The 461,373-nt window shown below is 43.6% G+C and carries 384 protein-coding genes, 2 tRNA genes, 4 pseudogenes and 1 riboswitch (2 of these 391 cut by a window edge); of the genes and pseudogenes, 211 read left to right on the forward strand and 179 right to left on the reverse strand.

The window, feature by feature from the left end; all coding sequences use genetic code 11:
* The 26 genes from BSZ04_RS25460 to BSZ04_RS24935 form a co-directional block, all read left to right on the forward strand.
* Positions 1-54, forward strand: the final stretch of a protein-coding gene (locus tag BSZ04_RS25460) for an SH3 domain-containing protein (RefSeq protein ID WP_399419294.1). The gene continues 354 nt to the left of window position 1, outside the view; only the last 54 of its 408 coding nucleotides appear in the window; its start codon lies beyond the left edge, outside the window; its stop codon occupies positions 52-54.
* Positions 55-821: 767 nt separating this feature from the next.
* On the forward strand, positions 822-1,331 hold the full coding sequence (locus tag BSZ04_RS15065) for a YajG family lipoprotein (protein WP_050925295.1): 510 nt from the start codon (positions 822-824) through the stop codon (positions 1,329-1,331).
* A gap of 140 nt (positions 1,332-1,471) precedes the next feature.
* On the forward strand, positions 1,472-1,867 hold the full coding sequence (locus tag BSZ04_RS15075) for a hypothetical protein (RefSeq protein ID WP_197697135.1): 396 nt from the start codon (positions 1,472-1,474) through the stop codon (positions 1,865-1,867).
* Positions 1,868-2,023: 156 nt separating this feature from the next.
* On the forward strand, positions 2,024-2,263 hold the full coding sequence (locus tag BSZ04_RS15085; protein WP_088880721.1) for a hypothetical protein: 240 nt from the start codon (positions 2,024-2,026) through the stop codon (positions 2,261-2,263).
* A gap of 215 nt (positions 2,264-2,478) precedes the next feature.
* A complete protein-coding gene (locus BSZ04_RS15095) occupies positions 2,479-3,096 on the forward strand; it encodes a hypothetical protein (protein WP_088880722.1) in 618 nt (205 codons plus the stop codon).
* A gap of 4 nt (positions 3,097-3,100) precedes the next feature.
* Positions 3,101-4,123 carry a Kiwa anti-phage protein KwaB-like domain-containing protein gene (locus BSZ04_RS15100; protein ID WP_088880723.1) on the forward strand — a complete coding sequence of 341 codons (1,023 nt, stop codon included), beginning with the start codon at positions 3,101-3,103 and terminating at the stop codon, positions 4,121-4,123.
* A 171-nt stretch (positions 4,124-4,294) separates the two neighbouring features.
* On the forward strand, positions 4,295-4,708 hold the full coding sequence (locus BSZ04_RS15105) for an RDD family protein (protein ID WP_088880724.1): 414 nt from the start codon (positions 4,295-4,297) through the stop codon (positions 4,706-4,708).
* Between the two features lie 144 nt (positions 4,709-4,852).
* Entirely contained in the window at positions 4,853-5,461 is a 609-nt protein-coding gene (locus BSZ04_RS15110; protein ID WP_088880725.1) for a pyridoxamine 5'-phosphate oxidase family protein, read from the forward strand.
* 166 nt (positions 5,462-5,627) lie between these two features.
* Entirely contained in the window at positions 5,628-6,128 is a 501-nt protein-coding gene (locus BSZ04_RS15115) for an opioid growth factor receptor-related protein (RefSeq protein ID WP_088880726.1), read from the forward strand.
* Between the two features lie 236 nt (positions 6,129-6,364).
* Entirely contained in the window at positions 6,365-6,646 is a 282-nt protein-coding gene (locus BSZ04_RS15125) for a hypothetical protein (protein WP_231896319.1), read from the forward strand.
* A 152-nt stretch (positions 6,647-6,798) separates the two neighbouring features.
* Positions 6,799-7,329 (forward strand): hypothetical protein, encoded by a 531-nt coding sequence (locus tag BSZ04_RS15130; protein WP_161493760.1) that lies wholly within the window; start codon positions 6,799-6,801, stop codon positions 7,327-7,329.
* Positions 7,330-7,468: 139 nt separating this feature from the next.
* Complete coding sequence (locus tag BSZ04_RS15140) at positions 7,469-7,873, forward strand: hydrolase (protein WP_231896320.1); 405 nt, start codon at positions 7,469-7,471, stop codon at positions 7,871-7,873.
* A 159-nt stretch (positions 7,874-8,032) separates the two neighbouring features.
* Positions 8,033-8,716: an SDR family oxidoreductase gene (locus BSZ04_RS15145; protein WP_088880730.1), complete on the forward strand. Its 684-nt coding sequence runs from the start codon at positions 8,033-8,035 to the stop codon at positions 8,714-8,716.
* Positions 8,717-8,839: 123 nt separating this feature from the next.
* The gene (locus BSZ04_RS15150) at positions 8,840-10,066 is read left to right on the forward strand and encodes a hypothetical protein (RefSeq protein ID WP_088881613.1); all 1,227 of its coding nucleotides are present in this window, start codon (positions 8,840-8,842) and stop codon (positions 10,064-10,066) included.
* A 117-nt stretch (positions 10,067-10,183) separates the two neighbouring features.
* A complete protein-coding gene (locus tag BSZ04_RS15155) occupies positions 10,184-10,399 on the forward strand; it encodes a DUF6434 domain-containing protein (RefSeq protein ID WP_029837056.1) in 216 nt (71 codons plus the stop codon).
* 252 nt (positions 10,400-10,651) lie between these two features.
* Positions 10,652-10,909: a type II toxin-antitoxin system Phd/YefM family antitoxin gene (locus BSZ04_RS15165; RefSeq protein WP_088880731.1), complete on the forward strand. Its 258-nt coding sequence runs from the start codon at positions 10,652-10,654 to the stop codon at positions 10,907-10,909.
* Positions 10,897-11,199 carry a type II toxin-antitoxin system RelE/ParE family toxin gene (locus tag BSZ04_RS15170; RefSeq protein ID WP_005448239.1) on the forward strand — a complete coding sequence of 101 codons (303 nt, stop codon included), beginning with the start codon at positions 10,897-10,899 and terminating at the stop codon, positions 11,197-11,199. Before BSZ04_RS15165 ends, BSZ04_RS15170 begins: the two co-directional genes overlap by 13 nt.
* A gap of 706 nt (positions 11,200-11,905) precedes the next feature.
* Complete coding sequence (locus tag BSZ04_RS15185; protein WP_050548321.1) at positions 11,906-13,033, forward strand: TIR domain-containing protein; 1,128 nt, start codon at positions 11,906-11,908, stop codon at positions 13,031-13,033.
* A gap of 822 nt (positions 13,034-13,855) precedes the next feature.
* Positions 13,856-14,308 carry a Panacea domain-containing protein gene (locus BSZ04_RS15195; RefSeq protein WP_088880732.1) on the forward strand — a complete coding sequence of 151 codons (453 nt, stop codon included), beginning with the start codon at positions 13,856-13,858 and terminating at the stop codon, positions 14,306-14,308.
* Entirely contained in the window at positions 14,289-14,864 is a 576-nt protein-coding gene (locus BSZ04_RS15200) for a hypothetical protein (protein WP_088880733.1), read from the forward strand. Before BSZ04_RS15195 ends, BSZ04_RS15200 begins: the two co-directional genes overlap by 20 nt.
* Positions 14,865-15,016: 152 nt before the next feature.
* On the forward strand, positions 15,017-15,367 hold the full coding sequence (locus BSZ04_RS15205) for a hypothetical protein (RefSeq protein WP_088881615.1): 351 nt from the start codon (positions 15,017-15,019) through the stop codon (positions 15,365-15,367).
* 162 nt (positions 15,368-15,529) lie between these two features.
* A complete protein-coding gene (locus BSZ04_RS15210) occupies positions 15,530-15,940 on the forward strand; it encodes a cytidine deaminase (RefSeq protein ID WP_025613414.1) in 411 nt (136 codons plus the stop codon).
* Between the two features lie 155 nt (positions 15,941-16,095).
* Entirely contained in the window at positions 16,096-16,596 is a 501-nt protein-coding gene (locus BSZ04_RS15220) for an opioid growth factor receptor-related protein (RefSeq protein ID WP_088880735.1), read from the forward strand.
* A 159-nt stretch (positions 16,597-16,755) separates the two neighbouring features.
* Positions 16,756-17,529 (forward strand): nuclease-related domain-containing protein, encoded by a 774-nt coding sequence (locus BSZ04_RS15225; RefSeq protein ID WP_088880736.1) that lies wholly within the window; start codon positions 16,756-16,758, stop codon positions 17,527-17,529.
* Positions 17,530-17,685: 156 nt separating this feature from the next.
* The gene (locus tag BSZ04_RS15235; protein ID WP_088880737.1) at positions 17,686-18,156 is read left to right on the forward strand and encodes a GNAT family N-acetyltransferase; all 471 of its coding nucleotides are present in this window, start codon (positions 17,686-17,688) and stop codon (positions 18,154-18,156) included.
* A gap of 165 nt (positions 18,157-18,321) precedes the next feature.
* Entirely contained in the window at positions 18,322-18,954 is a 633-nt protein-coding gene (locus BSZ04_RS24935) for a hypothetical protein (protein WP_151899064.1), read from the forward strand.
* Positions 18,955-19,135: 181 nt separating this feature from the next.
* On the opposite strand, the gene BSZ04_RS25255 is transcribed toward BSZ04_RS24935, so the two are convergent.
* Both BSZ04_RS25255 and BSZ04_RS25415 read right to left on the reverse strand, forming a co-directional pair.
* Positions 19,136-19,438, reverse strand: coding sequence for a hypothetical protein (locus BSZ04_RS25255; RefSeq protein WP_069507791.1), 303 nt, complete (start codon positions 19,436-19,438; stop codon positions 19,136-19,138).
* A gap of 1,536 nt (positions 19,439-20,974) precedes the next feature.
* Positions 20,975-21,280: pseudogene (locus tag BSZ04_RS25415) on the reverse strand (hypothetical protein).
* Positions 21,281-21,534: 254 nt separating this feature from the next.
* On the opposite strand from BSZ04_RS25415, the gene BSZ04_RS15280 reads away from it, so the two are divergent.
* The 16 genes from BSZ04_RS15280 to BSZ04_RS15385 all read left to right on the forward strand — a co-directional run bounded on the left by BSZ04_RS15280 (position 21,535) and on the right by BSZ04_RS15385 (position 32,911).
* Positions 21,535-21,912: a nuclear transport factor 2 family protein gene (locus BSZ04_RS15280; protein WP_005537159.1), complete on the forward strand. Its 378-nt coding sequence runs from the start codon at positions 21,535-21,537 to the stop codon at positions 21,910-21,912.
* Between the two features lie 155 nt (positions 21,913-22,067).
* Positions 22,068-22,499 carry a hypothetical protein gene (locus tag BSZ04_RS24955; RefSeq protein WP_140125746.1) on the forward strand — a complete coding sequence of 144 codons (432 nt, stop codon included), beginning with the start codon at positions 22,068-22,070 and terminating at the stop codon, positions 22,497-22,499.
* Positions 22,500-22,644: 145 nt separating this feature from the next.
* Positions 22,645-23,427, forward strand: a complete 783-nt coding sequence (locus tag BSZ04_RS15290; RefSeq protein WP_088880740.1) for an FRG domain-containing protein — start codon at positions 22,645-22,647, stop codon at positions 23,425-23,427.
* Between the two features lie 142 nt (positions 23,428-23,569).
* Positions 23,570-24,340: a hypothetical protein gene (locus BSZ04_RS15295; RefSeq protein WP_088880741.1), complete on the forward strand. Its 771-nt coding sequence runs from the start codon at positions 23,570-23,572 to the stop codon at positions 24,338-24,340.
* Positions 24,341-24,504: 164 nt separating this feature from the next.
* Positions 24,505-24,687, forward strand: coding sequence for a hypothetical protein (locus BSZ04_RS15305; RefSeq protein ID WP_088880743.1), 183 nt, complete (start codon positions 24,505-24,507; stop codon positions 24,685-24,687).
* Positions 24,688-24,932: 245 nt separating this feature from the next.
* The gene (locus BSZ04_RS15315) at positions 24,933-25,199 is read left to right on the forward strand and encodes a hypothetical protein (RefSeq protein ID WP_088880745.1); all 267 of its coding nucleotides are present in this window, start codon (positions 24,933-24,935) and stop codon (positions 25,197-25,199) included.
* Positions 25,200-25,448: 249 nt separating this feature from the next.
* Positions 25,449-25,856, forward strand: coding sequence for a hypothetical protein (locus BSZ04_RS15320; protein ID WP_005448070.1), 408 nt, complete (start codon positions 25,449-25,451; stop codon positions 25,854-25,856).
* 145 nt (positions 25,857-26,001) lie between these two features.
* Positions 26,002-26,583 (forward strand): DJ-1/PfpI family protein, encoded by a 582-nt coding sequence (locus BSZ04_RS15325; protein WP_054824859.1) that lies wholly within the window; start codon positions 26,002-26,004, stop codon positions 26,581-26,583.
* A 160-nt stretch (positions 26,584-26,743) separates the two neighbouring features.
* Complete coding sequence (locus tag BSZ04_RS15335) at positions 26,744-27,193, forward strand: hypothetical protein (protein WP_005448614.1); 450 nt, start codon at positions 26,744-26,746, stop codon at positions 27,191-27,193.
* A gap of 138 nt (positions 27,194-27,331) precedes the next feature.
* Complete coding sequence (locus BSZ04_RS15345) at positions 27,332-27,766, forward strand: GNAT family N-acetyltransferase (RefSeq protein ID WP_088880746.1); 435 nt, start codon at positions 27,332-27,334, stop codon at positions 27,764-27,766.
* A gap of 226 nt (positions 27,767-27,992) precedes the next feature.
* The gene (locus BSZ04_RS15350; protein WP_088880747.1) at positions 27,993-28,280 is read left to right on the forward strand and encodes a hypothetical protein; all 288 of its coding nucleotides are present in this window, start codon (positions 27,993-27,995) and stop codon (positions 28,278-28,280) included.
* Positions 28,281-29,049: 769 nt separating this feature from the next.
* Positions 29,050-29,451, forward strand: a complete 402-nt coding sequence (locus BSZ04_RS15360; RefSeq protein WP_151899065.1) for a hypothetical protein — start codon at positions 29,050-29,052, stop codon at positions 29,449-29,451.
* 150 nt (positions 29,452-29,601) lie between these two features.
* Positions 29,602-30,123: a GNAT family N-acetyltransferase gene (locus BSZ04_RS15370; RefSeq protein WP_088880748.1), complete on the forward strand. Its 522-nt coding sequence runs from the start codon at positions 29,602-29,604 to the stop codon at positions 30,121-30,123.
* A 763-nt stretch (positions 30,124-30,886) separates the two neighbouring features.
* Positions 30,887-31,564 (forward strand): hypothetical protein, encoded by a 678-nt coding sequence (locus tag BSZ04_RS15375; protein WP_231896341.1) that lies wholly within the window; start codon positions 30,887-30,889, stop codon positions 31,562-31,564.
* Between the two features lie 190 nt (positions 31,565-31,754).
* Positions 31,755-32,063: a transposase gene (locus BSZ04_RS15380; RefSeq protein ID WP_004413754.1), complete on the forward strand. Its 309-nt coding sequence runs from the start codon at positions 31,755-31,757 to the stop codon at positions 32,061-32,063.
* Positions 32,060-32,911: an IS3 family transposase gene (locus BSZ04_RS15385; protein WP_088880749.1), complete on the forward strand. Its 852-nt coding sequence runs from the start codon at positions 32,060-32,062 to the stop codon at positions 32,909-32,911. Before BSZ04_RS15380 ends, BSZ04_RS15385 begins: the two co-directional genes overlap by 4 nt.
* Before the next feature lie 67 nt (positions 32,912-32,978).
* Here BSZ04_RS15385 and BSZ04_RS15390 read toward each other — a convergent pair whose 3' ends face one another.
* The gene (locus BSZ04_RS15390; protein ID WP_038896425.1) at positions 32,979-33,548 is read right to left on the reverse strand and encodes a hypothetical protein; all 570 of its coding nucleotides are present in this window, start codon (positions 33,546-33,548) and stop codon (positions 32,979-32,981) included.
* 808 nt (positions 33,549-34,356) lie between these two features.
* Between BSZ04_RS15390 and BSZ04_RS15405 the strand changes: the two genes are divergently transcribed.
* The 4 genes from BSZ04_RS15405 to BSZ04_RS15420 all read left to right on the forward strand — a co-directional run bounded on the left by BSZ04_RS15405 (position 34,357) and on the right by BSZ04_RS15420 (position 37,193).
* On the forward strand, positions 34,357-34,941 hold the full coding sequence (locus tag BSZ04_RS15405) for a hypothetical protein (RefSeq protein ID WP_088880751.1): 585 nt from the start codon (positions 34,357-34,359) through the stop codon (positions 34,939-34,941).
* Between the two features lie 191 nt (positions 34,942-35,132).
* A complete protein-coding gene (locus BSZ04_RS15410) occupies positions 35,133-35,954 on the forward strand; it encodes an NAD-dependent epimerase/dehydratase family protein (RefSeq protein WP_088880752.1) in 822 nt (273 codons plus the stop codon).
* A gap of 248 nt (positions 35,955-36,202) precedes the next feature.
* Positions 36,203-36,568 carry a hypothetical protein gene (locus BSZ04_RS15415; RefSeq protein ID WP_088880753.1) on the forward strand — a complete coding sequence of 122 codons (366 nt, stop codon included), beginning with the start codon at positions 36,203-36,205 and terminating at the stop codon, positions 36,566-36,568.
* A gap of 193 nt (positions 36,569-36,761) precedes the next feature.
* Positions 36,762-37,193 (forward strand): hypothetical protein, encoded by a 432-nt coding sequence (locus BSZ04_RS15420; protein ID WP_231896321.1) that lies wholly within the window; start codon positions 36,762-36,764, stop codon positions 37,191-37,193.
* A 254-nt stretch (positions 37,194-37,447) separates the two neighbouring features.
* Here BSZ04_RS15420 and BSZ04_RS15425 read toward each other — a convergent pair whose 3' ends face one another.
* Entirely contained in the window at positions 37,448-37,828 is a 381-nt protein-coding gene (locus tag BSZ04_RS15425) for a hypothetical protein (protein WP_038887707.1), read from the reverse strand.
* Positions 37,829-38,077: 249 nt separating this feature from the next.
* The gene (locus BSZ04_RS15430) at positions 38,078-38,860 is read right to left on the reverse strand and encodes an AraC family transcriptional regulator (protein ID WP_088880755.1); all 783 of its coding nucleotides are present in this window, start codon (positions 38,858-38,860) and stop codon (positions 38,078-38,080) included.
* 101 nt (positions 38,861-38,961) lie between these two features.
* On the opposite strand from BSZ04_RS15430, the gene BSZ04_RS25465 reads away from it, so the two are divergent.
* Both BSZ04_RS25465 and BSZ04_RS15435 read left to right on the forward strand, forming a co-directional pair.
* Complete coding sequence (locus BSZ04_RS25465; RefSeq protein WP_231896322.1) at positions 38,962-39,264, forward strand: MFS transporter; 303 nt, start codon at positions 38,962-38,964, stop codon at positions 39,262-39,264.
* Positions 39,240-40,139, forward strand: coding sequence for an MFS transporter (locus BSZ04_RS15435; protein WP_231896323.1), 900 nt, complete (start codon positions 39,240-39,242; stop codon positions 40,137-40,139). The genes BSZ04_RS25465 and BSZ04_RS15435 overlap by 25 nt, the downstream gene beginning before the upstream one ends.
* Positions 40,140-40,176: 37 nt before the next feature.
* On the opposite strand, the gene BSZ04_RS15440 is transcribed toward BSZ04_RS15435, so the two are convergent.
* The gene (locus BSZ04_RS15440; RefSeq protein WP_088880756.1) at positions 40,177-42,114 is read right to left on the reverse strand and encodes an LTA synthase family protein; all 1,938 of its coding nucleotides are present in this window, start codon (positions 42,112-42,114) and stop codon (positions 40,177-40,179) included.
* A 392-nt stretch (positions 42,115-42,506) separates the two neighbouring features.
* Here BSZ04_RS15440 and cysS point away from each other — a divergent pair, with 392 nt between their 5' ends.
* Complete coding sequence (gene cysS, locus BSZ04_RS15445) at positions 42,507-43,880, forward strand: cysteine--tRNA ligase (protein ID WP_088880757.1); 1,374 nt, start codon at positions 42,507-42,509, stop codon at positions 43,878-43,880.
* 71 nt (positions 43,881-43,951) lie between these two features.
* Here cysS and BSZ04_RS15450 read toward each other — a convergent pair whose 3' ends face one another.
* Positions 43,952-45,361, reverse strand: a complete 1,410-nt coding sequence (locus BSZ04_RS15450; RefSeq protein WP_088880758.1) for an MATE family efflux transporter — start codon at positions 45,359-45,361, stop codon at positions 43,952-43,954.
* Between the two features lie 373 nt (positions 45,362-45,734).
* Between BSZ04_RS15450 and BSZ04_RS15455 the strand changes: the two genes are divergently transcribed.
* The 7 genes from BSZ04_RS15455 to BSZ04_RS15485 all read left to right on the forward strand — a co-directional run bounded on the left by BSZ04_RS15455 (position 45,735) and on the right by BSZ04_RS15485 (position 54,351).
* Positions 45,735-47,615 carry a DUF294 nucleotidyltransferase-like domain-containing protein gene (locus BSZ04_RS15455; protein ID WP_088880759.1) on the forward strand — a complete coding sequence of 627 codons (1,881 nt, stop codon included), beginning with the start codon at positions 45,735-45,737 and terminating at the stop codon, positions 47,613-47,615.
* The gene (locus tag BSZ04_RS15460) at positions 47,612-48,361 is read left to right on the forward strand and encodes a 3'-5' exonuclease (protein ID WP_162531062.1); all 750 of its coding nucleotides are present in this window, start codon (positions 47,612-47,614) and stop codon (positions 48,359-48,361) included. The genes BSZ04_RS15455 and BSZ04_RS15460 overlap by 4 nt, the downstream gene beginning before the upstream one ends.
* Before the next feature lie 236 nt (positions 48,362-48,597).
* Entirely contained in the window at positions 48,598-50,262 is a 1,665-nt protein-coding gene (locus BSZ04_RS15465) for a BCCT family transporter (RefSeq protein ID WP_088880760.1), read from the forward strand.
* A 343-nt stretch (positions 50,263-50,605) separates the two neighbouring features.
* Positions 50,606-51,139 (forward strand): diaminobutyrate acetyltransferase, encoded by a 534-nt coding sequence (ectA, locus tag BSZ04_RS15470; protein WP_041853181.1) that lies wholly within the window; start codon positions 50,606-50,608, stop codon positions 51,137-51,139.
* Positions 51,140-51,172: 33 nt separating this feature from the next.
* Entirely contained in the window at positions 51,173-52,438 is a 1,266-nt protein-coding gene (gene ectB / locus BSZ04_RS15475; RefSeq protein WP_088880761.1) for a diaminobutyrate--2-oxoglutarate transaminase, read from the forward strand.
* Positions 52,439-52,451: 13 nt separating this feature from the next.
* Positions 52,452-52,838, forward strand: a complete 387-nt coding sequence (locus tag BSZ04_RS15480; protein WP_005393369.1) for an ectoine synthase — start codon at positions 52,452-52,454, stop codon at positions 52,836-52,838.
* A gap of 88 nt (positions 52,839-52,926) precedes the next feature.
* Entirely contained in the window at positions 52,927-54,351 is a 1,425-nt protein-coding gene (locus BSZ04_RS15485) for an aspartate kinase (RefSeq protein WP_088880762.1), read from the forward strand.
* A gap of 651 nt (positions 54,352-55,002) precedes the next feature.
* Here BSZ04_RS15485 and BSZ04_RS15495 read toward each other — a convergent pair.
* Entirely contained in the window at positions 55,003-55,989 is a 987-nt protein-coding gene (locus BSZ04_RS15495; protein ID WP_088880763.1) for a cytochrome-c peroxidase, read from the reverse strand.
* A gap of 327 nt (positions 55,990-56,316) precedes the next feature.
* Complete coding sequence (locus tag BSZ04_RS15500) at positions 56,317-57,201, reverse strand: LysR family transcriptional regulator (protein WP_088880764.1); 885 nt, start codon at positions 57,199-57,201, stop codon at positions 56,317-56,319.
* Between the two features lie 188 nt (positions 57,202-57,389).
* On the opposite strand from BSZ04_RS15500, the gene BSZ04_RS15505 reads away from it, so the two are divergent.
* From BSZ04_RS15505 to BSZ04_RS15515, 3 genes are all read left to right on the forward strand, one after another.
* Entirely contained in the window at positions 57,390-58,286 is an 897-nt protein-coding gene (locus tag BSZ04_RS15505) for an SDR family oxidoreductase (protein ID WP_088880765.1), read from the forward strand.
* Between the two features lie 391 nt (positions 58,287-58,677).
* Entirely contained in the window at positions 58,678-60,186 is a 1,509-nt protein-coding gene (locus tag BSZ04_RS15510; protein ID WP_088880766.1) for a DUF3360 domain-containing protein, read from the forward strand.
* A gap of 268 nt (positions 60,187-60,454) precedes the next feature.
* The gene (locus BSZ04_RS15515) at positions 60,455-61,525 is read left to right on the forward strand and encodes a helix-turn-helix domain-containing protein (protein ID WP_080896250.1); all 1,071 of its coding nucleotides are present in this window, start codon (positions 60,455-60,457) and stop codon (positions 61,523-61,525) included.
* Positions 61,526-61,545: 20 nt separating this feature from the next.
* Here the strand turns inward: BSZ04_RS15515 and BSZ04_RS15520 are convergent, their stop codons facing one another.
* Positions 61,546-62,559 (reverse strand): alpha/beta hydrolase family protein, encoded by a 1,014-nt coding sequence (locus BSZ04_RS15520; RefSeq protein ID WP_088880767.1) that lies wholly within the window; start codon positions 62,557-62,559, stop codon positions 61,546-61,548.
* Between the two features lie 407 nt (positions 62,560-62,966).
* On the opposite strand from BSZ04_RS15520, the gene BSZ04_RS15525 reads away from it, so the two are divergent.
* The 4 genes from BSZ04_RS15525 (at position 62,967) to ltrA (ending at position 67,642) form a co-directional block, all read left to right on the forward strand.
* A complete protein-coding gene (locus tag BSZ04_RS15525) occupies positions 62,967-63,563 on the forward strand; it encodes a tyrosine-type recombinase/integrase (protein WP_088880768.1) in 597 nt (198 codons plus the stop codon).
* Between the two features lie 235 nt (positions 63,564-63,798).
* Positions 63,799-64,500, forward strand: coding sequence for a helix-turn-helix transcriptional regulator (locus tag BSZ04_RS15530; RefSeq protein ID WP_088880769.1), 702 nt, complete (start codon positions 63,799-63,801; stop codon positions 64,498-64,500).
* A 109-nt stretch (positions 64,501-64,609) separates the two neighbouring features.
* Positions 64,610-65,380 carry an alpha/beta fold hydrolase gene (locus BSZ04_RS15535; protein WP_088880770.1) on the forward strand — a complete coding sequence of 257 codons (771 nt, stop codon included), beginning with the start codon at positions 64,610-64,612 and terminating at the stop codon, positions 65,378-65,380.
* Positions 65,381-66,169: 789 nt separating this feature from the next.
* Complete coding sequence (gene ltrA / locus BSZ04_RS15540; protein WP_088880771.1) at positions 66,170-67,642, forward strand: group II intron reverse transcriptase/maturase; 1,473 nt, start codon at positions 66,170-66,172, stop codon at positions 67,640-67,642.
* A gap of 248 nt (positions 67,643-67,890) precedes the next feature.
* On the opposite strand, the gene BSZ04_RS15545 is transcribed toward ltrA, so the two are convergent.
* Entirely contained in the window at positions 67,891-68,787 is an 897-nt protein-coding gene (locus BSZ04_RS15545; RefSeq protein WP_231896324.1) for a LysR family transcriptional regulator, read from the reverse strand.
* Between the two features lie 90 nt (positions 68,788-68,877).
* Here BSZ04_RS15545 and BSZ04_RS15550 point away from each other — a divergent pair, with 90 nt between their 5' ends.
* A complete protein-coding gene (locus tag BSZ04_RS15550; RefSeq protein ID WP_088880772.1) occupies positions 68,878-69,807 on the forward strand; it encodes a DMT family transporter in 930 nt (309 codons plus the stop codon).
* Between the two features lie 227 nt (positions 69,808-70,034).
* Here BSZ04_RS15550 and BSZ04_RS15555 read toward each other — a convergent pair whose 3' ends face one another.
* Positions 70,035-72,800, reverse strand: a complete 2,766-nt coding sequence (locus BSZ04_RS15555) for an AAA family ATPase (protein ID WP_088880773.1) — start codon at positions 72,798-72,800, stop codon at positions 70,035-70,037.
* A 1,137-nt stretch (positions 72,801-73,937) separates the two neighbouring features.
* Here BSZ04_RS15555 and BSZ04_RS15570 point away from each other — a divergent pair.
* Both BSZ04_RS15570 and BSZ04_RS15575 read left to right on the forward strand, forming a co-directional pair.
* On the forward strand, positions 73,938-74,690 hold the full coding sequence (locus BSZ04_RS15570) for a hypothetical protein (protein ID WP_088880776.1): 753 nt from the start codon (positions 73,938-73,940) through the stop codon (positions 74,688-74,690).
* A 284-nt stretch (positions 74,691-74,974) separates the two neighbouring features.
* On the forward strand, positions 74,975-76,144 hold the full coding sequence (locus BSZ04_RS15575; RefSeq protein ID WP_088880777.1) for a PDDEXK-like family protein: 1,170 nt from the start codon (positions 74,975-74,977) through the stop codon (positions 76,142-76,144).
* 237 nt (positions 76,145-76,381) lie between these two features.
* Here the strand turns inward: BSZ04_RS15575 and BSZ04_RS15580 are convergent, their stop codons facing one another.
* From BSZ04_RS15580 to BSZ04_RS25070, 6 genes are all read right to left on the reverse strand, one after another.
* Positions 76,382-77,533, reverse strand: coding sequence for an ABC transporter permease (locus BSZ04_RS15580; RefSeq protein ID WP_088880778.1), 1,152 nt, complete (start codon positions 77,531-77,533; stop codon positions 76,382-76,384).
* A complete protein-coding gene (locus tag BSZ04_RS15585; protein ID WP_088880779.1) occupies positions 77,530-78,717 on the reverse strand; it encodes an ABC transporter permease in 1,188 nt (395 codons plus the stop codon). Before BSZ04_RS15585 ends, BSZ04_RS15580 begins: the two co-directional genes overlap by 4 nt.
* Positions 78,718-78,735: 18 nt before the next feature.
* Positions 78,736-79,716 (reverse strand): HlyD family secretion protein, encoded by a 981-nt coding sequence (locus BSZ04_RS15590; RefSeq protein ID WP_005433845.1) that lies wholly within the window; start codon positions 79,714-79,716, stop codon positions 78,736-78,738.
* A 3-nt stretch (positions 79,717-79,719) separates the two neighbouring features.
* A complete protein-coding gene (locus BSZ04_RS15595) occupies positions 79,720-81,129 on the reverse strand; it encodes a TolC family protein (RefSeq protein ID WP_088880780.1) in 1,410 nt (469 codons plus the stop codon).
* A gap of 150 nt (positions 81,130-81,279) precedes the next feature.
* Positions 81,280-81,507, reverse strand: a complete 228-nt coding sequence (locus BSZ04_RS15600; protein ID WP_010448347.1) for a hypothetical protein — start codon at positions 81,505-81,507, stop codon at positions 81,280-81,282.
* A 445-nt stretch (positions 81,508-81,952) separates the two neighbouring features.
* Complete coding sequence (locus BSZ04_RS25070; protein ID WP_010448345.1) at positions 81,953-82,114, reverse strand: hypothetical protein; 162 nt, start codon at positions 82,112-82,114, stop codon at positions 81,953-81,955.
* A 230-nt stretch (positions 82,115-82,344) separates the two neighbouring features.
* On the opposite strand from BSZ04_RS25070, the gene BSZ04_RS15610 reads away from it, so the two are divergent.
* Positions 82,345-83,964 carry an ATP-binding protein gene (locus tag BSZ04_RS15610; RefSeq protein WP_088880781.1) on the forward strand — a complete coding sequence of 540 codons (1,620 nt, stop codon included), beginning with the start codon at positions 82,345-82,347 and terminating at the stop codon, positions 83,962-83,964.
* Positions 83,961-84,647: a response regulator gene (locus BSZ04_RS15615; protein WP_088880782.1), complete on the forward strand. Its 687-nt coding sequence runs from the start codon at positions 83,961-83,963 to the stop codon at positions 84,645-84,647. The genes BSZ04_RS15610 and BSZ04_RS15615 overlap by 4 nt, the downstream gene beginning before the upstream one ends.
* Before the next feature lie 161 nt (positions 84,648-84,808).
* Here BSZ04_RS15615 and BSZ04_RS15620 read toward each other — a convergent pair whose 3' ends face one another.
* Positions 84,809-86,944: a TonB-dependent siderophore receptor gene (locus tag BSZ04_RS15620; RefSeq protein WP_088880783.1), complete on the reverse strand. Its 2,136-nt coding sequence runs from the start codon at positions 86,942-86,944 to the stop codon at positions 84,809-84,811.
* Between the two features lie 122 nt (positions 86,945-87,066).
* Positions 87,067-88,002 (reverse strand): AraC family transcriptional regulator, encoded by a 936-nt coding sequence (locus tag BSZ04_RS15625; RefSeq protein ID WP_088880784.1) that lies wholly within the window; start codon positions 88,000-88,002, stop codon positions 87,067-87,069.
* A 545-nt stretch (positions 88,003-88,547) separates the two neighbouring features.
* Here BSZ04_RS15625 and zwf point away from each other — a divergent pair.
* From zwf to gnd, 3 genes are read left to right on the forward strand one after another with little or no spacing between them, the layout of a single operon-like run.
* Positions 88,548-90,050, forward strand: a complete 1,503-nt coding sequence (zwf, locus tag BSZ04_RS15630; protein WP_162531093.1) for a glucose-6-phosphate dehydrogenase — start codon at positions 88,548-88,550, stop codon at positions 90,048-90,050.
* The gene (gene pgl, locus BSZ04_RS15635) at positions 90,047-90,763 is read left to right on the forward strand and encodes a 6-phosphogluconolactonase (protein WP_038890076.1); all 717 of its coding nucleotides are present in this window, start codon (positions 90,047-90,049) and stop codon (positions 90,761-90,763) included. The genes zwf and pgl overlap by 4 nt, the downstream gene beginning before the upstream one ends.
* 40 nt (positions 90,764-90,803) lie before the next feature.
* On the forward strand, positions 90,804-92,252 hold the full coding sequence (gene gnd, locus BSZ04_RS15640) for a decarboxylating NADP(+)-dependent phosphogluconate dehydrogenase (RefSeq protein ID WP_005531010.1): 1,449 nt from the start codon (positions 90,804-90,806) through the stop codon (positions 92,250-92,252).
* Positions 92,253-92,338: 86 nt separating this feature from the next.
* On the opposite strand, the gene BSZ04_RS15645 is transcribed toward gnd, so the two are convergent.
* The gene (locus BSZ04_RS15645; RefSeq protein WP_088880786.1) at positions 92,339-92,545 is read right to left on the reverse strand and encodes a hypothetical protein; all 207 of its coding nucleotides are present in this window, start codon (positions 92,543-92,545) and stop codon (positions 92,339-92,341) included.
* A 271-nt stretch (positions 92,546-92,816) separates the two neighbouring features.
* On the opposite strand from BSZ04_RS15645, the gene BSZ04_RS15650 reads away from it, so the two are divergent.
* Complete coding sequence (locus BSZ04_RS15650; RefSeq protein WP_088880787.1) at positions 92,817-94,337, forward strand: DUF1254 domain-containing protein; 1,521 nt, start codon at positions 92,817-92,819, stop codon at positions 94,335-94,337.
* Positions 94,338-94,434: 97 nt separating this feature from the next.
* On the opposite strand, the gene BSZ04_RS15655 is transcribed toward BSZ04_RS15650, so the two are convergent.
* Complete coding sequence (locus BSZ04_RS15655; RefSeq protein WP_088880788.1) at positions 94,435-95,337, reverse strand: LysR family transcriptional regulator; 903 nt, start codon at positions 95,335-95,337, stop codon at positions 94,435-94,437.
* 343 nt (positions 95,338-95,680) lie between these two features.
* Between BSZ04_RS15655 and BSZ04_RS25075 the strand changes: the two genes are divergently transcribed.
* Complete coding sequence (locus tag BSZ04_RS25075) at positions 95,681-95,818, forward strand: hypothetical protein (protein ID WP_167381313.1); 138 nt, start codon at positions 95,681-95,683, stop codon at positions 95,816-95,818.
* Positions 95,819-95,878: 60 nt separating this feature from the next.
* Here BSZ04_RS25075 and BSZ04_RS15665 read toward each other — a convergent pair whose 3' ends face one another.
* On the reverse strand, positions 95,879-97,642 hold the full coding sequence (locus tag BSZ04_RS15665) for a sigma-54-dependent Fis family transcriptional regulator (protein ID WP_088880789.1): 1,764 nt from the start codon (positions 97,640-97,642) through the stop codon (positions 95,879-95,881).
* Between the two features lie 247 nt (positions 97,643-97,889).
* Here BSZ04_RS15665 and exaC point away from each other — a divergent pair, with 247 nt between their 5' ends.
* Positions 97,890-99,410: an acetaldehyde dehydrogenase ExaC gene (exaC, locus tag BSZ04_RS15670; protein ID WP_088880790.1), complete on the forward strand. Its 1,521-nt coding sequence runs from the start codon at positions 97,890-97,892 to the stop codon at positions 99,408-99,410.
* Positions 99,411-99,473: 63 nt separating this feature from the next.
* Here exaC and BSZ04_RS15675 read toward each other — a convergent pair whose 3' ends face one another.
* Complete coding sequence (locus BSZ04_RS15675; protein WP_088880791.1) at positions 99,474-100,625, reverse strand: HD-GYP domain-containing protein; 1,152 nt, start codon at positions 100,623-100,625, stop codon at positions 99,474-99,476.
* A gap of 321 nt (positions 100,626-100,946) precedes the next feature.
* Between BSZ04_RS15675 and BSZ04_RS15680 the strand changes: the two genes are divergently transcribed.
* The gene (locus BSZ04_RS15680) at positions 100,947-101,918 is read left to right on the forward strand and encodes a TAXI family TRAP transporter solute-binding subunit (RefSeq protein WP_010448314.1); all 972 of its coding nucleotides are present in this window, start codon (positions 100,947-100,949) and stop codon (positions 101,916-101,918) included.
* A gap of 69 nt (positions 101,919-101,987) precedes the next feature.
* Here BSZ04_RS15680 and BSZ04_RS15685 read toward each other — a convergent pair whose 3' ends face one another.
* The 5 genes from BSZ04_RS15685 to BSZ04_RS15705 all read right to left on the reverse strand — a co-directional run bounded on the left by BSZ04_RS15685 (position 101,988) and on the right by BSZ04_RS15705 (position 108,044).
* Positions 101,988-103,724 (reverse strand): methyl-accepting chemotaxis protein, encoded by a 1,737-nt coding sequence (locus BSZ04_RS15685; protein WP_088880792.1) that lies wholly within the window; start codon positions 103,722-103,724, stop codon positions 101,988-101,990.
* Positions 103,725-103,880: 156 nt separating this feature from the next.
* Complete coding sequence (locus BSZ04_RS15690; protein WP_088880793.1) at positions 103,881-104,651, reverse strand: sulfite exporter TauE/SafE family protein; 771 nt, start codon at positions 104,649-104,651, stop codon at positions 103,881-103,883.
* A 153-nt stretch (positions 104,652-104,804) separates the two neighbouring features.
* A complete protein-coding gene (locus BSZ04_RS15695) occupies positions 104,805-106,331 on the reverse strand; it encodes a tripartite tricarboxylate transporter permease (protein WP_088880794.1) in 1,527 nt (508 codons plus the stop codon).
* A gap of 20 nt (positions 106,332-106,351) precedes the next feature.
* Positions 106,352-106,846 carry a tripartite tricarboxylate transporter TctB family protein gene (locus BSZ04_RS15700; protein ID WP_162531063.1) on the reverse strand — a complete coding sequence of 165 codons (495 nt, stop codon included), beginning with the start codon at positions 106,844-106,846 and terminating at the stop codon, positions 106,352-106,354.
* Between the two features lie 220 nt (positions 106,847-107,066).
* A complete protein-coding gene (locus BSZ04_RS15705) occupies positions 107,067-108,044 on the reverse strand; it encodes a tripartite tricarboxylate transporter substrate binding protein (RefSeq protein WP_088880796.1) in 978 nt (325 codons plus the stop codon).
* Between the two features lie 285 nt (positions 108,045-108,329).
* On the opposite strand from BSZ04_RS15705, the gene BSZ04_RS15710 reads away from it, so the two are divergent.
* The 8 genes from BSZ04_RS15710 (at position 108,330) to BSZ04_RS15745 (ending at position 112,037) form a co-directional block, all read left to right on the forward strand.
* On the forward strand, positions 108,330-108,728 hold the full coding sequence (locus BSZ04_RS15710) for a GFA family protein (RefSeq protein WP_045389598.1): 399 nt from the start codon (positions 108,330-108,332) through the stop codon (positions 108,726-108,728).
* Positions 108,729-108,981: 253 nt separating this feature from the next.
* Positions 108,982-109,398, forward strand: a complete 417-nt coding sequence (locus tag BSZ04_RS15715) for an NUDIX domain-containing protein (protein WP_088880797.1) — start codon at positions 108,982-108,984, stop codon at positions 109,396-109,398.
* Entirely contained in the window at positions 109,388-109,831 is a 444-nt protein-coding gene (locus BSZ04_RS15720) for an NUDIX hydrolase (protein ID WP_088880798.1), read from the forward strand. The genes BSZ04_RS15715 and BSZ04_RS15720 overlap by 11 nt, the downstream gene beginning before the upstream one ends.
* A 221-nt stretch (positions 109,832-110,052) precedes the next feature.
* Positions 110,053-110,370 (forward strand): hypothetical protein, encoded by a 318-nt coding sequence (locus BSZ04_RS25275; RefSeq protein ID WP_010448297.1) that lies wholly within the window; start codon positions 110,053-110,055, stop codon positions 110,368-110,370.
* Between the two features lie 37 nt (positions 110,371-110,407).
* Positions 110,408-110,734 carry a YceK/YidQ family lipoprotein gene (locus tag BSZ04_RS15730; RefSeq protein ID WP_010448294.1) on the forward strand — a complete coding sequence of 109 codons (327 nt, stop codon included), beginning with the start codon at positions 110,408-110,410 and terminating at the stop codon, positions 110,732-110,734.
* Positions 110,735-110,923: 189 nt separating this feature from the next.
* Positions 110,924-111,307 carry a hypothetical protein gene (locus BSZ04_RS15735; protein ID WP_010448293.1) on the forward strand — a complete coding sequence of 128 codons (384 nt, stop codon included), beginning with the start codon at positions 110,924-110,926 and terminating at the stop codon, positions 111,305-111,307.
* Positions 111,308-111,343: 36 nt separating this feature from the next.
* On the forward strand, positions 111,344-111,562 hold the full coding sequence (locus BSZ04_RS15740) for a hypothetical protein (RefSeq protein WP_038884798.1): 219 nt from the start codon (positions 111,344-111,346) through the stop codon (positions 111,560-111,562).
* Positions 111,563-111,578: 16 nt separating this feature from the next.
* Positions 111,579-112,037: a GNAT family N-acetyltransferase gene (locus BSZ04_RS15745; RefSeq protein WP_088880799.1), complete on the forward strand. Its 459-nt coding sequence runs from the start codon at positions 111,579-111,581 to the stop codon at positions 112,035-112,037.
* On the opposite strand, the gene BSZ04_RS25470 is transcribed toward BSZ04_RS15745, so the two are convergent.
* A complete protein-coding gene (locus tag BSZ04_RS25470) occupies positions 112,010-112,234 on the reverse strand; it encodes a DUF7661 family protein (protein ID WP_088880800.1) in 225 nt (74 codons plus the stop codon). The two genes, BSZ04_RS15745 and BSZ04_RS25470, sit on opposite strands and share 28 nt — an antisense overlap.
* Positions 112,231-113,049: a sterol desaturase family protein gene (locus BSZ04_RS15755; protein WP_088880801.1), complete on the reverse strand. Its 819-nt coding sequence runs from the start codon at positions 113,047-113,049 to the stop codon at positions 112,231-112,233. Before BSZ04_RS15755 ends, BSZ04_RS25470 begins: the two co-directional genes overlap by 4 nt.
* A gap of 179 nt (positions 113,050-113,228) precedes the next feature.
* On the opposite strand from BSZ04_RS15755, the gene BSZ04_RS15760 reads away from it, so the two are divergent.
* The 3 genes from BSZ04_RS15760 to BSZ04_RS15770 all read left to right on the forward strand — a co-directional run bounded on the left by BSZ04_RS15760 (position 113,229) and on the right by BSZ04_RS15770 (position 115,752).
* On the forward strand, positions 113,229-113,981 hold the full coding sequence (locus BSZ04_RS15760) for a tRNA-uridine aminocarboxypropyltransferase (RefSeq protein WP_088880802.1): 753 nt from the start codon (positions 113,229-113,231) through the stop codon (positions 113,979-113,981).
* Positions 113,982-114,153: 172 nt separating this feature from the next.
* Positions 114,154-115,062: an N-acetylglucosamine kinase gene (gene nagK, locus BSZ04_RS15765; protein ID WP_010448284.1), complete on the forward strand. Its 909-nt coding sequence runs from the start codon at positions 114,154-114,156 to the stop codon at positions 115,060-115,062.
* 192 nt (positions 115,063-115,254) lie between these two features.
* On the forward strand, positions 115,255-115,752 hold the full coding sequence (locus BSZ04_RS15770) for a VPA0510 family protein (RefSeq protein ID WP_088880803.1): 498 nt from the start codon (positions 115,255-115,257) through the stop codon (positions 115,750-115,752).
* 77 nt (positions 115,753-115,829) lie between these two features.
* On the opposite strand, the gene BSZ04_RS15775 is transcribed toward BSZ04_RS15770, so the two are convergent.
* From BSZ04_RS15775 to BSZ04_RS15800, 6 genes are all read right to left on the reverse strand, one after another.
* Positions 115,830-116,096: a DUF2960 domain-containing protein gene (locus tag BSZ04_RS15775; protein WP_005377584.1), complete on the reverse strand. Its 267-nt coding sequence runs from the start codon at positions 116,094-116,096 to the stop codon at positions 115,830-115,832.
* Between the two features lie 74 nt (positions 116,097-116,170).
* Positions 116,171-117,949, reverse strand: a complete 1,779-nt coding sequence (locus BSZ04_RS15780) for a bifunctional molybdopterin-guanine dinucleotide biosynthesis adaptor protein MobB/molybdopterin molybdotransferase MoeA (protein WP_088880804.1) — start codon at positions 117,947-117,949, stop codon at positions 116,171-116,173.
* Positions 117,946-118,533, reverse strand: a complete 588-nt coding sequence (gene mobA / locus BSZ04_RS15785) for a molybdenum cofactor guanylyltransferase MobA (RefSeq protein ID WP_047479398.1) — start codon at positions 118,531-118,533, stop codon at positions 117,946-117,948. Before mobA ends, BSZ04_RS15780 begins: the two co-directional genes overlap by 4 nt.
* Positions 118,511-119,230, reverse strand: a complete 720-nt coding sequence (locus tag BSZ04_RS15790) for an energy-coupling factor ABC transporter ATP-binding protein (RefSeq protein WP_010448265.1) — start codon at positions 119,228-119,230, stop codon at positions 118,511-118,513. Before BSZ04_RS15790 ends, mobA begins: the two co-directional genes overlap by 23 nt.
* Before the next feature lie 43 nt (positions 119,231-119,273).
* The gene (locus BSZ04_RS15795; RefSeq protein WP_010448263.1) at positions 119,274-119,972 is read right to left on the reverse strand and encodes an ABC transporter permease; all 699 of its coding nucleotides are present in this window, start codon (positions 119,970-119,972) and stop codon (positions 119,274-119,276) included.
* A 6-nt stretch (positions 119,973-119,978) separates the two neighbouring features.
* A complete protein-coding gene (locus tag BSZ04_RS15800; protein ID WP_010448262.1) occupies positions 119,979-120,797 on the reverse strand; it encodes an ABC transporter substrate-binding protein in 819 nt (272 codons plus the stop codon).
* 343 nt (positions 120,798-121,140) lie between these two features.
* Between BSZ04_RS15800 and BSZ04_RS15805 the strand changes: the two genes are divergently transcribed.
* Entirely contained in the window at positions 121,141-122,592 is a 1,452-nt protein-coding gene (locus tag BSZ04_RS15805) for a sigma-54-dependent transcriptional regulator (protein WP_088880806.1), read from the forward strand.
* Positions 122,582-124,624 carry a sensor histidine kinase gene (locus BSZ04_RS15810; RefSeq protein WP_088880807.1) on the forward strand — a complete coding sequence of 681 codons (2,043 nt, stop codon included), beginning with the start codon at positions 122,582-122,584 and terminating at the stop codon, positions 124,622-124,624. Before BSZ04_RS15805 ends, BSZ04_RS15810 begins: the two co-directional genes overlap by 11 nt.
* 117 nt (positions 124,625-124,741) lie before the next feature.
* Here the strand turns inward: BSZ04_RS15810 and BSZ04_RS15815 are convergent, their stop codons facing one another.
* Positions 124,742-125,620: a mechanosensitive ion channel family protein gene (locus BSZ04_RS15815; protein ID WP_010448256.1), complete on the reverse strand. Its 879-nt coding sequence runs from the start codon at positions 125,618-125,620 to the stop codon at positions 124,742-124,744.
* A gap of 2 nt (positions 125,621-125,622) precedes the next feature.
* A complete protein-coding gene (locus tag BSZ04_RS15820) occupies positions 125,623-127,968 on the reverse strand; it encodes an ATP-binding protein (protein ID WP_088880808.1) in 2,346 nt (781 codons plus the stop codon).
* Between the two features lie 400 nt (positions 127,969-128,368).
* Here BSZ04_RS15820 and BSZ04_RS15825 point away from each other — a divergent pair, with 400 nt between their 5' ends.
* From BSZ04_RS15825 to BSZ04_RS15835, 3 genes are all read left to right on the forward strand, one after another.
* Positions 128,369-129,961: an ABC-F family ATPase gene (locus BSZ04_RS15825; RefSeq protein ID WP_071236111.1), complete on the forward strand. Its 1,593-nt coding sequence runs from the start codon at positions 128,369-128,371 to the stop codon at positions 129,959-129,961.
* Between the two features lie 191 nt (positions 129,962-130,152).
* The gene (locus tag BSZ04_RS15830; protein WP_088880809.1) at positions 130,153-130,950 is read left to right on the forward strand and encodes a glycerophosphodiester phosphodiesterase family protein; all 798 of its coding nucleotides are present in this window, start codon (positions 130,153-130,155) and stop codon (positions 130,948-130,950) included.
* Positions 130,950-132,563, forward strand: a complete 1,614-nt coding sequence (locus tag BSZ04_RS15835; RefSeq protein WP_088880810.1) for a phosphoethanolamine transferase family protein — start codon at positions 130,950-130,952, stop codon at positions 132,561-132,563. Before BSZ04_RS15830 ends, BSZ04_RS15835 begins: the two co-directional genes overlap by 1 nt.
* A gap of 42 nt (positions 132,564-132,605) precedes the next feature.
* Here BSZ04_RS15835 and BSZ04_RS15840 read toward each other — a convergent pair whose 3' ends face one another.
* Together BSZ04_RS15840 and BSZ04_RS15845 are read right to left on the reverse strand one after the other, a co-directional pair.
* A complete protein-coding gene (locus BSZ04_RS15840) occupies positions 132,606-134,486 on the reverse strand; it encodes a methyl-accepting chemotaxis protein (protein ID WP_088880811.1) in 1,881 nt (626 codons plus the stop codon).
* A gap of 114 nt (positions 134,487-134,600) precedes the next feature.
* On the reverse strand, positions 134,601-135,425 hold the full coding sequence (locus BSZ04_RS15845; protein ID WP_045389713.1) for a formate dehydrogenase accessory sulfurtransferase FdhD: 825 nt from the start codon (positions 135,423-135,425) through the stop codon (positions 134,601-134,603).
* Positions 135,426-135,754: 329 nt separating this feature from the next.
* On the opposite strand from BSZ04_RS15845, the gene BSZ04_RS15850 reads away from it, so the two are divergent.
* From BSZ04_RS15850 to BSZ04_RS15900, 11 genes are all read left to right on the forward strand, one after another.
* Positions 135,755-136,207 (forward strand): DUF3305 domain-containing protein, encoded by a 453-nt coding sequence (locus BSZ04_RS15850; RefSeq protein WP_010447891.1) that lies wholly within the window; start codon positions 135,755-135,757, stop codon positions 136,205-136,207.
* Entirely contained in the window at positions 136,197-136,820 is a 624-nt protein-coding gene (locus tag BSZ04_RS15855; protein WP_088880812.1) for a DUF3306 domain-containing protein, read from the forward strand. Before BSZ04_RS15850 ends, BSZ04_RS15855 begins: the two co-directional genes overlap by 11 nt.
* A 310-nt stretch (positions 136,821-137,130) precedes the next feature.
* On the forward strand, positions 137,131-138,792 hold the full coding sequence (locus BSZ04_RS15860; RefSeq protein WP_010447895.1) for a 4Fe-4S dicluster domain-containing protein: 1,662 nt from the start codon (positions 137,131-137,133) through the stop codon (positions 138,790-138,792).
* Positions 138,793-138,801: 9 nt separating this feature from the next.
* Positions 138,802-139,434, forward strand: a complete 633-nt coding sequence (locus tag BSZ04_RS15865) for a TorD/DmsD family molecular chaperone (RefSeq protein ID WP_088880813.1) — start codon at positions 138,802-138,804, stop codon at positions 139,432-139,434.
* Between the two features lie 73 nt (positions 139,435-139,507).
* A complete protein-coding gene (locus BSZ04_RS15870) occupies positions 139,508-139,708 on the forward strand; it encodes a twin-arginine translocation signal domain-containing protein (RefSeq protein ID WP_005427585.1) in 201 nt (66 codons plus the stop codon).
* A 10-nt stretch (positions 139,709-139,718) separates the two neighbouring features.
* Complete coding sequence (locus BSZ04_RS15875) at positions 139,719-142,574, forward strand: formate dehydrogenase subunit alpha (protein WP_088880814.1); 2,856 nt, start codon at positions 139,719-139,721, stop codon at positions 142,572-142,574.
* Positions 142,575-142,585: 11 nt separating this feature from the next.
* Entirely contained in the window at positions 142,586-143,194 is a 609-nt protein-coding gene (gene fdh3B / locus BSZ04_RS15880; RefSeq protein ID WP_010447906.1) for a formate dehydrogenase FDH3 subunit beta, read from the forward strand.
* Positions 143,195-143,207: 13 nt separating this feature from the next.
* Complete coding sequence (locus tag BSZ04_RS15885) at positions 143,208-144,260, forward strand: formate dehydrogenase subunit gamma (protein WP_050917979.1); 1,053 nt, start codon at positions 143,208-143,210, stop codon at positions 144,258-144,260.
* Positions 144,244-144,660: a membrane protein gene (locus tag BSZ04_RS15890; protein ID WP_005427687.1), complete on the forward strand. Its 417-nt coding sequence runs from the start codon at positions 144,244-144,246 to the stop codon at positions 144,658-144,660. The genes BSZ04_RS15885 and BSZ04_RS15890 overlap by 17 nt, the downstream gene beginning before the upstream one ends.
* 342 nt (positions 144,661-145,002) lie before the next feature.
* The gene (locus BSZ04_RS15895; RefSeq protein WP_088880815.1) at positions 145,003-149,376 is read left to right on the forward strand and encodes an RHS repeat-associated core domain-containing protein; all 4,374 of its coding nucleotides are present in this window, start codon (positions 145,003-145,005) and stop codon (positions 149,374-149,376) included.
* Positions 149,377-150,270: an immunity 49 family protein gene (locus BSZ04_RS15900; RefSeq protein WP_088880816.1), complete on the forward strand. Its 894-nt coding sequence runs from the start codon at positions 149,377-149,379 to the stop codon at positions 150,268-150,270.
* A 189-nt stretch (positions 150,271-150,459) separates the two neighbouring features.
* Here BSZ04_RS15900 and BSZ04_RS15905 read toward each other — a convergent pair whose 3' ends face one another.
* Positions 150,460-150,639 (reverse strand): hypothetical protein, encoded by a 180-nt coding sequence (locus tag BSZ04_RS15905; protein WP_045389674.1) that lies wholly within the window; start codon positions 150,637-150,639, stop codon positions 150,460-150,462.
* Between the two features lie 120 nt (positions 150,640-150,759).
* On the opposite strand from BSZ04_RS15905, the gene cobB reads away from it, so the two are divergent.
* Positions 150,760-151,491 carry a Sir2 family NAD+-dependent deacetylase gene (gene cobB / locus BSZ04_RS15910; RefSeq protein WP_088880817.1) on the forward strand — a complete coding sequence of 244 codons (732 nt, stop codon included), beginning with the start codon at positions 150,760-150,762 and terminating at the stop codon, positions 151,489-151,491.
* Positions 151,492-151,671: 180 nt separating this feature from the next.
* Here cobB and BSZ04_RS15915 read toward each other — a convergent pair whose 3' ends face one another.
* The 5 genes from BSZ04_RS15915 to potA form a co-directional block, all read right to left on the reverse strand.
* On the reverse strand, positions 151,672-152,709 hold the full coding sequence (locus BSZ04_RS15915) for an extracellular solute-binding protein (protein ID WP_005445793.1): 1,038 nt from the start codon (positions 152,707-152,709) through the stop codon (positions 151,672-151,674).
* Between the two features lie 244 nt (positions 152,710-152,953).
* Entirely contained in the window at positions 152,954-153,985 is a 1,032-nt protein-coding gene (locus tag BSZ04_RS15920; RefSeq protein WP_088880818.1) for an extracellular solute-binding protein, read from the reverse strand.
* A 106-nt stretch (positions 153,986-154,091) separates the two neighbouring features.
* Positions 154,092-154,862, reverse strand: a complete 771-nt coding sequence (gene potC / locus BSZ04_RS15925; protein ID WP_005389180.1) for a spermidine/putrescine ABC transporter permease PotC — start codon at positions 154,860-154,862, stop codon at positions 154,092-154,094.
* Positions 154,862-155,722, reverse strand: a complete 861-nt coding sequence (gene potB / locus BSZ04_RS15930; protein ID WP_010447924.1) for a spermidine/putrescine ABC transporter permease PotB — start codon at positions 155,720-155,722, stop codon at positions 154,862-154,864. Before potB ends, potC begins: the two co-directional genes overlap by 1 nt.
* Positions 155,703-156,818, reverse strand: coding sequence for a spermidine/putrescine ABC transporter ATP-binding protein PotA (gene potA / locus BSZ04_RS15935; protein ID WP_033009172.1), 1,116 nt, complete (start codon positions 156,816-156,818; stop codon positions 155,703-155,705). Before potA ends, potB begins: the two co-directional genes overlap by 20 nt.
* Before the next feature lie 401 nt (positions 156,819-157,219).
* Here potA and BSZ04_RS15940 point away from each other — a divergent pair, with 401 nt between their 5' ends.
* The 4 genes from BSZ04_RS15940 (at position 157,220) to ttcA (ending at position 160,618) form a co-directional block, all read left to right on the forward strand.
* Positions 157,220-158,017 carry a DUF2189 domain-containing protein gene (locus tag BSZ04_RS15940; RefSeq protein WP_010447927.1) on the forward strand — a complete coding sequence of 266 codons (798 nt, stop codon included), beginning with the start codon at positions 157,220-157,222 and terminating at the stop codon, positions 158,015-158,017.
* A complete protein-coding gene (locus BSZ04_RS15945) occupies positions 158,010-158,846 on the forward strand; it encodes a glucosaminidase domain-containing protein (RefSeq protein ID WP_088880819.1) in 837 nt (278 codons plus the stop codon). Before BSZ04_RS15940 ends, BSZ04_RS15945 begins: the two co-directional genes overlap by 8 nt.
* 17 nt (positions 158,847-158,863) lie before the next feature.
* Positions 158,864-159,526 carry a DUF2987 domain-containing protein gene (locus BSZ04_RS15950; protein WP_038883690.1) on the forward strand — a complete coding sequence of 221 codons (663 nt, stop codon included), beginning with the start codon at positions 158,864-158,866 and terminating at the stop codon, positions 159,524-159,526.
* Positions 159,527-159,724: 198 nt separating this feature from the next.
* Positions 159,725-160,618, forward strand: a complete 894-nt coding sequence (gene ttcA / locus BSZ04_RS15955; RefSeq protein WP_088880820.1) for a tRNA 2-thiocytidine(32) synthetase TtcA — start codon at positions 159,725-159,727, stop codon at positions 160,616-160,618.
* Between the two features lie 126 nt (positions 160,619-160,744).
* Here the strand turns inward: ttcA and uspE are convergent, their stop codons facing one another.
* The 10 genes from uspE to ccoN all read right to left on the reverse strand — a co-directional run bounded on the left by uspE (position 160,745) and on the right by ccoN (position 169,728).
* Positions 160,745-161,692: a universal stress protein UspE gene (uspE, locus tag BSZ04_RS15960; RefSeq protein WP_088880821.1), complete on the reverse strand. Its 948-nt coding sequence runs from the start codon at positions 161,690-161,692 to the stop codon at positions 160,745-160,747.
* 181 nt (positions 161,693-161,873) lie between these two features.
* Positions 161,874-162,620: an FNR family transcription factor gene (locus BSZ04_RS15965; protein WP_005429849.1), complete on the reverse strand. Its 747-nt coding sequence runs from the start codon at positions 162,618-162,620 to the stop codon at positions 161,874-161,876.
* A 90-nt stretch (positions 162,621-162,710) separates the two neighbouring features.
* A complete protein-coding gene (locus BSZ04_RS15970) occupies positions 162,711-163,388 on the reverse strand; it encodes a sulfite exporter TauE/SafE family protein (RefSeq protein ID WP_088880822.1) in 678 nt (225 codons plus the stop codon).
* 9 nt (positions 163,389-163,397) lie between these two features.
* Positions 163,398-163,562, reverse strand: coding sequence for a cbb3-type cytochrome oxidase assembly protein CcoS (ccoS, locus tag BSZ04_RS15975; protein WP_010447939.1), 165 nt, complete (start codon positions 163,560-163,562; stop codon positions 163,398-163,400).
* A 14-nt stretch (positions 163,563-163,576) separates the two neighbouring features.
* Positions 163,577-165,940 (reverse strand): heavy metal translocating P-type ATPase, encoded by a 2,364-nt coding sequence (locus BSZ04_RS15980; protein ID WP_038883684.1) that lies wholly within the window; start codon positions 165,938-165,940, stop codon positions 163,577-163,579.
* Positions 165,941-165,944: 4 nt separating this feature from the next.
* Positions 165,945-166,421, reverse strand: coding sequence for a FixH family protein (locus BSZ04_RS15985; RefSeq protein ID WP_010447941.1), 477 nt, complete (start codon positions 166,419-166,421; stop codon positions 165,945-165,947).
* Between the two features lie 89 nt (positions 166,422-166,510).
* Positions 166,511-167,485 (reverse strand): cytochrome-c oxidase, cbb3-type subunit III, encoded by a 975-nt coding sequence (gene ccoP, locus BSZ04_RS15990; protein WP_010447942.1) that lies wholly within the window; start codon positions 167,483-167,485, stop codon positions 166,511-166,513.
* A complete protein-coding gene (locus BSZ04_RS15995; protein WP_005396487.1) occupies positions 167,485-167,658 on the reverse strand; it encodes a cbb3-type cytochrome oxidase subunit 3 in 174 nt (57 codons plus the stop codon). Before BSZ04_RS15995 ends, ccoP begins: the two co-directional genes overlap by 1 nt.
* 9 nt (positions 167,659-167,667) lie before the next feature.
* Positions 167,668-168,288 carry a cytochrome-c oxidase, cbb3-type subunit II gene (gene ccoO / locus BSZ04_RS16000; RefSeq protein ID WP_010447943.1) on the reverse strand — a complete coding sequence of 207 codons (621 nt, stop codon included), beginning with the start codon at positions 168,286-168,288 and terminating at the stop codon, positions 167,668-167,670.
* Positions 168,289-168,300: 12 nt separating this feature from the next.
* Positions 168,301-169,728: a cytochrome-c oxidase, cbb3-type subunit I gene (gene ccoN, locus BSZ04_RS16005; protein WP_010447944.1), complete on the reverse strand. Its 1,428-nt coding sequence runs from the start codon at positions 169,726-169,728 to the stop codon at positions 168,301-168,303.
* A gap of 256 nt (positions 169,729-169,984) precedes the next feature.
* Between ccoN and BSZ04_RS16010 the strand changes: the two genes are divergently transcribed.
* From BSZ04_RS16010 to BSZ04_RS16020, 3 genes are all read left to right on the forward strand, one after another.
* On the forward strand, positions 169,985-170,341 hold the full coding sequence (locus BSZ04_RS16010; protein ID WP_088880823.1) for a hypothetical protein: 357 nt from the start codon (positions 169,985-169,987) through the stop codon (positions 170,339-170,341).
* Between the two features lie 113 nt (positions 170,342-170,454).
* Entirely contained in the window at positions 170,455-171,642 is a 1,188-nt protein-coding gene (locus tag BSZ04_RS16015; protein WP_088880824.1) for an FIST signal transduction protein, read from the forward strand.
* Entirely contained in the window at positions 171,632-173,362 is a 1,731-nt protein-coding gene (locus BSZ04_RS16020; RefSeq protein ID WP_088880825.1) for a response regulator, read from the forward strand. The genes BSZ04_RS16015 and BSZ04_RS16020 overlap by 11 nt, the downstream gene beginning before the upstream one ends.
* Positions 173,363-173,529: 167 nt before the next feature.
* On the opposite strand, the gene BSZ04_RS16025 is transcribed toward BSZ04_RS16020, so the two are convergent.
* Positions 173,530-173,805: a DUF3693 domain-containing protein gene (locus tag BSZ04_RS16025; protein WP_088880826.1), complete on the reverse strand. Its 276-nt coding sequence runs from the start codon at positions 173,803-173,805 to the stop codon at positions 173,530-173,532.
* Positions 173,806-173,819: 14 nt separating this feature from the next.
* Between BSZ04_RS16025 and BSZ04_RS25280 the strand changes: the two are divergent.
* A pseudogene (locus BSZ04_RS25280) lies at positions 173,820-174,041 on the forward strand (ISNCY family transposase); the annotation flags it as partial.
* A gap of 495 nt (positions 174,042-174,536) precedes the next feature.
* On the opposite strand, the gene BSZ04_RS16035 reads toward BSZ04_RS25280, so the two are convergent.
* The 4 genes from BSZ04_RS16035 to matP form a co-directional block, all read right to left on the reverse strand.
* Positions 174,537-175,754 (reverse strand): HDOD domain-containing protein, encoded by a 1,218-nt coding sequence (locus BSZ04_RS16035; RefSeq protein WP_010447996.1) that lies wholly within the window; start codon positions 175,752-175,754, stop codon positions 174,537-174,539.
* Between the two features lie 129 nt (positions 175,755-175,883).
* A complete protein-coding gene (locus tag BSZ04_RS25285) occupies positions 175,884-176,210 on the reverse strand; it encodes a hypothetical protein (RefSeq protein WP_010447998.1) in 327 nt (108 codons plus the stop codon).
* Positions 176,211-176,327: 117 nt separating this feature from the next.
* Positions 176,328-176,639 carry a DUF3634 family protein gene (locus BSZ04_RS16045; RefSeq protein WP_088880827.1) on the reverse strand — a complete coding sequence of 104 codons (312 nt, stop codon included), beginning with the start codon at positions 176,637-176,639 and terminating at the stop codon, positions 176,328-176,330.
* 10 nt (positions 176,640-176,649) lie between these two features.
* Positions 176,650-177,099 (reverse strand): macrodomain Ter protein MatP, encoded by a 450-nt coding sequence (gene matP, locus BSZ04_RS16050; RefSeq protein ID WP_010448003.1) that lies wholly within the window; start codon positions 177,097-177,099, stop codon positions 176,650-176,652.
* 213 nt (positions 177,100-177,312) lie between these two features.
* On the opposite strand from matP, the gene BSZ04_RS16055 reads away from it, so the two are divergent.
* The 3 genes from BSZ04_RS16055 (at position 177,313) to BSZ04_RS16065 (ending at position 180,858) form a co-directional block, all read left to right on the forward strand.
* Complete coding sequence (locus BSZ04_RS16055; protein WP_088880828.1) at positions 177,313-178,953, forward strand: S16 family serine protease; 1,641 nt, start codon at positions 177,313-177,315, stop codon at positions 178,951-178,953.
* Positions 178,954-179,023: 70 nt separating this feature from the next.
* A complete protein-coding gene (fabA, locus tag BSZ04_RS16060) occupies positions 179,024-179,542 on the forward strand; it encodes a bifunctional 3-hydroxydecanoyl-ACP dehydratase/trans-2-decenoyl-ACP isomerase (protein ID WP_010448008.1) in 519 nt (172 codons plus the stop codon).
* Between the two features lie 111 nt (positions 179,543-179,653).
* A protein-coding gene (locus tag BSZ04_RS16065) for an IS3 family transposase (protein ID WP_420823190.1) occupies positions 179,654-180,858 on the forward strand; the annotation gives its coding sequence in 2 pieces (ribosomal slippage) (positions 179,654-180,005 and positions 180,005-180,858; 1,206 coding nt in all).
* Between the two features lie 125 nt (positions 180,859-180,983).
* On the opposite strand, the gene rmf is transcribed toward BSZ04_RS16065, so the two are convergent.
* From rmf to BSZ04_RS16135, 14 genes are all read right to left on the reverse strand, one after another.
* Positions 180,984-181,157 carry a ribosome modulation factor gene (gene rmf, locus BSZ04_RS16070; RefSeq protein ID WP_005532367.1) on the reverse strand — a complete coding sequence of 58 codons (174 nt, stop codon included), beginning with the start codon at positions 181,155-181,157 and terminating at the stop codon, positions 180,984-180,986.
* Positions 181,158-181,317: 160 nt separating this feature from the next.
* Positions 181,318-183,078: a DUF3466 family protein gene (locus BSZ04_RS16075; RefSeq protein ID WP_088880830.1), complete on the reverse strand. Its 1,761-nt coding sequence runs from the start codon at positions 183,076-183,078 to the stop codon at positions 181,318-181,320.
* A 7-nt stretch (positions 183,079-183,085) separates the two neighbouring features.
* A complete protein-coding gene (locus BSZ04_RS16080; RefSeq protein WP_088880831.1) occupies positions 183,086-185,005 on the reverse strand; it encodes an ABC transporter ATP-binding protein in 1,920 nt (639 codons plus the stop codon).
* Positions 184,983-185,234, reverse strand: a complete 252-nt coding sequence (locus tag BSZ04_RS16085) for a glutaredoxin family protein (RefSeq protein WP_012128011.1) — start codon at positions 185,232-185,234, stop codon at positions 184,983-184,985. Before BSZ04_RS16085 ends, BSZ04_RS16080 begins: the two co-directional genes overlap by 23 nt.
* A gap of 18 nt (positions 185,235-185,252) precedes the next feature.
* Positions 185,253-187,376, reverse strand: a complete 2,124-nt coding sequence (gene rlmKL / locus BSZ04_RS16090; protein ID WP_088880832.1) for a bifunctional 23S rRNA (guanine(2069)-N(7))-methyltransferase RlmK/23S rRNA (guanine(2445)-N(2))-methyltransferase RlmL — start codon at positions 187,374-187,376, stop codon at positions 185,253-185,255.
* Positions 187,377-187,888: 512 nt separating this feature from the next.
* Positions 187,889-188,431, reverse strand: a complete 543-nt coding sequence (locus BSZ04_RS16095) for a cell division protein ZapC (protein ID WP_010448021.1) — start codon at positions 188,429-188,431, stop codon at positions 187,889-187,891.
* 166 nt (positions 188,432-188,597) lie between these two features.
* Positions 188,598-189,608 carry a quinone-dependent dihydroorotate dehydrogenase gene (gene pyrD / locus BSZ04_RS16100; RefSeq protein WP_045394903.1) on the reverse strand — a complete coding sequence of 337 codons (1,011 nt, stop codon included), beginning with the start codon at positions 189,606-189,608 and terminating at the stop codon, positions 188,598-188,600.
* Between the two features lie 305 nt (positions 189,609-189,913).
* The gene (locus tag BSZ04_RS16105; protein WP_088880833.1) at positions 189,914-194,755 is read right to left on the reverse strand and encodes an NAD-glutamate dehydrogenase; all 4,842 of its coding nucleotides are present in this window, start codon (positions 194,753-194,755) and stop codon (positions 189,914-189,916) included.
* Between the two features lie 199 nt (positions 194,756-194,954).
* The gene (locus tag BSZ04_RS16110; RefSeq protein ID WP_010448028.1) at positions 194,955-195,173 is read right to left on the reverse strand and encodes a DUF2835 domain-containing protein; all 219 of its coding nucleotides are present in this window, start codon (positions 195,171-195,173) and stop codon (positions 194,955-194,957) included.
* Between the two features lie 66 nt (positions 195,174-195,239).
* Positions 195,240-197,846 carry an aminopeptidase N gene (gene pepN, locus BSZ04_RS16115; RefSeq protein ID WP_088880834.1) on the reverse strand — a complete coding sequence of 869 codons (2,607 nt, stop codon included), beginning with the start codon at positions 197,844-197,846 and terminating at the stop codon, positions 195,240-195,242.
* A gap of 232 nt (positions 197,847-198,078) precedes the next feature.
* Entirely contained in the window at positions 198,079-198,744 is a 666-nt protein-coding gene (locus tag BSZ04_RS16120; protein WP_010448032.1) for a hypothetical protein, read from the reverse strand.
* Between the two features lie 209 nt (positions 198,745-198,953).
* Complete coding sequence (gene prc, locus BSZ04_RS16125; RefSeq protein WP_010448034.1) at positions 198,954-200,948, reverse strand: carboxy terminal-processing peptidase; 1,995 nt, start codon at positions 200,946-200,948, stop codon at positions 198,954-198,956.
* 17 nt (positions 200,949-200,965) lie between these two features.
* Positions 200,966-201,592, reverse strand: a complete 627-nt coding sequence (gene proQ / locus BSZ04_RS16130; RefSeq protein WP_010448036.1) for an RNA chaperone ProQ — start codon at positions 201,590-201,592, stop codon at positions 200,966-200,968.
* 97 nt (positions 201,593-201,689) lie between these two features.
* Complete coding sequence (locus tag BSZ04_RS16135) at positions 201,690-202,163, reverse strand: GAF domain-containing protein (protein WP_010448038.1); 474 nt, start codon at positions 202,161-202,163, stop codon at positions 201,690-201,692.
* A gap of 87 nt (positions 202,164-202,250) precedes the next feature.
* Between BSZ04_RS16135 and BSZ04_RS16140 the strand changes: the two genes are divergently transcribed.
* The 4 genes from BSZ04_RS16140 (at position 202,251) to rsmF (ending at position 209,536) form a co-directional block, all read left to right on the forward strand.
* Complete coding sequence (locus tag BSZ04_RS16140) at positions 202,251-204,047, forward strand: ABC transporter ATP-binding protein (protein ID WP_088880835.1); 1,797 nt, start codon at positions 202,251-202,253, stop codon at positions 204,045-204,047.
* 21 nt (positions 204,048-204,068) lie between these two features.
* On the forward strand, positions 204,069-205,310 hold the full coding sequence (locus BSZ04_RS16145) for a paraquat-inducible protein A (protein WP_088880836.1): 1,242 nt from the start codon (positions 204,069-204,071) through the stop codon (positions 205,308-205,310).
* Positions 205,307-207,961 carry an MlaD family protein gene (locus tag BSZ04_RS16150; protein ID WP_010448043.1) on the forward strand — a complete coding sequence of 885 codons (2,655 nt, stop codon included), beginning with the start codon at positions 205,307-205,309 and terminating at the stop codon, positions 207,959-207,961. The genes BSZ04_RS16145 and BSZ04_RS16150 overlap by 4 nt, the downstream gene beginning before the upstream one ends.
* A 138-nt stretch (positions 207,962-208,099) precedes the next feature.
* Positions 208,100-209,536 carry a 16S rRNA (cytosine(1407)-C(5))-methyltransferase RsmF gene (rsmF, locus tag BSZ04_RS16155; RefSeq protein ID WP_088880837.1) on the forward strand — a complete coding sequence of 479 codons (1,437 nt, stop codon included), beginning with the start codon at positions 208,100-208,102 and terminating at the stop codon, positions 209,534-209,536.
* Between the two features lie 343 nt (positions 209,537-209,879).
* Here rsmF and BSZ04_RS16160 read toward each other — a convergent pair whose 3' ends face one another.
* On the reverse strand, positions 209,880-210,713 hold the full coding sequence (locus BSZ04_RS16160) for a CvfB family protein (RefSeq protein ID WP_071236423.1): 834 nt from the start codon (positions 210,711-210,713) through the stop codon (positions 209,880-209,882).
* A 166-nt stretch (positions 210,714-210,879) separates the two neighbouring features.
* Here BSZ04_RS16160 and BSZ04_RS16165 point away from each other — a divergent pair, with 166 nt between their 5' ends.
* Positions 210,880-212,232 carry a hypothetical protein gene (locus BSZ04_RS16165; protein WP_010448049.1) on the forward strand — a complete coding sequence of 451 codons (1,353 nt, stop codon included), beginning with the start codon at positions 210,880-210,882 and terminating at the stop codon, positions 212,230-212,232.
* 24 nt (positions 212,233-212,256) lie between these two features.
* On the opposite strand, the gene BSZ04_RS16170 is transcribed toward BSZ04_RS16165, so the two are convergent.
* On the reverse strand, positions 212,257-212,748 hold the full coding sequence (locus BSZ04_RS16170) for a PaaI family thioesterase (protein ID WP_010448051.1): 492 nt from the start codon (positions 212,746-212,748) through the stop codon (positions 212,257-212,259).
* A 459-nt stretch (positions 212,749-213,207) separates the two neighbouring features.
* Between BSZ04_RS16170 and BSZ04_RS16175 the strand changes: the two genes are divergently transcribed.
* Together BSZ04_RS16175 and BSZ04_RS16180 are read left to right on the forward strand one after the other, a co-directional pair.
* The gene (locus BSZ04_RS16175) at positions 213,208-214,260 is read left to right on the forward strand and encodes a 3-deoxy-7-phosphoheptulonate synthase (protein WP_010448053.1); all 1,053 of its coding nucleotides are present in this window, start codon (positions 213,208-213,210) and stop codon (positions 214,258-214,260) included.
* A 32-nt stretch (positions 214,261-214,292) separates the two neighbouring features.
* Positions 214,293-214,775, forward strand: coding sequence for a YajQ family cyclic di-GMP-binding protein (locus tag BSZ04_RS16180; protein ID WP_010448055.1), 483 nt, complete (start codon positions 214,293-214,295; stop codon positions 214,773-214,775).
* 115 nt (positions 214,776-214,890) lie between these two features.
* Here the strand turns inward: BSZ04_RS16180 and BSZ04_RS16185 are convergent, their stop codons facing one another.
* Positions 214,891-215,811 carry a precorrin-2 dehydrogenase/sirohydrochlorin ferrochelatase family protein gene (locus BSZ04_RS16185; RefSeq protein WP_010448057.1) on the reverse strand — a complete coding sequence of 307 codons (921 nt, stop codon included), beginning with the start codon at positions 215,809-215,811 and terminating at the stop codon, positions 214,891-214,893.
* Between the two features lie 462 nt (positions 215,812-216,273).
* Here BSZ04_RS16185 and BSZ04_RS16190 point away from each other — a divergent pair, with 462 nt between their 5' ends.
* The 6 genes from BSZ04_RS16190 (at position 216,274) to BSZ04_RS16215 (ending at position 222,209) form a co-directional block, all read left to right on the forward strand.
* Positions 216,274-217,302 carry an amino acid ABC transporter substrate-binding protein gene (locus tag BSZ04_RS16190; protein ID WP_010448059.1) on the forward strand — a complete coding sequence of 343 codons (1,029 nt, stop codon included), beginning with the start codon at positions 216,274-216,276 and terminating at the stop codon, positions 217,300-217,302.
* Positions 217,303-217,374: 72 nt separating this feature from the next.
* Positions 217,375-218,580 carry an amino acid ABC transporter permease gene (locus tag BSZ04_RS16195; RefSeq protein WP_088880838.1) on the forward strand — a complete coding sequence of 402 codons (1,206 nt, stop codon included), beginning with the start codon at positions 217,375-217,377 and terminating at the stop codon, positions 218,578-218,580.
* A gap of 1 nt (position 218,581) precedes the next feature.
* Positions 218,582-219,679 (forward strand): amino acid ABC transporter permease, encoded by a 1,098-nt coding sequence (locus BSZ04_RS16200; RefSeq protein ID WP_010448065.1) that lies wholly within the window; start codon positions 218,582-218,584, stop codon positions 219,677-219,679.
* A 23-nt stretch (positions 219,680-219,702) separates the two neighbouring features.
* Positions 219,703-220,452, forward strand: coding sequence for an amino acid ABC transporter ATP-binding protein (locus BSZ04_RS16205; RefSeq protein ID WP_029560978.1), 750 nt, complete (start codon positions 219,703-219,705; stop codon positions 220,450-220,452).
* Positions 220,453-220,852: 400 nt separating this feature from the next.
* Positions 220,853-221,515 (forward strand): Bax inhibitor-1/YccA family protein, encoded by a 663-nt coding sequence (locus tag BSZ04_RS16210; RefSeq protein WP_088880839.1) that lies wholly within the window; start codon positions 220,853-220,855, stop codon positions 221,513-221,515.
* A 364-nt stretch (positions 221,516-221,879) separates the two neighbouring features.
* Entirely contained in the window at positions 221,880-222,209 is a 330-nt protein-coding gene (locus tag BSZ04_RS16215) for a TusE/DsrC/DsvC family sulfur relay protein (RefSeq protein ID WP_010448071.1), read from the forward strand.
* Positions 222,210-222,241: 32 nt separating this feature from the next.
* Here BSZ04_RS16215 and yccX read toward each other — a convergent pair whose 3' ends face one another.
* Positions 222,242-222,514, reverse strand: coding sequence for an acylphosphatase (gene yccX / locus BSZ04_RS16220; protein ID WP_010448072.1), 273 nt, complete (start codon positions 222,512-222,514; stop codon positions 222,242-222,244).
* A gap of 90 nt (positions 222,515-222,604) precedes the next feature.
* Here yccX and BSZ04_RS16225 point away from each other — a divergent pair, with 90 nt between their 5' ends.
* On the forward strand, positions 222,605-224,008 hold the full coding sequence (locus tag BSZ04_RS16225; protein ID WP_038887225.1) for a methyl-accepting chemotaxis protein: 1,404 nt from the start codon (positions 222,605-222,607) through the stop codon (positions 224,006-224,008).
* Positions 224,009-224,202: 194 nt separating this feature from the next.
* On the forward strand, positions 224,203-225,396 hold the full coding sequence (locus BSZ04_RS16235; protein ID WP_162531064.1) for a class I SAM-dependent methyltransferase: 1,194 nt from the start codon (positions 224,203-224,205) through the stop codon (positions 225,394-225,396).
* A gap of 49 nt (positions 225,397-225,445) precedes the next feature.
* Here the strand turns inward: BSZ04_RS16235 and BSZ04_RS16240 are convergent, their stop codons facing one another.
* Positions 225,446-231,202: a beta strand repeat-containing protein gene (locus BSZ04_RS16240; protein WP_088880841.1), complete on the reverse strand. Its 5,757-nt coding sequence runs from the start codon at positions 231,200-231,202 to the stop codon at positions 225,446-225,448.
* Positions 231,203-231,589: 387 nt separating this feature from the next.
* Between BSZ04_RS16240 and BSZ04_RS16245 the strand changes: the two genes are divergently transcribed.
* Positions 231,590-232,903: a TolC family outer membrane protein gene (locus tag BSZ04_RS16245; RefSeq protein WP_088880842.1), complete on the forward strand. Its 1,314-nt coding sequence runs from the start codon at positions 231,590-231,592 to the stop codon at positions 232,901-232,903.
* A 34-nt stretch (positions 232,904-232,937) separates the two neighbouring features.
* Complete coding sequence (locus tag BSZ04_RS16250) at positions 232,938-233,522, forward strand: OmpA family protein (RefSeq protein ID WP_231896331.1); 585 nt, start codon at positions 232,938-232,940, stop codon at positions 233,520-233,522.
* 67 nt (positions 233,523-233,589) lie between these two features.
* On the opposite strand, the gene BSZ04_RS16255 is transcribed toward BSZ04_RS16250, so the two are convergent.
* The gene (locus BSZ04_RS16255; protein ID WP_088880844.1) at positions 233,590-245,460 is read right to left on the reverse strand and encodes a choice-of-anchor K domain-containing protein; all 11,871 of its coding nucleotides are present in this window, start codon (positions 245,458-245,460) and stop codon (positions 233,590-233,592) included.
* Positions 245,461-245,862: 402 nt separating this feature from the next.
* Here BSZ04_RS16255 and BSZ04_RS16260 point away from each other — a divergent pair, with 402 nt between their 5' ends.
* The 4 genes from BSZ04_RS16260 (at position 245,863) to BSZ04_RS16275 (ending at position 250,399) form a co-directional block, all read left to right on the forward strand.
* Entirely contained in the window at positions 245,863-247,173 is a 1,311-nt protein-coding gene (locus BSZ04_RS16260; RefSeq protein ID WP_010448078.1) for a TolC family outer membrane protein, read from the forward strand.
* A 2-nt stretch (positions 247,174-247,175) separates the two neighbouring features.
* On the forward strand, positions 247,176-247,790 hold the full coding sequence (locus BSZ04_RS16265; RefSeq protein ID WP_010448079.1) for an OmpA family protein: 615 nt from the start codon (positions 247,176-247,178) through the stop codon (positions 247,788-247,790).
* A gap of 109 nt (positions 247,791-247,899) precedes the next feature.
* On the forward strand, positions 247,900-248,253 hold the full coding sequence (locus tag BSZ04_RS16270) for a DUF2750 domain-containing protein (RefSeq protein ID WP_010448080.1): 354 nt from the start codon (positions 247,900-247,902) through the stop codon (positions 248,251-248,253).
* Positions 248,254-248,431: 178 nt separating this feature from the next.
* Entirely contained in the window at positions 248,432-250,399 is a 1,968-nt protein-coding gene (locus BSZ04_RS16275; RefSeq protein WP_088880845.1) for a tetratricopeptide repeat-containing diguanylate cyclase, read from the forward strand.
* Here the strand turns inward: BSZ04_RS16275 and queC are convergent.
* Positions 250,356-251,054, reverse strand: a complete 699-nt coding sequence (gene queC / locus BSZ04_RS16280; protein ID WP_088880846.1) for a 7-cyano-7-deazaguanine synthase QueC — start codon at positions 251,052-251,054, stop codon at positions 250,356-250,358. The genes BSZ04_RS16275 and queC overlap by 44 nt on opposite strands.
* Positions 251,055-251,068: 14 nt before the next feature.
* A complete protein-coding gene (gene queE / locus BSZ04_RS16285) occupies positions 251,069-251,719 on the reverse strand; it encodes a 7-carboxy-7-deazaguanine synthase QueE (RefSeq protein ID WP_010448083.1) in 651 nt (216 codons plus the stop codon).
* A gap of 165 nt (positions 251,720-251,884) precedes the next feature.
* Here queE and BSZ04_RS16290 point away from each other — a divergent pair, with 165 nt between their 5' ends.
* Positions 251,885-252,694, forward strand: coding sequence for a Cof-type HAD-IIB family hydrolase (locus tag BSZ04_RS16290; protein ID WP_088880847.1), 810 nt, complete (start codon positions 251,885-251,887; stop codon positions 252,692-252,694).
* A gap of 66 nt (positions 252,695-252,760) precedes the next feature.
* Here the strand turns inward: BSZ04_RS16290 and BSZ04_RS16295 are convergent, their stop codons facing one another.
* The 10 genes from BSZ04_RS16295 to BSZ04_RS16340 form a co-directional block, all read right to left on the reverse strand.
* The gene (locus BSZ04_RS16295) at positions 252,761-254,194 is read right to left on the reverse strand and encodes an NUDIX domain-containing protein (protein ID WP_088880848.1); all 1,434 of its coding nucleotides are present in this window, start codon (positions 254,192-254,194) and stop codon (positions 252,761-252,763) included.
* Between the two features lie 336 nt (positions 254,195-254,530).
* Positions 254,531-255,004, reverse strand: coding sequence for a GNAT family N-acetyltransferase (locus BSZ04_RS16300; RefSeq protein ID WP_038884152.1), 474 nt, complete (start codon positions 255,002-255,004; stop codon positions 254,531-254,533).
* Between the two features lie 159 nt (positions 255,005-255,163).
* On the reverse strand, positions 255,164-257,044 hold the full coding sequence (locus tag BSZ04_RS16305; RefSeq protein WP_162531065.1) for a propionyl-CoA synthetase: 1,881 nt from the start codon (positions 257,042-257,044) through the stop codon (positions 255,164-255,166).
* 61 nt (positions 257,045-257,105) lie between these two features.
* Positions 257,106-258,293 carry a 2-methylaconitate cis-trans isomerase PrpF gene (prpF, locus tag BSZ04_RS16310; protein WP_088880850.1) on the reverse strand — a complete coding sequence of 396 codons (1,188 nt, stop codon included), beginning with the start codon at positions 258,291-258,293 and terminating at the stop codon, positions 257,106-257,108.
* Positions 258,294-258,316: 23 nt separating this feature from the next.
* Positions 258,317-260,926 carry a Fe/S-dependent 2-methylisocitrate dehydratase AcnD gene (gene acnD / locus BSZ04_RS16315; protein WP_162531066.1) on the reverse strand — a complete coding sequence of 870 codons (2,610 nt, stop codon included), beginning with the start codon at positions 260,924-260,926 and terminating at the stop codon, positions 258,317-258,319.
* 134 nt (positions 260,927-261,060) lie between these two features.
* A complete protein-coding gene (gene prpC, locus BSZ04_RS16320; RefSeq protein WP_088880851.1) occupies positions 261,061-262,203 on the reverse strand; it encodes a bifunctional 2-methylcitrate synthase/citrate synthase in 1,143 nt (380 codons plus the stop codon).
* 119 nt (positions 262,204-262,322) lie between these two features.
* Positions 262,323-263,219 carry a methylisocitrate lyase gene (gene prpB / locus BSZ04_RS16325; RefSeq protein ID WP_088880852.1) on the reverse strand — a complete coding sequence of 299 codons (897 nt, stop codon included), beginning with the start codon at positions 263,217-263,219 and terminating at the stop codon, positions 262,323-262,325.
* Positions 263,220-263,329: 110 nt separating this feature from the next.
* Complete coding sequence (locus BSZ04_RS16330) at positions 263,330-264,082, reverse strand: GntR family transcriptional regulator (protein ID WP_049536121.1); 753 nt, start codon at positions 264,080-264,082, stop codon at positions 263,330-263,332.
* A gap of 583 nt (positions 264,083-264,665) precedes the next feature.
* Positions 264,666-267,836, reverse strand: a complete 3,171-nt coding sequence (locus BSZ04_RS16335; protein WP_088880853.1) for an HD domain-containing phosphohydrolase — start codon at positions 267,834-267,836, stop codon at positions 264,666-264,668.
* 299 nt (positions 267,837-268,135) lie between these two features.
* A complete protein-coding gene (locus BSZ04_RS16340) occupies positions 268,136-270,154 on the reverse strand; it encodes a methyl-accepting chemotaxis protein (RefSeq protein WP_088880854.1) in 2,019 nt (672 codons plus the stop codon).
* Positions 270,155-270,303: 149 nt separating this feature from the next.
* Between BSZ04_RS16340 and BSZ04_RS16345 the strand changes: the two genes are divergently transcribed.
* The gene (locus BSZ04_RS16345) at positions 270,304-270,783 is read left to right on the forward strand and encodes an NlpC/P60 family protein (protein ID WP_088880855.1); all 480 of its coding nucleotides are present in this window, start codon (positions 270,304-270,306) and stop codon (positions 270,781-270,783) included.
* Between the two features lie 36 nt (positions 270,784-270,819).
* Here the strand turns inward: BSZ04_RS16345 and BSZ04_RS16350 are convergent, their stop codons facing one another.
* The 3 genes from BSZ04_RS16350 to BSZ04_RS16360 all read right to left on the reverse strand — a co-directional run bounded on the left by BSZ04_RS16350 (position 270,820) and on the right by BSZ04_RS16360 (position 273,236).
* Positions 270,820-271,164 carry a DUF3802 family protein gene (locus tag BSZ04_RS16350; protein ID WP_010448125.1) on the reverse strand — a complete coding sequence of 115 codons (345 nt, stop codon included), beginning with the start codon at positions 271,162-271,164 and terminating at the stop codon, positions 270,820-270,822.
* Between the two features lie 126 nt (positions 271,165-271,290).
* Positions 271,291-272,265: a GGDEF domain-containing protein gene (locus tag BSZ04_RS16355; RefSeq protein WP_038884166.1), complete on the reverse strand. Its 975-nt coding sequence runs from the start codon at positions 272,263-272,265 to the stop codon at positions 271,291-271,293.
* Positions 272,265-273,236, reverse strand: coding sequence for a response regulator (locus BSZ04_RS16360; protein WP_010448129.1), 972 nt, complete (start codon positions 273,234-273,236; stop codon positions 272,265-272,267). The genes BSZ04_RS16355 and BSZ04_RS16360 overlap by 1 nt, the downstream gene beginning before the upstream one ends.
* A 224-nt stretch (positions 273,237-273,460) precedes the next feature.
* Here BSZ04_RS16360 and BSZ04_RS16365 point away from each other — a divergent pair, with 224 nt between their 5' ends.
* On the forward strand, positions 273,461-274,327 hold the full coding sequence (locus BSZ04_RS16365; protein WP_010448131.1) for a fructosamine kinase family protein: 867 nt from the start codon (positions 273,461-273,463) through the stop codon (positions 274,325-274,327).
* A 265-nt stretch (positions 274,328-274,592) separates the two neighbouring features.
* Positions 274,593-274,787 carry a CPXCG motif-containing cysteine-rich protein gene (locus tag BSZ04_RS16370; RefSeq protein ID WP_010448133.1) on the forward strand — a complete coding sequence of 65 codons (195 nt, stop codon included), beginning with the start codon at positions 274,593-274,595 and terminating at the stop codon, positions 274,785-274,787.
* 93 nt (positions 274,788-274,880) lie between these two features.
* Here BSZ04_RS16370 and BSZ04_RS16375 read toward each other — a convergent pair whose 3' ends face one another.
* Positions 274,881-275,492, reverse strand: a complete 612-nt coding sequence (locus BSZ04_RS16375; protein WP_088880856.1) for a riboflavin synthase subunit alpha — start codon at positions 275,490-275,492, stop codon at positions 274,881-274,883.
* A gap of 281 nt (positions 275,493-275,773) precedes the next feature.
* Between BSZ04_RS16375 and BSZ04_RS16380 the strand changes: the two genes are divergently transcribed.
* Positions 275,774-277,144, forward strand: coding sequence for an MATE family efflux transporter (locus BSZ04_RS16380; protein ID WP_088880857.1), 1,371 nt, complete (start codon positions 275,774-275,776; stop codon positions 277,142-277,144).
* A gap of 99 nt (positions 277,145-277,243) precedes the next feature.
* A complete protein-coding gene (locus tag BSZ04_RS16385) occupies positions 277,244-278,257 on the forward strand; it encodes a DUF3080 domain-containing protein (RefSeq protein ID WP_088880858.1) in 1,014 nt (337 codons plus the stop codon).
* Positions 278,258-278,259: 2 nt separating this feature from the next.
* Here BSZ04_RS16385 and BSZ04_RS16390 read toward each other — a convergent pair whose 3' ends face one another.
* The gene (locus BSZ04_RS16390; protein ID WP_162531067.1) at positions 278,260-279,096 is read right to left on the reverse strand and encodes a DNA ligase; all 837 of its coding nucleotides are present in this window, start codon (positions 279,094-279,096) and stop codon (positions 278,260-278,262) included.
* 381 nt (positions 279,097-279,477) lie between these two features.
* On the opposite strand from BSZ04_RS16390, the gene BSZ04_RS16395 reads away from it, so the two are divergent.
* From BSZ04_RS16395 to BSZ04_RS16470, 16 genes are all read left to right on the forward strand, one after another.
* Complete coding sequence (locus BSZ04_RS16395; protein ID WP_010448144.1) at positions 279,478-279,795, forward strand: STAS domain-containing protein; 318 nt, start codon at positions 279,478-279,480, stop codon at positions 279,793-279,795.
* Between the two features lie 33 nt (positions 279,796-279,828).
* Positions 279,829-280,662 carry an OmpA family protein gene (locus BSZ04_RS16400; protein WP_071235403.1) on the forward strand — a complete coding sequence of 278 codons (834 nt, stop codon included), beginning with the start codon at positions 279,829-279,831 and terminating at the stop codon, positions 280,660-280,662.
* Between the two features lie 23 nt (positions 280,663-280,685).
* On the forward strand, positions 280,686-282,764 hold the full coding sequence (locus BSZ04_RS16405; protein ID WP_420186073.1) for an SLBB domain-containing protein: 2,079 nt from the start codon (positions 280,686-280,688) through the stop codon (positions 282,762-282,764).
* Entirely contained in the window at positions 282,764-283,444 is a 681-nt protein-coding gene (locus BSZ04_RS16410; RefSeq protein ID WP_088880860.1) for a P-loop NTPase family protein, read from the forward strand. Before BSZ04_RS16405 ends, BSZ04_RS16410 begins: the two co-directional genes overlap by 1 nt.
* 13 nt (positions 283,445-283,457) lie before the next feature.
* Positions 283,458-283,835, forward strand: a complete 378-nt coding sequence (locus BSZ04_RS16415) for an Hpt domain-containing protein (RefSeq protein WP_071235406.1) — start codon at positions 283,458-283,460, stop codon at positions 283,833-283,835.
* Positions 283,836-283,980: 145 nt separating this feature from the next.
* Complete coding sequence (locus BSZ04_RS16420) at positions 283,981-285,486, forward strand: sigma-54-dependent transcriptional regulator (RefSeq protein WP_088880861.1); 1,506 nt, start codon at positions 283,981-283,983, stop codon at positions 285,484-285,486.
* Positions 285,467-286,513 carry a glycosyltransferase family 4 protein gene (locus BSZ04_RS16425; protein WP_088880862.1) on the forward strand — a complete coding sequence of 349 codons (1,047 nt, stop codon included), beginning with the start codon at positions 285,467-285,469 and terminating at the stop codon, positions 286,511-286,513. The genes BSZ04_RS16420 and BSZ04_RS16425 overlap by 20 nt, the downstream gene beginning before the upstream one ends.
* 195 nt (positions 286,514-286,708) lie before the next feature.
* Positions 286,709-287,893 carry a glycosyltransferase gene (locus tag BSZ04_RS16430; RefSeq protein WP_088880863.1) on the forward strand — a complete coding sequence of 395 codons (1,185 nt, stop codon included), beginning with the start codon at positions 286,709-286,711 and terminating at the stop codon, positions 287,891-287,893.
* Positions 287,894-287,905: 12 nt separating this feature from the next.
* Positions 287,906-289,072 (forward strand): glycosyltransferase family 4 protein, encoded by a 1,167-nt coding sequence (locus tag BSZ04_RS16435; protein WP_088880864.1) that lies wholly within the window; start codon positions 287,906-287,908, stop codon positions 289,070-289,072.
* Positions 289,065-290,495: a lipopolysaccharide biosynthesis protein gene (locus BSZ04_RS16440; protein ID WP_088880865.1), complete on the forward strand. Its 1,431-nt coding sequence runs from the start codon at positions 289,065-289,067 to the stop codon at positions 290,493-290,495. The genes BSZ04_RS16435 and BSZ04_RS16440 overlap by 8 nt, the downstream gene beginning before the upstream one ends.
* Positions 290,492-291,889, forward strand: coding sequence for an O-antigen ligase family protein (locus BSZ04_RS16445; protein WP_162531068.1), 1,398 nt, complete (start codon positions 290,492-290,494; stop codon positions 291,887-291,889). The genes BSZ04_RS16440 and BSZ04_RS16445 overlap by 4 nt, the downstream gene beginning before the upstream one ends.
* A gap of 78 nt (positions 291,890-291,967) precedes the next feature.
* Entirely contained in the window at positions 291,968-293,086 is a 1,119-nt protein-coding gene (locus BSZ04_RS16450; RefSeq protein WP_088880866.1) for a glycosyltransferase, read from the forward strand.
* Positions 293,083-294,510, forward strand: coding sequence for a GumC family protein (locus BSZ04_RS16455; RefSeq protein ID WP_088880867.1), 1,428 nt, complete (start codon positions 293,083-293,085; stop codon positions 294,508-294,510). Before BSZ04_RS16450 ends, BSZ04_RS16455 begins: the two co-directional genes overlap by 4 nt.
* A gap of 183 nt (positions 294,511-294,693) precedes the next feature.
* Positions 294,694-295,800 (forward strand): glycosyltransferase, encoded by a 1,107-nt coding sequence (locus tag BSZ04_RS16460; protein ID WP_088880868.1) that lies wholly within the window; start codon positions 294,694-294,696, stop codon positions 295,798-295,800.
* Positions 295,797-296,987 (forward strand): glycosyltransferase family 2 protein, encoded by a 1,191-nt coding sequence (locus BSZ04_RS16465; protein ID WP_088880869.1) that lies wholly within the window; start codon positions 295,797-295,799, stop codon positions 296,985-296,987. Before BSZ04_RS16460 ends, BSZ04_RS16465 begins: the two co-directional genes overlap by 4 nt.
* A gap of 10 nt (positions 296,988-296,997) precedes the next feature.
* Positions 296,998-297,630, forward strand: a complete 633-nt coding sequence (locus BSZ04_RS16470) for a sugar transferase (RefSeq protein WP_010448176.1) — start codon at positions 296,998-297,000, stop codon at positions 297,628-297,630.
* Between the two features lie 21 nt (positions 297,631-297,651).
* Here the strand turns inward: BSZ04_RS16470 and BSZ04_RS16475 are convergent, their stop codons facing one another.
* Entirely contained in the window at positions 297,652-298,038 is a 387-nt protein-coding gene (locus tag BSZ04_RS16475) for an ATP-binding protein (protein WP_071235416.1), read from the reverse strand.
* 253 nt (positions 298,039-298,291) lie between these two features.
* Between BSZ04_RS16475 and BSZ04_RS16480 the strand changes: the two genes are divergently transcribed.
* The 3 genes from BSZ04_RS16480 to BSZ04_RS16490 are packed head-to-tail and all read left to right on the forward strand — an operon-like array spanning position 298,292 to position 302,947.
* Positions 298,292-301,396, forward strand: a complete 3,105-nt coding sequence (locus tag BSZ04_RS16480) for a response regulator (protein ID WP_088880870.1) — start codon at positions 298,292-298,294, stop codon at positions 301,394-301,396.
* Between the two features lie 11 nt (positions 301,397-301,407).
* A complete protein-coding gene (locus tag BSZ04_RS16485; RefSeq protein ID WP_088880871.1) occupies positions 301,408-301,893 on the forward strand; it encodes a hypothetical protein in 486 nt (161 codons plus the stop codon).
* A gap of 1 nt (position 301,894) precedes the next feature.
* The gene (locus tag BSZ04_RS16490; protein WP_088880872.1) at positions 301,895-302,947 is read left to right on the forward strand and encodes a porin family protein; all 1,053 of its coding nucleotides are present in this window, start codon (positions 301,895-301,897) and stop codon (positions 302,945-302,947) included.
* A gap of 62 nt (positions 302,948-303,009) precedes the next feature.
* On the opposite strand, the gene BSZ04_RS16495 is transcribed toward BSZ04_RS16490, so the two are convergent.
* From BSZ04_RS16495 to BSZ04_RS16520, 6 genes are all read right to left on the reverse strand, one after another.
* Positions 303,010-303,948: a DMT family transporter gene (locus BSZ04_RS16495; RefSeq protein WP_088880873.1), complete on the reverse strand. Its 939-nt coding sequence runs from the start codon at positions 303,946-303,948 to the stop codon at positions 303,010-303,012.
* 184 nt (positions 303,949-304,132) lie between these two features.
* Positions 304,133-304,747: a sugar O-acetyltransferase gene (locus tag BSZ04_RS16500; protein ID WP_010448188.1), complete on the reverse strand. Its 615-nt coding sequence runs from the start codon at positions 304,745-304,747 to the stop codon at positions 304,133-304,135.
* Between the two features lie 247 nt (positions 304,748-304,994).
* Entirely contained in the window at positions 304,995-305,324 is a 330-nt protein-coding gene (locus tag BSZ04_RS16505) for a hypothetical protein (protein WP_010448190.1), read from the reverse strand.
* 136 nt (positions 305,325-305,460) lie between these two features.
* Entirely contained in the window at positions 305,461-306,009 is a 549-nt protein-coding gene (gene cyaB / locus BSZ04_RS16510; RefSeq protein WP_045386001.1) for a class IV adenylate cyclase, read from the reverse strand.
* A 103-nt stretch (positions 306,010-306,112) separates the two neighbouring features.
* Positions 306,113-306,547 (reverse strand): Mpo1 family 2-hydroxy fatty acid dioxygenase, encoded by a 435-nt coding sequence (locus BSZ04_RS16515; protein WP_010448194.1) that lies wholly within the window; start codon positions 306,545-306,547, stop codon positions 306,113-306,115.
* Positions 306,548-306,808: 261 nt separating this feature from the next.
* On the reverse strand, positions 306,809-307,291 hold the full coding sequence (locus BSZ04_RS16520; protein WP_088880874.1) for a MarR family winged helix-turn-helix transcriptional regulator: 483 nt from the start codon (positions 307,289-307,291) through the stop codon (positions 306,809-306,811).
* A 121-nt stretch (positions 307,292-307,412) separates the two neighbouring features.
* On the opposite strand from BSZ04_RS16520, the gene BSZ04_RS16525 reads away from it, so the two are divergent.
* Complete coding sequence (locus tag BSZ04_RS16525; RefSeq protein WP_088880875.1) at positions 307,413-308,318, forward strand: DMT family transporter; 906 nt, start codon at positions 307,413-307,415, stop codon at positions 308,316-308,318.
* Between the two features lie 75 nt (positions 308,319-308,393).
* Here the strand turns inward: BSZ04_RS16525 and BSZ04_RS16530 are convergent, their stop codons facing one another.
* Together BSZ04_RS16530 and BSZ04_RS16535 are read right to left on the reverse strand one after the other, a co-directional pair.
* Entirely contained in the window at positions 308,394-308,813 is a 420-nt protein-coding gene (locus BSZ04_RS16530; protein ID WP_088880876.1) for a cupin domain-containing protein, read from the reverse strand.
* 193 nt (positions 308,814-309,006) lie between these two features.
* On the reverse strand, positions 309,007-309,567 hold the full coding sequence (locus BSZ04_RS16535; RefSeq protein WP_088880877.1) for an HdeD family acid-resistance protein: 561 nt from the start codon (positions 309,565-309,567) through the stop codon (positions 309,007-309,009).
* A gap of 292 nt (positions 309,568-309,859) precedes the next feature.
* Between BSZ04_RS16535 and BSZ04_RS16540 the strand changes: the two genes are divergently transcribed.
* Positions 309,860-311,140 carry a mechanosensitive ion channel family protein gene (locus BSZ04_RS16540; protein ID WP_088881622.1) on the forward strand — a complete coding sequence of 427 codons (1,281 nt, stop codon included), beginning with the start codon at positions 309,860-309,862 and terminating at the stop codon, positions 311,138-311,140.
* Between the two features lie 44 nt (positions 311,141-311,184).
* Here BSZ04_RS16540 and BSZ04_RS16545 read toward each other — a convergent pair whose 3' ends face one another.
* Positions 311,185-312,276 carry a linear amide C-N hydrolase gene (locus tag BSZ04_RS16545; RefSeq protein WP_088881623.1) on the reverse strand — a complete coding sequence of 364 codons (1,092 nt, stop codon included), beginning with the start codon at positions 312,274-312,276 and terminating at the stop codon, positions 311,185-311,187.
* Between the two features lie 251 nt (positions 312,277-312,527).
* Here BSZ04_RS16545 and BSZ04_RS16550 point away from each other — a divergent pair, with 251 nt between their 5' ends.
* Entirely contained in the window at positions 312,528-313,445 is a 918-nt protein-coding gene (locus BSZ04_RS16550; protein ID WP_088880878.1) for a universal stress protein, read from the forward strand.
* Positions 313,446-313,518: 73 nt separating this feature from the next.
* Here BSZ04_RS16550 and BSZ04_RS16555 read toward each other — a convergent pair whose 3' ends face one another.
* Positions 313,519-315,012, reverse strand: a complete 1,494-nt coding sequence (locus BSZ04_RS16555) for a lytic polysaccharide monooxygenase (RefSeq protein WP_476726721.1) — start codon at positions 315,010-315,012, stop codon at positions 313,519-313,521.
* A 498-nt stretch (positions 315,013-315,510) separates the two neighbouring features.
* The gene (locus BSZ04_RS16560) at positions 315,511-315,930 is read right to left on the reverse strand and encodes a hypothetical protein (RefSeq protein WP_151899066.1); all 420 of its coding nucleotides are present in this window, start codon (positions 315,928-315,930) and stop codon (positions 315,511-315,513) included.
* Between the two features lie 211 nt (positions 315,931-316,141).
* Between BSZ04_RS16560 and BSZ04_RS16565 the strand changes: the two genes are divergently transcribed.
* A complete protein-coding gene (locus BSZ04_RS16565) occupies positions 316,142-317,095 on the forward strand; it encodes a DUF2860 family protein (protein WP_088880881.1) in 954 nt (317 codons plus the stop codon).
* 78 nt (positions 317,096-317,173) lie between these two features.
* Here the strand turns inward: BSZ04_RS16565 and BSZ04_RS16570 are convergent, their stop codons facing one another.
* The 5 genes from BSZ04_RS16570 to BSZ04_RS16590 form a co-directional block, all read right to left on the reverse strand.
* On the reverse strand, positions 317,174-318,106 hold the full coding sequence (locus tag BSZ04_RS16570) for a LysR family transcriptional regulator (protein WP_088880882.1): 933 nt from the start codon (positions 318,104-318,106) through the stop codon (positions 317,174-317,176).
* A 177-nt stretch (positions 318,107-318,283) separates the two neighbouring features.
* Positions 318,284-319,579 carry a MipA/OmpV family protein gene (locus tag BSZ04_RS16575; protein WP_088880883.1) on the reverse strand — a complete coding sequence of 432 codons (1,296 nt, stop codon included), beginning with the start codon at positions 319,577-319,579 and terminating at the stop codon, positions 318,284-318,286.
* Positions 319,580-319,826: 247 nt separating this feature from the next.
* Positions 319,827-322,886 (reverse strand): efflux RND transporter permease subunit, encoded by a 3,060-nt coding sequence (locus tag BSZ04_RS16580; RefSeq protein ID WP_088880884.1) that lies wholly within the window; start codon positions 322,884-322,886, stop codon positions 319,827-319,829.
* Position 322,887: 1 nt separating this feature from the next.
* Positions 322,888-323,970, reverse strand: coding sequence for an efflux RND transporter periplasmic adaptor subunit (locus tag BSZ04_RS16585; protein ID WP_161493761.1), 1,083 nt, complete (start codon positions 323,968-323,970; stop codon positions 322,888-322,890).
* A 100-nt stretch (positions 323,971-324,070) separates the two neighbouring features.
* On the reverse strand, positions 324,071-324,313 hold the full coding sequence (locus BSZ04_RS16590; protein ID WP_038890392.1) for a hypothetical protein: 243 nt from the start codon (positions 324,311-324,313) through the stop codon (positions 324,071-324,073).
* A 318-nt stretch (positions 324,314-324,631) separates the two neighbouring features.
* Between BSZ04_RS16590 and gltS the strand changes: the two genes are divergently transcribed.
* On the forward strand, positions 324,632-325,831 hold the full coding sequence (gene gltS / locus BSZ04_RS16595; protein ID WP_088880886.1) for a sodium/glutamate symporter: 1,200 nt from the start codon (positions 324,632-324,634) through the stop codon (positions 325,829-325,831).
* A gap of 137 nt (positions 325,832-325,968) precedes the next feature.
* On the opposite strand, the gene BSZ04_RS16600 is transcribed toward gltS, so the two are convergent.
* From BSZ04_RS16600 to hppD, 8 genes are all read right to left on the reverse strand, one after another.
* Positions 325,969-326,045 (reverse strand) — tRNA-Val (locus BSZ04_RS16600).
* A gap of 46 nt (positions 326,046-326,091) precedes the next feature.
* Positions 326,092-326,168, reverse strand: a tRNA-Val gene (locus tag BSZ04_RS16605).
* 179 nt (positions 326,169-326,347) lie between these two features.
* Positions 326,348-326,686 (reverse strand): hypothetical protein, encoded by a 339-nt coding sequence (locus BSZ04_RS16610; RefSeq protein WP_010447842.1) that lies wholly within the window; start codon positions 326,684-326,686, stop codon positions 326,348-326,350.
* Positions 326,687-326,832: 146 nt separating this feature from the next.
* A complete protein-coding gene (locus BSZ04_RS16615; RefSeq protein ID WP_010447841.1) occupies positions 326,833-327,495 on the reverse strand; it encodes a DUF2726 domain-containing protein in 663 nt (220 codons plus the stop codon).
* Positions 327,496-327,679: 184 nt separating this feature from the next.
* Positions 327,680-328,348 (reverse strand): maleylacetoacetate isomerase, encoded by a 669-nt coding sequence (maiA, locus tag BSZ04_RS16620; RefSeq protein WP_088880887.1) that lies wholly within the window; start codon positions 328,346-328,348, stop codon positions 327,680-327,682.
* A gap of 20 nt (positions 328,349-328,368) precedes the next feature.
* Positions 328,369-329,406: a fumarylacetoacetate hydrolase family protein gene (locus tag BSZ04_RS16625; RefSeq protein ID WP_088880888.1), complete on the reverse strand. Its 1,038-nt coding sequence runs from the start codon at positions 329,404-329,406 to the stop codon at positions 328,369-328,371.
* Between the two features lie 9 nt (positions 329,407-329,415).
* Positions 329,416-330,546: a homogentisate 1,2-dioxygenase gene (locus tag BSZ04_RS16630; protein WP_088880889.1), complete on the reverse strand. Its 1,131-nt coding sequence runs from the start codon at positions 330,544-330,546 to the stop codon at positions 329,416-329,418.
* The gene (gene hppD, locus BSZ04_RS16635) at positions 330,539-331,612 is read right to left on the reverse strand and encodes a 4-hydroxyphenylpyruvate dioxygenase (RefSeq protein ID WP_071235453.1); all 1,074 of its coding nucleotides are present in this window, start codon (positions 331,610-331,612) and stop codon (positions 330,539-330,541) included. Before hppD ends, BSZ04_RS16630 begins: the two co-directional genes overlap by 8 nt.
* A 388-nt stretch (positions 331,613-332,000) precedes the next feature.
* Between hppD and BSZ04_RS16640 the strand changes: the two genes are divergently transcribed.
* On the forward strand, positions 332,001-332,462 hold the full coding sequence (locus BSZ04_RS16640) for a TetR family transcriptional regulator (protein ID WP_038887163.1): 462 nt from the start codon (positions 332,001-332,003) through the stop codon (positions 332,460-332,462).
* Positions 332,463-332,629: 167 nt separating this feature from the next.
* Here the strand turns inward: BSZ04_RS16640 and BSZ04_RS16645 are convergent, their stop codons facing one another.
* Complete coding sequence (locus tag BSZ04_RS16645) at positions 332,630-333,364, reverse strand: hypothetical protein (RefSeq protein WP_010447830.1); 735 nt, start codon at positions 333,362-333,364, stop codon at positions 332,630-332,632.
* Positions 333,365-333,395: 31 nt separating this feature from the next.
* The gene (locus BSZ04_RS25085; protein ID WP_010447828.1) at positions 333,396-333,554 is read right to left on the reverse strand and encodes a hypothetical protein; all 159 of its coding nucleotides are present in this window, start codon (positions 333,552-333,554) and stop codon (positions 333,396-333,398) included.
* A 529-nt stretch (positions 333,555-334,083) separates the two neighbouring features.
* A riboswitch (glycine riboswitch) is annotated at positions 334,084-334,185 on the forward strand.
* 117 nt (positions 334,186-334,302) lie between these two features.
* Between BSZ04_RS25085 and BSZ04_RS16655 the strand changes: the two genes are divergently transcribed.
* Positions 334,303-335,679: an alanine/glycine:cation symporter family protein gene (locus BSZ04_RS16655; RefSeq protein ID WP_010447826.1), complete on the forward strand. Its 1,377-nt coding sequence runs from the start codon at positions 334,303-334,305 to the stop codon at positions 335,677-335,679.
* A gap of 51 nt (positions 335,680-335,730) precedes the next feature.
* Here BSZ04_RS16655 and BSZ04_RS16660 read toward each other — a convergent pair whose 3' ends face one another.
* Both BSZ04_RS16660 and BSZ04_RS16665 read right to left on the reverse strand, forming a co-directional pair.
* On the reverse strand, positions 335,731-336,297 hold the full coding sequence (locus tag BSZ04_RS16660) for a threonine transporter RhtB (RefSeq protein ID WP_088880890.1): 567 nt from the start codon (positions 336,295-336,297) through the stop codon (positions 335,731-335,733).
* On the reverse strand, positions 336,297-336,932 hold the full coding sequence (locus tag BSZ04_RS16665) for a LysE family translocator (protein WP_010447822.1): 636 nt from the start codon (positions 336,930-336,932) through the stop codon (positions 336,297-336,299). The genes BSZ04_RS16660 and BSZ04_RS16665 overlap by 1 nt, the downstream gene beginning before the upstream one ends.
* Before the next feature lie 309 nt (positions 336,933-337,241).
* Here BSZ04_RS16665 and BSZ04_RS25290 point away from each other — a divergent pair, with 309 nt between their 5' ends.
* The 8 genes from BSZ04_RS25290 (at position 337,242) to BSZ04_RS16705 (ending at position 345,623) form a co-directional block, all read left to right on the forward strand.
* Positions 337,242-337,736 carry a hypothetical protein gene (locus tag BSZ04_RS25290; RefSeq protein WP_231896325.1) on the forward strand — a complete coding sequence of 165 codons (495 nt, stop codon included), beginning with the start codon at positions 337,242-337,244 and terminating at the stop codon, positions 337,734-337,736.
* 85 nt (positions 337,737-337,821) lie between these two features.
* Positions 337,822-338,316 (forward strand): hypothetical protein, encoded by a 495-nt coding sequence (locus BSZ04_RS16675; RefSeq protein ID WP_010447818.1) that lies wholly within the window; start codon positions 337,822-337,824, stop codon positions 338,314-338,316.
* 85 nt (positions 338,317-338,401) lie between these two features.
* A complete protein-coding gene (locus BSZ04_RS16680) occupies positions 338,402-339,106 on the forward strand; it encodes a fimbrial biogenesis chaperone (RefSeq protein WP_071235457.1) in 705 nt (234 codons plus the stop codon).
* An 11-nt stretch (positions 339,107-339,117) separates the two neighbouring features.
* Positions 339,118-339,792 carry a fimbria/pilus periplasmic chaperone gene (locus tag BSZ04_RS16685; RefSeq protein ID WP_231896326.1) on the forward strand — a complete coding sequence of 225 codons (675 nt, stop codon included), beginning with the start codon at positions 339,118-339,120 and terminating at the stop codon, positions 339,790-339,792.
* Positions 339,776-342,256: a fimbria/pilus outer membrane usher protein gene (locus BSZ04_RS16690; RefSeq protein WP_088880892.1), complete on the forward strand. Its 2,481-nt coding sequence runs from the start codon at positions 339,776-339,778 to the stop codon at positions 342,254-342,256. Before BSZ04_RS16685 ends, BSZ04_RS16690 begins: the two co-directional genes overlap by 17 nt.
* Positions 342,246-343,124 (forward strand): hypothetical protein, encoded by an 879-nt coding sequence (locus BSZ04_RS16695; RefSeq protein WP_088880893.1) that lies wholly within the window; start codon positions 342,246-342,248, stop codon positions 343,122-343,124. The genes BSZ04_RS16690 and BSZ04_RS16695 overlap by 11 nt, the downstream gene beginning before the upstream one ends.
* 279 nt (positions 343,125-343,403) lie before the next feature.
* Complete coding sequence (locus tag BSZ04_RS16700) at positions 343,404-343,898, forward strand: LuxR C-terminal-related transcriptional regulator (protein ID WP_231896327.1); 495 nt, start codon at positions 343,404-343,406, stop codon at positions 343,896-343,898.
* A 252-nt stretch (positions 343,899-344,150) separates the two neighbouring features.
* Positions 344,151-345,623 carry a carboxypeptidase M32 gene (locus tag BSZ04_RS16705; protein WP_010447811.1) on the forward strand — a complete coding sequence of 491 codons (1,473 nt, stop codon included), beginning with the start codon at positions 344,151-344,153 and terminating at the stop codon, positions 345,621-345,623.
* A gap of 201 nt (positions 345,624-345,824) precedes the next feature.
* Here BSZ04_RS16705 and BSZ04_RS16710 read toward each other — a convergent pair whose 3' ends face one another.
* From BSZ04_RS16710 to BSZ04_RS16735, 6 genes are all read right to left on the reverse strand, one after another.
* Positions 345,825-347,894 carry a capsular polysaccharide synthesis protein gene (locus BSZ04_RS16710; protein WP_088880895.1) on the reverse strand — a complete coding sequence of 690 codons (2,070 nt, stop codon included), beginning with the start codon at positions 347,892-347,894 and terminating at the stop codon, positions 345,825-345,827.
* Positions 347,884-348,930: a phosphoribosyltransferase family protein gene (locus tag BSZ04_RS16715; protein WP_088880896.1), complete on the reverse strand. Its 1,047-nt coding sequence runs from the start codon at positions 348,928-348,930 to the stop codon at positions 347,884-347,886. Before BSZ04_RS16715 ends, BSZ04_RS16710 begins: the two co-directional genes overlap by 11 nt.
* A complete protein-coding gene (locus tag BSZ04_RS16720) occupies positions 348,927-349,763 on the reverse strand; it encodes a histidinol-phosphatase (protein ID WP_088880897.1) in 837 nt (278 codons plus the stop codon). Before BSZ04_RS16720 ends, BSZ04_RS16715 begins: the two co-directional genes overlap by 4 nt.
* Positions 349,757-350,764: a radical SAM family protein gene (locus BSZ04_RS16725; protein ID WP_088880898.1), complete on the reverse strand. Its 1,008-nt coding sequence runs from the start codon at positions 350,762-350,764 to the stop codon at positions 349,757-349,759. Before BSZ04_RS16725 ends, BSZ04_RS16720 begins: the two co-directional genes overlap by 7 nt.
* A gap of 475 nt (positions 350,765-351,239) precedes the next feature.
* On the reverse strand, positions 351,240-351,542 hold the full coding sequence (locus BSZ04_RS16730; RefSeq protein WP_088880899.1) for a hypothetical protein: 303 nt from the start codon (positions 351,540-351,542) through the stop codon (positions 351,240-351,242).
* A 38-nt stretch (positions 351,543-351,580) separates the two neighbouring features.
* Positions 351,581-352,084 (reverse strand): hypothetical protein, encoded by a 504-nt coding sequence (locus tag BSZ04_RS16735; RefSeq protein ID WP_088880900.1) that lies wholly within the window; start codon positions 352,082-352,084, stop codon positions 351,581-351,583.
* 148 nt (positions 352,085-352,232) lie between these two features.
* Between BSZ04_RS16735 and BSZ04_RS16740 the strand changes: the two genes are divergently transcribed.
* Positions 352,233-353,663, forward strand: coding sequence for a hypothetical protein (locus tag BSZ04_RS16740; protein ID WP_088880901.1), 1,431 nt, complete (start codon positions 352,233-352,235; stop codon positions 353,661-353,663).
* A gap of 90 nt (positions 353,664-353,753) precedes the next feature.
* On the opposite strand, the gene BSZ04_RS16745 is transcribed toward BSZ04_RS16740, so the two are convergent.
* The 5 genes from BSZ04_RS16745 to BSZ04_RS16765 all read right to left on the reverse strand — a co-directional run bounded on the left by BSZ04_RS16745 (position 353,754) and on the right by BSZ04_RS16765 (position 362,335).
* Complete coding sequence (locus tag BSZ04_RS16745; protein WP_088880902.1) at positions 353,754-354,575, reverse strand: hypothetical protein; 822 nt, start codon at positions 354,573-354,575, stop codon at positions 353,754-353,756.
* A 231-nt stretch (positions 354,576-354,806) separates the two neighbouring features.
* Entirely contained in the window at positions 354,807-357,854 is a 3,048-nt protein-coding gene (locus tag BSZ04_RS16750; protein WP_088880903.1) for an efflux RND transporter permease subunit, read from the reverse strand.
* Positions 357,851-358,621 (reverse strand): efflux RND transporter periplasmic adaptor subunit, encoded by a 771-nt coding sequence (locus BSZ04_RS16755; RefSeq protein ID WP_038887147.1) that lies wholly within the window; start codon positions 358,619-358,621, stop codon positions 357,851-357,853. Before BSZ04_RS16755 ends, BSZ04_RS16750 begins: the two co-directional genes overlap by 4 nt.
* 461 nt (positions 358,622-359,082) lie before the next feature.
* Positions 359,083-359,889, reverse strand: coding sequence for a hypothetical protein (locus BSZ04_RS16760; protein ID WP_088880904.1), 807 nt, complete (start codon positions 359,887-359,889; stop codon positions 359,083-359,085).
* 532 nt (positions 359,890-360,421) lie between these two features.
* Entirely contained in the window at positions 360,422-362,335 is a 1,914-nt protein-coding gene (locus tag BSZ04_RS16765) for a methyl-accepting chemotaxis protein (RefSeq protein WP_088880905.1), read from the reverse strand.
* A 486-nt stretch (positions 362,336-362,821) separates the two neighbouring features.
* Here BSZ04_RS16765 and xdhA point away from each other — a divergent pair, with 486 nt between their 5' ends.
* The 8 genes from xdhA (at position 362,822) to BSZ04_RS16805 (ending at position 375,757) form a co-directional block, all read left to right on the forward strand.
* The gene (xdhA, locus tag BSZ04_RS16770; protein ID WP_088880906.1) at positions 362,822-364,267 is read left to right on the forward strand and encodes a xanthine dehydrogenase small subunit; all 1,446 of its coding nucleotides are present in this window, start codon (positions 362,822-362,824) and stop codon (positions 364,265-364,267) included.
* On the forward strand, positions 364,260-366,617 hold the full coding sequence (xdhB, locus tag BSZ04_RS16775; protein ID WP_088880907.1) for a xanthine dehydrogenase molybdopterin binding subunit: 2,358 nt from the start codon (positions 364,260-364,262) through the stop codon (positions 366,615-366,617). The genes xdhA and xdhB overlap by 8 nt, the downstream gene beginning before the upstream one ends.
* Before the next feature lie 56 nt (positions 366,618-366,673).
* Positions 366,674-367,471, forward strand: a complete 798-nt coding sequence (xdhC, locus tag BSZ04_RS16780) for a xanthine dehydrogenase accessory protein XdhC (RefSeq protein ID WP_088880908.1) — start codon at positions 366,674-366,676, stop codon at positions 367,469-367,471.
* Positions 367,472-367,505: 34 nt separating this feature from the next.
* Complete coding sequence (guaD, locus tag BSZ04_RS16785; protein ID WP_088880909.1) at positions 367,506-368,816, forward strand: guanine deaminase; 1,311 nt, start codon at positions 367,506-367,508, stop codon at positions 368,814-368,816.
* A 302-nt stretch (positions 368,817-369,118) separates the two neighbouring features.
* On the forward strand, positions 369,119-370,225 hold the full coding sequence (locus BSZ04_RS16790; RefSeq protein ID WP_088880910.1) for a M20/M25/M40 family metallo-hydrolase: 1,107 nt from the start codon (positions 369,119-369,121) through the stop codon (positions 370,223-370,225).
* Positions 370,226-370,776: 551 nt separating this feature from the next.
* Positions 370,777-374,487: a M66 family metalloprotease gene (locus BSZ04_RS16795; RefSeq protein WP_151899068.1), complete on the forward strand. Its 3,711-nt coding sequence runs from the start codon at positions 370,777-370,779 to the stop codon at positions 374,485-374,487.
* A 157-nt stretch (positions 374,488-374,644) separates the two neighbouring features.
* Positions 374,645-375,073: a hypothetical protein gene (locus BSZ04_RS16800; RefSeq protein ID WP_088880912.1), complete on the forward strand. Its 429-nt coding sequence runs from the start codon at positions 374,645-374,647 to the stop codon at positions 375,071-375,073.
* Positions 375,074-375,082: 9 nt separating this feature from the next.
* Positions 375,083-375,757 (forward strand): Crp/Fnr family transcriptional regulator, encoded by a 675-nt coding sequence (locus BSZ04_RS16805; RefSeq protein WP_088880913.1) that lies wholly within the window; start codon positions 375,083-375,085, stop codon positions 375,755-375,757.
* Positions 375,758-375,826: 69 nt separating this feature from the next.
* Here BSZ04_RS16805 and tsgA read toward each other — a convergent pair whose 3' ends face one another.
* The 5 genes from tsgA to hrpA all read right to left on the reverse strand — a co-directional run bounded on the left by tsgA (position 375,827) and on the right by hrpA (position 383,419).
* Complete coding sequence (tsgA, locus tag BSZ04_RS16810) at positions 375,827-376,993, reverse strand: MFS transporter TsgA (RefSeq protein ID WP_088880914.1); 1,167 nt, start codon at positions 376,991-376,993, stop codon at positions 375,827-375,829.
* A gap of 88 nt (positions 376,994-377,081) precedes the next feature.
* A complete protein-coding gene (deoD, locus tag BSZ04_RS16815; protein WP_370445480.1) occupies positions 377,082-377,792 on the reverse strand; it encodes a purine-nucleoside phosphorylase in 711 nt (236 codons plus the stop codon).
* A gap of 164 nt (positions 377,793-377,956) precedes the next feature.
* Positions 377,957-378,472: a porin family protein gene (locus BSZ04_RS16820; protein WP_071235471.1), complete on the reverse strand. Its 516-nt coding sequence runs from the start codon at positions 378,470-378,472 to the stop codon at positions 377,957-377,959.
* Between the two features lie 215 nt (positions 378,473-378,687).
* Entirely contained in the window at positions 378,688-379,167 is a 480-nt protein-coding gene (locus tag BSZ04_RS16825) for a porin family protein (RefSeq protein WP_010447800.1), read from the reverse strand.
* 214 nt (positions 379,168-379,381) lie between these two features.
* Complete coding sequence (hrpA, locus tag BSZ04_RS16830; protein ID WP_088880915.1) at positions 379,382-383,419, reverse strand: ATP-dependent RNA helicase HrpA; 4,038 nt, start codon at positions 383,417-383,419, stop codon at positions 379,382-379,384.
* Between the two features lie 174 nt (positions 383,420-383,593).
* Here hrpA and BSZ04_RS16835 point away from each other — a divergent pair, with 174 nt between their 5' ends.
* Entirely contained in the window at positions 383,594-384,178 is a 585-nt protein-coding gene (locus BSZ04_RS16835) for an FMN-dependent NADH-azoreductase (RefSeq protein WP_088880916.1), read from the forward strand.
* A gap of 47 nt (positions 384,179-384,225) precedes the next feature.
* Here the strand turns inward: BSZ04_RS16835 and BSZ04_RS25295 are convergent.
* The 3 genes and pseudogenes from BSZ04_RS25295 to BSZ04_RS16845 all read right to left on the reverse strand — a co-directional run.
* Positions 384,226-384,638 (reverse strand): annotated as a pseudogene (locus tag BSZ04_RS25295) (transposase); the annotation flags it as partial.
* Between the two features lie 186 nt (positions 384,639-384,824).
* Complete coding sequence (locus tag BSZ04_RS16840) at positions 384,825-386,507, reverse strand: FAD-dependent oxidoreductase (RefSeq protein WP_088880917.1); 1,683 nt, start codon at positions 386,505-386,507, stop codon at positions 384,825-384,827.
* A 28-nt stretch (positions 386,508-386,535) separates the two neighbouring features.
* Positions 386,536-387,381, reverse strand: a complete 846-nt coding sequence (locus tag BSZ04_RS16845; RefSeq protein WP_088880918.1) for a hypothetical protein — start codon at positions 387,379-387,381, stop codon at positions 386,536-386,538.
* A gap of 1,142 nt (positions 387,382-388,523) precedes the next feature.
* On the opposite strand from BSZ04_RS16845, the gene BSZ04_RS16850 reads away from it, so the two are divergent.
* Positions 388,524-389,552 (forward strand): AraC family transcriptional regulator, encoded by a 1,029-nt coding sequence (locus tag BSZ04_RS16850; protein WP_151899069.1) that lies wholly within the window; start codon positions 388,524-388,526, stop codon positions 389,550-389,552.
* 516 nt (positions 389,553-390,068) lie between these two features.
* On the opposite strand, the gene BSZ04_RS16855 is transcribed toward BSZ04_RS16850, so the two are convergent.
* The 3 genes from BSZ04_RS16855 to glgC all read right to left on the reverse strand — a co-directional run bounded on the left by BSZ04_RS16855 (position 390,069) and on the right by glgC (position 394,167).
* Positions 390,069-391,103 carry a DUF2955 domain-containing protein gene (locus tag BSZ04_RS16855; protein WP_088880920.1) on the reverse strand — a complete coding sequence of 345 codons (1,035 nt, stop codon included), beginning with the start codon at positions 391,101-391,103 and terminating at the stop codon, positions 390,069-390,071.
* On the reverse strand, positions 391,093-392,205 hold the full coding sequence (locus BSZ04_RS16860; protein WP_088880921.1) for an HlyD family secretion protein: 1,113 nt from the start codon (positions 392,203-392,205) through the stop codon (positions 391,093-391,095). The genes BSZ04_RS16855 and BSZ04_RS16860 overlap by 11 nt, the downstream gene beginning before the upstream one ends.
* A gap of 744 nt (positions 392,206-392,949) precedes the next feature.
* Positions 392,950-394,167, reverse strand: coding sequence for a glucose-1-phosphate adenylyltransferase (gene glgC / locus BSZ04_RS16865; protein WP_088880922.1), 1,218 nt, complete (start codon positions 394,165-394,167; stop codon positions 392,950-392,952).
* A gap of 719 nt (positions 394,168-394,886) precedes the next feature.
* Between glgC and BSZ04_RS16870 the strand changes: the two genes are divergently transcribed.
* A complete protein-coding gene (locus BSZ04_RS16870) occupies positions 394,887-396,506 on the forward strand; it encodes a methyl-accepting chemotaxis protein (RefSeq protein WP_088880923.1) in 1,620 nt (539 codons plus the stop codon).
* A 356-nt stretch (positions 396,507-396,862) separates the two neighbouring features.
* Here the strand turns inward: BSZ04_RS16870 and BSZ04_RS16875 are convergent, their stop codons facing one another.
* The 3 genes from BSZ04_RS16875 to BSZ04_RS16885 form a co-directional block, all read right to left on the reverse strand.
* The gene (locus BSZ04_RS16875) at positions 396,863-397,426 is read right to left on the reverse strand and encodes a DUF4136 domain-containing protein (protein ID WP_088880924.1); all 564 of its coding nucleotides are present in this window, start codon (positions 397,424-397,426) and stop codon (positions 396,863-396,865) included.
* Positions 397,427-397,537: 111 nt separating this feature from the next.
* Positions 397,538-399,079: a porin family protein gene (locus BSZ04_RS16880; protein ID WP_151899070.1), complete on the reverse strand. Its 1,542-nt coding sequence runs from the start codon at positions 399,077-399,079 to the stop codon at positions 397,538-397,540.
* Between the two features lie 242 nt (positions 399,080-399,321).
* A complete protein-coding gene (locus tag BSZ04_RS16885) occupies positions 399,322-399,873 on the reverse strand; it encodes a lipid-binding SYLF domain-containing protein (protein WP_088880926.1) in 552 nt (183 codons plus the stop codon).
* A 378-nt stretch (positions 399,874-400,251) separates the two neighbouring features.
* Between BSZ04_RS16885 and BSZ04_RS16890 the strand changes: the two genes are divergently transcribed.
* Complete coding sequence (locus tag BSZ04_RS16890) at positions 400,252-400,680, forward strand: glycine zipper domain-containing protein (protein ID WP_088880927.1); 429 nt, start codon at positions 400,252-400,254, stop codon at positions 400,678-400,680.
* Positions 400,681-400,825: 145 nt separating this feature from the next.
* Here BSZ04_RS16890 and BSZ04_RS25300 read toward each other — a convergent pair.
* A pseudogene (locus BSZ04_RS25300) lies at positions 400,826-401,317 on the reverse strand (transposase); the annotation flags it as partial.
* 416 nt (positions 401,318-401,733) lie between these two features.
* Positions 401,734-403,038 (reverse strand): MipA/OmpV family protein, encoded by a 1,305-nt coding sequence (locus tag BSZ04_RS16900; protein WP_088880928.1) that lies wholly within the window; start codon positions 403,036-403,038, stop codon positions 401,734-401,736.
* Between the two features lie 264 nt (positions 403,039-403,302).
* Between BSZ04_RS16900 and BSZ04_RS16905 the strand changes: the two genes are divergently transcribed.
* The 5 genes from BSZ04_RS16905 to BSZ04_RS16925 all read left to right on the forward strand — a co-directional run bounded on the left by BSZ04_RS16905 (position 403,303) and on the right by BSZ04_RS16925 (position 409,252).
* The gene (locus BSZ04_RS16905; protein ID WP_010447780.1) at positions 403,303-403,653 is read left to right on the forward strand and encodes a VC1380 family protein; all 351 of its coding nucleotides are present in this window, start codon (positions 403,303-403,305) and stop codon (positions 403,651-403,653) included.
* 9 nt (positions 403,654-403,662) lie between these two features.
* On the forward strand, positions 403,663-405,603 hold the full coding sequence (locus tag BSZ04_RS16910) for an alkaline phosphatase D family protein (RefSeq protein ID WP_088880929.1): 1,941 nt from the start codon (positions 403,663-403,665) through the stop codon (positions 405,601-405,603).
* Positions 405,604-405,746: 143 nt separating this feature from the next.
* Positions 405,747-406,187 (forward strand): tellurite resistance TerB family protein, encoded by a 441-nt coding sequence (locus tag BSZ04_RS16915; protein ID WP_029560965.1) that lies wholly within the window; start codon positions 405,747-405,749, stop codon positions 406,185-406,187.
* A 264-nt stretch (positions 406,188-406,451) separates the two neighbouring features.
* Positions 406,452-408,935, forward strand: coding sequence for a reprolysin-like metallopeptidase (locus tag BSZ04_RS16920; RefSeq protein WP_088880930.1), 2,484 nt, complete (start codon positions 406,452-406,454; stop codon positions 408,933-408,935).
* Positions 408,932-409,252, forward strand: a complete 321-nt coding sequence (locus BSZ04_RS16925) for a hypothetical protein (protein ID WP_052447937.1) — start codon at positions 408,932-408,934, stop codon at positions 409,250-409,252. The genes BSZ04_RS16920 and BSZ04_RS16925 overlap by 4 nt, the downstream gene beginning before the upstream one ends.
* 57 nt (positions 409,253-409,309) lie before the next feature.
* Here BSZ04_RS16925 and BSZ04_RS16930 read toward each other — a convergent pair whose 3' ends face one another.
* On the reverse strand, positions 409,310-409,840 hold the full coding sequence (locus BSZ04_RS16930; protein WP_010447770.1) for a 3'-5' exonuclease: 531 nt from the start codon (positions 409,838-409,840) through the stop codon (positions 409,310-409,312).
* Positions 409,841-409,922: 82 nt separating this feature from the next.
* Positions 409,923-411,464, reverse strand: coding sequence for a sensor domain-containing diguanylate cyclase (locus BSZ04_RS16935; RefSeq protein ID WP_088880931.1), 1,542 nt, complete (start codon positions 411,462-411,464; stop codon positions 409,923-409,925).
* Positions 411,465-411,749: 285 nt separating this feature from the next.
* On the opposite strand from BSZ04_RS16935, the gene BSZ04_RS16940 reads away from it, so the two are divergent.
* The 3 genes from BSZ04_RS16940 to BSZ04_RS16950 are packed head-to-tail and all read left to right on the forward strand — an operon-like array spanning position 411,750 to position 417,212.
* Positions 411,750-412,382 (forward strand): DUF2760 domain-containing protein, encoded by a 633-nt coding sequence (locus tag BSZ04_RS16940; RefSeq protein ID WP_005434042.1) that lies wholly within the window; start codon positions 411,750-411,752, stop codon positions 412,380-412,382.
* Entirely contained in the window at positions 412,382-414,346 is a 1,965-nt protein-coding gene (locus BSZ04_RS16945) for an Hsp70 family protein (protein WP_088880932.1), read from the forward strand. The genes BSZ04_RS16940 and BSZ04_RS16945 overlap by 1 nt, the downstream gene beginning before the upstream one ends.
* Before the next feature lie 55 nt (positions 414,347-414,401).
* Positions 414,402-417,212: an Hsp70 family protein gene (locus BSZ04_RS16950; protein WP_088880933.1), complete on the forward strand. Its 2,811-nt coding sequence runs from the start codon at positions 414,402-414,404 to the stop codon at positions 417,210-417,212.
* Positions 417,213-417,297: 85 nt separating this feature from the next.
* On the opposite strand, the gene BSZ04_RS16955 is transcribed toward BSZ04_RS16950, so the two are convergent.
* Positions 417,298-417,492 carry a hypothetical protein gene (locus BSZ04_RS16955; RefSeq protein ID WP_005433953.1) on the reverse strand — a complete coding sequence of 65 codons (195 nt, stop codon included), beginning with the start codon at positions 417,490-417,492 and terminating at the stop codon, positions 417,298-417,300.
* Between the two features lie 86 nt (positions 417,493-417,578).
* Here BSZ04_RS16955 and BSZ04_RS16960 point away from each other — a divergent pair, with 86 nt between their 5' ends.
* Positions 417,579-418,265 carry a DNA-3-methyladenine glycosylase I gene (locus tag BSZ04_RS16960; RefSeq protein WP_162531069.1) on the forward strand — a complete coding sequence of 229 codons (687 nt, stop codon included), beginning with the start codon at positions 417,579-417,581 and terminating at the stop codon, positions 418,263-418,265.
* Positions 418,266-418,355: 90 nt separating this feature from the next.
* Here the strand turns inward: BSZ04_RS16960 and BSZ04_RS16965 are convergent, their stop codons facing one another.
* Both BSZ04_RS16965 and BSZ04_RS16970 read right to left on the reverse strand, forming a co-directional pair.
* Positions 418,356-419,333 carry a Gfo/Idh/MocA family protein gene (locus BSZ04_RS16965; RefSeq protein ID WP_088880935.1) on the reverse strand — a complete coding sequence of 326 codons (978 nt, stop codon included), beginning with the start codon at positions 419,331-419,333 and terminating at the stop codon, positions 418,356-418,358.
* Between the two features lie 11 nt (positions 419,334-419,344).
* On the reverse strand, positions 419,345-419,632 hold the full coding sequence (locus BSZ04_RS16970; protein ID WP_088880936.1) for a putative quinol monooxygenase: 288 nt from the start codon (positions 419,630-419,632) through the stop codon (positions 419,345-419,347).
* Positions 419,633-419,735: 103 nt separating this feature from the next.
* Between BSZ04_RS16970 and BSZ04_RS16975 the strand changes: the two genes are divergently transcribed.
* Positions 419,736-420,614 (forward strand): LysR family transcriptional regulator, encoded by an 879-nt coding sequence (locus BSZ04_RS16975; RefSeq protein ID WP_088880937.1) that lies wholly within the window; start codon positions 419,736-419,738, stop codon positions 420,612-420,614.
* 427 nt (positions 420,615-421,041) lie between these two features.
* Positions 421,042-422,385, forward strand: coding sequence for a sodium/glutamate symporter (locus BSZ04_RS16980; protein WP_088880938.1), 1,344 nt, complete (start codon positions 421,042-421,044; stop codon positions 422,383-422,385).
* 594 nt (positions 422,386-422,979) lie between these two features.
* On the opposite strand, the gene BSZ04_RS16985 is transcribed toward BSZ04_RS16980, so the two are convergent.
* Entirely contained in the window at positions 422,980-425,664 is a 2,685-nt protein-coding gene (locus tag BSZ04_RS16985; protein WP_088880939.1) for an ankyrin repeat domain-containing protein, read from the reverse strand.
* A gap of 128 nt (positions 425,665-425,792) precedes the next feature.
* Here BSZ04_RS16985 and BSZ04_RS16990 point away from each other — a divergent pair, with 128 nt between their 5' ends.
* Positions 425,793-426,710 carry a viperin family antiviral radical SAM protein gene (locus tag BSZ04_RS16990; RefSeq protein WP_088881625.1) on the forward strand — a complete coding sequence of 306 codons (918 nt, stop codon included), beginning with the start codon at positions 425,793-425,795 and terminating at the stop codon, positions 426,708-426,710.
* Between the two features lie 78 nt (positions 426,711-426,788).
* On the forward strand, positions 426,789-427,406 hold the full coding sequence (locus tag BSZ04_RS16995; RefSeq protein ID WP_088880940.1) for a deoxynucleoside kinase: 618 nt from the start codon (positions 426,789-426,791) through the stop codon (positions 427,404-427,406).
* Positions 427,407-427,963: 557 nt separating this feature from the next.
* On the opposite strand, the gene BSZ04_RS17000 is transcribed toward BSZ04_RS16995, so the two are convergent.
* Positions 427,964-428,443, reverse strand: coding sequence for a YehS family protein (locus BSZ04_RS17000; RefSeq protein ID WP_088880941.1), 480 nt, complete (start codon positions 428,441-428,443; stop codon positions 427,964-427,966).
* Between the two features lie 516 nt (positions 428,444-428,959).
* On the opposite strand from BSZ04_RS17000, the gene BSZ04_RS17005 reads away from it, so the two are divergent.
* The 4 genes from BSZ04_RS17005 (at position 428,960) to BSZ04_RS17020 (ending at position 434,096) form a co-directional block, all read left to right on the forward strand.
* Positions 428,960-429,451: a type II secretion system protein gene (locus BSZ04_RS17005; RefSeq protein WP_088880942.1), complete on the forward strand. Its 492-nt coding sequence runs from the start codon at positions 428,960-428,962 to the stop codon at positions 429,449-429,451.
* Positions 429,452-429,769: 318 nt separating this feature from the next.
* On the forward strand, positions 429,770-431,509 hold the full coding sequence (locus BSZ04_RS17010) for an ABC transporter transmembrane domain-containing protein (RefSeq protein WP_088880943.1): 1,740 nt from the start codon (positions 429,770-429,772) through the stop codon (positions 431,507-431,509).
* A gap of 2 nt (positions 431,510-431,511) precedes the next feature.
* Complete coding sequence (locus BSZ04_RS17015; protein WP_088880944.1) at positions 431,512-433,284, forward strand: ABC transporter transmembrane domain-containing protein; 1,773 nt, start codon at positions 431,512-431,514, stop codon at positions 433,282-433,284.
* A 263-nt stretch (positions 433,285-433,547) separates the two neighbouring features.
* On the forward strand, positions 433,548-434,096 hold the full coding sequence (locus BSZ04_RS17020; protein ID WP_010447727.1) for an MSHA operon transcriptional regulator: 549 nt from the start codon (positions 433,548-433,550) through the stop codon (positions 434,094-434,096).
* A 44-nt stretch (positions 434,097-434,140) separates the two neighbouring features.
* Here the strand turns inward: BSZ04_RS17020 and BSZ04_RS17025 are convergent, their stop codons facing one another.
* From BSZ04_RS17025 to BSZ04_RS17060, 8 genes are all read right to left on the reverse strand, one after another.
* Positions 434,141-436,363 carry a TonB-dependent siderophore receptor gene (locus tag BSZ04_RS17025; protein ID WP_088880945.1) on the reverse strand — a complete coding sequence of 741 codons (2,223 nt, stop codon included), beginning with the start codon at positions 436,361-436,363 and terminating at the stop codon, positions 434,141-434,143.
* Between the two features lie 216 nt (positions 436,364-436,579).
* A complete protein-coding gene (gene fhuB, locus BSZ04_RS17030; RefSeq protein ID WP_088880946.1) occupies positions 436,580-438,556 on the reverse strand; it encodes a Fe(3+)-hydroxamate ABC transporter permease FhuB in 1,977 nt (658 codons plus the stop codon).
* Positions 438,556-439,440: an ABC transporter substrate-binding protein gene (locus BSZ04_RS17035; protein ID WP_088880947.1), complete on the reverse strand. Its 885-nt coding sequence runs from the start codon at positions 439,438-439,440 to the stop codon at positions 438,556-438,558. Before BSZ04_RS17035 ends, fhuB begins: the two co-directional genes overlap by 1 nt.
* 12 nt (positions 439,441-439,452) lie before the next feature.
* Complete coding sequence (locus BSZ04_RS17040; RefSeq protein WP_088880948.1) at positions 439,453-440,217, reverse strand: ABC transporter ATP-binding protein; 765 nt, start codon at positions 440,215-440,217, stop codon at positions 439,453-439,455.
* A 375-nt stretch (positions 440,218-440,592) separates the two neighbouring features.
* Positions 440,593-440,808: a hypothetical protein gene (locus BSZ04_RS17045; RefSeq protein WP_005433984.1), complete on the reverse strand. Its 216-nt coding sequence runs from the start codon at positions 440,806-440,808 to the stop codon at positions 440,593-440,595.
* A 99-nt stretch (positions 440,809-440,907) separates the two neighbouring features.
* On the reverse strand, positions 440,908-442,032 hold the full coding sequence (locus BSZ04_RS17050; protein WP_038885426.1) for an HD-GYP domain-containing protein: 1,125 nt from the start codon (positions 442,030-442,032) through the stop codon (positions 440,908-440,910).
* Positions 442,033-442,290: 258 nt separating this feature from the next.
* Complete coding sequence (locus BSZ04_RS17055; RefSeq protein ID WP_088880949.1) at positions 442,291-443,496, reverse strand: aromatic amino acid transport family protein; 1,206 nt, start codon at positions 443,494-443,496, stop codon at positions 442,291-442,293.
* A gap of 173 nt (positions 443,497-443,669) precedes the next feature.
* Positions 443,670-444,863 carry an iron-containing alcohol dehydrogenase gene (locus BSZ04_RS17060; protein ID WP_088880950.1) on the reverse strand — a complete coding sequence of 398 codons (1,194 nt, stop codon included), beginning with the start codon at positions 444,861-444,863 and terminating at the stop codon, positions 443,670-443,672.
* 180 nt (positions 444,864-445,043) lie between these two features.
* Here BSZ04_RS17060 and BSZ04_RS17065 point away from each other — a divergent pair, with 180 nt between their 5' ends.
* Both BSZ04_RS17065 and BSZ04_RS17070 read left to right on the forward strand, forming a co-directional pair.
* Positions 445,044-445,541 (forward strand): hypothetical protein, encoded by a 498-nt coding sequence (locus BSZ04_RS17065; protein WP_088880951.1) that lies wholly within the window; start codon positions 445,044-445,046, stop codon positions 445,539-445,541.
* Positions 445,542-445,606: 65 nt separating this feature from the next.
* Complete coding sequence (locus BSZ04_RS17070) at positions 445,607-446,998, forward strand: GGDEF domain-containing protein (protein WP_088880952.1); 1,392 nt, start codon at positions 445,607-445,609, stop codon at positions 446,996-446,998.
* A 10-nt stretch (positions 446,999-447,008) separates the two neighbouring features.
* Here the strand turns inward: BSZ04_RS17070 and BSZ04_RS17075 are convergent, their stop codons facing one another.
* Positions 447,009-447,638 carry an SDR family NAD(P)-dependent oxidoreductase gene (locus tag BSZ04_RS17075; RefSeq protein WP_088880953.1) on the reverse strand — a complete coding sequence of 210 codons (630 nt, stop codon included), beginning with the start codon at positions 447,636-447,638 and terminating at the stop codon, positions 447,009-447,011.
* A gap of 214 nt (positions 447,639-447,852) precedes the next feature.
* Here BSZ04_RS17075 and BSZ04_RS17080 point away from each other — a divergent pair, with 214 nt between their 5' ends.
* A complete protein-coding gene (locus tag BSZ04_RS17080; protein ID WP_088880954.1) occupies positions 447,853-449,121 on the forward strand; it encodes an HD-GYP domain-containing protein in 1,269 nt (422 codons plus the stop codon).
* A gap of 45 nt (positions 449,122-449,166) precedes the next feature.
* On the opposite strand, the gene BSZ04_RS17085 is transcribed toward BSZ04_RS17080, so the two are convergent.
* Together BSZ04_RS17085 and BSZ04_RS17090 are read right to left on the reverse strand one after the other, a co-directional pair.
* Positions 449,167-449,769, reverse strand: a complete 603-nt coding sequence (locus BSZ04_RS17085) for a 2OG-Fe(II) oxygenase (protein WP_010447697.1) — start codon at positions 449,767-449,769, stop codon at positions 449,167-449,169.
* 168 nt (positions 449,770-449,937) lie between these two features.
* Positions 449,938-450,705: a TerC family protein gene (locus BSZ04_RS17090; RefSeq protein WP_012128162.1), complete on the reverse strand. Its 768-nt coding sequence runs from the start codon at positions 450,703-450,705 to the stop codon at positions 449,938-449,940.
* Positions 450,706-451,035: 330 nt separating this feature from the next.
* Here BSZ04_RS17090 and BSZ04_RS17095 point away from each other — a divergent pair, with 330 nt between their 5' ends.
* Entirely contained in the window at positions 451,036-451,992 is a 957-nt protein-coding gene (locus tag BSZ04_RS17095) for a LysR family transcriptional regulator (RefSeq protein ID WP_162531070.1), read from the forward strand.
* A 19-nt stretch (positions 451,993-452,011) separates the two neighbouring features.
* Here BSZ04_RS17095 and BSZ04_RS17100 read toward each other — a convergent pair whose 3' ends face one another.
* The 4 genes from BSZ04_RS17100 to BSZ04_RS17115 all read right to left on the reverse strand — a co-directional run bounded on the left by BSZ04_RS17100 (position 452,012) and on the right by BSZ04_RS17115 (position 456,832).
* Positions 452,012-452,893 (reverse strand): YjjW family glycine radical enzyme activase, encoded by an 882-nt coding sequence (locus BSZ04_RS17100; protein WP_088880955.1) that lies wholly within the window; start codon positions 452,891-452,893, stop codon positions 452,012-452,014.
* 21 nt (positions 452,894-452,914) lie between these two features.
* Complete coding sequence (locus tag BSZ04_RS17105) at positions 452,915-454,459, reverse strand: YjjI family glycine radical enzyme (RefSeq protein ID WP_088880956.1); 1,545 nt, start codon at positions 454,457-454,459, stop codon at positions 452,915-452,917.
* Between the two features lie 207 nt (positions 454,460-454,666).
* A complete protein-coding gene (locus BSZ04_RS17110; RefSeq protein ID WP_010447688.1) occupies positions 454,667-455,293 on the reverse strand; it encodes a LysE family translocator in 627 nt (208 codons plus the stop codon).
* A gap of 336 nt (positions 455,294-455,629) precedes the next feature.
* The gene (locus BSZ04_RS17115; RefSeq protein WP_071235505.1) at positions 455,630-456,832 is read right to left on the reverse strand and encodes a cyclic di-GMP phosphodiesterase; all 1,203 of its coding nucleotides are present in this window, start codon (positions 456,830-456,832) and stop codon (positions 455,630-455,632) included.
* A gap of 460 nt (positions 456,833-457,292) precedes the next feature.
* On the opposite strand from BSZ04_RS17115, the gene BSZ04_RS17120 reads away from it, so the two are divergent.
* A complete protein-coding gene (locus BSZ04_RS17120) occupies positions 457,293-459,002 on the forward strand; it encodes a sensor domain-containing protein (protein ID WP_088880957.1) in 1,710 nt (569 codons plus the stop codon).
* Positions 459,003-459,113: 111 nt separating this feature from the next.
* Positions 459,114-460,433 (forward strand): sensor domain-containing diguanylate cyclase, encoded by a 1,320-nt coding sequence (locus BSZ04_RS17125; RefSeq protein WP_088880958.1) that lies wholly within the window; start codon positions 459,114-459,116, stop codon positions 460,431-460,433.
* 41 nt (positions 460,434-460,474) lie between these two features.
* Here BSZ04_RS17125 and BSZ04_RS17130 read toward each other — a convergent pair whose 3' ends face one another.
* Together BSZ04_RS17130 and BSZ04_RS17135 are read right to left on the reverse strand one after the other, a co-directional pair.
* Positions 460,475-460,948 carry a response regulator gene (locus BSZ04_RS17130; protein ID WP_038887363.1) on the reverse strand — a complete coding sequence of 158 codons (474 nt, stop codon included), beginning with the start codon at positions 460,946-460,948 and terminating at the stop codon, positions 460,475-460,477.
* Positions 460,935-461,373, reverse strand: partial view of a sensor histidine kinase gene (locus BSZ04_RS17135; RefSeq protein WP_088880959.1) — the 3' portion only. It continues 899 nt past the right edge of the window; only the last 439 of its 1,338 coding nucleotides appear in the window; its start codon lies off the right edge, out of view; it ends in the stop codon at positions 460,935-460,937. Before BSZ04_RS17135 ends, BSZ04_RS17130 begins: the two co-directional genes overlap by 14 nt.

Raw genomic sequence — 461,373 nt, forward strand, 5'->3', positions numbered from 1 at the left:
TACAAGTCGTCTTTTTATTGGGTTAGTAAAAAGTACCTCAAACGAATGAGTTAAAATTGCTTATAACAAACTGTTTAAGAGTGATTCGCAACGCGTGGCATTTTTACTATGCGTTGTGTTTAGTGTTTAAGGTGGCATGCGGAAGCATCGGTACTGCGTTGCTCACACCTTAACAGGGCGTTATGCTTTTTCTCAAACTTGTAAGTATAGGCACTTTACGTATTCAACAAAGATCACCTTGTATCTGCACTAGTATCTTTACTAGAAATGAGGGGTTTATCCTTTAATTGACTCTAACGTCTCTGAAAACCATCGCTGCCCAACAAAAATTGCGTTCTGTCTTATCTAACTTACCAGCGGTTTGATAGAGTTATGATTCGATGTGTAAGGAGGGTTTTAGATGGGAACTATAATAGGATTGGTCATTTTAGCAGCGATAGATTGGTATCTTGTTCGTAAAACAGGACTTCATATCCATCAACTCATTTCCCAAAAGTATGCCGAGCATTCGCGTAGCAAAGAGCATCATAAATAAGACCTCTTTAGGCATAGTCCAACTGTATGCAGCGTTGGAATTTCACTGTGCCTACTGATAGAACAAGCATAACAAACTGTTCAAGAGGGATTCGCAACGCGTGGCATTTTTACTATGCGTTGATTTTAGTGATTAAGGTGGTGTGCGGCGGCATTGGTATTGCGTTGCTCACCCCTTAACAGGGCGTTATGTTTCTCTTTTAATGTGTGATATCGATCCCATATTCTGGTGTTTCAATTTGTTACTTTCGCCTTTCAGTTAAACAACACATTGCGTAAACGGTTAAATGAAAAAAGTAATAGTATTTCTTCCGATAATACTTTCAGGTTGTGTTCAACCATTAAAGACAGAAGCAGATGTTTCGGAAATCAGTCCTTTCATTGAATTCAATGTTAACGAGACTATTTCGGTGACTAACGCTCAATCTAGTCACGATGAGGTAGTTGTTGCTGATTTGGATTTAATGGCAGTAACAGGCTCTAAGTTTGATTTCACCGAGACTCTCATTGAAATAACAGAGCAAGAATTGGTTAAGAGAAAAGGCATAATAACTTCGAATAACCCTAAAAAAGAACTGTCGTTGTCGGTCGATGATTTAACTTGCAAAAAGGGAATGTTCGGACCGTCGTGCACAACAAAAATTTCTTTGACTATTGGTAGCGACTACAGTGCAGTCTACACCGCATACAGTGAGAACGGATATACCGTAAACGATACCGCAAGTCACACTTTAGCAGAGGCAATGTCAGCGATGTTTCGTGATCCAAAGGTTATTGCGTATCTGACGGATTCATAAACATAACAAACTGTTTAAGAGTGATTCGCAACGCGTGGCATTTTCACTATGCGTTGCGTTTAGTGTTTAAGGTGGTATGCGGTGGCTTCGGTATAGCGTTGCTCACACCTTAACAGGGCGTTAGTTGTTGGAGACAAAATTTGAAACTTGAGAAAATTGGTATATCACTCACTGTGCTGTGGTTTACAGTTATTGTTGCGCTAATTTCTGTAACTTGGCCTGATGCAAAGGCCTTAGAATTAAATGAGTGGGGTGATTTTTTGGCTGGGATTTTTGCCCCAGTGGCGTTTCTTTGGCTAATCGTTGGCTACAACTTGCAAAGGCATGAGTTGTCTCTTAATACAAAAGCTTTAGAGGTACAAGGTCTCGAACTACAACGCCAAGCCGCAGAATTAGAAAAACAAACAAAATTCCAAGAAATACAAGCTGAATTGGCGGAACAAACAAGTAGTGATCTCCGCAGAAAACAGCACCTAAAGTCTTTAGGTTTAGGGGAGCATTGGGAAAATAGAAGCTCCTTGGAAAACAACAACTAACAAACTGTTCAAGAGTGATTCGCAACGCGTGGCATTTTTACTATGCGTTTAATTTTGTGATTAAGGTGGTTTGCGGCGGCTTCTGTATTGCGTTGCTCACACCTTAATAGGGCGTTAGTTGCTAGGTGAAAAATTAGGTTTTTGGAGATACTCAAGTTGGTTCAAACATACGGCACTGAAGAGACCAAAGCGTTCTGCTGTAATTGCAAAAAGGTGACGCTTCATAAGTATGAAAGCTTCTCTAAATCTGGTGAAGCCACTGAAACAGAAGTTAAAGGTTTCTTTTCTGGCTTATTTGCAGCAATAGCGAGTGCGTTAATGGAAGGTGAGCCTTCAGGTGATTACAAGTGCAAGGTCTGCGGTACAAACTTACATACACCAGACTACCTAGATTAAGGTTGGTAGTACTCGACAGGCACAACTAACAAACTGTTTAAGAGGGATTCGCAACGCGTGGCATTTTTACTATGCGTTGATTTTAGTGATTAAGGTGGTGTGCGGTGGCTTCGGTATTGCGTTGCTCACCCCTTAACAGGGCGTTATACGTACAAAGTAGAATATCCATAGCCAAATCAGGTATAATTCAACAAGTTTTATAATGGGTTGCGACAATGATAATAAAAACATCGCATGAGATAGGGATCAAGCTCTGGGTCGAGCTGTTGATATTTATCTCATCATATTACCCTTTGTTTCTAATCTTGTTCATTCGAGACATCGGTTCTGAATCTGCGACCATCCCGATTGGTTTTGTGCAATGGGGTACGAACGTAAGCTATTGGGCGGTAGGAGGCTTGTTAGTATCCTCTATTTGCACATTGGTTACGGCATTTTTAATGAGAGGCTTATTTTCTAAGGCGCAAGGCTCTGATGAGGTAGTGTTACTTGAAGTCTCGCCCGTTCGAGGCGATATGCTTAACTATACTTTGCCATTTCTAATCGGTTTGTTTGCTTTTGATTATCAAACTTGGCAGTCGATCGCTTCATTGTTCGTATTTCTAGTATTTATGTTCGCATTCACTCGGAAAGAAAAAATAATCGTATTAAATCCTATGTTTCTTTTGTTGGGTATTCGGCTATTCGAAATTAAGTACCGAAAAGTTGGACAACCAAATGGAGAACATATCACTACAGCACTCTGTATGGGCATCGCAAAAGCGTCAACTACGAGAGTTCGTTTTCTAGAAAACTCAGGCATAAATTTTATTTCAACGTTAGGTGATAGGTAGCAGGATGACACAAGTCCAAGCAAATGTAGTCGAAGAAGTTCAGCAAAGACTGGATCAGGCATCTCTTGACACACAGCTCGCAGAGCTGCGTGGGCTCGAACTATCTGATTCAGTAGTGAACCTATGGGTTGCTGAAGTAAAAACAAGTAACAAAACAAAACGTTTTGGAGACATAAAGAACCTTAAAGTACATGATGATTACAAAGAACACTTTAGGCAGTATGTTATCCAGTGTATTCGTGGTAACGAACACATCGAAGAGCTGAAATCCATCCCCACAATTCAAGACAATCGTTTCTTTTACGTTGAGTCTAGCTCAACTGACCTTGACCAATTAAAAACAAAGGTTGAAGGTGGTGGTTTGCCAACGATTACAGAGGAAAGTGAGCTAAATGGCTACAACGCATATGTTATTCAATTAACATTTGGTGAAGGTGATGAAGAGCAGAGTATTTATGCTTTTCGATATATCAAGGGTGCATGGTCGGTAAACAACACTGCAAGAAAAAGCATATTTACAAGTATGCAAGATAACCAGCTTGTTGTTAAAATCGATCAGAGTCCTCGCTTTCAAATAACGCCTTATATTGATTTCATTCAATATAAGTCAGGCGTCTATATTGCTGATATCAAGCAGTTTGAAGTGGCAATGAACTTCCATGACCGTTTGGTTGAAAAGAAAGCTGAGGCAATTACGGCACTGGGTCAAAGTGCAGCCATGAGTTCTCAAGAATCGATAAAACTGACTAATATCATTGGTGAAGACAAACGAATGATGCGCCAATTGGCATCAGTATTAGATAAGCAATATTACAACAATGAAGTCTGGCTAAGAAAGTTAAAACAAGCTGCTGATAGAGCTGGTAATTGGCAAGTAAAGTTTGATTCTAATGGCAAAATCCTTATTGAAGACAATAAGGAATATGTAAAAGAACTCTTAACTCTTCTGCAAAATAAACGAGTAAAAACAGTTGTCGATGACCTTATGTTTGACGTAGAAGGTGAACTTATTGCCATCGAGGGCTAAGTACGTATAACAAAGCATTTAAGAGTGATTCCCAACGCTTGGCATTTTTGGTGCTAATCGTTGGGTTTTGTGTTTACGGTGGTATGGTTGAGTTTTATGGTAGCGTTGCTCACACCTTAATGCGGCGTTAGCAAATTTATTCGACATCTAACTCACATGGAGGAAAAGTAAGTGGAAACAGATAGAGATTCGATTGTCGAATCGCATAGGCTTGCAAGTCCGGGTCTTCGGTATTTAGGACAAATCATTGATGGTGCAATAAGTGCCGCAATATTCATTTTCTTTCTTTGGCTCGGTACATTAATTGGTTTATCCCAAGACTCATCTGGCTTAATCGCCTTTTCTGCCGCTGCTTTTTATTTCCTACTTTCTGATGGTTTCGCAAAAGGTCAAAGCCTTGGTAAGAAGCTACTAGGTATCTCAGTAATAGACTCAGTTACAGGAAAAAGTTGTAGTTTTCCTCAGTCGTTTTTCCGCAATGTTTTGACACCAATAATCGGCATGATTGACGCGATCTTTATTCTAGGTAAAAGAAGGCAGAGATTAGGTGACAAACTTGCGAAAACAATCGTTGTAGTAAATTAGCTAACAAACTGTTTAAGAGTGATTCGCAACGCGTGGCATTTTCACTGTGCGTTGGTTTAAGTGTTTAAGGTAGTATGCGGCGACTTCGGTATTGCGTTGCTCACACCTTAACAGGGCGTTATACACTTATAAGGAAGTAATAGAATGAGTCAGATTTCATCGATAGAACAACTACTGGATATATACCCAAAGCCGAATGACAAAGCTAAAAATAAGGTATTAAGTAAGTTAGATCGTCATTCGATAACAATGATTGAAAATTGCCATTTTTGTATTCTTTCAAGTACAGACGTTAATGGCTTCACAGACATATCACCAAAAGGTGGTGCTCCCGGATTTGTTAAAGTTTTGGATCAGTCAACAATCTTGATACCAGATAGTAGTGGTAACAACCGAATTGATAGCCTTAAGAATATTGTAAGTAACCCTAAAGTGGGGATGATGTTCATGGTTAAAGGGATCGATGAAGTCGTACGCTTAAAGGGTCATGCAACTATTCATACAGAACCTGAACTATTGTCTCTTTGTCCCGATGGTAATAAAGAACCTAAGGTCGTTGTGAAAGTGGTAGTTGAAAGTGCATACTTCCACTGTGCTAAAGCTATTATGCGTGGGAAGTTGTGGTCTAACGATTTTCAAGTTGATCGTTCAATATTGCCATCATTAGCTGAAATAATAAAAGAACAGCAGAAGTTAGGTGGAGACTACGTTAGCCAAGAACAAATGCTGACTTACTACGAGTCTAGCCTTTAGGACGTGTATAACAAACTGTTTAAGAGTGATTCGCAACGCGTGGCATTTTTACTATGCGTTGGTTTAAGTGACTAAGGTGGCATGCGGCGGCATCGGTATTGCGTTGCTCACACCTTAACAGGGCGTTAGTGCGCAAAGATAAAAATTACAAATAGCAGGATTTAAAATGAGTGAAATTGCTCGCTTCATATCTGGTGAAGCCCCAGATAAATTTGGTCGCAATGTAGAGCAGTTGTTAGCTTACAACCACTTCTGGCTAGAGCACGATCATAAGTACATTCAAGTTCTTTTCCCGATCGATGAGGGTACTAAGTTCAATCAACATGCACCTTTGGTAACTCAAGCAGATCGAGAGGCTTTTGCTAATTCAGAAGAATTGCGTGTTGCTCACTTAAAAGCTCTCGACCTCTTACTTGAGTTTTGGGGATTACAGCGAGATGGGAATGAAATTTCTTCATTACAGGCATTAAGTCCTGCTAACCATGTCTGGCTTAAAAGTCATGACCACAACCAACTTCGTCTGACCCGAGCAATTCGTAGTTTGTATTTACTCGGTAATGAACAGACAGCAATTAACTTGTGTGACTTTCTAGTGGCAGCAGCAAGAGAAACAGGCTTGGTTTCAGATAAAACGGTCGAGTATTGGCGTAACGCGCTTAAAGGTTAGGGGATCGCTGAAAAAGCGCACTAACAAACTGTTTAAGAGTGATTCGCAACGCGTGGCATTTTTACTATGCGTTGCGTTTAATGTTTAAGGTGGTATGCGGTAGCTTCTGTATTGCGTTGCTCACACCTTAACAGGGCGTTAGCTTAAAGGAGCGCGAAAATTTCGATATTATTTTAATAATCATTTTAGTTCTATGCGCAACATTAGTGTTTCCAGTCTTATTTGGTTTGTTCGAATTGAAAACTTCAAAGCTCAAAGCAATCATCGAGATTGAAGGCAACCAAATAACGATCCGTAAGCTGGCTGTGGAACGATTCCTCCGCTTAAAAGGCAGCACGATATGTACTTCCAATATTGTACGTATTCAGTTTGTGAAAGACCCGATTGGAGGGACGTGCGTAACTCTGTTTAATAAATCCGATGGAGCTTTGGACTTTTGGGTTCCAGAGCACTTAATGAAAGGCGTTAAAAGTGAACTAGTGAGTGCTTGCCCGTATGCAAAATTCGTTGAGATTTAAGCTAACAAGGCGTTTAAGGCGGATTCGCAACGCTTGGCGATTTCAGTTCTAGTCGGGTTAAGTGTTTAAGGTACAATGGTTTAGGTAAGGTGGTTGGCGTTGCTCACCACTTAACGCGGCGTTATGTGCCACCAGAGTTTTGAGGCAATAAATTGAAGTATAAAGACTTGTCGAAAATTGCACTAGATCCATATAGCACAGATAAGAGTATTGATTTACTCAAGCTGCATGGGGTTAGTGCGCCTGATTCTGTGATTGAACAGTTTTATATTGATCATAATGCCAACAGTCGCTTTTTAGCTCTCTACGGTGATCTATCACTTCCTGATCTAAAGTGGGAGCTAGTTGATTTTGATACGACGAAGTTTTTGCAGATAGGTAGCAATGCTTCATTTCCTGATTTTCTTGAGGAGGTATCTGAAGATGCAGCGCATTTCAACGACGTCGGAGAGGCAGTGATTGATTGCCGAGAGGAGGTACTCAATCATTGGAAAAAGCATGGTACTTGGTTAACTCCACCGATATTTCTAGATGCAAATGTTCTTGGTGGTAAATCTGGCATACCTCATTTAGTTGAGGGGCATTCAAGGGTTGGGTGCCTGCTTGGTATTCAAAAATATAAAATCATTCCTTTGGCTGACAGGCACAAAGTGTATTGGGGCTCTATTCGCAAAGGCACATAACAAATTGTTCAAGGGTGATTCGGCACGCGTGGCATTTTTGCTATGCGTCAGGTTTAGCGGTTAAGGTGGTATGCAGAGGTTTCTGTATTGCGTGCCTCACACCTTAACAAGGCGTTATGTGCTTTGGGAGAAAATGGAAATGGATATTCCCGACAGATTCAAAAATGTAAGATACGTTTCATCCCGCATACCAGGTTGCAAAGATGATTCAGACTTAACGCGTGGCGCTAACTGTCAGGTCTTTGCTTATAATCTGCTCAGAGACTTCGGTCTAAATCCACCTAACTACCGTTCTAGTGAACTGTGGGATGACTCAGAGTTTAGTGAGGTAGTCACTGAGTTTAAGCCGCTAGATATCATGATATACAACGATTCTACTGACTCATACGGAGCACATGTTGGAGTGTACGTCGGTAATGGACTCGTCTACCATCTGTCTTTATCCAATGGCTTACCCAAGTTTGAGCGTCATTTAGACTTACTTCAACAAAGTAAGTATCGGTTTTTTATTGGAACCAAGCGTATAAAGCAGTTTGTTGCATAACGTAAGCACGCACATAACAAGCAATTTAAGAGGGATTCACAACGCTTGGCACTTTTGCTTCTACTTCAGTTTTAGTATCTATGGCACAATGCTTTAGGTTCGGGTGGAGGCGTTGTTCACCCCTTAATTGGGCGTTATACGAATAAGGAAATTCAGCAAATGGAAACAGTCTTAATCACTGGAGCTTCAAGAGGTATTGGGCTTGAATTAACTCGTCAGTTTTTAGCTTTAGGTTATAGCGTCATCTCGACTTATCGTGGCCAGCCTTCAATGCAGTTAAAAAGCATGCTTGTTAATAGTTCGCTGACACTACATGAACTAGAGGTCACTGATGAAAGCTCAATAGCTAATTTGGCCTCTAAGCTATCCAATGTTCAGTTAGACATACTTATCAATAATGCGGGTGTCATTGGTTCAGATGAGCAATCCATGGAGGCTATCGACCCAAAGGAATGGCTCAATACCTTTGCAGTGAACTCAATCGCGCCTCTTATGGTTAGTCGAGCTCTTTTAGGGCTTATCGAAACTAGTGCAAACCCTCGTATTATTACCGTCTCAAGTCAAATGGGGGCATTAAACCGAGAAAGCTATGGTATGTATGCGTATCGAAGCTCAAAAGCAGCGGTTAATAAGGTAATGCAAGTTTTGGCATTGGAACTTAAGCCTAAAGGAATTGTTGTGTGCCCAATTCATCCTGGCTGGGTGAAAACGGATATGGGTGGTAAGGACGCAGATATCACTGTTGAAGAAAGTGCATCAGGTATTGTAAAGCTTATAAGTAACTTGACCTTAGAACAAAGTGGTAAGTTCTTAACATGGCAGGGGGCGGAACACGTCTGGTAAAATTCGTATAACAAAGCATTTAAGAGTGATTCGCAACGCTTGGCAGTTTCGCTTCGCTCAAGTATAGCCAAGCGCCGCTCACACCTTAATGCGGCGTTAGCTTTTAAGGAGAGTTTAGCGGTTATGAGAAAAAGTAGAGTTTTCGGAGAAAGGGATCTTAGGGATTTTCTTGAGGCAAGTAAATCAAATGCTACTTTCTCAATCGAATCCGAAAAGGATGACTACATTCTAAACGTAAACGAAGATGATTACGTTGCTCACAAAGTGTCAGGAGCAACGGTGGAAGGTTTAGAAATTCACATTGATGACATTTATGCTTCTTCTAGCGAGCAAATGATACCAGCTGAGTATTTTCCTCGCGATTTTCATGTTTATTCAGGGAAGTCTTATAAGAAAGATGTTATCAAATTTCATGTGCCAATAAGTGGAAATGTTCAATTGCTCCATTGTATCCCGAGTTCTAGAATATTATGGACAATGGAGATCGAAGTTAGTCGTGATGAGTTTTGTTTTGAAATAATTAACTTCAGAGACGATGCGGATGAGATAGTTCGTAGGAAGGATGAAAACATCAGAAATATATTGCAGCAGTATGGCAACGTTAAAGCTGAAGTAGAAAGAGCTAATGCTAGTTTACAGCAACATATTCGCAATGCATTTAATGCACGAAAGCAGAGAATTCAAAAGAGCTCTGGGGTACTCGCATCATTAGGTGTTCCAATAAAGAAATCTAGTGCTGCATCTGAAACATTTTCTATTCCGAGTCCTCAAAAGAGGAAAAAAACTATTTTAAACAAGCCAAGCGTAAAGGAAGCTGGATTTACACCAGAACCAAGCCTAGACCAGAGTACATATACAGATATATTGAAATTAATCCATGATGTGGGAAAAGAGTTTGAGCGGTTGCCTAGCTTGTACGCAGGTAAGGAAGAAGAGCACCTTAGAGATCATTTTTTAATGATGTTAGAGCCAAATTTTGAAGGTTCTGCTACCGGAGAAACATTCAATAAAACTGGAAAAACCGATATATTACTAAGGCATGAAGGAACAAATGTATTTATTGGTGAGTGTAAGTTTTGGAAAGGCGAGAAAAGCTTTGTATCTACAATAACTCAGCTTTTAGGCTATCTAACGTGGCGGGACTCAAAAGCTGCTGTAATTATGTTTGTGCCAAATAAAGATTTTAGTACTGTTGTTAAAACTGCGAAAGAAGCAGCACCAAGACACTCCAACTTTCTCAAGTACGTTGGTGAAAAAGATGAAACATGGCTTAACTACGAGTTTCATCTTGACGGTGATAGGAACCGAGTGGTGAAGCTTGCGATCATGCTATATCACACACCAAGATAAAAGCTAACAAAGCATTTAAGAGTGATTCGCAACGCTTGGCAGTTTCGCTTCGCTCAAGTATAGCCAAGCGCCGCTCACACCTTAATGCGGCGTTATACAAAAGGAGGTTTCAAAACCATGGATAAGGTTGATTGGCATAAAAATCATATTGATGACAGCACCATAATTACAGATAGCTATAAAACGACTCAGAACGTTCGCAGATATTTCAAATCAAAGTTTGGCGAAAATTTTAAGTTTGATCGTGATTTCATGAATTGGATTAACAATGCCACAGGTTTGACAATGGGGGATGCCTCAGAAGAATGGGCTAAACGACAGAAATCAAAGTAATTGATATTAAAGTACATTCACTAGGATTTAGAGGGTAGCTTACGCGCTGTAGGTTTTTGTATAACAAATTGTTCAAGAGGGATTCGCAACGCGTGGCATTTTTACTATGCGTTAAGTCTAGTGTTTAAGGTGGTATACAGAAGCTTTGGTGTTGCGTTGCTCACCCCTTAACAAGGCGTTAGCCGTCATGGAGCTTGCTATACTCAAAGTGATAGAATAGTATCACTTTAGTATTCCTTTGGAGCAGCTCTCATGAAAGTAGAACTAGTTACATCACTCAAACGCCAAGCAACAAAGATCCTTGCCGATCTCCACGTCACTAAGGAACCAGTGTTAATTACCGAACATGGTAAACCATCGGCATATCTGGTTGATGTTGATGATTACGAGTTTATGCAAAATCGTTTGGCGATTCTGGAGGGGATTGCACGAGGTGAACGTGCATTAGCTGATGGTAAAGTGGTGAGTCACGATGAAGCCAAGGACAAAATGTCAAAATGGCTGAAATAATCTGGACTGAGCCAGCGCTATCCGACCTCAATGATATCGCTGAATACATCGCACTTGAAAATATCGTAGCTGCAAAACAATTGGTTCAAACGGTCTTTTCTAAAGTCGAGCGCTTAGAGGCTTTCCCTGAATCGGGTCGCATTCCGCCTGAACTAGAACATCTAAGTTATCGTGAAGTTGTAGTTAATCCGTGCCGCGTTTTCTATAAACAAGACGGCGACAAAGTATTTATTCTGTTTGTTATGCGTGCTGAGAGAGACTTGCGTAAGTTCCTACTGAGCAAGCAATAACCTTTGGGAATGAGCGGCTAACAAACTGTTTAAGAGTGATTCGCAACGCGTGGCATTTTTACTATGCGTTGCGTTTAGTGTTTAAGGTGGTATGCGGTGACTTCGGTATTGCGTTGCTCACACCTTAACAGGGCGTTAGTACGGGTTTGACATTAAAGGTTATAAGTTTTGGGTGTTTATCTGTTTTGGCGTTCGTATTTACACCTTTCAGTTTGTACCTCTCACGTTCTTTCCGGTGGCACTATATGCGGAGTGTTCGCTTTGATTTCACCGTTTACGGTTTCTAACTCTTAGCCTATTTCTTTGGCGCTTCTTCACTTTTGTGGCGGCTTTTGAGAGAACCTTGGTTGTAATTGATGCTGTCGTCGGAGTACTAGGACCGAATCCTTTTCTAATTTGAAGCCAGTGAAAGTAGGGCAGTTCAGTGCGTTTTTCTTCTAGCCAACTTTCGTTTTTCAATCGAGTTTAACTTTTGTAGCTGCCCGTCTCACTTCAGTGCTCAAAGCCTTTCATATCATGCTACTTTTCAATATCTTGGAGCGCACAAATAGAAGTAGTGCATGTACTAACAAATTGCTTAAGAGTGATTCGTAACGCGTGGCATTTTTATTATGCGGTGGCTTATGTGGTTAAGGCGCTGTGCGGTAGCTTTTGTATTGCGTTACTCACACCTTAGCAAGGCGTTAGCTTTATTTAGTGAGGGAATATGAAAGATAGAATCGAAGAGTTGTTAAACATCTCTCAAAAGTGCAAAGAAGCATCAACTCAATTCGAAAGTTCAGGTTTTGAAAAGGAAACGTTTGCACTCGAAGAGGTTATCCGAAAAGTTGAACGAGCCTCATCAAATTCTTGGTTGGGATATCAAGCTAATGTTTATTATGTTGACTTCAATATCCCGAAACCCGGAGATCACTTTAGTAAAGAATGGGGTCTACAGGATACTTTTGTGAATCGAGTATCTGATAATTGGTTGGAATATAATCCAGAGTATGTAAGAGAGTATATATTTGAAAAATCAGGGGTTAGTGAAAACACAAAATTTGCTGATGTAGCTTATCAAACGGGTAAGTTGTTCGACTCAATGAAGGATGAGCTCTCCTCATTACTTACAATTCTACTTGAAGATACAAAGTCTGAGGTAATAGAAGGGTATCGAGATGAAGCAAAAAAAATTGAATCGCATTTTAGTCAACAGAGTTTGCTAAAAGCAGTGCAACCACGCGGGCAGTTTATGTCCCGCGACTCTTTAGCCATGTCTCAGGGTTTTATTGCACCACCACATATTACAGTTAGAAGTTGGCTTTATTCATTAAAGTCCTACTTTTCACAAATAGAAGAATTATCAAAAATTGCTGATAGAGCTGCCACTTATTTACGCCAGAAGTATCGTGAAAATGTGCCCGAAAAATTAATTCAAGGTAAGGTTTTTATAGGGCATGGTCGCAGTTTACTTTGGCGCGATTTATCTCACTTTCTATCAGAACGTCTTAAACTGGATTGGGATGAATTTAATAGAGAGGCCACTGCCGGATTGTCCATTAAAGAGCGACTAGAAACTATGTTAGACCAAGCATCTTTTGCGTTTTTAATTATGACAGCTGAGGATGAGCATGCAGATAATACTCTTCATGCTAGAGAAAATGTCATACATGAAGTTGGTTTGTTTCAAGGACGGCTTACATTTAAACGCGCCATTATTTTACTCGAAGATGGTTGTCAGGAGTTCTCTAACATACACGGAGTTGGTCAAATTAGGTTTCCTAAAGGCAATATTAGGGCAGCGTTTGAAGACATTCGAATGGTTCTTGAGCGAGAAGGGTTGATCGAACAATAAAGCTAACAAAGCATTTAAGAGTGATTCCCAACGCTTGGCATTTTTCGTTCAAGGTTGGGTTTCGTGTTTATGGCGTAATGCTTTAGGTTAAGTGGTAGCGTTGCTCACACCTTAATGCGGCGTTAGTTTGCAAGAGGAAAAACGCAGCTATATCGCAACATCTAGTGGTAAAAGCTCAAAGTTAAAATTGTCGTATTGGCTTTCAATTTTAGTGTTAACTAGCGTGGTGAAAATTCAAAATTGGCATCGTTTCAACGGTTGATTTGTCTTTTGGTGCGGCGACTTTTGGGTTACCTGAGTCGAACTTTTTTGCTGAAATTCTGCTCGTTAAGTTTGTTGGTACAAAAGCCGACCTACTCGCTGAAATAGCGTTTTCTCTGGTGTGGTAAGTTCATGTGGTTTCAGTGGCTTTGTTGAAAGTCTGCATTGTGAGATTGGTTTTCCAAAAGCGCTTTTTGGTGTTGTTAGTTCGTTTTCTGCGGCGTTGTTTGTTCCACGTGGTTTCATTGAGTAGCCGCTTTGAGACTAAGCCTGACTTAGGTGCATCAAAACACATAAAGTTTATTGTTTGCAAAGTTTAAAATGACTTAAAATCAACGCTTTGGGTTTGCAAACTAACAAACTGCTCAAGAGGGATTCGCAACGCGTGGCATTTTTACTATGCGTTGATTTTAGTGATTAAGGTGGTATGCGGCGGCTTTGGTATTGCGTTGCTCACCCCTTAGCAGGGCGTTATGTGACTTTACAACTCGTTTTACTGTACGTGTGTACATTGATGGATTATCATCTTAGTGTTAAATGAACTTTTTAAGAGAGACGTTTATGTCAGTTTTTGATGTGGCAAAGTATATCCTTGAAAAACAAGGTGAAATTACTGCAATGAAGCTTCAAAAGCTAGCGTTTTATGTGAAAGCGTGGGCTTTGGTTTGGGATGAAGAAGAACTATTTAATGAAGAGTTCCAAGCTTGGGCAAATGGTGCAGTTAGTCCGGAACTATATAATATTCATCGTGGAATGTTCAAAGTGTCCGCTGATTTATTTAAAGACTATGATTCAGCTTCTTTCACTGTTGATCAAAAAGAAACCATAGACAAAGTGTTAGAGTTTTACGGCGACTACACCGCTCAACAGTTGAGTGATATCAACCACCAAGAAGAGCCATGGAAAAATGCTCGTGGTGATTTAGCTCCGACTGCCAGATGTAATGAAGTGATTACTTCTGCTGCGATTTTTGAATATTATTCAGGTGTCTGGAATGGCGAAGAAACCGAGTAAATCTGAAGCCCGGTTGGCTCGTCAAAATGCTAAATTACTAAAAAATAGCGCAAAGTCAGTTCGTTTAAGCTCTACAGTTGATATTAAAGATAAATTCATAAGAGCAACTGTAACACCTGATTTAACGAAAGCAGCTCGTAGTGCTGTTTCTGTTCACAACTATAAGGACTGCTACCTCACTTGGTGTAATTCGCACTCAGACTTAGATGGTGAATGGAGTTGGAGTGAGCCTCGAGGATGGAGCGAGGATGAGTTTAAAAGTGACATCAAACCACACTTTGACTCATTTACATCGGTCCCGTGGTCAGAAGTTGAATCTGCAACTTATAACGGTGCAGATAAGATAAGAAAGGCGTTAAATAAATATCAACCTCTCGACTCTCTGTGTGACGAAGCTCAAATTCGTTGGTGGGATCTAGAGCTTGTTTCCGAATTTGAAGATCTCTTTCGCTTTCGCCTTGGAAGTAACAAAAGAGCTTGGGGTATTCGAATTCAACATCATTTCTATTTAGTATGGTATGAACGAAACCATCAAATTTGCCCTATAGATAACTGATACACCAGTCACATAACAAAGCGTTTAAGACAGATTCCCAACGCATGGCATTTTTCATTCCATCGTTGGGTTTTGTGTTTAAGGCGGTATGGTTAGGTTTCGTGGTGGCGTTGCTCACTACTTAACGCGGCGTTATGCTCTAGGAGATGATTTTGCTCGATCTATTCAAGAAAGTGGTTCTAATTAACCTCTCAGCGGCTCTTGTTGTTATCGCTCTAGCCCAGTTTGTCCCATTCTTTGCGACTACTCAGTTGGTCGACTTTCTTTTCTTTGTTGTCATCGTCATATGGGTTTTAGCGAAGCTGATGTGGCAAGGTGGTGTCCATAGTAAGACGACTCGGTTAGATGATCCTAGAAGAGATAAAGTTTACAAAATGGTAGAAGGGCATGATTTCGAAAAAGACGAACGAGTGCACTATCGAATGAACTACCAAACAGGCTTAGTTTTCTTCATAGCTGGTCTACCAGCGTTTATTGCTTGTTTAATCCTTCAATTTCTTTAATTACGAGCATAACAAAGCGTTTAAGACAGATTCGCAACGCTCGGCATTCTTAGTTTGAATCAGCTTTGGTGATTAAGGCACAATGGTTTGGGTTTGGTAGTCAGCGTTGCTCACTACTTAACGCGGCGTTATAGCGCACGATAAAATTGAATATGGATGGTCATGGATAATATCGAAAAAGAGCTCTATCAAGCAGCAATAGAACTAGTAAATATGCGATATCCTTCTGGTTGGGGTGGAGCAGCGGCTGTTAGAACAGAATCAGGAAAAATATTAACAAGCATTGCTCCTGATACTAAAAACGATGCTCTTTCACTATGTATGGAGGTGGGAGCGTATTTAGAGGCTCACAAACTCAATGAGCGAGTGACCCACTCATTATGCCTGTGTCGTGAGAACGAGAACGATGAATTTCTAATCTTGTCACCATGCGGAGTTTGCCAAGAGCGCCTCGTCCATTGGGGTGGGGATGTCAAAGCAGCAATTACGACTCCAGAGAATGCATTGGTTTTCAAGACTATACGAGAATTAATGCCTCATCATTGGTCACTTGTAAACGGCAAAGCGCTATAACAAATTGTTCAAGAGGGATTCGCAACGCGTGGCATTTTTACTATGCGTTGGTTTTAGTGTTTAAGGCGGTATGCGGCGGCTTTGGCATTGCGTTGCTCACCCCTTAACAAGGCGTTAGTGCGCAAAGATAAAAATTACAATTAGCAGGATTTAAAATGAGTGAAATTGCTCGTTTCATATCTGGTAAAGCTCCAGATAAATTTGGTCGCAATGTTGAGCAGTTGTTAGCTTACAACCACTTCTGGCTGGAGCATGATCATAAGTATATTCAAGTTCTTTTTCCGATAGATGAGGGCACCAAGTTCAATCAACATGCTCCTTTGGTAACTCAAGCAGATCGAGAGGCTTTTGCTAACTCAGAAGAATTACGTGTTGCTCACTTAAAAGCACTCGACCTTTTACTTGAGTTTTGGGGATTACAGCGAGATGGGTCTGAAATTTCGTCAATACAGCCATTAAGTCCTGCTAACCATGTTTGGCTTAAAAGTCATGACCATAACCAGCTTCGCCTGACCCGAGCAATTCGTAGTTTGTATTTACTCGGTAATGAGCAGATAGCAGCTAAATTGTGTGACTTTCTAGTGGCTGCAGCTAGAGAAACCGGCATGGTTTCAGACAAAACGGTCGAGTATTGGCGTAACGCGCTTAAAGGTTAGGGGATCGTTGAAAAAGCGCACTAACAAACTGTTCAAGAGTGATTCGCAACGCGTGGCATTTTTACCATGCGTTGGTTTAAGTGATTAAGGTGGTGTGCAGTGGCTTCAGTATTGCGTTGCTCACACCTTAACAGGGCGTTAGTTGAATAGGGAAAATCCGTGAATATTTTTGAAGCATTTATTAATGTGCTTGCGCAAGTCTGGTATCTAGTGCCTTTATTGCTCATTGTTAGCGTTTTCAAAAGTAGGTGGCTAAAAGGTGTATTCGGTGAGTTTCTCGTGAACCGTCTTTTGTCCAAATTACCAGAGTCTGATTACACACTAATAAAAGACGTAACGTTGCCGACTAACGATGGTACAACTCAAGTCGACCATATTGTGGTTTCTAGATATGGCATCTTCGTCGTTGAAACTAAGAATATGAAAGGTTGGATATTTGGTTCAGTTCGCCAGAAACAGTGGACACAAAAGATTTACCGTCATTCCTCTAAATTTCAGAACCCACTGCATCAGAATTACAAGCACATAAAAGCTCTGGAAACCTTGCTAGGTTGCAGTGAAGAACACTTGCATTCGGTTATTGTTTTCATCGGCGACAGTACCTTTAAAACCGACATGCCTCCAAACGTTACCTACGCTCGAGGAAGTATTCGATACATTCAGCAATTTAATGATGTAGTGTTCTCTGACAATGATTATGCTCGGTTAACAGAGTCTATAAACCGGTTAAAGTTAAAGCGCGGAGTCATTACGGATTTAAAGCATCGTAAACATGTCAAAGAAGTTGTTGCATCCAAAGTTAGCTCAAATGAGTGCCCCCGTTGCGGCTCTGAAATGGTGTTGCGTGAAACCAAGCGTGGTGAAAATATAGGTAAACAGTTTTGGGGTTGTTCAACCTTTCCCAAGTGTAGGGCTGTGAAACAATTCAACTAACAAACTGTTTAAGAGTGATTCGCAACGCGTGGCATTTTTACTATGCGTTGGTTTTAGTGTTTAAGGTGGTATGCGGTGACTTCGGCATTGCGTTGCTCACACCTTAACAGGGCGTTATGTAGCCACGAGAAGACGGTAAGTTAAAAGGATTTATATATGTTAAATATTCGCCAAGCTCGCATTGAAGATATCAGTGTTATCAAGAAACTACAGTTTCAGCTTAATGAGTATCATCAAGCAAATTTACCTGATGACTTCTTATCACCGGAAGAAATTGAACAAAAAATAGACACGCACAAGATAATCGAAAGTGAAAGCTCGATTTTTCTGGTAGCCGAAAGCAAAGGGCAGTTAGTAGGTTTTGTTTTTGGTGAGCTATGGGTTCGTAAGTCTTGGACGCTCAAACAGCGAAAAATCGCGAGCATTGAACAAATAGTAGTGGATTCATGCTTTAGAAACCAAGGCGTTGGATTGGCGCTAATAGAGGCATTTGAGGAAAGGGCTATCTCTAACGGCGGAGAAGAGCTGTTTTTAGAAGTATACTCTTTCAATGAATCTGCTTTAAGTTTGTATCGCAAAGCTGGTATTGCCCCCAAAATCCAAATTGGGCAGAAAGCACTAAGCTGAAAGTCGGCTACATAACAAATTGTTCAAGAGTGATTCGGCACGCGTGGCATTTTTACTATGCGTTAGTTTTAGTGGTTAAGGTGGTATGCGGGAGCTTTGGTATTGCGTGCCTCACACCTTAACAAGGCGTTATATTTTTAATCAAAAGTAAGGAAATAAGCAGTAGTGAGCTTCATTAGTAAAGTTGTTAATTTTTATAATCAAGATCCAAAGCCGATTTTTGACCACATCAGGAATATTGGTATAGCAACGGTTATTGTGCTTGGTGGACGTCTAGCTTTAGTAAAATCATCAGATATTGGTGGAGTTGGCGTTCAGGTTGGACAGTTTATGTCATGGAGCTTAGTTGCAATTGGAAGCGTTCTGTTCATCATAAATATGAACTATGGGGTTAGGAGTATTTCTAGCTTTTTCCTTGGCCGACATGCCAACATTGGTGTGATCGAGAGAACTAGTAAAATAGTTCGTATCTTGCGATGTCGACACAGAATTAAAAGTTCAACGTACCAAAACATTCTCAAGTTTTATCTTAAAGAATGGGGTACTCAAGTTATTGTTCTCATTTACTACGTATCAATTCTACTGATAATTGCCTCAAATGCACTCAACTCTGGTTTACTGGATATGGAGAAGCCGCAGTCTTCGTCGGAGGTTTACCTGAACGTGAAAAAAGTGTCCGATACATTGGAAGAACAAAGAGAAAAGTTGCTTACCAAAGAGAAAGAAATCGAATCTTTAAAAGAACAGCTACATGCAAGTGAACAAAAATATAACAAGTTGCTTAAGAGTGATTCGTAACGCGTGGCGTTTTTACTATGCGGTGGCTTATGTGATTAAGTCGTTGTGCGGTAGCTTTTGGGTTGCGTTACTCACACCTTAGCAAGGCGTTAGTCGCCAGAAAAAGCTAGCAATCAACATCATGTTTCTGAGCTTAAAATTTAGCAGCTGTTTGCTTGGTACATCGATTAATCGTCGATCATCAGAGCTTAGTTCTAGCCGTTTTAAATCCAAAGTTTTGTACCTGTCCTAGCGGTTGTTTTGTTCTTTGGTGCTTACAGAGTAGGGCGATCGAGAGTCTGTTTTTGGTTGCAACTCCGCTCGGTGAGTTTGTCGGCACAAAAGCCGATTTACTCGCTGAAATGACGTTTTCTCTGGTGTTGTAAATTCCACGTGGTTTCAGTGATTTCGTTGAAAGTCCGCACTGTGAGATTAGCTTTCCAAAAGCGCCTTTTGGTGTTGTCAGTTCGTTTTCTGCGGCGTTGTTTGTTCCAAGTGGTTTCATTGAATAGCTGCTTTGAGACTACGCCTGGCTTAAGTGCATCAAAGCACATAAAGTTTGTTGTTCGCAAAGTTTAGTTTGGCTTAAAATTGTCGCTCGGTGCCTCGCGACTAACAAACTGTTTAAGAGTGATTCGCAACGCGTGGCATTTTTACTATGCGTAGCGTTAAGTGTTTAAGGTGGTATGCGGGAGCTTCGGTATTGCGTTGCTCACACCTTAACAGGGCGTTAGTTTGCAAGAGGAAAAACGTAGCTATATCGCAAGATCTAGCGGTAAAAGCTCATGTCGTATCGGCATTTAATTTCAGTGTTATTCAGCGTGGTAAAAAACCAAAATTGGCATCGTTTCAGCGGTTGATTTGTTCTTTGGTGCTGTGACTTTTTGGGTAACTGAGTCGAACTTTTTTGCTGAAACTCTGCTCTGTGAGTTTGTTGGTACAAAAGCCGATTTACTCGCTGCAAGGACGTTTTCTCTGGTGTGGTAAGTTCACGTGGTTTCAGTGACTTTGTTGAAAGTCCGCATTGTGAGATTGGTTTTCCAAAAGTGCTTTTTGGTGTTGTGAGTTCGTTTTCTGCGGCGTTGTTTGTTCCAAGTGGTTTCATTGGCTAGCCGCTTTGATACTACGCCTGACTTAAATGCATCAAAGTACATAAAGTTTGTTGTTCGCAAAGTTTAAAATAACGTAAAATCAACCCTTTGGGGCTGCAAACTAACAAACTGCTCAAGAGGGATTCACAACGCGTGGCATTTTTACTATGCGTTGATTTTAGTGATTAAGGTGGTATGCAGCGGCTTCGGTATTGCGTTGCTCACCCCTTAGCAGGGCGTTAGTCGCCAGAAAAAGCTAGCAATCAAAATCATGTTTCTAAGCTTAAAATTTGGCTGATGATTGTTTGCTATGCAGGCTCTTCATCGATGGTCAAAACTCAGTTTCAGCTGTTTCAAATCCAAAGTTTTGCAAGTGTCCAAGCGGTTTTTTGTTCTTTGGCGCTGACAGAACAGGGCAATCGAGCGTCTGTTCTTGGTTGCAACTCTGCCCGGTGAGTTTGTTGGTTCAAAAGCAGATCTACTCGCTGAAAAGTCGTCTTCTCTGGTGTTGTAAGTTCCATGTGGTTTCAGTGACTTTGTTGAAAGTCCGCACTGTGAGATTGGCTTTCCAAAAGCGCTTTTTGGTGTTGTCAGTCCGTTTTCTACGGCGTTGTTTGTTCCAAGTGGTTTCATTGAGTAGCCGCTTCGAGACTACGCCTGACTTAAATGCATCAAAGCACATAAAGTTTGTTGTTCGCAAAGTTTAGTTCGGCTTAAAATTGTCGCTCGGTGCCTCGCGACTAACAAACTGCTCAAGAGGGATTCGCAACGCGTGGCATTTTTACTATGCGTTGAATTTAGTGATTAAGGTGGTTTGCGACGGCTTTTGTATTGCGTTGCTCACCCCTTAGCAGGGCGTTAGTCGCCAGAAAAAGCTAGCAATCAAAATCATGTTTCTGAGCTAAAAATTTGGCAGCGGTTTGTTTGGTATACAGATTCATCGTCGATGGTCAAAACTCAGCTTCAGCAGTTTTAAGTCCAAAGTTTTGCAAGTGTCCAAGCGGTTGTTTTGTTCTTTGGTGCTGACAGAGCAGGGCAATCGAGAGTCTATTTTTGGTTGCAAATCCGCTCGATGAGTTTGTTGGGTACAAAAGCCGATTTACTCGCTGAAATGACGTTTTCTCTGGTGTTGTAAGTTCCACGTGGTTTCAGTGACTTTGTTGAAAGTCCGCACTGTGAGATTGGTTTTCCCAAAGCGCTTTTTTTGGTGTTGTCAGTCTGTTTTCTGCGGCGTTGGCTGTTCCAAGTGGTTTCATTGAATAGCCGCTTTGAGACTACGCCTGACTTAAATGCATCAAAGCACATAAAGTTTGTTGTTCGCAAAGTTCAGTTCGGCTTAAAATTGTCGCTCGGTGCCTCGCGACTAACAAACTGCTCAAGAGGGATTCGCAACGCGTGGCATTTTTACTATGCGTTGAATTTAGTGATTAAGGTGGTTTGCGGCGGCTTCGGTATTGCGTTACTCACCCCTTAGCAGGGCGTTATATGCCTTTGAAATTTTGGAGACCAAATGGATATTCTCATTGAGCAAGAGATCGAGTTGCATCAATACGAAATACGTCAAAGCAAAACGGATATTGAGCGTCTAATCCATCCTAGTTTTGTGGAAGTCGGTAAATCAGGTACGAGTTACGATTTCGACTCAATCATAGAGATGATGGAATGTGAAGAACCCTCAAGCACTCGCATACATTCACAGAGGTATGAATGTATTCAGCTAGAACCTTCCGTTCAACTTCTGAGGTACGAGTCAGCTCTGGTAAGTGAATTTGGTGAAGTTAGCGATTTTGCTAAACGTTGTTCAATTTGGACATTTACTGGTACTTGCTGGCAACTCAAGTATCACCAAGGCACACCGTGCTCGCCTTTCGAGCTAGAACATAATTAACGCTTAGGAAAACGGGCATATAACAAACAATTTAAGAGTGATTCAGCACGCTTGGCATTTTTGGTTTGGGGTGAGTTCAGTGTTTACGGTGGTCAATTGAGTGCCGTGGTCGAGTGCTTCACACCTTAATTGGGCGTTATGCATCAGGAGAAAAAATGAAGAAAGAGCAAGAGTTTTACCGCGAAAGAACGGTTGGGCTGTTAACGAATTTTCAGCTCCTAGAACTTTCATTGAAAATGTATATTGGAAAGTCATATGACTTTATTCATGCTCTTGTTGGCGACCGAATCCACTTCGGCTTTTCGATTGAAGATGTAGAAAATTATCCACTAGAAAGGCTACTCAACACATTCGTTAAGTTAAACGACAACAAAGAGCTACATAAACGTCTCAATAAACTCAGAAAGCAGCGAAACTATATAGCCCATGAAGCTCTACTTGTGACTATTGGCAATAATCCGAATATGGATACACTCCATGAGAAATCACTTGAATTCTTTGAGTTAGAGGATGAGTTAAGTGATTGCCTAAAGGATCTGGTTGCTGAGTTTGAAAAGCTTCATGTGAAATACGTGGCAAATGCATAACAAACTGTTCAAGAGGGATTCGCAACGCGTGGCATTTTTACTGTGCGTTGGTTTTAGTGATTAAGGTGGTATGCGGCGGCTTCGGTATTGCGTTGCTCACCCCTTAGCAGGGCGTTAAGTTTCTATTCGAGTTATGAGGATATAAATGATAGAAGAAGTTGAGTTTTCATCGTTAGAAGAATATCTGTCCGAGGTACAAAAGCTCCCAGAACAATGGGAAATGTTACCTTCCGGAATTTGGTATCGTGGTGTTAATTGTACTAATTACTCGCTATTGCCTGGGTGCACATGGCGTAACATTGACACAACCCTCGAACATTCATTTGTATTAGAATTTGTTGTAAATTACCGAACATACTATAAGAATGAAATAGAAAACCCGCTTGAGTTGTATGCTTTAATGCAGCATTACGGTATGCCTACGCGGCTGTTGGATTGGAGTGCATCTGCTTTAGTCGCATTATATTTTAGTCTAGAAAAAGAATCCCCTTCAAAGCATGTTGTATGGGCGATGTCACCTGTTGAATTAAACCTAATTACAGCTGGAGTAGATAGCCATCTTGTCCCTAGTCATAGTACGTCTGATTGCTTCATTTCAAAGTGGTTACCATTAGGGTTAAGAAAAGACCGAGAAGAACAAATTCCAGAATCTCCAATAGCTATCAAACATCCACATGTGAATTACCGGATTCAAGCACAAAAGGGTTGTTTCACTTTCCATGGAACTAGCAGTTTAGGTGTTGAGCAGTACTTTGAGAACGCAGATAGTAAATTAATTAAAAAACTAGTCTTGTCTGACAGTAGCCTTCGAGAAGAACTACTATCTCAGCTTTATGCTCTAGGGTTTAAGGAAGATGATATATATCAAGATCTTAACTCTTTGAGTTCTCGAATTATTCGGGAACAGTCCGTGCTAATCGAAACTTAACAAAGCATTTAAGAGTGATTCCCAACGCATGGCATTTTTCATTCTATCGTTGGGTTTAGTGTTTACGGTGGTATGGTTGGGTTTCGTGGTAGCGTTGCTCACACCTTAATGCGGCGTTATATGCTTTCAAGTGAAGGAAGTTATGAGTAAAGAATTAATTGAACTTTTGAGACCATACGCTCTACTAGTAATTGAGCAGAATGGAAAAATTAAAGCTGCTGACTTTTATCAAAAATTGCTGCTTACATGTAAAAACTGCGGTGTAGATGAATCTTGGATTGAGTCGAATTCTCATCAAATCTCAATTTTCACTCAGAAATTGATAGACGTTGCTCTTTGCGACTGGCTGGAAAAACAATATAAAAACTACCCGCACCCAACAGTTCGCGATGGCAATAAGGTGATTTCAGGAAAGGTCGAATCTGTCTCCGAAACTTCTGCTAGTTCGATGTACTCATATTCAGAACAATGTGGTTGGGATCTTTGGCGTGCTAGTGGTATGTCTGGTGGAAAAAAACTCCAAAAAATCACTCTACACGATGAGGCTAATTCCTATTACGTTGTATGGGGCAAAGATGCTATTGGTGTACGGCAGTTTAATATCATTGATTTTGAGTGGGTGGATAAGAACGGATACCAAATAATAGTCAAAAAGACCTTGGAAGGGCACGGAGAAGGGTTCGGGAATTCGAAATCTGTTACTGTTAACCAAGTTCATTATCCTTCTATACGTAGTGCATATGCTCGTATCAACCCACAAGTTACTTATTCAACGGTTTGTGCTCGTCTTAGAAAAGGGCAAACACCTGAAGACGCATTTGATAAACCGAGTATGAGATTAAATAGTGACATCAATAAGCTTGGTATCGTTGTAAGAAAAGACAATTGGGTTAAAAGTCGACGATCTATTTAATACGCATATAACAAACTGTTTAAGAGTGATTCGCAACGCGTGGCATTTTTACTATGCGTTGGTTTTAGTGTTTAAGGTGGTATGCGGCGGCATCGGTATTGCGTTGCTCACACCTTAACAGGGCGTTAGGCAACTATTTAAATCATAATCAATAGGAGTTTGAAATGAATAAGAAGTTTAAAAATGTAAGTGAAGAATCTGGCGAAATTACAGTTCAGGTTGCTCAAACTAAGTTAAGCTTTCATGTGGCCTCAGGTGCTGAATTCACGGTAGAAGTCGCTGATAATGCAGATATTGTACTTTCGAGTACTAAAATGGATAGTAATTTAGTCATCGAGTCAGTTTAACCAAAACTTAATTGTTGTGGCTAGAATTTGCCTAACAAACTGTTTAAGAGTGATTCGCAACGCGTGGCATTTTTACTATGCGTTGCGTTTAGTGTTTAAGGTGGTTTGCGGCGGCATCGGTATTGCGTCGCTCACACCTTAACAGGGCGTTAGGCGCTTGGTTTACAACGTCAGATCAAGCTCTTGGAAGTTATGTCTTAAATCATTGATAATGTGTCCAAACTATCTAGTAACTGAGTTTGTATATGGAAACCTCAAAAAAAGAACTTCTAGCCTTATTAACTAAAGAGTGCGAATTGTACTCGTCTATTCCTGCAAGTGAGCAACAGCAAAAGCAGGATAAAAAGCACTTTATAAATGGTTTGATGACTGCTTGCCGAGTTGTCGGTATCAGTTTTGAAGAACTGAACGCGATAATAGAATTGATGCCTCAAAAGCCAAAGTTCAAAGATATAGATGAGCAGTTGTCTATCCCTACATATGTACGGAACAAAGTTGATATTCAGTTATAAAACGTGGCTACGCGCCTAACAAACTGTTCAAGAGGGATTCGCAACGCGTGGCATTTTTACTATGCGTTGGTTTAAGTGATTAAGGTGGTGTGCGGTGACTTCGGTATTGCGTTGCTCACCCCTTAACAGGGCGTTATACGATATAAGGTGTGATTATATCTATTGCAAATTCATATTTAATTGTTATCATCTTGTTAATCGTTTGCGTGGCCGTTTTATCTAACTTTTTAACCCAAACGAGGAAATAGCATGTTCAAGAAGAACGATTTTTCAATTGAAAATGGTCAGCTAAAGGTCAAAAAAGATAGTTACCCGATAAGCAAGATTCGAAGAGTTCGGGTCGTCGAGAATGAGCTTGTTTCTCATGCAACGAAGTCTGTAATCATCTCTCTCATTGTCTCAAGTATCCTTTGGTTATTTGAGCCGTTTGCTACACCTTGGGGCTTTGACCTCAATGTAGGGATAATAGCGTTTATAATCACGTTTCCAGTGGTTTTACTTGTATCCTATTTCAAATCAAAGTATCAGCTTAAAGTTGAATTTGACCATTGCAATGAAGTTGGAGTTCAATGGATTTCAATTGCTAACGGTAGAACCGCCCAGGAAGCTAAGTTATTCAAAGATATTGAAGAAAACTTAGTCCGCAATATCGTATAACAAAGCATTTAAGAGTGATTCCCAACGCTTGGCATTTTTCATTCCATCGTTGGGTTTTGTGTTTACGGTGGTGTGGTTAGGTTTCGTGGTAGCGTTGCTCACACCTTAATGCGGCGTTATGTGTTCCGAACGGAGAGAGGAAATAATGACAAAGAGAACACTGGTTTTACTCTATCCGGGGGCTATTTCCTATGAAGTAATGTACGCGATAGAGTGTTTAGGAGCGTATGGGAGAGTTGATATCACCACCCCTGAGAACCACAATCATACCGATTCCTCAGGTCTAAGAATTTGCCCCACTGTTAACTTTGAGGACATATGTATTACGGACTATCAAGCTCTTCTGATCCCTGGAGGAAATCCCGACTCAATAATGGGAAGCGACCCAATTGCTAGTTTCATCCAGAAAGCCTATGAATCATCACTAGTTATTGGTGGCATATGTGCGGGAGTATTAGTCTTAGCAAGAGCTGGCATCCTAAAGGGCGTTAAAATTACCCATAATTATACGGAAAAATATGCCCCAGAATCTTCGGTTCTGCTCACTCGACCATATTGGGAGGGGGCTATCTATGAAGAGTCGTTGGTTCAAGTCGACAAGCGTATAGTGACAGCGATGCCCAATGGGTACGTTGATTTTGGGTTAGCGGTGGCTGAAGCCCTAGAGTTGCTAGATCGTAAGCAAAAACAGTTTATTCTGAGCTATCACAAGCAAGGTGCTCATTAAACACATAACAAATTGTTCAAGAGTGATTCGGCACGCGTGGCATTTTTACTATGCGTTAGTTTTAGTGGTTAAGGTGGTATGCGGAAGCTTCGGTATCGCGTGCCTCACACCTTAACAAGGCGTTAAGCTACTTATTTGACCTAAGGAGGAAGTCTTATAAATGTCTGATGAAGTAAGACGTGAATTTATTGTAAGAATTGAAGATCTTCGAGCTCAAATTTCAAACCGATATAACACTCTAAATCTTGAGGCGATTTGGCTATTTGTCGCTACTTTAGGTTGTTGGAGTGTTAGTCATCCGTACATTCAAATAGTTGCGTTGTTTTTAGTCCTAGCTTTCTTTTCTTTTAAAGTATCTAGAGATAAAAAATACAATTCAACCTTTGTTCAGGTTATGGCGGATATACGTAATGACCTTGATGACTCAATTCTTGAGGGTGATATAAAAAAAGCGAGACTGCACGAATTAGACGAAATTGATAAGAACCTTCTTGGAATGAGTTCGATTTATAAGTCTACTCCAATGTTTCTTGTTGGTTATGGTTTTTGGGTTGTCTGCTTAATGTATTTTGGTTTTAATTTGATTATCTCTTTTACTTCAGTAGCTTAACAAACTGTTTAAGAGGGATTCGCAACGCGTGGCATTTTCATTATGCGTTGATTTTAGTGATTAAGGTGGTTTGCGGCGGCTTCGGTATTACGTTGCTCACCCCTTAACAGAGCGTTATGTGTAGCCAGAGGGAAAGGCATGGAAGTACAGCTTAAAATCGGTAGTGATCCCTTATTCGCGGAGTCTTTAACCAAGACAAATATGGCAAGTTACTATCTAAGTCGTGGGATTGTCTGGGATCACAATCAGTTTCTAAACAGTTGGGAAGAACTAGAAAACTACGAGATTCACCTAGACCAAACTCGTGTAGGTGTTCTTCGTTTTAGCTATAGTGGCGAAACGACCTTTCTGAGAGACTTTCAACTTTTACCGGAGTTTCAAGGTAATGGAGTTGGGACTAAGTGCCTTGATCTAGTTGTAAGGCATGCACTCAGTCGTCAATCCACTAAGATAGTTCTACGTGTGTTTAGTGAGAACCCAGCGATCAATCTGTATGAGTCCAAAGGCTTTGTTAGAACATCTGAAGTCAAAGGGCTGGTGGAAATGGAAGTCCCTTTAAGTTCAAACACATAACAATAAATTTAAGAGTGATTCACAACGCTCGGCGCTCTCACTTCAAGTGAGTTCAGTGTTTATGGCACAATGCTTTAGCTAAGGTGTAAGCGTTGTTCACACCTTAATTTGGCGTTATGTGATATGCCTAAATCGCGATATTGCTCGAATAAGTTTCCAATCAAATTGTATCTTAGTTTCATATGGTTAGGTTAGGTAGGACTGATATCAAAGTGAAAGGAACAAGATGACAGAGTCTCAAAATAAATGGTTTAAAAACTGGGCTAATAAACGACAAAAAGGTGCTGTTTACTACATCATCACTCAAACTTTAATCATTAGCGGGGGGCTCTTTATAGGGAAGCTTGCTGGTTTTGCTCTTTTTACTAACCAAAACCGATGGGGTGAGTTTCTCACTGAGTTGCCTACGACGGTGATGTTATTATTAGCAATTGGTATTCCGTTTAATGTTATCTCTTGGTTTCTAGGAGAGTGGCGGTATAGAAAACTATCAGATAAGAAAAATATCACATAACAAGCAATTTAAGAGGGATTCACAACGCTTGGCATTTTTGCTTCTACTTCAAATTTAGTGTTTATGGCACAATGCTTTAGGTGTGAGTGGTCGCGTTGCTCACCCCTTAATTGGGCGTTAGTTTGCAAGAGGAAAAACGCAGCTATATCGCAAGATCTAGTGGTAAAAGCTCAAAGTCGAAATTGTCGTATCGGCGTTCAATTTCAGTGTTAACTAGCGTGGTGAAAATCCAAAATTGGCATCGTTTCAACGGTTGATTTGTTCTTTGGTGCAGCGACTTTTGGGTTCACTGAGTTGAACTTTTTCGCTGAAACTCTGCTCTTTGAGTTTGTCTGTACAAAGCCGATTTACTCGCTGAAATGACGTTTCCTCTGGTGTGGAAAATTCACGTGGTTTCAGTAACTTTGTTGAACCTCCGCATTGTGAGATTGTCGGCACAAAGCACTTTTTGGTGTTGTAAGTTCGTTTTCTGCGGCGTTGTTTGTTCCAAGTGGTTTCATTGAGTAGCCGCTTTGAGACTAAGCCTGACTTAAGTGCATCAAAACACTTAAAGCTTATTGTTTGCAAAGTTTAAAATAACGTAAAATCAATGCTTTGGGTTTGCAAACTAACAAACTGCTCAAGAGGGATTCGCAACGCGTGGCATTTTTACTATGCGTTGAATTTAGTGATTAAGGCGGTTTGCGGCGGCTTTTGTATTGCGTTGCTCACCCCTTAGCAGGGCGTTATACCGTTTTAGCAATTACAAATATTTATTGTGGGATTAAAAGTGAACAATAGATTGAAGATAACGTTACCAATTGTGGTCGACGTGGATATGGAAGAAAGCCAACTACAGCAAAGTATTCAGGACTCAATTTTGCATCATGAGTCTGAATTTTATGAACGAATGGCATCTGTGTGCGTTCAATATGACATGAGAGCGGAGTTGTGTGAGGGAAGCTTAGATGTAGAAAGCGTTTCATTAGGTGCTCTTGAATTTACGGAAGATGACGAGCTTGTTTTGAACTTTACTGGCAGTGTTGAAGTAACCTATGACTGGTATGCCCATTATGGATGTAAAGATATGTGTGGTGGTGACCAAGTCAATGATCGTTGGGAATTCAATGCTGTCGATAGCGAAATTAGTTTTTCTCTAGAAATTCAACAGGAAAGAGTTGACGAGCTGTAAAGCAACGGTATAACAAACTGTTTAAGAGTGATTCGCAACGCGTGGCATTTTTGCTATGCGTTGCGTTTAGTGTTTAAGGTGGTATGCGGGAGCTTTGGTATTGCGTTGCTCACACCTTAACAGGGCGTTAGCCCTTTTCGAGGAAGCGATATGGAAATCGTACAAGAAATAGATGTTTCAGAATTGCATCATAAGGCAATCGAAGCATTAAGAAATCAAGCTTTTCCAGACAACCAAGTAAGTCGTTCTTACTTTAAGCAGTTACCTCATATGCGTGCCCTTCATTTTCAAGGTGAACAGCTGGTTGGCTATCTTGGACTGGATTATCGCGTTGTTAGTGTCGGTGGGGAAATACATAAGGTTCTGGGCGTAATCGACTTTTGTGTTGACGAACGTTATCGAGGGCAAGGTATTGGCTCTTTCATGTTGTCAGAAGTATCGTCATTTGCCGAAACTAAAGACGTTGATTTCATAATCCTCATATCTGAGTTACATGATTTCTACTCTACAAACGGCTTTTACCAAGTTCAGTGCATGCAGTCTTGGTTAAGACTTCACGAGCACACCAACTTTGGAGTTGCTGTAGAGCATCTTGATGAACTGTACGTGAAACCACTCCGAGATAAGCAGTGGGGTGTTGGACATTTTGATTGGCTAGGTTATATGTACTAGTCAACCATAGGGCTAACAAAGCATTTAAGAGTGATTCGCAACGCTTGGCGTTTTCGCTTCGCTCAAGTATAGCCAAGCGCCGCTCACACCTTAATGCGGCGTTAGGCGACGGGCAGAAAAGTTCTTTGTTCTCATCTTCTTAGTTCTCTTTGAGCATTCGTTTTTCTAAGTCGGCAATTCAGCATTGTCGGCCAAAGTTCTTGAATATCTCCAACCGTAAAGCATGCCAAAGTTCGTGGGTTGCCTCATTCATTTTTGGTGTTGGTTTGTGGCGAATTTTACTGGCTCAAAGTGTGGCAAAGGAAAGTTAATCGAGGCTCTGGCTTTTGCTGTTATTTCGTAGCTTTAGGTTTATCAGGTTTAAAAGCTACTTTGTCGCTGAAAGGTCGCATTTCGTGGTTGTTAAAAGTGAGGCTGTAACATAGTGGCTTTTGTGGTTCTTGAATCACAAAAAATCAGTGGGTGTTTGGTTGCTTATTTGGTTTCGGGTAATCTGCTTTCAAAACCACTTAAACATTGGTGGGAAACTTCGCCTAACAAGGCGTTTAAGGCGGATTCACAACGCTTGGCGATTTCGGTTCAAGTTGAATTTAGTGTTTAAGGTACAATGGTTTAAGTTTGGTGGTTAGCGTTGTTCACCACTTAACGCGGCGTTATACCGCTTATTGGGCTATAGCACAGTATTTGATAAATCTAAGTGTAGACGAGTAAAAGGAAGTGTAAGATGCTCAACTTGTTGTATTTGTTACAGAAGGACTTTTAGGTGCTCGATTTAATCCAAAAGTTAGTGCATGTGTCTCTAATAGTAATCTTTGGCTTCATCCTACTAGTATTGTTTTCAGTCAATCCACTTATGGGCATAGGGGTTTCTGTGGGTGCAGGCTTAATTTTTTACAAAGTTAAGTTAGCGACGAACACATATAATTTCTTCTCCAAATCAAGATCAGAGACTAAAGCATCGAGTTCACTATCGTTCTCGCGTAGCACTGAACGCGTTCAGCATAAGAAAAGTTCTTACGAAATAGTTATCGAGAACAGCAAAGACCTTGAAGGTCGCTTGGCAAAAATAGGGGCTACAGGTAAAGGTTTACACGAGAAAACATCTTCAGTTTCTGACTTGTTACCGGCTGACCTCGTCAAAGAATTGAGAGCCGTTGCTACGATAAGGAATAAACTTGTTCATGAAGAAGACTTTTCACTAACTAATGGTGAATTAGAAGACTTTGAAGAAGTTGCGTATTCCGCATACAGAGCCCTAAGAAACTTGCCAGCTCTACCAAAGATATCAACTCACAAGTTTACTTGCGGTAACTGCAATAAGACAGATATTGCTCATATAACGACGAAACAAGCTGTTCCTTTGTTCGCTCATTGTCAGCATTGTGGTGAAAAGTTCGACCTTGAATCGGAAGGTTTTGTTACTGGGAAATCAGCGGTATAACAAAGCATTTAAGAGTGATTCTCAACGCTTGGTATTTTTCATTCCATCGTTGAGTTCAGTGTCTACGGTGGTATGGTTGGGTTCAGTGGTCGCGTTGTTCACACCTTAATGCGGCGTTATATGCCCGAGTACCCCACGTTTAGTAGACACTTTACTAAGTTAGATCTAGGGTCTAATTGAGAGGTGATTTATGGCTAAACATCGTAATCCAGCGTACACCGAAGAGTTCCGCAAAGAAGCAGTCCGTCTGGCTAGTCTTCCTGGCCGAACAGCCGTCTCCGTTGCCAAGGAGCTGGGCATCAGTGCCCAGCAGATCCGGAACTGGAAGCGCCAGTTCACACGTCTATCTGATAAACAGTTTAACACCTTAGATGGTGTCGATTATTCGAAGAAAGAGTCCGAAGAGCTCCGAGCGCTAAGGCGCGAGAACAAGCGACTCAAAGATGAAATGGAATTCCTAAAAAAGGTCTCGGCGTACTTCGCGAAGCAGCAAGAGTGAAGTACGAGTTCATTGAAAGCTATACCGGCGAGTACTCGATTAGCTTAATGTGTCGTACGTTAGAGGTGAGTCGGGGCGGTTATTATAAGTGGTGTCATCATACGCCGAGTGAGCGTTCAAAGCGGCGAGAGCGCTTTGAACAGCTCGTCATGTGTACCTTTGCCCAATATCGGGCACGTTACGGCTCAGTGCGAATAGCCGAAGAACTCAACGAAGCAGGCTATGCCTGCTGCGTGAATTATGTGGCTGATATCATGAGGGAAAAAGGTATCAGGGCACGTAATGGCAAAGGGTTTAAATACAGCAAGGATGTGGCTGCGATGACGAATGTTGCTGACAATTTACTGCGTCGAGACTTTGAGTCTGAGACACCAAATCAGAAATGGGTTACGGACATCACGTATATCTGGGTGAAGAGCCGCTGGCTCTTCTTGGCGACAGTGATGGACTTGCATTCAAGGCGTATTGTGGGTTGGTCGCTAGGGACAACGATGACCGTCGAGCTCGTCACCAATGCCCTAAAAATGGCGTTTGAGTCACGTAAGCCGCCTAAGGGCGTCATTATCCACTCGGACCGTGGTGTACAATACAGGGCATATAAATATCAAGACTTCATGCGCAAGCATGGAGGTGTACCGAGCATGAGTCGGCAGGGCAATTGTTGGGATAATGCGGTGATGGAGTCGTTCTACAGTCGACTGAAAGTCGAACTGATATACGCAGAAGACTATCAAACTGTCGAAGAAGCCCGAATGGGCATCTTCGAATACATCGAGGTATTTTACAATCGCAGAAGAAGACACTCAGCGTTGGGGCACATCAGCCCAGTTGAGTACGAAAGTATGTAGTTATGTACTGTCTACTTTTTGTGGGGTACACCAACCTCGGGCACCAATAGGTAGTGCCCGAGCTTATTCAGAGGAGAGTGCTCTTTTCTAATTCTTCAATGACCGCTTCGCCTAAACCTTCAATCATTGACGCATCATCGGTGTATAAATGTCCTCCCGCTGAGAGATTAATATTTGATTGCCAGACCTTTACGCCCTTGGTGTTTATGATCGTGGCATTGGCTACGGCGTTATTTGTAGAGGCAGTAATCGCAGAAGTGGTACCAAAGGTATTACTTCCGTTGTACGTGTCATATGTGTTGGCGGTAGTGTTGTAGCCTGTTACTGTTAACTGTCTTCCACCAATAGAATAGTTAATCACCAAGATATCAGAGTATCCCTGGCGAACAATATTGTTGAAAAAATCATTCTCATCTTTGGAAAATGCTAAAAGGTTTCTAACAGCGGTAGCATGTGTTCCTTGTTCAGTTAGCTCTTCAGTGACTAGGTCTTCGATATCTGGGCTATTAACGGCTAGAACAGCTAGTTTCTCTATGTGGTAATTAGATAGTGTTGGATTTAGAGCACTGTCGCTTTTTGTGCTTTGACAGCCTGATAGCATCAACAAGATTGAGCTAATTAATACAAGTTTTTTCATTTGTGGTTACCTCGGTTTAAGAGAGGTAAGTTAGGTAATATCTTATGACATGGCAACCTGTAACGCATGTTATGGTATGAGATCTCATAAGTGAGTATTTGATTACAGAGGTATAACAAACTGTTTAAGAGTGATTTGCAACGCGTGGCATTTTTGTTATGCGTTGCGTTTAGTGTTTAAGGTGGTATACAGGGGCTTCGGCATTGCGTTGCTCACACCTTAACAGGGCGTTAGTACGGGTTTGACATTAAAGGTTATAAGTTTTGGGTGTTTATCTGTTTTGGCGTTCGTATTTACACCTTTCAGTTTGTACCTCTCACGTTCTTTCCGGTGGCACTATATGCGGAGTGTTCGCTTTGATTTCACCGTTTACGGTTTCTAACTCTTAGCCTATTTCTTTGGCGCTTCTTCACTTTTGTGGCGGCTTTTGAGAGAACCTTGGTTGTAATTGATGCTGTCGTCGGAGTACTAGGACCGAATCCTTTTCTAATTTGAAGCCAGTGAAAGTAGGGCAGTTCAGTGCGTTTTTCTTCTAGCCAACTTTCGTTTTTCAATCGAGTTTAACTTTTGTAGCTGCCCGTCTCACTTCAGTGCTCAAAGCCTTTCATATCATGCTACTTTTCAATATCTTGGAGCGCACAAATAGAAGTAGTGCATGTACTAACAAATTGCTTAAGAGTGATTCGTAACGCGTGGCATTTTTATTATGCGGTGGCTTATGTGGTTAAGGCGCTGTGCGGTAGCTTTTGTATTGCGTTACTCACACCTTAGCAAGGCGTTATGAAAATCGCATAAAATAGGGAATAGTATGTTTGAACCAATTGAAATCGATATGGATGAGTTGTTGCTAGCAATTTCTCTTCCTGAGCTGGATTCTGTTCCAAATGGCACCTTTATTCCACTAGGAGATATCTGGGGTTCTCCATTACAGGATTCTAATTTTGATGCGCTTTTTGTTTCTGGACTGTTCCCAGAACAAAGTGAAAAGTTAGTTCAAGTGTGTGCAGGTAAGGGGCTTGAGTTGGTCCATTTTGAAAACCCTTCAAATGACTTAGCTGCAATCCATGATGTTGTTCTGAATTTAGCAGATAAGCTTTTCTCAGATGAAATGCCGAATAATATCGATATTGCTGACATTAGAAACCTCAATCAATCTTCTGATTTCCTATTTGCTTTTAACAGTAAGAGTTCAGCTCTAGACTTTATGACAGCTCAGGAGATTGGAGTGATAGTTGGTGGGGTGTATCTTGCTCATGGTGGGACAGAGCTAGACGAATATGAAGCTGTAAATAAAGAACTCACCAACCACATTTCAGAATATGGTTTTCTTTGTTCCAGCTTTTACGGTCTAGGGCGTTCAGAGTGTACAATCTTGCTAGGTGTTAAAGGTTAGGCGCACGTGGTGAGAAATTTTCATAACAAAGCGTTTAAGAGTGACTCCAAACGCGTGCCGGTTTCGCTTCGCTCAAGTATGGCACGCTTGTTTGTCGCACCTTAACGCGGCGTTATGTTTCCGAGTACCCCACGTTTAGTAGACACTTTACTAAGTTAGATCTAGGGTCTAATTGAGAGCTCAGGGAAAGAATGAAAGTACTTATAGCAGGAGCCAATGGATATATTGGTAGCCACGTGGCTAAGATGTTTGTCGAAAGTGGCTTTGAAGTTTCGACTTACAGCAGGACTAGCGGTGTCTTACCTCCTGCTCGGAAGCTTAGCAAGGTGCCAACAGATTTTTCTGGTTACTTTGATATCGTTATAAATTGTGCTCGCCCACATTGGTCAGAATTTTCGCCGGAGGAAATTGCTAATATAGAGTCCAAGCTGCTAACGCAGTTGGACAGATTAGCGGCTGAAGGTGCGACAAAAATCCACACATCGGGCGTTTGGTTATTTGGCAATGCTTCTCACAATGACCTTAAAGAATTTAGGCTTAAGCCTCTAGCGGCGGTGAAACCGGATACAGTTACAATAGACTACGCTATCAAAAAGAAGTGGCATGTCGTCTACTGTCCTAGTTTGGTTTATGGTGGTGAAAACTGTCAGCTAAAGCGTATTGTAGATTCCTTATCTGACCAAACTCTCCAAGTAGCGATACCATCTCAAGGTTACAACCAATATATCCATGTTTATGATATTGCTCGATTTTATTTGGCGCTGGTTCAAGGTAAACGTCCGGCTACACAACACTTTATTGCTGAGACTAAGGGGTATAGCCCCGAAGCATTCTCTCAATTGCTACTCTACTTTCAAGTCGTGAAGCAGGTTCACGAGAGCAGTTGGAGTGACTTTGAGAAATGCCATGGCTCTTTGGCAGTCGAAATTGAAAAGCTAAATCTTAATCTTCCAATTAGTCCATTGTTTGAACCGACAGAGTCCTTAAGGGAGTATATAGAAAATTACACATAGCAGTCTGTTTAAGAATGAATCGCAACGTGTGTCATTTTTACTATGTGTTGGACTTCGTTTTTATGGCGCAGTGGCGCTGTACATTAGTAGCTTTTTTACGCCTTAACTCAGCCTTAGGGTATGCCAGCTAGTTTGAGTGAGAAAATGCATAGCTGTGTACGGAGCATAAACCAAGATCTTCAAAAATAGAGCTAAACCTGAATTCATGAGCTTTAATATAAGAATTTACTGAAAAGAAAGGTGGCCAAATGTTAAGTGAACTCAATGATCGTCTTGCTACTGTTTCGGAAAATATCGCTCAACTCGAAGGGCAGTTTGGCGAGTACTTCAAACCAGACCGTTGTCAGTGCACAGTGAATAATCATGAGGTTTTCCTCGAGTATCAGCATGATTTAGTGTTTGAGGAAGCTTCGGAGCAAGCGCAAGTGTTGTTGCGTTTGTTAGACATTCCCACCATTGGTGGTGGTCGACGAAATTTACTGCGTGATGTTTCTGGGAAGGGCGACACTACTAAGCTTCACTTGGACTTATCCTGTACTAAAGAGGATCTATTACTCCAGTATGTTTGTTCTGAGCTGTTGTTATTTTTCAAGAAAATTGCCAATAACCCTTAACTCAACATATGAGTTGAGTATTTTTGGTGTATTGGTTTTCACCTAGAAATCTCTCCTATTTGTTGTACGAGCTTATAGAGGTAAGACTGGTCGTGAGCTGACAGACAATGAGTTACCTATATAGTCATCCTGAATGAATTTAACCAATTAATCTGTACTTGGTCATATAGAATTTATAAACAAGGAGAGTTCTATGAGACTGTTATTAATAGGAATGTTGTCAATAACCACGCTCCCGGGGTGCGCATCAGTTCCAATTACGAGTATTTACAAGTTGATGACACTTGATGTTCTTGGCGTGGTCCCCAGCGAAGTGAGGGTCGTAACAAAGACACCGGAATACTTTGAAGTTACAGAAGTGGATCTCAAGATTACATCATCTGACAAGGGCGGGAAAGCACAGGAAATATTTCCACTAGTTTTGGACGTCGCTGCTACCTCAAATGAAGAGGTGTTGGAAGACTTACGTATTAATGAGCGTTTGTATTCGCTGTCATTATCCGACCAAGAGTTGTCTCGCTTGACCGCTAGTCTCAATAAAATTCGCACTGAAAGGGCTGAAGGACAAAGTGATAAAGAATATAGCTTAGGGATTACCATCGTTAATGGGTGTGTCCGCTCTTAGCAACCCATAAAGTTTGCCCCGGTTTCTCTTTATCTTCAGCCTAGTGAAAACATAGGTATGTTGAAAGTATTGGATGATTTTAACTTAGCCTCGCAGGACTTAAGTCCATATAAAAATGTTCAAGATTGGAATGATTGTTGAGCTAATCAGACAACAACTGCTTCAAAAAGTATTACGGGAAGGATAGGCTGCGTAAGCATATTGATACGCAGCCTACTATACATAGGGCTGGCTAGTTTTGTTTTCTTGATCCCCTAGTTACAACTTTCGTAACCTGAAGCTAAAAGCAGTTCACGCTCATGCTTAATCAACTTGGCTCGATCTTCAATTAGTTCATTCAACGCTTGAGAGGGCTTACCCGCTAATGCTTTGAATGCGTCAAACGACTCTGCACTGTCAATCTCGTCGATCATGCTGCTGATGACGTTACGCGCTTCGCATGGGTTATCATCGGTCGTGAAGTATTCTACTTGCTTCGCTGCCGATTTCATTTCAGTCAACAGTTCTAATGGGCTAGTTTCTTTTGCCACAGCCATGTAATTATCAAGTACACGCTTCGCATACAACAATTCTTTTAGTGGGATATCACGGCCACTTTCAATCAGCGATTCATTAAGGATCATACTTGAGCTCATGGGCATTCCTTTTTTATCAATAATTCGAACTTCTTGGGCATTGGCTTGAGTCTAATTTATTGAAGTCTGAATGGGAATGCCTAAAAAGCACATTATTAAACGATTTTTCTGATTATTTACGCTTTGCTAGTGAGTAAATACGCGAATGGTGAGTCTAGTAGAATCTTCAGATGCTAGGACTGTCAGGACCTCGGAGTATCCAAAAGCTCAAACTCTGCATCAAATGCGGGCTTTATTCGTCCTCATTTTTCAATATTTATTGATGAAGAAGCGACTCGGCGTCACCCCAAAGCTTTGTTTGAATAGATGATTAAAAGCACTTAGGCTGGTAAAGCCACACTCTAATGCCACGGTAGTGACAGGGTGAGTTTGTGCCAACAAAGTCAGAGAGTGGAACAACCTTACTTGTTGACGATACTCTATGAAAGACATGCCAACTTCATTACGAAACAAGCGGCTCAAAGTGCGGCTACTAACGTTAATTTCTTCTGCCCATTGTTTTAATGAACGATTATCCGCAGGCTCATCCAACAGTGAGTTACAAACCTGTCCAAGCTTGGCATTGTTGGGAAGAGGGATTTGAATGGAAGCTTGCGGCGCGACTTTCAACTGATCCAACAAAACCTGAACAATTCGCCAATACGAATCTGTGCTGGCTTGGTCGGCAGGTTGCTCAGAAAGATTAATGATCATCTCACGCAGCATTGGTGACACATTTAGAACATCACTCTGATTTGGCAGCTCAGTATCGATGCTTGGCAACAAGTAGACATTTTTCATCGCCGCATCGCCATACATGTATACCTTGTGGTTCTCATGCGCCGGGATCCACACCGTTCTTTGAGGCGGAACGACCCATAACTTGGATTCTGTCTCGACCGCCATCACACCACTGCTGGCGTACACCAGTTGGTTGTGCCGATGGCAATGCCAATCAATGACGTGTCCATTGGGGTAGTGCTTGGGAATGACCACCGCCTCTAAGCAATTGATGTTGGCATCCAAACTGATGGTTTTGACGTTTTGGCTCATTTGAGCAATAACCGGTCTCAATAGAATCTATACGCCAAATGCTAGCCAGATAAGCTGAGCTTGTCATTAATTAGCTTTCCTTTATTTGGTATGGAGTCGAGATGAACCGTTCATTTCACGCAGGTGTCCTCAATGTGGGGCATGCGCTCAATCATTACTTCTTGCTCATTTTTCCTTCTGTTGTACTGACGCTGCATAAAGAATGGGCCATGAGTTACGCAGAGCTGCTCCAAGTGGGGAGTGGGGCAATGCTGGTTTATGGCGTGATGTCTCTGCCTGCAGGTTGGCTGGCGGATCGTTGGAGCCGAAAGGGCATGATGCTCGTTTTCTACTTTGGGATGGGCACCTCTGCGTTATTTACTGCTCTTGCGCAAACGCCATGGCAAATGGGCTTTGTGCCATAGCCTTGTTTGCAGCGATTTATCATCCCGTCGGCATCGCACTTATATTCAGTTCTGCAAACAAAACAGGCAGGGCTATCGCAGTAAATGGACTAGCAGGTAACTTAGGTTTGGCGTTTGCGGCAATTGGAACCGCTTTGTTGTGTCAATGGTTCGCTTGGCAAGCCGCATTTTATATTCCAGGTCTTGTGTGTTTATTAACTGGCGTCGTGTACTGGTTTGCATCGAAAGGTGTTACTGATATAGAGCATGCGAAAAATTTAAGTGACAACGTAACAATGCATTCGCGACAACTCAACGTGTTGTTCGCTTGTGCTGCGGTGATTGTCTTCTTCGGTGGTTTGGTCTTTCAATCTACTACGACCTCGTTGCCTAAAATCATGGACGCACAATTCAGCCAATCATTGAGCCTTTCAAGCACGTTAACCACATCGATTTTTGTTTGTGCCGCGTTTATTCAGCTTGTTGTGGGTGAATTGCTCGATTGTGTTGATATCAAGAAGCTGCTCGCCTGCATTGCTGGTGGACAATTGTTATTCCTCCTATTGGCGACGGTTACTCATGAATGGTCATTGGTTTTCGTGTTTGTTGGTTTGATGCTGTGCACATACGCGCAAATACCAGTGAACGATTGGCTTATTGGCCATTATTCAGATGCGAAATGGCGCTCTAGAATCTATGCCGTTAAGTACACGTTAAGCTTTAGCACAGGGCCTATCGCGTATGGGCTTATTGCTGCGACCTATGCTTACACACAAGAGTTTGTATTGATGTATTTCATCCTTGCAGGTGGGATGGCGCTGGCATTACTGAGCGCATTGATGATGCCTTCTTCAAGCAAAAGAAAAACGGATAGCACCACATTAGTGAAACAGTGAAACAAAAAGGAGCGCATGTTGCGCTCCTTATTTTTGTCTAGTTAGTTACTTTAGAAGAATACCAGTTATTTTGATACGCCTTTGAAGCAAATAGAGCGTTGGCCTTAGCGCGTTCTATCACGGCAGGGTCAACTTGAATTGGCTTCATAGTTTGGTTAACAAAGTCATATTCCATTGTGGAGACTTTCTTACCCGGTGAGAACACCACTAGGTTATCTCGGGTTAAGTAACCAAAGTTCTTATCGTACTGCATCATTGCTCGCTCATCTTCACGTGCCAGAGGCTTAGTCAAGTCACGACCAATCATCGGTGTTTTGGCATCAATACCAATAAGTGATAATAGTGTTGGCGGCATATCGATGTTGTTTGCAATACGGTCATCTTTACGCGGTTGGATGTCTTTACCAATGATCAACGCAGGAATGTGGAAGTGCTTCACGGGCACCAAGTCAGCGCCATGCACGCGAGCATCATGGTCGGCAATGACGATAAACACAGTATCATTCCAGTATGATGATTGCTTTGCTTTGTCAAAGAATGTCCCCAGAGCATAGTCAGAATATTTAACCGCATTATTTCGCGTCATGTACTCGTCATCGTGCTGCTCAATTTTTCCCTGTGGATACTCATATGGGCTGTGATTACTTGAGGTGAATACCAAGCTAAAGAAAGGCTTATCAGTTTTCGATAGACGCTCAAACTCTTGATCGGCTTTAGTGTAAAGGTCTTCGTCACTTACTCCCCAAGAACCAACAAACTCGGGGTTCTCGTAGTCTTTTTCTTCCACTATTTGGTCGAAACCATTGCCGAAGAAGAAGGACTTCATATTGTCGAAATTTGCTTCGCCACCGTAAATGAACTCAGTGTGATAACCGCGATCTTTGAGCAAGTCAGCGATAGTGAAGAAGCCCGTTTGGCTCTTGCTTAATTTAACCACTGCACGTGATGGTGAAGGCGGGAAGCCTGTAGTAACTGCTTCGATACCACGAACAGAGCGCGTTCCGGTTGCGTACATTTCCGTAAACTGCCAACCTTCAGCCATCAGTTTATCGAAGTTAGGAGTTAGTGGAAGGCCGCCTAGTGAGCCTACGAACTGCGCTCCCAAACTTTCTTGTAGCAAGATAACCAAGTTTTTTGGCTTCCCCTGGTAAGTCGCTTTATTCGTGTTCATTGTTGGAAGAGCTGATGGGTCAAAATCAGACTTCGCAGAAGAGATGCGAACGATGTCGAGCATCTTTTGATCGTCCATCTTGCCGTAGAACTGTTCTGCGTTCTTTTCTGATTTCATATTGTTCACAGCAAACAATAATGAGTAAGAAGAGTTAAGTGCTAAATCGTTCATCAGTGGGTCATTAGAAAACGCGACCATTGCAGGGTTTAGTGGACGGTGGCCTAGAGATGAACGAGCGCCAGCAACACCAATCAAAACCACCAAAATCGCAAGCACAGGGCGCCACTTCCAATTAACTTGTTGGGCGTTATCAGTGAGCTTTTTACTCCACTTCCAGCCAAAGAAAAGTGTAATTACAGTACCAAGAGTACCAATAAATAGTTCTAACTTGTAACCAGTCCAAAGCATGCTGAAGACCTCTTTTGGATAAATGAGGTATTCAACAAACAAGCGGTTAGGGCGTAGATCGTACTCTTGAATAAATGGTGCGGTTGCGAGCTCCATGTAAACCAAGATCCATAGCCCTGCAACCATCCAGCAACGTAATACCCACTTCCAGCAATCGCCAACTTTTCCTTTTACGGGCAATAGGGCAGATAGCAAGCCAGGAAGGATGAACAGCCAACAAATGGTTGCAAAATCAACACGGAGCCCTTGACCAAGAATGTAGATTAAGTCGTTAAAAGATTCGATTCGGTCAGAAAGCCAAACGGCAAGTAAAATCCGCGAAACGGAAAGAAAAGCAAGCGAAAATAGCGCAAATACAGCGATAGGCTGCAAAGGGCCAAATGTGGGCTTTCTCATAAATATTCCCTAATTTACTGATGTGTCTAATTTTTATGGTGCGTTTTGTACCAAACAAAACGTGAAGCAAACGTGAAATATAAGGCTTATTTATAGATTTAATTGTAATGATTGGTATGGCTTTGTAAGGGTGAGTATGTGAAGGCTACTTGCCGCGAATTATTGTCATTTAAGAGGCGAATTAGCACTTGGTTGATTTTTATCTTTTTCTTATTTAATGTGGGGACTATGAAACGCTTAACTAATTCTATCTCGACTGATTGTTGCTGCTGCACCTCCCAAGACGTGCGGCGGCTTTCGCGTAGCTATTAGTTAGCAAAAAACCATAAAGACATACCAAAGGCCGCAGATGTTTTCATCCGCGGCCTTTTTGCATTTAAAGGAATAACAATATGAGCCAGCCGAAATTACAACTCTTTAATACAATGGGGCGCACCCTTGAGCCGTTCCATACCATCGAATCAGGTAAAGTTGGTTTGTACGCATGTGGTCCGACGGTGTACGACTATGCGCATGCAGGGAACTTGAGAACCTACCTTTATGTTGATGTGCTAAGGCGCACGTTAGAGCTCAACGGCTACGACATAAACCACGTTATGAACATCACGGATGTTGGCCACTTGGTGTCTGACGCCGATACCGGTGAAGATAAAATGGAAAAGGGCGCGAGAAAACAGAACAAGTCTGCGTGGGAAATCGCAAAGTACTTTGAAGACGCGTTTTTGGATGACCTTAATCGCTTGAATATCGTCAAGCCTTCCATCATTTGTCGCGCTACTGAGCACATTCAAGAACAGATTGAATTCGTCCTAGAGCTTGAACAAAAGGGCTTCACCTATCAAACCTCTGATGGCGTTTATTTTGATTCAGCGAAGCTTCCGGATTATGGAAAACTTGCCAAATTGGACCGCGAGGGGTTAGAAGCGGGCATTCGTGTCGAAATGGCAGAGAAAAAGAGTCCAACTGATTTCGCACTCTGGAAGTTTAGCGGCGACACACAAAGACAAATGGAATGGGAAAGCCCTTGGGGAGTTGGCTTTCCGGGGTGGCACATCGAATGTTCTGCGATGGCAGAGAAGTACCTTGGGGAAGTGTTCGATATTCATGTTGGTGGGGAAGACCATATTCCAGTTCACCACACCAACGAAATTGCCCAATGCCAAGCAAAGAATGGGCAAGTACAAGCGAATTATTGGCTGCATGGCTTCTTCCTTCAACTTAATAAAGAGAAGATCTCCAAATCCGGTACGTCACTTCGTCTTGAGGCGTTAATAGAGAAAGGCTATGACCCTTTAGTTTACCGTTACCTGGTGCTAACCAGTCATTATCGCAGTCATTTGAGCTTTACTTGGGAGAGCTTGGACGCGGCACAAACGGCTTTGAAGCGCCTGAAAGCGAAAGTATCGGCATTACCAGAAGGTGGCAAAGTTGACCAAACGTTTGTTGAGCGTTTTATGTCACTCATCAACAACGATTTAGCCATGCCACAAGCGATCGCTTTGATGTGGGAGTTGCTTGGAAGTGCATTAAACGATGCAGATAAAAAGGCAACGGCGCGCTATTTTGACCGTGTGTTTGGTTTGGAGCTTGATAAAGTAGAAGAAGAGGAAATCCCTAGCGAGATCTTGGAATTGGTAGAGTTGCGTTTGCAAATGAAAAAGCAGAAGGAATACCAACACGCTGACGAAATCCGCCAGCAAGTCGCCGAGCTCGGCTATAGAATCAACGATGCCGGCAATAGCTCAACGGTGAGCAAACAAGGTTAGCAAGCCAGAAAACAGAAAGGCTCACTACGATAGTGAGCGTTTCTAATTGAAAACGATAAACGCTCTCGTCGTTATTGAATCGCTAACTCAGGCTGTGAAGCCGTATTCACTTCTGCGGTTTGATTATACTTCTTAATCACCAGCGTCAAGCGAATCAGCATTGCAATTGCTGCGGTGGTTAACCCGGTTACGATACCAATCCAGAAGCCTTCTTCGCCCATTGCAGGAACGATTTCATCCGTGATACCCAGCAACATACCCAGTGGAAGCGCCAAGCCCCAGTAGGCTAGAATCGCCAGAATCATCGGGATCTTAGTATCTTTGTAGCCACGCAGAGCGCCGTTTGCAGACGTCTGTAGTGCATCGCTGAATTGGTACATCGCAGTAAACATCAGCAGAGTCGCCGCTGTTGCTGAAACCACAGGATCTGTGGTGTACAAACGAATGATCCACTCAGGGAACAGCAAGAAGAAGCCGACTGAAACCAACGACAGTAGCGCAGCGGTAATAATGCCAACCAAACTACGGTGAGAAGCTGTCTCAAGCTTTTGTTCACCCAATGCATGACCAACGCGAATCGTGATACCAAATGAAAGGCTCATTGGGATCATGTACGTCATGCTAGAAATGTTCAGTGCAATCTGCGCCGCAGCAACGTTTTCTGCACCAATACGACCAATCAATAGGGCAATAACCGCGAAGATGCTGCCACAAACCGCAATGTTCAAACCAATCGGCATACCGAGTTTGAAGAGTTGTTTGATCTCTTGCCATATCGGCTTTAGCTCAGCGAAGTGCAGAATGTTTTTGTAGTGATGATGGCGTTTGATGTAGCTAAACAGTAGGGCAGACATCAGCCAGTAAACCAAGCTCGTTGCCCAGCCACAGCCAACCGCACCCAGAGCAGGCATGCCGAATTTGCCGTAAATCAGAATGTAGTTAACAGGGATGTTTACCAACAAACCAATCACAGAAATCAGCATCGGTGCGCGCGTGTTGTTCATCCCTTCGCAAAAGCCATTCAAAGTGTAGAAAAGCGCAATGCCTGGAACACCAAATGCCAACGCAACAACATAATCACTCGCGATAGGAATGATCTCAGGCGCAACGCCTAAGCCAACCAGAATACTTTCACCAAGCAGTAAGTAAACAATCAAAATTGCGCTAACGAACGCAGACAACCAAAGCATCTGAATAAACGCGATACGCACGTTATCCAAACTTTGTGCGCCACGGTGGTAAGCCACGACAGGTGTTAATGCCATGATGATGCCGCGAAGCAATAGCGAAACGGGTAGCCATAAACTGGTGCCAAGTGCGATCGCAGCGAGGTCGGCAGCACTCACTTGGCCTGCCATTGTGGTATCGATAAAGCCCATCGACTGAGTGGCAAGTTGCATCAGAATGATAGGGATCGATAGGTGTAACAAAGCGCCCGATTCTTTAAAAAAGCGAGAAAAAGAGGAAGGTGTGTTTTGCATGGATGTAGTTAAACACCAATATCAATGCACCAGTGGAAGCAGGATAGCGTTGTGCATTGTAGGGTGTGCCGCGTAGGCAGGCGCAATATACGGATTTTTACTCTTGCGTTCAATATGTAATTTAGATCACAAGAAAACGATTGCTTTGAGTTTTTTAAAGATTCATTTTCTCTGTGAATGCATTGCGTTTTTTACTGCTCATTTTTAGATGAAAACAAGTGGTTTTAGACTCGCTCGTTTCAATAATAATCAGTCATTATTCCGCTTTTCGATGGTTACAAATCTTTTTATCTGACGTCTCGATTTATTTATTGTGTGATTATTTTCTTGGTGATATTTATCGCCTTAGTTTAGGCAATGCATGGAATAAACAATGGAAGCCGAGCAATTAGAAGTACTCAATTTCATTAGCCAATACCCACCTTTTGATGACTTACCGGAAGAGCACCTGAGAAACATCGCAATGAATGCTGAAGTCGCGTATTACCGCGCAGGGACAGACATTCTCAAGAAAGGCGATGACATTCGTGATTTGTACATGATCCGTAGTGGTGTGGTGGAAATCTTCCGCCGCAAAGGCGAATTGTACAACCGTATCGACGCTGGTGGCTTGTTTGGACAAATGGGGTTGTTGATGAACAATCGTGTTCGCATGCCAGCTAAAGCGATCGAAGACACCTTGGTTTACTGCATTCCAGAGAAGATCTTCACTGAGCTATGTGACGAGTTTGAGAACTTTGCTGATTTCATGGAATTGGAAGACAGCGCCAGGCTGCGTACCGCGGTATCAAACCAGTCAGATGGGAATGACTTTACTACTGCGAAAGCGCGCAAGATCTTAAGCCGTGAGCCAGTGACACTTGAAGCCAGTGCAACGGTGCGTGAAGCGGCGATCTTGATGGCGGAAGAGGGCGTTACTGCGCTTTTGATTGTCCGCGCGCAAGAAGACATTACCGAAGACGACGATGACCAACTGCTTGGTATTTTGACCGAGAAAGATCTGTGCGTTCGCGTGTTAGCTGAAGGTAGAGACAGTGATATTCCTGTAAGTGAAGTGATGAGCTACGACGTTGTATCGCTCGATTACAGTGCTTACGTGTTTGAAGCCATGCTGACAATGCTACGTTACAACGTCCATCATCTGCCTATTCTTAAAGACAAAAAGCCAATCGGTGTAATTAGCATGACGGATATCGTCCGTTATGAATCGCAAAACAGCTTGTTGCTTGTGAGCTCTATTTTCCAACAAAATTCGGTAGAAGATCTCAAAGCGGTTTCTAAACAGGTGAAAGACTGCTTTGTGCGAATGGTGAGTGAAGATGCAAATGCCCACATGGTAGGGCGTGCTATGTCGGTGATTGGCAGCAGCTTCAAACAACGATTGGCAGAGTTAGCAGAACAAGAATTAGGTCCTGCGCCCATCCCGTATTGTTTGTTGGCGATGGGCTCCATGGCGCGTGATGAACAGCTTATCGTCACAGACCAAGACAACGCGCTGATTCTAGACAACAGTTACGAACCAGCACTGCATGGTGAGTACTTTGCTCAGTTTGCGAAGTTCATTTGTGATGGGTTAGCGGAGTGCGGTTACACCTACTGTACTGGCGACATCATGGCGACTAACCCAGAGTGGCGTAAAACGCGCTCCGAATGGGAAGAGTGCTTTGCGAATTGGATTGATGATCCAACGCCAGAGCGACTTCTGCACAGCAATATATTCTTCGACTTACTTGGTGTACATGGACGCGTAAAATGGGCAGAGCAGTTGAGTGGATTCATTGTCCGCCGTGCCAAGAAGAATAGCCGCTTCTTAGCTTGTATGGCTTACAACGCGATTCGTCGCACGCCGCCACTTGGGTTCTTTAAAGACTTCGTGATGGAGAAAGACGGTCGTCATCGCAATTCCATAAACTTGAAGCGTCGCGGTACCGCACCAATGGCGGATCTGATTCGTGTGCACGCTTTGGCGATTGGCTCTCGTTCGCAAAACTCGTTTGAACGTTTGGATGACATCAACAACGCGGGCATCTTACCGAAGGGGCGCGGCATGGACTTAAAAGATGCGATGGAGTTGATCTACATGGTGCGAATCCGACATCAAGCGCTGGATATCGAAAACGGGGAAGAGCCGGATAACAACATCGAGCCAGAAGAAATGTCGGAGTTTGAACGCCGTAACTTAAAAGCCGCATTCCAAATCCTCAGCAACGCGCAGAACTACATTAAGTTCCGTTATCAGAGAAGTGGCAAATGATGTGGTTTTCGAAACAAAAGCAAGACAGTCGCGATTTGCTTGATACCAGCCAGACACCCGATTGGCCGATCTACTTCAAGCAACTTGCCGAGCAAGCGAACGATACTCGATTAAAACGCTATTACTCTACGCCTATTGTGAATGGTGATACGCCATTAAAAGAGGTACCGTTTGTCTCCGTCGATTTTGAGACCACGGGTTTAAACGCCGAGGAAGACGCCATTCTCACCATAGGTTTGGTGCCATTTACGCTAGGGCGAGTGCAGTGCAGCGGATCTCGCCATTGGGTGGTAAATCCAAATCGAGAACTGAATGAAGAATCGGTGGTGATCCACGGCATTACCGATTCCGAAGTGAAGAATGCACCGCAACTTGAGCAAATTCTAGATGCCATTCTTGATGAGTTAGCCGGAAAGATTGTGGTGGTGCACTACAAGAACATCGAGCGTCAATTCTTCAATAACGCGTTGTTAAACAGCGTGGGTGAGGGGATTCAATTTCCAGTCGTTGATACGTTGGACATCGAATATGCGATTCAACGTCGAGAGTGTGGGGGTTGGTTGAACAAGCTCAAAGGTAAAAAGCCAGGCTCAGTGCGACTCGGCCATGCGCGTGAGCGTTACCATTTGCCTGCTTATCAGCCACACCATGCGCTGACCGATGCTCTTGCTACCGCTGAGTTGTTACAGGCGCAGTTGCAATACCACTTTGACGGTGACATGCCGTTGTCTGTGATTTGGCAGTGAGTTATTAGTCTCGCTAATGCATTGGTGACAAATTTTATTGGTCGTCCTGATAACAAAATGCAATGCGATATCAGGACGGTTGAAGGTAAAATTATAAAGTAGAGCAACCCTTCTAAAAGCGACACAACGATCGCACATAAGCTTTGCAGCAAGTGACACAAGAAAGTCATCACTCGGCTTCCTACATCAAGCTTAATTTGAACTTAAATATAGCCACGTTTTTAAGGAGATAAATCGTGAGCACCGACAACAATGGCGGTATACAACGCCCCGACGGTAAGGTGAACCCGATCGATACTGATTACCAGATTGGTCAGGATAACGTCGCGTTAAAAGTAGGTCCTTTTGGACTTGATATTCACAACCGCGTGTTTGCTATTTCAGGTATGTCGATCATCCTGTTCGTAGTGTTAACACTGACATTCAGACAACAAGTAGAACCTTTCTTTGCGGGTTTGCGTGGTTGGTTAGTGTCAAACCTTGATTGGTTATTCCTATCTGCAGGCAACGTGTTTGTCGTGGTGTGTTTGATCCTGATCGTAACGCCACTTGGTCGCGTTCGTATCGGCGGTACAGAAGCAACACCGGACTACACTTATGCAGGCTGGTTAGCGATGCTATTTGCTGCTGGTATGGGTATCGGTCTGGTATTCTTCGGCGTATCTGAGCCTATGTCTCACTTCAGTGCTGCACTTGGTGGCGTGAATGTTGAGAATGGTGTTCGTACTGACTGGGCTCCACTAGGCGCAGCAGAAGGGGATACATCAGCGGCATCTGCACTGGGTATGGCAGCAACGATTTACCACTGGGCACTTCACCCATGGTCAATCTACGCACTATTGGCACTTGGCTTGGCGATCTTCTCGTTCAACAAGGGCTTGCCTCTAACGATGCGTTCTATTTTCTATCCTCTTTTTGGCGAGCGAGTTTGGGGTTGGGTTGGTCACATTATTGATATCTTAGCGGTAGTCGCGACGGTATTTGGTCTTGCGACTTCTCTTGGTTACGGCGCATCACAAGCAGCTACAGGTCTAAACTTCCTGTTCGGTATTCCGATGACAGAGACAACGCAAGTTGTGCTTATCGTAATCATCACAGCACTTGCTTTGATCTCAGTAGTCGCTGGCTTGGATAGCGGTGTAAAACGTCTGTCTGAAATCAACATGGGCTTAGCGGCACTATTGCTATTGTTCGTGATCATCGTGGGCCCGACAGTCGCTATCATGACTGGTTTCTTCGAGAACATCATGTCCTACCTTGCGAATGTTCCAGCGCTTTCAATGCCATTCGGCCGTGAAGACGTGAACTACTCACAAGGTTGGACGGCGTTCTACTGGGCGTGGTGGATTTCATGGTCACCATTCGTCGGTATGTTTATTGCGCGTGTATCTCGTGGCCGCTCAGTTCGTGAGTTCATCGTGTGTGTTATCCTGATCCCATCAACCGTGTGTGTATTATGGATGACGGCATTTGGTGGTACGGCGATCAGCCAATACGTGAACGATGGTTACCAGGCGGTATTTGACGCAGAGCTTCCACTTAAGCTGTTCGCGATGCTAGATGTGATGCCACTGTCTCAAATCACCTCTATCGTAGGTATTATTCTGGTTGTGGTGTTCTTCATCACTTCTGCGGACTCTGGCTCGCTTGTGATCGATACGATTGCCGCGGGTGGTAAAGTAGATGCACCAACACCTCAACGTGTATTCTGGTGTACATTTGAAGGCTTAGTTGCAATTGCGCTAATGCTTGGTGGTGGTCTCGCGGCTGCACAAGCGATGGCGGTAACAACTGGTCTGCCATTCACTATCGTATTGTTGGTTGCAACGGTATCTCTAGTGAAAGGTTTGATGGATGAGCCTCGCCCAACATCAAAATCAATGAAGAAAGCGAAAGCGTAATTTAAGCTTTCTTCGTAACAACGAAAAAACGGCATGCTTCGGTGTGCCGTTTTCTTATCTTAATTCTTCATCTTTAGTCATCAATCGGCTGCCATTCTCTTCCTGCTCGAAACAATTCCTCAGTGCGAAACTGACGATGTTTTGCTCATTTGGCTTCGATTAATTTTTTACCCTATAAATAAATTAGAGCTCAAACTATTTTTAAAGTCATGCTCATTTGGCCTTAATGCGACATAGATCAAAAAAGAAGGTATTAAGAGCGGCTTTGTTTGATTTTTATGCACTATCAGTGTGCATAATAAAAAGGAAATTTAATTAGTGTACGAAGGATATGTATCTACACATGATTACCTCAGCCCCTTGGGTGATGTATCCAGAGATTGGAGAAGACCCAAGCAAAAAATGGATTTTTCGTGAACCTGTCGTGTCTGATGGCGACGATATTTATGGTTTGATCGCAGATTGTCCTCCGCTCGATATGAACTCTTCATATTGTAATTTCCTTCAATCTAGCCATTTCAGCAAAACCTGTGTTTTAGTTGAGCACAAAGGCGAGATTGCCGGTTTCATCTCTGGTTACCAGAAGCCTGGTGAGACTAACGTGTTATTCATTTGGCAAGTCGCCGTAGCGCCAAGATTTAGAGGTAACGGGCTGGCTTTCAAAATGCTCAGTAACTTACTCGACCGAGAAGGCCTCGAGAGTATCAACGCTATTGAAACCACGATCACCAAGTCAAACGACGCGTCTTGGGCGCTATTTAAAAAGCTCGATGCGCAAAATGGCAATGCTGGCGAAGTGAGTACCTTCTTGGACGAAGACAAACACTTTAAAGGCAAACACGATACGGAATATTTGTATCGTATCCCTCTCAAATAAACCCACCAATAGGAATCAAATAACGGTCTTATCATGGATATTTTTAAAAAGCAGGAATCCAATGTACGTTCATACTCAAACAGTTTTCCGGTCGTTTTTCGTAGCGCGAAAGGTTGCTGGTTAGAAACAGAGCAAGGTGAACGTTACCTCGACTTTCTTGCTGGAGCGGGATCTCTCAATTACGGCCATAACAACCCAGTATTTAAGCAAGCACTGCTTGAGTACATTGAAATGGATGGCATTACACACGGCTTGGACATGCATTCAGAAGCCAAAGCCGCCTTTCTTGAAGCGTTAAATCAGTACATTCTCCAACCAAGAGCGCTGGACTACAAAGTGCAATTCACAGGCCCAACGGGAACCAATGCCGTAGAAGCTGCAATCAAGTTGGCAAAAAAAGTAACGGGTCGTAGCAGCATTGTTGCTTTCACCAACGGTTTTCATGGCTGTACTGCAGGCGCACTTGCAGCAACGGGTAATCAACACCATCGCCAAGGCGCGGGATCGAGCTTAAACAATGTCACGCGAATTCCATTTGAAGGTTATGCAGGCATTGATGGTTTAAAATTGTTTGAAACCATGCTGATTGACAACTCGGCAGGCATGGATAAGCCCGCGGCGGTTCTACTTGAAACCGTGCAGGGCGAGGGCGGTTTGAATGTGGCCTCTAACGAGTGGCTGCAAAGACTCAGTAAGCTGTGCAAGGCTCACGATATCTTATTGATTGTTGACGATATTCAAGCAGGCTGCGGCCGCACAGGCACTTTCTTTAGCTTTGAACCGTCGGGCATTAAACCAGATATGGTAACGCTGTCGAAATCCATCGGCGGTTATGGTCTGCCAATGGCAATTGTTTTGCTAAAACCTGAGTTGGATAAATGGAAACCGGGCGAACATAACGGCACATTCCGTGGCAATAATCACGCGTTTGTCACAGCAGCTAAAGCACTTGAAACATACTGGTCAAACGACCGCTTTGAGCTGCACATTAAGCGCTGTTCAAACATGGTTGAAGAAGTCATTCAACGCTCCGTTCAACGATTCCCTGAGCTGTTTGTTCAGAGTAAAGGTCGCGGCATGATGATCGGTATTGAGTGTAAGAATGACGAGATTTCAGGAGCTATTGCAAAAACCTGTTTCGACAATGGCATGGTGATTGAAACAGCCGGACCAAATGATGAAGTGGTGAAGTTCTTTTGCCCATTGACCATTTCTGAAGCTGAACTCACTCAAGGGCTTAATATCTTCGAGGGCTCGGTCGAAGCCATCGCAAGTAAACATTTCAAACAAGCATCATAGCAAGGAAAGAATTATGATCGTTAGAACACTCGACGAGTGTCGCAATAGCGAAAGACGTGTTGTGTCTGATAACTGGGAAAGTGTCCGTATGTTATTGAAAGATGACAACATGGGCTTCTCATTCCATATCACGACGATATACGAAGGCACCGAAACACACATTCATTATCAGAACCATCTTGAGTCGGTATTCTGCATGAGTGGAGAAGGGGAAATTGAAGTCGTTGGCGGTGAAACTTACCCAATCAAACCGGGTACGCTGTATATCCTAGACAAGCATGACGAGCACTACCTACGCGCCTACAAAAATAAAGAAATGGTCATGGCGTGCGTGTTCAACCCGCCGATCACCGGTGCGGAAGTGCATGATGAGAATGGTGTTTATCCCTTGGTAGACTAGTCAATCTCTTCAAATATTTGAAACGGGGTGAAGGTTCACCCCTTTCTTTTTTCCTTTCTTTCAAATGACCAATCATTAAGGCCCCTTCATGACATTTACCGTAGAAAAGATCGGCGGTACTTCGATGACAGCGTTTGATGCTGTGCTCGACAACATCCTCCTTCGCCCACAAAACCCATATAACCGTATTTTTGTTGTTTCTGCTTATGGCGGAATGACAGACGCTCTATTGGAATGCAAAAAGACCAGTAAACCCGGTGTCTATCAGCTTATCGCTAAGCGAGATGAAGCGTGGCAAGACACTTTAGCCTACGTAGAAAGCCGCATGCTACTCACTAATGAACACATTTTTGCAGATCCGATGAATAGAATGAGAGCGGATAAGTTCATTCGTTCCCGAATTGCGGAAGCAAAAACATGTGTCACCAACATCCTAGAAACTTGTCAATATGGGCAGTTTTCTCTGCGTCACTATTTGCCACAGATCCGCGAGTTTCTCTCTTCAATTGGTGAAGCTCATAGCGCTTATAACACCGCCTTAAAGCTCAAAAATATGGGAATCAACGCTAAATTTGTCGACCTTTCTGGTTGGGATAATCAACAACCTCGCAGTTTAGATGAGACGATACGTGAAGCGTTTGAAGAGATCGATGTGACTCAAGAGTTGCCAATCGTGACGGGTTATGCGTACTGCAAAGAAGGACTAATGCACACTTATGATCGTGGTTACAGCGAAATGACCTTTAGCCGAATTGCCGCAACAGCCAAAGCCGATTTAGCGATAATTCATAAGGAATATCACTTAAGCTCTGCCGACCCAAGAGTCGTGGGAGTCGACAGTGTTAATCCGATCGGATTTACGAATTACGATGTTGCCGATCAATTGGCTAATCTTGGTATGGAAGCGATTCACCCCAATGCAGCGGCGGGTTTACGAGAAAGTGGTATTGAATTGCAGATCAAAAATACCTTTGAACCTGAGCACAAAGGCACTCTAATCTCTGCGGATTATCGTCCTGAGAGTAACCGGATTGAAATTATCGCAGGAAAACAGAAGGTATTTGCGCTGCACTTGTTTGATCAAACCATGGTTGGAAAAGTGGACAATGTCAGTTACGAACTGATGGAAATCATTGCCGATGCGCGCGTCAATCTTATCGGTAAAGAGATGAATGCGAATTCAATAACGTATTATCTAGGTGGCAGTGTCGATAGCCTAAACAAAGTGCGATACAAAGTAGAAAAGCGCTATCCGCAAGCCTCGAACACTGGGCTCATGGTGGCTCTTATCTCTGCAATCGGCTCCCAAATCGATACCAATAAAACGTTAGCCAAAGGTGTTTTTGCACTGATGAATCGCGACGTGACACCCATTGCTCTCCATTCATCAATGAGAAACGTTAACGTACAGTTTGTTGTGAGTGATGACGAGTATAAGGAAGCGATTTGTGCGCTACATGAAGAGTTCTTTGAACAAGACAACAATGCAAATAAGTCGGTGAATGTTGCTTAATCGGCTTGCCTAATGATAATGCAGTTTCAAATGCGGTTAATCGCTATTTGAAACTGCTTAGCTGAATACATATTTTAAACTTCGCATGATAGTGGAGAATACAAGAGTAAATAATGACTTAGAGCGGCGTTTATCAATCAGTTCTTCTATCACCACTGTGTCGTCTTTCGTTAACCTTGCTCGCCAAATTAAGCACCAAATGACCCTAACACGATAACACTGGTTGTTAACGGTAATTGGAGCGTTTCTAAACGCGATAATAAAAAGCCGTTTTGAATAGAGGATCTCTTCTCCAATTCGCAAGGTAAATCTTGTCGACAGGCGGTGGTATTCTGCTGTTACGAGTATGCCATCGATATAATGTGATTGTGTTTGAACGGTTTTGAATCCCATCTTGATCTATCCTTAGATCTCTCACTTAACTCTACTAATCAATATCTTACTGTAAGCTCGTCCAAAAAATTCAATTACATTGTATTTCTTAATAAAAGCTGGGTTAGTGCATATGGAGTGGTATGCCATTGCTCGGAATAACAGCAAGAGGCTGAGACTGAAAAAGTCATATATTCAATAGATGAAGCTGTGTTAAAGCGGCTTGATAAGCAGCAAAGGAGCCAACCATGGCTCCTTTGTTATTCATGAACGACCGAGTTAGATATTTGGACGTGCCGTCTCGTTAGTTGATGGTGGTAGATGAGGCAATGTTACCTCTGGTTGGTCACCAGTTAATGAACGTAAGAACTCAGTGATTTTTCCAGATTCCTCTTTCGTTAGCTTCTGGCCAAGTTGAAGGTCAGCCATCATTGCTACGGCTTCTTCTAAATCCCAAACCGAGCCATCGTGGAAGTACGGGTAGGTGAGTTCGACATTACGCAGTGTTGGTACTTTAAACACAAATTTATCGAAATCATTACCCGTGATCGCCTTGCGTCCCACATCTGGGTTGTCTGTTGCAAACGGCTTTACTAAGCCCATCTTTTGGTACATTTGACCACCAGCTAATGGGCCACTGTGACACGCAGTACAACCTTTGGCTTTAAATAGGTTATAACCCTCGACTTGCGCTGTGGTTAGCGCGTTGTCGTCGCCTTTCAACCAAAGATCGAACGGTGCGTTTGGCGTGCGCAGAGTCTGTTCAAATGTTGCAATCGCGTCAGTCACGTTATCAATGGTGATCGTCTCACTGCCATAGGCTTGTTGAAACCACTCGCGGTATTGAGGGATTGACTTAAGTGTGTCGATCGCAAGCTGGTGGCTAAAGGCCATTTCGAGTGGGTTCTCGATTGGACCTGCTGCCTGTTCTTGCAAATCTTTGGCCCGTCCATTCCAGAACTGAACAAAGTTCAAATCCGAGTTAAACACCGTTGGTGAGTTGATAGGACCAATCGCCCATTTATGACCTATGGAGCTTGGTAGGTTATCGACGCCACCTTTTGCGATGTTATGGCAAGAGTTACAAGAAATGGTGTTGGAGGCGGATAATCGAGGTTCAAACCACAACGTTTTACCCAGTTCTACCTTTTTCGCGTCAAGCCCAGCAACCGGTTCAATCACCTTGATGGGCTCTGCGGATTGGCGCTCTGCATAAGCACCGAAAGATAGGACTGACAAGACGCTCACTGCTATAAGAGTTTTCATAATAACTTCCTTTTTAAGTGATTTTTTCACTCTCACTAGGGCGGCGTACTTCTTATTGGTACGCTCTGGAAGTCACGGTATAGCAATCGTTTTTATCTATAAAATGCAAAAAATCGATGGTTTTTATGGCAAAAAACGATGTTAAAAGCGAACAAAGTTTGCACGATTTGATTTTGCTTGCCTCCCAAGGAGCTGATCACTTTTTGTTTACAACTATGCAAAGAATATAAACGAATGGTTCGTTGACTTAGGTCAATTATGCAATTGGATTCTTCAAACCTCTCAGTGTGACGGTGTTAACAATATTTCCCTTTGCGAGACATTGTATTACTGAAACGCATCAGTCTTTTGTCTTAAGAACTCAATCAGTGTTCGTACTCGTAACGGCATCAGGGCTTTCTCTTGGTACACCGCATAAATTGGGATCTCTAAATCGTGCACATTAGGTAGGATACGGACAAGATCTCCCCGTGCTAATTCTTCCTTCATCATAAAGCTTGGCATGATGGCAAACCCAAGATGATTCAAAACAAATTCTTTGACTGTCGCAGCGGTTCTCACTTGCACTTTTGGACTGTGAATTAAACGTGTCACCTGACCTTTGCTATTGGTCATCGTAAGCTGCTTATCACCGTGAACGATATGGTGGCTAATCCAATCCAGAGCTAAAAGATCTTCGGGTGTGGATACCGTTTTGACCTTGCTTAGATAGATTGGCGTCGCACAAAGCATATCTCGGAAATAGCCAAGCTTAACCGCGTATAAACTCGAATCTTCAAGGGCGGAGGAGGCACGTAGTGCGATATCACAACGAGATTCAATCAGGTTGCTGTAGCTGTCGCTCTCGATAATATCGAGTTTGATTTCCGGATAGAGGTGTAAGAACTCACTCAATATATCCACCATCGCGGAGCTGGGTGTGGAGATTCGAATCGTCCCGCTTGGGATTTGATTGGCATCTTGTGTTTCTGCATTCGCTTCTGAGGCGATATCACCAATCAGTTTGCATTTCTCGTAGTAACGTAACCCAGCGTCAGTCAACGAAAGCGAGCGAGTGGTGCGATGCAACAGACGAGTATTCAGCGCTTGCTCGAGCTTAGAGACGATCTGCGAGACGCGTGCCTTGCCAATATCAAGATCGTCCGCTGCTTGAGTAAAGGATTGTTTCTCTGCCACTTTAGCAAAGACCATCATGTCATCGAGTGAGATCATACCGATTACTTTCCAAAAGCTATTCATTATTGTTTAGTCAGAATGAACAATTAGTTTAATCAAAGGCTAATTATCTATCAATCATCAAACGATATAGTGTCTCCATCGACAGCGGGAAGCCAAAACAGCTTGGTCATTTCCGCCTTATTCAGAAAGAAATAATGTAAGAATTGAATGGAGAAACCATCATGTCAGATCGCAAAATTCTAGTAACAGGCGCATCAGGTAAACTAGGTTCACAAGTAGTAAAAGCATTGCTTGAAGACCTAAATGTTCAACCAAGCCAATTGATTGTGACCACTCGTAACGCAGATAAACTACAAGCGTTAGCAAGCCAAGGTGTGGATGTTCGCGAAGCAGATTTTTCTAGCCCAGAGTCACTAGAGAAAGCATTCCAAGGCGCAGACAGCATGCTATTGATCAGCATTGACGCTTCTGGCCCTCGTACTCAAGCACACTTGAATGCGGTATCGGCAGCCGAAAAAGTAGGAGTGAACCATATTGCCTACACATCCATGCCTTCAGCAGAAAGCTCGCCAGTGATGTTTGCTCATGAGCACGAAGCTACCGAAAATGCGATTAAACAAAGCAGCATCCCTAATGCCACCATCACGCGCAACAACTGGTATTTTGAAAACTTGGCCGAGTACTTTGCCAGCATTCTGCAATCCGGTTATTGGTTGACGTCGGCAGCAGAAGGTCGCTCGGCTCAACTGTCACGTAAAGATCTGGCTTTTGCTGCGGCGTCTGCTTTAGTAAAACCAGCACAAGGAAAAGTGATCTTGCCAATGAACGGCGCGCAATCTATGACACACGCAGAAATGGCGAAAGTGATAGATAAAGTACTGGGTACATCGATTACTATGGTGGACTTATCTGATGAGGATTACCAAGCGAAGCTTGAGTCGTTTGAACTGCCTGCACCAATCGTAGAGTTGTGCGTCACAATGGACAAGCACAACCGCGGAAACTATTCAGATGGCACGAGTGAAGCGTTTGAAAAACTTACTGGTAAACAACCGCAAAGCTTTGATGCGTGGCTTGAGGAGAATAAAGCAGAGCTACAGAAGCTAGCGAACGTCTAAGATAAATTGAACTAGAAGAGGGACTCATGTGAGTCCCTTTTTTTGTTTGGAGTGGGAAAGTTGTCCTCTGTAGCTTTCTCCAGACTCTACGCTTTCCGTCAGTACCATCCATTCGCTTTCGTTATAGGCCTGAGGCAAGCTCCTCCGATTTCCGTAACAAAGCTCATGTTGCTAGTCGTAGCCTACGACTAATGTCTAACTGCCTGAGACTATTTGTATTTTTTCGTTTGGTATAAGGTACTAGCAACTGAATTTTAAGAGTTCATAAAGATCAGTCATCGAGTTCTCGTAGCAGAGAATTTATAGACAACGACTCGCTTAATCTTCGTTTAGTGAGTAAACAACGTTGGTTGGAAAAACACACCTTAGAGTGTGAACGAAAGGAATCACAATGAGCAGCACTTTAGAGTCCGTACATATTGGAACAGATAAGCCTAAAGCCGGTGAGGATGAACTCACTTATGAACAACAACATAAACCTAGCTCGGAGTTTGAGTCCCGAGAACAATATTTAGAGCACGAGTTGCAAATCATGGCGCCTAAACGTTGGCGTCCCAATTTGCCGTTTAAAGATTATCGATTTGAGGTAGAAGACACCATTCCAGCGATGGCCGCTACCATTGGTAAAGTCGTTATGGTGGGTGCCATTGCAGCAACCTTTGCCGGAGCGCTAGGGTTGAATGAAGGCTTTATTTTAGAAAATGTACGTTATGAACTACTTATCGCCTCTGTTTTCATTATTCTTTTCTCAGGCTTTCTATTGCCGACCGCAAACCTCGCGGGTACACACGGTCCACTCATCCCATTAATTCCTATCGTCGTTGCAGCAGGTGGGCACCCAATGGCCTTTGGTCTGCTGATTGGCGCTTTTGGAATACTGTTAGCCATCAGTAAAGGTGGCAGCATGTTGGCAAATCTCACCAGTAAAGGCGTGTGTGGTGGTCTATTACTCTACCTTGGCTTTGTTGGAACCGTCTCTCAAGTCAAAAAGCTGTTCGCTTGGGCAGAGGGAATAGGGATGAGTCACATCGCTTTTGTCGTGATCTTTTGCACCATTATTTTATATGCATTGTTGGAACATTTTCGTAAACGTTGGTTAGCAGTCCCTCTTAGTTGCCTGCTAGGCGGTACGTTAGCTTTTGCCATGGGCGCGCCGTTTTCTTTTCAAACCGAGCCCGGTTTACCCAATATGAACCCTATGTATTGGTGGGGAGAAGACACAGGTTGGATGCTAGGCTTACCGACGATTGAGCATTTCATGGTGGTATTGCCGTTTGCTATTTTAGCAGTGGCTATGTGGTCACCAGACTTCTTAGGACATCAGGTCTTTCAAAAAATCAGCTACCCGAAACGTACCGAAAAAGTACACATGAATATCGACGATACGATGACCACTGCTTCTATTCGTCAGACGTTTGGTTCTCTTCTTGGTGGCACTAACTTTACCTCTTCATGGGGGACTTACATCGTGCCAGCAGCAATTGCTAAACGCCCGATTCCTGCGGGTGCTTTGCTGACGGCTCTGTTTTGTATCATCGCTGCTGTTTGGGGCTACCCAATGGACTTAGCGATCTGGCAACCTGTACTTTGTGTTGCACTAATCGTTGGTGTATTTGTTCCTTTGTTAGAAGCAGGAATGGAAATGACGCGTGAAGGGAAAACCACGCAATCGGCGGCGATTGTTGTATTTTCTTCTGCGCTCGTTAACCCTGCATTTGGCTGGTCTCTCACCATGCTGTTAGATAACTTAGGCTTAGTCGGCTGTAAAGAACGTAGTGGGGAGCTGAGCAAAATGAGTCGTTGGGTATTGCCTGGCATTATGTTTGTTGTGCTAACGAGTGTAATGGCGTTGGTTGGCCTACTACCGGGGATTCCAGCGATTATTCCAAGTTTTCGTTAGATAGGCCCATGCTACGATTTAGGGTTTGAAGAACCTTTTTCTAACCTGATAGAAACGGTTTAGTTCTTTGGAGCTAAACCGTTTTTGCCCCTTTTCAATTTAGAGTAAAAAGTCATTCACACTCTGTTAATGTACATTTGCCCTATAAAAAGTTATTTTACTGAAGATTGATATTCAATATGTATTACTCGTCCGTTCAGTTATTTCACTAATGCAGTGCTTGACGTGAATTCAAAGTGATCTTTTCTCTAATTTAAATGTACTTTTGATGCTTGCTATTCCCTTACCATTTGTTGCAGCGCTATTGTTACTCATGACTGGTATCGTGCTTCGGTACCGGTACCGGCATACTAGCCAAAAGCCATTCTGGTTTGTCATTCTTTGCGCGTTAATGGTTACGGTAGTGGGCCTGCGATGGACGTTTGATATTGCGTTTTTTCGCTTCCTACAACCCATTCTCAGTGCCAGTGTTCCTGTGGCGGCTTGGCTGTGCTTTTCAGGTGCTCATCGAAGTCAATCTAGTACACATTTGCATTGGCTAGGCCCGATTTCTGTTTTAGTTGGCTCACATTTTTATACGCATCTCTGGGCGGGAACCCTTGATGTATTGCTGATCTTGCTTTATCTCGGATATGGTGGTTTGCTTTTGAAGTCGTCGTGCAGCATTCCAGAACAAGTGCGGCTAACTGATGTATCGAAAGTGTTGGTTGCTGAAAGAGTTGCAGGTGCAATGCTGCTATTCTCGGCTTTGGTTGATGGTATGCTCTCTTACGATATCTTGCTGTTGAATGCGCAACACACCAGTCTGATCTTGTCGATTAGCTATCTTGTCTTTATTCCTGCCGTTGTGTCTGCCGTAATAGTGGTCAGTATTAGTACGCCTGTCCAAGAAAAACCCAAGCGGCTGCAGGCTTTATCTTCCATGTCACAACGCTCTTTAGAAGAGGTCGGCACATCGACCACACTAGCTAGCAGTTTAGATGACGACCAAACTGAAGAAACCGAACAGATCATGGCTAAGTTCGATGCATTAATGAGTGATCATCAATTATTTAAAGATCCTGATCTGTCTCTCAATCGCTTGGCACGAAAGCTAGGCATTCCTGCTCGTAAGATATCGTCTGCGGTTAATCAAACTCACCAACAGAACATTTCTAAGGTGATTAACGCCTATCGAATTGAGCACGCTAAGACTCTTTTGAAGCAAACTGATGAAGTGATAACAGAGATCTTCCTAAGTTCAGGCTTTCAGACCAAGTCTAACTTCAATAGGGAGTTTTTAAGGATAACAGGGCAAACTCCGAGTGAGTTTCGAAGTTCGCCACAAGTGTTAGATTGAGTATGTTTGCTTTTTGTTTATCAATTCAGAAAGCTAACGATGTCATTGACGAACAATTGATGTAACTGGTCGCGAGATGTAGCAACGCCATCTTTACAAATAATACCATCGCCTGGCACCTCCTTATTAAGCATGGATACCGCACCAGATTTACAGCCTTGAATGAAGCTGAAATGGGTTGCTTTCTCATAGACTTTGTAGCGTCTTGACTTCAGTGGCATGTGCTCAGCAATATAGCCAGACTCTGATGCCTGAGGAATATCTCCTATATCTATCCCGGCTGCCAGTATCAATGTTGGCACTTTAATGTCATTTAAGCTGTCGACTGAAAAGCTGCGAGCAAGCCCTAGATCAAGGCTAACCACACGTCGAATCCGAGGGTCTGAAAGGTCTTTTTGGTCAGGCTCTTCATCTTGGATTTTGTCTAGCCCTAGCTCTTCAGCAAGCCCACAAGTACGTGGGTTGGGGTATACAAGACAATTTGCCTCAAAGGTTTGCCTGTCGATTTTCGCTCCCGCCAGTTGCATCACCGTCCAACCACCTAAAGAATGTCCAATTGCGCTAACATTATCGGCGATAGCAGACTGCTTCCAAGGGGCTTCGGATAACAAGTAGTCCAGGACACGTGATACATCTTGTGGTCTTTCCCACCATTTTGCTGCTTGCTTTGGGGATTGATCGAAAGAGGTGGTTCCCGGATGATCAACGGCGGCTACGATATAGCCTTGACTCGCAAGTTTGGTCGCCAACCAGTTTTGATTACGCCAGTTTCCTCGGTAACCGTGTGATAGCAGTATTACTGGAAAAGTACCTGATTGGATTTTTGCGTCTTTGATGACTTGTGTACCGATGAACGCGGGGTTATCTCCAATTAAGGTTGTGTATGATGTATCTCTTGTGGGATACCAAATGGCAGTGTTTAGCCTGCGATTTGGATTGTCAGTTAAGGTCACTTGAGTGAATCCGACGCTAGAAGCTATGGCTGAACTGCAAAAGCAAAGTAGAGATGAGAACAATAAATGTTTCCATTTCATGGTGTTAACTCCAATTGAGGTGAATGGAGTTAATATGTGATAAGTCTCGATATTACGAGACCTAAAACACGATCTAGGACGCCCTAAATCATATTTTAGGACCCAATCTAGCTATTAGGTTTTCGTTACCTGCCTCTAGGACGCTTTACGCTGCATCCCAAAGTTTGGGTTTTACTTGATTAAAATTCTGTACTTCTAGTGCCCTATACCATCAAATCTGTACACCGAGTTAAGCTAATTTCCATAATGATAATTATTCATGATTCTTTAATATTGGAGCTTTCGAAACTCATTTCTGTCCATGGGCGCTCTTGCGCGCCCTGAACGACAGTAATCGAAACTGCTACAACAGTTGTAGTCAATAACCAGACTTTATGTTGACCAATAATACCTAAGAGGAGGTCAACATGAGAAAGTTATCATCAGGAAAATGCAGCGGGATAAAAAGACCATTCAAATTGGAAGAGATTTGGCGAATCAGAACTAGGCTAGAGCTTGAAAACGACCTAATGCAACTTGCACTATTGAACCTAGCCATTGATAGCAAGTTGAGGGCGAGTGATCTACTAAAACTGCACGTATACGATGTTTCTTCGCAAGGAGTGATCTATGAGAGGGTTCAATGCACCCAGCAAAAAACAGGTACAGATGTACACTATGAGATTACTCCGAGAACACAACAGAGCATTAGTCGGTGGGTTTACTCTGCATCCCTAGATACAAGTAGCTTTTTATTTCCAAGTTGTCGCCGCAAAGGGCGACCTATCAGCTACTCATTCTATCGCTCAATTATCAGAAACTGGGCTGAAAAACTGGGATTGAATGCTGACTATTACGGCACTCATTCCATGCGCCGTACTAAAGCCACTTTAATCTATGCCAGAACGAAAAACATCAGGGCTGTACAGATCTTACTTGGACATTCGAAGCTAGATAACACAATTCGATACCTTGGCGTTGAGCTAGAAGATGCTTTGAGGCTATCTGAGAAAACAGACTGCTGACAGGCGGGATCTGCTACAGGCTTTTCCTCTGAAAAGCCTGTGCCCCATTGTTTGCTAGAGTCGCATGACCAAGTAAGCTATGGTTAAGTAATTTGCCTTACTTTTTCTTGTACCTGCACCTTAACCATATGATCAAATATACTCATTCATTACATTCTCCTATTGTCAGAGAATAGTGTTTAGTATACGGATGTTGTAATCTCATTCATGAATTTACTTACCGCAGAGTTATTGAATGTCTAGAAGCCAGCGATTACTTGATTTACTTCAACTTCTACGTTGCCATAAATACCCAGTATCAGCCGAGCATCTATCTCAGAAGTTGTGTGTCAGTGTTCGCACCATCTATCGTGATATTTCAACCTTGCAATCCCAAGGTGCAGAAATTGAGGGAGAAGCAGGACTAGGCTATATTTTAAAGCCTAGTTTTACGTTGCCGCCGTTGATGTTTACAAAGGAAGAGCTTGAGGTGCTTTTGTTAGGTGCTAACTGGGTTGCAAAACAAGCAAATGGTGAATTTAGCGATATCAGTAACAATGCGATTGCCAAGATCTCAGCCGTATTACCTAGGGATCATAGCATCAAACATGATGAAGATGTGATTCGAGTAGCCTCTATCATTGAAGTTCCTGAGTTAACAATAAACCTATCTAGTATTCGAGAGACGATTGAACAACGATACAAAACGACAATTGAATACATAGATGGAAAGCAAAATACCAGTTCACGAGTGATATGGCCGATCCTTATTGGTTTATTCCAGCATCATTATGTTCTCGTCGCTTGGTGTGAAACACGAAAAGCATTTCGTAATTTTAGACTAGATCGAATATCAAAATGGTCTCCCTTAGCAGAGCATTACCCTTCATCTCGGCAAGCGTTATTGAACAAATGGCAACAAATAGAAGGAATTAATGAAAATGGAATTCGCTACTGACAAAAACTGTCACTAATATTGTTTATATTTATTTTCAGTAGCACAGTTACTTTCCTCTCAATGGACTGGTAACTCTTTTCAATCATTAAAACAAAGTATAGGTATCTTCATGACCAACTGGACTATCGAACGTCAAGAAAGCATCCGAATCGACGATGTGACAATTTATTTTGATATTGTGGGAGATAGCAGCAAAGCTCCATTAGTGATGCTCCATGGCGGTGTCGGTAGTATTGAAGATTTTGATGTACTTACTCCTTCACTATCACAAGATTATCAATTAATTAGAATTGATAGTCGCGGTCATGGTCGTTCTACGCTAGGCAGCAGCGAACTAACATATCAGCGCTTAGAGCAGGATGTTATTGCTGTGCTTAACTATTTGGGGATTAAAGAGACGGCAGTTCTCGGCTTCAGTGATGGTGGTGTCGTTGGCTATCGTTTGATGACATCAAACTCAGTAGTTATCAATAAGCTGATAACGATTGGCTCCGATTACAAATTGGAAGCGAATTCGACTATTTATAATATTTATTCGGGAGTGACAGGGCAGAGCTGGAGCGAGAAATTCCCAGATTCATATCGACTTTTTAACGAGCTAAACCCAGAGCCGAACTTTGATTCGCTCGTCGCTGAAATTGTTAGAATGTGGACGGATACAAGCTCATCAGGCTACCCCGAAAATACGATTGATCAAATTGATGGCAAGGTACTGGTGATACGTGGTGATGAAGATTTCTTTTTCCCTCTTCCAGCAGCATTAGAGCTAGTTAATCGACTTAAAGACTCATCGTTTGCTAATGTCCCATTCGCTGGTCATGAGACACATAAGGATCAGCCAGAATTTGTTTGTAATGTAATTAAACAGTTTTTACTCTAAGAACACACTAGGGCACGTAGTATATGTGCTCTAAATTTTTCTGTCCTCGTATTTTGAATCACTCTGTTATCTGTAGATTGGTAGATGTGTGTGGGTTCTATACATCATATCGCGATCGATTGAACACATCTGGCATAAAAGTGTCATTTGAGTTACTTCAATTAATCCGACACTTGCTAATTTAGTAAACTGTATAACTTGTTTTTGTCCGTGCGACGTGAAGTCGCATGAAGCGCTGTTCACCGCGATAAGAGTGAACCGTTTGTATCACCAGACGACCCTAAGGCTCTGAATAAAGCAGCGAGCCTGACAATGTAACGAAGTTTGGCACTGTGCCAAACGGGAGCAGAACCGTGAGGGAATGCTCCTCCTGATAACCACGAATTGGGTGAGTGCTAGGGAATCAGTATGATGAACGAAAGTGAATCCATGTAAGGTGCGTTATATGATGAAGCAGCGGAAGTGGTTAATACGCTGTGGCCAAACGGCAACGGGAGTAGGAAAGAGGTTGGACAATACTCTTTCGTGATCGACAGGCTCCCCGCACTATAGTGGGCATCTACCCTGATATTGCGCGACATGCGGAACACGGTAAGCCAGTATCGTCCCTTCGGGAAAGCTGTCTGTGAAGAGAGCCGATAGCGGTGCTGGTAAAGGAGGTTGGAAAAAGCGAAGGCTGCATTGTAATGATGCAGATATAGACGGATGTCTGACACGAAAGTGTGCCCACTTCCAACTGGTCTCCCATTGCAAGATGATTTGGAAAACTTTATTTAAGAAGGAACGCAGATGATCTCTTCTCATGAAGTGAGTGCCCCTTCTGGCAGCGCCCAATGGCAATCCATCGACTGGAAAGCGGTTGAGCGTCATGTGTTAAGGCTCCAGATGCGCATTGCAAAAGCAATCCGAGAAGGTAAACACGGTAAGGCGAAAGCACTACGGTGGATACTGACTCACTCGAAAGCAGCAAAGCTTCTTGCTGTTCGTCGAGTATCACAAAACAAAGGCAGTAAAACGCCAGGAATTGACGGTGACATCTGGAACACCGATGCACGTCGAATGGCGGCAGTCAGTTTACCGAGCAGAAAAGGCTATCGAGCCAAACCGCTCAGAAGGATCTATATCCCGAAGAAAAACGGCAAGCTCAGACCATTAGGTATCCCGTGCATGATAGACCGTGCGCAACAAGCGTTACACCTTCTAGCACTAGAACCAATATCGGAAACAATTGCCGACCCTAACAGCTATGGGTTTAGACCCAATCGAAGCGCAGCCGATGCTATACAACAGTGCTTCAAATGTCTATGCAAAAAGGGAGCAGCACAATGGGTTCTTGAGGGGGATATCAAAGCTTGTTTCGACAAGATAGGTCACCAATGGCTACTTGATAATATCCCGACAGACAAAAGGATGCTCAAGCAATGGCTGGAATGTGGCTATATAGACAAAGGTCTCTTCTACAAAACGGCGGAGGGAACACCACAAGGCGGGATAATTTCACCTACCCTGATGTTGCTCACTCTTGTCGGACTAGAAAAGCTAACTAAGTCTATCGCTCGCAAGACAGGCAGCAGAGTAAACTTTATAGGTTATGCTGACGACTTTGTTATCACTGGGTCTTCAAAGGAAGTTCTTGTGAATGACATCAAGCCGCAACTGATGGCTTTCTTACAAGAAAGAGGTTTAACGCTTTCCGAAGAGAAAACGCACGTTACTCATATCAATGATGGTTTTGACTTTCTTGGCTTCAACGCCAGAAAGTACAAAGGGAAACTGCTCATTAAACCGAGCAAATCCAACGTATTATCATTCTTACGAAACATGCGTGACCTCATTAGAAAACACGCAACAATCCCAGTAGCCGATCTCATTAAGATGATGAATCCAAAGCTACGAGGATGGGCGAATTACTATCGCCATTGTGTTGCTAAACAAACCTTCGGCTATGTTGGTCATCAGATGTTTCTAACGTTATGGCGATGGTCAGTTAGGCGTCACCCAAACAAGGGACGTAAATGGATCGCACATAAGTATTTTCTGAACTTGCAAGGTCAATGGACTTTCCATGGCTGGTTCAAAAAGGCAGGAAAGTATGGCGTGATCAGGCTGTTTGACATCGCTAAGGTGCCAATTAAGCGACATGTTAAAATCATGAGTCAAGCGAATCCGTTTGATCCTTTTTGGGAAGGTTTTCTCAATGAACGTAAGGTGAAAAATACAGGTCGCAACTCATGGTTTGATCCTGTCGCCACTGCTTTGTGAGTTGCTGGGTAACAATAACGCCTTAGTGGAGGCTTGAGCCGTATGCAGTGAAAGTTGCACGTACGGTTCTTAGGAGGGTGGCATCTGGTAACAGGTGTCGCCTATCCGACATAATTGTGCCAGGCCGAACTGTTCTGGCACGTTCATGCCCCGCTTCGTGCTAGTGACTTAAATTTAAGCATGCTCTGAGATGTTCATATGGATAATTTTTTGTAATGCTTAATGTTATTTTAAGTGTCTGGCTGAGGTTAGTTCTCATTAAAGTGCATCATGACAAATTCGATGAATAGACGTACGCGCATTGGCAGGTAGTCACGATCGCGATATAACATAAACAATGTGCGTACTTTGCTGCTCCAGTTAGGTAGCACATGATTCATTTCACCCTGAGCAATCATTGGTAATGCAAAGTAATCTGGTACGTATCCGATACCTAACCCTTTTTTGATGGCGTGAGTCAGCATCAGGATTTCATCCACTTCCAGTCTTACCCCCTTATTGGGGTGATAATCAAACTCTTGACCACTCTCTTTATGTACCAACTGCCACGGTATCATAGGGCGACAAATGATTGTTGGATGACCGCATAACTCGTCTGGTGTGGTTATGCCAGAAATATCGTAGTCAGGATGAGAGCACAAAATGAAATGAACGTGCTTTAACGGCCTCGCAATCCAGTTGTCAACTACCGGGTTTCCGACTCGAAATACCACATCTATGCCTTCTGCTTCAATATCAATTAGAGAGTTGGAAAAGCTAATATCCAGTTGAATTTCTGGATATTGCAGCAAAAAATCATAAAAAATAGTACGCAGAAATTGTGAGCCTGCGTTGATGGGAGCGGAAATGCAGATTTTCCCTTTAGGCTGATATTTATCCCGATGAAGATCTTCATCAATATCATTGAGTTCATCAAACAGATCGACCGAACGTTGAAAATACTGCTCGCCAATGTTGGTCAGGACAACCCGGTGAGCATCTCGGTTGAGTAGACGAAGCTGTAAATCAGCTTCTAGTTGGCGGATACGGCGGCTCAAGGTTGAAAGTGGCATACCCAAAGAGCGGGCTGCGAGTTTGAAACTGCCCGAACGAGCTACAGCACAAAAACAGCGCAGATCATCTAAGGAATAGTTAGGTTTCATCATTGGAATTTACTGTCTTAATTTTGCTTGTTTATCCGATTATTGAAATCAATACACTAAGCAATATGTTTTGACAAGTTATTTGGAGTAACGATGAAATTTGATTCAACGATGAAAGCAATTGTTCTTCTTATTATCTGTACCTTTTTTTGGGGCAGTTGCTTTCCAATTGGTAAACACGCGTTAGACGAAGTACACGCACTTACTTTGGTTTTTTGGCGTTTCGTAATTGCGGCCGCTTGCTTGGCTATATATCTCAAGACCGCGCATATGCCCAAGCTAAACTTGAACTCTCGCCAATGGTTATGGGTTATTGTGGTTAGTGCTGTAGGCGTAGGTGGCCTTAACCTCGGTTTATTTACTGGCTTGGCATCCACCAATGCTACTAATGGCTCATTGATCATGGCACTTAGTCCTTTGATGACGTCACTGATAGCATGTATAGCACTGCGAACTTTACCGTCTCTTGTGCAATGTTTGAGTCTGCTAGTGAGTCTAACTGGTGTACTTATGGTGATTACTAATGGTCATCTTGAAACCTTAATATCCATGCATATCAACCATGGTGACCAGTTGATTTTCTGTGGCATGTTAGCCTGGAGTTTATACACCTATTTTAGTCAGGGTATCAGCCGCTGGATGCCGGTGATCCCTTATACCTTTGTTGGTATGCTGAGTGGAGCCGCTGTAATTGGCGTCATGTGTTGGGCTTCCCCTGAAGTGTATCCGTTCGCTGAGCTATGGAATAGTACAACCCTGGGGATGTCGGAAGTGGTGTACATCGGAGTATTTGGAACAGTTGCGGGTTATCTGCTGTGGCTAAATGGTGTGCGTCACCTTGGATCTGCGAATGCTGCTCTGTTTTTCAATTTTGTTCCGATTTTCTCCGTGCTAACTTCATACATTCTTGGTCAAGAAGTTACTGCGTTACAACTATTTGGCATTATGGTTGTTATTGCAGGTTTGCTGCTGCCACGTATTCCCCTAGTTAAACGCGAACCTAAAACTTGTCATGAATCCTAAGTAGGCACACAGTTAATCATTGATAAAGGTGGATTGTTTCCGCCTTTTTTAAATTCTCTCTTGGCACTTTGTAAAGTAAAAGTGCCCCAAAATCGCTTAAAGTTACCACACTATACAACTGAGACAGTATGTGTTTGCCCTACTAAAAGTTATCCATTGCCCAAATACTGTTAGCTGAATCCCCGCGATGTATCGCGGGGGATATTCGACCAAGCACTAGTCTATCGCTAAACTTGTTCTAAGATCTTATTCAGCAACCTTAATTCTTTATTAGCTCGCTCGAGGCGGTCTCTGCAATTTTGAACAAGCTTCTGATCAGCATTATTTACAAACCCTTGATTTTCTAATTGACGGGTAGTTTGTTCCCTGACTCTCTCATGCTCTGCTTTTTCATTATTCAACTTCTCGATTGTTTGCTCTTGATTTAACTGAGCCTCCAATACCCATAACTTCTCATAGATAGTCTGTACTTCTGAGCTAGTCGTCGCATGAGAAAAATTATAGTTATACTCATCAAATGCGTGGTGTTCTTGATTCTGACCACTCCAGTTTATTAAGTCGTTTTTCAGATAGTTAAAGGTGTCGACATTACCGTTCAATGATTTTGCAAACTCGCGATAAGTTGCCTCTAAGCTGATTTCCAACCAATTGTCTTTTTTGAGTTGCCTGCTAGAAAATGTCGTCGTTATTTCAACTTCATTTTTAACACAATACTCATTGACCATAGTCTCAAACCAAATTCGTGAGTAGACCAGTGCTTGACGAATGTCGTATACCTCAAGTGCTTCTTTAACTTTTTGAGAGTAGTTAACACCAAAGTTTTGTATAACTATCCCCTTTGGTGTCGATTTCAATATTTGACTTGAAAATGTATCCGCATCAGTTGCTCTTTTATGTCTGTTGGAAATCTTTTCCCAGAACATTCTGTCATGCGTTGTAATTATCCTTTGAACATTTTTTAGATAATCATCATCACTAAACATATCAATAATGTTTGACCTATGTTCGGTATCAATTGCATTGACTACATCATCGAAAACTATCACTGGATGACAGTTTTTCTTTGCTACAGATAGGAGTAAGGCAAGTCCTAATCCTCTGAGATGCCCTTCACTTAATACACAAAACGCGTCGTCTTCACGACCATCTTGCATCTTAAGAACAATTCTATATGTTCCACCTTTTTGCTGAAATTTAACTTCGGACACTAGTTCGTTCGGGTTGTCATGCTTATTGATTTGGTTGTAATAGCTCAGTGTTGATAGTTCTATCCCACTTATATTTACCGATTCTATTTCTTGCTTGTACTCATTAAGTTTTGAAAATAATTTCTTGTAACTATCTTCAAGCTGTTTTGCAAAGTCGTTAAACTCCTCGTCTAGCCTTATTTGACTAGCATGAGCTTTGCTTTGTTTGAGAAGACGAACTATTTCTTTATGTGTTTCCTGTAATACCTTAGATTTTGCATCAATATTTGTCTCAAAAACTGTAGCAGATTTGAGCTTTTTCTCGATATCGTGGATTTTGGCGTTAAGAGATTCGAGGCGTTTTGCTTGGTTTGCTACTCTATTGTTTCTTGCTCTAATATCATCATTCACTTTCTCAATTTCAGTTGAGAACCCGCCTAATGCTGATAGATGTTTTAAATACTCTGCTGAATTAGATGTGTCTGATGATAAAATACTGTCGATAGCTGAAACCAAGTCTTTTGTTAGAGCATCTCGGTGTAGCTCTAGGCTCGCTTTTATATAAGCAAAGGAAACTGCTATTCGTTTTTTTAATTGATGCTCTATCTTTTCGCAGGTTATAGATACTTGCTCTAAGAACTCCAGCTTCGGTAACTCATCTTCAACTACTTTTTTCGGATGCTTTCGAACATCTTTAATAGGTGTTTCACAAGTTGGGCAGTTTGCAATTTCGGAGATGTCACCGAAGTTTTTAATAGCCTTATACAAATCTTTGTAGTTAACTTTAGTCGCATTAGTTGCTAAGACTTTTCTTCTGCTTGCTAACAAATCAATTAACCAAGTAATTGAATCGACATATTTATGTAAGGAGTTTAGCTTAATTTCTTCACTAGGAGCTTCAAATTTCTGAGTACTTAGCATTAGGTATTCTTTCAACCTATCGAAGTAATTTTTCCTTGTCAGTACATGAGTATGTTCATACCTTTCTAACCCAAATATTTCTGCTAAGAGCTGCTGTTCTTCTTGGATTTCGTCGTTTTTTATTTTTCTCAAGCGCCTTTTATCAGCGAGTTGCTGGGTCACCGCTTCATAACTGTCTTGACCAGCCGTTCTAACAAACTCAGCAGCTTTGAATGACGCAGGCTTAACCATTCCATTTACAATGTTGTCAATTTCTTCAAGCTCAAACAATGTAGCCAGAACATCCGCCTGTCTGACGTTCGTATCCTTTGAACCCAATAGTGAGAATTCTTGTAGTCTGTTCCTATCAATAAAGCAGCTATTCCAAAAGGGGGATTGAGGGATGGTTCCATTAACCAATTTACAGCTAATACTTGGTGACCCACCATTCTTTATGTAGCTTTTTAACGGCGTATTTCTTCGACTCGCTTCTTTTACGTTATTAGTAAGGCTATATTCTATAGCTTCACATAATGATGTTTTGCCTCCACCGTTTGGTGCAAAAAAGACATTAACCCCCTTGCTAAATGGGATTAGCGTCCCTTCGTCATTGTCGTTGAGCGAAGAAAACCCTCTAAAGTTTTTGACTTGTAATGATTTCAAAGGTGTCAGGACTAAATTGGAGCCGTCACGTGCTAAAGCCATATTTTGGTCTACAATTCGCCTGTACCTTTCTACATTCTTTTTCATTCTTCTCTTTATCTTATCTATGTCACCAAGCTCCGAAAAAATTACTTTTGTCAGTTTCTTGTCTTTTTGATTTTTAATGAGGGACAATAGATATAGATAAGAGACATCATCATCTAGAATCTGACTTTTTAGAAAATTATTTAAATGATAACTCATGAAAGGTACACCTGTGCAACTGGTTGTAAAGGAATGCTATCATTGATAGTAACTGCATGTTACCCAAAGTTTAATTCTTAAACCGTTAGATTGATCTATGTAGTTGTTAGAGTGTTTTGAAAAAGCGAACTTAATGAGTTCGGCTTCTTTCTCCTTTATATGACCGCATCGGAGAAGTTAACAGCTTTCCATATCTGTAGTTATCCATAAATGTCTAATTTAGGAAAGTCACTGACAAGCTTTTGTCCAGATGAGTGCTGGTTTGGCATTTAACACAAAAATGCCACATTTATGGTTAGATCCTTTACTCATTCATACCTTGTTAATTGGAGTTTTTATTCAAGCTTATCCGATTGAGCTAACATAAAAAGACTTCATTATTGAAGGGTGAAAGAGGACAATCTGTCATCTGATAAGCCTTGGTTATTTCATTTCATCAACCTTACTTTTCGTTGAGAAGTAAAAGTGAATCGATTTATCTCACATTATTTTTTTGAATAATGATATGTAATATCCATAGTTTTAATGTGTTATGACGTAATTATGATTAATTATAGGAAGAAAATTTATTTGGTATCTCTATGTGTACTTTTGGGCTGTAAGACAACGGAGCAAATAGTACAAGTTAGAGAGGTCGCTGTCTCCAATATGGATAGCTTAGATATATGTTATAACCTGGGAAAGCAAGCTGATTTTGACTACTGGAAGCTTATTAAGAATGAACAGTTTCGAAGAAAAAATACAAATCATTCATGGGATGTTCCGAACAGTTTGTGCAGAAAAGTTACTGAGATGGGTAGAGTGGCTCTACTGAAAAGTGAGATACGAAAGCAGAGGCACAGAGATGAGTTAGTAGAATCAATTAATAGTGCTTCTAAGTCTATAAGTGATGGATATCAGAAATCGGCAGATGTCTATGGTTCGCAAACTAGAACTACCTGTCAAAGCTATGGCTCCGAAACTAACTGTATTTCATATTAATAAATGGCTAATGAACTGTTTAAGAGTGATTAGCAACGCGTGGCATTTTTACTATGAATTGTGTTTAGTATTTAAAGCAGTATTCGGCAATATAGGTATTGCGTTGCTCACCTTAACAGGGCGTTATACGCATCATCGCTTTAGCGAGTAATTATAATGATGAATAAACTGGAAAATATAGAAAAATTACTAGAAAAGTACGGACTTTCACATATATTAGGCAGTCCCTTTGATAACGCTTTTGGTGTTTTTGATAACAAAAAAGAAGATATCAACCTCATCGTGTTAGGCACTAATGGCAACATGACAGATGCGACAAAATCCAATTTAGAATGGGTGAAAGAGAGAGCTAGAAATCCGAAATACAGTCACCTTTTATCTGGTGACTGGGGAGCGTCGCCTTTGCGAAAAGAGCTAATCAAGCTCCCCGATGTCCTTAATGAATGCTTTGGAAATTCGAAGTTTTCCGTGTCAAATATGATTCTTACTAATGGGCTTTTATTAGCATCCAATGGAGTTAGTGATATCAAAAATCAGTTTGAGATACTGAGAAGTGAAACAAATATGTTCATTAATTTTAAAGATTTGCTTAATGCATCAATGGGATTCTTTAATGACTTCGTAGTGAAAAATTCTAGCCCTAAAGTAATCTTCGCCTATGGTAATGCTGACCAGGGGCATTCTGCGTGGAAGTATTTGCGAGATTATTATCCGAAGTTGAAGGAAATAGTTATTGTCCCTATCAAATCGACTAGCTATAAGTTTTGTTCATTAGATATACACGGAGAGGAGGTGTTTGTGATTGGGTCTCCACATCCTAGCTTTCATTATAACAAACTAAACAAAGAGTTAATCAAAGAAGGGCTTGGGAAAGTTGGTGCTATACCATACCTAAAGCAAAGTGTTTAAAACAGATTCGCAACGCGTGGCATTTCACTATGCGTTCAGTTTAGTGTCTTAGGTGGTTCCGGAATTACATTGCTCAAACCTTAACAGGACGCTAGGCAACTATCTAGATCATGATCAATAGGAGTTTGAAATGAATAAGAAGTTAAAAATGTAAGTGGTTAATCTCGCAAACTTACAGTCTAGGTTGCCCAAACTAAGTTAAGTTTCCATTTGTCCTACTTTTGCTAATACCAGTATGACAACAAAAGTATTCTTGCCCCATATTTATTAATAGAGCCATAAATATGATAAACAACCAGTTTTTTAAATATGTCCAGCTTCTACATGAAAATTACACAAGAAAACCGGAATACAACCTATTCAGTGTACTACGGTCTGAATCAGATGAAGTGAGGCTACACTCAAGGTTCCTAAGTGATCTTCTTAACCCCAAAGGTAGCCATAACTACCACAACGCGTTCCTCAAACTATTCTTAAAACACTTCAAAGACAACTTTCAACTCGATCTCACACAGGAGGTAACAGTAGACAATGAATACAAAAATATCGATATCCTCATTCGCAGTGGTAAGACAGCAATCGTAATTGAAAACAAGATCTACGCTTCCGATCAAGAAAAGCAACTCTCGAACTATTACCGAAAAATGAAAGATGAGGGGTATGAAAATATCAAACTCATCTATTTAACTCGAACAGGATATGAACCTAGTGAGCAAAGCACAGATGAACTACCTGACAAAGTAAAAGAGAACGCTTTAAGTCTTGCTAGTTATGAACATGATATTTATGAATGGATTTCTAAGTGTACCGAGACTGCTGCCAGAGATGCCCCTTTACGCGAAGCTTGTATCCAGTACCTAGATATCATCAGCAAGATCACCAACAAAATTGAGAACCAAGATCATATGGAAGAACTTAAAACGTTATTACTCACAGACAGCAACTTGGCGAGATTCCCAGACCTTTTAACCGCATATAACGAAGTACTGGTTGATCTACAGTTCGATACGTGGAACAAGATTGCAGAAGGTATAAGACAAGAATTTGGTGGACTAAACTACGACTCGATTACAGAACAGGAATCACCAAAAGATTTGATTAGAAATTATGTAGAGAACAGGCGCAACTCTAAATACTACAACGTTAATGTAAAACTGGATGGCTACGAGAATACTTATATTCTAGTAGAGCAAGACCACCACATTTACTTTGGTATTTACTGTGAAAATGGCTCTAACTCGCCTGAATATAAAGAAATCGCTAAAAAAACAGAAAACTTCACAAGCTCATATCGGTGGAACTTGATGCCAATAGGTATATATGTCGAACCCCAAATCAACTTTAAGAACCTAACGCCAGAAAACCTTAACTACTTAAAGGTTGAAGCAAACCGACAAAGCTATGCAGATTCTATAGTTAATATGCTTAAAGAGATTATGACTGCTTTAGGATAGAAGTGTAGAGGTATAGGGGTTTCGCCACCGATTAGAGGTAGTGATATGGCCTAACAGCTCTTGTTCTGGTCGATACAATGCCTAAGATAATCCGTAAAAATAATGAGTTAGCAAACACACTGACTCATTTATGTCCAAAAACAAGCCAGTGACTCTTCAGCCCAACTAAGTCAATATAATCTCTACACAAACAAAAAGGGGCTACGTGAGCCCCTTTCTTTATTGGATAAACAGCTGTTAACCTAGGCTTTCTGTTACTACTGGTTTGGTATTGCGTTTAGCAATCCAGTAAGCAATGCCGCCCCAAACTACCGTCAGTATCCAAAGAGCAGTCCAGTGTTTAGCTACTTGTTGCCACGTTGCGCCCATTTGGTTGAGAGCTAAAAAGCCTTTGATTGCCCACGTGCTCGGGCTCAAATCGGCAAACCAAAGCAGCGGGGCAGGGATCGACTCAACTGGCCAGATAAAGCCTGCTAAGAAAATTAATGGCATTGAGCTAACCAGTACGACTAATGTCACCAGCTCGCGTCTTGGTAGCAAGTACCCGAGCCACAAACCTAAACCACAACAGCCAAGCAAGAACGGTAACAGCAAGGTCAGCAATTCACCGGCATTGGCAACATGATTGACGTTCAAGCGTTCAAAACTGAAGCCAAAGTAGTAGGCGCTAAGTAGGTAGTAGATAGCAACGAAGACCAAGGTTCTGGCTAGTAGTAGAGCGCCCGTTGGCACTTGTGACCAATACCCCCGACCATGACGTTGTGTACCTGTCTGCAAGCCGACTGCCATGATCAATGTTTGTTGAAGGATCAATACAAACACCGCTGGCACCACGTATTCGATGTAGCCCATGGTTGGGTTGAAGGTTGGCTTCATGTTGAGTTTGATTGCCGAGTAGTCGTGGCTCGCCATGCTCAGTGGCACACCATCAATCACCATCTTGCTTACTTTAACTTGAGCGCCAAGCGTACCACCAGCTTGTGCTAAACCTTCGACGACTGTGCCGTACACCAAGAAGTAAGAGGCATCAGCGGCATAAGCTAGAGTTGGGCTGCTGCCAAGCATCAAGTCTTTGTAGAAGTGTTCTGGAATCACCAAAAAGCCAGTAATTTCACGATTTAAGAATGCTTGTTTTGCATCGGCAATCGTGTGTAATCGTGTCACGACTTTAACCTGAGGCGTCGCATCGACCATGCGTTCTAAGGTTAAACTGGTTTGGCTTCCATCGAGATTCACAATCGCTATTGGTTGTTCCCTCGGTGTTTGTTGTGCGTATGGAAGTGGGTATAAGAAGGAGTAAAATACCACGCCACCAAAGACCGTCAGTACCACGACAGGGTTGGTCATCACTGAGCGAAGTTCTGTTTTAATCAGTTGCCACAGTGTCATACAACCTCCTGTTTGCTATCTGTTGAAGACGCGCTGTTTAGCAAAGCTGTGTTGCGATGTTTTGCCATCAGTGCTGCCGTCATCAAGAGCGGGATAATGTATCCAACCATTGGCCAGAGTGAGCCAATAGATTGCGCCGCACTTGCGCCGTAGCTTGCTTGGTCCACTTGAACTTCGATGTAATGCGTAATTGGTAATAAGCCTCGCCATGCTTGCGCTAACGCGTTCATATCGGAAACGGGGAAGGTAATACCCATAAACGCGAAGCTTGGCGCGGTAAATGCGCCAGCAAAGCTCATTGCACGTGCTGGATCCATCGATAGGAAGAAGAACAACGCTCCCATGATGATGCACGCGATGGTCGTTACGAACTGCGCTAACAGCATCACCACATAACTGCCTTCCATCGGCCAGTCCAGCACCATGTAGAACCAGACTAAGAACAGCGCGCCTTGCGCCATAAAGACAGGAATGTACTGGCTTAGAATTTTGCTTAGTCGAGTGAAAGGGCGCTCGCCTAAGAAGGCAAAGCTGTTGTTGCCGTTACCATAAAGGCGAAAATGCGCCGCAAGGATCAAAATGGTGCTGACCACGACACAGATCTGCCAGATCGCCGGAACAATCGCTGTTACCAAGAACTGAGCGTAGTTGGTGTTACGGTTAAACAGAGCTGTAATCTGGGTGGAAATCGGTACGGCCTGCCCAATGGCGGCCAACGTTGTGGTATTGCCTTTTGCTAGGTTACCCATGGCTTCAAGCTGAGCATCAAAATACCCTTGAGATTGCGCAACCGCAGAGTTAATCAGCTTCGCAACCAAAATGTATTGGCTGTTGAAGAAGACCGATAGCTGCGGTTGTCGATGCAAAAGAATGTCTTGGTCAAATTGAGGGGGAATCACAGCATAAGCGTAGATATCACCCTCGATCATTGCGTTCTTCGCTTCTGTTGAACTGGTGTAGTGGTAATCAACAGAAAGAGTGGAAGAAGCATCAAGAGACTGAATCATCTTGCGTGACAATTGCGAGTGCTGCAAATCAACCACCCCAATCGGGAGATCTCTGGCAATACCTGCAGAGAACACGCCCCAAATAGTGACGGCCAATAAAATCGGCACCCATGTCAGGCAAGATAACAACCACTTATCGCGCCGCAGGATTTGTCGTTGTGAGATTTGAATCGTCATAGTTTTAAACCAACGCGATTACAGCTCGACCACAACGCTCATGCCCATTCGAAGCTCAGGCTCTGGTTGGGTAGGGCGAGCTTCGACCTCGAAAGTGCGAAGATCAAACCCTTTCGATGCGTCTGTTGCTCGCCACGTTGCAAAGTCACCCATTACCGCAACGTGAGTCACTTTAAACTCAAGATCTTTATCCAGCGCTGGTAGGTAAGCTTTGAATGTCGTGCCTTTGGTGAAGTGCTTGAGCAAGTCTTCGCGTACGTTGAGTGTTGCCCATGAGTCTTGTGTATCGATAACGGTAACAACAGGGAAGCCTTGAGGTGCAAGCTCACCGCTTTGTAATAGGACTTGAGATACTTCACCATCAAACCAGCTGTAGATTTGTGTGTCTTTTGCGTACGCCTCTACTTCCGCTACTGCGCCAGCCGCCATGCGAGCTTTCTCTGCTGCTGCAACTTTAGTTTCGCTACGTGCGCCTTCTTTTGCCATGTTGTACATTTGGAATGCTGCGCTTTCGGTGTATTTTGAAGCTTGCCATTGCGTCATTGCTTCATCGCGTTTTTGCTCCGCGACCACACCATCTTTATAAAGGTTGTTTACACGTTGGTAGGTCTTTTCCATCAAGTCAGCCGCCGCTTTCGCTTTCAACCATTGGTCTTTTGCGGCTTGGATTTGTTGCTCACGCGCGCCTTTTTCTGCTTCTAGTGCCAAGGCGCCAGCGGCTTTTTCACCCGCCTTCGCTTGTTCTAGTTTTGCTTCGATTTCTGGGCTGTGAAGAGTGAAGATCAATTGACCTTTTTCTACATCATCGCCTTTGCGCACCATGACCTCATCAATACGACCAGGAACTTTAGAAGAGATGCTGTATTGCTGCGCTTCAATCAAACCTTGTAAACGAGCTGGTTCTGGTTGATACGCTTGGTAGAACTGGTAACCAACCCAAGAAGCGACACCCAAAGCGCAAAGTGATAGTAGAGCGGGTTTTAGAGATTTTGCTGCCATGACTTATTTTGCCTCTTTGGATGCTGGAACGTAAGCAGTGTGTTGGTATTGAGCGAAGCTGTTCATTTCGCTGCTCAGTGCTAATAGTTTGGTTAAAGAAATCAGATAACGGAAACGTGCCGCTGATTGCTGTGTTTCTACGCTGGCGATATACAGTTGCGCGTCAACGACATCCAAAGATGACGATAAGCCTTGAGTGAATGCTTTTTCGCGCAGGCGTAGGTTCTCATCTGCAAGGGCAATACTGGATTCTAGACCTTGCACTTCATCAATGGCTTGCTGTGCCTCTAGGTAGGTCTTTTGTACCAGAAGCGACAAGTCCTGCTTCGCTTGTGATTTCAGCGCATTCACTTGCGTGACCATGCTTTGTGCCGCTTTCACTTTCTCGCTGCGGCCTGTGGATTCAATTAGCGGAATGTTAACACCGACGCCAACTAACCAATCTGGTTTCATTTGGCTAGCAAGGGAGTCGTCTTCATACAGGCTGTAATCACCGTATAGATAAACTTCCGGATAGTATTTGCCTTTCTCAGCTTTGATTAAGCTCGATGCTTGTTTGTGCTTGGCATCCAACAAATCTAAGCCCGGGTAGGTCAGCAGGGTTTGATCAACAAACGCGCTCAACGGCGGTAGATTGTTGTTAATAAACAGGGTTTCTGAAGGCTCTACCGAGTCGTTCTGCGCTAAGATCTTGCCCAGAGCCGCTTGAGCGATACTCAGGTCACTGGTGGCTTTGCGCGTTTCAACTTTAGCCTTGTCTAATGACGCTTCAGCTTGAAGGCGTTCAACACGAGCGATTTGGCCTTGTTCTTCCATTTTAATCGCAAAATCACGGTGCTTGGTTAAGCCTTTTTCTACCGCTTGGCGTGTTGCCAATACTTCTTTGGCTAGAACAACAGAAAAGTAGTATTTAGAGAGATCTTCAAAGCGGGCTTGTTGCTCCATCGCGAGCTGGCTTTTCGCCTCGTCCGTTTTACCTTCTGCGGCGGTTTGAGCCGCATTGATGCGGCCGCCAGTAAAGATAGGCCAAATAGCGCGAATAGAAGAAGAGAAGATGTCACGCTCTGTGATCGTCGATGTGGTGTTTGCGAGAGCACTAAAAATAGGTTGGAAAACGGGTGGAACGCTGATGTGTTGCCCAGTGCTATCGAGAATTTGCTGACCAGATAGGGTCACGTCTGTATCTAAACGCGTGTAATTCGCGCCGATGCTGACTTGTGGCAAGTTGAGGTTGTCTGTCGCGCTTTGCTGGTATTCATAGCTTTCTACGTTAGCGCGTTGTGCTTTAAGGGAATAGTTGTTTTCTAACAACAAATTCCATGCATCATCGAATGTGATGGGAGCAGAGTGACAGGCAAGAGAAATCGAGCTGCTGAGAAGGCCCAAAATCCAGAACTTTCCGGTTTGTTTCATAGTGGCTACTTTGCTTTAGAGTATAAGCTCTAATATAAAGTATTCATGAGACAGTGTTAAGTGATTGAAGAAAAGAAATGTTGGATAAATGTTGCGTCCAGTTAAGAAGTCCTAAGCTAGACGCAGCATAGTTGTGTGACTGGTGCTAAATCACTTCATTGAAGGGCAATGATATTCTGCTCTCCATTCAAGCTGACGAGAGCCTCGCATAGTATTCAGTAAGTCTTTACCAGTCATCTGTGGGAATGACAGTAATACTTTTAAATCTGATGTGCTGGCGTCGCTCTTTTCATAAGCTCTGACGTGAGTAAACGTTGAATACATATTCTCTGACAGCATAGCCTTATTCAGGCAAATTCCAAATGTATCGCGTTCCATGTTTTGAGTTTCCTTTTAACTATAAAGCATCTCCATTTATAGTTATTGCAGTTGCAGATGGTGTCTAAGTGTTTGTCCTACGGTCAGTATTTGTATTTTATTATCAATGTGTCTTCAAATTTTCTGACGCAAGTGCTGAGCGTTAAATAGACTTCCAGTAGGCTGCTTTATCATAATGAAGCTCTAAATGGCTTCTGACTAAAAAGTATACGACGGAAAACATAAAAACGCCTCAAAAACAGCTAAATCTGTTGTGATCATGTTCAAGATTTAGATGGCAAAATTTGTATGATGCTGAATAAATTACAACATTATTTCGTTGGTAATATGATTGTTTTTTGATATTTCATGGCGTCTATAAACTAGCCCGTCGGGGCGAGTGATTTATAGAGATAGAGGCAAGATCTGGCGCTTGCCTCGAGTCGCTTAATATTAACAAAGACGGTTAGTCGTCGGCTCCGCATTTAGCGCATTCTTCGTAAGTACGTTCGCCTTCGCTAATCACTACATACTCCTTTACGCATTGGTCGCAAAGTGCAAGCTTAGGGTAAGCGAGTTTTTGCTTCTTGGCGTTTATATTGCCTTCGGTTACGTAGAACTTTCTCATTGGATTTCATTTCAAGTTGAACTGTGGCGAAAGTTTACCTCTATTCATGTGTAATGTTGAGCGATAACCCATTTCTCTTTAACCCGGCGATAAATTGAACGCAATTTGCCGAGATCATTCCGTCTGTTCACAGAATTGTCATTTGATGAAAGCCAGTCTGTTAACTCAGTGTTAATTTAGAGGGTGTCACCACAAAGACGTGGATGTTTTACAGGGATAAGGGAAAGTTCATGAGTTGGAGTACGATCAGCTTTCGCAAGCGTATGCTCATTATAATGACCCTTTCAGGGTTGATTGAGTTACTTATCCTTGTGGCTGCGGGCTTTACTTACCTTAAATTCGATCAAGAACAAGAGATGGGGGAGAAAGCACTAGGTGTTGCGCGTTTCCTCTCGACATCCCATATCGTCATCGAGATGATCGAATCTCAAAACTCTGAGCCATACCAACAGCGATTTCGTGAAATGACCGATGCGCTAGGTGCCGCGTTTATTGTGATTGGTGACAAAAATGGTGTGCGTTTGATTCACCCTGTCGACGAGCGTATTGGTAAGCCGATGAAAGGCGGTGACAACCAACGAGCGCTGGTGGAAGGTAAGTCATACATCTCGACAGCTCAAGGATCGTTGGGTTATTCCGTTCGTGGCAAAGCAGCAATTTTCGATCAACAAGGCAACATCATCGGTGTGGTTTCGGTCGGTTATTTGCTGGAACGCTTGCAAGACCGCATCGAGCCTTTCTTTGCATTCCTTATCTTAATGGCATTAATCGTTGTTGCTGCCAACGCGATTGTTTCCAACTATGCATCCCGAAAATTTCAGCGTGCCATTTTGGGCTTTGAACCTGAGGAAATTGGACGTTTGTACGGTGAACTCGACGTCACCATGAGCACCATTAAAGAGGGAGTATTAAGTATTGATGCCCAAGGTGTATTGCGTTCCATCAACCGCAGTGCATGCCAGATTTTAGGCATTGAAAGGGAAGCAGCTCTTAATAGGCCATTGACAGATACGCTCCGAGATAGCGATTTGTATACGGTGTTAGAAACAGGACAAGAAGATCACGATATCGAGATCTTCCTTAATCACAAGCGTTTAATTGCCAACCGTTCGCCAATCTACGTCGAGGGAAAAATCGTCGGTGCGGTTTCCAGTTTCCGTCTGCGTGATGAAATCAATGAACTCACTGAGCAACTTTCGCAAACTAAAGAGTACGCCGATTTGCTTCGCTCTCAGACTCACGAGCACAGAAATAAGCTTAATACGATCAGCGGATTGGTTCAGATGGGGGAACTCGAAGCGGTTCAACAATTGATTGGGCAAGAGACCGCACACTATCAAGCGATGATAGAATTTTTACGCGATACCATCAAAGACCCGCTTATTGCTGGCATGCTACTGGGTAAAACCGAGCGTGCACGTGAACTGGGATTACAGTTAGTGGTAGAAGAAGGCAGTCGATTGGAGCCATTACCTGAGTGGTTAAATGCAGAAGATTTGGTCACGGTACTTGGCAACCTAATCGACAACGCTTTCGATGCGACGCTGTCTGCCGTTCGTGTTGAATCTGCGTTCGCATTAGAGCGCCGTAGCATTGATGTGTCGATCAGTGATTATGGCAACGAAGTGATTTTAGAGGTTGTCGACCAAGGGTGTGGACTGCCGGAAAACATTGAGCCACAAGAGCTCTTGAAAAAGGGTATTTCAACCAAGTCGCGCCAGAATCGAGGTGTGGGATTGCATCTTGTTAATCAACTGGCGACGCGTTATCACGGTTATGTTGAGATGCTGCCAAATACAGAACATGGAACGAGAATTACCGTGTATTTGCCTAAGGAAGAACAAGTATGAATACGGCAACGCGAGTCATGATCATCGAGGATGATATTGCCATTGCAGAGCTACATCATAAATATCTGAGCCAACTCTCCGGCTTGGAAGTGGTGGGCATTGCAACGACACGGGTGGAAGCAGAATTACAGCTTGAGGTGCTCAAGCCTGATTTGCTGCTCATGGATGTGTATTTACCCGATGGAACAGGATTAGAGATCCTCAATACGCTTCGTGCGAACAATCAAACTTGTGATGTGATTTTAATTACCGCGGCAAGAGACGTAGATACACTGCAACAAGCGATGCGAGGCGGGGTAGTTGATTATCTGCTTAAGCCGGTGATGTTTCCGAGGTTGGAGGCCGCATTGCAAAAGTACATTTCGCAACGCCAACAACTCAATGTCGCAGAAAGCTTGGACCAGAATTTAGTTGATAAGATGCTGCAATCAAATGTGGCATCAGACACGTCGTCGCAAAGATTACCCAAAGGGATTGATGGGGTGACTCTGGATAAAATTCGAGGATTGTTCGTCGGTGAAGAGATGTATACGGCGGATGAAGCTGGAGAGCAAATTGGTGCCAGCCGAACAACGGCCAGACGTTATTTGGAATACTTGATCAGTTCTGGTGAATTAGAGGCAGACTTAAACTATGGCACGGTAGGGCGACCTGAGCGTTGTTACAGAAAAGTGACAAGGTAACTCAATTCGAACTTTAAATACTGTTCAGAAGCGCTCTGTAGTAAAAGCTAAGAGAAATGAAAAGCGGTGGCCTATTGGTAGCCACCGCTTTTGATTTGTGAAATATACGGTTTGTTTTTTATGTTCTCGAATAAGAACTTGTTTGAGCGGCTTGTTAGGCGTTAGAACTTGTACTCAAGCTTCGCTTCGATAGATCGCTCAGCACCAAACCAACAGTTGTTCTTGTCGTAACAGCTGTAGTATTCCTCATCAAAGATATTGCTCGCAGACACCGTGACGCTTGCGCCGTCGAGTGATTGTGAAGCCGCCGATAAGTCATAGCTCGCCGCTAGGTCAAACAAGGTGTAATCTGGCACTTGGTCACTGTTTTGTGCATCCATTTCTGTTTTACCTACGTAACGAACGCCAGCACTGGTGCGAAGCCCTGCTAAAGTACCTTCGTAGTAGTAGTTTGCCCATAAAGAAGCGGTTTGTTCTGGTACCCAAACTGGCGTTTTGCCTTCTTGGTGGTAGTAGCTGTCTTCTTTAATTTCCATATCGATATAGGTGTAGTTTAGCGTTAGGTCAGCTTGCGGCGTTGCTTGCCATTTCGCTTCAAGCTCTGCACCTTGAGAAACCACTTCACCAGCTTGGTATTGCGGTGCATACGGGTTGTTAGGATCGGTCAAGATCGCGTTTTTCTTGGTGATATGGAATAGGGCTAGGTTGCCCGATACGTCGCCACCCAGAGGAGCATATTTGAAGCCCAGCTCCCATTGGTGACCAGTAGAAGGGTCGAACGCTTTACCTGATGCGTCAGCCCCCGCGATTGGTTCAAAACTCTCTGAGTAAGTCAGATAAGGAGACAGACCAAAATCAAGCTCGTACAACGCACCAACTCGGAAAGAGATGTTGTTTTCATCAAGCTTTTCCTTGCTCGGTGTGACTGTGCCTAGGTAATCACTCACGGTGTTGGTGTCGGATTCGTATGTATCCCAGCGAAGTCCCGCAATCATCACAAGGTTGTTGTAGCGAAGCTGGTCTTGGAAGTAAACGCCAAGCTGTTTCGTCTTGATGTCCAATGCTTGCTGGTAAGCGAACTTTAGAGCGTCGCGGTCAATCTGGTTGTGATTAGGATTAAAGATGTCTTGCGTAAGCGAGTAACCTAAGGTGTCTTTGTATTTCACATCAGAATCTAGGTATTGGTAATCTAACCCAAGTAGCAAGTTATGCTCGAAATTGCCATGGGCAACGTAGCCTGATAATTGGTTATCAATCACAAATGAAGTTGACTCTTCATCTGTGAGGTACGCATTACGACCAATCGTGCGATTATCAGCGGCTAATGGGCTGTTGTACGTGTTTTCTTGGTACGAGTCAGCCGTCATGTAACGTGCATTTTGCAAGAACTGCCAGTTGTTGTTGAAGTCGTGCAGAATTTTGTAGCCAACCATCAACACTTCACGTTCATAGGTGTTCCAGTTTTTGTCGCCCAAGTAAGTATCAGGAGACAACGAACCGAGTGGGTTATCGAGAACGGAACCCGCTGCTGGTACTGTTGTGTAAATACCTGCCGAAGGATCGTTTTGGTAGTACACGTTAACATTAACAAGCGTGTTGTCTGTCGCTTGCCAGTCGAATGAAGGTGCAATCAGATAACGTTCGTCTTCTGATGTCTCTGCTTGCCCATCTCGCTGTTTCGCCAACCCTACGATGCGGTAGTTCACGTTTGAATCACCAATTTGCCCCGTGGTGTCGAAGCTCAGCTCTTTCAGGCTGTTGGTGCCAGTACTGACTGATACCGTGTTAGCTGGCTCAGATTGCGGAGTCTTTGCGATGATGTTGACCATGCCGCCTGGTGGAATGTTTCCATATAAAACAGACGTTGGTCCTTTGAAGACTTCGACTTGCTCTACTGCAGCTGCATCAATTTGTGGCTGTAAGTTCCAGCCGTTGAATAGGAGAGGGAGACCATCGTAGAAGTTGGTGTAGTTAATGAAACCACGGATATTGAATAGGTCTAGACGCGTAACGGCACCGCCACGTAGTTCGGTGTTTACACCAGATGAGTAACGAAGTGCTTCACTGACCGTGCTCACTCCGCGTAAATCCATCTCATCCTTGGTAATGATGGTGATTGCTTGTGGTGTCTCTTCTGGATCTAATGATGTTTTTGTCGCCGTATTTCGGTAAGTTTCACCTAATACGGTCATTGTTTCGAGTTGAGTTACGTCTTCGTCAGCAACAGCGTGTCCTGCGATCAGCGCAGAAACAACAACTGCAAGTGTTGAGCGATGAAATTTAATCGGGGTTTCCATTTTTCCTAATTCCACTACTTTTTCTAGTTTTTGATAATGATTGTCATTTATATTTTATGGATAGGAGAAATAGAAAAGTTAACAATTTGGTGCAACTTGCTTTAAAGGGCCGGACTTTTCTCTTACTTCGAGTGTTGGCGGTAACGCTCTACGGGTAACCAATATTGCATTTGTGCGTTATCACTGTCTGGCTGGTAGTCTGCCGGATAGTTTTCAAGCTCATACCCATCGACACCGCGATAATTTGAAGCAGGTAACCAACACATGATGAACCACTCAAGGGTTTGCGCAAGTTTCGCTGCCTTACCGATGTGAGTGATCACGGCATAAGTTTGCTGTGGTACGAATAAGGTCTCTAGTTGATCGGACACTGCATTTGGAATGCTTGGTAAATGGACATTGTCGTCGAGTTCATAACCTGCCCAATATTGAAGATTCGAACCATCAAAGTGAGGGTAGGTAACATCAATAACACCGAGATGGCGAACTGGTGACTCTTCGACTTGATCGGCAATAAGAGAAAGCTGAAGCCACAACTGCGGGACTTTGTAATGGAAGTTTGGAGAAGGGGAGAACAAACCACTGATTGGTTGAGAAAGCCCCTGTAGATAAAAGCTTGGTTTCGTTTCTATCTTTACTTCGATAAAGTGCCCATCATTGTGCGATGCCTCTGGAAGGTGGCGTAACGTAAATGGTTTACGTAACCCTGACAACTGTTGGTTCTTCCGATACTCACGAGGGCTGACAGAAAACATCTGTTTGAATGCGCGGCTGAATGCGTGCTCGGAGGCAAACCCCATTTCCAGCGCAATATCCAAAGAGCGCTCACTTCCAGCGACTAATCGCTCTGCAGCGTAGCTTAACTTAAGCTCTCTCACGTAGTTTGCAACCGAAAGCCCGGTTTGTTGCTGAAACACGCGCTGCAACTGCCAGCGAGACCAGCAACTTTGTTGCGAAATGTCATCAACGCTCAAAGGAGAATCAAGATTACTATGAATGTAATCCAATACGCCTTGAATACGATACGTCGATTGCTGTTTTGCTGAGCCCTGGGTCATAGCTGTCCTAACGTGTGTTGATAGAATCCTTCATTATCTTTAATTAAGTATCATTATCAACAACTATGAAGTAGAGTTGTAAATTCTGCATAGCGCACAGAGCTTATGTAATGGATTGCAAACTTGAGTGATAAGTAGTCTATTTAGAGTTTTTGCTTAAATTTTGGCTTCCAATCTTCAATGGCATTTATTTCTTAATTTTCATTGTCTTATGTTGATTTTTGTAAATTATTTAAACGTTTGCACTTCCAAGTGTTGATGTAAATCAAATACTCGTAGACAATACGCCCCCGTGTCGGAAATCTCCTCCACAGAGTGCAAGGTTGTACTCGAGAGACATAAGTGTCTTAAATGACCTCCAAACGCTAAATTTCACACACTCGTGAGAGGTTTAGTCATTGCGGTAATTTTAGACTATAGGCTTTACCTATCAACGTAATAGGTAAGACCAATTTTCTATTTTGTGGTGCCATTGATAGGGTTGGCTCAATCCTTTTAGCCGTATCCGGGCACACAATAAGTACCTCGTTTTTAAGGGAAAGATGATGGTAATACCAGAAAACAGTAGCATCGTTATTTTTGGTGCTTCAGGTGACCTTACATACCGTAAGTTAATTCCTGCTCTATACCACCTTTATGCGAACAAGCAGCTTCCAGAAAATTTTGCCATTCTAGGTGTCAGCCGCACTGAGTACAGTGATGAGTCTTACCGTGAGAAGTTGTTAAAATCGCTTCAAGAAATGGAAAAAACTGAGCCAGAAACGCTGAATGCATTTATTAACCACCTGCATTACCAAGCAATCAATACATCTGACACACAAGATTACAGCAAGTTGGCGATACGCTTAGACCAACTGGCAGACGAATACCAATTCGAACAACGTAATACGCTTTTCTATCTTGCGACGCCACCAAGCCTATACAGCGTGATCCCTGCAAGCCTTGCAGCACACGGTCTGAACAATGAGGAAGATGGCTGGAAACGTCTGATCATCGAGAAACCATTCGGTTACGACCTTGAATCAGCGCGCACGTTGGACAAAGAAATCCACGAGCACTTCCAGGAGCATCAGATCTACCGCATCGACCACTACCTAGGTAAAGAAACGGTTCAGAACCTGCTTGTCCTACGTTTTTCTAACGCGATGTTTGAGCCATTGTGGAACCGTAACTTCATTGATTACGTGGAAATCACAGGCGCAGAATTCTTAGGCGTAGAAGAGCGTGGCGGGTACTACGATGGTTCTGGGGCAGTACGCGATATGTTCCAAAATCACCTGCTACAAGTGCTAGCCATGGTGGGTATGGAGCCGCCTGCACAAATTAATGCAGACTCGATGCGTGATGAAGTGGTAAAAGTCCTTCAGTGTCTTAAACCGCTGGATGAGAACGCACTTCGTAACGACCTTGTATTAGGTCAGTACACGGCATCGGATGTTCGTGGTCAGCACCTTCCTGGTTACCGTGAAGAGAACGGCGTAGCAGACGATTCTCGTACCGAGACTTACATCGGCCTGAAAGCTTACATCAACAACTGGCGTTGGAATGGCGTGCCTTTCTACGTACGTACAGGTAAGCGTCTACCGACTCGCGTGACTGAAGTGGTTATCCACTTTAAACAGACACCACACCCAGTGTTTGGTCAAAACGCACCAGAGAATAAGCTGATTATTCGTATTCAGCCAGACGAAGGCATCCAAATGAGCTTTGGTCTGAAAGAGCCGGGCGCAGGCTTTAAAGCGAAGGAAGTGAAAATGAACTTCCACTACGCTGATCTGCAAGAAACCCAAATGCTAACTGCTTATGAGCGTCTACTTCTTGATGCCCTAAACGGTGATGCAACGCTATTTGCTCGTAGCGATGCGGTTGAAGCGTGTTGGAAATACGTGCAACCGATTCTAGATTTCAAGCAAGACCCACAAGCGCTATTCGGATACGCATGTGGTACATGGGGACCAAAAGAAGCGGACGACTTGCTACAGCGAGCTAACCGCGCATGGCGTTTCCCTTGTAAAAACCTAACAGATACGGACTACTGCGAACTATGATCAACCACAAGATCTACCAAACAGCAGAGCAGGTAGTAGAAAGCCTTGCTAACGACATGAAAGCGTTTAGCGAAATGGGCCGACCTGTTCACATCTCTCTTTCTGGCGGCAGCACACCAAAAATGCTGTTTAAGCTACTAGCAACAGAAGCTTACGCGACGTCAATTCAGTGGCAAAACCTACACTTCTGGTGGGGTGATGAGCGCTGTGTTGCGCCTGATGATGCAGAAAGTAACTATGGCGAAGCGAATACTCTACTATTTAGTCAAGTGAGCATTCCTGCTGAGAACATCCACCGCATCCGTGGTGAAGAAGAGCCAGAAGCAGAAGCACAGCGCTTTGCGAAAGAGATGGCAGAAGTGATTCCAACTGAAAATGGCACTCCTGTGTTTGATTGGATCTTGCTTGGTGTTGGCGCAGACGGTCATACCGCATCACTGTTCCCGGGTCAGACAAACTACGATGATGAGAACCTATCAGTATTGGCTTCTCATCCTGAGTCTGGTCAGATTCGCGTATCGAAGACGGCACGCGTATTAGAAGCAGCGAAGCGCATCAGTTACTTGGTACTTGGCGCTGGTAAAGCAGACATTATCGAAGAGATTAACAGCTCACCAGCACGCGTACTTCCATATCCGGCAGCGAAGATCCAAGCGAAAGCGGGTCTGACGGAATGGTATTTAGATTTAGACGCAGCGGCAAAAATCGCTTAATGCGGCCGCTAGTCGAATAAAAGACAATTGGAGAGAAACAATGAAAGGTGATATCGGTGTAATCGGCCTTGCTGTAATGGGTCAAAACCTTATCCTTAACATGAACGACCACGGTTTTAAAGTTGTGGCTCACAACCGTACTGCTGCAAAAGTAGACGAGTTTCTGGAAGGTCCAGCGAAAGGCACAAACATCATCGGTGCATACTCTCTAGAAGAACTAGTAGAGAAGCTAGAAACGCCACGTAAAGTGATGCTTATGGTTCGTGCAGGTGACGTTGTTGACACGTTCATCGACAACCTAATCCCGCTTCTAGACGAAGGCGACATCATCATTGACGGTGGTAACACTAACTACCCAGACACAAACCGTCGCGTAGCACACTGCCGTGAGAAAGGCATTCACTTCATCGGTACTGGTGTATCTGGTGGTGAAGAAGGTGCACGTTTTGGTCCTTCAATCATGCCTGGCGGCGCGGCTGAAGCTTGGGAAGCGGTTAAGCCAATCTTCCAAGGTATCTCTGCAAAAACTGACGCTGGCGAGCCATGTTGTGACTGGGTTGGTAACGACGGTGCTGGTCACTTCGTTAAGATGGTGCACAACGGCATCGAATACGGTGACATGCAGCTTATCACTGAAGCTTACCAGTTCATGAAAGACGGTCTTGGTATGTCTGCAGACGAGATGCAAGCAGTATTCGCTGATTGGAACAAGACTGAGCTAGACAGCTACCTTGTTGAAATCACTGCTGACATCCTTGGCTACAAAGATGAAGATGGTGAGCCTCTAGTTGAGAAGATCCTAGATACAGCAGGCCAAAAAGGTACTGGTAAGTGGACAGGTATCAACGCACTAGACCTAGGTATTCCTCTAACGCTTATCTCTGAGTCTGTATTCTCTCGTTGTCTATCTGCACTGAAAGACCAACGTGTTGAAGCTGAGTCTCTATTCGGCAAGACAATCACACCTGTTGAAGGCGACAAGCAAGAGTGGGTTGATGCACTACGTCAAGCGCTACTAGCATCTAAGATCATCTCTTACGCTCAAGGCTTCATGCTAATGCGCGAAGCGTCTAACGAGAACGGTTGGGACCTAAACTACGGTAACGTAGCACTAATGTGGCGTGGTGGTTGTATCATCCGTTCTGCATTCCTAGGCAACATCCGTGATGCGTACGAAGCGAACCCAGATATCGCATTCCTAGGTTCTGATGAGTACTTCAAAAACATCCTACAAGGCAGCCTAGCAGCATGGCGTAAAGTAGCAGCGAAATCTCTAGAGTCTGGTATCCCAATGCCATGTACGATTTCTGCGCTATCTTTCCTAGACGGTTACACAACAGCTCGTCTACCAGCGAACCTGCTTCAAGCTCAACGTGACTACTTCGGTGCTCACACTTACGAGCGTACTGACCGTCCACGTGGTGAATTCTTCCACACTAACTGGACTGGTACAGGCGGCGACACAGCGTCTACAACTTACGACGTTTAACCCGCAGTCAGTAAACGGATAAAAGCAAAAGGATGCCCAAGTGGCATCCTTTTTTCATTCTTACTCTATAGGAACTCAAAGAGCGCCTAAGCGCTCTTTTCTTTTACATTGCCTTTTGGGTGATGGCCGAATCTGTCATTCAAGTAGAGAAGTCCACTGACGAAAAGTGCCACAACGGAAACCGTAAAGAGGGCATACATACTTAATACCCAAGCGAATGTGGCTGTCAGAAAGGCAATGAAGGAAAACAATCTGCTGAATGACATCACATGACCTAATTTTTTACTTTTCATAACGCCTCCCAGAGCTTAGTGGGTAGTGTCAGAGTGTTCTCACTCCGCATTTGTATTGTCTCTTTTTTGCTCAGAAGATACCCAAAAAACGGGCTAAATATTTCTCAAAAAAGATTAAATATTGACCTAGTAGACAGTTTTGAATAGAGATTTGTTGTGAGTTTCATTGCATAAAAAGCGCGTCAGCAATTTTGATTGTGGCGAGCATCAGAATTGATTCCTAACTTTAAGTAGAGTGAATGTATCGCAACTGATAACGCAGGAAATTCTTATGCTAAAGACTCAACTCAAACGTATCGCTGTGCTGACTGGCTTACTGGTTTCATCTTCTGTTCTGGCAAATACCAGCAACTACAACACAGATATTCCAACAAGCATCATGACGCCGAATACGGTAGAAACAAGCATCGGTACTTTGAATTTCAAGGATGGTGTGCCAAGTCAACAAACCATGGATACGCTTTATAACAATCTCGATACTATGCGAGCGACAGAAGTATTCATGAATGCCATCCCTATGGCGTCGTTAGAAGCGTTACGTATGGGACATGAAAAGATGGGGCTGACGAAATCCAATCAGGTGATGCTATTTGATAACTTGATGGATTCAAATCCTTTATTCCTAACCGGTAACACGGATACGGTTTACGCATCGGCGTTTCTTGATTTAGAGCGTGATGGTCCAACGGTTGTGGAAATCCCGCCGGGCATGGGGCCAACTACAGTCAATGATGCCTTCTTCCGTTTCGTGACCGATATGGGCGTAGTAGGGCCAGATAAAGGTCAGGGCGGCAAATACCTTATCTTGCCACCAAACTACGATGGCCCAGTGCCTGAGGGCTACCACGTTTCTCAATCGACAAGTTACGTGAACTGGTTTATCGCGCGAGGCTTCTTGAAAGATGGTAAAACGGATGCAGCGGTCAACTCGTACCATACTGGTTTGAAGATTTACCCTTTGTCTAAGAAGGATGATCAACCGAAGATGGCCTTCACTTCAGGTAGTGGTAAAGCCTTCAATACTATTCACGCCAATGACGAACATTTCTATGACGAAATCAAAGTGGTGATCGACAAAGAGCCTATTGATTTTATCGACCCAGAAATGCGCGGTTTGATTGCGACAATTGGTATTCAAAAAGGTAAGCCGTTCGAACCTGATGCGCGTATGCAGAAGATCCTGAAAGATGGTGCAGCGATTGGTAACGCAACGGCTCGTGCACTAATGTTCAATCCACGCACAGAAAACGCGTACATTTGGGACGATCGTAACTGGAAAACTGCTTTTATCGGCAAAGATTACCAGTGGCTTATTGATGAAGGTAAAGGCGGACGTAATCTAGATGCGCGTACTTATTTCTTCTACATGGCAACGGTAAACACGCCAGCGATGGCGCTTAAGATGATTGGCAAAGGCTCTCAGTATGCCATTGTTGATAAAACGGCAGAGGGTAAGTTCTTTGATGGCGGTAAGAATTACAGACTGACGATTCCTGCGAATGTTCCAGCGAAGAACTTCTGGTCTGTGGTCGCGTACGATACGCAAACACGTTCAGAGCTACAAACGAGCCAACCGTTCCCAAGTAAGAACGATAAGCGCGACAAGATGGTTGAAAACCCAGATGGTTCGGTCGATTTGTACTTCGGTCCAACCGCTCCGAAGGGTAAAGAAGCAAACTGGATTCAAACGGTTCCAAACAAAGGCTGGTTCAGTATCTTACGTATGTACGGTCCTTTAGAACCATGGTATGACGGTTCTTGGAAGCCAAGTGATATCACTGAAGTGAAATAAGACCATCGTAAGGTGCGACAAACTGAAGATGAAAGCCGACCTGTTAATTGGTCGGCTTTTTTTATTCCTTGGCTATGCGGCAACAAAAATTAGCGGCTTAGCTAAGCGCTCGTTTAATAAAGGTTTCTACTTGTGCAATGATCGGGTGTTGGTAAAAGGCTCGGTGGTACTGAATCCCGACATCAAACAACATTGGCGTTCCCTCTAATTTCAACGGCAATCGACAAATTCCCGCGGGTAACTCTTGATCGTCGATATACATACCGACAAATACATACGGGCTGACTTTGACGCAATCGAGTGCTGCAGTCATTGAGGAGACGGTCAGCTTCTGCTCTAGATTCACACCCGTCAGTTTACGCATTCGTTCGTAATAAGCGCTCACATCGAGCGAACCCATGGAGACTCGCACCGTTTCAAGGTTTTCAATGTCACTGAGTTCAAGTTCGGTTTGTTGGTGAAGAGGGTGTTGAGCGTTCACATACGCAAAGATGGGGACGGAAGCCACCTTACGTTCTACCATTCTCTCGTTGAGCTCATTAGGAAACCCACCAATCCCAATTGAGACAGCGCCGCGCTTTGGGTTCTCTATGCTTTCTATCGACCAATCAATAAAGGAAATCTTAGGCTTTTGTTCATCTGTGGTAAGAGCGGTAACCAAAGGAATCGTTAAAATGCCAGAAAGAGGGTTGATGATGCTGAAGACGTACTCGTTGGAATGTTGGTTTGCATTAAAGGTGTTTGCCAACTGCGGTATCTGCTCAAGTTGCTCTAGAGGTTCCCCGATAGCCTCACACAATTGTTGACATAGCAGCGTAGGGGTATAAACGCCTTTCTCTGCATTGAACAGTTCGTTATCAAATCGCAGGCGGCATTCGGCGAGCTGCCTAGTAAAGGTTGCTTTGCTGATGTCTAGCGTATGACACACTTTCGCCTGCGACTTTTGCTGGCTCAGTAGATAAAGAAAGCGATACAAATTTAAATCGATGGTATTTTTCACGAAGTAAGCGCCTCAAAACGTTAAGCTTTAAGTATCAACGTCTCTCATCCTCCGTTCCAATAAAATCGAAAACAAATTTTCCTTTTGTGACATGGGGTTAGGTCGTAAGGGTATGGTGTATTAAATCTGATTAAGAAACAAGGATTGCATAAAAGGTGAAAAAGAGTGCTAGGTAAGCCTTTGAACTCATCCTATAATTAGCTTGCATATGGAGGATGTTTGATGGTCAAACATCCTCTATTTTTTGAAACCTACAACAAGGATCCGGCATAAGATGTTTTTTGCTGGTGTTGTTTACATTTACCAAGAAGGTGATTTAACATTATTAATTGAGGTTCTTAAGATGACTCTTAACAAGTACTTTGTTTTCATTCCGACTGATATGGACCAGGAAACGCACAAGGAACAGAAAGTGAATTCAGACACGGAAACTCAACGTCAGGCATTAGTAAAACAGGCGCAGCAAGAAGGCGGACTGTAAGGCTAGGTTTCAAAATAAGAAGAGCACCCAATACGGTGCTCTTTTTTTATTCCTCAGTTATTACTTGAGAATACCAAGGCTTTTAAGCTTGCGATAAATGGTATTGCGACTTAGCCCGAGCATACGCGAAGTTTTGCTGATGTTGCCTTGGTTTGCTTGGTAGGTTTTTACCAGCTTATCTTCTACAGTAGAACGCATGTCTTTAGTGTTTGGTGTATCAGCATCGACAATATTGGGTGATTGACCAAGCTTCTTAGCCAGATGGTTGGGGACGTGGCTAAGCTCAAGTTGGGGTTCACCTTGCGCCATCAAAGCAGAGACTTTGACTAAGCTATCGAGCTCACGCAGGTTCCCCGGCCAACCATAACTCAACATCAGTGACAGCAGGTGAGGGCAAATACTTTGCTTTGATTCAGAGTGGCGGCGATGAATGTTTTCAATCAGCGCTTGCTTATCACTGCGCTCCTCAAAACGAGGAAGTTCTACGATTAATCCATTTAGTCGGTAATAAAGATCCTGACGAAACTCACCTTGATCAACTAATAGCTCTAAGTCTTTGTGTGTTGCGGCGATGATTTGCGTATCAACTTGAATGGTCTGGTTAGAGCCTACGGGCAATACGGTTTTGTCTTGGAGCACATGCAACAATCGGCTTTGCGCTTCTAATGGTAAGTCTGCAATTTCATCTAAAAACAAGATGCCTTTGTGTGCTTGACGGATTTTACCTTGGTAACCTTTGCTGTTTGCGCCTGTGAATGCTCCGCTCACGTAGCCAAATAGCTCTGATTCGACCAAGTCTTTGGGTAGCGCACCACAGTTGACGGAAACCAAAGGCCCATTCTTTCTCTTGCTGTTTTTGTGCAGAGCTTTAACAAATTCATTTTTGCCTACTCCCGTCTCGCCAAGGATCAATAAGCTAATGTCTTTGTCTATAACACGATTCGCTTGTTGCCAGCAGTGCTCTACGTTTGCGTCGCCATAATGCAGGTCATTCGAGGCTGAAATGGAGCGAGATTGAGTTTTAGGTTCCGAGAGTGGCTGAGTTTTAAACACTAAATATTGATTACTGGCAGAACCGTCGAGTATCGATGCCAGTGATTGTCCAACAACGTTCGTTTGAGCCAACAATTGTGAGGCTACTTGGTTATGAGCCAGAATTTGACCTTCTTCATTGGCGATGATGATGCCTTGCCAACCGCTATTGAGCAGACCTTGTTCACAGGCTAAATCAACTCGAATATGCCCTTTGGGAATTTGATTGAGGAGTTGGTTTTCTACCTGTTGAACCATGTTTTGCACTAAGACTTGTGTTGAAAAGTCATGCTTCTTTTGCTCACTGGTAATGTCCAGTACACCAATCAAATTACCCAAATGATCAAAGATCGGGCTCGCTGAGCAACTGATAAAGCGATGATGTTGTATAAAGTGTTGGTCACCAATCACGGAAACGGGTTTTGCTTCCACTAGCGCAGTGCCAATGGCGTTGGTGCCTTTGAGTTTTTCCTGCCAACACGCGCCAGAACTAAGCGCAATTTCTGTCAGCTTTTCACGGAACTTAGGTTGCCCCCAGCTCCCAATGATCACGCCTTCGGCATCGGTCAGTATTAATCGACTGTCGCTGTGGGAGAACAATTGATTAAACAAAGGCAAGGCAAATTGCTTAACGGCATCGATTAAGAAGTGGAGTTGGTGGCGTCGGTCCTCAAGTAACGCTGAGGTGACACGAATATCGTCTGGTCGACGTCGCTGTTTTAAACCCGCTTGTTCACTTCTGTCCCATGAAGTGGAAAGCCAATTGCTGTTGGTAATGTGTTGAAGTTCCATGACTGTACCATTTTGTCACAGTGAGGGTGTGCCATTTTGGAACACTTGAACACTGGCGTTCACACCATACATCCGCTCAAACGTCACTCACTTGGTTTGTTATCGCTTGGTAATCATAGTTTTACATTTAATTAACAACAAGGTGCTCATTGTTGGCATGTGACTTGAGTGATGTTCTTGCAACAATGCTGAGTTGAACACTCGGTTGTTTAAAACAAAAAAATGAACGAGAACAAAAGGAAGAGTTATGATCTATGCACAGCCAGGTAGTGAAAATGCCATCGTTAATTTCAAATCGCATTACGACAACTACATCGGTGGCGAATGGGTAAAACCAACGGGTGGTGAATACTTCGACAATACATCGCCAATCAATGGCCAAGCGTATTGTAAGGTCGCTCGTTCTGGGGAAGCAGACATCAACCTTGCACTGGATGCAGCGCATAGCGTAAGAGCGCAGTGGGCAAAAACCAGCGTGACTGAGCGTGCGAATATACTACTAAAAATCGCAGACCGCATTGAGCAAAACCTCGAAGAGCTTGCAGTTGCAGAAACATGGGAAAACGGCAAACCCGTTCGTGAAACGTTAGCGGCAGACTTACCTTTAGTTGTGGACCATTTCCGTTACTTTGCAGGTTGTATCCGTGCTCAAGAAGGCAGTGCGGCTGAGTTAGATGAACATACCGCAAGTTATCACTTCCCTGAGCCGATTGGTGTTGTGGGTCAGATCATTCCTTGGAATTTCCCAATGTTGATGGCGGCTTGGAAGTTGGCTCCTGCGTTGGCCGCGGGCTGTTGTGTGGTACTTAAGCCTGCTGAGCAAACGCCGACTTCAATTCTGGTTCTGATGGAAAAGATTGGTGACCTTCTGCCTGCTGGCGTGGTGAACGTAGTCAATGGCTTTGGCTCAGAAGCTGGGCAAGCACTGGCGACGAGTAATCGAATCGCTAAGTTAGCGTTTACGGGGTCAACGGAAGTGGGCAACCACATCCTAAAATGTGCGGCGGAGAGTCTAATTCCGTCGACGGTTGAGCTCGGTGGTAAGTCTCCGAACATCTATTTCCCAGATGTGTTTGATCACGAAGATGAGTATTTAGATAAGTGTATTGAAGGTACTTTGCTTGCTTTCTTTAACCAAGGCGAGGTATGTACTTGCCCATCACGTGTGCTGGTACATGAATCTGTGTTCGACAAGTTCATTGCTAAAGTTGCAGAGCGTGCAAAAACCATTAAACAAGGCAATCCACTGGATACTGATACTCAGGTTGGCGCTCAAGCCTCGCAAGAGCAGTTCGATAAGATCCTGAGTTACCTAGAGATCGGCCGCCAAGAAGGAGCGAAAGTCGTATTTGGTGGAGATGTAGCGAAACAAGAGAACGACTTGGAACAGGGTTACTATATTCAACCGACTTTATTACAGGGTCATAATAAGATGCGAGTTTTCCAAGAAGAGATCTTTGGTCCGGTAATCGCAGTGACTACTTTTAAAGATGAAGAAGAAGCGCTGGCGATTGCCAATGACACTGAATACGGTCTGGGAGCGGGTGTGTGGACACGTGATCAAAACCTTGCTTACCGCATGGGACGTAACATAGAAGCGGGACGCATTTGGATAAACTGTTACCACGCTTACCCTGCACATGCTGCGTTTGGTGGCTACAAGAAATCCGGCATTGGTCGAGAGACGCATAAGATGATGCTCGATCACTATCAGAACACGAAAAACCTATTAATCAGCTACGACGTCAATCCGCTAGGATTCTTCTAAATACATCGCCTTCAGGCAAGAGAAAAAGCAGTAAAACAAAGCCCCGAGTATTCGGGGCTTTGTTTAACAAGCAACGGCGTTTTGGGTACCTTCGTGGTCTCGATGATGCGCGCGGATTGCTAAAAACTCATCTAGGTGTTCGATCAGCATGTCGACGCAATCTGGGTCGAACATCAATAACCTATGCTCTTTAATAAAGTTTGCCGTATCAGACAGTGACCAAGCAGCTTTATACGCGCGCTTACTTAGCAAGGCATCGAATACATCGGCCAGTGTTACGATCCTAGCTTCTAAGGGAATGTCCTTACCACACAATGCATCGGGTAAACCTGTACCGTTGTAATACTCATGGTGATGGCGAATGATGTTCTTAATAAATTGCACTTCATCTGGTGCAATCATTGATGTGTCAGACAGCGCGACAACGTCTTCAATGATCCGCTCTCCAAAAATGGTGTGCTGATTCATAACTTCGCGTTCAGCTGCTGTAAAGCGCTTATCACTGAAGAGTACATCGTCAGGGATCTTGTATTTTCCTATATCATGAAAGGGGGCATATAGCCTGATACGGTGGATAAACTCAGGGGTAATAGACCTATTTTTATCTGCCAGTAACCGTGCAAGTCGCTCACTGTATTTTCCCATTCGTATTAAATGCTCTGCTGTTTCAGGGTCTCTTTCGTGTCCCATCTTCAAAGCAATCGCTAAAGCTGATTGAAAGTGCTTTTGTTTTTCATCTAGCTGAATGAACATGCCCGATATGATTTGGCTCAGGTAGGCGAAGTCTCGCTGCGTATGCTCATCCGAGAAAAACTTGGTTTTTGTTGCATTGCAGAAAAGGAAACCAATGATAGAACCACGATTATATATAGGTGATGCATAACTGCTTTTGTGGCCGAGTTTGATCAGTTTCTTGATGCGTTCGGTGTTGTCGAAGTTTTCTAGGTCATCAACGATTCTAACTTGGCAGTTATAGGCGGCCTCCGTCAATGAAGAGTTTATACGAAGCTCTTGGTCCTCAAAATCAAGACCAAATGGTTGAGCTATAGTGTCATTTACATAGTAGTTAGAAGCCTTGTTTCCTTTGATTAATACCACAGAAAAGCGGCTGAACTCAGGGTAACTTGTTTGAGCGAGCTTAAATAGCTCATCCAGTATTGCTGTGGTCTTCTTTTCTTTGGTCGCTGTTTTACTTAATAGGGGATAATCGAGCATGTTTGCCAACCTTTGTTGCACATTTTTGCTTTTTATAATGGAATCGATTTCTCATAATTTAGACTTAAAATGTAGCACCCGAATTACATTCGATTAACCCGTCTTACTTTGAAATTAGATTCCCATCATAAAAGTAAGGTTATGTATGTAACGATATAGTAAAAAAGCTTGAAGTAACCACATATAACGAGAAAGTTAGACATTACTTAACTATCTGTATTTTTAAATTATTCATGAATTTCTAGGATGTGATCTTATGCGTTAACAACTTGTTAATAGTTGCTATACTTACTTCACTACAACAACGGAGAAGGACATTCAATGTTTAAGTTAAAACAGCTCGCAGTGGCGGCATCGCTAGTTGCAATGAGCGCAAGCTTTTCAGTTTCTGCTAAAGATACGTTTGTGACCATTGGTACGGGCGGTGTAACTGGCGTGTATTACCCTACGGGTGGTGCAATCTGCCGTTTGGTGAATAAATCACGTGCTGACCATGGCATTCGTTGTTCAGTGGAAAGTACTGGTGGTTCGATCTACAACATTAATACCATTCGTGCGGGTGAACTGGATTTAGGTATCGCTCAGTCAGACTGGCAGTACCACGCTTACAACGGTTCGAGCAAGTTTGAAGACAAAGGCCCATTCAAAGAACTTCGTGCAGTGTTCTCTGTACACCCAGAACCGTTTACGGTTGTTGCTCGTAAAGATGCCAACATTCAATCGTTCGATGATCTAAAGGGCAAACGAGTTAACATAGGTAACCCTGGCTCTGGTCAACGCGGTACGATGGAAGTACTGATGAAAGAGTACGGTTGGACGAATGACGATTTCAAATTGGTGTCTGAGCTAAAAGCATCAGAACAGTCTAAAGCGCTGTGCGATAACAAGATTGACGCAATGATCTACACCGTAGGCCACCCAAGTGGTGCTATTAAAGAGGCGACCACCTCTTGTGACAGTAACATCGTAACTGTGGCTGGTCCGCAAGTCGATAAGCTAGTTTCTGATAACAGCTTCTACCGTATCGCAAACGTACCGGGTGGTATGTACCGCGGTTCAGACAGCGATGTACAAACCTTTGGTGTGGGTGCGACGTTTGTTTCTTCTACGGCAGTGCCAGATGAAGTGGTTTACAACGTAGTGAAAGCGGTATTCGAAAACTTTGACGATTTCCGCCGTCTACACCCAGCATTCGCGAACTTGAAAAAAGAAGAAATGGTGAAAGATGGTCTGTCCGCGCCGCTTCACCCAGGTGCTGAGAAGTACTACAAAGAAGTTGGTTTGATTAAGTAATCTGTCGCTACGCCAATAAAAAACGCCATCGTATTTCACGATGGCGTTTTTGTTTGTCGTTCGTCAGTGTTATTGCACTTTAAACCGCGAAACTACATCACCCAGACCAGTAGAGGTTGCTTTCAGTTCGTCGCTGACTGATGTTGTTTGCGAGGCGTTCTCGTTGAGCTTGCGAATGATCTCTTGAATCGCGCTCATGTTACGGCTGACTTCCTGAGTCACCTGACGCTGCTCTTGAGCAGATGTCGCCATCAAAGTGTTCAAGTCGTTAATCTCTACCACAGAATCTGTCACTACGTTTAAAGAGTCCATTACCTGATTGGTGCGATCTGCGGTTTGTTGACAACTTGAACGCGTTGAGTCCATTTCATTGACCACATTATCAGTCGTCGACTTCAGTTTCGCTAACATCTCATTGATTTGAGAGGTGCTTTGCTGTGTACGAGCGGCGAGGGCACGCACTTCGTCAGCGACGACCGCAAAACCACGTCCTTGCTCACCGGCGCGGGCGGCTTCAATTGCAGCGTTTAATGCTAGTAGGTTTGTCTGTTCTGCGATCTCTCCAATCACTTGTAACACAGAGCTGATCTGCTTGGTGTCTTCGCTCATTGTTCCAATGGTGTCAGACATAGAGGCTACCTGAGTGACCATGTCACTTACGCTTTGAACCGCGTTTCCAACAGTACGCTTCGATTCCTCTGCATAGCGATTGGTACGGTCAGTAAGCTTAGCTGCATCATCAGCACTGCTCGCAATAGACTCTGCCGTGGCGCTCATTTCTTCAATGGCAGTGATGGCTTGTTCTGATTCAATAGTGTGCTGATTTAGAGTGCTACTATTGTTATCTGACTGTTTGGCAAGCTCACCAACCGCGTGGTCGATATGCGCAGATGAATGAGACACTTCAACAAACATCTTCTGCAGTTGGGCAATGAACAGGTCTATTGATTGGGATATATGGCCGATCTCATCCTTGCTGTTGATATTGAGCCTTTGAGTTAGATCGCCGTTACCATCTGACAGGTCACTGACTAATTTCTTCAATTGCTCAAGCGGCTTAAAAGCAAAGTGGAGCAAAACAATACTACCCAAAATGATTGCAATGCCAGCAATTGATAGCGCTAACGTAATCATCCAATTCAGCTTGTCAGTGTTAGCTTGAATGTTACTTTGGTCAATATATCCTATCAGCTGCCACTGGCCATTGCCGAATGAGATGCTACGCTCTACAGGCGTTAAGTTATTACCTTGCTTATTACTGTAAATAACAGTTCCATCACCGATAAGCTCAGCAAAGCTTCCCTCAGCCGCAAGTCCAACAATGACCTTACTTAAGGAAGCCAGGTCGTAAGTGAAAAAATCAACGGAATCGTCAAATCTTTTGATTGAGAAAGTGATGTATGGGACGGTGTCTTTGACAGTGATAGGGCTAATACTTAGTTGCTCAGTTTGAGTCTCTGCAGCGTCGATAAAATATTGAGCATCTTCTTCACTCATGTTGCCCGTATCATCGAACGCGTAACCGTTGACGATTTTCACAACCTGAGCAAAACCAGAGGTCTCTTTTGCATCCGCAATGTCCATCATGCTGAAGTTGAGATTGGTGGCCTGAGCAACTTTACTATTAAGTTCAGCTTCGAGTTTGTTGCGAGTGATGTCAATGATATGGGTGATGTTCTTACTGTCTGATTGATGAATGTAGTTGCTTATAAAGTGGTTGACGCTGAAGTAAGAGATAAGAGTGGTTGTGGTGATGATCGCGACGATCAGCAACACCAGTTTATTCTTAAACGAAAGGTGAGCCATATTACCTATACATCCTTGTTGAGTGACCATAAAAAAGACTGCAATCCGGCAGTCAAACAAAATTACGTTTTTTGTTGAATTGGCTCAATAATAAGACACCTGTATGGTAAATGTAAATAAGTTCATATGTTTATGTTATCGCTTGAGGCTCGATTTTTAAGTGTAAACATCGATAAAAAAGTAGATAGTGATGGCGATAGAAGAAAGGGCAACGAAACCTCTTACATGGTTTGGGTTTAGTTGACGGGAGATTCGTGCTGCCAAGTAGCCGCCCACTAATGTACCAACCATAACAACGCTGCCTTTGGTCCAATCGATTGAACCGTTGGCCACAAAAATCACAATGGCAATCAAGGATACACAGGTCGAAACCAGCAGCTTAAGCCCGTTCATTAAGTTGATGTCTTGGTGTCCTGCAACCACTAAATAACTCAAGACGATTACGCCCAATCCGGCATTGAAGAACCCACCATAAGCAGAGACGCCAATCAAAAGCAGGCTCAAAGCAATTACGCCTAAAATGCCGGCGTGTTTGGTCTCCTTGGTCAGAGATTTAATCAACGCAGTCATGCGTGAGCCAGTTAAGAAGAGTACGGTTGCGAATAACAGTAGCCATGGAATCGCTTCAAGAAAAACAGATTCTGGCGTATTCAACAGAAGATAAGCACCTACTGCGCCACCAATCAAACTGAAAGAGATAGTGAAAGCCAGTTCTTGCTTGTTCTTCATGATTTCTTCGCGAAAGCCGATTGCACCACTGATGTAACCTGCGCAAGAAGCATAAGTATTCGTCGCGTTCGCCATGATGGGAGGCACGCCAACCGCCATCAATGCAGGGAAGGTAATGAAGCTACCACCACCGGCGACGGAGTTCATGATCCCACCAACGACGCCCGCAGCAAACAAGAGAGCAAATTCCAGCAGCATAAAAGGTCCTTTTTTGTTCTTATAATTTTTGTTTCATAACTGTTAACACTACGCAACTCACTCAAAGAAATAAAGTAGCGATTAGTCCAATAAAAAAGCCACCGCAGAGGGTGGCTTGGTTTCAAGGTCTATCTTGAGGGAGAGATAGAATGCTTATTGCTCAACTTTCACTGGTTGTGCTTTAAGCTTTTGAAAGAGTTTTACAAACAGTGGACTGCCAAGTACCAATACTGCAAGCACGGTGAATGTCAGTGTGATTGGGCGTTCCCATAAGAAGCTCAGTTCACCGTCGGAAATCATCAATGCACGGCGCAGGTTCTCTTCCATTAATCCACCAAGGATAAAGCCAAGCAACAGCGGTGCGAGAGGGAAGTTTGCCAGCCTTAGTGCGATGGCAGCCATTGCCACAAGTAACATCACAAACACGTCCATGGTGTTGAAAGAAACCAGATACACACCGGTGATAGAGAAGAACAGAATCATTGGCAACAACACGGTTCTTGGTACTGCAAGTAGCTTTGAGATGTATGGGATCAACGGCAGGTTAAGAATCACCAACACAATATTGCCGAAGTACATGGAGATAATCACCGACCAGAATACATCTGGATGCTCAACAAACAGACGAGGACCCGGTTGAATACCGTAGGCGATTAACGCTCCTAGCATGATTGCGGTTGTACCAGATCCCGGGATACCAAGAGTCAATAGAGGAACGAAAGAACCACTTGATGCTGCGTTGTTCGCCGACTCTGGAGCCACCAAACCTCGGATGCTGCCTTTACCAAACTGTTCTTTTTTATCTCTTGGAGCAAGGTTACGTTCCATGCCGTAACTTAAGAAGGCGGCGATGGTTGCACCTGCGCCCGGAAGTACACCAGTAAAGAAACCAAGGATTGAAGATCGAATAGAAACCGGTGCTACTTCTTTGATTTCTTCCTTGGTGACTTTCATCGAGCCAATGTTGCTCAGTTTATCTTGTTCCTCATCACGCGTATCTTCAGAAGGCTTCAAAATACCCATCAAAGTTTCACCAAGCGCAAAGGTCGCCATCGCCAACAATAGGAAGCTAAAGCCATCCATCAAATCCGTTAGACCAAAGGTGAAGCGTTCGACACCGACGCCTTTATCAATGCCGACAGTAGACAACATCAAGCCTAGAATGGTCATCATCCATGCTTTTATTACTTGTCCTTTGCCAGCGAACGCAGCCACTGCGGATAAGCCAAGAAGCATTAGCGCAAAGTAGTCAGAAGATTGGAAGCTTAACGAGACGTTAGCCAATGCAGGTGCCGCCACAAGCAGCATGATTGCTGAAAGCGTGCCACCAGTGAAAGAAGAGTAAGCCGCCAGTGCAAGTGCTTTACCTGCTTGTCCTTTCTGCGCCATTGGGTAGCCATCAAACGCGGTAACTACGGTTGAAGAACAACCCGGTGCGTTGATAAGAATAGAGGAAGTTGAACCACCAAATACCGCACCATAGTAAACACCTGCCATCAGAATCAGACCCGAAGATGGATCCAAACCATAGGTGATAGGAATCATCAGAGCGATGGCAGAAATAGGACCAAGCCCCGGTAGCATGCCGATAAACGTACCAACAAAACAGCCAACAATCACCATCATGATGTTCATTGGCATCACGGCGGTGGATAAACCTTGTAGAATTCCATCTAACATAATTCAGTCCTTTCTTTTGACTACCAGATGGTGAAAATCAGACCAGGCTCAAGGTAGATATCCAGACCTTGAGTTAGCAACAAGTAAAACGCGATAACGAACGGAAATGAGGCTCCAAACAACACCGATTTACGTCGTTCGCCAAGAAGGTAAAAGCCCGCAATTAGGAAGAATCCTGTCGCTAATACAAAGCCGATGTAAGTCAAACCCAGACCATAAAGCGCCATCAAAACTAAAAAGGCGATGAGCAGTTTCCAGTTGAATGACATTACGGCGCCGCTTTGTTTATCGGGCTGACCAGTTATTAATAGCATTAACGCTAAACCAATCCCGACGTAGGTCAGAATGGTTGGTAAGGTGCGAGCCGTGAAGGGTTCGTATTCATCCCCGGGAAAGAGAGGAATCTGCGTGGTTTGGTAGCCATAGCATAGGCAAAACAATAAAAAGATCATCGCACCGACACGATCGCGGCACAGCAAATTCTCTTTGGTAAAAATATTGGTTGAACGAGACATATCCAACTCCTAGAACAACAGGAAAAAACCGTATATGGGCGTTAATGAAGAAGGGTCAGGTCATTAACAATTAAGCATCTCGCTGCTAGTCGAAGTGCTTAGAACCAATAAACAAAGGAGTTTTTACTTGTCGATTATCGACAATGCCCATATACGGTGAAATTAGAGTGCAAATACAACTGGGGCTAGGGATAGCTAACCCCATAAACTCGGATGGGAGTTATTGCTTCTTCAGGAAACCTAATTCGCGCATTAGACCGCCCATTTGCTGCTCTTGCTCTTCTAGGAACGCGAAGAACTCTTTATCCGCTTTGTAGTTGTCAATCCAACCATTGCGGTCACGAACAACTTGCCATTCGTCCGTTTTGTACATCTTGGTCAGAGCTGCGTTCCATTCGTCGAGCTTGGCTTGGCTCGTGCCAGGAGCGGCAAAGAAACCGCGCCAGTTCGCGAACACAGTCTCATTGCCATATTCTTTTAGGGTAGGGATATTTGGTGCAGCGTCTAGACGTTTTGGTGCCGTAATCGCCAGTACTTTTACCTGACCAGATTTCGACATCTCTAATACTTCGCCAAGACCGGTTGAAAGCAATTGTGTTTCGCCAGATAGAAGTGCTGCCATTGCTTTACCGCCGGCATCGTACGCGATGTAGCGAACTTTACGTGCATCGAAGCCTTCGCCCTTAAATGCGGCTGCGACGACTAGGTGATCCATCGAGCCACGAGCAGAACCGCCAGCGATTTTTACTTTACGTGGGTTAGATTCGAAATCTTTGACCACATCTTCCCATGTGTTGTACTTAGAATCCGCGGAAGTCACGATAGCGCCGTAGTCAGCAATCGTTGCGGCTACTGGCGTCAGATCTCGGAAAGATTGCGGGAAGATACCCGTGAGTGAGCGAACAACGATTGGTGTTGAATTGACCATCAGTGTGTCAGGTTGGCGCTCTGCGGTTTCAATAAGGTGTGCAATGGCTTTGCCACCACCGCCACCAGAGAGGTTTTGGAAAGAGACACTTTCAACGATGTCGGATTTAACCAGCACATCACCTGTGCCACGAGCCGTCATATCCCAACCGCCACCAGCACCACCAGGGATTAGGAAGTGGAGTTTTTCAACATCAGCAGCAAAAGCGTGGAAAGAAAATGAAGCTGCAATGATGGATGCGGCGAGCGTTGGTTTGAGTACCTTTAACATGTTTCACGTTCCTTATGTTGGTGACTCTCTTGTTTTTAAGAGTCTTATTATTTGTTCTCCTAGCGAGGTAGGGTGACTCGCTAGTGATGAGCTAAAGGTTAATAAGGTGTTAACGTGATGTCTCTAATGCGTAGATAAAGAGAATATTGAGCATAAACGACGTTTTGTTCATAAAGTTCATGAAAAAGGGATCCAAGGCTGGATTTAATAAAAGACTAGATTGGTCACATCAATTGGGCGCCTTAAAACGCCATAATAATGGAGGTTTAATAGGGAGTGACAACGATGAAAGGAACCTGTTTATGTGGCGCTATTGAAGTGACCGCACCTCAACACAATGAAGTGAGCTTTTGTCATTGCGACATGTGTCGAAAGTGGTCAAGCGGCCCTTTGCATGCGGTTCATTGTGGACCGGGCGTAAGATTTAGCGGTGCTGAGCCTAAACGTTATCAATCATCCCAATGGGCAGTACGAGGTTTTTGTGGTGAATGCGGCACGAATATCTATTACCACTTATTGGCAACGGATGAATACATTCTTTCTGCGGGATTATTTAATGAGCCAGATTTCAAATTAAGCTTAGAGATCTTCACTGATGAGAAGCCCGCGTACTATGATCTTCAGCCACACAGCAAGAAAATGACAGCTCAAGAAGTTTTTGACCAATACGCGCCTGAAGAGTAGATAAAAATGAAGTTTCTTTGGTTAAAGGTTTTACTGACAGTAGCGGTATTTGCTGGTTTATTTTTGATTGTCTATCAGCAAGTACAAAGTGGTGTGAGCTAAAGATTGAGAAAGCCGAGTTTATCTCGGTTTTTTTTCACCTAAAAGCAATAACCTCTCACAATAGGTGTTACAGTTGTTGTTAAGTTGTGTAACGAGTTGCGCATGAGGTTTATGCAAAGACATGATAGGTGGCGCAGGGAGGCGCTCTTAGATGAAGCAACAGCGCGCAGGGGTAGTTTTGATTAACCGAAACTTCCAATTATTGCTCATTGAGAGGAACAAGGACGGAAGAAATTATCATGTATTCCCGGGCGGATCAGTAGAGAGCGATGAATCAATAGTTGAGGCAGCGAAGAGAGAAGCGCTGGAAGAGACAAGTATAGTACTCGATTTGTTGGAGCATGTGTTCGAGATTCGAAATCAAGCGCGAATCGAACATTACTTTCTATCGTATGTCGACAATCCAACAGTAAGACTTGGCTGCGGCCCTGAACAACAGCGAAGATCGGATACTAATCAATACAAGTTAAAATGGGTTGGCTATGAAGAAATAGCTCCTCTCAACCTTTATCCAATTGAAGCAAAGAAGCTTTGTTTAAGAAATAAGGAATGGTTTGGTGGTCGATAAAGTATGTCCATTGGTGTTGAGAAACCAAAATAGTGAGATTCTTCTTTTCAAGCATCCTCTTGCTGGTATCCAGTTGGTGAAAGGTACCGTCGAATCATTTGATGGTGATTTGTTGAGTGCCGCTAAAAGGGAATTAGCAGAAGAGTCGGGCATTGATCAAGTAAAGCAAACAAGCTATTTAGGCTGTTGGGAAAGTGAGTTCCAAGAGCAAGTGTGGCATTTTGTTTTATGTGAGTGCGGGGCTCTTCCAGAACAATGGGTATTTCATACAAAAGATGATGGTGGGCATCATTTCGCTTTCTTTTGGCATGATATTACGCAAGATATCACTTCACACGCGCATCCTGTTTTTCAACGTGCTTTAGAGCAGGCCCGTGAGTTTATCCGCCTCGGTAAGATTGATTTACCAGTATCTGAAGAGGGAAAACGTTGACGTTCTTATACCATCGAGTTCCACGTAATCTAACGGGAGAGGTATTACAGCCCCTTAACCGTCTAAGAGAATCACAGCCTAATCTGTATCAACAGCACGTAAAGAAATACGAGTATCGACCACATGCCCTGCAACGACGCGTGCACGGCTTAGATTGCTATTGGAACGATGTTTTGCACTTTACGCCGATTCATCCGCGCAAGATATTAGAAGGATTGAGGATGTGCGGTAGTGAAACGGTAACGTTAGGTCGTTGGTTCCAGTTTGACGTAAGAGAGCTGGGCATCAATAAACACAATACTGTGATCTTTTGGTCGCCGAACCAAATGTTTGGTGATTGGGAGGAGTCTGAAGAGGACTTTGCGCCTTATCAAGAACTCAAACTCTCAAGACTAGGTGAGTTGCCTCAAGGGACTCAACAGTTTTACAAGGAGCAATTAAGTTCAGGAAATCAACCGCTTCTCTTCTTTCGTTCGCCGCATATCTTATTTAGAGGATCAGTTTCTTTAAAGTGCGAGTACGACATAATAGAAGTGTGAACGACTTTATTAAGGACTTACAAAACAAGGAAAGTAAATGAAAAAGCCACTCGCTTTGATGGCAGCACTAACGATGCAAGGTTGTGCAACAGTTGAAACTATAAACCCACCTAATAATCACGTGAGAATATCCCATGAAGGGAAGCGAAGTTACTGTCAGGATATTCCAAGAATTTATAGTGGAGTGAATTACAACATGTGTTTATTGAATGGTGAACCAAGCTATTCAGAGAACACAGGCCCCAAAATAGACGGAGTGCCGTTCTTTGTATTCGATACCGTTTTTTCGGCTATTGCCGACACCTTGGTCTTACCGTACACAATCACCATGCAAGCTGAAAAAGGCTCAATAGACGTTAATTAAGTAGTTATGCGACCTTTCTGATGAACGACTATTCTTTGGGTATTGGTGTTCAACCGCGAGAATGTGTGACTTTGGGACGGAGATAGGCGTTTTTAAAGCATGATCGCTCTCAAAAATGAACATCAAATTATTGATATCTCACATAGTCTAGTATGATTCGCCATCAAAACGATGATAAGGAAGCCAACAATGAAGGAAAAGTTTGCAGTATTCATCCTTTGTTCGTATCTGCTTGTAGGCAGCGTTATACATATTTATGACAACGTAACTGGTGGTTTCTTGCCATATACCGAAGTGCCGCAATGGCTTAATAGCTACTGGACGAGTTTAGGGATATTAAACTTACTCTCAATCTATTTGCTTATTAAACACCGCCGCACAGGGGTATTAATGTTGATTCTGACGATGGGCAGTGATGTCGTCTTTACCTCATATGCGCACTACAACTTTGGGCTTTTTAGCGACGAAGTTCCTTTGCAACTTCAATCAATGATCTTTGGTTTTGCTTTAGCCGCATCGTTATGGCTATGGAGTGCAAACAGGGTTAGAAACTCTCGTCAGATATTCCGCTAATTTTATTTTTAAATTGTTTTCTAACAGGGATGAGTTATGAACAACGTTAAGGATCTTGCGAGCTTTGGACTTTTCGCAGCGATCTCTGGCTTTAGCTTTGGTGCAATCTTTTTTGGGATTGCGTTTGTTTACTCTGCTATCAACAAACAACAAGATGTGAGTATGTTAGCGCTTGCGTCAATTGTGTTAGGTGTTATTGGCTTGTTTGTTGGCGTAACCCAATCAAACAAGAAGCGCGATTTGATCAAAGCCTAATTCCAGCAGAGCATAAATGCTTCAACACGTTTCTAGTGGAGACCCTTCGGTCGAATCCCTTTCCAGAGATTGCTTTCATGAACTGAGAGCAATCTACTCCCCAAACAAAACCGCAAAACCAACTTCAGGCAAAGATGAATGGGTCACTTACGCCTATTATATTGAAACTAAGGCAGTTGCTTGCATCAAAGTCAAATTAACAAGCAGCGAACTACAATTATCGGGATTAGCCGTCGAAAGAGCATCTCGTAAACAGGGCATCGCTCGCCGCTTAATTGCGGCTTTGTGTGAGTTATATGATTCGGTGAATTGTTTGAGCGTCTGGTGTGTACAAGAGACGGGTAATGTTGTGTTTTTTGAAGCTCTCGGTTTTGAAGTGCTACAAAGTGAGGAGTCGACGCTATTCTCATTAACCAATGGTAACCCTGCAACGGAAGTTAAGCTGGTTTATTCAATCCGAAACACACAGGGATGAGTTGTAGTCGCATATTCGTGATACATATCGTCTAGGTAGATCAGTAACTCATCTTCATCGAGAAAGGGCGGCACGACAAAATCTCTAACAGGGCGTTTTATCGATGTTTCCGAGTCGATATAAAGCGTCCAAACTCCACCTTTGCATTCCGCGAACATGATTCTTCCAAACACATTCACTTTCATCGAACTAGTCATAGCGAAGACTTGTCCTTAAAACGAAATGGTTGTGTGAGCAGTTTATCCAATCTTTGCTCATCTTTGTCGCGGATCTCAGGAACACCAATCACAACATTATCATGACCTAATTCCGGCTGAGCGCGGTATGTGCCAAACAAACGATCCCAGATAGACAAGAAAAAACCAAAGTTAGAATGTGTCTCGCGCAGGATGACAGAGTGGTGCACGCGGTGCATGTCTGGCGTCACAACCAACTTACGTAACTTCGAGTCCCAAGGCAGTGGCAGCTTTGCATTGCTATGGTTAAACATCGCGCTAGCATTCAATACAATTTCAAACACTACGATGGCGATAGGAGAGATGCCCAAAGCGAAAACAGCGGTGATTTTTACCACCATAGAGAGAATGATTTCTAACGGGTGGAATCGTGTTCCTGTGGTGACATCGATATCCAGATCGGCGTGATGCATGCGGTGAAGCTTCCACAGCGGTTTAACGCGGTGGAAGACTAAATGTTGTAGGTAGATGATGAGATCGAGTAATACGACGGCAATCAGCACATGTAACCAAGTTGGTAAGGCGAATGCATTGAGTAGACCCCATTGGTTTTCATAAGCGATGATGGCAGCTTGGAAAGCGGCAATAGGCATGACAATAGCAATGATGACACTATTTAGAGCGACCAGCGTAAGGTTGTTAAACCAGCGAAATGAACGCTCGACGGTCAACTGCTTTCTCGGTCGCTTGTTTTCCCACAGAGTACAGAGCAACAACACACCAATGAAGATGCTAAGCCTTAGCCAGGAAGGGTCGTTAAATGCAGTTTCAGTCACTCTAATTTCCTTGATTAATTCGCTTAACTCCTAAGACCTTACGACATCAATGTATCTTTCACCGAAAGGTAGGAAGGTGAATTGCGGTCTGTTTGCGAGCATTCCTTGAGACTAACAGACGATGCAAGTAGAATCGCGCTCTACTTTAAAAAGACCCTAACAACTGGCACTTTCTATCCATGAGAATCCACGCTTTCCATCGTTTATACCAGCACCGTCAATCTATCTCAACGAAGCCATTTAATGCTCGTGGTTGTAAAGTGGTTCGTTGTCCATATTGTCAGGTTTCTGAGCAATTTTGTTTGTGCGACATTCAACCGAACATCGAATCTGATATCGCGTGTATGCTGATTGTGTCGGAAAACGAAGTGTTCAAACCAAGCAATACCGGGCGTTTAATTGCTGATACGATTCAAGAGACCTACGTGTATCAATGGAATCGTACAGAACCTTCTGAAGAGATGCTGGCGTTGCTAAAGAACGACGCTTATCAACCTGTGGTTGTCTTCCCAGCAGATTACGTCGATGAGCCAGAGCGTTTGTTAGATGGTTTGAATCCAGAGCGCTTGGCGACAGAAGAAGGTAGCATGAACAAAAAGTGGCTGCTGATTTTCATTGATGGCAGTTGGCGTGAAGCTCGCAAGATCTTCCGCCGTTCAGAGTTTCTTAAATCTTTGCCTGTGCTTTCTATTGAGCCGGAATCACTGTCTGAATACATTATGCGTCGTTCAGATAACGAGCAGCATTTATCTACGGCTGAAGTGGCGACGTTAGTATTCAAACAAGCGGGAGAAGAACAAGCGTCAGAGTGTTTGCAATTGTGGTTTGAAGCATTCCGTGAAACTTACATGCTAACAAAAACTCGCGTGAAAACTGACTGGTCTCGACCGCATCTGAAACGTTTCAAAGAGTGGGCTAAAATCGAGAGCTAACTCTAAGGAATGAACTTTTGTTGATGGCTTGTTGTTCAACTGGCTTTAATGAGGGGATAAATCTGCATTCGGTCACGGTTTGCAGGCGTACAGATATGGATAATGCCTAAAGTTTATATTTTTGACTCCAGCATTTTTTGGGAGTCGTTTGAGCATTTTAGGAGAGAATTGCATGTATTACGGCTTTGATGTCGGTGGCACTAAAATCGAGTTTGGTGCGTTTAACGATAAACTTGAGCGTGTAGCAACAGAACGTGTACCAACACCAACAGACAACTACGATTTGCTGGTAGAAACCATCGCAGGTCTAGTAAACAAATACGATGCTGAATTTGGTTGTGAAGGTACGATTGGTCTTGGTCTTCCTGGTATGGAAGATGCCGATGACGCAACGGTACTAACGGTTAACGTACCTGCAGCGAAAGGTAAACCACTTCGCGCGGATCTAGAAGCAAAAATTGGCCGCAGCGTAAAAATCGAAAACGACGCAAACTGTTTTGCGCTTTCAGAAGCGTGGGATGAGGAACTTAAAGACGAGCCATCGGTACTTGGCTTAATCCTTGGTACTGGCTTTGGTGGTGGCTTCATCTACGAAGGTAAGGTGTTCTCTGGTCGTAACCACGTAGCAGGTGAGGTGGGTCATACCCGTCTTCCCCTTGATGCTTGGTTCCACCTAGGTGAAAACGCACCGTTACTAGGTTGTGGTTGTGATAAGAAAGGCTGTCTAGATAGCTACCTATCTGGTCGTGGTTTCGAACTTCTTTACACGCATTACTACGGCGAAGAGAAGAAAGCGATCGACATCATTAAGTCACACGCAGAAGGCGAAGCAAAAGCAGTTGAACACGTTGAGCGCTTTATGGAGCTTCTCGCAATCTGTTTTGCGAACCTATTTACTGCAACTGACCCACATGTAGTTGTGTTGGGTGGTGGTCTATCTAACTTCGAACTGATTTACGAAGAGATGCCAAAACGTATTCCTAAGTACCTACTTTCTGTAGCGAAATGTCCGAAGATCATCAAAGCAAAACATGGTGATTCAGGCGGTGTACGTGGCGCTGCGTTCCTAAATATCAAGTAATCGTCAGAGTTTTCATTAAGAGAAAACATTTAAGACAAAGATTGAAAGCCTCGCTTCCCTTTAAGGTAAGCGAGGCTTTTTTATTGCTGTTATGCCGTTGCTATCTTTACCCAGTTTTACGCTTCATTTACGTCTCTTGAACTCGTGATTGATAAGCTGTTTCCATTGCTTCCATGAACAGTAGGAATGAAGATGTTCAACTCGTTAAGATTTCGGTATGGTGTTCTTAGTATCGCTTTAGTTGGTATGGTCTCGCCGACGCTTGCAAAGCCGCCAGCACCTAAGCCCCAAAAACACGTAAAGAAAGTGGTGGTAGTTAAACCTGTTTATCGTCCCGTTTATAAAGCGCCAGTTCATCGCGTATACCATTACAATAAAATTCCGAGAACCGCGACTTACCTAGTGATTGCGGGGATCACTTATGCCGTCGTTGATAATGTCTATTACAAGCGAAGTGGTGATCAGTATATTTATGTGGAGCAACCTCCGGTATCTGTGCAGAGCGAAGTGAATACAGCGAGTAGCACTGTCGTAGCAAATAAGGGAATGGCAGGTAAGATAGTCGATGTGTTGCCTAATGAAGCGACTACGGTGACCGTTAATGGGGCGACTTTCTATGTCCAAGGCAGTGATTGGTATGCGCCAATTGCAGGAACGAACCAGTTTGTGATTGTTGAGCCTCAGTTATAAAGCCTTACCCTTGGATTTCATGCATAAAAAACTCGCGACGAATCGCGAGTTTTTTGCTTTGACCTATTTGGTTAGGCTTATTTGTTCTTTTTACCTACGCCCAAGTTTTCTTTTTGAGCTAGGGTGATTTTGCTAAAGCCTAATTTTCTGAAGTAGTTGTCGCGGTAGTTGCGCACTGCTTTAGTGTCAGATACTGCTTCGATTTGTTGCTCCATCTTTAGGAACTCAGTGATGTCGATACCTTCTGCTTCTGCTACCGCTTCTTGAATGTTGCGGTGTTGCTGGTACGAGAACGTCAGTTCTTTGTCTTGGTCTTTGTAAGTGTAAAGAATGGTGCGAGCCATAGCTGTCTCTCTGAAAAATTTTTCTGTAATCAATAAAAAGGCCAGACATGCTGACCTTTGAATTCTGAATTGGCCTAGATTCTGCCTTGAAGTGGGATAATTGTCACGCTTTCTCCCTCTTTTACTGTATCAACAGCAGGTGAGATTTCGATTAAACAGTTCGCCTCACTCATAGAGCGGAGAATGCCAGAGCCTTGTTTACCTGTTGTGCGAACCGTTAGGCGACCTGTTTCGTCTAGTTCGTAGATACCGCGACTAAACTCGGTACGACCTTGGCGAGAGCGCAGATTTTCTGTCGCAATGGCACTGACTTTAAGTGGCTTCCAGCCTTGTTCGCCTTGCATCTTACGCAGCGCTGGTTCAACAAAATTGATGAATGAAACCATCACAGCCACAGGGTTACCCGGCAGACCAAAGAAAGGCTTATCGTTGATTTGACCGAACGCAAGCGGACGACCAGGACGCATGTTGATACGCCAGAAATCAATTTGCCCCAGTTTATCCAATGCCAGCTTAATGTAATCTGCATCGCCAACGGATACGCCGCCAGAAGTCATCACTACGTCGGCTTGCGCAGAAGCATTTTCGAGCGCTTCAATCATCAACTGCTCGTTGTCTTCTAGAATTCCGAAATCCAAAATTTCGCAGCCAAGTTTCTCTAATATGCCCATGATAGTGAAACGGTTTGAGTCGTAGATTGAATTCGCTTTCTGTTCTGTACCCGGCGCTTGTACTTCGTCACCGGTAGAGAACACAGCAACTTTTAACTTGCGGAACACATTCGTTTCACCAAAGCCAAGAGAAGCAATCATGCCCATCTCAGGAGAGGCTAGGCGAGTACCGGCAGTAAACACATCGCTACCAATTGCTAAGTCTTCACCTGCTTGGCGAACGTTTTGACCAGTTTTGATGCTCGCACCATTGAACGTGACAGTATCGCCATCCTGTTTTGCTTGCTCACGCATAACAACGGTATCACCATTGGTAGGCGTTGGTGCGCCCGTCATGATCTTAACCGCTTGACCAACTTCCAGAGGCTGATCGTAAGCATGACCCGCCATCACTTCAGCAACCACTTGGTAGCTGTCGCGCTCGACATCATCACCGCGAATCGCGTAACCGTCCATTGCTGAGTTGGTGTATTGCGGAACGTTCACTGGTGACACAACATGATCTGCAAGCACGCGGCCGTACGCATCTTCAATCTTGCACGATTCGGTTTCGGCAACCGTGTTCACCAAAGATAGGATCTTTTCTTGTCCTTGAACTACAGAAAGGAAAGCTGGAGAAAGGGTATCGCAGCAAGCGGCTTCTTTCTCTTTACTCTTTGGTGCTTTCGCTTCTTGAACATACTGAATAACGAACTGGGCAATCGCTTCAAGATCGTTAATGTTCATTTGTGGCAGTTCAGAGTCTAATTCGCCACTGTCTGAAGCAATCGCAATGATGTTTTCATCGTTTGGATGAAGCCAAGGCTTGCCGACTTCTTCACGGTGCAATTCGATCTTAGGAAACGCAATGTTTTTGCAGCCTTCCACTAGAACCACGTCTAGTTTGTCTTCGTCGAAACGCGTTAGTAGGTAATCAAACTCAGATTCCGACTCAGGTGTTTCTGTCATCAGCGCAAAACGGTTACGAGAAGAGATCAGCATTTGCGATGCGCCCGCTTTACGTAGGCGGTGGCTGTCTTTGCCCGGTTGGTCGACGTCAAAGTTATGGTGTGCGTGTTTTAGCATACCAATACGTAAACCCGCTTCGGTTAACTTCGGTAACAAGGCTTCAAGTAGCGTAGTTTTGCCTGTACCAGAGTAGGCAGCAAAACCAAGAATAGGGATGTTTAGCGTGTGTTTCATGATTCGAGTTGTCCAAATTGCGCCAGTTCTTCTGGAGTATTTAAGTTGACGAAACAGTTTGGTGAGTCGCTAAAGTCAACGTAACTGGTGTTGCACTCTTTATAGAGTAGGATGATCTTACGATCGCCACGTTCTAAAAACGCAGTCAGTTTTGGCAGAACGCGCTTGTGGTAAAGCGTGAAGACGGGTTGCTGGTGGTCGCCATCATGAGCAACCAAAATATCGGTGTCTTCTTTTACCGCGTGGCAAAAACGCTCAACAAGATCGGTGTTAATTTGTGGGCTGTCACAAGGGACGAAGCCAACCCAATCGGTTTCTGCATGAACCAAGCCCGCGTGGATACCACCCATCGGACCTGGGAAATCTTTGAATTGATCGCTGAAGACGAAACCAAACGCACGATAGGCGTCTTGGTTTCGGTTTGCATTGATTAGAATGCGCGGTGTTTGCGGAGATAAACGTTCGATAACGTGTTCGATGAGTGGTTTCTGATTCAGTTCGATCAGGCCTTTGTCTTTTCCACCCATACGGCTGGCTTGGCCACCAGCTAAAATGACCCAACTAGTTTGTGTTGGCTGAAGCATATGCGTTCTCTTGGGATGTTTCTTTTGGTATGACATACAAGAGTGGAGACTCTACCAAAGTCTTGTCTTTAATCCACCACTGTTTTTTACATAAATCCGTCAACGCGTTAGCTTGGTGGCTAGTCACAACAATACTAGAACCTCGATCAAGCAGATCTTTTGCCATGATGACCAGACGTTCAATTGACTCTTGGTCGAGAGAGGCACTTGGTTCGTCCATCAACAAAATCGATGGTTTTAAGATCCAAGCTCGTGCCATTGCCACGCGTTGCTTCTCGCCGCCGGACAATACAGAGATGTGTTCGTCGGCTAAGGTTTCTAACCCTACCATGCGCAGCGCACTAATAACTTGAGCTCGCTTATCTTTTGCCGAGTCTTGTTGATATTTAACTCCATAAACGACGTTTTCATATACAGTGCCGTCAAAAAGGTAAGGAGATTGATGGAGATAAATCACATCAACACGACCACTACGACGCGTCCACTTTTTAAGCCAAGTGTCTTTAGGTGCAACCACTTTGCCCGTGGAAGGCTTTAGCAAGCCAGCTAGGATTTTGAGTAGGGTAGTTTTACCAACACCGTTGTCGCCTTTAAGGTAAATCGCGTCATTTGGACCAATAGCCAATTCAGGAATGTGAAAAAGCACGCGCTCTTTAAAGCGCATGGACAATTGCTCGGCGGTAATTTTTATAGTCATAATTCACCCTTACATTGGGTCGATGGCGAGTCGATTGCTTGCTTCATGTTCTTAGATAACCTTTGCCTCTCATACTAGATAAGAGAAAGTTGAGCGCTAACGCTAGAGATAATAATACAATTCCTAATGCAACTCCTTGCGCAAAAGCACCTTTACTACTTTCCATAGCAATGGCAGTCGGAATATTGCGGGTCACGCCCATAATATTACCACCAACCATCATCGAGCAGCCTACCTCGGTGACGATTCGTGAGAATCCCGCGATGATTGCGGCCAATAAAGGAAAACGTGTCTCCCAGATCATAGTAGCAGCGATACGTGGCATTGAGGCACCCAGTGTGATTGCAGTTTCAACTGCGCGACGGTCACTAGATTGTAGTGCGCCGTGCATCATGGAAACCAAAACCGGGAAACAGACGATCATTTGCCCTAAGATCATGGCTTTTTGCGTAAACAGCATTTGCCAATCTCCCAACGGACCAGCTCTTGAAAGCATCATATACAGCAGCAAACCTATGACTACTGTTGGAACCGCCTGTAAGGTGTTCACAATGGAGAGCAAGAACCATTTACCACGAAAGTCGGTGTAGGCTAAGACAAAGGACATCAAAATAGACGGCAATACCACCAAAGATATTGCCGTAATAGAAACACTAAAGGAGACCGCAACGATCTCCCATAGGTCTGCATCAAAATTCACCAGTAAGCGCAGGGCTTCTAGTGTTGTATCAGCAAGATTCATATTGCGTTATTTGCTCTCAGCATTCGCAACGAACAATTGTTTACCATTCAGACGGAAGCCATTGATCAGCTCCTGACCGCGTGGGTTCACCAACCAGTCACTGAATGCTTTCGCACCTTGGTAGTTGATGGTTGGGTAACGCTCTGGGTTAACCAAAATCACTTGGTACGGGTTAAACAGTTTTTCGTCGCCTTGGAATAGAATCGCAAGATCCAGTTTGTTTTGGTAAGCCAGCCATGTACCGCGGTCAGTCATGGTGTAGCCTTGCATCTCTGACGCCATATTTAGAGTAGGGCCCATGCCTTGGCCTACGCTGCGGTAGCCGCCAAAGTTTGGTTCCATCTTAGTTTGCGCCCAGATGCCCAGTTCTTTTTTGTGTGTACCAGAATCATCGCCACGAGAGATGAAAGTCGCGTCTTTGTTTGCGATCTCTTTGAATACGTCTAGCACTGACGCATCGTCTTTCACCTGTGCTGGGTCAGCTTTAGGGCCAACGATAACGAAGTCGTTGTACATCAGTTTACGTGGAAGGACGCCGTAGCCGTTTTCAACGAACACACCTTCTGCTTTAGGCGCGTGCGTCATGACCAAATCAACGTCACCGTTTTCACCCATCTTCAGTGCTTTACCAGTACCTGCAGCGATGATGTCCACTTTGTAGCCAGTGTCTTTTTCAAATTGAGGAAGTAGGTAGTCCAGTAAGCCAGAGTGGTAAGTACTTGTTGTCGTAGCCAGACGGATGTGTTCGCCTTCTTGAGCTGAAAATGCAGAGTAGCTTACAAGAGTGATTGACGTTGCAGCTAGAGTCAGCGCAATTTTTTTCATTTTAGTTGTTTCCTTTCCAATGATTCTTTGGCTTCTTAAGTCTTGGGGTACTAAAGAAGTCGCCAGAGCGTCATAGTGCGCTCATATCTCAAGTCATCTTAGGGTGAGGGAGTGAGGTGCGATGGTTGCGCGTTGATGTCTCCCGCATCCTGAGACCACTTGGACAATCCATATAGCAAACAAGATGCCAACATTTTACAAGCTCAAAATGTTTGATTTATGCGCTAATTCATGGACTTATTTGCATAAAAATTTGCGTTGGTACAAAATGTCGCACTTTTTGTAGGGTATCTCTGTTTAAACTTGGTACACTCTGTCCCATTCGAATCCAACTGGGGTAAATATGTCTACTCAATCCCATATTAGTACAAACCAACAATACAACGCTTTTTCAGTACTGGTCGTTGATGACGAACTCGGTATGCAAGCCATCCTTAAAAAGGCTCTGGGCAAACTGTTTTCGCAAGTCGATACAGCGGGCAGCATTGAAGAAGCGGAAGAGCTACGTAACTCGCGCCACTACGATTTGATCCTGTTGGATATCAATTTGCCAGGGCGTTCTGGGATTGAATGGGAAGAAGCCTTTGAGGATGACGACAAACGCGCCGATGTTATTTTCATGACCGGTTACGCGGATTTAGAAATCGCGATTCGAGCACTTCAGCTTGGCGCGTCGGATTTTATCCTCAAGCCGTTTAACCTAGAGCAGATGCTGAAAGCAGTCAGTCGTTGTATGGATCGCCGCTTAAACGAGCGCATGCAATACGCGATGAAGCGTGACTATCAGCGCCATCACACCTCTGAAATCATTGGTGGCTCAGAGAAAACGCGTCAACTTAAACAGATGATTGCTCAGTTTGCACCGTCTCGCGCGTCTGTTCTAGTTGAAGGTGAATCGGGCACGGGCAAAGAACTGGTTGCGCGAGGCATTCACCAAGCAAGTGGGCGTACTGGTCCATTTGTCCCACTTAACTGTGGTGCGATAGCGCCGGAGCTTTTAGAGAGTGAACTATTTGGTCACACCTCAGGTGCCTTTACCGGAGCGAAGAAATCACGTGAAGGTCTATTTCGCGTAGCCAATGGCGGCACATTATTCCTTGATGAAATCGGTGAAATGCCTTTATCCATGCAAGCGTCACTGCTGCGTGTGTTAGAGCAACGCACCATTCGTCCTGTAGGCTCAGAGCGTGAAATCAGTATCGATGTGCGCATTGTCGCGGCGACCAACCGCAACTTACAAGAAGAAGTCAACAAAGGTAATTTCCGAAGCGACCTTTATTACCGTTTAAACGTGTTAAAAATTGAAGTCGCACCTCTGCGTGAGCGTAAAACCGACTTGTTTGAACTGGTGCCGTACTTTAGCAATATGCTGACCAGTGAACTTGGCATGCAAGCACCGAAGTGGGCGCATGAAGATATGGAAGCAATGAGCGAATACGATTGGCCGGGCAACATTCGTGAGCTTAAAAACCTAATTGAGCGCTGTATTTTGTTAGGTAAACCGCCGGCGCATCACTGGCGTGAACTCAATGGCGGTCATGCTTTACCTAATGTTTCCATTACCGTGTCACATAGCGAAGAGCTTCCGACGTTCAAAGAAGGTAAATCGTTCTCTGGGGAAGGCTATCCAAACTCTTGGACCTTAAAAGAAGTAGAAAAAGCGCATATTCAACAATTGGTTAATTTGCACGAAGGTAATAAGTCAGCAGCGTCTCGAGACTTAGGAGTGGCACGAAAAACGCTAGAGCGCAAATACAAAGAGTGGGACTCCGAGGACGAGGATTATGCCGAGTAATAGTTGGCAGCAACACAAAGGAATGTCGAAATGGACATATCGATTTAAAACTATGGTCCGTTATCGACTGTTGATTTTAACGTCTGCGCCAATCTTCCTAACGCTGATAGCCCTTATTGGTATTACGATCTATTGGTCTATTCACTATACGTGGCAAAACGCGCTATTAGATGTGTCTGAGCGTTTGGGCGTTGCGAATAACAGCATTACGCTGCTACAACAAAAGCAAGCGAATTACGTTAAAGCGTTCTCGGATTCATATGATTTCCGTACACGAGTGAACCAAAATGTCCCACAAGCGCAATTGCAAACTTGGGTGACTGAGCAGAAGAAACGCTACGGGTTGGATTTTTTATCCTTTCAGCGTGTGAACTCGATGGAAAACAAGTTCCGCTTTATGGATTTAACCAAGCGCGAATCTTTCTTCGATGTACTGGATAGAAAAGAGCTGGAGAAGCTTGACCCAGAACTCGCTAAACGCGCTGAAGTGCCTATTTTGAAAAATGGCGGCGTAGAAGCTCGTGGCTTAGTGAGTAGAACGGTTATCCCTGTTTATAGCCAGCATAATGACTTACTTGGTTTTTTAGATGGGGGACTGCTGCTTAATAACAGTACGGTGCTGGTCGATCAAATTCGTGATCTTATCTATTTGAACGATAACGACAGGCTACGTCCGGTGGGAACTCTAACGGTATTTTTGGATGATCTTCGTGTTAGTACCAATGTTCCTTTAGATAGTGACCAACGTTTAGGGCGTGCAATCGGCACACGAGTCAGTTCAGAGGTGTACAACAAGGTTCTAGATGAAGGTGAGCAGTGGGTAGATAGAGCCTTTGTTTACGATGCTTGGTACATTACGGCATATCAACCTATCAAAGACCAGTACGATAACGTTATTGGCATGCTTTACACTGGTTATCTGATGTGGCCGTTTGTTAAGGCATACATGACCAACATTGTCGAAATTAGCGTCATTACTTTGGTGCTTTTATTGGCTTCTGGTGTGATGGTGTATCGTGGTTCACGGGATTTGTTTCGTCCAATAGAACGTATTTACAAGGTCGTGAAGTTGGTCCAACTAGGTAAAGAACAACGTATTGGTCCATTAGGTTTAGATGAACATCATGAGTTGGCACAGTTGGCTCGGCAGTTCGATAATATGTTGGACGCGCTAGAAGAACAAAAGTTAGAACTGAAAAACTCAGCAGCACAATTAGAGTGTAAAGTCCAAGAGCGAACCGCCAGTTTAAAAGATAAAACTGAAGAGCTAGAGCTGCATATTCAACTGCTTAACCAAACACGAGATAAGCTAGTTGTAAATGAAAAGCTTGCTGCGCTTGGTGAACTAACAGCGGGTATTGCTCACGAGATTAATAACCCAACGGCCGTGATTCTTGGTAACGTCGAGTTGATTCAGTTTGAACTTGGTGATGAAGCGAGTCGCGTTCAAGAAGAGATTGATGCGATTCATGTTCAGATAGACCGTATTCGCAATATCACTCGCAGCCTGCTGCAATACAGTCGTCAGGGCGGTGTACAAGATGAAATCACTTGGCAGCACGTCAATCCAATCATCGACGAGAGCATTACGCTGGTTAAAACCGGAACCAAGAAACGCGATATTGAGTTTGTTACGGATCTACAAGCACATACATCTGTAGAGGTCAATCGTCACCAATTATTGCAGATTTTGGTTAACTTGCAGATGAATGGTATCCATGCGATGGAGGGGGCAGGCAAACTGACCGTTGTGAGTAAAGACTGGGTAGAGGACGGAGAATTAAAAGGCGCGGAGATTCATGTGACCGATGAAGGTTGTGGTATTAAACCAGAAAACCTGAGCCGTATTTTCTCACCGTTTTATACCACCAAACGGGACGGTACCGGTCTGGGGCTGTCGGTTTCTCAAAGTATTCTAAGCCAGACTGGCGGCGAGTTAAAAGCGGAATCAGAATGGGGCAAAGGCAGTACGTTCAGTATTTATCTACCGAAGAAAGCTGAGCTGTTGCTTGACGTGATGAATATCGCGTAGGTGATACTCGGTACTGGGTATTTGAATGCGTTTTACCAACTAAAGAAAAGGGTCAGTGTAATCACTGACCCTTTTTAGTATCTGCTTCTTTTTTAACTGCTAAAGCAGGACGTCGAATTAACCCGTATGCACCGCAATTTTGGGTGGGTTGATACTATGTTTCTTAAACTCCTTCATTACACGTAACGTAATGTCGGTCTCAAACAATTTCTCATAAGCGGTATCTACCACGTAAGCTTTACATGTAAGCTGAATCGCTAGGTAGTTATCCGTAATGGTCTGCTTCACCAAAACCGTTACTGGTTTCGGTAGGTGGATATAACGGCTTGAAGATGCTGCTTCCTGAATCAAGTCACGTGCTAAGGTAATGTCTTCATTCATGCCGACATAGAACGGAATCACCACCTGCATATCCAGCGCACCATAGTTTCCGCTGACCACCACTTCACTCAAGAACTTGTTGTTTGGAATGGTAATGATGTCATCGGTAAGAGTACGCATACGAACGGAGCGTAGACCAATTGCAATAATGTCGCCGTAGTTTCCCTCAAAGGTGACGCGGTCACCAACTTGGAATGGTCGGTCAACCATAACGGTCATACCAGCAATAAAGGATGCCGCTAAGTCTTTCATGGCGAAACCAACCGAGACCGCTAACGTACCACCAATTAGCGCAAGGATTTGATCGTTGATACGAAAGCTCATCATAAACACGACAGAGCCTGCCGTTAAGTAAATGAAGAACTGCAAGAATGACTGTAGCTTTTGGAGCATCATTCTGTACTGGACGAACTGGCTACCAATACTCTCTACCATCGAGCTCATAAACTTGAGCAGTAGCCAAGTGCAGGCGATGACAATGATTGAGAAGAACACACCACTCCAGCGAATTAAACTGGCAATTTGTGAAATGTTATCCACACTTGCGATTTCTTCACTCGCAAATACAGAGGTACTTAGTAGAGAAAGAGCCAATACGGTGAGTAGTTTTTTCATCGTTATTTCACCAATAAATGTTGACGGTCGAGAACGTTGGTAATGTGGCGGAACCAGTGATCCGACACGCGAGCTTTGTCTTCACTCCACTCGATAAAACCGCGGCTTTGGAAGTAGCGCAGAGTACCGATAACTTCTGCAATACTCAGCTGCGTACACTCAGACAGTTCTTCCGGCGACGCCACCTCAAGCTGAACAATAGAACGCAGCACTGCCAGCATAGGCTTCGGCATTTTCTCCAGCTCTTGCGACTCTGGCGCATGGAATAATCGAACCACCACTTGCTGAGTCTCTTTATCCTGACGGAGAGACAAGCGGAAGAAGCGCAGGCCAACGGTTGGGTTACCATCTGAGTAATGCCACAGAATACGGTAGAAACCTTGCTTAGCACGTTCTTCTTCGGTGATGTCTTCCTGATCCCATTGCTTTGGCACAACAAGGCCGTCAAACGTTACAGGATTTTCAACTTCCTGGTTAATACGCGTATCAAACAGTGCAGACAGCTGTTTCTCGCTCCACCGCGGCATAAATGCCACCCAGTCAAACAGCAAACGTTCGCCACGAGCACGGTCGACAAAACGCCAGCTCGCTTTCTCAATCGCCATCACAACGCGGTGATTCTTCTTAGAGCGACGAAGTAGGTTAGTCAGCTTAATTAAACCACCTAAACCGCCCACCATTGGTTTAACTAAGCGTTGGGCGTTATCGACGGCGATAAGGTAAGGCGTATCACTCTTACGTAGATGGGCAAGAACCTGAATCTCGGACGCGTCCTCTTCTAATCCCAGTTGCAGAGCCAGTTCTTTCAGTAGCTCACTGTAACCTGCGTATGGGCAGTTTAGATAAAGCGGCTCGGCATTCTTTACTTTGCTCAACATAGTGCGTAGGAAGGTCGTTGTACCGACACCACGTTCTCCGGAAATAACGCAAACCGCAGGGCTGTCTGTCAGTAGGTATTTGGACAACTGCTTAAGCTCATCAGCAGCGTATTCTACCAATTCACTGTCTTCACAGCCTGGTAGGACATAATCAAACGCTTGGTCACCTTTTACTCGCACAAGGTTGGTGTCAGCACCATTATTACCCGTTTGTTTTGCCACTTCGATACGGAATAAGTACGCTAAAGCTTGGCTAAACATGGTGTAGTTAGACAGCATTGCCACAATACGATGCTTAAAGCTGTGTAGCATTATCCATGTGGCAGCGATGGCCGTGCCGACGATGCTCAGTAGAATGGTATCTTTGCGGCGAATTGCCCAGTTTACCCACACTGGTCTTTCAGATAGTTTCTCCGCAACTTCAAACACTTTATTGCGCCATAGTCGCAATACAGACAGCGTCACCAATACAAACCAGAAGAACAACGCACTGTAGATCCAAGAGTAGATGGTGCCTTTCCCGAGCGTTCGCATAGAGATTTGCAGAATCACTCCGGCAACAATGGCGCTCCACACGTAACGACGAATGGTCGAAAGACGTAGGGCAATCACCTCTTGGTTAGTACTGCGACTGTTGCGGTAAGCAAACTCCAAGATAAAGCTAATAGCAATAGATCCGCCTAGAACCCACCAAGTGAATATTTCGAGAATAATCAGGTGCTGCAAGCTAGGGGTTTCTGATAGCACCCGCAGAGATAGCGTAATAGCAATCAACCAAGCAATTGCTCTGTGCGCACGACTGATATACCAAATCAAACGTACCCAGATCGGCGGCGTGGTAACGTTGTCCAACTGTGTTTCACGGAACAGAGTAATGATGCGCTTGCTGTTGGTTAACCACCATACCAAACCAAAATAGATGAACAGCACTTTGATGCCAGCCCATACGACTGGGATAGGCGATATCAAAATCTCTTTAATCAGTGATTGGAACGAGCGAATTTGGAAGAACAGTAAGTATTCAGCATTTAACTGGGTTTGGTGCCACTCTTGCTTGAATTGAGTCACACCGTACGGGCCAAAGCCAGTAAGCTTGTCGTGTGTGATGGGATCGGTCAGTTCCAACAAACGTTCTTTACTTTGCCCTAGGCTGTTAAGTGTTAAATGACTTGATTGCGTATCAAACCATTCTTTATCTTCACCAGACTCTCGGTAGGTATTTAAATGTTGATCAAAGATACGGGTTTGTTTGCGCTGCTCACTCATTACTGCGTTGAGCAGTTGGTTGACCTTACGTTTGTCTTGGTCCGACATAAACAAAGGTTCTGGCAGCTTGTTGATCTCCTGAGTGATCTCTTGCGCTACAGGCAAGACTTGAGGCTCAGGCTGAAATTCGTACTCCCACTCAGCTTGAGCAGGTAAAGAAAGCACGAGACCGACTAGCATTAAAATGCGCGCCATGAAATGCATAAAATTCTCTTAAAACTTAGAAGGTTAGAGTTAGTGTAGTTGCTTTATCGCGATATGCGAGTTTTACCCAATGACCGTGCACGATGTTGCGATTTCCCTTGATAAACTGATGCTTAAAAAAGGCATAGCGTACGGAATTGATAAAAGGGGACGCACTATAAACCTAATTTCATGGAGTATGTCAATGCTTGGTCATGACGAATTTATGTCTCAGATTTGAGTCGGTTAGGGTAGGAGCGCTTATTAGTAGCAAGGTTTATGTTAGCCAAATCTCAAAAAACAGCCTGCTAAAGAATGCTTTTTCTCATTAATTAATAAAAACAAAACTTGAAGTGTGTAGCCTTAAGCAGTAACGTTGCGCGGTTTTTCCTAATAAACTTGAATTGCTAAGGTAAAGGTTTTGATTTCCACAGCGAATATTACTCAACAATTTGGCGCTAAGCCGCTATTTGAAAACATCTCAGTTAAGTTCGGCGAAGGTAACCGCTACGGCTTAATCGGGGCTAACGGTTGTGGTAAATCAACCTTTATGAAAATCCTGAGCGGTGAGCTTGAACAAACAAGCGGTAACGTAAGCTACGATCCAAACGAGCGCGTTGCAAAACTGAACCAGGATCAGTTCGCGTACGAAGAATTCACTGTAATCGATACAGTAATCATGGGTCATAAAGAGCTATGGGAAGTGAAGCAAGAGCGTGACCGCATCTACTCACTTGCTGAAATGAGCGAAGAAGACGGCATGAAAGTGGCTGACCTAGAAGTTCAGTTCGCGGAAATGGACGGTTACATGGCAGAAGCGAAAGCGGGTGAGCTTCTTCTTGCTGTGGGTATTCCAATGGAGCAACACTTCGGTCTAATGAGTGAAGTTGCACCGGGTTGGAAACTTCGTGTGCTTCTAGCTCAGGTTCTATTCGCAGACCCAGACGTAATGCTTCTTGACGAACCAACCAACAACTTGGATATGGACACTATCCGCTGGTTGGAAGACACGCTAAACGCGCGTAACTGCACAATGATCATCATCTCGCACGACCGCCACTTCCTAAACTCAGTATGTACGCACATGGCAGACTTGGATTACGGTGAGCTACGTGTTTACCCAGGCAACTACGATGAGTACATGACAGCGGCTTCTCAAGCTCGTGAGCGTCTACTAAACGACAACGCGAAGAAGAAAGCACAAATCGCTGAGCTACAAACGTTCGTTGCACGTTTCTCTGCAAACGCATCGAAAGCAAAACAAGCAACATCTCGTGCGAAGCAAATCGACAAGATCAAACTGGACGAAGTGAAAGCGTCTAGCCGTCAAAACCCATTCATTCGTTTTGAACAGTCTAAAGAGCTATTCCGTAACGCTCTGATTGTTGAAAACCTAAGCCAAGGTTTTGAAGAAGACCTATTTGCTAACTTCAATGCAATTTTTGAAGTCGGTGAGCGCGTTGCAATCATCGGTGAGAACGGTGTGGGTAAAACAACCCTACTGAACACACTTGCTGGTGTACTAGAACCACGTACTGGTGAGTTCAAATGGTCTGAAAACGCGAACATCGGTTACTACGCGCAAGACCACGCACACGACTTCGAAGAAGACCTAAACCTAACTGATTGGATGGGTCAATGGCGTCAAGAAGGCGATGACGAGCAAGTGGTTCGTAGTTTCCTAGGTCGTATGCTGTTTGGTCAAGATGACATCAAGAAGTCAGTAAAAGTACTGTCTGGTGGTGAGCAAGGTCGTATGCTGCTTGGTAAGCTAATGATGCACAAGCCAAACATGCTGCTAATGGACGAACCAACCAACCACATGGACATGGAATCGATCGAATCTTTGAACACGGCACTAGAGCAGTACAAGGGCACATTGTTCTTCGTATCGCACGACCGTGTATTCGTAGACTCGCTAGCGACACGTATCATCGAAATCCGTGACGGCAAAATCACAGATTTTAAAGGTACTTACTCCGAGTTCCTAAAATCTCGCGGCATTGAAGGCTAACGCTCTTATTGCCCAAAAATAGAAAGTCTAAAGATAAAAAGCCCCAAGCATGCCTAATGCTTGGGGCTTTTTTATGTTCCCAAGAACGGAATATTGAAACAGGTACATATTGTGCAAAGGAGAACTTAGAAAGCGAATCTTCGAGCTTTCTCGTATTTTGAAATTCAAAATGAGAATAGGGACGAGAATATATGCCGGATTATAGAACAAGCTTGAAAGTAATAGCCTTTGGTTTCGTGCTGTTGACATGCTTTGTGCCAATGCTTGCATGGTTCGCTTTTTCTACATCTCAAGCACAAATGTACTGGCAAAGTTGTACAGAAGTTTGGGCGCATAGAGGTCTTACGACAAGAGCGGAAGAAAATACCATTCCAGCGTTTAATGAAGCGTTGAAAGCGGGAGCGAAAGGTATTGAAATTGATGTGTTCTACGATGTGGCACAGCAGCGCTTTTTGGTAAAACACGACCCAGAGCCTAAAGAGATAGAACTGACTTTAGAGTGGGTATTTGTCACGTTTGGAGGCTCTACACAATATTGGTTGGACTTTAAAAATCTCTCTCAACTCGATCTCGATGAACGTAACAGTGCTTTAGATCATTTGGTTAGTCTTGCTGACCCCAATATTAGCCGGAGACAAATCGTCATCGAATCGGTGAACGAACACGCGCTTTCTGCATTTACAACCCAAGGCTTCAACACGAGTTATTGGTTAAACTTGAATGATGACATCAGTGACTGGCGGTACTTTATCTATGCGGTCAAAACGCATATTAAGTATTGGTTGGGTTGGTTTACAGCAGTCTCTACCGACATCAACTATTACACGGACCGATTTCGTATTGCTTTCTCTGATATCCCTACTTTACTGTTCACCGTTAATCAGCCAATGGCGATAAGGGAAATTGAGCACCCTAACATTAAGGTTGTTTTAACCGATATCCCCATATATTCGCAGTTTTCTTATTGTCACCAACAAGGAGGTGAGTAATGAGTTCATCTCGTTCGGTTCGCTCACAGTCTCTTGTATGCGTCGTCGTCATGGTTGCGTGCATCACTTTCGCCTACGTAACGAATATCGATAAGTTTCACGTCTCGACTGTCAAGGCGCTGATACACGTACTATTTCAATCCTTATTGCTCTTTGGTTTAGTGGTGACATTAAACGTCTTTAAGCCGTTGAAATGGTTGGTTGTGCTTTTCCTAGGTATCGTGTTTTTTACACACTTGGCCTACCAAGCGCCACTTTCGATTAGTACGATCTTTAGCGTGTTCAATGCACCAACTGAAGAGTCTGCGAGCTTCGTCGCTGAGCATGGGTGGGAAATGCTAAGTACTACGCTTTGGGTTATCGTGCTCGCGTTACTTAGCTCCTCTATAACGGCAAGCAAATGGTGGCGATGCTCTCTCTATGCTGGTTCGATATACCTGTTATTACCTTTTCTTGTTCAGATACCCAAGGTATATAGCGGCAATGAATTTGCGGACTATATCAATAAAGGTACGGCGCGCGGATACTCGTATTCTTATACCGCAGCTGAATACACCATACATAAACTGTCTTTGCGTTTTCCGACCTTTCAAAGCGTGATTGCTATAAAAGACTCTGTAAGCCTGATGACACTGCAAACCGATAATGCTGCGACGTGGACGAATGTAGAAGCATCAACAGAGGCGGCAAACGTTCTTGTTATTGGTATAGGAGAGTCTCTTAGAGCTGGTAACATGAGTTTGTATGGGTATGAGAGAAAGACCACCCCAAAACTCGATGCTATTAAGAGCCAGTTGACGGTCGTTAATCAACCGTATGCGGCAGGGAGTAATACGTGGGGGGCGATACCTGCGATGCTGACGAAAACTGGCAATATGCCTAACTTCTCACAATCAATTATTCTTCTTGCGAAGGCGGCAGGTTATCAAACTTTCTGGTTGTCGAATCAAGCACAATTCGGTCAGTGGGACTTTTCAATCTCAACACTCGCTCAGCAAGCGGACACCCAATATTTTGCTTCAAAAGAAGAAGGAGGAGCTCTGTATGATGATGTCCTCATCGCACAACTGTCCGCAGCACTTGAACAACGCTCAGAACGTAAATTGATTATCCTACATTTCTATGGCTCTCATATGAACTTCTCCGATCGCTACCCTGCGGAATTTGATTTGTTTAGCTCAGGAGAAAAGAGACTCGACCAATACGACAACAGTGTTTTGTACACTGATTTTTTGCAGGCTGAGATCATTGAGATGGTGAAAAAAGCGGGCGGAGAATATGTCTTTTTCTCCGATCATGGGCTTGGTTCTCCTCACGGAGCTTTACCGCTTAAACACGACGTCAGAACTCCACCGGATATCGAGTCTCTATACGTACCATTTTTCTTCACGGGAAATCGAAATATACCTGATATTAATCATCGACCACTTTCTCTGTTTTACTTTGAGTGTTTCTTCTCTAGTTGGTCAGGGATCACCACGGAAGAGCTATCAGAAGAATATTGTGGGAAGAGTGTTAACAACGATTTTATCGTGTATATGGATTCAAATATGGCAGTGCGTAAGCAAAGGAAAGCTGAACTGAACAGTAGTCAACTGGCGCTAAGTAAATAGAACGGGGAAGCGCTGAACTTCCCCGTAGCTATGCTTTTTCCATTAATACTTAAATTGACCAAGTAGCGTCTGTAATCTTGAACTTACGCTCTCAACCTCGTTACTCGACGTAGAAGATTGGGCAACGAGTTGATGGGTCTCACTGGCTAGTACCGCGATTTGGGTAATATTACGGTCAATCTCACTAGACACTGTGCTTTGCTCTTCGGATGCAGCGGATATTTGGGAATTCATATCGAATAAGGTATCCACTTGCGTAGTGATTGACTCTATTGAGCCTTGAGCTTTTGAACTGATCGAATTGGTTTCTTCGGCTTGCTCGAAACTGGTTTGCATCATGTTTACGGCTTGTTGCACACCCATGCCAAGCTGACTAATCGTGGTTTCAATTTGATGGGTCGAATCATTGGTAAGTATTGCCAATTGTCTTACTTCATCGGCCACGACTGCGAATCCTCGTCCACTATCACCAGCTCGCGCTGCTTCAATAGCCGCATTAAGTGCGAGTAAGTTTGTTTGTTCTGCAATACGCTGAATAGAGGAGACGATATGGTTGATCTCTTGGCTCTGGCCTTCCAAATCTTCAACGGTAGATTTGGAGGCATGGATATGCTCCATTAGGGTTGTGGTGCTCTGTTTCGATTGCTCAGTTAAAGAAAGTGTTTCTATTGCACTACGACGAACTTCGCTTGCTGTTTGCGCCGCAGCATCGATATTGTTGTTGATCTCATTACTCGTCATCACCAACTCATTGACCGCCGTTGCGACAGACTCCGCTTCGACCTTTTGCAATTGGCTATTATTCATGCTCTTGTCTGCGCTGTGCTTACACGTTGAAGCACTTACTTTAAGAATTTCCAGCACTGCAGCGAGCTCAATCATATTTTTGTGTATTTTTTCTATGAAGAAGTCAAAGGACTGAGCCAATTGTCCCAACTCATCTTTGCCTCTCGCTTCCATTCTTACGGTTAAATCACCATCACCTGATGAAATGTTGTTCATCATATGTGTGATTGCATTCAAGCGTCTCGATATGGTCACAGATAGTAAGATAAGCAATGTCGATACGAACAGTGCGATGAACGCTCCAATTATATGAAGTTGGAACTGAACTTCTTGTTGCGCATTTTTGGCCATCACTTCAATGTTCTTTTGTAGATCAAATAGCTGTTGTTCTAAGAGGTGGACATTACTTCTTAATGCCCCACTGAAACCTAGACTAGGGGTGTAGCCAATACGCTCAAAACTTGAGACTAAAGATGTTAGGGAAGATAAATAGAGGCGTGAAGAGTGTTCAAGAGAAGGGAAAGTCACGGCTTCTATATTAACTAAATCCGAGGCTTTTGAAATGAGACGCTGGCCAAGGTTCATAGATGGCTGGGAAAGATATTGATAATCCAACTCAACTAACTCTAAGTAGGCGATTTTTGCTTGTGCGCTGTGTGTGTCTATTGTCGCTCTCTTTAGCTCTTCGCGTGCTGTTGCCAGCTGTGCATAAAAGCCGTTTGGTGTGTAGAGTTTTGTTACTTCGTTACTCAGCTCTTTGAATTGTCGTTGATACTCAAAAATACGGCTTTGAGCTTCTTGGATAGTTGAATTGTATTGCGGTGCATTTTGTGTGATAAACGTATTCAGTTCATCCAGTGACACCTCGAGCTCTTGAAAGGTTTTACTAAATCTTGAAAGGTATTTGGGATCATGACGAGCAAGAAAGTCTTTTTCATGCCTGCGTAGGGTGAGGAGTTCTATTTCGCTGAGCTGATTAACCTCGATTGCGTGCCTCAGGGAATCAAGTCTTTCAAAGCTCGCTTGCTCAATATAGGCGTATCCAGAAATGCCTATGAGAAGAATGACAATAATGGATGTAAGTTTTGCTCGGATGGATAGATTGGTAAGTCGTTCAAGTATTGGTGACCCTGGCATGGACACCTCCCTAGCTATTGACGTTTAATTTATGCACCGCAATTCATAATGAGATGTCATATATAAAACTAATAGTATATTGGAGGTGTATTGCAAGTCTGAGTGATAGAGCCGTTACGAGTTACCCTTTACGTCGAACTCAATCTTCTCTGCTCCGGTAAAGACTTGGAAGCGTAAGCCTTTCGCACGAGCGATAGTAGTAATGCCAAACTTTTTCGCCAGATCCAACCCCATTTGAGTCACACCTGAACGAGAAAGCAGGACAGGGATACCCATCTGCGCTACTTTAATCACCATCTCTGATGTAAGGCGACCTGTTGTGTAGAAAATCTTATCTTCACCGGTTTCTTGATTAAGCCACATTTCACCTGCTAGCGTATCAACCGCGTTGTGACGACCAACATCTTCCACAAAAGACAGCACTTCATTGCCTTTACATACCGCACAGCCATGCACCGCACCTGCTTTTTTGTAGGTATCGTTGTAATGCGTCAACGCTTCAAGCGCCGCGTAGATTTCAGATTGTTTCAACGGCACTTGCGGCACTTGGTAATCTTCAAGCTGCTTCATCACGTTGCCGTACATAGTGCCTTGACCACAGCCAGATGTCACAGTCTTCTTCTTCAGCGCGCCTTCTAGGTGTTCGGTATTTTCTTTGGTGATAACTGCAGCTGAGTGCGTTTCCCAGTCAATAATGACCGATTCAATCGCTTCAGGATCAGACAAGAAGCTCTGGTTCTTCAAATAACCCAACACAAGCGCTTCAGGGCGAGAGCCAAGCGTCATTAGCGTAACGACTTCCTTCCAGTTCAACATCACCGTAAGAGGACGCTCACAGGCGATCTGCTTAGTCAGCTTTTCGCCGTATTCGTCAAACACTTCTACTTCGATGGTCTGTAGGGGATTTTCACTGGTTTTAATAATATTTGGTTTTACCACAGTCATTTCCTAATGAATGAGAGAGCCAATACACGCTCTCATTAAATGGGTCTATTCGTCTTAACGCCACATACAAAGCAATTCTCATTCCAAAATAGCCGTTGTGCTGGAAATTGCGAGGCATTGGTACGATTCTGAATTAATTCTGCGATATCGCAGCGATGACACAGGTGCTAATTTGAATTTCTACTAGTTTTGAACTTATGAGCTGAGTGAAGGTTGAGCTCAGTTTGGCGCGTTTATTGCTTTGTACCGCTAAAATGGTTGAAAGCAAAGTACAAAATGTCCTTTTCTTTCTTAAAGCCAACACAGAACAAATTGGGTGAGTTATGTCGGATAAGAAACAGTTCGAGAAAAATGAAGATTCATGGCCGATTGGTGTGGATCTTGTAGAGCATGAAATCAGCACGGGTATTTGGGTTACGACCCAATGGCAACTGACGGGGTTTGAAATTAATCCAACTGAAGACACTCAGCACGTGTGCTTGCTGCAACTGCATAAAGACGAGCGCACCGATTACCGATTTAACCTGAGCTCACAACAGCCTAAGCTCTTCTTGGTAATGGATAATGTCGACTCTAGTGATACGCCTACGATTCAACTGCTTACGGCATCTCAAACTGTCGCCGCGCAATATATGGATGGCGATAACCTAGTATTATCCAATGATATGCCGTTAGCCGTTCAAGCTTGGATGGAAGCTTTTATCGGTCGCCACGGTGAATTGTTAGAAGTAAGACGTAAGAAACGCAAAGGAGCGGGTAGAGCAAATGGCAACTAGTTTTTTTAGCCGTTGGTCGAAACGTAAATTAGAAGAAACTACGACCGAGTCTACAGAGGCTAAGGTTGTGGACTCTGTTGAATCTACTGAGCCAGAAACCGCATACGCACAACAAGAATTAAGCACTGAAGCGCAAGCATCTGCTGCCGATGCTCCTGCTAAAGAGACTGAAGCTCAAGATACATCAAGCGAAACTACCAATCCTGAAGAGATGTCCGTAGCGCAGTTATTGGTTTCTGAGGCGTCAGAGAGCGTTAAGAAAGCAGCACTGCGCAAGATGTTCTTATCAGAAGAATTTAACGTTCGTGATGGTTTGGATGATTACGACGATGACTACAGTAATCTCAAGTCGCTTTCTGAAGGGGTTGCTGAAACACTTCGTGATTGGGTGAAAGAGAAAACAGAAGAAGAATTAGCAGAAGAAAACGCCCAACTCGTTGAATCTAAAGGACAAAATGATGTTGAAGAGGCAGATGCAGAACTTACTGAAGGTGCCGAAATTCCCGAAGCACAAAAAGAACTGTATATAAACACAGCATCTAATGAAAGTGATATTCCAGAGACAAAACTAGGCCCAGAAGAGGTGGGACAAAATATACCACACAAAGAATAGGTACATTTTGACTAAACACTCAATGAACCGGTTGAGACAAAATGTCTCAGTCGGTTTTTTTATCCCTACAATTTCTAAGATAAATAGCTAACCTATTGAAAATTAGCTTATATTTAATTGGCACGACATTTGCTATCTGTTGCTCATTACCATTTTCGTTGAACTTGGCCTAATTGCTTAACAGGCAAATATGGCGAGGTCGGTACTACTCAAAAGAGGAAGTTACGGACGAGTTAATCAGCAGAATCGCCTGCGCTAACTACAATGAATGATGGAAGAAACTATCCATGCGTATAAATGGAACTGAGCAATGTTGAAACAACTATTAGAACAAGCAACTTCCAATAACGGTAAAGCGCGTCTGTATGCGTTTGAAAATACCGTAGAGTTGACCAACCTTATTCCACCAACGGTGAGCTACGAGAGTGGCGGTAATACACTGATTGTTGGACCGACTGCCATCATTGAGAGTGCAGCCGCACAGCTTACTCAAATGAACAGCCTGACACTTCTTTCTACAGACGGAGAGAAAGGCACCAATCCAGAACTGTACTTTGCAAACTCAGTTCAAGTTTCTGGTTTCCTAGGTACGTTTGAAGTGCTTATCGAAAATAACGGTCTAACAAGCAACCTAGCAAAAGTCGCTATCAATAGTGATTGTTTCGATGTTGTTCTCGATCTTTGTCTAAGCAGCTGTATGTCAGAAGAGGTTCCGGTTCCGGGTTACTACCCAGTAGGACGCGGTTATCCAAAACTGGCAGAAGCGCTAGAAGAAATCCCGACACTAATGGGGACGTTTGATAAGCCAAAGTTCTTCCGTCTGGACACTGATCTATGTGCGCACAGTTCTCGTGGCGTAAAAGGTTGTGAGCGTTGTGTCGATGCTTGTCCTGCTGGCGCACTATCAAGTGAAGGCAGTGATAAAACAGGCCATCGCATCGAGATTAACCCATACCTATGTCAGGGCGTGGGTACTTGTGCAACGGCTTGTCCGACAGAAGCGATTCATTACGCGCTACCTAATCCTGAAGATACGCAAAAATTCATTGAACGCACGCTAGCGAACTACGAGCAAGCGGGCGGTCTGGATCCTATCGTTCTTATCTGTAGCTCTCGTCACGAGACTTACAACGTGATGGCACTGAAAGCGCTACCAGATAACGTGATTCCAATCGTGGTTGAAGAGCTTCCTTCTATCGGTATCGATACATGGTTTGCAGCTCTAGTTAATGGCGCGACGCAAGTGCTATTTGCGGCTTCTCGCTTTATGCCTGCAACCATCATTCGTGTTCTGAACAACGAAGTGGGTATCGCGCAAGAGCTATTGGATCAACTTGGTATCGCAAAAGAGACCATCGATATCCTTTACTTGGAATCGCTTCGTGAAGGTCCTCCAACACTATGTACAGATTCATTCGATCTTGCCCTTGGCGATCTTCAAGGTAACAAGCGTCAACGTTTGTTTACTGCGCTGGATGCGATGTCTTCTTCTCGTATTCCGGTTGAGAACATTGTAGAGCTGCCTGCGAACGCCCCTTACGGCAATGTTTCTTGCGAGAGCAAAGACTGCACATTGTGTATGAGCTGTGTGGCGGTTTGTCCAACACGTGCACTTCATACTGACGGTGAATCACCGTCTCTTAAATTCGTTGAGCAAGATTGTATTCAATGTGGTTTGTGTGAAAAGGCGTGTCCAGAGAAAGTGCTGACTCTGACGCCTCGAATGAACTGGGTAAAAGAAGAGCGCCAAAAAGCGGTTGTGATTCACGAAGAGAAAGCCGCGGAATGTATTCGCTGTCATAAGCCATTCGCACCTCAGTCTATGATCGACATGCTACAAAACAAGTTACGCGGTCACTCTCATTTCTCAGATGAAGCGGCGATCAATCGTATCGCAATGTGTGAAGACTGCCGTGTGATCGACATGTTTGAGTCGATGGCAGAAGACCCAATGAAACAACTGAAATACTAGGAGCTCGCAGTGGATACACAACGAGAACAAGAACAAACACTGAGAACAGAGATCTACTTGGTTTTGTCAGCACTTTTTCGCAGTGCTCCAAGTGAAGAGATGATCGAGTTTCTAACTTCTCTAGAAGTTGAACCATCTGAAAGCGCAATGCAAAAAGCATGGATTGCGCTTCAGCAAGCGGCAAAAGATTCCAACCGCGAAGCACTAGAAGATGAATACCAAGACCTATTCATTGGTATCGGTCGTGGTGAAGTTATGCCTTTTGGCTCATGGCATCGTACAGGTGCAATGATGGAAAAACCATTGGCAGAAATTCGTCGCGACTTAGAGCTACTTGGCTTTGAGCGTGATGAGAATGTGAAAGAGCCTGAAGATCACATCGCGGCGCTTTGCGAAGTAATGTCGATGCTAACGGATGAAGAAGAAGATCTTCAACAAGCGGTGTTTAACAAACACATCGCACCTTGGTTTAGCTCTTTCACTCAGCAACTAGAACATGCAGAGAGCTCGAACTTTTATAAGCCAGCAGCTCAGCTGTGTGAGGCGTTCTTAACACTGGAACAAGTGCGCTTTAGCGTGAACACCAAAAGCAGTAAGCACAAATTAAAAATTGATGTGAAAAACGTCACTGATTACGAGTAATCGAGCAGTACTTGGTCATATCGATAGAGGGGCAATAGCCTCCAAAGATCTACCGTAAGGTAAGGAAGCAATGATGAAAGATAATAAAGAAATAAACACAAGCCGTAGGGATCTCCTGAAAGGCTTAACGACTGCAGCCGTAGCTGGTGCGGTTGTCGCTGGTACAACAAAAGTGGCAAGCGCTTCAGAAACGGTTGAGCCTTCTGAAAAAGACGTGAAGAAGAAAGGGTATCGTGAAACTCAACACATTCGCGATTACTACGACACACTTTAGGAGATAACGGATGAAACTTGTCAAACGCTCCGACAGTGTGAGCAAAGAAACCAATCAGCTTGGCGTTTCTCGCCGTGCATTCATGAAAAACACCTCGCTTGCTGCTGGTGGTGCGGTTGTAGGTGCAAGCCTTTTTGCACCGGGCATGATGAAGAAAGCGCAAGCTAAATCGGTGGATCCAGAAGCGAAAACAGAGGTCAAACGTACCATCTGTTCTCACTGTTCTGTAGGTTGTGGTATCTACGCTGAAGTTCAAAATGGCGTATGGACAGGTCAAGAGCCTGCATTCGATCACCCATTCAACGCTGGTGGACACTGTGCAAAAGGTGCAGCACTGCGCGAGCATGGACACGGTGAGCGTCGTCTGAAATACCCAATGAAGCTTGAAAATGGTAAGTGGAAGAAGCTTTCTTGGGATCAAGCGATCGAAGAAATCGGTAACAAGGTGATGGACATCCGCAAAGAGTCGGGTCCAGATTCAGTTTACTGGTTGGGTAGTGCGAAGCACAACAACGAACAAGCGTACCTATACCGTAAAATGGCGTCACTTTGGGGTACCAACAACGTTGACCACCAAGCTCGTATCTGTCACTCAACAACCGTAGCAGGTGTGGCAAACACTTGGGGTTACGGTGCGATGACCAACTCTTTCAATGACATGCACAACTGTAAGTCGATGCTGTTCATTGGCTCTAACCCTGCAGAAGCGCACCCTGTTGCGATGCAGCATATCCTTATCGCGAAAGAGAAGAACAACTGTAAGATCGTTGTAGCGGATCCTCGTCGTACTCGTACAGCTGCGAAATCGGATCACTACGTATCTCTACGTCCGGGTTCTGACGTTGCGTTCATTTGGGGCGTGCTATGGCATGTCTTTGCGAACAACTGGGAAGACAAAGAGTTCATTCGTCAGCGTGTTTTCGGTATGGATGAAATCCGTGCGGAAGTAGCTAAGTGGACACCAGCAGAAGTTGAGCGCGTAACTGGCGTTCCTGAATCTGAAGTTTACCAAACAGCGAAACTGCTTTCTGAAAACCGTCCGGGTTGTATCGTTTGGTGTATGGGTGGTACTCAGCATACGACTGGTAACAACAACACTCGTGCTTACTGTGTACTTGAGCTTGCGCTAGGTAACATCGGTAAATCGGGAGGTGGTGCAAACATCTTCCGTGGTCACGATAACGTACAGGGTGCAACTGACCTTGGCGTACTGTCTGATACGCTTCCAGGCTACTATGGTCTGTCTGAGGGTTCATGGCGTCACTGGTCGAAAGTGTGGGACATCGATTTTGATTGGGTAAAAGGTCGCTTTGATGACAACGCTTACGGCGGTCAAAAACCAATGAACAGTGCAGGCATTCCTGTGTCTCGTTGGGTGGATGGTGTACTTGAAAACAAAGACAACATTCGTCAACGTGAAAACATCCGTGCAATGTTCTACTGGGGTCATGCAGTAAACTCTCAGACTCGTGGTCCTGAGATGAAGAAAGCGATGCAGAAGCTGGATATGATGGTTATTGTTGACCCATACCCAACAGTCGCAGCGGTAATGAACGACCGTACTGACGGCGTTTATCTGCTTCCAGCAACGACTCAGTTCGAAACACACGGCAGTGTAACTGCTTCTAACCGCTCTATTCAGTGGCGTGATCAGGTTATCGAACCATTGTTCGAATCTAAACCTGACCACGAAATCATGTACCTGCTAACTAAGAAGCTAGGTTATGAAGATCTGCTGTTCAAGAACATCCGTGTTGAGAACAACCAACCAGTGATTGAAGACATCACTCGCGAATTCAACAAAGGCATGTGGACCATCGGTTACACAGGTCAAAGCCCAGAGCGTCTAAAAGCGCACCAACAAAACTGGCACACATTCCACAAGACATCTCTGGAAGCAGAGGGTGGTACTGTGAATGGTGAGACTTACGGTCTACCTTGGCCATGTTGGGGCACGCCAGAGATGAAGCACCCAGGCACACACATTCTGTACGATACGTCTAAGACGGTTGCAGAAGGTGGCGGTAACTTCCGTACGCGTTTCGGTGTTGAATTCGAAGGTCAAAGCCTGCTTGCTGAAGACAGCTACTCTAAAGGCTGTGAAATCAAAGACGGTTACCCAGAGTTCTCTGACAAGCTAATCAAACAGCTTGGTTGGTGGGATGACTTAACGGCTGAAGAAAAAGCAGCAGCAGAAGGTAAAAACTGGAAAACTGACCTGTCTGGCGGTATCCAACGCGTAGCAATCAAGCACGGTTGTATCCCATTTGGTAACGCGAAGGCGCGTGCGATTGTTTGGACATTCCCAGACCGCGTACCGCTACACCGTGAGCCGTTATACACACCACGTCGTGACCTTGTAACGGATTACCCAACTTGGGATGACAAAGAAGCAATCTTCCGTGTACCAACGCTTTACAAGTCTATCCAGAAAGAAGACAAGTCTGGCGAATACCCAATTATCCTGACTTCTGGTCGCTTGGTTGAGTACGAAGGTGGTGGTGAAGAGACACGTTCAAACCCATGGCTTGCTGAGCTTCAACAAGAAATGTTCGTTGAAGTGAACCCGAAAGACGCAAACGATCTTGGCTTCAAAGATGGCGATGACGTTTGGGTTGAAGGTGCAGAGAAAGGTCGCATTAAGGTGAAAGCGATGGTCACTCGTCGTGTTAAACCGGGTCTGGCGTTCATTCCATTCCACTTTGGCGGTAAGTTCGAAGGTGAAGATCTACGCCATAAGTACCCAGAAGGTACGGATCCTTATGTTGTTGGTGAAGCAGCCAACACGGCAACCACTTACGGTTACGACCCTGTTACTTTGATGCAGGAAACTAAAGTAACCCTATGTAACATTCGTAAAGCGTAAGGAGTCTGACAATGGCACGAATGAAATTCCTATGTGACACCAAACGCTGTATCGAGTGTAACGGCTGTGTTACTGCATGTAAGAACGAAAACGATGATGCGCTTGAGTGGGGTATTCAACGTCGTCGCGTGGTAACACTGAACGACGGTGAACCAGGTGAAAACTCAATCTCTGTTGCTTGTATGCACTGTACAGATGCGCCTTGTATGGCAGTTTGTCCAGCTGACTGTTTCGAGCATACGGAAGACGGCATCGTTCTTCACAACAAAGATCTTTGTATCGGTTGTGGTTACTGTCTGTTCGCTTGTCCATTCGGTGCGCCTCAGTTCCCGAAACAAGCATCTTTCGGTGAGCGTGGCAAAATGGACAAATGTACTTTCTGTGCAGGCGGTCCAAACACAGAACCTGGCTCTGTAGAAGAGCGTGAGAAGTACGGTGCGAACCGTATTGCTGAAGGTAAGCTACCTATGTGTGCGTCACTATGTTCAACAAAAGCACTGCTAGCGGGTGATGCAGAGAAAGTATCTGACATCTTCCGTCAACGTGTGGTTGAGCGCGGTGCGAAAAACGCAGGTTGGACAGACGGTAACGATCTTTCTTACGACGCAACCAAAAGCTAAGTAGGAGAGACACATGTTAAATACTCTTAAACGTGCGTCTCTTGTAATGCTGTCGATGATGACAGCATTACTCCTGACCTTTGCTATGCCAGCGTCTGCGCAAGAAGACACATCTCCAGTGGTACAACAGGAGATGACACAACTTGCAGGTGCAGACTTCTGGCGTCAGGTCAAAGAGGGGCAAGAAGGCTATACCACGTCGAAATCAGCGGAACACGGTGTGCTGATCAGTACTCCGGGTGAGACTTGGTACATTCTTAAAGAGAAATGGATGTCTCCTGCGGGCGCTGTCGCGATTTTCGGCAGTATCGCAATGGTTATCATGGCTTATGTATTCGTAGGTCCTCTGATGCTAAGCAAGCCACGTACTGGCAAGAAGATGAAACGCTGGTCTCGACTAGACCGTGCACTTCACTGGAGCATGGCGTTTACCTTCTTAACGCTGGCATTCAGTGGTTTGATGCTGGTTTACGGTAAGCACTTCTTGAAGCCGTACGTACCAACTGAGTTCTGGGGCTTCATCGTCATGTTGGCGAAGCAGTACCACAACTACATGGGCCCGCTGTTCTTCATCTTGCTGATGTTTGTTCTACTGAAATGGTGGCGCAAATCTATCCCTAACATGACTGACATTCGTTGGTTCATGAAAATGGGCGGCATGGTTGGTAAACACAAAGGCACGCACCCATCAGCTGGTTTCTCGAACGGTGGAGAAAAGGCAATTTACTGGTTGTTGATCTTCTTCGGTGCTATCGCAGCTGTGAGTGGCTTAATTCTGGATTTCCCAATTTTCGGCCAAACTCGTCGCGATATGGAACTGTCTAACCTTGTTCACGCGATTTCTGCTCTCATCCTAATTTGTGGCTTTATCTTCCACATCTACATCGGTCTATTCGGTATGGAAGGTGCACTAGAAGGCATGGTTACCGGTGAAGTTGATGAGACATGGGCGAAAGAGCACCACGATCTTTGGTATGAAGAAGTGAAATCCAAAGAGGCGATGGGCGAAACAGACACAGCACAAACGGAAGTAAAAGGAGCGAAGACGAATGAACAAACCTCATAACGGGATTTGGGTTGCGTACATCCTGAGTTGTTTGACCCCGTTTACGTTCTTGATCTCAGGCGTTGTCGCAATCATTTACGCTGGGTACCGTTTGGATAAAGGCGAAGACAGCGACGTAGTGAACTCACATTACTACGGCTTGATTCGTACTTTCTTCCTATACCTAACGTTCTTTGTTGTACTTATCGTTACGGTAGCAACATCAAACGGTGTGTTGATTGGTGTGAGTGATTATTGGATGCACAGTACGTTGTTAGACTCTGTTGCGTACTTTATCCCTTGGATTGGTATGCTGTTCGCCGCGTTGGCGATTTTAGTGTGGTTCCTACGTATGTACCAAGGTATGAACCAACTGCGCAACAATATGCCGCACAGACCCTCTACAGGTCCAAACCTATAAAACAGTCTCTCAGTTCAAAGCCTCGCAATCGCGGGGCTTTTTTATGCCTTGAACATAAGATTCGTCTTACAAATATGACACCTAGTCTCAAACAAGCGAATTACTAAGGATTATTTGATCGTTTTTATATTCGTGGAGGAGCCTCAAAGATTGACTACAACTTGAGAATGCTGGTTCTACGTGACGGGATATCACTCACAACACTACTATTGTGCATTTACTCAGATTTATTTGTGTCGATAGAGTGTGTAGCGCTAAGAAAATCAGTGGTCTACAAGCGTGTCAAGGCCAGCGCAAAGTTGTTATCTACAGGCATTAGTAAAGGACTAACACGTTACAGCTATGGTTCCGCAATTCATTCTTCCCCTAATCAGTACATCTGGTGCGCTATATCATTTATCGAGTGAAAAACCTCCTAATGGTGAGTTAGTTGAATTTAACTCTCTGATTGCTGCAGAAGATTTCTTAAAAGGGTTTCAGAATGCAGAAACCTCTGATATTGAAAGACTCTTCTATCAAATTGGGGAATTTCCACCACAGCTCGTTGAAACAGAGTCGCCATTTGATAGCTACGTACCTCGTCTTTCAGAAGCGTTGCTCAACGGCAAATTAAAAGCTTCTTTCATCCCTCCTTCAAAAGAACATGTAATGGCAACAGGGGTGACAAATCCCCCAAATTCGTCTACCAAAGTCAGTAGCAAACAATCCCTAAAAGCCGATCAAAAGCAGCAGGCTAGGGTCGATGCAATGTCAGCCAAACCACAAAAAGAGAGCTGTGAAAAAGACCAAAAAGCAGGTGACCCAGTATCCTTAGTTAGTGGCGAGGAGATACTGACGTTAACGGACGTAGAACTGCAGAACGGTTTTGTATGGTCGAGAACATACCGCTCGAGTGTCTCGGATACCGATCAAGGGTTGGGCTATGGGTGGAGGCACAACTTTTCATTCGATCTAAAAGATAACCATCACGAAAAAGGAACCGTAATAAGCTGGGAGTTCATAAATGAACTTGCTGATGTCATCAGCTTTTCGCCAGTGTCAGTCGGTGCAACCAGTTATCAAATTTACGTTGGTGCAAGTTGTCATTTTTTAAACTCAGTGACAAGAGTTATTACTTTAGCAAACGGTAATCAATACCGATTTGAGCTGAAGCGCGAAAAGTGGTTATTAAGAGAAATTCGATCTGACATCTTTTCAAACTATCAGCTTGAGTATTCACAAAACCATCGCTTGATTCGAATTGCGACGAATAAACAACCGACGATAGAGTGTCAATATAATGATGAAGGTCGCTTGGTCGAATTATTCCTACCTAATACAGGAAAAGCGTTAGCGACTTATGAGTACAACTCTGACTTTGATCTTGTTAAAGCGTCAAATCAATGGAAGTTGACTGAGCATTATTATTACAACCATTCACACCTCATCACCAAACGAGTTAGACCAACAGGCTTTGCCCATCATTTTGTTTGGGAGGGGGATGATACTAAAGCTGTCTGTATTAGAAACTATGGTGATCTAGGCGTATATGACTACCAATTTTCTTTTCATCCTCCACATTCATCATACTCAAATTCTTTCAATGACATGTGGAGATTTGTCCATGATGAACAGGGGAAGTTATTAGAGAAAATCAGTCCTAGTGGAAGGAAATGGACATTTGATTATGACGACTTAGGAAGGAAAGTCACCGAAACCTATCCAGACAACACCAAAACAAGCTACCAGTATAACCTTCAAGGTCAATTAGTATCGAAGTCGCATTCCTCTGGTGCGATAAATGCCTACGAGTATGACTCGCTGGGGCAACTCACTAAGGTCATTACGCCAGATGGCGAATCAGAGCAGGTTTTTTATAACTCCCTTGGACAGCGAGTATGGGACAGCGACTCTCAAGGGTGCATGACTAAGTATGAATACGACAAACACGGTCATATCATTCGCAGCACTTGCTCTGATGGAGAGGTTAAACAATGGTGGTGGGATAAGCAGCAACGAGTCGTGGCCCACGAGCTTAATGGGACTTTGATTCGGTATAGTCATAATGAAAATGGTTGGATCAATGGTATCGCTTATCCCGATGGCTGTATTGCTTCGTTAACTTATGATGATACTGGCAAACGCACAAGCGTGCAGTTTTATAACGAGAGTGACAAAACAGGCTTTAGTGAAGAGTATTCCTACGATGAGTACAGCCGAGTAGTAAGAGTATCAACGCCCGAAGGCGTCACACAAATTGTTTGGGGACAGCTAAACCAGCAAGAAGGTATTGTGCTTGCTGATGGGAGTAGCTTTTCCTATGAATATGATGAGGAAAGAAACCTCAGCAAACTCATACGTAGTGATGGATTGGAATTTTGCTTTTCTTACGATCAAGAAGGGGAATTGATCTCAACTCAAGGCTTTGATGGGATAGAAACCAAGTTTCGCTATGATTCGATGGGAAGGATTGCCGAAAAACAAGTTCATGAACGGACAGTGCTATACAGGTATGATGATGCAGGTTATTTGTCTAATGTTCGGGCTGGAAATGGTCGCTATATCAACGAAAGTCACTTCAGTTACACCCTAGGTGGGAAAATTACTTTTGCCTCCAATAAGCATCAAACTCTTCAATATCATTACTGCCCATCAGGAAACCAAATAAAGCGGGTTCAAGGGTCGTTCGAATTCACCCAAGAATATAGTCGCCTCGGCAAGTTGCTGCAGGTATCGTTGCCGGATAAAACGAATGTCGTATACGAATATGATCGATATGGACAAGTGTCTGCTGTCATTATTGGAGATGATGCGAGACATAAGGTGGAATTCAACTACGACAAAACTGGCAGAATCTGTGCCATTAAAAGCAATGACTTTATAGAGAATAAGGTGTTCGATGGTATTGGGCGTTTGAAAGAACAATGTTGGCCCGATAGGAAAAAGAGTTACTTATTCAACGCAAGTAATCACATATCTACTATTGTCGACAGCGTGTTTGGAAAAACACATTTTCATTACGATAAACTTGGGCAACTCATACGTGTAAATTCTCCAAAAGATATTCAGTCTTTTTGTTTTGATAGCTTTGGAAACCCCAAAATTCCTGATTGCGAAGTACATTTAGACCGAGTCGATATGTATGGCAACATGAGATACAAATACGACTCTCAGGGGAATCAAGTTTCAGCAGAAGGGAACGGTTACACCCAAACTCGAGTCTTTGACGCCTTGAATCAATTGATAGAAGTGCACTTATTCAAAGGTATATGTCAATTTGAATATGATGCTCTTGGTCGACGGATAAGGAAAATCTCCGAAAATGGAATTCGTGAGTTCTTCTGGGAAGGAGAACGCTTGATTGGTGAGTATTTTTCAGGTTCATTCCGTTGGTACTTCTACCAACCTGAAACTTATATCCCCATAGCGTTGTATGAAGATGGCCATGTGTATTTTTATCAATGTGACCAAGTCGGAAAGCCAGAAGTACTCAAAGATATTGACGGAAGGACAGTATGGCAAGCGACTTACGACACGTTTGGGTATGCGCACATTGATATTGAAGAAGTCGTTAACCCGCTAAGGTTTCAAGGGCAGTACTTCGATTGCGAAACCCAGTTACATTACAATTTAGCACGTTACTATGACCCGACCCTCGGCCGCTTTATTCAACAAGATCCAATAAGCATTGCGGGCGGCGTTAACCATTATCAGTATGCCATTAACCCTATTCAATGGATTGACCCTACAGGGCTACTTTGCGATGAAGGTTTAAAACGTTTATCTAAAATGTTGGTTGAAATCCATTCTCAAGGCAAAGTACCCAAAGAATTGTGCGACCGTGTATTGCAAGCAGCTAAAGAAACATCTGTTGGGGAAGATGGTGTTCGTTCACAAGTTAAGATTCGTAAACCGAATGGCAAAAACCACATCAGATATGAATACGATATCGATCATATTGATTGCCAGAAAAACGAAATTACCTTTTATCGTCACATCAATCAATCAGATGGCAGCAAACAAAAAGTTCAGTACGTAGTCGGTATAGAGGAGTTTGTAAATGCGCATGTACTGGACTCTGAGAGTGCAGATTGCGATCAGGGCTGCACAATCTTTACTGAAGATCTTGTGCTTAATAAAGCAGAATACAAAGAAAACTCGGAACTAAACACCAACGAATATGAACTGACAGAACGCAACAAAGAAAAAATCGATAAGTGTTTGAAGATGCGCAAAGAGGCGATGAATGCAAGAGAAACAGAAGGTCATAATGCTCAAATAGCAAAGATCAATGAGCAGTCTGCAAAAATTGGTGAGTTGGCGGCCGACGACTTTGTTAGGAGTAAGTATCCAACCGCAAAACTATTGCACCCTGAAGATATCGAAACGTCAGGCTCTAAGCCCGGTGACTTCGATATGGTTTATGAGGTCGAAGACCCTCCACCAGGTGAAATCATTGTCGTAGAGGCTAAAGGTGGCAGCAGCCCGCTCGGCAGTCGTAAAATTGGCAATGAAGCGTATCAGCAAGGGACCGCTGAATATGCTGCAGCAATTATTGGTGAGATGTCTAAGCATGAACGAGGTACAACAGAGAGAAAGGTAGCCAAAGCAATAAGGAAGGCTTCGAGGCGTGGGTGCCCAATCAGATACATACATACTCAAAGCCCAATCTCTGTATCTGGGAAAGTGTCAAAGGTTAGAGTAAATGAATTTAAAGTAGATTTAGGGGGGCGATAAATGTCAGACAAACGTAAATTAGAAAGAAGTGCTAATCCGAAACTAACTCCAGAGCTAATCCAAGGCTATAACTCTGATATTAATGAAGACCTCGATACACGCAAAGAGGTAATCTGTATTCGGAGAGAAAACTTAGTTGCTCTAAGTGATGAAGCGTTTGAACTAGTAAGGTGGTACTCGTGGTTCCCACAATCAATAGAAAATGAACAAACCGGAACGCTTTGCTTGTATGAAGCATCATTAATGCGTGCTTTTTATCATCAGCTTGCCATAAAGCCAGATGAAGCTCAGAGTATTCAAATACCTGGATACCCTGAGGTAACTTGGAAAGGTGACGGCATTTTAAAAACGGGATGTTTACACCCTAACCGATGGCTTGATGCATATTTCACTTCGGTGATTGTGCGTGATAAACCCAATATGGACCTGTTGGCGAATTTTCCGATTTCTCTGATGAAACATAGTTCCACGAAGGCGGGTGAATTGTCTTATATGTTGGTGGATGTCATTCAGTCGTATCACAATCGCACATCGGATTACCCCGATAAGCTTGTGGTTGCGATGGACGCAGCGGTGGCTCAAGGAGATGACTGGGCGCTGGAAATTGCGATGGGGATTCTAGAAACTCTCGCGGCACTTACCACTGATATTGGTTATGACTTTGAAGAGGTGCTTGTTAAGAATCTACAGTTCCAAGAGCAATACCAAATGCGATTAGATACGCCTAAAAATTTGATTTCAATAGAAACCTTCATCTCTTTCCCTCTGCTTGGTATGGCATGTATGTGGTATGACAAAGGGAACCGATTGTCTGTCGAAACAGGTTGGTTACCACCATATCTTGTTGAAGGACGTTGGCTAGAAGAGGCAAAAGCAGGGCGGATTACTCGTTAGTATATCCGAGCAACCTCAAAATGGTTAAAGAGAGTACTTTCTTGTAAAAGGCTTGAAGAGCTAGGCGATCTGAGTCCCGCTCCTAAAAGTCGGTCGGGGTAGAATGGAGCGCAAGTTGATAGTCATTGCGCTCCACCCAGCGAAGAAGTCTAATTAAAGTAGTGGCATACATTGTACCGCTGTTTTAATTTAGCAGTTTCCTTTCTTTGCTTGACCCGGTGGGCAAAAATCTCCGCCATGACCCGGATGTTTGTTATTATCATTGGTACTCACTTTGACTTTTACATCGTCGAATTCACCCTCAACATTTGTAAGCTGACACCCTGCTAAAGTACTCAATAGGATAAGGACAAGAGATACACGTCTCATTGCTTTGCCTCTCAATTTATCATTCTAATTAAGACCAATACGACCATGGTCTAATCCATATTACTACTGTTGTTATTCGTTCAGTGTTAAGCTAATGAAAAAGAACAACAAGGATAGGTTATGAATTTCCCTTATAGAAATATTGTAGTACTTACTGGCGCAGGCATTTCGGCTGAGTCTGGTATTCAAACATTTCGAGCTCAGGATGGTCTTTGGGAGAATCACCGAATAGAAGATGTGGCAACACCAGAAGGTTTTGACCGCGATCCGGATCTTGTTCAATCATTCTATAATCAACGCCGTAAAAAACTGCAAGGTGACGATATCAAGCCAAACGCTGCTCATACCGCGTTAGGGCGCCTTGAAAAAGAGCTAGAAGGCAAAGTAACTATCATCACGCAAAACATCGATAATTTGCACGAAAGAGGTGGTAGTGCCAATATCATCCACATGCATGGCGAACTACTGAAAGCACGCTGCAGCGAATCAAATCAAGTCATTGAACATTCGGAAGACATTCAAACTGGTGAGTTGTGTCACTGCTGCCAAATTCCTTCACAGATGCGCCCACACATTGTTTGGTTTGGTGAGATGCCATTACGCATGGGTGAGATTTATGCGACGTTAGAAGAAGCAGATTTGTTTATTTCCATTGGTACGTCTGGTGTCGTTTACCCTGCAGCTGGTTTTGTTCACGATGCGAAAATGCATGGCGCCCATACGATTGAGATCAACCTAGAGCCAAGTGCTGTCGAGAGTGAGTTTGAAGAAAAGCGCTACGGCAAGGCAAGCATCGAAGTACCGAAACTAGTAGATGAGATTCTCGCTTTGGAAAACGAAACTAGCACCTAAACACGTTGGTTGATTATCCATATAAGAAAGGCATCGAGTGATTCGATGCCTTTTTGTATTTTGAAACTTTGTCTTCTGACGCTTTGTAATCTGAGCAGTATAGTTTGAGATGCAAAGAGCGAGTTTCAGATACAAGAAAAGCGACCGAAGCCGCTTTTCTGAACTATTTCGACAGACTGATTAGTTGTCTACTTTTAGTTTTTGGAAGTACTCATCGTAAAGCACGCTTGCTTCACCAACTTCATCTTGCCATGTACCGCTGTCCATCACTTCTTGTGGAGGGAAGATGCTTGGATCGTTAGCAAATTCTTTCGGTAGTAGATCATGAGCTGTTTTCACAGGAGTAGGGTAACCAATCTCTAGCGCAATCTTAGCCGCATTCTCAGGACGTAGTAGGAAGTCGATCATTTTATGAGCCGCATCAACGTTCTTCGCGCCAGCTGGAATCGCTAGGCTGTCCATCCAGAAGATAGTGCCTTTTTCTGGCCAGATGATGTCGATGTTAGCGCCTTCTTGACGAGCCATGTATGCAGAACCGTTCCAAAGCATACCAAGTGATACTTCGCCTGCTAAGTAAGGGTTCGCTGGGAAGTCTGAGTTGAACACCAATACGTTCGGCATTAACTTTTTCAGCTCTTCGTAAGCCGCTTTGATTTCGTCAGGGTTAGTCGTGTTTGGAGAATAACCAAGTTTTGTTAATGCAATGTGGAATACTTCGCGAGAATCATCCATTAGCATTAGTTGACCTTCCCACTTGCTATCCCAGAAGTCATCCCATTTAGTCACAGAAGACTTGTCTAGCATATCAGCATTGATACCAATACCGGTCGCACCCCAAATGTATGGGATAGAGTAGTTGTTGTTCGGATCGAACGGCTTGTTTAGGAAGTTAGTGTCTAGATCAGCAAAGTGAGACAATTTCTCTTTGTCGATCTTTTGCAGCATGCCTTCTTTACGCATTTTAGATACGAAATAGGTAGACGGTACTACCAAGTCGTAACCAGAACCTTGAGTTTTCAACTTCGCGTACATGCTTTCGTTAGACTCGTACGTAGAGTAGATAACTTTGATACCAGTTTCTTTTGTAAAGTCTTCAAGAACTTCGTTTGGAATGTATTCCGACCAGTTGTAGAAATACAGCTCTTGATCAGCAGCCATTGCAGGGGTAGCGATTAGCGTCGCTGCACACAGTGCGCTTGCGTAGAATTTACTTTTCATTTGTTTTCCGTTTTGTTCAGCAACAGGACAAATCAATACTAGTAACAAATAACGATTTGAGCCAAATTGCGATAAGCACAATTCTGTTTATCTGAGCCATGACAACAGGCATTACGAACAAAATAGAGCGTAATGCTTGAACTCGAGTCAAATAAACCTAGCAACATACAATTATATCAGTCAATTACAAAAATAGGCAGCGTATTGCTGCCTATTTTCATTTAGTAGATGGCTTAGTAAGCGATTATTGACCCGCTTTCAGCTTCAAGAAGTAATCTTCGTACTTCACTGTCATGTCGCCAACAGAATCTTGCCATTCAACGCGGTCAAGATCTTCTTGAGAAGGGAACAGTGGCGCAACGTCTTTGAACTTAGCGTTCGATTCTGCAACCGCTGTTAGGTAACCCGTGTCCGCTGAAATTTGCTCTGCGATTTCTGGACGTAGTAGGAAGTCGATCATCTTATGAGCCGCTTCTACGTTTTTTGCACCAGAAGAGATAGCGAAGTTATCAACCCAGCCGATACCACCTTCTTTAGGGAATACTAGCTTAAGGTTCATGCCTTCATTTTGAGCTGCTGCTGCGCTGCCGTTCCAAAGCATACCAACGCCAACTTCGCCAGACATGTATGGTGCACCTGGGTTGTCAGAGTTAAATACTAGAACGTTTGGCATAAGCTTTTGTAGCTCTGCGTACGCTTCGTCAATTTGTTTTGGATCCGTAGAGTTACCTGAGTAACCCAGTTTGCGTAGCGCAATGTGGAACACTTCACGAGTGTCGTCCATTAGCATTACTTGACCTTCAAGCTCAGGTTTCCATAGGTCAGCCCAGCTTTGGAAGTCGTTTGGATCGTACATGTCAGCGTTCACCGCTAGACCTGTAATCGCAACAACGTGTGGAATAGAGTAGTTGTTATTTGGATCGTAAGGCTTGTCTAGGTAGTTTGTATCTAGGTTGCCAAAGTTCTTCAGCTTAGTCTTATCGATCTTTTGTAGCATACCTTCGTCACGCATCTTCGCTACGAAGTAAGTGGAAGGAACCACTAGGTCATAACCTTGGTTATGAGTTTTTAGCTTTGCATACAAAGTCTCGTTCGACTCATAAGTCGAGTAGATCACTTTTATGCCAGTTTCTTTAGTAAATTGCTCTAGGATATTACTGTTGATGTAAGGACCCCAGTTCATAAATACTAATTCTTTATCATCCGCTGCCGCTGTACCAGAGAACAGAGAAAGCGCACATGCACTACCAGCTAATAGAGTAGCCCATTTTTTCATTGACGTTAGCTCCAAACCAAACGTTGTCCAATTAATTTTGGACGATAGATAGAAAAACAGAATGGCATGTAACCATTCTGTTTCGCGATGTTAACGGGTGCGGATTTTACTTCACTTTTTCTCTTGCTAGCAACTGAGAAATTACTACAAGAACCAAAGAAACAATCAGCATGACCGTTGCAAGGGCGTTCACTTCCGGTGAAATGCCCACCTTAACCATTGAGTAAATCTTCAATGGTAGGATTTCGTATGTTGGACCTGTCACAAACGAGCTAATAATTACGTCGTCCAGAGACAGGGTAAAGCTTAGTAGCCAACCCGCAGCAACCGCTGGTTTAGCGAGAGGAAGGATGATCTGCTTCAAGATTACCCATTCGCTTGCACCAAGGTCTTTTGCTGCTTCCAACATCTTCACATCAAAGCCATTTAAGCGGCTGTACACTGTTACCACAACGAACGGTAGACAGAAGGTGATGTGAGCAATCAATAGCGTAAAGAAGCCAAGCTGTGCGCCTAATACGAGGAACAGAGCAAGCAATGAAATCGCCATTACAATATCTGGAGACATCATTACGACAAACAGCATGCCGTTTACGGCGCCTTTACCTTTGAACGAGTAACGGAATAGAGCAACGGCTGTCAAACTACCAATAATTGTAGCAGCAGTTGCAGAAAATACCGCGACGTTCAATGAATGCCATGCAGCCTGCATTAGGCTGTCGTTATTAACTAAGGTTTCGTACCACTTAGTAGTAAAACCACCCCATTTCATACCAAACTTGTTGGCATTAAATGAGTTAACAATTAAGACGATGATTGGTAGATACAAAAATGCATATACCAGCGCCATAAAGCTAAATCTAACTGTGCGTCCCATTAGTCTAGCTCCACTTTCTTATTCAATAGTTTGCCTGCTCTGTAGTAAGCGTAAAGCATCACAGCCATTGCGAAGGTGAGGGCGATACTGGTCGCGGCACCAAATGGCCAGTCACGAGCGTTCAGTACTTGGCTCTTAATCACGTTACCAATCAGTAGGTTCTTCGCACCGCCTAGAAGGTCAGAGATGTAGAACATACCTAGTGCAGGTAGTAGAACCAACAAACAGCCACCGATAATGCCAGGCATTGTCAGAGGGAGAATCACTTTAGTAATGGTTTGGAACTTGTTCGCACCAAGGTCTTTTGCTGCCTCGATGTAAGTGTTGTCCAACTTCTCAATCGCCGAGTAGAGTGGCAAAATCATAAATGGAAGTAGGATGTACACAAGACCGATCATTACTGCTGTTTCGGTGTACATTAAACGCATCGGCTTATCGATGATTTCCATCGCCATCAACGATTTGTTCAAAATGCCCTGAGTACCGAGAACAATCTTCAGACCGTAAGTGCGGATCAGAGAGTTAGTCCAGAACGGTACAATCACCAAGAACAACATGAACGGACGCCATTTCTCAGGCATTTTCGCTACGATGTAAGCAAATGGGTAACCAATCACCAAACACAACAAGGTTGCGATGATCGCCATGTAGAAAGAGTGCATCAACACTTTTGCATACAGAGGATCGAGTAGGCGAAGGTAGTTGTCGAAAGTAAACGTTAATTCAATTAGGTTCGCTTCATCACGCGTCAAGAAACTCGTACCGATAATCATTAGGTTTGGTACTAACACAAACAGTGTTAGCCAGCCAACGATTAGGGTAATGATCGCGTTCTGAAGATTAAGCTTCTTGCTTATCATTTAGTACTACCTCCCAGCTCTCAACCCAAGTAATAGCGACTTTCTGGCCGAGGGAGTGGTCCACATCTGGATCATCTTCGTTAAAGAATTCGCTTACCATCACGCGCATGCCTGAATCCAACTGGATAACTGAATCAAGCGTCATACCTTTATAGGTACGCTCTGTTACGTGACCTACGATGCCTTTTTCTTCAGACTCTTTGATCTCTTCAATGCGTAAGTCTTCTGGGCGAAGTAGTACTTGTAGCTTGTCACCTGGTTGAGCTTCTTGATCGTAGTAAACAACTGACTCAACACCTTCGATTTCTGCACGGATACGTTTCTCGTCGATACGCTCTAGCATGGTTGCGTTGAATACGTTGATCTCACCGATAAAGCGAGCAACAAATAGGTTCTTAGGTTCTTCATAAATCTCACGTGGAGAACCGTCTTGCTCGATAACACCGTCGCGCATAACAATAATGCGGTCAGACATCGATAGGGCTTCTTCCTGATCGTGCGTAACGAAGATAAAGGTAATACCAAGTTGACGCTGAAGTTGTTTCAGCTCGATTTGCATTTGTTTACGCAATTTGTAATCAAGTGCAGATAGAGATTCATCTAGCAGCAGTACTTTTGGCTTATTAACAACCGCACGCGCAATCGCGATACGTTGTTGCTGACCACCAGAAAGTTGGTGAGGCTTACGTTGTGCCATTTTTTCGAGGCGAACCATACGTAAAGCATCCATCACTCGTGGCTCGATCTCTGCTGCAGGGGTTTTCTGCATACGAAGACCAAATGCAACGTTTTCGAATACGGTCATATGAGGGAAGAGTGCGTAACTCTGAAATACCGTGTTGACGTGCCTTTGCTCTGCAGGAACCTGTGTTACATCTTGGTCATCTAATACGATTTGACCGTTGTCTGCCGTCTCAAAGCCCGCAATCATGCGTAAAACCGTTGTTTTACCGCAACCTGATGGACCAAGAATCGTCAGAAACTCACCATGATTAACATCCAGATTTAAATTACCGATGATCTCCTTGCCATCGAAACTTTTGCTAATACCAGATAGACGAACTACTGGCTTTCCTGCTTGCTGTTTAGCGTTCAACGTCTGTATTTCTCCCACGTTCAAGTTGGGGTGGATCCAATTGATGTGACATTAGTCATTCACTTTTGAGGCGCGCATCATAATCACCAAAATTGTGAAATCAAAGCATTTTCTTATCTTGAAACAGAAAAAATTTTGCAGGCAAAAGTAAACATTCCTTACCATACTGTTTTTATGACAGTATTTGTGCTTCCACTATCACTTCGTTAGGTATTAGTTTCGCTGGCAAATGTTTGCTATTTCATAGATTTGCAAGTGGTTAATTATCGACCAAATGGTAGAATTTGCAAGTATTTAGGCGTTGTTATGATTTTAGACATGCAAAGATTTCTTTATAATGACGCCCTTATTAATTAGCTGGTTTTTCAGCGTATATTTTAAAAGTTAGCCTTGGATAACATATGAACAACGATTTTGAGAAAGATTTTAATCTTGGAGGGAGTATTGAGCGCGCTCTTTCTGGCCAATACGAACTAAAAGCCGGAGCAGTTTTTAGTGAAGCTTGGCGTATCACTATCCAACAATTCTTATCCTTTTCTCCGGCTATCATTTTATTGCTCTTTGTTCAGCTAGGTATCTTTTATATTGCATTACAACTTCAATTAGGAAACCCAAGCGTCATTCTTGATGCACTTCAAGACCCAGAATCATTTACAACCGATATTGTGTCCGCCATTTATGTAGCAAACTTTAGCTATGAAGTAATCAGTGCGCCAATTTATGCTGGTATTAGTTTGATGGCGATGAGCCATGTAGCGGGCTTAAAGACAAAAGTACGTCACGTAGGTAAGGGACTTCAATTCACCGTTCCAGTGATCTTGGCGACGCTGTTTAGCCTTATGATGCAGGGTGTAGCAGGAATGATTTTCCCGTTGCTGTCTCTTTACCTTTCTTTGGCATTTAGTCACTCTATCTTGTTGATTTGTGAGAAAAGAGTTCCTCCTATGCAGTCGCTTCTGTTGTCACTTCGTGCAATCAATAAGAAGCTTTTTGTCGTCGCAGGGCTTTACTTAGGCGTGATGTTGATGTTTATTATTGCAGCAATGTTCTACGGAATCGGCTTAATTTTCGTGTTACCATTCTTTTTCCATCTGAAGGGTATCCTTTACCGCGAAATGTTCGGTATTAAGTTGAAGATCGTAGCAACACAGAAAAATGATAACGATCACGATGGTAAATCTCAGGTGTTTGATGCCTAAATCTTTAAAATCTATGAGTTTACGAGTGGCGGCTATCACAATAGCCGCCACTTTTGTTTCTATTGGCCCTTATTTGCATTATGACCGTGAGTATCGCAAGGCGATTGACCCACAAGTCGTGCATAGACCTGTTTCGCACCCAGACCTGTCACATCTTCCGTATATTGGTGATATTCCAGATTTCAATTCGATCACAGACACGAAAGATAAGAAGACGGCATTTTTCGACTTCCTTCGTCCGAAAATCGCTTTAGAAAATCAGCGTATCGAGAAAGAACGTGCTTTCTTAACTTCTTTGAAAGTCGAAGAGGTAAGTTCGGAGCAAACGTCATACGCAGAGCGTTTGGCTTCACTTTATTCCTATCCATTGAAGGATGGCACAGTCACACAAGCTTGGTTGGGTGAAATGCTCAAGCGCGTCAATGTGTTGCCTGAAGCACTAGTGTTAACCCAAGCTGCCAATGAATCTGCGTGGGGAACCTCTCGTTTTGCAACTCAAGCGAATAACTTGTTTGGTCAATGGTGTTATAAGAAGGGCTGCGGTATTGTTCCTGCAAAACGCGGCGTAGGTAAAACACATGAAGTAGAGAAGTTTGACACTGTTCAGGAATCTGTACACGGATACTTTATGAATGTGAATCGCAACCGTGCTTATGCTGATTTACGCGATATTCGCGCTAACTTAGCTGAGAAACATAAGGATTTGTTATCTGTGGCGACTGCATCTGAATTGACTCATGGTTTGCTTGCGTATTCCGAACGCGGCATCGCCTATGTTAATGACTTACGTGCAATGATTCGTCACAATAACGCTTACTGGACACAATAAAAGAAATAACGGATCGGATGAAGAAGTTAAGCCTAAGTTTACTAGGCAGTGCGGTACTGGTCTTAGCATCGCCTGCAACTCACGCGCAGGAATACATGTTCACGTATTCCAAGCTCTATACACAATTGAAGAATAATGCGAAAGAAGGCCACGATGATGTAAAAGTTGGTGTGTTCTTTGTAGATGCAGACACCAAGCAGTTGTGTGAGATTGAAAAAGCATGGATGGAAAAAGAAGAGCATTACGAAGAGTTTGTGATTCCGGCTTCTAAGGAGCTTCCAATTCCAATCGACAAAAACCTGAAGTCAGCGAATCCGCTTGTCTTTGTGCAAACTCCGAAAGATACGCGATGTGATTATTCTTTAGTTGTAATGACTAAACATCCGTTACAGGGTAGCGTTTCATACGAGCAACTAACGCCATTAATGCCGCAAATGCAGGCTTTACTTGAAGATCTTGGTGGTATGTTTGCAGGCTGGTTCACTCCAGAAGTTCAAGGCGTGACCATGGAGTTTGCTGATGAGTTGAATGACAACATCAGATTCTCCGATGGTACGGAAAAAGCCATTGTGAATGGTAAAGTACAAGTAGCACTAAGTGAGATTGGCGAGGGTGGTCATATGATATTGCCTCAGCCAACAACTCGCGTGCTACCTTATCTACCAAACGCGAAAAAGTAATCGTGATTTGATTTTGAAAGAGCTGCAATTGCGGCTCTTTTTTATTTTTATTGCTCGTCGCGCTGTTTTCGAGTGCATTTATTGGTGACTCGGTCACACAAACATTTAATCCTGCGTAAAAAGCTCGTATAATCCACGCCCCATAGAAACCCATGTTAGGAAGCCCTAGTCGATTTATCGGCGATGTGAGAGCCCGCAATGAACCAAGTAGATACAAGAAAAGAAACCCTAGAATTCAACAAGCTTCAGAAACGCATCAGAAGAAATGTTGGAAATGCCATTACTGATTACAACATGATCGAAGAAGGCGATGTTGTGATGGCATGTATTAGTGGTGGTAAAGATTCATTCGCGATGCTGGATATCCTGTTGAATCTGCAAAAGGCTGCACCAATCAAGTTTGAAGTGGTAGCGGTTAACCTTGACCAGAAACAACCTGGATTCCCTGAGCACATTCTTCCAGATTACTTTGAAACGCTGAACATTCCTTACTACATCGTAGACAAGGACACTTACTCAGTAGTTAAAGAGAAAGTGCCAGAAGGCAAAACAACTTGTGGTCTGTGTTCACGTCTTCGTCGTGGTACGCTTTACTCTTTCGCAGAGAAGATTGGCGCAACTAAACTGGCGCTTGGTCACCACATGGATGACATCGTAGAGACAATGTTCTTGAACATGTTCCATGGCTCACGCCTTAAAGCAATGCCACCAAAGCTTCGTTCAGATGATGGTCGTAACGTTGTGATTCGTCCACTGACATACTGTCGTGAAAAAGACCTGATCAAATATGCAGAACATAAGGGTTTCCCAATCATCCCTTGTAACCTATGTGGTTCACAAGAGAACCTTCAACGTCAATCGATTAAAGCAATGCTTATTGATTGGGACAAGAAGACACCTGGTCGTGTAGAAGCTATCTTCAAGTCAATCCAAAATGTAAGCCCAAGTCAGCTTGCTGACCGTGATTTGTTCGACTTTGAAAACCTTCCATTAGATCGTGAAGGTAATCGTGAAGAATACGAATTCAGCGAAGCCGTGGTTTCTTCAACCAACATTGATGAGTCTATGTTTATCGATGTAACCAATATCTAGTTTGAAAGAGGAGGCTGAATTAGCCTCCTTTTTGTTCGACGTGCTCTAAGGGCTGTCAGCAACATAAAAAATCCCCCAATAGTTGGGGGATTTTCATTTCTTTATAGCTTTAAAACTCAGAAGTCACTATGTGGCCGTGTTTGGATCAAGCGGACTGATGTAACCGTTTGGTTTCAATGCCAGTACGTCGCAATTAATTTTATCAATCACATGCTCAGCCGTGTTACCAATAAATACTGCAGAAAGACCCGTACGCCCAGTTGTACCAAGAATAACCATTGCTGCATTTAGTTTTTCAGCGGTGGTTGGAATGATGTCCTCTGGTAGGCCTTGCTCAACAATAGTTTGTTCTTCATCCAAGCCGTGTTTCTGACGAAGCGCTTTCATTGCTGTTAAGTGATGCCCACGTACGGCATCGGTGTACGTCATTGGGTCGAACTCTGGCAACTCGATAGTAATGTTAGCCGGGGTCACCGGGTATGCATTAACAAGATACGGATCCGCATCGAGGCGACTAGAGATTTCTTTAAGACGTTCAACCATTGAATCATTCAAGTCAATGTGGGTTGGATTTTCAGACCCAACATGTACAGAGGCAAGAATCTTAGCATGTTCTGGCCATTCAGCATTCTTAATCAACAGAACAGGGATAGGGCACTTACGTAGCAAATGCCAATCTGTAGGAGTGAAAATGACGGATTCTAGAACATCGTGTTTACGCGTTCCTTTAATAACGATGTCGTGACCGCCGGCAAAGACTTCAGCAATGATCGCTTCATAAGGGCGATTATGCCAAACAACACAAACATCAAAGTCGAAGCTATCGTCTAAATACGGTTGGGCTATCTTACGCATCCATTGTTCACGTTGGTGGATAACACCGCGACGCATAGCATCTCTTTCATCGACCGACAGCATTGAGGTCATGTCATACGAAAAATCGTAGATTGACAGAAAGAAAGTGATTCGGCTTCTGGATACACTTTTTTGAGCGAGTTGAACCGCTCTTGCAAGTGCTGGCTGCTCATCGGTATTGATGTCAGCAACAACAAGGATCTTACTGTATATACTCATAACTAAGCCCACTTATTATTGTAAAACCAAACACTGAATATAAGGTAAATCAGTATATTGGAGTACTCAAGGTACATTTTTACTGTAGCTCAGTTTGAGGAAGAATATGAGGACTTTCGAAGGGATTTTAGAAGAAATATGATGTAGCTCATTTTCGAGCTACATCAATTGATAGGACAAATTAGTCTTTGCTAACGCCAGCAAGTTCCATCAATGCATCGTGATCCAGGATGGTGATGTACTTACCTTTTACGCTCAGAATCTCAGATTTCTGGAAGCGGCCGAGAAGTCGGCTGATGGTTTCCACCGTTAGACCTAGGTAGTTACCAATGTCACCTCGAGTCATGGTTAAACGGAACTCACGAGGGCTAAAACCACGTTGCGAGAAACGCGTTGATAGGTTGTAAAGGAAAGCAGCTAAACGTTCTTCCGCGTTCTTTTTAGAAAGCAGAAGGATCATTTCTTGGTCGCCTTTAATTTCGTTACTCATCAGACGCATGATCTGTTGACGAAGTTTAGGCATTTTTCCTGACAGGTCATCAAGGATTTCGTAAGGGATCTCACAAACCATTGATGTTTCAAGAGCCTGAGCGAAACTTGGGTGTAGGTCACCCGTAATCGCGTCGAAACCTACAAGGTCACCTGCTAAATGAAACGCAGTGATTTGCTCATCGCCTTGTTCTGTAATTGTGTAGCTCTTGATCGTACCAGAGCGGATAGCGTACAGAGATTTTAGCTCATCACCTGCTTTAAAAAGCTCTTGGCCTTTTTGGATTGGCTTTTTACGCTCGATGATTTGATCCAACTGATCCAGTTCAGACTCATTTAGAGTGAACGGAATACACAGCTGGCTAATGCTACAATCTTGGCAATGAATCGCGCAACCGCCTGATTGGATACGCTTTGTTGCAGGTTTTTCAGAAATCATAACAACCTTTCACTATTTGATATACATCAATATTTTATCACTGCTTACTCCTAAAGGGTAGCAAAAATATGATGGAAAACGACTTTGATGCTATATGAAACCAAGCATTCTCATCGCACCAGCGGCAGTATACATGCCATAGCTTATTAGAATTAATGCTGAGATGTTTCTAAATATTAACGATTTTTGCAATTTCTGAAAGTGACTCGCGCCGTACCCGACCGCTAACATGGATGGAAGAGTGCCGAGTCCAAATGCTAGCATGATTAATCCACCATTTAGTGCGCTCCCTGAAACTGCAGACCATGTGAGCGCTGAATAAACCAAGCCACAAGGTAGCCACCCCCAGATAAAGCCAAATGGGAATGCGTGAGAGGGATGCTTCAAAGGGAGTAACCTCTTTCCGGCTGGAGAGATAAACTTCCAGAGATACTGGCCAGCTTTTTCTATCACCAATAAACCCTGCCACCATTTGGCGATATAGAGTGCGACTAGGACCATGAAAAGTGCGGCGACAAAACGAAGCCAAGCAAGAGATTGGGTTAGACCGCTCAGTTCAGAAAGGCCAGAGATTGCGCCACCGACAATAGCGCCAATCAAGGCGTAGCTTGCAAGCCTTCCAAAGTTATAGAAAAGAGGAATGGTTGGGGATGGATTATTGTTCGGTGCGCCAATAGAAAGCAGTGATGCGATACCACCACACATTCCCATGCAATGACCAGCCCCAACGAGGCCGATCATAAATGCACCAATAAAGTCTGGACTCATAGGGTAACGTTATGGTTTTTTGTTATTCGGTTTTTCGTCTTCATCAAGAAGAATGTTGTGACCTTGTCGCTCTAAATCCTCAAACTGATCGCTACGAACAGCCCATAGGAAAATAGCAACAGCGACACAGACCAATACAATGGCGATAGGGATTAATATGTATAGACTTTCCATGTTTGATCTCTCATTTACTTCTCTTTAAGCAGTCGCAACGAGTTGGATACAACAATAATAGAACTTGCCGACATACCAACAACGGCCACGTACGGTGCGACTAAACCTGCAACTGCCAGCGGCAAAATTAACAGGTTGTAGCCCAAAGACCAAGCCAAGTTTTCTCTGATTATCTTTCTAGTACGTATCGCAAGCAATCTCGCTTCTAAAAGCTTCTCTAAATTATCGCCAAGAAGCGTCATATCAGCAGAAGCTTTAGCTACATCCGTACCTCCACCCATGGCAACGGAGAGGTGAGCACCGGCAAGTGTTGGAGCATCGTTTATACCGTCGCCAACCATCAGAGTAATATCGTCTTTGTCTAGCCCCTTAAGATACGCGAGTTTGTCTTCTGGTTTTGCCGATGCGATCACATGGTCGATGCCCATTTCATCGGCAACCGGCTGAGCATTTTGTAATGAATCTCCAGTCAACAACGTGGTTTTAATACCAGCGTCAGCAAAACGTTGAATAAATTCTTTACTCTGTTTACGAATAGGATCGCGGTAGTAGAAAGTCGCAACATGGACATCATCCGCAGAAAGGTATACTGCATTGCTTTCATCTCGGACTTCACCAACAACAAAATTTGCGCTGCCGATTTTTACTGTTTTATTACCCCAAATACCTTGAATACCCGAACCAATGACGTTTTGAACGTCATTAACAGTAAGATCTTCTCGACCAAAGTCAGCAAAAGCACGAGCAATAGGGTGGTTAGCATGAGCCTCAAGTGCTGCTGCAATCGCGAGTGCTTCGGCTTCCGTTATGGTAGCAAAGGTTTTAGTTTCACTTATTTCGATGTCGCCTTTGGTTAAGGTGCCTGTTTTATCAACGACAAGGTGATTAATCTTACACAGTGTCTCGAAAACATGACCTTTCCGCAGCAAGATACCAAAATTGCCCATACGAGATGTTGCACAAGTTAGTGCTGTTGGCGTTGCTAAAGATAGAGCACACGGACAAGTAGCGACCAAGACAGACAACATAATCCAGAACGCATCATCAGGTTTGGTTTGATTCCAGTAGAACCATGTGCCTGCCGAAATGATTAGAATAGCACCAACGAAATAGCGTGCTACCACATCCGCGATCTCGGCGATCTTAGGTTTGGAATGCTGCGCTTCATCTTGAAGACGCACAATATTCGAAATCATCGAATCTGCTTTCGAATTGGTGACTTTTAATTCGAAAGATTCATCTCCATTCAATGTTCCTGCGTATACCGCATCGCCCGCTTTTTTTACTACGTGAACAGATTCGCCAGTCAGCATTGATTCATCGATATGTATGCGACCTGACATCACTTTGCCATCTGCAGGGATGTGTTCGCCAGGGAGAACGCGAATACGGTCACCAACCTTTAAGGTCTTTACTGGGATTTGTTCACCGTCTAGCGTTGTAGCAATCGCAGGGATTAATTTGAGGAGGTTGCCGCTAGCTGCGGCTGCCTTACGGCGAGCTCGCATTTCCAAGAATCGACCTACTAGCAAGAAGAAGGTAAACATCGAAATGGATTCGAAGAAGACTTCACCTTGCTCAGTAACTGTCGCAACTAAACTTGCGACATAAGCAAAGATCAATGCAATGGAAACAGGAACATCCATACCCAGTGTACGGCCGCGAATACTCCGCCATGCATTGAGGTAGAAAGGAAGCGCTGAATAGAGCAGAACAGGGGTTGCGAAGATTAAACTCACCCAACGGAAGTAGTTTTTAAACTCCGGCTCTAAATCGCCAAAGACTTCCAAATACAGAGCTACTGCGAGCATCATGACCTGCATTGTTGCAAGGCCTGCGATACCTAGGCGGTATAGGTACTGCTTCATCGTATGATGGTAGGCAGCTTCTTGCTTATCTGCTTCGAAAGGCGCTGCTTTATAGCCAAGTTTGTGAATGATAGAGAGTAATTCACTAAGGCGAACTTGTGTCTTATCCCACGCAAGCAATGCACGGTTAGTGGTGGTGTTCACACGAATAGAAACCAAACCTTTGACACCGGACACTTGTTTTTCAATCAACCAAGCACAAGCGGCGCATGAGACGCCTTCCAGTGATAGTGTAACTTCAGACGTATTTTCATGATTGCGAACAAACTCAGATTGAACATCTTCGTTGTCATAATGAATGAGAGCTTGTAGCTGTTCTGGAACTAAGTCTGCTTTTTCAGCTGGCGCAGTTCGATATTGGTAGTAGGAAACTAAACCGCTGTCGACAATAGTTTGCGCCACAGTTTCACAACCAGGGCAACACATGTCGCGAATTTCACCTAATATTTCTACTTTGAAATCCGTGTTGGCTGGTACATCTTCACCGCAGTGATAACAGGATTTACACATAGACTTACTTCATTAATGTTGTTGGTTGCGCAGGGAACTCGACTCGACCTTGAATCATCCATTCTTTGTTGTGTGGTTCAAGCTCGACGAACCAAGGGCCCTGAATAGAATCTTCAGGAGTTAAACGATAATTACCTTTTGCATCTGCTGTAAGCAGCTTCGTGAAGTCACGGTCTGGCAACGTACGGTGTGTGAACGTTGCAGTTAGAGCAGGGAAGTGAGGCAACTCGCCTTTATTGAAAGCGATAACAACCGTGTTCTTATCAGAAGAGACTGTAGCGTTAAGACCAAGGTCACGAGCGACATTCATTTTACTGATGTCGATATTGATGCCTTTACCTTTTTTATAGTAATCCTCAGCGACCAAAGATACCGAGTTGTTGGCGAATACGACTACTGTAACGACCGTCCATACTACAACCGTCAGAGGTAGGATGATCAGGAACCACGGCCAAAATTGTTTATACCAAGGCTTTACCATAAAAAAGTTCTCAACAGCTAAATGAAAAAATGTAGGGCTTTAAATTTAAAGGAAAGACAGCCCCTATGAAAGGGGCTGTTATTGAAATGTTACTTATTGTCTGAGTTGCTTAAACTCCAGACGTATGCCGCGACAAGTTGAACTTTGTCTTCGCCTAGAATGTCCTTCCAAGCGGGCATTACACCAGAGCGACCATTCATAACTGTTTCGGTTACCGCGGCGCGCGAATCACCGAACAACCAAGTTTGATCAGTTAGGTCGGGAGCACCTACAGCAGGGTTACCCTTACCATCTGTACCGTGACAAGCTGCACACACAACGAAACGCGCTTTACCAGCTTCCGCTTCACGTGCATTAACTTTACGACCAGATAAGCTTAGCGTGTAGCTTACGACTTCTTGAACACCTTGTTCGCCAAGTGCATCTTTCCACGCTGGCATCTGACCGATACGGCCTTGCATGATAGTTGTAACGATTGCTGCTGGCTCGCCGCCGTATAACCATGCGTTGTCAGTTAGGTTAGGGAAGCCAGTTTGACCTCGAGCATCAGAACCGTGACATTGTGAACAGTTCTGCAGGAACAAACGCTGACCAACCTTAATTGCTTCAGGATCTTGCGCAATCTCTGGGATAGGGCGTAGACCATCTGCGTTATGAGCAAGCGCACGGAATGCTTCACCGAAGTATGCATCTGCGTCATCTAGCTCTTTAGCGTATTGGTTAAGCTGTTTGTTCTCTTGTGCTCGTGCGATGGCTTCTTTTGATTCTTCCAACGTACGAACGGTTTGATCTGAACTCTGCCAGTTTAGGAAACCTTTAAAGTTACCTAGGCCTGGAAAAAGAGCCAGATATACAGCTGCAAACACAAATGTGCTCACAAACAAGTATGTCCACCATTTTGGTAGAGGGTTGTTAAGCTCGCGAATACCATCGTACTCGTGGCCCATGTCTTCCCCTTCCTCGACGCCCATTTTATCTTTAGCGCACCAAGTCAGGAGGATCGCACAGCCAACTAGCGTACCGACAGTAATCACGATAATCCAGAGACTCCAGAATGTAGTCATTACTTCTTCACTCCTTGGTTATTTGGGGTCGTTTGTTCTTCGTCAGCAAACACCAAGTTAGCATCTTCTTCAAAACGTGCTTTACGTTTCTTGCTAAATGCCCACCATACGATGCCGATAAAACTAGCGAAGAGTACAACGGTATAAATACTATGAATTGTACCGAAATCCATATGACCCCCTTACTTCATTGCATGACCAAGAGACTGAAGGTAAGCGATGATTGCATCCATCTCTGTTTTACCTTCTACTTCTTTAGCCGCATTCGCGATTTGTTCATCCGTGTACGGAACACCGAACTGGTTGCGGAATACTTCTAATTTCTTCTGCGTCAGCTTGCCGTCTAGTACGTTTTCTTCTAGCCAAGGGAAACCTGGCATATTTGATTCAGGTACTAGCTCACGTGGGTCAATTAGGTGAACGCGATGCCACTCATCAGAGTAACGTCCGCCTACACGTGCTAAATCTGGACCAGTACGCTTAGAACCCCATAGGAATGGGTGCTCCCAAACACTTTCGCCAGCAACAGAGTAGTGACCGTAGCGCTCTGTTTCAGAGCGGAAAGGACGAATCATCTGACTGTGACAAACGTTACAACCTTCACGGATGTATATGTCACGACCTTCCATTTCCAGAGGAGTGTAAGCTCGCAGGTTTTCTACAGGTTCGGTAGTTTGCTTCTGGAAAATCAGGGGAGTGATTTCTACAAGCGCACCCCAACTGATTGCAAACACAATGAAAATAGCCAACAAACCGACATTACGTTCTAGGATTTCGTGGCGATTATTCGAATTATTACTCATTCTTTAATCTCCTTATGCCGGTTGAGGGATAGCTTTTAAGCTTTCTTTAGGCGCAGTTACCGTCTTGTACGTGTTGTATGCCATTAGGAACATACCGAATAGGAAGATGAAGCCTCCTAGGAAACGTACGAAGTAGAACGGGTAAGATGCTTCTACAGATTCAACAAAGCTGTAAGTTAGCGTACCGTCAGAGTTAACTGCGCGCCACATTAGGCCTTGCATTACACCAGAGATCCACATTGCTACGATGTAAAGAACAGTACCGATAGTTGCTAACCAGAAATGAACGTTGATTAGGCTAACAGAGTACATACGCTCTTGACCAAATAGACGAGGAACAAGGTGATATACAGAACCAATTGAAACCATTGCAACCCAACCTAATGCACCAGAGTGAACGTGACCAATGGTCCAGTCTGTGTAGTGCGATAGCGCGTTAACTGTCTTGATAGACATCATTGGACCTTCGAAAGTAGACATACCGTAGAAAGACAATGAAACGATTAGGAAACGTAGGATAGGGTCGTAGCGAAGCTTATGCCATGCACCAGATAGCGTCATGATACCGTTGATCATACCACCCCAAGATGGAGCGAATAGAACCAGAGACATCACCATACCGAGAGACTGAGTCCAATCCGGTAGGGCTGTGTAATGTAGGTGGTGAGGGCCAGCCCAAATGTACAGCGAAACTAGTGCCCAGAAGTGAACGATAGATAGACGGTAAGAATAAACAGGACGTTCAGCTTGCTTAGGAACGAAGTAGTACATCATACCAAGGAAACCAGCGGTCAATAGGAAACCTACCGCGTTGTGTCCATACCACCATTGAACCATTGCATCCACGGCGCCTGAGTAAATCGAGTAAGATTTACCTAGAGCAACAGGAATTGCCATGCTGTTCACGATGTGAAGTACTGCTACTGTGATGATAAAGGCACCGAAGAACCAGTTAGCCACGTAGATATGAGAGGTATTACGCTTAACCAGTGTTCCAAAGAACACGACTGCGTAAGACACCCAGACAATCGCAATTGCGATATCAATAGGCCATTCTAACTCAGCGTACTCCTTACCCGAGGTAAAACCTAAAGGTAGGGTGATTGCTGCCGCTAGAATAATTGCTTGCCAACCCCAAAAGGTGAAGGCAACGAGTGGACCACCAAAAAGACGTGTTTGACAAGTACGCTGAACAACATAATAAGATGTTGCGAACAGGGCACTGGTACCAAACGCAAAAATTACCGCATTAGTATGCAATGGACGTAAACGACTGTACGTCAACCACGGCGTATCAAAGTTTAGCTGTGGCCAAACTAACTGAGCGGCAATCAAAACACCAACAGCCATACCAACTATGCCCCATAAAATGGTCACAAGGGTAAATTGGCGAACGACTGTATAGTTGTAGTTTTGTTCAAGCTGCTTTACTTGGCTCATTTGCATGCTTCCAATTTCTAATTAACTACACTTTACTTCCAACACGACTTGCGTCGTAACACCACCCAAGTAAACTCAAGAATTCAAGTGTTATCATCACTTTATTTCCATTGCTGACTTTAATAAAAAGTGGCATTTTCAGCGAAACACTATACTTGAATTAACAATTCAATGACAGAGTAGTAACCTTACAACGCCTCTGGAAATCATTTTTTATTTAAAAAGTTTGAAGTTTGTAACAAGGATATTAGGAATTATGGCCGCACAAAAGTTAACAAAGGCAAGACTTGCACAAATCTTAATCATGCTCAGTGTTTTAATTGGAGCATTTTTCTGGCGCACCTTTACTTATGAGACGAGCAGAGATGTGGATTGTTCACAAAAACAACGATGTGATGTAACAATTGGTCAGTCAAAAATCACCATAAACAAGAGTTCGAACGGTTTTTCGATCGAAAGCACAGAAATTGACAGTATAAAAATTGATCTAAATCAATCTGGTCAATTTATTAACGTAGGTGATAAATATCGCGATATTGAGTGGAATAGTATTTCTGAGACAAAAGCAATTAATCTCAAAATAAACGAAAACATTGTCCAAGTTCATTTATAAATCAGATCTGACGCGAGATAATTGTATCTTCTTTGTGCAGTTAATACCTTCTTACCTAGCGCTTAATTTTCGCAATGGTATAACAGTAAAGTGATAAACAATAATAAAACCGTATGCAGTGCCAATCATTATTTACTCATATTACCGACGAATATTCAGCGATAGACAAATTTCGCTCAGAATTGAGCCAGGATAATCTGTCCCATTTGATCTGTTATTACACAGAGGAGTATGACTTCAGAAAAATTCAACGTGCATTCGTTAAACTATTTCCTGAAGCCACCGTGCATGGAGCCAGCTCGTGTCAAGCAATCATGACCAACCATGGGTATCATCAAGGACCTGTTATTGCATTACTTGCGATTTATGACTCCGGTCAGCACGCATACGGGACAGGGATTTCAACCTATGGGGCAAATTTAGAAACAAGCGTTGATGAGGCGCTTAACATGGCGCTTTTTCATGCAAATAGAGTAGGTGAAGTACCCAACCTGATCCTTCTTCATGCAACTCCGGGACATGAAGAATCGATTATCGAATGTATCGATGAGCGCTTTGGTACTTTGGTTCCCATTATTGGCGGATCGTCAGCCGATAACAATGTAAAAGGGAATTGGTCTGTAATCACTTCCCAAGGATATGAGCAGAACGGGGTAAGTCTTACTCTCTTCTATTCGTCTCAGGCAGTTGATACCGCTTTTAGTGCAGGGCACTCTCCAACAAGCATCACTGGTATTGCAACAAAGACTATGGGTCGCTGCCTTTTAGAAATAGACGACCAACCCGCACTAGATGTCTACCGCAAGTGGACGAACCATCAAGAAACGCAATCGGACGAACAAAGCTTTCTATTTACAAACTCTAGTGCGTATCCTCTGGGACGTATTGCAGGGCATCTGTACGAGCGACCTTATTACAAACTGTCTCACCCAATCAGGGAAACAGAGCAGGGTGGCATCGAGCTTTTCACGAATATTGAAGAAGGTGAAGTTCTAACTCTAATGCAGGGAAGTCGTCAGCATCTAGTGGCTCGAGCGGCCAGAGTTGTAAACGCTGCCTTCAATCAAAAATTAGAAGAGTCTCGAAAAATAGGAGTGATAAACATTTTTTGCGCGGGCCCTATGCTGCACTTAAAGCAAGATATTAATAGTGTTTGTGAACAAATTAACCAGGAATTAGATAACCTGCCTTTTATTTGTCCGTTTACCTTTGGTGAGCAAGGAAGATTTATAGGTGGCGAAAATGGACATGGAAACCTGATGATCTCTTCAGCAATTTTCCATAAACCTTATGAAAAATAAATATTTAGAGATATACCAACAAGAAGCGTTACAAGAGGCACTTGTCGAACTAAAAGAGGCAAGACAGCGAGAGAAGCTCTTAGCTGACGAAAACAAAGCAATCTTATCAGCCATTTCTGCTATGAGTGAGGCTCGTAATCGCCACGAAATATTTTCCGGCCTCAACAGCGTTCTAAAGAAATACATCGACTTTGATGACTTTATCGTCATCACCCGTGACTGCAATCAACAAAATTTCAAAACACTTCTATCGACAAATAGCGTCTTTGATAGAACTAGTTGGTTACCGGGTAACGCGTCGGAGAGGGCGCTCAATGGTGAGTGTATTTTGCTGTTTGAACCAATGCGGTTAAAGGAGTTTGAGGGGCTTAACTCCTTTATTAAAAGCCAGGTAAGTTCCATGCTTGTAACTGGTATTCGGTCTGAAGTAACACAAACTATAATCATACTTGTAGGTGCTCAAAAAGGTCACTTCAGTATCGAAAACAAAGAGACGCTTCGGCGTTTCAGACCTTTGATTGAAAGGGCTGTTATAGATATCGAAACTAAAGAGAAGTTACAACGTATCGTAGAGGTTCGCACCTCGCAGCTTGCTAAAGCAAGAGAAGAGGCAGAAAGAGCAAATCAGTCTAAGTCAGAGTTCTTAGCCATGATGAGCCATGAGATTCGTACTCCGTTAAACTCGGTTTTGGGCATGCTCGACATATTGAGGCAATCGACTTTAACCGAAGAACAATCAGAAGTCCTTAATCAGATGGAATGCTCAGCAGATCTGCTTCTCGCAATCATTAGCGACATTCTTGACTTGTCAAAAATAGAGTCTGGTAGCTTTCATTTGAACGAACAGTGGACCAACCTTGGTGACGCTGTAACTCTTATCATTTCTCAACAAAAACAGGTAGCTAAAGCTAAAAGTTTGAGTTTTGAGTTCGAGTGTAACCTCGATAAAAACAAGCAATATTGGATAGACTCAACACGCTTATCTCAGATTCTTTTTAACTTGATTGGCAACGCGAGCAAATTTACAGACTTTGGTGGTATTGATATCTCTGTGATTGAGCAAGATAGCGAACTTGTAATTTCTGTTGCTGATACTGGCATTGGAATTCCAAAAGCTAAGATTGGAAATCTCTTCACGGCTTTTCATCAAGGAGACAGCTCGATTACACGAAGATTTGGAGGTACAGGCCTTGGACTTGCTATCACCAAACATTTGGTTGAAATGATGCGCGGCACAATAAGCGTAAAAAGTGAATTGAACGTTGGTTCACACTTCAAAATCAATATTCCTGTCTTAACAAGGAGCAATCAAGAGAGGCCCGTTAAGATAGAACAAAATCATCCTTCAAAAGCAATGAATCTTCTTGTCGTTGAAGATACAGAATCAAATCAGTTAGTAATCAAGCTTATCTTGAACAAGCTCGGCCATAACGTTTTTATGGCGAGTAATGGTGAAGAAGCATTAGCGTTTTTGGAAGAGCAAGAACAAAGTGTAGACGTCATTTTAATGGACGTTTCAATGCCAGTGATGGATGGGATAACAGCAACAAGATTGATTAGACAAAAAGGAATAGACATACCAATCATTGCTTTGACTGCACATGCACTTGAAAGTGATAAGACTACATGCATGAAAGCCGGCATGAATGGCTTTGTTACGAAGCCAGTTCGGAGGCAAGAAATCTACGAAGCAATCAAATCATTAGTAGAAACCGTGTAGCGAGTTAATATAGATCTTAACAATCGTAGATTATTAAGATCTATATTAAGTATTTTATGGTAAATCGCGGTTATGTTTAATGACATTGACAAAAAGCGTGGAATTTTAAAATCTGAGCGGGATAGGAGGCCAAACTAGAGAGGATTAGGCGTACATGGATAGTTAATTTAACATAACACATATAATGCGCACTGTAATAATGGTTCTGATGGACTCGAAATCACCATACCCAAGCCACCACAAGCCATTGAAATTCCAGTCAATCCAAGCCCGTTATACTTTTTTGCTATGTTCGTCCACAGTGTTTGAGCTTCGTATGTTTTCGCTTTATCTAACGCCAACCCAACTAAAGCCTTTTCTTTATCTTCACCAATTGCTTCCGCAAGCAGAAGTATCTGATTTTCTTTTAAGTACGTTCTGCCTTTTCGTACGTCAGTGAGCATTTGAGGACTTATACCTAAATCTGGAGCGATTTGTTTGTTCTGATTTCTCACCAACGCTCGCTCTAGAAAAACTCTCGGAACAACACAACCTCGCGGTATCCAAAGAGACTCTAAGTCAATGGATGAGCGACGACGGGCTTTGGGTCCCACACTCTAAACGCAAGCCCCGAGTTTACCAACCTCGTTACCGACGTGATTGCGTGAGCTCATTCAAATTGATGGATCGCACCACGTGTACCTAAACTTGGTTACGCTTCTTTTCTATAGTGACGTTGTCACTAGGTTAAGCAAGAACATGCCGGCAAATAACCATGCAGTTTTCAAACTTGGCCGCGTTCTTTCTTATGTCGTAACTCTTTGACACTTCATAGTATGGATGTCTTGACATGAACCTCGCTCAAACCATCTAATACGATTTTCTGTCTGACTACAAAAGCGGTTGTTTCCTTTGGAGCTAAGGAGTTAGGTAGGTTTCACTGAGCCGCTCATCTGCTTTCAAGTATGAGCTAATCGAAGAATTTTGTTACCGCGTAACCATGAAGGGCGGCTAGCTCCCTGCTCCACCTGCCAAGTATCTTAGAGGTTGATGCGTATTAAACTTTCTGGATAGCACTTCAGATGCTCTCGCACCTCACGACATCACACTGTAACTATTAATTGATTTAGTCGTACCTTACGGGTCTTAACAACAAAAAAGCTCGCGACGCGAGCTTTTCTTTTCATACTTATTTCTACATTGTTAATGTTAACTTCCCGGGGATTCTTGAGCGCACTTCTTTTAGTGCTTCTCCAGACATCTGAACATTTGCGAACCAGAATGGCTTGTGCTTATCAATGAAGGCGCTACTTTTTGTTAAGCCTTCATAAATTGAGTACGCTTTGGCTTGTGCCAATGCTGCGCCATAGTCGCTTCTCTCCAATATTGGTATGTTATCAAGATCTTCGATGACAGCATTTTTGATATGTAATGAAGCTTTTGGCCAATCATATGATTCGAGAATACGGCGTGTAATCGATGCTTCCATCTCGTGTATGACTTTTGGTAAAAAGGCGGTATTGGCTTTTATGTCAGCACAAGCATAGTATTCTTCTTTTTTTTCTGCTTTCCTGTAGTTAAGCATGACCTCAACCAATGCGTCTTCAAAGGTATAAGTAAAATGATTGACGATGACGAAGTTACCTAGCGTACGCAAAACACCAATTAGGATACCTGCGTCTGGCTCTCGAACACCTGCACTTTGTAAACGCATTCGTGTGACATTTGCAGTTACCACAAGGTGTTGCCACATTTTAGGAGCAATAAGTTTGGTATTCTGATCTGCCCATTTGAGCATCGGCCTTGCCATTAAGACAGGAAATAACAGGCGACAATTCTCAATTCCGATTTGACCAATAGCAACTTTTGCATCCGGTACGCCCTTAGGTTTACGCCCTAGCCTTTCACAAAATTTGGGGTTAGAAATGAGATCTACAATGGTAGAGTTCAATTGGTGACTAAGGGTCGTGAGTGTCCCTAACTTCGAAAAAGACAGTGATGGAGAGTATGCAAAAGAAGCAAAATGATCAAAAAGAGGGATTCCTCCGCATAGTTTATCAATAGGATAAGACTCTAACTTACTAATCAACATGCGTTCAGCTACTCGTGAAACATCCCGCACAACTTTTCTTAGTGTTTTTTGTTTGTCTTCAACAACCTGACGTCTTTCCTGTACCCGCTCTTGTTCGCACATAAGTAAAATACGTTGATTTCGGGTTATACGCTCATCCTCGTTGAAGATGACGTCGTCACAATAGCGGCCTTGTAAACTTAGTAAATCATCGACCTCTGTTTGATCAACTAGGTACTTCATGCTAACAAGCCATTTTGCGTGTCGAATTTCTACCTCTTTCGATACTTTACTTGCTATATCAATTGCTTCTTGCGTGTAGGTTTTCTTGGTTAGCAACAAGCTTCTATCCCTATACTTCTTATAATGAATCTAATTGGTATAGTGTATACGATATGGCAATCAATCTTAAGTTTTGTGTGATATTAATTCAGATAAAGACCAATTCGAATCTACTGAACCATCAACAAACTACAATTTTGACAGAGTAGACAGGTGAAGGCGGATAAACTTTTCGGGATACCGATATTTAAACTTTTTGCCTTTCTTCAGCTTCGATTTGGCAAATTTGCAGATCTTCGTGTCACCTATGCCAGTGACACGCCTTATCTTGGCAGTGCTGTTGGAGTGCTCTAGCTCAATCATGACATCACAATACCCTTGGTAATCATCAAACCTCTTATCTACCTGCTTTTGGAGTTTAGATTTGATTTTCTTTGCCACTGGGTTGAATTCCGAATCATCTGCAACAATGAGGTTCGAGAACAATAATAAAGGAAACAGGAGTATTGAACGCATTTTCAGTCAGATAGTATGAAGCCATGAATACTGACTATATTAAGTTCTCTTTCGTAAATAAAACCGGGACGCATGTTGTGCGTCCCGGTGAGTGTTTTTTCGTAAGTGATATGTTTGTTAGGCCTGCTTTTTCCCTTTGCTACTTTTAAAACCTTGGTGAGGAAAAACGTTTCTAATACGCTGCTGTACTTTCTTGGGTACCTGTTTAGAAAACACCAATCGCATACCAGTGCGCTGACTATATACTTTCAGTTGACCATCAAAAGGAAAATGTTCGGCAATATCTTGCAAGTTGTGCTTAAAAGAAGGTGGAATGTGGCCTTTCACTTTAGTCAAATTACCCTTGTCAAAGTTCACCTTTAAAACTGGGCGATCTACAGCTATCAACCAAAAAATAACAACAGCAGCAATCAAGATTACATAAAGCATTCGGTACTCCTTAGCTAGACAACAGTTTGCTCAAGTCTTCTTTAATTGATGATACCTTAAGACTTGCCTTTTCGCTTCTTGATGCTTCGGACAATAAATATTCGATGGCATCGGATAACGTACAACCTAGCTCATTCGCTCTACTGGAGAGCTTTTCCCATACACGATAGTCAAGATCGATGGATTTCTTCTTGGTGTGAACTTGCTCAGCATTAAAGTGACGTTTGCGCTTAGCGCGAATCGCTTGCTTGAGCTTATTATCGAGTTCGTCTGACATATGGTTTTCAATCCAAGTCAGAACTTGTGTTGGCTCATGCTCTATTTTACGCAACTCAGCAACTGCTGCGTCAGCTTCACTGGTGTCAATGTAGCGTGTTATCGCCTCTCCATCTTTCCATTTTTTGATGAGATACTTCCACTTCCAACCACATTCTAAATTTTCAAGTTGCTGATATTTCATCCTTTCGACCCTTAATGCGCACCTGGGTGACAGCGTAACCCAGAGATGTCAATTCAGCAATTAAAACTCGTGAAAGTATCGATGTCGATCACTTATTTGTCTAAAGTTTAACCGGCGTACTGTTTCAACTTTTGGGATTGGTTAAATTGTCGCTAGGGAGTTGATCATCGTTTCGTTATAATGCTTCGCAAGATTAGATTAAGATGAATTTTAATGAACCAAGTTAACTGGCAAGATGTCACCCCTTCTTTCGAGCAATATGAAGAGCTTTTAAGCAATGCAACTACTCTTCCGATAAAATCCTTTATTGACCTTCAGCCAAGACTTGAAGCAACCATTAATAGATTTACTAACGTCCGAGGACTCACTCGCATACTCTTGGTCAACTGTACTGATAACGCCATTTATAGAGGGTTTATCTTTGATGTAGTAAAGGGGAAAACGTCTGGTCCTGTTATCACAACAGAATCGCTTGACGCGAAAGAGTTGTTTGACCGTTACAGTGTGAGTCGAGATGGTAACACGACATGTGAATCGGGTTTACTCTCTAAAGCAGATGGTGGCTATCTAATTGTTCCAGCAAATTTGGTTCTTGCTAATGCCGCTCGTTGGCCGAGTATCAAAGCAGCTATTCAGGGGACTGGATTTTCGCCAATAAACCTAACGCCTGAGCGTATCGCCTCTTCACCAATTACGGCAAAAACTTACGATGTAAAACTGATAATCACAGGCGATCGTAATCAGTTGGCCGAAATAGAATATGTTGATGATGACTTTTCGGCAGGCTTAACGATGTATACAGAAGTGGAAGAAGACATTCATCTTTCTCAAGAGAACCTCGGTAACTATATTGGATTGGTTAACTGGATTTGTAAGAAATATCAGCATCCAAATTTAGATTGTAGTGCATTTAAAAGGTTAATTCTTGCTGGTATGCGATACACGGAGGATCAGCATTACTTACCTCTTGGTGTGATGTGGCACAACCAGTTACTTGGTCTTTCACGACAATATGCTTCGAGCGATATCATTAACTTTAACGCTGTTGATCAGGCTATTGATGACAAGTACTACCGTGAGTCATACCTTCCTCAACGAGCGGTTGATGATATTCTTGACGGGCAAGTGATCATTGAGACTACGGGAGAACAGGTTGGCCAAATTAACGGATTGACCGTTATCGATATGGCTGGACACCCTGTTTCTTATGGAGAGCCCGCACGTATCTCATGTGTTATACACTTCGGTGATGGTGATATTTCCGATGTTGAACGCAAGGCAGAGCTTGGCGGTAACTTGCACGCCAAAGGCATGATGATCATGCAAGCATTTGTGAGCTCAGCACTGGATCTTGATGAACCCCTACCATACTCCGCGTCGATTGTATTTGAGCAGTCTTACAGTGAAGTTGATGGTGATAGCGCCTCATTAGCCGAGCTCTGTTGTTTGGTAAGTGCCCTGTCTGAATCTCCAGTCAATCAACAGATCGCCGTCACTGGTGCTGTAGACCAATTTGGTCGTGTGCAAGCCGTTGGTGGCCTGAACGAAAAAATCGAAGGTTTCTACCAAGTATGTAAACACCAAGGGTTCACTGGACAGCAAGGTGTGATTATGCCCAAATCTAACCTCAAGCACCTCGCGTTACATAAAGATGTCATAGAGAGCATTAAGAATGATGAGTTCCATATTTGGTCGGTTTCTACTGTAGACGAAGCGATTCCTATCCTGATGTCAAAACCATTTCGTGGAGAAGAAGATAGCGTCATTGGTAAGATTGCCGAACGTATTGAAAGCTTTGAAAGACACGAACATCCTGAAGGAATTGTGGAGCGCATCAAAAACTGGTTTGTCTAGTACTGATCGGAGTTGTTTAGCGTACACGTGTTCACTAAGATGCAGCTATCAAAAATCGGAGTAATTGATAATGCAAAACAAACGTGATTCTTATAACCGTGACGATCTTCTAGCTTCTAGCCAAGGTGAGCTGTTCGGACCTGGTTACCCTCAGCTTCCGGCGCCAAACATGCTAATGATGGATCGTATTACTAAAATGTCTGAGACTGAAGGCGATTTTGGTAAAGGTTTAATTCTTGCAGAATTGGATATTACTCCAGACCTTTGGTTTTTTGATTGCCACTTCCCTGGTGACCCGGTAATGCCAGGCTGTCTTGGTCTTGATGCAATGTGGCAGCTTGTTGGTTTCTTTCTAGGCTGGGTTGGCGGTAAAGGAAAAGGTCGCGCTCTTGGTGTTGGCGAAGTGAAATTTACTGGTCAGATCCTACCAACAGCGAAAAAAGTAACTTACGAAATCCACATGAAGCGTGTTGTTAACCGTAAGTTGGTGATGGGCTTAGCTGATGGCCGTGTATGTGTAGACGGTAAAGAAATCTACGTAGCAAAAGATCTGAAAGTGGGTTTGTTCCAAGACACATCTAGCTTCTAATCACCTACTCTGAAGCGTTTTATAAGGCTCCTTTTTTAAGGGGCCTTTTTGTTATCCGTGTACCGTCCTAAATAAGGTTGACACATTTCCGACATGAAATTGGAGAGTGTTATGAAATCAACAAGTAAACGAACCCAACGAGATTATTCTCTTGCTTTTAAATTGACGGTCGTTGACCAAGTAGAAAAAGGCGAAATGACCTATAAACAAGCTCAAGAGCGATATGGGATACAAGGTCGGTCTACTGTCTTAGTTTGGCTTCGTAAGCATGGTCAGCTAAATTGGTCTAAAGGAATAGAGAAACCAAACACAGTAGGTAATGGTATGCCTGACTCTCCTTCTACTCAAACTCCAGAACAACGGATAAAAGAACTCGAGCAACAACTTGAAGAAACTCAACTGAAAGCGGACTTCTTTGAGGCTGTCGTAAAAGTAATGGATAGAGATTTCGGTGTCCGAATCTCAAAGAAGCGCAAAGCCGAGTTATTAAGGAAAAAACGGTCAAAAGGCTCACAGTAACTAAAGCTTGTCACTTCATCGGGATTACTCGGCAGGCGTTTTACAAACGCTGCGCGCTCGAGCTTCAGCGAACTCAGAAAGAGCAATCTGTCATTGGGTTCGTCAAAGAGCAAAGGGTTCGACATCCTCGATTAGGAACTCGAAAGCTCAAGTACTTACTCAATCAGAATAACATTTATATAGGGCGAGACTGTCTGTTTTTGTTGCTAAAACAGCATCGCCTGTTGATCTTAAACCGTAGGGCTTATCATCGAACAACAAACAGCCATCACCGGTTCCACTGCCATCCAAACCGAATCAAAGAGGGCATGGTTCCAAATAAACCGGAGCAGTTGTGGGTCGCTGATGTTACTTACTTGGCAACACGAGCGGGAAATACTTATCTTAGCTTAATCACTGACGCTTACTCGAGGAAGATAGTTGGGTATCATCTCGATGATAATATGAAGACGCAAGCCGTTAAGAGTGCGTTCCTGAAAGCTTTGAAAAAGCGTCGATATGATGGAGAGCTTATCCATCACTCTGATCGAGGTATTCAATACTGCTCTGAGGAATATCAGTCATTACACAGAAAATATCATGTGACATGCTCTATGACTGATGGATACGACTGTTATCAAAACGCTCTAGCGGAAAGAGTAAATGGTATCTTAAAGATGGAGTACTTGCTGACTAAGCCAAACGACTTGAATGAAGCTAAGAAAATGGTTGCCGAATCAGTGAAACTCTATAATGAACAGAGACCACATACAGCTCTAAAATACAAAACGCCCGATGAAGTTCATCGAGCGTTTTAACTAAAAGTGTCAACCCATATCAGGACGGGTCACCGCAGTATTGTTTTAAAGCAAAATCTAGGCTTATGAACGCAGAAAAGGCTCTAAATGAGCCTTTTCAAATCCTTCTAGTTGTATGTGGAGAGTTATTTGTAGAGACCAGACTGTTTTTCATCTCTGGCATCACGCCAACCACCTAACCAATACGACCGAGCATCAATTTGTTGATATGGGCAAGCCTCTTGGGACCTTCCATTCAACCCAGCTTTGTAGCCTTGAGATTGAGCTCGTTCTAGGCGATCACGCTTTTGTCTCTTCATAGGTAATTCCTCATACAGGTCGTACAACTGTTATTGTGAAACTTTGATGGAGTTTTTATGACTCCACTTATAAGAATCGATCAAAGTTTGCTTTTTCTCAAGGCATAAAAAAAGCAGAGACTCATTTCTGTGAGCCTCTGCTTGATTTAAAAAATACTGACTATTTTCTACGGAACCCGAAAAGCCCAAGTAGTGTCAAAGCAAAAATGCCAAGCCCAGCCCCTTGTCGTTCAGCAGCTTCTTGTTCTATCGGTCTAGTAACAATGCTATTTGAATCAGGTGACGCTATTGGAATTAACTTAACAGCCACCACTTTTTCAGCATTTGCCTCACCACCTTTACACAATGAGTTATGTGCAAAGGTATCATAGCCACCCGGACACATAGTTGCAGTTGCGGATATCACACCTGCATCATTAATGTCGGTAGCATCAATAACGCGGAATTGGTTGTTATCTTTTGAATAATCACCACCATTAGTGAGATCATCGATATACCATGCGCGATCTTGGAAAATATCGCGTCGAGCTTCAACGCTACCTTGTGCTTCATAAGGAAGGATAAATGCGCGTTTTCGACGTGCTTTACCGTCGACTTCACGCGTATCTTCCGCATCTAGCTGACCAACAATTTCATTGTAATTATTAAGCCCGCCAACTTTGCCACCGATACCATCAAAGAAGATACCGCCGGAAAGGTAAGCTGCTGTTGGAGAGGCAATATCATTTATAACAAACAATCGGTTTGCTGCGGCACCACCTTCTGGCGCTCCGCCATAACGCTTGGCCTCACCTACAGCAACTTTGTTTTTGTTAATTGCTTGAACTACTGAGTTGGTATAAACAAAGTCCGAACTGATTTCAGATGTTGCACCAGTTACGACAGTTGACTTCCAAGTTATATCTTCAAGAGTATTGGTCGCGCCAAATGTTCCTTTAAAAATTGTCGCTTGTATGTAGTTTTCGCTGCTGTCATAAGCGTTAAAGCCAGCACCATAAATGACCGAATCGCCGTTTTCAGTAACCTCAATAAAATCTCGCATACTTCCTTGAGCTAAGCGATCTCTTTCGTCACTTGATCCTGACGGCCACGCAACAACCGAGGTGTTTCCATCGTTGTCCCAAATTGCCGCTTTAGAAGTATAGTAGCTACCGTTATCGTTAGTTCGACCGTATGAGACACTCCCTGACGTATAATGACCATCACTAAACCAAGCTCTGGATTGATGGTATGAAGACCTTTCATCCTCTTCACTAGACTTTACATAGTTTGGCTTCGACGGTGCAACAACCTGATTACGAGTGATAAGCTTATCTCCAACTGAGCCATCACCTTCAGGGTTTAAAATACTTTGGTTACCAATTGCATCTGAGTTAGCAGTAAGCATATTGATTACATTGTTGTATTTGTTATCAAAGCTCTTGCCTTCAACGAATGCAAGAGCGTTGGATTGTTCACTTAACGTATCACGTTCTTGATACCATGGTTCCCAGACGCGGTAAGCCCAACTCTCACAAGTTGAGTAACGGAGCTCACGATTACAATACAGTTCAATATCATCAAAATCTTCGATATAGCGGAACGCTGCGTCCATCGCAAATGGCGCTTCTTCACGGAAGCTAACTCCATCTACCGCTTCACCCGATAGTATCTTCGTTATTCTGGTTTCACCGGCTAGTTTGAATGTTGTTTCATCACAAGCGGCACCATTATCAAAACAACCTAGCTGATATGGCGTTGCCTTATCAGTGTCTTCGTAAACGTTACCAGCTTGGATTGCAACGCCAAATGCAGTGGCATAATCGGTATTGATACCTTCTGGGGCAACCTCCACCACACGGTAAAGCGCAGCGTTAGCATTCATTGCCGTACCCACCATCATCGCGACGGCGGTCAATTTGAATTTGTTACTACAATTCATGGAATTCTTAACTGTCCTGTTGCATTGCTTCGAGTTCTTCCCATCTCTCGAACGCGATTTCCAACTCCTGCTCTACAGCAGCGAGCTGTTCCAATACCGGTTGAGTCTGTTCTACAGATTTAGTGAAGAACTCTGGGTCATTCACTTGTTCTTGCAGAGTCTCAATATCCGACTCTAATTGTTCTAGTTTAGCTGGAAGAGCCTCTAATTCTCTTTGCAGCTTATACGATAACTTCTTCGAATTGTTCTTAGGTTGCGTAGTTTTGGGAGTTTCCTCAACCACTTTCTCTTTCTTCGCTGCTTTTTCAACCTGACCACGCGAAGCAAGAACTTGATCACGCTGCTGTTTTGCATCGTGATAGCCACCAACAAACTCTTCGATTACGCCGTTACCTTCAAAAATCCAACTGGTCGTTACTGTGTTATCTACAAACTCACGGTCGTGGCTCACTAACAGTAACGTACCCTGATAATTGGCAAGCATTTCTTCTAAAAGTTCCAACGTTTCGATGTCCAAATCGTTGGTTGGTTCGTCCAGAATAAGCAAGTTGTTAGGTTTCAATAAGATACGAGCCAACAACAAACGGTTTTTTTCACCGCCTGATAACGCTTTTACTGGCGTACGAGCACGTTTTGGTGCGAACAAGAAATCTTGCAGGTAGCTCAATGCATGACGTTGACGACCGCCCACCATCACTTCTTGCTTACCATCCGCTAGGTTATCGATAACGGTTTTTTCAGGATCGAGGATTTCACGGTACTGATCGAAATAAGCCACTTCAAGTTTTGTACCGCAATGTAGACGACCACCTTGTGTCTCTAACTGGCCTAGTAGCAACTTGAGAACCGTACTTTTACCGCAGCCATTAGGGCCAATAAGTGCGATTCGATCACCGCGCATGATGTTGAAGCTGAAGTCATCCACGATCTTTTTGCCTTCAAAAGCAAAAGAGACGTTCTCTGCTTCAAAGACGATCTTGCCTGAACGCGATGCATCATCGATATTAAGGTTAACTTTACCTTGAACTTCACGGCGGTCACGACGTTCTTCACGTAGCTTTTTAAGGGCACGAACGCGACCTTCGTTACGTGTACGACGCGCTTTAATACCCTGACGAATCCATACTTCTTCCTGAGCTAGCTTTTTGTCGAACTCTGCATTTTGCATCTCTTCAACACGAAGCATCTCTTCTTTGTCATTCAAGTATTGGTCATAGTTGCCAGGGAAAGAAGCCAATTGACCGCGATCTAAGTCAACGATACGTGTTGCCATAGACTTGATGAACGCACGGTCGTGAGAAATAAAGATGATCGAGCCTTTGAAATCTTTTAGGAAGTTCTCTAGCCATTCGATGGTGGTCACATCAAGGTGGTTAGTAGGCTCATCAAGAAGCAATACATCGGGGTCACAAACAAGTGCACGAGCCAGAGCTGCTTTACGTTGCCAACCACCAGATAAGTCCGTCAGTTTGGTTTCAGGACTTAGCTTTAGCGCCCCAAGTACGTTCTTAACGCGGTCATCAAAGCGCCAAGCATTAAGGTGATCCAGCTGTTCTTGAATCTTAGCAAGTCGGTTGATGTTCTTTTCACTTGGGTCTTGAGCTACAAGATCGAGAAGATCGTGGTAGATCTTTAGCTGTTCACCGATTTCAGCCAAACCGCCAGATACGTATTCGTAAACCGTACCCTCTTGATTGCGCGGTGGATCTTGTTCAAGTCGAGAAACAACTACGTCTTGAGTGATTTGAATCTTGCCATCGTCCAACAAAATGTCGCCGGCAAGCACTTTCATTAACGTGGACTTACCTGCACCGTTACGACCAACTAAACAAACGCGTTCGTTTTCATGAAGAGCGAACTCCGCTTTGTCTAGCAATGGGTGATCACCAAATGCAAGTTGCGCGTTATGAATGGTAAGTAATGCCATTATTATCCAACCAATGTGTGAGTTGTTCTAAGTCAAACGGCCAGTTCAACTCAGAGTCTTGATATTTTAATACGGGAATTGTGACGCCGTAACGAGAAAAGAGAACATCGTCGAACGCAATGTCGACGATGTGTGTTTGTTCGGCGAGACCAATCTGACCAACGAGGTCAAACGCCATCTCACAGAGATGGCATCCTTCTGTGCTGTAAAGTGTTAGCACGTTCAACATCCTTTTGCTGTTCCGTCCCTATTCTGCGTGCGTAACCAGCCAGCAGTTGTGAATCTGTTTGTTACGAGAGAAATCCAATGGCAGAGTTTGAGAAGAAATGTTCTGCGCTTTTAAGCCCAGTTCTGCAAGCCCTGCTTCGTCCATCTTGAAGTGACGTTTATTGTTAGAGAACACAATCGTACCGCCAGCACGTAATAGACGCTTCAGGTTTGTCATTAGCTTAATATGATCGCGTTGTACATCGAACGACGTTTCCATTCGCTTAGAGTTAGAGAACGTCGGTGGATCAATAAAGATAAGATCGTATTCACCTTTCGCGTTCTCAAGCCACTGGAGACAGTCAGCTTGCTCAAAACGATGCTGGCGACCCACACAACCATTTAGCTGCATGTTGTCTTTCGCCCAGTTAAGGTAAGTGTTTGACATGTCTACCGTGGTTGTAGAACGCGCACCACCAACTGCAGCGTGCACTGTCGCACTACCAGTGTAAGCAAACAAGTTAAGGAAATCTTTACCCTTCGACATTTCACCAAGACGACGACGAGTGATCTTATGATCCAAGAACAAGCCAGTGTCTAGGTAATCGTGAAGGTTTACGATCAGCTTCACGCCATACTCGTTCACTTCAAGCGTCTCTGAAACTTGACCTAGTTTTTGGTACTGACTACGGCCTTTCTGCTTCTCACGAACTTTTAGTACAACTTTGTTCGCTTCAACGCCTGTTACCTGAATCGTTGCACGGATGATGTCCGTTAGACGACGCTTAGCTTTTTCTTCAGGAATGTTTTTAGGTGCCGCGTATTCCTGAATCACAATTTGCTCGCCATAAACGTCGATAGCCACGTTGTATTCTGGAAGGTCCGCATCGTAGATACGGTAACAGTCTAGCTTCTCTTTACGCGCCCACTTGCCAATCTTGCCGATATTTTTCTTCAAACGGTTTGAAAAGTCAGGTGCGATCTGAACATTAGTGTCCGCGCCTTTCACTTCATCAGCGCTGCGCTCTGCAATGCTGTAGTTCTTTTGGTGACACGGTAACGCACCGTTATTCAATTTGAACTGTTTGTCTGCACGCATACGAAGACAGCTTAGTAGCTCATCTGAACTAGAGAAGATAGACGCTTTACAACCGCCAAACTCTGCTTTTAGCTGACCACCAAATGCTGTGTATAGCGCAATCAAACCAGGCTCAGTACCAAGACGCTCACCATAAGGCGGGTTAGAAACGATAACGCCAGCTTCGAAACCGGTTGGACGAGTAATAGTTGCCGCATCACCTTGTGCAAACGTAATTAGCTCTTCAACGCCAGCTCTGCGAGCGTTGTCCTGTGCTACTTTCAGAACTTTCGGGTCGTTATCGAAGCCGAAAAACTTAGCGTCAACTTTTTTGACACCGCGTCGGGCTTGTACATTTGCTTCTGATTTAATCTCTGCCCAAAGCTCAGGTTCAAAGTCTTCTAGCGCTTCAAAGCCCCACTGTTTACGTTTAACGCCAGGTGCCATGTTCGCAGCCATCATTGCCGCTTCAATCAGCAACGTACCAGAACCACACATTGGGTCTAGAAGTGGTTGAGAGCCATCCCAGCCACAGCGCATTACGATTGCTGCTGCAAGCGTTTCACGAAGTGGAGCTCGGCCAGATTCTGGGCGATAGCCACGTTGATGAAGACCACTGCCCACCATATCGACACCAAGAATCGCTTTGTCTTTATGTAGACGAACGTGAACACGGATATCTGGACGCTCTTTGCTAATGTTCGGACGAGGAAGCCCTTTCTTCTCAAAGCAGTCTACGATGCCATCTTTGACTTTCATCGCACCATATTGGCTGTTGCGGATTTCGCGGTTAGTACCGTTGAAGTCAACCACAAAACGCTTTGAGCTATGGAATTGGTTTACCCAGTTGATTGCAGACGTTGACAGGTAAAGGTCCATGTCGTCGTTACAGGTAAACTCCGATAAAACACGTACAAATCGAGACGCTAAGCGGCTCCACAAACAGCAACGGTAAATCTGTTCATTCGTTGCCTTAAATTTTACGCCTGCCTGTACTGGTTTGGCGTTTTCAATGCCTAGTTTAGTCAGCTCTTCTACAAGCAAGTTTTCCATGCCGTTTGAAGTTACCGCGAGATATTGATTCATAGTGTTCTTTCGTCGATAAAAAATGGCTTTGATTATACCTGACTTTACGATCAATGCCTCGTTTTTAAAGGCTTTTTCGCTTTATTAGCGCAAACAGTCGCCAATCTCACCAACTGAAAGTCAAATCACGCCACCTCCATAAACAGAATACGTCTCCTTATCACCTTCTTGTAAAAATGCGGCCTGTGGTGAAAGTAAATACTTATTCACTAACAAATTGGTATATACCAGGATGGGTTTTGACATGTAATTTACTTACAAAATGGGCGTATAGAGGAACAAAAGGTGAAATATTAAGCGTCTTGTTGCCTAATTTAAGGAAAAGCTAAAGTGAAAAAATTGGAATAAAAGTGAGTTGCTTCATATATGAGATATGAAATCCCCCTCATCTAGGGATGAGTTTTGGGTGCGTACGAGGAGAGATTTGGAAAATTCTAGGCAAAAAAAATCGACCTAATGCGGTCGATTAATGCAAACAAAGGAACGAAAATAAAGAAAAAATCAAAAGGAAACTAACCCACCATCGCCATTGGTGCCATCATGAATAAGTGATTGGCACATACCATGCGATCATGCATTACTTTAATCGGTTGTCCAAATGGCAGTGCTTTATTGCCATCGAGTAAGAACTCGTCCTGCCCTACATAAGCACACAGACTAGATGTTTCGCCTGGCTCGAGAACGATGAATACGCCTTCTGAAAAGCGGTTTGTCAGGCATACCATGTCCCCTTCTTCTGGCTCATGTCCATCGCATTGGGCATCGAAGAACCAGCTCTTGGGCTGGACTGGCTTGTGAAAGCGTTTTGCGGCTACGCAATAAAGCGTAAGTTCGGCTTGACGGTATTCGTTGATGTCGAGACAACGGATTCGTTCGTTGTACGTTTGGAACGCGCTTGCGTCATCAACGGTGAATTCATTGTCTGAGAAGGCACAATTGACCAACAGCTTACGGCATAGATTGGTTTGGAAAATCATCTCCTCCCCCAAATCCAGCATTAGGCAAGCTTTCTGCTCGTCAAAATACCAATTCCATTTGTCGCTGGGTTTAAGCATTATTCCGTTCTCTTGTGACTAGTTAAACAGTAATAAGAGGTAAAACGCTTAATTACCTACTCATGATTTTTAAATTTTACAAACGAACGGACAAAAAAAAAGAGGAAACGAGTTCCTCTTTTTTTTAGTAACAAGCGTCGATTTCTCAACGAGTTAGCAGCTAATTTTATAGACTTTTAACAATATCGCGTACGAGGCCCGGACCGTGGTAGATGAACCCAGTGTAAACTTGAACAAGTTGTGCACCCGCCATCATTTTCTCTTTGGCAGCAACGTATGAGTCCACACCACCTACGCCGATGATCGGTAATTTGTCACCCAGCTCTTCATGAAGTTTACGAACGACCTCTGTTGAACGAGATTGAACTGGGCGTCCACTTAAACCACCCGCTTCGTTCGCATGTTTCATTCCTTCAACAATTGTGCGATCCAACGTCGTGTTTGTTGCAATAACGCCGTCAATGTTGTTCTTAATTAGAGAATCACAGATCTGGCTGATTTCGTCATCACTCAAATCCGGTGCAATTTTTAGCGCAAGTGGTACGTACTTACCGTGTTTTTCAGCAAGTTCTGCTTGTTTCTCTTTGAGTTCAGATAACAACTCGTCTAGCGCTTCACCGTACTGAAGCGAACGAAGTCCTGGTGTATTTGGTGACGAGATGTTCACGGCAATGTAACCGGCATATTCGTACACTTTTTCCATACAAATCAGGTAGTCCTCTGCCCCATTCTCAATTGGTGTGTCTTTATTCTTACCAATGTTGATACCAAGAACGCAGTTGTATTTTGCCTTTTTCACATTCTCAACCAGATGATCCACACCTAGGTTGTTAAAGCCCATACGGTTGATGATACCTTCCGCTTCAACTAGGCGGAACAAGCGTGGCTTGTCATTACCTGGTTGCGGACGAGGCGTAACAGTACCAACTTCGACAAAACCAAAGCCCATTGCGTCAAAGGCTTCGATACATTCACCGTTTTTGTCCAAGCCAGCAGCAAGACCCACTGGGTTACGGAATGTAAGCCCCATGCATTCTACTGGACGGTTTGGTAGTTGTTGACGATAGAAAAGATCGAGAGGAGTGCCATTAAAGCGTTGGAAATTTTTGATTGCAAGATCATGTGCCTTTTCGGCATCAAGTTGGAAAAAGCCAGTTCTGGCTAGACGGTAAAGCATTGTGCCTCCGAAAGAAAAAAGCCCCGTGTAAACGGGTCAATATTATTTACTGTTTTTCAATGCAATTCAATGAAAATGAGTGAATTCGGCAAAATAGTACGTCTCATTTTAGTTTTGCTCGTAAAAACAGTCGATTAGCTCACTATTCTCTATACAAAATTGCTAGCTTTTTCTTTAGAAGCAAACGATTTCATGCCATAAAAACTTAAATTAGGGGTTACAGCGTCACTATTTATGGGTAGTTATAAGTGATTTGAACATAAAAAAGCCCCGCGATTGCGAGGCTTTTGCTAAAGTCACTTACCCTATTCGTTCGAAGAACAGTTCAGGTTAAGTAGAACTAATTCTCGAAGTGCAACAGAGAACTTAGCGAACTCATGAACGGAACCAACTTTGAACTCGTTCAAGATGCTTTCCCAACGATGGAGTGACAGCTCATTCGTTGTCATCCAATCTTCTAGCGCTTGCATCACATCTAGATCTTCTGTTGAGCAACTACAAGTTAGAACTTGAGCCGTCAATTGGCGTTGTTGCCAATCAAGATCTTCACGGAACGCCGCACGCGCCAGAGCTTGCCAGTTGTTATCCACCGCTTGGCCATTGATTTGCTTCAAGAACCAGTGAAGTGATAAACGGTCACCCAAGTTAAAGTAAAGCTTCGATGCTTGCTCAACTGTTTTACCCGTTTCGCTTGCCACTGCGGAAATGTCCAATGCTGATTGTAAGCTAGAGAGACGTGCAACGTGGTGTGCAAGCTTGTCTTCTACTCCACGCTCAATCCATTTCAGAGCAAGTTCGTTGTGCTCTTCCACTTCTGATGCAACTAACATGGTATCTAGTGTTTCAGTAATGGTGTGAACATCATCTTTATATAGTGCAACGAGCTCAGTTACCGTGCTCTTACCGCTTCGGTTGCGTAGTAACCAGCGAGAAATACGGCGTAATGCACGACGTACGTAGAACATGATTTCATATTGAGCTTCTGCAGTTGCAATGTTATCTAATGCACGGGTTTGCTTAAGAATATCTTCCAGTTCGAAGATTTCACGGGTCGCACTGTAAGCATTTGCGATATCAACTACACTCGCCCCCGTTTCTTCTTGAAGACGAGTCACGAAATTACAGCCCATTTCATTAACCATTTGGTTTGCCAATGCCGTCGCGATAATTTCAGCACGCAGCGGGTGGTTTACCATCTGATCTTTGTAGTTACGGCGTAACTCACTTGGGAAGTAAGCAACTAGCTGTTTTCCATGGAATTCGTCATTTGCAATGTCATCAGCAACCAACTGCTCTTTCAGAACCATCTTGCCGTAAGCCACTAGCACTGAAAGCTCAGGACGCGTAAGACCAAGACCTTGTTTTTCGCGCTCAATGAGCGTTTCATCGTCTGGAATGTACTCAAGAGCACGATCCAAGTACCCTGCCCTCTCCATTGTATGGATAAAGCGGATTTGTTCTTTGACGATACCGACACCCTGTTGCTCAGTCACTGAAATCGACTCAGACTGACGGTATGCATCATCCAAGACGATTTCGCCCACTTCGTCTTCCATCGATTCAAGAATCTGGTTGCGTTGTTTAACAGTCAGATCGCCATTTGATACAAGACCGTTCAAGAAGATCTTAATATTTACTTCGTTATCCGAACAATCTACACCACCAACGTTGTCAACAAAGTCCGTATTTACTCGACCACCAGTCGTTGCATATTCGATACGACCAAGCTGAGTCATACCTAAGTTACCGCCTTCACCAACGACTTTCGCTTTCAAATCACGTCCGTCGATACGGAGTACATCGTTTGCACGGTCGCCAACATCGGTATGTGTCTCGCTAGATGCTTTAACATACGTGCCGATACCACCATTCCAAAGTAGATCCACTTTCATTTGCAGGATCATCTTAATCAGATCGTTTGGTGCTAGAGACGCTTTCTTCGTACCCAGCATTTTTTGGATTTCTGGTGTCAGGTGGATCGATTTAGAGCGACGAGAGAAAATACCACCGCCCTGCGAGATCAACTCTGCGTTGTAATCTTCCCAACTTGATCGTGGCAGATTGAATAAGCGGTTACGCTCTTCCCAGCTGGTGGCTGAATCTGGATTTGGATCAATGAAGATGTGCATGTGGTTAAACGCAGCTTGTAGACGAATATGCTTAGATAGCAGCATACCGTTACCAAATACGTCACCCGCCATATCACCAACACCAATTGCTGTGAAGTCAGTGGTTTGACAGTTGATACCCATTTCACGGAAATGGCGTTTCACCGACTCCCAACCACCTTTCGCAGTGATACCCATTGCTTTGTGGTCATAACCGTTAGAGCCGCCTGATGCAAACGCATCGCCTAGCCAGAAGTTGTACTCTGCAGATACAGAGTTTGCAAGATCAGAGAACGTTGCCGTACCTTTATCGGCTGCAACAACCAAGTATGGGTCGTCTTCATCGTGACGTACTACGCTCTTCGGTGGAATAACTTCGCCTTCGATGATGTTATCGGAAACATCAAGAAGCGCGCGAATAAAGCGTTTGTAACAACGCTGACCTTCAGCAAAGATTTCATCACGGTTAGTTAGAGTGTGCTGACGTTTACATACGAAGCCACCTTTTGCTCCCACCGGAACAATAACCGTGTTCTTAACTTGCTGCGCTTTAACCAGGCCAAGAATCTCAGTACGGAAGTCCTCTTGTCGGTCCGACCAACGCAAACCGCCACGTGCGACTTTACCGCCACGTAGGTGTACACCTTCGATATCCGGTGCGTACACAAAGATTTCAAATGCAGGTACAGGTTGAGGAATATCTGGGATTTCGCTTGGCTTCATCTTCAATGATAACCAAGGTTTTGGCTGCTTATCTTCGTCCAACTGGTAGTAGTTAGTACGCAGCGTTGCTGTGATCATTTCCATGTAGCGACGGATAATACGATCATCATCCAAGCTTTCCACACGATCCAATTCTTCCGTAATCTTCTTAATGAGATCGTTTTGACCTTTCTCACTGCCCTTATGTTTTGGATCGAATCGCTTAGCAAACAGATTCACTAGACCCGTGGCTAAATCTGGGTAATGGCTAAGGGTATCTTCAATATATTGTTGACTAAATGGGAAGCCAACTTGGCGCATGTAGCGAGCGTATGCACGAAGAATAGAGATTTCACGACCAGACAGTGAAGCGCCTAGTACCAAGCGGTTGAAGCCATCACTTTCTAAGTTACCAGCCCAAATCGCTGCGAATGCGTGTTGGAAACGATCGCGAGCTTCACGAAGATCAACCGTCTTATCGCTCTTATGCAACATCGAGAAGTCTAAGATCCAAAATGTTTGGCCGTTGTTAGTTTCGATCTCATATGGTGATTCGCCGATCACGCGTAAGCCTAGGTTTTCCAACATTGGCATCACGTCAGATAGGTGAATCGGCTCGTCGCGGTGGTATAGCTTTAAGCGCACCGCTTTCGATTCTGCCGCCTCTTCTTGCGGGCGGTAAAACAACATGCCGAGTTTGTTATCATCGCTTAACGCTTCAAGACGTTCGATATCTGCAACTGCAGAACCTGGCATCATGTCTTCTTTGTATGAACGTGGAAATGCGCTCATGTACTCTTTCGAAAGTGGAAGACCTTTACTCTCACCGAAGTTAGCAATGATGGATTCTTTTAGGCGGTCATCCCATGAAGTCGATACTTCCATTAAGTTCTGCTCAATCTTTTTCACGTCTACATCAATGTTATTATTGTCTACACGAACAATGTAATGGGTTCTCGCTAGCGGGCTCTCAGAGAAGAACGTTGTAAATTCAACCTCTTGCTCACAGCCGAAGTACTGCTTAAGAATGCGTTGCGTTTGGCGACGTAGCTCCGTGTTATAACGGTCTTTTGTCACGTAAACCATGCAGCTGAAGAAGCGACCAAACGGGTCTTTACGAACAAACAGACGCAATAAGTCACGATCTTGCATCTGTACTACACCCATTCCCACTTCTAGTAGCTCTTCTTCACGAGCTTGAAGGAGTTCATCACGTGGGTAGTTTTCTAGAATATTGTGCAGTGCTTTGTAAGAGTACGATCCGTTACGGTAGCCGCTTGCTTCTAGGATACGACCCACTTTCTCGCGGATCAGAGGAATGCTTTGTACCGCTTGGTTATATACAGCAGAAGTGTAAAGACCTGTGAAACGGTGTTCACCAATGACTTTGCCGTTCTTATCGAATTTCTTAACGCCAATGTAGTCGGTGTAAGCTGGGCGGTGAATACGAGATGCTTGATTGCCCTTAGTAATGATCAGTGCGTAAGGTTTTTTCGCTTCAAGACGAGCTGAATCAGATAACTCTGAAAGCTTAATGCTGCGTATGCGATTGTCATCGGCAAATAGACCGAGGCCTTTTTCTTTTACTGGTTGGAGTTCAGTGTCGCCATCGACGTTAACAAGATCATATTCCTTGTAGCCCATGAAGGTAAAGTTATGATCCCCTAACCAACGTAGGTATTCGATCGTTTCATCCAAACGATCGGTTTTCATTGAGACTCGATCTTTATTCTTTGCGAGGTCATCAGTAACGATCTTGAGTTTATCAACCATTTGCTTCCAGTCATCAACGACTAAACGTGTGTCAGACAAAATAGTAAGTAGCTCATTTTTCAGCGCTTGCATTTCATCTTTACTGGTTAAGCGGTCAACTTCAATGTGGAACAGAGATTGAAGAACACCACCCTCACCATTAACGTCCGTCACTTGACCTTTCTTATCGCGCTCTAGTTGCGTTGGATTGTTAAGCATCAAGTGAGAAACAAGGTCGAGTCTCGTTAGCGCCATCTTGATGGAATCCACCAAAAAAGGGCTATCTGGGACAACAATTTCAACAATGGTGTGGGTTGATTGCCAACCTTGGCGACTGACAGTTGGGTTAAATACCCTTACAGAGATGTCTTCTGGTTTCTTTTCATTGACATGATGCCACAGGCTAACAACGGCACCATATAGGTCGGATTCGTTTCGCTGAATTAAGTCATCATCAGCAATGTTACTAAATAAGTGTTGAGCAAGTTTAGTTACAAGCGGTTGGTGAGAAAGCTCGAGTTTGTCTTGAATTAGTTGGTATACCTTTTCAAGCAGAACCGGCACTACATTTTCACGCGCGGTCATATTCACACTCCACATTAGAATTGTTGTTTTGTAGGGGGACTTAACTTCGGGTTTTAGCCTCGAAACTAAGCATAGGTAATGCATGCACTTATTGTAAAAGCATAATTACAAATGTTTAACAAAAATTCGCAGTGGTAGGAGGTGAAATGTTTGATTCTGTGACTAAGATTCCTGTTTAACTCACTAGGAATATCAGGCATCACAGAGTTTCTAACTTTAGAAACTTATTATTTTGGTCAGTTGTGAGCCTAAAACGACCTCGAATGCCTAATTGACTAAGAAATGGTCGAAATTTTGATGCATCTAGTTGCAGCCTCAAACCGTTGTCGGTAATGACTTGAACCGAACTCGCTACGCCAGAATAGTGTGAAAGAAATGTTTGGTAAGAGATGTTGAGAGAGAAGTAATACTGGTTCATGGGAATGGATTATTGTCAGAACAAATAGCTAGGGTGATCGTGACGACCACCCTATTCTTTTGTCGATTATTCGTCTAGTGCTTTAGTCACTTTTTCGAACAAGTCTTTCGCCAGATTGTCCATCGCTTTAAGCTTTTCAAGCTCTGCACGGATCAATGCTTGACGACCTTCATCGTATTTACGGAACTTCAGCAGAGGATCGATCATACGAGACGCTACTTGTGGGTTACTATCGTTCAACTGACGAAGGATCTCGCCCGCAAACTTGTAGCCAGAACCAGACTTATCATGAAAGCGAACTGGGTTTGCGTTCAAGAACGAGCCAATCAAACTACGCGTACGGTTCGGGTTTTTCAAGCTAAACGCTTCGTGGCTCATGGTTTCTTTCACTTTATCAAGTGCGTTTTCTACTGGGTTGCTGCCCTGAAGAACAAACCACTTGTCCATAACCAGACCATCGTGCTTCCACTTGTCGCTGTAATCCGCCATGAGTGTTTCGCGGCATTCAAGTTGAGCACTGTTCGCAGCACTCATAGCTGCGATAGTGTCTGTCATGTTGTTTGATGACTCGTACTGTGCTTTCGCTAGCTCGTTACCCTTTTCAGTGTAAGCTAAGAACTGCAGACATTGGTTACGCAAAGCTCGTTTACCAATAGCGTCGTGATCAATGCTGTACTCTGCTTGGTTCAATGCGTGGTAAGTCGCACTCAGTTCATCTTCTAATTCTTTAGAAAGTGACACTGTAATGCCATTCAGTACCGTATCTACCGCATCAATATCGATCTGCTTGTACCAACCTGTGATTTCGTTGATTGAAGGCAAAGACAGAACTTGTGCGATAAACGCAGGTTCAAGATTCGAATCAAGTAACACGCCTCGGAATGCATCGATTAAGTCTTCAGATAATTTAACCTCACCACCCGCTTGAACATTGGCTACGTTTTGACGAATGTATTTCGCTAGTAGCATTTGGCTAGCATCCCAACGAGCAAAATCGTTTGTCGCATGCTTCATCAAGAAAATCAGTTCATCATCACTGTAGTCGTATTCCAATTTAACTGGTGCAGAAAACTCACGAAGCAATGATGGCACTGGCTGTTCTGCTACGTTTTCGAATACGAAAGTCTGCTTGTCTTGTTTCACATCCAGAACGTTGTGTACTGATTCGCCGTTGATAACCAGTGGAATCACATCACCATTTTGTGCGTAAAGTTCGATATCAAACGGAATATGTAGTGCTTGTTTTTCTGCTTGTTCGTGTGTTGCTTCAGTGAACTGTTCAACCGTTAGGGCGTAAGTTTTTGCTTCTGCATTGTATTCACTGTTTACACGAAGTGTTGGTGTACCCGATTGGCTGTACCATAGGCGGAATTGCTTGAGGTCAACGCCGGTTGCATCTTCCATTGCAGAAACGAAATCTTCACACGTTGCAGCCGTACCGTCATGACGCTCAAAGTAAAGCTTCATGCCTTTTTGGAAACCTTCTTCGCCAAGTAGCGTGTGGTACATACGGATAACTTCGCTGCCCTTTTCGTACACGGTTAGCGTGTAGAAGTTATTCATTTCAATAACTTTATCAGGACGAATTGGGTGTGACATTGGGCTTGAGTCTTCCGCAAACTGAGGGCCACGGATAATACGAACATTATCGATACGGTTAACTGCACGTGAGCCAAGATCTGATGAGAACTCTTGATCACGGAACACCGTTAGACCTTCTTTCAAGCTCAGTTGGAACCAGTCGCGACAAGTCACTCGGTTACCTGTCCAGTTATGGAAGTATTCATGACCGATGACCGCTTCAATACCTAGGTATTCGCGGTCAGTAGCCGTTTTTTCATTCGCCAGAACAAACTTCGAGTTGAAGATGTTCAAACCTTTGTTTTCCATCGCGCCCATGTTAAAGAAATCAACCGCAACGATCATGTAGATATCAAGATCGTACTCAAGACCAAAACGATCTTCGTCCCACTTCATTGAGTTGATAAGCGAAGTCATTGCATGACCTGCTCGGTCAAGGTTGCCTTTATCTACAAAGATTTCTAGGTCAACTTCACGGCCAGATGTTGTCGTGTATTTGTCACGTAGAACATCAAAGTCACCAGCAACTAACGCAAACAAATAAGCAGGCTTTGGATGTGGGTCTTGCCACTGAACCCAATGACGACCATTTTCTGCTTCACCTTCTGCAATACGGTTACCATTGCTCAGTAGGAATGGATACACGCCTTTGTCCGCAATCACTTTCGTTGTGTATTTTGCAAGAACGTCTGGGCGATCTAGATAGTAAGTAATACGACGGAAACCTTCTGCTTCACATTGCGTGCAAAATGCACCACCTGATTTGTATAGGCCTTCAAGCGCTGTGTTGGCTTCTGGGTCAACCTTAGTAACAATTTCTAATTCAAATTCTTTTGGCAGATCAGTAAGAACTAATGAAGCTTCTTTGACTTCATGATGAGACCAATCTTCACCATTCACTTTTACGGAGCGTAGCTCTAGCCCTTCACCGTCCAGTTCTAACGTGGTTGATTCACCCTTTTGAACGACTTTTGATACTGCTGTGACGATTGTGTCGTTGTCATAAAGATCAAACGTCAAATCGATATCAGTAATGGTATGAGTTGGCGCCTTATAATCTTTGCGATATTTCGCTTGGGGAGCTTGAGACATGTCCATAAATCCTTGTATATAGAACCACAAAAATACCAGGACTAGAGGCTCAAACACCTCACACTGGTATCACGATATAAGCTATTTGTAGGGGTTATGGTATCAGAATACAAGTCTTTCTATAAAAAAACGGAGCTTTTAGTGGCTTAGCTCCGCTTTCCGTTTAACATTTAATCAACATCAGAATATTTCACTATTAATAAACAAACGTGAAATCATCTGAATGAATCATTTAAGGTGTCACTCGATTAAGTACTGCGTACATATCTCCATTAGAGTCCTCAATCGTCAGCATATTTTGATTCAATTTGTAACGTGTACCGTGCTCACCATTCTCGTACAGAAGAACTAAATGTTCTCCCTCGGTGTAAAACACGCCCTGCTTAACCGACTCCTCTCCTGCTTCATTTGAAACTCGGAACATAAACACAAAATCTGGCTGCAATATCAAATCCATTTGGCTGATGTTATTGGCAAGCATACCGTCCCCACCAACTTGCGAGCTGGACCAAATACCAGCAAGTGCATTCGACAACCCTTTGGTAAAGGTTACACCGTTCAGGTCTAGTGTGTTGTGATTATTTCGATATGCATAAATTTGCGGTTGGTCTGTGTTCAAGCCCAGGACAATGGTATCTTCGTTAGCGTTGTACATCCCTTCCCAATGGTCAATCGAGTAGTCTTTTTTCTGAATATCGATCGAAAAAGTGTAGTCCGAGCCTAGAGTCAGCTTAATGGCTCTGAAGTTTTCAGCAGAATCATCAGGATTAGGATTCATTAAATACCAGTCACCGATGAGAAAAGGTGTATCAAAATGACTAAGTTCGTCTTCTTTGTTTATTTCCGCACTAAAAACACTGAAGCAACAAAAGCTAAGTAAAACAACAAACCATTTCATAACGGTATCCTTATCGTTTTCTTTTAGCTTAGGCACTAGAACTCATTTTTGCGATATATTTGATCTAGATCACGTAAATTATTGGTGAGAATTAAGAGTATGAATCATCGTATTTAGCGTAAACATTACGGTAAAAGTACACAAAAAAAGAGCGAATCAAAATGACTCGCTCTTTTTATATTGAATTGCTAGTCGTTATGACTGAATACTTAGCTCTTAAGCATATCAACCATCACCGCGACAGATTCATCTAAATAAACATCTGGGGCTTCGTAGTCTTTTGGCACATCGTCTAACGTCTTGAATGGTTCTTTACCCATTGCAGTCTGACGTTCATTAATGCGCTCTAAACGTAATGCTTCCGCTTTATCCGATTCGTCTTCACGTACTTTCTCGTTAAGAGACAATAAGTTATCGTCTTTCTCTTTACGGTACTTCTCGATATCTTCTTTAATGAATCGGAATTCCATTTCGTCGGCAATTCGTTTGTTATGAAGCTCAGTTAGCTCAGTCACAAGTGCTTCATTGCTAGGGAAAGTCTGATATTTTGCTTTATCAATGCTATCCCAAGGTAGTGCATTGTCTTCAACACTTTCACCTGTTTCACTTGGCTCAACCGGAGTTGGATAAGCGATGTCTGGCGCTACACCACGGTTCTGAGTGCTGCCACCATCAATGCGGTAAAACTTTTGAATCGTGTATTGAACGTAGCCCAGTTCCTTATCAAACAAATCATAGATATGATTTAATGAACGGTGCTGCTGTACAGTACCCTTACCAAACGAGTTTTCGCCAAGAATGACTGCACGGTTGTAATCCTGCATTGCTGCAGCAAAGATCTCAGACGCCGAAGCACTGTAGCGGTTGATCAACACTGTGAGAGGACCATCGTAGCTAACTTCACCATCGGTATCCGCATTCACTTTGATACGACCGTAACTATCACGAACTTGCACAACTGGACCTTCTTTAATAAAGAGACCTGTTAATGCCGTTGCTTCAGTCAGTGCACCACCACCGTTGTTACGCAGATCTACGATCACGCCATCAACGTTTTTCGATTTCAGCTCAGATAGCAGTTTATCGGTATCTTTAGAAAGACCAACGTAGAAGCTAGGAACTTCAAGTACCCCTATCTTCTTGCCATCTTTCTCGATAATTTCAGATTTAACTGCACGATCTTCTAGACGTACTTTATCACGGACAATAGTGACAACGTAACTCTTCGCATCTTTACCTTCTGGCAAGACTTGCAGATTAACTTTAGTGCCTTTTGGCCCCTTAATTAACTGTACGACATCATCAAGACGCCAACCAATCACGTCTACAACTTCTTCGCCATCCTGACCAACACCAATAATTCGGTCGCCCTCACCTAGCTGTTTGCTCTTAGATGCTGGTCCACCAGCCACTAAGGATCGAATAACGGTATAATCATCCGTCATTTGAAGCACAGCACCAATTCCTTCTAGGGAAAGGTTCATTTCTGACTGGAACTGCTCTGCATTTCGTGGGGACAAATAGCTGGTATGAGGATCAACTTCACGAGCGAAAGCGTTCATGTAAAGTTGGAAAGCGTCTTCGTTGCGAGTTTGAGTGATACGTTTCATTGCGTTGTTATAACGCTTCTCTAATACCTCTTTAATTTCTGGCCATTCTTTACCAGTCATCTTGAGGTTAAGAGCGTCATATTTAACACGCTTACGCCACAGTTCATTCAATTCCGCTTCATCTTTTGGCCAAGCAGCTTCAGAGCGATCTAATTCAATAAATTCATCAGTATCAAACTTGATTTCGTTATCGAGTAGAGTCAGTGCATAGGCGAAACGATCAAAGCGCTTCTGCATCGAAAGGTTATAAACATCAAAAGCAATCTTGTTGTTGCCAGCTTTAAGTTGATCATCAAGGCTGATTGACCAATCTTTGAAAGAGTCGATATCGGCTTGAGTAAAAATATTTCTATTGTAATCAAGCATTTCTACGTAGCGCTCAAAGATCGCTTTGGAGAAATCATCGTTAAGATTGAAGTGCTTATAGTGAGATCGTGTGAATCGAGATGTTACACGTTTGCTGGCTGTTTCGTGCTGAACTTCAGGAGCGAGAACCGGCAAATCATCTTTGTTTAGTTTGGCTTCTAGAGCCTGAGCTGAAGCTGCTAGCATTAAGCTAGCAGCAATCAGTGTCACTTTTGAACGGCAATTCATGCGTAGGAGTATCTCCCTTATGCGCGCAAGTGCTCCGCTTTTACAACCATTTGTAGGCCGTTAGCAAGTTGAACACGTACATCATCCTTATTGACTTCAACAATGGTCGCTGCCATGTTTCCTTTACCCATGTTCACGTTTACTGCATTGCCTACTGTGATTTCATCAGCGTTTAATGCGCGTGTTTCTACAGGCTTATTCTCTTTTTGTACTTTTGGTTTGTTAGTACGACGAGGCTGTTGAGGTTTTTTAGCCGATGGTTTTGCCTTAGCTTTACCTTCTTCACGAGCCTTTTGAGCTTGCTCTTTACGACGAGCCTGCACTTTAGCTTTGCTCTCAGCTAGTGTTGCTTTAGCGTGATCTACGTGCTCTTCTTCTAGTTCACCACAAGGGTTGCCATCTAGATCAACACGTACCGCACCAGGTTTTACGCCGTGTAGGTAACGCCATGATGAAGTGTACTGTCTTAACGCTGCACGAAGCTGAGTTTTGCTTACTTTTTCGTCTTCATTTAGACGTTCCGCAAGATCTTGAAAAATACCAATTTTCAGAGGCTTTGCTTCACCTTCTAAAGTAAAGCACTTAGGGAAACATTCAGCAATATATGCGATAACTTCTTTGCTGTTTTTTAACTTTTCAGTCATGAGGGTTCCTGATTTGAGCGGATTTCCGCGAAGCATTAAGAAAAATATTCTCGTATTATAGTGACATGCCAAGGAAAAACCACACTCGAGGGCGAATTTATGCGTCGTTAGCGTGCGAATTAAGCAGCTTTTCTACTTCTAACATGAAATGTGTGAGGCCTTGCTCATCAATTTCATTAAAACGACCAATACTTGGGCTATCAATATCAAGTACACCAGCCACTTCCCCATTAATCGTAAATGGCAGAACTATTTCTGAGTTACTTGCTGCATCACACGCTATATGACCTTCAAACTCGTGTACGTCGTACACTCTTTGTACGCGATTAGTTTGCGCCGCAGTTCCGCATACTCCTCGCCCCATAGGGATACGCACACAAGCGGGTTTACCTTGAAACGGACCAAGAACGAGCTCGTTTCCTTTTTTCAAATAAAATCCCGCCCAGTTTAGGTTTTCTAGTTCCATAAATAAAAGTGAACTTATGTTCGCAAGATTTGCAATTAAATCCGGTTCCGACTCGATAAGTGCAACCGCCTGTTTGGTAAGTGTTTGGTATTGTTCTATGGTCATATTAACTTCCAAATTATTCTGTTGAGGCTTCCATTATTAGTGAATACAATGCTCGCCTAAAATTTAATAGGACTTATTCTCATTACAATGACTTCACGAAATGACACTATTAGCCGTTCTTGGTTGATAACTCAAGCAAAAAAGCACAAGTCTAAATTGGCTTTGGCTAACTTTATTGCGGTTTTAGCAACTCTGATTAGTGTTCCTATCCCACTTCTGATGCCACTTATGGTCGATGAAGTACTACTCGATAAGCCAGCTTCTGGTTTGGCAGCCATGAATCTTGTTTTACCAGAGGCATGGCATACTCCTACGGGTTATATCTTCTTTACTCTCTTCCTTGTTGTTCTCATGCGCGCTGCCAGCCAAGCGCTTAACATAGTTCAAAGCCGCCAGTTTACTCTTGTTTCAAAGACGATTACTTATGGAATGAGAAGCAAGATGATCGACAAACTTGGTCGGATAAGTATTCGCCAATATGAAACAAAAGGTAGCGGCGGCATCAACGCTCACCTTATCACTGACATAGAGACCATAGATAAGTTTATCGGTTCTACGTTAGCTAAATTTGTTATTAGCTTACTCACCGTCATAGGTACGGCCATCATTCTCTTGTGGTTAGACTGGCGTCTTGGATTATTCATTCTTCTAGTGAACCCTATCATTATCTACTTTTCACGCAAGCTGGGAAGTACGGTCAAACATCTTAAGCGCAAAGAGAACCACTCATTCGAAGTTTTCCAAAACCGATTGGTTGAAACTTTAGATGGCATCTACCAATTGCGAGCAGCCAACAAAGAACGTGAGTTTCTTCAACAGTTAAAATTCGATGCTGATCAGATCCGTATCGACGCAGACAAATACGCCTGGCAGTCAGAGGCAGCTGGTCGTGTGTCCTTCCTTCTTTTCTTAATCGGTTTTGAACTTTTCCGTGCCGTCGCAATGCTCATGGTGATGTTCAGTGACCTCACCATCGGTCAGATTTTTGCGGTCTTTGGCTATCTTTGGTTTATGTTGTCCCCAGTACAAGAGCTATTAGGCATTCAGTTTTCTTGGTACAGCGCTAAAGCTGCCCTAAAACGCATCAATGACCTTCTTGAACTCGAGGAAGAACATAGACCTGTTTCTAAGGTAAATCCTTTCAACAAAGGCCAAGAAGTTGATGTTAAAATCGAGAATGTAGATTTTTCATACAATAGTGAGGTAAAGGTCTTGGATAACCTCTCACTGCACATTCCACCGGGTAAAAAAGTGGCACTGGTTGGTGCTTCTGGTGGAGGTAAATCCACACTGATCCAACTATTAATTGGTGTTTATCGACAAAACTCTGGAAACATACGTTTTAATGATGAACTCAGTGAAGATATAAGCTTCGATGTAATTCGTAATAAAATTGCCGTTGTATTACAGCAACCTATATTATTTAACGACACGCTAAGGCATAATCTTACGCTTGGTGGTGACTTTGATGAGTTGTCTTTGTGGCGCGCATTAGAAGTTGCTCAGTTACAAGACGTAATGAAGCAATTAGACAATGGTTTAAACACCCAAATCGGTAGGAACGGTATCCGATTGTCTGGTGGACAAAGACAGAGATTGGCCATTGCTCGTATGGTGTTAAGCGATCCTCAGTTTGTAATACTTGATGAGGCGACATCAGCATTAGATACCGCTACGGAAGCAGCGCTCCATAAGGCGTTAACAGAGTTTCTGAACGGCAGAACCACTTTAATCGTTGCGCACAGGCTGTCTGCAGTAAAACAAGCTGATTTAATTTACGTACTTGAAGATGGAAAAGTCACCCAGTCGGGCACGCATGGTGAGTTAGTTGAACAAGAAGGTTTGTACCAAACGTTATACGGGGGAGTTCAGTCCCACGTTTAGTATTATCGCAGGGAGGTCATATTGGCCTCTCTAGATAAGCATGCAAATAACCCTGACAATGTCAGACTATGTCAGGGTTGCGAATTACCTGTCGATACCCTCCTTCTACCTAGAGGGAAACACGCCTATTGTCCTCGATGTGGCACGCAACTTTATCGTGGAGGCTCTCCTAGCCTTTCTGGGAATCTGGCAATTGCCGTCACTTGCTTATTACTGTTCATCCCTTCCCACTTCTTTGACTTCATCAGTATTCGTTTAGTTGGGGTCATGATCCCGGCAACCCTCCCTGCTGGAATGATTACGTTAATGGACGAAGGTTTCGTTGCGCTGTCACTTTTGATTCTATTTTGTAGTTCTCTAGCTCCATTTATCGTTTGTAGCTCTGTTGTCGTCGCTCATGCATCGATGAAGATCCGCTGGTTTAACGGTATGCGTATCTCACTCTGGCTTGTTCAACACCTAAAGCATTGGGTGATGATTGACGTATTTCTTGTTAGCATCGCCATTTCATGTTTTAAGCTCCAAGATTACTCAGATATTTTCGTTGGTCCTGGGCTTATTGGCTTAGTTCTCCTTCAATTGTTTACTGTATTATTAATCACCCGTATCAGCGTTCGTCGATATTGGGAAGCCTGGCAACCAGAACGAGCTTTTCACTTCGAGCACAAAGATATTCATTGTCATGAGTGTCACCTTTCACAGCCCGAAGGTGATAAATGTCAACGATGCCATCATGAGCTATATCATCGAAAACCAAACTCCATTCAAAAAACGTGGGCGTACTTAATTGCAGCGACGATTGCAATCTTCCCCGCTAACTTAATTCCTATATCTATCTTGATCACAAATGGACGACGTTTAGAAGATACAATCTTTTCAGGTGTTGCTGGATTAGTTAAAAATGGCATGTACGGCATTGCAATTATTATATTTGTCGCCAGTATCATCGTCCCCGTCATCAAGATTTTAGGTTTGGCCTATATCCTACTTTGCATCAAGTTCAAGCGTTCTGTATTTCATAAACAGCGTATGATGGTTTACTTCGCTGTAAAATGGATTGGCAAATGGTCAGTAATGGATTTATTCGTTATTTCAATAATGATGACGCTAGTCGACCGTGGACAGATTTTAGATTTCACACCAGGTTATGGTGCAGTCGCATTTGGAATAGTAGTTGTTTTAACTATGCTCGCAGCAGATAGCATAGACCCAAGGCTTATTTGGGATAATGCTCCAGACTATAAAAAAAGAGTTCATAAATGAGTGTTCAGAATAGTTCTCAAAATTCTTACTCCCCTGACGTAAAGAAAAGTATTGGCCTGTCTCCTCTTTGGCTATTACCTATTCTTACCATGGTACTTGCCGGCTGGTTAGTGGTTAAATCCATTCACGATGCAGGTCAACGAGTACAAATTTACTTTTCTGACGCCGCGGGATTAGTAGCGGGCAGAACGACGATCCGATATCAAGGGTTAGAGGTAGGTATCGTCAGAGACATCAACTTATCTAAAGACCTCAGTAACATTTACGTTGATGCGGATATTTATCCAGAAGCCACAAAGCTATTGAATGAAAGTACCCGATTTTGGCTAGTTAAACCGACGGCGAGTTTGTCTGGTGTCTCGGGCTTAGACGCCTTAGTTTCTGGTAACTATATTTCTATTCAGCCAGGCAATAGCAAAGAATACGAAACAACATTTCATGCGTTAGATTCAGCACCTACTGATCTTCGCGTCACTCAAGGTCTTAATATCATACTCAAGAGTAAGGATTTGGGTGGCGTGTCGGTTGGGTCTCAGATTGTCTATAAAAAGATCCCTATCGGCGAAGTGTACAGCTACCAGTTAAATGAAGACGCAAAATCCATTTCGATCCATGCCAACATTCAAGAGCAGTACCGACACATTATTAATAACCGAAGTCGCTTTTGGAATGTGAGTGGTATTGGTGCGAGCATCGGTTTTGATGGCGTAGATGTTCGTTTAGAGAGCATGAGTGCCCTTCTTGGTGGGGCAATAGCCGTTGATTCCCCGGATGATGGTGAACCAGTAGAAGAAAACAAGCAGTTCAGACTGTATCGCGATCTAAAAACGGCTGGTCGAGGTATTCCGATTAAGATCGCACTACCCGACGACAACAATATTAGCGGTGAAGGCGCACCAATCATGTACCGCGGCATTGAGATTGGCCAAATCACAGACTTGGGGCTATCTGAGGGTAGAGAGTTAATTCTAGCCTCTGCTGCGATTCAGCCAGCGTTTAGCGACATGTTGACAACAAATACAAAGTTCATCTTAGAAGAAGCGAAAGTGTCACTCTCTGGGGTGGAAAATATCACTAACCTAGTTCGCGGTAATTTCCTTACCATCGTCCCAGAGCAAGGCGATCGCGCTCGTCGTTTCAGTGCTATTCGTAAAACAGATTTCAATCAACAGCAAGAAAAGTCTATCGCCATTCGCTTAGTGTCAGACAACTCATTTGGCTTAGATACTGGGGCAAATGTCTTATACAAAGGAATCGTTGTAGGTTCGATTATCAACGTTGGCTTGCTAGATAAAGAGAGCGCTACGCAAGTGAAACATGAAGTGTTTATGGATGTCCTCATTGACCATGAGTTCAAGCACTTAATTAAATCTAATAACCGCTTCTATGTGACCGGCAGTGCTTCTGCTGAGTTAACTGAATCAGGATTAAGCGTCACCGTGCCACCAGCAAAGCAGCTTCTAACCGGTTCAATCAGTTTCGTTAGTGAAGGAAAAGAGTCCATCACTAGTGAGTATCAATTGTTCCAAAGTGCTTCTCTTGCGGAATTAGCAAAATATAATCAAAGCGGGTCACAAACTTTGACGCTCTTCGCCAACGAGCTTCCTCCTATTTCAAAAGGCAGTCCTCTACTCTACCGCAACCTTCCTGTCGGAAGTGTCTCTGACTTCAACCTCGTTGATGGCGGTGTAATTGTAAAAGCGACAATTGAAAATCGATATGCACACCTACTTACTAACCAAACGGTATTTTGGAACCGTTCAGGAGTAGAAGTTGAAGCGTCATTGGCTGGTATTAGCGTCAAAGCTCATCCATTAAAAACGCTGATAAAAGGTGGTATCGCCTTCGATTCTATTCCAGGGATTGAGAATAAAATTGGACAGAACTGGAAGCTTTATAATGACCAGAACAAAGCGCGTAAGTTTGGCCGAATCATTGAACTGGTCACCGATGGGACTCAAGAAGTAACAAAAGGCATGCCGATTAATTACCAAGGAGTGAAAGTCGGTGAAGTTACCTTAGTTGTACCGAACTTTAAACAAGAGCATATCGACGTCACTGCTCGAATTCTGCCAGAGTTTGTCAGTGATGTTGCTGTTACAGGCTCACACTTCTGGCTAACTGAACCCGAGATAGGGCTAGGTGGCGTGAAAAACTTAGGTGCGTTGGTCTCAAAATCAATCAGTGTTGAACCTGGTCATGGTGCAGAAAAATTTAAATTTGATTTAGCCAAAAGTCAGCAAGCAGAAAAAGGCATCTCATTCACACTTCAAAGTGAGCAGCGAGGTTCAGTTCAGGTTGGCACCCCAATTCTATATCGTCAAATGGAGGTTGGCAGCGTGACTGATGTTCGTCTTGGCGAGTTTGCGGATCGTATTGTCACTAAGATTGAGATACAACCTGAATACGCTTACCTTGTTCGTCAAAATAGTGTGTTCTGGAATGTCTCAGGTGTAGATGTATCAATTGGCATTACTGGCGCGAACATCAAAGCAGGCACATTTGATAGCTTAGTTCGTGGAGGTATTGCTTTCTCTACCCCGGAACAATCACAAATCCCGCCTGCGGCAAAAGATGGTCAATCATTCTATCTGTACCCACAAGCAGACGAGAACTGGTCAAAATGGCGCACCGCCATTCCAAAACCATAATCGCGAGAAGCGATAATAATCTCGATCTAAAGAGCAGCAATCGCTGCTCTTTTTTTATGACTCATCGCCGCATGACTATTCGTTTCTGAGTCGCTTTCGTATATTATTTGCAGCAAATTCTGCAATCGAGATTTCACTTTGCATCCTAATGTTTACATCCCAGAAGCTTTTCTGGAAAAAATCCAAACTATTCTCCCTGCTCACCTTAACATGGAAGACTTTATCGCATCGTGCCAAAAGCCACTTCGCAAAAGTATTCGTGTAAACACACTGAAGATAAGTGTAGAAGCGTTTCTAGAGCGCGCAGAAGCAAAAGGCTGGACACTTTTCCCTGTACCCTGGTGTGAAACAGGTTTTTGGATCGAAGCTGATGAGTCGATTGTACCTCTTGGAAATACTGCTGAGCACATGTCTGGGCTTTTCTACATTCAAGAAGCCAGCTCTATGATGCCTGTATCTGCCCTATTCATGAACGATGAGTCATACGATGCCGTTCTAGATACTGCCGCAGCGCCAGGTTCTAAAACGACTCAAATCGCCGCGTTGATGAATAACGAAGGCGTATTGGTTGCAAATGAATACGCAGCGAGTCGTGTCAAAGTGTTACACGCCAACATCGAACGTTGTGGCGTTCGTAACGCCGCGCTTAGCAACTTCGATGGCCGTGTCTTTGGTGGTTGGCTACCTGAACAGTTTGATGCCGTTTTACTCGACGCACCTTGTTCCGGTGAAGGTACGGTTCGTAAAGATGAAGATGCAATGAAAAACTGGACGCAAGCGTCAGTAGTAGAAATTGCAGATACTCAGAAAGACCTGATTGAAAGTGCGTTCCACGCTCTAAAGCCAGGCGGCGTAATGGTTTATTCAACCTGTACGCTAAGCACGGAAGAAAACCAACAAGTTTGTCATCACCTGAAAGAGACATTTGGTGACGCAGTTGAATTCGAAAGCTTAAAAGATCTGTTCGAAAATGCCGAAGCGGCGCTTACAGAAGAAGGCTTCTTGCATATTTTCCCGCAAGTCTATGACTGTGAGGGCTTTTTCGTGGCACGCATTCGTAAGCTTGCTGCAGTAGAAGCACCAAAGGTGAAAAAGCGCATGGGTAAATTCCCATTTGTGAAAGCATCGAACAAAGAGTCAGCAGAGATTGCTAAACAGCTACAAAATACGATGGATATCAAAGTGCCTGAAGACAGCACAGTTTGGATTCGCGAGAAAGATGTTTGGCTTTTCCCTGACGCGCTAGAGCCAATGATTGGTGAACTGCGTTTCTCTCGTATGGGGATAAAGATTGCCGAGTCACACAAAAACGGTTACCGCTGGCAACACCAAGTCGCAACGGCTCTAGCTACCGGCGATGAGAAAAATGCTATTGAGTTAACGATTGAAGAAGCACGCGAGTGGTACATGGGTCGCGACGTTCGCCCACAAAACATTCCAGCAGATATGAAGACAGGTAAAGGCGAAGTGTTCGTTAAGTACGAAGGTGCGATCATTGGTCTTGGAAAATGGGTCAGCAATCGCATTAAAAACGGTCTGCCACGCGAACTTGTGCGTGATAAGAACTTATTTTAGTAACAAATTAACATGCTATAAATAAATGAAAAGCCATCGTATTTACGATGGCTTTTTAGTTATAAAGCATGATTGGAGCTGAGCTCACTAGCGATTCGAGTGCCCTGTACTAAACTGAATGTATCAAAGCTTCGCTTTGAATAGGCATTTCTCTCTACTATTACCAACAACCTACGTTGGTGACGAGTTTAGCGCAGGCTCTAAAGGAGCCGTTTCCCCTAGGCCCAAAAAAAGGACGAGTTTGGGCCATTTTTTTGGCTGCAGCATTGGTCAACGTGAGCTCAAAGCTCATCAGCTATAACGAACTCAACCAGCAACCTTTTTTGAGGGGTTAGCGAGCTTATTAAGCCAGACGGATACCGTCTTTCTCAATAACGATCTTACCGTCCTTGTATAGCCCGCCAATGGTCTTTTTATAAGTACCTTTGCTAGTGCGGAACGCTTCAAAAATTGCTTCTGGAGAAGACTTATCGTTAAGAGGTAAGAATCCCCCTTTCTTCTCAAGTTGTTCCATGATCTTGCTCGATAGGTCATCCATCTTCGCAACACCAACTTTTTGAAGCGCTAAGTCAATCTTTCCGTCTTCACGAATTTGCTTAACGTAACCTTTCAGTTTCTTACCGATAAATAGCTTACCAAAGACATCTGATGGGAAGATCATACCCCAGTGCTCACCGTTAACGATCGCTTTGTAACCAAGTTGGCTGCGCTCTGCGATGATAAGGTTAACTTCTTCGTTTACTTCATAGTTAGCGGGAGTTTTATCTAGCCATTTGTTGAATTTAGTCGTACCTACGATACGACCAGATGCTTTGTCTGTGTATACGTATACCAGGATATTTTGGCCAGCAGTAAAACGAGCACGTTGCTCGCTGAATGGGATAAGAAGGTCTTTCTCTTTAATACCCCAGTTAACGAATGCACCCGTTTTGTTGATGCCTTCGATTTTCATAAGTCCCCATTCGCCCACTTGAGCAATTGGCTTATCAATGGTCGCAGCTAGCTGACTTTCTGAATCAAAGTAAAGAAATACGTCTAGGTGATCCCCCAGTTCTGTGCCCTCTGGTACATACTTGTTAGGCAGCAATACAGAACCGTAATCTTCACCATCCAGAAATACGCCAAAATCAGCCGTTTTAATGACTTCTAAGCTGTTAATTTGACCAATTTTAATCATCGAATTTGTCTCTTTTTAAATTTACTGGGAATTATACCCAAACTAACAAGAAAATCAGAGAGAAAAGCAAACCTCTCTGTTATGCTGTTGCTGTTCAACCACCTCCCTAGTAATTCAACTATCGTGATATGGGTACACATTGCTTTAGCAACATCAGGAGCCTTCCTTGGTCACTGTCGATAAACAAGACTCAATAACTTTAAAAATTAGCCACGCATTGGCAAAGAGTAAAACACTTGACCTTGATATCTACTTTTTTGTCCCAGGGGAATTGGGGCTAAATTCCGACATCATCAGTGAGTCTGAGTTCTACTATACCTCGATCACCCAAAAACGTTCTTATTACAGTACTGAGGTACTTCTCCCTCTAGTGCACAGTCGTTTAGCAAAACGAGGCCGTTTATCTAACCAGCAATACCGCGTGAGTCTGAGTTTATTCGCCTATCAGTACGTCATTGCACTCGATAAAGCAGTAGCAGCGCTGAATAAACATGAGAGTGACAGCGTCACCGCTGAAGAGGTAGATGAAGTTATAGAGTTAACGCTGGATATTTTAAAACGCCTTCGTCGCTCGATTCCATATGAAGAAAGCCTCAAGCGCTACTACGTAAATATTGATAACTACCTATCTTGGTATACTGAGCAGAAGTTTTTGTCGTTAGTTGCTCATCTTCCACGAGAAGGTGATTACAGCACAATTAAAGAGCGTTTGATCACCCTGTGTGAGAAAGAGCAAGCGCACCGTAAATTGAACAATTATAACTCTGCAAGTGTGGTTGATGATGTAACGCGTCTATCGAATAAGATGCGTTTACTAAGGCGCTTGATTGAGCACCCTATCGTTTTACGCGAAAAGACAATGTCGATGGGCAATAACATCAAGCGTGCAATCAAAGGTATTGCGACAGGCTTAGTCATGGTTGTTGTCACAAGTACGGTGATTCTTGCTCGTGATTACCTTGGTGAGATTTCTGCGTCGTTTATTATCGCGATGTCTTTCATCTATGCTCTACGCGAAATCTTTAAAGATGACCTCCGTGATGCGATGTGGCGTTGGATCCGAAAAGGTAAGCCAAAGTGGCGTAAGAAGTACATGGATCCAACCACCAAAAAAGTCGTTGGCCGTAAGTTGGAATGGTTAGATTACCGCTCACTTTCGAGTTTGCCTGACCGCATTCAAAATATCCGTAAGAAGCGCGTTGTTCAGCGCGAAGAGCAAATTCTTCATTACCATGCTAAGACAGAAATGGCCACTTCTCTCTTCTTAAGTGGTTACGAACAGACTCGTGAGACTTTAAACATCAGCTTGCGTCCAATTATTCGTCTAATGGATAAAAGCTCAAACCGTGTTTATCGCTTGGCGGATGGACAAGTAAGTAAAGAGTCTGTTGAGAAAAGACACTTACTCAATGTGATTGTCAAAGAAGACAACCACACGGATGATCCGGTTTATTACCGTTGGAAAGTCGTATTAAACCGCTCCAAAATCGTCTCTATCGAAAAAATAGAACTGACCTAACCACGACTTCTACAATGAATGATGTTAAGCAGCTTGTTTTTGGGCTGCTTTTTTTATCGACAGAGTAAGAGAGAACTCTGCCATTGGCTCATCACCATGCAAACTTGGACACAAAGCCGTAATTTTCACATCTTGGTTAACTCGCTCCCCCGTTTCTAATGTTCTTCGCAACATGTCATCAATTAAGGGGCCATCATGACAAACAAAATGAACGTCACCCTCTGGACGCTTCAAAAAATCCGCTTTAACACCTTTGAATGCTAAAGAAATCCTCTCACCTTGCTCTTCCGCTTTACTCATAGCCAGAAAGCCACCAGCTACATCTGCGCCCACAGCTAAAGCACCAAAATACATACTATTTAGGTGGTTTTTGGTTCGTCGTTTCAGAGGAATTCTTACTTCAACGTGCTTCTCGTCAATAGCTAATATCTTTGGTCTACATAGCCAAATTAGCGGCACTTTTGTAAAACCAAACATATTTAAATAGAAGTTTGCACGACGCACTGCTGACAACATTTTTTGGTCTCCCTACCAAACTAGTCTGACCAGTTAATCAGCCAACGCCTTAAATGTCAAAGAAATGTTAACAAGACGAAGTTAAAACCAGAGGTCAATGTCATTTCATTTTACTCTCGGGTATGTCGATATATACCAAAACTCCGCTAACTTCTTTTATAGGGAGCATGGTCGAGCCTAACAACCAGTTCATTATCAAACTGAATAAAGCCCCTCACAACTACTGTTGCCGCCGCTCAATTCGTTATGTTTGAAAATAGGAATATTGCTCTAAAAATCAAATCGCTATGCATTGATAGCATTGCGTAAAACGCGCCCTCACAGATAAATGCCGTGAATAAATGAGCGCTTCCACATAGGTAAAGCACTATTTACTGGGTAAGAATACCGTTAAACGGTTTATTCCTAACTATAATTCCGTTATCTTTACCGCTTCGCAATAGAGAAAAAAGCTATAACATGCCTATTAAAACAGATGAATTGAGAACCCAACCATTGGGTCCAATGCCTACACCCGCAGAGCTTGGAAGCGTGTATCCAATTACTGACGATGTCGCGGATCGTATAGCTCAATCTCGCCGTCAAATTGAAAAAATCCTAACAGGCGAAGACGATCGTATTCTTGCTATCGTTGGCCCTTGTTCAGTGCATGACACAGAAGCAGCGATCGACTACGCGACGCGCCTTGCTAGCATTCAAGATAAGTACAAAGACGAACTATTTATCGTCATGCGCACTTATTTCGAGAAGCCTCGTACAGTAGTTGGTTGGAAAGGTCTTATCACTGACCCTAACCTAGATGGTTCATACGCGCTAGAAGCTGGTCTTCACAAAGCACGTAAACTGCTACTGGATATCAACAAGCTTGGTCTTGCTACTGCTACTGAGTTTCTTGATATGATCACTGGTCAATACATTGCAGATCTGATTACTTGGGGAGCGATTGGCGCTCGCACCACAGAGTCTCAGATCCACCGTGAAATGGCGTCTGCTCTTTCATGTCCAGTTGGCTTTAAGAATGGTACAAACGGTAACGTAAAAATTGCCATTGATGCTATCCGTGCATCAAAAGCATCGCATTACTTCTACTCTCCAGACAAGCATGGCCGTATGACGGTTTACCGTACTAGCGGTAATCCTTATGGCCACATCATTCTTCGTGGTGGTGAAAAAGGTCCAAACTTTGATGAGACATCAGTGAAGCAAGCGTGTGATGCACTTGCCGAGTTCGACTTGCCACAACGTTTGATTGTAGACTTCAGCCATGCTAACTGCCAAAAGCAACATCGCAAACAAATAGAAGTAGCACAAGACATTTGTGACCAAATTAAGTCAGGCAGCACTCGTATTGCTGGTATCATGGCAGAGAGCTTCATTATTGAAGGCAATCAGCCAATGACTGATATTAACAACCTTACTTATGGTCAATCTATCACTGACCCATGTCTGAGTTGGGATGATACTGTGACTATGCTAGATATGCTGGCAGAAGCAGTAAAATCCAGTAAGTAATTTCCCTATAACAAGATAATCAAGGAATCTTCATGCCATCGTTTGATATTGTTTCAGAAATCGATACCGTTGAACTACGTAACGCGGTTGATAATGCTAACCGAGAACTGTCTACTCGTTTCGATTTCCGCAATGTGAATGCGAGCTTTGAGCTAGTAGAAGAAAACGTAAAAGTGTCAGCAGAAGGTGAGTTCCAGCTTAAGCAAATGCGTGACATCCTGCGTAGCCACCTGGCTAAGCGTAATATTGATGCAAATGCTATGGACGCGAAAAATCCAGAAGCAACAGGTAAAAACTGGCACCAAAATATCGCTTTCCGCCAAGGCATCGACACTCCAACCGCGAAAAAGCTAGTTAAACTGATCAAAGACGCAAAGCTTAAAGTGCAAGCTTCGATCCAAGGTGACAAAGTTCGTGTTACAGGTAAGAAGCGTGACGACTTGCAGGCGACGATTGCAGCGATCCGTGAAGCAGATATGGGTATCCCATTCCAGTACAACAACTTCCGTGATTAATTGCGCTCTCCTATTCTCCCTATAATTGGATAGGAATAGTGGAATAAAAAACGCCGACGAGAGAGAATCGTCGGCGTTTTTGTATGTATCGCTTAGAAGGAAGGAGATATCGCTTTTAGATAACTAAGTCTTGCCCTTGCAAAAGTGAAAACTCACTCGTGCCCTGCGGAACAAAGACACAGATTCGTAAATTGTCCTCTTTTGCTTTTTGCAGCATATCAGATAGCTCAGTGGCACTCGAGAATGACTCACGCTCGGCATCTCTTCTTACGAGTTCCATAACATCTGCTTCGCACTTTGTTGAATACAATGCGAGTTCAGCTTGCTGCATGTAACGCACAGCTTTAATTGGTAGCATTTCGACATCATTACCTACTTGAATCCAAGTACAGCTTCCTTGGTCATCTAGAGGCTTTGCCATTGTTTGTTGGTAAATGGTTTCAAGCTCACGGTTATCACGTGCATTCTCAACATCTGGGTGTGAGAAGTAGTTCTCCCAAAATTTACGACGTAAGTCGACACTAGGCAGTGCTTCCTTAATCGAATTGCGTTTTGAATTAGCAAACTCTGCCATCAATCCCATATTTTGTGGCAGGATCGCTTCTAGCTTTTCACGAATGTTTCGAATCAAAACAGGTGAAGCACCACCACTAGAGATAGCGATTTGAATACGACCTCGATTAATCATCGAAGGCGTAATAAAATCACAATAAGGCTTGTCGTCGACAACGTTCACTAAGATGCCCAACACCTTAGCATCTTTATAAACTTGGTGGTTCAGTGCCGGATTATCCGTTGTCGCCCAGACTTGAACAAACGAACCAGTGACAATGTCACTAGAGTAAAAGCGCTGAACCCAACGCACTTGGTGATCGTTTGCCAACTTCGCAAGAAAATCGACCAAGCTCGGGGATACAATGGTGACGTCAGCCCCTGCTTTAAGTAAAGCTTCTACTTTGCGGCTGGCGACTTCACCACCGCCAACAACCAGCACGGGTTTATCGACTAAATCTAAGAACAGAGGAAAATATCGCATTTCAATCCATGATTACTTTAAATAACTACCGAAATTCATGCTACCAAAAACAGGGCAACCTGTTCACCTTGTTTTGATGTCACAAATAATTTTTGTTCAAAATTTTCGCTATCATAGCCAACCTACACTAATGACAGTTTTAATAACAAACTTTTATCCTTCCGTTTTAAACCCTCTTTGCGTGATTGTTCTGATGCACCAATTCGACAATTAGTTGCACTATTTACAAACAATTAACATTTCGTCATTCTAAATCTCAAGGCGCTTTGTGAGTTCTCTCCAAAAACCTTTTTAAATTATATATTTGAGAATTAGCAGATCCTTTCCTACGCTTATAACGGATTGATTTTGCGATTGCCGTTTCTTCGAAAATCAATCACGTAGGACAATAACACAAACAAAACAGGACACGTTGTATCAGGTCGCTCCTGATTAAACATGGATCATACAGGAAGGATACAAATGGCAAATAAACTAACAATTCTTGCTTCCGTCGTAGCGGCTTCTACTGCAATGATGGCGACATCAGCACAAGCTGCAGACACTACTCTGGACAAAGTGACAAAACAAGGCTTTCTTACTTGTGGCGTAAGTACTGGTCTACCTGGTTTCTCTAACCCAAACTCAAAAGGTGAATGGGAAGGTATCGACGTAGAATATTGCCAAGCATTGGCTGCTGCCGTTCTTGGGGATAAAACGAAAGTTAAATATGTACCCCTAACTGCAAAAGAACGTTTTACTGCACTTCAGTCGGGTGAGATCGATGTACTTTCACGAAACACTACCTGGACACTGCACCGTGACACCGCTCTTGGTCTAAATTTTGTTGGTGTAAACTACTATGACGGTCAGGGTTTCATGGTAATGAAAGACCTTGGCGTTTCTAGCGCTAAAGATCTTGATGGCGCGTCTGTATGTGTGCAATCGGGTACCACTACTGAGCTAAACCTCGCAGACTACTTCCGCAACCAAGGAATGGCCTACAAGCCTGTAGTCTTTGATACTGCTGCTCAAACTTCTAAAGGCTTCGATGCTGGCCGCTGTGACGTATTAACGACTGACCAATCCGGCCTTTATGCTCTTCGCTTAAATCTAAAAGATCCCGCTGCTGCAACGGTTCTACCAGAAATCATTTCGAAGGAGCCGCTGGGCCCAGTAGTTCGTCAAGGTGATGATCAGTGGTTCAATATCGCTAAATGGACTCTATCTGCAATGGTGAACGCGGAAGAATATGGCATTACCTCGAAAAATGCTGATGAGATGTTGAAATCAAAAGATCCAAACATCAAGCGTATTCTTGGCGTGGATGGTCCAAAGGGTAAAGGACTGGGTATTCGTGACGATTGGGGCTACCAAGTTATCAAACAAGTTGGTAACTACGGTGAAAGCTTTGAGCGCACAGTTGGTACTGGTTCACCTCTGAAAATTTCTCGTGGTGTCAATGCACTATGGAATGCAGGCGGCTTCATGTACGCGCCGCCAATCCGCTAATACAACGATTATCACAGGGCGGTTTATGCCGCCCTTTTTCGTGAATAAATAAGGGTTTGAGGTTATCGCTGTATGAAACCGACTAATGATACATCGCCAAGTACGATGTCCAAACCAAGCGGAAGTAAGAGCCTGATATACAATCCAGCCTTTCGTTCTGCTCTTTTCCAGATCATTGCTATCGCTGCACTGGTATTTTTCTTCTATACAATCATCAACAATGCACTCAACAACCTTGATGCTCGGGGTATCGCGACAGGGTTTGGGTTCCTTAACCAAGAAGCAGGCTTTGGGATAGGTCTGACTCTCGTTGAATACGACGAAACGTTTTCTTATGGGCGTACGTTTGTCGTTGGCCTCCTTAATACCGCATTGGTTTCTGTGCTGGGTATTATTCTCGCCACCATAATTGGTTTTGTCATGGGTATCGCGCGTCTCTCTTCCAACTGGTTGGTAAGTCGATTAGCCGCGGTATACATTGAAACGTTCCGAAATATCCCTCTACTTCTACAAATTTTCTTTTGGTATTTCGCCGTTCTTCAAGCCCTCCCGTCACCAAGACAAAGTATGAGTCTTGGCGAAGCAATTTTCCTGAACGTACGCGGTTTATACTTCCCTGCCCCTGTTATGGAAGCTGGAAGCAGTTTTGTTATCGCAGCGTTTGTCTTTGGTGTCATCGCGAGTATTTTGATCAATGTATGGGCAAACAATAAACAACGCTTAACAGGTCAGCAAACACCGATGGGCAGAATTGTGCTGGGTTTGGTAGTTGTACTGCCTTTAGTCGTGTACTTCTTAGCGGGCATGCCTATTTCACTTCAATACCCAGAATTAAAAGGCTTTAACTTCCGCGGTGGTATCAGCATCATTCCGGAACTTGCCGCCCTGCTTCTTGCACTAAGTGTCTATACTGCGTCATTTATCGCCGAGATCGTACGTTCTGGTATTAATGCGGTGAGCCATGGTCAAACAGAAGCAGCGATGTCGCTCGGCTTGCCTCGCACTAAGACGCTAAAGTTAGTCGTCATTCCGCAAGCTCTGCGTATTATCATCCCTCCTCTCACTAGCCAATATTTAAATCTTACCAAGAACTCTTCTTTGGCGATGGCAATTGGTTACCCTGACTTGGTTTCAGTATTTGCAGGCACCACACTGAACCAAACAGGACAAGCGATAGAGATTATCGCGATGACCATGGGCGTTTACTTGACGTTGAGTTTGGTGACTTCTGCGTTGATGAACTTATATAACCGCAAAGTTGCGCTGGTGGAGAGATAATATGAGCACACATCAATTTCAGCCTGATCTCCCGCCGCCAGCAAATACTGTTGGTATAGTAGGTTGGCTGCGCAAAAACCTATTCAATGGCCCAGTCAACTCAATAGTAACGCTGATTTTGGCTTACATTGTGTTTTCTGCTCTTTGGAACATCCTTGATTGGGCGTTTATTAATGCGGATTGGATTGGCACAACAAGAGATGACTGTACTCGTGAAGGGGCGTGCTGGGTATTTATCAGCGTCCGTTGGGAGCAGTTCATGTATGGGTTCTACCCTGAAGCTGAGCTATGGCGCCCTCGCCTGTTCTACATCACGTTAGCGATCTTTACTGTGTTGCTAGCGTACGAGAAAACACCAAAACGTATTTGGATATGGCTGTTCTTTGTTAACATCTATCCGTTCATCATCGCAGCTCTACTATACGGTGGTGTGTTTGGTCTTGAAGTAGTTGAGACACACAAATGGGGCGGTCTATTAGTTACCTTAATCATCGCACTCGTTGGTATCGTAGTATCGCTACCTATTGGTGTTGCTTTGGCACTAGGTCGACGTTCTGACATGCCGATCATTCGCAGTATTTGTACTGTTTACATCGAAGTATGGCGTGGTGTTCCATTGATCACCGTGCTGTTCATGGCATCTGTAATGTTGCCTCTGTTTTTGGCAGAAGGCTCCGAAACCGACAAGCTGATCCGTGCGCTAATAGGTGTGGTTATGTTCAGTGCCGCCTACATGGCGGAGGTAGTGCGTGGTGGCTTGCAAGCGATTCCGAAAGGACAATATGAAGCGGCAGATGCTCTTGGATTAAGCTATTGGAAGAAAATGGGGCTCATCATTTTGCCTCAGGCACTGAAGATCACTATCCCTTCTATTGTGAATACCTTCATCGGCCTGTTCAAAGATACCAGTCTGGTACTTATTATTGGTATGTTTGATGTGCTGGGTATTGGGCAAGCCGCAAATACCGACCCTGAGTGGTTAGGCTTCGCAACAGAAAGTTATGTATTTGTCGCGTTAGTGTTTTGGGTATTTTGTTTTGGCATGTCGCGTTACTCGATATGGCTTGAAAACAAACTGCATACCGGTCACAAACGATAACTCATCAAGATCAAGGACGTATTATGACGCAACAACAAGATTATATGATCCAGTTGAAGGACATGAATAAGTGGTATGGTGAGTTTCACGTACTAAAGAACATCAACCTAGACGTAAAGAAAGGCGAGAAAATCGTTATCTGTGGCCCTTCTGGCTCAGGTAAGTCGACCATGATTCGCTGCATAAACCGTTTGGAAGAACATCAAGCTGGCAGCATCTATGTCTCGGGCACTGAACTCACAGAAGATCTGAAGAACATCGAAGCGGTTCGCCGTGAAGTGGGTATGTGTTTTCAGCACTTCAACCTATTCCCTCACCTTACAGTATTAGAGAACTGCACTCTCGCACCAATCTGGGTGAAGAAGATGCCCAAAGAAGAGGCTGAATCAATCGCAATGCAGTACCTAGAGCGCGTTAAGATCCCAGATCAAGCCGACAAGTATCCTGGTCAGCTTTCTGGTGGTCAGCAGCAACGTGTAGCTATCGCACGCTCTCTGTGCATGAACCCTAAAGTAATGCTGTTTGACGAGCCGACTTCTGCACTCGACCCAGAAATGGTTCGTGAAGTTCTAGATGTAATGGTTGAGTTAGCGGAAGAAGGTATGACGATGCTGTGTGTAACGCACGAGATGGGCTTTGCGAAGGAAGTTGCCGACCGAGTCATCTTTATGGATGCTGGTGAAATCATTGAAGAAAACAACCCTGTCGACTTCTTTGAAAATCCTCAATCGGATAGAACGCAGAATTTCTTAGCTCAAATTCTGCATCATTAATCATGGGTTTGCATCGCCCCTCGAACCAAGTGGGGTGAAAGACGCTGAAAAATCTAAGCGCTGGAGTAAAAATCAGCGCTTTTCTTTATTCAACAACGTGCTTAAAACCAAAGTTACGAAAATCCAGTTGATTCAATATGTTGTAAATTTGCACAATCTTACAAACACTTCGTGAGCTGGTCTTCAGAGCTTTGAGTATTAAACCGTTGTTTGCTATGCAATAAACCGTTGTTTGCTATGCAAGGTGGTAATATTGTGTTACAAGTTGCCACATACATAACACACTATTTCTATTATTATTTTGTTCTAGAGATAGACGTGTCGGGCTTGATTTATTGAACTTTCGGGCCCATATATGTCTATATATCAAAGATAAGACGGTCCCTTATAGAGGAAGATTATGAACAGTCCTATGTTTTCACGCACTACTACTCAAGAGAGTGCTCTACAAACCAACAAAGTATTGCGTAACACATATGCACTACTTTCAATGACTTTACTATGGTCAGCACTGGTTGCTGGCGTTTCTATGGCGTTTAACTTGCCGCGTCCAGGTATTATCCTGATGCTGGTTGGTTTCTACGGTTTGCTATTCTTGACTGAGAAAAACCGCAACAACAGCCTTGGCCTTGTATTTACGTTCCTATTCACGGGCTTCTTGGGTTACACCATTGGTCCAATTCTGAATATGTACATCGGCGCTGGTATGGGCGATGTTGTTCTTACTGCTCTTGGTGGTACAGCCCTGTCATTTATGGCAGCTTCAGCTTACGCACTAACAACTAAGCGCGACCTATCAATGATGGGCGGTCTAATGCTGTCACTGTTCGTTGTTCTAGTAGTAGGTATGATTGCAAGTATCTTCATCCAATCAACTATCCTTCACTTGGCAATGAGCAGCTTGTTCATCGTATTCTCAACGATGGCGATTTTGATGACCACTCAAGGCGTCATTCGTGGCGGTGAAACAAACTACATCTCAGCAACGATTACGCTGTATGTTTCAATCTACAACATCTTCATCAGCCTACTTAGCATCCTAGGCATCATGAACGACGATTAATCTGTTAGGTTGAGTTCAAAACTTAAAAGCCCGAGGTTCTACTTCGGGCTTTTTCTTTTCTGCTTTATTCCAACGATTACTCTGGTTCGTAAATTGGTGCGTCGTAGTCATATCCCTCATCACATTTATGAATACTCATGCAAAAACAAAAATACTCGCCCCGAGAATTTTCTAACTAAACGCATAAAAAGACAATTTAGTGAATAAATTTTGATTTATCCAAACCGTTTGCCCCTTTCCAAGCTCTACTCTTGGCTGCACATATTTACATCGCTCAAAAAGCTTAGAAGATTCTTTTGTTGAGAATACGTTAGCCTCTACGCTACCCTATACGTATCAAAGGTTACTTAGCGGAAGCAAAGCTATGTTCGTTTACAACGGCAAAGAAATTGAAACCGATGCTCAAGGCTACCTACTTGACCACACCCAGTGGGAAGAAGGCATGATTGAGCTTCTAGCAAAAGATGAAGACATCGAGCTTACCGATGCGCATTTAGAAGTCGTTCACTTCGTGCGTGATTTTTATGAAGAGTTCAACACATCACCAGCAGTAAGAATGCTGGTAAAAGCGATGGAAAAAGCGCACGGCCCTGAAAAAGGTAACAGTAAGTACCTATTCAAACTGTTTAAGAAAGGCCCTGCAAAACAAGCAACCAAACTGGCTGGTCTGCCAAAACCAGCGAAATGTTTGTAAGACCATTGTTGACAAGACGACCGTTTATAAAACTATAAGATCTTAAATCCGCGGAAAGGCTTATAAGACACACTTTCCTGAGTGACACTGTCTACTGTCGCCGTCCGCGGCCCTTCCTCTAACCACGCCGAAAAGGCGGCAATTTGCTCTTCAGTGCCACAGGCAATCACTTCAACATCTCCGTTATTTAAGTTTTTAGCGTATCCAGTTAAACCGAGCTTCAATCCTTGATGTGATGTGTGGTATCGAAATCCTACCCCTTGTACATGACCGACTATCAGAAACTTCTCACACTTTAGTACCATCCGTATACCGCTCCCTATATTTGAGTGATATATTATTTACGTCTATTTACCCCACTAAGGATAGTGGGTTTTTATTTGGTTTTTATTATTATGAAAGAAATTCCATTCCGTTGGATTGATAAATATCTCATCCATTTAAAAATTCAAGAGAAGTTCTATCTACTCTTCTTGCTCCCCGTCATTGCCTTAATTGTTCTTACGCTTGTTCTTAATAGTGCTGCAAACACTATGTTGGGACATTTGTATCAAGAAGAATTGATACTAATGAAAAACCTTATTGAGGCTGGAAATCTCAACCAATCACAAGTCTCTGCGTTACTTGCAACTTCGGAGACGATCAGCTTCGGTACTGGCCCAGGTGCCATTTCTGTTCTAAATGGATCATTCAGCCTTGTTGCGAACCACGATCAATCACTATGGACTGCACTTTCCACTACTCAAGTTAGTATCATTCTTGTCACTTTGTTCATCATTGCGCTTGGTGTTTACTACATCATGACGTTCATCGGCGGTGCAATGTTCACAATGAATAAAGCACTAAACACGCTAGCGGATGGTGATCTAACCGCACGTATGAACTTCTTCCGTGTCCGTGATGAGTTCAGTGAAATTGCAATCACTATCGATAAAGTGGCAGATCGTGAACAAAAGATGGTTCAGTCGATTCAAGAATCTGTCGCACTGATGCAGCAAATCAGTTCTGATCTTAACCTGTCGATTCAAAACAGCTCTGAAATCTCGAATACGCAGCAAGAGCACCTCAACTCTCTAGCTAGTGCAACAGAACAAATGGCATCGACTATTCGTGAAGTGGCAACACTGGCACACAGTTCAAGCACACAAACTGAAGATGCTCGCAGCGTTGCGCAGTCTGGTCAGGTGAAAGTAGAAAATACTCTTCACTCTATCTCAAATCTATCGACTGAGATCCAATCTGCGTCTCAAGCGGTTGAAGAATTAGATGCGAACGCAGCGCAAATCGATGAAGTGGTTACAACCATTAATGGTATTTCTGAGCAAACTAACCTACTTGCACTGAATGCGGCTATCGAAGCGGCACGTGCAGGCGAACAAGGTCGTGGCTTTGCCGTCGTTGCTGATGAAGTTCGTGCTCTTGCGGGACGTACTCAACAAGCAACGGTTGAAATTCAAGCGATGATTGAGGCGCTACAACGTAACAGCCAATCGCTCACTAAGCTGATGGAAGTAACGGTGCATAACGCCAACGAAGGCCAAACTCTGATGGCAGAAGTAAATCACGAGATCGGCTCACTAGCAGATAAGAACCAAACTATCTCTGACAGCAGCATTCAGATTGCAACTGCTGCGGAAGAGCAAGGCGTGGTTGCAGATAACATTGCCTCAAGCGTAGAAGAAGTTCGTGTTCAAGCAAATAACGTGTGTAATATGATCAGCACAACGTCTCAAAATGTTGAACAACTCCGTGCTCAGAGTGACACAATGGAGTCTCTACTGACAGGACTTAAAGCTTAGTTATAAGTTGAAAAATATAGGGTCACTTCGGTGGCCCTTTTTTGTTTCCATTGCACATGAGTATTCCCCGTCAGCTTTGCGCATCGAGCTGAAAATGAAACCTCAGCAAATGACTGGATTGTCGATGGATATTGCTTTTGCAGGCAACATCCCGGACAATACGCCCCTTTCAAAATTCAACAAGAGCTAAAGAAATGACAGCTGCTATCTATTTGGTTAAAGGTCGTGAGAAATCGGTAAAGCGTAAGCACCCTTGGATCTTCTCTCGAGGCATCAGTAAAGTTGAGGGCGAACCAGCTCTTGGCGAAACCGTTGATGTATTCACTCACGACGGAAAATGGCTAGCTAAAGCTGCATACTCGCCTGCTTCTCAAATTCGAGCGCGTATCTGGAGTTTTGAAAAAGAAGAGATCAACAAAGCGTTCTTCGTTAAGCGTTTCAACAACGCTCAACTTCTTCGCGAAGACATTATCGAGCGCGATGGTCTGACTGGTTATCGTCTGATAGCTGCGGAATCTGACGGCCTACCTGGCGTTACAATCGACCGCTACCAAAACTTCTTCGTGTGTCAGCTGTTAAGTGCAGGTGCAGAATACAACAAGCAAGCGATCGTTGATGCGCTAGTGAAATGTTTCCCTAATTGCAACGTTTACGAGCGTTCAGATGTAGCAGTACGTAAGAAAGAAGGCCTGAAAGAAACAACTGGTGTGTTACACGGTGAAGAACCACCAAAATCTGTGGTTATTGAAGAAAACGGCGTGAAGATCAGCGTAGATATCGTTGGCGGTCATAAAACAGGTTTCTACCTAGACCAACGCGATAGCCGCCAGCAAGCTGTGAAATACATGAAGAACAAAGAAGTTCTCAACTGTTTCTCTTACACCGGTGGTTTTGGTCTATACGCACTAAAAGGCGGTGCAAAACGTGTTATCAACGCAGACGTGTCACAACCTGCGCTGGATACCGCGAAATTTAACGCCGAACTTAATGAGTTTGATATCTCGAAAAAGCGCGCGGTGTTCCTAAACGCAGACGTATTCAAACTACTGCGCGAGTACCGCGATCAAGGCACAAAGTTCGATGTAGTTATCATGGACCCACCAAAATTCGCTGAAAGTAAAGCGCAATTGAATGGTGCATGTCGTGGCTATAAAGACATCAATATGCTGGCAATGCAAATCCTTAAGCCTGGTGGCACGCTGCTGACCTATTCTTGCTCAGGCTTAATGGATCAAGTTCTGTTTCAAAAAATCATCGCTGATGCTGCCGTAGATGCTAATCGCCAAGTTAAATTCGTAGAACGTTTCGAGCAAGCCGCTGATCACCCAACAGATACAGCATACCCAGAAGGCTTCTACCTTAAAGGTTTTGCATGTAAGGTGCTTTAATCGCTGATTAAAATCGATTAAAAAGAAAACGGAGCTGCGCTCCGTTTTTTTATTCTCTTAGTTGTTCAAGGTTGCTAATGAGACTGTTCGCAATATCAGCGGCAGATGCTCCATCAAAGTTAACTTCGAGTTGTTGGCCGTCTTTGTTGATGGTCAAGGTAGAGTTAATCCCACTTTCGGTTACTGATACCGAAATATCATCAACTTGCCCAGCATAATCACCAGAGCTCAGATCATCTAACAAGATAGATAGATCGTCTTCAGTGACGCCATCAAACAAGTCCACAAAGTCTAGAGAATCTCCGTCACCAAAATCAGTCACTGTATCTGTGGCATCATCCATTTCTGTCCATTTAAAGACATCGTTACCACCTCCACCGGTAAGCAGATCGTCGCCAAGTCCACCAATCAAGATATCATTACCATCCGTACCAACCAACGTATCATCTTGGTCAGTACCTTGAACTATGTTGTTAGCTTGCATTGACGCTACTTGGACAGCAGAAGCTTCTACTGCATCTACAGAGACATTAGAGAACTCGATATCAACTGTTGCAGTATCAGTGCTTGTGAGCCCTCCAGAATCGACTGCTTGATAGTCAAATGAATCATTTACATTGTTGAAGCTGGTAATCTGTGTACCTACTAATGTAAAACTCGCTTTATCACTCGCGCTATCGGTCTCTGGGAATAAACGAATTTCGTCAAAGCTACCGCTACTAATAGCGACCGTAGCAAAGCCCTGTTGGTTTCCGGTAAATACAATGTCATCAGTTTGAATAACCTGGGTCTCAGCTAGAACTCCGTCCATGTAAAAATAAACGTTTATCCATGCAGCGCCACTATTGAAGCGGTCATTCAAGCTTGCCAAATTTAACCTTGCTTCTTTCGCTTCAAGACCGTCATCGAGATCAATGGCAATGAATTCACTGGTACTGATTTCATCACCCTGTCCAGTCTCTCCAGGTGACACGACAACTAAGCCTACTTGTTGAGCAGCAAAATCAACTTTGATCTGAGCATTATTTACAAAATCACCATTGCTATCGATTGTCCCTCCGTAAAAGCTCAATCCATTCACATCAACTGAATCAGCTAGGAAGTCTTTGTCAAATTCATCCAATAGATCTTGGGAGTCAAAACTCTGTTCATCAAAAAAGTCTTCCGTAAGTCGATACTTAACCTCTGTATCTTCGTATAATTTGTTAGAGGAATCACTTAGAAAATCTTGATCTATAATGACTTCTTGGTTGTTTTCATCTACAAAGAAAAGCTCACCAAATGAAGGAAGTTCAACGATTTCAATTTCTATATCCCCATCGTTCGCAGTTACAGCGTCATCCTCCAAATCTTCTACTCTTTGCAGTCCAGCGCCAGTTACGCTGTCAAAATCAACATCTTGAACAGGAAAGATTCCGTCTTCGATATCCAACAAAATACCAAAATCACGTACCGTTGGCGGTGTGTTGGGAAGATCATCATCAACAATAGTTGCCGTGCCTTTGACACCTCCCACGTTTAAGAAGAAGGTCTCGTCCGGCTCGTCGATGGTGTCTTGCTTGGTATCCACTGTTGCAGTAAACATGGTGACGCCCGCTGGCACTGTGATTTGTCCGGTATTAGCGTCATAGGTCACGCCATCACTGAACACGATGTTGGACACGTTTGTATCGTAATCATTATCGCCTGCCGTGCCGTTGACTAAGCCAATCGTGTAGGTTTGGTCGCTACTGCTGGCATTATTCAGCGTCACTTTAAACTCAGCAGCTTGACCTTCTGGCACGGTATCACCAACCAAAGCGACCTCCGTGATCACGGGTGCATCGTCATCATCTTGGATTGTCGCAGTGCCAGTCACTCCACCGACTTGCAGGTCGAAGGTTTCATCTGGCTCGTCGATGGTATCTTGCGTGGTATCCACTGTTGCGGTGAACATGGTGACGCCTGCTGGGACGGTGATTTGTCCCGTATTAGCGTCATAGGTCACGCCATCACTGAAAACGATGTTGGACACGTTGGTATCGTAATCATTATCACCTGCCGTGCCGTTGACTAAGCCAATCGTGTAGGTTTGGTCGCTACTGCTGGCGTTACTTAGCGTCACTTTAAACTCAGCGGCTTGACCTTCTTGGACGGTTTCGCCAACCAAAGCGACATCCGTGATCACGGGTGCGTCATCATCATCTTGGATTGTCGCTGTGCCGGTCACCCCACCGACTTGGAGATCGAAGGTTTCGTCCGGCTCATCGATGGTGTCTTGCGTGGTATCGACTGTTGCAGTGAACATGGTGACGCCCGCTGGCACTGTGATCTGTCCGGTATTGGCGTCGTAGGTCACGCCATCACTGAACACGATGTTGGACACGTTTGTATCGTAATCATTATCACCTGCCGTGCCATTGAATAAGCCAATCGTGTAAGTTTGATCGCTGCTACTGGCATTACTCAGCGTCACTTTAAACTCAGCAGCTTGGCCTTCTGGTACGGTTTCGCCAACCAAAGCGACATCCGTGATCACAGGTGCGTCATCATCATCTCGGATTGTTGCTGTGCCAGTCACCCCACCCACTTGCAGGTCGAAAGTTTCATCTGGCTCATCGATGGTATCTTGCGTGGTATCCACTGTGGCAGTGAACATGGTGACGCCTGCTGGGACGGTGATTTTTCCAGTATTGACGTCGTAGGTCACGCCATCACTGAACACAATGTTTGACACGTTGGTGTCGTAATCATCATCACCTGCTGTGCCGTTGACTAAGCCAATCGTGTAGGTTTGGTCGCTGCTGCTGGCGTTACTTAGCGTTACTTTAAACTCAGCAGCTTGACCTTCGGGGACTGTATCACCAACCAAAGCGACATCGGTAATAGTTGGCACACCATCATCATCAATAATGGTCGCTGTGCCAGTCACCCCACCCACTTGCAAGTCGAAGGTTTCATCTGGCTCATCGATGGTATCTTGGGTGGTATCCACTGTTGCAGTGAACATGGTGACGCCCGCTGGGACGGTGATTTGTCCCGTATTAGCGTCGTAGGTCACGCCATCACTGAACACAATGTTAGACACGTTGGTGTCGTAATCATTATTGCCGGCCGTACCGTTGACTAAGCCAATCGTGTAAGTTTGATCGCTACTGCTGGCGTTACTTAACGTCACTTTAAACTCAGCGGGTTGACCTTCGGGTACGGTCTCACCAACCAAAGCAACATCGGTAATAGTTGGCACACCATCATCATCAATAATGGTCGCTGTGCCAGTCACCCCACCGACTTGCAGGTCGAAGGTTTCATCTGGCTCATCGATGGTGTCTTGCGTGGTATCCACGGTTGCAGTGAACATGGTGACGCCCGCTGGAACGGTGATTTGTCCGGTATTAGCGTCGTAGGTCACGCCTTCACTGAACACGATGTTGGACACGTTGGTGTCGTAATCATTATCACCTGCCGTGCCGTTGAACAAGCCAATCGTGTAAGTTTGATCGCTGCTGCTGGCATTACTTAACGTTACTTTAAACTCAGCGGGTTGGCCTTCGGGGACTGTATCACCGACCAAAGAGACATCGGTAATAGTTGGCACACCATCATCATCAATAATGGTCGCTGTGCCAGTCACCCCACCCACTTGCAGGTCGAAGGTTTCGTCCGGCTCATCGATGGTGTCTTGCGTGGTATCGACTGTTGCAGTGAACATGGTGACGCCCGCTGGGACGGTGATTTGTCCGGTATTAGCGTCATAGGTCACGCCATCACTGAACACGACGTTGGACACGTTGGTGTCGTAATCATTATCGCCTGCCGTGCCGTTGACTAAGCCAATCGTGTAAGTTTGATCGCTACTGCTGGCATTACTCAGCGTCACTTTAAACTCAGCAGATTGGCCTTCTGGTACGGTTTCGCCAACCAAAGCCACATCGGTGATCACAGGTGCATCGTCATCATCTTGGATTGTTGCCGTGCCTGTCACCCCACCGACTTGCAGGTCGAAGGTTTCATCTGGCTCATCGATGGTATCTTGCGTGGTATCCACTGTGGCAGTGAACATGGTCACGCCTGCTGGGACAGTAATTTGTCCCGTATTAGCGTCGTAGGTCACGCCATCACTGAACACGATGTTGGATACGTTGGTGTCGTAGTCATCATCACCTGCCGTGCCGTTGAACAAGCCAATCGTGTAAATTTGATCGCTACTGCTGGCGTTACTTAACGTCACTTTAAACTCAGCAGCTTGGCCTTCAGGTACAGTTTCGCCAACCAAAGCCACATCCGTGATCACGGGTGCGTCATCATCATCTTGGATTGTTGCCGTGCCAGTCACCCCACCCACTTGTAGGTCGAAGGTTTCATCTGGCTCATCGATGGTGTCTTGCGTGGTATCCACTGTTGCAGTGAACATGGTGACGCCTGCTGGGACGGTGATCTGTCCGGTATTGGCGTCATAGGTCACGCCATCACTGAACACAATGTTTGACACGTTGGTGTCGTAATCATCATCACCTGCCGTGCCGTTGACTAAGCCAATCGTGTAGGTTTGGTCGCTGCTGCTGGCATTACTCAGCGTCACTTTAAACTCAGCAGGTTGGCCTTCTGGTACGGTTTCGCCAACCAAAGCCACATCAGTGATCACGGGCGCATCGTCATCATCTTGGATTGTTGCCGTGCCTGTCACCCCACCGACTTGGAGGTCGAAGGTTTCATCTGGCTCATCGATGGTATCTTGCGTGGTATCCACTGTTGCAGTGAACATGGTTACGCCCGCTGGGACAGTGATTTGTCCAGTATTGGCGTCGTAGGTCACGCCATCACTGAACATGATGTTGGACAAGTTGGTGTCGTAATCATTATCACCTGCCGTACCGTTGACTAAGCCAATCGTGTAAGTTTGATCGCTACTGCTGGCGTTACTTAGCGTCACTTTAAACTCAGCTGCTTGGCCTTCGGGTACGGTCTCGCCAACCAAAGCCACATCGGTAACCATAGGCGTGTCATCGTTATCAACAATAGTTGCCGTTCCTTGAACAGGAGTCTGCTGTGCTGTGGTAGTCCCGGATAACGTAAACGACTCATCGCCTTCAGTGATGTCGTCCTCTATAGTAGGGATAGTAAGTTGTAGTCCGCTTTCACCGCTAGGTAGAGTAACAATCAGCTCCCCTTGTGGACCTAGTTGAGGGTTTACAACCGTACCATCTGGAAGAGAAATTTCGACTAACAGACTATCAAAGTCCTGTCCATCAAAAGCAGTTCCATCATTGAGAATAAGTGTTAACTCAGTATCCTGGCTACCTGGTTGATCTAAGGTAACATCAAATACAACATTTTCACCCTCGTTAATAGTTGGACTACTAATATCTTGAATCACCGGGAGGGTAAGTAATTCCCCTGATTGGAAATTTTGGAAAAGTTCTAGTAGAGATAAGATTTGTGTATTTGAAAGTACTCCGAAACCACTAGCGTTAGTCTCAAACAAAGTTGCGGCCAGACTTTCAGCCCCAGTTCTGTCAATTGCTCCCGTCACTTGAGGACTTGAACCCAACCCTTCACCTGCAGCCGGATTAAATTCTTCTCCAAGTTCTGCAGGATCAAGACCTTGTGCAATCGCTTCAAATACTTGTTGAACATCTGATGTGATATCTTGGGTTGTGCCGTCTCTTCCCACTCTTTGTATTGTCACATCATTCGGTTGAGAAAGCTCTTGAATAACCAGTTCTCCAGATAATGGAGACTCGCCATTTTCTAGTTGCTTAATGTTGCCATCAAGGCCAATAACTACAGTCATACCTAACAAGGTACGTAAATCGATTTGTCCCATATTTACCTCGCCTGCCCTTGGCTTAGTCAAATATTTGTCACCCCAATATTTACGACTATAGTTTAGTCAAATCATCGTTTTTTCGCTGTTTTAACCTTGCTTAATCCACCTTTGACTTTAAGGGGCGAAGTCAAATTAGTGGCTCAAGCAAAAAAGCTCTTGAAACGACTATCTTATTAATAGTTAGAACCTTTTTGATTAACTTTAAACAGGAAAGATCCGTTGCATATGCTATGGTTTACTTAAGGAATAAGCAGCATTTGGTGATAAATGCCTAGGCATAACAGTAAGTTGAGAATTATGTTCTTACTCGTTGTTATTTGTATCTGTCGGTCTTAGTTTTGAGACAGGCCCGACAATACTTATCCATATTTTAGGAGAACTACTGTGAAATGGACTCAACTAACCATCGCTTGTTGCAGTGGCCTAATTGCATCGTTTTCTGCGTTTGGGCAAACACTAGAACAGGCTGTGGCTCTTACATTGAAAAACAACCCCGACATTAAAAGTGCATTTAACGAATTCACCAGTAGGAAATACGTCAATGATGCATCTTCAGGAGCGTATCTTCCGAAGGTTGATCTTGATGCTGGCATCGGGTACGAGGGGATTGATCCTGCTGATCTTGATCGTAGTGAAACCGACTTAACAAGAAAAGAAGCATCAATCACGCTAACGCAACTTATTTGGGATGGTTCTGCCACACTCAATGACATTGATCGTACTGCGGCCGATGCCGAATCTTTGAGGTACCAACTACTTGCCGATGCTTCAGACAAAGCACTCGAAGTAACAAAAGTCTATCTTGATGCCGTGAAAGCATACGAAATATTAACGCTTTCAGAAAACAACCTAGCCGTTCATAAAAAGATATATGTAGACATTAAAAAGCGTGTTACCTCCGGGATTGGATCTACTGCAGACCTCACTCAGGTTGAAGCTCGCTTGGCAAAAGCCCATGGTAACTTGGCTGCCGCTCAGAACAATTTGTATGACTCACATACTATGTTCACCCGATTAGTTGGACAGACTCCGCAAGGACTCATTTTCCCAAGAGCAGACGAGAACTACCTACCAAACACAGTTGATGATGCTGTTGGAGAAGCGTTTGACCAACATCCTGTTATTCAAGTTGCGATTGCCGATGTCGATTCAGCCAAGTTTCAGTACAAGCAATCAAAAGGCGTCAACTACCCTACACTTTCGTTGGAAGCATCCCAAACCTGGCGAGATGATGCAGGAGGCATTGAAGGCAGCAGTGATGAGACCACTGCAATGTTGAGAATGCGCTACAACCTATACAACGGTGGTAGTGACGCTGCAAACAGTGAAAACTTCGCCTACCAATTGAATAAAGCAAAAGACTTGCGTGAAAGTGCTTATCAAAACGTGGAAGAAGGATTGCGACTTTCTTGGAGTGCGCTTGACTTAACTCTGCAACAAAAAGAGTTTCTCGCCGACCATGTAGATTCCGCAGCAGAAACCGTTATTGCCTATGAGAAGCAGTATCGGATCGGTAAGCGAACGTTATTGGATTTACTGAATACAGAAAACGAACTGTTTCAGGCACGAAAAGACTACTTAGATGCAAAATATTCAGAACAATACGCTAAATATCGAGTGATGAATGCCACGGGAGAGCTATTAAATGCTCTGCGAGTTGATGTTCCTCAAGAATGGTTAGAGAAAGTGGAGTATTAATATGAGAGTGTTATTACTAAGCCTTTCAGCACTTATGTTCTTCGGCTGTAGTTCTAGTGATGGAACTGGAGATGAGTATGATTACATGCCGACGCCTATTGCGGAGCAATCAGCTGATCACATGGATGATGATAGGGACGGTGTTATTAACCACAGAGATCTGTGTCCAGGAACGCCTGAGGGCTCTGAATTGGATAATGATGGGTGTGGGGAATACGCAAAATCATCTCAAAAAATGCAAATTCGTGTGCTGTTTGCCAACGACTCTGACGTCATAAACCCTATCTTTTCAAAACAAATTCGTGATCTGTCAGCCTTCCTGAAAGAGTACCCTAGCACATCAATAGAGCTTCAAGGCTATACAAGCATCACAGGTACTGACGAATACAATTTAGATTTGTCGAAAAGAAGAGCTGAAAATGTGCGCCAGGAACTTATTAAAAATGGTATTTCACCTAACCGCTTAAGGATTGTGGGTTTCGGAGAAACAAAATTGGCTTCTTTCGGTACCGATGAGGTGAGTCATGCTCTAAACAGACGGGTTACAGCCACCGTCGTTGGTTACAAAGGAGAAGTGAAAAAAGAATGGACTATTTTTACCGCACTTCCTAAAAACTAAAAATACCACCAGATCAACAAAGGGGCTTGCCATTAGCCCCTTTGATTGGTTCTGTTACCAGCAAGTATTAGTAATCGCTATCTTTAAGACCACCTTGCTCAAATAAGTAACTGGTTAAATCTGCAGCATTCATGCCATCGAACTCGATAGACATGGACTTACCTTCTTGATTAATCGTTAACGCCGCGCCTGTTTGTGAATCCTCAATCGAAATTACACCTTCCAGATTGTCATCAGGAATCGTATCCAACAACTCGGAGATATCGTTGAAGTTGACACCTTCCAGGACTTCGGACAAATCAAGAATATCCTCATCGACAGTGAAATCTTTAATACGGTCAACAGCGCCATTTTCAACATCTACCCACGCAAAAATATCTGCACCATCATCACCAATTAGAATATCGTTTCCTAGACCACCAACTAAGATATCATTACCGCTACCACCCGAAATGGTATCTTCACCGGCCTCGCCTAATAAGTAATCATCACCACCTCTGCCATACAGAGTATCATCATCATTACCGCCACGAATACCATCAGAGCCATTGTCTGAACCCCAGATAGTATCGTTACCATCTCCACCATAAGCGGCTAAGTTACCACCTTGGCTAGTGACAACATCATCACCAGATCCCAGATTTACCGTATCAGTCACAGGTTGAACTTCACTTTCTACACTCTGTAGCAGGGCTCCATAAGAATCATGAATCGTCTGCGTTGTACTCATAAAGTCTGCGTTTTCGAAAAAGCTTCGATCTGGAGTAGTACCATTTTCATTTGGAAGAGAACTACCCGTATCGATAACGTAGTCTCCTTTACCTATACCAAAGTCTATTCGGTCATTACTGTCACCGCTGCTAACCCTGATGTTGTCGGTCAATTCAACTTTTTGCTGGAACGGGCCTTGAGCTCCTATCGCACCATGACCACCTAGTGAGTAAGTAAAGTTCGCCGAGTTATTAATTGGCTGAGTAAGTTCAAAGGTATCATTGCCGCCGCCACCGAGGTGAACGACCTGCTGCGTTACCGAAACTGGTATCTGAATGCTAGTTTCTGCTGAATGATTGTTGCTCACTTCCGTCGCTATGGCGGATACATTCAAATTAAACTGTCCAGACTGACTAAACTTAGCTTCAAGTGAAGTTAAGTCCCAGCCAGTAATATCGACAGGAACTGATTCTACGGTTATCTCATTGTCTGCACCATCACGTAATACCGTTCCAATCGGCACCTCATCAAGTTGGATAGTTAATCGTTCAGAGTTGTCAGCATCTACTAAGGAAGCGCTAATTTCACTTAATGCGATGAAGGCTCCTTCCTCACCTGAATTTAGAGTCTCTTTAATTACAATATCATCAATGATGACGCCTAGACTATCAGAGGCCTTGGCTTCAAACATCACTCGATAATTGCCAGAACCCTCAATTGGAAGTTCGATATTTTCGAGAGTTTGGTAGCTAGAATCATGTTGATTGAAATCAAAGACTGTAACTTCAGAACTTAAAATAGGGCTACCAGAAGCGTCAAGCTTGTATAACTTAACAACCATATCTGATGCATGGTAGTCACCACTGCGAATGGCCGCTTCAAAGTCCAATGTATATTGGGCACCACCTCGACAGGTAATGTCAGTAAACAGATCTTTATCACCATTCCGGCCTTCAAGCTCCAATACCTTATTAGTGGAATCACCATCTCGATAAGTTCCTTCAGTACCTACTTCGACTTTACCGCCACTATTGCTCGTCTCCCAGACGCCAACGGTTCCACTTCCAGAAACTTTATCAATATCGACGTTGGCCACAGTACCGCGGACACTAACATCTTCAAAATCAATGGCCGCAATAGTTTTGCTAGAAATTACTTCTAAATTAGGCGTATCCGCTACAGCTACGATCTCAACATCTAAGGTATTTGACGCGCCAGTGTTGGTCGTGTAAGTGATTGTTGGAACATCCCCACTCCAATGCTCAGTAGGCGTAAATGAATAGCTACCGTTTTCATTGAGAACGAAAGCCCCTTGATTGCCGAATGTGTACTGTGTGCCAGCGTCAAACGAGCCGTCTACCCCTTCAATCGAGTAGGTATCGACTAACAACGTAGAATCTATATCCTCGTCGTTCGATAACACGTTGCCAGTCACAGTATGATGCTCATTAGCTTTTGAAGAATCTTTATCAGTAACTGTCGGAGAGTCGACCGCTTCGACTTCAATATTCAGTCTTGCTGATGCACCAGTATCTGTCACGTACGTAATGGCAGGTACATTACCATTCCAATTATCCGCAGCCTCAAACAAAAATTGACCATTGGCTTGGACTGTAATGAATCCCCCTTCAATAGCGACTCGGCTTCCAATCGAGTGCACTGTATTAGAGCCAGCAATTGAGAACTCAGATACAGACTGAATAGTATCCCCATCATTATCTAAAAGGTTACCCGATATGTCCTGTCCCTCAGTCGTCTTGACAGCATCGTCTAACGCCCTAATTTCTGAAGCATTAATCAGATTAAAGTCAATACTAATTGTTGCTTCAGATTGTGAGCCATCAGTATCTTCTAGTGTATAAGTGAACGACTCGACCGCATCTTCTGGAATCGCATTATGTGAAGTGTTGATTACATACTCATAAGTACCGTTTTCGTTCAACGTTAATTGACCATATTGGCCTTGTAGAGCTAGGCCAATTGCACCTACAGTGCCAGTACTGCTTCTAACAGACACAACGGAAACATCATCTTGCGCGATCTCATCTGGGCCAAAACCGTTATCTTCATAAACATTACCGGATAAAGAAGGCTCAGAGTAATTGTTATCTGGGACAAGTTTAATGGCAAGATCGTACGATGTGTCCTGGTTCTCAGAAGTATTTATTGAGGTAACAACATTACCGTTGACGTCCTTGAAGCCAACAACTTCTACAGAATATTCCTTACCATCAAAGTTAAATGTCGCAGTTGTACTTGTAATTGTCACTATATCGTCACCGGTGCCGTCGTCATTTGGTGTCTCGTTATGGCCAAACTCGATGTCCAGTTCTACTAGTTGACGGTTTCCATAAGTATCAACCAACTCAAAACTTACAGATAACGTTGCTCCTGTAATCGCCGTTCCAGAGCTGATCGGGTTATTAAAGTGAGTAAAAGTCCCCAGAATAACGTCTTCATTTAACGGAAGTTCACCATTCAGCCCCAAGTCATTGTCAATAAATCCGTAACCTGATTGAGGGTCATTGTCATCGGTAATACCCCAACGAAGCTGGTCATTGGCGCTATCATTGTCATTACTATCGAAAACGGAGGTGTTTGTACCACCTACTACCGAACTCCACGCAGCTTCGATGCCGCCGACACTAAACGAGTCGAGCACGACATCAAGTGTATGTGAGTCGTCTCTTGCAACAGGAGCAGAATCTGCAATGTCGACTTGGATGGTATGCCTAGTACCATTCACGTCTACATGGAAACTATCTTGGTCACTGATTTCGTCAGAATGATCACGTTGAGGTGGCTGATATATAATCTTGCCATCTTGTAATTCTACAACTCCACCAAGTTCGGTGTTAATAGATGTCACACCATCTGGGAAAGTAAAACCACTCGGTAAACCAACAAGCTCTAACTCTTGGCCTTCCACAGACTTGAAATGAGTCAGTGTTTCGTTGTCCGTTATGTCTATTCCCGCACTGTGATCACCAATTTGGATCTCGTAGTGCTCAGGCGACTCGGTTTGGAGATCATCTATAGTAGGAATAGTGATACTAAACGAATCAACACCTTTAGGTACAATCAATGAATTAGTTATAGCGTCATAGGTTACGCCGTCACTAAAGATGGCACTTGCAAAATCTATATCTTGGTTGTCCGTTGTAGTCGACCCAAAACCAAATTTTACAGGATATTTGTACTGCGTAGCTGTAGTAGAATCTAATGAAATGTCGAAGACTAAATTCGCCCCTTCCTCGATACTACTTGATTGTGCGTCAATAGTAGCTATTAATGGTTTTGGTGGTAAATTCCCCTCTAGACCATCTTTATCTAAAGTTACTTGTGACTCGTTACTGTAGTTTCCTGAAGAATCAACAACCTTATAGTCAAATGTGTCTTCTTGAGGCTCTGCCTCGATATATTTCAACTCCCAGTTACCATCACCTTCTGTGGTGATATCAACTGAGGCAATCAGTTTTCCTTCTGGTGAATCAAATACAAGTTCTTGGAACAAACCTGTATTCCCATCTTCGCCCTCAGGTTTAGTATATGTAATCCTTTTGGATGAACCATCATCATACTTGACAACGAATACTGCGTAGCTGTCATTAGAACCATGGTCGAACTTGCCACCCAATCCATCTAGTCCGATATTTAAGGCATCTACTGGTGTGTTACCAAAATCAATCTTTATGACCTCTCCAGAGTTGATTCCGCTGTTACCACCAACACCAATACCGTAACCAACATGGTTTGCATCTGGGTCACCGCGATACTGTGTAAGCAAGCCATCGTCTGTACTGATCGTAATAATGCTACCATTACTCAATGTCATCGTTCTTACGCTGCTAGCGTTACCATCCGATGACTCGCCCCAGTTGTAAAATTCAGTCTGACTAGAGTTAAACTCTTGGTAAAAAGAATCTTTTGTTCCAAGCAAGAACCCTATGTTGTCAGAATCTGGCTCATAATAAATGCTGTCTGGGTTGTAAGGCGTACCTTGTTGAAGAATTTCACCCGTCACGTCATCCACAATATGCAGATCCGTTGATTTGATTTCTACAAACTCAGTATCACTGACTTTTAGGAATAGCTTTCCGTCATCAGGAAGCTCTGTAACGACAATATTTAGAGGCGTTTCAGATAGGTCATCTTCTTTATCTGAAATATGATCATCATCATTTTCTACATTATCGAAGTTTGTGTTGAACACAACCTTCGTTTTGCCTGTTGTGCTGATAGTTTCAGTAAATGACTCGGATTGTGGTGGATGACCACCATCATCGATTGTCGCGTTCGCTTTATCACCACCATCTGGAATGGTCGCGCCTTCGCCAGCCACAATCTGACCCACGAGGCTCTCTAAACCTTCAATCTCCGTGTCGTCTTTTGGTGTGACCACCACGGAGATGCTCTCTGCACCAGTGAGGGTCAACTCGATGCCCTCATTGAACAACGCGTTAAGTCTATCGCCTGCGTAGATTTCCTCACCAATCTTAACCGAATCGATATCGTCGATATCAACCGAACCCGCCACGCTGGTATCGAATTTGAAGGTGACCTTTGCTGGATCGCCATTTACTTCTGTGCGTGAAATCGCAAACGACGCCGTGCTTTCACCTTCCACTGCAGCAGCGTCCACCGCCTTGATTGACACCTCCGCCACTTCGTTGCGGTTGGTGGTTTCATCATTAATGGTGGCGTTGGCTTTGTCATTACCCGGTAGGACCGACGCACCGTCGCCCGCCACAATCTGACCGACTAAGCTCTCTAAACCTTCAATCTCCGTGTCGTCTTTTGGTGTGACGACAACACTGATGCTCTCAGCACCAGTTAGGGTCAACTCGATGCCCTCATTGAACAACGCGTTAAGTCTATCGCCTGCGTAGATTTCCTCACCAATCTTAACCGAATCGATATCGTCGATATCAACCGAACCCGCCACGCTGGTATCGAATTTGAAGGTGACCTTTGCTGGATCGCCATTTACTTCTGTGCGTGAAATCGCAAACGACGCCGTGCTTTCACCTTCCACTGCAGCAGCGTCCACCGCCTTGATTGACACCTCCGCCACTTCGTTGCGGTTGGTGGTTTCATCATTAATGGTGGCGTTGGCTTTGTCATTACCCGGTAGGACCGACGCACCGTCGCCCGCCACAATCTGACCGACTAAGCTCTCTAAACCTTCAATCTCCGTGTCGTCTTTTGGTGTGACGACAACACTGATGCTCTCAGCACCAGTGAGGGTCAACTCGATGCCCTCATTGAACAACGCGTTAAGTCTATCGCCTGCGTAGATTTCCTCACCAATCTTAACCGAATCGATATCGTCGATATCAACCGAACCCGCCACGCTGGTATCGAATTTGAAGGTGACCTTTGCTGGATCGCCATTTACTTCTGTGCGTGAAATCGCAAACGACGCCGTGCTTTCACCTTCCACTGCAGCAGCGTCCACCGCCTTGATTGACACCTCCGCCACTTCGTTGCGGTTGGTGGTTTCATCATTAATGGTGGCGTTGGCTTTGTCATTACCCGGTAGGACCGACGCACCGTCGCCCGCCACAATCTGACCGACTAAGCTCTCTAAACCTTCAATCTCCGTGTCGTCTTTTGGTGTGACGACAACACTGATGCTCTCAGCACCAGTTAGGGTCAACTCGATGCCCTCATTGAACAACGCGTTAAGTCTATCGCCTGCGTAGATTTCCTCACCAATCTTAACCGAATCGATATCGTCGATATCAACCGAACCCGCCACGCTGGTATCGAATTTGAAGGTGACCTTTGCTGGATCGCCATTTACTTCTGTGCGTGAAATCGCAAACGACGCCGTGCTTTCACCTTCCACTGCAGCAGCGTCCATCGCCTTGATTGACACTTCTGCCACTTCGTTGCGGTTGGTAGTTTCATCATTAATGGTGGCGTTGGCTTTGTCACCACCATCTGGAATGGTCGCACCGTCGCCCGCTACGATTTGACCGACTAAGTTCTCTAAACCTTCAATCTCGGTATCGTCTTTTGGTGTGACGACAACACTGATGCTCTCAGCACCAGTTAGGGTCAACTCGATGCCCTCATTGAACAACGCGTTAAGTCTATCGCCTGCGTAGATTTCCTCACCAATCTTAACCGAATCGATATCGTCGATATCAACCGAACCCGCCACGCTGGTATCGAATTTGAAGGTGACCTTTGCTGGATCGCCATTTACTTCTGTGCGTGAAATCGCAAACGACGCCGTGCTTTCACCTTCCACTGCAGCAGCGTCCATCGCCTTGATTGACACTTCTGCCACTTCGTTGCGGTTGGTAGTTTCATCATTAATGGTGGCGTTGGCTTTGTCACCACCATCTGGAATGGTCGCACCGTCGCCCGCTACGATCTGACCGACTAAGCTCTCTAAACCTTCAATCTCCGTGTCGTCTTTTGGTGTGACGACAACACTGATGCTCTCAGCACCAGTTAGGGTCAACTCGATGCCCTCATTGAACAACGCGTTAAGTCTATCGCCTGCGTAGATTTCCTCACCAATCTTAACCGAATCGATATCGTCGATATCAACCGAACCCGCCACGCTGGTATCGAATTTGAAGGTGACCTTTGCTGGATCGCCATTTACTTCTGTGCGTGAAATCGCAAACGACGCCGTGCTTTCACCTTCCACTGCAGCAGCGTCCACCGCCTTGATTGACACCTCCGCCACTTCGTTGCGGTTGGTGGTTTCATCATTAATGGTGGCGTTGGCTTTGTCATTACCCGGTAGGACCGACGCACCGTCGCCCGCTACAATCTGACCGACTAAGCTCTCTAAACCTTCAATCTCCGTGTCGTCTTTTGGTGTGACGACAACACTGATGCTCTCAGCACCAGTGAGGGTCAACTCGATGCCCTCATTGAACAACGCGTTAAGTCTATCGCCTGCGTAGATTTCCTCACCAATCTTAACCGAATCGATATCGTCGATATCAACCGAACCCGCCACGCTGGTATCGAATTTGAAGGTGACCTTTGCTGGATCGCCATTTACTTCTGTGCGTGAAATCGCAAACGACGCCGTGCTTTCACCTTCCACTGCAGCAGCGTCCACCGCCTTGATTGACACCTCCGCCACTTCGTTGCGGTTGGTGGTTTCATCATTAATGGTGGCGTTGGCTTTGTCACCACCATCTGGAATGGTCGCACCGTCGCCCGCTACGATTTGACCGACTAAGTTCTCTAAACCTTCGATCTCGGTATCGTCTTTTGGTGTGACGACAACACTGATGCTCTCAGCACCAGTGAGGGTCAACTCGATGCCCTCATTGAACAACGCGTTAAGTCTATCGCCTGCGTAGATTTCCTCACCAATCTTAACCGAATCGATATCGTCGATATCAACCGAACCCGCCACGCTGGTATCGAATTTGAAGGTGACCTTTGCTGGATCGCCATTTACTTCTGTGCGTGAAATCGCAAACGACGCCGTGCTTTCACCTTCCACTGCAGCAGCGTCCATCGCCTTGATTGACACTTCTGCCACTTCGTTGCGGTTGGTAGTTTCATCATTAATGGTGGCGTTGGCTTTGTCACCACCATCTGGAATGGTCGCACCGTCGCCCGCTACGATTTGACCGACTAAGTTCTCTAAACCTTCGATCTCGGTATCGTCTTTTGGTGTGACGACAACACTGATGCTCTCAGCACCAGTGAGGGTCAACTCGATGCCCTCATTGAACAACGCGTTAAGTCTATCGCCTGCGTAGATTTCCTCACCAATCTTAACCGAATCGATATCGTCGATATCAACCGAACCCGCCACGCTGGTATCGAATTTGAAGGTGACCTTTGCTGGATCGCCATTTACTTCTGTGCGTGAAATCGCAAACGACGCCGTGCTTTCACCTTCCACTGCAGCAGCGTCCATCGCCTTGATTGACACTTCTGCCACTTCGTTGCGGTTGGTAGTTTCATCATTAATGGTGGCGTTGGCTTTGTCACCACCATCTGGAATGGTCGCACCGTCGCCCGCTACGATCTGACCGACTAAGCTCTCTAAACCTTCAATCTCCGTGTCGTCTTTTGGTGTGACGACAACACTGATGCTCTCAGCACCAGTTAGGGTCAACTCGATGCCCTCATTGAACAACGCGTTAAGTCTATCGCCTGCGTAGATTTCCTCACCAATCTTAACCGAATCGATATCGTCGATATCAACCGAACCCGCCACGCTGGTATCGAATTTGAAGGTGACCTTTGCTGGATCGCCATTTACTTCTGTGCGTGAAATCGCAAACGACGCCGTGCTTTCACCTTCCACTGCAGCAGCGTCCACCGCCTTGATTGACACCTCCGCCACTTCGTTGCGGTTGGTGGTTTCATCATTAATGGTGGCGTTGGCTTTGTCATTACCCGGTAGGACCGACGCACCGTCGCCCGCTACAATCTGACCCACGAGGCTCTCTAAACCTTCAATCTCCGTGTCGTCTTTTGGTGTGACCACCACGGAAATGCTCTCAGCACCAGTGAGGGTCAACTCGATGCCCTCATTGAACAACGCGTTAAGTCTATCGCCTGCGTAGATTTCCTCACCAATCTTAACCGAATCGATATCGTCGATATCAACCGAACCCGCCACGCTGGTATCGAATTTGAAGGTGACCTTTGCTGGATCGCCATTTACTTCTGTGCGTGAAATCGCAAACGACGCCGTGCTTTCACCTTCCACTGCAGCAGCGTCCACCGCCTTGATTGACACTTCTGCCACTTCGTTGCGGTTGGTGGTTTCATCATTAATGGTGGCGTTGGCTTTGTCATTACCCGGTAGGACCGACGCACCGTCGCCCGCTACAATCTGACCCACGAGGCTCTCTAAACCTTCAATGTCCGCATCGTCTTTTGGAGTCACTACGACTGAGATGCTCTCTGCATCGGTGAGGGTCAGCTCAACGCCTTCGTTGAACAACGTCTTAAGTGCATCGCCTGTGTAGGTAGTCTCACCAATCGTAACCGATTCGATATCGTTGATATCAACAGAGTCTGCCACGCTGGTATCGAACTTGAACGTCACCTTGCTTTCTAAGCCTGTTGGTTCACCTTGGCTTGGAGTACGCGAGATCTGGAATGAAGCGCTGCTTTCACCTTCAATAGCTAATGCACTAACAGTCGTAATAACAACATCACCGATATATTCTGGTATCGTTACACTGTCTTGTGCTTCTGGGGAGGTATTACCGGCCTGATCCGTAACCGTAGCGACAACGGTCAGCGTTTCACCTTCTGCCGGAACCGGGTATTGCAGCGTGACACCATTATCTAAGTCATTTTGTGTGATAACTCGGTCTGGCTGACCAGTCACACTGAGCGTATCGCCCACTTCTGCATCAGCGGGTAAAGTAACCAGTACATCAACCAAACCTTCCACTTCATTGTTTTCAAGCGAGCCATCGTTGTTACTGTCTTCAGTTATCACCACCGTTGGCGCGTCTGGTGCATCCGTATCAGGTACTTCAACGGTAGGAACTGTTACCGCATCTTGGCCTGACTCTGAAGTATTACCTGCCTGATCCGTAATCGTAGCGACAATGGTCAGCGTTTCACCCTCTGCCGGAACCGGGTATTGCAGCGTAACACCAGTATCCAAGTCGTTTTGTGTAATGACTCGGTCTGGCTGACCAGTCACACTGAGCGTATCACCCACTTCTGCATTAGCCGGCAAGGTAACCAGTACATCGACCAAGCCATCCACTTCATTGTTTTCAAGCGAGCCATCGTTGTTACTGTCTTCAGTTATTACCACCGTTGGCGCGTCTGGTGCGTCCGTATCTGGTACTTCAACGGTTGGAACTGTTACCGCATCTTCGCCTGGCTCTGAAGTATTACCAGCCTGATCCGTAATCGTAGCGACAACGGTCAGCGTTTCACCTTCTGCCGGAACCGGGTATTGCAGCGCGACACCATTATCTAAATCATTTTGTGTGATAACTCGATCTGGCTGACCAGTCACACTGAGCGTATCACCCACTTCTGCATTAGCCGGCAAGGTAACCAGCACATCGACCAAACCATCCACTTCATTGTTTTCAAGCGAGCCATCGTTGTTACTGTCTTCAGTGATTACCACCGTTGGCGCGTCTGGTGCGTCCGTATCTGGTACTTCAACGGTTGGAACTGTTACCGCATCTTCGCCTGGCTCTGAAGTATTACCGGCCTGATCCGTAACCGTAGCGACAACGGTCAGCGTTTCACCTTCTACCGGAACCGGGTATTGCAGCGCGACACCATTATCTAAATCATTTTGTGTGATAACTCGATCTGGCTGACCAGTCACACTGAGCGTATCACCCACTTCTGCATTAGCCGGCAAGGTAACCAGTACATCGACCAAACCATCCACTTCATTGTTTTCAAGCGAGCCATCGTTGTTACTGTCTTCAGTGATTACCACCGTTGGCGCGTCTGGTGCGTCCGTATCTGGTGTTTCAACGGTTGGAACTGTTACCGCATCTTGGCCTGGCTCTGAAGTATTACCAGCCTGATCCGTAATCGTAGCGACAACGGTCAGCGTCTCACCTTCTGCCGGAACCGGGTATTGTAGCGTGACACCATTATCTAAATCGTTTTGTGTGATGACTCGATCTGGCTGACCAGTCACACTGAGCGTATCGCCCACTTCTGCATCAGCGGGTAAAGTAACCAGTACATCAACCAAACCATCCACTTCATTGTTTTCAAGCGAGCCATCGTTGTTACTGTCTTCAGTTATTACCACCGTTGGAACACTCGGTGCCAGTGTATCTGGGTTACCGCTTGCGGAACTTATAACTTGGTTGAAGTTAAGATATGCTTCGAGCAATGACAGTGTTTGAGTTTGTGACACACCAAGATCTTGAAGGCCAGAGGTTTGAAAATCTGTCGCGGCTAAAATTTCAGATGCACTTCTTTCAAGTGTCGCCGTTAGTTGATAGCTAGAACCATTGGCAGTACCTGCTGCCGTAGCAAACTCTTCGCTGAGTTGGGTTGGATCCTGCCCCGATTCTAGAGTTTCAATAATTTGAGCAATATCGTCGCTGATATCAGTACTTTGTTCATCTTTCACGAGCTCCACTTTCAAGTCACTTTGACTAACTCGCTCTACGATAATCTCACCGTTACGTGGCTGTGAGCCTTCGGAGAGTATGCGTATGTGGCCATCTAAACCTATTACAACCACTTGCTCTTGATATGAAACTAAAGACGTACGATCCATGATACTATATGACCTTTTGTTTGCGTCAAACTTTTGACCAGTAATGCTTAATAGTTATATATTGCCTTAATGGCAGTATTATTAACAGCAAGTTAATAACTATTTTAATTCAATAGGTCACATATTTACCAATGAGCCTTCTCTTTCAATATCGTGATGTTAGTTCAAAACTTAGAGCGCTTTAAATGCTGAAACCTATAGAAACATATAGAAACAATACACAAATCCTATCACTAACTTGTTTACCGAAAAGCTCTCGGTAACATTTTATTAATATTCAAACAATTGTATTGTTGCTTATGTAACTCAATGTGCGTTAAATTATTGACACAACGAACGACGCTCAATAAAAAGCACTCAGATCTGAGCATTTACCTATATAAATCACTTAGGAGCAACGAAGTGAAGTGGACTCCAGCCAAGCTGATTAGTCTCAGCGTGATAGCATCTTTTTCTACAGGTGCGCAAACTTTAGAGCAGGCTGTTGCCAATAGCCTTCAAACCAACCCAGATATCAAAGGTGCGTTTAACGAATTCGTTAGCAAAAAATATATAAACGAAGCAGCCACAGGAGCCTACCTGCCGAGTGTTGATCTAGACGCTGGCATAGGTTACGAGCGTGTAGACTCCGCCGACTCTGACCGTGATGTAACTGACTTAACACGTAAAGAAGCAAGCATTACTTTCACTCAGCTAATTTGGGATGGTTCAGCCACCCTAAATAATATGGATAGAACGGCAGCAGATGCAGAATCTTTACGCTATCAACTGTTGGCGGATGCTCAAGACATGGCATTGCAAGTTGCCAAAGTTTATCTTGATTCTGTAAAAGCCTATGAGATCTTAACGCTTTCTGAAAACAATCTTGCTGTACACAAAAAAATCTATCGTGATATCAAGAAGCGTGTCGACTCAGGGGTCGGCTCTACCGCAGACCTAACACAAGTAGAGGCTCGTTTAGCCAAAGCACATGGCAACCTTGCTGCAGCACAAAACAACTTGTTCGATGCTCATACCATGTTTATGCGAATTGTCGGTCAATCTCCTCAGGGGCTTGTGTTTCCAAGAGCAGATCAGAACTTTATCCCATACACAATAGATGAAGCGGTAGGTAAAGCGTTCGAAGAGCACCCAGTCATCAAGATAGCAAAAGTAGATGTAGACTCTGCCAAATTCCAGTACAAGCAATCTAAAGGTAACTATTACCCGACAGTGTCTGTAGAGGCTTCACAGACATGGCGAGATGATGCTGGAGGCATTGAAGGTGACAGTAATGAGACCAGTGCTATGCTACGCATGCGCTATAACCTGTTTAATGGTGGCAGTGATAGTGCAAATGCAGAGAGCTTTGCATACCAGCTAAACAAAGCAAAAGACTTAAGAGAGAGAGCTTATAAGAATGTAGAGGAAGGCTTAAGACTTTCATGGAGCGCTCTAGATCTAACACTTCAACAAAAAGAGTTTCTGTCAGACCATGTGGATTCTGCAGCTAAAACTGTTATTGCCTATGAAAAACAATATCGCATAGGAAAACGTACCCTCCTTGACGTCCTCAATACCGAGAATGAACTGTTTGAGGCACGAAAAGGTTATCTTGATGCTAAATATGCTGAGCAATACGCAAAATACCGAGTAATGAATGCTACTGGTCAGTTACTCAATGCATTGAGAATTGACACTCCCCAAGAGTGGAAGCAGAAGGTGGAATATTAATTATGCGAAAATTGACTTTTTTACTTAGTCTGATGCCGTTAGCTATTACTCTGCCTACCCATGCCCAGGATGAATACGATTACCAAGCGGTACCAGTCGCGCTCCAGTCGGCTGATTTACAAGATGATGATTCTGACGGTGTAATCAACGCAAGAGACTTGTGCCCAGGAACACCCTTAGAATCTGAATTAGACAACGATGGATGTGGTCAGTACGTTAAGTCATCGGAAAAAATGCAAATACGCGTTCTTTTTGCTAATGATTCAGATGAAATTAACCCTGTCTTTAGAAAACAGATCAGTGACATGGCTAGTTTCCTAAAAGAATACCCATCAACGTCAATTGAACTTCAAGGTTATGCAAGTAAAACAGGAACCAGTCAGCACAACTTTGAATTGTCGCAAAGGAGAGCAGAAAACGTCAGAAATCTTCTTATAAACTTTGGCATTACTCCAGAACGCTTGCGAATTGTCGGCTTTGGCGATACTCAATTAGCCTACCAAGGAAGCGATGAAGTTAGTCATGCCATGAATCGAAGAGTGACAGCGACAGTAGTCGGTTACAAAGGTAACGTAAAAAAAGAATGGACAATCTTCACAGCTTTACCGAAAAGCTAGCACTGAAGTGTTGAATAAGTAGGCATCTTTGATTCAAAGACTATTTATCATTGGGGGAAAGTTGAGTTTAGTGTTACCCTTAACATGTTCTAACAATGAGAGTTTTGAAATGAGCAAACTTACATCAGATATCCAAGCAAACTTGGATCTTTTTGTTGCCGAAACAAAAGAAAACCAATTGGTTTGGGGTTTACGTAACGAAGAAGGTTGGCTATCTTGCGATTCAACTGAATTCGAAAACAGCGAAGTTATGCCGTTTTGGTCGTCGAAAGAAGACGCACAAGCGCATAATGTTGAAGAGTGGGCAGATTTTGAAGTCTTAGAAATCCCTCTTGATATCTTTGTTGAAGATTGGCTTCTAACTCTTGCTGAAGATGGTGTTTTAGTTGGTACAAACTGGAATGCCCAACTTGAGGGTAAAGAAATGGAACCTCAAGATCTTGCGAAACTATACATCGCATAAAATCCCCTTTGATTGTTAAGCCTCGCGTATATGCGGGGCTTTTTATTATCTCTTTTTCAGTGACATATTTTCCGCAAGAAAATAATCCCAATCATCAGCTCTACGTCACAAAGCCCCTTATGCAAATGGTATATCATTCCGCCAATAATAATTTAGAAAAATTAAGGTTATATGCACTATGCGCAAGCTTTTTCTTTTTTTTACTCTGCTCGCCATAAGCGCTCCTCTATCCGCTGAAAACGCCCAAAGTATGACAAATTGGCACTCAGTCTATCAGCGCACGGTAAAGACAAACAAAGAGCTGGCTCTCAACATGCTTCAAGACAGATATCATGCTGTCAGCTCAACCACGGAAAAGCTCTACATTAGCGGTTTAATTCTTGACTACATGTTTATGCTTAATCAGCCCTACTTTGGCAACAACCAAGCCGAAGATGGGAAAGCTGCGCGTATGGAATCCAATTATTTGAATGCGATTGCAAACCGAAAAAAAGGTAAATATGACTTATCGGTAAAAAAATTTACTGAGCTTCTTAATATGGCGAAGTCTGATTCTGACGCACCGATGAAAGCCCTCTTCAATTACCAGTTGTGTTACACGCTCGACGAACAAGGCAGGTATCATCAGGCAAATTTTTACTGTTCGTCGCTAGAAGCAGCATTAGCAACGGGAAGTTTATCCTTCCTTCCTTTAGATCTTGCTTACAGGGTAATTGCAAACAACTACGATCATAGGGGCAACTATCAAGAGGCACTATCAAAGTACGCAATATTACTTAACCTACTACCTGAGAGCAGCGACCCTACAGGCATCTACAATGATGCTGCTTTACTAATGATAGAAGTAGGCCAATATGACCAAGCAAAAGATTATTTACTCCAAGCGCTATCTATAAGGAAAGCCAAGGGGTCTCCGTTAGAAATTGCTCAAGTAGAGCATAGTTTAGCAACCCTATTTAGAAAGACTCATGAATATCAGTTAGCTACTCAACATTACCAAAATGCGTTGCTTATATTGAAAGAAGAGCGTTTTTACTATGGGTTGGGTCTAACATACTTAGGTTTAGGCTCCACGATATTGGAATCCGGCGATCTTGAGCGTGCTTTACCATATCTAGAGGAGGCACTCCACCTAGGAAAGCAAACTCAAAACCATCGTCTACAACTCGAAAGCCACATTGCACTCGCTGATGCGTATTTATCAGCAAACGCCCTGTCACAGGCAGAAACCAACGCTAGAAGTGCACTCTCACTCGAAAGTAATAGTTCGGCGCCTTCACTGCAAGCACAGGCTTTGCTTATCAGTTCAAAAATCGAACAACAGCGAAAGAACTTTAAGTCTGCTCTTTCTTACTACGAGGAATACGCAAATCTTGAGCTTGCAACAAGGGATGCGAGCAACATCAAAGCTATAAAAGCTCTAGACTTAACCAAAAAAGAACTTGAGCACGAGTTAAAGTTAACTGAGATTAGAAACCTTAAAGATTTAAAACAGCACGAGTTCCAAGAGCTTAAGTATCAACAACGTGCATATAACTTTGTAATTGCTTGTCTTATCATGGCTATGGGTGCCCTTTGGTTCATACATAAGAAGGCAAAAACACGAGCGCAATTCGACGACCTAACTGGTGTCTTAAATCGAGCTTCAGTAATAAAGAAAATCAAAACTAAAGCATCAATCAGTGGAAGTGAGAATAAACACGTACTCGCGTTATTAGATCTCGACAAGTTCAAAGATATTAATGATATATACGGCCACCCTACTGGTGACAAGGTATTACGCTATATCTGCGATAGCTTGACTGCGAAGTTACACAAAGGTGAGTTGATTGGCCGATTAGGAGGAGAAGAATTTATACTTTTAATGACGAACGTCGATGAGGTTGACGTGCCTTTCAGAATTAATAGTTTGCATAAAACGATTTCTGAAAAGCACATCTATTCTGAAAGTAACCAAGCGCTCAAAGTTACCGCAAGCATGTCCTATTTATCGACCTCAAAATCGTTGAAAGACTTTGATGAGCTTTATTCAATACTTGATCAAGCCCTGTATCAAGTAAAGAAAACGGGACGAAACTCAGTCATTGATGCCTACAATGAGCCTATTGACCTTCCACCTTCTGCTTTTCAACCAAAGAATGCATAACAGCTTCTTTGTTGTTTAGGTAGTCGTCTAAGCCCGCTTTGCGTAGATCGCAGGACGGGCAATCACCACAACCATCACCGATGATGCCGTTGTAACAAGTTAGTGTGTTTTCACGCACTAGTTGCAACGCGTCATATTGATCGGCCAATGCCCACGTTTCTGCTTTGTTCAACCACATCAATGGCGTCTTGATTTCAAATTGACGATCCATGCCTTTAACCAGCGCACTGTTCATCGCTTTTACAAAGTCATCACGGCAATCTGGGTAACCACTAAAGTCTGTTTCACAAACACCCGTAATTACCGTTTCTGCGCCAATTTGGTAAGCGTAGATGCCAGCTAGCGTTAGGAACAAGATGTTGCGGCCAGGAACGAACGAGTTCGGTAAACCGTTTTCTTGTAGATCATGTGAAACTGGTATGTCGTCACGTGTCAGAGAGCTGATAGCAAGTTCATTCAGCAGGCCAACATCCATCACTTTATGTGCAGCGACACCAAGATCTTTTGCGACTTTCTCTGCCACTTCAATCTCCAGCTTATGTCGCTGACCGTAGTCAAATGTAATGGCATGTACTTCGTCAAACTCTTTTAACGCTTGAACCAGACATGTTGTAGAATCCTGTCCACCACTGAAAACAACCACTGCTTTTTTCATCTTTCTCTCCGAGCTTAAGCAATACTTAGGTATTTATGAGTTTGAACCGACAGACGCCAGTTGCGAGCAACACAGGTATCAATACACAGTTGGGTAGCACGAGGCTTTTGACTGATAGGCTGAAGTGCGATCACTGTCTTCTCACCGATCTCTGCAGAGGCCAATAACACATCCAGTTGATCGATGTCTTTTTGGGTGCCAACTGGGTGCTTGATTTCATTTGCGCGTTCTAATGCACTTTTAAGCACTGGTAGCTTCCCTTTCATTGCGACCTTAGGTGACACTGTCACCCATGTTCCTTCTGAAGTCACTACCTCTGAAGTACCACTGGTTTCGATTTGGCATTGGCAACCCATTTCTTCAAATGCAGCCGTCAAAGCACGTAAATCATAAATACATGGTTCACCACCAGTGATCACAATATGCTTCGCATTGAAGTCCTGCTTTTTATATTCAGCTACGATGTCTTCTGCCGATGCGAAACACCACGTTGGAGAATCTTCTGTTTTCACCAAGATATCACCGATCTGGCGCTGGTCTTCTTCTTCCGCGTACCAAGTCTGTTTCGTATCGCACCAAGAACACCCAACCGGACATTCTTGCAAACGCACAAAAACCGCTGGCACACCAGTGAAAACCCCTTCCCCTTGGATGGTTTCAAACATCTCATTTAGCTTATACAACGTAGAACTCACTCAACTCATTATACTTCGAGGCGAAGACCTTAATGGAGAGGCGCACTCAGGTCAATTTAAACCAAAAATAAATTGTTAAAATAGGTTGTTTTGTAGTTTCATACGCAGGTTCCCAATTTTTTAAGGTAAGTAAAGATGTACAAGCTGATCGCCCTAGACATGGACGGTACGTTGCTAAACAGCGACAAAGTAATTTCTGAAGAGAACAAACAAGCAATTGCAAAAGCACGTGAAGCGGGTGTTACCGTTGTCCTTGCTTCTGGCCGCCCTCTTGAAGGAATGCAAGACAAATTAGATGAGTTGAACATCGACTCAGACAAAGACTTTGTTTTGTACTACAACGGCTCAATGGTGAAAAACATTGGTACGAACGAAATCATCCACCAGCAAATCATTGATGGCAAAGCTGCGAAGAAAATTGCACGTAAAGCGCGCGAGCTTGGCGCTTATGTTCACGCATTCAGCCAAGAGCACGGCCTAATCACAGAAGAGAATAACCCTTACACAGACATCGAAGCGAAGATCAACGGTCTTGAAATTACCGAAATGAACTTCGACTCTCTAGAAGATGATCACGCGATCATTAAAGCGATGATGGTTGCAGAGCCAAGCAAACTAACTGAAGTTATTGCGACTTTACCTGCGGAATTAAAACAAGAGTTTACGGTAGTGCAAAGCGCGCCTTTCTTCTTAGAGTTTTTGAATCCATCAAGTAACAAAGGCATCGGTGTTTCGGCGATCGCTGAATACTTGGGCATCAAAGCTGAAGAAGTGATTTGTATGGGCGATGCAGAAAACGATCACCATATGCTTGAATACGCGGGCCTCGGTATTGCCATGGCAAATGCGATGGAAGAGACCAAACACATTGCAAACTATATTGCCGAAAGCAATGATGACCACGGTGTGGCTAAATCAATCGAGAAGTTTGTTCTCAACGCTTAATGATCCACGCCCTCTTCTACCAAAAGGATAGAAGTAAAAAGCCTCGCGTTAATGCGAGGCTTTCTTTTAGGACAAGACCGTTTTTTGCAGAGTCAGCTTTCGTGCGATAGCGACAAAAATTAGCATTAATAATGGGTACTTTAACGTTGCTGTAATTAGAGACCATAACCCACTATAAGCGACTAACTGACTTAGATAGTCCCAAACCTGATTCGCAAACAGCAAAATTAAAATCAGGTACAACATTTGCTGAAATGTGAGTCGAACTTCATTATCTCTAAATGTGATAACAACAGCGGAAGCCGTTACAAGTATGGCTAACCAAGCAGCAAAAACCGGTAGCGGCCAAATTACGGAGATAACAGCTGTAATACAAGTGACCGTCAACCAAACACTCTTCGCGCAAAGTAGCTTATCAACATCAACTTCTGGGTTACTTTCCAACCTTAAAATATGCCAAGCAACCAGTGAACCAAATAAAGCACCGATCAACATGTCCAATATAAATGCCGTACCTAGATAGAACTTACAGAACATCACCAAAACGGTTAATGTAACTGCACCCATCGTTATACGATTCATCCCGAAGGACTCTGTTCGTTGGAATATAAACATGCCAACACAAAACCAAACAGCAATTGGAAGGCTTGGGAAACTAAATCCATAGCTCTTAGTTAATTCTGCCATCGGTAAATATACATGCGGCCTAGGTAGAGAAAAGCCCTGCTGAGCGACTAAGGACATTATCGAAGTAATTGATACTGCAAAGAAAAGTCGGTATACAAACCGACCGTCGAAACGCATCATTACATAGGGAAACAGCAGTAACAGCATGACGGGTGAGGTTAGAAAAGTTACTGCTTTCGCAAAGTTACATGCAGAACTTTCACTCGTATCTGAAAAAGAACCAACAAAACTTTGTAAGTTGGTCATCCAATACAGTTCAAGTTGACGAAAGCTAGGTGCAGACTCAACCAACTGGCTGACATACACGACTTCTTGATTAGTAGCTTCTTGGATAAAGGATTTTACCTGTTGCCACTGGCTAGGATACCGATAAAGGCTCGAAGGTAATGATTCAGCCTGCATTAACATCGTAGACGCAACTTCAACTCCATAATGAGGAGCGAACCAACTCGGCATTTCGTTAGCATCAAGCATGTTGTTTTGAGAAAAAGCAATAATTTCAGAGTCCGATATACAGTCAAAAATGACTGCCGTCTCTGTTCTTCCAAGCTCTTCTCCAACTGTCACTGACAAACCAGCTTCTTCCCATGTTTCTCGCTGGGCAGCGACCTTCGCAGGCTCCCCTGCAATGATGGTTCCGCCAGGTAGGGAAATTCTGTCAGTCAGAATCTCATGAACCAATACGACCTTTTCATCGGCCTTCACGACACAAAGTGCACCTTTTATGGCAGTTGAATCAGAGGCAGCAAATACGCTCCCTGAAACAATAGATGACACCGACAAAAATATGAGAATAAACAAAGATCTCAGCACAAAAAAACCTTAAATAATACAAGCCACGCAGACATATAATGTCTACGCCACAAATATTTTACGACAAAAATTAAGTAACAAGTTGTAGAATTGCTACCTAACGCATATTCACTATAGCAAACATCAGAAACTGATTTTCAATTGACTTAGCTCAGACACTAGACCAACTGAGCGCGAGATTCTGCCAGTATTATCAGAATTATGTCAGAAATTTTGACATGGAAAATATCATTTCTCAACAATGACACACCATCAGATTGCATTGAATTCACGATACGAATGGTAGAAAACTCAAAGCACAGGGTTACCTATTAGAAGTGCGCTCATATGCCCTTTTTATAGCGATTTTCTTAACCAATGAATATGATGCCCAAAACCTTGGTTCTCATAGAGAGAAATCGCTGTCTGGTTAAAGTCCCACACCTCAACAAACATCTGTTTCACTCCATAATCAACGAATGTCGCCTCTATCTTCTCAATCAGAGCTTTTGCAGTGCCCTGTTTACGATACTCTGGTAAGACGTAGAGCTCATCAACACTTCCCATCATAACTGGTTTACTAACCGTAGAAATAAGCTCGCAGAAATGCCCAGACACAAAGCCGATGATCTCATCCTCTACTCTAGCGACATAAACCAAACATTCAGGGTTATCGAGATAACGGGCAATGCTCTTTTCTTGTTCGATTTCTTCTGCGGTTTTAAACAGCTCTGGGGATTGAATGTGGTGTTCATCATGCAACTCAAACATTAGGTCGTTAAGTTGCTCAAGATCGTCAAAAAGCGCTGGTTTGATTACAAAAGTAGACATAAGAACTAAGCCAAAAATAGGAATCCATATAGTGTGTGTTTAAACATGCATTTAGGCAAGCAGGAATGCAAAAGCCTCTTGCCGACAAAGCAAAAGGCTTCGATGTTTGAGCTTGCTCCTAGGTAACCTAAGAGCGTACTCAATTAAGATCGTACTTAGCTAGCCGCGTTTAAGCACTCGTTCGATTTCGCCTAGACTGGATGGGTCATCAATGGTTGATGGCACCACGTATTGCTCGCCATCGGCTATTTGACGAATGGTTCTTCGCAAGATCTTACCTGAACGGGTCTTTGGCAAACGGTCAACAACCAGTGCATGTTTAAAGCAAGCCACAGCACCAATCTCGTTGCGTACTTTGCCCACCAACTCGCCTTCTAGCGTTAGATCATCTATCTTCACACCATCTTTAAGAACCACGAAGCCAAGCGGTAGCTGACCCTTTAACTCATCGTGGATACCAACCACCGCGCATTCCGCAATCGCTGGGTGACCACCAACGATTTCTTCCATTTCGCCGGTAGACAGACGGTGACCTGCGACGTTAATTACGTCATCAATACGACCCATGATAAACAGGTAACCCTCTTCATCTAGGTAACCGCCATCTCCCGATACGTAGTAACCCGGAAATTGACTTAGATAACCAGTCTCAAATCGGTCATGGTTGCGCCAGACAGTCGGTAGACAGCTTGGTGGTAATGGGCGCTTCAAAGCGACAAAACCTTGTTGATTTGCGCCCACTGGCACGCCCATTTCGTTCAGAATCTCGACCTGATAGCCAGGAATTGGCTTGGTAGCAGACCCCGCTTTAACTGGCATCATCTCAATACCGGTCGGATTGCCCGCGATCGCCCATCCTGTCTCCGTTTGCCACCAGTGGTCAATCACCGGCTTATCCGCTTTGCTTTCCACCCATTCTAGCGTTGGTGGGTCAAGGCGTTCGCCTGCCATAAAGATTGAGTCGAGGTCGGACAAGTCGTATTGCTTAATGAACTCGCCTTCTGGGTCTTCTTTCTTAATTGCACGGAAAGCGGTTGGTGCGGAGAAGAGTACATCCACTTTGTATTCATCACAAACACGCCAGAATGCACCCGGGTCCGGTGTTCTCACCGGTTTGCCTTCGAATAGAATAGTTGTACAGCCATGAATAAGCGGCGCGTACACAATGTAAGAGTGACCAACAACCCACCCTACATCCGATGCAGCCCAGAACACGCCATCTTGGGGGATGTTATAAATCGACGTCATCGAATATTTCATCGCTACGGCATGACCGCCATTGTCGCGCACCACGCCTTTTGGTTTCCCTGTTGTGCCAGAAGTATAGAGAATATAAAGAGGATCTGTTGCTAACACAGGGACACACGCATGAGGCAAAGCTTGTGCGTATTCTTGCTGCCAATCTAAATCACGTTCTAGATTAAGTTCGGCTTCGCACTGTGGGCGCTGAAGAACAAAGACTTTCTCTGGCTTCCAACGACTGTCCATAATGGCTTTATCAACCATTGGTTTGTATGGAAGTACCTTATTGATTTCGATGCCACAAGACGCCGTCATGATGACTTTGGGTTCCGCATCTTCAATTCGAACGGCGAGCTCATTCGGAGCAAAACCGCCAAACACCACCGAATGAATCGCGCCCAATCGAGCACAAGCTAGCATCGCCATTGCCGCTTCTGGGATCATCGGCATATAGATGACTACGCGATCGCCTTTGGTGATACCTTGGTTCGAAAGCATACCCGCAATTTTTGCCACTTGGTCGCGCAGAGCTTGATAGCTGTAAGTTTGTTTTTGCCCCGTCACTGGCGAGTCATAAATCAGTGCGGTTTTCTCGCCTCTCCCTTGCTCACAATGATAATCCAACGCGAGCCATGACGTGTTCAACACGCCGTCAGGAAACCAACGTTCAATCCCATGTTCGTCAGCTTGTAAGATGGTGTTTGGCGCTTCAAACCAATCGATGTTTTCAGCTTGAGCACGCCAAAAGTTTTCCGGTTCGTTCTGTGCCCAAAGGTATTCTTTTTGATATGCAGACATATTGCTTCCTCCAGTATGTCCTGACATTGCTTTTCTTAAGTATCACTACCATGCAATTGTGCTATTCAAAGACATTGGAGGGAACACGCACAAAGCCCTCCATCAGTATTCTCGCGCTGCGGCTCATGATGGCTTTCTCAACCACCCAACCTTGTTCTGTTTGTTTGGCTTTTGCCCCCACCTTAAGCGTTCCTGATGGATGCCCAAACGTCACTGATTCTTTCTCTCCGCCACCAGCCGCTAAATTGACCAAAGTACCCGAAACGCATGCTGCCGAGGCAATGGCGACCGCTGCGGTACCCATCATGGCGTGGTGAAGTTTGCCCATAGATAACGCTCGGACGAGAATATCGACCTCACCTGCTTCTACGGTTTTACCACTCGACGATAAGTAGGATTTAGGCTGGGAAACAAACGCAATCTTAGGCGTGTGTTGACGTGTTTGAGCCTCTTCGAGCGAATTAATAAGACCCATTTTTAGCGCGCCATGAGCACGAATGGACTCAAACCTCGCAAGAGCAGATTCATCGTTATTGATGTCATCTTGAAGCTCAGTGCCTTGGCAACCCAGCGCTTCTGCGTCTACGAAGATTGTCGGTATGCCTGCATTAATGAAGGTGGCGTTGAAAGTCCCAACATCCGGTACGACCAAATCGTCTACCAGATTGCCAGTTGGAAACATGCTGCCTTCGCCATCAGCAGGGTCGACAAAATCAACTTGGATTTCTGCCGCTGGGAACGTCACACCATCAAGCTCAAACTCCCCTGTTTCTTGAACGAGACCATTTACGATTGGCACATGAATCAATATAGTTTTGCCAATATTTACCTGCCATACACGAACGGTAACGATGCCGTTTTGAGGAATTCGATCTTCGTCGATCAACCCTGCATGAATTGCGAAAGGCCCGACCGCGGCAGAAAGGTTGCCACAGTTACCACTCCAATCGACAAACGGCTTATCTATCGATACTTGTCCGAACAGGTAATCAACGTCGTGGTCGGCTCGCTCACTGCGCGACACAATCACAGTTTTACTGGTGCTGGAAGTTGCGCCGCCCATGCCATCAATTTGTTTGGCATACGGGTCTGGGCTACCAATCACACGAAGTAGCAGTTTGTCTCTTGCCTCGCCTGCAACTTGCGCTGGCTGTGGCAAATCTTCAAGGTTGAAGAACACACCTTTGCTCGTACCGCCGCGCATGTAAGTCGCCGGGACTTTGATTTGGCTTTGCATCTTGCTATCCATATCTTACTCCGTTATTGCGCTATCTATTGCGAGAGGAAATCTTGAGCAAAGCGCTGTAACACACCGCCCGCTTTGTACACGTGAACTTCATCTTCGGTATCGAGTCGACAAGTCACTGGTACATCAACCTTGTCGCCATTAGCACGAGTAATCACCAACGCCAAATCAGCACCAGGAGTGATATCGCCGATAACGTCATAAAGTTCAGTGCCATCTAATTCGAGCGTCTTTCGGTTCACGCCATCTTTAAATTGCAGAGGAAGCACGCCCATCCCAACTAAATTGGTACGATGAATACGCTCAAACCCTTCAGCGACAATGGCTTCTACACCCGCTAAGCGAACGCCTTTCGCAGCCCAATCTCGCGACGATCCTTGACCATAATCCGCACCCGCGACCACGATAAGCGGCTGCTTGCGATTCATGTAAATCTCAATCGCTTCCCACATGCGTGTCACTTTGCCTTCAGGTTCGACTCTCGCCAGCGATCCTTGCACCACTTCGCCATTTTCCTTGACCATTTCGTTGAACAATTTCGGGTTAGCGAAAGTGGCGCGCTGCGCGGTTAAGTGATCACCTCGGTGAGTCGCGTATGAGTTAAAATCTTCTTCTGGCACGCCCATCTTCGCGAGGTATTCACCTGCTGCGCTGCTTGCCAAAATTGCGTTCGATGGTGACAAATGGTCGGTTGTAATGTTGTCGCCTAAAACGGCAAGAGGACGCATTGAAGACAGAGTTCGCTCACCAGCCAGTGCTCCCTCCCCCTCTTTTTGCCAGTAGGGAGGTCTTCGGATATACGTACTCATCGGACGCCAATCGTAGAGCGGATTTGGGTTACGAGCCTCACCATTCAATTTGAACATTTGAATGTAGACTTGATTAAATTGCTCTGGCTTAACGTACTCACCCACCACAGCATCAATTTCTTCATCCGTTGGCCACAAGTCGTTGAGATAAACGGGCTTGCCATCTTTGTCTGTGCCTAAAGAGTCACGTTCGATATCAAAACGAATCGTACCGGCTAACGCGTAAGCAACGACCAAAGGTGGTGATGCTAAGAATGCTTGTTTTGCGTAAGGATGAATTCGACCATCAAAGTTGCGGTTCCCAGAAAGTACTGCAGTTGAATACAGATCTCGGTCGATGATTTCTTGTTGGATTTTCGGCTCAAGTGCACCACTCATACCGTTACAGGTTGTACACGCATAAGCCACGATACCAAAACCAAGTTTCTCTAGTTCAGGGAGTAAGCCAGATTCTTCAAGGTAGAGTCGAGCAACTTTAGAACCCGGAGCAAATGAAGACTTCACCCAAGGTTTGCGCACCAATCCAAGCTCATTCGCTTTCTTAGCAACCAAACCCGCTGCGACAACGTTTCTTGGGTTACTGGTGTTGGTACAGGAGGTAATCGCCGCGATGATCACCGCGCCATCTGGAAGCTCGCCTTCCTTCTCTTGCCACTCGCCAGAAACACCACGTTCAGCAAGCTCTGCGGTAGGTAAACGACGATGAGGATTAGATGGACCTGCCAAATTGCGCCCGACTTGGGACAAATCAAACTCAAGCACGCGTTCGTAAACCGCCGTGTCTAAATCATCCGCCCACAGACCGGTTTGCTTAGCGTACTTCTCGACCAAGTCGACCTGTTGATCATCGCGCCCTGTCAGTTTGAGGTAATTAATGGTCTGCTCATCAATGTAGAACATCCCTGCGGTTGCGCCGTATTCTGGCGTCATGTTTGAAATGGTCGCGCGGTCGCCAATGGTTAGGTCTCGCGCCCCTTCACCAAAGAACTCGAGATAGGATGAAACCACGCGTTCATTTCGCAGAAACTCGGTAATCGCCAACACGATATCGGTGGCGGTAATACCCGGTTGACGTTTGCCAGTAAGCTTCACGCCAACAATGTCCGGAAGACGCATCATCGACGGGCGACCAAGCATAACCGTCTCCGCCTCTAAACCGCCGACACCAATAGCAATCACGCCAAGTGAATCAACGTGAGGTGTGTGACTGTCCGTGCCGACACAGGTATCGGGATAAGCAATGCCTTGCTTGGCTTGCACCACCGGAGACATCTTCTCCAAATTAATTTGGTGCATGATGCCGTTACCCGCAGGAATAACACTGACGTTCTCAAACGCCGTCTTACACCACTCGATAAAATGGAATCGGTCTTCGTTTCTGCGCTCTTCTATCGCGCGGTTTTTCTCAAACGCCTCAGGGTCAAAGCCTGCGTGTTCAACTGCCAGTGAATGGTCAACGATCAATTGCGTTTCAACCACAGGGTTTACTTTCGCCGGGTCACCGCCTTGTTCAGCAATCGCATCACGCAGACCAGCAAGGTCGACTAATGCGGTTTGTCCAAGGATGTCATGACAAACCACGCGCGCTGGATACCAAGGAAAATCAAGGTCACGCTTGCGTTCTATTAACTGTTTTAGGCTATCAGTGAGTGTATTCGGGTCGCAGCGGCGAACCAACTGCTCGGCTAAAACGCGTGAGGTGTATGGGAGCTTTTCATACGCTCCAGGAGAAATATCGTTAACTGCTTCTCGGGTATCAAAATAATCGAGTTGGGTTCCCGGGAGCGGCTTACGATATTGAGTATTTATATTTGTGGTGATGCTCATGGGCTTGCTTCCGCTTTAGTGTACATCTTGTGCCTGAACGCACCGCGATACTGTTTTTGAAATGGATTCGCGGTGAAAGAGACGCCCCCTTGTGAATGCCATGAAAGACGAAGCTCACAAAGAGGCGTCACGCGCTAGCGTTGTTCGATTGGCACCCAGTCTTGATGATCCGGTCCGGTATAATCCGCACTTGGGCGAATAATTCGGTTGTTCGCACGTTGTTCATAGACGTGCGCCGCCCAGCCTGTCAGTCGACTCATCACGAAGATTGGCGTAAACAATTTGGTTGGAATGTCCATGAAGTGGTAAGCCGAAGCATGGAAGAAGTCAGCATTACAGAACAGACCTTTCTCACGCTTCATGACGGATTCCACGCGCTCAGAAACCGCGTAAAGATGTGTGTCACCCACCTCTTTCGATAACGCTTCAGACCAACGCTTGATCAGTGCATTACGAGGGTCACTTTCACGATAAATCGCATGACCAAAGCCCATGATTTTGTCTTTGTTCTGTAGCATTTGCAGAATATTGGCTTCTGCCTCATCTGGCGTTTGCCAATCTTGAATCATCTCCATCGCCGCTTCATTTGCACCGCCATGAAGTGGACCACGCAACGTACCGATAGCAGCCGTAATACAAGAATGAAGATCAGAAAGCGTCGAGGCACACACACGCGCCGCAAATGTCGAGGCATTAAACTCATGCTCTGCATAAAGAATCAAAGAACAGTGCATCACCTTTTTGTGCGTTTCGCTTGGTGCTTTATCTGTAAGCAGTTTCAGGAAGTAGCCGCCAATGCAGTCTTCACTGTTATCGTGCGTTTTGATTCGCACGCCATCATGGCTGAAGCGATACCAGTAACAGATGATGGCAGGGAAAAGCGCTAGCATTCGCTCAGTAGCATGGAGCTGTTGCTCAAAGTCCATTTCTTGCTCTAAGTTACCCAGCATAGAGCAACCTGTGCGCATAACATCCATCGGGTGGGCATCAGCAGGAATCAGTTCTAACGCCTGCTTAAGCTCCGCTGGTAAGCCACGCAAGCTCAATAGGTGTGTCTTGTAGGCGTCTAGCTCTTGTTGATTAGGCAAGTGACCGCGTAACAGCAAATGCGCCACTTCTTCAAATTGAGCATGATTTGCCAAGTCCGTAATATCGTAACCACGATACGTTAGACCCGTTCCCGTTTTACCGACAGTGCATAAAGCTGTGCTTCCCGCGCTTTGACCGCGTAGACCTGCGCCACCTATCTCAGTTTTCTTTTCTACAGAATGAGGCATTGTTGAACTCCTTTTCTGTCTGATTTGGCTCTCTTAATGGGCTCTTTTGAATCAGACAATTTTCACGTTATTGGATTAGAGATTCTTTTCTTGGGCTTCCGTTTGTTTCTTTGTTGACCTTATTTACCCTCCGAGAACAGCTTGTCTAACTTATTCTCGTAGTCGTGGTAATTAAGGTGCTCATACAGCTCTTTTCGTGTCTGCATTGAATCAAGCAACGCTTCTTGGTTGCCAACTTCAAGCAAGTGTTTGTAAACCATCTCAGCCGCTTTGTTCATCGCACGGAATGCACTCAGTGGGTACAAAACCATGTCCACTTTGGATTGAGCTAACTCTTCACAGCCGTACAGAGGTGTTTGTCCAAATTCAGTAATGTTGGCAAGAATCGGCACATGCTTCCCTGTTGCGTCTTGAAGCGCTGTTGAGAACTGCTGGTATTGGTCTAGCTGGTTCATGGCTTCTGGGAAGATCATGTCTGCGCCCGCTTCAACACATGCAATCGCACGTTCAATCGCACTGTCCATGCCTTCAACCGCTAACGCATCAGTACGAGCCATAATGACAAAGCTCTCGTCATTACGTGCATCCACCGCCGCTTTCACTCGGTCGACCATTTCTTGTTGGCTAACAATCGCTTTGTTTGGGCGATGACCACAACGCTTCTGCGCCACTTGGTCTTCCATGTGCACTGCCGCCGCACCCGCTTTTTCCATCGCTTTGATAGTGCGTGCAATGTTAAAAGCACCACCAAAACCGGTATCGATATCAACCAGTAACGGCAAATCACACGCGTTGGTGATGCGGTCTACGTCCACCAAAACGTCGTTCAATGTCGTAATGCCAAGATCTGGCAAACCGTAAGATGCGTTAGCGATGCCGCCACCCGACAAATAGATAGCTTGGTGACCCAAATTTTTAGCCATCATGGCGCAGTATGGGTTAATGGTGCCGACGATCTGCAGCGGATTGTTTTGCTCAATGGCGAGTCTGAACTTCGCCCCCGGAGATAAGCTCATGACAATTTCCTTCTAGTCTTGTTTTACCCTTCATACTTGAAGCTGCAGCTTTGTTAACTGCGCCAATTCACCGGATCGCCGGCCGCCAAAATTACATAGCGCACCTATGCTCATAGGGCTGAATTGTCTTGTTGCCGCGCCGCAACTCCAATTATTTTGGGTAAAGTTTTGGAATCTGAAATCTGTAATTCGATAAGTTTTCGGCTGCCTGAGATGTGCCTTCTCATCAGCATTTCTGCCAGCTCTTCATCACGGTTGCGAATCGCTTGCAGAATGAATTTGTGTTCATTGAGTGCTTCGTTAGGACGAGATTGCGCACGTGGCGATTGGTAACGATACATGCGCAGTAAGTGATACAACTCGTCACAAAGCAAAGAGATTAGCTTGCTGTTTCGGCTCGCTTGAATGATTCGATAGTGGAAATCAAAGTCACCATGCTGGTGGAAGTAAGACGATCCTTCGACTTCATCGATATGTTTGGAATGTGTCGACAATAGCATTTCCAAACTCAGTAATTCTTCTTGAGTGATATAGCGAGCCGCGAGCCTTGCCGCCATGCCCTCTAACGCTTCGCGGACGGAATACAATTCGATGAGTTTTTCTGGAGAGAAAGTAATAACACGAGCACCAACATGCGGAATGCGCTCAATCAACCCAAGTCCTTCTAGGCGCATCATGGCTTCACGCAAAGGACCTCTACTCACCTGATATTTCTTGGCTAATTCAGGCTCTGAGATTTTACTGCCCGGTTCAATTTCACCACTCACAATCGCTTCCACTAACGATTCGGTCAGCGATTCAGATTTAGTGTGCTCCTTCTCAGAGACAATCACTTTATGACGAGTTTTCAATTCTGTATTCATATTCAAGGCACTCGTATTTAGAAATCAAAGCGTCAACAATTTGTTAACTTGAATATAAAATAGACGATCAGATTGTCGACAATCAAGTAAATTGTCGACAATTTAGACTAAGGTATAGTACCAAGAAGGGTAATTAAGGTTGAAATCGACCATTAAACAAAAAGATTACTGCAGATTGTCGACAATTAAAGCCAAGTACATTCAAGAGTTAAAACAAAATAGTAAATCAATTGAACAGTATTGGATGCGCACGTGTGTACACTAGTTGATGAGCTCTTGTATTTTCTGATGCCCCCTCAATGAAATCCTTCTAAACTCTGATCCTTGGAATCTATACCCAAGTAACCTCGAGATGCCAGGTTCAGCGAGAATGACTTGGTTTGTAGACGCGGCGGCGATTTAAAGGTCTAGTGGGTCTAAATCAAGAATCGACAACAATGTATACAAGCCAAGGCCCTTACTATTTGTAAAGAGTGCCCTTTGGGAGCGTGTCATTGACCCGTTTTTTTATTAAACCAATGGCTACGTCAAACAACTTGGAAAGAGCAGGCTATTACACTGCGTTGTTTTCCTTGCCCTCGAATCAATGACAACGCTCTGAATCCTGCACCTTGAAGTCACTTGGGTATATATATGTACTCACATCAACATGATCAACCTGTGCAGAAGGTAAAAACGTATTGGCATACTCAAGATAAACACCACTTTCCAGAAACAGTTGGAATAGCTCCATATCCAAGTGTTCATCCAACGCCATTTTGTACATAATGTCGACTGCCACACTGACAGGTTTAGCCTTTTTATATGGCCTATCCGCCGCAGTTAACGCTTCAAATATATCTGCGATAACCAGAATTCTCTCAGGAACTGAAAGATCTTCAGCACTCAGCTTTCTAGGATAGCCAGAACCTTTTAGCGTCTCATGGTGCGTTGATGCATATCGTGGCACATTGCGTAGCTCAGGAGGAAACGGCAGCGCCTCAAGCATCTTTATACCACTTATCATATGTTCATTAATTTTATAGCGATCTTCAGCTGTCAATGTACCGCGAGAAATAGATAAGTTATAAACCTCACCCATGTTGTATTGGTGTTCTGGAACCTGCATTTTGATCCCATGCTTAGGATCAAACTCCACTGGGCGTATACGATGAATAATATGTTCCGGCTTGTCAGCTAATAGCTTCTCAACAACAGGCAAGTTTGCGCTGTTTTCTTTTTTATTCAGCTCTTCAAACGGAGACAAACCCAGACGGTCATCGAAGTGCCTTAACCAAGTTTGTTGAGCGATCTGTTTGATTCGCTCTACCTTCTCATCACTCATAAACTCACCACCAATGTTTGCCTGGGCGATAAATTCAAAGTCATCGGTTAACTTACGTTTCTTTTCATAGAAGATGTCTCTCGCTTCTTCTTTTGTTAACTCACCAGATAGTATCGTTTTCAAATATTGGATTTCTGCATCACGCCACAATACTTCAAAGCGTGTGCGTATTTCATTAATTCGGTTATAGTTTGCTTCTAACTTGGTGCCTTTATCTACAATATGCTCTGGGGTTGTAATCTTACCGCAGTCATGAAGCCATGCAGCAATTCGAAACTCCCGTCGCTCATCTGCGTTATTGAACTTAAAGTCTTTAAATTTGCCACTAGTACTGGCTTCAGCCGCTTCAGCCAGCATCAAACCAATTTCTGGAACGCGATTACAATGCCCAGCTGTATAAGGCGATTTGTCATCGATAGCCTGAGCAATAAGACGGATAAAGGCTTCAACAAACTCATCCTGTTGTTTCTCATGACGTTGAATTTCCTCAGCCATCTCAACGACCGAGTCTGATAACTCAGATACTTCTTTAATTCGAGTATTTACTGCCATCGAGTTGCCGAAGTTCCTTGCTTTTATCTGTTCTGTGACCTCTCTAAGCTCTGTAATTGGCCGAACAATTGGAGAGCCAAACTTCCATGCTAGCGGTATTAACCCCATCATTACCAAGCCGGTGGCTAACGTTGAGGTAACCAGCTTGGAAAATACTTGTTCGGTAACTACAGACTGAGGGATAACCACGGCAAAGTATTCAACACTTCTGCCATTGGTGACCAAAGGTGTCACATACACGTACTTCATTTCACCATTTATCCTAACTGGTATCATGCTGTCATGTTTTTCACTGTCTCTGGTAATTTCGTATATTTCTGGGTAAGGCACAAAGCTGCCGCGCCATTGGCTCGAATCCAACCATTTTTCATTGAGTGCAACTTTTTGCTCAACAGTAATCGCTGATAGCGCTTGGTTGACTATCGCTAATACTGAGCCATCTGACTCTTTCATGAAAAGATGGTAACTCGGCTTTTCGCTGGTTTTTAGCGTGGTTAATTCAATTGAATTACGAGAATCTAAACTCTTGAGTTCTTCTAAGGTGTGATAGTTATCAATCAGATAATCGATTTGGCCTTTTTGAAGAGCTTCTTTTGCTATGTCTAAGCTAGGGAGCTCTAAGATGTTTAGCGTTGAATAACGGTCTAACAGCCATCCTTTTAGACCAAAACTGCTTACAACACCAACCTTCTGTTGCTGGAAGCCATCAAGCCCCTTTGGCACATTTTTAATTCCTCGGCTTGCAATGGCTAACTCGCCCTCAAACATTGACACACTTTGATATCCCAACCCTTTTGCGCCTTTAGCCACCGAGTGCAAAATGTCGATATCATTTTGAATATACTTGTCTACCAATGTTTTTGAGTCAAAACCATTTATAAACTCTATCTGGAGCCCTGTTTGCTCAGCGACAAGGCGAAGCATATCGACAGAATAACCATTTGGTTGACCCGCCTGAGCGTAATCATAAGGTCCCCAATCATTTTGGTTTGAAACCATTAGCGAACGGGTATTCATTATAATTTGATGCTGTTCGGGACTCAGTTTCAATGGCTTAGAGTTGGGAATCTCCACAGGAGCAAACAAGGAAATGTTTGATGCGATAACCTCCCCTTTATTATTGAAAACAAACGACTCTGCACCGCTATCTTCACTCATCCCTAGTTCTGAAGGCTTTATTTTTTCGTTTATCGCTGACAGAACAATATCGACACCAATGACGGCTTGTTTACTTCTGACTGAATACGTTTGTCCGGTGATTTTTAAGTGTTGGAACAAGTATGGTTCAGTTTTGTAGATACCATCCTGAGTTGCGGCATCAAACCATGGTCGTTGAGTTGGAAAGTAGTTACTTGTTTCAGTACTGCTCTTTGTTAATTCAAACTTTTCGGTGAAATACTGTGTTTGTCTCAGCCTTAAATCACCTTCACCATTTATCTTAATGATGACCCAACGATCTTCTGGATCAGCATCAATCTTTTCCCTGACAATTGGAGACGACGCTAAATTAATGATTTGATAGAAATCATCTGTTTCAGTTCCAAAATACAGACTGTAAAAAAGAGGGTTATCTTTCAATACTTGTGTGAATATTTGCCTAGTTTCATTTTCGCTAAACTGATGCTGTGTAGCGATCGACACACTTCTAAGTATGCTTGCACTGCTTGCCGCATTAGCATCAACTTGCTGTATATACTCACTCACCTCAGTCGTTGCCATAACGAGTTTGGATAGCACATGCTCTTGAGACATCTGCTTGCCAAAATAGTACTGTAAAGAGATCGCAATAAACGCAGTGACTGCCGTTGCAAACAAAAACAGGCTACCAACGGTAAAACGAATTGAAAACTTACGCGAATGTAATGGTTCAGACTTCATTCTATAGTGCCCTCCGTTGGCATCGATGGAATGTGAGGTCTATGTCGAAACTAGGACATCTTGTGTATGTATTTTGTGATTTCCTAATACAAAACCATTATTCAACGAGTTGCTTTATATATCAACTCAGGCATTTATAAATGCATGTAATTACATTTTGTATATCAAGGAGTTTGCGCAAGGTTGTATTTTTACCGCAACACGAGTCAGTGGCTATTAGCTTTAGCCCACCTTAATACATGGAAAGCAAAAAGGCAGAGCATTTGCCCTACCTTTAATCTTTGGAAGTTGAATAAGTATTAAATCGTTTGATGCAGCTGATACTTGTGTAACATTGCTTGCTGATGCCCTGCTATTTCTGCAACTTGCTCTGAGTTTTCAACCATAGAATCCAAACGGAGTTTTGTTAACTCACCTTGTTCTGAAATACGGGTTATTGAACGAGAAACATCAGCCGTAGCACGGTCTTGTTCTTCTGTTGCTACGGATATCTGCTCAATTCTCTGCTGAATATGTTTCACGGCTACATTAATATCTGAGAAAACAATTTTAACGTCGTCACTCGATTGCAGTGCTCGTGTCATCTCTTCTCGAGAGTCTATGACTGCTCTACGCGAGCCTTCTGCTGCGGCCACTAGCTCTTTCATCATTTCACGAATGTTGGTGGTTTGTTGAGATGTCCCACTGGCCAATTTACGAACTTCATCCGCAACAACAGCAAACCCACGGCCTTGTTCACCTGCACGAGCCGCCTCAATTGCCGCATTGAGAGCCAGCAAATTAGTGTTCTCAGCAATACTACTGATAACCTCGACCATCTCATAAATTTTCTTAACTCTCTGATCCAACTCAAGCATAGAGTCTTCATTAGCAGTGAGTGCTTGGGCCAAAGAAGCAAGGCGTTCTCGGTTTTGGTCGACCACCTCAACACCCTTCATCGTACTGTTTGTTGCGGCTTGCGAGTCCTCAAATGAGGCAGCAGTGATTACAGCGATCTCCTTTATTGATTCCTCTAACTGCTTAACGGTAGTAACCATGCATATTAAGGCTTCATTTTGCGAGCTTAAACTCTGATTAGATTGCTCTGCCGCTTCGTAGCTAATTTCTGCTGTTTGATAGAGCGTTTCACAATTGCGCGTAACCAATGCTATAGATTCATGAGTTGAATCAATAACCTGGTTGAGCTTTCTTGCAATATCCTTCATTTCTCTTGGCCCTATTGCGACAGCATTTGAACGTAGGTCGTGCTCAGTTAATAAAGACAACTCATGTGTAATGTTGTTCAGCCCTCTATTAACCCACGCTCTTATACCAACCCAAGAAATAACAATGAGACAAGCCAATAAGCTGCAACTCATTACAACTATGAAGCTCGCTTCCTTAATGGTTAGCTGTACGATCCTCTCTCTGTCGTCAATTAAGTTACGTGCGGCTTCAGAGACTTGACTTAATAACGCAATGGTTTGATTAGAAAGCTGTGAGGCTCTCTCAAGGTCAACTTTTTGTTGTTCTGTTTGCTGTAACTTACCAAGAATCCTATGGAGGAGCCCACCCTCTTCAAAACCAGCTTGTACCATCTCATAGGGTGCGCTTAAGCTCGTAAACTCAGAGATTTCAGGGTGCCAAGCCTTAAAGTCATCATACGCGAGGTGAATACCCGCAATTCGATTCCTCAGTTCTCGATACTCTTGCTCAGCTTCTTCCAACTCTGTTTGCATCATCATTAACAGGAATGTACTTTCCATCGAACTTGCGGAAGCAATAAAACGATTTGCTGCATCGGCTGATTCTGAATTATCAATACTAAGAAATGAACTAATTCGATTCATTTCTGGGCCAATTGAGCTTAAACCATATCGAAACTCACTCAGTTCACTGTTAATCTCAGCTTGAATCTGGATTACAGACGCTTGTGTGGAAAGAATGACTGTCGTTATGCTGTGTAAGTCATCTAAATTCTCTGCAAGCATCTGAGAGAGATGGGAATCAACTCCTGAAGTTTGATTGACCAATTCGTTGGTCTGAGAGGCAAGTTCAATTAATTGAGCTCTTATCAAGCTAAGTTGATTGGGCTCCGTTACCTGCATACCGACGTTGAGTAACTTGATTTGTTCCAAGACATTTTTTGTTAGCGCAGCATTAGCCATCGCCATGGGCAGCGCTTTTGTGGAAAGATCATCAAACTCGACCCCAACTCGCTCCATACCTTTGAAACTTGACGCAGATAAAGCTATAACAAGAGCAAGTATAGTGACGAATGTAATAGTGATGGTTTGTACCAGTGACAATGAAATACTTGAACGTTTGCGGCTTGTCATAATGTCCACGCTTTACTCTAGTTAGGGCTCAGTCATCACTCTTGGATTGTCACGAAAATGAGACTTAAGTGTGATTTTTAGCCCATCTTATTGAGCGCTTATGACGGTAAGATTTCATTAATAAGACAATAGGATTAAATGCAGACAGGATGCGATATATAAAATTTTCGTTATTATTCAGCCTATTACTAGTAGGCTGCTCATCTAGCCCAGGCAATAGCCCTACAACTAACCAGCACTTAAGTTCGGCACAGTTGCTCTCCGATACTCCGGCATTAAATGACTTCTATGTCGAATGGCAAGGCACACCATATCGCTATGGCGGAAATCAGAAAAATGGTATTGATTGCTCCGCCTTTGTGCAAAAAGCTTTTGTTGAGGCATACCAATTAACACTACCTCGCACAACTAAGGAACAATCAAAACAAGGTATAAAACTGGATTGGCAAGATGCGAGAAAAGGCGATCTCGTCTTCTTTAAGACGAAGAGGACAACGTACCACGTAGGCATCTACCTCGGAGATATGCAGTTTATGCACGCATCCACATCCAAAGGTGTGATTATATCAAGGTTAGATAACCCCTACTGGTCATCTAAATTTTGGCAAGTAAGAAGAGTCACCCTGTAACTCTTCTTCTATTAAAAGGGCTCAGAGCGACCCAAACTAATCGTATGTCGCGACAGCGGTATCAAATAGGTTCTTAACTAAGGCAATGTATTCGTCAAGGAAGGTAATCTGTTCGTTTGTCGCTTTTCTATGCCAAACGCCCGCAAGCACTTCGCTTAGGTCTTCGACTACAGCGTCAGCCTCTTTTAGAAGCTTAAAGCGAACACTTGAGTGAAGCTCAGGGTTCTGTTCAAAGATCGCCATGATGTTGGAGGCAACCATGTCGGTTACTACATCTTCAATGCTTTCTGAACCTGTATCGCCGGTTCCTGAAGTAAAAATATCGAGGTTTAGCGACAAGTGCTCAATTAGAGCCAGATATCCATCGGTTTCTACAACCACTTCTATTCTCCGTTTGGTGCTGGCTTTCACTGTGGAAAGCGAATAGTTTCAATACTAAGACATGCCAAAAAAATTTCATTAACTAATTTCATATATATCAAAATTAGTCAATTAACTGGACGAATATCAACCAATTTTATGCATTTCTTGTTGACTGCATGTTTGGTTTCGCCCGCCTTCTTTTGCACGATATAGTGCTGAATCGGCAGACTTCAGCCATTGAGTATGACTATCAAACTGAGATTTATACTCGCAAACGCCAAGACTTATCGTGTAGTTAATCAAAAACTCTTCAACTTTTACGATTTCTTGCTCGATTCGCTTTCTCAAACGCTCTGCAAAGTACTTTGCTTGCTCCTCACTTGTGTTGGGTAATAGTACTGTAAACTCCTCACCACCAAAGCGACCACAAATGTCACTCCCTCTCGCTGTGCGTTTCAGCAAGTTAGCGGTTCGACGGATCACCTCGTCCCCCGTATGGTGTCCGTATGTGTCATTCACTTTCTTAAAATGGTCGATATCAAAAATAACCAAAGAACATGGGGTTTCCATGCATTTAAGTCTAGCGAACTCTTCTTTAAAAGCTTGTTCCCAAAACGCTCGATTAAATAGCCCTGTAAGCCCATCTTTTCTACTGATTTCAGAAAGATGCAAGTTCGTCTCTTTTAAATGGATTCGGTTACGTGCCGTTTCAGAAACATCATTAACTTGTATAGCGATATGATTTATCTCGCCGGAAAGCGAATGCAACGGTGTTATTACGATATCTTGATACATGTAATTACTGCCGTTAGAAACAGGGGAGAAATTCTGAAACTTGAAAAGATAAGGTCGATTCTCCCAACTAGAAAAAGAACGTGTTTCTAGATCCGCTGCGGTTTTGATTTTCGTTTCTAACCAGGTTCTCGGTAGGTCTTCAAAATGGTCAAAGAGACAACGTCCCAAAATGTTCTGTGACAATACCCCACTGTATGACTGCATAAAGCCATTCCAGACACACACCTTATACTCTCGGTCAATCACCACCAATCCTGAATCCATCGTATCAAGAATTTGAGTAACCCAGTGAAAGTCAGCAATATCTAACGTAATCTCAGACATCAAATTAGCTCCATGATTTCATATATGATTTCCACAGACGACTTGTCGATTAAGAAAAGGACCTCACACTCAAAATCAAGGGACTCAGCCATGTAAGTGTATTCAATGGTAAAGAGCTCGCCAGCCTCTTCGCTCTCTTCTTTGAAAGGGGAAACAGTGTCAATAATGGCTGGTTGGCGTAAGGAGAATTGTTTGTCGAGTTGGCTCCCCAAAGAGGTGAGGAAAGAAGATACCAAAAGGTTTGCGATGTTTAAGATAATTTCATTCGACGGCGTAAACTCCAGTAAATATCCTAACTTTTCGCCAATGAGATTGATGTCCTTACCGCGCAAACAAACCAGCGCTTCACCATGAACACCACCACCAACGAAACGCTGAGAGACAGCCACAGATCGTTCTCTACCCAAAACATCCACCAATGTCATGTGAAGCTCACCGTATGACAATGGACCGACGTGAGGAACTGGCAATTGTATAAACTCACTCAGGTGGTCAGCCATAATTGCTGCACCTTTACCTAAGGCGATATTGGCAACTTCACGGAACTTTGCAATTGGAGACAGTGTTGCTGACTTTGTTTGCTCACTTGTACTTGCTGGGCTCATTAACGCATAGTGAAGCCCTAAACGAGTAAACAAAGGCACAATTTCTTGCTCAGAAAACGGTTTTTCCACGAAATCAAGCGCGCCTAACTCAAGACACCTATGCTTTGCTTCTTGCTGTACGTCACCAGAAATGACGACCACTTTTGTTTCATAGGTACTCACTGGCAATGATTCGAGTAGTTCAAAGCCATCCATTACTGGCATAGTCAAATCTAAGAACAAAACGTCTATGTTTTGTTCCATCATAATTTGAAGCGCCTCGTAACCATCCTGAGCTTCGAGCAATTGCAGCGATGGCTCTTGCAAAATAGAACGAATAACCAACTTTCGTGCTACTGCCGAGTCGTCACATATGAGTATTTTCATATCACCTATGGAACTAAAGTCAAAAAAAGAATAATACTCGTTGTATAGAGACACCGCCATATGGTAGTGACGTAAATCAGTCACTTATAAGAGACTTGATTCACAGTTATGCAATTTATTAACATTTCCAACATATTTTGTTGCCGAAGTTTGCTCTATTACCCGTCAATCCTTCGCCAGTTCATCTAAACTATTGGAGGTTAAGTGGATTAGCGGAGTTTTCTATGTGGCAAGCAATAGCTCAACAGCTTTCTGACACCTTACTATTCGAATATCAAATCGCAGAAAAAACCAGGCTTTCCGGTGGCGACATTAGTGAAAGCTATATGATTAACGATGGTGAGCAACGTTACTTCGTAAAAATAAACGAGCGTAATTTCTTCACTAAGTTCGAGCTCGAAGCAGAGAGTCTTCACTTACTCAGAGAAACCTCCACCGTTTTTGTGCCTGAAGTAGTTTTGGTGGGAACAACCAAAACGCACTCATTCATCATCCTAAATTACCTCCCTACAAAACCGCTTGAGGATTCATCAAACAGTTTTAAGTTCGGCCAGCAATTAGCGCAGTTACACTTGTGGGGAGAACAAAAAGAATTTGGTTTTGACAACGACAATTACATTGGTTCAACCCTTCAACCAAACCAATGGCACAAGAAATGGTGCACTTTCTTTGCTGAACAACGAATCGGCTGGCAACTCCAATTACTCAAAGAAAAAGGCATTGAGCTAGTCGATATAGATGATTTTATTGACGTGGTAAAACGCCTCTTAGCCAACCATTCACCTGAGCCTTCACTTCTCCATGGCGATTTGTGGAATGGCAATGCTGCCCTCACCCCTTTTGGTCCAATCTGCTACGATCCGGCAAGTTATTGGGGTGATAGAGAGTGTGACATCGCGATGACTGAATTATTTGGTGGCTTTACACCCGAATTTTATCAAGGTTATGAGTCTGTCTCCCCTCTACCACTCGGCTATAGCGAACGAAAAGACATTTATAATCTTTATCATATACTTAATCATTGCAACTTATTTGGCGGACATTATTTAGAACAAGCTCAAGTGCTAATAAATAAGATCGTCTCATATTGAACATTCGTTGCATATTTAGCATGTAAATCATTTCATATTGTAAATTTTCGACGCATATCACCACCATATAATCCCCCCAAGCTCAACCGTGAGTTTGGGGTCAACTTTTCCACTTATTTCGACTCAATTAGCAACAAGAACACCTAATATTCTTAGTAACTCGGCTTACGTTGTATCTCTGACTCAAAGAGAAAAGCGAGTAAACAAGGGCTGTATTTTCTCTAACACAAAGTATTAAAAGCCCTGCAATACTAGGAGTTTTTGTATGCAAAATTACACAGAAAGACATGTAAAATGCCCCCACTGCGGGCACTCAATTGGCATCACTCTCGATGCAAGTAACGGTAACCAAGAGTTTTATGATGACTGTCCGGCTTGCTGCCATGCCATCCACCTCAACATGAAGGTTGATGAGCTCGAGCAGAAAGTCGAATTATTCATCGATGACAACTACGAGTAGAAACTCATCCCCCCCCAATAGAAATAAGAAAAGGAGCCTTAAGTGCTCCTTTATTATTTTCGTTGTTGAAGTGAGTTGGCTATTGCAAGCAGACTAAAGCTGCTTCGCTGCTAGTACGCGCTCTACTGTGTCAACAATCGCTTGCGTTTGCGGGTCGAACTCTACGTTGATGTTTTCACCGACTTGGCGACGACCGAACAATGTTCTTTCTAATGTCTCTGGAATTAAGTGAACAGAGAAACGGTTGTCTTCGACTTCACCAATCGTCAGCGAACACCCATCCAAGCCAATGTAGCCTTTCGCTAGCACATATTTCATAGAATCTTGTGGCAGCGTAAACCAAATCGTACGGTTATTTGGCGTATCAATCACTTCCGAAATTTCAGCCATCAAGCTGATGTGCCCCGACATACTGTGGCCACCAATCTCATCACCAAACTTGGCGGCGCGTTCAATATTCACGCTATCGCCCTCTGCCAACTCACCAAGATTGGTCAACGCTAGCGTCGCCTGCATTAAGTCAAAGCTGATCTGGGTCCCTTCTATTTTGGTTACGGTGAGGCAGCAACCGTTGTGCGCGACAGACGCGCCAATCTCTAGACCTTCATTTAAATCTCCTTCAAGCTCCACAACATGAGTTTGAAAACGATCTTTCTTGTCGATTTGAACGACTTTAGCCGTACCTTGAACGATTCCTGTAAACATTCTTTTTACCTATTTGTTAGAAGCGACTGATAGCCAAGACAAACGTTCCAAGACGATTTTTACAATCGTCTATCAATTAACCAAAATTCCACATCTTGTGGGTATGGTATCTGAGCATACAATTGTTTATCATCTGCGCGGAGTTCCTCCGAGGCATTTTTTCACCTTATAGTGACTAAAATCAACCATCAGATCAGTTCATCACATCTTTTGTCCTCGAGCGCTCTATATCTTTTCAAACAATTTCTTTTACAACTTATTGTTCCGCTCTGGAGTATTTCGTGCATCGCTATAAAGAAGAAGCATCGAGCCTTATTAAATTAGCAACCCCTGTGTTGATCGCTTCTGTCGCGCAAACGGGGATGGGCTTTGTGGATACCGTGATGGCAGGTGGCGTCAGCGCTACCGATATGGCTGCCGTATCTGTGGCTGCAAGTATTTGGCTTCCATCAATTCTATTTGGTGTAGGCCTATTGATGGCACTTGTGCCAGTAGTCGCTCAACTAAATGGTTCTGGTCGACGCGTTAACATCCCATTTGAGATCCAGCAAGGTATCGTACTGGCCCTGCTTATCAGTATTCCTATCATCGGCGTATTGTTCCAAACTCAGTTCATTCTTGGGCTTATGGATGTCGAAACCGCGATGACTGAGAAGACAGTAGGTTACATCCATGCCGTGATCTTCGCTGTGCCAGCCTTTTTGCTATTCCAAACCTTGCGCAGCTTTACTGATGGGATGTCCCTTACAAAACCAGCAATGGTGATTGGCTTTATTGGCTTGATGCTGAATATCCCTCTTAACTGGATTTTCGTTTACGGTAAATTCGGAGCTCCTGCTTTAGGCGGGGTTGGTTGTGGCGTTGCAACAGCAATCGTGTACTGGGTAATGTTTGGCTTATTGCTGCTTTACGTGACAACCTCAGCGCGCCTAAAGAGCATTAATCTATTTGGTGAGTTCCACAAACCTCAACTCAAGGCGCAAGTTCGTTTGTTCAAACTGGGCTTCCCTGTCGCAGCGGCGTTGTTCTTTGAAGTGACGTTGTTTGCAGTGGTGGCGCTTTTGGTTTCTCCGTTGGGCTCAATCATTGTCGCGGCTCACCAAGTTGCGATTAACTTCTCTTCACTGGTGTTCATGCTACCAATGAGTGTAGGTGCAGCGGTGAGTATTCGTGTTGGCCATCGCTTAGGCGAAGAGAACGTAGACGGTGCACGTGTCGCTTCTCGTGTCGGTGTGATGGTTGGTCTTGCACTCGCAGTAATGACGGCAATCTTAACCGTGCTGTTCCGAGAGCAAATTGCGTTGCTTTATACCAACAACCCAGAAGTAATTGAGCTTGCGATGGTGTTGTTGCTGTTTGCTGCAATCTACCAATGTACAGACGCGGTTCAAGTTATTGCGGCAGGTGCACTACGCGGCTACAAAGATATGCGTGCTATCTTCAACCGTACCTTCATTGCGTACTGGTTACTTGGTTTGCCAATCGGTTATGTACTTGGTCGCACAGATTGGATTGTAGAGCCAATGGGCGCACAAGGTTTTTGGCTAGGCTTTATTATTGGCCTTTCATCTGCTGCGTTTCTATTGGGTATTCGCCTCCGTTGGATGCATCACCAAGAACCAGATGTGCAGTTGAACTTCTCTCAGCAATAGTTCGACTCTAAATAAATTAAAGCCAGCACTCGCTGGCTTTTTTGATCTCTCTCATTTGTTGAGCGGTATACTTATCTAAGTGATAAAAAAGGAAATGCTGTGAGAACTTCGCTTATCGCTTCGGCACTTTTACTCTCGACTACTCTGCTCAGTGGGTGCACCGAATGGTTTAACCCGGAGAAGGCTGTATTCGAAAAATACAATCAGCGCCTAGCAAATGTTTTGGAGGTATCGGAATCCGAACTCGAAACTTCACATGCCGTCACCATTCCCGACAAACGAGAGTTGTTTCAAGAGCTCCCTCGCCTGTCACTTGGCTTACTAGAAAGCTACCAACTGCGTCAATGTGGTCTTTTTAACTTGTTGGCAGAAAAGAACTCACAACTGGGAAAAGTTCAAGACGCTTTTTACGATTTCGACTATCAAACCAGTCTGCTTAGAACATTAAATGGGTGCTTGAGTGATTACCCATTAAGCGATGAGGAAATAACAAAGCTCAGTGGCTTGTACGATCAGAAGTGGCACCACCTAACAGTACATCTCGACAATATGCTGCTTACTAGCGACGCCATGCGCAAACAGCTAACAGGTTCTGAATGGTTACCATTAGAAAGCAAAGACCAAATTGCCCATGTGCGAGATGCTTTCCTTGCTCTAGATGAAATGTACCAGACACCCTATCGCACCCTTTCTCGCTTACCCGACATTACCATAGTGAACTATCAAGAAGAGCTCGAAAAAACACGTATTGTTGGACGACTCTATTACACCTTGGTTGATGCGACCCATTGGCTAGAACAAACCACACAAATGCTTGAAGAAAACCAAGACAAGATCATTTGTGGCGCTAACCGTGATACAACTCAGTTTCGCTATTTGAGAAACGTATTCCAATCCATCTATGTAGCCGAAGTTCAACCTTATATGGCGTTCGTTGATAGTACTTATCAGCAGTTAAGTGTTGGAGTCCGATTAGTCGAACAAAGAATGGCTGCGCACGGGAAGAGTTACGGCATCGAATCGGCACACAACCAGTTCCGAAAAAAAGCATTAGAACATGTGCATTTTTGGAAAGAGCTGTTTGGGCGTTGTGGTGTCAAAGTAGCGCGCTGATATTATTCCTTTAGTCGCTCACGTAAATAACGAGCAAATTTAGGGACGCCATTGTGCGTATAGCCATTAAAACGATAAGTAATGGTTGCACCTAATTTAGGTGGTGATTTTCTATCCTCATCGGTAAATCCGCTGCCAATGTAAAACTGCTTTCCTTCTGATGTCTGTATTAAAATCGCCCCCATCATTCCAAGCAGTCTTCCCGTTCCTGGTTTATAACCAATAACTACACCTTCTGCATCTTCGTAACGTTTAAGCTTAAGTAGGTCACTACCACGCCCAGCTTGATATCGGCTAGATACCTTTCGCAACATCACACCCTCACCCTTAGAGTGCGCAATGTTATCGAGCTGCTTAAAAAGTTGTTTCTCACTTTTTATCGGCCTGTGCTCAATGTACTTCACGTGGTCAGCATCTAGCTGTAAGACAATACTTTGAAGGTTATAGTATCGCTTTTGGTAATCACCAGCCGCTTCAGGAATATCAAACACCATAAAATCGATGCCCCTCCACGACGCATCATTGGGTGTTTTATCTAAAACCGTTTGCTGAACAATATTAAAGTTACCTCGTCCAGCCCACAGTTCCCCATCAAGAGGAAACGGAGGTAAGTCTTTCTTAAACCATTCCGGTGCGTGAATAGTATTCCCGTTTCGAGTAACAAACTGTCTACCTGTCCAATACGCCCTGATGCCATCAAGTTTCTCACTGTACCAATATTCCGCGATATCGATATCTTGGTGGTACGTTTCAGCAAGGGGGACAAAAGGTGTCTCAGAAGACTCTGCAGTAGCACTAATCGTAGCAATTACTGCCAAAGCAATTAAATTCATTCTCATAATAAGCAACGACCGTTTTACCCTCTCATAAGCATCATTAAAACCCATCAATAAACCGATCTACATGGGCAACCAAAATATATCCGAGAGAGTGCAACAATACTGATGCTCATCGTCACCTTAGTTACATGATTCTTCAAAGCACTTCATATTGCGCAACTCCCCAACTCTAAAAGTGCCGTCAATTTAATTCTCATTTTGGTGACTCAGTTTCTCAATGTGGCTATTTCATTGCTAACTCCGTTTTGATTCTCAATTTGAGAGTCAACACCAGCCACTACCAACCGAGCACATCAAAAATACATAACCAATTGTATTTATTGAATAAATTATTTGGCACATTAAGTGCAACACAAGAATTACAACGAAGGAGATATCACAATGGAACTAAAAAAAATCGAAACGAGCCACACCCAACTTACATTGGAAATTTATGGTGACCTAGATGCCAAAGGTTGTCGCGAGGCGCAAAGTCAAATTGACGATGTAATTCACTCGGACAATCATCCGGAAGTTGAAGTGAACTTAGAAAACGTCCAATTTCTTGATTCTTCTGGTATTGGTGCCATTGTTTACTTGTATAAGCGCTTAGTTGAACGCAACAGAAGTATGCGTATCGAGAACGTAGCAGGACAACCACTAGAGATCATGTGTTTGCTGCGTATTGACCACGCAATACCTGTTAATTCAAAACTTTAAAACAAAAAATAACCGTGATAAACGGAGGTTGGCATGCTAAATACTGTGCAACAAGGATTCGTTTGCAGTTTGTTGGTGGGCATCGTTGGGTGTTCCTCTCTTGGCTACCCCGAACATGGTAACGGCGGTCTTGCTGAAAGCTATCAAGATATATCCATTGAAAACTACCAGTTCTCACCGGTAATGCCAGACGAGCCACTTGGCCCAGAACATGGATTACGTTTTGATTGGCAGCTTAGCAAGCTACACCTTGATGCATTAATCCAAGAAGGCGCACGGTGGTGTTTCCCTGCTGCCGTCGTTCAGGCCCTCGAGAAGCAAAACCGCATTGCTCGCGAGTTAGAAGGTGGACTGTTGCTGGATGCTGCAAATGATCTTGTTATACAAAGACGGCGACTCAACCAACTCGAACAACAACTCGATTACGTACTAACCCAGACAAAATGCACTCCCCCTCAGGATATTGACGCACTTCGACAAGATCTCGATGTCGTGGCGAGTATTTATCAATTACTAAATATTGATAACCAATTTGCCATCGACTCAGCAGAAATTAATCCTAAATACATGGGGCACTTGGCAGAAGCCGCTTATTTGCTACGTGACCATAATGACCTAACTCTCGTCGTTACAGGTCATGCAGATGCTTCCGGCGACTCAGATTACAACCAAAAACTGGCTAAGGACAGAGCAGAGCAAGTAAAGCGATATCTAACTGTCTTTGGCATATCTCCCGATCGAGTTGAAACCAAATCTTTGGGAGAAGAGTTACCGCTCTATGAAGGTCAAACCCCAGGCGTTAAATTGACCAACCGACGAGTGAGCATTGAAGTTATTGCAGAGACAACTCACGGAGGCACATTATGAATATCATGCGCATACTCCTGATCATGTTCTCCATCGTCTTTAGTGCTATCCCTTCAAGTTCGCTAGCAAGTAACGACTCGAGCACAGTTAAAGTCGGCGATTTGGTGCAAATTAACCTCCCCGGCGAAGCAACGTTGAATAGAGGGTTTCAGGTTGATAAGCGTGGCCGAATAGAGCTCCCTGAAATTGGTCCAGTCTTTGTGGCTGGTTACACAGAGCAACAACTGCAGGCCGTCATCATTGAAAATCTGAACACCGTATACCGAGAAGTGAGCAGCGCACGAGTGTTTATTAAGCAGCAACAATTACTCATCTCTGTGCAAGGCTATGTAAACAAACCCGGAGAGTACACGCTCCCAACGGGTTCAAATATACAGATGTTCTTGTATGAGGCTGGCGACCTGCGTTCAGGCGCGCAACTCGATAAAATGATTGTCAAACGTGGTAACAACAACATCGAGTTTGACTACAAACGATTTTTAGATACCGGTGATGAAAGTCAGTTACCTACGTTGGAGTCTCTTGATGTTCTTTTCGTGCCGGCTTCACCTTTGGTTGGGAACATTGAGCAAGAGTTTGATGCTGCAAAATTAGCAAACTCCGGGGATAGTGCGGACTCAGCGAAAGCAATTAAAGTGTTTGGAGAAGTCAACGCACCTGGGTCTTTTACTTATAAACCTGGCTCTTCATTGGTGGACATCATTATGCGCGCTGGCGGGGTCACCCGTTATGCCAGTGTCGAGCAAATACGAGTCATCACAAATAACACCCCTATCCTCTTTAATCTGAAGAATTATTTAGATTCTGGTGATACCAAGTTACTACCAGCTATTGAACCGGGCGCCACTATTTTTGTTCCTAAGCAAGAAGAGGAAATTAAAGCAGGTGCCAATGTGGTGTACATAATGGGAGAAGTCGATAAACCCGGAGCCTATGAAGGTAAAAAAGGCGCAAGCTTTATGGACATCTTAGCCAATGCAGGTGGTCCAACACGCTACGCGGAATCTCGTCAAATTCGGGTCATAAAAGCAAGTGGTCAAGTATTGAAGTTTGACTTAACGGCTCATACCGAAGGCCTAAGTAACCAGCCACCTCCTAAGATTCAAGCTGGAGATGCCATCTTCGTTCCTGAGAAAACAGATATGAACGAAAAGTCTTGGCTCAAGGTGTCACCTGACCGCGCCGTGGCAGTCATGGGCGAAGTGGTTCGTCCCGGACGAATAGAATGGTCAGATGAAATGGACCTCATCGATTTGCTTGCGCATGTGGGGGGACCTACGCGCCGTGCAGACACCACTGAAATTGAAGTGGCAAATAATGGGAAAATGACCAAGTTCAATTTAGATAAATACATCCTTGATGGTTCTCCAAGATCAAGGCTTCCCGCGATTTTCGCTGGCTCGATCGTCCGCGTTCACGAACTCCCTGATGACCCTTCAGATAACAAATCGCAATGGGTGCGCCAAAGTTCAGACGCCTCGATATATGTTTTTGGACAAATAAACTCACCAGGCCGCTATCGATTCACGCATGAAATGCACTTTCTTGATATTTTGTCCGCTGCCGATGGCCCTACACAAAACGCAGACATTCACAACATTCGCGTCACTCACCGCGGGCTAGGCTATGCCAAAGTGAGTAAGCTGAATCTGTCTCTGTATTTTGAAACTGGCGATGAATCTATTTTGCCGAACGTTCGCCCTGGCGACACTATCTACATTCCAGAGAAAGATAAAAACTGGTTAGATCGTTCTAAAGAATCTACCGTTCGAGTCCTTGGCGAAGTCCGCGACCCTGGTCGATATGTATTTAATGACAATATGACCATTCTGGATTTACTTGCTGAGGCGGGAGGCCCGACAGACAGCGCCTATTTAGAGAAAATAAGCGTGGTCAATATGTCTTGCTGCCAAGGTCAGGCGAGAACATTTAACTTGGTCGATTTTAGTAAAACTGCCAACATCTATGACTTACCAGTTATCCGAGCCGGTGACACCATTTATATCCCACACAAAGATGAGAGTTTTGCAGAAAAAGCGCGCGCAGGTTTACGCGATATCCTCCAAATCACAACCACCATTGTCTTGATAGGAGCCCTCTAATGACGATACCAGCAACGCATGCTGAAATAGAGCAGCTTTATTTACAATGTGAACTTAATGGATACCGTTCAGTTTGTATCAGTGCTTGTCAAAGTGAAGACGGGGTAACCTCTGTTGCAGCCTCACTTGCTGAGCGATTTATCTTATCTGGCCAACGCACTTTATATGTGGATTTCAACCTTCACAAACCTGCATTTGAAGCTTTGTATAAGCTGGACGACGAGGTTGGACAGCTGATCGGCCATACGTCTAGCCACCAAGCATTTGTTGGAGTGACTGCCCCCGAACAGGCAACGAAGCAACTCAACTTCCGAGACCCTAAATATCTATCTAGTGACATCAAAGATTGGTTATCACGTTATGACAAAATTGTGTTCGATACTTCACCACTGCTAAGTCTAAATAAAAGCAACGTCCCAGCCCACATGGTCGCATCAACTTGTGACGCAACGATACTAGTCACTTGTTTTGGCCAAACGACAACAAGACAGCTAGAGCAAGCTAAATCACTTCTTGATTCAAGCGGTGCACACCTGATTGGTTCTGTTTTAAACATGAAACACTCACCTAGCCTCAAGGAAGAGATACAAAGACAAATTGAAAAATTGCGATTCATTCCCATCCGTTGGCGACAAAACTGGATAGAATCAGTACATAAAAGTGAATTATTAGAACTGTGAAAGGGGTAAGGCGATGAAGGAAGCGACCGAACGACTATCGAAAGATGAACTCGTTGACGAAACGATACTGCAACAAATGATAAAGGATACGAGTGCAGACATTATTCCAATGCTCATCGAGCACTATATTGATGAATCACAACAACGACTTGCAAACATTGAACAAGCGGTTCTGACACACAACTTAGAGCAGCTTGAATTTGAGGTACATACACTAGGAAGCTCTGCCCTGGCATTAGGTAATCGAGCTCTCTCACGCTTAGCTCGAGACATAGAAAAGCTATGCTTAGACGGTGACAACCAACAAGCTATAGCCAAATGTGACGAACTGCCAACACTCGCCCAGCGCTCTTTTTCTGCGTTAGTTGATAGAAAAAACATGGGTTTTTAGTTGTCATCAATCACTGCGTTTGATCACTTAATTCATTAAAAAATAAAGTAATATCTTCCATCCGATACAACATATGCTAATACTTATGTTAAGAAAGATTAAAACAAAAATGATAACGATGATGGAATAACGTTGGGGAAGGATTATGAGACCAAAGGTTTTATTGGTAGAGGATTCAACCTCTCTTGCTATCTTGTATAAACAATATGTTAAAGATGAGCCTTATGATATTTTCCATGTTGAAACAGGCAGAGAGGCTAAACAGTTTATTGAACGAACTAAACCTCAACTTGTCATTCTGGACATTAAGTTGCCCGATATGTCTGGTGAAGACGTCTTGGATTGGATTAACGAGAACAATATTCAAACCTCGGTAATTATTGCAACGGCTCATGGCAGCGTAAATTTAGCGGTCAATCTGATTCAAAAGGGAGCGGAAGACTTTTTAGAGAAGCCCATCAACGCCGATCGCCTCAAAACATCCGTCTCATTGCACCTCAAGCGGGCGAAGCTCGAACATTTAGTTGAAAACATCCAAGCAACTTTCGATCGACATAACTATCACGGCTTTATCGGTTCTAGCCTACCAATGCAGGCTGTTTACAAAACAATCGATGCGGTAGCCCCTACTACAGCCAGTGTGTTCATTGTCGGAGAGAGCGGCACGGGTAAAGAAGTTTGTGCAGAAGCTATCCACCGTCAAAGTGATCGTCGTGATAAGCCTTTCATTGCTATCAACTGTGGTGCTATTCCGCGAGACCTCATGGAGAGTGAGATATTTGGTCATGTCAAAGGAGCATTCACCGGAGCAACCACAGACCGAAAAGGAGCGGCCACACTGGCACATGGTGGTACATTGTTTCTGGATGAACTATGCGAAATGGAGCTAGAAATGCAAAAAAAGCTCCTGCGCTTCTTACAAACAGGAACCTACACACCACTAGGTGCTAGCAGAGAAATGAAGGTAGACGTGCGCATTATCTGTGCAACAAACCGAGATCCTCTAGAAGAAGTGGAACAAGGACGATTTCGTGAAGATTTGTATTATCGTGTACATGTTGTGCCTATCGATATGCCACCATTATCCGAGAGAGGAAGTGACATAGTCACACTTGCCACTCACTTCTTGAACACTTACGCAAAACAAGACAAGAAGAAATTCAAATCGTTAAGTAAAGAGGTTCAAACTCTTTTCAAAGCGTACGCGTGGCCGGGCAATGTGCGACAACTACAAAACATCATTCGCAACATTGTTGTTTTGAATAATGAAGAGCAAGTTTCCCTATCCCACTTACCTTCACAGTTAACCGCTAAAAAGAGAGCTCAAACAGACACAACAAGCGCTAATTTTGGTCGCGATTCAGTAAACCATGTACAGCAGGTCACACCGAGTTCCGACCTAGAAAACATCGAAACACGCCCATCTTATATCGATGAACCTATCGCGCGTACTCACTCAAACAATACCCCATATTTTAATGACGATGGCAGCATTCGCCCAATGTGGGAAGTCGAGCGAGAAGCAATTCAAAACGCCATTAACTTCTGTGATGGCAATGTTCTCAATGCCGCTGTAATGCTGGAGCTAAGTCCATCAACGGTATACCGCAAGAAACAAGCGTGGGAAGCAGATGAGGCCAAAATTGAGTAAGAAACCCGCAAGTAAAAAGATCTGGCTGCTAATTGATAGCCGGATCTTTGGTGGAATAGAAAGCCACATACTTGAATTGGCTAAAGGGTTGAAACTGTTTGGCTATAGACCTTTGGTGATTTTTACTAACCGCTACGATACACATTCGATTCTTCATCAAAAGCTGTCTAATGAGCATATTGAGTGTGCCTACTTAGACCAATTATCTTCCAACGGGCAGAAAAAGCGCCTCTTTCAGCAGTTATCGTCCGCTGTAATGCAGCACAAGCCAGACGTTATCCATACCCACGGCTACAAAGCTGCGCTTGTCGCAAGAGTCGCTAAAATTCTGTCTCGTACCTTTCCCAAACTGATATCAACTTTTCATGCAGGAGAATCACCAACAGGTAAGGTATGGCTGTATGATTTTGTTGATCGCTATACTGGCTTTGTTTCAAACTCTCGCTTTGCAGTGAGCAAAGAAATTCAGCGTAAACTACCCTGCTCATCGATATTGCTAAATAACTTTGTGTCCCTACCGCGAAATATACCTAACTATCAGCAAATCGCCTTTGTTGGGCGTTTAAGCCATGAAAAAGGGGCTGATAATTTCATACAACTAGCAAAGCTCAACCCAAATACAAACTTCTCTATTTATGGTGATGGGCCGGACCGAGCTCAGCTGGAACTTGATGCACCAAACAACATTACCTTTTATGGCCACCAGAAAAACATGGACAAGGTTTGGTCAAATATCGACTTGCTCGTCATATCTTCACGCTACGAAGGCTTGCCAATGGCAGCTCTTGAAGCCATGGCCCGAGGGATTGTGGTGTTGAGTTTTTCTGTAGGTCGGCTGCCAGAGCTTATAGTCGATGGCAGTAATGGTTTTCTAGCAAAGGATGTTCGAGCTCTCTCAGACAAACTGTCTCTTTGGGCTACGTTACCTGAAGCACAAAAAACGCAAGTCCGACAGAAAGCAATAGAGACCATATCCAATAACTTTTCCACCGAGAGTGTGATTCCTAAACTCGTCCCATACTATTAGGGTCTGTTGAACTTTCGCGGTTAAATTTTGTTCGAGATAGAATCCTCATTTCGAATCTCATTTTGAGAATGCATCCCCTCCCTTGCTCACCACAAACCAATAAACCAAACAAAATCATACATATAAACTAATGGCATATTTTGGCATCTCGGTTGCAACTGTTGACACATAACAGATTGGCTATTCGAGGTGATTATGAACAACATCAAACGAATTCTATATGTACATTACGGCGACAACTGGCTTCGAGGTAGCGAGGTCGTGTTGCTTGATCTACTCAAAGGACTAGATCGTTCGAAATTTGAGCCAATCGTTTGGACTAATTGCTTGCCGTTAGCGAAAAAATGCAGCCAGTTAGGTATTCAGAATACGGTTTCTGAGTTTCATATGGTTGGTGGATGGAATATGCCCCGCTGGGACGTAAGTGGATGGAACACGCTCATTAAACAAGGAATAAATTTGATAGAAGAGCACTCCATTGACCTTGTACACGTAAATAGCGGCGGACCTTGTCAATGGATGTGCTGGGCTGCACGCATGGCAGAGATCCCACTCGTAACACAACTACACTGCCACTACACGCTTAGAGATCGCTTTTCTTTAGGGTTGCACCTCTCCCCTAAATTAATCTGCGTTAGTGAAAATGTGAGTTTGCAACTGCTAGAAGATGGCTACCCAAAACAACAAATGCGTGTCGTACATAACGGCGTTTCTTTAACACAGAAATCTCTATCGAAAGATGTGAAGCGCGATTTAGGCATACCCACCAGCGCGTTTACCTTTTTGTCTGTCGGCTCTCTAATTCAACGTAAAGGGTTTGATCGACTCATTCATGCCATGCGTTTACACAACTATCACCAACAAAACCCACACTTGGTCATTGTCGGTGACGGAGAAGAAAAAGAGCACTTAGAACGACTGTCAAAAAGCCTAGGTGTTGATGAGCGCATTCATTTTGTTGGTGAACAGGACAACGTTGCCGAATGGCTTACTGGTAATGTAGATGCATTTATTAGTGGTGCATATGAAGAAGCTTTTGGCCTAGCGCTTGGTGAGGCTGCTCTTGCTGAACTGCCTATTATTGCCCCTATGGTTGGTGGTATCCCGGAGCTGTTTAAACACAATCACAATGCGCTCTTATATCAGAGTTCCGGTATGGCCAGCCTACTAAATGCCATTCAGCAGATGATGACTGACGCTTCATTACGCGAAAGGTTATCGCTCAACGCTCGTAATCATGCAGAAAACAATCTATCCGTAGCCACTTCGGTACAAGCGATTGAATCTATCTACCTAGAAGAACTTAGTGGTCGGGAACCGACACGAATCCCTCTTTCACAAGGGGTAAAACCCATCACACGATGGTTAAACCTGAACTAGCGGGGGTGAGTAATGCAGCGCGTATTAATGTTTGACTCGATACCTATGAATGGTGGTTCAAAAGTCGCCAACTCAGAAATTTTGGCTCTTTGCGAAAATAAAAACATCACTGGTTATATTGCCTCTACTCATGTTCAACATTGGGAAGCCCACTTAAAGGTGAATTCCAATATCAGGTTATTGCCACTAAAAATCTCTCCAATACAAAAATCTTATGGCCTTGGTTATTGGTTGATGTGCTGCTTTTACACTCTACAGCTTTTGCTTATCGCTATTCGACAACCCAAGTTTCATAGTTATATGGGACTGTCTTGCCCTAGCAATGATATGCCATTGTATTTGCTGCGCTTAATCATCAGTAAACCGATCGTTCAAATGATTCATGGCCCAGTGGCTGCCGCCCGTTCTACAGGGTATTGCCTTACAAAAGCCGCAAAGATTTATTATCTCGCGAGTACAAAGTCTTCCATTCTTCTCGCTTTGGAAAAATATCTAAAAACCTCCGCTATGGAGACAAGAAAAGTCTGGATGAGCTTTAATGCCGAAATCTTTATTAATGGTCTGTCTGAACAGCGTTGGTCAAGCCCGGCGAATCCTCTGTCTCAACGCGTCTTCTGGGCGGCAAGTTTGCTCAAATGGAAAAACGTCGATCTTCTGGTTGAAGCGAGTCGTCTAGACAAAGATAACTACATAGACACCCTAATATGCTACATAGAGCCGCAAAGTGAATTAGATACATCCACACCTGATTTTGAAGCGAGTAACATCCAGTGGGTGAACTCTCCTAGCAACCTCGATGAGCTTAGAGCTTCTTGTGGAATATTTGTTTCCACCAGCATTAACGAACCATTTGGCCTCTCAATCCTTGAAGCATTAGCCGCTGGAATGTGCGTGGTTATTCCTAGTGACGACAGTTATTGGGATCGAGTACTTATTCATGGAAAAAACTGCATTAAATACACTCCCAATTGCCCGAAATCACTTCACAACGCAATACGTTTGCTCAATGAATCACCTTGGCAAAAGGTGACCATGAGTATGGAGGCATTGAATCTAGCCCAACTCTATAAAGCCAATCGATGTTATGAATCAATTCTTCGTACATTAAGCAATGGAAGTGATGACCTTACCTCAAAGCCAAAGCATAAGCGTCCTGCTAAGGGGGCCCATCATGTCTAAGGCTATGATCAACATGTCTTACTTCGCTTTGGCGCTGATTATTAATAAAAGCATTAGCTTATTAATGCTGCCTGTGATCCCTCATTTCTTAGCACCTGCACAGATGGGGAAATTGGAGTTACTTACTTCTTTTAACGTTGTCGTTGCTTTGGTTGTTTGCTTTGCGCTAAACGAAGCTCTCTTTCGATTTGTCGGAACAGAAAAACGAACAAACGTACAATTAAAACTAAGAAACAACATCTACACGTTAACCGTTAGCATATCGTTTATTACTGCACTGGCTCTGTTTGCAATGCTCTCCCTTGCTCCCCTGCCAACCGAGTTTATGTTGCTTGAGCTTATCGTTATCATTTTGTGTATCAGCCTTGAGGGCAGTATTGGTATCGGTACTGCGTGGTTGAGGATGAAGGACGATAAAGCGAAAACCTTGTTTACCATGATGGTATCAACCACCCTGCTTCAAGTTATTTTCATCATTACAGCATTGAACGCCTCACCTTCTGTATTATCGGTGCTATTGGGCGGCCTAGTGGCTTCCTCAATTCAGTTTGTTTGGCTCCACCTCATTAATCGTTATCACTTCGCTTTTCCGAGCAAAGAACAAATATACACGTTTCTCCGTTACAGCACGCCAATCATGCTCGCGGGTCTAATGGCCTTTTGCTTAAATGGCGCTGAGCGTTGGTTTATCGGTGCCAATGCTTCTTTAGAAACCTTGGGCGTATACGCTATCGCTGCCAAATTTGCTTTAGGGATGTGCATATTGGTCCAGCCTTTTGGTATGTGGTGGATGCCTCGACGCTTTGCGTTCCTTGAGGAAGGTAATGCAAATACAGCCATACGAATAACCCACCTAGGCGTCGTCTACATTGCAGCATTAACAACTTTGGTTGCGACTTTAGCCTATATCATCATACATACGTTGCTGCCAGAAACTTATCACGATGCCTTTTTATACACTCTGTTCCTACTACCAATCGCAATGCTTAAAGAATGGTACGAACTCCTGAACCTCCCAATCCTCTATAAAAAGCACACCAATAAGCTACTTCTAATTAATGCTTGTTCCGCTAGTCTTGCTGTACTACTACTTTTCAGCCTAAACAACATTGGGATCTGGGGGGTATTCATCGCGCTCTACATTGCTCAAATGGCAAAACTCGTAATGACGCTCTTTGTTGGTAAGAGCTGTATAAAAATGAGGTTTAATATCAACTTGTTGGTTGTGATGCACTTACTCTCCGGTATCGGACTGGTACTCGTGCACTCCAGCCCTTCAACCTTTATCGCAATGCTATGCTGCATCGTAATGTGCTGTGTTTACTTCTTAATCGCCAAAAAATATATGACGAAAAAGCAACGTAAAGCCGTTAATGATCAAGTACAGAAGTGGCATATCCAACTATCTAGGTCTTTACAATGAATACCCATAGCAGCAATGGTAGGCACATTACCATCGCAGCGTTTTTTTGCTTCGCTGCGGCAGGTGCTTGGTGGCTGCTCCCTCACCCAGTGATGATTGTAGCGCTTTGTGTATTCCCTTTAGTGGCCTTGTTTGCTTTAAGCCAAACCTTTTGGCTCGTTACGCTTTTCGTTATTTTCTCTTTCTTCAGAATCCATGAAGCATTCCCTACAATCTATAACTTCAAAATACCTTTGCTACTTTCTTTAGGCGCATTGGGGGCTTTGTGCTTTCACATTATATTGAGTCGCTCCATACAGCCATATTGGCACCCATCGCTAAAGTGGTTAGCCATTTTTTGGCTTCTTACCACCATAGGAATTGTTTTCGCATCTAACCGCGGTATCGCTATTACTGAGTTTAAAACGGTTTATTGGAAAATAATCCTAATGACGCTTGCCATCACTTGGCTCATTAACACGCCCAAGCAACTTGCAAAAATATCATTTTCTATCATCACCGCTGGCTTGCTCATCGGGTATGTTGCCCTGTCTAATGCATCCAATGGTATCGACCTTGTTGAAGGAACTCGAGTCTCCATAGGGCGCAGCTTTGGTTCAGTGCTTGGCGACCCAAACGACCTCGCGCTCGTTCTTATGTTCCCTCTAGCTTTTGCTGTTGCTCAAGTGGTAGACGTTCGTTCACATTGGCTCTTGAGAGGATTCGCTCTCTTCGTCTGTATTGTCTTATTTGCTTCAATTATTGAAACTCAAAGCCGAGGGGGACTCTTAGGTTCACTATCAGTATTTGGTTATTTCGCATTCAAACATATAAAAAGCAAAACTCTGGTTATCACCCTTGGTTTGGTTGGTGCGCTCGTTCTGTACGCGGTAGCTGGCATTTCTGGAAGAGCATCGGGCGGAGCGGCGGAAGCAGGAATAGACGCCTCAGCCATGGGCCGACTCTACGCATGGGAAGCGGCATTTAAGATGGCGATGCACAACCCTATTACTGGTGTAGGTCTCGACAACTTCTATTACAACTACTTCTTCTACAGCCCTCATTGGGATGGCATCAACCACGCAGTCCACTCTACTTGGTTCGGAGTATTGGCCGAAACGGGCTTTGTTGGCCTATTTGTATTTATCGCACTTATCGTCTCTTTATGCCGCACGTCTCGACAGTCGATTAGGTTGCTAGGCGAACACTCGCCTTCAGCACTTGTCATTGGGGCTAACGCCGTGTTTGGCGGCCTGATTGGCACTATCGTATCAGGTACTTTTTTAACCCAAGGCTTTACGTGGCCAATCTATATACTGGCAGCACTTACGGTTGCGATAAACAGAATCGCGCAAAGTGACTTTCAAAATGAGAATAACCACAACAAATCAAGCAGCGCTAGCTTAAGTTATTGATTTTAAACATCTAACACTCTGGCACGAACTATGAAACAGATTCCTTAGATTGCAGTTTAAGTTTATTGGGAGTCGGTTATGAAAGAGATTGTGGTTTTTGGGGAAGATTTTGGCGGCCTACCTTCATCGACTCAGCATATCATCAAGAAACTTAGCCGTAGTTATCGCATTCTGTGGGTTAACTCTATCGGCCTTCGACAACCAACCTTATCAACCAAGGATTTAAAACGGGTACTCTCAAAAGTCAAAAGCCGATTTCATTCCAAGAAAGAAGCAAGCTACTCAAACAGTAAGTTTCACAATATCGATGTCGTAGATTGCCTCACCATACCGGCACCTAAAACTCGTTTTGCACGAGGTATTGCCTGTGAAATGATCAAATTCCAACTTACAAACACCCTGAAAAAACTCAAGTTCGATAAACCCATTTTTTGGACTTCGTTACCTACTGCTGCAGATGTTTGCCAGTCAATGAGCAACAGTGGTGTTGTCTATTACTGTGGTGACGATTTTTCTGCATTAGCAGGGGTTGATCACAAGACCGTCATACGCCACGAGTCGGATTTGGTGCAATACGCCGACCTTATACTCGTGGCAAGTGAATCACTTGCTGACAGGTTTCCATCGCAAAAAACCTTTGTTGTGCCCCATGGTGTTGACTATGACTTATTCTCTACCCCGACTCCGAGTGCGAATGACTTACCATCCCCAAAGGAGAAAGTTATTGGCTTTTACGGAAGCCTTTCCAATTGGTTAGATTACGACTTAATCAAGCAGGTTGCCTTGCAATGCCCAGACTGGACATTGGTATTTATTGGTCCATGTGAGTTAACCACAAACTTGCTACCCAACTTGCCGAATGTTCGCTACCTAGGGCCGAAACCACATACCGATTTGCCTAAATACTCTCAGCATTGGGCGGTAAGTTGGTTACCTTTTGTCGATAACAAACAGATCAGAGCATGTAACCCACTAAAATTACTCGAGTATCTTGCTGCAGGAAAGCCTGTAATCAGCACACACTTTCCCGCTATCGTTCCTTATAAAGGGATGATCAACGTTGTAAATAACGCCACAGATGTAAAAAAATGCATGGATAACCTCGTCCCCGTTGATAAAGAGAAAATGAGTATCGTTAAACAGCAAAGCTGGGATAGCAAAGCGCTATACATTGATAAACTAGTGAGGCAGCTATGAACGACCTAACGAGTAACCTAACCGCAATGTTAGTTGGCGCTTGGCGGAGAAGGTATTTGATCGTCCTACCAATGTTAATACTGCCCATTCTCGGTTTGGGTGTGAGTAGGTTATTGCCAACAACCTATATCTCTCATACCAGCATGTTGATACAAGAAACAGCGAAATTGAATCCGTTTCTTGAAGACATCGCTGTCTCGACCATGCTCAAAGATCGACTCAGTGCACTAAGCACTTTGCTTAAAAGTCGCCACGTACTCTACTCTGTGGCCACAGAGCAAGGGCTGATCGATCAACACACTACAGATGCACAACGCGACTATATCATCGGACAATTAGCCTCCCGGTTGTCTGTTCATCAGTTAGGTAAAGATTTCATTCAGATTCAGCTAAAAAGCCCTCACTCAGAAGGAATGGACACGCTGCTTACTTCTGTAAGCGAACACTTTATTGAGCAGTTGCTCGCGCCAGAACGCTCATCGATTAAGGATTCAAGCCACTTCCTCAACATGCATATTACTAAGCGAAGAGAACAACTCGACAAAGCTGAGTTGGCTTATGCCGAATATAAAAATGCCTATTCACACGCTACGCCAGAAATGCAATCTCAAAGTCTTGCTCGCTTAGCTAGCTTAAAGCAAACCTTGGCTGAAAAAGAAGCCGAACTGGCAGGTGTAGAAAGAAGCCTTGGCAGCTTAGACCAACAGTTGTCAAAAACAAACCCAGTGATTGGTAAGATAGAAGAACAGATTATCGAGATCCGCAGTGAACTTACTCTCCTTCGCGCAAGGTATACAGAAGCTCACAGCCTTGTTCAAGGCAAGTTACGTGAGCTCCAGCGGTTGGAGCAGGAACGCTCAATACTGATCAAATCGAAACAGCCGGAACTCAATAGCGCACAACTTTGGGACATCGCCAGCAACACCAAGCTCAGCCAATTAGGAGAAGCACAACCACTATTGGTCAGTCAGTTACATCAGTTACAAATCATGCGAGGTAAGTTTGAGTCACTCACAGAGGAAACCATTAGTCTGAAAAAAATGGTGACTGAACTTGAGTATGATGCCAACCGTTTTGGTAGCACAACGACAGACATTAACCGCCTTGCTCGAGATGTCTCGGTCAAACGAGAGCTCTATGAGGATCTTGTCGAGCGCTATGAGATGGCACAACTCACTGGTTCATTGGGTAGCTTTGAAGAAGGAAAAAGAGTGAAAGTCATTGATGAACCTTTTGTACCCAGCTCTCCTTCAAACTTGCCAGCAATTGTATTTGTATTGTTAGGCTTTGTTGGCGGCGCTGGGTTAGGCATCAGCTTAGCCACCATTTTAGAACTAATAGATAACTCCGTTCGTTCCAAGCAAAGCTTAGTAAAGAGCTTGGGCGTCCCGGTCATTACCGTAATTCCTCAAGTTAAACCTTAACCCGAAGCTCATTTGGGTTTATTAAGCGCCATTCGTGGCGCTTTAGTTTTTTCTCACCTCACCATTCTGATTCTCAAAATAAGACAACAGCCAGAATAAAATATAGGTAATTGTTTTTAAAAGAAAATAATTTGGCACACCTCATGCAGTTATCTACTAGAAACGTCATAATAGGTGAGTAAAATGAAAAAGAGAGTCGCTCCAAAGCAAGAAAAAAGAAACGTACTCCATGTCGTACAGCACCTAGCTCCTGGTGGCTTGGAAATGTTGGTATTGGAAATGCTACGTTTTGCTCCAGCTTCAGACCACGTCATGATCGTTAGCCTCGAAGGAACATCAGCCGACGCAATAAACAAGTGGGCGAATCTGAAGCCATACCAAAGTCGCTTAATATTTTTAGACAAAAGGCCCGGCTTCTCCCCTTCCTGCTTGTATGACTTACTCAAGTTCATAGCCGGCTTCAAGCCTGATGTGGTTCATACCCATCATATCGGCCCTTTGCTCTATGGAGGGCTCGCTGCACGCATCACCACAACTCCTGGCCTAATTCATACTGAGCATGACGCTTGGCATCTGAATAATAGAAAAGCAGCTCGACTACAATCACGTTTGCTCAAGCTTCTGCGCCCTCAGGTTGTCGCCGACGCCGATCTGGTTGCCAAGCAAATCATCTCAAAATTGGATTATCACGACGTGAACACCATTCATAATGGTATTGATTGCCACAGATTTGTTGCAGGGCACCCACTGCAATCTCGCAAAGCTCTAGGGCTCCCAACCAATAAAAAAATCATTGGTACCGCTGGGCGACTAGAACTCGTAAAGGGACACTCTATTCTCATCCGAGCGCTTCACTCACTACCCGAAAATGTACATTTGGCAATCGCTGGCATGGGAAGCTGCCTACCAACTCTAAGAGCTCAAGTCGAGACTTTGGGATTGAGTGATAGAGTCTCCTTTTTGGGCCTTGTCCAGGATATGCCTACCTTTTACCAAAGCCTCGATCTTTTCTGTCTTCCATCTCTACAAGAAGGCTTTCCACTCTCCACTTTAGAGGCTCAGGCATGTAACGTACCTTGTGTTGCATCAGACGTTGGCGCAGTCAGTGAAACACTATGCCCACATAGCAGTGTACTAGTGCCACCAAATGCAGCAGAACTGCTCGCCAAAGCACTTCAACAGCAGCTGAGTTCAGTTAACTCCTCACCTCGACATCATATTAAGCGCCACTTTGATATTCGAGAAATGATTAAACGCTACTCAAACCTAACCGAAGGAGCACAGCTATGATTGAAATTACATTGTTCATTACCTTCGGCATTTCCGTTACTTTAATTGTTTACCACCATATCGGTTACCCTTTACTGTTGAAGTTCTTGTCTAAAAAACATGCCGTTTCTTCAGCTTCAAACACTCTTGCACGTAGTTACGTGGACGGCAAAGCAGACCGATTTTTACCGAGCATCACAATCATTGTTCCAGCCTATAATGAAGAAAAGTGGATCGCGGAAAAAATCAGAAACCTCGCTAGTTTAGATTACCCTCGCAGCAAATTGTCGATCATCATCGCTTGTGACGGCTGTGTAGATCGCACGGTAGAGATTGCAGAGCAAACCATACAAGAAGCAACCTGCGCAGATACTCTGTTTATCATTCAAAACTTCTCAACGAATAGAGGGAAAGTCGCGGTTATTAATGATCTCGTTCCGACGGTAACCTCCGATATTACCGTTCTTAGTGATGTCTCCGCGTTGATTTCATGCGACTCCTTACTAATCGCTGCTCATCACTTTCGAAACCGACAAGTGGGGGTGGTCAATGCTGCCTATCAATTACTTAACTCTCAAAATCCAGGCGAAGTAAAGTATTGGCATTATCAAAGCAACCTAAAGTACTTTGAATCTCTTGTTGGCTCTTCTATTGGTTCTCACGGTGCATTCTACGCTTTCCGTACCGAACTCTTTTCTCCGCTGGCAGGCAACATTATTAATGATGACTTTGTATTACCGATGAACATTGTCGCAAAAGGGAAACACGCGATTTACGAACCTAAAATGCGAGCACTTGAACTTGAACAAAGTGACAGCAAAATGGACTTTAAACGTCGACTTCGTATTTCGGCAGGTAACATGCAGCAACTGATCAAGCTTCACCAGTTACTAAAGCCGAGGTATCGAGGAACAGCCTTTACCTTTTTCTCTGGAAAAGCGCTGAGAGTCGCCATTCCGTATTTAATGCTGATGAGCTTCGCTTGTTCAATAGCATTGATGGAATACTGGCTGTTCCAGTACATCCTTATTGCTCAAATAGTGGTTTACTCCGTTTTCGCAATTGCACATTTCATTCCTCAGCACCTCATCAGCAAACCCTTGAAACTAGGCAGTTACTTGTTGGTAGGACACTACGCTAATTTTATTGGCGGTTTAAGATATTTGTTAGGTTTAGAGCGTCACCGTTGGACTCGCGTGCACCACTAAGGAGAACATTATGAAGTCAGTACAATCAAGAATTCGCAACTCAAAACGTATCTTCGATGTGGTTATTTCATTGGTTATTTTGTTAATCACACTACCCTTATTTCCATTAATAGCACTCGCGATAATAAGTAGCTCTAAAGGGCCTGTGATATATCGCCAGCTTCGCGTTGGGCGCTCAACGCCAGATCAAATGGATTTATTCAATATCATGAAGTTTCGTACCATGTATGTGGATGCAGAGCAACGTTCCGGCGCAGTGTGGGCAAGCAAGAACGATCCGAGAATTACACCTGTGGGGCGTGTTCTTCGCAAAACCCGACTTGATGAGATTCCACAGCTTTTCAATGTACTAAAGGGGGAGATGTCATTAATCGGCCCTAGACCCGAGCGCCCTGACTTTTACCAAAAACTAGAAGATGAAATTCCATTTTTTGTCGAACGCACCTATGGCGTATTGCCTGGTATTACAGGGTTAGCGCAGGTCAATCAAGGATATGACTCATGCATTGAAGATGTCAGAAGAAAAGTCGCATTCGACCATAGCTATGCGCTGAGTTTGGATTCGTACAAAAGCTGGATTACTACGGACATCTCTATAATGACAAGAACTTTAGTTGTGATGATTGATGGTAGAGGTCAATAGAAACTCGTGCTCACTTGTACATTAGTCTTGCCATTGGCGGCGCATTTTATCGATGGTCGCCACTGGGACACCATGAACACTTTGGTATTCACCAGTGCAAATATGAATCTCTACAGGAATGCCTTCGCTTTTACACAAATCTAAGTAGCGTTGCATTTCCCAACGTTGCACAAAAGTATTGCTGACAATGACAACACGGTCTCGCTTTAACCACTTCTTTGTTTGCGAAAAGCACCATTGGTGAGCATCCCCAAGGAGTTGAGCGTCAAACTGGTACTCCCCTTTATCTGTTTCAAAGAACATATCCGCTTCAAAGTGCTTAGCATCTTGCTGAACCGCAAGTTTTCGAGCCAACGTCGATTTGCCCGAACCAGGAAGGCCTCGAATTAAAATTAGTTTTGCAGTCATACTCTTGAGTTCACTTTATAAAGACTTGGCCGGAGCGTATTTAACACCAACTTGATTTCATGGTGAAGCAACTTTTTATTCCGATCACTTTATACATGCACTCTATATAGACCTGTAAAACGAGCATAGGCATCAATAAAGCGACCGTTAGATCTAAGGTGTGATTTGGGTTCTACTATCTTATTGTAATCATGCACATCATTAAGAATAAACTACACTTTTCATATCAACTAGTTTTATATGGATGTAAACAGTGGCGCGAGCGATTTCTTGGAACAACTTTTCTGTTAAGCATAAACTTATTAGCCTGGTATTACTGCCTATATGTATGTTGCTTATACTGGCCACTCAACAAGTACTAAGCCTCTCTGAGCAAGCCAATACACTACAACGAGCAGAGCTGTTCTCAAAGTATGTCGATAAGATGTCAGAGATTTACCAAATCACTCAGGACAGTAATGCCGTGTCTCCTATAACCGACATTAAGTACCGAATATCAGATTTATCTACAATAACTCCGACATTGTTCAATAGCACACACGTTGATGCGAAAGATGCGCTAGCCGATTTAAAAGAAAGCACAATATCTCTGGTTGAAACGACCGTCTCGGAAGACAGACTTGATTTAGGTGAGTGGGTATCTGACGCCTACAAACAACTCTTAATTGAGTTAGAAAAAGTCCCATTCACTAATGCAACACCGGAAATCAAAGACCATTTAACAGCCCTAACCCAGCTCGAATGGCTACTGTTTTGGTCTAATGAAGAGAACAGACTTAGCCAAGTCCTCGTACAAAGTGCACAACAAGGTGAGTACGACGACGAAATTCGTAGCACTATTCTTTCGCTCATACAGAGCCAACAACTATTTTTAGAGCGATTCCTTAATCTGAATGCTAACCAAGAACAGGTCTCTCTTCTTCTCGATACCTTTACCAGTGATGCCTTTGTGCAAAGCCAGGATTTTCGCATTTACCTATTAAATCGTAGTGATCTTGATGAGCTCTCTTCCCTTGAAATTGAAACAGGACTACAAGCACTAAAAACAAGGTTAGAGCTCCTCATCAACGTTGATACTACAATTAAAGCGCAGTTAACTCATGATGTAGAAAGTGCAATTAGAAAAGCAGAACGAGAGCAGTTGATTTTCATACTTATCATTGGGTTAATGACATTATTAGTCATTTATTCGGTATTAAAGCTTAGTCAGAAAGTGACTCAAGATCTCAAGCTTGTCCTCAAGTTTCTAAAAAGAGATGACTCAAAGCAAGATGACAGTCTCAAACAGATAGTAAAAGGAAAAGACGAGCTCAGCCAATTTGCGAAAGAAGTTCAACGCCTAAGCTACGAGCGGCAGGAAGCAAGTATCAAACTCAAGCAAGCGAAGGAAGACGCAGAGCAAGCAAAAGATGACGCGATACAAGCAAGTAAGGCCAAAAGTAGCTTCCTTGCCAATATGTCACACGAAATCCGAACACCATTAAACGGCGTGATTGGTATTTCCGAAGTACTCTCTGAAACGCCTCTCACCGCAACACAGCTCGATTACGTTGACACCATTGAAACCTCTTCACATCTGCTTCTCAGCTTAATCAATGACATATTGGACTTCTCCAAGATTGAGTCAGGCATGTTACTCATCAGCCCACACTCTACCTGTATCCGTGAATCCATATACGACATTGCCTCAATCGTATCCCCGAAAGCGAAAGAGAAAGGCATTGTGCTAGATGTCTCTATCAGTCCAAATACCCCGTACCGAGTGATGATAGACGATCATCGCTTACGCCAGATTATGATGAACTTTATCTCAAACGCAGTGAAGTTTACCGATAAAGGCTTTGTACAGTTAGCCATCGAAACAAAGCAGCTTGCCGGAACAAAAGCAAACGTTGAGTTCTCAGTGTCGGATTCCGGTATCGGGATTGATGAAGGACAGCAAAGGAATATCTTTGAACCCTTTGCTCAAGAAGATGATTCAACCACACGACAGTTCGGCGGAACTGGGCTGGGTTTAGCTATCAGTACGCAGCTGGTGGAGTTGATGGGAGGGAAAATAAAACTAGATTCGAAAAAAGGGATTGGTAGCCGATTCTACTTCGAACTTGAACTCGATATTCAACAAGCTCGTTATGAGAACATCAGTAATACGGAAGCAAGCAAGCCCGTTACCCTACTCTATGATGATTCTAGCTTTGGTGAACGATTGATTAACGAATTGAGCTTTTACAATATCGCTTGCTCTTCGACACACTACCGTTGCATCGATAAACCTGTTGCTACGCAACTACCAGCAAGTAGCGTTTTAGTTTATGTAGAAAGTGAACCTAACTGTGCCAACAAGCAGACATCTTATTTCCGACAGCTAGAAGCCTGTGATATTCATGTATGCCTCATTCGCCACCTTCACAGTGAGCAATTTGATTTTGAGAAAAATATCAGTGCAGTGATTACGCAGCCACTTCTTGGCCAACGACTTGCCAAAGCAATCAAGACATGCATGGCGAGATCACCCCATCTTGATGCTGATTTTCACACTAAAAACCTGCCAACATCCGGGAAAGTTCTCATTGTGGATGATAACAATGTGAACCAAAAAATAGCGGGGCTGCACGTACGCAAAGCTGGATTCGACTTTGATTTCGCAAATGACGGTCAGGAAGCGCTTGAGCTGTACCAAGCCAATCAGTATTGCTTAATCTTAATGGACTGCATGATGCCCGTTATGGATGGCTTCGAAGCGACAAAACGTATCCGTCAAATTGAAGCCGAACAGAACAAACCTAAGATCCCTATTATCGCGCTCACTGCTAGCGTAGTGGATGACGACATCCAGAAGTGCTTTAACGTAGGTATGACTGATTACATGGCAAAACCATTTAAAGCCAATCTTCTTCAAGACAAAATGTTACAAGCCATCGCTGATAAGCCAGAGGCCGCAGCCACTTCGACCATAGAAGAGTCGCCCAAAAACACAGTAAACAAAAACGGAAGAATTTTGCTGGTTGAAGACAATAACGTGAACCAAAAAGTCGCTTCACTCCTACTCAGTAAAGCTGGTTATCAGTTTGAAATCGCGGAAAATGGGCAAGTTGCCGTAGATATGTTCCAACAAGATAGAGGATTCGACATTATCTTGATGGATTGCATGATGCCAATAAAAGATGGATTTGAAGCAACCCGAGAAATTCGACAGTTTGAACAAGACTCTGGCCTATCTAAAACACCAATCATTGCACTGACAGCAAGTGTGGTGGACGACGATATTCAACGCTGTTTTGATTCTGGTATGGACGCATACGTACCGAAGCCAATACGTAAAGAAAAGCTGATTCACCAAATTGAAAGCGTCATTTAACGAATAAGGTAATGGTTATGGATATCCATATCTTAGAGAAGAATAGAAGAATACTTAAAGTGCTGTTGAGTGTACTTGTCTCACTCGCTGTGTTTCTTTCTTTTGATAGTAAAGCGCTCGCGGCGGACAGCTATGCGATTTTTTCCCTAAACTCGGAGTTTATTGAACTGAGCATTACGAAAGCCCGCAAGTTATATCGAGGAAAAACAAAACGCCTACAAGGCCATCGCGTTGAACTTGCAGATTGGCCAGATACGTCATCTGAGCGTTCTGAGTTTTATCGTTACTTGCTCAACAAGAACATTGCACAAATGAACGCGCATTGGGCCAGCTTATCGTTTTCAGGCAAAGCACGCCCACCGAAAGTCATTGATAACTCAAACATAGACACGCTTTTAGAATGGATGAAAGAAAAGCCAAATCGCATTGGTTACGCCCCCGTCAGTAGCCTCCCATCAAATGCGCAAATCCTCTACGTAGTAAGTTCGGAGAAATAATATGAAGAAAACACTGATTGCATTATTTGTTTCTTGTATCACGGCTCCAAGTTACTCAGCGATCGAGATTACTGACAACCTAACGCTTAGCGGGTTTGGCTCGACTTCGTGGGCGTCATCTGACAATGAAATGCCACTTCTCGTGAATCGATTTATTAACGACAATAACTGCTACGATTGTGACACCACGTTCGGCCTGCAACTCGACTTCTATTACGATGCCTTTAAAGCCTCTGCTCAAGTGGTCAAACGACCTCAGGATCACTGGAGTAATCCTCAGTTAGAATGGGCTTATATTGCTTACACGTATGAGAACGTCGAGTTTCGTGGGGGGCGACTAAGAATGCCCCTATTCTTAGCATCTGAGTATTACTTTGTCGGCCATGCATTTACACCAGCTCGCCCGCCTAATGAAGTCTATGACAGTATTCTTGGTATTACCGCATACAATGGACTCTCCGTTCTTTGGAATCACGATATAAATGAAAGCCTCACTTTAACAACAACACCATTTATCGGATTTAAAGACGACAGCAGTGTTGATTACAACGACACCACTGAACTGAAGTTCACGACCGATGGCATGTACGGCATTAACCTCGTCCTTAGTGGCGACAATTATCGCTGGAATTTTGGCTATCTTGATGCGAATTACGATCTGGAAACTATACTCACGAATGTTAACGTGGCCATGAAAGAGACAGACCAAAGAATTCAGCTATTTTCGCTCGGGGCCGTGTATGAGCTAGATGCCCTCACCTTAACAGTCGAAGGTCAAACCAACGATATTGCCTCTGCATGGTATATACAAGGTTCTTACAACCTCAACGAGTTCACGCCCTACGCGACGTATGGCCAACAATTTGATGACCAAGAGCACAAAGATGGTGACAGCTATTTATTAGGTGTGAGATACGATCTCCACTACAACGTGTCACTTAATGCAGAATGGCAACACTTCAAAGCCTATCGCAATGCCTCTGGTGCGTTTGTTGATACTCCAGAAGACGATGACGCAAACATGTACACCATTATGGTGAACTTCGTCTTTTAGGCACTTGGCAGGTCGAACTTTTTCGACCTGCCCGTTCTACACGACTTGCCTGTTTCTTTTCGCTACTTGCCACGATTAATCACCACCACAGACGCAATCGTCAGCACCATGCCAATCGCGTGATACCAAGTGAATGCTTCTCCTAGTATGACAATCGCGCACAGCGCCGTCATAGCAGGACCGACATTACTGACTAAGCTTAAGTGCGCAGGATGCAAACGAGCCATTGCTGCTGCGATCATATAGGAAGGAATGACGGTACAGAACAAACCTAATAGTACGCCAACAATGATCAGTTCTTTCCCCATGGTGTGCAATTCCAACTCACTGAATGACAAGTGAATGAGAATAGCGACACCCGCACTCCCCATCCCAATACTGGTAAAGATGGTGCTGCCTAACTTGGCGATGCAGCCTTTGCTCAGCACCAGGTACACCGCAAAAACAAACGCCGACAAAATCGCTAACCCACCGCCAAACCAAATTTGTTCGCCGTATTGGGAAAGATCATGCGCGACAATCAAGCCCACACCAACATACCCCAGCATCACTGCAATCAAAACATTGCGCTTCGGGGCTTGTCTTTCCTTAAGCCACATAATCAGAACAACAAAAGTAGGGAAAAGAAAAATCAATAACCGCTCTAACTGGGCTGAAATATAGTTAAGCGCTGTGATATCTAAATAGCTTGCGAGATAATACCCCAACACACCAATGGCGGCTGCTTTCACTCCATGCTGCTTTACATGTGCTCGCTGCTCACACCGGCGCAACATCCAAAAGAGAATACAAAGATAGATAGGCAGCGAACTGATGGCTCGGAGCGTCATGATGCTGACTGCATCACCGCCATATTGATACGCCATTTTGACGAAAATAGGTTTAATCGAGAACAACAGAGTGCCTGCAAGTGCGAACATTACGCCTAATGTGATTGCACTCACCGCTCGCTTTTGAGGCTGACTTTCAGCATGGGGGCTGGGTTCAGATGCCGTATTCATTTTCTCTCCTTGATGATGTTTTCATGTTCAAACAAGGCTACGAGATAGAATACGACTCAGGCTGCATCTACTCGCAGCCAGGCACAACTCAACCTACCGACTGCTTGGCAAAGGGAGGAGGAGCCACCAGAGGTTAGTTGTGCGTAGGATCATTCTAGTTTCCTAGTAAAGTAGAGAGTTTAGGCTAACCGTTGAATATATTTTGTTCAAGCTTACGGTCTTTAAAATAGTACTCTTTATCGTGTTGTCCGACCTCTCGTAGTACTCGACACGGATTACCAACCGCAACAACGTTGGCTGGAATATCCTTTGTCACCACACTACCAGCACCAATCACCGAGTTTTCACCAATCGTCACGCCCGGCAACACCACAGAGTTGGCCCCGATCCAGACGTTGTTTCCAATATGAACAGGGATATTAAACTGCGCCACGTCGCGCCTTAGATCCGGGTCAATTGGGTGCCCTGCGGTCGCGATAGTGACATTCGGCCCAATCATTACGTGGTCACCGATATAGATATGGGTGTCATCCACTAACGTTAGATTGAAATTGGCATAAACATTATCACCAAGGTGAGTATGACAGCCCCAATTCGCTCTCAATGGTGGCTCGATATAGCAATTCTTCCCAACTGACGCGAACAGGCGATGCATAATCTCAACGCGTTTTTCACCTTCTGACGGGCGTGTCTGGTTATAGTCATATAAAGTCTCTAGACATTCGGTTTGCATTGCCGCCAACTCTTCGTCATCACAAAAGTACACTTGCTGGCTGTGTAGCATGGCTTTCTTATCCATTATATTTCCTATAGAGGGATGTTCTTTGGGGAAATCTAGCAAAGAGCCAATAACAAAATCTTGGCAAAAATCATGAAAGTAGCACCGTATCGCAATCAGAAATGAATAATGCCATCAGGTACACAATTTGACGCGATGCAAACGCACCTTGATTAGATGCACAATGGCAAGAAAGTACAGGAATGAGATACAAGATACGAAACATACGATTAAAAAAGCCGCAATCCTCGAATATTGCAGCACCTTATCAACCGGACTTATTTTTTTGATTTCGGTTTTCTAATCGTGCTTTGAATTTCTTATTTCGGCGCTTTAATGCACGGAAAAATTTAGATTCTTCGTGATACCAGCCAATCACGCTGATCGGAAAGCCCACCAACATCATGATAAACAGGTCGGCTGGAAGCTGCTCCGTGATATCTCTGAGGGTTTGCAGCTCGCCAAAGACGAACAACCCAATGACTTTGCCAACCAGCAATGCACAGCAGATCATCAAGAAAGACTTCACAATGTAGTGCCATTTGCCTTTCTTTCGCTCTTCTCGCCAATACACGTATTTGTGTTCGCGGTTGTACATTGCCCCTCCGAATCCGTGACATTGTCACTAGCTACTTGCATCTATTAAGAACGTAGACACAGCGCTTTCACACTACTCTAATCATAGTGCCCTTGGAGGAAGTTACTTGTCAGACCAATAAGAAATGACGTGGATTTTACTCAGTTTGCCACATCTGCTTATATGAACGGCGCTCCTTGTGCGACTCGTCCAAACCAAATCGTGCAGCAAGTGCTTCCAACTCTTGCTTATAACGAGCAAGCGCACTTTCGTCATCCGTCATAATGGCGAACTCGGCAAAATGTCCAATGCCTTCTAGATGGTCGAGAGTAATATGGAACGAACCAATAAAGTAAATGCTGCGCACTTTTTTGGTCTGAAGAATCACTTCGTACCCCATGTTTTCCAGCATACTTTTCGCGGCATGAGACTTGGTGATATCGGTGGCTTCGCAGCGATCTTTTTCTGGGCCTTTTACAATCCAAAGTTTGATGCCTGAAGGTTCGATCTCTCGAATCACAAGGCTTTTCCCTTCATCACTGAGTTTTCGCTCTGGCGTGTCGTAGAACCAATCAGACTCTTGATTGTCTTCAAACATGACTTCATGCTCTAAACCACCCAGCACCGCTAAAAAAGCTTGTTTATCTTCTACGCGGTATTTCAATTCGACTTCAAACTGACCTTGAAAATGCTGCTCTGCACTCATGTGACGACCTCGCTACTGCTTTACACCTCATACCTCTGGGCGTTTCAAAGCAGCAGGATGGTAACACAGCCTAGATGGCGAATCTGATAAACAGACCTTTCTTTTAATGTTTGCGAAACACCCAAATAGGACCAATTAATAGAAACTGTAGATCTTCAAAAAAGGAGGGTTTCTTCCCTTCTATCTTGTGTCCGATAAACTGGAATATCCAAAGGACACCAAATAACAGCATTGAGATGTGAAGTACTGGCCAACCAAGGATGTCCATCGACCATATCAAGCCAATACATGCGACGGTGTAGCCAATCATCATCATAAACACGCTTAGGGAAAGTCGGAAATAAAAGATCCACGCGGGTACCGCCGCCAGCCATACCCAATTGAGATTGAATCCAAACAAAGGAATCTGCGGAATCGACCAAATCAGCCCCACAACAGACAGAAAGATACCAGGGACAGCAACTTTATGAATTTTCTGGTTGATAGGGTTTTGATGGCTTTCACCGTAGGCTTCTAACCATTCAGAGAGTGCACGCATAACTTCACCTTTAACATCGCCTTAACATTTATATAGTCGGTGCGAGTTAAAGGTGCGAGTTTTTGTTTGTTGATATTGGCGATAAGCGAAGTATCTGTGACCAAGAACAAACTATCTTACTGATATCAAAATGAAATACGCTGAGCTTTGATTAATTTGGCGACCACTAGATCATATGAGCATTCACATAAACGTACTGACAAACTGCTCTAGCTCTTCAATGTCCATGATTCATCCCAATCCGAAACCTATGGAGCTTAGTTACTCATATTGAGGCAGTAACAGCTTTAATGCCTGATTAACCTGCCCTCTTTCATCGCTGGTCAGCGACCCCATCAATTCATGTTGTGCTTGTAAATGCTGCTCAATAAGCACATCGATCAACTCAAACCCTTTTGAAGTAAGTTGAACAGTGACACTGCGGCGATCTTCTTTACTGTGCTCTCGATCGATCAAGCCTTTCTTTTCTAGCTTATCGAGTCGGTTGGTCATCGCACCAGAAGTCAGCATCATCGATGAGATCAACTCCGATGGAGTTAAGCGATAAGGTTCACCGCTACGACGCAACGTGGCTAATACATCGAACTCACCCATTTTGAGATCATAACGCTTATGAACTTCGGCAACGTGGTTTTCCATATGCTTGGCAATCCGCATTAGACGTCCCATGATCGCCATCGGCTCGGTATCGAGCTCAGGCTTTTCCTTGGCCCACTGACTTACCACTCTATCAATTGCGTCCATTTATCCTTTCATCTCCAAAGACATTTTGATTGACGAATTTATTTTAACATAAAGATACTTTACAAGAAGCAATAACGAGCGTACCTTTACAATAAATTATCTCAACGTAAAGATATTTAACATGAACATTTTACTCGCGATGATTCCGGCGTTTTTCTGGGGCACCACTTACGCCGTGACACAGTTTACTTTGCCAGACTGGCCGCCAGTGTTACTTGGTGCACTACGAGCATTGCCAGCTGGTCTATTACTACTTGCTATCAAACCTTCATTACCAAAGAAACAAGATTGGAAGATCTTGCTTGTACTTGGCACGATTAACATCGCCCTCTTTTTCGGTCTCATTTTCGTGATGGCGTTAACCTTACCTTCTGCAATCTCTGGTGTGGGTATGATTTCTGTGCCTGTCTTTGCCATGCTGTTTGGTTGGGTGGTTTACAAGCGCCAACCGAGTCTTATTCAAGGGATCAGTGGTGCCACCCTTATCGCACTGGCTTGGTTCTTGTTCGACCCAAGCTCGATTAGGCTAAACCCGGTCGGTTTAGTGGCAATGTTGTCTGCCATTATGTGTATTGTCATTGGCAGCAGCGTAACTAAGTCTTTAGGTTCAAGAATGCATTGGTGGACGGTGCTCACTTGGCAACTTATTTTAGGCGGCGTGATTTTATCTATCGCAGCAGGTGTACTAGCAAGCATTAACCCTGAGCCATACGTTCAAGCTGTCCAAAACATCTCATTAAGAAACGTAAGTGGGTTGCTGTGGGTAATCGTACTCAACACGGCACTTGGCTACGGCATGTATGTATGGTTGTTGCAACGTATGTCAGTTGTTGACTTCACGTTTGGTGGCATTGCCAACCCTGTTGCAGGCATTGTATCAGGTCTGATTTTGATGGGTGAAAGCTTCACGCCTATTCAATACAGCCTAATGATCGGCATGATTACCATGTCACTTGTGCCTCAATTGGTTCTGTCATTTAAAGAAAAGCGCAATACCAACCACGCTAAAGCTTGTGAATCCAAATAACGCAGAACGTTAGCAGAACTTCCCATTCACATAGAAAGCCCGTGTAGATACTCGGGCTTTTTGTTGTTTCGCAACTCACTTCACCGTTATCGGCTCATTTTTCACCCCAGCGTAAAACACTATGATCTCGGTGGGGTCATCACCTGTGTTCGCCCCAAAGTGCCACTGTTCAACGACTTCAGCAATCGCATCGCCAGCTTTAAGTATGATCTTTTCTCCACTTTTCTTGGTGACCGTGATTTCCCCTTTCAGCACAATACCTGCATTAATGACTGGGTGCTGATGCATTGGCAACTGCACGCCTTTTGGTACGGTGATTTTTACGATAGTGACTTCAGGCTGCCCTTGCGGATAACTGGGTAATTCTGCGCCATCCCAGCTGGTTGTTGTTTTTAACATCACTTCCGCTTCAACTGAATCTGGCAAATGATTGTCTGCCCACGCAGAGCCAAGCGTCAAAGCAAGTGCTATCGTTGCTGTTTGAATTGGTTTCAAAGTCCTCTCCCTGCTTATTGATAACCTTTGATTAAACAGTAAGAGAGATTTGAATATGAGCCTGATTTGAAGGACAAATGTGTGAGGGAAACCGTGGTTTTGCTTGTACCCAATTTTACTTAGCCATAAAAAATGCCCACCGAACCGGCAGGCACTTTGTAATATTTAACCTAGAGATGCTAGATAACGCTCATTAAGAGAGCTTCTTCATTTGCATCCCCATAAAGATAAAGCTAATGCCTTCAATCAATAATGAGATGCCAACAAAAGAGCCCAACAATGTAGTCGAGAACGCAGGATCATCGAGCAGCATAAAGAAGTAGCCACCAATCAGAACCGAAATCACGCCACTGAACACGATTACATTGCTGCTTGGTAAACTTCGATTGCTTAAGCCGAAGAACACACGGGTTAAGCCATTAAGAATCATCACGATCACCATCAACATCGTAATGGTTACCAAACCTGCCAGCGGTTTAAACAGAATGAACAAGCCACCGACAATATACAGCACAGCACTTAAAACGTACCAAAGCTTCTCTTTCCACACGTTAATAGAAAATGTGTGGTATGCCTGAACCAAACCACTGAACAACAGTACCGCACCCACGATGGTCGAGATCGTTACGCCCGCAAGCACCGGCAAGCTCATAGCACCAATGCCCATTAAAGAGATAATGACACCAACGATAACAAAGTATTTCCAGCCTTTAGACAAAAAAGTAGGCTGTTGTGATTGATTAGAATTTTCCATTGAATGCCTCTTGAATTAAACGCGAGCCGCCTTTTCAGTCTAGTCTAATAAAACATTTAGAGTTCACAGACTTAGCAGAAAAACGTGTCCCGTTTTCATAATTTGATGTTAAACCTGTATCACATCTTCGCCTATACGCTATTTTTGAATAATAAGTTTCAAGATTGCTGGATTAAACCAGTGCAAAACATAGAGATGGAGAGTAGGATTAGCGGCTTTCTAAGGCCTGTTGCCTGACTTCTCCGCAGAAGTTCTCACTTCTTCATTCAGGCTACATTTTGAGGATGACATTTTGCTCGATCATCACATTCGCACCTTTATTGCAGACAAACTCAGTTCCGTGGGCATCAATAGCGACCCTTATGGCGTCGAGCTCACAACCGTTTTTATTCTTGCGAGCTTAACCGCTGCAGCGATCAGTTACCTGATAGTTCATCATCTGATCGTTCGGTCGGTGAACAATGTTCTGCAAAAAGCCAATAAACCGCTCGCTGAAAGTTTGGCGAAATATGATGTCTTAGAAAAACTCTCACTGCTGATCCCAATCATGGTGTTGGATGTCTTTATCCCTCTCGCCGTTGGTCATTACGACTGGTTAGCCAACATCTTTGACCGGATTCTTAGTATCTCTATTTTGGTCATTTTTATTTGGATGATCTTTGCCCTGCTTGACGCATTAAATGACATTGCAACATTTAAAGGCATCACAAGAAGAATGCCGATCAAAAGCTTCGTCCAACTGATTAAGCTGTTCACCTTCTTCGTTGGTGTCGTGGTTTCCATGTCGATTCTCGCCAACGAATCACCAGTAATTTTCCTCTCCGGTTTGGGTGTTGCGACGGGCTTCGTCATGTTGGTGTTTAAGGACACGATATTGGGGTTTGTTGCAGGTATTCAGCTATCTGCAAACCGCATGATCAGCCTGAACGATTGGATTCAAATGGACTCTTACGGCGCGAACGGCACAGTAGAAGAAATCTCACTCACTACAGTAAAAGTTCGAAACTTCGACAACACAGTGAGTATGCTTCCAGCTTATGCCCTAGTGCAAAATGCCTTTATTAACTGGCAAGGCATGTCAGATTCTGGTGGTCGCCGTATCAAACGTTCTGTGAATGTCGATGTCACATCGATTCGCTTCTTATCTGATGAAGAAATTGAAAAGCTAAAAAGCATCCGAATCCTTCGCCAGTACATTTATGAGAAATCGCGTGAAATCAACGATTACAATGAAGAAATGAGTGAAGAGCCAGCCTTTGGCAACCTACGCCAAATGACCAACTTGGGTATGTTCCGCGCTTACATTAATGCTTACCTGAAAGCGAACAAAGACATTCATCAGTACATGCTGATCATGGTGAGACAGTTAGAGCCGACACCAGGAGGTATTCCGTTACAGGTTTACGCATTTACCAACAATACTGACTGGGCTTACTATGAAGGCGTACAAGCGGATCTGTTCGATCATATCTATTCCATCATGCCACTGTTTGGTCTGCGTCCATACCAAATGTTAACGAGCAACGATGCTACCCACCTAACTCGAGCCAACAGCACTTCATCATTCAACTGAGCAATTAAAATATGGGGGCCGCTAAGCCCCCCATTCGGGAATGTTTAGAGTTCCACATTCTCTATCGTGAATGAGCCATTATCGAGTTTGCGTTTTAACTCTTGCTTTTGGTTAAAGTCGATTTTAGTCAAATCAACTTTCTTAATCCTGCTGTCGTGCATCGTTTTGTAGTAAAGCGCTCCATTACCTTGGTCAATGACCGAAGTCCATTGCGTAGCACTTGGTAAATCAGGGATATGCTCTCGATATTCAGAACTAAACTCAGTACCAATCGGAATATCAAAGTTGTTCAGTATATGGAATGCTTGCGATACCCCCTCTTGCGAGGTTTTCGATTCTGGCGCTGTATTAACAAAGAATGCCGCACGAACAAAACGCGATGGTGGTGTGATATCTCCCGGCAAACCTAAAAAGCCAGAACCAATACCAAAAGATCTCGCTTCTACACCACCAAACTTAGTCGGTGCACTGGTGCCCGGCTGAAGGTGAATATAGTTGTTCAAGTTCGTTACTTGCCATGGGAAAGTTGGCGAGTTGGTCAGTACCCCCACTTCGTTATCGTAGATGTGTACCTGACCACCATCCATAATCTCAATCACGATGTTGTTACCCGCTTTGTCGGTAACACGCCAATGTCCAGTTGGTGATGGTTGCCCTTTTTCATCAATGTAAACAGGAACAATATCGATGTTTTTCATTGCGGTTTTGACTTCATCAACCGTCTTGAATTGCGATAACATCCAACGAACAAAATCCATGTCAGCAATACTGTTTGTACGCTCTTTTGGATTGTACGCCTTTAGCGATCCGTATCCTTTAAAGTAGAACAAACCTGCCGTTAACCCTTCTTCGTTCACGCCTTCACCAATAAAACGGTCATCACTCACCGAAATACCAACAAACCCGTATTTGCTCTTCCAGCTTAACCCTTGTTTTTGGTCTGGCATGGTTGAAGTAAACGAATAATCTCGAGGAGCAACGATCAGTTTGCTGTTTAGATCGCTCTCACCCCACTCAATCGTTCGAGCGTGAATATGGTCGTTTGTAGTAGTAGAAAGAGAGATGCCAGTACAAGCACTTGCTGGCGCGATAATGCTGGCTGAAAGTGCCATAGCTAGGAGGGTTTTCTTTATCATTTTTAGATCCACCAAGGAGGGGTAATAATTCGCGATTGTATTCCTTTTTAAACAACTTACAATCAAAAACATATTAAATTAGTGGAATAAAAAACAACTATAATTCCTTTATGAAATAACAACCTTCTGAACCCTGCCTCCTGAAGTCACTTGGGTATATAAGCAAGTTTTGATTTACCCCAAAATAAAACACATTTTTCGTGTGGAATTATGTGTAATGACGCACCACACTTATGAAAAAGGAGGTCGTTATGAGTAAATTTCAGAATATTTTGTTCGTTAGCCACGGATTGGCCAGCCAAAACAACTCGCTGGATCAAGCCCTCAAACTCTCCCAGCTTCACAACGCCAAAATCAGTGGCCTAATTACTTGCCCTGCGCTCCCGTCTAGCATGAGTGAATATAAGGAGACTTACCAAACATCTTTAGTAAACACCGTTAACGCTGAACTTTCATCAATCGGTCAAGACCTTAACTCATTTCCAATCGATATCGAAAGCAATACAAAACCCGCGGTGAGTGTTATTCAACATGTATTAAGTGGTAACCACGATTTGGTTTTTAAAGAAGCTGAACCAGCATCTGACGACCAAAAAGGCTTTAAAGCACTTGATATGAAGTTGCTACGCAAATGTCCTTGCCCCGTTTGGATAAGCCGAAGACACAGCAAACAGATGGCAGACCAAAAAGTCGCAGTCGCTATAGAGCCAGATGTCGAGAATAATGAAGAAATGGAACTCGCCATTGAGCTTCTTAGAACGGCACGATCCATCGCTGATACATGCAGCGGGACATTAGAAATTATCTCCTGCTGGGATTTCCTAATGGAGAGTTATTTACGACATCATATTTGGATACACGTTGATGACCAAATACTTGATAAACAAGTTCAAGCGATGAAAGGAGAACATCAGAAGAAGCTTAATGAGTTGATTGAAAAGTCTGGAATTTCTGGAGATATCAAAGTGCACCACTTACATGGCTCAGCTGAAGAACTTATACCCCGTTGGGTAGACAACGAAGACGTTGATACATTGGTGATGGGAACCATTGCACGCTCAGGTATTCAAGGGCTCGTTATTGGTAACACTGCAGAAAATATCCTTCAAGCGATCAGGTGCTCTTTAGTTGCGCTCAAGCCAGAAGGGTTTGTATCTCCAATTAAATAACGTTACAACTTTTATCAGGCCACCTTCAATCCATGATGAAAGTGGCCTGATTTATTAGCATAAAATTCAGGTCTTAATTAGCCGGACGCCAAACACCCCATTGGTCTTTTTGGTAAGTCGTTTGTGGATCATCACCACCTTGAATCCACCACTGGGCTTTCCATTTTCCATCAGCGTAAGACACCACTTCACCACCTAAGTAAGTTTTTGCCTTATCCCATTCGTCGCCACTTGGATCTGGCGTTGGATCTGGGTCTGGTGTTGGTTCTGGATCTACACTGCCTTCGTCTGCAATCACTTCAAATGTGAATGTCTCTTTACGTTCACTGTTGACCGCATTGGCAACAAACGAAAGTGTTTCATTTTGTGTGACTGCCGTTGTATCAACGACGATAGAAGCCGTGCCATTGTTCTGAATGCTAACTGCAGAACCTTGAGTTTGCGTTAGGTTCGCTGCTTCGCTAGTTGCAATAACCACTTTGTCACCTGCGTTTACGACCTTATCACTCTTAACCAGCTCGTAGAGTTCACCAGTTAGAGGCTCAACCGTACCATCGTCCCCATCAATTACTGAGATCACACCCGATGCACGGCTATCTTTTGAGTTGAAGAAGTTACGTGAAGGATCGTTTTGGAAGTACATGTAGTGAGACATCTCTTCATGCCAATCACCAATGAATACCGCTCCATCTTTGAACTCAGCATGCCATCCGTTGATCTCTGATGCCAACAGACGCTGCCAGTCATTGATGTTGGATGAATTCACTTCAATATCAAAGCTACGGGCAACATCGCCGTACTTATTGATGATGTCATACTTAACCGTGTCACCCAGATCAGGACCGATGAAATCAACGGGAATGTACAAGTCACCTTTTACAAGATCAGGTTGCGGTGTTGGTTCAGGTGGAGGCGTTTCACCACCCACAATAGTAATGTCTGAACAGTTGTAGAAACCTTCACCCGCAGCATCATCACGCTGCCAACGTACAAATAGAATTGCGTCACCTGAACGGTCAGAAGGAATGGTAACGTTCATGCGGTACTTACCACCTTCAACAGGAACATTGCCCTCTTTCTGAATAAGCTCTAGGTCACCCCACGCGAGCGCTTTGCTCAGATCCGCGTCTGGTTTGGTTAGGTAAAATTCCCAGAATGATGGGTTGTGTGGTGCAGTGGCGTTGAATACAAACTCAAATGAACCCGTGTTGAGTTCTGTTCGAGTCCAAGCTGTATGTGGTGCACCCATGCCCTTTTTCTGAGGGTCATTTGCAAAACACAATGTGCCGTCAGGGATCGCCGCTTTTACTGCTGCGATATTGTTGTAGTCAGTAATGTTCTTGGCGTATTCATTACGCTGAACAAACGGGTAAGTACCCGAGATTTCTTTTGCTTGAGCACAAGCTGCATTTGGTGGATTACCCGACCAAATTCCGCCTTGTTCATAACATGTATTTTGACGAGCACTCGGAAACTCGGTCCAACCGTGAGCATGTGCCGCTGTAGGCAGACCGGATAGCATTGCCATACCCACTGCTGCTTTAAGAATGTTATTATTTGCCTTCACTTTTTCACTCTCTTCCATTTATGGTACAAATAAGATCTAACAGACGTTTTATATCCGCTATCACCTATTGCGCGCTTATAGTTTTAATCAGAAAACAGTAAAAAATAATATACGTAACTAATTTCAATAAAAGCCCCACATTTATCTAAAGGAATTAATATCACAATTTTAAATATTTGGATTTTGTATAACACACTCCTAACCTAAACATGACAACCTTTAAAAACATAAACTTACAGTCAAGAAATACACATAAAGTGGCGTATATGCAGATAAAACACACTACAAGCGAACACATCTAAGCCAACCAATAACATCATTATTTAGTGTGAGTTACATTCCAATAAAATTAGCAAGTCTTTATAATTTAAAACCCTAATTGAAATAAGCCTAATATAATTAAGATCAATGAATTGCAATTTTAACCAAGATAGTAGTTATGCTTTCACCCAATAATATCAGTGATAATGTAAAATAGGATATTCAGGTAAGTCAGAGTCAACGAATAGCATCTAACTTCTTCTCTTCGAGCTGTTGTTCGAAACTCAACAACGATCGAGAGTAATCTCTTATTCTTACCACGTCATATATCGCATTCATATTGAGACTATCTATCTCCGAATGAATTTTGACTTCCTCCAACCAAAACACGTCAAACAACAAGTGAAGATCATTAGCTAATGCTCTTTCTATAGTCTCACTATCATGTTGCTTACCGTTCAAGACATCCGCTATATCAACAATAATCACTCTTTGGTTTTGTGGGAAGCGAGAGACTGTTATTAGGTAATCCTCGATTCCACTGACAATGTTAATAATGCACTCTCCCTCTCCGGTATCAAGCACCTTATATGGTCTATCATTGAGGTAAATCGTTGTTTGGTAAAGTTCTTCTTCTAAAGTTAGATTTGAATTCATGGTCATCCTCACATGTAAATATATGATCTAACCCTATACTCCAGTGAACTCAATGAATATGAATAAGAGATATTCATGTTTGGTCTTTTTTTCGTTCAAATCTGAATAACTGTTATCCGTATAAATACTCCGAAATAAATTTATTATCTCTCTCGTCAAACGGATGAAATGAAAAACAAAGGAGTGAATATATTGAAAGAGAGATACAAACATGAACAAAAAAAGCATTCTATCAGTCGCAATTCTATCTTCATTTGCAAGCAGTGCATTCGCGCTAGATTCTTCACGATTTAGTGGTGAAATCATTTTAGCAAGTGGGTATATGTCGACAAACTCAAATCTCAGTACAGAAAGCGATGCATTGCTGACAGATCGCACAAAAAAAGGCTCACACAATGATGATTTTGTGGCAATCCCGTTAGGCACCCTAGCTTATGATCTTGGTTTAGATCGCAACCAACGCGTTTATTTAGGTACATCTCGTGATGACTTGGCTGTTGGTGATCTTGCTTTTGAACTTGGCTATCAGTATGACATGAAAAACGGAACTCAAATTGATGTTGCCTACCTCCCAACTGTATTGTCTGGTGAAGTTTGGAAAGACCCATACCTAGAAGGACGTCGTAGTGAAACCGACATCGACGGCCATGCATACCGCCTAAAAGTGAGTAATATTGCGGGTTCAGGCTTCTCTGTTGATATGGCTTACGCCACAACAGAAGTAGACCAAGAACGCATTCAGCAATCTGAACTATTACGTGATAGTGATATGTACTATGTGAAAGGCAGTTACTTAAATCACATTGCCCCAAACATGGGCTTAAGCACGAGCTTTGGATACCTACATAATGATGCGGATGGTAAAGCAGAAACCTACGATCAGTATGAAGTTGAAATGACTTACTTCTTAACTCACAATGCACATACTTTGGCTTTGACTGGTAGCTATGGATATCGCGATTATGATGGCCATAACTCACTCTACGGTAAAACACGTTCAGATAATCGACACAAACTATTTGTTGCATACGAATATGCAAATATCGCTGGACTCAATAATTGGAATTTAATTTCTTTCGCTGGAATGAATTACAATGACTCAAATATTGATTTTTATAAAAATGAAGAATATCTAGCGACCGTAGGTCTTAGTTACAAGTTTTAAACCTAATTATAATAATTAAAAAGCCTCTATTGGTAATACCGTAGAGGCTTTTTATCATCTAGAAAAATAAACGGGTTACTAGTTAGCAGGCTGAACAATAGAATTAAAAAAGTTTTGCACTGCTTGGTGTATGTGTTGATTAAGAGGATAACCCCTTTTCGACTGTAAATACCCTCCAGAGACGCTCACCGTTTTTATCCGCTCCGGCATTTGGGGCAATGGATAACAAGCAAGTCTATCATCGTGCATAAGGAGGTAGCTGCTACTAAAAGCCATTGCGTCTGAATGAATTAGTTTGTCTACCATCACAGGTACGCTGTGACTGATCAACGTAATATTCGGCTCTACCCCCTGAGCAAGAAACAACTCATCGTACATATCATGTTTTGCAATGTTTGAATCTGAGGCGTATTTGACTCGAGGAATGGTTTTTACTTCATCCCAGTCTGACGTTCTGCTGAGTATTGGATGATCTTTTCTGGCAACCAGATTAACAACAATGTCTGACAGATGATGAACATAGATATCTTGTGGAAGTTGGAACAGGGTGTAATGCAGCATGTAGTCGACCTCTCGGTCCAAGAGCTCTTGCAGCGAGTTCTGCTGCCAATAGGTGATTTTAAACTTAGCTTTAGGCAGTGCTTTGGAGAGAGATTGAAACAGCCCTCTGCCGAAGACATCAAGCAACGTTAATTCCACAGCAATAACAACGCTTCCTTCGTACTCTTCAGGGTTGAACTCTTGATAAGCTTCAAGTACTTGAGTAAACGGTATCAGCATATGCTCTGCTGCTTCTGCCAGCTTCTCTGCCAGCTCGGAAGGCTCTACACCATGTGCCTTCCTAATAAAAAGTTGATCGCCAAATGTTTCTCTGAGCTTTGCCATTCCGCGGCTTACGCTGGTTTGAGATATACCTAACTTTTCTGCAGCAACAGAGGTATTCCGAGTTTCTACCACCACTTTTAACAGCCGCAGTAAGTTCAAATCTAGACCTTCAAGGTTCTTATCCATGACGCTTTTCTATCCATTGTCTATGTCACTCTTGTTTACAACATATCATAAAGTACTGTTAGCTTAGTTGTTTATCGAACTTTTATCTCGAACAAAATTTAACCACGAAAGATCAACAGCACCTAGAAACAGGTAGAAAAAAACCGCCTAATTGGCGGTTTTAAACAATAAACAGACTTAGAAATGCCACTGTAAATAGAGCGAGTTGTAGTCACTTCCCCCTTTGATTCTTCCAAAAGCAGACGTGCTGGTAAAGATGCCAGAACGATGATGCAAGCTATAACCCAACCACAAATTGCTTAGAGAGTTGTTGTTTAACAAATCTCCCATATTCACATCCGCACTGAAGTCTAAATAGTTCATCAACTTACTTGGCTTATAGCCTTTATCATTTAAGTTTTTGTTCTCAATTTGGCTAATTTTGGTGCTGTAAGAAATGCCTTCAGCAAAACCTAATCGAGTTCTAACCGCCCAATCAAATGTGTAGTAAGCCTTTATAGCCAATACATATTCATCAAAGGAGCTCTGAGTATCAGAGCTATGATGGTAAACGTAGCCTGGTGTTAAATAAAAATCGAGTGGGAGGCCAAACACTGAACCTGCCAAAGGGTGCCCATAGAAGACCGACATCATGGTGTTTCTATCAGGGTCTGTCTCGTTGTCAAACATGAATATCTCAGTTGGACCTGATTGTGTCGCTAGTCCACTGGCTAAACGAAGATATGCCCCATCGGGCAGTTTTGCTTGTGGAGAACCTATTGAGCTACCAAACATCGCCAACCCCAAGTAGCCTTCCCATTGGGTATGTGAATCTATGGTCTGGCTAGAGTAAGTATCGTGGTCAAAAAAGGTGGCACCAAAATGACCAACCGCATAAAGGTTTTGGTAGATCTGGGTACGACCTTTGACGCCAACCTTGCTATCGACACCGGAGCCAATATCATCGATTTGAAGACCATAGTAAGTGTTATTAAACCGAGATGATTTCGCTCTCAATGAAGCGTAAAGAGAAGCTTCCCACCCTTTCCCCTCTAGTTGGTAATCGCCTGTCAGGTTCGAGTACATACGACCATCATTGTCGCTGAGTACCTCCAGACTAACGTCGACTTTCGGAGAATAATGCCATATGGCTTTCGCCCCAAAATCAATCTGCGATCCTTGAATCTCGTTCTGCGCGTACCGTGGAATATCAAAAAAGCGCATTTGAGCAGCCAGTCCAACACTAAAATCACGACTTTGATACAAGTGGTAACCACCAGACGCGCCATCGAGATAGAAGTTGTCACCTTTGTAGAATAGCAATGGCATCACGTCGTTAACGGTGTTTCCGTCCGTTTTAAAAGGCATAGAGGCGCTTCTGACACCAATCCCAACTCCCCAGCTTTCTTCTTTCTCAATGGCAGAATACTCAAGTTCACTCGCTATCGATAACGGAACCGTAAAAAGTAGAGGTAGTACAAATTTATGCTTCATCTTTCACTCTTTTCATTTTGCTAGAGTGCAAGAGGCACTCTTTAATTACTCACCCTCCTTAGATGATTACCAATGCCTTGAAACATTGACCTCAAATATCCTTTACACAAAGATTCTATTGAAGTGACGCATCAATCGACACGTTTTACAGTTATTCATATTTGATGAAATAGCAGGCTTTCGTTAGCCATACGAGCAAACACAAATAAGCCCATCGATGATGGGCTTAAGGTGAAATTTAGATGAGTTATTGAGCTAAAGTAGCTTTCGGTTTTACTCGGAAGAACAACGCGTAGTTCAGAGGTATCACCACCAACGTCAGAACCGTTGCGAATAGAAGACCGAACATAATGGTCACTGCCATACTCTTGAAAAACGGGTCTACCAGCAATGGAGCTACACCAAGAATGGTCGTTGTTGCACCAAGAATAACAGGTCGCGCTCTGCTCATTGCGGCATCGATAATAGCGTCGTACGCTGCTTTGCCGTTGTTGACTTCATTCTCGGCTTGATCAACTAAGACGATTGCATTTTTCACCATCATTCCGACCAAGCTCAAGAAGCCTAGCGTCGCCATAAATTCAAATGGCGTTTGGAAGACGACCAAACCAATAGCGACACCAAGTACTGCTAGCGGAACCGTACACCAGATAACCAATGCCTGACGAACACCATTGAACATGAATACAACTGCCAACACCATTGCTGCAAAGCCATATGGAGCAGATATCATTAAGCCTTCATCCGCCTCTTTTGCGTCCTTATATTCACCAAACCACTCGAGTTGGTAACCGACAGGTAGAGGCATGTTTTCAATCTTCTCTTTGACCGCATCTAGCGCTTCTGAAGTTAATACTCCTGAGCGAGGGTCAGCTTGAGCCATAATTGTTGGTACGCGATCGATACGGCGTAACATTGAGTCCTGCCACTCCAAATCAACACGGTCGACAAACTGTGCGAGCTGTAAGTACTGACCTGCAGTCGGACTAAATACTTGTGTATTCTCGATGCTTCGCTCATGCGTACGCTCGCTTTCTGGTGCTCTGACAACAATCGGAACCAAATCATTCCCTTCACGGTAAACACCCACTCGGGAACCAATTAACGACTGCTCCAATGCTTGATTCAATTCTTGCGTTGTCAGACCAAACTGCTGAGCACGATCCGAAGCGTAGACAGGCTTCACAACCGGCACTTGCTGGCGCCAATCATCTTGAATAGCAACCAGTTCTGGTGTCTCTGCCATCAATTGCTTTGCTTGCTCTGCGAGTTGTCTTAACACATTGCTATCTGGGCCGCTAAACGCAGCTTCAATCTTCTTGCCACCGCCAGGTCCCAACATAAACTTCCACACATTAACCGACGCCTGCTCATATCGCTCATTAAGCTCAACTTGAAGCTCTTCGATAAGCGGCTCAATCACTTTAAAATCATTCACATCCACCAGCATTTGTGCGTAGCTTGTGTTTTGGGCTTCTGGTGAGTAAGTCAGCATAAAGCGTAAACCACCTGAGCCAATAAACGTCGTCGTATTCGTTACACCCTCTTTTGCTTTGACATCACGCTCAATTTCTAACATGACACTTTCTGTCGTTAGAATATCTGCACCTTGAGGAAGAAAGACATCAATCACAAACTGCTCTCGTTGGGATTCTGGCATAAAGCCTGGCGGAACGTAGCTGAACATCTTCACACCTGCTAGAAAGACCAAAATAACAATCGCTAACCCTTTCTTTTGGTTGTTTAGCACCCACTCTAATGTTGATTTGTACCAAAGGCTGACTTTGCTCGGCGCTTTGTCTTGCTTATCTTTATTTACCTTCAAAAAATCATGACAAAGTAACGGCGTCACAGTGATTGCTAACACCCAACTTAGGAACATCGAATACAAGATGACCCAAAATAGAGAGCCTGCGTATTCACCCATGTTCGATGGAGACAAACCAATGGCGCTAAATGCACAGATACCAACGATAGTTCCGCCGAGCAAAGGCATTTTTGTCTCATTAACGATGTCGTTGATGACTGATTTTTTATCAGCGTTTGGATTCTTCTGTAATCGAGTTATTACACCGTCAGTTACTACAATGGCATTATCAACCAACATACCGAGCGCAATGATAAGCGCGCCAAGTGAGATGCGCTGCATTGCAATGTCGTCGATCAGCATAATGATCAACGTACCCGCTACCGTTAGCGTCAGAACAAAACCAATGACGATGCCCGTTCTCACTCCCATGAAAAGCAGTAGAACGATGAATACAATAACCACTGCCGCGATTAAGTTGTTAATGAAGTCAGCTACAGAGTCGCGAACAGAGTCAGATTGAATAGAGATTTCATGAAGTTCAATACCATGTGGTCGCTGTGCCTCTAATTCCGCAATGCGTGCTTTAACAGCATCACCCATCTCAACGACATTTCCACCTGCAACGTTTGAGATACCCAAGCCAATTGCTCGCTCTCCGTTATAGCGCATTAAAACGGATGAAGGCTCTTCGTAACCACGTGTCACATTTGCAATATCCTGCAAACGCATCACCGTATTACTGTCCCCCAAACCAATTTGTAATGACTTCAACTGTTCAAATGAGCTGATGCTTGCGCTTGGAATGACTGAAATACGCATACCATCTGTATTTAACGCACCAGCAACGGTCACGACATTTTGCTTTTCTAATACTTGGTAGACTTGTTGAGCTGACACGCCAAACTGAGCCAAGCGGTCACTTGAGATTTCGACAAAAATCGTTTCTTGCTTCTCTGCAAGCGTTGCTGTCTTAGAAACGCCAGGCACCAACACCAACTCTCTGCGCAGCGTGTCCACATAATCTTGCAACTGCTTATCGGTAAAGCCATCACCAGTCACGGCATAAAACTGAGCATATACATCGGCAAAGTCGTCATTCACAATGGATGGCGCAGCACCAGGAGGCAAAGAACGTTGAGCATCACTTACCTTTCTTCTCAACTTATCCCACACCTGTTGTAGCTCAGCTTCCGTATTGGAGAATTCACGTTTAATTTCAACCGTGACTTCCGACATTCCCTGCTTCGACACTGAGGTGATTTCTTTTACCTCTTGCAAAGATTGCGCAGCACCTTCAATCACATCCGTCACTTCATCAGCAACCTCTTGAGCCGTAGCACCCGGATATGGCGTCACAATAACCGATTGGCGAATAACAAACTCAGGATCTTCAAAGCGACCCAACTTCAAGTAGCTGATGTATCCTCCAATAAGCATTAGAGCAACCATCACCCACACACTTGTGCGTTTTGCTATGGTGTATTTCGCGATATTCATCTTAGTAAGCCTCCGCTACTTGAGGACGTACAGCGATGCCCTCTTGAAGTTTTTGAGTGCCGGAAACCACGACTTTCTCTCCTAACTGCAAGTTAGAAACTTGAACACGCTCGCCATTCAAGGAGCCGGTGAAAACCGTTCTCTTACTCAAGGTATTTTGTCCGTCTACCACCCAGACATATTGATTGCCCATATTGTTTGGAACCACTGCCGAAAGTGGCACTTGGATCGCTGTTGTCTCGCCCTTCTGCCCACTGGAGTAAACTTGAACGTTCATTCCCGGTAGCAAGCGACTGCCTTCTGTCGAATCTACAGCAAACGTAACGGCATAAGTGCCTGTTACAGGGTCAGGCTCTGTCTCATACTTTTTTAGTGTCAGTGACAACTTTTCATACGGTGCAATAGGCGACTGAGCAAAGATTTGCGTCGCCTTAGTATTACGTGTCATGACACTCTCAGGTACTTGAATAGTGACATCAAGTTGAGACAAGTCATGCAATGACGCGACCACTTCATTGCTCTGTACCAACACATGGTTATCAATAAGAGTACGACTCACAACGCCAGAAAAAGGGGCTCTAAGATTAGTATCATCAAGGCGGCGCAGTGCTTCTGCATGCTGATTTTGCGCTAAGTTAAAACGCAGCGTAAGCTCTTCAAACTGGCTTTTAGAAATTGACTGGCGTTGTTCAAACAGCGTCTTCGCTCGCTGGTACTCAGAGCGGGCATTGTTTAGTTCGACTCGTGCAGAGGTAAGTGCAATCTCTGCATCAGCCGAGTCTAGTTTCGCAATCAGTTGGCCTTCTTCCACTTGATCGCCTTCCTTAACCAGCATATCTACCACACGTCCGCTAGTTCGAAACGACAAATCAGCGCGGCTTGCAGAAGAAATCGTGCCGCTAAATGATAAGTCAGCGACTTGAACATTCGACACCACCTCAACAAACACGGGACGAACAACAGGCTTTGACACCTCAACTTCAGCTTCCGATTTACAACCAGTGAGCAGCACAGAAAATGCCATGGTCATCGCCATTGCTACTGGGCGTAATTTCTGAGCTTTTAAAGTATTCGAGTTTTTCACAACCATCTCCAAATGAATTAATTGATTAGTCACGTGTGTCATCCACGCTATTCATCCCTATTTGTTTTCCTTTTGCTGAGCAGTGTAACGAGTCGAGAAATTAACTCGACGGATAAGAGTTATTCATTTTTGCATTAGCCACTTCTACCTTTTGCACTTCTCCACTCAGACAAGCAGGAATCTGGCATTCACAAGGCACATTGTTCTGTCGATGACTCGTTAAAGATTCCTCTGAAACAAACTGGAGATAAGTGGAAGTCGAGTGGTCATCTAAGAGATCGTTACCGCCACTGTAGTAGTTCATTGATGCCAATGTAGAAATGAGTTTCTTGATGTATCGCATGTACCACTCCTTATTCACGAAAGAAATTGGGAATAGGTAAACATTAAAAGAAAGGCTTTAGACATGACTATGGGTTAGAGATATTCAGATTTGGAACGGTGATGACTAGAGCTCACCAAAATTGAATATCTCCTATTCGTGTCGATCCAACACCCGTTCAAGCAAACTAGGTTCAACACTTTGAACAGGAGAGAAAGATGAAAGGCTACATTCCTGCTCTGATTATATTTTCGAGTTATCTAGTGTTCTTTTTCACCCTGACTCGACACATGGCATAGCAACCAACACATAACACTTTACGAATTAGGTTATTGAATTATGCAAGTTATAGAAATTGATGGGTTTCTTTCTTTTACCCTCGCTATCGTTTTGCTGTTTATCGGCAAGTTTGCCACGATGCGTTTTAAAGTTTTGCAAAAATACAGTATTCCAGAACCCGTCATTGGTGGGTTTATTTGTGCACTTATTGTCGCCATTGTTTATTCAATATTTGATCTAACAATCGAGTTTGATTTGGCGATAAGAGACACCTTGCTGCTCTACTTTTTTGCAGGAATTGGTCTCAGCGCCAGTTTTAAAACGCTAATATCTGGCGGTAAGCCATTATTTGTTCTCACTTTACTTGCCGTTATCTATATTGTTTTACAAAACATCATCGGGGTCAGTATCGCTTCATTGCTGGGGTTAGAACCTTTACTTGGTTTGATGGCAGGTTCAATTTCACTGATCGGTGGGGTGGGTACGACAATGGCATGGTCTCCAGCCTTCGCAGATATGGGGCTAGAGGGGGCGGCTGAGGTTGGCCTTGCAGCCAATACTCTCGGCCTAATTTCCGCGTGTTTAGTTGGCGGACCTATCGCTAACTACCTGATCAAAAGACACAAACTGACTCCAAATACAGATCACAACTTAGATATTGGGGTTTGTCACAACGAAAAAACTAAACTTGACCACTTTGGTTACTTGTACGCTTGGCTCATGCTCAACTTGAGCCTAATCGTTGGGTACTTCATCAACCTAGGGTTTGAAGCAATTGGCTTGCAACTTCCTATGTTTGTCGCCTGTCTCGTCGCTGGTATTTTGATTGGAAATGGCAAGTCTCTGCTGCTACGCAAAGAAAAAAACAAAAACGCCCAACTTGGTCATGCACTTATCTCGGATATTTGTTTGGGTATGTTCTTAACGATGGCGTTGATGGGACTTCAACTTTGGCAGCTACAAAGTACGATAATGTTCCTTGCAACCGTAATGTTCTTCCAAGTGGCACTCTCCATCGCCTTTACCATTTGGGTAGTATTCCGTTTTATGGGGAAAGACTACGAAGCGGCGGTGATAGGCTCAGGCTTTGGCGGTATTACGCTAGGCTCGACAGCGACAGCCATCGTCAATATGACAGCCGTGACACAGCAATATGGCGCTGCACATAAAGCATTTATCATCGTACCTTTAGTGTGTGGGTTCTTTATAGATATCGCTAACGCCCTAATTATCAATTCGTTTATTACTGTTGGGCTGTAAGGAAGGTTTAAAGGCAGGAATATAAATAACTGATAAAGCAAAGGATAATCGAAGAACTAAGAAAAGAAAGCTATGTCCAGATACAACAAAGCCCGCTAGACTAGCGGGCTTTGCGTTTGTTCACGAGGAACTAAATTTGGTGGGTCCGGGCGAACTCGAATCGCCGACCCCTACCATGTCAAGGTAGTACTCTAACCAACTGAGCTACGGACCCAAATTTAATGTTCAGCATACTTTGGTTTTAGTATGGCTTTAAGGAGTGGTGGGTCCGGGCGAACTCGAATCGCCGACCCCTACCATGTCAAGGTAGTACTCTAACCAACTGAGCTACGGACCCATTCCTTAAGAACGAGAAGGATATTAGCTATATCCTATGAGGGGTGCAAGTATAAATTAACTAACTTTGAATCGTTTGGCGAAAATCTAAACTCAACGCCCGTTTTCAGACGATTTTATCGTCAAAGCCACTCCTGACTGGGCGTAAAAGTGTGATCTACTTAACTTTTGTGTTTTAGATTAATTATCATAAGGCACTTCATTCAGCATCCAAATCTGCAGAACTTGCGACACATTTGGACAGTAGCCAAACAGAATCTGATATTTCGGTTCAAACGGTTCACCAATGTACGTCGTGCGGATCAGTTCGCCAGTTTTAAGATCTACTTGTGTACTCACCCTCCCCTTAAAGTTCTGGAAAATCGCAAACTGCTCGCTGTGGTAAACCATCTGCTCACGATAAAACAAGAAGTGGTCTTGCGGTGTGTCTATCAGTTGGCATTCAAGTGGTTTGAGTGACTGCTGAGCGTTGCTACTGAATGCGAGTAGCAGTGCAGAAAGAATCCATCCATATCGCATAACACGTCCCTATTCTTCTTTCTTTATCAAAGTATAGGAGCTATCGGAGCCACTGTTGCAAAGTGCGGTTCTTATGGCCTTACATAAACAAAAAGGCTTCGACTAGTGAGTCGAGGCCTCTCTTAAAAGCGACATGCTAGCAGCATCTATTCACTTTCTGTATCAAACACCACATTATAGTTTTCGGTGTAAGTACAGTTTGGTTGACGGCTACAAGTAAAGAATCGTCTCCCTTTAAAATCTCCTTGGCTTGCCGTTCTAATGATCATCGGGCTGCCACACTTCTTGCAAAAACGTATTTCTTTATCAGGCTCAATCAAATCAATATGCGCGGCCAATAAGCGGCGTAAACGGCCGACTTGGTAGCTGTGTTTTACCGATGCGCCAATCAAAGGTAAATTCGCCGATTTGCATACATGCATCAGCAACTTTTGGCGCTCGACTTTACCTTTATGAAGTTGCTGACCATTGTCCAGTTCAATGATCACTCTTGGCTCTAACGTTCTCGGATCGCAGATAACGTAATCAAAGTAACTACGTGAGATTCTGTTACTCGCAACGAAAAACTGTTTCTTGTTTTTAATGTCCTTTGGAACAACGACGTTGGACATATTAACCTTGGCAAGTACGACTCCGTGCTCACCTACCGCAGCTCGCAATGCATTGAAAAACGCGCTTTCTGGCCCTTTCAATACTGGTCCTTTAGAACGATACGGATAATCTTTCGTATCATCCTGCTTCACAACATACTTTTGAATAATAAAGAAGAAAACAACCAGAAGAACAACAATGATAAAGATGTTGGTCATAGATAAAGTGCGCCCAAAACAAACAGTTACTCAAAGCCTAATGGGAAAACTACAGCAGAGCAACAAAACTGATAAAAATTGCGGGGTGATAATAACAGTAGCGGGCGATTTGCGTTAATCAAACAAGAATATAAACGGGCTCAACTGGAGCCCGTTTGTTAATCGTTAAGGTACAAAGAAAGTGTTAGCTATTTGCGTCGGCTTGATTCTCAGGCATGGCATCAATAAACGCTGGCAGTTGATTACACGCCTCTACAATCGAATTGATCACTGGATAAGGTATCAAGTCCACGCCAAATCGCAACGCGTTGTACACTTGCGGCACTAAGCAAATATCAATAACAGAGGGAGCGTCAGTCACACTGTAGGTACAGTTTCCATGCTGTTGTCGATGCTGAGTTAGCTTCTCTTCCAGTGCCGTAAAGCCTTGATTTACCCAATGATGAATCCATTCGATTTTTGTCTCTTGGTCACAAGACAGCGCCCCTTCTAGATACTGCAACACGCGCAAGTTGTTAAGAGGGTGAATTTCCATCGCGATATCTTGAGCCATTGCTAATACTTGGTATCTCAGCGGCGATTGCTCTGGAATCACTGGTACTTGAGGATACTGCTCATCGAGATACTGAATGATGGCAAGAGACTGATTTAACTGAACATCACCATCCACCAGCACTGGCACGAGTTCAGAAGCGTTTAACTCATGATATTCCGCGCTGTGCTGCTCGCCGCCATTACGTACCAAATGAACCGATTTTGAATCGTAACCCAAGGCTTTCAAGTTTAAACAAATGCGAACTCGATAAGCCGCCGAAGAACGCCAATAGCCATAGAGGGTGATGTTATCGCTCATCGCTTCCTTACCTCTCACTGTTAGTGTTTTAGGTATTGGCTGACTTGCTGATCAATCGCGCCAAAAATCGAGTTACCATCTGCGTCAAACATCTCTAGCTTGATTGCGTCACCAAACGACATAAACCGTGTCGATGGCTTACCATCACGAATGGTTTCAATCATTCGCACCTCTGCAATACACGAGTAGCCCACACCACCTTCTTCGATAGAGGTACCATGCTCGGTGCCCTGCTTGTTCGATACCGTACCAGAACCAATAATCGCCCCAGCAGAAAGTGGACGGGTTTTGCTAGCATGGACAATCAAATCAGCGAAATCAAACGTCATATCAACCCCAGCATTCGGGCAGCCAAACGGCTTGTGATTGTAGGTTGAGACAAGCGGCAGATGCACTTTATTCTCATACCATGCTTCGCCAAGTTCATCTGGTGTTACCGCAACGGGAGAGAACGCCGATGACGGTTTTGATTGGAAGAAGCCAAAACCTTTGGCGAGCTCTGCTGGGATCAAACCGCGTAACGAAACATCATTGACCAACATGATGAGACGAATCGATTCTTGCGCTTCGGCAATGCTTGCTCCCATCGGAACATCACCTGTGATCACCGCAACTTCACCTTCGAAATCGATGCCCCACTCGTCGCTGGCAAATTCAATGTTGTCACAAGGGCCAATAAACGTATCTGAACCACCTTGATACATAAGCGGATCAGCCCAAAAGCTTTCCGGCATTTCTGCACCGCGCGCTTTACGCACTAGCTCGACGTGATTGACGTACGCACTTCCGTCTGCCCATTGATATGCGCGAGGTAGTGGTGACTCTAGATAGTGGGATTCAAACTCTTCGCATCCCGATACGTCACCGCTATTTAATGCGCTATAAAGCTCTTCCAGTTGTGGAGCGACTCTGTCCCAATTATCCAATGCCACTTGCATGGTTGGCGCGAGATGCATCGCGTGGAAAATTTCAGTTGCCGGAACACATTGTGTCAGGTCTTTGCTCACGACCATCAACAGACCATCACGAGTGCCATTTTTCTTGGTTGCTAATTTCATCCTTGCCCCTTACTTCTCTTGCCAGCTATAGACGTATTCTTTGTTTTCAACCTTATCGAGCTCGTCAGAAAACTCGAGTGCGTGACGCGTATCAATCATCACTGCCACTTCATCAGTAAACTTCTTCTTATATTCCTGACCTGCTTTGAACGCTTTCGGGTGTGGCCCGTGTGTAAAGCCCGCCGGATGGAAAGTCACCATGCCTGCTTCTATGTTGTCACGGCTGAAGAAATCCCCTGCATGGTAGAACAAGACTTCGTCATAATCGTCATTATTATGATAGAACGGCACCTTCAGAGCACCAGGGTCGCTCTCGATTGGACGAGGTACAAACGTACACACCACGAATCCTGCACCAACAAATGTGGTATGTGCGGAAGGCGGTAAGTGATAACGATGCGACATCAACGGTCGAATATCACGCCAGTTCACTTTCACCACCGCTAAGTCACCATGCCAACCAATGGCATCAAGTGGATTGAATGGATAAGTAATGACGCTGACTTGATCGTGACGCTTCACCTGTACCTGTGTTTGCTCTTCTGAGTATTGCGCGCGAAATTCGTCGTTAATCGAAGGCGTTTCCAGTACTGCTGGGTCGAACACCGCATGATTGCCCACCATGCCTTTTTCTGGCAAAGAATAAGCGGCATCGGTGTTTTCAATCATCAGTACGAACATCGGTTCACTTGGATCTAAACGCCAACTGGTCGAGCGCGGGATCATCACGTAATCCCCTTCACTCACTTTGAGATGACCATAGTCGCAATAAAGGTCGGCCGTTCCGTGGTGGATGAATAGCAGCTCATCACCATCAGCGTTGCGGACCAAGAAGTCCATCTTCTCGTCCATACGCCACACGCGAACCTTACAGTTGGCGTTGTGTAGAAGATGTGGCACTGCCCAAGGCGAAATCTGGCTCGCCGTTTCAACTAGGTTGAAATCGAAAGCGCGCGGACGTAAGTCCCCCTCCCACTCAGACCAACCTGTCGGTGCATGTTGATGATGAAAGTGTGCTGCTGGGCCAAAGAATCCACTTCGACCTGCTTCACGTTCGTAAATTGCCTCTTCCGGGAAATCAGCATGTGCTTGCTTGGAGCACACTCCCTCCCGATGAGGGAATGTGATCCATTTATGCATCGCTTAGTACTCCTCGGCGGATTTGGTCTTCTTCAATCGATTCAAACAGCGCCTTGAAATTACCTTCACCAAAGCCCTCATTGCCTTTACGTTGAATGATTTCAAAGAACACCGGGCCGATTACCGTCTGAGTGAAAATTTGCAGCAAAATGCCGTCTTTGGTCGGTGCGCCGTCTATTAAAACTCGTAAATCACGTAGTTTGCTAACATCTTCGCCGTGCCCTTTCACACGCTCGTCCACTTTCTCATAGTAGGTGTCTGGCGTCGGCATAAACTCCATGCCGCGATCACGGAGCGTTTGAACGGTTTGATAAATATCATCGGTCGTCAGCGCAATGTGCTGAATACCTTCGCCGTTGTATTCACGAATGAACTCTTCAATCTGTGACTTGTCATCAGAAGATTCATTGATTGGAATGCGGATCTTGCCACAAGGCGCGGTCATTGCGCGGCTAACAAGACCGGTCAGTTTACCTTCGATATCGAAATAGCGGATCTCGCGGAAGTTACCAATGCGCTCGTAGAATCCTGACCACACATCCATATTGCCTTGCTTCACGTTGTGGGTCAGATGGTCAATTTCATACATACCAACGTCGGCTTTCGCTAAACGCTCGTCGGCATCGTCATAGAAACGGAAGTCGACATCGTAAATACTCTGCTTGCCGTAACGATCCACGAAGTACAGGAGGCTTTCACCAATACCGTATATCGCTGGAATGCTCAGCTCCATTGGACCAATTTCAGTTTTGTACTCAACGCCACCGTTATCCAGCGCTTGCTTTAATGCAACGTTCGCGTCTTTCACACGAAACGCCATGCCACAAACCGATGGGCCGTGAACTTTAGCAAAGCCTTCTGCTTGACTGTGTGGCTGGGCGTTAACGATAAAGCTGATGTCACCTTGTCGGTACAGCCAAGCCTCTTTAGAACGGTGTTTTGCGATCTCTGCAAAACCCAACGATACAAACAGCGCTTTTAACTGTTCAATGCCTTCGCTATTCGCCGCTGTGTATTCCACAAATTCGAATCCATCCGTTCCTAATGGGTTGTAGGTGTCCACCATGACTTTCTCCTTATGTCATTGCTGTATTTGAACATGCGTTCTCGTTCGATATTTCTAACTTGGCGCAGGAGGAGAAAAATTGGAATACATGAGTGGAAATCTGGCTTTACGCAGTTTTAAACGGCAGTTGTAAAATTTGTGTTACACACAATTTTGCAATAGCAAACGTTTACGACAATTATACGGAAAGCGAGCTATATCAATGCATTATCATATCCATCAGCAATTTACACACTACAAGCAAATGTAAACAAGTTGTTACCTTGGCTATTTTTATGGCCAGTTATGCGCATTTCTCATGCGAACAACGTCAATATTAGGTTTCCGATATGGAATGGCGGACGATAAGTGGTAGTATCTTTTTTTAATCACAACACTGGCAATAGTTATGGCGCGCCGAACACAAGAAGATACCCAAATCACCATCAACACCATTCTCGATGTTGCAACAGAGCAATTGATAACGCTTGGTTACGAGAAAATGTCTTACACAACGTTGAGTGAGCAGACAGGGATATCGAGGACGGGGATCAGCCACCACTTTGCAAAGAAAGTAGATATTCCATGTGCGCTGCAAGGTCGCCTACTCAAGCTGATGGTTGAAAAGTTAGATCTCTCAAAGAATGAGACTGTGTTTATAGCGAGTTGGCAGAAAGCTCTCGAAGACGGTCAGTTCTTGGCGATATGGCGCCTCGCTTTCCAAATGACGATAGGCAGACATCATCAACCTTACGTTTATGAGCTAACCTCTCAGGTAGAGAGCTTAGTCGCTTATAAGCTCAGCCAACCATGTTATAAGACTATTGAATGGCTGATAGGGTTAACGCTTATGAAAATAGGGAAAGCGTAAAATTATACCAATCACAGTAAGTAACTGACTGGAATTAGCGCAGGAAAAACGTCTGAAACAAGGCTAACATTTTTGATTAGTGATTATTTACTAAGACGGTATTAGATACAGCAAAGGAGCTCAGTGAGCTCCTTTTTAATAGGTGGTTCACTACCGAAGCGATGGTGCTATAAACCCATATCTTCAGTAATATCTTTAATCTGCTTTAAGTCCATTTTATTGACTTCAATAAGCTGGTCAACTTGGCTTAGACGAGAGTTTGCTTCATCGTGCTTATCACAGGCGTCAGATTTCACATCCCAAGATTTGCCTTCTAAGAAAACATCACACTCTTTCTTTAGCTTCTCAATTTTAGGCAATAGTGCTTCGCGCTCTTTCTCAAGAGACTCAAGCTCTTGCGATATTTGTAATTCTTTGCGGAACACCTCTCGAGAACGCTCGAACATCGTCGCTTGCATATCGGCTTGGCGATTCAACTTGTCGTTTTCATTCTTGGTGCTGCTTAATTTGTTTTTCTGCTCTTTCACTTGTGATTCAAGTGCAAGATTCACTTTTTCGACTTCGGTTAACTGTTCTTGAAGTGCTTTTAATTCGGCTTTATGAGCTTCTTCTTTCTCTGCCAACAGTGTCGCTACTTTTGCATCAACTTCTTGATCTAGGCTCGCTTCACGTGTTTTTACTTGAGAGACCAAGTCAGTTTTGTCTTGTGTCAGTGCTTGGTACTTTTCTTCCAACACTTGATACGTGGACTCCCACTTGCTCGCTGTCATTGCCGAGCCAGCTAAACCACCAAATGCCAGACCCAACACTGCCGCAATCGCAATATAAATATGAGTACGCTTATCGCGCTCCTCAATGACAACTACTTCGTCTTGATCTTCAATATTGTTCTGAGAAGTCACCGTATCTTACTCCAAGGGATCTACTGATTTGCTAGCGAGTGAGTTCCGCAATCATGATTGATGCGGTATAAATTAAGAATGCGCCAATCAAGGTAATGACGGTCGCTTTTTGGACTTTTTCATTGGTACGATAACGAAATAACACAAACGCTAACGCCACCAATACTGCAATGGCTAACAATCTGGTCATACTGCCTCCTTGTCCAACTCTGAGAACCTATCTGACTCCATAGACAGTCTCGCAAAAACTCATTGTAACCTATTTCTACGGAGCATACGGTCAACATAGCGTAGAATTTAAAGCGATTGCTCCCGTTTTGATCAAATTAATGTTCTAATTTGAACAACATATCATCAGCCAATCGAAACCCCATCGCGCCCTAGAATCCTTCCCCGACCTTCCATACACACCAAGAATAAACGCAATTGCACGTAATTTGTTTAATTAATCGACAAACCTATGAAATCAAAGCCACAACATCCGCATAATGTATTGAAAATAAATCTTCATTTGGTGTTGAAATGGTAACAAAACATGATAGAGTTCACACGTTAATGGTGACCAGCATCATTAACTAACCTTTACTCATTTGATTGAGTAAATGTTCCGATGAAGACTGCAGGAGAGTGGTTATTAACTAAATCTTAACATTTAGTTAGGGTAACTCGCCGAAGAATTAACTATTTCAGGTGCTACTTAGGTAGCGGGGACTGTAGTTGGAGGAACCTCTGGAGAGAACCGTTAAATCGGTCGCCGAAGGAGCAAGTCCTACACATTTGTGTAGGGTGAAACTCTCAGGCAAAAGGACAGAGGAGTGGAAAGTAACAACCTAACTATTTGGCGTTCCCGCCTACTTTAAATAGCTTGGCTCTATTAGAGATCTTTGATCTCGTCCTTTCCCTCTTCTCCTTATTAGTTGTTTTATTAAGGGGAAATCATGAACGACCTACAATCTTTACTTCAAACCATTGATAACTTTGTCTGGGGTCCACCACTGCTACTTTTGCTTGTGGGAACCGGTGTTTACTTCACTTTTAGCCTAGGCTTGATCCAGTTTAAGCACCTACCGACTGCATTAGCGATGGTATTTCGTAAAGATAAGTCATCTGATAAACAGGGTGACGTTTCTAGCTTTGCTGCGCTGTGTACTGCGCTGTCTGCAACAATTGGTACAGGTAACATCGTTGGTGTTGCTACCGCAATCAAACTTGGTGGCCCTGGTGCCCTATTCTGGATGTGGCTTGCCGCTCTATTCGGAATGGCAACCAAATACGCGGAGTGTCTTCTTGCGGTGAAATACCGCCGCGTTGACGACAAAGGCCAAATGATTGGTGGCCCTATGTACTACCTACAATATGGTGTTGGCTCGAAAGCGCTTGCGATCATGTTTGCGGTATTTGCACTGGGTGTAGCGTGTTTTGGTATCGGTACCTTCCCTCAAGTGAACGCGATTCTTGATGCCAGCGAAATTTCTCTCGGTGTAAACCGTGAACTTGCTGCTTTCATCCTGACTCTATTGGTTGCGTTTGTCACTTTGGGTGGCATTAAATCCATCGCGAGTGTTGCAGGTAAAGTGGTTCCGGCAATGGCAGTATTTTACGTACTGGCTTGTTTGAGCGTGATCATCATGAACGCTGACCAATTGCTAAACGCCGTTGAGTTGGTATTGGTGTCTGCCTTCACTTCAACCGCAGCGACAGGTGGTTTCTTGGGTGCAAGCATTATGCTAGCCATCCAGTCAGGTATCGCTCGCGGTGTATTCTCAAACGAATCTGGTTTGGGTAGTGCACCGATGGCAGCTGCGGCAGCGAAAACAGACTCTTGTGTTAAACAAGGTCTGATTTCAATGACGGGTACCTTCTTCGATACCATCATCATTTGTACTATGACTGGTCTAGCCTTGATCCTTACTGGCGCTTGGCAAAGTGACTTCTCTGGTGCAGCGATGACAACGCACGCATTTGCTGTAGGCTTGAATGCTGAGACATTCGGTCCAATGCTGGTGTCTATCGGCCTGATGTTCTTCGCGTTTACCACCATTCTTGGTTGGAACTACTACGGTGAGCGTTGTGTGGTATTCCTGTTCGGTACTAAAGCTGTGCTACCATACAAACTGATTTTCGTTGGTTTGGTAGCTTCAGGAGCTTTCCTTCACTTAGACATGATTTGGCTTCTGGCTGATATTGTGAATGGTTTGATGGCAATCCCTAACCTGATTGGTTTGATTGCTCTACGCCATGTTGTGTTGGAAGAGACGAAGCTATTCTTCAAATCCTCGTCTCAATCTGATGATTTTGATGCAGTAAAAGCATAAACTGAGTTAGAAACTTTAAGCCCGCTGATTTCAGCGGGCTTTTTTATTTTGCTAATCTCTCAGCCATTGGTGTTCGACTTCTTCCCCTTGCTTTTCAAAAAACGACGAGTGTTGTTGTTTAAACTGATCGACTTTAATGTCATCAATAGGCCACTGTTTAAAGTCTTCATTGATAACTGCTTTTTCTACGCCAAACTCAAGCGACACAAGCTTAGGTCTGACATGACGATGAAAGTAGGTTTCACCGCTACTGTCGCACACCATAGGAACATGGGATGCGGGTTCGTTGTTAATCGATACCATGGCCCAAATGCTAGAGTCAGGCTTACAACTCTTCTCTTTGACCACATCAATTTCAAACTTATTGTCCAGTGTCGTCATAACATAAATAACCAATGACTCTTCTAGATAGACGCGCCTTAGTAAAAGCTGCTTTGTGTCTTGTGTTCTAGCTTGTTGGATACCATTTGAAAACGGATGGAAGTATGACCAATGCCACTGCCAGTCCATGTCTCTCTGTTCAAATTGAAGCTGCGGTACGGCTTTCCAAGCGACAGCGCCAACCATCGCAGCCAGAAAAAGGAGGAGAATTAATATCAATTGAATAAGTAAACGCATTAGACTGGCTTTTCTACTAGTAACTTAACACCAAGAACAACTAATACCGCACCCGTTGCCCCTTCCATCCACTTCATAAAGCGCGCATTTTTCAGCAAGCTCTTCGCCGAATTAAGTGCTCCGGCCAAACCACACTGCCAAACCATCGCAATCATAAAATGAATCATCGCCATCGTCATCGACTGTAACAACGGTGAACCTTCTGGGTTCACAAACTGCGGCAAGAACGCAAGATAAAATACGGCAGTTTTCGGATTCAATACGTTAGAAAGAAAACCTTCTCGAAAAGATCGTTTCCCACTGTAGGCCTGATGAACTTGCTCTGAGACTGCAATACCACCATTGGCCTTCATCAATGCTCTTAAACTACTAAGACCCAGCCATATCAAGTACGCCGCGCCAATCATTTTCACGGTTTGGAAAAGCTCCGCAGATTGCGCAAGAATGGCAGAGATACCAACCGCTGAGAAAAAAGCGTGCACAAACAGCCCAAAACAAATCCCTAAACTGGTCGTGCAACCATCTTTCAGTCCAGAGCGACTGGTATTACGGATCACCAAAGCAGTATCCAAACCAGGCGTTAAGGTCAAAATGGTAATGGCAACCAAAAAGGCCTCAAAATTTAAAATATCCATATCATTGATTGAGTTATTGAGAATTACCCATCAATACCGCCAATCAGTGTGTTCTGCAAGTCCATTTTTATAAATCAGCATGTAAAGCCTCTACCCCACCAATGAAAATGGCCATTTTCCATGGCAACGGCCTCTGCATCAGTTGCTTACCCCTGCTCTCAACCTTGAGTTAATTCACCAGAAAAATGCAAAACTACAACTATATCTACAACTTTTATGTATCGCTTCCAACTTGTTTACTACTTCATTATTCATAGGGAGACTTATAGTTTTGTTAGTTCAAACGTATTAATTCACAAAGGACGTCAGATGTGCCGACTCAAAGCTAATTTGATTTATTTCACGATTTCCCAGTTTTGGATGTTGGGATATGTCCAAGCTGACAGCTTATCGATGAATATATCTGGTTATATCGGTGATCAATGTGAAGTAAATTTTGGTTCTAATGACACTATGGACTTTTCTGATGAAATATCAAGAACACTACCTTTTGACATATATTGCAACCAACCAATAGTGCTTACTATTAGTTCAAAATACGGCGGTCTTAAACACGAAGATAATGAACTTGTAAACCTCACTCATTATTCCATCAATTTGGATGTTAGCTCAATAAATATCGCTACAGAGTTAAACAGTGAGGACATTACCACACCAGTACAAATTGACAGTTTTGGCGCTATTCCTTTTTCCACTATTGGGGAACTAGGAGTAACGCTTGAGCATGGCTTGCTATACGCAGGCTATTATAAAGACGTCATTGAAATTGATATCTACCCATCAATAAATAACGTCACGAAGTAGGAAATCTGCAATTTCGCAGAAAAGCTAGCTCGGCAGGATTTGAGCTAAACATGAATGTTATCTCTTGAGTTAAAGGAATCTTCTTATGAAAAAACTAACGATTTGCGCAGCAGCAATTACTGCTTTATTTGGTACTCAGGTCAATGCTGCACCGGGCGATGTTCAATTAGTTGGTTATGTTTCACCTGTTTGTGAAGTTACAGGGCTTGCTACTCAACTTCTTGATTTCGGCGATGTAACGAATATTCAAACTGTATCCCTCAACCTGGGTATGCAATGTAATGATGTTGATGGTGCAACCGTTTCTCTAACCAGCTCAGAAGGTGGTTTGGAATCTGATGATAATGAGGACTTTGCGCTGGAATACACAGCTACGTTTACTCCTACCGGTTTGTCTCCTCTGGTTTTGAATGCACCTGGTGGTCCTGGTCTTAATGATGTATCGGTAGATGTTGCCTACCCTGGTTCATCAACGTTGGCAGGTGGTGTTGGCGCGACCTTAACGGTAGCAACGACTGAAACAGCGGCTTGGGCTGGCGGCTACTCTGATACGTTAACTGTGAATATCACATCAAACTAATCGATATTCTTCCCCCCCAATGGGAGGCTTAGGCACGGGCCTCCCTATAACAACAGCAACACCGATGAACTTGATGGAGCTCAACATGTCTCGTTGGATAAATTTAGTAGTACTATCTTTAGTTTGTTCTTATGCACACGCTTATAAAGTCGAGCCTATGGTTGCAGAAATGGAACCTCTCGGCAAACGAGCACAGATGTCCATGCGTATAGACAACACCTCCCGAGCGCCCCTCACCGTTGAGCTCTATCCTTTTTCTATGACAATGGATGAGCACGGAAAAGAAACCATCCGAGCAGCGGATGACGAGTTACTTGTCATACCCGTAACCGCCATTATTGAACCAGGTCGTTCCCAGTCTGTGATGATCCGATACTTAGGCGACCCATCGATCACTCAATCAAAATCGTATCGTATTGCCGTTAAGCAAGTAGAGGTTAAGCGAGGTGATGGCAACAACGGTCAACTTGGGTTACTGCTCCAGTTCAATACACTTGTCAATGTGAGACCAAAGAATACAGCACCAGATCTTGATATTAAGAGTGTGCAAGAAGGGGAAAATAAGTGGATCGTTGAAGTCGAAAATACTGGAAACAGTTATGGCAGATTAACGAAAACTAACTGGCGAGTAACTGATGGAAACCATTCTAAATACCTCAAGGGCATCGACATTAGTAAGCTGATAGCGGGGACATTAGTGTTACCACATTCGACACGCTATTTTGACATGCAGCCGCTGGATGGATTTGATGCATCTAAGGTATCAATCGAGATCGATCAGGATGAATAACAATGAGAATAATGAGTCTACTTGGCGTTCTCCTATTACTCGTGAGCTACCCATCGTTAGCCATTATTATTTCACCTACAGTTTTAGAGCTGAATACAAGCAAGAGTAATAATGCTCAGTTGATTGTCACCAATAACTCCAATATCAAATTACCTATTGAAGTGACCGTTAAAAAGATTGTATTCAATGAAGATGGGAAATACTCGACTCATAATATCAATCACGAAGAAATTTTAGTTTTCCCACCAGCAGCAATGTTAATGCCGGGGAAAAAACAAACATTTCGAGTGCAATGGTTAAAGAGTAAGCCTATTAATCATTCAGAGAGTTATTTCATTCGATTTAGTGAAGCTAAGGTAAAAGACAATGAAGAAACTCAACGTAGCAATAACGTAACAACCAACGTTGACTTAAATATACATTATAACGCGCTAGTTCATGTGTTCGACCAAACATTAAGGCCCAATGTATACGCCCATATTGATGAACTCGGTGCCATTACACTTGAAAATAGAGGCTCTCGATACACATTTTCATCACTCGTTCGTTTTGGTGAGTTAAATTCTGAGGCAAATGATCTGCTGCAAAACGAAATTGGGCAGCAATTCTTACCTCCTCATTCATTAATAAAGTTACCGTCATCTTCAACCTTACCTGCCGGTCTATATCATGGAAAAGAACAATGAATTGAGTTTATTATTGAAGTTCTTCTTACTGACCCTACTCTCACTGTTTCTAACAAATAGTGTCTCCCATAGTCGAGAAGTCGTTCTGAACCCGACTGGCAGGGATATCGAATTGGTCTCTTTAGTTAAGATCAGTGATACTGTACTCGGTGAAGCTTCTATCACCATCACCGCAGACGATTCCATTGTATTACCCAAAGAAAGCACACTAGATCTATTATCTTCTTCAGTTTCACAGCAAGCCATCCAGAGGCTTCGTGAAGTAAACAACCTTGAAACGCTCACACAAGTTGACTTTGAAAAAGTCGGACTGGGCTTACAGTTCGATCTTTCAACCCTAGAGTGCATCATCGCCGTCCCAAATGAGCTAAGCCTCACACAGCAAATCTCGTTGTCCGATAATAACGATCATTACAATTACAACGAGCCAAGCTTTTACAGTGGTTATTTGAACATTTTCCTAAACGCAAATGAAACCCAATCATTTGATGAGCAAAGCTCAAGAACCAGCCTTTATAGTTCTCGACTAGATTCTGGCCTAAACATTGGTTTACTTAACATTGAGTATGAGTCCATCTTTGAAAATGGCTCTGAAAAAGAATCGACATACAATAGAGAAGGCACGCGGCTCAATGTCGACTTCCCTACCCAAGGAACAAGGCTAGTCGTCGGTGACATGTACAATCCCGGCACTAGTTTTCAAGATGGCACTGACGTTCTTGGGCTCGGCATTACGCGAGACTTTACGCTTATCCCCACCCGAAATGTTCGACCAAAAGCAAATCAGTCTTTTACGCTGCAAAGAACCTCAAGTGTTGACGTTGTGATTGACGGTATTGTTGTGCAACGATTAACGCTTGGTGCAGGCAGTTATAACTTGAGTGACATCCCCTTGGCTCAAGGAACGAACGATGTAGAACTCGTGATTACTGACTCATCCGGTCAACAAGAACGCATCCAGTTTTCGATTGCCACAGGTAACGACTTATTGGACAGCGGAGAGTTTGAATATAGCCTGATGTATGGTGCGCCTTCATTTTTCGACAATGGCGCCATAGATTATTTGTCAGATCAAAGACTCGCTCATGGTTACCTAGATTTTGGTGTGACACCCTGGTTAACACTCGGTGTTAACGCTCAGACAAGAGAAAAGCTGTATCAATATGGCTTTTCTGCTCTATTTGCGAATTCTCTTGGCATTACCGAACTTTCTGGCTCCCAAAGCCACCATCCCGAGTTTGGCAATGGACACGCCTATAAAGTGGCGTTTGATGCTGAGTTTTCTGACGCCAATTCATGGCAGCCTCAACTTAGCCTAGTTTACGAATATCAATCCGAGAATTTTTCTGGCGTCAGTGACCTAGACTCAACCCAATCACCATTAAATTTAACCACACATTATGCGTCAGCTTTTGCTGCTGTTTACATTTACGATAGTTTGAGAGCCGCAGTGACATTCAACTATCGCTCTGGCCTCGATAAAAACAATGATTATTGGTCAGTCAGCCCGAGCTTATCTGGTCCTTTTTTTGGCACACCTGCTACTTGGAGTGCTCGCGTAAACTATCAGAATAATGAGGTAGACTCAGATGAAGTCAACACAACACTAACTCTGAGTTGGCCGCTTAGTAAACAGTCTCGCGTCGTCGGCCGATACTCTACTGAAGTCGATCAAGCTTCGCTCGACTACACCTATCAAAACAACGTTGGCAATACTGGTGGGGTATCTGGTTTTGCATCTGTCGTTACCGACAGAGAGACGGATTCTAGCGTCGACCTCGGCATTAACTATGCCGCAAATCGATACCAATTCATTGCGGACCACTCTTCACGCCTTGAAGATCTAGACGAGGACAGACGAAATCACTCCACAAGAATCGAAATTGGTAGTGCCCTCGCCTTTGCAGGAACCTCTGTTACGATTGGCCGCCCTGTACGTGAAGCATTTGCGGTTGTAAGCAAGCATTCAAGCTTGGAAGATAACGCTATCGCGATAGACCCAACGAAAGATGGTGACTACGCCCGCGTCTACAGTACTAACCAACATAACGTATTAATCCCGGATCTGGTCGCCTACAACACACAGCTGATTAGTTACGACGTAGAGGATCTTCCTCCCGGCTATGATCTTGGAGAAGGTGCCTTTTGGCTCAATCCCGGAAACAAGCAAGGGTACACCCTTCAGATTGGTTCCGATGCCGTCTTAACCGTTATAGGCACTCTTTTAGATAGACAAAGTGGCAGCCCCATCCCTCTTGTGGCAGGAACAGCAAGCTACTTAGGAACGGGAAATCAGCTGCCAATTGAGTTTTTTACGAATAGAAATGGCTTATTTGCGATATCTGGCTTGAAACCTGGGCGCTATAAACTCGAACTTGATACCAAACAAAAGCAAACCGTCACCATTGATTTAAGTGAACAACAAGAAGTCCTGATAAGACTGGGAGAGCTCTATGTTGATTAGATCATCCTTTTACCTGATTTCCCTTATTACAGCCTTTCAATCCAATTCGGTGGTAGGTTGTCAAATAAACTCACTGAGCATTGAGCCTATTGCAACGCCTTATAGCTATGATGTCTTTGCCAATGGACCTTATGCGATGACCAACTCTTATAAAGCTGCCGCAGATATTGTAGGCGAAAATTGTCATGTTGAGATGTCACTGCAAATGGAAGACGTGACGACGACATTAACGGGCAGTAACCAGCAAACTCTCGCATTTACATGGGCTGGCGGCAACGGTACGTCCGTTGCAAACCAATGGCAATTTGTACTAACAGAGCAATCGCCCTCGGCCATCATACAAATGCGTTACCCAGCAAAGCAGTGGCTCCAGGCAGGCTCCTACAGCGGAACACTACAGCTTGCTTTAGCTTATTCTTCAATGTTGAACCAAACACCATTATCACCTGCAATTACGACGGTGAATGTCACGGTTAACCCGATTGCAAAAATACAATTTTATGGATTAACTCAGAGGCAATACGACTTAGATTTGGGCAACTTGTACTCAAACAAAGTGATCAGTAATGCGCCAAACTTATGGGTTCAAAGTAACAGCCCTTATCAAATTACCGTTACTTCTAGCCACCAAGGGAAGTTAAGGCATCAATCGAATGATGGACAGTGGGACATCGATTACCAACTTTCGTTTGATAGCCAAGTGATTGACTTAGACCTTTTGGAGGCTCAAGTGAACAAAAGTGAAATGACTTCTGGGCTACCGATTGCTCTTAACTTTGTCATTGGTGACACGTTCAACAGACCGGGAGGAAAGTATAGCGACACTCTAGATATATCTATTGAGCCACTTCTTTCACAACAACCATAGGCATTCCCAATGATGAGACAGTAAAGAGTGGCAAGGGCAATATCAGTGAACTAAGGTGATATTGTTAACATTAAGTGCTAAGACAAAATTACTATTTTGGGGCTAGTCATGCACGGTAGGGCAAACAACAGCGGCAGACCCAGTGTTCTTTTGGTTGGAGATCATTGTATACAGAATCAGTTTTTACGCCGCGAAATAGAGAAAAGTAATAAGTATAAGTTCACAAGGAAAAGCATTCATGATTTCAGCAACTTAACTATCCAAGGCAAATTCGATATTGTGTTGGTATCCTACGCGCAATTAGAAAAGTATGATTATCATGGCTTTATTTCTGCCTGCACAGCGGAGGCAGACCTGATCGTTTACGACGTACCTAATGGTATCGTTGAGCTTAAACTCGCTGCGAGTTTAAATCTCAAGGGGATGCTTTATGAAGATGCCCCTATTGAGCACTTAACGCGCTGCATACAAGCGGTCGAAAACCAAGAGCTCTGGCTACCGAGAAAAGTCATGGAAAAAATGCTCAGCGACATTCGCCCTTATGCAATGAACTCCCAGGATATCAGCTCAACACTAACCAAACGTGAGAAGCAGATACTTGATCGGCTCGTTCAAGGGCATTCTAACCTGCAAATCGCGGAAGAGTTGTTTGTTGCGGAAAGCACAGTAAAGACCCACGTTTATAAACTGTACAAAAAACTCAATGTCAGTAACCGAAAAGAAGCCGTTCAGAAAGCAAGCCAACCGTTTCATTACGAATTTAAGCCACACTAACGTATTAGGTGTACTTAACCGCACATACTGCCCCCCCCCCCCCTCTAAAGGCATCCTACCTCTATACAAGTTACTGAAATTGTGCACAATAGACCTGAATTATTTGTTAAAAAATAGTAAATTCAAATAATCTCGCTATCGGTGATTTGTTGATGCTTTATCTTGTTCTGCATCCAGCACCAAGAGAAGGAACCTTAGGTTCAAGGACCCCTTTGGGGCGTTTAAGGAAAGAAAATACAAAAGAGTAGTCACATGAGCGCATTTCAAAAACTCGTCGAACATTCAAATAAAGTCTTCAACTTCGGTCATTTAGCATCCATTGTTGGTTGGGATCAGGCAGCCGTTATGCCCGCAGGCGGTGCAGAAGCTCGATCTAATGCAGTGGCAGAATTAGAAGTCCACATCCACTCTTTAATGACTCAGCCACACCTTGGTGACCTATTTGCTCAAGCAGAAGAAGAGTCACTATCTGCTAAAGAGCAAGCCGTACTTCGCGAAATGAAACGTGATTGGCAGCAGGCTAACCTATTACCAGAGTCATTAGTTCAAGCCCAGTCCCTAGCGGGCTCAAAGTGTGAACACGCTTGGCGTACTCAGCGTGGTGACAATGACTGGGCGGGGTTCGAAAAGAACTGGGCAGAAGTGGTCAAACTTTCTCAAGAAGAAGCGCAAATCCGAGCGGAAGCCAATGGCACGACGCCTTACGATGCAATGCTAGATATTTATGAACCTGGCACAACTTCCGCTTCACTCGATGCTCTATTTGCAGACGTTAAAACGTGGCTACCGAATCTAATCGATGACGCTATCGAGAAACAAAAGTCGAACAATATTCTACTGCCTAACGGCCACTACCCTGCTGAAAAGCAAAAGGCATTGGGTCTAGAAGTCATGAAGCTTTTGCAGTTCGATTTTGAGCATGGCCGTCTCGATGAAAGTGTTCACCCTTTCTGTGGTGGTGTACCAACCGATGTACGAATTACTACTCGTTATGACGAGAGCGAATTTGTTCAGTCTCTAATGGGTATCGTGCACGAAACTGGTCACGCGCGTTACGAGCAAGGTTTACCTAAATCGCTAGCGGGCACTATGGCAGGTCAAGCACGCTCAATGGGAATCCATGAGTCTCAATCTCTGTTCTTTGAGATGCAAGTCGGTCGTAGCCAAGGATTTGTAGAACACCTAGCACGCCTGGCTTCGAACCACTTTGAAGGCCCTGAGTTTGCACAAGATAACCTATCAAAAATCTACACTCACGTAGAGAAAGGCTTTATCCGAGTTGACGCTGACGAGTTAACCTACCCAGCTCACGTCATCCTACGTTACGAGATTGAGCGCGACCTGATGAATGGCGTGATCAAACATACCGACGTGCCAGAGTTGTGGAATGAAAAGATGAAGTCTTATCTTGGTCTATCAACAGAAGGGAACTTCAAAAACGGTTGTATGCAAGACATCCACTGGACCGACGGTTCATTTGGCTATTTCCCAAGCTATACACTCGGCGCGATGTATGCGGCACAGTTTATGGCTGCTATGAAGAAAACTGTGGACGTGGATGGCGCGATTCGCTCCGGTGATCTGTCACCAATCTTCACATGGTTATCTGACAATATTTGGAGCCAAGGAAGCCTACTATCTACTGATGACTTGGTCACACAAGCGACTGGTGAAGTCTTAAACGCTAAGCACTTTAAAGATCATTTGATTGGTCGTTACTTGTAATTGTGACCAAAGAGCTGTCCGTTAGGCTGCAATGAATTAGATATAGCAGAAGAAGAGCGCGCGCAGTTAAGTCTCGCGTTGAAGATATTGGAGAAAACCATCAGATAAACAATGAAGAGTTCTTTGGCTCACACAAAAACTATACAAAATAAGCTGGTCCACTACACTTCCGCGTAGTGGGCCACTGTCTTATGCCAGGCTTCAAGCTGTAGTGCTTGCACTTTGCGAAACGTGGTCGAGGGAACAAAAGCTATAGAACTCCTGATAGAGGCTAACTCTACTAAAGAAGTCTTCCATACAGCAAAACTCTCTCTCCAAAGACACTCTCAAATAGCCTGGTATCTTTATTAGGTCCATCTCTTTACTTATGTTAATACGGTCACCTAACGAAGTGGGCACTCCATGACAACTCTCTAGCTCACCTTCAAGAAAACACTGCAATAACGAATCAGCTGAAGCAGGCTCATAGGCACTGTCTCCTCGACAAAAAAGGTCTGTTAAGGCGTAGGGACCATGTGCTTTTGACTCTTCCTTACCAGTCATGTGCATACTTTCCACAAGTATTTCCGAGAGTAACTCTGGCTGTCTAGTAATAATGAGATGGTAAATTGAATAGTGAATATGGTACTCGTTCAAGAAGCTAATTTCTTTCAGCCCAAACTCTTTAAATGGAGGATAGTCTCGGTAATCTTTATCTACACTCTTCCATTGCCAGTATTTGTCGATTTCCTCATTGAGAGCCTGCAAAACTCTAGACGATTTATTAGCGTATAGGATGCATAATTCGATTCCGTCCTTAGCCTCTTCAAAGTAATTCCGACCATCTTCACCCTTGCGAGTAAAAGTAACGTTTGTATAGCCAGCGAAAGAAGCAACGGAAGATTTATTAAGCCTCTGATATAGAGACACATCTTTAAAATCAGATTTGAGAAAGATTGTGCTTGTATCTAGATAAACACCGCCATACTTTTCCAAAAGCCTAAGCCGAATAATATCGCTATGGTTTCCATGCTTAATACTAGGATCACCAGTCTTCTCTATCAGTTGGTGAAAGTACGGTGGTAAGGGTATGTAGTTTTCAATGTAATCAGGTGAACGCTTGTCTAACGTAGTGACAATAACAACCCAATCACTACCACTTAATCTAGACTCTAAGTTTCTTATGTTCATCGCATGACCGATAGGCATAACGTCTTTGGGAGAATGCCAGTACAAGAACACGACTTTTTTGTTTGCCAACCTATTAATGTTATTAATTCGGTTTAATGCATAGTCGACATCTGTGTTTTCAAATTGATTCATATCTTTCGTTTGGCCAAAGTCGACTATGCCCTTACTATAAACAACTTCAAAATTTCTACTTATTGGCGGTTGCCAAATATTAAAATACTTTGTCTCTGGGTAGATCGCGACAACATTTTTATTTAACACTTTAGAAACATGGACAAGAGATGTGTCTACTGAGATCAATACCCCTGAATTACGAATGATCGGAATAACGCTCTCAAAACTGGTTATTCCTTTTACTAACTCAACATTAGATAAACTCAAGTCCTCAACCAACTGTGACGCTGACTGCATAGAACTAGGAGAGTGCATAACACCAAAGTGACTATCGCAGTGATGCAAAGCTAAATGCATTATAAGAGACTTAGTTTTATCAACAGAAAGGGACTTATCTTTCCGACTACCGTAAGCATTGATCAGATAATCATAGCTTTTGGCACAGCTACTATTCTCTTCACACAAAGAAGCTTCATCCAAGGTATTGCCCCCACCGGTAACCATACGAATAACCAACTGGTACATTCCGTAGATATCATTGTGTTTCGATTGTTCAATAAACTCCTTACTTGAAATTTTTAACGTACTATCCGTACTGAAAATAACTTTAGGGTTCAAGAGCAAAACAAACAGGATATCCTTAACGCCGAGCTTACCAAATAGGGGAACAACTGCATCACACCTCTTCACGTTGAATGCAATCTTAAATAGGTCAAGCCAGCCGAAATTCTTTTCAATCGCGTGAAAAGAATCTACTTGTATCACCGAGCAGTAAAGAGTTCGCAATGGTTCGTTGGCAATAACACTTACTCTTATGCCGCAGCGGGATGTTAGGAACTTGATGATCGGAGTGGACGCGATAGCATCGCCGTATTTACCATTCCAGTTAACGAAAACCACATGCCTGACATCGCTGCTTTTCTTCGAAAACCGCTTGATGAATACAAATAACCAGTCGAGAAGTCGTATCAGACACTCATTCAACATGTACAATTGAGTTACCTTTTTGACTTAAATACTCTTCTACGTACAGAACGGAGTCTCTGTATTTTGAATGACTATTATATCCATTATTCATCGCGTAAACATATAGCGTTTCTAGAACTTTACTTGGAATGTATGCGATTTTCTGAGTCAACGCATCATAATTACTAGGATCTAAAAGTATGTTGTAGGTTTTCATCACAGGAACTAGCTGCTCGTTACAAACACTCTCGATAAAGGTCTGACAAACCCCTCCCTTAAGACAACTCGTATTCAACATGTTCTCGATTTCTGGCATACGTTCAACAAGAACAGGATCGACGACAGCTGCATATATCGAATGGAATGACTTAGCACCTTGTTGCAGTGCAGAACTCACCACTTTGTCTGCTGTTGCGCCCGTAATCAGAACATCGTCCCCAAAGAACAAGTGAACATTCCTGTTCTTATAGAATTCTTTTCCGGGCAATATATGATCTCTTACCTTTGAGATCTCTTCCCTTTCCGCCTGAGATAATGCCGCATAGTTTTCAACAGGCGGATCTAGCCGAGGCAGTTTTACATTTACGATTGTCGGGTAATTGTTTCGCGCCAAAAACACGTTTATCTTTCTAAGGGCAATATCAAACATTACATTCGATGAAGATTCTATATTCCTAGATCCGGGAACCATCAACACCAACGTGTCAGAGTCTACATCGAGTCCTTGAAACAACTGAAATATTGAGCTTTGCGTATCATCAAACTGAGCTATAAAAGTCGAAACAACCATTTCAGACAAAGTAACAATGTCTTTCATGCTCCCGTGCTTTGCTCTGCTATAAGTCTTAGCAAAATCATTCGCATCCTCCTTGTGAAGCATGTGATGAAAGCCAGAGTTATCATGAGAAATGACGACCGAAGCAATAGTGTTGAACTGTTGGTTATAGTCTCTAACAGACATCTCATTGGAGCGCATTTCGACACATAATTTTTTTCTCAATTCTTTAAAGAACTCAAACGAAAACTCTGATCGGTCCTTTTTCATATTTAGTCTCATGAGCACTCCACTCTCAACAATTGATTTATTGGCAAAACAACAGGTTTCCTAGCTTCGTAATAGGTTATAGAATCCATTCCAGCTTTTACGCATAGTTCTAGATTTTCACGAACTCCAAAGCCAACATTTGATGGAGAGTGGGCATCTGAGCCGATAGTAAAACTCAGACCTTGCTCTACCATTGTGGTAACAAGGTCATAATTTGGATAAACAGCTTCACCCTTAGTCTTGCTCTTTGATTCAGGGTTGTAGTTCGATTTTGTAAGTGAAGAACAGTTAATTTCATAAGCAACATCATGAACTTTCATGTCTTGCAAAAGAAAAACAAAACGCTCATAGAACTCTCGGGCCTCTATGCCTCCGCGCATGATCGTATCGGGGTGAGCAATAGAATCAAAAAAACCACTTAGAATCATTTTGTGCAGATAACAAAAATAGTTGTCGAGAAATTCCTTGGTCGATAAGTTCTCAATGTCCCATACATTAATTTTCACGCCATCAACATACACATAGTGTATTGCTCCGATAACATAATCCACTTCTACAGATTGTATGAGATTGGCGATGTAATCTTCATGTGCAGGATGATAATCAACCTCCAAGCCGACAAGAACTTTAATATTTTTAGAGTACTTGGCTGCTATGAACCTAACTTCCTCGACATAACTCACTAATTCAGAGGCTAAAATTCGATTTTTGCTATCTACGAGGTACGGAGCGTGATCTGTTAAGCATAAAATTTTGATGTCTTTAGCGATAGCTGACTTTACAACATCCTCAATTTCACCTTTAGCATGCTTTGAATATTGGCTATGAGTGTGGAGATCTAGCATACCAAGTCCAACCTAATTTCTTCGTAGATTTCCTTCATCAACCAATAGGGGTTATTTACGGTTTCAATGGCTTTACTAATAACTTCTCTATCACCAAAAGAAAAGATAACGTCCCTAAACGGCTCCTCATACAGCTTTCGCATAACTTCATTTGAGAGCAACACTTCCGTTATGAATTCATAGGATATTTGGTCTTCATGGATGTTTCCCAGACATCTCATTTCAAGACCGTACAAGTACACATCACCGTTAGGCTTAATCGTCACATCTAAGCCATTCTCTTGTTTGTTGATACTACCCAGTGTGAACGGCTTACCCATTTTCTGTTCTATGCTGTCTATGTACTGCCACATACTCATGTATTGTGCATACATACCATGTGGCTTAACGAGATTCTTATAATCAATTCGGAATTCAGTGCCGTCTACCATGACTACATCCTCAAGAGCACCAGTTGCTCTAACTTGAGCGTTGAAGCCAATAGCTTTGGCTTGGTCAATTAGATATCGTCTTGTGAATTTTCTGTCAGGGTCAATCGAACGAAAGGACAGCGTCAGATTGTTGTATGTGCCTTCTTTGAAGTCATGGATACATTTACCGTGTGGAAGGTGCTTAAGCTTGGGTATGTGATGAGAATCAGAGCTAAGCCTAATGTTGCAGTCATCACCATTGGATTCAACTATTCGATCTATCTCTCTTAAAGCATTTTTTAGTTTTTCATATTCTAGGTAGCCGCTAGTGATGAACTCAAACTTTCTATTTCCTTTCGAGAGCGCAAGAATCTGATAAAAAACGTGGATATTGTTAAGCGGCTCCCCTTCTCCACTGACGGATATTCTTTTTACTTCCGGATCATTTATTAACCTAGACAGGTTAGTTACAGCTTTAGAAGATAGCTTTAAGTGACTCTTTGCGTGCTTTTCTGTGTACATGCAAAAGTCGCAGCCGATACCACAAAATTGTGTAATATCGATGTATAGCAGATGGTTTTTTAACTTCATATTAACTCAAATGTACTTATTTATAGTTTTTGTTCGCCCAAATTGCTTTCGCAATACTCACTAATCCGTTTTAGTCTCTCTACCGCTCTCGCAAAGCTCACCTGTTGAGCATGAGAACTATCTGTTAGGAAATCGATCTCTAGAATCCAAATAATTTTCAAACACTTAAATTATTGTAGTCAAGTGCATATTTTCGAGAATTCCGATCATCTACTTTCGAGACAAGCTATCGCAATCACCGAAATACTTATATTCTGAATGAGCTTTGTCACATCACAGAGAATAACCATGGAGTGGAAAGTATGCTCATATTAAAGTTGACACCAATATTGATCCATATTTTGCTATAGTTTAATAATATTTCCTGTGACATTATATATTTTGATGAACATCATATTGAGCGATGAAGCGAGCCAGACCTTAGTAAGAGGATTATTGTTTCTGAAGGCTTCCTTTATTAGTTGATAACTATCAACTAACCCTGAATCTCAGTCCCCCATTTAGCGAAAGGAAGCTCAGGAGATAATCGAGTCCAAAACAGTTTTTTTTCTCCTACATCAATAATACTTCCACCAGAAGGCATCCCAAAATCGTAATCGACGATACAGTGAACCACAAAAAACGGTCCTGTCTCATCACGGAAAAAAGTTACCATTGTAAACCACGGGTACTCTGGCAGATAAGCTAGTACCCTCTCGCCACTTTCAGGAAGTTTCATGGGGCGAGTATCCAGGGAAGCCTCATTCCATTCTAAACAATGACTTAGTGTTTCAATCATATACCTTAACTTCTCTCTCAGCAGAATATATCAATAAGTTAAATACGGCTCTTTATTCGAAAGCATCTAGTGCTCGAATCGTAATATGCCAGTCTTCCTCTAAATCGGGAGACTACGGATTGCAAGCCTTCTAGAACATCTCTGCGCTGACTGGCATATTCATACGAACGGTCTCTATAGGGGGCTAACTCACTCAATTTAAACTTTCTCCACTTTTCACCATCGAAAATGATTGCGTGACAGTAACCCGAATACCCTAGATTACTGTTTCCTCTTTCCCTAACTCTTCTTCCTCTTTTGTCATCGACAAAAAGCAGGCAGAGCGTACCTTTTGGGTGGTATAAATGTTTCTCGGAGGAAATAATTCCCGCAAGTTCAATATATTCCTCAGAGGCGGTTATCCCGATTGGTGGTAGATTTGAGTTACTAGAGCCAGAGTCCTGCTTTTCACCATATAGTTTCGTAAAGTGAGCTTTTACGAACTCAAGCCCTGGGTTAATTTTGTAACTCTTTACTCTTCCTCTTTCCATTTTCTTGGTCATAGACTCCTCAACTATCATTGTTCGTTTTTAAGCACAAAAGCTATTAATTCTCGCTCTTTTGTACTCCATCATTTTTCGTATGTAAGTTTATGTTGAATAGAAAATTCCGTCTAAGGTACAATTAAGATGTACTAAAAAGGGAACAAATATGCCACGAGTTAAAAAAGAAACGAAAATGCTCTATAAGGTCTTTGACTTACTGCTTTGGGGCCAAATCCGAGCCTTGGGTTGGGTGAAAAATGAAGAAGAAAGAGGACGTAGCTCTTGGTACCTTACATTGGAAAACAAGATTAATCAGAAACTAGACTGGTACGATGTTTCATGCGACGACAGAATATATGTTAAGCACTATGTCCTTTGCTTACTGCAAGTGAGGTCATTATGTTCCCATCCAAATTATGCCGGAGCGATAACACCTTTCGTGCCCGATGAGCATGAATCAACGAAAGAACTAACACAATCCCTAAAAAAAATAGGTAATGTTAACTTAACCTTAGGGCTTGCTCTTATTTCAGCATACCTAACCGATAAAAAAATTAACAAAGACACTGTTTTATCAATAGAGGCAGAATTACAGGCCGATGAAGAGCTGTCCATCAGTACCAAACCACCAGCATTTTTTATTGATCTGGCTTTTTCTGTTTGTGTGCAAGCGAACCCATTTTGCGCGCTTGATTTGTATTGCTACGCTCAGCTAGCTGGGCTTGTGGACTCGACAAAATTAAAAGAAAAAGAGACAGGTAAGGAGACATACAAGACTAAAGATATTGTTCAAAAAAGAGCCTGTAGAGAGGCTTTAATATGGCTTGGACTGCATCGCGAATTTTGCGCGATAGCGGAGCATGTCTGGTGCCAAACTCTAAACTACTGTGTAGAGAGAGAACCATCTGAATACGAAAATGGCCTAAAAGTCAAAATTGAGAACAATGGCGTTGAAGTTTACTCTGGCTCCCTTGCGTATATAACATCTTCTGAAGTTCTCACCATTGACCTAAAACTCTTGAAATCAAAGTCAGGAACTAGGGTTATGAAATCTTTACTTTCCGAGGACTTTAAAATACATGGATTCCCTTTACCAGAACGCGCTATAACAGATGAAAATATTTCTGTGCTACTTGAGTACATTACAGAAGCGTATGACCTTAGAGTATTGACCTATACGGGTGAAAAAGCGGGCACCCATTTCTCTTTGGGCAAAGTGCTTTCATCTCTGTGCTCAGTCCAGTTGGGGTTTCTAAAAAAGTTCAATGAGAGTGACGATGATAAAAAACCATTTTATTGTTTAAATAATTACGAGGATAAAGAATCGCCCTCTATAGTTCTTGACTGGTCAACATATCTGCTAGATCACTATGGTATTAAAGTTGCCTCAAAAACACTTTATAACTCCTATCTCGAACGAATGTCAGGTAAAGGTATTACTAGTTTCGAAGAGCTTTGGCAACAATGGGAAAAATTTGAAGGAGGGCTAACATATTACATCGCACCTTGTCTTTGGTACATGTATCAGTGCTTTGCAGCTCATCTAGACCTTGCACTTGATAGAGCCCCCACTATAACTACCAAGGTTAAAGTGTAGGTAAAGCCCGGAACAAACTCTTTCAGTTTGACAGTGGCATCAACCATTGCACGGAATGCCACTATGCGCCTGAGTATTGAGGAGAATTAACTATGCTGCTTTTAGAAATTCCCCACTGGCTGGTCGATAGGTTTCCGCTCTGATAAGGATATCATCTCGATGCAGGTTCCACTCTCTCCAGAAAGCAACCCTAGCACGCACACACAAACGTATTGCGCGGTGATTTCCCGTTAATCCTTTAGCCAGAAAAGGTAACTTGAAGTTTGGTCTTTCAAACTTTTTCCCGACCTTCAATAATGCTTCCAATTCGTCAATCCACTGCTCCATTTGGGAGTGGGGTGTATGATATAGGGAACGTAATTCACTGACACTATAATGCAGTTCCAATACATACGACATAATGCATCCGTCAATCTGATTGAGCTGTTCCTCCCAAAATTGGATCTGTTTTCGCATTTGCTCTTTGTTGTTTAAAGAAACTCTTCCGTTGCTATAAGTAAACTGTGCGCCTTGAAACATAGCACTTAAGGTTTGGTAGTTTACCCACATATTGACAGGTAGTGGGTATTTAGTCTTCGGTTGACCGTCGACGCTAGTAAGCGTTGGAAAATACGTACCACACTGGCAAGGAATACTCGGTACAGCTATAAAACTAAAGTCATTCGGATGACCATCAAATACTATCCAGCCTTCGAAGAATTCATTATCTGTTCTGAACGACTGGAATTTTTTGTTTGGTCGACGACCAGATACTCTTTTAAGCGTGAATATGGGAACGTCACTACATAGTGCTCTTACAATGTCGATAGCGTTACAGATACTACTTTTACCGTACGTTGACGATTGAGCTATTTCCATTATGTGGTTAATAAGGTCTTTATGAAAAATTGTGGTTTCGTGAATACCGTTCATCTAAATTTTCTCCTTTTATTCCATTAAATGGCTTTAGGAGTAAGTATATGGAGAAAAAAATAATCTTAAAAAGGGATAATTTATATGTACCAAAAAGGGAATTTCAAAAAAATCAAGTTGCTCTGAAGTCTTAAACGCTAAGCACTTTAAAGATCATTTGATTGGTCGTTACTTGTAACAGTCAAATCGAAAGAAAGCCGAGCATATTGCTCGGCTTTTTGTTTTTAATGGTTACTTAACCAGTATCGCATCATTTGTCTTCTCATCCATTTCATTAGGCGATTGCACGCCGTTATTACGATGAGTCCAAAGGTAGATGGATGGAATAACCGTAAGGGTCACTATCATCGAGATAACACAGCCCCATCCTACTACTAACGCCATTGGAGACATGTAATTGTCATAACCACCAAACCCATACGCCAAAGGAATTAGACCAGCAACCGTCGTGATGGTCGTTAATGTTATTGGTCGAACGCGACTTTGAGTCCCTTGAATGACAAACTCTAATAAGTTGCTTTTATTACAATCCGATTCGTGTTCTTTAAAGTGCCAGATCAACACTAAGCTGTTATTCACCATGATACCAATCAAGGCGATCATCCCGATAATCGAGAAGAAACTTAAAACTTGATTGTGTAAGAACAGAATGAACAACGCGCCTGCAATACCAAAAGGAATCACCATTAAGACAATTAACGTCTCTCTCATCCTATCGAACAACAAGATGAGAAGCAGAGCGATGCCAATAAACGCCACGCTGATTGCAATGATAAAGCCTTGTTGTGCTTCCTGGGTTTCAAGGATTTGACCAGTAGCGATGATCGATGCACCGCCGTACTCTTTATTGGCAAACTCTTGTTGCACCAAAGCAAACACCGCCACAGGGTCTGTTACCGTAGCATCTACCCCAGAAGAAACGCGGATAACTCGTTCACCATTAAAGTGCTTGATCTGCGCTTCTGAGTCTGCATTTTTCCATCGAACCAACTCGCTCAAAGGCACGAGCTTGTTATCACTTGCACGAACTAACAGGTTATTGAGCTCCTCAAGTGACTTGTCATCCTCTTCTAACGCAACTCGGAAGTACACTTCTTCCTCACCGTTAAAGATGCGAGTCACTCGCTGACCATCAATCGCGAACTTGATAATGTCACCTACTTGGTTCGCGCTAATACCATAATATTTTAACCAATGGTGCTGTAGTTCTGCTTGGATCTGCGGTGCAGGTGCGTTCAAATCGCGACGCACACGACTGGTTCCGTCGAGAGCATCAATATATGCCGTTAAGTCATTGGCTAAGTTCTCACGACCTTCGTCCGTTCCGCCAACAACACGTAAATCAACTGGGCGTCCAACTGGTGGCCCACCACCATCAATGTCAAATTCGATCTGTGCGAGCCCGGTAATTTGTGTGGCTTTCTCTTCCCACTCCTCAACGATTTGTTCTGCCGTTCGGGTTCGACTATTAGGTGGTGTTAGTGAGATAACCCAATAGCTATTTGGTGAACTCACCTCTCCGTACCAGTAATTTACCTCTTCCGTGTTTTTAATCAGTGACTCTAATTTCTGAGTTTCTTGCCAAACGTCATCCAAATCCAGTTCTGGATTGGACTCAGCACTTATCTCGATCAGATACGCGCCATCCGTAGGGAAGAACAAAAAACTCAAGCTCTTATAAGAAATTGCACCTAAACTCAGGATCACAACAGTGATACATGGTAACGCCAACTTACTATTGCGAATAACAAACTCAATCAATCTATTAAGGATCGTTAGATCTAAGAAGGCTTTCTTTTTGAGTTGGTTGCGCTTGGTTAAAATACCTTTTAGGTGAGCAGGAATAAAGAACAGTGCGTCAACGAACGAGAAACACAGCGCCACAATCACGGTAAGCGGAATAACATAAACGAGCTTACCACTGTTACCAGGTAAAAAGAGCAACGGCACAAACGCGATCATGGTTGAAAGAATACTTGCTAATACAGCAGGAAATACGCTCTTCACCCCCTGAGTTACAGCGGTTTCAACAGGGTGTCCCTCTTCGACTAACGCGACGATTTTATCACTGACAACGACAGCATCATCCACAATGATGCCGACGATTAAAATCAATGCAGACATGGTAAACACATCGAGGATTTGGCCAAAAGGTGGAAGTAAAGCCAAGGTGCCAAAAATACAAACTGGAATGGAAACCGCAACCCAAAACGCGATTCTTCGGTCTAGGAACAGCGCCAGAGTAATCAGCACTAAACCAAGTCCTACCAAACCGTTGTCTTTCACAATCCGCGCTTTTTCTTGAATATCTCCAGATAAATCAGAACCGATTGCGATTGTGTACCTATCCCCTAGCAAGCTTTGCTGGCTATCAATCAACGCTTTAACCGCATTGGAAGTACTAATGACATCGGCTGCTTCATTGGTCCTGAGATCAAATAGGATACTCTTATTACCATTTATCGACCCGTAAACATCACCTTTTTCAAAACCATCCTCAATGACACCTGAGACATCTTTTAGCTGGATATTGGGACTGAATGAAATGAACATGTTTCTCAGCTCATCAAGACTGTCCAACTCTGCCGATGTCATTAATTCTGGGTTGTTCTTGAGCGTCTCTAGACGTCCTCCACTGATCAAAGTGTTACGCTCGGCAATCAGTGCTGCAACTTGGTCGAGTGTCAGACCGTACCGGCGCAATGAAATTGGTTCGAGCTGAATTAAGAACTCAGGAGCGCGTAAATCAACGGTATAAACCTCACCAATCCCCTCAACGCGGCGCAACGCGAGCTCAAGATCTTTGGCTTTCTGTCGCAGTGCTTTGTAGCCAACGTCACCTGAGATACCCACTACCATGAAATCTAGACTGTACGATTTTTTGATCGAAAGTGTTGGCGCTTCAGTCACTCCTGCGGGCAAGTCAGATACTCTTGCCAAAGCATCTCGAATGTCTTGGTACACCGCATTTGGGTCTGAAACGTTACTGTCTAGCACCACACTGATGTTGGAAATGCCAGTTTCAGAAGTAGACGTAAACTCTTTTAAGCCAGAAATGGAAAGCAACTCTTTTTCAATCTTACTGGTAATATTGCTTTCGATGTCTTTCGCACTTGCTCCGGGATAAACGGTAACAATATTCCCTTTACCTAGATCGAATCGCGGCTTTTCCGCCAGCGGTAGGTTGTACGCAGTTAACGCCCCTACACTGATGATCAAAATCGTCAGTATTTTAGAGGCAAACTTACGATGAGAGAGTAGTTCTAAGAAGAAGTTCACATCGCCTCCTCATCATTGAAATAGACATAAGACTCCATGCCAGGGTTCAGCAAACCTTCAGTGTTTTGGACGGTGACTTCAACAAGGAAGCCTGGTTCACTGTTTTTAAATGCAGGCGAAAGTAAGGTAATCGTTCCATCTAGCGTCTTATTCACCGAAGGGACTTCAACTTTCACCGCTTCACCTTTGGTGAACTTGTTAAAATCAATTTCCAAAAGGTGGAAACTGACCTTTAACTTATCCATATCTGCGATAGTAAATAGAGGATCGCCTACCGAGATAAACTGCCCCATCTCTACAGAACGATCAATAATGACGCCATCAAATGGAGCATCTGGCGTTGCTTTATCTAGCGTCCTTGCGGCAATTTTGTATTGGGTGTTGCTGACATTAAATTGAGCTCGGCCAATGTTGGTCACACGAATTTGATTATCGACATCACTCGCGGACACGCCTTTGCTCTTTAATAGAGACTGATAGCGCTTCAATTGCTTTTCTTGAATATCGAGCTCAGCGCGACTTACTTCAAGCTCGTTTCTCGCAAGCTCTAAGCTCAACGAATAGTCTTGCGACGACAAAGACAGTAACTCTTGGCCTTGAGTCACCAAATCGCCATTGTCATAAACATAAGAGTCGACGACTCCTGCAACCTCACTTTTAACAACGACACTTTTTTCAGGGATTAACTGACCGACAACGTAATCACTCGAGGCATGAGCAATACTTGATAGGAAAAACAACGGTATTAGTGCAGATCTTTTATTCATTTAGTTATCTCAAATCCAATTAGCCAAGATCAACCCGTGACAGTTAAGTTCTTGACAAACTCGTGCGATTACATAACAACACTTAACTGTTTTTGTATGCAGAATAGATTGGGTCGACTACTTCGAAGATCTAAGTTAACACCCACTATGTGGAAAAAAAGTGGCAAGCCCAATACCCTATCGCCATCGCTAAAAGCCTAATTTCCAACCGCTGCGCTATTGATGGTTTTATAGAATTTGGCTCGTCTAGATATGTCTCGGACAAAATTTCGCCATAAATTTGTGGAGAATGTTCTTGTCGTCAGTGGTTAGAACTTAATGAAGAAAACACTCGTTAATGAGGTCATTTGCTATAAAAATGTAAAAAGGATAAAACAAATATGAAATGAAAAAACCACCGAATGAAGCCGTTGTTTAGGTTTGGGATAAAACATACATACCCCAACATAATCGAGGGTATCCTATAGATGAGAAATCTCCCAGATTACTGGTTGATCATTTACTCGATAACCTCCAAAAGGGATCACAGTTGGAAGCGAATAAGGGTTTCTTCCTGCATTAAAAACACCATCTTTCACAGTGGCTTCTTGACCATATAAAACAGAAACAGAACCATCTGAATTTAGCTCTCTTCGGCAAAGATAATCTCCGGAGAAAGAGCTTAAATATGAACAACGCCACTCATACCCTGCGTAATTAGAGACTTGAATACCAATTAGACTAGTGATACTCCAATAAGTATATTCACTAACTTGGCAAGCATAATCACATGTTGGATCTATATAAACAAACCAAGCCTCGAAGTATGACAGAGGCCATAAGCAATTGACTTCATCACCTAAATAAGTACAGTGATTTTCATCAGTGTAGTTTCCTAGTTCATCACCTCGTGCAATATTCATCGAATTTGCAATTTGACTTTTGGTATTTTCACCGAAAACATCTGGATATACTTGAGAATAGCCTACAGATGTAATAAGGTGCAGCACTTCTTCATAAGTTGCATCAAAATTGCAATCCTCATATACCGGTTGCTTACATAGAACAACATCACTAACTCTTAGGTCAACAAAGTTGGTGCTTAATAGTTCATTCTGCAAGTCTGTTGGTAAACTTAACAACCAAGTTTCAATATCAATCTCATCATCTAATAATATAACAGCAGCATTACTATTACTTAGCTCAGTCACAACTCGGAGGTTATCCCAATCACCATTGCCATCATTGTCTAAATAGCCAGCTAATACATCGGCAGTATGCTGTATCAATTCATCATCTACGTTACCATTACTATAAATAGTTGCTGGTACGGCACCATTAGTATCAATTTCAATTTTTTTAAATTAGGAACTGCACCTTCTGTAGAAAATTTACAGCCACTAACCAAAACGCCGACCAATAGAAATATACCGATTTTTGATAACATACTCCCAACACCTTTACACATCTTATTTGCCATGTATATTATTTGAAAGATAAACTTAACTAAACAAGCATGAAAAATATGTAAACACACTTAAAAACGAACGACTACACTATCCTTCACTTTGCCTAAACGACTATAAAGTATGGGGTAAAGGCAACTCAGCCAAACCTCTTATTAAAGTGATGTCACAGTAGATACCTAGGGAGATGCCCGTAAAACTAAATGCAACAACGTTAAAACGCTGACCAAGATTACAATCAGCTTGCGCTTTAATTTTGTAGTTAGCATTCATCTACGGGTAAACCCGTAGTTTTCTGTATTCACAGAATAAAATAGAAGCCCCCAAGATATCTTAGAGGCAGTGATTGGGATAACTATCGTAATTTAAACTGTTGGACGAGCTGCACCAATTTTTCATTATTAGCTGACAAGTTTTCTGCTGCGGTCATTGTTTTACCGCTATTGCTCGTCAGTTCACTCACCATATCTTGAATAGTTGTCATATTTTTACTCACCTCTTCTGTAACAGAGTTCTGCTGTTCCGCAGCAGTAGCAATTTCCAACCCTAAATCATTGACATGAGCAATAGAATTAACCATTACATCCAGACCACGGTTGACATTATCTGTGGTCTCAGATGTTTTTTGGCAACGAACTTTAGTTTCTTCCATCGCAGATACAACAGTTTTGGTCCCATCATTCAAACTTGAAAGCATATGGCTTATCTCTAAGGTGCTTTCTTGAGTCCTAGCCGCGAGGGCACGGACTTCATCAGCCACGACAGCAAACCCCCTTCCCTGCTCACCAGCACGAGCCGCTTCAATAGCAGCATTAAGAGCTAACAGATTCGTTTGGTCGGCAATGTCACCTATAACCTCTAAAACAGCACCTATTCTTTGTGAATCTTCGCTCATCACTTGAATGCTATCTTCCATGGCGTCAACTTCACTAATCAAGTCTATTACACTCTGTGATGATGCACTCACAGCGGCTTTGGAATGTTCTGCCTGATTGTTTGTTTGGTTAGTATACTCTGCCGTTTTTGCCGCTCCCCTAGCAACACTACAAGCACTTGAGCTCATTTCTTGCATAGCAGCGGCAATCTGTTCTGTTTCTGATGCATGTGAAGATAAAATGCCATCACTATTCTTTGCTTGATAAATCAATCGTTCAATATCATCTGTAATCAGCTTGTTAGAGTCTGAAATACTTATCATCATACTTTGTAAGCGGCTAATAAACTGGTTCACAGATTGTGCTATTAAGCCTAAATCATCCTCAGTTTTCACTTCCAGTCGTTGAGTTAAATCTCCATTCCCACTGGACAAATCAAAGACCATACTTTTAAGAGCGATAATAGGTCTATAAGCATAGTTAAAAGCAACAAAAAACAGAGTCAAAGATAGAGTTAATAACAATAAAGATGTAATAACCACGTCATTTAACACACCCTCTAATTCAGCATATGCAATCGACTTATCTACGGCTACTAATAAATGCCACGACGTTTCAGAATCTAGCTTAACCTCCTGAAAAAATGCGATTTCACTAATACCATTAAGTTCGTATTCAAACGAACCACTCCCATTGTTCATCATAGTATTCGCTAGAGGGGTAAGTTCACTGAAGTCATATAGTTTTGTTACACCAGGAACATCAACTTTACCATTAGATGCGATCGTAAGCGTATCATCATCATAGAGCCCCATTATCGCACCAGGAAACGGACTTTCTTTTACATGTTCATCCAATAAATCCAATTCAATATCTGCCAGCAATACTCCATTTAGTTTTCCTTCTGCATAAAATGGTTCTGCAACACTTACAAGTAAAGCATCGGTTACTGCATCTTTATATATTGATGTTATTATTGTTTTACCCGTATTTTTTGCCTGTCTGTACCAATCTCTCTTTCTCGGATCATATTCTGACAGCGAGCGTTTTCCACTCGCATGCCCATAAGATCTTCCATCTTCAAACCCCACCACAATATCTGACGCCTTGGACGTATGCTCTATTTGTTTGAGCATAAGTAATATTTTTTCATCTTTAGTTTCTAAGGAAAAATCAGGAGCATTTTCAATCAACCCAGACTTTATAGTATCAAGCCACGTAGTTATTGCCCTGCTTACAGACTGAAGTTTCAAGGTAGAATAATCATGTACTCTTTCTCGGACTAATGACGTCGCTGTTTGATACGATAAATAGCTAGAGACACCCAAAGATACAATCAGTAAAAACATTACTGAAATAACCAACCGAGCTTTAAAGCTTCTTAATATTTTCATTTTTCCACCTGTCTTATTTTTGGGACGAATACTACATAAATGAAAAACACATACAAACAATCAAACCACACACATAGAGACAGCTCACACAATGCGTAAATAGCCAGGAGTGAACCTTTACGCATAAATTAGATTTCCTCTCAACCTCATATCTGCGCATTTCATGACACCAATACGTAAAATTCACTTTTTTTCGACAAGCGCAATGCTCCTATTAATAACAAGCTCAATAGTAAAGTATTTATATTAAATATGATGCACAACATCCCTAAATCAAAAATAAATAAAACTCATAAAAAAATTGTCACCATCAATCCAGATTTCATAGCCAGAATCGAAAGTAAGTCTGCCAGACGAATCCTACTACTTTGCTTCACTGTAGGCGTTTTAATCTCAATTTTTATTTAGTTGCACACGCCCTAAATAAAGCACCTAGATGCATTGACATCTCATTTTTAAGTTCAATACAAAACACAAGGAAGCCTCTTGATTTCATTCTTAATTAATCAAGAACTCAGACAAGAAAGTGACCTGTCACCAAACATGACAGTCCTACAATACCTGAGAAAAAAAGTACAAAAGACAGGCACCAAAGAAGGGTGTGGTTCAGGTGACTGCGGTGCCTGTACCGTCGTAATAGGTGAAGTAGTCGACGGTCAGCTTCAGTACCGTTCAATCAACTCTTGTTTGACGTTCGTCTCAAGCCTACACGGTAAGCAATTGATTACTGTGGAAGATCTTCAGCACAACAACAAACTGCACCCTACCCAGCAAGCCATGGTCGACTTCCACGGCTCACAGTGTGGTTTCTGTACGCCGGGCTTTATTATGTCGATGTTTGCCCTAAGCAAGAACAAACCAGCAGCCAATAAAAACGACGTAATGGAATCTCTGGCTGGTAACTTATGTCGCTGTACTGGTTACCGCCCGATTGTGGATGCTGCTTTATCTCTTGCGTCTGATGTACCTTTAATGGATCAGTTCGTTGAGTTAGAAAAGTCCACGATCGCACGGCTGCAAACCCTACAAGAACAGCCAGCAAGCCTAAGCCATGGCAAGTTAACAGCCTACCTTCCTCGCAGCGTGAGTGAGCTAGCAGAAATTTATTCTGCTAACCCGAACGCTAAATTGGTCGCTGGCGGTACAGACTTGGCCCTTGAGGTGACTCAGTTCCACCGTGAAATCGAAACACTGATCAACTTAACTTATATTGAAGACATGAAAGTGTGTGAGGAGAGTGAAGGTGCACTTCATATCGGTGCCAACGTTGCCATTAGTGATGCTTACAAGCTACTAACGAATCACTATACCGACTTTGGAGAGCTACTACATCGCTTTGCCTCTTTGCAAATACGTAACCAAGGCACGCTTGGCGGCAACATTGGTAATGCATCGCCAATCGGTGATGCGCCCCCACTTCTAATTGCACTCAATGCCCAAGTGAAACTGCGTCGTGGCAAGCAATCTCGTGTCATGCCAATCGAAGATTACTTTATTAGCTACAAGGTAACCGCTCAACAAGAGAGTGAGTTTATCGAGCAAGTGATCATCCCAAAACCGAAAACAAATGAGACGTTCCGCGCTTACAAACTTTCTAAGCGTCTGGACGATGACATCTCTGCGGTTTGTGGCGCATTCAATATCCAAATTGAAGACAATAAAGTGGTTAGCGCTCGTATTGCCTTTGGTGGTATGGCGGCAACGCCTAAACGAGCGACTCGCTGTGAAAATGCACTACTCGGTAAAGAGTGGACGGAAGCTAAAGTCCAGGAAGCAATGCAAGAAATCCACAACGACTTTGAGCCTCTGTCCGATTTCCGTGCCAGCAAAGAGTACCGTTCAATAACGGCAGCCAACATGCTACGCCGCTTCTACATCGAACAAAACCACCAGAGCAACCAGATTGAAACAAGGGTAACGTCTTATGTCTAACGCACATCACCAAGCCCTATCTCATGAAGAGATGATTGACATCGTAAAACAGGATCTTAAAACTGGCGTTGGCAAAAGCGTAAAACACGACAGCGCGCCAAAACAGGTTACCGGAGAAGCGATTTACATTGATGATCGCTTAGAGTTCCCAAATCAGCTTCATGTCTACGCACGTTTAAGTACCCAAGCGCACGCAAAAATTACCAAGCTTGATGTATCGCCATGTTACGAGTTTGAAGGGGTTGCGCTTGCTATTACCCATAAAGACGTCCCTGGTAAACTGGACATCGGTGCCATCTTGCCTGGTGACCCATTGCTGGCTGATGGTCTGGTTCAATACTATGGCCAGCCCATCATTGCCGTTGCCGCTAATGACATGGAAACCGCTCGTAAAGCTGCGCAAGCCGCTATTGTGGAATACGAGCCGCTGCCACCAGTATTGGATGTGAAAGAAGCACTGAAAAAAGAGCTATTCGTCACAGAAAGCCACCAGCAAAAACGCGGTGACTCTGCTACGGCGATTACCAATGCCAAGCACGTGATTGAAGGTGACCTTGATATTGGTGGTCAAGAGCACTTCTACCTTGAAACCCAAGTGAGCAGTGTAATGCCAACCGAAGATGGCGGCATGATCGTTTACACCTCAACTCAAAACCCAACCGAAATACAGAAGCTAGTTGCGGAAGTGCTCGGTGTTCCAATGCACAAAGTTGTGATTGACATACGTCGTATGGGGGGAGGCTTTGGTGGAAAAGAGACCCAGTCTGCTTCCCCTGCATGTATGGCCGCTGTAATAGCTCAATTGACTAAACTCCCAACCAAAATGCGCCTACCACGCGCAGAAGATCTGACTATGACGGGCAAACGCCACCCCTTCTACAACCAGTACAAAATTGGTTTTGATGATGATGGTGTGATTCAAGGCTCTGAGATTATTGTTGCGGGTAACTGTGGTTATTCGCCTGATCTTTCAAGCTCGATTGTTGACCGTGCTATGTTCCACTCGGACAACGCCTACTATTTAGGTCATGCGACGATCACAGGCCACCGCTGTAAGACCAACACGGCCTCGAATACGGCTTATCGTGGCTTTGGTGGCCCGCAAGGCATGATGACCATAGAGCACATCATGGATGAAATTGCACGCTACCTTGGGAAAGATCCACTCGAAGTACGCAAAGCAAATTACTACGGCGGTGAGGAACGTAATGTAACTCACTACTATCAAACGGTTGAAGATAACGTCTTACCCGAGATCACCGAGCAGTTAGAGAAAAACAGTGACTACCATGCTCGTCGTAAAGCCATTGTCGAATTCAACAAGCAAAGTCCAATTTTGAAAAAAGGCTTAGCAATTACTCCTGTGAAATTTGGTATTTCATTCACAGCGACGTTCCTAAATCAGGCCGGCGCGCTCATTCACATCTACACCGATGGCAGTATTCACCTTAACCATGGTGGTACTGAAATGGGCCAGGGCTTGAATATCAAAGTCGCACAAATTGTAGCGCAAGAGTTCCAAGTAGATGTTGAACGCATCCAGATCACCGCAACAAACACGGACAAGGTGCCAAATACCTCACCAACTGCAGCTTCATCAGGCACTGATCTTAATGGCAAGGCAGCTCAAAATGCAGCTTTAACTATTAAGCAACGCCTAATCGAATTCGCTTCAAGCCATTTTAAAGTAGCACCTGAAGAAGTGGTGTTTAAAAATGGTATGATCATGATTCGTGATGAAATCATGACCTTTGAATCCTTTGTTCAATTGGCTTACTTCAATCAAATTTCGCTATCGAGCACAGGCTTTTACCGCACACCAAAGATTTTCTACGATCATGAGAAAGCGCGTGGCCGACCATTCTACTACTACGCGTACGGTGCATCATGCTCAGAAGTTATTGTTGATACTTTAACTGGTGAATACAAAATCCTGCGAACTGACATTCTTCACGATGTCGGTACATCCCTCAACCCAGCAATTGATATTGGCCAGATTGAAGGGGGCTTCCTTCAAGGTGTGGGCTGGCTAACAACTGAAGAGCTCGTTTGGAATGAGCAAGGACGCCTGATGACCAATGGTCCGGCGAGTTACAAGATTCCCGCGATTGCTGACATGCCAATTGAGTTCAACACTCATCTGTTGGAAAACCGAGCCAATCCAGAAGATACCGTGTTTAACTCGAAAGCCGTTGGTGAACCACCATTTATGCTTGGTATGTCAGTTTGGAGTGCTCTGAAAGACGCAATTGCTTCAGTCGCTGTTGATGGATCAATTCCGAAACTCAATACACCTGCAACGCCTGAGCGAGTGTTGATGGCGATTAACCAAGTAACTCAGCCTAAATAAACCACCAACAAACATTAAGAAATAGTTGTGAGTCATTACCATTTAAAGAGAGAGATATGTTTAAGGACAATTGGATTCATGAGCTGGCGCAACTAGAAAAAACTGGCGAACCCTGTGTGATGGTGACTGTATTGAAAAAACGCGGCTCAGTGCCTAGGGATTCTGGTACTAAAATGCTGGTAACTCGCAACCGAGTTGTTGCCACTATTGGCGGGGGACATCTAGAACATGTAGCCACAAAAATGGCACGTGAAATGCTCATCGCGGGAGAACAAGCACTCAAGTTAGAAGACTTTAATCTTGGCGCTCGTTTGGGACAGTGTTGCGGTGGAATGGCGACTCTTAGCTTCGAGCCCATTGGCACCGAGCAAAAGCATCTAGTGTTATTTGGTGCTGGCCATGTGGCCAAAGCCCTTTTGCATATCGTTTCCACTCTTCCCTTCAGAGTCACTTGGATCGATGAGCGAGATGACGTTTTTCCAGATGAATTGCCTAATAATATCACCAAATTAGTAACGGATGACCCGGTAACTGAAGTGCTCGAAATGCCACCAAATAGTTACTACTTGGTGATGACCCATAACCATAAGCTCGATTTTGAACTGGCTCGATCCATCATCGATCGTAACGACAGTGTTTACTTTGGCATGATTGGATCTCTAACGAAACGTAAAAAATTCGATATGCGCTTAGCACAGCGTGGTTACACCGACTCACAAATCAACACCATGGTTTGTCCAATCGGAATAAACACCATTATCGGTAAACATCCAGCAGAGATAGCTGTGTCCGTTGCTGGTGAACTAATCGCCCACTACCAAGGCGTCGCCGTTGAAGACAAACGCTCAACATAACTAGAATAAAGATCAGATTTCAAAGGAAATATTAATGCATGTTCAACCAATCGCCCTTCGTGCAGCAATTTTACACAGTATCGCAGATCCAAATGAAGTGGGATTAGAAAACTCCTACCAATTTTTTGAAGATGGCATAATTGTTGTTGAAAATGGCCACATCATAGATATTGGTGAAGCTGAAGATGTTATCGCCCGTCAACCAAATAGTCTAAATGTCACCACATATGAAGACAAACTAATCACACCTGGCTTTATTGACACCCATATTCACTACCCACAAACAGGCATGATCGCCTCTTACGGTGAACAGTTACTCGATTGGCTAGAAAACTACACATTTCCAGAAGAGCGCCGCTTCCAAAACCCAGAGTACGCCCGTGAAGTTGCTATTCGATTTCTAGATGAGCTAGCAAGCAACGGCACGACAACAGCACTAGTCTTCGGAACCGTACATAAAGGGTCTGTCGATGTATTTTTCGAAGAGGCAGAGCGACGCGATCTACGTATGATTGCTGGTAAGGTTCTGATGGATCGCAATGCACCTGACTATCTGACAGATACTCCTGAGTCCGGCTACCTGGATTCAAAGGAGCTAATTGAAAAGTGGCACAACCGTGGACGCCTGCTTTATGCTGTGACCCCTCGATTTGCACCAACCAGTACCCCAGAGCAACTCGCTACCGTCGGTAAGCTGCTAGAGGAATACCCTGATGTTTACATGCACACGCACCTTTCTGAAAACCAAAAAGAAATTGAATGGGTGCAGGCTCTTTTCCCTGAGCGAGACTCCTATTTAGATGTGTATGACTATTACGGTCTGCTGCATAAACGTTCGGTATTTGCTCACGGTATTCACTTATCAGATTGTGAATGTCAACGACTGGCTGATACAGAATCTGCAATTTCATTCTGTCCGACATCAAACCTCTTTTTAGGTTCAGGTCTATTTAATCTGCCTAAGCTTGAAGAACATGGAGTCAAGGTAGGAATGGGCACTGATGTAGGTGCAGGAACCAGTTTTTCAATGCTGCAAACGATGGGGGAAGCATATAAAATCATGCAGCTTCAACAAAAAAAGCTTCATCCACTTAAGTCTTTATTCTTAGCCACCTTGGGAGGTGCGCGCTCACTTCATTTAGAAGACAAAATAGGAAACTTGGAAGTAGGCAAAGAAGCTGATTTTGTAGTTCTTGATTTGCACGCAACCCAACTGATGCGTTTCAGAATGAGTCAGGCAACAACCCTCGAAGAAAAACTGTTTGCTTTAATGACACTTGGCGACGACCGAACCGTTCTCGAAACGTATATCTCAGGAAAAAAATCCTATAGCAAAAACGATTAAAAGACTTGTAAAGGTCAACGTTAAAAATAGCGGAGAGATATAGTTTTATTTTTTGATTGTTGGCCTTATAGGAACAAATCAATACAATCGACTACCTAATTGAACTTATTTGAGCTTTCTGTTGTTTCGTGACCACCGCATCAGATCCGGTATTTCAAAGGTCAGAACAATGTCAGGCAGCTGTGTTTTTTGATTCAAGACAGTTTTCACTGGGTTAAGGTGTGTAATAAGAGGTGTTCTGTTCCCTTTCGGGCCCGCACGATACGGATGCGGTCTCGACCCAGAAAGAAAGAGACACCCAAATGACACAAATCAATCAAGAACGTCTAGTTGAACACTTCTGCCAACTGGTTCGCATCGATAGCGAATCAATGAATGAAAAACAAATCGCAGAAACTCTAGCTGAGCAACTGGGCGAGTTAGGCTTTACAGTTCAAAAACTACCTGTACCAGAACACATTTCTAACGGTTTTAACGTATACGCGCGTCTAGAAGGTAAGAAAGAAGGCTCTATCCTAATGAGCTGCCACATGGATACAGTAACGCCTGGTATCGGCATTGAGCCGATCATCGAAGATGGCATCATTCGCTCTAAAGGCAATACGATCCTTGGCGGTGATGACAAGTCTGGTATTGCGGCAATCATGGAAGCGGTTCGCTGCATCCAAGCAGAAAACCTTGATCACAAAACATTAGAGCTTGCATTCACTGTGCATGAAGAAGGCGGTCTGTTCGGCTCTGAGTACTTCGACATGACGCACGTAACGTCTAAAGAAGCGATCGTACTAGACACAGGCGGTCCTATCGGCACTATCGTGACAGCAGCACCTGGTCAGCAAAAAATCGTTGCGACAATCAAAGGCCGCCCAGCACACGCGGGTCTAGCTCCTGAAGAAGGCATCAGTGCAATCATGGTAGCGGCAGATGCCATCAATCAGATGAACCTGCTTCGCATCGACGAAGAAACAACAGCAAACATCGGTATGGTAAATGGTGGTCAAGCGACTAACATCGTAATGCCAGAGCTAAAAATCATTGCCGAAGCTCGCTCTCTAAATGGCGAGAAGCTAGAAGCGCAAGTAAACCACATGATCTCTACATTCGAGTCTGTGTGCGAAAAACATGGTGCAGAAGTTGAAATCGAATCAAGCCGTGCATACGACGCGTTTGTTATCGAAGAAGACAATGCACACGTATCAGCAATCAAAGCGGCATTCGCTGACATGGGCATCGATGCGTTCACAAAAGGCACAGGTGGCGGTAGCGACGCGAACAACTTCAATAAGAAAGGGCTAACAACCGTAAACCTTTCTACAGGTATGGCAAAAGTACACACCACGGAAGAATTCATTGCGGTGGACGACATGGTGAAAATCACAGAGTTCGTAAAACACTTCCTAGTAAAATAAGCTCACTGCAAACCTAAATTCAGATAATCACTTTGATCCCCTTCCGGCCCTACGCTTGAAGGGGATTTTTTATTAGATACCTTTGCGTACTTAACTTACTAGATTGTGCTCACTGTAAATAAATCTAGTGCCATAAACCCGCCCACAACCTTGTGACGCCGTCACTAAAAGCCCCAAAATAGATAGCCACAATATCAGTTTTTGTCCTGAACATTGGCTATTTACTCTCCTTATACCAACGTATTTTAATAAAAAGCCTAAACACTTATAAATTTCGCTCAATTAAGACGCCAACTACATAAAAATCAACACCTTGAATAGATAGATAACGACAAATTTGGACATAAGGTTCCAATCTGATTCCACCATCAAGCTGGGGCTGGAAGCAAGTTCACAAGCCGAGCCCAACCCACCTATTTCAAACTAAATTCCCATCAGATAATCCCATTCATAACTCATTCACATTGAAGCGAGTTATGTAAATCCCCCCAAGAGTCCAAGTTTATTGTGACTCATTGATGTCCATTAAATTGTCAAAAGTAGAGTCTAATATGAAGAAAAATACGCTCGCTTGGCTGATCTCTTCACTCCTAGGAAGTACAGCCGCTTTCGCAAACGCGAACCACGACTTAACTATGGTCGAAATCGGAAATCAAACCTTTGAACGCATTGAAATGCTCAAGCAATTGGCAGAAAAAGGTCAAGACACGTATCTACGTGATGGCAAAACTTACCTTGATTTTCAAGGACATGAATACTGGGTCAACTTCGATAACTACCCTAAGTTCCCTTTTATGTTTGGAGACCAAGATCAACCTTATCGTAACGTAGTGGACTTCGTCGGTCCGGAATGGGAGTTTATTTGGTATAACGGTGGCTTCTACCTGCTCCATAAAGAGTTTGGCGTGATGAACCCGGATGACACGGGTTGCTACGTCGAATATATTCCTGCAGCTCGTGGCTCTAAAGGGCCAAATGGCGAATACATTTGGCAGTCAGATATGATTCAAAATATCGAGACTTCTGACTGTGGTGACCTATCTGCGCCAGGCATCAACGCACTGACCGCCGCCAGTATTTCCGATCAAGGTGTTCAATTAAAGTGGAGTGCGCAAAACGCGAATGACAATGTGGTTCTGACATTGACCGAATCAGGTGCAGAGCCCGTTCGTTATGACAAAGTTCAATCTGGCTTGTTCATTGGCAACCTAAAACCAGATACTCGCTACACCGCAGAGCTTTCTTCATGCAATGCGATTGATTGTATCGAGCCACAGAAGGTTGAGTTCACGACAAGTGCCGCACGCCTTGGTTACGCAGACGAATTGCCACTAGTAAATCACTTGAATGGCGATTTGGCTGGTTCTATCCATTTTGCTCAAACCCATACTACCACCGCCCCGAATCAAAACGATGTGAACCTGTTCCCTGACTTGGTGATCGACCGTGAAGCCTTGCTCCTATTCACGCCAGAGGACAAAACCGTTCAACAAGTTTGGGTAGAAGTGAGCTTTGAAGGCACTGTAATCACTCGCCTCCCAATGCTGCCACCAAGCGCGCTTGCGGCTTCTGATCAGCCAGATAATGGACGCTCTAAAGTGGTGTTCTCCCATCACGCGTGGTCACTGCCGCTGCAATGGAATTGGATGAAACCAGGCTTATCGCTGCGCTTAACCGATAACACTGATCGCCAAGGCGACTTAGCTGCCAATGAACTTGTCTTTGGCGGTGCGCCGGAGCTTATCATTCAAAACATCGACATGGGTATGCTCACCGCACCGCGTGATGGCAACACCATGATCAAAAACATGGCAAAACTGAGCGCCGATTACTTCCAGAAGATCCCAGCATCTAAACTGGTGATGTCGGATTACACTGCCGCTTATTTCCCGAAAGTTACATTACCAAATGGCAAGGTTTATACGACAAGCTCCGACGGTGAAGGTGGCTGGCACGGCGGTGACATGCGTGAAGCGATTGGTAAAGCACTGGTCTCTACAGGCGTGAATAATGCGAACGTCGGTATTACCGATAGTGCTGGCTATTCGCAAGCTTACAACAAACGCTTCAACCACATTACTGCGCACACCAACCGCGGCGTGTACACCAACGGTATTATTGACCATGGCGGCAGTGGCGGCGGTGGCATCGTGACATTAACGGCGACAACTGGTAACGAATGGTCGCACGAGCTGGGGCATAACTACGGTCTTGGTCACTACCCTTGGTATGCTTCTACGCACGATTTGGAATCTGGCTGGGGTTGGGATGCTCTGCATCGCCGCTTTATCGGTAACTTACACTGGACAGGAGAAGCCACGACTAATGATGTGGGTGGTGAAGTGGTACCACCATTTGCGGGTGAATTCCGCTTCATGCGTGATGCGCAAGCCGGTGGCGAAGCCGCACTATTGGGCACCATTAGTCATTACACGTTAGAGCACCCTTCTCAGTCTCGCCGTGTACAAACTTGGCTCAACAACGGCTTTAACGTCGATTTAAACAGCTCGACTGGCTATGTTCGTTGGAATCAAGAAAGCCAAAGTTACGAAGAGGCACAAACCGACACGCCAGCGCCTAGTGCGGCAGGCGTGCCTGTTGTCACCATGTTGGGCATTTACGATCCGCGTAACGAACTTGCAAGCCAAGTTTACCCGCTGATTTACTCCAACTATGGCAACGTGTTTGATCTGCCTTCTGCACCAGACGTAACTTATCATCCGGAGGGTTGGCAAGCGCTGTCTTCTTTGTCTGATGAGCAAATTCAACAAGATTTGTGGCAGACGATGAAGGTCAACAATCAACAGGCTCGCATTTGTCAGTTCAACTACACGGCAAGCAACGGCGAGAGTGCAAACTTCGTCGGTACAGTCAGTGCGGATATGGCTCGTTGTGAAAGCAGCGAAGACATGTACTGGAACATCAATGGTCAACGTGAGCGCATGGTATCTCAAGATCATAGCTACTCATTGCTGTCTAAATACGGTGAAGGTGCTGTGACTTATACGCCGAACACTGAAATTGGCGAAGTACCACTTTGCGTGCTTGATAAATCTGGCACGAGCCATGATGGTGCAGGCTACTTTACCTCTTCCCATTGCCAGCAGTTTAATGGCGTAAAACACAACAACGGTGCAGATTGGCGTTACGCGCGACATCAAGGTGGAATGTATCAGCCGAGTATGGTCTCTCAACGTAGCTGCGCAGTTACGGTGGAACGCCAGGATGGCTCAGTACAAAACATTGCGGTTGCAAGTAGCCGATTAAACGACTCACAAAGCAATAAGTTCCACTTTAACCTAGAGCAACTGCCACTACCGACTCGTGTCACCTTAAGTTGTACTGACGTGAATGGTGAACAAGTACTAGATAGCTTGATCCCTGATCAAAACCCAACGCTCGATAAACTTGTTGGTCCTATCTTTGTTGGTCAGGAGCACGGTTACAAACAATACGTTGATGAACAAGTCATGTTTGCCGACAACGCAGCGTTAAACCGCATCGACTTTGGCTTTGTGGCTGACTTCGACAAGTTCGTAGCAGACAACTACGGAGCGGGTGTGCTGAACAATGGTGAGACAAGCGCAGAACGCCGCGCTGGTGCACTTTACGTGTACCCTAACCCAGTCACCGGCACTCGCGATTACTTCCTAATGCGTGATATCTCTGCGGCGGATTTCCCAACCAATCAAGCAGACAATGAAGGCTGGAAGTACCTAGGCTCAGCGGAAAACCATGTCCAGTTTGGTTTTAACCCACTGATGATTGATCGTAGTAGTATCGACAATGCACAGCGTGTTGCCAGCTACTTCAATCAACCTCAATTGCTAACTTGGGAACAAGCGAGTTCAACAACATGGGGTCAATCTGAGAACGCTATTTTCATTGATACCGATGAAAGCGGTGAGCGCCGTTACTTTATGCAAAAACGCCCGGGAGTGAACAGCGCGCTGCCAGCTCAAAACACCTCTGACGCTGATTGGCGCTTTATTGGTAGCGATACTGATATTGAGCAATACGTTACGGAACTTAACAGTGACCTAGCCAAGTTTGAAGCAGAGATCCTGACTTGGCATAAGCAAGAGCGTATGGGTATTTGGGGTGAGAACAACAACACGGGAACGATAAACGATATTTACGTGTATCACTTCCGTGGAGGTTACCATTACTACCGTCTCATTGACGGAAAATACTGGTACTTCCCTTGGCCAACAGAGGAAAATCCAAATAACGCTGATTGGCAGTATCTCGGCCAGTTCTAACTCGTAAAAATGTTCGTAGCATGATCATTTAACGTTAACGCCCTACCTAAGCTCAGACTTGTGTAGGGCGTCTTTCTATTTTATTCCTGCGGTCTTTTTGGTGTTGCCCTCAAACCGAGTTACACTACGCCCTCTTTTCCTTTTCTGATTCATTCCCATGACCGACGCCGATATCGAGCTGCAACACCTTTGGTTAGAAGTCCAAGCTGAGCGCTGGCAGAACCTGTCACGTTTTTTGTTTAGCTATTACTGCTACAAACACAACCTCGTGAGTAAAACCAATAAAGTATGTTGGGAAACTGCCCGTGCTTCATTGCCTTGTTCTAAGACGATTAGCGAGCGCAAACATGCGGTTATCGAGCCGCTGATACCGGAAGATACCGTCGTTGGACTATTAAAAACCATCAGTAAAGATGGCGACATGAGCTTTGAAATGATGACGAGCACACTCGACACGTTTTTGCGCTATGTTGTGATCAGTAAACAAGAAAAAAACCAGCTTAAACCCAACATGCCGGCAAGCTGGTATCAGCAAGAGAGCAAGCCATTAATGGCACGTTTTGAGCTCGCAGGTATTGTCATTTAAGGTACGTCGATGCAATTACAAACCCTAGGTAAAGGACGCTTTGAGGCGCAATGGAGTGAAGATAAACATCTCATCGAAAAAACGATTCGAGATTGCATCTGTACGCGCCGAATTTTTGATGAAAACGAAAAGCTCCTCGCCCAAGGTGAGCATGTCGAGAACTTATATCTGGTCGATTCCGGTCGTATCTCCATGGGAGTCACGGCAAGAAACGGCAAAACCTTTCTGCTTGGCACGCTTGAGTGCGAACAACAAGTCTTTGGTGAAATGGAGTTCTTCACCGGCTATCGCTGCCAGATGGACATTATCCCAGTTGAGCCAGTTGAAGTTGCCATTATTGATGCGCAGAAACTGCAACGATGCTTGTTAGAACAGCCTCGCCTATCACTTTACTTTGCCAGTGCCATTGCAATTGACTACCAAGATACGGTTGAAATTCTCTCGCGCCGATTACTCTACCCGATCACCTATAACGTGGCGTACGATATTTACCATCAGTACTTAAATGATCTGCCGGTTGATGGTTTCCAAAAGAACTATCTGGAAGCGGAGCGATTTGCCACCTCAGACCGCGTTTACCGTCGCGCGGTGAAAGAGCTTGAGAACAAAGGCTTTATCGCCAAAGAAAAGAAAGGATTACGTATTCTCGACTTGGACGGACTGCGTAATTTTGTTGAAGAGTAGCTGAATTCTTCCCCCCCTAAATAAGAAAAGGTCTGCACAATGCAGACCTTTTTAGTTCGCTCGCTTTCATTACGCTGTTTGAACTTGCTTAGCGGTTTTCAGCTTCATAGACGCTAGCAGCATTGCGACAACCACAGCGTAGATAACTGGGATTGCGTACATCACGGTTTGCAGACCAACCACGCTTTCCATTACCGAACTGATGGCTGGGCTAAACATCGCGCCCGCACTGCCGCTGATTAAGATGTAAGACACGTTCTTACTGGTTGCATTGCGCACAAATGATACACCGTAAGCGATGAAAGCATTGTAAAGCGCTGCACATGCAAAGCCGTAACCGTAAGTCAGGTATGACAACCATTCTAGTTTATCCGTAGTAACGATAACGCTGGTGATCACCATAGCAACAGAGATGATAGTCAGTAAGAAAGTCTGAATCTTCATACGTGACACAATCACGGTAGAAACCAACGCACCAACCAGAGCGGCAGACCAGTATTGTGTGATGATGTTACCCGCTTGCTCAAATGGGATATCAAACTTCTCTTTCACAAACATTGGTGCCCAAGTTAGGAAAGTGTATAGCGCAAGCATGCCTAGGAACAAACCCACACCGCCACTGATGATACCGAAGTTCCACTCTGATTTTGCCTCTTGCTCCGAGCCACTTTCGCCGCCACATTGGTTAAAGTTGGTCAGCAGCGCAACAAACATAGTTGCCAGCGCTACCACGCCCACACTCAGATAACTGATGCTCCAGTTCATTGCGTTCGTCAGCGCGTAAGTGGTAATCAATGGGAAGACGACGCCCGCAACATTAAAGGTCGCATCTTGCACTACCAGCATGGTGCTTTGAATTTTGTCTTTCCATACCGATACGACGATAGTACCCGCGATACAAAGACCGACACCACCACAGAAACCTATCACAGTCATGCCGAGCATCACGATAAACAGAGATGGTGCAACGTATAGGCTCAATGCAGAAGCAGCAATCGCGCCGTAACACAACACGGTCATGCGTTTGATGCCGACTTTCTCAATCAAAAAGAAAGCAGCGATAGTGCCGGCAAGTGCGCCGCCGTTTAATAGCGAGAAAATCGACGCGACTTCGTTAACGTTCGCATCAAAGGTGTTGGCAAGCGGTTCGACCAACATACCAAATTGGGTTGCAAAACCCGCCATGATGAAGTTGGCGAGAAAGCTAATTGCGGTGAGTGTTATTTTATTTTTCATAGTTCACTCCAAGGGCTCATTGGATAGATGTTCTTATCATGATTGAGAGCCAGCGAGCTAGCTCTCAAAAACAAGCTTAATCGTAGGGTTAAGCTTTAATGGCAGTTTCTAGTGCAATTTCAATCATGTTGTTGAAAGAAAGCTGACGCTCTTCTGCTGTAGTTTCTTCGCCAGTAATGCAGTGATCAGACACGGTCAAAATCGCCAGCGATTCAATGCCGAATTGGTGTGCCAAGCCGTACAAGCCCGCCACTTCCATATCCACACCAAGCACGCCAAAGCGTTCTAGTGCAGGGATCATGTCTTCATCCGGATCGTAGTAAAGATCGCCTGTGAAGATGTTACCCACTTTGACATCAATACCTTTCTCTTTCGCAGACATATAGGCATTGTGCAGCAGTTCAAATGTCGCAGACGTTGCCATGTGGTAGCCGCTGCTGCGCTTAGCATTAGTCGGAGAATCCGTACCTGCCGCTTGCGCTAAGATCACATCACGCATGTGGACGTCTTTTTGCGTCGCACCAATACTACCGATTCGGATGATGCGCTTAACACCAAAGTCATTAATCAGCTCATGACCGTAAAGCACCATTGATGGAATGCCCATGCCATGTCCCATCACTGAAATGCGCTGACCTTTGTAGTAACCGGTGTAACCTAGCATGTTACGGATATCGGTAACCAGCTTGGCATCATCTAGGTAAGTTTCAGCAATGTATTTTGCGCGTAGCGGATCGCCCGGCATGATTACGGTTGAAGCAAAATCTTCTGCAGAACCTGCGATATGAGCAGTCATAATGTTTTCCTCGTTCGTTCTGATGGCGCAATCATAATGAGGAAACGTGATAAAGTTTCAGGACAAAAGTCCGGTTTAAAAGTACAAGGTCTCAGAACGAAAGAAAGGCAACAAAAAACAAAAAAGCACCTGTAAAAGGTGCCTTTGGGGATGATGCGAAACCAGTATTACAAGAAGTGGAATGTTACATTGCCAGTTATGCTACTTAAGCTATCACTATCTCCTTCAATATCCACGCCGAAAGCTTGATAACTCGCCCCAATTGAAATGTTATCCAGAACGAAGTATTCAGCACCAAATCCAACCATATATGACACACCATCATCCTTGTCCAAAGAACTTAATGATCCGTTGTATTCTACATTAAATGCGTTAATTCCCGCTTTGCCGTATACGTGGAGAGGGCCAAAATCAATGCTAGGTTTTGCTGCTAAGTAGAACGAAGAAAAATCCACACTGCCGGAGTTTCCACCTAAAGATAGGTCAACTTGTCCATGGTTAAAGTAGCCAACTTCAATACCAATCAATGGCAAGATCCCCGTGCCTACATGAATGCCGTAAGTGGTGTCATTTTCGCTGTCGATATCAGACTGACCAATTTGACCACCAGCGTAGATCCAAGAGTCAGCAAACGCTGAACTTGAACAAAGCACCAAAGCCAATAACGAGAGTTTTGTTTTCATAGTGATACCTTTCCTGATTGGATTCCAGACTGGCCTATAAGACGAGTATTTTCGCGTCTACTATGTTTTTCTGGCCAGACTATATGAGAAAGCTAGCTCGTTTTTCGGAAAGTGGGCGGATAATCTATAAGCAATATTTATTTGTGTGATTTACAAACAAAAAAACACCGGAAAATTACCGGTGTTTATCAAATTAATCGTCGAAAGCTCGATGATTATAGGAAGTGCAGCGTCGCGTTTAGAGAGAAAGTACCGATGTCGTCTTTACCCGCTGTGTAGTTCATGTAGCTAGCACCAACAGACATAGGACCGAAAATGAAGTATTCCGCACCCACACCATACATTAGATCGAAATCATCGTCGTTTGTGCCGCCAGAAACTTTCTTATCCCACTGGTGAATACCACCTTTCGCGTACACGTGTAGCGGACCAAAATCGATACTTGGCTTAAGTGCTGCGTAGTAAGAAGTCAGCTTAGTATCTTTGCCATCTACTTTGAATTCGCCGTGCTGAGTTACACCTGCTTCGATACCGATGATAGGTAGGATACCTGTACCAACGTGTACTGAGTAAGAAGTGTCACTTTCGCCTTTAAAATCAGACTGGCCTACAGACGCTCCGCCGTAAATCCACGAGTCTGCCATTGCTGCAGAAGAAGCACCAAGAAGTGCTACTGCCAATAGAGTTTTCTTCATCATCAACCTTTACTCTTTATTATTACCCACTTCTGCTTTGGGCAGAGGTTGGTACTGCAAACATAAAAGAGGCGAAGCTTTGCCTCTTTTATGACTAAAAATCACTTGTGGGTAAAAATCTGCAATTACTGTACCAATAGAGCCTGTCACTGGACAAACCATTGATTACTCAGCAATCCCCACAAGAAAAAACTGCCGCTATTTTACTGAACGATTAGCAAGCATCAATCGCATTTTTGACACGTTTATCAGAAACCGGATACGGAGTGCCTAATTGTTGAGCAAAGAAGCTCACTCGAAGCTCTTCGAGCATCCAACGGATCTCTTTTACGTTCTCCGGAATCACCATGCCTTTCGGGATCTTGTTAAGCAACTCTTTGTAGTCGCTAGTAACAGACTCAACTTTCAGCATATGTAAACGGTCTTTGTTTGGATCGATCGGCAGCTTCTCCATACGACGCTCAATTGCGCGCATGTAACGCAGAATGTCTGGTAGACGTTTCCAGCCACACTCTGTCGCGAAGCCTTTGAAGATCAACCCTTCAACTTGGGCTTTGATGTCCGATAGAGCAAACGCCATGGTGAAGTCGATCTTACCTTTCAACTTCTTATTGATGTTGAAGGCGGTCGTTAGAATGGTTTCTACTTGCTGCGCAATTTCCACCACCGTATCACCAAGCTCAGCACGAACGTGTTCTTTCAAGGCATCAAATTTCTCAGGCTCCCAAACCAAACCACCCTGCTCTTCGATAAGCTTATCGACACCACACGCGATACAGTCATCAATCAGATCCAGCACCTTGCCGTAAGGGTTAAAGTACAGACCCAACTTCGACTTGTTTGGTAAGTTGGAGTGCAGGTATTTGATTGGTGACGGCACATTCAACAAGATCAAACGACGCTGACCTGCTTGCATGGCTGTAACCTGTTCATACTCAGTTTCGTACAGCTTGATTTCAACACTGTCTTTGGAATCCACAATCGCCGGGTACGCTTTAACGTCGTAACCGCCACGTTTTTGTTGGTACACCTTCGGCAGCTCACCAAAGCTCCACGTGTGCAAACCTTGTTGCTCGATGTCGTCATCCGCTACTTTTGAAAGCGTTTCTTGAACTTTATCTTTCAAGCTCTCTTTCAATTCATGAAGGTCTTTATTTTCCTTCAACTTGCGATTTCTATGGTCAACCGCGCGGAAAGTCACCTTTAAGTGTTCCGGAATTTGATCCATATTCCAATCTTCGCGCAGAACTTCCACACCGGTCATGCGTCGTAACTCTTTCTCTAACGAGTCAAGTAATGGCGCTTCCATTGGTGTAGAACGTGCTAAAAATGCATCAGCGTAGTTTGGCGCAGGAACAAAGTTCTTACGAATTGTCTTCGGTAGCGATTTAATCAAACTCACAATAAGTTCATGACGCAACCCAGGGATCTGCCAATCAAAACCAGCTGTTTCCACTTGGTTTAAAATCGGCAACGGCAAATGAACCGTGACACCGTCACTGTCATCGCCCGGCTCAAACTGATAGCTCAGCTTTAGTTTCAAGTTATTTTGATACCAGAAATTCGGATAATCCAAATCGGTAACATGGCTAGCATCGCCCTTGAACAACATCTCTTTCTCGAAGTTCAGCAGTTCTTTGTTGTCTTTCGATGCTTTCTTCCACCACGTATCGAAGTGTTTGCCAGAAACGACTTCAGTACCAACACGTTGGTCGTAGAAATCGAACAACTCATCGTCATCCACCAAGATGTCACGGCGACGAGATTTGTGTTCAAGCTCTTCCACTTCTTGAAGAAGCTTACGATTTTGCTTGAAGAACGCGTGTTTGGTTTCCCACTCGCCTTCCACCAGCGCGCTACGAATGAATAGCTCACGACTGACGGTTGGATCAATACTGCCGTAGTTCACCAAACGCTTCGGTACAATTGGCACACCGTAAAGCATCACTTTCTCGTGCGCCAAGACTGCTGCACGTTTCTTCGACCAATGCGGCTCGCTGTAGCTGCGCTTAATTAGGTGCTTCGCTAACGGTTCAATCCACTCTGGTTGAATCTTGGCGATGATACGACCCCAAAGTTTTGAGGTTTCCACCAGTTCAGCAGACATGATCCACTTAGGTTGTTTCTTGAATAGACCCGATGCAGGGAAGATATGGAAACGAGCGTTACGCGCGCCTTGGTATTCATTCTTCTCTTGGTCTTTCATACCAATGTGTGACAACAAACCGACTAGGATTGAACTATGTACGCCATGGTAAGACGCAGGCTCATCGTTCAGTTTGAATTCCATTTCACGCATCGACTGATGAATTTGGAAGTACACATCTTGCCACTCACGCACGCGCAAGTAGTTCAAGTAATCTTGTTTACATTGCTTGCGGAACTGATTACCCGTCAGCGCTTTTTGCTGCTTCTGGATGTAATCCCACAGGTTCACAAACGTCAGAAAATCTGAGTCTTCATGGAAGAAACGTTTGTGCTTGTCATCTGATGATTGCTGCTTGTCACTTGGACGCTCTCGCGGGTCTTGAATCGACAATGCCGCCGCGATGATCATCACTTCTTTCAGTGCGCCTTGCTTTGGTGATTCCAATACCATACGTGCTAAACGTGGGTCGATTGGAAGACGTGCAAGTTGACGACCAATGCTGGTTAGGCGTTTCTTCGATTCTTTCGCATCAGAATTGATTGCACCCAACTCTTCTAGAAGGCGAACACCGTCTTGAATGTTACGTTTGTCAGGCGCTTCCACAAATGGGAAGGCTTGAATGTCGCCCAGACCAAGTGCCGTCATCTGTAAGATAACCGACGCTAGGTTGGTACGCAGGATCTCAGGATCGGTAAACTCCGGACGTGACTCAAAATCTTCCTCTGAGTACAGACGGATACAGATACCCTCTTCCACACGACCACAACGACCTTTACGCTGGTTCGCACTCGCCTGAGAAACTGGCTCGATTGGAAGACGCTGAACCTTAGTACGGTAACTGTATCGGCTGATACGCGCCGTACCCGGATCGATAACGTATTTGATGCCCGGAACCGTCAACGAGGTTTCCGCTACGTTGGTTGCCAGTACAATTCGACGACCTGCATGAGGTTGGAAAATCTTGTTCTGTTCACCCGCCGACAAACGCGCGTAAAGCGGCACAATTTCCGTGCTCTTCAGATTACGTTTAGACAGTGCATCAGCGGTATCACGGATTTCACGCTCACCGTTCATGAAGATCAGGATGTCACCTAAACCTTCATCGCACAGTTCGTCTACCGCTTCGAAGATACCTTCAAGTTGGTCACGATCATTATCGTCATCACCACTTAGTGGGCGGTAACGGGTTTCTACTGGGTAAGTACGACCTGACACTTCAATGATTGGAGCGTTGTTGAAGTGCTTTGAAAAACGCTCAGGGTCGATGGTTGCCGACGTGATGATCACTTTCAGATCAGGACGACGTGGTAGCAACTCTTTCAAGTAACCCAAGATGAAATCGATGTTCAGGCTGCGCTCGTGCGCTTCATCGATAATGATGGTGTCGTATTGATTCAAGAAACGGTCATGCTGAATTTCAGCCAGCAAGATACCGTCCGTCATCAATTTGATTTGGGTATTTTCAGAGATCTGATCGTTGAATCGAACCTTGTAACCAACAAACTCACCAAGCTTGGTTTCCATCTCTTCGGCAATACGGTTCGCAACCGAACGCGCCGCAAGGCGACGAGGCTGCGTATGACCTATCAGACCGAATTTACCGCGACCAAGCTCAGCACAGATTTTTGGTAGCTGAGTGGTTTTACCTGAACCGGTTTCACCTGCAACGATAACCACTTGGTTTTCTTCGATCGCTTTCGCAATGTCGTCGCGTTTTTGGCTGACTGGCAGAATTTCAGGGTATTCAATCGTTGGTTTGTAGCTACTGCGTTGCTCCACAACCATCATGGATTTGGCGATGTCTAATGCGATTTCATCAAACACAGCGTTACGTGCTGCGTCTTTTTTGATTTTGCTTGCACCAGAGATTCGTTTACTCAAGCGGAAGCGGTCACACATCATGCACTGGTTAAGTGCCTTGCGTAGTGACGCCGCGTTATTTACTTGAGCCTGAGGCGCAGCATTCTGAGAAGCTTGTGCTTGAGATGCATTAGCCTGCTTCGCTTTGGCATTTTGCGCACCATTTGACGGTGTCGCTTGCTCTTCAGCGGGATTCTTTTTTGGGGGCTGTGACGAAGTCAAAGCGTTTCCTATTCTTTTCATTACAAAAACTGCGCGGATTGTAGCACATAAGGGCTAGAACAAGATAACGGAAAGCAGCATCCCGAAGTCATTCAATTTTTTCGAACAACTTAAGCAAATCCATCGGGTTTTGAGTCGATGAGCATTGCCTATAATGCATCACATAGCCGAAAGCACTTATTAAAGGAAATCCATATGTCTCGTGTACTAGCTCTTAAATCAAGCATCCTTGGCGATTACTCTCAATCAAACAAACTGGTTGAAGACTTCATCAAAAATGTAGACCAAGATAAGCTAACGGTTCGTGACTTAGCTGCAAATCCACTGCCAGTTTTAGACTTTTCAGTCGCAACAGCACTTCGCGCAACAGAAGATCTTTCGCAAGAGCAACAAGCGGTGGTTGACCTATCTGATGCCTTAATTGAAGAAATCAAAGCAGCAGATACTTTGGTTATCGCAGCACCAATGTACAACTTTACGATTCCAACTCAGCTGAAAAACTGGATTGATTTGATTGCTCGTGCTGGCGTGACATTCAAATACACAGAAAATGGCGTTCAAGGTCTGATTGAAGGTAAGAAAGCAATCGTAGTTACCACTCGTGGCGGTCTTCATAAAGACTCACCAACCGACAGCATGACACCATACCTACGCACAGTATTAGGTTTCGTTGGCATCACAGATGTGGAATTTGTTTATGCAGAAGCTCTAAACATGGGCGAAGACGCAGCAGCAAAAGGCATTTCAGACGCACAAAGCCAATTGGCAACCTTGGCGTAAGCATCGTCAGAAGGGGGTAAGTAAAAGTAAACCACCACTTACAGAAGTTGGTCGATTTCAGCCTTAAAGTCGCGTTTGTTTTTGAAGTAGAAGTTATTTCTCGATTTGTCGTTCGTTACCTTCCATAGCCGCTCTATAGGTTTGAAATTAGGGCTATAACGTGGGATGTATTGTGGCTAAATATTAAGAACAAACGCCGCATCTTTGACCAAATCACTGCAGTTATGTCCGGCTCCATGAAAGATGATGTCGAGCTTGTGCTCTAATTAGTAACTTTCTCTAAACTTACAGAAAAAGCGAACAATATTTTCGCTGTCAGTGCTATCGTAACCAGTACGCATACTAGCATGGGACAAATTGGTCGATATTTTTGGGTGAATGGCATGACAAAAGCTACCGACTCCTCTTTACCACAAGTTGCCTTTATAGCTTCGTATACTTCAATGAAAGTTTGCTGCTTTCGGGGAAATCAAGCATCTTCAATGGTCACGGGGATATAGATCACGAACTGCTTTATGATTATGTCGAAAAAAGTGCAACCTCGTCGGTTACACTTAATTACTACAGGGTTACATCCTTCGCTCTTTACTAATATTTGATAGAAATAACTTCCCCTCCAGAGCAAAGATAATGACTCCCCCAGAGCTTAACTTTTTCCAACCATAATTTCATTTCTTGATTTGTCGTTGTAGCACATAATTTCTTCGTAAACCTTCACAAACTCATAGCTACCCGCAATATTCTTAGCGTCAAAACCATTTGCTTGAAGCATTAGCGTCATATTGTAGCTTCTCTCTCCTGTACGACAGTGTACGTATACAGGCTTATTTCTATCTAATCCATCCAAGTTGTGTCGCAATGATGTCATTGGCATATTGACAGTGCCCTTAATGTGACCAGCTTCGTACTCAGCAACTTCTCTAACATCAATGACTTGTTCTCCAGCAGCAATTAGGTCATATAACTCAGAGAAACGAACTTGCTTAAAGGAGCCTTCATTCAAGTTTGACGCTATATATCCAACCTTGTTAACTACATCTTTACCAGTGCCAAATGGAGGTGCATAACACAGCTCGAGATCGGCAAGCTCTTCTACTGTCATTCCAGCTTTAATAGCCGTTGCCACAACATCAGCGCGCTTGTCAGAAGAGCCCTTTGTTACAAATTGTCCACCTAGTACTCTTCCTGTAACTTTCTCAAAAATCAACTTTGAAAAAACGAGCGACATACCTGGCATAATCCCTACGGTTCCTGGAGGGGCAGCAAACACTACATCATAATCAATATCGGTATTGGCAAGCATCTTTTCAGACAAACCCGTGGTAGCAATATTTAAATCGAACAACTTAACTACACCACTGCCGATATAGCCTTTATTGAGAATTTTTCGACCGTAAATGCGATCGGCAATTAATCGACCTTGCTTATTCGCTGGACCAGCCATAGCTAAAGGATAAGACTGACTGGTTAGCTGATTTCTAACTAGAATTGCATCACCTGCCGCGTAAATATTTTTTACCGAAGTCTGATAGTTTTCATCAACTTTTATGTAACCTCTTTCGTTTAACTCAATACCTGAATCTTCTAGAAAGCCAGTTGCCGGTTTAACGCCAATAGCAAGAATAACACCATCAGTCTCGATTTCTCGACCTGATTTTAAAATAACCGTTCTTGTATCAAAACCGTCAACAAGGTCTTCAATAACAACTTCAATACCTTGTTTTATCATTTCTGCTTGGCCAAAATAAGACATATCACGATCTACAAAAGGAATGATCTGGTCAGTACCTTCAATAAGCGTGACTTCGATACCTATCTTTTTCAAGTTTTCTGCCGCTTCTAAACCAATAAACCCTCCCCCGACAACAGTCATATGCTTAGGTTTTTTATTTTTGATAAATTTCACGATATTTGAGACATCAGGGACAGTTTTGAGAACGTAATTATCTATTTTTTCAATACCAGGGAAAGGGGGAACAATTGCATCGGCACCAGGAGACACAATTAGAGCATCATAACTTTCAGTGATAATTTCGCCTGTTAGCGTATTTTCGACCTGAACCGTTTTTTCATTTGAATTAACAGCAATAACATTGCTATTAACTCGAGCATCTATGTTAAACATCAATTTTAACTTTTGTGGGTTCATCAAAATGAGTGTTTCTTCTTTTTCTACGATGCCAGAAATATGATATGGTAGACAACAATTTGAAAAGGATACAACAGGGCCTCTTTCATATATGATTATCTCTGCATTTTCATCAAGTCTTCTGCAGCGAGCAGCTGCAGATGCCCCACCAGCGACACCACCAATAATAATAATTTTCATATTTCACTCCTCAAGAGTAGTCAATTAATTAAATTTCATGAACTTGTTTCGAAAACAATAATGCGAATAAAAAAGCAACTATTGCCGCGATTGGAACGACCAGAACCACCATTACGAACATACCTTCCGGTGGGTTGGCGATACCAAAGAAAGCAGCAAACACAGCGGCAATATTACGTGTACACATTCCAAGTGCTATACAACTTCTTTCTTGTTGCTTAAGCCCGAAGTGGACTTTATAGGAAAGCAAAGAAATGATGATAAAAAATAAGAATTGAGCCCCAGGAGCAAAGCTACCAATCGTACCGAGCATCTCTTTCCCATAAAGTGTCAGGGTTAATGCTAAGGTTACGAGCAATGATAGCCCCCCTACCTTTTTAATTGCTGGATAAATTGTTTTCGCTAAATTCGGAAACAACATTTTGATAAATGCGCCAATTGTCATAGGCAACAATACCATTAAAATTAAGGGTTGTGCCAAAGACCAACTATTAATGGTTAAGCCTTGAATCAAGAGAGGGGCTAAAAGTGGCAATAAGATTACTGTTCCGATTATAGTCAACAGTGTAAACGCTCCCGCAAAGGACATATCACCTTTAGCTTTAGCCACAACAATAGGATAAAAAGGTGCTGTGGGAGCTAAGCTGATCAATAATAACCCAGCAGCATGACCTTCTTGCAGTGGCAGTAACCATATTAAGAACAGAGCCAATATTGGACTTACGACCCACCCCAAAAAAAATATTAAGCTTATTGCATGAATACTTGTTAATGTTGTAAGTGAATTTCGAATATTCAGCTCAAGCCCCATAGCTGCTAGGTTCGAGACTGTAAATATAACTACGACTATGCTAAAAAAAAGAGAAAGATCCATTAAAATACCTTTAAATTTCTGACAAAAATTTTGCACTACCAAATTTATCAGAACAAACAATTAATAAATATATAACTTTAAAATCTCCAATAACTTAATCCAATTAATAAGTTCAGCATATTAACATCAATTAATCACTCATTATCTAATATTATTTTGATATTGCATTATTGGGTATTGATAAAAAATTATGAGTTTTGAATCGCCATGTATTTATGGCTGAATCATGTATTCACAGAACCTAGCTGTATCCCTTCACGTTGCTATAACAAGTCACCTCTAGAATCTCAAGGATATCTGCCTTAAAAATTACAACAAATTTAAACTTACATCCCGAACAAAGAGTCAACACATCAAAGTTTAATGTCCTTTGATATAATCGCTCCAAAAGTTGCTCCTAAGTTGCATGAGGAGCAAAGGTATCAAATATCGCTCGATTAAGGCTTTAATGCGTAATTCAATAACTAAGTCAGCAATCCATGCCGCGTCATTCTCTCCCCTCATAGTCTCGTTTCATAACAACCAACCATATACTAATCGTTGTTCTTTAACTTTCCGGATTTATGGAGAAGTGGTGAGTTGCAAAGCAAACTGAACAGAGAGATGGGTTCTGTTAACTAGTTATGAAACGGTGCATCAAGATTTATGGCGAAGGGAAAACAAAAAATCATAGTACATACGGCTACCCTAAACGTCTGGAGAAAACTATCTATCACTCTCGATACACACTCATAAACTTACCGAAGGTGCGGTGAGTTTATCGTGTGTTTCCTAGGCCATACTCAAACAAACAAGCGAATACCATAGAGGCGATTTAAGACAGTACCTATAACAATAGTGCTTGCCACTACACCACATGAACAATAGCAAGCAATTGCATATTTAACTTTGAATGCCCTTCCGAGCTTAATATGCATGAAAGTACACTAAAGGGGTAGACTTGTATCTTAGCGGTATTACGCAGAAACACCTATCAAAGGACTAAAACGTCAGCGGGTTGATAAAGCATATACTATTATTTAGGGGAGCTATCGATCGGGGCCTACATTAAAATGTTCGCTAGTTATGCCAGCCTCTGTCGCATTGCAATTAATGACAACTATCGGTAAATTAACCCATTTGGTCTTGTCGCGAGTGATAATTTGAAAGGAAGTTCAGGTACATTTTTTGGTCGCACTGGTATGTTTTGGCTTTTGCTCAAAGCTTTGGATCGTTGCTATGGGGGCTGTATAGAAAAGGTCAACTTTCCTCAGAGTTTAATAGATGACCCAATGCGTCTTATGCCAAAGAGCGAGATAAATCGTTATATCGATTTACTGGCGAAACATGTTAACGACCCGCTATTTGTAGCCAAAGGGGGAGCAAAGCTTGACTTTAAGGACTTACCTATTTTAGATGAGTTAGTGTTGAACTCCCCTGTTTTGTTTACGGCAATAGTGCGCTTTAATTACTTAGCAAATACATTAGAATCGGGGTCTAAATGTTATACAGAACGCACCAGTCAATTTACCAAATGGTGTTATGAGGTATCAACACCTGTGCTTTATGAACGTCTATTTAGTAGTGTCTTTGCTGTTTGGAAATACATACATGTGTTGCGTCACTTCATAGGCGAAAATTTTACTCCTGTTACAATTTATCTTCCAGGTACAAGGTTAGGAAAAAAAGGAGGTGCCGAAAAAATATTTGGTTGTCCAGTAATTTGGAATTCCAAAAGAGCAGAAGTTTGGTTTGATCGCGATTTGCTACCTACGTTTAGCAACCAAATCAAAAGGTCTCAAAATAACGTTCCAACGTTGAAGCTTCTTAAATATGCAAATATGCCGGATAGTAGTGACTTATCACGTTGTGTATTTGAAGTGGTTAATTACGCTAGAGCCTATGGATACCCAAAACTAGACACTATCGCTAAAATAATGGAAGTATCACCACTTACGCTACAACGAAAAATACAGAAACAAAGTTTTAGCTTTTCAGAATTAGTTAAATATCAACTGATTTATATATTAGCCCCAAATATGTTGCTAGATGGTTACAATATTGATTACATTGCAAAAGAGTTAGGTTTCAATAACCCACAGAGTTTTGTTAAAGCTTTTAAAAAATCCCACCAAATAACGCCAAATCAATATATTGAAATTCTAAATGATAGGGGCGCTATAATTGGATAATATATTTATAAAAGACAGGTAAGGCTGCCCTAAAATTAAGCAGCATCACTTACTAATTTAGGCTGCCATGCTCATTTATTATAATATGCATGACAGCTTAAAGTCTCAGTAAACATATAATTCATTACGACTTTGTTTTATTATTTTTATAAGATAATAAAACAACCTACAAGCTAAACTTATTCCTTGAAGTATATTATTACACCTCGTGAAAAAGCCAAAATTGGAACTCTCATTAGGAGTAATTAAAAAACTATGTTTCTCCGAATTTTTGTGTTGGTTAAAAGACTATATACGGCCAGACTTAGAACTGGCGACAGCTCTAATTGGGTTCTGTTAGCTATATATTATCACTACGCTTACACCAAGATATTGTAAATGTTCACCGGTACATATTGGCTATATGTATAGTTAGAACCGTTCTTGATTATAACGAGAACATTTGAATTTATTCAAGGAATGTCTCAGTTGGTAGAAAAATCACATAGAGACCTCTATAACGCGACTGTTATCTCACTACTCCAATATCGGTCTTGGCGATGCTTTAAGTGATTTAAACGCGAACAATATTAAAAAAGCAACTAATACATAGAGGTTAGCAAAAGCAATAAACAATATTCTTTCATAAAAAAAAGTGTCAATAGAATGACCCGTCGTTGTAGTTACATCAGTAAGTAATATCAAAAAGCAACTAAATGCACTTGAGTAAAGAGCCCCTTTAGTGAAGGTTTTATAGGCAAAGACTAAAGAAAAGAAGAACACTAACGAAATATAGAAAGTAGAAATGGGTGCAATTACAACTAGTTCAAATAAAACAATAGCAGCCACACCACCCAAACAATTAGCCATCATTAACCCAATAAGGCTTTTCATACCTTTATTCAAACACCCTTGCGATATGAGCATGGATGCATACAAAAGAGTTAGCATGGCATACTGAAAATCGAACAATATATAAACAACAAACAATGGCAATAATGCCAATGTATTTTGCATTGCGAATATTGAAACTTCACTTTCGTTATACTTATAATCTTTGGAGATATCATTACTTAATTTAACATCAGAAATTACGCATCGGAAAAACAAAGAAGTAAATATTGCAATTATATAAGAAAATATCAACCCAACCATATTGTCGATAGCAAATGGCACATCCATTGACGCTAAGGTCGGATAGCTTATTACAGATAAGATCCACAATAAAACAATAAGTACATCCCCTCCTTTCGCTTGGAATCGAAAAATCAAAAACAACATCCAAGCGGTTAACATAATACTTAGTACTGGCTGTGAAATTATTGTGCCTATTAAAATAACTCCTACAAAAGATGATCCAACAATACCTAGCAGAAACAAGAAAAACTGGTATTTAGATAGTGGCCGAGACTTTGGAGCCAAAAGTATCGTTACTAATGTTGGACAAATATAACCAAGTTCCCACTGAAAAATCATAGTAATAATGATAGGAACCATTACAGCTAATGCATAACGAATTATTACTCTAAAATAGTTTTCACTTTCAATATTTCTCTTTACACTAGTAGACATAGCTCAACCAACTCATGACTTTTATGTAGATGCGACCTAATAGAGCCATTAAGCCATGCTCTTTTGTGAATACAACAATATCTGCTTGACCTCCTTCACGCTTTACACCAGTTGGAATATCGCTTGTCAACTTAATAATCACTGGGAACCTTTGCGCATCTCTCAGCCAACCAGTTTTAGGAATGGCAGATTGAAGTTGGCCGATTGTAGAATTCGAGTCGAATTGAACACCATAACTAATAGAACTAACTTCACCTCTAAATATCTTTCCAGGTGCCGAATCAAATACAATAGAAACGTTGTCACCATGCTCTATATTTTGTAAATTATTTTCCCTTAGATAAGCTTCTATCCACACTTCGTTTGTAGAAATATGGGTCATTATAGGGGAGCCCGCATTTATATAGACACCTACATCATATCGTAGATTGGATATAACCCCTTTTCTAGGAGCAAAGATCGTCGTGTTCTTCAGGTCAAACTCAGCCTGAGAAAGCTTCGCTAATGCTTTTGTTAACGTTGGATTATTTTCAAAGTTACTACCTGCATCAAGTTTAGCCTGTTCAAGCTCCGCAAGCGAAACCTTTAAATGTGCTTTTTGAACTTCCAGGGACGTACGCACATCGTCAACTTCTGACTTTGAAACGTACCCTTTCTGACCCACTGAATATACTCTCTGGTAATTAAGTTTGGCTAACCTTAATTGCATTTGTGCTTCTACATAGTTAGCATTAGCAGTGGCAACATGGGCAGTTTTAATTCCAACATCTTTACCTGCTAATTCTAATTCAGCTCTAGCTTGTTCAACGGCTATTTTATATGGCTCTGGATCTATCTTTGCTATTAGATCCCCTTTCTCCACGATTTGGTTATTTTTAACTGGTAAATTAATAACATAGCCGGACACTGAAGTGGATACCGGACTAACAAACGCTCTAACTCGTGAGTTGTCTGTAAAAGGTGTTATTTGATCAGCAAAAATATACCAAGTCAATATAGTTAATGATAATAACGCCACTCCTAATGTAAGTAGCTGAAACCTTCTATGCGCAAGTTTTTCTTTATTACTATCATCTGCTAAATTTGAAACTTCTTGCTTCATAAAAAACCTATACTTTTTATCACTTTAAATCATTTAAATTAAATAGTACCGAGAATGTATATATATTTCCATCTCTATATATGTTAATCAGGTTTAGATCCAAAACTTGCGGTAATAGCGCTCTATTTACAAGTAGCTATATACAGTAATCAAGTCGGCAGAAAGAGGCTCCAAATTAAACTATATTATCGAGAATTTTGATATATTGTTCGTAACTAAAATCCGAACACTTTTTGAACGAAGCAATTTCAATGATACTACCCTAAAAACTTTAGAACGATTATATTTCTCCCTTCACCATTGATAAAGGTGATGGAACATTTACATCATTTAGGTTGCTTATTTAGATAGAATTGGTTTAGAAGATAGCTAATCAATGGGTAGATACTGGCTTGAACACCTGAGATTTGTCGTTGATTCGATACGTCAAATAAGCTGTAAGTTCTGGAAGAGTTGCAGTAAAAAGTTAGTGCATGACCGCTTTGAAACATGAAGCAAGCATTGTTTCTTGCCTTCTCATTCATCCTCGTTACAAAGCCGTTCAATCGGATTCAGATTTAGACTGTAGTGTGAAAATTAGTGAAGCTGAATGTTGGCGCAGTATTTATTCTGTAAATACAGAAAACCAGGATTTACCCGTAGATGAATGCAAATTCCAAAATTACAGCGTAAGATGTTTGTAATTTTGGTCAATACTTTTGCGTTGTCACGGTAAGTACCCCGGGCATGACCCGAGGTAATCTTCTAATACCCTACGCGAGCTCCTTTTGGGAGGATAACAATGCCATTCTCCGACACATAGTGATGTTTCTTGTCTTCTTGTAGATTTACCCCAATTTGTGTCCCTGGTGCAATCTCTACATCTTTATCTGCAATCACACGACGAAGCACACAACCTTCGCCGATTTTCACATCACCCAATAAAATACACTGACTGATGTCACACGCTGAAGCAATATTACTACGAAAACCCAGTACAGACTTTTCTATGCGAGAACCTCGCACATAGCTGCCGTTGCAAACTAAGCTATCAATGATTTGAACTCTACCATTGTCTGAGTCGGTAAAGGTCGCTGGTGGTAATGGTGGATAATAAGTATGCAGTGGCCATTGGCGATTGTATAGCGAGAACGGAGCGTCTTTTTCTAACAGATCCATATGGGCTTGCCAGTATGCATCAATAGTACCTACGTCACGCCAGTATACCTCTTCTTTCTCCCCCGCAATGCGGTGACTGCTGAAGTCATAAGCAAACACATCACCTCTCGGGAACATCTTTGGAATGATATCTTTACCGAAGTCATGAGTAGAACCTTCATTAGCTGCATCTTCAGTCAGCACGGAAAACAGCGCCTGCGCTTCAAATACGTAGTTGCCCATAGAGACAAGCGCGTGTTCTGGATCACCAGGGATGGATTTCGGACTTTCCGGCTTTTCTGCAAAACCGATCATACGTCCTTCATTATCCACTTCTATGACACCAAATTGAGATGCTTCCGAAAGTGGCATGCGCAATGCGGAAACCGTTAACGACGCTTCTTTTTCTTGGTGGAAAGCCAGCATCTTTTTAATGTCCATTTTATAGATATGGTCTGAACCAAAGATACACACTTGTTCCGGATTCGCCCGTTCAATAAAATGTATGTTTTGGTAAATGGCATCCGCTGTTCCCTCATACCAACGCTTGGCAACGCGCATTTGTGCCGGGATTGGGTCAATAAAACGCTCACTAATACCATTGATATTCCAACCTTTCTTCATATGATGAAATAAAGATTGAGATTTAAATTGAGTAAGGACGTAAATTTGCATCAAGTCCGAATTTATGAAATTGTTCAATGCGAAGTCAATAAGCCTATAACTCCCTCCAAAGGGGACCGATGGCTTACTGCGGTATTTGGTTAAAGGTTTTAAACGAGAACCTTCTCCACCCGCAAGAATCATTCCTAAAACACCCTTCATTTTTATCTCCGAATCTAGAGTTCACCATTTTACGTTATTCTAAACCAACGACTTATCATTCTATAAGAATTTTTCATATTTAGGTAAATACCTTTTATAACAAGTCTCAACTTTTGGTTTTAAAATAATTTAATAAAATTACAGAATATTTGGTCACAGTATAAAAACATCATTGGCACGAAGTTTCATCATAAAAATAAAAAACTTAAATAATATGATAAGACGATCACATAATAAAAGCCACATTCATTTACATGTGAAATAAGAAAAATAAAGTCATTCACAATAAGAATAATAAATATAAATATGACACTTTACTTACGAATTTAAATTTCACCCACTCTCAATAACCCTATGATAAAAGCAATGGAACAAACATATCAAATTAAGTAAGTATTAGTACTAATTAATCCATTTCGTTTAATCATTTATATATTAATTGTATCTTAATGTTTTGATAGTTAGATCAAAGACCAGCCGACACCATAAGGCACTCGTGTATTTTACGAGTCATAATGCGAGATAAAGAGGTTCATCGCCACTTTAGATACAACATAAAGCAGGCTCTTCTCACAGGACTACGGGGGTATCAATGTCACATGAACGTTGGAGAGTTATTAGGGTTTTAAAAGCAATGTTTAATGTCCAGTGACATCCTTCAGGATTACCCTTTAACTTTAATCATTACTGTAAATAAAAAATTCTAGATAAATATTGATATGAATATAATTATTAACTTAAAAAAATTACCAATTAAAACTCTAATGATTGCTGTTACTGCAATCACGTTAACGTCTCTTGCAACGATCGTTTCATCGATTTACATATCACAAAAAAAAATAGATTCATCAAACAAATCAGTTGAACATACTTATGATGTACTTCTATTAATAGAGGATGTTTATCAACAAGCCCTGAGGATGGAAGTTGAATACCAGAGATTTATTTTAACCTATAATGGACGTTTCTTAAAAAGTTATGATGATGAAAAAGCAAAGACAATCGGAAAGCTAGAAAAAATCATAAAATTAACATCGGACAACAAAAAACAAACCAACACATTTAACATTGTCCGTGAACAAATAAATTCATGGGGTCATATGGTTGATAGTTATAAAATAAAAGAAATAAAAGAAGTAGAATTGAACCAAAGCCTAAAGAACGTGTATTTATCTAAAATTCGCGCACTATTATCGGAGGCCTCATCTCTAGAAAGAACTATTTTAAAAGAGAGAAATAGAATCCAATCCTTATCAATGTCCAACCTATTAATCAACAGTATTTATGTATCTATAATAGGGTGTTTGATCATTATTACAATATTAATCACTGCTAGTTATATTATTCTCAGTAATATAAAGGAAGTTTCTCAGGCGATCGAAGAACTCTCAAATGGATATCTACGACATCTTCCCATACCATCATCCAAAAATGAATTTTTGCCATTAAAGCTGTCTTTCAATAACTCAATTGATAAGCTGTCTTCACTAGTAAATAGATTAACACTATCTTCGAATGATACGAGCTCCTCAGCAGAAGAGCTCACTATTGTAATGAACCACTCATCTCAAAATACACAGAACGAACTTACTCAGATCGAACAGATTTCAACAGCAATCAGCGAACTTGCGAGCACATCACGAGAAGTTTCGAACAATGCAGTAAAAGCAGAAGATGAGGCAAGGAAGGCAATAGAGAACGTTCATACAGGCAATAAGGCCTTAAGTCAGTCGTTAAATTTGACCAAAGAACTTAGCAATTCGGTACAAAACACCGCCCAAGTCATTGATGATTTAAAAATCAGTGCTCAAAGCATTGGAGAAGTGACAGTGGTAATTAGCTCGATTTCGGATCAAACAAATCTACTTGCTTTAAACGCAGCTATTGAAGCCGCAAGAGCTGGTGAGCAAGGACGTGGATTTGCCGTTGTTGCCGACGAGGTTCGAGTCCTTGCGACTAAAACACAAGAATCTACGATAAAAATCCAAGATATCATCTCGAAACTGCAGGCAAGATCTGATGAAGCCAGTAAAGATATGCTATCAAATGTAAGTTTGATACAAAAAGCTGTCTCGTTGTCAGAATTGGTTAAGTCTTCTTTTGATGATATATCACATTCGGTACACTCTATCTCCGACATTAATGCCCTTGTTGCAACTGCTTCACAAGAACAGTACAACGTAACCGAAGATATTTCAGAAAATACAACAAGAACATTCGATTTAGTGAATGAAAATGTGTCAGCTGTAAATCAAACTCTTCAGTCTTCACAAGGACTTTCAGAACTAGCTGAGAAACAAAATGAATACTTATCATTTTTTAAGCAAGAGCACGTATGAATCACATACTTCAAAACTAGTCGCCTAGTTTATGCAACTCTAACTAAGTAGATACCCACGGGCATGCCCGTGGAACTTACTGTTACAACGCTAAAGCGTTGACCAAAGTTACACAGCTTGCGCTTTAATACCTTTCAGATCGTTGTCATTAATTCGAGTTCCTGGGAAACAACACTGTGTAAAAGCTAGCTCTTTCCAGGTTGCTCAAAACAAAAATCGCTTCAATGACAAGCGCTCGAAAAGCGACTTGCCCTGGCTTGTATACTTTCCGGTCGATCCTTGATTTAGACCTTTAAATCGCCGCAGCATCGACAAACCAAGTCACTCTCGCTGAACCAAGTATCTTGAGGTTACTTTTACTTGGGTACATGAGGCAATGATGAAAAAATTGAATCAGCTAGTCTGTATGCTCGTTGCTCTTGCTGCTGCTTCGTTTGATTTGACTTAATTCCTGCTTGAACAAAAGCATACCATATCGGTTGTTTTGAGTTAGGATGGTAAAGGGCTATATATACCGTACCTTTTTGTTGGCCCTTCTTCCCTAAACTATCAATCCCTAGTGATAATCTAGTCTTCTCAAATATTGCCTGGTCGCTCAAGCTAGCTTGGTCTGCTAACCCTAAGACAAAAACAGCATCTGCTGTCTGATTATCTGACTGAAGTATGTAGCCTTTTTGGCTCATGTGAGTTTCAAAAGCTCGTTTTACAATCAATTCAACATTATGATCAGACGCTTCATCACCTTCCAAATGCACTAAATTACTTGAAGATAACCAAGAGTAAGTTTTTACTCCTTGAACAGCCTGTGTAATATCACCAGATGTGATTACTCCATATTTGTAATCCTGGGCGAGTTGTTCATTATGAGAACAAGACTGCAAAGTAATCAGAATGAAGATAGCATACATATTTTTTATCATATTTGTTCCTAAAAATAACCTGACCAAACCTTAGCTGAATCGTTGCATCGCTCGTTAACCCAGATTCAAGCCCACCAATTAGTAATATCGGCCTCTCTTCTAACCTATTGCCTAAAAACGACGGTTAATGCCACCAAACATTTGCTGCCGCCCATCTTCAGAACCAGTCCATTCAAAAAATACTGACCATTTCCCATTGAAACTATAGTTACCACCGATTATTGGCTCCCAAGGTTCACCAGTCTGCTGAGAAATTTGATAATCAATTCCTTTGCTTGTATTTGGGATACTTTGATAGCCAGTAATTCTTACGTCGTTATGTATATAGCTAGCCCCGACATACAACGCTAAACTTTGACCATTCTGGAATGGTATAACTGCTCCAAGCCTAGGGGATACTGTTATTACTGTTCCATCGATCGTTCGTTTATCCATCGTCATTTTCGTAAAAGAAACTGGAGCTGAAATAAAGTAATTATCCCAGCCTACGGCCAGTAACGTACCTAACGTGTAACTCATCCCCTCTATACTAGGTGTAGGGCTGTAAAGTTGACTATTATTACCCTCCCAACGCTCGCACAAGATGCGTTCTGCTCCACGAGCACTGCGACAGTCAATGCCTAATTGATTAAGTAATGGATCACCTTCCAAACGAAAGTTGACATCAGCTTCGCCTGTAACTTTACCAACCGTCGCAAATACATTCAAAAATGGAAAAATCCAAGCATCAATCTTAATCTGTGGAACTTCACTTTCATTAGTACTATCTTCAAAAGATACAAAGTCGATAGGAGTATTCACTCCGTCTTTATTACGTACAGAAAGATCGTACAGCTTCATAGGTTGATATGTCGAGGCATAGATTAAGCTCACTCCGATAGGCAAAGGAAGGTCATGACCAAGATCAATAACCCTCTGACCATAAAACGGTAAAGCGCGATCCCAATGCTTGGGGAGAGATACCTGATCTCTAGACCGACGTTTTAGTGGAATAGACGCATTGCTTTCTTCAACATCAATATCTACATCATCCATTAGTTCGTTCTTCGAAATTTCAATCGCAGACAACGACAAAGAGGCTTGGACACCACTACTATGCAACGTGTAAGTTGAAATGGTTCGATCTTTGATTTTTGACTGATCATAATACAATTGGTCATTTGCTTGTTTAAAACTGCTAACCATACTCGAAGTATTCACTCCTTGTTTAGCTACCTCCATGCTCTCTTCGTCATTAAATACAGAAATAATAAAATCTTCGCTATACCCCAACCCAAAACCAAGCTCATCTCGTTCGATGTTTACGTAGGTTACGCTAGTGTCTTGGTTGTCGTAAATTGCACCAACACCGGCAGTGTATCCATAGATAGGGGCTTTGATGCCGAAAGCACTCGCAATCATATAGCCATTCGCTGTACGTAACTGCTTCTCTAACGTAGGCTCTTGAATGGTAAGTTGATCAACAACATGAGCGTGTGAACGGTTTAGCTCGTCAATCATATCTTTTTGTGGGACGACATATTCACCTGATATTTGTGAACAGCCTAAAGTAAAAAAAATAATGACCAGAGGTAGAAAAAATAACCAAAACCTATTCAACTTCCCTCCAAAAATAAAGCTCTTACTACTAAAAAGGTGTGTCAATGAAATCATATTAAGTTTTTATTTATTCTATACTTAAAGCTAGACTTACAATAATTAGGAATAATATCCTCTCGGGATTCCCGTGTATTTACTCCTTAAACGCTTTATCCGTGAGAAAAATCACTAACAGCTTGCAATGTAATTTTGGAGTTATCATTCATCTAACGGAGGACCCGTGTTTTCTATATCCTAAGAAAAAGAAACCAATAGACAACAACCCAACCAACATAATTAGTTTCTTACCACTAGCCTTATAATTCTTTATTAACTTTAACGTAAATAGCTCTCAGAGATACCGTTACCGATGCCCCATTTTCTGATAAAATGTACCGATTAAGCTCCTGATTAATATCATCTGATGCTGCTTGAACCGCTAAACTGCCAGCTGATACCTCGCTCCCTAACTCAAGTTCCCATTCGCCATTTTCCCATTTATTGACCTCTTGTAGGGTGTTAAAGAAAATAATGACCTTATAAGATCTTGCTCCCCAGCCAGCACCTAAGTCAAAACGTTTAACCGTTAAATAACTCTGTTCACCAGATTCCCTTAAGAACAAAATGCCTTCCCCTCCTCCAACTCCAATTCCGGGAACCTTTGTCACTTTCATGCTAACAACAGCATACGCTGCAGATTCATCCATTTTTTCCTGAATTGAAGGCTGTTGAACTAAAAGATCCATTTTTGCCTTATTGGCCATGGAATTTAGCTCATCAATTTTAGACAACCTTTGTTGTTCATTTACAGAGGAGCAACCAGCTAACAGGAGGATGGCCATAAACAGCCCATAATTCCAAATATTCATAGAGTTACTCCTTCCCTAACCATACCTTTCAGGCCATAAATAAAATAGCACTCAGCATTGATAATAAAGATCTGAGTCCCCCTCATATCTTCGTAAGTATGTCAGCTAGTACATTCATAAAATAGTAACTGGAACAAACCTGCATGTTTTAGCTTGTTTTTTGATGTGTTTGGTATCCCACCTTGAAATAAGCGATTTTTCTGACATCCTTAAACCCAATCCAGTCAAATGAAACTACAAAGATTATTGATGACAGCTATTAATCCCACGCTGTTAATTTCCAATTAATCTTTTTCCGATATCTAAAACACAATCGAGAGCTATAGAAATTAGCGTAGGCGTTAAAAACAGACCCAAAATATAAATCAGGAGATAACAATGAAAGAACTTAGCTTAATAAGCATTTTATTATTTACGGCATTTTCTGTACATGCAGCAGGGGGGGCGATAATTGAGCCAGTGAGTCAATTAGTATTTGATTATGACAATGTTAGCGATGACGTTGCTCAGAAAGAACTCAATGATTGTGTATCGCTCGCTGAACAAGCGAGCCAAACAGCCACGATAAATAAGAAAGGTTCAGGGGCTAAGGGAGCAGCAAAAGGAGCAGCTGCTGGTGCACTTATTGGTTCAATTAGTGGAAATAGTGGTTCTGATGCAGCGAAAACTGGCGCTGCTATAGGCGTGGTTGGTGGAAGACTAGAATCAAGAAAAAGTTCTAAACAATCAGAAAATCAACAGATGGAATCGTTCAAAACTGTATTAAGAAATTGCATGACGGAAAAACAATACGTCGCGCTCAATTAAATAAACTCACATCGCATTTAACTTACGGGTATGCCTGTGGAACTTGCGGTTACAACACTAAAGCGTTGACCAAAATTACAAATAACTATACTGTAATTTTGAACTGAGCATTCCGTTTGGGTAAACCCGTGCTTTATGTATGCATAACGTTATTTCTCGATTTTCCGTTCGTTACCTTCCAGAGTAGCTCAATTGGATTGAGATTAAGATCTGGTCTGTAAGGTGGAAGGGAATGCAGTGCAATATTGAGGATGAATGTAGCATCTTTGACTAAATCTCGGCGGTGATCCCCCTTAATTTAAGATGCTATGCAGGTTGTGAGTTAATGGATAGCTCTCTCGTAGTTTCCGGAAAAAGCGAACAATGTTTTCACTGTTATTTCTTTCGTGATGGCTAACAATAATCGCTCTTATATCCGACGGGTTCAGCACACCAATAGTATTTCGTCAGCTACGATTACCTATCATTCTCTCACTTTATCTTGACCTTTGCGTACCCAACCATGAGAAGTTTTGTTCTACAGCATTGGGGGAACGACATCAATAAAAGCTATCGATTCATCCTCGCCACAACTTGCCGTTAGCGCTTCGTAAGCATCAATGGACGCTTACTGTTTTGACTCATCAAACTTGCGTGGAGAACAACTTTCTACAATCACAAACTCGACCATCACGAGTCATGCTGTGTTGGATTTTGAGTTCCGGTTTCTGTTCATTTGTCACTGTAGTTTCATGGCTGCTAGCATGCTCTTCAACTCGGAGAAAATCCATCACCGTCAATGATCAAGGGGGTAACAATAAGTAACCCAGCATTTCATAGAAAATCTACTCTTCTTCACGAGTCGCATGGCTTATCTCAAATTGGGTGAAGATCAGTGTTGTCCGATAAACTATGCTGACCTTCACCAAGGTGCGTCTTCAAACCTTGCTTGTCACTCTTCGTCATCATTAGTTTTACCCACGGTACTAGGGCGGCATCTTGCCAAGCTACTAAATTATGGAGTTACGAATCGCGCCTTTAAATACAAAATAAAAACATCCACTTAATTAGATATTAAAAATCATACTGGAAGTAGATCGTGTTGTAGTTACTGCCACCTTTGATGCGGCCAAACTGGGAAGCACTCTCGAAGATAGCACTACGGTGATGCAGCGAGTAACCGACCCACATGTTTTCCCAGTCTTTCTGGTTAAACAGATCGCCTACATTCACATCAAATGAGAAATCCAGATAGTTCAGCAAATTACTTGCTGTGTAACCCTTCTCTTCCATCTCAGTATCTTCGATGTAAGTAATGTTATCGATGTACGACATCCCTTCAGCTACGCCAAAGCGCCACTTAGTTGGCCAATTAAACGTATAGTACGCCTTAATCGCCATCACATACTCAGTACTGGACGATTGAACCTCCGATGACCAATGGTGCACAAGACCTGGCGTCAGATAAATATCAAGCGGGAAACCAAATATTTCATCCGTCAATGGGTGCCCATAGAAGAGCGACGTCAACTGGTTGTTGTACTGATCCTTTTCGGCATTGAATTTAAAAATATCACCGATATTGGATGGCGTTGCCCAACCGTGTGCAACACGCAGATACGGGCGGTTACTCAATTCAGATTTAAGCTCCTTACCCTTATCGTTAAAGAAGCCAAAGCCAATAAAAACTTCACCTTGGTAACGGTCTTCAACAATCTTGCTGTTATATGCGGAGCTATCTAGTCTTGTAACGCTGGTTTGCCCGAGTAAATAAAGGTTTGAAATAACATGGTATCGGGCTTTGACACCTAGGTTTGCATCTATACCAGCACCGATCCGCTCTCCTGTCACATCGGAGAATGAGTAGTAGGCGCTATTAAAATCAGCATCTTTGTAGCGGAAGGTTAAAGAGGGTTCGAGCTCCCAATCACCGAACTCATAGTTAGCAGCAAGACGGAAGTTAGAGTGAAACTGAAACTCATCATCAGTCATTAATTCCACTTCTGTTCGCCAATTGTCATCAAAACGGTATTGAAGCTGAGCACCGAAATCAACACGATCCCCTTCAAATGCATTTTGTACCGACTTAGGTATATCGAGAAAACGTAAACGAGTAATACCACTCACTTGCCAAGGAGAGTCTTCCTCGTCATATAGATAAACCCCACCTTCAAGCCCGCGGATATAAACATGCTCATTTTTGAAGAACATCATAGGCACAAAGGTGCTAACGGTTGAGTCATCATTCGCAGTATAAAAAGGTATCGCGGCTGTACGATACATTGCTGCAATCCCCCACTCTTGTTCTGATGAGGATAAAGTGGGCAAGGAAACAGCAGATGTTGCCAAGAGAGCCACTGCTTGTGTTGTTTTCTTCATAAGGTTCCAAAGGGAAAATTGGTTGATAAAAAGCCAAACGTTCTCAGAATGCTATTTTAAGCTTATGTTATTTAAGTATTAGCCGTTACAATAATCGTAACTAATATTGCGCTAACTTCACAGACTTTATGTCAGGTGCATTAGTAAACATATGTGCTAAAAAGTTTTGTGGTAAAGAGTTAAGTGTTCTGTTCATTGTCGAGTGACTAGAGCGCTGTACTTATAGAAATGCGTATAGATTAAACCCAACCTAATGAAATTAATGTGAAAGCTTCCGAACTCATCACCGTTCTTAACGATTTATCTCAACAAAACGATCCAGATATCGTAATGGGAGAATCCTGGCTACCCGAACGGTTAGTTAGTACACAATTAGATGGTGATCTTCTTTTTCTTCAGTTTGATAACGCTCCAGAAGAAATACAAGGAGAGGAGGAAGGTCGCGGATTTGTTGAGCATGAAATCGATCTGATTCGCACTCGCCTGCAACAAATTCTCGATGAAGATAGCGACAATGCTTCAAAAGCAGACGCGATGTTAGGTTTATTTCTGATGGGACATGAACTTAGCAGCTCACAAGTTATCGAAATACTCGAAGAAGATTCAGAACAATAAGGAACCGCTTTGCCAACATTGCTCAATACCAACGAACTTTCCTCCCTTCCTCTGATTGTTGCCGGTCCGATTTTAAGAAAAGTCACCGCGACGGAAGTGAACATTTGGTTGGTGACTACCCAACCTCTTGAAGGCTTGGTTGAAATCAGCGATGCAAACACGAGTGAACAATACTATTCCCAGCCCGTATCGGCAGAGCATCTATTGCAAGTTGGCGAACGCGCTTGGGTTTGTATGCTGACACTTCAAGGCAAATTTCCTACCCACAAAGCACTGCGTTATCAGCTCCATACTCAATCCGGCTTGCTAACCGAGTTGATGCCCCATCTTATCTATGGAGAAGACAAGCAAGCAGCGCAAGGTGTCGAATTTTTAATTAGCGAGAAAGCTGATTATGTACTGCACGGCTCTTGCCGTAACCCACATCATTTTAGTAAAGACACACTAGTCCAAGCAGACGCCAAGGTTGCCAGCCAGCAAATCACTGAGCGTCCTGACATGCTGCTCATGAGCGGCGACCAAATCTATGCCGATCATGTGGCTGGGCCGATGCTGGATGCCATCGAACAATTGGTAGAGCTACTAGGCTTGCCTGATGAAGAATTCGAACAAGCGCCAATTAAAAACACGCAAGAACTGTATCAAAGTCCAGATTGCTTTTATGGCCGAGATAACATCCTGCCCCACTACGTAGATGATGGCAGTTTACTCACCAAGCTTTTCCCTCATCGGGGAACACCAATTTTCAGCTCACGTGAATGTGAAAACCACTTAATCAGCTTTGCTGAACTGTTTGCAATGTACCTACTCGTTTGGTCTCCAGTACCTTGGACGTTAGTCAATCGCGAACGTTTATTGGATAAACAATTCACGAACGGTGGAAAAGCGCTCGAGCCAAAATGGCAGCAACATTGGCGTGATGAGAAAGTCCATATCGATGCATTTATCGAAGGCTTAGATAAAGTTCAACGTTTGTTGGCACACGTCCCAACTTACATGATCTTTGATGACCATGACGTTACTGACGACTGGAACCTGACCGTTGGCTGGGAAAAGTCCGCCTATGAGAATCGCTTCTCCAATCGAATTATCGGTAATAGCTTAATCGCGTATTGGTTATGCCAAGGTTGGGGGAACGCACCAGAAAAATTCGATGCACCTTTTATTGAACATGCACGCCGTTACTTTGATGAACTAACGCCTGAGTCTCAAGACGACTTCATCCAATACTTATATCGATTCGAAGACTGGCACTATACCATCCACACTTCACCCAAAGTGGTGGTGCTAGATACCCGAACTCGTCGTTGGCGCTCGGAATCACGCATGAACAAACCATCTGGCTTGATGGATTGGGAAGCCTTGATCGAGTTCCAGCAAGAACTGATGCATCAAGACAAAGTGATCGTCGTCTCGGCTGCGCCAATGTTCGGTGTAAAATTTATTGAAACACTGCAACGCATCATGACCAGCTGTGGCCAACCGCTGCTGATTGACGCAGAAAACTGGATGGCTCATCCGGGCAGTGCGAATACCTTAATCAGTATTTTCACTCACACTAAAACGCCGACCAACTTTGTGATTCTTTCCGGAGATGTACACTACTCTTTCGCGTACGACATCAAACTGCGTTTTCGCCGCAATAGTCCGAACATCTACCAAATCACCTGTAGCGGGATTAAGAACCAATTTCCTGCTCAGTTGTTGTCAGCTTGTGATGCGATGGACAGACTTTTGTACAGCCCCCGCTCACCGCTGAACTGGTTTACTAAACGTAAGCGTCTGAAAATTTTTAAACGAGCCCCAAGTAATCACAACTTCTACCGATTAGTAAATCAAAGCGCAATTGGTGAACTGAGATTAGATGAAAATGGTAAGCCAAGTAATATCAGTATTTTAACTGGCGAAGGTAACTCAATACATTTCCCACCAACGAAGGTTGAGGAATAAATCCACTTTTTAGTGGTCAAATTCTGTATTGAGCAATAATGTCCTCTCATTCGTATGAGATCTTGATCAAATTTCATCAAGACCTTGAGATTTGTTCAAACCAATACCATCTTAAACAAATAGATAACAGCTTGGTGCTTAACATGTTTAATTCGCTTACTTCATTATTTAAACAACTTATTGAAGGCTCAGACCTTAGCCAGTCCAACACGCTGTCACCCAATATGGCAATAGCATGTCTCCTTTGCGAGGTAGCTGGGGCAGACAGCCAAATCGATGAAAAAGAGCAAGCCAGCAAACACTCTTTAATTATGAAGTTACTTTCGCTGACGGAAGAAGACGCCAGTACACTGCTTACTCAAGCTCAAAGTAAGTCAGCGGAATCGACTTCTCTTTATGACTTTACTTCACAACTGCGTGAGCTTTCACAAGAAACTCGCTATGAACTTATCAAGAGTATGTGGGAAGTGGCGTACGCTGACGGTGAAATTGATCCATTGGAAGATGCCGTGATTCGCAAAACAGCAGAGCTGCTCTATGTCGACCATAGTGAGTTCATTCGTGCAAAACTTTCCGCGAGTTAGCATACGGCTAAACATCTTTAAAACTATTCAAAACAAGAGAAAACGCCCTTACTAGGCAGCTGAAAGTGACCAATTTTTCATTGAGCCTACGTCGGCAACGTTGTTTTTAGCTGCCACTATTCTGTAAGCACATTAAATAGGGAAAAATCTAGAACTCGATTACGTAAATCACTGGTTGCATTTATAAATTATTGATCATTCACCGCATCTATAATACTTTCATTGGACATTTAACTCATACAATACATACATCAGAGAATGGTAATGAAGTACAACAAGTTAGTCGGCGCAATATCCCTGTCATTGATGTTCAGTACGGATGCCTTATCCAACGACCTTTGGCAGTCTGTCTTTTCCGAAAGATCAACAAGTAGCAAATCATCAACGACCTTTGCCGTTGATGCGGGCAAGTTAAAAAGTCACTTTGCAAATGGTCAAGCTAGGGGTGATTTAACGCTTCAGGTGCCTTTACCTAATGGAGAGCTAATTGACTTTGTTTTAGCCTACGACTCCATCCTCTCACCTGACATGCAGGCAAAATATCCAGAGTTAAGAACGTACACTGGCCATGCCGTTGGTGATACCAGTATCCAAGGCCGATTCGATTACACGCCGAAAGGGTTCCACGGCATGTTTCTACACAATGGCGAGTATGTTTACGTGGAACCAAAGCCTGATGGTTCAGGTCACTATGTGTCTTACAACCACAAACTCTCTAGCCCATTCCAGGATCAGGTTTTAAAGAATAACCAAGTAAAAATGGCGCAAAATCGGCTTGCATCACGCGCAAATATTGAGTCACGCACTTACAGGCTGATCGTCTCTGCAACTGGTGAATACTCACAATATCATGGTGGTACTGAATCCTTGACTCGCTCTGCGATCACGACAGCCATCAACCGAGTAAATCAGGTATATAAATCAGACTTAGCCGTGCAGCTTGAGCTAGTGAATTTCAATATATATACCAATGCAGCGACGGACCCGTTTACCGATTCTGATGCAGAGACCGACATTGATCGCAACCATGATGATCTGACTAGGCAGTTTGGTAGTGACGCATTCGATATTGGTCATATCTTTACCACTGGTGGCGGTGGTTTGGCCGCGCTAGGTTCAGTATGTGATGATTTTAGGAAAGGGGCTGGTGTCACAGGCAGTGACGTCCCAGAAACCGATGCATTTTATATTGACTATGTTGCCCATGAACTCGGTCACCAATTTGGTGCAAACCACACATTCAACGGCAATATGTGGAATTGCGAAGGCTCAAACCGCAACAATCCAACCGCTTTCGAGCCCGGAAGTGGTAGCACGATCATGGGATATGCTGGTATCTGTGGCGATGATAATTTACAACTTAACTCAGACGCCTACTTCCATGCCGCCAGCATCAAAGAGATCAACGACTATCTTGCAACTCAAAGCTGTGGAACCGTAAATACTTCCGCAACCGAAGTACCCGTAGTCAATGCAGGTAGCAACTATACCGTTCCAGCCAGTACACCTCTGGTACTAACTGGCTCAGCAACAGGCACTGGCAGTCTGACTTATGTATGGGAGCAGATGGACTCTGGTACGGGCACCTCAAATTTAACGAACGATTATGGCAGCGGCCCTCTATTCCGTTCTTGGATGCCAACATCCGAGCCTACGCGTTATCTACCAAGGTTGGAAGATGTGGTGGATGGTACACTGACAAAAGGTGAAACATACGCGACAACCAGCCGAGATTTAAACTTCAGGCTCACAGTAAGAGATGGTAATGGTGGTGTATCGAGTGATGATACGTTGGTAACAGTCGATCGTAACAGCGGACCTTTTGTTGTGATCACACCTACAGCAGGCTCAACAATATTGGGGAGTTCAAATATCGAATGGGACGTAGCTGGTACAGCTCAATCCCCGATAAACTGTTCTGCCGTTGATATTCGATTATCAACCGATGGCGGTATGACATTCGATAAAACCTTACTCTCTGCGACCAATAATGATGGTTTGGAATCGGTAAGCTTCCCTGCTCAAGCATCTAACAATGCGCGTTTGATGATCCAATGTAGTGATAATATCTTCTTTGCTGTTTCGAAAGGTTTCTCAGTTGCGGTACCAGAAGAAGTAAGAGCGGTTGATGATGCCTACGCGATTACTCAAGGCAGCGCTGAAACATCATTCAATGTACTTAATAACGATAAAGGTGAAGGCACACTTAAGATCACAGCAGCTAGCTACAGTGGTGCAGGTATGGTTTCTCACACAGATACAGTGATCAACTACCAACCTCAAGCGGGCTTTGTTGGGAGTGAAACCATCACTTATTCAATCGTTGATGGTGCAAACCAAACGGCGACAGGAACACTGACCGTTACTGTCAATTCCAACACTGCCGAGATTTCAGCACTAAATGATAGCTATGATCTTGACCACAATAACTCAGCAACAGTACTCGATGTATTAGCGAATGATGCGGGTCATGGTGCATTAACGATCAGTGCAATACATTACACTGGTAGTGGCTCAGTCATTAACTCAGGAACAGAAGTCAGCTATCAACCTGCACAAGGCTTCTCGGGTGTTGATTCATTTACCTACACGATCACCGACGAGGCATCTCAAACGGTTACCGCAATGGTAACAATCAATGTTGCGGCAAAGCCGAGCACTGGTGGTGGTTCATCATCTTCAGGCGGTAGCTTAAACTGGTTCGGTTTGCTCATGCTTGCAGCATTTTGGGTAAGGAGAAATAAATGATTAAAGTAATTCTTCCCTTTGCTCTGGTTGCCATGACTGGTTGTGCTGCCGAAAAGCAAGTAGAAGCAGATACACAGAAAGCGCTCAACGCGGAAGATTACCGTCTTTTTCAGGTGCCTGGACGTGGTAATGTTCTTCCGGGTATAGAGACTGAAGAAAGAGCGTTCGCTGCTAAGTTATGCGGGGTAAAAATCATCCAAGGAATAAGTGATACCGTAAGAGATGATGAAGAGTTAGAAAAACGTAAGCTTTTAACCCAATATGCCGCGGAATATAACCTGAAAATGTATCCAAAGTGCAAAAAAGCTAAGCAGTAAAATGCAATTTAATCACTTCAAATAGAAAAGGGAGCTCATCGCTCCCTTTTTAAATCTCTATAGCATGGTCAGTGCAAGTTTCGCTAAGTTATAAGCGTCCACATAACCGGAGTGCTGGCGACCTTCCCACTCAATCCCTTTCGCTTCTTGTGCCGCTTTATGGCCAATTCGCTTGTCTTTCAGGCGATTTTGAATTCGGTACAAGGTAGCTAGGTTAATGAACTCAGTAAATGGTGCATCAATGCCCTTCTGTTGGCACTCTTCAAGCAGGATAAGATCATCACGCCCCCAAGAAGCGTAGATCTTGTTACGACCACCAAAGTTCTTCAACATCGACTTAAGCACCTCTTCTAGAGGTCGGCCCTGCTTTTCAATCTTACGTGGGGTAATGCCCGTTAACTCTACACAAAATAGCGAGACCTCATCATGTTCCGGTTTCACGTAGTATTGTGCGCGCTTGACGATTTCGCCTTTAGACAAATCTATTTCCGCTAGACCTACTTCGATGATCTCTCCAGTGCGGCCTACGCCGTTCTCACTCCAACAGCACATTTCTAAATCAAAGCACACGACACGGTTATGATTCATAGTTTGTCTTGATTCCTAGCGTAAATTTGAAAGCGTTGGATTCTACCGTAACCAATATCAAAACTCGAACTTGCTCGCTGAATTAATCAGCAATCGACACTAAGTTTCGTCCATTTTTCTTACTAAGGTAGAGTTGTACATCCATTTTTTGAAAAAGAGCTTCCGGATCTTCACCATCATGAAGTGCAGCACCGATACTGAGAGAACACAACACGATACTCTCTGAATACTCCATTGGTGAACTTGCAACGATACCACGAAGTTTTTCAAGATAAGCTTCCAAACTCGGTTTATCCGTCACGCGACTAAGAATACAAAACTCATCACCGCCGGAACGGTAAAATCTATCACCTTTGTTCAAATTAGCAGAGACAAGCTTAGTCACATGAATTAACGCTTCATCACCAACCAAATGGCCGTGCTTGTCGTTAATCTGCTTGAAACAATCGATATCAAAACCAATTAAGGTAAAGCCAACGCCGTCATTAATGAAATGCAGCAAGTGATCATTAAAAGCTCGTCGGTTATATAAGTGTGTAAGAGGATCACGCTCTGCCATCGATGTTAACTCACGAGTTTTGGCTTCTAACATCTTCGCAAGACGCTCCTTCTCGCGGGATTGTAAGTTAACAATGTAAGCGACAAGGACAGAAATAATAAGACCACCAAAGGCGATACCATAAAGTACTGAGCGATCCCAAGGAGAGACCATATCCGATAATTTGAATTCAATTAACCAATCTCGATTAGGAAGCTGGATGGTCTTCTTGATGATAGCGCCATCGTGCGAATCCCAATCTTCGCTTTGAAACAGCACCGGGTCATCGTATGCGTCAAAACCAAGATCGCTTACTTTCACTAGCATCTCTAGTTCGGTAGCCGTTTTAGTGATCAAATCATCGAAATAAACAGTACTACGCACTACCCCGACAACAACCCCTAGCAGATCCTTGCTTTCCTGCTCGAAAACTGGGTGGTAGACCAAGAGCCCTGTTTTATCTAACGAACGATCATAGCCATCTTGTAAAAGGCGAACTTTATCTGAAATGTTAGCCCCACCACTGGCAATAATGTCTTCCAGAATCAAATCAAACCTTAGCCTCGAGGAATAGAAGCCAAGTAAATCGATATTTGATTGTGTTCTAGGGTAAATATCAGAAGCGATATAAACAGGTTTGTCATCAGGAAGAATGTAACCGAAGGTCTTGGGCTGATCTTTTGGAACCGTAAACACCTCAAAATTCGGGAACGTTTTTCGCACTTGCTTTACATGTTCAGGTAGCTGTTGAGGCGTGACTTTTTGCATCCACTGCAGACCGATTAAGCTCGGAGAGCTATCGATAACTTGGCGAGCAAAAATAGGAAATCTGTCCCAGTGCTTTTTGTCTATCGAATGAAAGAAATTAGCGCCAGAACCGATGAAGGCCAAATCAGTTTTTACGTAAGTTTTTAAAGACTCAGCTTGTCTCTGAGCTAAGCTATCAAAAATGGTAACGGTGTACTTTTGCTGAATCACATAGGCGACGAAAACAAATACCCACGTAATGATCACGGACGCACCAAAGGCAGACAATGTTGCTTTGTAGCGAGAGAAAAAAGGTTCTTGAAGTGTATTTCTAGTCATGCCCCATCCACGTCAAAAGCGTGTTTAACGTCGTTTGCTGTACGATACTGCGCCAGAGGTGTGTAAACATCAAGCAACATTGCACTTATCTATATCTAATCGTTGATTTTTCATGCTAATCATGAGGTATATTCATGAATTATTACAGTCTTAAGCCTTGAATATGCTAACATCCGCCATCATTTTAGTGTCTAAACTTGGTGCAGATCGCAAAGCCGATCCTTTTAGTTAATAAATATGAGCCAATACTAAGCGCCAATAAATCAATAGAAAGAGAAAAATGTCATGAACATTGATTTGAACCTAATTCCTCAAACGTTCGATATGCTTCACGCAGGCCTTGCGGCTTCGAGCGTTTTACTTCTTCTTATCGCGGTATCTCGTAAATCTAAAGTGATCGAGAAAGTGGTAGAAAAACCAGTCGAGAAAATCGTCGAGGTTGAGAAGCCAGTCGAGAAGATCGTTGAAGTAGAAAAAGTAGTGGAAGTTGAGAAAGTCGTAGAACGTGTTGTAGAAGTTGAATCGAAACTTGCAACGGCATCTACAGACTCTGCAATGCAGCTACTTTCTATCATGCAGCAAGAAGCTCGTCTGATTGACTTCCTAAAAGAAGACCTAACGTCATTCTCTGATGAAGAGGTGGGCGCAGCTGCTCGCGTAATTCACACTGGCGGTCAGAAAGTACTGAACGACTACGTGACGCTAGCACACGTTCGCAACGAAGACGAAGAAACTCGCATTACGGTTGAAGAAGGCTTCAACCCACAAGAAATCCGCCTAACAGGTAACGTAACAGGTAGCGCGCCATTCAACGGCACACTAGTTCACAAAGGTTGGAAAGCAACATCAATGACGTTGCCTAAACTGGCAGAGAACTACGACGCATCTGTGATCGCTCCAGCTGAGGTTGAGCTTTAATGGAACACATGAACCAAGAAAACCATTCTCAAGAAGCGTCTGTTGAAACTCAACAGACGCCTAAATTCAGTGTCGGTATCGACTTGGGTACAACACACTGTGTGATGTCTTTTGTTGATACACACGATGAAGACGCTCGCGTTGAAGTAATGCCTATCCCGCAACTTACTGCGCCAGGCACAGTAGAGACTCGCAGCCAGTTAGGCTCTTTCCTATATCAGCCGCACGAGCACGAAATGAACCCGCAATCACGCGTTCTTCCGTGGTCGAGTGAGCCAAAAGCTCTGGTTGGTGCGATTGCACGTAACCTAGGTTCAAAAACACCAATTCGTCTTGTTGCAAGTGCGAAATCTTGGCTTTGCCACGCTGGTGTGAACCGTCGTGATGCATTCCTACCAGCGGGTAGCCCAGAAGAAGTGGAAAAAGTATCCCCTCTTCGCGCGACAGAGCTTTACCTAGAGCACCTAAAAGACGCTTGGAATCATACCAATCCAAACCACAACCTTGCCGATCAAGACGTAACCATTACAGTTCCAGCTTCTTTCGATCCTGCCGCTCGCGATCTAACAGCAGAAGCAGCACGCAACGTTGGTTTTGTGCACCTAACGCTTCTAGAAGAGCCACAAGCTGCGCTTTACAACTGGATTGATAACAGCGACGACAAATGGCGCGACGAAGTTGAAGTTGGCGACATCGTGCTTGTGGTCGATATCGGTGGTGGTACAACCGACCTTTCTTTGGTTGAAGTAACTGAAGATGACGGCAACCTAACTCTGAACCGCATCGCGGTAGGTGAACACATCCTACTTGGCGGTGACAACATGGACCTTGCACTTGCGTACCGCTTGAAGATGAAGCTAGCGCAAGAAGGCAAAGAGCTACAGCCATGGCAGGTTCAGGCGATGACGCACGCATGTCGTGATGCGAAAGAAGCGCTATTGAACGACAGCGAACTTCAATCAGTGCCAATCGTGGTACCAAGCCGTGGTTCTAAACTGCTTGGCGCAACGCTGAAAACAGAACTGACTCAAGAAGAAGTACAACAAACACTGGTTGACGGCTTCTTCCCTCAAGTTGCGATTACGGACCACCCTGTTCAACGTAACCGTGGTGCACTAACGCAAATGGGTCTGCCTTACGCACAAGATGCGGGCATTACTCGTCACATTGCAGCGTTCTTGTCTAAGCAAGCTAATGCCCTTTCCGCTTCAGGAAATGTCGGCGAAGCAGCAGCTCAAGATTTCAACCCATTCGCTAACATGCCTGGTATGCCAGGTGCGGATGCAGCGCAGTCAGCTGACTTCATCAAACCAACCGCAATCCTATTCAACGGCGGTGTTCTGAAATCGAAACTTCTAGCGACTCGTCTAGAAGACACGATCAACGAATGGCTACTTGAAGCAGATGCTGAAATGGCGAAACGCCTAACAGGTGTGGATCTCGATCTTGCGGTTGCTAGCGGTGCGGCTTACTACGGCTCTGTACGTCGTGGTCAAGGTGTTCGTATCCGTGGTGGTATTGCTTCGGCGTACTACGTGGGTATCGAAAGTGCGATGCCAGCGATTCCGGGCATGGCGCCTCCAATGGAAGCACTGTGTGTAGCACCATTTGGTATGGAAGAAGGCTCAAGCGTTGACGTACCAAGCCAAGAGTTTGGTTTGATCATCGGTCAGCCGGTTAACTTCCAATTCTTCGGCTCAACCGTTCGTCGTGATGACCTAGCAGGTACTCACCTAGACTACTGGGCACCAGAAGAGCTTGAAGAGCTACCAGAAATCCAAGTAACGCTGCCAGTATCTGAAGGTCGTCGTGAAGGTGAAGTGGTTCCAGTAACCCTAGCCTCTCGCGTCACAGAGCTTGGTACGCTTTACTTAGAAGCCATTGCCGCTGATAACGGTCAAAAATGGCATGTTGAGTTCGATGTGCGCGAAGACGCGAAAAGCGACTCAAACGAAGAAGAATAAATAGAAATCAAACGGCATCCAATCGGGTGCCGTTTTTAAATACACGAAGGTTTGTATGGCATCTCCTCGTTTTCTTGTTGGTATTGACCTTGGCACCACAAACACTGTGGTGGCGTATTGTGAAATCACCGACAACCTTGAACAATCCGAAGTATCCCTATTCGACATCGACCAATTGATTGGCCCGGGTGAAGTGGTTCGTAAACCATTGCTGCCCTCTTTCCGCTATCACCCTGCGGTTGGTCAAATCTCCCCTTCCGACCTAACACTCCCTTGGGAAAACGAACCTGTATCTGGCGACATTAGTAATGTGATCGTGGGTGAATGGGCTCGTGAATTAGGCGCTAAGGTGGAAGGACGTCAGGTATCCAGTGCTAAAAGCTGGCTATCACACCAGGCGGTGGATCGTAGCTCAGACATTCTTCCTTGGGCTGGTGCGCAAGATGTAGATAAAGTCTCTCCCGTCATTGCCAGCGCAAGCTACCTCAACCACATTCGTCAAGCATGGAACTACCGTCATCCTAGCAATAAGCTAGAAGACCAAGATGTGGTTGTGACCGTTCCAGCATCGTTCGATGAAACAGCTCGTAAGCTCACACTTGAAGCTGCTGAGTTGGCAGGTTTGAAAAAAATCGTCCTACTCGAAGAACCACAAGCCGTATGTTACGACTGGTATGCACGCCACCAACAAACCGCAGCCGATGAACTCAAAGAGTTACCGCTGATTCTGGTGTGCGATGTGGGCGGTGGTACCACCGACTTAAGCTTGATTGAAGCAAGTTTCTCTTCACATAATGAGCTAGCCCTTGATCGTATTGGTGTGGGTGAACACTTGATGCTTGGTGGTGATAACCTCGACTTAGCATTAGCGCACCTTGCGGAAAGCCGCTTCAACCAGAGTAAGAAACTCACTGCAGCAAGCCTGACTAAGCTGATTCAGCAAACTCGCAAGGCGAAAGAGAACCTGCTTTCAGCGAATGCACCTGAAGAAGTAAAAATCACCATGCTGGGCAGCGGCTCAAAACTTCTTGGCGGAACAAAAAGTATTGGGCTGAGTAAACAAGAAGTGCACCAAATCGCTTTAGATGGCTTCTTCCCGCTTTCTGATTTCAGTCAAGTACCAGACAAACGCCGCAGCGCGGTTGTTGAGTTTGGTCTTCCATACGTCGCTGACCCAGCAGTGAGCAAACATGTTGCCGAGTTCTTAACGACGCATCAGCCAGTGTCTCGTGCCGCTCTTGGTATTGAAGACGACAAACAAAACGCCATTCCCGTTGGTTTGCTACTTAATGGTGGTGTGTTCAACAGTGAGCTTGTGACAGAACGTGTCACTACCCTCCTTTCCAATTGGCGCGGTGCTCCGGTTACGGTATTAGACAACCCACATCCAGATTGGTCTGTTGCGCTAGGTGCCGTTGCCTTTGGTAAAGCACGTCGTGGCGCACAACTTAAAATTGGTGGTGGTGCAGCGCGTTCTTACTTCTTGCACCTTCAAGAAAAGAACAAGATGGGCAAAGCGCTCTGTTTGCTCGCAAAAGGCACAGAAGAAGGTCACGAGATCCGCTTAAGTGGCCGTCGTTTCTCGCTTACCCTAGGAGAACCCGTCCGCTTTAACCTGCTGACTTCTACCCACGACACCTTAACCAATAACACCGCAATTCAAAACGGTGTGATGGTTGACGTTGACCCTGACTTGTTTGCTCCTCTGCCGCCTTATATCACCACCCTTGAAGGTGAAGGCGCAGAACTGCAAGCCAACCAGAAAGAGCGTGTAGAAGTACAACTTGCGTGTCAGTTGACCGAAGTCGGCACGCTTAAGATGGAATGTGTCAGCGCAGAAGAAGACAGCAAACGTTGGGAACTTGAATTCGAAGTTCGTAATAAGCAAACCGAGGAAAGCGATCAGGTTGAACTGCACCCTCGCCTCAATGAGTGTAAAGAACTGATCGGTCGAATCTACAGTGGCAATAAAAAAAGCGCTGATGGTAAAGAGATCAAAACCTTAGCCAAAGATCTTGAGAAGAAACTTGGCAAGCGCGACGAATGGGATTTCACGACCCTACGTCAACTGTTCGATACCTTTGCACAAGGTCGTAAGCGTCGCCGTCGTTCTGAACAACACGAGAAAAACTGGCTTCGTTTGGCAGGCTTTGCACTGCGTCCGGGCTTTGGCGATCCAACCGACTCATGGCGCATTGAGCAAGTTTGGGGTCTCTACCAACAAAACATTCAGTTCAAGAACCATCAAGGCTGGACTGACTGGTGGGTGTTCTGGCGTCGCATCGCAGGTGGCTTGAGCCAAGAGCAGCAAGAGACCATCTTGGCGGACATCGCGAAATACCTACACCCTGGCGCGATGAAAAACCCACAATCAGCCAAAGCGGCACAAGACATGGGTTATGAATCCATGGTTCGATTAGCGGCATCGCTTGAACACCTAGAAGTCGAAGACAAAGTTCTATTGGCAACGTGGTTCTTGAGCAAAGCCATCAACCACAATCAGTTCGAACAAGCGCACTGGTGGGCAATGGGTCGCTTGGCATCACGTACCCCTTTGTATGGCAGTCAGCATAACGTCGTTCCTCGTGAACAAGCGGAACAGTGGTTGCCTAAGCTGTTAGAGCAGGACTGGCAGAAAGAACCAATGATCGCTTTCGCAGCCGTAATGATTTGTCGTAAGACGGGCGACCGCCTATTTGATATCTCTGACGACTACCGTGAACAAGTTCTCACTAAGCTGAAGCAAAGCAAGGTACCTGAATCTTGGGTATCGCTGGTTGAAGAAGTCAAAGAGTTATCTGAGAGCGAATCGAAGCGTATCTTTGGTGATGCACTACCAAGCGGTCTGACGCTGGTAAATAACTAGGCTCTCACGCTTATAAACGCAACAAAGCCCTTCTCGTGAAGGGCTTTGTTTTATCTGATTCTACTTGCTGACCAAAGACGACTCGTTAGTTCATTTCCGTATTGATTACCACATCACGCGTTTCATTATCCATATCAGTGATGCCGACAACTGAGAATTCACGGTCAGATAAATTCTCAATCATGCTGTCTTCTAACCCACCATCGGTCATCCACGCATAGAATTTTTCTGCGATACGATCCGAACCTTCCCCGACAAACGTTAATGTGACCTTCTTCATTTGTGACACTCCATCAATTTACGATTCAGCCACTTAAGCGTAGTATGTTTCGCAAATATCGACATAAATCAGGACTAACTTCTTTTATGAGTATCGAAAAATTTGACGCGATTTATCAGCGCGCAGCCGAGCGTAAAGGTGGTGAAGATCAACTTGAAGCGCTTTTATCTCACCCACTAAGCAAAGAAGAACTGGCCGCAATTCCTGATGACCGTTGGCTAGCGGCGTTTTCGATGAAGGTGTTCCAAAGTGGCATTTCTTGGAGTGTGGTTCGCACCAAGTGGCCGAACTTCGAAGAGGTATTTTTCGGCTTTAAAATCGAGCCGCTATTGATGCTGTCTGATGAACAATGGGAAACCAAAGCAACCGACAAACGCATCATTCGCCACCTCACCAAAGTCATGTCGATCCCTGCCAACGCTCGTATGATCCACGAAGCAAAAATCGAATACGGCTCGTTTGGCAAAATGGTTGCAGATTGGCCACAAGGAAAAGTCACCGACTTGTGGGCATATTTGAAGAAACGCGGTAATCGCTTAGGCGGAAATACTGGACCTTACACACTGCGCCAGATGGGCGTTGATACCTTCATCCTGTCTAGCGACGTCGAGGCTTACCTGCGTAATTGCAAGATCATTGAAGGCGGAAAAGATACTAAGAAATCGCTCGATGCAACCAACAAAGCCTTTGTTCAATGGCAGCAAGAAAGCGGAAGAAGTCTGACTGAAATCAGTCAAGTCATTGCATTCAGCACCGGCGACAACCGTATTTAATCCAGACTGAGCACAAAATAAAAACGGCGCACTGATCATTGTTAGTGCGCCGTTTTTATGTTCATTGGTCTACTTCACCTAAACACAGGCTTACTTTGAAGCCAGTGATTCCCACTCCGTCAGTAGCTGCATGATACGGTGAGAATCTTCCCATGTTGCACAAGGGTTCTCTAACGATGTACACCCTGCTTCAACCGCTTGGCGAATATTGCGCACTTGATAGTAAAAAGCATCCCCTGCCGCTGGAACAGACACTTCACGCTTCGACGTCTCGTAAATTTCCACACTAAACTGGTTATCTAGGGTTGGTAGCCATGGGTTCGAGTCTAACGTAATACAGCCTTTGCTACCCAGGATGGTGAACTGGTGTTTCAATCCATGATCTTCTGCAGTATGTACGCTCGCCGTCTGTTGCTCACCTAATTGCATCATCAAGCTCGACTCGCAGATGTTCCCATCGTTACCTCGTCGGCCAATCGCTGTCATAGAACGGTTCTCAAAAGCTTGCTCACCTAACATGGTTTTCACCACCAAGTGCACCAAAGACATTGGGTAGCAGCCTAAGTTATACAAAGCACCTTTGCTGTCTGGATTAACAAACTGTGCAATCGACGCGATATAAGACGTATGGATCGAGCGAAGTTCACCAATCTCTCCCGATTTCAGCACCGAAACCAACTCGCTGATCAACGGGTGATGTAAATACATTAAGCCTTCAGCAAAGAACACCTTGTGCGCTTCTACTGCTTGAAGTGCCAGCTCGGTTTTTTCCATATCTACCGAAAGTGACTTCTCACACAGGATCGCTTTGCCCTGCTCAGCCGCTTTGACGATAAAGTCATGATGAAGGTGATTTGGCAGTGCGATGTAAATAATGTCGACTTGCTCATCGGCAATCAATACATCGTAATCGTTGAACGTGTTCTCGATACCATATTGCTCAGCGAATGCCTTCAAGTTCTGTTCCGAACGCCCAGCCACCGCGTACAACTCACTCTTGTCATCGCCTTGGATTGCCTCAGCCATGACACCTGAGATAAAGCTTGTGCCTAAAATGCCCCATTTCATGTTCACGTCTCCTATTGAGCCTGGGTTTCGAATGCTTGGACTAACTCCGCCATTTCAGCCGCAATAAACGCTTGTGTATGCGGCATAGCAAAATGCGCTTCAATCGCGGCACGGTTTTCATATCGCTCCCAAAGAATCACACGTTGTGGTTCTTTCGAATCGTAGGTCGCATTCGCTTGTAAACACCCTGATTCGCTCTGCATATCAAGGCAAAATTGTTCAATGGCTTCAACCACTTGTTGTCTTGGCTTATCGGCATTCATTTTTAGTTCGGCGGTAACAAAAATCGTCTCGCTCATGATGGCTCTCTTTCTCCATTCTTAATCATTCCGCCACTGTAATTAACCTCATATGATTGATAAACTCTGCTTTAGTTATTTCTTTATCAACTCTGGGTGTGCAATGGACAAATTAACAAGCATGAAAGTTTTTGCTTACGTGGTCGAACATGGCAGCTTTCGTAACGCCGCACACCACTTTGATATTTCACCGACCATGGTTGGCAAGCACGTGAGCTTTCTTGAGCAAAGCTTAGGTACACAACTGATTCATCGCACCACGCGCAAACAGTCCCTGACCGAAGCTGGCAGGCTTTACTATCAAGAGTGCCACCGCATTATTGAAGACATCACCAACGCAGAGAACCTGATCCAGACGCTGATCAACCGTCCAACCGGAACGGTAAAAGTTAACTGCCCTGTCACTTATGGCAAAAGAGTGATTGCACCCATCGTGGCTGACTTCTTAGCAGAATTTCCCGATTTGAACGTTGAGCTGATGTTGGATAACAATTTGATCGACCCATATCGAAGCGAAGCAGACGTGATTATTCGAATCGGAGAGTTAGTCGATTCGTCGTTAGTCGCAAGAAAGCTGGGTGAATACCACATGACTTATTGCGCCTCACCCTCTTATCTTGAGCAGCATAAGCCTATCCAGTCACTTGAAGATTTAGAGCATCATCATTGTTTGGGCTTTAACTATCATCAAGGGGAAAGCCAACAAGTGGTCAACATGCCTTCTAATACCTTTGGAAACCGCAACACCCGATTAACGTCTAATAATGGTGATGTGCTGAAGTTTGCCGCGTTAAAAGGCTCTGGCGTTCTGCTGCAACCAAAGATCTTAGTTGAACAAGAAATCCAATCTGGCACATTGGTGGAAATTCTCCAGCAACATGCTCCCAAGCCAAAGCCGATCCACCTGCTTTACCGTTCAAAACAGCTTTCCCTTAAAAATCGGACCTTGGTCGATTTCGTTCTTTCTCATGTGAATCCGTAACGCCCCCTGACAAAGCGGCGATAACTTAACCACTCAATCAACTTTTATTGTCGATATAACAAATATTATTTCTCGTTAATTGTCTTTATTTTTCATGTTGTTAGGAAGAAACGTACATTTAATAGACATAATTTGTTGATTCCCATCAATTGCATTGCTCTAACAAAGTGACTAGGATTGCCGCCTTTCCTGAGTGAACTATCAAAATAACATTGAGAAATTTAATCTAATTTCTCTTCAAGTTCGTGCGCAATCACGACATTTACACTCATTTCAAACTGCATAAGCACATTCCTTTGCTTATGAGAACGACATTGATTTCTCAACTCTTTTGGTCACGTATGTGACTTTTTTCGTTGGGAGTTACTTTTCAATCAAGGTTGGTCACAAGGACGCTACCCCTTGAGTGCATTTTCTGGAGAATAAGATGCCTAAAGGTCTAATGCTGACTGACTTAGCCATCGCTGGCTTACTATTGATTTTGGCAAAAGTCATTCGCGTTCACACGCCATTACTGCAACGTATGTACATTCCATCGGCGGTTCTCGCAGGATTGTTCGGTCTAATTTTCGGACCAGCCCTGCTAAACGTACTGCCTTGGACCGACACCTTTACCGCTAACGCAAGCCTGTTAACTGCTGCACTTTTTTCTGCGTTAGGTCTGGCAACGGATGTTCCATCACCTAAAACCGTCGCACAACGCGCTGGCTCATTGTGGGCATTCAACCAAATCGCTTCTGTTTCTCAGTGGTTGTTTGCTGCAATGTTTGGTCTCGCGATCACGACCTTCTTCTGGCCAGAGATTAATCCGGGTTTTGGCGTGACAATGTCTGCGGGCTTTATGGGCGGACATGGCTCAGCTTCTGTTGTTGGTGAAATCTTCACAGGACTTGGCTGGGAAGATGGCTTTACGCTTGGTTTAACCTTCGCAACCGTGGGTATCTTCATCTCGATTTCTGTGGGCATGCTCATGCTGCAGTTCGCATTGAAGATGGGTTGGATTCGTAGCTTTACCACATTCGACAGCATGGACGAACACGAACGCAAAGGCCTTGTTAAACCGGATGATCAAGAACCGGTAATGAAAGACACCATGTCTTCACTGTCGGTTGATTCTTTCGCGATTCACGCTGCGTTAGTGGTTGTAGTAACCGCTTTCTCTTATGTCGCAGCCAACTACTTGTCTTCTTTCCACGATAAGGTGCAAATCCCGACGTTTGTAACTGGCTTTCTTGGCGGCATGCTAGTGCGAATCATCGCGAAACAAACCAAGGCTTCACGCTACCTGTGTGACGGAGCATTCAAACACGCAGCAGGCATCAGTACCGATTATTTGATTATCTTTGGTATCTCAGCAATCAAGATTACCGTCTTAGCTCAGTACTTAATGCCTATGGTGGTACTAGCAATTGGCGGCGTCTGCTTCACGCTTTGGTTAATCTTTTGGGTGGCTCCACGCATCATGGGAGACGATTGGTTTGAGAAAGGCATTTTCTCTTGGGGTTGGTTAACCGGTACGGTTGCCATGGGTATTGCCCTACTCCGCATTGTTGATCCAAAAATGCGCAGCAAGGTACTTGATGATTACGCCATCGCTTACGTTCCGGGCTCAATCACTGACATATTCATCATCTCTTTGATGCCTATCGCGATGTATAACGGCATGCACTGGCAAGCACTTGGCGTTGGTCTAGCTTACATAGCCATGGTTCTCTTCATTTGGCGTTTTGTTTTCAAACAAGGCTCACAGGCCGTAACAGATAACATATAAACTCCCAAGCCCAAGCCACACCGTTGCTTGGGCTTTGCTATTTTAGGAATTAGTTTCTCTATACCTACCAACGAAGTTTCACCGTTTTTGAGCCCTAAAAAGCTCTCAAGCTCTTAGACCCATGTTAACTACTCCTCAAGCCACTACCCACTCTCCCTTTAGCTCGCAAACCTATATGAATACACATCCAAAGGCTCTCATAAGGCTCAGAGCAGCTCGCACATCAATGAGATATTTAACGGAATAGGTGGGCTTGAATTAAATTGAGGAAGGTGCAGCCGCGAAGAAAGCATTTAATCGCAGCTCAATATCTTTTAGATTGAAGCAAAGCACTAACTTATATCTGGACATTTTAATTTGACACCGACGGACTAATTTCACCCTATTAATAACTTTTATTTTCCAAAAGCATCATCAGGCACTGCCTATCACAGTTCCTGAGATTCAAGATTATGGACAAAACTTCAATCTTCAACCTGTTGTGTTAGATTCATGTTATGCACTTTTTCAGCATAGCATGCAGATCATCCTTAAAAATACTAGTACCCTGAAATAAATTTCAACTCAAATCGAAGCTTATAACTAAATCTACCATTAAAAAACCTCTAAGATTTTCTTATAAGTCTCGTGTCTGACAATACTACGGCCATTAGACAAGAGATAGTTCTTGAGAACGTCGTAAGCTAGCGGATTATTGGCAATTTCTGTGGCCAATTGCTCAGGTATGAGTCCTTTTGAATCTTCAATCTTTAGTAGCTCAGGTCTCATTTCAATTAATAGTTCAATTATAGGCAGATCGCCTATGCGAGTAGCCGTATGTAGTGCTGTTGCACCTTCTTCGTTAATTAACGTTGCATTACAACCATACTCTAGTATGAGATAAGCTGATTTTAAGCATCGACTAGCTGCTGCTGCATGAAGGGCTGTTCTACCCTTGAAGTCTTGAAGATTTGGATCTGCGTTTGCTTTTAGTAATGCTTCTACCGTTTGATAGTCTCTGTTGTTTGCAGCGAACATCAAAGGTGTCTGGAATTTAAAGTCAGTTATATTAACGATTTCTGGCCATAATTCGATGATTTTCCTGACGCCTGTAACCATCGCACTAAAGACACTACTAATTTCATTGGCAATCTCGATTTGTACCATTTGGTTAGAATAATTTAATTTATCACGCATTTCATAGCTCATCTTCATCATTAGCAAAATGATGCTATCTGACTGTGGATATTTCAGTTGTTTCTTTTTTAAAGCTATGTGTTTTTTAAGTACTCGCTCAATAGAACGTCCATTTTTTATACACTCTGCGAAATCACGACTAAATTTTTCCACATCGCTAGAACAAGAAGAAAATAGTGGTTTATAGCTAGGATAGCATTTATACAACTTTTCCCAAAAATACTCATGTAACTCACGAGAAACGTCATGAATATTAGATTCTCTTTTCAGACCTCCCCAGTAGTACATGTCTCTAAAGTACTTTTCGTGATTATTAGGAATGAGTTTTTGGTTTGCTATAGCCAATGCAAATGCATCTCTAGCTAAGAATGCTCGAAACTTTCCAAAGCTGTATTTTTTACATTCATCGATAGCCAAATTAAGATTCTTTTCTGCATCTTTAAGCTTATTTTGTGCAATATAATGAAGTGCTTCATAACGTAGTATATTCGCTTTTGAAAATTCATAATCATCACAGTTTTTCGCCTCATCGAGTAAAGCAGATACTTTTTCTTGGGTTTTTGAACCAAACTTCTTAAGGAGAAGGTGATTTTCTAGTTCAAATAATATTCGTTTCATAGACTCAGTAGGTGTGGACTCTAGAAATTTTAACCTTTCAACAATCATGTCACCTATATTAGGATTTGAATATTGATTCACCTGAGTAATTCTAGCCCCGTATACTACCTCAAAATCATCAATATCCTGTAATTGTTTAAATGGTGCTTTATTTTGTTTTAGCTTATCTATCAAAATATCTCTACGCATAAGGTGATTATTTGAACAATAACCTTCTTCTTTTATAAGTTTACACATTATTCTATATTCATTCTCAGAGGTAGGAAAGACATTATCTAATATATCTTCTTCTCCTGAACGGCTAAAAATACAATTAATCCTATCTAAAGTACTCCATGGGATATCGTGCTCATTGTGTGAGGTAAAAATTCGTAATAAATCGTACCTAAAAAAAGAAGGAAGTTGTTCTTCAAAATACTTGTTTTCCTCATGCTCACCTAAACCTCTATTTTTAATATGAGCCATAAAGGTCAGGTTGTATACATAGTTGTAAAGTTCAACTAACTGAAGTGTTTTGTTTTCATTTAAGTCAAAAGTTAGTTTATCGACCTTAGGTGTTAAAAACTTAACTAATTGCTCATATCCCTCTTGAGTAGCTCTGGCTATCAATAACCTCATACGTATCACTTTAGGGCTTGGAGCCTGATATCGTATTTTTAGTTTCTGTACAAAATCTTGCTGATCAGTTGCTGAGCATTCAATCCTTAATATTCGCTTTAAGTCTTCACAAGAAATATCTATTTCATGCTGTAAGTCATCATAAGACAAACCTTTTTTTTCAATAAATTCTAGAGCCTGTTCAAATTGCGAAGATTTTTCATCAGGCTCAAAACAGCCACCAAACTGTATATTCACTTCGTCCGAAAACGTTTTCTCGATACTTGATATTTCAGGGGTACTCTTGGCTTTTTGCCAATTGTAAAGATTTCTCAATACTGTGCCGTGTTCATCATAAATATCTAGGTCGTTTTCTATATTATTAGCGATAGATGTATTGGTGTTTTGAATCAAATCGATGAGCCAATTCAAAACTTGCGGTACAGGGAGAAGAAGCTGTGTAGGTTCAGTCGGAGAATCTACGGCTGGAAGATACCAAAACCGCCCGCCAGGCATACCTTCATCCATTTTTGATTCAATTTGCCAAAATACCGAATGTCTCGCTAGAGCTGGTATGATAAACCTGGCTAAATAATGCCAAACGATTTTTCTTTGTGATGCCTTTGAAGAATAGACATCAAGCTCGACTCTCTTATGCATCAAGTAATCGTTCGCAACGTTAGAGATGAGATCTATTTTTGCTCTTTCATCAAGCCCTAAAGCATCCGCTATATCACCCAAAATACTTTCCCAAGTATTAGATAAATTATCCATCGTCATCTCGACATACTTAAACTTGGTTTTAGATTTTGAAGTCATATGACCATTAGCGCCAAGCGCTTTAGCAATCTGAAGAAGTACCGATTCGAAGGTTGGAAAAGTAGCCACTGAATGTCCTTTTATTGTTTCGTTTTCCGTTAGAAAAAGAAATTTGATGGGGGGGGATGTTGGTTTTCATTTTTCTACAAAGCCGATTTTATCATACTGAAGCCATCTTAATACCTGAGAATAAAAGCATGACAACAGTACAAACTAGAAAAACAAAAGAACTGGTAATCAATTGGCACATGACAGAAGTCTGCAATTACAGTTGTAAATACTGCTTTGCAAAATGGGAGCACCCCAAAGAACTCCATCGTTCAAAACAGGCAATCGCTAACTTATTGGATAAGCTAGCAGACTACTTTATCAAAGGCACTCCAGTCTTAAAAGAAAAACTGGGATACGAAAGTGTTCGTCTTAACTTTGCAGGAGGGGAACCAATGATGTTAGGAAACACGTTCATTACTGCTTTGGTTCTTGCAAAACAAAAAGGATTTAAAACCTCAACCATAACTAATGGACATTACCTAATTCATGGAAAATCACCTTTGCCGAAAGATACTTTAGACATGATTGGAATCAGCTTTGACAGCCAGTACTTAAGTACACGCATGAAAATAGGAAGAAACGATCGAAAAGGGAACTCTTTTGGTGTTAATGATTTAAAACATGCTTTAACGAGTCTCACACAGTCACAAACAGGAATCAAAACAAAGATAAATACTGTAATTAACAGTCTTAATTGGGAAGAGGATTTCTCTAATTTAATTTCTAGTCTAAAGCCATACAAATGGAAGGTATTACAGGCTATGCCTTATGGCAATAATGAACTACTAATTTCCAAAGAACAGTTCGATAATTTTATTCAAAGACATATTGGATTAGGATTACCTATGTACCCTGAGTCCAACTCTACTATGACAGAATCATACTTAATGATTAGTCCAGAGGGTTGCTTTTACCAAAACAACACCAATAATTCTCGGTATAAATACAGCGACTGCATTAACTCATGTGGTGTAGAAAAAGCCCTTTCTCAAATAGAGTTTAATCCAATTACATTTGCTTCAAGATATAAAGAGACTAATATAGACATTGTAAAAATCTCATGACACCTACTGAAAGAAAATAAAACCAGATGCCTTATTATAGGAACTATAAATTATGACAAAATATCAGATGAGGAACAAATGAATAAATTTATCGTTTTTGAAGGGTTAGATGCGTGTGGAAAAACAACGTTAAGCTCTCTATATGCGAAAGAAATGAATACTATCGTTCATAATGCGGTAGTCCCTGAAGCTCATGACCTAAGAAAGGTCATTGACTCCTATGAGTCAAAAGAGAGTGCATTTCTATTTTTTTTGTTAAATAACTTATTGAATAGTAGCGAGGTTTCTAAAGTATTAAACGATGAAAATTTCATATTAGACAGATATGTATTTTCAACTTTGGCTTACCAAACAATTATGCTTGGAGAAGATATTGTAAAAAATATTTTTGACACACTTAAAATTAATAACAAAATACTTCTCCCAGAAGTGATAATTTTTGTTAAGGCCGATATTGAAACAATAAACAACAGAATAGAAGCCAGAGGTGGCACAGTTCAGTGGTACGGCGATGCAGTTACGAAAAATAATAGTGTTGAATCAGCATATCACAAAGTTTTTAAATGGTTTGACATTCCAATTGTAGAGGTCGATACATCAGAAAAATATGGTCGTTCGGTAGAAGAAAATTACCAACTAATGAAAGATCAGGTAGAGCACGTTCTTTCGAGAGGGAATAATTTGTACAGTTTCTAGTTCAATACCTCTCGGTGATATTGCATGAATATGCAGACGCAAATTACTTGTAAAGAAAGCCGTTTCTACTTATGTTCGGAAGAAAGTGAGGACTACTGCTCCGTGAGCCGACAGAAGCAAATGTAAGGTGAGATCCTGGCTAGATTAAAATGCAATTTATTGCGTAAACTCATAAAGGGGCAAAATTCGTGTTACTGATGGCGTCAGTCGCGATCCCTGCTCGCATGACCAAAAGTATGGAAAAACTCTATATACATGGTCAGTTTTAGTGAATCACTACAAGGTGTCTAGAATAGCTTGACCAGAATAGATGCCCCTAACTGGCTTAAGGTTTTAGCTTGGGTTTGTCTTGGTAGGATCATAGGGGGCGGTGTGTTTCTTGATTCTAAAAGCCGACCAGATTTCAGCGTGGTTTGATAGGTATCTACTGAAGAGAGACAAGGAGTAGACGTGATTGTGAAGCTCTAATATCGGTCTTTAACATGATAAAAGCGAGTAACCAAATGAAATGGTCCTCGCTTTTTTAATCAATTACCACGTTCGATTCGAGATAAAAATTACCCAGTAAACTCTTCAGAATCGGGACGATTGGTAAACTGCACACCATTTAAGAAGTCGCACAGCAGTTGGTCTTCACACTGTTTGTAGTTTTTGTTGTTTGGCTTGCGGAAATACGCACCAATTTCATATTTACTTAAACTAATACCAACCACTTCTAATACGTCCAACACATCTTCTGCTTTCATGTCTAGCGCAATGCGCAGCTTCATGAGAATCATGTTGTTTGTCAACGCGACTTCTGGCTTAGGTTGCTCGCCGTCTTTTTTGCCTCGCTTGAGGTTAATAAAGCCATTTAAGAATACCGCTAACTCTTGATCCTTCATCTTAACGCTAGATTTGTCGCTTTCATCTTTTAACCAGTTTGCCACTTTATCGTGAGCCACAGTGGCTTCGGCCTGCCCGAAAGCTTTCATTATCTGTGCGTTTTTAAGGTTTAACGCGTGTTGGATACGACGTAAAATTTCGTTGTTAGTCACTAGGGATTCCTAAAATGAGTTCTAAGGGTGAATAAAAATCCATCAATTACATGCGATCTGTGGGTGTCTTTATTCAATAGCGTAGTTGACGGTGACTCTAACAGAGAACACGTTTCTTCGGTAGGTTAAAAAATGGAGATAAGACGGTCTATTCGAACTAGTTGGCGAAATTGGTAAGACCCCACTTTCATAGACACTATGCTGATTAGAAAAAGTAGTTCAAACCATCTCTCTGTGATTTGTGAGGTTGAACGTTACTGCCAAGGAATCGGGCAAAAATAAGTTAGAAAAGCCCGCCTGTTCTTTGTGGATCACATCAAGTTGACTCATCTAACTACAACTCGGATAAATCGGATCCGCTTTCTCTCGGCCATGCCCTAGCTCAAGATAACGACCTCACATCAGACTTTCAAAAACCCTAAGCCCGTCATGTTTTCTAATGCTTTTTTCATACCACCACTCCCCTGCATTGAAATGAAAATAGTTGCACAAAAATCCACTTAAATGGTGCAGTATATGGTTGCAGCTAGAGGTTTCTCTCTTATCGGTTTAGTCGTGACAATAACCATCTTGGCGATTGTTGGAACGGTTGCCGTTCCTCGCTTTCTCAGTATCCAAAAAGATGCTCGTATTGCGGTTCTTGTCGGTGCGCGTGATGCGTTGCGAACCGCCAATGACCAAGTCTATGCTAAAGCCGTTTTACAATCCCAAGAACATGTTGATGGCGGTGCAACTGAAAATATTGATCTTGATAACGACGGTCGCAACGATGTGGTTGGATATTTCGGATTGATCAAGTTTGTACTTGCAGCAAAAGACCTAGCTGGCTTTGACCCGCAACTCACCATCAACCGATGGTACGGTAAAGACTCGCCAAACGAGCCCTACTTTTTGATCGGCTTCGCCAACAAGCCCGTAAGCCGGCACAACCTTTGTTATGTCGAAGTGTACTACCCCACACAAGCGGGCGGTGCTCTTTCATACGATATAAAAACCGAGGACTGTTAATCTCAATCGCAGTAAATAGCTGGACTAATCATATAAAGGCAACCGGAAGCCTCCCACACTTTTATACCCAAGTAACCACGAGATGCTTGGGTATACTGTTTCTTTTTATTTCACGCATTAAACAAATATTTCACATTTATCCAAAACCCCCTCCATATTTAGCTATTGATCACATTTTTCTCCGTAACGTTTATGGCGATCCGATAGATTGTATTGTTTTATGATTTAGCGAAAGAATGTGCTTGTATTCATATTATTATCTCGAATAATGAATGATTAGATTTATAAAAAATTCAATAATTTAAAGCAGGAGGCGCGATGAAGATTTTTTGGCAGCTGCGTTGGTATTTCCAACTCAAATGGAAGCACTATGTAGGTTCAATCTTACTGTTTGCCGTCATTTCCGCGCTTCAGCTCATTCCACCCAAAGCGGTCGGTCTTATTGTCGATGGTGTTGTCCAACAAACGATGACAACGCAAACCCTTCTATTGTGGTTAGGTGGATTAATTGCGCTTTTCTTTGCGATTTATGCTTGCCGCATTTTATGGCGCATTTGGTTATTTGGTGCCAGTTGGGAGCTCGGTACCATTTTGCGAAATCGCTTATACCGTCACCTTTCAACTCAGCCTCCTCGGTTCTTTGAGCGCTTCAAAACGGGCGACCTTATGGCACGCGGAACTAACGACGTCCGTAACATCGTTATGACCGCTGGAGAAGGTGTGTTAACCGCAGCCGATTCGTTAATTACTGGGGTTGCGGTACTGATCATCATGGTGACGCAAATCAGTTGGAAACTCACCGTTATGGCTTTACTACCTATGCCATTTCTTGCAGTAATGATCTTCTTTATTGTTCGCATTCTGCATAAGCGTTTTCGTATCGCTCAGGAAGCATTTTCCACTATGTCTGACATGACTCAAGAGTCTCTTAATGGCGTAAGGATGTTGCGAGCTTTTGGCTTGGAAGACCAAGAGCAGAAACGTTTTGAAGATGTTGTTGATGATACGGGAAGTAAAAACATTGCCGTCGCACGCGCGGACGCTCGGTTCGACCCTGCTATCCAAATCACCATCGGCATGTCCTTTTTCCTCAGTGTGGCAGTTGGTGCATATTTGGTGGATAAAGGAGACATCACATTAGGTGATTTAACCGCGTTTACCATGTATCTCGGCCTCATGATTTGGCCAATGCTGGCATTTGCTTTCTTATTCAATATCTTGGAGCGTGGCTCTGCGGCTTGGAATCGCCTAGAAGAAATTTTCAATGAGAAGCCAGAGATCACCAGTGGTCATAAGCCGCTTGGCGATAAACCTCTGCCGCTTAACATTGATATTGAATCTTTCCACTGGTCTGCAGAATTGCCACCAGCACTCACCAATGTGCATTGTGTTATTGAACCAGGAACAATGCTTGGTATTGCGGGAGCCGTTGGTAGTGGCAAGTCAACGCTACTCACTTTGCTACTCAGACAACATGAGCTGAACGACGGAGCAATTAAGTTTGGCGACGTTTCAATCAAAGATGCTGTTCTTTCGGATTGGCGTAGTCGATTTGCTATCGTCAACCAAAGCCCGTTTCTCTTTTCGCAAACCATTTATGACAACATCGCATTAGGCAACCCAAAGGCGTCGAAAGAAGAAGTTTATCAAGCGGCAAAATACGCATGTATCCATGACGATATCGAGAAGTTTCCTGATGGCTACCAAACTGAAGTCGGTGAAAAAGGCATCACCTTGTCTGGTGGTCAAAAGCAACGTATTGCGATAGCTAGAGCAATGCTACTTAACGCGGATATTCTTGTTCTCGATGACGCTCTATCTGCGGTAGACGGTCGCACAGAGCATGAGATCCTGAAGAACCTTGAGCAACATTATCGAGATCAATCACTGATCGTAATTGCACATCGCTTAACAGCGTTGGAAGCCGCCAATGATATTTTGGTGCTGAACCATGGGCACATCGCGGAAAGAGGTCAACATCAGGCTCTACTGGAACAACAAGGGTGGTATGCGGAAATGTACCAATACCAAAAACTCGAACAGGCAATGGAGGAGTAACCATGAAACAGAGTACATTCAAACGATTGTTGTCTTACCCTCTTCAGCAACCGAAACCTATGATTAAAGGCTTGTTGCTGCTGTTTATCGCTGCGTTAGCAAACGCAGGTGGCCCTTGGCTGATTCAATACTTTATCGATGAGCATATTACGAAAGGGGATTACACCAAAGAAATTTTGATTACCTTAGCGGCTGGATATATTGGTCTGCAGGTTATTGCTGCAACCTTTGCTTACTTTCAATCTTTGCAGTTTAGTATTGTTGCAACCAATATCATCAAAACCATCCGTAAACAGACGTTTTCTGGCGTAATCAAACAGCCTTTATCTGCGTTCGACTACACACCTGCGGGAAAGTTGGTCTCTCGTATTACCAACGATACTGAATCTCTGCAGCAGTTTTACGAGTTACTTATCGCAACGGTGGTCAAAAACGTTGTGATGATTTTAGTCATGCTTGGTGTGATGTTTTACATGAGTTGGAAGCTGACATTAGTCGTCCTGATTCTTCTTCCAATTGTGGTTGGCTTTATGTACCTGTTTAAAAAGCTGAGTACAGAGAATTACCGCAATATGCGTGATTTGCTAACCGACATTAACGCGAACTTAAGCGAGTCTATACAGGGCATGAGTGTCATCCAACTTATGCAGCAGGAAGAACGGTTCAATAAGCAGTTCAACGAGTTGACGGCTAACCATCTCGTCGCATCAAAGAAAGTGATTCGACTCAATGGTTTCTTGCTACGCCCTCTCATGGATCTTCTGGCTGGTCTCGCATTGCTGTCACTGGTAGCCATTTTTGGCTTTAACGGGATCGAGATGATTGGTGTCGGTGTTCTTTACGCCTTCATAAGCTACTTAGGTAGAGTAACTGAACCTCTCATTGAAATGACTCAGCAACTTGCGCTACTTCAACAAGCATTAGTTTCGAGTGAGCGTGTTTTTGAGTTGATGGACGCACAAGAACAGAGCTACGGTGACGACCATAAACCACTACAAACGGGCGCGATTGAGTTAAGTAATCTCACTTTCAGCTACGATGGCAAGCAACACGTCTTAAAGGACATCTCCCTACAAGCTGCGCATCAGGACTTTATTGCGCTGGTAGGTCATACGGGGAGCGGAAAAAGCACACTCGCTTCGCTACTGATGGGCTTCTATCCAACAAACAGTGGGGAACTGCTGATTGATGGTCGCCCATTGAAATCCCTAGGAAAAGATGTACTTCGCAAAGACGTTGCTATGGTTCAGCAAGACCCACACATTCTGCCAGCGAGCGTACGAGAGAACATCTCATTGGGTAGAGCGGTAGAAGATGAATTGATTTGGGATGCGTTAGAAAAAGTCGGGCTTTCGGAGCAAATTCGTCGTTACCCAAATGGTTTAGATACAACTCTTGGGCAAGGTGAAACAAACCTATCAGCTGGCCAAAAGCAGCTTCTTGCATTAGCGCGTGTGTTAGTTGCGAAGCCTAAGGTACTCATCTTGGATGAAGCCACGGCGAACATTGACTCCGGTACTGAAGCACTGATTCAAAAGAGCCTAGAAGTGTTGCGTAAAGATATGACGCTGGTCGTTATTGCTCACCGTTTATCAACCATCTTAGATGCTGATCAAATCGTGGTATTGCATCATGGTGATTTAGTTGAGAAAGGTACCCACTCCGAACTGCTAAAACTTAAGGGACGTTACGCTCAAATGTACCAACTACAACAGGCAAATCGCCATATCCAGCAACTCGAAGGCGAGGAACAGTGGTTGGAGGAAGCGGTTTAAGCTCGTTCTTTTTAATTATCCTGAGCCTTGTGAACCTAACGTAAATTAGGCAAGCGAGGCTCAGTCATTTTCTTCATATTTTCAACAATTTTGATATTTCTTACCTATTATTGACATAACCCCTCGCTATTTTGAGCCCGCTCGTTGTAAAATCGCGCTAAATAACAAGTCAACCATTCATATACGGCCCGGAACTTCCACCCTAGCCGACGCTTTGGTTTGGCGATCTTAAATATTACTAAATAGAGTCATGACTACAGTCCATGGACCAAGATAAGTTTACTAATATCTATCGTTTGCCCGGATCATTACAAATTCGTATTGCGAAGTGGCAAAAAACGTTTCGTGGCACCTCTGATCTTGTATTGCATCAGGTGTTGATGGAACGAAATAAGCAGTTTAAAAAACCAGACTTTTTACCCAAAGGCTGGTGTATAACGCCTATCGATGAAAATGACATCACCATCACCCATCACGGTAAATATATTCAGACTGTGATGCGTACGATGCTAGATAGAAAAGTTTCTTATAAAAGACTCTTTTTATCGCGAATGGATGTAGAGAAAGGCGAGAAAGTTCTGCGCGAATACAAAGCGGAATGGGTAAGAAAACACAATCAGATTGCGAAGCGATACAACCAGATAAAGAAAAAGCAATATATGAACTTTGCTCGGGAAGAAGAAGAAACACTCTACCCTTCCATCCCTAAAGGCGAATTTGACAAAACTCTCTGGAACAAGCTGGTTGTTAGTAACTTTGGCCCAGAAAAGAAATACAAAAACCCTCATTACGTACGCAAAGCTAATTTCTAAAAAATCCCCCGACAGTTCGGGGGATTTTTATTTTGTGCTAGCACTTACCAATCGTAAGTTAAACTTGCAATAACATTACGGCGGTCGCCGTACCAGCAGAAACCATCGCACGTTGCGACGTATTCTTTGTCCGCTAGGTTCTTGGCTGCAACTTGCAGTTTGTAATCACCAATACGGTAGCTCACAGTGGCATCCATCAAGAAGTAACCCGGCACTTTAAGTGTTTCCGTGTTATCACCGTATGATTCACCCGTGTAACGCGCACCTAGCCCCATAGCTAAGCCATCAAGCGTCCCTTCTAGGAAGCGGTAATGTGCCCAAGCAGATGATACCGTGTTCGCAACTTGAGATGGTGAGTTCCCTACCCACGCTGCATTCACGTCTTCTTTGATTTCCGAGTCGACATACGCGATGTTGCCAAGTAGAGTTAGTGACGGCGTCACATTAGCAACCGCTTCAAGTTCGATACCTTTATTCTCCACTTTACCAATTTGAGTTAATTGATTTAGGTGGATTCGAGCTAGGTTCTCTTTTGTTGCTTGATAAGCGGCAACATTGAAGTAGCCATCAAAGGTACGTGGTTGGTATTTCACACCCACTTCAAATTGGTCTCCACTTTCTGGCTTCGCAGGCTTACCTGCACTGTCTTGCTGAATAATAGGATCAAAGTACTGCGAGTAGCTAAAGTATGGTGTGAAGCCAGTATCCGTGATGTAGGCAGTGCCTACGCTAAACGTCCACTCTTCGTTATCCACTTTGGTTCGAGAGCCTGTCGTTACATTGTGAACTTCATTACTCGTATCATCATAACGCGCACCAAGAAGAACGGCCCACTTGTCATTGACCAAAATGTGGTCTTGTAGATAGATGCCAAGCTGCTCGTTATCAACCTTTGTTCGCTGCTTGTCCGCGTCAGTCAATGGTTGAAGCGTTGTTGGATCTAGCAACCAAACATTATTTGAGTAATTTGGGTTGAACACATCAAAACGTGGGTCTGGTAACATGCCAATTGGTGTATTCAAGATGGAGTTACCATCCGCCACTAATGGGTCACTTGCAAAGTCTTTACCATCAATACTGACCATCTGGTAGTCAATACCAACCATGAGGTTGTGTTCAACACTGCCCCATTGCATGTTGTGCATCAGGCGGTTATCAATATTGAATGCATCAGAAGAGCCCTCTTCTGTACTGGCAGCACGTAGGATACTTTTACGTTCATTCAACGGGTCGAGCAATGGGCCTAACCCCGGAACGTCAGCCGCATAAACGTACGAATACATTTGTTGTAGCTTGACATCCATTTGGCTGTAGCGAGTCGACTGCACAAAAGAAGTCGAGTCGTTGAACATGTGCGAAAACTCGTAACCAACCGATACCTGCTCACGCTCAAACGTTTCCCAATCCGTGTTCCCGACCGCGAGACTATCGCTTATCTTGCCGTTTTTGTTTGGCTTCAATGTTCCTTCAACAGGTAGGAACTGCAGATATGGGTCAGAGTCATCTTTTTGGTAACTGGTTAGCAAAGTAATTTCTGACGCGTCGGTGAACTTGTACGTCAGTGACGGCGCGACGAGGAAACGCTCAGCTTCGACGCCATCAACACGTGTACCGTTCTTTCGTGCCAAACCTTGCACACGAACAGCAAGCTTCTCGTTCACTTCTGAGTTCACATCCAGAGAAATCTGTTTGCGATCTTCAGAACCATACTCCAAAGACACCTGACCAGAGCCAGCATCAAACTGAGGACGTTTACTCACCAAGTTAATAACACCACCTGGTGGGTTTTGACCGTAAAGCACAGAGGCAGCACCACGTAGCACTTCCACTCGCTCTAGTGCAAACGGGTCAATCTGCCAACTGTAAAATCCAGATGAATACAGACGGGTTCCATCTTGATATAAGCCGCTATTAGCCTGCTTAAAGCCACGGATAATAAACCAGTCTTGTTTGTTGTCTTCACCAAAGTAATTGGTTTGAATGCTTGGCGTATATTGCAGCGCATCTGAAACACTGATTGATGCACGATCATCCATCTGTTCACGAGTCACAACTGAAACAGCGCGTGGCGTTTCGTTGATCGCTAAATCCATTTTTGTCGCAGTGCGACTTTTTGCGCCAAGATAACTAAAGTCAGGGCCAACGGCACTGTCTTCTTGTTGGCCAATTACGACGATGTTTTCATCTTCTTGAGCAAGCACTTGAGGGGTTGCTAGCACCATCGCAATAGCCACTGCTGCGGGTGTTAGCATAAACTGCCGATTCATCATTTTTCTCCTTTTTTGTCGGCAACCTTTCCAACCTCTATGCATTGAGCCAATAGACAAACTCAACGGGTTGGTTCCGGCATAACCACTGATTTTCCTTAAATGCAAAAACACAGAACGTGTTTTGCGAGCATCACAAACTGGGTGATGAGAGCGCTCACCCAGTCATAGATTTTTTATTGTTTTGGTATGTGATTGAGGGAACACACATCGTCGTTACAGTCGACGTAGTCCCCACATCAGATATAAACCGCCGATTAGAGACGCCATCAATCCTGCTGGGATCTCTTGCGGATAAAGCACCTGTCTGCCCAACCAATCAGCCAATAACATCACACCAGCGCCAAGCAAGGCCGCACACAACATGTGTTGCGATGCCTTATTAAAGCCAAACAAACGTGCCAAATGTGGCGCAAGTAAACCGACGAAACTAATAGGACCGACAACCAAGGTCGCGCTGACAGTAAGACAAGCCACAAGCAATAGTAAAATGGCACGAGAACGGTCAACTTTGATGCCGAGCGCTTTGGAAGAAGAAGCTCCAATCGGCAAAATATCTAACCAGCGAACACAGACAAAACTCAAACCAATAAACACAAAGGCAGACAGTGCCAGCGGCAGCAGCAAGTCCATCGACACGTAATACGTCGAGCCAGATAACCAAGCCAATGCTTGATAACTGCGTGGATCACCCGTTGCCAAAATAAAACTCTGGATGGCATTCATGAGTGCAGTAATGGCAATACCTGTCAGCAAGATTCGCTCGGGTTGGAAGCCAGATTTTCTGTTCAACAAGACAATGATTAGTACCGTCAGCAAGGCACCAACCAAGCCACCAATAGACAAAGTCACAACCGATGCACCGACGCCCGTAAACATAGCAATGATCAACCCCATTGCAGTTCCTGAGCTGATACCAATCACCTCAGGACTCGCCATCGGGTTGCCACTTAGTCGCTGAATCATGGTTCCTGCAATCGCCAACATCGCCCCGGCCATCGCCGCAGCTAAAAGCCTAGGTGTGCGCCACTCCAAAAATAGCCATTCATGGGTAGAGAATAGCGATGTCCATCCTTGGTTCTGAACTGAAACGGTGCTGAAGAGCACGACTGCCGCCAAGATGATCAACAAAGTAAATGCGATCGCGTGTTTGTTGAGTTTGTTGACGCGCTCTGAGTGACGAGTAAGCACGGTTTGCGTATGCCCTTGCGTCTTCTGTGATAATCGAGGTAGTAACCAAAGTAACAATGGTGCGCCCAACGCCGCCGTCGCCGCGCCAGTCGGAATGAAACTCGCCATCAAACCCGGTAATTGTTGAATCACTAAATCGGTGAGGGTCAAAAGCATTGCACCAATCAACATTGAAACCCAAAGCTTGTGTTGAATCTTATGCACACCAATCAAGCGTGTGATTGCTGGTGCAGCAAGACCGATAAAACCGATGATGCCCACCGTCGCCACAACCCAAGAAGTCATAAGCACCGCTAAGCCAAGGCAAACAAAACGTAGCTTCGCGAGCGACACACCTAAGCTTTTTGCACCTTGCTCTGATAGCTCCAAAAGGCTCAAAGGTTTAGCAAACAAAAATGCCACTAGCGCAACAATGGCAACTCTTGGTGCAAGATAACTGAAATCATCCCAGCCACTCTGAACTAAGGAGCCAGCGCCCCAGATCATGAGCCCATTGAGCTTCTCCGTATTCATCATCAAAATGACCGTACTCAGAGAGGCAAAATATAAGTTGATCACCAAGCCAGAAACGACAACAACGGTCGGAGAGAGTGCACGTCGCCAAGACAGCAGCATCACTAACCCCATCGAGGTAACACCGCCGACCAAAGCAACTAAGTTGGCGGAAAAGTCTAGCATCCAAGGTGTGAATAGCGTGGCAAGCATGAGCGTAAAGTTCGCCCCACTCGCGACACCTAAAGTCGTAGGTGATGCCAACGGATTACGTAGAACCTGTTGCATCAATACGCCAGCCACTGCCAAGCCTGCTCCAGAGATCACCGTCGTAAACACGCGTGGCCACCAGCTAAAGTGAAGAAGCACAGAATTTATCGACTGGAAGTCAGGTTGCCAAAGGCTTGCGAAACCAATAGAAAAGGCGGTGGTTTGACTCAGATGTAGTGCACCAACCGACATCGTAAACAGGGAAAGTAAGATCACTAAGGATAAAGGAAAAGCTCTCATTAGAAGTGCCCCTTCTCTTTTGCCGCAGCGATTAAATGAGCAAAGCGAACCGCAGAGGGCATTGCACCAAAGCTCCAGACAGGATCAACGCGCATAACCGGATGACCTGATTGTTCTACGATATATTGCCAAAATTGGTCCTGAGCCAACTGTTGTTCTCCACCATGAGGAAGCGGATCCACAATGACGATCTGCGCTTTTATTCCCGCGAGTTTGTCGATACCGACCATACTAAAGCCCCAGCTATTGGTTTCTTCCGTCCACGCATTAGTGAGGCCGAGCTTGTTTATCGCTTGGGAATACAAGCTGTTCTCGCCAAAGACACGCACGTGTTTAGTGTCCATAAATTGGACCATTAATAATGGGGCTGAATCTTGATCGACTTTTTGCTTGAGCGAGGCAAGCTGCGCTTCTGACTGTTCAATAAACGTTTCAGCTTCAATCTCTCGTCCCAGCTCTTTGCCGAAAGTACGTGTAAATTGAGTCAACACCGACCAATCAGTGATTCCCTGCCCGTAAAGGTCTATCGTAGTAACAGGTGCAATTTCTGCTAATCGGTTTTCCATGGCAGAAAAGTAAGGGGCGATAAAAATACGATCAGGGTTGAGCTCGTAGATACGTTCGATGTTTGGTTGCGTTCTTAAACCGACATCTTTCGTTTGTTTTGGCAACATTGGCGCTTTCACCCACGCATCATAATCTTGCCCTTGTGCAACCCCGACCGGAACAACACCGAGAGCAAGCATGGTTTCGGTCTGTGTCCAATCTACCGACATCACTCGTTGTGATGACGGTTGATCCACCGCATGAGCAAATAAAGGGAAAGCAAGGCTCGTCACCAAAACGGCTCGCTTCAGCCAAGTAATTAGTGGTTTACAATCCATTGTTGACCCCACTTAGCTTGGCATCGCTACTGGATACCCAGCAGGATGGTCAGAAATACGCATTTCAATGCCATAGATTTGTTGTAACTTCGGCTCGGTAAATACGTGTTGAACGTCGCCTTGTGCTATCAAGTCACCCTGATGCAGTGCGACAATCTCATCACAAAAGCGCGCAGCTAAGTTGATATCATGCAAAACGATGATGACTCCTAAGCCGAGGTCTTTACTGAGTTTAGAGATCAAAGAAAGCATATCGACCTGATGACTAATATCGAGCGCAGACAACGGCTCATCAAGCAACAGATATTCGGTTTTCTGTGCGAGTAGCATCGCTAGCCACACGCGTTGACGCTCACCACCAGAAAGTGTGTCAACAAGGCGATCGGCATATTTGGTTGTTCCTGTCATTTCCATCGCCTCTTCCACGATGGTTTTGTCTTTCGCACTCAACCTGCCGAGCAAACCATGCCAGGGGTAACGACCAAAGCTCACTAAATCTCGACCTAAGATGCTGTCGGTCATCGGTAAATGTTGAGGGAGATAAGCGATGTGCTGGGCAAATTTCTTTGCAGATAAACGGTTGATGTTGTCACCATGCAGCAAAATATCGCCATCACTGTATGGTTGCTGCTGAGCGAGCAGCTTAAGAAGTGTGGATTTGCCAGAACCATTGTGTCCGACAAGCGCGTACGTTTTTCCAGTTTCAAACGTCAAATCAAATGCTTTCAACAGAGACTTACCGTCAATGTCGAATTGGAGTGCCTTGGCTTCTAACATCCCTACTTCACCTAATCCTATTTACGTCTCGGGGCTGGTGAAACTTCGCTTTGCCGTCTACCTTCCCGTTACGTTTTATAATTTTATTCAACAAAACGATTAATAAGCTTGGCTTTATATAACAGCGAAGATACAAATGCAAACCATTGTCATTATCATTAATAAATAATTTTATAAATCTTGCTGGAGACACATTCTCGTTAAAGCAAGCACGTCAGAAGCAAGGGGATAAAGTGATTTAAAGCGAAACGAGATAGGGATTGGAAACGAGGACTATTGTTGGCGAGCATCGCCATTCACAATGCTCGCTCAAGGAATAAATTAAGCTGCGACGATAGGAAGAGTTGGATGAGAGCCGCAGCGTTGTTGAACCAGTTAATGACGAGCGTCAGCGCCAAACTCTACTTCTTTATAGATATCGGCCAGCGACTTCTTACCTTGTTTGTCTTTGGCTGAACGCTTTCTTGGTTGATAGTGATACTCTTGGTCATGCAAGGCTTCTTCATGCTCCTTTGCCGACTCTACGAATTCAGCATTCGCAAGTGCTTGTTGGCGTAAGCGGTTTACTCTTTCTAGGGTTTCCCACAACATACTTCACCTCCAAACGAGTCACTGTACATATATACAGTATTATTTATTCTGACCTCCTAGTCAATATTTTGATTCCCTTCACCGTTCGCTCCTCTACTCTCACATTAACCCCATACCAGCATAATGCTCTGGGTACTTATGAATGATTTGCTTTAGATAGCCTTGATGATCACGCAAGGCATTCACGCACTCTCGGGATAACAAACCTTGATAAACGCGTTTTTCAAGCTCTAACAAGGCATACGGAATTGACCACGCTTGACGATATGGATGATGGGTGGTCATGACATCAAACACATTGGCGACTGCCGCGATTTGAGCGGCGATAGGAATACCTGAACGATCCAGACCATACGGATAACCGGATCCATCAAGGTTTTCATATTGATAAGACGTAATTTGCTGGAATAAAGTGACACTCGGGTGAACCGGATTACCAATTCTCGCCACAATGTTATCTGCTGATTCAACGCATTGTTCAATGTGCTCAGTTAGCAACGCTTCTTGCTCTGCATTCACACATCGGCGGTTGCACACCACATCAGCGGGGAGCTTAATATCACTCAAAGCATGATAACGAGTGAACATTCCGATTTGCTCGACAACTTCATCGCTAAACTGATATGAGTCGGCAAGCTCTGTCGCAATCAATTGGGCGTACATACCAATACGCTTGGTGTGCGAGTAAACTTCAGGCGAGTAGCCCGGCATCAAGCACTGCATTCTTTCTGCCAATATTTCAATCGCATTGACAACATGATCTTCAGACTCAACCGCGAATTGCACCATTTCAAAGTAAGGTTTCAATCCATTCAACGCTTCTACACTGAACGCATTAGGCTGAATAGAATTAAGAAACACGAACCCAGTAAAGGTTTGCTGGTCGTAACAAGGGATCGCAACAGACGAGTGGTAACCTTCTTTTAATAAGGTTTGAATACGTGGACAGTGGTTGATGTCATAGAGATCGTTAACAAGACGAGGGATGGCATTGTCAGCGGCAATGCTCAGATTGTGCAGTTTTCGAAGTGGCGCTTCGTGATGAGCCAAACACCAAGTGTCAAACTCACTTTCAGCAAAAGACTTAAGCATGCCTTGTTTAGGGTGGTACTTCGCAAAAGACACCCTATCGACACATGGTAAATGTGCCTGCATCCTATTCTTCAAAGTTTGCATTTGCTCATTGAGCGGCTTTGCAAACGGGTAAAAACTCCGGTGCGCCATACTTCACCTCCACACCAAGTAGAGAAACCAGAAGAAAAGGCTCATGAAAGTCAGCGTATTTGATGTGATTAGAGCGGCTTTTCTCCACCTAAATTATCGACATACCACAACTTAAGTGTACGAAATAAAAACAGTTTTTCGCCAATATTTTCACCGAATATTCTACGGTAATTTAATCCAGATCAAAAAAACCAGCGCACTTTCGCACACTGGTTTTTCAATACATGATGAGTTGTTCGTTATCTATCAGCTTGGTGATTAACCCAATGCAGGAAGTACACCCAAAGTAATAAGTAGCTGCGCCATCACGATGCCCGTGCCGGCAATGCCCGTTACTAATAGAGCCCCTTGTCCACCCGCAACGCGGTATTCACCAGTAAACTCATCAGAGCGACGCACCTTCACCACCATCACTAGCGGTAGGAAGATAGCAAGAATAGCCAAAGCAATCGCTGCGTAACCTAGTGCCATGATGAAACCTTGTGGGTAGAACAATGCAAAACCTAGTGGTGGTGTAAAAGTCACCACTGCGGCGATTAAACGATTTGGCTTTTCACTGTCACCTTTGATTGTGTCGCCCAAGAACTCAAACAGACCCAAACTCACACCTAGGAAAGACGTCAGAAGCGCAAGGTCAGCAAATACGCCTACCACACTACCAAGATTTGACTGGTGAACAGTTTGAGACAATTGACCAATCAGCGCGCTCAAACCGCCGTTTTCAATCAGTGTATCCTGGCTTACAACACCAAGCGTCACGATTTGCCAGAAGATGTAAATAACCAAAGGAATCGTAGAACCAACGATGATGGCTTTACGTAGAGACGAGGTGTCGCCATCTAGGTAGTTCACAATCGCAGGAATACTGCCGTGAAAACCAAAAGAGGTGAAGATGACTGGAATTGCTGCAACGATAAGGCCTTGTTCAATTGGCATGCTCAGTAAGTAAGATTCCGTCACGTTTGGCGCTAAGAATGACAATACTGCAATCATGGTCACCATCTTTAGGCCAAAAAGCACGCGGTTAACCTTGTCTACCGTACCCGTACCAACCGTCACAACCATTGTTACGATAAGCGTGAAGATGATGGTAGAGGTGGAGCCAGAAATATCCAGACCAAACCATTCTGTTAGACGGTCACCGAACTGAGCACCGCCACCAGCGATGTAAGCAGCACACAATGAGTAGAACAAGAACAGCATAGCAAAGCTCGCGACCCACTTGCCTTTCTGACCAAGGATTTGTTTCGCCAGAGTATGGAGGGTTGCACTGCTGTCCGCATACTGGTGAAGCTCCAGCATCAACAGCGCCGTAAACGCCATTAATGCCCACAACCCCAGCATGATAATTAAAGAGGTAGAAAAACCAATGCCTGCAGAGGCAAGAGGAAGTGCCAGCATACCAGCACCAATCGTAGTCCCTGCGATAATCAGGGTGCTACCAAACACTTTAGATTGACTCATTGTATATTTATCTTTACAGCTTAATAAGATTAGTCAGCATCAGATCGGGCAACGGCACGCCAAAACTAACACCATATTTGGAATGATGACGATTCTGTAGGATCTTTCTAATAAGATCAAGCGAAGTGTAAGGATAAAAATCCACACTCGTAAATTATTTTATACACTCATATCTAAACTCTGATTTCCGCAAGCAATTGGCCGCACTCTTCTTCATTCATAAATTTAGGCACTGGGTAGTTCCAATGCGCCTCTTTGAGAATCAAAGTCACTAACTCATCGGTGTCAGACGCTTGCAACAGTGACGACGTTTGCTCAATGCCAATCTCGTTGTACAACCCCTCCAGTCGATCGAAGAAATCTTGTGCACTAGGCGCATGCCCACCTTGCGTTCCTATCAGGGCTTCACTTAGGGCGGTCAGTTGCGGCTCAATCTCAGAGAAAGAAAATCGAAGGACAGGCAATAAAGCAAGACCATTTGCCATGCCATGAGGCAAGCCATACTTAGCCCCCAAGTTATGCGCGAATGCGTGTACGTAGCCAAGACTCGCCTTGGTAAAGGCTAAACCCGCATAGTAAGACGCCATTGCCATTTTTTGTCGAGCTTGACGGTCACTGCCCTCTTCGACAGCACAAGGTAAGTATTTGAATATCAATTTGATGGCAGCAACAGAATACGCTTTGGTTTCCATCGTCGCGTTACGAGAAATGTAAGCTTCTACCGCGTGTGTTAACGCATCAATACCTGTATCAGCCGTTATCTTCGCAGGCAAACCAACCAGCAAATTCGAATCTAATGCCGCCATCAAAGGCACTAACTTCGGATCCATTAATGGGGTTTTGTGGTGGGTATCTGGTTCAGAGACGACCGCAGCAATCGTGACTTCCGACCCAGTACCCGATGTCGTAGGAATCACGAATAAAGGAGCAGGCGTTCTCCACACTCGAAAGAGACCAGCGAGTTTCTTAATGGGTTTCTTGTTTGTCACTCTGGCTGCGATGACTTTGGCACAATCCATGGCCGATCCACCGCCAAGCGCTAAAATGGCATCGCACTCTGACTCGAAATACATCGCTAAGCCACTCTCAACTTGATCGTAGGTGGGGTCGGGTTTCACCTCAGAAAACAACGCGACATCTAAGCCCTTAGCTTTTGCACTTTCCACCACCTGTTCCGCCATACCGACCTTTACCAGCCCGTCATCGGTCACAAGGAGCAACTTTTTAAGTCCAAGGTCAGCAATCGCTTCTGTCAATTCATGGAGACTGCCAGCACCAGAGAATAATGTCGGTTTTGGGAGTGGGAGTACATAGGCGGCGGCTTTCAAACCATTGGTGTAACCGCGATAAAGAAGGTGTTTCAGCATATCAATTCCATTTCCTTATTCAGGGCAATCCAAGCCCAACGCCGTAAACTTGAGTAATTATTCTAGTTTGCTCTAGAACTATAGCTCACAATTAAAAACTTGTGCTCATGCCACCTTTCACCGCAAACCCTCAAACAATCAACTACCATTTATATATCAAGATGTACTGGGGGGCTCATCATGAGGCACGTCTTGTATTCAATATTACTCGTTTCTTCATCTGTTTACGCTTCTTCAATGGCGAGTTTTCCTAATAACTGGGAAGACTATGTTCTTGTGAAGCGAAGTATTATTCCTGCAAGTGACGTGGTTTTACCTCCGGAAACCCCAACTTTTATTCAGCAAACAGTAAAAACGTACAATTGGACCAATGGCGGGAAAGGAACCAACCTTTCTATCTATGTCCCTCAAAAAAAACTAGAAGCATATAAAGCTCATGGCCCCTATACCGATGGCATTACAGCTGTCGCTGTGTATGAGGAGTCCAATATTATCTTTGTAACGGAACATTTGGCTGGCGAAACCTTGTATGGCTCTTTTGATAGGGAGGGGAATGACATATCAGCACAGCATCCCTCCTTGAATATCGAAGCCTGTTATCGATGCCACAATGGCTATGAAGATATCTGCATCAACGGTACCTGTTCTGTACCGATTATTGATGTTTTTAATAAGTGAAGAGGCCAGTGAGAAATTCAATAAGAAGTACTATATTCATCTCACATTTTCTGTTGGTTTTAGTCATGATCGGTGGTTTGAGTATCTATAACTATCAAAGCTCTATGGATACCATCATAAAAACGACTATTACATCCAGAGAACATAGTGTAGCCGCGCTGGTTAGCCATGTAAGTGATGCTGTACATGGCAACAACTACGCGAACTTATTACTTCCAGCATTAAAAGCTCAACTTAATATGCAAGGTGAGCTTAACTATCTGTACGTGTCTGGGAATTCCTCCATAAGCCAGCGTCGTATGGAGATCGTCTACAGCAGAGAAATAGGCGAAGTCTGGCGTAGCCACTACCCTCCTAATTATGAATCAACACTCCAACAACGACTCAGCCGCCTTAATTCCGTTAGAGACTCAAACCTTAGTACTCCAGACAAAGTTGATTACCTGATTAATCGGTTAGTCGACGCTAAATCAAAGTATCGCCAGAGTTTGGAGTTCAACCAAAAATACATCAAAGACCTTACGCCTTGTCGTGCAGAGGACAAGAGCCATATTGATTTTGAGAAAGGACTTATGTACGTCAAAGTACCTCTGGTAAATGGCGTATCCGGCTCTATCGAAATCTTATATGACATTGAACAAATTAATGAAATCAAACAGGCATTCATCCTAGATTTATTCAAAGAAATCGTTATCAGCTTAGCGATCTCGTATCCACTACTATTGACTTTGTCCTATCGCCTGTCGTCACCTATTAAGCGCCTATCAAATTTCATGAAACAAAACTTTGAATCCATTTCAGTGTTGCAAGTGCCAGAAAGCCATAGAACAGATGAAATTGGCGAATTAGCAAAATCTTTTAGTCAACTGGTCGATAAGGTCACTGATAAAAACAAGCGATTAAATGAACTCACAAAACATGACCCTCTAACTGGATTGTTAAATCGCCGCTCTCTCGATTCTTCTTTCCGACTACTGAGCTATCAATCTCAAGAAGGTTACATTACATGCTTCTATATCGACATTGACCTTTTCAAAGCTTACAACGATCACTATGGTCACCTTTGTGGCGACGAAGCCTTAATGCATGTGAGCAAAGTGGTCAGTAAATTAGCCGATATCCACCATGGCTATGCTTTTAGAATGGGCGGAGAAGAGTTTGTATTGATGGTTAATCTTACCAGCCTAGAAGAGGGTGAGATTCTGGGCGAAACCCTAAGAAAAGAAGTTAAAGATCTGAACATTGAACACGCATCGCAGGCAAAAGATCGAGTGTTATCAATTTCTATTGGTGTTGCATTCTGTTCGAGCCAAGAGGGCGAATATATTGATACCTGCGTACTGCTCGATAAAGCAGATGCCGCGTTATATCAAGCCAAAGAACTTGGCAGGGATCGGGTTGTTCTTCATTCAGAAACCCAAAGGGGAACACACCATATGCCCCCTCAGTCGTTATAAATCAGCTCGACTAACCAAGTTGTGAGTCAACACAATGATAAATCTGGTGACTGCCTTCCCCTCTTTCTAGCATTTCATAAGCCAATCTCGCCACTTCTTGGCGATAAATCAACCCATGAACCTCTGTGGGCTCGTTCAATACGCCAGTACCAGTAGCTTCACCATCTTTTAACCCTCCTGGGCGGATTATCGTGTAATCCAAATCGCTGGTTTGTAACCAAGCTTCCGCCAGTGATTTCTCACGAACGACACCACCAAAACCGGCTTTAGAACGGTCAGAAAGGTATTTCCAGCTATCACCGCAACCAAGTGACGTGACCAGAACAAAACGCTTGAGCGATGCTTTACACGCAGCATCGATAAGGTAACGATGGCCAAGGTAATCTACCGGAATGTCTGCACGGAAACTGCCCATCGTGCTGATGATGATGTCTTCTTGATTAAGCTGTTCAACAACGCGATCAACCTCTTCAGCAACCGTAGCATCACATGCAAGTGTAGACTGACAAATCGCCTTCAATTCTGGGCTTTTTTCTGGATTTCTCGCTACTCCAACCACTTCAGCACCTTTCTCTGCAAAATACTTTGCAATTGCCAATCCAAGGCCACTGCTTGCGCCCCAAACTACAACTCTATTCATCGCCACCTCTTTAATGGTAATAGTAATCAATTACATGTTAAGAGGAGATTACCTCACTTTGATATTTCATGTTCCCATTTTTATCAACCAAACTATTACCCAGTTCAAATTAATGACTTAATTCTTTATATGAGGATAATATTTTTTATTAACACCAAGTATCATTACTGAGATAACACATATATAAATAATAATTAAAACGTCGGACAAAGTAATGAAGCAATCCCCTGCTAACTATTCACCAACAGGCTTTGAAGTAGATCTTAAACATGCGTTAATTTGGGTAGCGAGAGCACTCGATTACGTCGGTGTGGATGACACACACCACAGTCACAGAGTGGCGTATATCGCTTATAAATGTGCAGTCGCGATGAAATGGGATATTAAAAAAGCGGAGTTTTGTTACTTCGCTGGAATGATTCACGATTGTGGTGTTTCTGAGACTAGAGAGCATATGATGCTACTCGAGGAGTTGGTTCCTCAGGATGCTCAAGCGCATTGCATTAGAGGGTATCAGTCGCTAAAACAATGTAGCTTGCTCGCTCAATTTGCGACGCCTATCCTTCATCACCACACTCGTTGGCAAGACCTAGAACAATCGGATATTTCACCATTTGAAAAAGATATCGCTGCCCTTCTCTACTTGTCTGACCGATTGGATTTTTTAAGAGCTCATTACGCTACAGACTGTCACTCTGATTTGGTGACACTGCATGAAAATATTATCGCCGAAGCCGTACTCGCGAACTCAGGAACACTATTTAACCCCGACATGTGCGAAGCGATGGTGAAACTCATCATGACAGACGGTTTCTGGTTTGCAATGGAGTCAGAAAACATCGAAACCATCGGCTTAAGTTTCGAAAATATAGATTGGTTACAAAAACAACTCACGATTGAAGACCTCAATAGCCTTGGGTTGTTTCTAGCGAAGATCGTTGATGCTAAAAGCCCTTTCACTTATCAGCATTCTCAAAAGGTTGCAGAGCTTTCAAGGTACCTAGCAAAAGAAATGGGGCTCGATGAACACCATCAAGAGATGATATTTATCGCTGGTCTAGTGCACGATATCGGAAAGCTAAAAACACCTGATGAGATCCTGCATAAGGAAGGTGCGCTAGATGAAGAGGAATACACTCGAATCAAACGTCATACGATAGACACAGAGCTAGCACTTCATAAAGTGTTTCCAAATGCCAAGATAGCAGAATGGGCGTCGAATCATCATGAAAGACTGGATGGCTCTGGATATCCTTACCACAAAACGGCAGAAGAACTCGATATGCCATCAAGAATTATCGCGGTTGCTGATGTCTTCCAAGCTCTGTCCCAAGATCGCCCTTATCGAGGAAGAATGACACAAGATCAAATCGCCCAACTCATGGATGAAATGATTGATAGTCAACAACTCTGCCACGATGTTTATGGCGTCCTGACTCAACACCTAGAATACTGCTACCAAATTTCCACAGACGTGGAATAACCTCTAGCAAGAAGCAGAAGGACACGTCTAACGTGTCCTTTTCGTTTAGTGTGCGATATCTAGCTGATTGTCTTTTACACCGTTGATACGGAACCAACCCGCAATACTGAATCGCTCAGCGTTTGTCGGTAATACTTCGTGTGGGAATTGCTCAGATAAGAACACGAACAGACGACCCGAACGCGGTGGAATCGTTGCAATCTCGTTGTCGTTCAAATCGTATACCACCAACTCACCAGCATCTTCTTCGCTCCACGATTCATTCATGTAGAACACGGTCGTTAAACGGCGGTTTTCATTGCCTTTGAAGCAATCGAGGTGTTTTTGGTAGAAGTCACCTTTCTCGTATTTCGCGAAGTGCGCTTCATACTCAAACAAACCAAGGAAGAAATGACGGTTTGCTTCCAAACGGATCTCTTCCATCTTGTCTAAGAAAGACGCCACTGGCGCGCCCATATCGCGCTTCAACCATTGGATCTTGTCACTACGAATGGTTTCAATACGAGTCACGTCGTCGTTACGACCAATACGTGCTTTCTTCCAATCATCAGGAATACAGTCACGCAGCTCAGCCACTTCCTCTTGAGAAATAAAATCATCCCAGATGTAGTATCCGTGCGTCGATAACGCGTCGATCAATTTGTTCATTCTATTTTGTACACTCGTGTAGGTTTGGGCGGTCTATATAAGAAATCCGTGCTACAACAACAAATTCCATTTTCTATCGACACGACAAATCCACACAAATAACAAAGTACAGACGCAAAAAAGCCGCTCTCAAGAGCGGCTTAAATAGGTTCAATTGCTGCGTCTAAATTATCGAGTTTGAAGCGCAATAGAACGAGGTCGGATTGGACGAATTCGTTGAATCACTGGGCGTTGTTTTTTCTTAAGCTGGATATGACACATTTCCAGCACTAGACCAAACGCCATCGCGAAGTACACGTAACCTTTGTTGATGTGAATAGCAAAACCTTCTGCCATCAACAGACCACCTAGCAATACTAGGAACAGCAGTGCAAGGGTCTTAAAGCCCGGGTAACGCGTCACTAGATTGTTGATTTTCTCCGCCGTTAATACCATTACAATTGCTGACGAGATGATTGCCGCCACCATAATAGGTACCTCGCTCGTTAAACCAACTGCGGTGATCACCGAGTCCATTGAGAACACAGCGTCAACTGCAACGATCTGCAATAAAACCACGGCAAGACCAGTACGAACATGAGTCGAGTGACCGTGTTCTGTATGCGTTAACCAACTCCACAACTCTTTCAAGCTTTTCGCCAATAGGAACGCACCACCCGCAATCATAATCAAATCACGACCGGTAAACGCGTAGTCGCTGAAGCTGATTAATGGCTGGGTAAGCTGCATGATCCAAGAGATCGAGAACACCAAAACAATACGCGCCATAACTGCTAGGCCAATACCTAGATTTCGAGCAAGTTTACGCTGGTGTTGTGGTAATCGTTCACACAGAACGGAGATAAATACGACGTTATCAACGCCTAAGACAACTTCAAGAGCAAACAAGGTAGCGAAGATAGCCCACGCTTCTGGTTGCATGAAAAGTTCTAACATGAGTACGCCTCCGGTGATTGGAAGCCATACAGTGAATTGTTCTGTCGACTAAAGGGGTCGTCCATTAAGTTTATTTAAACCTCTGTTACTTAGGAAAGTTGAGTTAATCACCTCTCCTATTCGTTCGCAATCCCCTATTTTGTCAGGGTTGTGTCAGCCATCTTTCGTACTCTAAAGGTTATTGCCTTCGTTCAACCCGTCAGGTGCCGAGTTGAGCCAAATGTTTATATAGAACACGAAAAGAAACGCCTGATTTTCCGTGTTTCTACAATAGTAAAAAATTGTTTCATACTGATATACTGGACAAAATCACACGAATTAGCCTTGCGAATGGATTACATAACACTCTCACGCATTAGCCTTAAACACCTTACCGTATTGCACATGCTGCTCACGACCCACAGCGTGACTCAAGCAGCGGAACAACTTTGCGTGACCCCTTCTAGCGTGAGTAAAACGCTCAGCCAATTGCGCGACATTCTAAAAGACGACCTTTTTTACCGCGATGGCACTCATTTAGTCCCAACGCCATTTGCCTTGAACATCGGCCCTTCCGTACACGGCATTCTTTCCAGCATGAACGGTTTGCTCTATCAAGGTTCGTTTAATCCTGCGTATTACGAAGGTCGATTCTCTTTGGCGATGCGCGAAAGCACCTTTGAGATCTTCGCGCCTATGTTACAAAACCTATCTCAACAGATGGGCAGCCGAGCGCAATTGAACGTCTACGCAAAAGAGCAGATGAGTTTTGATTCTCTGATCCGTGGGCAAGTGGATTTTATGATTCTGCCCCACGACATTAGCCAACCACCAACGCACAATAAGGACTTGGTATGGCAGACGATTCTAGAAGATGAAATGATCTGTTTAATGGGCAGTAATAACCCGTTAGCGACGGAAGAACTCTCAGTAGAGAATTACCTGTGTGCGAGACACATTGGCATTCATGATAAAGACTTATCCCAACCTTACTTTGAACAGAACTTAACTCAGCGTTATGCCAAGCGCAGCATCGCGATGCACGTAGCAGACTTTGGATCCGCAGCGGTAATGTGCCACCACTCCGATTATCTGTTTACCTGCTCTAAGCTCTGGGCGCGAGTGGCATTACAAGCGAAGGGGTTAGTGGAGAGATCTCTTCCATTCGAATATGGACAAGTAGCGTACAGTTTGGTGTGGAATAAAGCGAGCCTGAACGATCCCGCTTTAAGATGGCTACAACAACAAGTGCTTAAGGCATGTGAAACCTTGGGGGTATGCAGCAAGCCCAGAGTGAATAAGCTCTAAGCTCATTTACCTTGCTTTACTACACGTAGACCGATGGCATGGTCATTGGTCTGCTAACAAATTGACTTAACTGAGCGTGGAAGCGTTCCATTTCATCCTGAGAACATTTCTCCCACTCCAGAGCTTCACCCGTTACACCATGATGTTGAAAGGCATTCAAACGGATGTTGACCGATTCTGGCAACGATTGCAGATAATGCCCCACCGTTGCAACTTCCGTATCTAAGTCGCTTTTACCCGGAATATGAAGCAAACGCACTTCATACAACTTGCCTGCTTGCGCTAAATACTGAATGGTTTGGAATACACGGTGGTTATCTCGCCCGACCAACCAGTGGTGCGTTTCACTTTGCCACGATTTAAGGTCAATCATCGCGCCATCCATGTACGGCAACACTCTTTCCCAACCTGCGGTAGATAAAGAGCCATTGCTATCGATGAAACAAGTGAGATGCTGTAATTCAAGATCGTGTTTGATCCCTTTAAACAGCGCAACAATGAAAGGAAGCTGTAAGGTAGATTCCCCACCGGATACAGTAACACCGCTAATGAAAAAGCGCTGTTGGCGTATCAAATCGAGCATTGCCTCCACAGAGTAGTCAGTAATTTTTGGATTAGATTGGTGCTGACATATCTCTATACAATGGTCGCAGTGGGTGCACTCCTCTTTAAGCCAAACAACGTTGTTGCTTTCGTCGAACTTCAGTGCGCCAGCCGGACACTCACTCACACAATCACCACAATGATTACAGTGATTGATGGTGTGCGGGTTGTGGCAGTTGATGCACTGATAGTTACAACCCTGTAGAAAGATGACTAGACGGTTTCCCGGTCCATCAACACAAGAGAACGGAAGGATACGAGTTACCTTAGCCAAGAGGTGTTTCGATCGTCTAGCCATCTTATTCTTATCCGTCACCAATTACTTAGCGTAAGTCGGTGACATTTCGTGGCTCACCACACGTGGTGAACGCTCTAAAATACCGGTGTTCTTCGCCGCTTCTGCACCTAGGAATGTGGTATTGGTACGTGAACCTTCTGCATCGTATTTTGCGATATCAGACAGTTTCACCATGTAACCCGTTACGCGAACCAAGTCGTTTGATGCAACGTTTGCCGTGAACTCACGGTAACCTGCATTCAATGCGCCTTTACATAGGTTGAACATCGCTTCAGGGTTTGATTTCACCGTTTCGTCGATGGTTAAAATATCGCTGATACCAGAACGGTAGTACTGGTGATGCCCTGCCGTTGCCTGCACGTAAGACACTGGATCTGGTTCGTTGCCGTAAGGAATACGAACGCCTGGTGTTACATCCAAATCAAGACTGATGCCACCTTGTGCGTGCAGTAGCGCTTTGCCTTCTAGGCCAAACTTCACTGGTGTGCTTTCTACCAAGTCAGACAACTTTGCAGAGATCGCATGACCTAGCTCGTTTGCGGTTGCATCTTGGCCATAACGGCTTGCATTGCCCTCTTTCTCTTGCAATACGTTTACCGCTTCTGCCATGCCGTAGATGCCATACATTGGCGCAAAGCGAGACTCTTCGATCAAGCCTTCTTGTGTTAGGAAGCCTTTGAAGAACTCAGATTTTTCATGCAAGTGTGAAGCGCGTGCGTCCATCAGCTCAACCATCAAGGCATGGTATTCTGGCAGCACGTTGTTGAAGAAATCTTCACGGTTATCTGCACGGTTTGCTGCTTCTTTCAGGTTCATGCGCACTAGCGTGTTTGAACCACCAGCCAATGGCAAAGAGTTGTAGCAGCTCACAATACCAAAGCGGCCACCTTCATACGCGTTCGCGTGCATCGGATAGTTCGCGATGTGTGGCTTGCTGCACTCACAGATGTTTTGTGTCGCTTGTTTTAATAGGTCATCTGGCGTTACCGCCTCGTCGTACATGAAGGTTAGGTTTGGCGCGATCTGTTTTAGCTCGGCGTCTACTTTCAAAATCGTACGACAAATAATGTTGTCCGTCGGACCAATATTCACGTGCATGAACGCATCTGGCAATGTGCGATCCAGCATGATCCAAAAGTGCTTTAACTTTTTGTAGATTTGCTCGTCAGTGAGGTCACCAACGTAAGGCATTAGCACATCATCAAGTTGACCAAGGTAAACCGGAATGTTGGTTACCGAAGGCACGTGATGGTAAATGATGGTCAACATGTTGATCGCATCATCAAAATCTTCTGCTGGAGCTAACTCCAAGTATTCAGAACCTTGAGAAAGAAATTTTGCGTAGTCTGGCAAAACATAGCGCGGCTTAAACGGCGCGTGACCTTCAAACATGTCACATATGACGCCTTGCTGCATTGCTTGGCTTACCTCGTCAGAGACGGTCATATATGGAATAGTGGCTTCGGCTTCCAAAGCAAGAAAGTTCGATTTCTGTTTTGGAGACAAGTTGCTATCTGTCGCGATAGCAAGGAAACGCTGCTGAAGATCGGAAAGGCTTTGAGTCATCTAAGATGTTCCTGGAGAAAATACAACGAATACGCCCTTTCAAATGATTTACTCATTTCAGAGTATTGTTTGAAAGGACATGTTGAATTCTACGCCTCAGAGATCTTTTCCACTAATGAAAAAAACCAAAATGCTAATTTCCATTTTGGAAATAATGTTTTGCTAATTTAGTCTAAGTTTTAATAAGTTAGCGAAATAATTATCAATTCAGCTACGATGCGCAGTCGACAGCATCACGCCCGCGCTGATGAAGACGCCCCCAGTCAGACGATTGAACAACTTCGCTCGTCCTTTCGCAAACAGCCAATCCGATGTTCTCACACCTAGCAAGCCATAGAAGGTCAGCCAACTCAGTTCGAACACCACAAAGGTACTGGCAAAGACAATATATTGAGTGAATAACGATGCAGATGGGTCAATAAATTGAGGAAACAGTGCGGTAAAGAAAACAATGGCTTTTGGGTTGCTCGAACCAACAATAAAACCGCTAGTAAATGCGCTTAAGTAATTTGAAGAAGATTGCTCTGGTTGCGCTTGTGAAAAATCGGTCTGCTTCGAGCGCAATGCTTGGATACCAAGCCAAACAAGATACGCAGCACCACACCATTTAATGATGTTAAATACTAGCTCTGAAGAGGCGATGACAACGCCAAGTCCGGTAAAAGATAGGGTAAGAATAATGGTAATTGCCGTCAGGCTGCCAAGGGCGGTCGCAAAGGCATGGCGAAATCCATTACTGACGCCTTTACTCAAACAAAGCAGCGAACTAGGGCCAGGAGAGGCAGTCAGGACAAGTATAGCGAGGGTGTAGTAGATCCAAGTATCGAGTTGCATTGGCGCTCCTTTCCAATGTGTAGATGGGTGTGCAAATCGCGTAGCCTATTTGCCTTTCTCAACGTTTCTATCCATGAAACGCAATGATAAAAAGACACCACACTATTGTGATCATAACTGAACAAACTCGAAGTCAATCGAGCTCCTAAATAAAAGTTCTGAGTAAGAAGTCTAAGCAAGAAGCCAGCGTAAAAGCGCCTCTGTTTATCTCACCCCTAACCCACTTTAATCTGTTTAGTTATGCAACCAACATACTGGTAATATGCAACTATGTAAAGTGATTACTTATTCGACAACATCATTCGCACATCGCATCAAATAAGCAGTCACTGTACGTTAGTCATAGAAAGGTTTTGGATCCACTTCTAACGATGATGGTGCAACAGCCTTCTCAACCGAATGTGGACTGTTCTTTAAATCCACCATTGCAACGTCTATATAACGTTTGTATTTGCGCGAGTAGAAACACTTCACGATTGGTTTAAGCGGCTGAGATTCGTTGGATGTCCACACAATACCAACTCGACCATCACTCAATTGCACGATCGAACCCACAGGGTATACGCCAATGCAATTGATAAACTTATACACCAGATCAGGATCAAGGTGGGATGGCGTCAAACTCAATAGGATTTTGAACGCTTCAGCCGAGCTCATGCCCTTTTTGTAGACGCGATCTGCCGTCAATGCATCGTAAATATCCACAATACAGCTCATGCGACCATGCATCGGGATTTGGTCGCCAGATAAACCACGCGGGTAACCATTACCGTCAAGCTTCTCGTGGTGCATTAAACACACATCACGGCTGACGTCACTCAACCCTTTCACACCAAGAATAATTTCTCCCGCAAAGACCTGGTGCAGCTTCATGTGCTCAAACTCTTCTGGGGTTAGGCGGGCTGGTTTATGTAAAACCGCATCATCAACTTTGATTTTGCCGACATCATGAATGATGCCACCAATCGCTAGTTGTTTGAGCGTCTCTTTGTTCAAACCTAAATGCTTACCGAATGTCACTAGTAAACAAGCAACATTGACAGAGTGTTCGAGTAAGTAAGTGTCTTTCTGGCGGAGGGCTGATACACATTGAAGCGCATCAGAGTCGATAAAGACACTCTCGATCATATCATCGGCCCACGATTCAATCTCGTCGACTTCAATGACCTTACCCTCAAACGTTTGGTTTAGGAGCTTCTGAGCTAAACCTTTAGCTTCTGCGATAAGCTTTTTCGCGCGTTTGTGCTGCGCTTCTCTAGTGCGAAAAGCACGAGGAACTTTAGTTTGCTCTTCTACTGGTGATAATTCTTCAGACTCAGCGGCAACGGGTTTAAACACACAAGCACTCGAAGATAACTTTTGATCAACCCAAACAAACTTGACGCCACTTGCTTTTAGTTTCTCGATACCCTGTTGCGTCGACACTCGTCCAGCGTTGGCGAGGTTTACACGTTTATTTTGCTCTATAGCAGTCACAAACATACCAACACCCATGTCTGCAATTGCTATTTTTATCGAATCTTCTGGGTTGTACTGCATAAATCAAAGAATCTGTTTTCTAGATAATTTACTTATTATATGACATCGGACCATTCCTCGTCATAATAAATTAACGCGCACTAAGCTTATTGAGACTTGAGTCAATAATGAGGTTAATTCCCATACGTAAACCAAGGACAATGATTGGTCATTTTGCCGCCATTCGATTTAGTAACGTTATAATTTGCTAGCCAAATCAATAACCACTTCAAATTATTAGTATTTACGGTTGACTATCATATTTAAATCAACATGATTGATACTAAGAGTTTCGAAATTTCAGTCTGTTGCATTATTTTTAGATTTGTTTGCGTAAACGCAATGACACATTAGATTGATAATTATATAACTACTATTTAAAGCACGTAGAGTTAAAGGATAAACTCACTAATCATGTTGATTCGATTGTTCTCCCTAGATCATCACGCCGAGATAGCATTTTCTACAAGAGCGATAGCTAATGACAAGTAACGTTGAGCCTACGGTAACAGAGCAAGACCGGGATTTTCTTAAGATTGTAGAAGAAAAGTTCATCCATATTTTTGATGTCTTTAATGAAGGCTTATTTTATATGGACGAAAATGGAGCAATGGTTTTTTACAATCAAAAATTCTATGAGCAGTTCGGTATTAACGCCGGACGGATTAACCTCGACAGCTGGTTAGAGTTAGTGCATCCACTAGATCGAGAGCGCTTATCTACTCGCGTCGATGCGCACATCATTACCAACAATACTCGCGTCGCTACCACTTATCGCCTCCGCAAACCGAACGGGCAATATGTCTGGATCGAGGGCGTCGCCATGACCAAAGAAAGCGAGTATGGCTTATACATGGTCGGAAGCCATAGAGATATCTCTGAAAGAAAACTGATGGAGAGCTACATCCATCAAGTAGCGTTTCATGATAGTGCATCAGGAATCGCAAATCGCAGTAAGCTACTCCTAGACATAAAAGAACATAAACAAGCGAACTATGACCAAGCATCTCTGGTTTATATTCGTATCGAAGACATCAAATCCTTTATCAATCACTATGGTAATGACCTAGTGGAAGACTTGGTTGATAAACTGTTGGAGACGCTAAATCAACTCCCTCAATCAATCAGTGACGTGTATCGGATCCATGACGACGATTTTGCTATCCTCATCCACGAAGCATACGCACTCGAAGAGCTAATGGAGTTCGTAAAAACCATCAAGCAGCATTACCACCAAGCGATGCGTGAAGATGGAAAATTACTTGGTAGTAATATCAGTATTGGCTTATACCCTACCTTTGATCTTGATCTCTCGGCGGAAGAAATCATTCACAAAGCAGCGCGCACCTGCCAATACGCTTGTGAAAAAAAAGAGGATCATATCGCGGTATACAGCCAGAAAACCCAGCAGGCTGTTGATAGATACTTCTTCATCGAGCAAGGCTTAAAAACCGCACTCGACAACCATACTCTCAGCGTTAAGTTTCAACCTATTATTTGTGCTAAAAAAACAAAGATAGTCAGCTTTGAAGCCTTGGTCCGCTGGCGAAGCGAAGAATTTGGCGAAATTTACCCTGACGAATTTATTCCAGTTGCCGAAAACAAAGGCCTTATCGTTGAACTTGGTTACCAAGTTTTCGCTAAAGCTTGTGCCTTTATTAAAGAGTATAGAGAGCGCTATCAAACCCAGACTCGCGTTAATGTGAACGTTTCTGTTCTGCAGTTACTGAATAGTGATTTCCCCGCGACTATAAAAGCAATGGCCGATGAGGCTGGAGTTCAACCAAGCTCTATCGTATTGGAACTGACAGAAACCTTTATCTTAGACAGTAACCAAGCCGCAATTGAACCATTAAACGCGTTAAGTGAGATTGGTTTTGCGCTTTCTCTCGATGACTTTGGTGCTGGCTATAGCTCTCTCAATTGCTTCTTTGATTTACCAATGACGCAAATAAAAATCGATAAGAGCATGGCTTGGAAAACTCTGACGAATCACTCTTCTCGGGAGTACTTGAAGTTCTTAATCGCCATGTGCCAAGAAAATGAAATAGAAGTCGTTATTGAAGGTATTGAAGATGCCAAAATGAATGTGTTTTTCTCAGAACTTGGGGTTGATTACCTTCAGGGTTACTGGTTCTCTAAACCGCTATCTGTCGCGAGCGCTAGCCGATACACCCTAGTTCAGTCGTAGTTCCACTCATTTTCAGTGCTTGTAACAAAAAGTTCACCCAACCGCGCCTCATCTTATGGAATCCTGTGACTCGATTGGTTTGCTTTTTGGATAAAGGACTTCTAAGGAAGAATGCTACTTCATTACAACAGACTCACGAATGCTTCGATCAATATTGAAATTCGCAGTCTGCTCTTAGTACTAGCCATCATTTTTATTATTAACACGCCGATTAGCTATATTAAGCGAGAGAAAATTGAGGATCATGCACAACAAGTAGATGCGGCATATGAATCATATAAACTTCGTAAGAACTTGATTAGCAGCTACTTAAACTTATCGCATACCATTATTGCTAGCCACTATTTCAGTAATCCCATTCCTTTCGAGAATACTGTTCAACAGTTGCTCGCTGAACAATCACTGTTCAAGAGTATTCGGATAATATCAAATGAGCCTAGTCATCAATTTGCTAACAGTGAAATACCACCTTCTTATAATCACTTCTATAAAAGCCCTTTAAACGCTCAGCATACACAAACCGTTTTCTTCCCTAAAAAAGGCCTTGTCACCAAAATCGCTCCGATTTACCTGGAAAGGAAGCATACGGGCTACCTGCTTATTGATGTAAACGTGAGTGAGATGGTTGCAAACTTCCGTCACAACACAATTTTAATGAGTGAAGATGGTTTTGTGTACGGCAGTAGTCATCCCAACATCGCTGCCTTCGATAACTTAAAAGCGGAATATCAAAGTATTGTCGAGCAACTTTCAAGAACAAGGAGAGAAGCAGGAACGATGAACCTTGGCGAGTTCACCATGGTTTATAAAAAGGCAGAGCCACTGGGCGAGAAAAAAACGTTCGTCATTCTACTCGTTAATTCAGACACCTTAACCCCAAATTATTTTTACGCATTCTTGTTCCTTGGAGCATTCGCGATAGGTATCTCGTACTACTTATATCTTGTTCGACACGACAAACGTGAGCTAAGCAAGATCACTTATCAAGACGAGCTGTCAGGCTTATATAACCGTCATTACCTCAAGAAAGTTCAGAAACAAACCCTAAAAGAGAATGCTTACTTCGTTGGGATGATTGACATAGACCATTTCAAATTAGTCAATGATACCTATGGACATGATATTGGTGACCAAGTAATTAAACGTGTCTCTGCAATGATAAAGAGTAGGATTCGAATCAGTGATTACGCTTTTAGAGTGGGAGGTGAAGAGTTTGTGGTTATGATAAAAACTGACTCGAAAGAAGTTGCTCACTCCATATTTGAACGAATCAGAAAAGACATTGCGAATACAAATACAGTACCAAAAGTAACGGTTTCTTGTGGCGTTAGCCCAGTAGAGCATTGCCTCCAGCAATCCATTAAATCTGCAGACGCCCTACTATACTTAGCCAAAAACAACGGTAGAAACCAAGTGAAAGATGCCGCTTAGCATCCATCACTCGAACCAACGAATCTACCTGAGAGTGATGACTATCTTAGTTTTTCAAACACAACACTTTGATCTAAATATTCGTGATATTGACTGTAGTCTAGGCCCATATCGAATACATAACGCGTCACCAAATTACGCACACATTCAATGAGCTGTTCAGCCTGCCATGGTTTTTCAAAATAGCGATCTATGCCTGCCGAGTTAATCGCGTTTATGGTATCCGTATGAGTTGCCTGACCAGTGAGTAATACTTTGCGAGTATGAACAAATCGAGAATCCTTAGATACCTCAGTGAGTAGCTCGACGCCAGTCTTACCCGGCATAACATGATCAGAAATCAGCAATGCAACCATTTCTCCTTCTGCATCAAGTTCGTCCATAAGCTCTAAAACTTCATCTGCTGATTCACAATCTTCAATGTTTAGCCATGTAGTCAGTGGCTGCAAATCTTGTAGGACAGCACTTAAAACCTCACGTTGGTCATCCACGCAAATCAAATTAAGCTTTTCCATGTTCTTCCTCTACAGGTAGTTTGATTCTAAATATGGTGATTTCTTTGTCGCTCTTAACCGCTACCGAACCGTTATAGCCAGCGATGATCCGTTTCACTATTGACAGGCCTAGGCCAAGTCCAAACGATAAGCCCCCCTTTTTGGTGGTAAAGTTTGGCTGGAAGATCTTTCGTCTTGTGGCCTCACTGATTTCAGGGCCATTATTTGCAATCGTGACGAGGATACGGTTTTTATTGACTCTGGTTTGTATATCAATTTCCGGAGATTCAGTATCTCTAAGTGCGTCACAAGCATTCTTTAAAATATTGACCCAAATCTGCACTAACTCCGTCTGCGAGCCAACAAATACTGGTAGCTCTGCAGGACTAAACTTCACTTTCACTCGCCTCAAATCACTTTGCAACAAAGCAAGCGCACGGTTTATT

The sequence above is a fragment of the Vibrio rotiferianus genome, assembly GCF_002214395.1.
In the GTDB taxonomy this organism is placed as follows: domain Bacteria; phylum Pseudomonadota; class Gammaproteobacteria; order Enterobacterales; family Vibrionaceae; genus Vibrio; species Vibrio rotiferianus.

Excerpts from the sequence above, each read along its gene's own strand:
- BSZ04_RS15890 (WP_005427687.1), top strand. The coding sequence starts at position 144,244 with ATGAACAAACCTCATAACGGGATTTGGGTTGCGTACATCCTGAGTTGT.
- BSZ04_RS15580 (WP_088880778.1), bottom strand. The coding sequence starts at position 77,533 with ATGACACTGTGGCAACTGATTAAAACAGAACTTCGCTCAGTGATGACC.
- BSZ04_RS15505 (WP_088880765.1), top strand. The coding sequence starts at position 57,390 with ATGTCAGATCGCAAAATTCTAGTAACAGGCGCATCAGGTAAACTAGGT.
- BSZ04_RS16730 (WP_088880899.1), bottom strand. The coding sequence starts at position 351,542 with ATGATTGAAACACTAAGTCATTGTTTAGAATGGAATGAGGCTTCCCTG.
- BSZ04_RS16275 (WP_088880845.1), top strand. The coding sequence starts at position 248,432 with ATGCGCAAGCTTTTTCTTTTTTTTACTCTGCTCGCCATAAGCGCTCCT.
- BSZ04_RS16995 (WP_088880940.1), top strand. The coding sequence starts at position 426,789 with ATGAATAAATTTATCGTTTTTGAAGGGTTAGATGCGTGTGGAAAAACA.
- BSZ04_RS15315 (WP_088880745.1), top strand. The coding sequence starts at position 24,933 with ATGGAAACCTCAAAAAAAGAACTTCTAGCCTTATTAACTAAAGAGTGC.
- BSZ04_RS16860 (WP_088880921.1), bottom strand. The coding sequence starts at position 392,205 with ATGAAGCAAGAAGTTTCAAATTTAGCAGATGATAGTAATAAAGAAAAA.
- BSZ04_RS16435 (WP_088880864.1), top strand. The coding sequence starts at position 287,906 with ATGCAGCGCGTATTAATGTTTGACTCGATACCTATGAATGGTGGTTCA.
- BSZ04_RS17010 (WP_088880943.1), top strand. The coding sequence starts at position 429,770 with ATGAAGATTTTTTGGCAGCTGCGTTGGTATTTCCAACTCAAATGGAAG.
- BSZ04_RS16330 (WP_049536121.1), bottom strand. The coding sequence starts at position 264,082 with ATGAATACAGAATTGAAAACTCGTCATAAAGTGATTGTCTCTGAGAAG.
- BSZ04_RS16190 (WP_010448059.1), top strand. The coding sequence starts at position 216,274 with ATGGCAAATAAACTAACAATTCTTGCTTCCGTCGTAGCGGCTTCTACT.
- BSZ04_RS16405 (WP_420186073.1), top strand. The coding sequence starts at position 280,686 with ATGTTCTCCATCGTCTTTAGTGCTATCCCTTCAAGTTCGCTAGCAAGT.
- BSZ04_RS16175 (WP_010448053.1), top strand. The coding sequence starts at position 213,208 with ATGCCTATTAAAACAGATGAATTGAGAACCCAACCATTGGGTCCAATG.
- BSZ04_RS15570 (WP_088880776.1), top strand. The coding sequence starts at position 73,938 with ATGATGAATAAACTGGAAAATATAGAAAAATTACTAGAAAAGTACGGA.
- BSZ04_RS15410 (WP_088880752.1), top strand. The coding sequence starts at position 35,133 with ATGAAAGTACTTATAGCAGGAGCCAATGGATATATTGGTAGCCACGTG.
- BSZ04_RS16680 (WP_071235457.1), top strand. The coding sequence starts at position 338,402 with ATGTCTCGTTGGATAAATTTAGTAGTACTATCTTTAGTTTGTTCTTAT.
- BSZ04_RS15895 (WP_088880815.1), top strand. The coding sequence starts at position 145,003 with ATGGTTCCGCAATTCATTCTTCCCCTAATCAGTACATCTGGTGCGCTA.
- xdhC (WP_088880908.1), top strand. The coding sequence starts at position 366,674 with ATGTTTAAGGACAATTGGATTCATGAGCTGGCGCAACTAGAAAAAACT.
- BSZ04_RS15860 (WP_010447895.1), top strand. The coding sequence starts at position 137,131 with ATGTTGAAACAACTATTAGAACAAGCAACTTCCAATAACGGTAAAGCG.
- BSZ04_RS15965 (WP_005429849.1), bottom strand. The coding sequence starts at position 162,620 with ATGATTTCTGAAAAACCTGCAACAAAGCGTATCCAATCAGGCGGTTGC.
- BSZ04_RS15575 (WP_088880777.1), top strand. The coding sequence starts at position 74,975 with ATGATAAACAACCAGTTTTTTAAATATGTCCAGCTTCTACATGAAAAT.
- BSZ04_RS15305 (WP_088880743.1), top strand. The coding sequence starts at position 24,505 with ATGAATAAGAAGTTTAAAAATGTAAGTGAAGAATCTGGCGAAATTACA.
- BSZ04_RS17070 (WP_088880952.1), top strand. The coding sequence starts at position 445,607 with ATGATCGGTGGTTTGAGTATCTATAACTATCAAAGCTCTATGGATACC.
- BSZ04_RS16255 (WP_088880844.1), bottom strand. The coding sequence starts at position 245,460 with ATGGATCGTACGTCTTTAGTTTCATATCAAGAGCAAGTGGTTGTAATA.
- BSZ04_RS15760 (WP_088880802.1), top strand. The coding sequence starts at position 113,229 with ATGAGAATCCACGCTTTCCATCGTTTATACCAGCACCGTCAATCTATC.
- BSZ04_RS17130 (WP_038887363.1), bottom strand. The coding sequence starts at position 460,948 with ATGGAAAAGCTTAATTTGATTTGCGTGGATGACCAACGTGAGGTTTTA.
- BSZ04_RS15170 (WP_005448239.1), top strand. The coding sequence starts at position 10,897 with ATGGCTGAAATAATCTGGACTGAGCCAGCGCTATCCGACCTCAATGAT.
- BSZ04_RS15345 (WP_088880746.1), top strand. The coding sequence starts at position 27,332 with ATGGAAGTACAGCTTAAAATCGGTAGTGATCCCTTATTCGCGGAGTCT.
- BSZ04_RS15535 (WP_088880770.1), top strand. The coding sequence starts at position 64,610 with ATGACCAACTGGACTATCGAACGTCAAGAAAGCATCCGAATCGACGAT.
- BSZ04_RS15675 (WP_088880791.1), bottom strand. The coding sequence starts at position 100,625 with ATGCTCGATTATCCCCTATTAAGTAAAACAGCGACCAAAGAAAAGAAG.
- BSZ04_RS15210 (WP_025613414.1), top strand. The coding sequence starts at position 15,530 with ATGGATAATATCGAAAAAGAGCTCTATCAAGCAGCAATAGAACTAGTA.
- BSZ04_RS16655 (WP_010447826.1), top strand. The coding sequence starts at position 334,303 with ATGAACGACCTACAATCTTTACTTCAAACCATTGATAACTTTGTCTGG.
- BSZ04_RS16520 (WP_088880874.1), bottom strand. The coding sequence starts at position 307,291 with ATGGACGCAATTGATAGAGTGGTAAGTCAGTGGGCCAAGGAAAAGCCT.
- BSZ04_RS15770 (WP_088880803.1), top strand. The coding sequence starts at position 115,255 with ATGTTCAACTCGTTAAGATTTCGGTATGGTGTTCTTAGTATCGCTTTA.
- BSZ04_RS16925 (WP_052447937.1), top strand. The coding sequence starts at position 408,932 with ATGATTAAAGTAATTCTTCCCTTTGCTCTGGTTGCCATGACTGGTTGT.
- BSZ04_RS16720 (WP_088880897.1), bottom strand. The coding sequence starts at position 349,763 with ATGCTAGATCTCCACACTCATAGCCAATATTCAAAGCATGCTAAAGGT.
- BSZ04_RS15145 (WP_088880730.1), top strand. The coding sequence starts at position 8,033 with ATGGAAACAGTCTTAATCACTGGAGCTTCAAGAGGTATTGGGCTTGAA.
- BSZ04_RS16570 (WP_088880882.1), bottom strand. The coding sequence starts at position 318,106 with ATGGATAAGAACCTTGAAGGTCTAGATTTGAACTTACTGCGGCTGTTA.
- BSZ04_RS15610 (WP_088880781.1), top strand. The coding sequence starts at position 82,345 with ATGAGTTGGAGTACGATCAGCTTTCGCAAGCGTATGCTCATTATAATG.
- BSZ04_RS15585 (WP_088880779.1), bottom strand. The coding sequence starts at position 78,717 with ATGACGATTCAAATCTCACAACGACAAATCCTGCGGCGCGATAAGTGG.
- BSZ04_RS16580 (WP_088880884.1), bottom strand. The coding sequence starts at position 322,886 with ATGAATATCGCGAAATACACCATAGCAAAACGCACAAGTGTGTGGGTG.
- BSZ04_RS25085 (WP_010447828.1), bottom strand. The coding sequence starts at position 333,554 with ATGACCAGATTGTTAGCCATTGCAGTATTGGTGGCGTTAGCGTTTGTG.
- BSZ04_RS16485 (WP_088880871.1), top strand. The coding sequence starts at position 301,408 with ATGGTTATGGATATCCATATCTTAGAGAAGAATAGAAGAATACTTAAA.
- BSZ04_RS17090 (WP_012128162.1), bottom strand. The coding sequence starts at position 450,705 with ATGTTAGAACTTTTCATGCAACCAGAAGCGTGGGCTATCTTCGCTACC.
- BSZ04_RS15520 (WP_088880767.1), bottom strand. The coding sequence starts at position 62,559 with ATGAAATGGAAACATTTATTGTTCTCATCTCTACTTTGCTTTTGCAGT.
- BSZ04_RS16470 (WP_010448176.1), top strand. The coding sequence starts at position 296,998 with ATGAAGTCAGTACAATCAAGAATTCGCAACTCAAAACGTATCTTCGAT.
- BSZ04_RS15555 (WP_088880773.1), bottom strand. The coding sequence starts at position 72,800 with ATGAGTTATCATTTAAATAATTTTCTAAAAAGTCAGATTCTAGATGAT.
- BSZ04_RS16565 (WP_088880881.1), top strand. The coding sequence starts at position 316,142 with ATGAACAAAAAAAGCATTCTATCAGTCGCAATTCTATCTTCATTTGCA.
- ectA (WP_041853181.1), top strand. The coding sequence starts at position 50,606 with ATGATTACCTCAGCCCCTTGGGTGATGTATCCAGAGATTGGAGAAGAC.
- BSZ04_RS16420 (WP_088880861.1), top strand. The coding sequence starts at position 283,981 with ATGAGACCAAAGGTTTTATTGGTAGAGGATTCAACCTCTCTTGCTATC.
- BSZ04_RS15735 (WP_010448293.1), top strand. The coding sequence starts at position 110,924 with ATGAAGGAAAAGTTTGCAGTATTCATCCTTTGTTCGTATCTGCTTGTA.
- BSZ04_RS15790 (WP_010448265.1), bottom strand. The coding sequence starts at position 119,230 with ATGACTATAAAAATTACCGCCGAGCAATTGTCCATGCGCTTTAAAGAG.
- BSZ04_RS16345 (WP_088880855.1), top strand. The coding sequence starts at position 270,304 with ATGCGATATATAAAATTTTCGTTATTATTCAGCCTATTACTAGTAGGC.
- BSZ04_RS15420 (WP_231896321.1), top strand. The coding sequence starts at position 36,762 with ATGAGACTGTTATTAATAGGAATGTTGTCAATAACCACGCTCCCGGGG.
- BSZ04_RS15485 (WP_088880762.1), top strand. The coding sequence starts at position 52,927 with ATGACATTTACCGTAGAAAAGATCGGCGGTACTTCGATGACAGCGTTT.
- BSZ04_RS16045 (WP_088880827.1), bottom strand. The coding sequence starts at position 176,639 with ATGCTTTATGTAATCTTGATTGCTGCTGTTGTTATTTTTTGGTTGATA.
- BSZ04_RS16235 (WP_162531064.1), top strand. The coding sequence starts at position 224,203 with ATGACAGCTGCTATCTATTTGGTTAAAGGTCGTGAGAAATCGGTAAAG.
- prpC (WP_088880851.1), bottom strand. The coding sequence starts at position 262,203 with ATGCCTCATTCTGTAGAAAAGAAAACTGAGATAGGTGGCGCAGGTCTA.
- pyrD (WP_045394903.1), bottom strand. The coding sequence starts at position 189,608 with ATGCTTTACCGTCTAGCCAGAACTGGCTTTTTCCAACTTGATGCCGAA.
- BSZ04_RS16205 (WP_029560978.1), top strand. The coding sequence starts at position 219,703 with ATGACGCAACAACAAGATTATATGATCCAGTTGAAGGACATGAATAAG.
- BSZ04_RS16500 (WP_010448188.1), bottom strand. The coding sequence starts at position 304,747 with ATGGATAAGAAAGCCATGCTACACAGCCAGCAAGTGTACTTTTGTGAT.
- BSZ04_RS16965 (WP_088880935.1), bottom strand. The coding sequence starts at position 419,333 with ATGAAATGGGGCATTTTAGGCACAAGCTTTATCTCAGGTGTCATGGCT.
- BSZ04_RS16805 (WP_088880913.1), top strand. The coding sequence starts at position 375,083 with ATGCAATTACAAACCCTAGGTAAAGGACGCTTTGAGGCGCAATGGAGT.
- BSZ04_RS16710 (WP_088880895.1), bottom strand. The coding sequence starts at position 347,894 with ATGTTGAATGAGTGTCTGATACGACTTCTCGACTGGTTATTTGTATTC.
- BSZ04_RS17075 (WP_088880953.1), bottom strand. The coding sequence starts at position 447,638 with ATGAATAGAGTTGTAGTTTGGGGCGCAAGCAGTGGCCTTGGATTGGCA.
- prc (WP_010448034.1), bottom strand. The coding sequence starts at position 200,948 with ATGAATTGCCGTTCAAAAGTGACACTGATTGCTGCTAGCTTAATGCTA.
- BSZ04_RS15235 (WP_088880737.1), top strand. The coding sequence starts at position 17,686 with ATGTTAAATATTCGCCAAGCTCGCATTGAAGATATCAGTGTTATCAAG.
- BSZ04_RS16740 (WP_088880901.1), top strand. The coding sequence starts at position 352,233 with ATGCCACGAGTTAAAAAAGAAACGAAAATGCTCTATAAGGTCTTTGAC.
- BSZ04_RS16160 (WP_071236423.1), bottom strand. The coding sequence starts at position 210,713 with ATGATTAAAATTGGTCAAATTAACAGCTTAGAAGTCATTAAAACGGCT.
- BSZ04_RS17085 (WP_010447697.1), bottom strand. The coding sequence starts at position 449,769 with ATGAACAAATTGATCGACGCGTTATCGACGCACGGATACTACATCTGG.
- BSZ04_RS17115 (WP_071235505.1), bottom strand. The coding sequence starts at position 456,832 with ATGCAGTACAACCCAGAAGATTCGATAAAAATAGCAATTGCAGACATG.
- BSZ04_RS15595 (WP_088880780.1), bottom strand. The coding sequence starts at position 81,129 with ATGAAACAAACCGGAAAGTTCTGGATTTTGGGCCTTCTCAGCAGCTCG.
- BSZ04_RS17005 (WP_088880942.1), top strand. The coding sequence starts at position 428,960 with ATGGTTGCAGCTAGAGGTTTCTCTCTTATCGGTTTAGTCGTGACAATA.
- BSZ04_RS16015 (WP_088880824.1), top strand. The coding sequence starts at position 170,455 with ATGCAGTGCCAATCATTATTTACTCATATTACCGACGAATATTCAGCG.
- hppD (WP_071235453.1), bottom strand. The coding sequence starts at position 331,612 with ATGGTGGACACCTACAACCCATTAGGAACGGATGGATTCGAATTTGTG.
- BSZ04_RS15900 (WP_088880816.1), top strand. The coding sequence starts at position 149,377 with ATGTCAGACAAACGTAAATTAGAAAGAAGTGCTAATCCGAAACTAACT.
- BSZ04_RS15625 (WP_088880784.1), bottom strand. The coding sequence starts at position 88,002 with ATGACCCAGGGCTCAGCAAAACAGCAATCGACGTATCGTATTCAAGGC.
- BSZ04_RS16085 (WP_012128011.1), bottom strand. The coding sequence starts at position 185,234 with ATGTTGAACGTGCTAACACTTTACAGCACAGAAGGATGCCATCTCTGT.
- BSZ04_RS15940 (WP_010447927.1), top strand. The coding sequence starts at position 157,220 with ATGAACAACGATTTTGAGAAAGATTTTAATCTTGGAGGGAGTATTGAG.
- BSZ04_RS16305 (WP_162531065.1), bottom strand. The coding sequence starts at position 257,044 with ATGTCTGCATATCAAAAAGAATACCTTTGGGCACAGAACGAACCGGAA.
- BSZ04_RS16695 (WP_088880893.1), top strand. The coding sequence starts at position 342,246 with ATGTTGATTAGATCATCCTTTTACCTGATTTCCCTTATTACAGCCTTT.
- BSZ04_RS15280 (WP_005537159.1), top strand. The coding sequence starts at position 21,535 with ATGGATATTCTCATTGAGCAAGAGATCGAGTTGCATCAATACGAAATA.
- BSZ04_RS16820 (WP_071235471.1), bottom strand. The coding sequence starts at position 378,472 with ATGAAAACAAAACTCTCGTTATTGGCTTTGGTGCTTTGTTCAAGTTCA.
- BSZ04_RS15705 (WP_088880796.1), bottom strand. The coding sequence starts at position 108,044 with ATGTTAAAGGTACTCAAACCAACGCTCGCCGCATCCATCATTGCAGCT.
- ccoN (WP_010447944.1), bottom strand. The coding sequence starts at position 169,728 with ATGAGCCAAGTAAAGCAGCTTGAACAAAACTACAACTATACAGTCGTT.
- BSZ04_RS15590 (WP_005433845.1), bottom strand. The coding sequence starts at position 79,716 with ATGGCAGCAAAATCTCTAAAACCCGCTCTACTATCACTTTGCGCTTTG.
- gltS (WP_088880886.1), top strand. The coding sequence starts at position 324,632 with ATGCAAGTTATAGAAATTGATGGGTTTCTTTCTTTTACCCTCGCTATC.
- BSZ04_RS15140 (WP_231896320.1), top strand. The coding sequence starts at position 7,469 with ATGGATATTCCCGACAGATTCAAAAATGTAAGATACGTTTCATCCCGC.
- BSZ04_RS15115 (WP_088880726.1), top strand. The coding sequence starts at position 5,628 with ATGAGTGAAATTGCTCGCTTCATATCTGGTGAAGCCCCAGATAAATTT.
- BSZ04_RS17045 (WP_005433984.1), bottom strand. The coding sequence starts at position 440,808 with ATGTTGTGGGAAACCCTAGAAAGAGTAAACCGCTTACGCCAACAAGCA.
- BSZ04_RS17100 (WP_088880955.1), bottom strand. The coding sequence starts at position 452,893 with ATGGCTAGACGATCGAAACACCTCTTGGCTAAGGTAACTCGTATCCTT.
- BSZ04_RS16200 (WP_010448065.1), top strand. The coding sequence starts at position 218,582 with ATGAGCACACATCAATTTCAGCCTGATCTCCCGCCGCCAGCAAATACT.
- ccoP (WP_010447942.1), bottom strand. The coding sequence starts at position 167,485 with ATGACTACATTCTGGAGTCTCTGGATTATCGTGATTACTGTCGGTACG.
- BSZ04_RS16180 (WP_010448055.1), top strand. The coding sequence starts at position 214,293 with ATGCCATCGTTTGATATTGTTTCAGAAATCGATACCGTTGAACTACGT.
- BSZ04_RS15515 (WP_080896250.1), top strand. The coding sequence starts at position 60,455 with ATGCTTGCTATTCCCTTACCATTTGTTGCAGCGCTATTGTTACTCATG.
- BSZ04_RS15320 (WP_005448070.1), top strand. The coding sequence starts at position 25,449 with ATGTTCAAGAAGAACGATTTTTCAATTGAAAATGGTCAGCTAAAGGTC.
- BSZ04_RS17105 (WP_088880956.1), bottom strand. The coding sequence starts at position 454,459 with ATGACTCAAAGCCTTTCCGATCTTCAGCAGCGTTTCCTTGCTATCGCG.
- BSZ04_RS15100 (WP_088880723.1), top strand. The coding sequence starts at position 3,101 with ATGACACAAGTCCAAGCAAATGTAGTCGAAGAAGTTCAGCAAAGACTG.
- BSZ04_RS16575 (WP_088880883.1), bottom strand. The coding sequence starts at position 319,579 with ATGAAGCATAAATTTGTACTACCTCTACTTTTTACGGTTCCGTTATCG.
- BSZ04_RS16505 (WP_010448190.1), bottom strand. The coding sequence starts at position 305,324 with ATGTACAACCGCGAACACAAATACGTGTATTGGCGAGAAGAGCGAAAG.
- BSZ04_RS16875 (WP_088880924.1), bottom strand. The coding sequence starts at position 397,426 with ATGATAAAAAATATGTATGCTATCTTCATTCTGATTACTTTGCAGTCT.
- BSZ04_RS15495 (WP_088880763.1), bottom strand. The coding sequence starts at position 55,989 with ATGAAAACTCTTATAGCAGTGAGCGTCTTGTCAGTCCTATCTTTCGGT.
- BSZ04_RS15875 (WP_088880814.1), top strand. The coding sequence starts at position 139,719 with ATGAAACTTGTCAAACGCTCCGACAGTGTGAGCAAAGAAACCAATCAG.
- potC (WP_005389180.1), bottom strand. The coding sequence starts at position 154,862 with ATGGGACGCACAGTTAGATTTAGCTTTATGGCGCTGGTATATGCATTT.
- ccoO (WP_010447943.1), bottom strand. The coding sequence starts at position 168,288 with ATGAGTAATAATTCGAATAATCGCCACGAAATCCTAGAACGTAATGTC.
- nagK (WP_010448284.1), top strand. The coding sequence starts at position 114,154 with ATGTATTACGGCTTTGATGTCGGTGGCACTAAAATCGAGTTTGGTGCG.
- BSZ04_RS16960 (WP_162531069.1), top strand. The coding sequence starts at position 417,579 with ATGAGTATCGAAAAATTTGACGCGATTTATCAGCGCGCAGCCGAGCGT.
- BSZ04_RS16550 (WP_088880878.1), top strand. The coding sequence starts at position 312,528 with ATGAGTAAATTTCAGAATATTTTGTTCGTTAGCCACGGATTGGCCAGC.
- pepN (WP_088880834.1), bottom strand. The coding sequence starts at position 197,846 with ATGTCTCAAGCTCCCCAAGCGAAATATCGCAAAGATTATAAGGCGCCA.
- BSZ04_RS15685 (WP_088880792.1), bottom strand. The coding sequence starts at position 103,724 with ATGGCTCACCTTTCGTTTAAGAATAAACTGGTGTTGCTGATCGTCGCG.
- BSZ04_RS16690 (WP_088880892.1), top strand. The coding sequence starts at position 339,776 with ATGGAAAAGAACAATGAATTGAGTTTATTATTGAAGTTCTTCTTACTG.
- BSZ04_RS16430 (WP_088880863.1), top strand. The coding sequence starts at position 286,709 with ATGAACAACATCAAACGAATTCTATATGTACATTACGGCGACAACTGG.
- BSZ04_RS16590 (WP_038890392.1), bottom strand. The coding sequence starts at position 324,313 with ATGCGATACATCAAGAAACTCATTTCTACATTGGCATCAATGAACTAC.
- BSZ04_RS15350 (WP_088880747.1), top strand. The coding sequence starts at position 27,993 with ATGACAGAGTCTCAAAATAAATGGTTTAAAAACTGGGCTAATAAACGA.
- BSZ04_RS16010 (WP_088880823.1), top strand. The coding sequence starts at position 169,985 with ATGGCCGCACAAAAGTTAACAAAGGCAAGACTTGCACAAATCTTAATC.
- BSZ04_RS16225 (WP_038887225.1), top strand. The coding sequence starts at position 222,605 with ATGAAAGAAATTCCATTCCGTTGGATTGATAAATATCTCATCCATTTA.
- glgC (WP_088880922.1), bottom strand. The coding sequence starts at position 394,167 with ATGAAGGGTGTTTTAGGAATGATTCTTGCGGGTGGAGAAGGTTCTCGT.
- prpB (WP_088880852.1), bottom strand. The coding sequence starts at position 263,219 with ATGAGCTTATCTCCGGGGGCGAAGTTCAGACTCGCCATTGAGCAAAAC.
- BSZ04_RS17040 (WP_088880948.1), bottom strand. The coding sequence starts at position 440,217 with ATGTTAGAAGCCAAGGCACTCCAATTCGACATTGACGGTAAGTCTCTG.
- BSZ04_RS16945 (WP_088880932.1), top strand. The coding sequence starts at position 412,382 with ATGGAACACATGAACCAAGAAAACCATTCTCAAGAAGCGTCTGTTGAA.
- BSZ04_RS15110 (WP_088880725.1), top strand. The coding sequence starts at position 4,853 with ATGAGTCAGATTTCATCGATAGAACAACTACTGGATATATACCCAAAG.
- BSZ04_RS15850 (WP_010447891.1), top strand. The coding sequence starts at position 135,755 with ATGTCGGATAAGAAACAGTTCGAGAAAAATGAAGATTCATGGCCGATT.
- BSZ04_RS15525 (WP_088880768.1), top strand. The coding sequence starts at position 62,967 with ATGAGAAAGTTATCATCAGGAAAATGCAGCGGGATAAAAAGACCATTC.
- BSZ04_RS15835 (WP_088880810.1), top strand. The coding sequence starts at position 130,950 with ATGAGTTCATCTCGTTCGGTTCGCTCACAGTCTCTTGTATGCGTCGTC.
- BSZ04_RS15600 (WP_010448347.1), bottom strand. The coding sequence starts at position 81,507 with ATGGAACGCGATACATTTGGAATTTGCCTGAATAAGGCTATGCTGTCA.
- BSZ04_RS16610 (WP_010447842.1), bottom strand. The coding sequence starts at position 326,686 with ATGCGATATGGATGGATTCTTTCTGCACTGCTACTCGCATTCAGTAGC.
- yccX (WP_010448072.1), bottom strand. The coding sequence starts at position 222,514 with ATGGTACTAAAGTGTGAGAAGTTTCTGATAGTCGGTCATGTACAAGGG.
- BSZ04_RS16885 (WP_088880926.1), bottom strand. The coding sequence starts at position 399,873 with ATGAATATTTGGAATTATGGGCTGTTTATGGCCATCCTCCTGTTAGCT.
- BSZ04_RS16390 (WP_162531067.1), bottom strand. The coding sequence starts at position 279,096 with ATGAGAATGAATTTAATTGCTTTGGCAGTAATTGCTACGATTAGTGCT.
- BSZ04_RS16685 (WP_231896326.1), top strand. The coding sequence starts at position 339,118 with ATGAGTCTACTTGGCGTTCTCCTATTACTCGTGAGCTACCCATCGTTA.
- BSZ04_RS16745 (WP_088880902.1), bottom strand. The coding sequence starts at position 354,575 with ATGAACGGTATTCACGAAACCACAATTTTTCATAAAGACCTTATTAAC.
- BSZ04_RS15415 (WP_088880753.1), top strand. The coding sequence starts at position 36,203 with ATGTTAAGTGAACTCAATGATCGTCTTGCTACTGTTTCGGAAAATATC.
- BSZ04_RS15185 (WP_050548321.1), top strand. The coding sequence starts at position 11,906 with ATGAAAGATAGAATCGAAGAGTTGTTAAACATCTCTCAAAAGTGCAAA.
- cysS (WP_088880757.1), top strand. The coding sequence starts at position 42,507 with ATGAGCCAGCCGAAATTACAACTCTTTAATACAATGGGGCGCACCCTT.
- BSZ04_RS16825 (WP_010447800.1), bottom strand. The coding sequence starts at position 379,167 with ATGAAGAAAACTCTATTGGCAGTAGCACTTCTTGGTGCTTCTTCTGCA.
- fabA (WP_010448008.1), top strand. The coding sequence starts at position 179,024 with ATGCAAAACAAACGTGATTCTTATAACCGTGACGATCTTCTAGCTTCT.
- BSZ04_RS15855 (WP_088880812.1), top strand. The coding sequence starts at position 136,197 with ATGGCAACTAGTTTTTTTAGCCGTTGGTCGAAACGTAAATTAGAAGAA.
- BSZ04_RS15830 (WP_088880809.1), top strand. The coding sequence starts at position 130,153 with ATGCCGGATTATAGAACAAGCTTGAAAGTAATAGCCTTTGGTTTCGTG.
- BSZ04_RS15380 (WP_004413754.1), top strand. The coding sequence starts at position 31,755 with ATGGCTAAACATCGTAATCCAGCGTACACCGAAGAGTTCCGCAAAGAA.
- BSZ04_RS16215 (WP_010448071.1), top strand. The coding sequence starts at position 221,880 with ATGTTCGTTTACAACGGCAAAGAAATTGAAACCGATGCTCAAGGCTAC.
- BSZ04_RS25275 (WP_010448297.1), top strand. The coding sequence starts at position 110,053 with ATGTGCGGTAGTGAAACGGTAACGTTAGGTCGTTGGTTCCAGTTTGAC.
- rlmKL (WP_088880832.1), bottom strand. The coding sequence starts at position 187,376 with ATGAATCAATATCTCGCGGTAACTTCAAACGGCATGGAAAACTTGCTT.
- BSZ04_RS16975 (WP_088880937.1), top strand. The coding sequence starts at position 419,736 with ATGGACAAATTAACAAGCATGAAAGTTTTTGCTTACGTGGTCGAACAT.
- gnd (WP_005531010.1), top strand. The coding sequence starts at position 90,804 with ATGAAAGGTGATATCGGTGTAATCGGCCTTGCTGTAATGGGTCAAAAC.
- BSZ04_RS15615 (WP_088880782.1), top strand. The coding sequence starts at position 83,961 with ATGAATACGGCAACGCGAGTCATGATCATCGAGGATGATATTGCCATT.
- BSZ04_RS16880 (WP_151899070.1), bottom strand. The coding sequence starts at position 399,079 with ATGATTTCATTGACACACCTTTTTAGTAGTAAGAGCTTTATTTTTGGA.
- BSZ04_RS16140 (WP_088880835.1), top strand. The coding sequence starts at position 202,251 with ATGACTTCACGAAATGACACTATTAGCCGTTCTTGGTTGATAACTCAA.
- BSZ04_RS16445 (WP_162531068.1), top strand. The coding sequence starts at position 290,492 with ATGAATACCCATAGCAGCAATGGTAGGCACATTACCATCGCAGCGTTT.
- BSZ04_RS16640 (WP_038887163.1), top strand. The coding sequence starts at position 332,001 with ATGGCGCGCCGAACACAAGAAGATACCCAAATCACCATCAACACCATT.
- BSZ04_RS16660 (WP_088880890.1), bottom strand. The coding sequence starts at position 336,297 with ATGCGTTTACTTATTCAATTGATATTAATTCTCCTCCTTTTTCTGGCT.
- BSZ04_RS16990 (WP_088881625.1), top strand. The coding sequence starts at position 425,793 with ATGACAACAGTACAAACTAGAAAAACAAAAGAACTGGTAATCAATTGG.
- BSZ04_RS15840 (WP_088880811.1), bottom strand. The coding sequence starts at position 134,486 with ATGCCAGGGTCACCAATACTTGAACGACTTACCAATCTATCCATCCGA.
- BSZ04_RS16490 (WP_088880872.1), top strand. The coding sequence starts at position 301,895 with ATGAAGAAAACACTGATTGCATTATTTGTTTCTTGTATCACGGCTCCA.
- BSZ04_RS16755 (WP_038887147.1), bottom strand. The coding sequence starts at position 358,621 with ATGAATAAAAGATCTGCACTAATACCGTTGTTTTTCCTATCAAGTATT.
- BSZ04_RS25285 (WP_010447998.1), bottom strand. The coding sequence starts at position 176,210 with ATGCGTTCAATACTCCTGTTTCCTTTATTATTGTTCTCGAACCTCATT.
- BSZ04_RS15440 (WP_088880756.1), bottom strand. The coding sequence starts at position 42,114 with ATGAGAAAGCCCACATTTGGCCCTTTGCAGCCTATCGCTGTATTTGCG.
- BSZ04_RS15460 (WP_162531062.1), top strand. The coding sequence starts at position 47,612 with ATGATGTGGTTTTCGAAACAAAAGCAAGACAGTCGCGATTTGCTTGAT.
- BSZ04_RS15695 (WP_088880794.1), bottom strand. The coding sequence starts at position 106,331 with ATGTTAGATGGAATTCTACAAGGTTTATCCACCGCCGTGATGCCAATG.
- BSZ04_RS15550 (WP_088880772.1), top strand. The coding sequence starts at position 68,878 with ATGAAATTTGATTCAACGATGAAAGCAATTGTTCTTCTTATTATCTGT.
- BSZ04_RS16475 (WP_071235416.1), bottom strand. The coding sequence starts at position 298,038 with ATGACTGCAAAACTAATTTTAATTCGAGGCCTTCCTGGTTCGGGCAAA.
- BSZ04_RS15430 (WP_088880755.1), bottom strand. The coding sequence starts at position 38,860 with ATGAGCCAAAACGTCAAAACCATCAGTTTGGATGCCAACATCAATTGC.
- BSZ04_RS25075 (WP_167381313.1), top strand. The coding sequence starts at position 95,681 with ATGACTCTTAACAAGTACTTTGTTTTCATTCCGACTGATATGGACCAG.
- BSZ04_RS15950 (WP_038883690.1), top strand. The coding sequence starts at position 158,864 with ATGAAGAAGTTAAGCCTAAGTTTACTAGGCAGTGCGGTACTGGTCTTA.
- BSZ04_RS16940 (WP_005434042.1), top strand. The coding sequence starts at position 411,750 with ATGAACATTGATTTGAACCTAATTCCTCAAACGTTCGATATGCTTCAC.
- potB (WP_010447924.1), bottom strand. The coding sequence starts at position 155,722 with ATGATAAGCAAGAAGCTTAATCTTCAGAACGCGATCATTACCCTAATC.
- BSZ04_RS17060 (WP_088880950.1), bottom strand. The coding sequence starts at position 444,863 with ATGCTGAAACACCTTCTTTATCGCGGTTACACCAATGGTTTGAAAGCC.
- BSZ04_RS15645 (WP_088880786.1), bottom strand. The coding sequence starts at position 92,545 with ATGAAAAGTAAAAAATTAGGTCATGTGATGTCATTCAGCAGATTGTTT.
- BSZ04_RS16615 (WP_010447841.1), bottom strand. The coding sequence starts at position 327,495 with ATGACCAACATCTTTATCATTGTTGTTCTTCTGGTTGTTTTCTTCTTT.
- BSZ04_RS17065 (WP_088880951.1), top strand. The coding sequence starts at position 445,044 with ATGAGGCACGTCTTGTATTCAATATTACTCGTTTCTTCATCTGTTTAC.
- BSZ04_RS16105 (WP_088880833.1), bottom strand. The coding sequence starts at position 194,755 with ATGACCGCGCGTGAAAATGTAGTGCCGGTTCTGCTTGAAAAGGTATAC.
- BSZ04_RS15690 (WP_088880793.1), bottom strand. The coding sequence starts at position 104,651 with ATGCTGCTGGAATTTGCTCTCTTGTTTGCTGCGGGCGTCGTTGGTGGG.
- BSZ04_RS15805 (WP_088880806.1), top strand. The coding sequence starts at position 121,141 with ATGTCTACTCAATCCCATATTAGTACAAACCAACAATACAACGCTTTT.
- BSZ04_RS16400 (WP_071235403.1), top strand. The coding sequence starts at position 279,829 with ATGCTAAATACTGTGCAACAAGGATTCGTTTGCAGTTTGTTGGTGGGC.
- BSZ04_RS15335 (WP_005448614.1), top strand. The coding sequence starts at position 26,744 with ATGTCTGATGAAGTAAGACGTGAATTTATTGTAAGAATTGAAGATCTT.
- BSZ04_RS16110 (WP_010448028.1), bottom strand. The coding sequence starts at position 195,173 with ATGAACCAGTATTACTTCTCTCTCAACATCTCTTACCAAACATTTCTT.
- BSZ04_RS16240 (WP_088880841.1), bottom strand. The coding sequence starts at position 231,202 with ATGGGACAAATCGATTTACGTACCTTGTTAGGTATGACTGTAGTTATT.
- tsgA (WP_088880914.1), bottom strand. The coding sequence starts at position 376,993 with ATGAAAAATAAAATAACACTCACCGCAATTAGCTTTCTCGCCAACTTC.
- fdh3B (WP_010447906.1), top strand. The coding sequence starts at position 142,586 with ATGGCACGAATGAAATTCCTATGTGACACCAAACGCTGTATCGAGTGT.
- BSZ04_RS16415 (WP_071235406.1), top strand. The coding sequence starts at position 283,458 with ATGAAGGAAGCGACCGAACGACTATCGAAAGATGAACTCGTTGACGAA.
- BSZ04_RS15220 (WP_088880735.1), top strand. The coding sequence starts at position 16,096 with ATGAGTGAAATTGCTCGTTTCATATCTGGTAAAGCTCCAGATAAATTT.
- BSZ04_RS17050 (WP_038885426.1), bottom strand. The coding sequence starts at position 442,032 with ATGGCGCACCGGAGTTTTTACCCGTTTGCAAAGCCGCTCAATGAGCAA.
- BSZ04_RS15065 (WP_050925295.1), top strand. The coding sequence starts at position 822 with ATGAAAAAAGTAATAGTATTTCTTCCGATAATACTTTCAGGTTGTGTT.
- BSZ04_RS16515 (WP_010448194.1), bottom strand. The coding sequence starts at position 306,547 with ATGCGTGCACTCTCTGAATGGTTAGAAGCCTACGGTGAAAGCCATCAA.
- BSZ04_RS25255 (WP_069507791.1), bottom strand. The coding sequence starts at position 19,438 with ATGAAACCACTTGGAACAAACAACGCCGCAGAAAACGAACTGACAACA.
- BSZ04_RS16300 (WP_038884152.1), bottom strand. The coding sequence starts at position 255,004 with ATGTCTACTTTTGTAATCAAACCAGCGCTTTTTGACGATCTTGAGCAA.
- matP (WP_010448003.1), bottom strand. The coding sequence starts at position 177,099 with ATGAAATATCAGCAACTTGAAAATTTAGAATGTGGTTGGAAGTGGAAG.
- BSZ04_RS15815 (WP_010448256.1), bottom strand. The coding sequence starts at position 125,620 with ATGAAAAAACTACTCACCGTATTGGCTCTTTCTCTACTAAGTACCTCT.
- BSZ04_RS16835 (WP_088880916.1), top strand. The coding sequence starts at position 383,594 with ATGTCTCGTGTACTAGCTCTTAAATCAAGCATCCTTGGCGATTACTCT.
- BSZ04_RS15985 (WP_010447941.1), bottom strand. The coding sequence starts at position 166,421 with ATGGTAAAGCCTTGGTATAAACAATTTTGGCCGTGGTTCCTGATCATC.
- BSZ04_RS16930 (WP_010447770.1), bottom strand. The coding sequence starts at position 409,840 with ATGAATCATAACCGTGTCGTGTGCTTTGATTTAGAAATGTGCTGTTGG.
- BSZ04_RS15435 (WP_231896323.1), top strand. The coding sequence starts at position 39,240 with ATGGCAAATGGGCTTTGTGCCATAGCCTTGTTTGCAGCGATTTATCAT.
- BSZ04_RS15800 (WP_010448262.1), bottom strand. The coding sequence starts at position 120,797 with ATGAAAAAAATTGCGCTGACTCTAGCTGCAACGTCAATCACTCTTGTA.
- BSZ04_RS17120 (WP_088880957.1), top strand. The coding sequence starts at position 457,293 with ATGACAAGTAACGTTGAGCCTACGGTAACAGAGCAAGACCGGGATTTT.
- BSZ04_RS16495 (WP_088880873.1), bottom strand. The coding sequence starts at position 303,948 with ATGAATACGGCATCTGAACCCAGCCCCCATGCTGAAAGTCAGCCTCAA.
- BSZ04_RS17095 (WP_162531070.1), top strand. The coding sequence starts at position 451,036 with ATGGATTACATAACACTCTCACGCATTAGCCTTAAACACCTTACCGTA.
- acnD (WP_162531066.1), bottom strand. The coding sequence starts at position 260,926 with ATGAGCATCACCACAAATATAAATACTCAATATCGTAAGCCGCTCCCG.
- BSZ04_RS16800 (WP_088880912.1), top strand. The coding sequence starts at position 374,645 with ATGACCGACGCCGATATCGAGCTGCAACACCTTTGGTTAGAAGTCCAA.
- BSZ04_RS16410 (WP_088880860.1), top strand. The coding sequence starts at position 282,764 with ATGACGATACCAGCAACGCATGCTGAAATAGAGCAGCTTTATTTACAA.
- guaD (WP_088880909.1), top strand. The coding sequence starts at position 367,506 with ATGCATGTTCAACCAATCGCCCTTCGTGCAGCAATTTTACACAGTATC.
- BSZ04_RS24955 (WP_140125746.1), top strand. The coding sequence starts at position 22,068 with ATGAAGAAAGAGCAAGAGTTTTACCGCGAAAGAACGGTTGGGCTGTTA.
- BSZ04_RS15710 (WP_045389598.1), top strand. The coding sequence starts at position 108,330 with ATGAAAGGAACCTGTTTATGTGGCGCTATTGAAGTGACCGCACCTCAA.
- cyaB (WP_045386001.1), bottom strand. The coding sequence starts at position 306,009 with ATGAGTGCAGAGCAGCATTTTCAAGGTCAGTTTGAAGTCGAATTGAAA.
- BSZ04_RS16120 (WP_010448032.1), bottom strand. The coding sequence starts at position 198,744 with ATGAAATGGTTTGTTGTTTTACTTAGCTTTTGTTGCTTCAGTGTTTTT.
- BSZ04_RS16370 (WP_010448133.1), top strand. The coding sequence starts at position 274,593 with ATGCAAAATTACACAGAAAGACATGTAAAATGCCCCCACTGCGGGCAC.
- BSZ04_RS16335 (WP_088880853.1), bottom strand. The coding sequence starts at position 267,836 with ATGAAGTCTGAACCATTACATTCGCGTAAGTTTTCAATTCGTTTTACC.
- BSZ04_RS17110 (WP_010447688.1), bottom strand. The coding sequence starts at position 455,293 with ATGCAACTCGATACTTGGATCTACTACACCCTCGCTATACTTGTCCTG.
- BSZ04_RS16935 (WP_088880931.1), bottom strand. The coding sequence starts at position 411,464 with ATGACTAGAAATACACTTCAAGAACCTTTTTTCTCTCGCTACAAAGCA.
- BSZ04_RS25465 (WP_231896322.1), top strand. The coding sequence starts at position 38,962 with ATGAACCGTTCATTTCACGCAGGTGTCCTCAATGTGGGGCATGCGCTC.
- BSZ04_RS16395 (WP_010448144.1), top strand. The coding sequence starts at position 279,478 with ATGGAACTAAAAAAAATCGAAACGAGCCACACCCAACTTACATTGGAA.
- fhuB (WP_088880946.1), bottom strand. The coding sequence starts at position 438,556 with ATGAGAGCTTTTCCTTTATCCTTAGTGATCTTACTTTCCCTGTTTACG.
- BSZ04_RS15700 (WP_162531063.1), bottom strand. The coding sequence starts at position 106,846 with ATGTCTCGTTCAACCAATATTTTTACCAAAGAGAATTTGCTGTGCCGC.
- queC (WP_088880846.1), bottom strand. The coding sequence starts at position 251,054 with ATGAAAAAAGCAGTGGTTGTTTTCAGTGGTGGACAGGATTCTACAACA.
- BSZ04_RS15915 (WP_005445793.1), bottom strand. The coding sequence starts at position 152,709 with ATGAAAAGTAAATTCTACGCAAGCGCACTGTGTGCAGCGACGCTAATC.
- BSZ04_RS16020 (WP_088880825.1), top strand. The coding sequence starts at position 171,632 with ATGAAAAATAAATATTTAGAGATATACCAACAAGAAGCGTTACAAGAG.
- BSZ04_RS15680 (WP_010448314.1), top strand. The coding sequence starts at position 100,947 with ATGTTTAAGTTAAAACAGCTCGCAGTGGCGGCATCGCTAGTTGCAATG.
- BSZ04_RS16150 (WP_010448043.1), top strand. The coding sequence starts at position 205,307 with ATGAGTGTTCAGAATAGTTCTCAAAATTCTTACTCCCCTGACGTAAAG.
- BSZ04_RS16915 (WP_029560965.1), top strand. The coding sequence starts at position 405,747 with ATGTTTAATTCGCTTACTTCATTATTTAAACAACTTATTGAAGGCTCA.
- BSZ04_RS15730 (WP_010448294.1), top strand. The coding sequence starts at position 110,408 with ATGAAAAAGCCACTCGCTTTGATGGCAGCACTAACGATGCAAGGTTGT.
- BSZ04_RS16080 (WP_088880831.1), bottom strand. The coding sequence starts at position 185,005 with ATGGCATTACTTACCATTCATAACGCGCAACTTGCATTTGGTGATCAC.
- queE (WP_010448083.1), bottom strand. The coding sequence starts at position 251,719 with ATGTTTGAAACCATCCAAGGGGAAGGGGTTTTCACTGGTGTGCCAGCG.
- BSZ04_RS15715 (WP_088880797.1), top strand. The coding sequence starts at position 108,982 with ATGAAGCAACAGCGCGCAGGGGTAGTTTTGATTAACCGAAACTTCCAA.
- BSZ04_RS16210 (WP_088880839.1), top strand. The coding sequence starts at position 220,853 with ATGAACAGTCCTATGTTTTCACGCACTACTACTCAAGAGAGTGCTCTA.
- BSZ04_RS17025 (WP_088880945.1), bottom strand. The coding sequence starts at position 436,363 with ATGAATCGGCAGTTTATGCTAACACCCGCAGCAGTGGCTATTGCGATG.
- BSZ04_RS15810 (WP_088880807.1), top strand. The coding sequence starts at position 122,582 with ATGCCGAGTAATAGTTGGCAGCAACACAAAGGAATGTCGAAATGGACA.
- BSZ04_RS15745 (WP_088880799.1), top strand. The coding sequence starts at position 111,579 with ATGCTTCAACACGTTTCTAGTGGAGACCCTTCGGTCGAATCCCTTTCC.
- BSZ04_RS16870 (WP_088880923.1), top strand. The coding sequence starts at position 394,887 with ATGAATATAATTATTAACTTAAAAAAATTACCAATTAAAACTCTAATG.
- BSZ04_RS16095 (WP_010448021.1), bottom strand. The coding sequence starts at position 188,431 with ATGCTTAAACCCAGCGACAAATGGAATTGGTATTTTGACGAGCAGAAA.
- BSZ04_RS17055 (WP_088880949.1), bottom strand. The coding sequence starts at position 443,496 with ATGAGTCAATCTAAAGTGTTTGGTAGCACCCTGATTATCGCAGGGACT.
- BSZ04_RS15200 (WP_088880733.1), top strand. The coding sequence starts at position 14,289 with ATGGCGAAGAAACCGAGTAAATCTGAAGCCCGGTTGGCTCGTCAAAAT.
- BSZ04_RS16715 (WP_088880896.1), bottom strand. The coding sequence starts at position 348,930 with ATGAGACTAAATATGAAAAAGGACCGATCAGAGTTTTCGTTTGAGTTC.
- ectB (WP_088880761.1), top strand. The coding sequence starts at position 51,173 with ATGGATATTTTTAAAAAGCAGGAATCCAATGTACGTTCATACTCAAAC.
- BSZ04_RS17035 (WP_088880947.1), bottom strand. The coding sequence starts at position 439,440 with ATGGATTGTAAACCACTAATTACTTGGCTGAAGCGAGCCGTTTTGGTG.
- BSZ04_RS16735 (WP_088880900.1), bottom strand. The coding sequence starts at position 352,084 with ATGACCAAGAAAATGGAAAGAGGAAGAGTAAAGAGTTACAAAATTAAC.
- BSZ04_RS25290 (WP_231896325.1), top strand. The coding sequence starts at position 337,242 with ATGTGCCGACTCAAAGCTAATTTGATTTATTTCACGATTTCCCAGTTT.
- BSZ04_RS16185 (WP_010448057.1), bottom strand. The coding sequence starts at position 215,811 with ATGCGATATTTTCCTCTGTTCTTAGATTTAGTCGATAAACCCGTGCTG.
- BSZ04_RS16270 (WP_010448080.1), top strand. The coding sequence starts at position 247,900 with ATGAGCAAACTTACATCAGATATCCAAGCAAACTTGGATCTTTTTGTT.
- BSZ04_RS15945 (WP_088880819.1), top strand. The coding sequence starts at position 158,010 with ATGCCTAAATCTTTAAAATCTATGAGTTTACGAGTGGCGGCTATCACA.
- BSZ04_RS16630 (WP_088880889.1), bottom strand. The coding sequence starts at position 330,546 with ATGCATAAATGGATCACATTCCCTCATCGGGAGGGAGTGTGCTCCAAG.
- BSZ04_RS16170 (WP_010448051.1), bottom strand. The coding sequence starts at position 212,748 with ATGTTGTCAGCAGTGCGTCGTGCAAACTTCTATTTAAATATGTTTGGT.
- BSZ04_RS15150 (WP_088881613.1), top strand. The coding sequence starts at position 8,840 with ATGAGAAAAAGTAGAGTTTTCGGAGAAAGGGATCTTAGGGATTTTCTT.
- BSZ04_RS16250 (WP_231896331.1), top strand. The coding sequence starts at position 232,938 with ATGTTCTTCGGCTGTAGTTCTAGTGATGGAACTGGAGATGAGTATGAT.
- BSZ04_RS16625 (WP_088880888.1), bottom strand. The coding sequence starts at position 329,406 with ATGAAATTAGCAACCAAGAAAAATGGCACTCGTGATGGTCTGTTGATG.
- BSZ04_RS16790 (WP_088880910.1), top strand. The coding sequence starts at position 369,119 with ATGACACAAATCAATCAAGAACGTCTAGTTGAACACTTCTGCCAACTG.
- BSZ04_RS15325 (WP_054824859.1), top strand. The coding sequence starts at position 26,002 with ATGACAAAGAGAACACTGGTTTTACTCTATCCGGGGGCTATTTCCTAT.
- hrpA (WP_088880915.1), bottom strand. The coding sequence starts at position 383,419 with ATGAAAAGAATAGGAAACGCTTTGACTTCGTCACAGCCCCCAAAAAAG.
- BSZ04_RS16460 (WP_088880868.1), top strand. The coding sequence starts at position 294,694 with ATGAAAAAGAGAGTCGCTCCAAAGCAAGAAAAAAGAAACGTACTCCAT.
- BSZ04_RS15870 (WP_005427585.1), top strand. The coding sequence starts at position 139,508 with ATGAAAGATAATAAAGAAATAAACACAAGCCGTAGGGATCTCCTGAAA.
- BSZ04_RS16525 (WP_088880875.1), top strand. The coding sequence starts at position 307,413 with ATGAACATTTTACTCGCGATGATTCCGGCGTTTTTCTGGGGCACCACT.
- BSZ04_RS15780 (WP_088880804.1), bottom strand. The coding sequence starts at position 117,949 with ATGAAACACACGCTAAACATCCCTATTCTTGGTTTTGCTGCCTACTCT.
- BSZ04_RS15740 (WP_038884798.1), top strand. The coding sequence starts at position 111,344 with ATGAACAACGTTAAGGATCTTGCGAGCTTTGGACTTTTCGCAGCGATC.
- BSZ04_RS16025 (WP_088880826.1), bottom strand. The coding sequence starts at position 173,805 with ATGCTCACTGACGTACGAAAAGGCAGAACGTACTTAAAAGAAAATCAG.
- BSZ04_RS15455 (WP_088880759.1), top strand. The coding sequence starts at position 45,735 with ATGGAAGCCGAGCAATTAGAAGTACTCAATTTCATTAGCCAATACCCA.
- BSZ04_RS15905 (WP_045389674.1), bottom strand. The coding sequence starts at position 150,639 with ATGAGACGTGTATCTCTTGTCCTTATCCTATTGAGTACTTTAGCAGGG.
- BSZ04_RS16765 (WP_088880905.1), bottom strand. The coding sequence starts at position 362,335 with ATGAAAATATTAAGAAGCTTTAAAGCTCGGTTGGTTATTTCAGTAATG.
- BSZ04_RS16545 (WP_088881623.1), bottom strand. The coding sequence starts at position 312,276 with ATGATAAAGAAAACCCTCCTAGCTATGGCACTTTCAGCCAGCATTATC.
- BSZ04_RS17080 (WP_088880954.1), top strand. The coding sequence starts at position 447,853 with ATGAAGCAATCCCCTGCTAACTATTCACCAACAGGCTTTGAAGTAGAT.
- BSZ04_RS16970 (WP_088880936.1), bottom strand. The coding sequence starts at position 419,632 with ATGAGCGAGACGATTTTTGTTACCGCCGAACTAAAAATGAATGCCGAT.
- BSZ04_RS17020 (WP_010447727.1), top strand. The coding sequence starts at position 433,548 with ATGGACCAAGATAAGTTTACTAATATCTATCGTTTGCCCGGATCATTA.
- BSZ04_RS16840 (WP_088880917.1), bottom strand. The coding sequence starts at position 386,507 with ATGAAAATTATTATTATTGGTGGTGTCGCTGGTGGGGCATCTGCAGCT.
- BSZ04_RS16195 (WP_088880838.1), top strand. The coding sequence starts at position 217,375 with ATGAAACCGACTAATGATACATCGCCAAGTACGATGTCCAAACCAAGC.
- BSZ04_RS16075 (WP_088880830.1), bottom strand. The coding sequence starts at position 183,078 with ATGAATTGTAGTAACAAATTCAAATTGACCGCCGTCGCGATGATGGTG.
- BSZ04_RS15795 (WP_010448263.1), bottom strand. The coding sequence starts at position 119,972 with ATGAATCTTGCTGATACAACACTAGAAGCCCTGCGCTTACTGGTGAAT.
- BSZ04_RS15920 (WP_088880818.1), bottom strand. The coding sequence starts at position 153,985 with ATGAAAAAATGGGCTACTCTATTAGCTGGTAGTGCATGTGCGCTTTCT.
- BSZ04_RS15820 (WP_088880808.1), bottom strand. The coding sequence starts at position 127,968 with ATGCATTTCATGGCGCGCATTTTAATGCTAGTCGGTCTCGTGCTTTCT.
- ttcA (WP_088880820.1), top strand. The coding sequence starts at position 159,725 with ATGAACCAAGTAGATACAAGAAAAGAAACCCTAGAATTCAACAAGCTT.
- BSZ04_RS15195 (WP_088880732.1), top strand. The coding sequence starts at position 13,856 with ATGTCAGTTTTTGATGTGGCAAAGTATATCCTTGAAAAACAAGGTGAA.
- BSZ04_RS15295 (WP_088880741.1), top strand. The coding sequence starts at position 23,570 with ATGAGTAAAGAATTAATTGAACTTTTGAGACCATACGCTCTACTAGTA.
- BSZ04_RS16360 (WP_010448129.1), bottom strand. The coding sequence starts at position 273,236 with ATGAAAATACTCATATGTGACGACTCGGCAGTAGCACGAAAGTTGGTT.
- BSZ04_RS16440 (WP_088880865.1), top strand. The coding sequence starts at position 289,065 with ATGTCTAAGGCTATGATCAACATGTCTTACTTCGCTTTGGCGCTGATT.
- BSZ04_RS15390 (WP_038896425.1), bottom strand. The coding sequence starts at position 33,548 with ATGAAAAAACTTGTATTAATTAGCTCAATCTTGTTGATGCTATCAGGC.
- pgl (WP_038890076.1), top strand. The coding sequence starts at position 90,047 with ATGATCAACCACAAGATCTACCAAACAGCAGAGCAGGTAGTAGAAAGC.
- BSZ04_RS15620 (WP_088880783.1), bottom strand. The coding sequence starts at position 86,944 with ATGGAAACCCCGATTAAATTTCATCGCTCAACACTTGCAGTTGTTGTT.
- BSZ04_RS16455 (WP_088880867.1), top strand. The coding sequence starts at position 293,083 with ATGAACGACCTAACGAGTAACCTAACCGCAATGTTAGTTGGCGCTTGG.
- BSZ04_RS16465 (WP_088880869.1), top strand. The coding sequence starts at position 295,797 with ATGATTGAAATTACATTGTTCATTACCTTCGGCATTTCCGTTACTTTA.
- BSZ04_RS16950 (WP_088880933.1), top strand. The coding sequence starts at position 414,402 with ATGGCATCTCCTCGTTTTCTTGTTGGTATTGACCTTGGCACCACAAAC.
- BSZ04_RS15290 (WP_088880740.1), top strand. The coding sequence starts at position 22,645 with ATGATAGAAGAAGTTGAGTTTTCATCGTTAGAAGAATATCTGTCCGAG.
- BSZ04_RS16135 (WP_010448038.1), bottom strand. The coding sequence starts at position 202,163 with ATGACCATAGAACAATACCAAACACTTACCAAACAGGCGGTTGCACTT.
- BSZ04_RS16725 (WP_088880898.1), bottom strand. The coding sequence starts at position 350,764 with ATGAAGTTAAAAAACCATCTGCTATACATCGATATTACACAATTTTGT.
- BSZ04_RS16890 (WP_088880927.1), top strand. The coding sequence starts at position 400,252 with ATGAAAGAACTTAGCTTAATAAGCATTTTATTATTTACGGCATTTTCT.
- BSZ04_RS16980 (WP_088880938.1), top strand. The coding sequence starts at position 421,042 with ATGCCTAAAGGTCTAATGCTGACTGACTTAGCCATCGCTGGCTTACTA.
- BSZ04_RS16560 (WP_151899066.1), bottom strand. The coding sequence starts at position 315,930 with ATGAATTCAAATCTAACTTTAGAAGAAGAACTTTACCAAACAACGATT.
- BSZ04_RS15500 (WP_088880764.1), bottom strand. The coding sequence starts at position 57,201 with ATGATCTCACTCGATGACATGATGGTCTTTGCTAAAGTGGCAGAGAAA.
- BSZ04_RS15480 (WP_005393369.1), top strand. The coding sequence starts at position 52,452 with ATGATCGTTAGAACACTCGACGAGTGTCGCAATAGCGAAAGACGTGTT.
- BSZ04_RS15980 (WP_038883684.1), bottom strand. The coding sequence starts at position 165,940 with ATGTGTAAATCCTGTTATCACTGCGGTGAAGATGTACCAGCCAACACG.
- zwf (WP_162531093.1), top strand. The coding sequence starts at position 88,548 with ATGGTAATACCAGAAAACAGTAGCATCGTTATTTTTGGTGCTTCAGGT.
- BSZ04_RS15665 (WP_088880789.1), bottom strand. The coding sequence starts at position 97,642 with ATGGAACTTCAACACATTACCAACAGCAATTGGCTTTCCACTTCATGG.
- BSZ04_RS15545 (WP_231896324.1), bottom strand. The coding sequence starts at position 68,787 with ATGATGAAACCTAACTATTCCTTAGATGATCTGCGCTGTTTTTGTGCT.
- BSZ04_RS16340 (WP_088880854.1), bottom strand. The coding sequence starts at position 270,154 with ATGACAAGCCGCAAACGTTCAAGTATTTCATTGTCACTGGTACAAACC.
- BSZ04_RS15095 (WP_088880722.1), top strand. The coding sequence starts at position 2,479 with ATGATAATAAAAACATCGCATGAGATAGGGATCAAGCTCTGGGTCGAG.
- BSZ04_RS16450 (WP_088880866.1), top strand. The coding sequence starts at position 291,968 with ATGAAAGAGATTGTGGTTTTTGGGGAAGATTTTGGCGGCCTACCTTCA.
- BSZ04_RS15970 (WP_088880822.1), bottom strand. The coding sequence starts at position 163,388 with ATGAGTCCAGACTTTATTGGTGCATTTATGATCGGCCTCGTTGGGGCT.
- mobA (WP_047479398.1), bottom strand. The coding sequence starts at position 118,533 with ATGCTTCAGCCAACACAAACTAGTTGGGTCATTTTAGCTGGTGGCCAA.
- BSZ04_RS15530 (WP_088880769.1), top strand. The coding sequence starts at position 63,799 with ATGTCTAGAAGCCAGCGATTACTTGATTTACTTCAACTTCTACGTTGC.
- BSZ04_RS15650 (WP_088880787.1), top strand. The coding sequence starts at position 92,817 with ATGCTAAAGACTCAACTCAAACGTATCGCTGTGCTGACTGGCTTACTG.
- exaC (WP_088880790.1), top strand. The coding sequence starts at position 97,890 with ATGATCTATGCACAGCCAGGTAGTGAAAATGCCATCGTTAATTTCAAA.
- BSZ04_RS16705 (WP_010447811.1), top strand. The coding sequence starts at position 344,151 with ATGAGCGCATTTCAAAAACTCGTCGAACATTCAAATAAAGTCTTCAAC.
- BSZ04_RS15405 (WP_088880751.1), top strand. The coding sequence starts at position 34,357 with ATGTTTGAACCAATTGAAATCGATATGGATGAGTTGTTGCTAGCAATT.
- BSZ04_RS15995 (WP_005396487.1), bottom strand. The coding sequence starts at position 167,658 with ATGGATTTCGGTACAATTCATAGTATTTATACCGTTGTACTCTTCGCT.
- ccoS (WP_010447939.1), bottom strand. The coding sequence starts at position 163,562 with ATGGAAAGTCTATACATATTAATCCCTATCGCCATTGTATTGGTCTGT.
- BSZ04_RS16920 (WP_088880930.1), top strand. The coding sequence starts at position 406,452 with ATGAAGTACAACAAGTTAGTCGGCGCAATATCCCTGTCATTGATGTTC.
- BSZ04_RS15165 (WP_088880731.1), top strand. The coding sequence starts at position 10,652 with ATGAAAGTAGAACTAGTTACATCACTCAAACGCCAAGCAACAAAGATC.
- BSZ04_RS15775 (WP_005377584.1), bottom strand. The coding sequence starts at position 116,096 with ATGGCTCGCACCATTCTTTACACTTACAAAGACCAAGACAAAGAACTG.
- BSZ04_RS16535 (WP_088880877.1), bottom strand. The coding sequence starts at position 309,567 with ATGGAAAATTCTAATCAATCACAACAGCCTACTTTTTTGTCTAAAGGC.
- BSZ04_RS16425 (WP_088880862.1), top strand. The coding sequence starts at position 285,467 with ATGAGGCCAAAATTGAGTAAGAAACCCGCAAGTAAAAAGATCTGGCTG.
- uspE (WP_088880821.1), bottom strand. The coding sequence starts at position 161,692 with ATGAGTATATACAGTAAGATCCTTGTTGTTGCTGACATCAATACCGAT.
- xdhB (WP_088880907.1), top strand. The coding sequence starts at position 364,260 with ATGTCTAACGCACATCACCAAGCCCTATCTCATGAAGAGATGATTGAC.
- rmf (WP_005532367.1), bottom strand. The coding sequence starts at position 181,157 with ATGAAGAGACAAAAGCGTGATCGCCTAGAACGAGCTCAATCTCAAGGC.
- BSZ04_RS15885 (WP_050917979.1), top strand. The coding sequence starts at position 143,208 with ATGTTAAATACTCTTAAACGTGCGTCTCTTGTAATGCTGTCGATGATG.
- BSZ04_RS16665 (WP_010447822.1), bottom strand. The coding sequence starts at position 336,932 with ATGGATATTTTAAATTTTGAGGCCTTTTTGGTTGCCATTACCATTTTG.
- BSZ04_RS16290 (WP_088880847.1), top strand. The coding sequence starts at position 251,885 with ATGTACAAGCTGATCGCCCTAGACATGGACGGTACGTTGCTAAACAGC.
- BSZ04_RS25070 (WP_010448345.1), bottom strand. The coding sequence starts at position 82,114 with ATGAGAAAGTTCTACGTAACCGAAGGCAATATAAACGCCAAGAAGCAA.
- cobB (WP_088880817.1), top strand. The coding sequence starts at position 150,760 with ATGAATTTCCCTTATAGAAATATTGTAGTACTTACTGGCGCAGGCATT.
- BSZ04_RS16055 (WP_088880828.1), top strand. The coding sequence starts at position 177,313 with ATGAACCAAGTTAACTGGCAAGATGTCACCCCTTCTTTCGAGCAATAT.
- BSZ04_RS15510 (WP_088880766.1), top strand. The coding sequence starts at position 58,678 with ATGAGCAGCACTTTAGAGTCCGTACATATTGGAACAGATAAGCCTAAA.
- BSZ04_RS16675 (WP_010447818.1), top strand. The coding sequence starts at position 337,822 with ATGAAAAAACTAACGATTTGCGCAGCAGCAATTACTGCTTTATTTGGT.
- BSZ04_RS16355 (WP_038884166.1), bottom strand. The coding sequence starts at position 272,265 with ATGTCTGAGATTACGTTAGATATTGCTGACTTTCACTGGGTTACTCAA.
- BSZ04_RS16845 (WP_088880918.1), bottom strand. The coding sequence starts at position 387,381 with ATGGATCTTTCTCTTTTTTTTAGCATAGTCGTAGTTATATTTACAGTC.
- BSZ04_RS15450 (WP_088880758.1), bottom strand. The coding sequence starts at position 45,361 with ATGCAAAACACACCTTCCTCTTTTTCTCGCTTTTTTAAAGAATCGGGC.
- BSZ04_RS17015 (WP_088880944.1), top strand. The coding sequence starts at position 431,512 with ATGAAACAGAGTACATTCAAACGATTGTTGTCTTACCCTCTTCAGCAA.
- BSZ04_RS16265 (WP_010448079.1), top strand. The coding sequence starts at position 247,176 with ATGCGAAAATTGACTTTTTTACTTAGTCTGATGCCGTTAGCTATTACT.
- maiA (WP_088880887.1), bottom strand. The coding sequence starts at position 328,348 with ATGAGCGATAACATCACCCTCTATGGCTATTGGCGTTCTTCGGCGGCT.
- BSZ04_RS16900 (WP_088880928.1), bottom strand. The coding sequence starts at position 403,038 with ATGAAGAAAACAACACAAGCAGTGGCTCTCTTGGCAACATCTGCTGTT.
- BSZ04_RS16795 (WP_151899068.1), top strand. The coding sequence starts at position 370,777 with ATGAAGAAAAATACGCTCGCTTGGCTGATCTCTTCACTCCTAGGAAGT.
- BSZ04_RS17125 (WP_088880958.1), top strand. The coding sequence starts at position 459,114 with ATGCTACTTCATTACAACAGACTCACGAATGCTTCGATCAATATTGAA.
- prpF (WP_088880850.1), bottom strand. The coding sequence starts at position 258,293 with ATGGATAGCAAGATGCAAAGCCAAATCAAAGTCCCGGCGACTTACATG.
- BSZ04_RS15425 (WP_038887707.1), bottom strand. The coding sequence starts at position 37,828 with ATGAGCTCAAGTATGATCCTTAATGAATCGCTGATTGAAAGTGGCCGT.
- BSZ04_RS25470 (WP_088880800.1), bottom strand. The coding sequence starts at position 112,234 with ATGACTAGTTCGATGAAAGTGAATGTGTTTGGAAGAATCATGTTCGCG.
- BSZ04_RS16375 (WP_088880856.1), bottom strand. The coding sequence starts at position 275,492 with ATGTTTACAGGAATCGTTCAAGGTACGGCTAAAGTCGTTCAAATCGAC.
- BSZ04_RS15370 (WP_088880748.1), top strand. The coding sequence starts at position 29,602 with ATGGAAATCGTACAAGAAATAGATGTTTCAGAATTGCATCATAAGGCA.
- BSZ04_RS16855 (WP_088880920.1), bottom strand. The coding sequence starts at position 391,103 with ATGTCTACTAGTGTAAAGAGAAATATTGAAAGTGAAAACTATTTTAGA.
- BSZ04_RS15155 (WP_029837056.1), top strand. The coding sequence starts at position 10,184 with ATGGATAAGGTTGATTGGCATAAAAATCATATTGATGACAGCACCATA.
- ltrA (WP_088880771.1), top strand. The coding sequence starts at position 66,170 with ATGATCTCTTCTCATGAAGTGAGTGCCCCTTCTGGCAGCGCCCAATGG.
- BSZ04_RS16365 (WP_010448131.1), top strand. The coding sequence starts at position 273,461 with ATGTGGCAAGCAATAGCTCAACAGCTTTCTGACACCTTACTATTCGAA.
- BSZ04_RS16955 (WP_005433953.1), bottom strand. The coding sequence starts at position 417,492 with ATGAAGAAGGTCACATTAACGTTTGTCGGGGAAGGTTCGGATCGTATC.
- proQ (WP_010448036.1), bottom strand. The coding sequence starts at position 201,592 with ATGACTGAAAAGTTAAAAAACAGCAAAGAAGTTATCGCATATATTGCT.